The 461373-nt window shown below is 50.7% G+C and carries 385 protein-coding genes, 2 tRNA genes, 2 pseudogenes and 1 riboswitch (2 of these 390 only partly in view); of the genes and pseudogenes, 213 read left to right on the top strand and 176 right to left on the bottom strand.

Translation table 11 applies throughout. The annotated features are described in order from the left end of the window. Both ACJJIP_RS21130 and ACJJIP_RS21125 read left to right on the top strand, forming a co-directional pair. Positions 1-92, top strand: partial view of a rhomboid family intramembrane serine protease gene (locus ACJJIP_RS21130; RefSeq protein ID WP_026305159.1) — the 3' portion only. Its footprint begins 463 nt before the window's first position; the window shows 92 of its 555 coding nt (coding positions 464-555); its start codon lies off the left edge, out of view; it ends in the stop codon at positions 90-92. Between the two features lie 711 nt (positions 93-803). Further along, positions 804-2528, top strand: a complete 1725-nt coding sequence (locus tag ACJJIP_RS21125; RefSeq protein WP_020413970.1) for a S8 family peptidase — start codon at positions 804-806, stop codon at positions 2526-2528. A gap of 83 nt (positions 2529-2611) precedes the next feature. On the opposite strand, the gene ACJJIP_RS21120 is transcribed toward ACJJIP_RS21125, so the two are convergent. Beyond that, entirely contained in the window at positions 2612-3154 is a 543-nt protein-coding gene (locus ACJJIP_RS21120) for a carboxymuconolactone decarboxylase family protein (protein ID WP_020413969.1), read from the bottom strand. Between the two features lie 157 nt (positions 3155-3311). Between ACJJIP_RS21120 and ACJJIP_RS21115 the strand changes: the two genes are divergently transcribed. From ACJJIP_RS21115 to ACJJIP_RS21090, 6 genes are all read left to right on the top strand, one after another. Next, entirely contained in the window at positions 3312-3908 is a 597-nt protein-coding gene (locus ACJJIP_RS21115; RefSeq protein WP_020413968.1) for a TetR/AcrR family transcriptional regulator, read from the top strand. Between the two features lie 142 nt (positions 3909-4050). After that, positions 4051-5295: a sterol desaturase family protein gene (locus ACJJIP_RS21110; protein WP_020413967.1), complete on the top strand. Its 1245-nt coding sequence runs from the start codon at positions 4051-4053 to the stop codon at positions 5293-5295. A gap of 230 nt (positions 5296-5525) precedes the next feature. Continuing rightward, complete coding sequence (gmk, locus tag ACJJIP_RS21105) at positions 5526-6146, top strand: guanylate kinase (RefSeq protein WP_020413966.1); 621 nt, start codon at positions 5526-5528, stop codon at positions 6144-6146. A 101-nt stretch (positions 6147-6247) separates the two neighbouring features. Continuing rightward, complete coding sequence (gene rpoZ, locus ACJJIP_RS21100) at positions 6248-6511, top strand: DNA-directed RNA polymerase subunit omega (protein WP_020413965.1); 264 nt, start codon at positions 6248-6250, stop codon at positions 6509-6511. A gap of 54 nt (positions 6512-6565) precedes the next feature. Beyond that, positions 6566-8683, top strand: a complete 2118-nt coding sequence (gene spoT, locus ACJJIP_RS21095; protein WP_020413964.1) for a bifunctional GTP diphosphokinase/guanosine-3',5'-bis pyrophosphate 3'-pyrophosphohydrolase — start codon at positions 6566-6568, stop codon at positions 8681-8683. Between the two features lie 132 nt (positions 8684-8815). Further along, a complete protein-coding gene (locus ACJJIP_RS21090; protein ID WP_020413963.1) occupies positions 8816-9199 on the top strand; it encodes a RidA family protein in 384 nt (127 codons plus the stop codon). Positions 9200-9245: 46 nt separating this feature from the next. Here the strand turns inward: ACJJIP_RS21090 and ACJJIP_RS21085 are convergent, their stop codons facing one another. Continuing rightward, complete coding sequence (locus ACJJIP_RS21085; RefSeq protein WP_444902443.1) at positions 9246-10130, bottom strand: NAD-dependent epimerase/dehydratase family protein; 885 nt, start codon at positions 10128-10130, stop codon at positions 9246-9248. 232 nt (positions 10131-10362) lie between these two features. Then, the gene (locus ACJJIP_RS21080; RefSeq protein ID WP_020413961.1) at positions 10363-10623 is read right to left on the bottom strand and encodes a GlsB/YeaQ/YmgE family stress response membrane protein; all 261 of its coding nucleotides are present in this window, start codon (positions 10621-10623) and stop codon (positions 10363-10365) included. A gap of 201 nt (positions 10624-10824) precedes the next feature. On the opposite strand from ACJJIP_RS21080, the gene ACJJIP_RS21075 reads away from it, so the two are divergent. Together ACJJIP_RS21075 and recG are read left to right on the top strand one after the other, a co-directional pair. Further along, complete coding sequence (locus ACJJIP_RS21075) at positions 10825-11745, top strand: hydrogen peroxide-inducible genes activator (protein ID WP_020413960.1); 921 nt, start codon at positions 10825-10827, stop codon at positions 11743-11745. Continuing rightward, positions 11724-13826: an ATP-dependent DNA helicase RecG gene (gene recG, locus ACJJIP_RS21070; protein ID WP_020413959.1), complete on the top strand. Its 2103-nt coding sequence runs from the start codon at positions 11724-11726 to the stop codon at positions 13824-13826. The genes ACJJIP_RS21075 and recG overlap by 22 nt, the downstream gene beginning before the upstream one ends. Before the next feature lie 11 nt (positions 13827-13837). Here the strand turns inward: recG and ACJJIP_RS21065 are convergent, their stop codons facing one another. After that, entirely contained in the window at positions 13838-15157 is a 1320-nt protein-coding gene (locus ACJJIP_RS21065; protein WP_020413958.1) for a dicarboxylate/amino acid:cation symporter, read from the bottom strand. A gap of 156 nt (positions 15158-15313) precedes the next feature. On the opposite strand from ACJJIP_RS21065, the gene ACJJIP_RS21060 reads away from it, so the two are divergent. From ACJJIP_RS21060 to phoR, 4 genes are all read left to right on the top strand, one after another. Next, positions 15314-15898, top strand: coding sequence for a chorismate--pyruvate lyase family protein (locus tag ACJJIP_RS21060; RefSeq protein ID WP_157533534.1), 585 nt, complete (start codon positions 15314-15316; stop codon positions 15896-15898). A 57-nt stretch (positions 15899-15955) separates the two neighbouring features. After that, positions 15956-16798: a 4-hydroxybenzoate octaprenyltransferase gene (ubiA, locus tag ACJJIP_RS21055; protein WP_444946943.1), complete on the top strand. Its 843-nt coding sequence runs from the start codon at positions 15956-15958 to the stop codon at positions 16796-16798. Positions 16799-16907: 109 nt separating this feature from the next. Beyond that, entirely contained in the window at positions 16908-17612 is a 705-nt protein-coding gene (gene phoB, locus ACJJIP_RS21050) for a phosphate regulon transcriptional regulator PhoB (RefSeq protein ID WP_020413955.1), read from the top strand. Positions 17613-17748: 136 nt separating this feature from the next. Then, positions 17749-19074 carry a phosphate regulon sensor histidine kinase PhoR gene (gene phoR / locus ACJJIP_RS21045; RefSeq protein ID WP_020413954.1) on the top strand — a complete coding sequence of 442 codons (1326 nt, stop codon included), beginning with the start codon at positions 17749-17751 and terminating at the stop codon, positions 19072-19074. A 35-nt stretch (positions 19075-19109) separates the two neighbouring features. On the opposite strand, the gene ACJJIP_RS21040 is transcribed toward phoR, so the two are convergent. From ACJJIP_RS21040 to ACJJIP_RS21025, 4 genes are all read right to left on the bottom strand, one after another. Next, on the bottom strand, positions 19110-19469 hold the full coding sequence (locus tag ACJJIP_RS21040) for a hypothetical protein (RefSeq protein WP_020413953.1): 360 nt from the start codon (positions 19467-19469) through the stop codon (positions 19110-19112). 2 nt (positions 19470-19471) lie between these two features. Then, positions 19472-20083 (bottom strand): DUF938 domain-containing protein, encoded by a 612-nt coding sequence (locus tag ACJJIP_RS21035; protein ID WP_020413952.1) that lies wholly within the window; start codon positions 20081-20083, stop codon positions 19472-19474. Continuing rightward, positions 20080-20856, bottom strand: a complete 777-nt coding sequence (yaaA, locus tag ACJJIP_RS21030; protein WP_282952076.1) for a peroxide stress protein YaaA — start codon at positions 20854-20856, stop codon at positions 20080-20082. Before yaaA ends, ACJJIP_RS21035 begins: the two co-directional genes overlap by 4 nt. A gap of 150 nt (positions 20857-21006) precedes the next feature. Beyond that, a complete protein-coding gene (locus ACJJIP_RS21025) occupies positions 21007-21486 on the bottom strand; it encodes a DUF4265 domain-containing protein (protein WP_020413950.1) in 480 nt (159 codons plus the stop codon). A 69-nt stretch (positions 21487-21555) separates the two neighbouring features. On the opposite strand from ACJJIP_RS21025, the gene ACJJIP_RS21020 reads away from it, so the two are divergent. Further along, positions 21556-22842 carry a M48 family metalloprotease gene (locus ACJJIP_RS21020; protein ID WP_444945927.1) on the top strand — a complete coding sequence of 429 codons (1287 nt, stop codon included), beginning with the start codon at positions 21556-21558 and terminating at the stop codon, positions 22840-22842. Positions 22843-22923: 81 nt separating this feature from the next. Here ACJJIP_RS21020 and ACJJIP_RS21015 read toward each other — a convergent pair whose 3' ends face one another. The 8 genes from ACJJIP_RS21015 to ACJJIP_RS20980 form a co-directional block, all read right to left on the bottom strand. Then, the gene (locus ACJJIP_RS21015) at positions 22924-23769 is read right to left on the bottom strand and encodes a putative porin (RefSeq protein WP_444945926.1); all 846 of its coding nucleotides are present in this window, start codon (positions 23767-23769) and stop codon (positions 22924-22926) included. Positions 23770-24351: 582 nt separating this feature from the next. Further along, positions 24352-25155, bottom strand: a complete 804-nt coding sequence (locus ACJJIP_RS21010) for a putative porin (protein WP_444945925.1) — start codon at positions 25153-25155, stop codon at positions 24352-24354. Positions 25156-25446: 291 nt separating this feature from the next. Beyond that, positions 25447-25761 (bottom strand): antibiotic biosynthesis monooxygenase family protein, encoded by a 315-nt coding sequence (locus ACJJIP_RS21005; protein ID WP_020413946.1) that lies wholly within the window; start codon positions 25759-25761, stop codon positions 25447-25449. 83 nt (positions 25762-25844) lie between these two features. Further along, complete coding sequence (gene phoU, locus ACJJIP_RS21000; protein WP_020413945.1) at positions 25845-26546, bottom strand: phosphate signaling complex protein PhoU; 702 nt, start codon at positions 26544-26546, stop codon at positions 25845-25847. Between the two features lie 25 nt (positions 26547-26571). Continuing rightward, a complete protein-coding gene (gene pstB, locus ACJJIP_RS20995) occupies positions 26572-27447 on the bottom strand; it encodes a phosphate ABC transporter ATP-binding protein PstB (RefSeq protein ID WP_020413944.1) in 876 nt (291 codons plus the stop codon). Positions 27448-27480: 33 nt separating this feature from the next. Continuing rightward, positions 27481-28767, bottom strand: coding sequence for a phosphate ABC transporter permease PstA (gene pstA, locus ACJJIP_RS20990; protein ID WP_020413943.1), 1287 nt, complete (start codon positions 28765-28767; stop codon positions 27481-27483). Then, positions 28760-30139, bottom strand: coding sequence for a phosphate ABC transporter permease subunit PstC (gene pstC / locus ACJJIP_RS20985; protein WP_020413942.1), 1380 nt, complete (start codon positions 30137-30139; stop codon positions 28760-28762). Before pstC ends, pstA begins: the two co-directional genes overlap by 8 nt. Positions 30140-30278: 139 nt before the next feature. Beyond that, positions 30279-31331 (bottom strand): PstS family phosphate ABC transporter substrate-binding protein, encoded by a 1053-nt coding sequence (locus ACJJIP_RS20980; protein WP_444945924.1) that lies wholly within the window; start codon positions 31329-31331, stop codon positions 30279-30281. Positions 31332-31514: 183 nt separating this feature from the next. Here ACJJIP_RS20980 and ACJJIP_RS20975 point away from each other — a divergent pair, with 183 nt between their 5' ends. The 5 genes from ACJJIP_RS20975 (at position 31515) to ACJJIP_RS20955 (ending at position 38936) form a co-directional block, all read left to right on the top strand. Continuing rightward, complete coding sequence (locus tag ACJJIP_RS20975; protein WP_444945923.1) at positions 31515-32087, top strand: TRAP transporter small permease subunit; 573 nt, start codon at positions 31515-31517, stop codon at positions 32085-32087. Beyond that, a complete protein-coding gene (locus ACJJIP_RS20970; RefSeq protein WP_020413939.1) occupies positions 32084-33448 on the top strand; it encodes a TRAP transporter large permease in 1365 nt (454 codons plus the stop codon). The genes ACJJIP_RS20975 and ACJJIP_RS20970 overlap by 4 nt, the downstream gene beginning before the upstream one ends. Before the next feature lie 423 nt (positions 33449-33871). Then, positions 33872-34765 (top strand): ABC transporter ATP-binding protein, encoded by an 894-nt coding sequence (locus ACJJIP_RS20965; RefSeq protein ID WP_020413938.1) that lies wholly within the window; start codon positions 33872-33874, stop codon positions 34763-34765. Between the two features lie 19 nt (positions 34766-34784). Further along, entirely contained in the window at positions 34785-38366 is a 3582-nt protein-coding gene (locus tag ACJJIP_RS20960) for an ABC transporter permease/M1 family aminopeptidase (RefSeq protein ID WP_026305155.1), read from the top strand. Positions 38367-38537: 171 nt separating this feature from the next. Next, positions 38538-38936 carry an acyl-CoA thioesterase gene (locus tag ACJJIP_RS20955; RefSeq protein ID WP_020413936.1) on the top strand — a complete coding sequence of 133 codons (399 nt, stop codon included), beginning with the start codon at positions 38538-38540 and terminating at the stop codon, positions 38934-38936. Between the two features lie 76 nt (positions 38937-39012). Here ACJJIP_RS20955 and ACJJIP_RS20950 read toward each other — a convergent pair whose 3' ends face one another. Together ACJJIP_RS20950 and uvrD are read right to left on the bottom strand one after the other, a co-directional pair. After that, positions 39013-40158 (bottom strand): TRAP transporter substrate-binding protein, encoded by a 1146-nt coding sequence (locus ACJJIP_RS20950; RefSeq protein WP_444945922.1) that lies wholly within the window; start codon positions 40156-40158, stop codon positions 39013-39015. Positions 40159-40291: 133 nt separating this feature from the next. Further along, a complete protein-coding gene (uvrD, locus tag ACJJIP_RS20945; protein ID WP_444902437.1) occupies positions 40292-42496 on the bottom strand; it encodes a DNA helicase II in 2205 nt (734 codons plus the stop codon). A 139-nt stretch (positions 42497-42635) separates the two neighbouring features. Between uvrD and hexR the strand changes: the two genes are divergently transcribed. The 3 genes from hexR (at position 42636) to ACJJIP_RS20930 (ending at position 45914) form a co-directional block, all read left to right on the top strand. Then, positions 42636-43490 (top strand): transcriptional regulator HexR, encoded by an 855-nt coding sequence (hexR, locus tag ACJJIP_RS20940; RefSeq protein ID WP_020413930.1) that lies wholly within the window; start codon positions 42636-42638, stop codon positions 43488-43490. Positions 43491-43679: 189 nt separating this feature from the next. Next, positions 43680-44318: an NAD(P)-dependent oxidoreductase gene (locus ACJJIP_RS20935; protein WP_282952071.1), complete on the top strand. Its 639-nt coding sequence runs from the start codon at positions 43680-43682 to the stop codon at positions 44316-44318. Positions 44319-44654: 336 nt separating this feature from the next. After that, complete coding sequence (locus ACJJIP_RS20930) at positions 44655-45914, top strand: multidrug effflux MFS transporter (RefSeq protein WP_020413928.1); 1260 nt, start codon at positions 44655-44657, stop codon at positions 45912-45914. A 27-nt stretch (positions 45915-45941) separates the two neighbouring features. On the opposite strand, the gene gstA is transcribed toward ACJJIP_RS20930, so the two are convergent. The 3 genes from gstA to ACJJIP_RS20915 form a co-directional block, all read right to left on the bottom strand. Next, positions 45942-46538, bottom strand: a complete 597-nt coding sequence (gene gstA / locus ACJJIP_RS20925; protein ID WP_020413927.1) for a glutathione transferase GstA — start codon at positions 46536-46538, stop codon at positions 45942-45944. Positions 46539-46602: 64 nt separating this feature from the next. Next, a complete protein-coding gene (locus tag ACJJIP_RS20920) occupies positions 46603-47574 on the bottom strand; it encodes a glutathione S-transferase family protein (protein ID WP_353375861.1) in 972 nt (323 codons plus the stop codon). 60 nt (positions 47575-47634) lie between these two features. After that, a complete protein-coding gene (locus ACJJIP_RS20915) occupies positions 47635-48033 on the bottom strand; it encodes a DoxX family protein (RefSeq protein ID WP_040628926.1) in 399 nt (132 codons plus the stop codon). Positions 48034-48496: 463 nt separating this feature from the next. Between ACJJIP_RS20915 and ACJJIP_RS20910 the strand changes: the two genes are divergently transcribed. Together ACJJIP_RS20910 and ACJJIP_RS20905 are read left to right on the top strand one after the other, a co-directional pair. After that, positions 48497-49804, top strand: a complete 1308-nt coding sequence (locus ACJJIP_RS20910) for a cation:proton antiporter (RefSeq protein ID WP_020413923.1) — start codon at positions 48497-48499, stop codon at positions 49802-49804. A gap of 13 nt (positions 49805-49817) precedes the next feature. Beyond that, positions 49818-51674, top strand: coding sequence for a monovalent cation:proton antiporter-2 (CPA2) family protein (locus ACJJIP_RS20905; protein ID WP_020413922.1), 1857 nt, complete (start codon positions 49818-49820; stop codon positions 51672-51674). A 45-nt stretch (positions 51675-51719) separates the two neighbouring features. Here the strand turns inward: ACJJIP_RS20905 and ACJJIP_RS20900 are convergent, their stop codons facing one another. From ACJJIP_RS20900 to glmU, 10 genes are all read right to left on the bottom strand, one after another. Beyond that, on the bottom strand, positions 51720-53339 hold the full coding sequence (locus ACJJIP_RS20900; protein WP_026305151.1) for a Na+/H+ antiporter: 1620 nt from the start codon (positions 53337-53339) through the stop codon (positions 51720-51722). Positions 53340-53452: 113 nt separating this feature from the next. Continuing rightward, entirely contained in the window at positions 53453-54268 is an 816-nt protein-coding gene (locus ACJJIP_RS20895; protein ID WP_020413920.1) for a class II aldolase/adducin family protein, read from the bottom strand. A gap of 275 nt (positions 54269-54543) precedes the next feature. Further along, a complete protein-coding gene (locus ACJJIP_RS20890; RefSeq protein WP_444945921.1) occupies positions 54544-55563 on the bottom strand; it encodes a zinc-binding alcohol dehydrogenase family protein in 1020 nt (339 codons plus the stop codon). Between the two features lie 193 nt (positions 55564-55756). Then, positions 55757-56602 (bottom strand): alpha/beta fold hydrolase, encoded by an 846-nt coding sequence (locus ACJJIP_RS20885; RefSeq protein WP_353375860.1) that lies wholly within the window; start codon positions 56600-56602, stop codon positions 55757-55759. A 24-nt stretch (positions 56603-56626) separates the two neighbouring features. Beyond that, a complete protein-coding gene (gene glmS / locus ACJJIP_RS20880) occupies positions 56627-58456 on the bottom strand; it encodes a glutamine--fructose-6-phosphate transaminase (isomerizing) (protein WP_444945920.1) in 1830 nt (609 codons plus the stop codon). A gap of 44 nt (positions 58457-58500) precedes the next feature. Next, positions 58501-59274, bottom strand: coding sequence for a DeoR/GlpR family DNA-binding transcription regulator (locus ACJJIP_RS20875; protein WP_026305148.1), 774 nt, complete (start codon positions 59272-59274; stop codon positions 58501-58503). Positions 59275-59395: 121 nt separating this feature from the next. After that, positions 59396-60631 carry a dihydrolipoamide acetyltransferase family protein gene (locus ACJJIP_RS20870; protein ID WP_444945919.1) on the bottom strand — a complete coding sequence of 412 codons (1236 nt, stop codon included), beginning with the start codon at positions 60629-60631 and terminating at the stop codon, positions 59396-59398. Further along, positions 60628-61623: an alpha-ketoacid dehydrogenase subunit beta gene (locus ACJJIP_RS20865; RefSeq protein ID WP_020413914.1), complete on the bottom strand. Its 996-nt coding sequence runs from the start codon at positions 61621-61623 to the stop codon at positions 60628-60630. The genes ACJJIP_RS20870 and ACJJIP_RS20865 overlap by 4 nt, the downstream gene beginning before the upstream one ends. Then, positions 61623-62714 carry a pyruvate dehydrogenase (acetyl-transferring) E1 component subunit alpha gene (gene pdhA, locus ACJJIP_RS20860; protein WP_020413913.1) on the bottom strand — a complete coding sequence of 364 codons (1092 nt, stop codon included), beginning with the start codon at positions 62712-62714 and terminating at the stop codon, positions 61623-61625. Before pdhA ends, ACJJIP_RS20865 begins: the two co-directional genes overlap by 1 nt. A gap of 125 nt (positions 62715-62839) precedes the next feature. Further along, entirely contained in the window at positions 62840-64201 is a 1362-nt protein-coding gene (gene glmU, locus ACJJIP_RS20855; RefSeq protein ID WP_444945918.1) for a bifunctional UDP-N-acetylglucosamine diphosphorylase/glucosamine-1-phosphate N-acetyltransferase GlmU, read from the bottom strand. A gap of 215 nt (positions 64202-64416) precedes the next feature. Here glmU and ACJJIP_RS20850 point away from each other — a divergent pair, with 215 nt between their 5' ends. After that, positions 64417-67731: an amidohydrolase family protein gene (locus ACJJIP_RS20850; RefSeq protein ID WP_444945917.1), complete on the top strand. Its 3315-nt coding sequence runs from the start codon at positions 64417-64419 to the stop codon at positions 67729-67731. A 74-nt stretch (positions 67732-67805) separates the two neighbouring features. Here ACJJIP_RS20850 and ACJJIP_RS20845 read toward each other — a convergent pair whose 3' ends face one another. Genes ACJJIP_RS20845 through ACJJIP_RS20825 form a run of 5 tightly spaced genes read right to left on the bottom strand, consistent with a single transcriptional unit; the run spans position 67806 to position 76529 of the window. Beyond that, entirely contained in the window at positions 67806-69044 is a 1239-nt protein-coding gene (locus ACJJIP_RS20845; protein ID WP_211214935.1) for a glycosyltransferase family 2 protein, read from the bottom strand. Beyond that, positions 69041-71149 carry a glycosyltransferase gene (locus ACJJIP_RS20840; RefSeq protein ID WP_020413909.1) on the bottom strand — a complete coding sequence of 703 codons (2109 nt, stop codon included), beginning with the start codon at positions 71147-71149 and terminating at the stop codon, positions 69041-69043. The genes ACJJIP_RS20845 and ACJJIP_RS20840 overlap by 4 nt, the downstream gene beginning before the upstream one ends. A 12-nt stretch (positions 71150-71161) precedes the next feature. After that, the gene (locus ACJJIP_RS20835) at positions 71162-74311 is read right to left on the bottom strand and encodes a glycosyltransferase family 4 protein (protein WP_444945916.1); all 3150 of its coding nucleotides are present in this window, start codon (positions 74309-74311) and stop codon (positions 71162-71164) included. Continuing rightward, a complete protein-coding gene (locus ACJJIP_RS20830) occupies positions 74301-75278 on the bottom strand; it encodes an SDR family NAD(P)-dependent oxidoreductase (protein ID WP_020413907.1) in 978 nt (325 codons plus the stop codon). The genes ACJJIP_RS20835 and ACJJIP_RS20830 overlap by 11 nt, the downstream gene beginning before the upstream one ends. Positions 75279-75299: 21 nt before the next feature. Then, on the bottom strand, positions 75300-76529 hold the full coding sequence (locus tag ACJJIP_RS20825; RefSeq protein WP_444945915.1) for an NAD-dependent epimerase/dehydratase family protein: 1230 nt from the start codon (positions 76527-76529) through the stop codon (positions 75300-75302). A 406-nt stretch (positions 76530-76935) separates the two neighbouring features. Here ACJJIP_RS20825 and ACJJIP_RS20820 point away from each other — a divergent pair, with 406 nt between their 5' ends. Both ACJJIP_RS20820 and ACJJIP_RS20815 read left to right on the top strand, forming a co-directional pair. Continuing rightward, positions 76936-78282 carry a methyltransferase domain-containing protein gene (locus tag ACJJIP_RS20820; RefSeq protein ID WP_282952050.1) on the top strand — a complete coding sequence of 449 codons (1347 nt, stop codon included), beginning with the start codon at positions 76936-76938 and terminating at the stop codon, positions 78280-78282. 31 nt (positions 78283-78313) lie between these two features. Further along, complete coding sequence (locus ACJJIP_RS20815) at positions 78314-79309, top strand: hypothetical protein (protein ID WP_353375851.1); 996 nt, start codon at positions 78314-78316, stop codon at positions 79307-79309. Between the two features lie 262 nt (positions 79310-79571). On the opposite strand, the gene ACJJIP_RS20810 is transcribed toward ACJJIP_RS20815, so the two are convergent. The 20 genes from ACJJIP_RS20810 to rpmH form a co-directional block, all read right to left on the bottom strand. Continuing rightward, a complete protein-coding gene (locus tag ACJJIP_RS20810) occupies positions 79572-80204 on the bottom strand; it encodes a glutathione S-transferase family protein (protein WP_444945914.1) in 633 nt (210 codons plus the stop codon). Between the two features lie 135 nt (positions 80205-80339). Continuing rightward, entirely contained in the window at positions 80340-80774 is a 435-nt protein-coding gene (locus tag ACJJIP_RS20805; protein ID WP_051089517.1) for a VOC family protein, read from the bottom strand. A gap of 1028 nt (positions 80775-81802) precedes the next feature. Next, positions 81803-82222 carry a F0F1 ATP synthase subunit epsilon gene (locus ACJJIP_RS20800; RefSeq protein ID WP_020413901.1) on the bottom strand — a complete coding sequence of 140 codons (420 nt, stop codon included), beginning with the start codon at positions 82220-82222 and terminating at the stop codon, positions 81803-81805. Positions 82223-82240: 18 nt separating this feature from the next. Then, a complete protein-coding gene (gene atpD / locus ACJJIP_RS20795; protein ID WP_020413900.1) occupies positions 82241-83644 on the bottom strand; it encodes a F0F1 ATP synthase subunit beta in 1404 nt (467 codons plus the stop codon). Between the two features lie 59 nt (positions 83645-83703). After that, positions 83704-84564: a F0F1 ATP synthase subunit gamma gene (gene atpG / locus ACJJIP_RS20790; protein WP_020413899.1), complete on the bottom strand. Its 861-nt coding sequence runs from the start codon at positions 84562-84564 to the stop codon at positions 83704-83706. 77 nt (positions 84565-84641) lie between these two features. After that, positions 84642-86186, bottom strand: a complete 1545-nt coding sequence (gene atpA, locus ACJJIP_RS20785) for a F0F1 ATP synthase subunit alpha (RefSeq protein ID WP_020413898.1) — start codon at positions 86184-86186, stop codon at positions 84642-84644. Positions 86187-86235: 49 nt separating this feature from the next. Then, complete coding sequence (locus tag ACJJIP_RS20780) at positions 86236-86772, bottom strand: F0F1 ATP synthase subunit delta (protein ID WP_282952047.1); 537 nt, start codon at positions 86770-86772, stop codon at positions 86236-86238. A 12-nt stretch (positions 86773-86784) separates the two neighbouring features. Beyond that, positions 86785-87255 (bottom strand): F0F1 ATP synthase subunit B, encoded by a 471-nt coding sequence (locus ACJJIP_RS20775; RefSeq protein ID WP_020413896.1) that lies wholly within the window; start codon positions 87253-87255, stop codon positions 86785-86787. Between the two features lie 52 nt (positions 87256-87307). Then, positions 87308-87553, bottom strand: a complete 246-nt coding sequence (gene atpE / locus ACJJIP_RS20770) for a F0F1 ATP synthase subunit C (RefSeq protein ID WP_020413895.1) — start codon at positions 87551-87553, stop codon at positions 87308-87310. Between the two features lie 59 nt (positions 87554-87612). Then, positions 87613-88539, bottom strand: a complete 927-nt coding sequence (gene atpB / locus ACJJIP_RS20765) for a F0F1 ATP synthase subunit A (protein ID WP_020413894.1) — start codon at positions 88537-88539, stop codon at positions 87613-87615. A gap of 49 nt (positions 88540-88588) precedes the next feature. Further along, on the bottom strand, positions 88589-88951 hold the full coding sequence (locus ACJJIP_RS20760; RefSeq protein WP_282952046.1) for an ATP synthase subunit I: 363 nt from the start codon (positions 88949-88951) through the stop codon (positions 88589-88591). Positions 88952-89152: 201 nt separating this feature from the next. Continuing rightward, positions 89153-90055 (bottom strand): ParB/RepB/Spo0J family partition protein, encoded by a 903-nt coding sequence (locus ACJJIP_RS20755; RefSeq protein WP_020413892.1) that lies wholly within the window; start codon positions 90053-90055, stop codon positions 89153-89155. A 12-nt stretch (positions 90056-90067) separates the two neighbouring features. Then, positions 90068-90877, bottom strand: a complete 810-nt coding sequence (locus tag ACJJIP_RS20750) for a ParA family protein (protein WP_282930567.1) — start codon at positions 90875-90877, stop codon at positions 90068-90070. 126 nt (positions 90878-91003) lie between these two features. Further along, on the bottom strand, positions 91004-91633 hold the full coding sequence (rsmG, locus tag ACJJIP_RS20745; RefSeq protein WP_020413890.1) for a 16S rRNA (guanine(527)-N(7))-methyltransferase RsmG: 630 nt from the start codon (positions 91631-91633) through the stop codon (positions 91004-91006). Between the two features lie 85 nt (positions 91634-91718). Further along, positions 91719-93608 carry a tRNA uridine-5-carboxymethylaminomethyl(34) synthesis enzyme MnmG gene (mnmG, locus tag ACJJIP_RS20740; protein ID WP_444945913.1) on the bottom strand — a complete coding sequence of 630 codons (1890 nt, stop codon included), beginning with the start codon at positions 93606-93608 and terminating at the stop codon, positions 91719-91721. A 905-nt stretch (positions 93609-94513) separates the two neighbouring features. Next, the gene (gene mnmE / locus ACJJIP_RS20735) at positions 94514-95890 is read right to left on the bottom strand and encodes a tRNA uridine-5-carboxymethylaminomethyl(34) synthesis GTPase MnmE (protein WP_444945912.1); all 1377 of its coding nucleotides are present in this window, start codon (positions 95888-95890) and stop codon (positions 94514-94516) included. Positions 95891-95964: 74 nt separating this feature from the next. Then, positions 95965-97632, bottom strand: a complete 1668-nt coding sequence (yidC, locus tag ACJJIP_RS20730; RefSeq protein ID WP_353375848.1) for a membrane protein insertase YidC — start codon at positions 97630-97632, stop codon at positions 95965-95967. An 8-nt stretch (positions 97633-97640) separates the two neighbouring features. Beyond that, positions 97641-97874, bottom strand: coding sequence for a membrane protein insertion efficiency factor YidD (gene yidD / locus ACJJIP_RS20725; protein ID WP_083922742.1), 234 nt, complete (start codon positions 97872-97874; stop codon positions 97641-97643). After that, entirely contained in the window at positions 97871-98257 is a 387-nt protein-coding gene (gene rnpA, locus ACJJIP_RS20720) for a ribonuclease P protein component (RefSeq protein WP_020413886.1), read from the bottom strand. Before rnpA ends, yidD begins: the two co-directional genes overlap by 4 nt. 27 nt (positions 98258-98284) lie before the next feature. Then, positions 98285-98419 carry a 50S ribosomal protein L34 gene (rpmH, locus tag ACJJIP_RS20715; protein WP_020413885.1) on the bottom strand — a complete coding sequence of 45 codons (135 nt, stop codon included), beginning with the start codon at positions 98417-98419 and terminating at the stop codon, positions 98285-98287. Between the two features lie 511 nt (positions 98420-98930). Between rpmH and dnaA the strand changes: the two genes are divergently transcribed. The 5 genes from dnaA to ACJJIP_RS20690 all read left to right on the top strand — a co-directional run bounded on the left by dnaA (position 98931) and on the right by ACJJIP_RS20690 (position 107575). Beyond that, positions 98931-100622 (top strand): chromosomal replication initiator protein DnaA, encoded by a 1692-nt coding sequence (dnaA, locus tag ACJJIP_RS20710; RefSeq protein WP_040628923.1) that lies wholly within the window; start codon positions 98931-98933, stop codon positions 100620-100622. 32 nt (positions 100623-100654) lie between these two features. Further along, positions 100655-101761, top strand: coding sequence for a DNA polymerase III subunit beta (gene dnaN / locus ACJJIP_RS20705; protein ID WP_444945911.1), 1107 nt, complete (start codon positions 100655-100657; stop codon positions 101759-101761). Between the two features lie 124 nt (positions 101762-101885). Further along, positions 101886-102992: a DNA replication/repair protein RecF gene (gene recF, locus ACJJIP_RS20700; protein WP_444945910.1), complete on the top strand. Its 1107-nt coding sequence runs from the start codon at positions 101886-101888 to the stop codon at positions 102990-102992. 18 nt (positions 102993-103010) lie between these two features. Then, on the top strand, positions 103011-105431 hold the full coding sequence (gene gyrB, locus ACJJIP_RS20695; protein ID WP_444945909.1) for a DNA topoisomerase (ATP-hydrolyzing) subunit B: 2421 nt from the start codon (positions 103011-103013) through the stop codon (positions 105429-105431). A gap of 347 nt (positions 105432-105778) precedes the next feature. Next, positions 105779-107575 (top strand): hypothetical protein, encoded by a 1797-nt coding sequence (locus ACJJIP_RS20690; RefSeq protein WP_444945908.1) that lies wholly within the window; start codon positions 105779-105781, stop codon positions 107573-107575. Between the two features lie 69 nt (positions 107576-107644). Here the strand turns inward: ACJJIP_RS20690 and ACJJIP_RS20685 are convergent, their stop codons facing one another. Then, a complete protein-coding gene (locus ACJJIP_RS20685; protein ID WP_020413874.1) occupies positions 107645-108325 on the bottom strand; it encodes a phosphoadenosine phosphosulfate reductase domain-containing protein in 681 nt (226 codons plus the stop codon). 140 nt (positions 108326-108465) lie between these two features. Further along, complete coding sequence (locus ACJJIP_RS20680) at positions 108466-108909, bottom strand: GNAT family N-acetyltransferase (protein ID WP_353375844.1); 444 nt, start codon at positions 108907-108909, stop codon at positions 108466-108468. Positions 108910-109139: 230 nt separating this feature from the next. Between ACJJIP_RS20680 and ACJJIP_RS20675 the strand changes: the two genes are divergently transcribed. Then, a complete protein-coding gene (locus tag ACJJIP_RS20675) occupies positions 109140-111308 on the top strand; it encodes a TonB-dependent receptor family protein (protein ID WP_444945907.1) in 2169 nt (722 codons plus the stop codon). A gap of 83 nt (positions 111309-111391) precedes the next feature. Here the strand turns inward: ACJJIP_RS20675 and ACJJIP_RS20670 are convergent, their stop codons facing one another. Next, entirely contained in the window at positions 111392-112576 is a 1185-nt protein-coding gene (locus tag ACJJIP_RS20670; protein WP_020413871.1) for a class I SAM-dependent rRNA methyltransferase, read from the bottom strand. A 396-nt stretch (positions 112577-112972) separates the two neighbouring features. Between ACJJIP_RS20670 and ACJJIP_RS20665 the strand changes: the two genes are divergently transcribed. Further along, positions 112973-113959 (top strand): GlxA family transcriptional regulator, encoded by a 987-nt coding sequence (locus ACJJIP_RS20665; RefSeq protein ID WP_020413870.1) that lies wholly within the window; start codon positions 112973-112975, stop codon positions 113957-113959. Between the two features lie 529 nt (positions 113960-114488). After that, positions 114489-115763, top strand: a pseudogene (locus tag ACJJIP_RS20660) (serine hydrolase domain-containing protein). Between the two features lie 73 nt (positions 115764-115836). Here ACJJIP_RS20660 and ACJJIP_RS20655 read toward each other — a convergent pair. From ACJJIP_RS20655 to glyQ, 5 genes are all read right to left on the bottom strand, one after another. Next, complete coding sequence (locus tag ACJJIP_RS20655) at positions 115837-118818, bottom strand: S8 family serine peptidase (protein WP_444945906.1); 2982 nt, start codon at positions 118816-118818, stop codon at positions 115837-115839. 578 nt (positions 118819-119396) lie between these two features. Beyond that, complete coding sequence (locus ACJJIP_RS20650) at positions 119397-122378, bottom strand: S8 family serine peptidase (RefSeq protein WP_444945905.1); 2982 nt, start codon at positions 122376-122378, stop codon at positions 119397-119399. Positions 122379-123224: 846 nt separating this feature from the next. Next, positions 123225-123773 (bottom strand): D-glycero-beta-D-manno-heptose 1,7-bisphosphate 7-phosphatase, encoded by a 549-nt coding sequence (gmhB, locus tag ACJJIP_RS20645; protein WP_020413866.1) that lies wholly within the window; start codon positions 123771-123773, stop codon positions 123225-123227. A 55-nt stretch (positions 123774-123828) separates the two neighbouring features. Continuing rightward, the gene (glyS, locus tag ACJJIP_RS20640; RefSeq protein WP_444945904.1) at positions 123829-125910 is read right to left on the bottom strand and encodes a glycine--tRNA ligase subunit beta; all 2082 of its coding nucleotides are present in this window, start codon (positions 125908-125910) and stop codon (positions 123829-123831) included. After that, the gene (gene glyQ / locus ACJJIP_RS20635; RefSeq protein ID WP_020413864.1) at positions 125910-126866 is read right to left on the bottom strand and encodes a glycine--tRNA ligase subunit alpha; all 957 of its coding nucleotides are present in this window, start codon (positions 126864-126866) and stop codon (positions 125910-125912) included. Before glyQ ends, glyS begins: the two co-directional genes overlap by 1 nt. A gap of 159 nt (positions 126867-127025) precedes the next feature. Here glyQ and ACJJIP_RS20630 point away from each other — a divergent pair, with 159 nt between their 5' ends. Continuing rightward, positions 127026-127913, top strand: a complete 888-nt coding sequence (locus ACJJIP_RS20630) for a lysophospholipid acyltransferase family protein (RefSeq protein WP_020413863.1) — start codon at positions 127026-127028, stop codon at positions 127911-127913. Positions 127914-127957: 44 nt separating this feature from the next. Here ACJJIP_RS20630 and ACJJIP_RS20625 read toward each other — a convergent pair whose 3' ends face one another. The 9 genes from ACJJIP_RS20625 to def form a co-directional block, all read right to left on the bottom strand. Then, a complete protein-coding gene (locus ACJJIP_RS20625; RefSeq protein WP_020413862.1) occupies positions 127958-129145 on the bottom strand; it encodes an ABC transporter permease in 1188 nt (395 codons plus the stop codon). 74 nt (positions 129146-129219) lie between these two features. Continuing rightward, positions 129220-130380, bottom strand: coding sequence for an ABC transporter permease (locus ACJJIP_RS20620; RefSeq protein WP_444945903.1), 1161 nt, complete (start codon positions 130378-130380; stop codon positions 129220-129222). Next, positions 130377-131072: an ABC transporter ATP-binding protein gene (locus ACJJIP_RS20615; RefSeq protein WP_020413860.1), complete on the bottom strand. Its 696-nt coding sequence runs from the start codon at positions 131070-131072 to the stop codon at positions 130377-130379. Before ACJJIP_RS20615 ends, ACJJIP_RS20620 begins: the two co-directional genes overlap by 4 nt. 48 nt (positions 131073-131120) lie before the next feature. After that, entirely contained in the window at positions 131121-132155 is a 1035-nt protein-coding gene (locus ACJJIP_RS20610) for an efflux RND transporter periplasmic adaptor subunit (RefSeq protein WP_444945902.1), read from the bottom strand. Between the two features lie 98 nt (positions 132156-132253). Further along, positions 132254-133705 carry a TrkH family potassium uptake protein gene (locus ACJJIP_RS20605; protein ID WP_020413858.1) on the bottom strand — a complete coding sequence of 484 codons (1452 nt, stop codon included), beginning with the start codon at positions 133703-133705 and terminating at the stop codon, positions 132254-132256. Between the two features lie 85 nt (positions 133706-133790). After that, positions 133791-135176, bottom strand: a complete 1386-nt coding sequence (trkA, locus tag ACJJIP_RS20600; protein ID WP_020413857.1) for a Trk system potassium transporter TrkA — start codon at positions 135174-135176, stop codon at positions 133791-133793. A 30-nt stretch (positions 135177-135206) separates the two neighbouring features. Then, on the bottom strand, positions 135207-136514 hold the full coding sequence (gene rsmB / locus ACJJIP_RS20595; protein WP_020413856.1) for a 16S rRNA (cytosine(967)-C(5))-methyltransferase RsmB: 1308 nt from the start codon (positions 136512-136514) through the stop codon (positions 135207-135209). After that, on the bottom strand, positions 136511-137470 hold the full coding sequence (gene fmt / locus ACJJIP_RS20590; RefSeq protein ID WP_444945901.1) for a methionyl-tRNA formyltransferase: 960 nt from the start codon (positions 137468-137470) through the stop codon (positions 136511-136513). Before fmt ends, rsmB begins: the two co-directional genes overlap by 4 nt. 63 nt (positions 137471-137533) lie before the next feature. After that, entirely contained in the window at positions 137534-138040 is a 507-nt protein-coding gene (gene def, locus ACJJIP_RS20585) for a peptide deformylase (RefSeq protein ID WP_444945900.1), read from the bottom strand. A gap of 182 nt (positions 138041-138222) precedes the next feature. Here def and ACJJIP_RS20580 point away from each other — a divergent pair, with 182 nt between their 5' ends. From ACJJIP_RS20580 to ACJJIP_RS20540, 9 genes are all read left to right on the top strand, one after another. Further along, on the top strand, positions 138223-139293 hold the full coding sequence (locus tag ACJJIP_RS20580; protein ID WP_020413853.1) for a LysM peptidoglycan-binding domain-containing protein: 1071 nt from the start codon (positions 138223-138225) through the stop codon (positions 139291-139293). Between the two features lie 70 nt (positions 139294-139363). Next, entirely contained in the window at positions 139364-140506 is a 1143-nt protein-coding gene (gene dprA / locus ACJJIP_RS20575; protein WP_444945899.1) for a DNA-processing protein DprA, read from the top strand. 251 nt (positions 140507-140757) lie between these two features. Continuing rightward, on the top strand, positions 140758-141978 hold the full coding sequence (locus ACJJIP_RS20570; RefSeq protein WP_444945898.1) for a tetratricopeptide repeat protein: 1221 nt from the start codon (positions 140758-140760) through the stop codon (positions 141976-141978). Positions 141979-142147: 169 nt separating this feature from the next. Then, positions 142148-142663, top strand: a complete 516-nt coding sequence (gene purE, locus ACJJIP_RS20565; RefSeq protein WP_020413850.1) for a 5-(carboxyamino)imidazole ribonucleotide mutase — start codon at positions 142148-142150, stop codon at positions 142661-142663. A 9-nt stretch (positions 142664-142672) separates the two neighbouring features. After that, entirely contained in the window at positions 142673-143239 is a 567-nt protein-coding gene (locus ACJJIP_RS20560) for an L-threonylcarbamoyladenylate synthase (protein WP_020413849.1), read from the top strand. Between the two features lie 28 nt (positions 143240-143267). Further along, positions 143268-144173, top strand: coding sequence for an oxygen-dependent coproporphyrinogen oxidase (gene hemF / locus ACJJIP_RS20555; protein WP_020413848.1), 906 nt, complete (start codon positions 143268-143270; stop codon positions 144171-144173). A 30-nt stretch (positions 144174-144203) separates the two neighbouring features. Continuing rightward, the gene (locus ACJJIP_RS20550; protein WP_020413847.1) at positions 144204-144653 is read left to right on the top strand and encodes a DUF6841 family protein; all 450 of its coding nucleotides are present in this window, start codon (positions 144204-144206) and stop codon (positions 144651-144653) included. Beyond that, the gene (aroE, locus tag ACJJIP_RS20545; protein ID WP_020413846.1) at positions 144650-145480 is read left to right on the top strand and encodes a shikimate dehydrogenase; all 831 of its coding nucleotides are present in this window, start codon (positions 144650-144652) and stop codon (positions 145478-145480) included. Before ACJJIP_RS20550 ends, aroE begins: the two co-directional genes overlap by 4 nt. Positions 145481-145491: 11 nt before the next feature. Further along, positions 145492-145893, top strand: coding sequence for a hypothetical protein (locus ACJJIP_RS20540; protein WP_020413845.1), 402 nt, complete (start codon positions 145492-145494; stop codon positions 145891-145893). A gap of 33 nt (positions 145894-145926) precedes the next feature. On the opposite strand, the gene ACJJIP_RS20535 is transcribed toward ACJJIP_RS20540, so the two are convergent. The 3 genes from ACJJIP_RS20535 to ACJJIP_RS20525 form a co-directional block, all read right to left on the bottom strand. Beyond that, positions 145927-146445, bottom strand: a complete 519-nt coding sequence (locus ACJJIP_RS20535) for a hypothetical protein (protein ID WP_020413844.1) — start codon at positions 146443-146445, stop codon at positions 145927-145929. An 87-nt stretch (positions 146446-146532) separates the two neighbouring features. Further along, on the bottom strand, positions 146533-147447 hold the full coding sequence (locus tag ACJJIP_RS20530; RefSeq protein ID WP_020413843.1) for a LysR family transcriptional regulator: 915 nt from the start codon (positions 147445-147447) through the stop codon (positions 146533-146535). Between the two features lie 25 nt (positions 147448-147472). Next, positions 147473-148027, bottom strand: a complete 555-nt coding sequence (locus ACJJIP_RS20525; protein ID WP_020413842.1) for a gamma carbonic anhydrase family protein — start codon at positions 148025-148027, stop codon at positions 147473-147475. A 65-nt stretch (positions 148028-148092) separates the two neighbouring features. Between ACJJIP_RS20525 and ACJJIP_RS20520 the strand changes: the two genes are divergently transcribed. From ACJJIP_RS20520 to ACJJIP_RS20510, 3 genes are read left to right on the top strand one after another with little or no spacing between them, the layout of a single operon-like run. Then, positions 148093-150141 (top strand): M3 family metallopeptidase, encoded by a 2049-nt coding sequence (locus ACJJIP_RS20520; protein WP_020413841.1) that lies wholly within the window; start codon positions 148093-148095, stop codon positions 150139-150141. A gap of 35 nt (positions 150142-150176) precedes the next feature. Continuing rightward, a complete protein-coding gene (locus tag ACJJIP_RS20515) occupies positions 150177-150455 on the top strand; it encodes a YheV family putative zinc ribbon protein (RefSeq protein WP_020413840.1) in 279 nt (92 codons plus the stop codon). Beyond that, positions 150452-151282, top strand: coding sequence for a hypothetical protein (locus ACJJIP_RS20510; RefSeq protein ID WP_444945897.1), 831 nt, complete (start codon positions 150452-150454; stop codon positions 151280-151282). Before ACJJIP_RS20515 ends, ACJJIP_RS20510 begins: the two co-directional genes overlap by 4 nt. Before the next feature lie 153 nt (positions 151283-151435). Here the strand turns inward: ACJJIP_RS20510 and ACJJIP_RS20505 are convergent, their stop codons facing one another. Then, positions 151436-152824 (bottom strand): MATE family efflux transporter, encoded by a 1389-nt coding sequence (locus tag ACJJIP_RS20505; protein ID WP_444945896.1) that lies wholly within the window; start codon positions 152822-152824, stop codon positions 151436-151438. Between the two features lie 875 nt (positions 152825-153699). Between ACJJIP_RS20505 and coxB the strand changes: the two genes are divergently transcribed. From coxB to ACJJIP_RS20485, 4 genes are read left to right on the top strand one after another with little or no spacing between them, the layout of a single operon-like run. Continuing rightward, positions 153700-154845, top strand: a complete 1146-nt coding sequence (gene coxB / locus ACJJIP_RS20500) for a cytochrome c oxidase subunit II (RefSeq protein ID WP_020413837.1) — start codon at positions 153700-153702, stop codon at positions 154843-154845. A gap of 20 nt (positions 154846-154865) precedes the next feature. Continuing rightward, on the top strand, positions 154866-156416 hold the full coding sequence (gene ctaD, locus ACJJIP_RS20495; RefSeq protein WP_020413836.1) for a cytochrome c oxidase subunit I: 1551 nt from the start codon (positions 154866-154868) through the stop codon (positions 156414-156416). Between the two features lie 14 nt (positions 156417-156430). Continuing rightward, entirely contained in the window at positions 156431-157003 is a 573-nt protein-coding gene (locus ACJJIP_RS20490; protein ID WP_020413835.1) for a cytochrome c oxidase assembly protein, read from the top strand. Between the two features lie 4 nt (positions 157004-157007). After that, on the top strand, positions 157008-157898 hold the full coding sequence (locus ACJJIP_RS20485; RefSeq protein ID WP_444945895.1) for a cytochrome c oxidase subunit 3: 891 nt from the start codon (positions 157008-157010) through the stop codon (positions 157896-157898). A gap of 53 nt (positions 157899-157951) precedes the next feature. Here ACJJIP_RS20485 and ACJJIP_RS20480 read toward each other — a convergent pair whose 3' ends face one another. After that, positions 157952-158176, bottom strand: coding sequence for a DUF2909 domain-containing protein (locus tag ACJJIP_RS20480; RefSeq protein WP_444945894.1), 225 nt, complete (start codon positions 158174-158176; stop codon positions 157952-157954). Between the two features lie 32 nt (positions 158177-158208). Between ACJJIP_RS20480 and ACJJIP_RS20475 the strand changes: the two genes are divergently transcribed. The 8 genes from ACJJIP_RS20475 (at position 158209) to ACJJIP_RS20440 (ending at position 164782) form a co-directional block, all read left to right on the top strand. Further along, complete coding sequence (locus tag ACJJIP_RS20475) at positions 158209-158940, top strand: SURF1 family protein (RefSeq protein ID WP_282952009.1); 732 nt, start codon at positions 158209-158211, stop codon at positions 158938-158940. Between the two features lie 22 nt (positions 158941-158962). After that, a complete protein-coding gene (locus tag ACJJIP_RS20470) occupies positions 158963-159604 on the top strand; it encodes a redox-active disulfide-containing membrane protein (protein ID WP_444945893.1) in 642 nt (213 codons plus the stop codon). Further along, positions 159594-160718, top strand: a complete 1125-nt coding sequence (locus ACJJIP_RS20465; RefSeq protein ID WP_020413830.1) for a COX15/CtaA family protein — start codon at positions 159594-159596, stop codon at positions 160716-160718. The genes ACJJIP_RS20470 and ACJJIP_RS20465 overlap by 11 nt, the downstream gene beginning before the upstream one ends. A 44-nt stretch (positions 160719-160762) precedes the next feature. After that, a complete protein-coding gene (cyoE, locus tag ACJJIP_RS20460) occupies positions 160763-161656 on the top strand; it encodes a heme o synthase (protein WP_444902415.1) in 894 nt (297 codons plus the stop codon). A 4-nt stretch (positions 161657-161660) separates the two neighbouring features. After that, positions 161661-162347 carry an SCO family protein gene (locus tag ACJJIP_RS20455; RefSeq protein ID WP_444902414.1) on the top strand — a complete coding sequence of 229 codons (687 nt, stop codon included), beginning with the start codon at positions 161661-161663 and terminating at the stop codon, positions 162345-162347. A 63-nt stretch (positions 162348-162410) separates the two neighbouring features. Next, positions 162411-163190, top strand: coding sequence for a CPBP family intramembrane glutamic endopeptidase (locus ACJJIP_RS20450; RefSeq protein ID WP_444945892.1), 780 nt, complete (start codon positions 162411-162413; stop codon positions 163188-163190). Between the two features lie 89 nt (positions 163191-163279). Further along, positions 163280-164476 (top strand): dipeptidase, encoded by a 1197-nt coding sequence (locus ACJJIP_RS20445; protein WP_444945891.1) that lies wholly within the window; start codon positions 163280-163282, stop codon positions 164474-164476. 78 nt (positions 164477-164554) lie between these two features. Next, positions 164555-164782 (top strand): hypothetical protein, encoded by a 228-nt coding sequence (locus tag ACJJIP_RS20440; RefSeq protein WP_282952004.1) that lies wholly within the window; start codon positions 164555-164557, stop codon positions 164780-164782. A 440-nt stretch (positions 164783-165222) separates the two neighbouring features. Here ACJJIP_RS20440 and ACJJIP_RS20435 read toward each other — a convergent pair whose 3' ends face one another. From ACJJIP_RS20435 to znuC, 3 genes are all read right to left on the bottom strand, one after another. Further along, positions 165223-167838 (bottom strand): TonB-dependent receptor, encoded by a 2616-nt coding sequence (locus ACJJIP_RS20435; protein WP_444945890.1) that lies wholly within the window; start codon positions 167836-167838, stop codon positions 165223-165225. 224 nt (positions 167839-168062) lie between these two features. Next, positions 168063-168872 carry an iron chelate uptake ABC transporter family permease subunit gene (locus ACJJIP_RS20430; protein ID WP_282952003.1) on the bottom strand — a complete coding sequence of 270 codons (810 nt, stop codon included), beginning with the start codon at positions 168870-168872 and terminating at the stop codon, positions 168063-168065. Next, positions 168873-169703 carry a zinc ABC transporter ATP-binding protein ZnuC gene (znuC, locus tag ACJJIP_RS20425; protein WP_444945889.1) on the bottom strand — a complete coding sequence of 277 codons (831 nt, stop codon included), beginning with the start codon at positions 169701-169703 and terminating at the stop codon, positions 168873-168875. A gap of 106 nt (positions 169704-169809) precedes the next feature. Here znuC and ACJJIP_RS20420 point away from each other — a divergent pair, with 106 nt between their 5' ends. After that, on the top strand, positions 169810-170715 hold the full coding sequence (locus ACJJIP_RS20420) for a metal ABC transporter substrate-binding protein (RefSeq protein WP_282952001.1): 906 nt from the start codon (positions 169810-169812) through the stop codon (positions 170713-170715). Between the two features lie 75 nt (positions 170716-170790). On the opposite strand, the gene ACJJIP_RS20415 is transcribed toward ACJJIP_RS20420, so the two are convergent. Then, positions 170791-171087: a hypothetical protein gene (locus ACJJIP_RS20415; RefSeq protein ID WP_157533526.1), complete on the bottom strand. Its 297-nt coding sequence runs from the start codon at positions 171085-171087 to the stop codon at positions 170791-170793. Positions 171088-171431: 344 nt separating this feature from the next. On the opposite strand from ACJJIP_RS20415, the gene polA reads away from it, so the two are divergent. From polA to ACJJIP_RS20390, 5 genes are all read left to right on the top strand, one after another. Further along, positions 171432-174170, top strand: coding sequence for a DNA polymerase I (polA, locus tag ACJJIP_RS20410; RefSeq protein WP_444945888.1), 2739 nt, complete (start codon positions 171432-171434; stop codon positions 174168-174170). A 457-nt stretch (positions 174171-174627) separates the two neighbouring features. Next, positions 174628-175272, top strand: coding sequence for a dienelactone hydrolase family protein (locus tag ACJJIP_RS20405; protein ID WP_020413817.1), 645 nt, complete (start codon positions 174628-174630; stop codon positions 175270-175272). Next, positions 175269-176237: a ribose-phosphate diphosphokinase gene (locus ACJJIP_RS20400; RefSeq protein ID WP_020413816.1), complete on the top strand. Its 969-nt coding sequence runs from the start codon at positions 175269-175271 to the stop codon at positions 176235-176237. The genes ACJJIP_RS20405 and ACJJIP_RS20400 overlap by 4 nt, the downstream gene beginning before the upstream one ends. 621 nt (positions 176238-176858) lie before the next feature. Further along, positions 176859-177317 (top strand): hypothetical protein, encoded by a 459-nt coding sequence (locus tag ACJJIP_RS20395; protein WP_020413815.1) that lies wholly within the window; start codon positions 176859-176861, stop codon positions 177315-177317. Positions 177318-177348: 31 nt separating this feature from the next. After that, positions 177349-177504, top strand: coding sequence for a hypothetical protein (locus ACJJIP_RS20390; protein ID WP_157533525.1), 156 nt, complete (start codon positions 177349-177351; stop codon positions 177502-177504). A 171-nt stretch (positions 177505-177675) separates the two neighbouring features. On the opposite strand, the gene yihA is transcribed toward ACJJIP_RS20390, so the two are convergent. Continuing rightward, positions 177676-178335 (bottom strand): ribosome biogenesis GTP-binding protein YihA/YsxC, encoded by a 660-nt coding sequence (yihA, locus tag ACJJIP_RS20385; protein WP_020413814.1) that lies wholly within the window; start codon positions 178333-178335, stop codon positions 177676-177678. A gap of 124 nt (positions 178336-178459) precedes the next feature. Between yihA and ACJJIP_RS20380 the strand changes: the two genes are divergently transcribed. The 9 genes from ACJJIP_RS20380 (at position 178460) to ACJJIP_RS20340 (ending at position 186509) form a co-directional block, all read left to right on the top strand. Then, positions 178460-179119, top strand: a complete 660-nt coding sequence (locus tag ACJJIP_RS20380) for a c-type cytochrome (RefSeq protein ID WP_020413813.1) — start codon at positions 178460-178462, stop codon at positions 179117-179119. Positions 179120-179349: 230 nt separating this feature from the next. Then, on the top strand, positions 179350-180036 hold the full coding sequence (locus ACJJIP_RS20375) for a thiol:disulfide interchange protein DsbA/DsbL (protein ID WP_020413812.1): 687 nt from the start codon (positions 179350-179352) through the stop codon (positions 180034-180036). A 129-nt stretch (positions 180037-180165) separates the two neighbouring features. Then, complete coding sequence (locus ACJJIP_RS20370; protein WP_282951996.1) at positions 180166-181365, top strand: hypothetical protein; 1200 nt, start codon at positions 180166-180168, stop codon at positions 181363-181365. Positions 181366-181411: 46 nt separating this feature from the next. Then, positions 181412-181876, top strand: coding sequence for an ecotin family protein (locus ACJJIP_RS20365; RefSeq protein WP_020413810.1), 465 nt, complete (start codon positions 181412-181414; stop codon positions 181874-181876). A 265-nt stretch (positions 181877-182141) separates the two neighbouring features. Then, positions 182142-182627: a hypothetical protein gene (locus ACJJIP_RS20360; protein ID WP_020413808.1), complete on the top strand. Its 486-nt coding sequence runs from the start codon at positions 182142-182144 to the stop codon at positions 182625-182627. An 88-nt stretch (positions 182628-182715) separates the two neighbouring features. Continuing rightward, a complete protein-coding gene (locus tag ACJJIP_RS20355) occupies positions 182716-183375 on the top strand; it encodes a hypothetical protein (protein WP_444945887.1) in 660 nt (219 codons plus the stop codon). Between the two features lie 210 nt (positions 183376-183585). Then, on the top strand, positions 183586-183996 hold the full coding sequence (locus ACJJIP_RS20350; RefSeq protein WP_020413806.1) for an ACT domain-containing protein: 411 nt from the start codon (positions 183586-183588) through the stop codon (positions 183994-183996). A gap of 10 nt (positions 183997-184006) precedes the next feature. Next, positions 184007-184750, top strand: a complete 744-nt coding sequence (locus ACJJIP_RS20345; RefSeq protein WP_020413805.1) for a hypothetical protein — start codon at positions 184007-184009, stop codon at positions 184748-184750. A 139-nt stretch (positions 184751-184889) separates the two neighbouring features. Next, positions 184890-186509 carry a M28 family metallopeptidase gene (locus ACJJIP_RS20340; protein WP_444945886.1) on the top strand — a complete coding sequence of 540 codons (1620 nt, stop codon included), beginning with the start codon at positions 184890-184892 and terminating at the stop codon, positions 186507-186509. A gap of 378 nt (positions 186510-186887) precedes the next feature. On the opposite strand, the gene ACJJIP_RS20335 is transcribed toward ACJJIP_RS20340, so the two are convergent. Beyond that, a complete protein-coding gene (locus ACJJIP_RS20335) occupies positions 186888-187775 on the bottom strand; it encodes a LysR family transcriptional regulator (protein WP_020413802.1) in 888 nt (295 codons plus the stop codon). A 124-nt stretch (positions 187776-187899) separates the two neighbouring features. Here ACJJIP_RS20335 and ACJJIP_RS20330 point away from each other — a divergent pair, with 124 nt between their 5' ends. Together ACJJIP_RS20330 and ACJJIP_RS20325 are read left to right on the top strand one after the other, a co-directional pair. Then, positions 187900-188676: a ferredoxin--NADP reductase gene (locus tag ACJJIP_RS20330; protein WP_020413801.1), complete on the top strand. Its 777-nt coding sequence runs from the start codon at positions 187900-187902 to the stop codon at positions 188674-188676. Between the two features lie 139 nt (positions 188677-188815). Continuing rightward, positions 188816-189376, top strand: coding sequence for a lipocalin family protein (locus tag ACJJIP_RS20325; RefSeq protein ID WP_020413800.1), 561 nt, complete (start codon positions 188816-188818; stop codon positions 189374-189376). Here the strand turns inward: ACJJIP_RS20325 and ACJJIP_RS20320 are convergent. The 10 genes from ACJJIP_RS20320 to ACJJIP_RS20275 form a co-directional block, all read right to left on the bottom strand. Beyond that, on the bottom strand, positions 189368-191056 hold the full coding sequence (locus ACJJIP_RS20320) for a hypothetical protein (RefSeq protein WP_444902407.1): 1689 nt from the start codon (positions 191054-191056) through the stop codon (positions 189368-189370). The genes ACJJIP_RS20325 and ACJJIP_RS20320 overlap by 9 nt on opposite strands. Further along, a complete protein-coding gene (locus ACJJIP_RS20315; protein WP_444945885.1) occupies positions 191053-193281 on the bottom strand; it encodes a hypothetical protein in 2229 nt (742 codons plus the stop codon). Before ACJJIP_RS20315 ends, ACJJIP_RS20320 begins: the two co-directional genes overlap by 4 nt. Beyond that, positions 193274-194479: an N-terminal double-transmembrane domain-containing protein gene (locus tag ACJJIP_RS20310; RefSeq protein ID WP_444945884.1), complete on the bottom strand. Its 1206-nt coding sequence runs from the start codon at positions 194477-194479 to the stop codon at positions 193274-193276. Before ACJJIP_RS20310 ends, ACJJIP_RS20315 begins: the two co-directional genes overlap by 8 nt. A 1-nt stretch (position 194480) precedes the next feature. After that, positions 194481-195383, bottom strand: coding sequence for a DUF58 domain-containing protein (locus ACJJIP_RS20305; protein WP_444945883.1), 903 nt, complete (start codon positions 195381-195383; stop codon positions 194481-194483). A 5-nt stretch (positions 195384-195388) separates the two neighbouring features. Then, complete coding sequence (locus ACJJIP_RS20300; protein WP_444945882.1) at positions 195389-196387, bottom strand: AAA family ATPase; 999 nt, start codon at positions 196385-196387, stop codon at positions 195389-195391. A 2-nt stretch (positions 196388-196389) separates the two neighbouring features. Beyond that, a complete protein-coding gene (locus ACJJIP_RS20295; protein ID WP_444945881.1) occupies positions 196390-197115 on the bottom strand; it encodes a DUF4159 domain-containing protein in 726 nt (241 codons plus the stop codon). A 214-nt stretch (positions 197116-197329) separates the two neighbouring features. Further along, positions 197330-198961 (bottom strand): TldD/PmbA family protein, encoded by a 1632-nt coding sequence (locus tag ACJJIP_RS20290; RefSeq protein ID WP_020413793.1) that lies wholly within the window; start codon positions 198959-198961, stop codon positions 197330-197332. 27 nt (positions 198962-198988) lie between these two features. Continuing rightward, a complete protein-coding gene (locus ACJJIP_RS20285) occupies positions 198989-200320 on the bottom strand; it encodes a TldD/PmbA family protein (protein ID WP_282951987.1) in 1332 nt (443 codons plus the stop codon). Positions 200321-200355: 35 nt separating this feature from the next. Beyond that, positions 200356-201987 carry a TldD/PmbA family protein gene (locus ACJJIP_RS20280; protein ID WP_020413791.1) on the bottom strand — a complete coding sequence of 544 codons (1632 nt, stop codon included), beginning with the start codon at positions 201985-201987 and terminating at the stop codon, positions 200356-200358. Positions 201988-202196: 209 nt separating this feature from the next. Continuing rightward, positions 202197-203579, bottom strand: coding sequence for a nicotinate phosphoribosyltransferase (locus tag ACJJIP_RS20275; RefSeq protein WP_020413790.1), 1383 nt, complete (start codon positions 203577-203579; stop codon positions 202197-202199). 297 nt (positions 203580-203876) lie between these two features. Here ACJJIP_RS20275 and ACJJIP_RS20270 point away from each other — a divergent pair, with 297 nt between their 5' ends. The 8 genes from ACJJIP_RS20270 (at position 203877) to ACJJIP_RS20235 (ending at position 210503) form a co-directional block, all read left to right on the top strand. Beyond that, entirely contained in the window at positions 203877-204332 is a 456-nt protein-coding gene (locus ACJJIP_RS20270) for a hypothetical protein (RefSeq protein ID WP_444945880.1), read from the top strand. Between the two features lie 101 nt (positions 204333-204433). Next, a complete protein-coding gene (locus ACJJIP_RS20265) occupies positions 204434-205162 on the top strand; it encodes a PspA/IM30 family protein (RefSeq protein WP_282951985.1) in 729 nt (242 codons plus the stop codon). Continuing rightward, positions 205162-205815 (top strand): YqiJ family protein, encoded by a 654-nt coding sequence (locus ACJJIP_RS20260; protein ID WP_020413787.1) that lies wholly within the window; start codon positions 205162-205164, stop codon positions 205813-205815. Before ACJJIP_RS20265 ends, ACJJIP_RS20260 begins: the two co-directional genes overlap by 1 nt. A 15-nt stretch (positions 205816-205830) precedes the next feature. Beyond that, positions 205831-207525, top strand: coding sequence for a flotillin family protein (locus tag ACJJIP_RS20255; protein ID WP_020413786.1), 1695 nt, complete (start codon positions 205831-205833; stop codon positions 207523-207525). 130 nt (positions 207526-207655) lie between these two features. Then, the gene (locus tag ACJJIP_RS20250) at positions 207656-208219 is read left to right on the top strand and encodes a TFIIB-type zinc ribbon-containing protein (RefSeq protein WP_282951983.1); all 564 of its coding nucleotides are present in this window, start codon (positions 207656-207658) and stop codon (positions 208217-208219) included. A 482-nt stretch (positions 208220-208701) separates the two neighbouring features. Continuing rightward, on the top strand, positions 208702-209070 hold the full coding sequence (locus tag ACJJIP_RS20245; RefSeq protein WP_020413784.1) for a hypothetical protein: 369 nt from the start codon (positions 208702-208704) through the stop codon (positions 209068-209070). 150 nt (positions 209071-209220) lie between these two features. Continuing rightward, positions 209221-210180 carry a DnaJ C-terminal domain-containing protein gene (locus ACJJIP_RS20240; RefSeq protein WP_020413783.1) on the top strand — a complete coding sequence of 320 codons (960 nt, stop codon included), beginning with the start codon at positions 209221-209223 and terminating at the stop codon, positions 210178-210180. Then, positions 210177-210503, top strand: coding sequence for a chaperone modulator CbpM (locus ACJJIP_RS20235; RefSeq protein WP_020413782.1), 327 nt, complete (start codon positions 210177-210179; stop codon positions 210501-210503). The genes ACJJIP_RS20240 and ACJJIP_RS20235 overlap by 4 nt, the downstream gene beginning before the upstream one ends. Positions 210504-210506: 3 nt before the next feature. On the opposite strand, the gene ACJJIP_RS20230 is transcribed toward ACJJIP_RS20235, so the two are convergent. Together ACJJIP_RS20230 and ACJJIP_RS20225 are read right to left on the bottom strand one after the other, a co-directional pair. After that, complete coding sequence (locus ACJJIP_RS20230) at positions 210507-211493, bottom strand: glycerophosphodiester phosphodiesterase family protein (protein ID WP_020413781.1); 987 nt, start codon at positions 211491-211493, stop codon at positions 210507-210509. 134 nt (positions 211494-211627) lie between these two features. Next, complete coding sequence (locus tag ACJJIP_RS20225) at positions 211628-212608, bottom strand: calcium/sodium antiporter (protein WP_020413780.1); 981 nt, start codon at positions 212606-212608, stop codon at positions 211628-211630. Between the two features lie 350 nt (positions 212609-212958). Here ACJJIP_RS20225 and ACJJIP_RS20220 point away from each other — a divergent pair, with 350 nt between their 5' ends. The 4 genes from ACJJIP_RS20220 (at position 212959) to ACJJIP_RS20205 (ending at position 216161) form a co-directional block, all read left to right on the top strand. Next, positions 212959-213213, top strand: a complete 255-nt coding sequence (locus ACJJIP_RS20220; protein WP_282951980.1) for a hypothetical protein — start codon at positions 212959-212961, stop codon at positions 213211-213213. Positions 213214-213501: 288 nt separating this feature from the next. Next, positions 213502-214581, top strand: a complete 1080-nt coding sequence (hppD, locus tag ACJJIP_RS20215; RefSeq protein ID WP_020413778.1) for a 4-hydroxyphenylpyruvate dioxygenase — start codon at positions 213502-213504, stop codon at positions 214579-214581. Between the two features lie 15 nt (positions 214582-214596). Continuing rightward, entirely contained in the window at positions 214597-215157 is a 561-nt protein-coding gene (locus ACJJIP_RS20210) for a VOC family protein (RefSeq protein ID WP_020413777.1), read from the top strand. Beyond that, entirely contained in the window at positions 215154-216161 is a 1008-nt protein-coding gene (locus ACJJIP_RS20205) for a fumarylacetoacetate hydrolase family protein (RefSeq protein WP_020413776.1), read from the top strand. Before ACJJIP_RS20210 ends, ACJJIP_RS20205 begins: the two co-directional genes overlap by 4 nt. A 65-nt stretch (positions 216162-216226) precedes the next feature. Here ACJJIP_RS20205 and ACJJIP_RS20200 read toward each other — a convergent pair whose 3' ends face one another. Further along, positions 216227-217084 carry a carbon-nitrogen hydrolase family protein gene (locus ACJJIP_RS20200; protein ID WP_444945879.1) on the bottom strand — a complete coding sequence of 286 codons (858 nt, stop codon included), beginning with the start codon at positions 217082-217084 and terminating at the stop codon, positions 216227-216229. 624 nt (positions 217085-217708) lie between these two features. Here ACJJIP_RS20200 and ACJJIP_RS20195 point away from each other — a divergent pair. Further along, on the top strand, positions 217709-218617 hold the full coding sequence (locus ACJJIP_RS20195) for a hypothetical protein (protein ID WP_020413774.1): 909 nt from the start codon (positions 217709-217711) through the stop codon (positions 218615-218617). Positions 218618-219009: 392 nt separating this feature from the next. Next, positions 219010-220794 (top strand): DUF885 domain-containing protein, encoded by a 1785-nt coding sequence (locus ACJJIP_RS20190; protein WP_444945878.1) that lies wholly within the window; start codon positions 219010-219012, stop codon positions 220792-220794. A gap of 96 nt (positions 220795-220890) precedes the next feature. Here ACJJIP_RS20190 and ACJJIP_RS20185 read toward each other — a convergent pair whose 3' ends face one another. Genes ACJJIP_RS20185 through rtcR form a run of 3 tightly spaced genes read right to left on the bottom strand, consistent with a single transcriptional unit; the run spans position 220891 to position 224856 of the window. Beyond that, positions 220891-221670, bottom strand: coding sequence for a TSUP family transporter (locus ACJJIP_RS20185; protein ID WP_282951974.1), 780 nt, complete (start codon positions 221668-221670; stop codon positions 220891-220893). A 38-nt stretch (positions 221671-221708) separates the two neighbouring features. Beyond that, positions 221709-223199 carry a C13 family peptidase gene (locus ACJJIP_RS20180; protein ID WP_444945877.1) on the bottom strand — a complete coding sequence of 497 codons (1491 nt, stop codon included), beginning with the start codon at positions 223197-223199 and terminating at the stop codon, positions 221709-221711. A gap of 58 nt (positions 223200-223257) precedes the next feature. Next, complete coding sequence (rtcR, locus tag ACJJIP_RS20175) at positions 223258-224856, bottom strand: RNA repair transcriptional activator RtcR (protein ID WP_020413770.1); 1599 nt, start codon at positions 224854-224856, stop codon at positions 223258-223260. 219 nt (positions 224857-225075) lie between these two features. Between rtcR and ACJJIP_RS20170 the strand changes: the two genes are divergently transcribed. The 4 genes from ACJJIP_RS20170 (at position 225076) to ACJJIP_RS20155 (ending at position 232539) form a co-directional block, all read left to right on the top strand. Continuing rightward, positions 225076-226305 (top strand): RtcB family protein, encoded by a 1230-nt coding sequence (locus ACJJIP_RS20170; RefSeq protein WP_020413769.1) that lies wholly within the window; start codon positions 225076-225078, stop codon positions 226303-226305. Positions 226306-226932: 627 nt separating this feature from the next. Further along, positions 226933-228093 (top strand): slipin family protein, encoded by a 1161-nt coding sequence (locus ACJJIP_RS20165; RefSeq protein WP_282951971.1) that lies wholly within the window; start codon positions 226933-226935, stop codon positions 228091-228093. 49 nt (positions 228094-228142) lie between these two features. Beyond that, positions 228143-229156, top strand: coding sequence for an RNA 3'-terminal phosphate cyclase (gene rtcA, locus ACJJIP_RS20160; protein ID WP_444945876.1), 1014 nt, complete (start codon positions 228143-228145; stop codon positions 229154-229156). A gap of 248 nt (positions 229157-229404) precedes the next feature. Continuing rightward, positions 229405-232539 carry a S8 family serine peptidase gene (locus ACJJIP_RS20155; protein WP_444945875.1) on the top strand — a complete coding sequence of 1045 codons (3135 nt, stop codon included), beginning with the start codon at positions 229405-229407 and terminating at the stop codon, positions 232537-232539. An 83-nt stretch (positions 232540-232622) separates the two neighbouring features. Here ACJJIP_RS20155 and ACJJIP_RS20150 read toward each other — a convergent pair whose 3' ends face one another. Then, a complete protein-coding gene (locus tag ACJJIP_RS20150; protein WP_020413766.1) occupies positions 232623-232928 on the bottom strand; it encodes an ArsR/SmtB family transcription factor in 306 nt (101 codons plus the stop codon). 109 nt (positions 232929-233037) lie between these two features. On the opposite strand from ACJJIP_RS20150, the gene ACJJIP_RS20145 reads away from it, so the two are divergent. Together ACJJIP_RS20145 and ACJJIP_RS20140 are read left to right on the top strand one after the other, a co-directional pair. After that, on the top strand, positions 233038-234075 hold the full coding sequence (locus tag ACJJIP_RS20145; protein ID WP_444945874.1) for a permease: 1038 nt from the start codon (positions 233038-233040) through the stop codon (positions 234073-234075). Between the two features lie 24 nt (positions 234076-234099). After that, the gene (locus tag ACJJIP_RS20140) at positions 234100-235323 is read left to right on the top strand and encodes a MalY/PatB family protein (RefSeq protein ID WP_444945873.1); all 1224 of its coding nucleotides are present in this window, start codon (positions 234100-234102) and stop codon (positions 235321-235323) included. A gap of 33 nt (positions 235324-235356) precedes the next feature. Here the strand turns inward: ACJJIP_RS20140 and ACJJIP_RS20135 are convergent, their stop codons facing one another. The 3 genes from ACJJIP_RS20135 to ACJJIP_RS20125 form a co-directional block, all read right to left on the bottom strand. Continuing rightward, positions 235357-235800, bottom strand: coding sequence for an SRPBCC family protein (locus ACJJIP_RS20135; RefSeq protein WP_444945872.1), 444 nt, complete (start codon positions 235798-235800; stop codon positions 235357-235359). A gap of 53 nt (positions 235801-235853) precedes the next feature. Next, positions 235854-236528 carry a CHRD domain-containing protein gene (locus ACJJIP_RS20130; RefSeq protein ID WP_444945871.1) on the bottom strand — a complete coding sequence of 225 codons (675 nt, stop codon included), beginning with the start codon at positions 236526-236528 and terminating at the stop codon, positions 235854-235856. A 404-nt stretch (positions 236529-236932) separates the two neighbouring features. Continuing rightward, positions 236933-238783, bottom strand: coding sequence for a histidine kinase (locus ACJJIP_RS20125; protein ID WP_020413761.1), 1851 nt, complete (start codon positions 238781-238783; stop codon positions 236933-236935). 320 nt (positions 238784-239103) lie between these two features. On the opposite strand from ACJJIP_RS20125, the gene ACJJIP_RS20120 reads away from it, so the two are divergent. The 6 genes from ACJJIP_RS20120 to can are packed head-to-tail and all read left to right on the top strand — an operon-like array spanning position 239104 to position 247383. Then, positions 239104-242856 (top strand): nitrate reductase subunit alpha, encoded by a 3753-nt coding sequence (locus ACJJIP_RS20120; protein WP_444945870.1) that lies wholly within the window; start codon positions 239104-239106, stop codon positions 242854-242856. 2 nt (positions 242857-242858) lie between these two features. Beyond that, positions 242859-244406: a nitrate reductase subunit beta gene (gene narH, locus ACJJIP_RS20115; RefSeq protein WP_444945869.1), complete on the top strand. Its 1548-nt coding sequence runs from the start codon at positions 242859-242861 to the stop codon at positions 244404-244406. 19 nt (positions 244407-244425) lie between these two features. Further along, on the top strand, positions 244426-245160 hold the full coding sequence (narJ, locus tag ACJJIP_RS20110) for a nitrate reductase molybdenum cofactor assembly chaperone (RefSeq protein ID WP_444945868.1): 735 nt from the start codon (positions 244426-244428) through the stop codon (positions 245158-245160). A 4-nt stretch (positions 245161-245164) separates the two neighbouring features. Next, on the top strand, positions 245165-245854 hold the full coding sequence (gene narI, locus ACJJIP_RS20105; protein WP_020413756.1) for a respiratory nitrate reductase subunit gamma: 690 nt from the start codon (positions 245165-245167) through the stop codon (positions 245852-245854). Between the two features lie 55 nt (positions 245855-245909). Then, positions 245910-246734, top strand: a complete 825-nt coding sequence (locus ACJJIP_RS20100; RefSeq protein WP_444945867.1) for a peptidylprolyl isomerase — start codon at positions 245910-245912, stop codon at positions 246732-246734. Position 246735: 1 nt separating this feature from the next. Further along, positions 246736-247383, top strand: coding sequence for a carbonate dehydratase (gene can / locus ACJJIP_RS20095; RefSeq protein WP_353375799.1), 648 nt, complete (start codon positions 246736-246738; stop codon positions 247381-247383). A gap of 266 nt (positions 247384-247649) precedes the next feature. Here the strand turns inward: can and ACJJIP_RS20090 are convergent, their stop codons facing one another. From ACJJIP_RS20090 to ACJJIP_RS19980, 23 genes and pseudogenes are all read right to left on the bottom strand, one after another. Further along, positions 247650-248126 carry a hypothetical protein gene (locus ACJJIP_RS20090; protein WP_444945866.1) on the bottom strand — a complete coding sequence of 159 codons (477 nt, stop codon included), beginning with the start codon at positions 248124-248126 and terminating at the stop codon, positions 247650-247652. Between the two features lie 54 nt (positions 248127-248180). Beyond that, the gene (locus ACJJIP_RS20085) at positions 248181-248633 is read right to left on the bottom strand and encodes a GNAT family N-acetyltransferase (RefSeq protein WP_444945865.1); all 453 of its coding nucleotides are present in this window, start codon (positions 248631-248633) and stop codon (positions 248181-248183) included. Between the two features lie 115 nt (positions 248634-248748). Beyond that, positions 248749-249324 (bottom strand): ClbS/DfsB family four-helix bundle protein, encoded by a 576-nt coding sequence (locus ACJJIP_RS20080; RefSeq protein WP_444945864.1) that lies wholly within the window; start codon positions 249322-249324, stop codon positions 248749-248751. A 38-nt stretch (positions 249325-249362) separates the two neighbouring features. Beyond that, on the bottom strand, positions 249363-249764 hold the full coding sequence (locus tag ACJJIP_RS20075) for a hypothetical protein (RefSeq protein ID WP_444945863.1): 402 nt from the start codon (positions 249762-249764) through the stop codon (positions 249363-249365). Between the two features lie 108 nt (positions 249765-249872). Further along, the gene (locus ACJJIP_RS20070; protein WP_444945862.1) at positions 249873-250664 is read right to left on the bottom strand and encodes a hypothetical protein; all 792 of its coding nucleotides are present in this window, start codon (positions 250662-250664) and stop codon (positions 249873-249875) included. A gap of 408 nt (positions 250665-251072) precedes the next feature. After that, positions 251073-252251, bottom strand: a complete 1179-nt coding sequence (locus ACJJIP_RS20065) for an alpha/beta hydrolase (protein WP_444945861.1) — start codon at positions 252249-252251, stop codon at positions 251073-251075. 217 nt (positions 252252-252468) lie between these two features. Further along, complete coding sequence (locus ACJJIP_RS20060; protein ID WP_444945860.1) at positions 252469-252735, bottom strand: MBL fold metallo-hydrolase; 267 nt, start codon at positions 252733-252735, stop codon at positions 252469-252471. Between the two features lie 36 nt (positions 252736-252771). Beyond that, positions 252772-252849: pseudogene (locus ACJJIP_RS20055) on the bottom strand (MBL fold metallo-hydrolase); the annotation flags it as partial. Positions 252850-252872: 23 nt separating this feature from the next. After that, positions 252873-253262 (bottom strand): VOC family protein, encoded by a 390-nt coding sequence (locus ACJJIP_RS20050; protein WP_282951951.1) that lies wholly within the window; start codon positions 253260-253262, stop codon positions 252873-252875. 153 nt (positions 253263-253415) lie between these two features. After that, complete coding sequence (locus ACJJIP_RS20045; protein ID WP_020413744.1) at positions 253416-254048, bottom strand: class I SAM-dependent methyltransferase; 633 nt, start codon at positions 254046-254048, stop codon at positions 253416-253418. Between the two features lie 112 nt (positions 254049-254160). Continuing rightward, positions 254161-254424 carry a hypothetical protein gene (locus tag ACJJIP_RS20040; protein ID WP_444945859.1) on the bottom strand — a complete coding sequence of 88 codons (264 nt, stop codon included), beginning with the start codon at positions 254422-254424 and terminating at the stop codon, positions 254161-254163. A 435-nt stretch (positions 254425-254859) separates the two neighbouring features. Then, entirely contained in the window at positions 254860-255153 is a 294-nt protein-coding gene (locus ACJJIP_RS20035) for a GFA family protein (protein ID WP_444946942.1), read from the bottom strand. Positions 255154-255256: 103 nt separating this feature from the next. Continuing rightward, on the bottom strand, positions 255257-255547 hold the full coding sequence (locus ACJJIP_RS20030) for a DUF1330 domain-containing protein (protein ID WP_444945858.1): 291 nt from the start codon (positions 255545-255547) through the stop codon (positions 255257-255259). Between the two features lie 299 nt (positions 255548-255846). Then, the gene (locus ACJJIP_RS20025; RefSeq protein ID WP_020413740.1) at positions 255847-256245 is read right to left on the bottom strand and encodes a nuclear transport factor 2 family protein; all 399 of its coding nucleotides are present in this window, start codon (positions 256243-256245) and stop codon (positions 255847-255849) included. An 857-nt stretch (positions 256246-257102) separates the two neighbouring features. Then, a complete protein-coding gene (locus ACJJIP_RS20020; protein WP_020413739.1) occupies positions 257103-257666 on the bottom strand; it encodes a hypothetical protein in 564 nt (187 codons plus the stop codon). A gap of 250 nt (positions 257667-257916) precedes the next feature. Next, positions 257917-258291, bottom strand: coding sequence for a hypothetical protein (locus ACJJIP_RS20015; RefSeq protein ID WP_444945857.1), 375 nt, complete (start codon positions 258289-258291; stop codon positions 257917-257919). A 59-nt stretch (positions 258292-258350) separates the two neighbouring features. After that, complete coding sequence (locus tag ACJJIP_RS20010; protein WP_444945856.1) at positions 258351-258701, bottom strand: hypothetical protein; 351 nt, start codon at positions 258699-258701, stop codon at positions 258351-258353. A 78-nt stretch (positions 258702-258779) separates the two neighbouring features. After that, the gene (locus ACJJIP_RS20005) at positions 258780-259292 is read right to left on the bottom strand and encodes an SF0329 family protein (RefSeq protein ID WP_444945855.1); all 513 of its coding nucleotides are present in this window, start codon (positions 259290-259292) and stop codon (positions 258780-258782) included. Positions 259293-259718: 426 nt separating this feature from the next. Then, entirely contained in the window at positions 259719-260024 is a 306-nt protein-coding gene (locus tag ACJJIP_RS20000) for a hypothetical protein (RefSeq protein WP_444945854.1), read from the bottom strand. Positions 260025-260067: 43 nt separating this feature from the next. Continuing rightward, a complete protein-coding gene (locus ACJJIP_RS19995) occupies positions 260068-260289 on the bottom strand; it encodes a hypothetical protein (protein ID WP_444945853.1) in 222 nt (73 codons plus the stop codon). A gap of 101 nt (positions 260290-260390) precedes the next feature. Next, on the bottom strand, positions 260391-260531 hold the full coding sequence (locus ACJJIP_RS19990) for a hypothetical protein (RefSeq protein ID WP_444887732.1): 141 nt from the start codon (positions 260529-260531) through the stop codon (positions 260391-260393). After that, positions 260521-260703, bottom strand: coding sequence for a hypothetical protein (locus tag ACJJIP_RS19985; RefSeq protein WP_444945852.1), 183 nt, complete (start codon positions 260701-260703; stop codon positions 260521-260523). Before ACJJIP_RS19985 ends, ACJJIP_RS19990 begins: the two co-directional genes overlap by 11 nt. Next, the gene (locus tag ACJJIP_RS19980) at positions 260700-261239 is read right to left on the bottom strand and encodes a hypothetical protein (protein ID WP_152450519.1); all 540 of its coding nucleotides are present in this window, start codon (positions 261237-261239) and stop codon (positions 260700-260702) included. The genes ACJJIP_RS19985 and ACJJIP_RS19980 overlap by 4 nt, the downstream gene beginning before the upstream one ends. Positions 261240-262689: 1450 nt before the next feature. Between ACJJIP_RS19980 and csrA the strand changes: the two genes are divergently transcribed. Then, positions 262690-262875 (top strand): carbon storage regulator CsrA, encoded by a 186-nt coding sequence (gene csrA / locus ACJJIP_RS19975; RefSeq protein WP_444945851.1) that lies wholly within the window; start codon positions 262690-262692, stop codon positions 262873-262875. Positions 262876-263333: 458 nt separating this feature from the next. Here csrA and ACJJIP_RS19970 read toward each other — a convergent pair whose 3' ends face one another. The 5 genes from ACJJIP_RS19970 to ACJJIP_RS19950 all read right to left on the bottom strand — a co-directional run bounded on the left by ACJJIP_RS19970 (position 263334) and on the right by ACJJIP_RS19950 (position 270061). Then, positions 263334-263996 (bottom strand): HNH endonuclease, encoded by a 663-nt coding sequence (locus ACJJIP_RS19970; RefSeq protein WP_020413732.1) that lies wholly within the window; start codon positions 263994-263996, stop codon positions 263334-263336. 109 nt (positions 263997-264105) lie between these two features. Then, entirely contained in the window at positions 264106-264588 is a 483-nt protein-coding gene (locus ACJJIP_RS19965) for a GNAT family N-acetyltransferase (RefSeq protein WP_444945850.1), read from the bottom strand. A 50-nt stretch (positions 264589-264638) separates the two neighbouring features. Next, positions 264639-266285, bottom strand: a complete 1647-nt coding sequence (locus tag ACJJIP_RS19960) for an ATP-dependent nuclease (RefSeq protein ID WP_444945849.1) — start codon at positions 266283-266285, stop codon at positions 264639-264641. 426 nt (positions 266286-266711) lie between these two features. Next, the gene (locus tag ACJJIP_RS19955; RefSeq protein ID WP_444945848.1) at positions 266712-268484 is read right to left on the bottom strand and encodes a bifunctional protein-serine/threonine kinase/phosphatase; all 1773 of its coding nucleotides are present in this window, start codon (positions 268482-268484) and stop codon (positions 266712-266714) included. Between the two features lie 101 nt (positions 268485-268585). Next, positions 268586-270061 (bottom strand): NarK family nitrate/nitrite MFS transporter, encoded by a 1476-nt coding sequence (locus ACJJIP_RS19950; RefSeq protein WP_444945847.1) that lies wholly within the window; start codon positions 270059-270061, stop codon positions 268586-268588. 419 nt (positions 270062-270480) lie between these two features. Here ACJJIP_RS19950 and ACJJIP_RS19945 point away from each other — a divergent pair, with 419 nt between their 5' ends. The 12 genes from ACJJIP_RS19945 (at position 270481) to ACJJIP_RS19890 (ending at position 280789) form a co-directional block, all read left to right on the top strand. Further along, positions 270481-271782 carry an MFS transporter gene (locus tag ACJJIP_RS19945; RefSeq protein ID WP_444945846.1) on the top strand — a complete coding sequence of 434 codons (1302 nt, stop codon included), beginning with the start codon at positions 270481-270483 and terminating at the stop codon, positions 271780-271782. Between the two features lie 141 nt (positions 271783-271923). Beyond that, complete coding sequence (locus tag ACJJIP_RS19940; protein ID WP_020413726.1) at positions 271924-273147, top strand: alginate export family protein; 1224 nt, start codon at positions 271924-271926, stop codon at positions 273145-273147. Positions 273148-273365: 218 nt separating this feature from the next. Then, a riboswitch (molybdenum cofactor riboswitch) is annotated at positions 273366-273516 on the top strand. Then, on the top strand, positions 273505-274482 hold the full coding sequence (gene moaA / locus ACJJIP_RS19935; RefSeq protein WP_413664021.1) for a GTP 3',8-cyclase MoaA: 978 nt from the start codon (positions 273505-273507) through the stop codon (positions 274480-274482). (Overlaps the previous riboswitch by 12 nt.) A 4-nt stretch (positions 274483-274486) precedes the next feature. Beyond that, the gene (gene mobA, locus ACJJIP_RS19930; RefSeq protein WP_444945845.1) at positions 274487-275086 is read left to right on the top strand and encodes a molybdenum cofactor guanylyltransferase; all 600 of its coding nucleotides are present in this window, start codon (positions 274487-274489) and stop codon (positions 275084-275086) included. 2 nt (positions 275087-275088) lie between these two features. Then, positions 275089-275631, top strand: a complete 543-nt coding sequence (gene moaB / locus ACJJIP_RS19925; protein WP_020413723.1) for a molybdenum cofactor biosynthesis protein B — start codon at positions 275089-275091, stop codon at positions 275629-275631. A 3-nt stretch (positions 275632-275634) separates the two neighbouring features. Continuing rightward, positions 275635-276126 (top strand): cyclic pyranopterin monophosphate synthase MoaC, encoded by a 492-nt coding sequence (gene moaC, locus ACJJIP_RS19920; protein WP_282930383.1) that lies wholly within the window; start codon positions 275635-275637, stop codon positions 276124-276126. A gap of 21 nt (positions 276127-276147) precedes the next feature. Then, positions 276148-276393 (top strand): molybdopterin converting factor subunit 1, encoded by a 246-nt coding sequence (moaD, locus tag ACJJIP_RS19915; RefSeq protein WP_282951930.1) that lies wholly within the window; start codon positions 276148-276150, stop codon positions 276391-276393. 10 nt (positions 276394-276403) lie between these two features. Then, positions 276404-276883, top strand: coding sequence for a molybdopterin synthase catalytic subunit MoaE (gene moaE / locus ACJJIP_RS19910; protein WP_444946941.1), 480 nt, complete (start codon positions 276404-276406; stop codon positions 276881-276883). Continuing rightward, entirely contained in the window at positions 276868-277650 is a 783-nt protein-coding gene (gene modA / locus ACJJIP_RS19905) for a molybdate ABC transporter substrate-binding protein (RefSeq protein WP_444945844.1), read from the top strand. The genes moaE and modA overlap by 16 nt, the downstream gene beginning before the upstream one ends. Next, positions 277647-278369, top strand: a complete 723-nt coding sequence (gene modB, locus ACJJIP_RS19900; protein ID WP_444945843.1) for a molybdate ABC transporter permease subunit — start codon at positions 277647-277649, stop codon at positions 278367-278369. Before modA ends, modB begins: the two co-directional genes overlap by 4 nt. Next, entirely contained in the window at positions 278369-279487 is a 1119-nt protein-coding gene (locus ACJJIP_RS19895; protein WP_444945842.1) for an ATP-binding cassette domain-containing protein, read from the top strand. The genes modB and ACJJIP_RS19895 overlap by 1 nt, the downstream gene beginning before the upstream one ends. A 99-nt stretch (positions 279488-279586) precedes the next feature. Then, entirely contained in the window at positions 279587-280789 is a 1203-nt protein-coding gene (locus ACJJIP_RS19890) for an Ig-like domain-containing protein (protein ID WP_444945841.1), read from the top strand. 54 nt (positions 280790-280843) lie between these two features. Here the strand turns inward: ACJJIP_RS19890 and ACJJIP_RS19885 are convergent, their stop codons facing one another. After that, positions 280844-282457 (bottom strand): MFS transporter, encoded by a 1614-nt coding sequence (locus tag ACJJIP_RS19885; RefSeq protein WP_020413715.1) that lies wholly within the window; start codon positions 282455-282457, stop codon positions 280844-280846. A gap of 132 nt (positions 282458-282589) precedes the next feature. Here ACJJIP_RS19885 and narL point away from each other — a divergent pair, with 132 nt between their 5' ends. Next, positions 282590-283321 (top strand): two-component system response regulator NarL, encoded by a 732-nt coding sequence (gene narL, locus ACJJIP_RS19880; protein WP_020413714.1) that lies wholly within the window; start codon positions 282590-282592, stop codon positions 283319-283321. Between the two features lie 47 nt (positions 283322-283368). Continuing rightward, the gene (moeA, locus tag ACJJIP_RS19875) at positions 283369-284610 is read left to right on the top strand and encodes a molybdopterin molybdotransferase MoeA (RefSeq protein WP_444945840.1); all 1242 of its coding nucleotides are present in this window, start codon (positions 283369-283371) and stop codon (positions 284608-284610) included. Between the two features lie 681 nt (positions 284611-285291). Here moeA and ACJJIP_RS19870 read toward each other — a convergent pair. Then, positions 285292-285368: transfer RNA gene (locus ACJJIP_RS19870), tRNA-Arg, on the bottom strand. 189 nt (positions 285369-285557) lie between these two features. On the opposite strand from ACJJIP_RS19870, the gene ACJJIP_RS19865 reads away from it, so the two are divergent. Then, the gene (locus tag ACJJIP_RS19865) at positions 285558-285977 is read left to right on the top strand and encodes a c-type cytochrome (RefSeq protein ID WP_020413711.1); all 420 of its coding nucleotides are present in this window, start codon (positions 285558-285560) and stop codon (positions 285975-285977) included. Between the two features lie 323 nt (positions 285978-286300). Further along, a complete protein-coding gene (locus tag ACJJIP_RS19860; protein WP_444945839.1) occupies positions 286301-288451 on the top strand; it encodes a hypothetical protein in 2151 nt (716 codons plus the stop codon). A 37-nt stretch (positions 288452-288488) separates the two neighbouring features. Here ACJJIP_RS19860 and rep read toward each other — a convergent pair whose 3' ends face one another. Further along, complete coding sequence (gene rep / locus ACJJIP_RS19855) at positions 288489-290522, bottom strand: DNA helicase Rep (protein WP_353375769.1); 2034 nt, start codon at positions 290520-290522, stop codon at positions 288489-288491. A gap of 153 nt (positions 290523-290675) precedes the next feature. Between rep and ACJJIP_RS19850 the strand changes: the two genes are divergently transcribed. The 7 genes from ACJJIP_RS19850 (at position 290676) to ACJJIP_RS19820 (ending at position 295808) form a co-directional block, all read left to right on the top strand. Then, positions 290676-290900, top strand: coding sequence for a DUF3565 domain-containing protein (locus ACJJIP_RS19850; protein ID WP_282951923.1), 225 nt, complete (start codon positions 290676-290678; stop codon positions 290898-290900). Further along, complete coding sequence (locus tag ACJJIP_RS19845) at positions 290897-291349, top strand: YaiI/YqxD family protein (protein ID WP_282951922.1); 453 nt, start codon at positions 290897-290899, stop codon at positions 291347-291349. Before ACJJIP_RS19850 ends, ACJJIP_RS19845 begins: the two co-directional genes overlap by 4 nt. A gap of 15 nt (positions 291350-291364) precedes the next feature. Next, complete coding sequence (locus tag ACJJIP_RS19840) at positions 291365-291850, top strand: GNAT family N-acetyltransferase (protein ID WP_353375767.1); 486 nt, start codon at positions 291365-291367, stop codon at positions 291848-291850. 28 nt (positions 291851-291878) lie between these two features. Beyond that, positions 291879-292454, top strand: coding sequence for a GNAT family N-acetyltransferase (locus ACJJIP_RS19835; protein WP_353375766.1), 576 nt, complete (start codon positions 291879-291881; stop codon positions 292452-292454). Between the two features lie 125 nt (positions 292455-292579). Then, positions 292580-293542 carry an alpha/beta hydrolase family protein gene (locus ACJJIP_RS19830; RefSeq protein ID WP_444945838.1) on the top strand — a complete coding sequence of 321 codons (963 nt, stop codon included), beginning with the start codon at positions 292580-292582 and terminating at the stop codon, positions 293540-293542. Positions 293543-293552: 10 nt separating this feature from the next. Beyond that, a complete protein-coding gene (bla, locus tag ACJJIP_RS19825; RefSeq protein WP_444945837.1) occupies positions 293553-294416 on the top strand; it encodes a subclass B3 metallo-beta-lactamase in 864 nt (287 codons plus the stop codon). A gap of 90 nt (positions 294417-294506) precedes the next feature. Then, positions 294507-295808 carry an amidohydrolase family protein gene (locus ACJJIP_RS19820; RefSeq protein WP_444945836.1) on the top strand — a complete coding sequence of 434 codons (1302 nt, stop codon included), beginning with the start codon at positions 294507-294509 and terminating at the stop codon, positions 295806-295808. Positions 295809-295926: 118 nt separating this feature from the next. On the opposite strand, the gene ACJJIP_RS21830 is transcribed toward ACJJIP_RS19820, so the two are convergent. From ACJJIP_RS21830 to ACJJIP_RS19800, 5 genes are all read right to left on the bottom strand, one after another. Then, a complete protein-coding gene (locus tag ACJJIP_RS21830; RefSeq protein ID WP_502867311.1) occupies positions 295927-296121 on the bottom strand; it encodes a putative antibiotic biosynthesis monooxygenase in 195 nt (64 codons plus the stop codon). Then, positions 296121-296561: a MarR family winged helix-turn-helix transcriptional regulator gene (locus tag ACJJIP_RS19815; protein ID WP_282951915.1), complete on the bottom strand. Its 441-nt coding sequence runs from the start codon at positions 296559-296561 to the stop codon at positions 296121-296123. Before ACJJIP_RS19815 ends, ACJJIP_RS21830 begins: the two co-directional genes overlap by 1 nt. Positions 296562-296567: 6 nt before the next feature. Then, positions 296568-296855 carry a putative quinol monooxygenase gene (locus ACJJIP_RS19810; RefSeq protein WP_282951914.1) on the bottom strand — a complete coding sequence of 96 codons (288 nt, stop codon included), beginning with the start codon at positions 296853-296855 and terminating at the stop codon, positions 296568-296570. 140 nt (positions 296856-296995) lie between these two features. Continuing rightward, entirely contained in the window at positions 296996-298492 is a 1497-nt protein-coding gene (locus ACJJIP_RS19805; protein ID WP_282951913.1) for a YifB family Mg chelatase-like AAA ATPase, read from the bottom strand. Positions 298493-298523: 31 nt separating this feature from the next. After that, positions 298524-298766, bottom strand: a complete 243-nt coding sequence (locus ACJJIP_RS19800) for an accessory factor UbiK family protein (protein WP_020413697.1) — start codon at positions 298764-298766, stop codon at positions 298524-298526. Positions 298767-299208: 442 nt separating this feature from the next. Between ACJJIP_RS19800 and ACJJIP_RS19795 the strand changes: the two genes are divergently transcribed. The 5 genes from ACJJIP_RS19795 to ACJJIP_RS19775 all read left to right on the top strand — a co-directional run bounded on the left by ACJJIP_RS19795 (position 299209) and on the right by ACJJIP_RS19775 (position 302656). Next, positions 299209-299922, top strand: a complete 714-nt coding sequence (locus tag ACJJIP_RS19795) for a TorF family putative porin (RefSeq protein ID WP_282951912.1) — start codon at positions 299209-299211, stop codon at positions 299920-299922. 51 nt (positions 299923-299973) lie between these two features. Next, positions 299974-300312: a P-II family nitrogen regulator gene (locus ACJJIP_RS19790; protein ID WP_020413694.1), complete on the top strand. Its 339-nt coding sequence runs from the start codon at positions 299974-299976 to the stop codon at positions 300310-300312. A 55-nt stretch (positions 300313-300367) separates the two neighbouring features. Next, the gene (gene amtB / locus ACJJIP_RS19785) at positions 300368-301627 is read left to right on the top strand and encodes an ammonium transporter AmtB (protein WP_282951911.1); all 1260 of its coding nucleotides are present in this window, start codon (positions 300368-300370) and stop codon (positions 301625-301627) included. 85 nt (positions 301628-301712) lie between these two features. Then, positions 301713-302051, top strand: coding sequence for a P-II family nitrogen regulator (gene glnK, locus ACJJIP_RS19780; RefSeq protein WP_020413692.1), 339 nt, complete (start codon positions 301713-301715; stop codon positions 302049-302051). 380 nt (positions 302052-302431) lie between these two features. Further along, positions 302432-302656: a hypothetical protein gene (locus ACJJIP_RS19775; RefSeq protein WP_282951910.1), complete on the top strand. Its 225-nt coding sequence runs from the start codon at positions 302432-302434 to the stop codon at positions 302654-302656. Between the two features lie 82 nt (positions 302657-302738). Here the strand turns inward: ACJJIP_RS19775 and ACJJIP_RS19770 are convergent, their stop codons facing one another. From ACJJIP_RS19770 to lptM, 4 genes are all read right to left on the bottom strand, one after another. Further along, complete coding sequence (locus ACJJIP_RS19770) at positions 302739-303476, bottom strand: DUF484 family protein (RefSeq protein WP_444945835.1); 738 nt, start codon at positions 303474-303476, stop codon at positions 302739-302741. Between the two features lie 128 nt (positions 303477-303604). Then, entirely contained in the window at positions 303605-304435 is an 831-nt protein-coding gene (gene dapF / locus ACJJIP_RS19765) for a diaminopimelate epimerase (RefSeq protein ID WP_020413689.1), read from the bottom strand. A gap of 228 nt (positions 304436-304663) precedes the next feature. Then, on the bottom strand, positions 304664-305917 hold the full coding sequence (gene lysA, locus ACJJIP_RS19760; RefSeq protein ID WP_020413688.1) for a diaminopimelate decarboxylase: 1254 nt from the start codon (positions 305915-305917) through the stop codon (positions 304664-304666). After that, entirely contained in the window at positions 305914-306189 is a 276-nt protein-coding gene (lptM, locus tag ACJJIP_RS19755; protein ID WP_353375760.1) for an LPS translocon maturation chaperone LptM, read from the bottom strand. The genes lysA and lptM overlap by 4 nt, the downstream gene beginning before the upstream one ends. A gap of 106 nt (positions 306190-306295) precedes the next feature. Here lptM and cyaY point away from each other — a divergent pair, with 106 nt between their 5' ends. Further along, a complete protein-coding gene (gene cyaY / locus ACJJIP_RS19750; RefSeq protein ID WP_282951907.1) occupies positions 306296-306622 on the top strand; it encodes an iron donor protein CyaY in 327 nt (108 codons plus the stop codon). Positions 306623-306679: 57 nt separating this feature from the next. Here the strand turns inward: cyaY and argH are convergent, their stop codons facing one another. Then, complete coding sequence (gene argH, locus ACJJIP_RS19745; RefSeq protein WP_353375759.1) at positions 306680-308104, bottom strand: argininosuccinate lyase; 1425 nt, start codon at positions 308102-308104, stop codon at positions 306680-306682. Between the two features lie 90 nt (positions 308105-308194). Between argH and ACJJIP_RS19740 the strand changes: the two genes are divergently transcribed. Both ACJJIP_RS19740 and ACJJIP_RS19735 read left to right on the top strand, forming a co-directional pair. Beyond that, complete coding sequence (locus ACJJIP_RS19740) at positions 308195-309352, top strand: sensor histidine kinase (RefSeq protein ID WP_444945834.1); 1158 nt, start codon at positions 308195-308197, stop codon at positions 309350-309352. Further along, a complete protein-coding gene (locus tag ACJJIP_RS19735; RefSeq protein ID WP_353375757.1) occupies positions 309349-310095 on the top strand; it encodes a LytR/AlgR family response regulator transcription factor in 747 nt (248 codons plus the stop codon). The genes ACJJIP_RS19740 and ACJJIP_RS19735 overlap by 4 nt, the downstream gene beginning before the upstream one ends. Before the next feature lie 11 nt (positions 310096-310106). Here ACJJIP_RS19735 and ACJJIP_RS19730 read toward each other — a convergent pair whose 3' ends face one another. From ACJJIP_RS19730 to ACJJIP_RS19715, 4 genes are all read right to left on the bottom strand, one after another. Further along, a complete protein-coding gene (locus ACJJIP_RS19730) occupies positions 310107-310706 on the bottom strand; it encodes a LysE family translocator (protein ID WP_353375755.1) in 600 nt (199 codons plus the stop codon). Between the two features lie 11 nt (positions 310707-310717). Further along, on the bottom strand, positions 310718-311473 hold the full coding sequence (locus tag ACJJIP_RS19725; protein ID WP_353375754.1) for an SDR family oxidoreductase: 756 nt from the start codon (positions 311471-311473) through the stop codon (positions 310718-310720). A 163-nt stretch (positions 311474-311636) separates the two neighbouring features. Then, positions 311637-312788 (bottom strand): PilT/PilU family type 4a pilus ATPase, encoded by a 1152-nt coding sequence (locus tag ACJJIP_RS19720; RefSeq protein ID WP_020413680.1) that lies wholly within the window; start codon positions 312786-312788, stop codon positions 311637-311639. Between the two features lie 67 nt (positions 312789-312855). Beyond that, positions 312856-313890 (bottom strand): type IV pilus twitching motility protein PilT, encoded by a 1035-nt coding sequence (locus ACJJIP_RS19715; protein ID WP_020413679.1) that lies wholly within the window; start codon positions 313888-313890, stop codon positions 312856-312858. A gap of 69 nt (positions 313891-313959) precedes the next feature. Between ACJJIP_RS19715 and ACJJIP_RS19710 the strand changes: the two genes are divergently transcribed. Then, positions 313960-314664 (top strand): YggS family pyridoxal phosphate-dependent enzyme, encoded by a 705-nt coding sequence (locus ACJJIP_RS19710; RefSeq protein WP_282951902.1) that lies wholly within the window; start codon positions 313960-313962, stop codon positions 314662-314664. 39 nt (positions 314665-314703) lie between these two features. Beyond that, positions 314704-314928, top strand: a complete 225-nt coding sequence (locus tag ACJJIP_RS19705) for a hypothetical protein (protein ID WP_020413677.1) — start codon at positions 314704-314706, stop codon at positions 314926-314928. A gap of 126 nt (positions 314929-315054) precedes the next feature. Here the strand turns inward: ACJJIP_RS19705 and ACJJIP_RS19700 are convergent, their stop codons facing one another. Beyond that, positions 315055-317058, bottom strand: coding sequence for a S9 family peptidase (locus ACJJIP_RS19700; RefSeq protein ID WP_444945833.1), 2004 nt, complete (start codon positions 317056-317058; stop codon positions 315055-315057). Between the two features lie 140 nt (positions 317059-317198). On the opposite strand from ACJJIP_RS19700, the gene proC reads away from it, so the two are divergent. The 13 genes from proC to ACJJIP_RS19635 all read left to right on the top strand — a co-directional run bounded on the left by proC (position 317199) and on the right by ACJJIP_RS19635 (position 331441). Next, positions 317199-318032, top strand: a complete 834-nt coding sequence (gene proC / locus ACJJIP_RS19695; RefSeq protein WP_040628952.1) for a pyrroline-5-carboxylate reductase — start codon at positions 317199-317201, stop codon at positions 318030-318032. A 64-nt stretch (positions 318033-318096) separates the two neighbouring features. After that, positions 318097-318705 (top strand): YggT family protein, encoded by a 609-nt coding sequence (locus ACJJIP_RS19690; RefSeq protein WP_020413674.1) that lies wholly within the window; start codon positions 318097-318099, stop codon positions 318703-318705. A 151-nt stretch (positions 318706-318856) separates the two neighbouring features. Beyond that, on the top strand, positions 318857-320824 hold the full coding sequence (locus ACJJIP_RS19685) for a dynamin family protein (RefSeq protein WP_020413673.1): 1968 nt from the start codon (positions 318857-318859) through the stop codon (positions 320822-320824). A gap of 115 nt (positions 320825-320939) precedes the next feature. After that, a complete protein-coding gene (metX, locus tag ACJJIP_RS19680; protein WP_444945832.1) occupies positions 320940-322145 on the top strand; it encodes a homoserine O-succinyltransferase MetX in 1206 nt (401 codons plus the stop codon). Beyond that, positions 322135-322725, top strand: coding sequence for a methionine biosynthesis protein MetW (gene metW / locus ACJJIP_RS19675; RefSeq protein ID WP_020413671.1), 591 nt, complete (start codon positions 322135-322137; stop codon positions 322723-322725). Before metX ends, metW begins: the two co-directional genes overlap by 11 nt. Positions 322726-322866: 141 nt before the next feature. Next, positions 322867-323319 (top strand): DUF4426 domain-containing protein, encoded by a 453-nt coding sequence (locus tag ACJJIP_RS19670; RefSeq protein WP_020413670.1) that lies wholly within the window; start codon positions 322867-322869, stop codon positions 323317-323319. Positions 323320-323416: 97 nt separating this feature from the next. Continuing rightward, positions 323417-324034, top strand: coding sequence for an RdgB/HAM1 family non-canonical purine NTP pyrophosphatase (rdgB, locus tag ACJJIP_RS19665; RefSeq protein ID WP_444945831.1), 618 nt, complete (start codon positions 323417-323419; stop codon positions 324032-324034). After that, the gene (gene hemW, locus ACJJIP_RS19660) at positions 324018-325241 is read left to right on the top strand and encodes a radical SAM family heme chaperone HemW (protein ID WP_020413668.1); all 1224 of its coding nucleotides are present in this window, start codon (positions 324018-324020) and stop codon (positions 325239-325241) included. Before rdgB ends, hemW begins: the two co-directional genes overlap by 17 nt. Positions 325242-325382: 141 nt before the next feature. After that, positions 325383-325712 (top strand): thioredoxin TrxA, encoded by a 330-nt coding sequence (gene trxA / locus ACJJIP_RS19655; RefSeq protein WP_020413667.1) that lies wholly within the window; start codon positions 325383-325385, stop codon positions 325710-325712. Positions 325713-326082: 370 nt separating this feature from the next. Next, positions 326083-327342 (top strand): transcription termination factor Rho, encoded by a 1260-nt coding sequence (gene rho, locus ACJJIP_RS19650; protein ID WP_020413666.1) that lies wholly within the window; start codon positions 326083-326085, stop codon positions 327340-327342. Positions 327343-327612: 270 nt separating this feature from the next. Beyond that, positions 327613-327882, top strand: a complete 270-nt coding sequence (gene rbp, locus ACJJIP_RS19645) for an RNA-binding regulator (protein WP_020413665.1) — start codon at positions 327613-327615, stop codon at positions 327880-327882. Between the two features lie 156 nt (positions 327883-328038). Beyond that, positions 328039-329505 carry a 4-hydroxy-3-polyprenylbenzoate decarboxylase gene (gene ubiD, locus ACJJIP_RS19640; protein WP_444902355.1) on the top strand — a complete coding sequence of 489 codons (1467 nt, stop codon included), beginning with the start codon at positions 328039-328041 and terminating at the stop codon, positions 329503-329505. Between the two features lie 1606 nt (positions 329506-331111). Then, positions 331112-331441, top strand: coding sequence for a hypothetical protein (locus ACJJIP_RS19635; RefSeq protein ID WP_020413661.1), 330 nt, complete (start codon positions 331112-331114; stop codon positions 331439-331441). A gap of 211 nt (positions 331442-331652) precedes the next feature. Here the strand turns inward: ACJJIP_RS19635 and ACJJIP_RS19630 are convergent, their stop codons facing one another. The 9 genes from ACJJIP_RS19630 to gshB all read right to left on the bottom strand — a co-directional run bounded on the left by ACJJIP_RS19630 (position 331653) and on the right by gshB (position 340406). Beyond that, on the bottom strand, positions 331653-332723 hold the full coding sequence (locus tag ACJJIP_RS19630) for an alpha/beta fold hydrolase (protein ID WP_444945830.1): 1071 nt from the start codon (positions 332721-332723) through the stop codon (positions 331653-331655). Between the two features lie 110 nt (positions 332724-332833). Further along, entirely contained in the window at positions 332834-334084 is a 1251-nt protein-coding gene (locus tag ACJJIP_RS19625; protein ID WP_020413659.1) for a heme biosynthesis HemY N-terminal domain-containing protein, read from the bottom strand. Further along, positions 334081-335430: a uroporphyrinogen-III C-methyltransferase gene (locus ACJJIP_RS19620; protein ID WP_444945829.1), complete on the bottom strand. Its 1350-nt coding sequence runs from the start codon at positions 335428-335430 to the stop codon at positions 334081-334083. Before ACJJIP_RS19620 ends, ACJJIP_RS19625 begins: the two co-directional genes overlap by 4 nt. A 113-nt stretch (positions 335431-335543) precedes the next feature. Further along, positions 335544-336314 (bottom strand): uroporphyrinogen-III synthase, encoded by a 771-nt coding sequence (locus tag ACJJIP_RS19615; RefSeq protein WP_444945828.1) that lies wholly within the window; start codon positions 336312-336314, stop codon positions 335544-335546. 11 nt (positions 336315-336325) lie between these two features. Then, complete coding sequence (gene hemC / locus ACJJIP_RS19610; RefSeq protein WP_020413656.1) at positions 336326-337243, bottom strand: hydroxymethylbilane synthase; 918 nt, start codon at positions 337241-337243, stop codon at positions 336326-336328. An 87-nt stretch (positions 337244-337330) separates the two neighbouring features. After that, positions 337331-337756 carry a Holliday junction resolvase RuvX gene (ruvX, locus tag ACJJIP_RS19605; RefSeq protein ID WP_026305114.1) on the bottom strand — a complete coding sequence of 142 codons (426 nt, stop codon included), beginning with the start codon at positions 337754-337756 and terminating at the stop codon, positions 337331-337333. A gap of 59 nt (positions 337757-337815) precedes the next feature. Beyond that, a complete protein-coding gene (locus tag ACJJIP_RS19600; RefSeq protein ID WP_020413654.1) occupies positions 337816-338400 on the bottom strand; it encodes a YqgE/AlgH family protein in 585 nt (194 codons plus the stop codon). A gap of 35 nt (positions 338401-338435) precedes the next feature. Further along, complete coding sequence (locus tag ACJJIP_RS19595; RefSeq protein WP_020413653.1) at positions 338436-339344, bottom strand: energy transducer TonB; 909 nt, start codon at positions 339342-339344, stop codon at positions 338436-338438. A gap of 105 nt (positions 339345-339449) precedes the next feature. Beyond that, positions 339450-340406 carry a glutathione synthase gene (gene gshB, locus ACJJIP_RS19590; protein ID WP_444945827.1) on the bottom strand — a complete coding sequence of 319 codons (957 nt, stop codon included), beginning with the start codon at positions 340404-340406 and terminating at the stop codon, positions 339450-339452. Between the two features lie 351 nt (positions 340407-340757). Between gshB and pilG the strand changes: the two genes are divergently transcribed. The 6 genes from pilG (at position 340758) to ACJJIP_RS19560 (ending at position 351665) form a co-directional block, all read left to right on the top strand. Beyond that, positions 340758-341153, top strand: a complete 396-nt coding sequence (gene pilG, locus ACJJIP_RS19585; RefSeq protein WP_020413651.1) for a twitching motility response regulator PilG — start codon at positions 340758-340760, stop codon at positions 341151-341153. 234 nt (positions 341154-341387) lie between these two features. Then, the gene (gene pilH / locus ACJJIP_RS19580; protein ID WP_026305112.1) at positions 341388-341750 is read left to right on the top strand and encodes a twitching motility response regulator PilH; all 363 of its coding nucleotides are present in this window, start codon (positions 341388-341390) and stop codon (positions 341748-341750) included. A 16-nt stretch (positions 341751-341766) separates the two neighbouring features. Next, positions 341767-342306, top strand: coding sequence for a chemotaxis protein CheW (locus ACJJIP_RS19575; protein WP_020413649.1), 540 nt, complete (start codon positions 341767-341769; stop codon positions 342304-342306). Positions 342307-342469: 163 nt separating this feature from the next. Further along, the gene (locus ACJJIP_RS19570; RefSeq protein WP_020413648.1) at positions 342470-344608 is read left to right on the top strand and encodes a methyl-accepting chemotaxis protein; all 2139 of its coding nucleotides are present in this window, start codon (positions 342470-342472) and stop codon (positions 344606-344608) included. Between the two features lie 159 nt (positions 344609-344767). Continuing rightward, positions 344768-351148, top strand: a complete 6381-nt coding sequence (locus ACJJIP_RS19565; RefSeq protein WP_444946940.1) for a hybrid sensor histidine kinase/response regulator — start codon at positions 344768-344770, stop codon at positions 351146-351148. Between the two features lie 34 nt (positions 351149-351182). Beyond that, positions 351183-351665, top strand: a complete 483-nt coding sequence (locus ACJJIP_RS19560; RefSeq protein ID WP_353375740.1) for a chemotaxis protein CheW — start codon at positions 351183-351185, stop codon at positions 351663-351665. Between the two features lie 117 nt (positions 351666-351782). Here ACJJIP_RS19560 and ACJJIP_RS19555 read toward each other — a convergent pair whose 3' ends face one another. After that, positions 351783-354443 (bottom strand): penicillin-binding protein 1A, encoded by a 2661-nt coding sequence (locus tag ACJJIP_RS19555; protein ID WP_282951892.1) that lies wholly within the window; start codon positions 354441-354443, stop codon positions 351783-351785. 147 nt (positions 354444-354590) lie between these two features. Between ACJJIP_RS19555 and ACJJIP_RS19550 the strand changes: the two genes are divergently transcribed. From ACJJIP_RS19550 to ACJJIP_RS19500, 11 genes are all read left to right on the top strand, one after another. Then, entirely contained in the window at positions 354591-355667 is a 1077-nt protein-coding gene (locus ACJJIP_RS19550; protein ID WP_282951891.1) for a pilus assembly protein PilM, read from the top strand. 1 nt (position 355668) lies between these two features. Further along, positions 355669-356244: a PilN domain-containing protein gene (locus ACJJIP_RS19545; protein ID WP_020413643.1), complete on the top strand. Its 576-nt coding sequence runs from the start codon at positions 355669-355671 to the stop codon at positions 356242-356244. Between the two features lie 12 nt (positions 356245-356256). Next, positions 356257-356877, top strand: coding sequence for a type IV pilus inner membrane component PilO (locus tag ACJJIP_RS19540; protein ID WP_020413642.1), 621 nt, complete (start codon positions 356257-356259; stop codon positions 356875-356877). Then, entirely contained in the window at positions 356874-357404 is a 531-nt protein-coding gene (locus tag ACJJIP_RS19535; RefSeq protein ID WP_282951889.1) for a pilus assembly protein PilP, read from the top strand. Before ACJJIP_RS19540 ends, ACJJIP_RS19535 begins: the two co-directional genes overlap by 4 nt. Continuing rightward, entirely contained in the window at positions 357404-359611 is a 2208-nt protein-coding gene (locus tag ACJJIP_RS19530; protein ID WP_444945826.1) for a type IV pilus secretin PilQ, read from the top strand. The genes ACJJIP_RS19535 and ACJJIP_RS19530 overlap by 1 nt, the downstream gene beginning before the upstream one ends. Further along, on the top strand, positions 359608-360132 hold the full coding sequence (gene aroK, locus ACJJIP_RS19525; protein WP_020413639.1) for a shikimate kinase AroK: 525 nt from the start codon (positions 359608-359610) through the stop codon (positions 360130-360132). Before ACJJIP_RS19530 ends, aroK begins: the two co-directional genes overlap by 4 nt. Positions 360133-360210: 78 nt before the next feature. Next, positions 360211-361296, top strand: a complete 1086-nt coding sequence (aroB, locus tag ACJJIP_RS19520; RefSeq protein ID WP_020413638.1) for a 3-dehydroquinate synthase — start codon at positions 360211-360213, stop codon at positions 361294-361296. 345 nt (positions 361297-361641) lie between these two features. Then, on the top strand, positions 361642-366090 hold the full coding sequence (gltB, locus tag ACJJIP_RS19515; protein ID WP_444945825.1) for a glutamate synthase large subunit: 4449 nt from the start codon (positions 361642-361644) through the stop codon (positions 366088-366090). Between the two features lie 20 nt (positions 366091-366110). Beyond that, entirely contained in the window at positions 366111-367529 is a 1419-nt protein-coding gene (locus ACJJIP_RS19510; protein ID WP_020413636.1) for a glutamate synthase small subunit GltD family protein, read from the top strand. A gap of 162 nt (positions 367530-367691) precedes the next feature. Continuing rightward, the gene (gene hemE / locus ACJJIP_RS19505; RefSeq protein WP_020413635.1) at positions 367692-368771 is read left to right on the top strand and encodes a uroporphyrinogen decarboxylase; all 1080 of its coding nucleotides are present in this window, start codon (positions 367692-367694) and stop codon (positions 368769-368771) included. Between the two features lie 173 nt (positions 368772-368944). Beyond that, positions 368945-370297 carry a cyclic di-GMP phosphodiesterase gene (locus tag ACJJIP_RS19500; protein WP_353375738.1) on the top strand — a complete coding sequence of 451 codons (1353 nt, stop codon included), beginning with the start codon at positions 368945-368947 and terminating at the stop codon, positions 370295-370297. 60 nt (positions 370298-370357) lie between these two features. Here the strand turns inward: ACJJIP_RS19500 and asd are convergent, their stop codons facing one another. Genes asd through rsgA form a run of 3 tightly spaced genes read right to left on the bottom strand, consistent with a single transcriptional unit; the run spans position 370358 to position 373079 of the window. After that, entirely contained in the window at positions 370358-371221 is an 864-nt protein-coding gene (gene asd / locus ACJJIP_RS19495) for an archaetidylserine decarboxylase (protein ID WP_020413633.1), read from the bottom strand. Between the two features lie 26 nt (positions 371222-371247). Next, positions 371248-372042 (bottom strand): sulfurtransferase, encoded by a 795-nt coding sequence (locus ACJJIP_RS19490; RefSeq protein ID WP_020413632.1) that lies wholly within the window; start codon positions 372040-372042, stop codon positions 371248-371250. Then, the gene (gene rsgA, locus ACJJIP_RS19485) at positions 372039-373079 is read right to left on the bottom strand and encodes a small ribosomal subunit biogenesis GTPase RsgA (RefSeq protein WP_282951882.1); all 1041 of its coding nucleotides are present in this window, start codon (positions 373077-373079) and stop codon (positions 372039-372041) included. Before rsgA ends, ACJJIP_RS19490 begins: the two co-directional genes overlap by 4 nt. 86 nt (positions 373080-373165) lie before the next feature. Here rsgA and orn point away from each other — a divergent pair, with 86 nt between their 5' ends. After that, positions 373166-373705, top strand: coding sequence for an oligoribonuclease (gene orn, locus ACJJIP_RS19480; RefSeq protein ID WP_020413630.1), 540 nt, complete (start codon positions 373166-373168; stop codon positions 373703-373705). Between the two features lie 35 nt (positions 373706-373740). Here the strand turns inward: orn and queG are convergent, their stop codons facing one another. After that, a complete protein-coding gene (queG, locus tag ACJJIP_RS19475) occupies positions 373741-374847 on the bottom strand; it encodes a tRNA epoxyqueuosine(34) reductase QueG (protein ID WP_444945824.1) in 1107 nt (368 codons plus the stop codon). A 135-nt stretch (positions 374848-374982) separates the two neighbouring features. On the opposite strand from queG, the gene ACJJIP_RS19470 reads away from it, so the two are divergent. The 13 genes from ACJJIP_RS19470 (at position 374983) to ACJJIP_RS19410 (ending at position 390407) form a co-directional block, all read left to right on the top strand. Then, positions 374983-376464: an NAD(P)H-hydrate dehydratase gene (locus ACJJIP_RS19470; protein ID WP_282951880.1), complete on the top strand. Its 1482-nt coding sequence runs from the start codon at positions 374983-374985 to the stop codon at positions 376462-376464. Between the two features lie 2 nt (positions 376465-376466). After that, positions 376467-376952, top strand: coding sequence for a tRNA (adenosine(37)-N6)-threonylcarbamoyltransferase complex ATPase subunit type 1 TsaE (gene tsaE / locus ACJJIP_RS19465; protein ID WP_020413627.1), 486 nt, complete (start codon positions 376467-376469; stop codon positions 376950-376952). Positions 376953-377012: 60 nt separating this feature from the next. After that, positions 377013-378323 (top strand): N-acetylmuramoyl-L-alanine amidase, encoded by a 1311-nt coding sequence (locus ACJJIP_RS19460; RefSeq protein WP_020413626.1) that lies wholly within the window; start codon positions 377013-377015, stop codon positions 378321-378323. A 55-nt stretch (positions 378324-378378) separates the two neighbouring features. After that, complete coding sequence (gene mutL, locus ACJJIP_RS19455; RefSeq protein WP_020413625.1) at positions 378379-380262, top strand: DNA mismatch repair endonuclease MutL; 1884 nt, start codon at positions 378379-378381, stop codon at positions 380260-380262. Positions 380263-380332: 70 nt separating this feature from the next. Further along, positions 380333-381256, top strand: coding sequence for a tRNA (adenosine(37)-N6)-dimethylallyltransferase MiaA (miaA, locus tag ACJJIP_RS19450; protein ID WP_040628948.1), 924 nt, complete (start codon positions 380333-380335; stop codon positions 381254-381256). Between the two features lie 190 nt (positions 381257-381446). Beyond that, a complete protein-coding gene (gene hfq, locus ACJJIP_RS19445) occupies positions 381447-381731 on the top strand; it encodes an RNA chaperone Hfq (protein ID WP_020413623.1) in 285 nt (94 codons plus the stop codon). Between the two features lie 131 nt (positions 381732-381862). Further along, positions 381863-383194, top strand: coding sequence for a ribosome rescue GTPase HflX (gene hflX, locus ACJJIP_RS19440; protein ID WP_020413622.1), 1332 nt, complete (start codon positions 381863-381865; stop codon positions 383192-383194). 164 nt (positions 383195-383358) lie between these two features. Next, positions 383359-384501: an FtsH protease activity modulator HflK gene (hflK, locus tag ACJJIP_RS19435; protein WP_020413621.1), complete on the top strand. Its 1143-nt coding sequence runs from the start codon at positions 383359-383361 to the stop codon at positions 384499-384501. A gap of 11 nt (positions 384502-384512) precedes the next feature. After that, positions 384513-385385, top strand: a complete 873-nt coding sequence (hflC, locus tag ACJJIP_RS19430; RefSeq protein ID WP_020413620.1) for a protease modulator HflC — start codon at positions 384513-384515, stop codon at positions 385383-385385. Positions 385386-385586: 201 nt separating this feature from the next. Next, complete coding sequence (locus tag ACJJIP_RS19425; protein ID WP_026305107.1) at positions 385587-386786, top strand: ATP phosphoribosyltransferase regulatory subunit; 1200 nt, start codon at positions 385587-385589, stop codon at positions 386784-386786. A 111-nt stretch (positions 386787-386897) separates the two neighbouring features. Then, positions 386898-388220: an adenylosuccinate synthase gene (locus tag ACJJIP_RS19420; protein ID WP_282951876.1), complete on the top strand. Its 1323-nt coding sequence runs from the start codon at positions 386898-386900 to the stop codon at positions 388218-388220. A gap of 114 nt (positions 388221-388334) precedes the next feature. Continuing rightward, on the top strand, positions 388335-389015 hold the full coding sequence (gene trhA, locus ACJJIP_RS19415) for a PAQR family membrane homeostasis protein TrhA (protein WP_020413617.1): 681 nt from the start codon (positions 388335-388337) through the stop codon (positions 389013-389015). Positions 389016-389186: 171 nt separating this feature from the next. Further along, a complete protein-coding gene (locus ACJJIP_RS19410; RefSeq protein WP_444945823.1) occupies positions 389187-390407 on the top strand; it encodes a lytic murein transglycosylase in 1221 nt (406 codons plus the stop codon). Between the two features lie 4 nt (positions 390408-390411). Here ACJJIP_RS19410 and ACJJIP_RS19405 read toward each other — a convergent pair whose 3' ends face one another. The 3 genes from ACJJIP_RS19405 to ACJJIP_RS19395 form a co-directional block, all read right to left on the bottom strand. Further along, positions 390412-391434, bottom strand: a complete 1023-nt coding sequence (locus tag ACJJIP_RS19405) for a succinylglutamate desuccinylase/aspartoacylase family protein (RefSeq protein WP_444945822.1) — start codon at positions 391432-391434, stop codon at positions 390412-390414. A 93-nt stretch (positions 391435-391527) separates the two neighbouring features. Continuing rightward, positions 391528-394608, bottom strand: a complete 3081-nt coding sequence (locus ACJJIP_RS19400; RefSeq protein ID WP_444945821.1) for a DUF6531 domain-containing protein — start codon at positions 394606-394608, stop codon at positions 391528-391530. Between the two features lie 23 nt (positions 394609-394631). Then, positions 394632-395495, bottom strand: coding sequence for a Stp1/IreP family PP2C-type Ser/Thr phosphatase (locus tag ACJJIP_RS19395; RefSeq protein ID WP_444945820.1), 864 nt, complete (start codon positions 395493-395495; stop codon positions 394632-394634). A gap of 191 nt (positions 395496-395686) precedes the next feature. On the opposite strand from ACJJIP_RS19395, the gene ACJJIP_RS19390 reads away from it, so the two are divergent. The 18 genes from ACJJIP_RS19390 to tssH all read left to right on the top strand — a co-directional run bounded on the left by ACJJIP_RS19390 (position 395687) and on the right by tssH (position 420065). Continuing rightward, entirely contained in the window at positions 395687-396406 is a 720-nt protein-coding gene (locus tag ACJJIP_RS19390; RefSeq protein ID WP_020413612.1) for a transposase, read from the top strand. A 75-nt stretch (positions 396407-396481) separates the two neighbouring features. Continuing rightward, a complete protein-coding gene (locus ACJJIP_RS19385) occupies positions 396482-397978 on the top strand; it encodes a type VI secretion system contractile sheath domain-containing protein (RefSeq protein ID WP_444902341.1) in 1497 nt (498 codons plus the stop codon). Between the two features lie 143 nt (positions 397979-398121). After that, positions 398122-399882: a type VI secretion system-associated FHA domain protein TagH gene (tagH, locus tag ACJJIP_RS19380; protein WP_444945819.1), complete on the top strand. Its 1761-nt coding sequence runs from the start codon at positions 398122-398124 to the stop codon at positions 399880-399882. 28 nt (positions 399883-399910) lie between these two features. Then, entirely contained in the window at positions 399911-400528 is a 618-nt protein-coding gene (gene tssJ, locus ACJJIP_RS19375; RefSeq protein ID WP_245556697.1) for a type VI secretion system lipoprotein TssJ, read from the top strand. 74 nt (positions 400529-400602) lie between these two features. Continuing rightward, positions 400603-401940, top strand: coding sequence for a type VI secretion system baseplate subunit TssK (tssK, locus tag ACJJIP_RS19370; protein ID WP_282951870.1), 1338 nt, complete (start codon positions 400603-400605; stop codon positions 401938-401940). Between the two features lies 1 nt (position 401941). After that, positions 401942-402811 carry a type IVB secretion system protein IcmH/DotU gene (gene icmH / locus ACJJIP_RS19365; protein ID WP_282951869.1) on the top strand — a complete coding sequence of 290 codons (870 nt, stop codon included), beginning with the start codon at positions 401942-401944 and terminating at the stop codon, positions 402809-402811. Between the two features lie 54 nt (positions 402812-402865). Beyond that, positions 402866-406405, top strand: a complete 3540-nt coding sequence (gene tssM / locus ACJJIP_RS19360) for a type VI secretion system membrane subunit TssM (protein ID WP_444945818.1) — start codon at positions 402866-402868, stop codon at positions 406403-406405. A 16-nt stretch (positions 406406-406421) separates the two neighbouring features. Then, the gene (gene tagF / locus ACJJIP_RS19355; RefSeq protein ID WP_282951867.1) at positions 406422-407099 is read left to right on the top strand and encodes a type VI secretion system-associated protein TagF; all 678 of its coding nucleotides are present in this window, start codon (positions 406422-406424) and stop codon (positions 407097-407099) included. Positions 407100-407128: 29 nt separating this feature from the next. Beyond that, positions 407129-407842: a SapC family protein gene (locus ACJJIP_RS19350; protein WP_026305104.1), complete on the top strand. Its 714-nt coding sequence runs from the start codon at positions 407129-407131 to the stop codon at positions 407840-407842. 167 nt (positions 407843-408009) lie between these two features. Next, entirely contained in the window at positions 408010-408792 is a 783-nt protein-coding gene (locus ACJJIP_RS19345; protein ID WP_444945817.1) for a hypothetical protein, read from the top strand. Positions 408793-408979: 187 nt separating this feature from the next. After that, complete coding sequence (tssA, locus tag ACJJIP_RS19340; protein WP_353375729.1) at positions 408980-410284, top strand: type VI secretion system protein TssA; 1305 nt, start codon at positions 408980-408982, stop codon at positions 410282-410284. A 45-nt stretch (positions 410285-410329) separates the two neighbouring features. Next, complete coding sequence (gene tssB, locus ACJJIP_RS19335; RefSeq protein WP_020413601.1) at positions 410330-410851, top strand: type VI secretion system contractile sheath small subunit; 522 nt, start codon at positions 410330-410332, stop codon at positions 410849-410851. Further along, positions 410848-412335: a type VI secretion system contractile sheath large subunit gene (gene tssC, locus ACJJIP_RS19330; protein WP_020413600.1), complete on the top strand. Its 1488-nt coding sequence runs from the start codon at positions 410848-410850 to the stop codon at positions 412333-412335. The genes tssB and tssC (ACJJIP_RS19330) overlap by 4 nt, the downstream gene beginning before the upstream one ends. 132 nt (positions 412336-412467) lie before the next feature. Beyond that, positions 412468-413955, top strand: a complete 1488-nt coding sequence (gene tssC, locus ACJJIP_RS19325) for a type VI secretion system contractile sheath large subunit (protein WP_282951864.1) — start codon at positions 412468-412470, stop codon at positions 413953-413955. A 4-nt stretch (positions 413956-413959) separates the two neighbouring features. Beyond that, positions 413960-414433 carry a type VI secretion system baseplate subunit TssE gene (gene tssE / locus ACJJIP_RS19320; protein WP_020413598.1) on the top strand — a complete coding sequence of 158 codons (474 nt, stop codon included), beginning with the start codon at positions 413960-413962 and terminating at the stop codon, positions 414431-414433. After that, the gene (tssF, locus tag ACJJIP_RS19315; RefSeq protein ID WP_020413597.1) at positions 414433-416262 is read left to right on the top strand and encodes a type VI secretion system baseplate subunit TssF; all 1830 of its coding nucleotides are present in this window, start codon (positions 414433-414435) and stop codon (positions 416260-416262) included. The genes tssE and tssF overlap by 1 nt, the downstream gene beginning before the upstream one ends. After that, complete coding sequence (gene tssG, locus ACJJIP_RS19310) at positions 416226-417356, top strand: type VI secretion system baseplate subunit TssG (RefSeq protein WP_020413596.1); 1131 nt, start codon at positions 416226-416228, stop codon at positions 417354-417356. The genes tssF and tssG overlap by 37 nt, the downstream gene beginning before the upstream one ends. Before the next feature lie 39 nt (positions 417357-417395). Continuing rightward, positions 417396-420065, top strand: coding sequence for a type VI secretion system ATPase TssH (gene tssH, locus ACJJIP_RS19305; protein WP_444945816.1), 2670 nt, complete (start codon positions 417396-417398; stop codon positions 420063-420065). Positions 420066-420162: 97 nt separating this feature from the next. On the opposite strand, the gene ACJJIP_RS19300 is transcribed toward tssH, so the two are convergent. The 6 genes from ACJJIP_RS19300 to ACJJIP_RS19275 form a co-directional block, all read right to left on the bottom strand. Then, on the bottom strand, positions 420163-421317 hold the full coding sequence (locus tag ACJJIP_RS19300; protein ID WP_282951859.1) for a lipase family protein: 1155 nt from the start codon (positions 421315-421317) through the stop codon (positions 420163-420165). A gap of 21 nt (positions 421318-421338) precedes the next feature. Then, entirely contained in the window at positions 421339-421743 is a 405-nt protein-coding gene (locus tag ACJJIP_RS19295) for a DUF6795 domain-containing protein (protein ID WP_020413593.1), read from the bottom strand. 583 nt (positions 421744-422326) lie between these two features. Further along, positions 422327-422620, bottom strand: a complete 294-nt coding sequence (locus ACJJIP_RS19290) for a PAAR domain-containing contractile injection system baseplate protein (RefSeq protein WP_020413592.1) — start codon at positions 422618-422620, stop codon at positions 422327-422329. 2 nt (positions 422621-422622) lie between these two features. Beyond that, positions 422623-423201, bottom strand: a complete 579-nt coding sequence (locus tag ACJJIP_RS19285) for a DUF6931 family protein (protein WP_020413591.1) — start codon at positions 423199-423201, stop codon at positions 422623-422625. Between the two features lie 16 nt (positions 423202-423217). Continuing rightward, positions 423218-425125: a type VI secretion system Vgr family protein gene (locus ACJJIP_RS19280; protein WP_282953526.1), complete on the bottom strand. Its 1908-nt coding sequence runs from the start codon at positions 425123-425125 to the stop codon at positions 423218-423220. A 163-nt stretch (positions 425126-425288) separates the two neighbouring features. Then, on the bottom strand, positions 425289-425777 hold the full coding sequence (locus ACJJIP_RS19275; RefSeq protein WP_020413589.1) for an Hcp family type VI secretion system effector: 489 nt from the start codon (positions 425775-425777) through the stop codon (positions 425289-425291). Positions 425778-426373: 596 nt separating this feature from the next. On the opposite strand from ACJJIP_RS19275, the gene ACJJIP_RS19270 reads away from it, so the two are divergent. From ACJJIP_RS19270 to ACJJIP_RS19260, 3 genes are all read left to right on the top strand, one after another. Beyond that, entirely contained in the window at positions 426374-428992 is a 2619-nt protein-coding gene (locus ACJJIP_RS19270) for a bifunctional serine/threonine-protein kinase/formylglycine-generating enzyme family protein (protein ID WP_444945815.1), read from the top strand. A gap of 73 nt (positions 428993-429065) precedes the next feature. Then, positions 429066-431027 (top strand): ShlB/FhaC/HecB family hemolysin secretion/activation protein, encoded by a 1962-nt coding sequence (locus tag ACJJIP_RS19265; RefSeq protein WP_444945814.1) that lies wholly within the window; start codon positions 429066-429068, stop codon positions 431025-431027. 56 nt (positions 431028-431083) lie between these two features. Beyond that, positions 431084-449812: a filamentous hemagglutinin N-terminal domain-containing protein gene (locus ACJJIP_RS19260; RefSeq protein ID WP_444945813.1), complete on the top strand. Its 18729-nt coding sequence runs from the start codon at positions 431084-431086 to the stop codon at positions 449810-449812. 197 nt (positions 449813-450009) lie between these two features. Here ACJJIP_RS19260 and ACJJIP_RS19255 read toward each other — a convergent pair. Further along, positions 450010-450096 (bottom strand) — tRNA-Leu (locus ACJJIP_RS19255). Between the two features lie 245 nt (positions 450097-450341). On the opposite strand from ACJJIP_RS19255, the gene rnr reads away from it, so the two are divergent. From rnr to ACJJIP_RS19225, 6 genes are all read left to right on the top strand, one after another. Further along, on the top strand, positions 450342-453080 hold the full coding sequence (rnr, locus tag ACJJIP_RS19250; protein WP_444945812.1) for a ribonuclease R: 2739 nt from the start codon (positions 450342-450344) through the stop codon (positions 453078-453080). A gap of 15 nt (positions 453081-453095) precedes the next feature. Further along, positions 453096-453851, top strand: coding sequence for a 23S rRNA (guanosine(2251)-2'-O)-methyltransferase RlmB (rlmB, locus tag ACJJIP_RS19245; protein ID WP_444945811.1), 756 nt, complete (start codon positions 453096-453098; stop codon positions 453849-453851). Between the two features lie 243 nt (positions 453852-454094). Beyond that, on the top strand, positions 454095-454652 hold the full coding sequence (locus ACJJIP_RS19240; RefSeq protein WP_444945810.1) for an RNA polymerase sigma factor: 558 nt from the start codon (positions 454095-454097) through the stop codon (positions 454650-454652). Between the two features lie 18 nt (positions 454653-454670). Next, on the top strand, positions 454671-455240 hold the full coding sequence (locus tag ACJJIP_RS19235; protein WP_444945809.1) for a hypothetical protein: 570 nt from the start codon (positions 454671-454673) through the stop codon (positions 455238-455240). A gap of 60 nt (positions 455241-455300) precedes the next feature. Then, positions 455301-455849, top strand: a complete 549-nt coding sequence (locus ACJJIP_RS19230; RefSeq protein WP_020411632.1) for a hypothetical protein — start codon at positions 455301-455303, stop codon at positions 455847-455849. Between the two features lie 81 nt (positions 455850-455930). Then, positions 455931-457211 carry a hypothetical protein gene (locus tag ACJJIP_RS19225; protein WP_444945808.1) on the top strand — a complete coding sequence of 427 codons (1281 nt, stop codon included), beginning with the start codon at positions 455931-455933 and terminating at the stop codon, positions 457209-457211. Positions 457212-457339: 128 nt separating this feature from the next. On the opposite strand, the gene ACJJIP_RS19220 is transcribed toward ACJJIP_RS19225, so the two are convergent. Together ACJJIP_RS19220 and ACJJIP_RS19215 are read right to left on the bottom strand one after the other, a co-directional pair. Continuing rightward, complete coding sequence (locus ACJJIP_RS19220; RefSeq protein WP_020411630.1) at positions 457340-458143, bottom strand: isocitrate lyase/PEP mutase family protein; 804 nt, start codon at positions 458141-458143, stop codon at positions 457340-457342. A gap of 213 nt (positions 458144-458356) precedes the next feature. Next, positions 458357-459187 carry an alpha/beta fold hydrolase gene (locus ACJJIP_RS19215; RefSeq protein WP_020411629.1) on the bottom strand — a complete coding sequence of 277 codons (831 nt, stop codon included), beginning with the start codon at positions 459185-459187 and terminating at the stop codon, positions 458357-458359. A 410-nt stretch (positions 459188-459597) separates the two neighbouring features. Between ACJJIP_RS19215 and rpsF the strand changes: the two genes are divergently transcribed. The 4 genes in view from rpsF to rplI are tightly spaced (at most 43 nt apart) and all read left to right on the top strand, a layout consistent with a single transcriptional unit that may run on beyond the window. After that, the gene (gene rpsF / locus ACJJIP_RS19210; RefSeq protein ID WP_020411627.1) at positions 459598-460041 is read left to right on the top strand and encodes a 30S ribosomal protein S6; all 444 of its coding nucleotides are present in this window, start codon (positions 459598-459600) and stop codon (positions 460039-460041) included. A 12-nt stretch (positions 460042-460053) separates the two neighbouring features. Then, on the top strand, positions 460054-460284 hold the full coding sequence (rpsR, locus tag ACJJIP_RS19205; protein ID WP_020411626.1) for a 30S ribosomal protein S18: 231 nt from the start codon (positions 460054-460056) through the stop codon (positions 460282-460284). Between the two features lie 43 nt (positions 460285-460327). Next, on the top strand, positions 460328-461170 hold the full coding sequence (locus ACJJIP_RS19200) for a hypothetical protein (protein ID WP_353377111.1): 843 nt from the start codon (positions 460328-460330) through the stop codon (positions 461168-461170). Positions 461171-461207: 37 nt separating this feature from the next. Continuing rightward, positions 461208-461373, top strand: the beginning of a protein-coding gene (gene rplI / locus ACJJIP_RS19195; RefSeq protein ID WP_020411624.1) for a 50S ribosomal protein L9. It continues 281 nt past the right edge of the window; only the first 166 of its 447 coding nucleotides appear in the window; its start codon is at positions 461208-461210; the stop codon falls past the right edge of the window.

The following is a 461373-nucleotide window of genomic DNA, read 5'->3' as shown; positions in this document are numbered from 1 at the left end:
TTTCCTGGGAGTCACACCTATTTGGCTTCATCTTTGGCATATTGGCGGCGAGGCTTTGGGCGCACACTCCCAGCTATAATATAGCCCGGTAAGCGACATCAACTACGTGAGACTGTTAGTCTTCAGAGTGGTTATACACATCAAACCCGAGATAGAAATAAAAGCCTTTCAAAATAAAATATAAATAATTAAAGCGCACCTTTCACAAACATTCAAAGCATCCTTCTGAGCCCAAACAGACTTAACCTTCCCTGAATTAATAAAATCTGAGAGCAATGTCTCATTCTTAAAGATATCAAATAGGGCCACCATCTTAGTGGAATCCCAGGGCTAATTAGCCTCTGATGAAAGGTCTAGGAATTCAAACTAACTAAAGAAAAAAACCACTTCGGAAAACATGACGATACTTCCTGTCTAGCAGAAAATTGTATTAATTTTTTTCATAACAATTCTTATATTCTCTTCGCTCTCATTTTCAATGAGAACTGCAGCACACCTCCTCAATGGACAAATTCTCAATACCTGACTTTTTTTTCAAAACTTATAAATTTGTCGCCAAAAGCCACAAGTTTTGTTGGGTTTTCACTGAGGATAATGATTTCGATATCGTTATATATCTGTGCCCGATTGAAACTCTGGTACCAATTTTAGTGAAACTGACTAATTGATCACGTGATTGGCAGTTTTTTGGCTAACCCGTTTGGCAAATTTATTTTTGCCAATACGAGGTGACACAGGAGTGGCCGGCCTGCCAGAACACTGACTGGCATCCGGACAAATAGAATCTCGGAGAAATAACAATAATGAAATCATCATTGAAAACTCTTTTTCAAAAGACAGCTTTAGCGAGCTCACTTTCAATACTGTGCGCGGCACCCTTCGCTGCCCATGCAGAAGAGGCGGACAACACTCTGCTGACAGATCGCATCATCGTAAAATATAAAAATAACGCCAAGGTCGGTCGGGCTGCCACTATGGCCCAAGAGACTGTGGAAAAGGCTTCTCGTCGCGCCGGCCACAAGATGCGTCACCTACGCCGTATGGCTACCGGTGCACAAGTAATGCGCCTGGAGGGGCGGAAAAATAAAGCTGAGCTGGAAGCCATTATCAGCCGCCTGAAGCAGGATCCGGATGTGGAGTATGCCGAGCCTGACCGTATTATGCGCGCTATGGCCACACCTAATGACCCGAGCTATCTCAATCAATGGCACTATTTTGAGACCACCGGCGGCCTGAACCTGCCTTCAGCTTGGGATGTAACCCAGGGTGAAGGAGCTGTTGTCGCCGTACTTGATACCGGTTATCGCCCACACCCCGATCTGGTCGGCAACATTCTGCCGGGCTATGACATGATTTCTGATACCTTTGTCTCTGTGGATGGAGACGGCCGCGATAGCGATGCCACTGATCCAGGTGACTGGTACACCAATAAGGCCTGTGGCGATGATCCACGTATCCCCTCAGAAAGTGACAGCAGCTGGCACGGCACTCACGTAGCCGGCACTATTGCCGGGGTCACCAATAACAATATGGGCATCGCCGGGGTCGCCTATAAGGCCAAGGTCGTTCCGATTCGTGTACTCGGTCGCTGTGGTGGTTATACCTCTGATATTGCCGACGGCATTATTTGGGGAGCAGGCGGTTCCGTCAGTGGCCTGCCGACTAATGCTAATCCAGCCCAAGTACTCAACCTGAGTCTTGGTGGCGGCGGTAGTTGTGATACTACAACCCAAAATGCTATCAATACCGCCCGCAGCCTGGGCGCCACCGTTGTAGTTGCCGCTGGTAATGACAATACCAATGCCAGCCAGTTCAGCCCGGCAAGCTGTAATGGAGTTATTACGGTTGCAGCAACTAACCGTAACGGCGGGCGCTCTTACTACTCCAACTACGGCAATGTAGTGGATGTTGCCGCACCGGGTGGAGCACAGAGCTTCCTCAACGACCCGAATGGTATTCTGTCCACACACAACAGCGGTGCAACAAACCCAAGCAGTGATAGCTATTTCTACAGCCAAGGCACCAGCATGGCCGCGCCTCACGTTGCCGGTGCTGCCGCGCTGCTCTACTCAGTCAACCCGAACCTGAGCCCGGACGAGGTGGAATCAATCCTAACCAGCACTGCCCGTAGCTTCCCGTCCTCATGCAGCAGCTGTGGTACCGGTATTGTCGATGCGGCGGCAGCTGTAGCCATGGCCAGCGGCGATGATGGCGGTGGCAACGGAAATGGCGATGGGGTGAGCTGGACAGAGACCAACCTCTCCGGCGGCTGGCGCAGTCGGCAGGACTTCACTATCGAAGTGGCGGCTGGTACCTCTTCCCTGAACGTACAAATGTACGGTGGCGAGGGTGATGCAGACCTGTACGTGGGACACAGCAATGCCTCACAATGGGCATGCACCTCTAGAGAGTCGAGCAATAACGAAAGCTGCACCATCAATAACCCGCAGTCTGGTACCTGGGATATCACCGTATACGGCTACAGGTCCTATACTGGTGCAACCCTGGAGGCGGAAGCCGTGCCCTAAGCGGCAAGTTAAATTTACCATTATTGGAAAAGGCCGGCATTTACCGGCCTTTTCTTTTCTGCTCTCAAACTATTCAGTTTTAGCTAGCGAGCAAATGCAGCAAATTGAGTATCCACCGGTGTATCAGCAAAATGATTGATGTAATTGCTCATCACTTTCTGCGCAACTCCGGCAATTATCTCGAGCAGGCTCTGTCGATTGTAACCAGCCGCATAAAAGCGCTCCAATACCTCATCTGAAATCACACCGCGCTCACGGACAATCGCCAGGGTGGTATCCCTGAGTACTTCTAGCTTTTCAGTTGGCAGGGATGTCTTATTTCTAAGAGCCTCATTTACTTCGTCTGCCACCTTCATCGCCTTGGCAATGGCACTGTGTGCCGGCACACAGTAGTGGCAGTTGTGCTCCACATTGATGGTTTGCCACACCACTGTCATTTCCTCAGCTGTAAATGAAGTATTCAGAAAATACTGGTGTAAATCCTGGTAAGCAGCAAGGGCCTGGGGAGACTCCGCCATAACCCCATGCAAGTTAGGAATATACCCAAATGCCTTGAGAGATTTCTGTAGGAGGGGTTTGCTGTCTTCTGGTGCGCTTTCAAGGTCGTAAATTTGAAACTCTTTCATCGCTGAACCTACCTTCATTGTTTGGGTTAAATACTTGAGCGATCGATCAAGTGAGGCTCAGACTACCCAATATTGAGCGACTGTTCAATATTAAATGGTAATTGGCGTACACCCCTTGAAAGGGTAAAATTTGAGCAATTGCTCAATTGGAGGCTGCATGGCGAACACCGCGAAATTCAATCGTCGGGAAGTACTACAGAAGGCGACTAGGCTTTTCTGGCAAAATGGATTTCACGCCACATCGACCCGTGACCTGCAGCAGGCCACCAATCTTCGACCTGGCAGTATTTATGCAGCTTTTGGCAGTAAATCTGGTCTTTTCAAAGAAGTTCTCGCCTATTACGCGCAAAACCGCGATGAATTACTCCATCGCTGTATGACAGAAGAGACAAGCACTCTGGGCGGCTTGCGCGCCTATTTCCGCTACATACTGCTTGGTGATGACGTTGATGCCCCAAACGAGCTCTGCTTATTGGCCAAAGCCATCTCTGAGCTGGATGAAGGGGAGGAGACGCTATTGGACGAGGCCCGCTCCTTGCTGGCTGCACATGGTGAAAAGTTTCGCCTCTATGTGGAGGAGGCGGTAAGCGCTGGAGAGCTGCCCCAGGATACAAATTCAGAGCTACTCGCCCGCCAGCTACAGGTTCAAATGATCGGGCTGCGCACTTTCCTCCGTGCCACCTCGGACCGCGCGGCAGTAGAGCAGATGATAGGGAAGCTATTTGACCCAGCCCCGGCGCAGACGTCCAACTAGGGAGATTCTGTGCTTAGAAGCTAACCTTCTCAAACTAACGCTGACGGATTTCGGAATCCAGCTCCTGCGGACATTTGCCCTGCACAGCCCCTATGGCAAAGTCAGGTAAGACGGTATCGAGCAATAACTATAAGAGGTCGCCGTGAGTCTGATTACCTACGCTATCCCCTTTTTCCTGTTCGCCATTCTGGCAGAGCTTGCCCTGGACCGCTGGAGAGGTTGGGGGGTCTACCGCCTTAACGACACCCTGGGCAATCTCAGCACCGGCATCCTTAGCAGAATCCTGGGACTGACTTATAAAAGCCTTTTCCTGATTATCTATATCCCTCTGTTCCAACTACTACAACCTTACTACCAAGCAATGGGTTTCGACTGGTCCATCAGTAACGGCTGGCACCTGCTGATCGCCGTAATCGCCTACGATTTCTGTTATTACTGGAAGCATCGCATCTGCCATGAAATCAATGTGTTTTGGGCCGAACATCTGGTGCATCATCAAAGTGAGGACTACAACCTGAGTACCGCCCTACGCCAGTCCAGTGGCGGGCTGCAATTGGATTGGGTTTTCTATCTACCACTATTGCTTATCGGCTTGCCGGCGGAAATGGTGATCGTTGCCGGTGCACTGGATCTGATTTATCAGTTCTGGGTACACACGCAAAAGATTCCCAAAGTCCGCTGGATGGAATGGCTGTTTATAACCCCCTCCAATCATCGTGTGCACCATGCGCAAAACAAGGTCTATGTGGATAAAAACTACGGCGGCATCCTGATTCTGTGGGACCGGCTGTTTGGCACTTATCAAGAGGAGCTTGAGCATGAGCCCTGTATTTACGGTGTGCGCAAAGCGCTTAACACCTTCGACCCTCTTGCAGCCAACCTTCAGCACCTGAAACGCATGGCTAAGGACGCCTGGTATACAAAGAGCTGGTGGGACAAGCTCACCCTCTGGTTCCGCCGCACCGGTTACAGGCCCGCCGACGCCGAGGCGGCTATGCCTGTACCCTCTACCAACCTGGCACATTTTCAGCGCTACGACCCACCTATTCGCCATGCCCGCCGTGTGTATGCACTGGCCCAGCACCTATGTTACTCCGCCGCAACCCTGGCCTTACTCTGGTATTACGAATCGCTGAACTTTGCCTATCTAATCTCGGTAGTTGCCCTGCTGGTTTTCAGCCTGGTTATCAACGGCCGCATTCTCGATGGCCACCACTGGGTGAAATATCTGGAACCCCTGCGCTTGGCGCTCCTGGTTGCACTATTACCGTTGCTAAATACCCAATTTGTCCCACTTTTTATGGCCTATATTTCTGTCAGCGCGCTGATGTGGTGGTGGTTGGCAATCACTGACAAAGAGGATAAAGTCGCTGTCGTTAGCGATTAGCAACAAGGGGCAACCTCAGTCGCATGATGTTGGTGGTGATTGAGCAAACTCCTGCTGGGCGATCCCGGCCGGTCTCAGGGGTGCAGTCTGTAGCGCACTTCTGGAACTCCCAACACATACCCCCAACTCCGGCCGGGGTTTAGCCTCCCATGCATACCCCGCCGTTTGAGACAGCGCGAATCTAACCGCTTCGGTTATAATGCACGCTTTGCCTTCGAATAGGATCAGTTGTGCCTACAGGAACTCTCTATACCGTATCTGCACCCTCGGGTGCGGGGAAGACCAGTCTGGTAAAGGCGCTGGTGGACAACGACACCCAAGTCACCGTCTCCATTTCCCATACCACCCGTGCCATGCGCCCCGGTGAGGTCAACGGTGTCGACTACCACTTTATCGAGCGCAAAGAGTTTCTGGCAATGCTCGAAGAAAATGCCTTCCTCGAGCACGCCCAGGTATATGGAGACAACTACTACGGCACAGCCAAAGGCAGTATTGAAGAAGTTCTCAACAGTGGCCGCGATGTGATCCTGGAGATCGACTGGCAGGGGGCCGCCCAGGTACGGCGTCTGCTTCCAGATACGGTGGGCATATTTATTCTGCCTCCCTCTCAGGAGGCATTGCGCCAGCGCCTCACCGGGCGCGGCCAGGATGACCAGGCTGTTATAGAACGGCGCATGGACCAGGCCATCGATGAGATGACACATTATGTCGAAGCAGATTACCTGGTGATTAACGATAATTTCGACCAGGCCCTGATGGAGCTAAGTTGCATTATCACAGCCCAGCGCCAGCGCCTCGGGCAACAACAGCTGCGCCATGGCGAGCTATTAAAGGCATTGCTGCGCCATTGAGCCGATTGATCGAATTGCGTACACTCCGCGGTCCGGTAAAATAACCGGTCCTCCCGAACAGAATTTGCCCTTATGGGCACAGTGAATGGAACCGAAAGTTTATGGCACGTATCACAGTTGAAGATTGCCTCGAGCACGTCGACAACCGCTTCGAACTCGTTATCGTGGGCAGCAAGCGCGCCCGCCAGATTGCTACTGGCGGCCAGGATCCCATGGTTCCAGAAGAGAATGATAAACCCACAGTAATCGCCCTGCGGGAGATCGAGGAAGGCCTGGTAGATGCCAGCATCCTCGACCAGCCGGATCGCGAAGAAGCCCCGGCCCCCATGGTGGCCCCGGCCTACCTATCAGACCAGGAAATCTGATCCTGGCCTGTTCGAACTGGAAGTCTATGAGTTATACGAGAGGCGCGCGCGGCATTGCACACCATCGATAGTCTGGCCCACCGCCTCTCTTCATACCTGCCCCCCGATCAGATCCAGATAGTCCGTCGCGCCTACTTCTATGCGGAGCAGGCCCACGACGGCCAGCAGCGTCGCTCCGGCGAGCCCTATGTAACTCACCCACTGGCGGTGGCTACCATCCTTGCGGGCATGCATATGGATCACGAGAGCCTGGCCGCGGCCATGCTGCACGACGTGATTGAGGATACCGGGATTCCAAAGGCAGCTCTGGCTGAGCAGTTTGGCAGCGAGGTGGCCGATATTGTCGACGGCGTCTCCAAACTGACCCAGTTTGAAACTGACAGTGCGGCAGAAAAGCAGGCAGAGAACTTCCAGAAGATGGCCCTGGCCATGGCGCGTGATATCCGCGTAATCCTGGTCAAACTCGCTGACCGACTGCATAACATGCGTACGCTGGGCGCGCTAAAACCGCAAAAACGCGCACGCATCGCCCGGGAGACCCTCGAAATCTACGCCCCTATCGCCCATCGCCTGGGCATGAATGATGTGCGTATCGAGTTTGAGGACCGCGCCTTCTTCGCAATCTATCCACTGCGCGCCAGCCGGTTACGCGCCGCCCTTGTAGCCGCGCGCGGCAATCGCAAGGAGCTGTTAGAACAAATCCAGAATGCTATCGAGTTGCGCCTGCAGCGAGAGGGGATCAGCTCTCTGGTCATTGGCCGCGAGAAACATCTATACAGCATCTATCAGAAGATGCGCGCCAAGAAGAAGTCATTTAAGGAAATCATGGATGTCTACGCCTTCCGCATTATCGTGGACAGCGTGGATACCTGTTACCGGGTTTTAGGTGTGATGCACAGCCTGTATAAGCCGGTCATTTCCGAATTTAAAGACTACGTCGCCATCCCCAAATCCAATGGCTACCAATCACTGCACACCGTTTTGCTCGGCATGCATGGGGTACCAATCGAGGTACAGGTTCGTACCAAGGAAATGGATGAGATGGCCAATAGTGGCATTGCTGCCCACTGGTTGTACAAAGCTTCCGGCGATGAAGTGATTAATACCGGCGGCACCAGCCAAGTGCGCGCGCGCCGCTGGGTGCAGGGCTTGCTGGAAATGCAGCAACGCGCTGGTGACTCGTTGGAGTTTATTGAAAACGTTAAAATCGATCTGTTCCCCGATGAGGTGTACGTATTCACCCCCAAAGGTCAGATTGTCGACCTGCCAGCCGGTGCCACTGCCGTGGATTTCGCCTACTCGGTGCATACGGATATCGGCAACTCCTGTGTAGCGGTGCGTATTAATCAGCGCCTGGCGCCGCTATCGCAACCCCTCGAAAGCGGTCAGAGAGTGGAAATCCTCACCCGTAAAAGTGCCCAGCCGAATCCCAACTGGCTCAATTTTGTCGTCACTGCCAAGGCGCGCAGTGCAATTCGGCACTTCCTAAAGCACCAGCGTCACCACGACTCTATTGCCCTGGGACGACGCCTGCTGGAAAAGGCTCTGGGAAAATTCGACACGCGCCTGGAGGAGCTCACTCCGGAACAATTGGAACGTGGCCTACAGGAAGCCAAGTGCGCGACACTGGACAAGTTGCTCGAAGAGATAGGCCTGGGCAATAAGGTCGCCTTCTCCGCCGCAAAGCTACTGGCACCAGCCCACAGTGAAGAGGCGGAAACCGGCAATATTTCTTCACCACTGACGATCGATGCCCAGGAGGGCATGATGATCAGTTTTGCACGCTGCTGTCGCCCGATTCCCGGGGATACCATCCTGGGTCATATCAGCTCCGGAAAAGGCGTTGTGGTACACCGCGATACCTGCCGCAACACCAGTGAGTTCCGTGAACACCCAGAAAACCTGATGCTGGTGAACTGGTCTCCCGACGTAACTGGAGAATTCCTCGGTGATGTTCGCGTGGAGGTTGAATCGGAGCGAGGCATTATTGCGCGTCTAGCCACCCGCATTACCGAGGAGGGGGCCAGCATTGAACAAATCAATGTGGATGAAAAAGATGCGCACAATAGCGTGATCTCCCTGACGCTGGAAGTGAGTGGGCGGGTGCATCTGGCAAGGGTGATGAAACGACTGCGCAACCTGCCATCAGTAATCCGTATCTCCCGCCCCTAAGGCGCTTATCAGCTCATTATTTATGCCTCTTAGCAATGCAATTATGGCTGTCAGTAACGCTGACATTTGCCATCAAAGCACGTTATATTTAGCCGCTTTCCGTAAATACCAATAAGTAATGGAGTGCCCCGCATGCCCAACCGCGCAATTATCAAAACTGACAAGGCTCCGGCTGCAGCTGGTACCTATTCACAAGCGGTGAAGGTTAACAACACGGTTTACCTATCCGGGCAGATAGGGCTGGACCCAAAAAATCAGCAGATGGTTTCAGGCAGCTTCGCCGATGAAGCACGCCAGGTATTTCGCAACCTGAGTGCCGTGTGTGAAGCGGCAGATGGCTCACTCAATCATATTGTGAAGCTGAACTTGTTCATCACCGACAGCGGTAATTTTGCTGCGGTCAATGAAATCATGGCTGAATTTTTCCAGGAGCCTTATCCAGCACGGGCCACTGTAGTCGTCAAAGAGCTCCCACTGGGGGCCCAGTTTGAAGCCGAAGGCGTAATGGTGCCCTGATTTTCTACAATGCAAAATAAAGCCGGGCCAATCGCCCGGCTCATCTCTACCCTTCCGCTTCAAGAAGGGCGCTATAGCCCACTTTATAATCCGGATACTTCAGCTCGTAGCCGCTGGCCAGCATTCGCTGATTACTGAGCTTCTTAGATCGACGCTCACTGGTTTGCACTATCTCGCGCAAATGGGCACTGGTATAGCCCATCGCCTTCACCAGCCACTGCTGCAACTCATACATGGGCACCGGCTTGCTATCGGCACCAATATATAAGTTTTCTGGGGACCAGCCCTGTTTATGTCTCTCAATTAGATGCAATAAAAAGCCAATGCAGTCATCCACATGAATGCGATTGCTGTACTGTGGAGGTTGCGGAGGGGCACAGCGTCCGGCACGTACCTGGGAAAGCAGGCGGTCACGGCCCGGCCCATAAATACCGGCAAAACGCACTATGCAAGTGCCGGGCATCGCCGAGCGGATGATATCCTCCGCAGCCAGCAGAGCCTCTCCCTGAAAACCACTGGGGACAGGGGGAGTCTGTTCATCGATAAAATCATCGCCGCTCTGACCGTAAACCCGGGTGGAAGATACCCAAAGCACCAGGCGCGGAGGTTTAGGCAGGTGCGGGATCGCCTCGGCGAGAGCCCGAGCAGTCTCTACATAAGCACGCTGGTATCCATTAGGTGTGTGTTCGTCGGGGGTAAATGTGGCGAGTATGATATCGGCACCATCTGCCAGCAGGCGCTCAATGTCACCGGCCTTTGTGGCATCTCCCCTGCGCCAGTTAACAACATCGGCGCGGCGCTTACTCGCCAAAGCCACCAGTGGGTTACGACGCATTCCGAAAACGCTGTATTTCTTCCGGTCGATATTCAGCGCGAGGCGCGCCCCAAGGTCACCACACCCAAGGATCCAAAGCTTTTCTTGTTGTGTCATATAGTTCTCGGCGGAGGGTGCCAAGTGCCGCACCAACCGTCATATTCCCTTAATTTTTATGCTGTTGAGTCCTGTTGGAGAAACATAAGATCCTCTGCAACACAGATCCTTCTCACCCGATCACTCCGGGCCCTCCAAAATTAACCCGCAAACGATTGCGATACCACCATCCATGGATACCGAAGCGGGGCAGCTTATGCCCCACAAATCAAACTGCCGCTCTGGTTTTGAACTAGTTACCGCGCCGCTTGAGTAAACGGTATACAGCGAGAAAGATTATCGCACCAATGGTCGCTGTTATTATGTCGCCAAATCCGAAACCGGTCACGGGTCCGCCGAAACCAATTAAGGCACCGAGCCAGCCTCCGATAAACGCACCGATAATGCCGATGACCATAGTCACTATCCAGCCACCAGGGTCTTTGCCTGGCATGATCCACTTGGCCAATGCGCCGGCAATAAGTCCGAGAATGATCCAGGATAGAACTCCCATGACGTTTCTCCGTTCGGTATGCCCCCATAAGATATAGCAAAATTTTGCGCCTCAATCCCCTATCGACGTCCACAATTGGTAAATTTTTCCAACTTTCAGTCTCCAGGCAGAAGGCTAGGGGCAGGGTGAGACACAGTATTGGCGAGCAGCTATTATTTATGAATAATAGCTATCACCTGAGACCATTTAATTGTCTTTACCATGACCCTCAATGAATTGCGTTATATAGTCACCCTCGCCCAGGAACAGCATTTCGGCCGTGCCGCCGAGCGCTGTTTCGTGAGCCAGCCGACCCTGTCCATTGCAGTGAAAAAACTGGAAAAGGAATTGGGTGTTGCGCTGTTTGAGCGCTCCAAGACCCGGGTACAGGCGACACCACTAGGAGAGCGAATTGTCGCCCAGGCCCAACTTGTGCTCGAACAGTCTGCGGCAATCAAAGATATCGCCAGCGCCGGTAAGGACCAGCTTTCCAGCCCTCTCTCTGTCGGAGCAATCTTTACCATTGGCCCCTACTTGTTCCCACACTTCATTCCCCAGTTGCAACACCTGGCCCCAGATATGCCTCTGTATGTGGAGGAGGGGTATACTGCCACTCTGCGCCAGCGTTTACGCAAAGGCGAACTCGACGCAATTATTATCGCGCTGCCGTTTACCGAGCCTGATGTCGTGACACAGCCCCTCTACGATGAACCTTTTGTGGTGCTGATGCCATCCGGTCACCCTCTCACCCAGTTTGAGACTATCGACCCGGAACAATTGACTGGTGACAATGTACTTTTACTAGGTGAGGGACACTGTTTCCGCGATCAGGTACTAGAGGCCTGCCCACACCTCCAGTTGACCATGGAAAAAGATAACGGTGGCGGCATCCGCACCGCCGCCGATGGAAGCTCATTGGAAACCTTGCGCCATATGGTGGCTTCGGGGCTGGGCATCACGGTACTGCCCCTGTCTGCAGCTACAGCTTCACAATATGCGAGCGGCCTGCTGGAGACCCGCCCATTTGTTGCACCGGGGCCTCGTCGCACCGTCGCCCTGGCCTGGCGCGCCAGCTTCCCACGCCACCGCGCCATTGATATCCTGCGAGAGGCTATCAGCCAGTGTCACCTGATCGAGCCCTAACCAGCCTCTCAGAACAACCTATTACCGCTCTCAAGGGGGTAGGGGATAAGTTTGCCCAGGTGCTGGCCAAACTGCATATTTACTCCTTGCAGGACCTACTGTTCCACCTGCCACTGCGCTATCAGGACCGCACCCGCATAGTGCCGGTTGCGGGGCTCACCGCTGGTATGGATGCAGTCATCGAAGGTGAGGTAACAGCAGCTGATATCGTCTTCGGCCGGCGGCGCAGCCTGGTTGTGAAATTGCAGGATATGAGTGGCAGTATCACACTGCGCTTTTTCCATTTTTCTGCAGCACAGAAAAACCGCTTTGCCCGCGGCGTACGCCTGCGCTGCTTCGGCGAGGCCCGTCGCGGCGCTGCTGGGCTAGAACTCTACCACCCGGAAACCGAGGTTGTTGGCAGCGAGAATTCTGCCACAGAAGAAACCCTCACCCCGGTTTATCCATTGACCGAGGGTGTTAGCCAGGGACGCATGCGCGGGCTGATGCAGCAAGCCGTGATGCTCTTGAGAAGTGGGGCCGTCACCGAGTTACTCCCCACAGAGTTATTACCCAAGGCACTGCGTTACCCTTTGAGGGATGCCCTGATTTACCTGCATTCACCTCCTGCTGGTACCCAGCTGGAGCAGCTCGGCGCTGGTATACACCCTGCACAGCAACGCTTGGCGTTGGAGGAATTACTCGCTCATCACTTAAGCCTGTTGGAGCTGCGGCGTAATAGCACCAGAGTTGCAGCTCCGCCGCTATCTGTAAATGAGTCCCTGGAGAGGGATTTTCTCTCGCGTTTACCATTTTCACTCACCGGCGCACAGCAGCGGGTATGCGGGGAAATCGCCGAGGATCTCGCCCGGGACGCCCCTATGATGCGCCTGCTGCAGGGGGATGTCGGTGCAGGCAAGACTCTGGTGGCGGCCATGGCAGCACTAAAGGGCATAGGCGTCGGCGCCCAGGTGGCCGTAATGGCACCCACTGAAATCCTCGCGGAACAGCACAGGATTAACTTCTGCAACTGGCTCGACCCTCTCGGCGTACAAGTTGCCCAGCTCACCGGCAGCCTGAAAGCCGCTGAGCGACGCGAGCAGCTGGCTAAAGTAGCCAGTGGTGATGCCCAACTGGTGGTGGGAACTCATGCACTTTTCCAAGCGGAAGTGGTTTTCCACAACCTGGTTCTGGTTATTATCGATGAGCAGCACCGCTTCGGCGTACGCCAGCGCTTGGAGCTTCGTGAAAAGGGCGCAGCCAGCGGTGCCACTGGCCGGCTGCAACCGCACCAATTGATCATGACTGCGACTCCAATTCCTCGCACCTTGGCTATGTCGGCCTTTGCCGACTTGGATTGTTCCGTCATTGATGAATTGCCGCCGGGGCGGCAACCCATAAACACGGTAGCTATTTCCAATGATCGCCGAGACCAGGTAATGGAGCGCGTGCACAGCGCCATTGCCGAAGGCCGTCAGGCCTACTGGGTCTGCACCCTGATTGAAGAGTCCGAGAGCCTGCAAGCTCAGGCAGCAGAGTCCACTGCACAGGAGCTGGCGGAAACGCTGGATGGAGTACGCGTGGCCCTGGTGCACGGTCGTCTCAAGCCAGAGCAAAAAGAGCAGGTGATGAGCGCTTTTAAGGCGGGTGAAGTGGACCTGCTGGTAGCGACCACTGTGATTGAGGTGGGGGTGGATGTGCCCAATGCCAGCCTTATGATTATCGAAAACCCTGAGCGGCTCGGTCTGGCCCAGCTGCACCAGCTGCGCGGTCGCGTGGGACGCGGCTCCATCGCCAGTCATTGTGTGCTGCTCTACGGTACTCCTTTATCGCAAAATGGGCGTGCACGCCTACAGGCACTGCGTCAACATAGCGATGGCTTTGCTATTGCGGAGGAAGACCTGCGACTGCGTGGCCCCGGGGAGATTCTCGGCACACGCCAGACCGGTGAAATCCAGCACCGCATCGCCGATTTGCAGAGAGATGCCGAACTGTTACCCCAGGTGCAGAGGATCGCTGCATCCCCAACGCTAAATCAGGAAATGCGATGCCAGCTGATAAAACGCTGGCTGCAAAACAAGCCCCGTTTTGCCGAGGCTTGATGAAAGGCGCCTCAGTGGGCGCCAACAGTATTTTGATTATCGTTGATGCTTACACTCTTGTAGTTGGCATCGTAGTAAGTCTCTTCATCGAGAGCCCCTTCGCTCTTCGCCACCACACTACTTACCACCGCATCACCGGTAATATTCACCGCAGTACGCACCATATCCAGCAGACGATCGACACCGATCACAATAGCAATGCCTTCTAGCGGCAGACCCACCTGCTGCAGCACCATACCGAGCATAATCAGACCCACACCGGGTACACCGGCAGTGCCAATAGAGGCCAGGGTGGCAGTAAGAATCACTGTAAGATAACCGGTCAGGCCAATCTCCACACCGAAGAACTGGGCAATAAAGACCGTAGCCACCCCCTGCATAATCGCAGTGCCGTCCATATTGATAGTGGCACCCAAGGGAATAGTGAAAGCGGCAACCTTGTTATCTACGCCCAGGCGTTTCTCCACTGTAGATAGGGTCACAGGAATAGTGGCTGCGGAGGAGGCAGTACTGAAAGCGAAGACCATGGTGGACCACATTTTCTTGAGTAACTCCAACGGATTGAGGCCACTCAACATCTTCAAAAGCAGCGAGTAAGTCCCCAAGGCATGTAGCAGCAGGGCACCTAGTACAACCAGGAAGTACTTGCCTAACTGCAAGAGCCCTCCAAACCCCAAGTCAGCAAAAGTTTTTGCCAAAAGGGCAAAAACTCCATAGGGGGCAAACACCATCAGCACACCCACCATGCGCAATACGACAGCATTCATATCATTAAAGAAAGCAGCGATGCGCTGGCCCGGCTCGCCACAGCGGGAAATCGCATAGCCCATCAGCAGGGCGAACACGATAATCTGCAGCATATTACCTTCAGCCATTGCGGCTACTGGGTTAGTGGGGAAAATATTTACCAGCACTTCGGAAAGGGGTGGGGATTCCTTTGGCTGATAAGCCGCGGTGGCCTCTGCCGCGGTTTCACTCACACCGACCCCAGGCTGGAATATCAGTGCCAAACAAAGGGCCAGAGTAATAGCGATGGCTGTGGTCAGCATATAGAGCAGAACAGTTTTACCCGCCAATGGGCCAATACGGCTGCCTTCCGATAAAGCACAGGCACCACTAATCAGGGAAACCAGCACCAGCGGCACCACCATCAGCTTCAGTGAGGCAATAAATATACGGCCGATGATGTCAAAAAGACCCTCGGTCAGGTAAAGGTTAATGGCGCTGGTAACACCCTCGCCGAGCAGCTGGCTCATATTCAGGAAATTGAACAGGCACCCCAAAAGAATGCCCGCAATCATCCCCACAAGAATTTTGGTCGTAAGCCCCATAACAAGCTTCTCTTTATGGATTCGTTATAGATTCGTTGTTTTCGTCAAAGAGGGCACTATATCCACTGGCGACTCAGGGAGCAAAAATGCAACAGGGTGAGGCCAGCCGCCAACAGCCGAGGTACAATGCCATTTTTCCAGACTGCGGAGTTATCGTTGCACCAATCCCCATTTGTACCCACCGGCGATTGGCGTGGGCAGCCCCTAGAGCCAACACTCCCAGAGCCTCCCGAGTCACTGTTGCCCTGGCTGGAATATTCGGGCTCGCTGACGGCGGCTTTGAAGCAGCAGAGCGGCGAGGATTTTCGTGTACAGGTCCTCTTCCAGGGCTGGCAAACACCCCTTGCTGAGGAGTGTCGCGCACTAAAACTGCGTGCGCACAGTCGCGCCCTGGTGCGGGAGGTTTTACTGTATGGCTGCGGCCAGCCCTGGGTATACGCCCGCAGCGTATTGCCGATGCGCAGCCTACAAGGCAAGTCCCGCAATTTGCGCAGCCTGGACGACCGCCCATTAGGGGAGTTACTTTTCAGCGAGCCAGGTATTCGCCGTGGTGATATTCAATTTAATCGCCTGCAGCGAAATCCGAATTTCCAGCTGGAGACCCTGTGCAATGAGAATAAGAACGCCTGGGGTCGCCGCTCTACTTTCTGGCTTCGGGACAAGCCCCTGCTGGTAGCAGAGACATTTCTCTCAAGTTTCCAGCCAGAGACCTCACCTTTAGCCGCCGCAGTCACTAACTAGATACTGGGAGAGTCCACCGTGATCAGCCAACAGATTGCCACCCGCTGGCCCGCAATCATGCCCTACTGGCAGCTGGCTCGCATGGATAAACCCATCGGCTCTCTGTTGCTGTTATGGCCCACTTGGGCAGCACTATGGCTGGCTGCGGATGGCTGGCCGGGACTGCACCTGTTCTCCGTATTCACACTTGGAGTGATCCTGATGCGTGCAGCCGGTTGTGCAGTAAACGATTTTGCTGATCGTGAGATCGACGGCAAAGTAAAACGCACTGCTGAACGCCCCCTGGCTACTGGCAGTATCACTCCAAAAGAAGCACTTGGACTTTTTGCCGGACTCAGCCTGTTGGCCTTCGCGCTGGTACTGACAACCAACCAACTGACTATTCTTCTTTCCTTACCCGCTCTGGCACTAGCTTTCTGCTATCCCTTTGCCAAGCGTCACACCCATCTGCCCCAAGTGGTACTGGGTGCTGCCTTCAGCATGGGCATTCCCATGGCCTTCGCCGCAGTAACTGGCAAAGTCCCACCACAAGTCTGGCTCCTCTATGTTGCCAACTTGCTGTGGACCCTGTGTTACGACACTTTCTACGCCATGGTGGACCGGGATGACGATCTGAAGATTGGGGTTAAATCCACAGCAATCCTTTTTGGAGAGATGGACAAAGTCATGACTGCCGCCCTGCAGCTACTGGTATTGATGGCACTGCTGCTCATCGGCCAACGCTTTAGCCTCGGGGGCATTTACTACGTTTCCCTTATCGTTGTGGCCTCATTGTTTGCCTACCAGCAATGGCTGGTTCGCGAACGGGGGAGAGAAGCCTGTTTTCGTGCGTTTCTCAACAACAATTGGGTAGGGTTGGCGTTATTTACCGGAATTTTTCTGCATTATCTGTTTAATTAACTGCTGACTGGGAACCGGACAGCAGCCGTCATATATTTGTCATATTAATCTCGTTTAATCCCCAGCCATAACCGGGAAAACCTGGAAGCTGAGCGGGAATGGCAGGCAAATGCACAGTAAAACGATTCTGATTGTCGATGACGAGGCCGCAGTACGCGACATGCTGCGGATAGCGCTGGAGATGGCAGATTACCGCTGCCTCGAAGCCGAGAACGCCCAGGAGGCCCACGCCCTGATTATCGATGAAAAGCCGGACCTGATCCTGCTCGACTGGATGCTGCCGGATGTCTCCGGTGTCGAGCTGGCCAGGCGCCTCAAGCGCGATGAACTGACCGCTTCAGTGCCCATCATCATGCTCACGGCAAAAGGCGAAGAAGATAATAAAATCAAGGGGTTAGAGACAGGCGCCGACGACTATATCACTAAGCCCTTCTCCCCCCGCGAACTGGTTGCACGCCTCAAGGCTGTGTTGCGGCGCGCAGGGCCGGCCACACCGGAAGACCCATTGAGTGCCGGCAACCTGGTGCTGGACCCTCTCAGTCACAGGGTGACTATCAAGGGACAACCTGTAGATATGGGCCCCACCGAATTTCGCCTGCTGACCTTTTTCCTATCGCACCAAGAGCGAGCCTACACACGTACCCAATTGCTGGACCATGTCTGGGGCGGCAACGTATATGTGGAAGAGCGCACTGTGGACGTGCATATCCGTCGCCTGCGCAAAGCCCTGACAGTGGATGGTCATGACCGATATATCCAGACAGTACGCGGAACAGGCTATCGATTTTCTGTGCAAACTGTCGAAAAAGTGTGACAATCCCCACAGATCGGCACTGACTTCCACGGGAACCAATGGTCACACTTCAGAACTATGGGTTTCCAAGATGTATTGACCGTGAAGGGCTTCCAGGCAGAGCCCTTTCGCGTCCGTCAGGTAACACGGCAACGCTATGTTGGATCGCAGTATTGGCGAGTTTTCGCGTTTTGTAATTATCGCTCTGGGCTGCACCATTCTCGGTTTCACCTCAGGCAACTGGTCGCTCGCCCTAATTGCGGGCCTGGCCGCCTACCTTCTATCTGTATTGTGGCAACAACAGCGCTTCAACCGCTGGCTGGCCAATGGCCGGCGCGGACCCGCTCCCACCTCTTTCGGTATCTGGGGCGAAATCTACGATGACTTCTATCGTATGCAACGCCGTCATCGCCGTGAGAAACAAAAGCTGCACGCTATGTTGCGGCGGGTACAGGACAGTACCAGCGCTCTGCGTGAGGGCATAGTTGCTCTCGAGAATGGCGACCATTTGGCTTGGTGGAACCCCGCTGCCGGTGAGCTACTCGGCCTGCAGGCCAGTGACAGCGGACAATCCCTGGTCAATTTTGTCCGTGACCCCAACTTTGTCAGCTACATGCACAGCGAGGATACCGACTCGCGCGAGCCTCTGACCCTTCCCGCCCCAGGCAATGAAGCACTGCACCTGCAGCTGGAGGTTACCCGCTATGGAAAAGATGAGGCACTGGTTATCGTTCGCGATATCACCCGCTTGCACAACCTGGAGCAGATGCGCCGCGATTTTGTTGCCAATGTCTCCCACGAACTACGCACCCCACTGACAGTCATTGCCGGCTACCTGGAAACCCTGCAAGGCAGTGATATGGCACCACCCGCATGGCAGCGTCCACTGGCACAGATGGAGGAGCAGGCCGCACGCATGACCACACTGGTCAACGACCTGTTGCTTCTGGCACGCCTGGAGACCTCTGAGCGCACTGGCGGCGACATGCTGATAGATGTGCAGGAACTGATGGAGCGAGTAGCGCGGGAAGCACGCAGCTTTAGTGGTGGTCGCCACCAGATAGAGGTGGAAAACGAAATCCCCAGCTGCATTCGCGGTGATGCTAGCGAGCTACACAGCGCCTTTGCCAACTTGGTGCTGAATGCGGTGAAGTACAGCCCTGATGAAGGGGCCATCAAGCTTCGCTGGTGGCAGGACAACCGGGGCGGTCACTTCAGTGTGGAGGACCGAGGCATAGGTATTGACCCTTTACATATCCCGCGCCTTACTGAACGCTTTTATCGGGTCGACCCCGGTCGCTCGCGAGACAGCGGCGGCACAGGCCTGGGACTGGCTATCGTGAAGCACGTTCTGATACGCCACGGCGGTGAAATGAGTGTTGAAAGTACTCCCACACAAGGCAGCACTTTCACTTTGCACTTCCCTGTCAAAAAAGTGGTTAGCAAAGTAGAGCAAGGTCCTGAGGTGACAGTGGGCGCTTAAACACCGCCCCACTCCTTACCCAGATAAAGCCGGGGTTAATCAAACTCCTCCAGCCTTACCTTTTCACCATTTTTTGTATAGGTGCTCTCGTCCTCATCATTAACCGGTGTACTCTCCCTGCTCAGGATCAGGTGGTGCAATTGCAAATCCCCATCACGCAGCAACAGGTGCTCATTGCCCTCATCGTCCGTAGGCAGGGGCCGGGAACCCAGTAAAGCATCGCGCAAGGCGCGCAGGCGAGGCACATCCTTATAGCGGTTCAGGTCATTAGAAAGGCGCGTCTTCATACGCTCACTTTCGTGCAGGGCAGCAGCAGTCTCACGATACTTGGCAAAAAAATACACAGCGCCAATTGCAAAGGCCACAATTACCGTTACTTCAAACCACGCAGGCATACTTACTCCTTATTATCGTTTTTACGCCAGACAACCAGTTGATTATTGGCTGGCAGGAAACTTAGCTCTTCGCGCCGCATATCCGCATCTGCAGCGAGCTGATCCAACCATTCCAGGTCACGGATACCACTGGCTGGGTTGCGCTCCTTGAGCCAGAGATCAAAATCGGCATTGCTTGGCCCGATAAAAGCCCCATCAATTTTCACAGGACCGTAGACAACCAGCTGACCACCGGACTCCAAGACCGAGGGGAGCTTGTGGAAAAAGCGCTCTACCGATTCTCTCGACATGATATGCAGGGTATTGGCGGTAAAGACCACGTCTGCACTGAGCTCTGGCCAGTCGCTATCGACATCCAAGGCAAGAGGCTTTAGCAGGTTTTGCGCGGGCTGCTTCTCCAACCAGGCGCAAACTCCCGGTAACATCTCCGCACGTTCAGAAGTCTGCCAGGTTAATTGGGGCAACTGAGGAGCAAAGTAGACCGCATGCTGCCCGGTACCACTTCCAACTTCCAGCACTTGCCGGCTATCAGCCAGCAGGCGTCGTAATTGTTCAAGGATGGGATCACGGTTACGCGCGCAGGAGGGAGCATCCGGTAGGGCCTGCTCGCTCATTGCGCTTCGTCCCGGGTAAATACCCAATCGTGTTCACTGGACATTTCAGGGCTGTATTCATACCCCCCGACATCAAAGCCCTTCAGCTCTTCTGCCTTTTTTACCCGCTGGTCGATAGCCCAACGACTCATCATGCCCCGCGCCTTCTTAGCGAAGAAACTGATCATTTTGTACTGGCCATTTTTCAGGTCCTTGAAGTGTGGGGTAATCACTTCGGCATCGAGCGCCCTGGGTCTGATCGACTTGAAGTACTCGTTTGAGGCCAAGTTAACTAACTCACGGCTCTTGAGGCTATGCAACTGCTCATTGAGAGCCCCGGTGGTTTTCTCTCCCCAAAATTCATACAGGTTCTTACCACGGGAATTCTCAAACTTGGTGCCCATCTCCAAACGGTAAGGCTGCATCAAGTCCAGTGGGCGCAGGATACCGTAGAGCCCCGACAACATACGCAGATGTTTTTGCGCATAGCTGAAATCGCGCTTGCCCATAGACTCTGCATCAAGACCGGTATAAACATCGCCTTTAAAAGCGAGCAGCGCCGCTCGTGCATTCGTAGCAGTAAAAGGCCGCTTCCAGGATTGGAACCGATCGTAATTCAGGATGCCCAGCTTATCGGAAATTTTCATCAGGCTGGAAATCTGCTGCGGGCTGAGTTTACGCAGCTCTTTGATCAATGCTGCAGACTCCTTGAGAAACTCCGGCTGGGTGGTTTCCAATTCGGGAATTTCACTCTCATAATCCAGCGTTTTCGCGGGAGAAATCACTATTAACATCGGATACCTTACTTTCCTCTGCCTAACCATCGCTGTTAGCGACGTTCCAAACCAATTGCGAATCTAGGGCATACCTGAAATTTTGCCCGGCTCTCTTAGCATAATGCGGCAGTAAATATTGCTACTACCCTTGATTTACCCCGGCCGTGACTATTCTGGCTTTAGAATATCCTGCCACCAATTCAAGGGGGTCTGGCCATCCTTGGGATCATACACGTTGCCGTAATACCAGACACTGTTGGCCCCATCGCAGACACTATTCAGGATCTTTTCAATTTTTTCGAACCCGCAGCTGACATGAATGCTGTATACCAGCATACGCGGAACTTCCAGATCCAATTCGCCTCCAAGTTTTTCCAATTGGGGGGTTAATTTATCCGAAAGCTCTGCGCTATCACCGCGACAAAATACTCGGATTGACAAATTACCAGAGCGTTTTACCAGCTCAAACTGCTGGGTATCTTTATCTACCTTGATACTATCGCCGCTGGCGATGCCCTTTATAAAAGCGGGGGAACGTACCAGCTGACAGCTACTGTCTTCATTAATACGCACCTGCAGGCGTTCTACCACCGGCTCGCCATCAGGGTTCGTGCCCGCAAACAACTCGATTACCTGTAGTGCTGTCATAACCTCTATTCCCGGACTGTGTACAATGGGTGATCGCTAAATACTCAGCATTATACAGGGAGGCAGGCAATGATCTCGCGCAACCAGACTTTCTTCGCGACTGCGGCATTTGTAACAACCTCAATTCTCAGTGGTTGCGTTGTCAACCCCGTAACCGGAGAACAACAATTCTCCCTGATCTCAACCCAGCAGGAACTGAGCCTGGGGCAGCAACAGTACCCTAAAAACCAGCAGCAACAAGGTGGGCAATACACCATAGACCCCAGCTTGCAGGATTATGTGAACAGGGTGGGACAAAAACTGGCTAGAGTTTCGGACCAGCCCCAACTGCCCTATGAGTTCGTCGTGCTCAACAATTCCGTGCCCAATGCCTGGGCCCTACCCGGCGGTAAAATCGCCGTTAACCGTGGCTTGCTGGTGCTGCTGGACGATGAAGCTGAGTTGGCCGCTGTGTTAGGGCACGAAATTGTTCACGCCGCTGCGCGGCATTCAGCTACAGCCATGTCCCAGCAACAGGTGCTGGGCGCAGGGCTTGCTGTCCTGGGCGCAGCGGCAAAAGACACCGCCTATGCAGACCTCATCTCTACCGGCAGCCAGCTTGGTGGCTCAGCCTATATCGCACGCTATGGTCGCGGCAATGAGCTGGAGTCTGATGAATACGGCATGAAATATATGGCTGCTGCCGGCTATGACCCCCAAGGAGCAGTTCGCCTGCAGCGTAAATTTGTTGAGCTCTCCAAGGGGCGCCAGACCAACGGACTGGAAGCACTATTTGCCAGCCATCCCCCATCACAATCCCGTGTTAACGCAAATATTGAGCACAGTAAATCACTGGCAAAAGGGGGCATTAGCAACCGTGGTGCCTACCAAAAAGCGATTAGCCAGCTTAAACGCGATGCCGATGCCTACAAAAATTATGATGAGGCATTGAAGGCAGCAGGTAACAAGCAATATGACAATGCCCTAAACCTCGTGCGTAAAGCGCAAAAACAACAGCCCAAGGAAGCAGCTTTCTTCGCACTGGAAGGTGACCTGCTTGCGCAAAAAAAACAGTACGCCAGCGCCCACAAAGCTTATGATCGTGCTGTACAAAAAAACCCAGCCCTATTTTCCCATTGGCTGAAACGTGGAATGGTCAGTGCACAACTTAAGGACTATACATCGGCTGAAAGAGACCTAAACCGCTCTCTTCGCTACCTGGATACGGCTTACGCACATTACTATCTGGGTGAAGTCTATGAGAAGCAAGGCAATGTACAAACTGCTTTTCAGCATTACCAGACTGCGTCTCAAGCAGGAGGAGAAATTGCATCGAAAGCTCAGGCAAGAATGCAGGGGCTGACAAATAGAGGATAGTTTAATTGTAATTTAAAATATCCGGCACTATAAAATCTATAAAAAGGGCTATCTCATATAGCCCTTTTTACTTTCTTTCACTCAGAATTGTACAGTCACACCTAGTTCAAATTTCTTTACATCCACATCTGGATTCAAGGCCTTTGCATAGATATCATTTCCAAAACTGGAATGCTTGAAAACATTCTCTAAAATAGTGCTATAAGAAGCGTCCACAGCTATATTACGATTAAAAAAGTGAGAAAACCCTAACTTGTAATCATTATTTCTATCGTAATCAATTCCAAATGAAGTATTCTGTGTAAAGTAGTAATCTGTGCCCACTTTCCAATAATTATCTCCACCATCTATATTGAGGTAGCTAAAATCTGCAGCTAAATATTTATTATCACCTAAACCTGCAAAATATTTAGAAGAAAACAGCTGCCAATCAAAAAGTTCATCAGCAACGAACCCAAACCCAATATAATCAGTACTATTTAGCTGATAATTGTAGCGCGCCTCAACATAAGTGTCGCCTTCAGTATTATATAACTTCATCAGAAAATTTGGAGTAAACAAGTATCCCAAAGCTATAGTATTGAAACTATTTTCTGTAAAATCTGTTAAGTTAGCGCTAACTAAAAAACCATTTTCAGCAAAATACTCACCAGCGAAAGCAAAGTTATCATTGTTCCAATCTCCAATATTTCGATGGTAATATGCCGCTGATATATTGCTAGATTTATTGATAAATTCAAATTCTTTTAGCGGGCCAAGAGTATCCTTCCCAGAAAAATAATAGGTTGTTTCCACAGAAAAATCATCGCCACTTCCACTGTCAAAATCTAGATTAGAATAGCCTGCAGTAGTAATTGATTTGTACTCTTCAGCTGAAGCAACAGCCGAGAAAAATACCAGTAAAAAAGCCGAAACCCTAAGTTTCATTTAAATCTCCTTCTTATTAGCTATTTTCAAATATATGGCGCCAAATAGGACTCCTCCTCCAGGAAAAAATTCAAATTAAAGTAAAAAATCCAATAATCAAATAAAATCAATTTTCTTGAGTGCCAAAAAGAGCTGAATTACACTTAGAATTCAAATAAGTTCCCATCGATAGCAAATAAATATTATGCAGCAACCCTAGCTGGGAAAATATTCAATTACCTTTTCAAGGTATAGATAAATACTGCAAACCAATAAGATTACTGAGCAAGTATAACGAAATATTCAAGCTTCATTTTAATAGCTTAAAACTTAAGACTGTTATCAACAAATTAATATCGAATACAAAAAATCTATGGATTTGGAGTCTTAATACAACTAATAAATTACTCGAAACTCTTATTGCAATTTGTAGCAGACTTTCATATTAACCTGGATAATGCATGTTGATAGTAAGGTAGCATTTAGAGGGATTTTAAATATTATCAGTTGATCGAAAATCTAGAAGGGTTAGTGCGGATAGATAGAATAATATAAATCCAGAAATAAAAGGGCTATCTTAGATAGCCCTTTTATGAGTCCAAATTATAGCTGCACAGTCAGCCCTAATTGGTATACATCGTAGTCAAAATCACTATCAGTATTGGAAACATAAGCCGCTTCAACAGCAAAATTCTGGTTGAAGAAATGGTTCACGCCCAGCTTATACTCATCGTTTTCATCGAATGAGAAACCGATGGAGGTACGCTGAGTAAAGAAGTACTCTGTACCTAAAGACCAATAATCGTCACCTTCATCATAGTTCGTATAAGTCAACTCTGCGGTTAGGTATTGCTCACCACCCAAGTGAGTGAAGTACTTGGAAGACAGTGAGCGAGTATCAAACTCTTCATCAACGAATAAATTAAAACCGATATAATCGGTAGAGTTTAATTGATGATTGTAACGAGCATTTAATGAAAATTCATTGTCGCTATCATCATCAACATGATTCAGGGTTACCAAAAAATCGGGAGAAAACAGATATCCAATTGACTGATAATCTACATTACTTTCCCAAAGGTCAATAATTCCTGCACCAATAACAAAGCCACTGGATGTAAAGTACTCACCACCTGCAGAGAAAGTATCGGAGTCAAAGCTTCCGATATTGTAATGAGAAAATCCTGCAGAAACGTTACTAACCTTATTGATGTATTCAAATTCTTTCAGTGGGCCGAGAGTTTCTTTACCACTAAAATAATAAGTTGTTCCAAAATCAAAACGGTCTGCATCAACGGAGCCGGACTCTATATCAGAGTAACTAGCTTTGGTAAATGAATTGTACTCCTCGGCAGTTGTAGTAGCCGCGAGAAGCATCAGGGGAAGAGCAGCGAGCTTGAATCTCATATCAAAATCCTTCGTTAACGTTGGGATCCAAATTGGGCAGCGGATTGTAACAAAAGTTTTTTAGTTCGCAACAACAGTAAATTACAAAAAGTCAGTTAACTATTTTTTTGCGGCAAGTTGAACAAAACAGATGGTTGAATTGACTGGAACAAAAAGATAAAAATGCTTGTAATACAGCGTAATAATTAACTAGAAAAACAAATCACAAAAAATAATATAATTTTATATTTTTTAATTTTCATCTTATCCACTGGCTTTATTCAGCTTGCATTCAGTTTGGAGTCACTAATATTAATCCAAGCTAAAATTAACAACCCATTGAGGGTCTTCAAATTCACCCAGTGAACGAATTTCGACGAAGGGAGCAACACTGCGAATGATTTTATCGATCTCCACAGAATGCTGCGTCTGCATTGCATCCCTATCTTCCTTACAATGCCAAGTGGCAACAGCAAGCAATTTTCTTGGATCATCAATTTTCCGGTGAAGTTCCGTCCCCATCGCGCCGGGATATTGCTGAATTAACCTGGACGCTCGTACCCAGGCTTCAGCATATTCCTCAGCACTGAATCCCTCTTTGATATGAACTTCGAAAATATATTTCATCGCTTCCTCTCAGGACGCCCAGGCTGGAAAAACCTGCAATAAAAAAAGGCCGCTTAATGCGACCTTTATAGCGGACTGGAAGTTCAAGACTTCCGCAAATTTTTTTCATGGCCGTGGCGAATATCCGCACCTTCCACCAAATAAACTACCTGCTCACAAATATTCTTCGCATGGTCGCCAATACGCTCCAGTGAACGCAGCGCCCAAAGCACGTTGATCACTCGCGAAATACTACGCGGGTCTTCCATCATATAAGTGACTAACTCGCGAACCGCGGTGCGGTAATCCATATCCACCTGCTCATCTTCCGCCAGCGTGCGCAGGGCTGACTCAACATCAAAACGGGTGTAGGCATCCAGGGCATCGTTGAGCATCTTGCGCACGGCATTGGCGATATGGCGTATTTCAGTATAACCGCGCGGCGAGGTGCCTTCATCGGTGAGGGCAATGGCCATTTTTGCAACCTTGCAGGCCTCATCGCCGATGCGCTCCAGATCACGAGCTATGCGAGTTACCGACATCACCATCCGTAAATCCGAGGCGGCGGGCTGGCGTTTAGCAATAATTAAAGTCGCGTGCTCGTCGAGTGCCATCTCGCTCTTGTCGATCTCCTCTTCGACACGCAAAACCTCCTCAGCCAGCTGACTATCAGCATTGGACAAGGCATCTACAGCATCGGCGACCTGACGGGCAACCATGCCGCCCATCTCCAACATCTCGGTCTTAATACCTTCCAGGTCCTCGTTGAACTGACGGGAGATATGCTGATCGAAGTGCATTTCCATAGTGTTCCCTCGGGGCGTGGCCAACTCAGCCGAAGCGGCCGGTGATATAGGCTTCGGTTAATTCGTGCTCAGGGTTGGTGAACACGGTTTCGGTATCGTTAACTTCGACAAGTCGACCCAGATGGAAGTAGGCCGTACGCTGACTGACGCGAGCGGCCTGCTGCATTGAGTGTGTAACGATGGCGATAGTGTAGTTCTCGCGCAGCTCATCAATCAGCTCTTCGATACGTGCGGTGGCGATGGGGTCCAGGGCCGAACAGGGCTCATCCATCAGAATAACTTCGGGGCTAACCGCAATAGCCCGGGCAATACACAAGCGCTGCTGCTGGCCACCGGAGAGTCCGGTACCCGGCTTATCCAGGCGATCCTTTACCTCATTCCATAGCCCGGCGCGGCGCAAGCTGCTCTCAACAATTTCATCCAGATCGGCGCGGCGGCTGGCGATCCCATGGATCTTGGGACCATAGGCCACGTTCTCATAGATGGACTTTGGAAAAGGGTTTGGTTTCTGGAATACCATGCCCACCCGAGCACGCAAGGGCACAACATCCACCTTGGGACCGTAAATAGGATCGCCATCCAGACTCAACTCTCCCTCAACACGACAACCTTCAATAGTGTCGTTCATACGGTTGAGGCAGCGCAGGAAAGTGGACTTACCACAACCGGAGGGGCCGATCATGGCCACCACTTGATTGCGGCCTATATCCAGGCTGACGGAGTGGATAGCCTGGGCCTCGCCGTAAAATACATTCACATTGCGCATGCGCAACTTGGCGGTATCACAGAACGGCTTGCCCACGGTTTTCCGGACTTCGGCGCTCGCTGCAATTTGCCCGCCAGTCAGTTCGGATTGCGCCGCCTCTGTGCGCCCCGCGGCATCCAGGGTCATGGTACTCATAAATAATCCCGCTTTCTGTTAATCCGCGCTGTGTTACCAGCGGCGCTCAAGTTTCTTGCGCAGTAATACCGCGCTGGCATTCATTACAATCAATACGCTCAGCAGCACCATAATTGCTGCCGAAGTGCGCTCGACAAAAGCGCGCTCAGGGCTGTCGGCCCACAGGAAGATCTGTACCGGTAGCACAGTGGCTGGATCCGTCACCCCGGCGGGCACATCGACAATAAAGGCGACCATACCAATCATCAACAGAGGTGCTGTTTCACCCAGAGCCTGGGCCATGCCGATAATCGCACCGGTAAGCATACCCGGCATTGCCAGTGGCAACACATGGTGGAAAACCACCTGCATACGCGAGGCACCCATCCCCATAGCCGCTTCACGAATAGAAGGCGGTACCGCTTTTAATGCCGCACGGCTGGAAATAATAATCGTCGGCAGTGTCATCAGGGTCAGCACCAAACCGCCGACTAACGGCGCCGAGCGAGGCAGCTCGAAGAAATTGATAAAAATCGCCAGCCCCAACAAACCAAATACGATAGAAGGTACCGCAGCAAGGTTATTAATATTCACTTCAATTAGGTCGGTCCAGCGGTTCTTCGGTGCATATTCTTCCAGGTAAATGGCGGCGGCTACGCCGATAGGGAAGGACAACGCCAGTGTCACCAGCAGAGTAAATAGCGACCCCATCAGCGCTGCCCGAATACCAGCCTGCTCTGGCTCACGGGAATCCCCATTGGTAAAGAAGGTGGTATTGAAACGTTTTTTCAGCTCACCACTATCCAACAGTTGCTCAATCCAGCCGGCTTTCTGCTCAGAGGTGCGACCACGAAAACCCTCCTTGGAATCCTTGAGGCTCTTAACAAAGGTGTCCACATCGTCATCAGCGGCGAACCAAACCTTCTCGCTCTTGCCAAGCAGCTCAGGGTCATCAGCCAGGCGGTCACGCAGAGTGAAAGGCGCGCCAGAAGAAACCAGGGTATATAGCTCGCGCTTTTCGCCACGGCTGGTCACCGAGGGAAAGCGCTCGCGCAATGCTTGGCGAATCACACCGGAGAAGTTGGCCCAGGCCAGGCTCTCATCATCGACTTTGTCGATGTCAAGTACCTGTGCGTCGTAGTGTATTTCCAGCTGGATAGCGGTCTGCATAAAAGCACCGCTACCCTTGCTGATAATATCGCTGAACAGAATTACAACTGCGAGTACCCCGAAGGCGATACTGGCAATGCCCAATCCGCGAAAGAGCTTTTCCTTGCGATGGCGGCTGGCGAGGCGCTTCTCAATACGCTCGCGAACCTGCGCCTGAGTCAGATTAGTCATACTGCTCCCGATATTTTTTCACTACGTGCAGGGCGATAAAGTTCAGCACCAATGTGGTAACAAACAGCATTAAGCCCAGGGCAAAGGCCGCCAGGGTTTTGGGGCTGTCAAACTCCTGGTCACCAACCAGCAGGGTCACAATCTGAACGGTAACAGTGGTCACAGACTCCAGCGGGTTGGCGGTTAAGTTAGCTGCGAGTCCCGCCGCCATCACCACGATCATGGTCTCACCAATTGCCCGTGACACCGCCAGCAGAACACCGCCGACAATTCCCGGCAAAGCCGCCGGGATGACCACTTTGCGCACGGTTTCAGAGTGGGTGGAGCCCAAGCCCAGGGCACCATCGCGCAATGATTGCGGCACCGCATTGATCACGTCGTCCGACAGTGAGGAGACAAACGGGATAATCATAATGCCCATCACCAGACCAGCAGCCAAGGCACTTTCACTGGAGGCCTCCAGGCCGACCGAGGTAGCCAGGTCACGAATAAAGGGCGCAACAGTCAGGGCGGCAAAGAAGCCGTATACCACTGTAGGTACACCGGCGAGAATCTCCAAAATAGGTTTGGCCACTGCACGGACACGTTTACTGGCATATTCCGCCAGGTAAATTGCCGCCATCAAACCAATCGGTACAGCGACAAACATGGCGATGGCAGAAACCATTAAGGTGCCGGTAAACAGGGGCACAGCACCGAAGGCACCACTGGAACCAACCTGGTCGGCACGCAGGGCCATCTGCGGGCTCCAGTGCAAACCGAACAGAAACTCGGTGACCGGAACCGACTGGAAGAAGCGCAGGGATTCAAATAGCACCGAGAATAGAATACCCACGGTGGTAAAAATGGCCGCGCAGGCACAGGCAATCAATATAGCCCGCAAGACCTTCTCAACTTTTTCTCTGGCGCGTAATTGTGGAGAGAAACGTAAAAGAGCAAAGGCCCCAAGACCCACGGCCAATATCAAGCTCATAAAGGCTTGCATATTATTGGAGCTGCTACGCAATTGGCTGAGGTGATCCGCCGCTTCTTGCAAACGTGGAGTGGCTTCCCCCAACATATGACCCGCAGCCAGATTTTGAATTTGGGCGTAGAGCAGATTCTGTCCTGAAATTGTCTCGGGTTTGTCGGCGACACTGTTCAGCACCATAGCCCGAATAATGGCATCGTCAAAAATCAGCCAGGCTCCTAGTAATATCAAAGCCGGCAAGCCACACCAAAGCGCGGCAAATATTCCGTAATAACTAGGCAGGGAAGCCAGATTTCGTAAGCCACCTAAGCTGCGTGCAGCGCTCAGTGCACGGCTAAAGCCGGTACCGTAGGCCACCAGTATCAACAGCAGCAGAAGGGCGAACAGTGTGGGGGTTTGCATTGATTTACCGTGCTAAAAAATGGTGGTCGGCATTATCCCGACATTTCCTTCAGATTCCACAGTGCTGTGGACAAAGAAAAGCCAAGCCCTCTCGGGCTTGGCCGTCAATTCCCTTTGACTGTACTACTCCAGGATATAGTTATTTTGCAGCGAGATTGCTCAGTGCATTCAGCTTGCGAACGTCAGTAGCAATTTGCTGACGCTTCTCTTGAGGCAACGGGATCATGCCTTTGTCTGTCAGGTAACCTTCATCACCCCAGGTGCGCTCATTGGTGAACTCGGCCAGGAATTGCTTGATGCCCGGTACTACGTCAGCATGCGCTTTCTTCACGTAGATAAACAGCGGGCGGGATACCGGGTAGCTCTGATCAGCAATAGAATCGAAAGTCGGGGCCTGACCTTCAATCAGTGAGCCCTGTACTTTGTCGGCATTCTGATCGAGGAAGCTGAAGCCGAAAATGCCCAGGGCATTCGGGTTGGCAACCAGCTTGTTCACGATCAGATTGTCGTTCTCACCAGCTTCTACATAAGCGCCATCTTCGCGCACGTTGTGACAAATCGCCTTGTAAGCGCTCTTGTCTTTTTTCTTCATGGCCTTGATCCAGCCAAACTTCTTACAGCCACCTTCCATCGCCAGCTCGGCAAAGGCATCGCGGGTACCGGAAGTGGGGGGCGGGCCCAGAACTTCAATTTTGGTATTGGGCAAAGCCGGGTTTACGTCTTTCCAGGTCTTGTAAGGGTTGGCCACCAGGGTCTCGGAACCGTTAGGGTTTGGTACTTCTTTAGCCAAAGCCAGGAAAATATCCTTGCGGGATAGCTCAAACGGAGCTGCTTTCTTTGCGTTGGCGAGTACGATGCCGTCGTAGCCGATCTGGACTTCCACAACATCAACGCCGTTGCCGCTACACATTTCCAGCTCGGACTGCTTGATACGACGGGATGCACCGGTGATATCTGCAGTGCTCTCGCCAACGCCCTGGCAGAATAACTTCATACCGCCGCCAGTTCCCGTGGATTCAACTACCGGGGTTTTGAACTGTGTAGCGCGGCTGAAGCGCTCTGCCACAGTAGTAGTAAAAGGATAAACGGTAGAGGAACCGACAACACTGATGTAGTCGCGAGCCGCCATAGCCACCTGAGAGGTGGCGAGGGTCAATGCCGCCAGGGAAGTGGCCAGAATTTGCTTGTTCATGTGGAACTCCGATGAGTGTTTTTTATTTCACGCGGCGATGCTAGGAACAACGGGTGACGATTCTATGAACAAAAGATGACAAAAAGATGACAGCTTGAAATATGGCTCGCTGGTGCATGGACTGCCAAAACGGTAACCTTCGTGCAACCAAGATAACAATAAGATGTAAAGAGAGAAGCCCCCATGCCTTTTCTGTTGCGTGGAGCCCGTGCATTGGAGAGTCTGTCCAGTCGCACCGGTCACCTGCTGGCCTGGTTTACCTGGGCCATGGTTTTACTGCAAAGCTGTGTCGTGGCACTACGCCATCTTTTCGATAGCGGCTCTATCACCCTACAGGAATCCGTAGTCTATCTGCACGGTGCTACCTTTATGCTCGGCCTGGCCTACGCCCTGCAAACTGATGCCCATGTGCGGGTAGACATCCTCTATAGGCGCATGGGGACCAGGGGCAAGGCCTGGGTTAACGCCGTAGGTTATCTCATCTTTTTATTACCAATTTGTACTTTTATGCTGATTAGCAGTTGGCAGTTTGTACTGAACAGCTGGTCAGTGCTTGAAGACAGCGCCAATGCCGGCGGCCTGCCAGGGGTATTCCTATTGAAGAGCCTGATCCCTCTTGCGGCAATTACCCTAGCCCTGGCCGGCGCAGCCCAGTTTATGCGCGCCCTCCTGCAACTGATGGAAACGCCAGCCCCGACAACCAAGGCCTCGGCCAAGCCCCGGTTACTAAGGCAAGCAGAGGAGGCTGAGGCATGATGGAGTTAATCCCCCTGCTGATGTTCGCCGCTGTCTGTGCAATGTTGATGTTCGGCTATCCGGTAGCCTTCACTCTTGGTGGAACAGCGCTAATCACCGCTGGCCTGGGTATTGTGTACGGCGTCTTTGATGCAGAATTGCTGCGCGCCTTTCCCGATCGCCTCTACGGCATTATGCAAAATGGCACCCTGGTGGCCGTGCCATTATTTGTGCTGATGGGTGTGATACTGGAGCGCGCCCGAATCGCCGAGGATTTACTGGTCAACCTAACCAAGGTATTTATGGGGGCGCGGGCAGGAATGGCCATTTCTGTAGTAGTGGTTGGTGCACTGCTCGCCGCCAGCACCGGAATAGTGGGTGCCACGGTAGTAACTATGGGTCTGATGTCCCTGCCCACCATGCTGAAACAGGGCTACTCTCCCAAGCTCGCCACCGGTACCATCTGTGCCACCGGTACCCTCGGGCAAATTATCCCTCCATCTATTGCGCTGGTATTACTGGGAGATACTCTCTCCAATGCCTACCAACAGGCACAGCTGTCTGCCGGAATCTTTAACCCCAAGCCCGTCAGCGTCGGTGACCTGTTTATCGGGGCAATTATCCCGGGCTTACTGCTGGTAGCCGCCTACATTATTTACCTGTTATTCATGGCCCGCCGCGAACCGGCGAAAGCTCCCTCCACCGAACAGGAGGCACTGGAAGTCTGGCCGTTGATTAGCAGCCTTTTTCCTCCTATTGCCCTGATGTTGGTGGTTTTGGGCTCCATTATTACCGGTGCAGCAACTCCCACAGAGGCCGCTGCAGTAGGTGCACTGGGCGCAGGTTTGTTGGCTTATAGCCGTGGTGCCCTGAATTGGGCACGAGCGGGGGAGGTTGGGCGAAGCACCCTACAAGTAACAGCGATGGTCTTCGCAATCCTAATCGGAGCCTCGCTGTTTTCTCTGGTCTTCCGCGGTTATGGCGGCGAAGAATTGGTAACCAGTATTTTTCACAGCCTGCCCGGTGGCGTAGTAGGGGCGACACTATTGGTAATGCTGGTGATTTTCTTACTTGGGTTTATTCTCGACTTTATCGAGATCACCTTTGTAGTGGTACCTATTGTAGGGCCAGTTTTATTAGCAATGGGAGTCGACCCGATTTGGCTCGGCATTATGATCGCCATTAACCTGCAAACTTCATTCCTGACACCACCGTTTGGTTTTGCCCTCTTTTATCTACGCGGTGTCGCACCCAGCTCAATAGCTACTTCCGCTATATACCGTGGTGTTGCGCCCTTTATTGGCATCCAGATTTTTTTACTTTGTCTATTGGCGCTCTGGCCAGCTCTGGCAACCTGGCTGCCAGGGATTATTCAAAAATAACAGGTACATACCCTATTTTTACACCTGTTAAAAATAAAAGGGGCCGGCTCAATTGCGCCGCCCCTTCTCAGTCTCTATCGTCAATTCCACACTCCGCACTTAACTACAGAAACATCAAACTATTTGTCTTTTAAAACTTTCACTACACCTTGTCATCCCTCTTTTCAGAAAATACTCCTGTTACATTAACGATTTAAAACCTGGTGTAACTGTCTATATATTGACGGTGAAACGCACCTATCGACACTCGAAACAAATAAAGATAACAAATAGGGAATCAAGAACTCTGAAATCAGTCTATCGATTCTTAAAAAGAATTAAGAACATGAATAAATATTAAAAGGGAATCAAGAACTCTGAAATCAGTCTATCGATTCTTAAAAAGAATTAAGAACATGAATAAATATTAAAAGGGAATTAAAAATGCTGAAGATCTCTAGTCTTTCCAAGACTTATGACAATGGCGTACACGCGCTTAAAAACGTCAATCTGGATATTCCAAAGGGAATGTTCGGGTTGCTCGGACCCAATGGGGCCGGCAAGTCCTCATTGATGCGTACCATCGCCACTCTGCAATTCGCCGATAGTGGATTCATCACTTTTGATGGAATCAATGTGGCCACCAATCCGCAGAAAATCCGTAGTACTTTAGGTTATCTGCCACAGGATTTTGGTGTTTATCCGAGAATCAGTGCCGAAGATATGCTTGATCATATGGCGGTACTTAAGGGTATCAGCAATCGAAAGGAACGCCGCGAGCTGGTGGCTGACTTATTGCACCAAACCAATTTATTTCGTGATCGCAAGAAAAATCTGAGCGGTTACTCCGGCGGTATGCGCCAGCGCTTTGGCATTGCCCAAGCCCTTATCGGCGACCCGCGCCTGATTATTGTCGACGAACCCACAGCTGGACTCGACCCACAGGAGCGCAATCGCTTTCATAATCTGCTCAGCGAAATTGGCGAGAATGTAGTAGTGATACTCTCCACCCACATTGTGGAAGATGTTGCCGATCTGTGCCCCAATATGGCCATTCTCGCAGCTGGAAAAATTGTTGCACAAGGTAAACCTGAAGAGCTGACTTCCAAGCTGCAAGGTCGCGTATGGCGGCGTATCGTCAATAAATCAGAGTTGGAAGAGTGCCGTAATAAATTCGATGTGATTTCCACTCGCCTATTAGCCGGCCGTCATGTTGTACATATACTGGCGGAATCTCAACCGGGTGAAGGGTTTGAACAACTGCAACCCGACCTGGAGGATGTCTACTTCTCCACCCTCTTCAGTGATGAAGAATCTCGAGTGGCTAGCGCCGCCTGAGGCGGGGGAGGGTATCGACATGTTTTTATCTATTGCTAAGTTTGAATTTCACTATCAACTGCGCCAGCCGGTGTTTTATGTCACCAGCCTGGTTTTTTTCCTTCTGACATTTGGCGCCACTGCCTCCAACAGTATACAAATCGGCGGTGCCGGCGGCAGCACCCTAATCAACTCCCCTTTTGCGATCATGCAAACCCTACTGATCATGAGCTTGTTCAGTATTTTTATTACCGCCGCATTCGCAGCCAACCCGGTACTGCGTGATCGTGATATGAAAATGGATGGTATCGTCTTCAGTACCCCTATCAGCAAGCGCGATTATTTACTAGGGCGCTTCACAGGGTCATTTACTGTTTCTTTCCTGGCATTTTCAGCCTCTGCCCTAGGTATGCTGTTCGGTTCCTGGATGCCCTGGCTGGACCCGGAACGGTTAGGTCCAACACAAATATCTCATTACTTACAAACACTATTCGCACTCATTCTTCCCACCATGCTGTTTTGCAGCGCACTGTTTTTTAGCCTGGCAGCTGTAACTCGCAGCATGATGGCCACTTACTTGGGGTTGATTGCTTTTCTGGTTCTCTATTTTACCAGTCAGGGGATGATGGACGAGCCCGCTTATCGCAGTGTCGCCGCACTGGCCGACCCCTTCGGTCTCGGCGCCTTCGATAATGCCACTCGTTATTGGACCGCCTTCGACCGCAATACTTCCATGATTGCCCTGGAAGGAGAGTATCTAACCAATCGCATAATATGGCTCATCGCCAGTTTGCTTATTATTGGGTTGGGCTATAGACGCTTTTCTTTTGCCGAGCGCAAACCACTCTGGTCACGTCGTCACAGAATAGAGAATCAAACTGAGGAACAGCTTCGTTACAATAAGCCAATACCGCGAATCACTCCTACTTTTGGCGCAACCGCTGTTTGGCAACAATTCCGGGTACGCAGCGGTTTTGAAGTCAAAGCCGTGGTAAAAAGCCTGGCTTTTTGGGTAATTCTCGCAATTGGTGTTCTCAACGTACTGGGTGCTTCCCTTAACCTGGAAGCAATTTTCGGTACCTCGGTTTACCCTGTTACCCGCTCAATGATAAGCCTGATACAGGGCGCCTTCAGCCTGATCATGATGATTATTCTGATCTACTATGGGGCTGAATTAGTATGGCGCGAACGCCAGACCGGCTGCCATGAAATTATGGATGCAGTGCCCACACCGAACTGGGTTTTTGTGGCAAGCAAGTTTATCGCAATGCTGGTGGTTCTAGCCGGTATATTGATTGCCAGTATGCTGACCACTGTCGCTGTACAGCTGGGCAAGGGGTACGCTACCCTCGAGCCAGGGCTTTATTTTTATGGTCTCTGGTACCAATTCGCAATGCCCTTCTACCTGATGGCTGTTCTTTCTATCTTTGTCCAGGTAATTACCCGTAATAAATTCCTCGGCATGTTGCTGATGGTGGGCTACCTGATCAGCTCTATAGTGCTCGACATCTTAGGTTTTGAGCACAACCTCTATCAGTTCGCCGGTTGGAATGCTGCTCCCTACTCGGATATGAATGGCTATGGTCACTTTGAACAGGGTCGCGCCTGGTTTGCATTTTACTGGACAAGCTTCAGCCTGATATTAGCAATGTTGAGTTATGGGCTCTGGCAGCGGGGCACCCTGGCCTCACTAACGAGCAGGCTCAAAGCCCTACGCTTCCAGCTGGGATTGCCCAGCCGTTTAGCTGGTATTACAGCCTTCCTGCTGTTTGTTGCCAGTGGAACCTTTATTTTCTACAACACTAATATTCTCAACGACTATGAAACCAGCAAGGATCGCGAGCAGCTAGCCGCAGACTACGAGAAAAAGTACAAATCCCTGGAAGACAAGCCAGCGCCACATATCATCGATGTCAATGTAGATGTGGATATCTTCCCCGATGAACGCCGCTATGAAGTGCGTGGGCGTTACTTCCTGATGAATAAGCGCGATAAATCTATCAATGAAGTAGCCATCGGACTGGAGCGCGGTCTCACGGTCAACCAACTATCCCTGAGTCAGGCCAAACTGCGCGAAAAGGATGAGCAATTCGGCCATTATTTCTTCGAACTGGAGCAACCCCTGGAACCCGGAGAGTCACTTACACTGGAGTTTGATCTTAGCAGGATCAGCCGTGGCTTTATGAACTCCGGCTCCTCCACCACTATTGTGCAAAACGGTACTTTCTTTAATAACTTTGAGGCGATGCCCTTTATCGGTTACAACAGCAATATTGAATTAACTGACCGTCACCTGCGCAAGAAGTACGATCTACCCCCGCCTCAGCGAATGCCCAAACTGGAGGATACAGATCACTACCGGGAGTCCTACCTGCGCAGCGACTCCGACTGGATTAACTTTGAAACCACGGTCAGTACCTCAGTGGGACAAGTAGCACTGGCTCCCGGCTATCTGCAAAAAGACTGGCAGGAGGGAAAGCGCCACTATTTCCACTACAAGATGGATGCCCCGATTCACAATTTTTTCTCCTACCTTTCTGCGGACTACACCATAGTTAAAGACCAGTGGAAGGATGTAGCCATTGAGGTCTACCATCACAAGCCTCACGACTACAACGTGGACCGTATGATTGAAAGTGTGAAGAAATCCCTGGAGTATTTCAGTGAGGCTTTCAGTCCCTATCAATATCGCCAGTTGCGTATCGTTGAGTTCCCGGGTTATGAAAGTTTTGCCCAGGCATTTCCCAACACCGTGCCCTTTTCAGAATCCATCGGCTTTGTCGCCGATCTCCGCGACCCGAATGAAATTGATTACGTCTTCTATGTAACTGCCCATGAGGTTGCACACCAGTGGTGGGCACATCAGTTGGTCGGAGCCAACGTGCAAGGCGCCACTTTGCTCTCCGAAACCCTGGCCCAGTATTCCGCACTGATGGTTATGGAGCAGGAATACGGTCCGGAAAAAATACGTCGCTTCCTCAAATATGAGCTTGACCGTTACCTGAGCGCGCGGGGTAGCGAACTCCTTGAGGAACTTCCCCTGACTCACAATGAAAACCAACCCTATATCCACTACCGAAAGGGCTCTGTAGCCATGTACGCCCTCAAAGATGCCATGGGTGAAGATGCCATAAATGCGGCCTTGGCATCGTTGCTGAAAGATAAAGGGTTCTCCAGTGACCCCTATCCCACCAGTATGGATTTGGTGGCAAGGCTCAGAGCGCACGCCGAATCATCTCACCAGGAACTGATCACCGATATGCTGGAGAGGGTAGTTCTTTTTGACCTGAAGATCGCAAAGGCCACCTCTGAGCTATTGGATAATGGTAACTATCGCGTTCTGTTGGAGTTGGAAGCTCACAAGTTCGAGGCCGATGGGGAGGGCCAGGAGCAAGAAATCCCAATGAATAATCGGATAGATATCGCCATTTTCAAGGAAGATCCCGACAAGAACTTTAATTCAGAAAACGTGCTCTACTTCGCCAAACAGGAGATCAGCGAGCAAACCACCGTGCTGGAGTTTGAAGTGGAGGGCAAACCGAGCATCGCTGGAATTGACCCCTACATCAAGATGATTGATAAAAACCCAGACGACAACCTGCTGGAAATAGAGGCTTTGTAAGGCCCAGATCACTAGTCTCCCGGCCATCTGGGGTGGTGGCTGGGAAGCAGGATGGCCAGTTTTCTCCAGCAAATTAGGGATAACACTGGTCAATTACTGCGCAATTTGTGCTAGAATGCGCCACCTTCCCAGAAGTAGTACCCAATAACTCTAACAATCTGTGAGCAGTCGATGTCCGCACTTTCAGCCCTAGATGAAAACCCGCAACCCACAGGTACGCTAACCCTGCAAACCCTGGCCATGCCCCGTGATACCAATCCCCAAGGGGACGTATTTGCTGGCTGGCTGATGTCGCAAATGGACCTGGCGGGCGCAATCCTCGCCCAAAGTATCGCACGGGGCAGGGTAACCACCGTTGCGGTAGGCAGTATGGTGTTTTTACGCCCGGTACCTGTTGGCTCCACAGTCAGCTGCTATGCAGAGGCTATCGAAGTGGGTCGTTCTTCGATCAGGACTATGGTTGAGGTGTGGCTGACACGGGTTGATTCCGGTGAGCAGGTGAAGGTCACTGAAGGTGAGTTTGTTTTTGTCGCTATTGACGATAGTGGGCATACCAGGCCACTGCCTTAAGTTATTCACAAGAAGTCGCTCACTGAATCGCTGCGGGGAACAGTCTGGTACACAGCTTCCCCCTCATTATCCCCATTTAATCATTCCTGTTCTCATTATCCAGCTCTCGCGCCTGGTAATAGGCCTCTTCACTAATCTGGTGGTAGGGCCGTACATCCCGCTCAAAATCCTTAAAGGCTTTATAGATACGGGCAAACTCAGGGTCCTTGTCTGCAGTCTCCTGCATAATTTGCGTGTTGATTTGCTTTAAATGAGAAAGTACTTCATCCGGTAGACGCCTGAGCTTTACACCGTGCTCTTCCACTAATTCACGCAGGGCTCGGTTATTGCGCGCAGTGTACTCATCCAGCATGTCCTGGTTTGCTTCCCGGGCTGCCACGCGCACAATTGCCTGCAGGTCTTTAGGCAATTTATCGAAGGCTTTTTTATTGACAATAAATTCCATCATCGAGCCAGGCTCATGCCAACCAGGATAGTAATAATACTCGGCAACCTGGTGAAAGCCGAAGGCTAGATCATTGTATGGGCCAACCCATTCGGTCGCATCAATGACGCCAGTCTGCAACGCTGTATAAAGCTCACCACCAGGAATCGTGACGGCCGTGCCGCCGGCCCGGTTTAATACTTCTCCTCCCAGTCCAGGAATTCGCATTTTTAAACCCTGCAAATCCTCGACAGAGTTAATCGGCTTATTAAACCAACCCGCCATTTGCACCCCTGTGGAACCACCGGCCAGGGGTATCAAATTAAAAGGCTCGTAAATCTCCTCCCAGAGTTCCAAACCACCGCCGTGGTGGAGCCAGCCATTCATTTCCTGGGCATTCAAACCAAAAGGTACCGCAGTGAAAAACTGAGCCGCCGGAATCTTGCCTTTCCAGTAATAGGCTGCACCGTGCCCCATCTGCGCCGCACCCTCGGAAACAGCACCGAAAACCCCCAATGCAGGCACCAGTTCACCCGCACCGTAGACCTTAATTTTGAGACGGCCAGCAGACATCTGCTCTACCTCTTTGGCGAAGCGCTCCGGTGCCTGGCCCAGGCCGGGGAAGTTTTTTGGCCAGGTAGTAACCAGCTTCCACTCAAACAATTCTTTATCACCAGTATCAGAAAAGTGTTGTTGAGGCCCTTGAGCCGCACGGGAAGTTACCAGCGCGGCAAAGGTAATTACCAGCAGGGCGAGAAGGCCCAAAATAACGGCGGGGTACCAATTAATTTTTTTCATCGCTTCTAATTATCGTTTTTCTTGTAAGGCGCTGACTGTCAGCTAGCTAACTTTAATTATCGTGGCTCCAGTGATACTGGAGCCACGTGAGATTTGCTTCTTCAAAATAGATTCAGTTTTCCAGACCCTTGGTCTACAGCGGCTGCAATTTAGCCATAGCCACCACCAGCCATTTACTGCCGGCATCATCGAAGTTCACCTGTACCCGTGCGCGCGGGCCATTACCCTCAAACTGCACTACGGTGCCCTCACCAAATCTGGCATGCTCCACTCGCCCTCCCAGGGCGAGCGGTGGCAAATCATCAAAGTCTGGGGCCGGGTCGGAAAACTGACCCACTTTGCCATAATCCGCCTGGTATAGTGGCCGGGAAATCTCAGTCTTGAGGCGCACCTCGTGCACCAAATTAGCTGGAATTTCACCAATAAACCGTGAGGGGCTGTTATAGGTCTCACTGCCAAACAGGCGGCGGTTTTCTGCGTAGGTGATATACAGTTTGCGCATAGCGCGGGTAATTCCCACGTAGCAGAGTCGGCGCTCCTCCTCCATACGACCCGGCTCCTGCGCGGACATCTTGTGGGGAAACAGGTTTTCCTCCACACCCGCCATAAATACCAGGGGAAACTCCAGGCCTTTGGCGGAGTGCAGGGTCATTAACTGAACCGCCTCCTCAAACTCATCTGCCTGGCCCTCACCGGCATCGAGGGCAGCGCTGTCGAGGAACTGGTTGAGCAGAGGAATTTCCTCCTCATCTTCCTCCCCTTCGGGCAGGTCCACACCAGAGAAAGCGCGACAGGCAGTCACCAGTTCCTGCAAGTTCTCCACCCGCGTCTGGCCCTTCTCACCTTTTTCCTTGCCGTGGAATTCCAACAAGCCGCTAGTCTCGATCACACCCTCAGCAATAGCATCCAACTCTTTATCTTCTGCATTCGCTGCCAGCTGGTTAATCAGGTCCAGAAAGCTCTGCAGGGCATTGCCGGCGCGAGCGGCCAATACCCGCTGCTGCAACATCAGCTTGGCCGCCTGCCACAGGGAACAGCCCTGTTCGCGGGCATAGGAGCGCACCATTTCCACCGTGCGCGCACCGATGCCACGGGTCGGCGTATTCACCACCCGCTCAAACGCAGTGTCATCATCGCGGTTGGTAATCAGGCGCAGATAAGACAGGGCATTCTTGATCTCCAGGCGCTCGTAGAAGCGCTGGCCGCCATAGATGCGGTAGGGTACCTGCTCGCGCAGAAGCCCTTCTTCAAGTACCCGGGATTGGGCATTGGAGCGGTAGAGGATGGCAATGCTGTCGCGGCGGTTGCCATCGCGCACCCAGTCATTGATGCGTTCGACAATAAAGCGCGACTCATCCTGTTCGTTGTAGGCCGCGTAGACGGCGATGGGCTCACCCTCTTCACCCCTGGTCCACAACTCCTTACCCAGACGGCCACTGTTATTGGCGATCACCGCGTTGGCCGCATTCAAAATGGTGGAGGTGGAGCGGTAGTTTTGCTCCAGGCGCACCGTCTGGACTTCTTTCAGGTCTGTGGAAAAGTGCTGAATATTCTCGATCTTGGCACCGCGCCAGCCGTAAATGGACTGGTCATCGTCACCCACAGCTGTGATATGGCACTGCTCACCAGCAAGCAGACGCAACCAGGCGTATTGAATCGTGTTGGTATCCTGGAACTCATCCACCAGGATAAAGGGAAAGCGCTGGCGGTAATGGGCGAGAATAGCGTCGTTATTCAACCAGAGTTCATGGGCGCGAAGTAACAGCTCACCGAAATCCACCAGCCCACCACGCTGGCAGGCCTCTTCATAGGCAAAGTAGATCCGCACCATGGTCTGCAACCATGGGTCGGCGCCAGCATTGATATATTGCGGGCGCAGGCCTTCATCTTTCTGCGCACCGATCCACCACTGGGTTTCCCGCGGCGGCCACTTTTTATCGTCCAGCCCCAGATCCGCCTGTACCCGCTTGATCAGGCGCAGCTGGTCGTCGGAATCCAGGATCTGGAAGTTCTGCGGCAACCTGGCCTCTTGCCAGTGGGCTTTGAGCAGGCGATGGGCCAGGCCGTGGAAGGTGCCCACCCACATGCCGAAGGTATTCACCCCCAGCAGCTCTTCGATACGAGCGCGCATCTCGCGGGCCGCCTTGTTGGTAAAGGTCACCGCCATAATGGAATAGGGCGAGGCACCTTCCACCTGCATCAGCCAGGCGATGCGGTGCACCAGCACCCGGGTCTTACCCGAACCGGCACCGGCCAGAACCAATTGATTGCCGGGCGCGGCTGCTACTGCTTCGCGCTGGGCGTCGTTGAGGGGGTCTAAAATCTGAGATACGTCCATGGGCGATGATTGTACCAGAGCTGCTGTGCGAGACCTGTGTAAATAAACAGCATTTTACCCATCCTGACAACGCAAAGCCGCTCGCCAGCGGGGGGCACAGCCGCTACACTGCGCCATCTGGCATAGCGAAGGTAGTCTTGTGAAACCAGCGGAAGTCACGCAAAAAATCAGCGAACAACTGTCATCCATGCGCAAATCTGAGCGCAAGGTGGCGGAGTATATCCTCGCCAACCCGGATGAAATTATTCATATGCGTATTGTTGACCTGGCCACCGAGGCCCAGGTAAGTGAGCCCACGGTAGTGCGTTTCTGTCGCGCAGTAGGCTGCTCGGGGTTCCAGGAGTTCAAGCTGAACCTGGCCCAGCAGCTGGCCTCCAGCCCCAGTTTTGGCCAGATTGCAGTAACCGAGACCGACACCATTGCTGAATACAAGCGCAAAGTATTCGATTCCACTGTGGATACATTGTTGAAGGTACGCGACAGGATTGACGACCGCGCACTGGAAGCCGCTGTGACCGCCATGGCCGCCTCCAAGCGGGTAGAATTCTTCGGCTTTGGTGCCTCCGGTGCTGTCGCTGCCGATGCTCAGCACAAATTCTTTCGCCTGCAACTGGCTACTGCCGCACACTCCGACCATCACATCCAAAATATGTCGGCTATGTCGATGCAACCAGGGGATGTTGTGGTGGCTATTTCCCAGAGTGGGCGGACCAAAGCACTGTTACGCTCCATGAGCATGGCAAAAGAGCAGGGCGCTCTGGTCGTGGGCCTGGCCCCAAGTGGCTCCCCGGTAGCCCAGCAGGCGAGTATTCCACTGGAGGTGGATGTAGAAGAGGATATCGAGATCTACACGCCACTGTCTTCTCGAATCGCCCACCTGGTGGTAATTGATGTGCTAGCAATTGGCGTAGCCCAGCGTAAAGGACCACAGTTGCAAGAGCACCTGTTAAAGCTCAAACAGGGCCTTTACACCCTTCGTGAAGACAAGCACTGAGAGCATGAGCGTCCGCATAACGAAAAGATTAACCGCAGGCACCGCATTGACGGCTTCCCATAGCAGCCAATGCACTGCCATCGGCCAACAGAAATTTATTGCTCCAGCACTATTAACTATCCCATAAATACTGCAATACAAAACTAAACTGCTTGGCATCCCCAACAAAGACACCCCGAGATTGAACGCATGAATATTGCATTGATCGGTGCCAGTGGTTTTATCGGTTCTGCACTGTTGGTCGAGGCCTTGGCAAGAGGGCACCGGGTCACAGCTCTGGTTACCCACCCCGAGAAGCTACAAACCCAGGAGAGGTTAACCGCAACCCAGACCGACGTATTAAACACTACGCAGCTTGCCGACTTATTGAGAGGCCACGATGCGGTGATCAGTGCTTTTAGCGGCCACGCCCAACAGGATATTCACGGCTATTACCTGCGAGGCTTCGAATCAATTCTCAACGCCTGCAAAGAGGCGGGGATAGATCGCCTTCTAGTTGTTGGTGGCGCCGGCAGTCTTGAAGTTGCTCCAGGAGTGCACTTATTGGAAACTCCCCAATTTCCACCGGAATGGAAAGCCTCAGCTCTCGGTGCCCTTGATGCCCTCAAGCGACTAAAGCAGGAAAATACGCTACAGTGGACTTTCCTGAGCCCCGCCGCCTTGATCGAGCCCGGCGAGCGCACTGGTCATTTTCGTCTCGGAGGCGACCAGCTGATGGTGGATAGGGATGGCCGTAGCCGCATCTCCCTAGAGGATTACGCCATAGCAATGATCAATGAGCTGGAGCAGCCTCAACATATCCAGCAGCGTTTTTCAGTTGCCTACTAATGAAAACTGTTAAGTTAAAAGATACTGAGTTATTGATAAGCTGGTGAAAAGGTCACTGTCCCGTTACCATTGGGTCACATTGGAGCCTTGGCCAAAGGCCACCAAATACGTACCCTCGGCTGGATAAACACCAATTTTATGTTTGAAATCCAGCCGACATACCCGAATAGACCGCCTTCTCAGCGCCTTTCGCGATACGAAAAAGCTCTCTACCGAAAGAACCGTCTTAAACTCACAGGTTTGATATTGAGCTTGCTGTAGTCTCGACTGTGGTCTGCCATAACAGATCGAGCAATGCGTTTTACGGTTTTCCACTGAGCTGTATCAGAGTCAACTATGAGTTCGAAGCCAAAACCTGATGAAAAAACCACACCGCGTTGGCTGGTGGTATGGCTGGCGGCTCTCGTATCCTTGACGCCCTTTTCGATTGACAGCTACCTGCCAGCTATTCCCGCCATGGCTGCAGCGCTGGATACTGAGGTGGAGCGAGTACAGTATTCAGTTTCCAGCTTTTTGTTGGGTTTCGCCCTGGGGCAATTGTTCGGTGGCCCACTATCAGATCGCTGGGGACGCCGCTTAGTGGGGACTATTGGTCTAAGCATTTATATTGTCAGTTCTCTGTTAGTGCTGCTCACAGACCATGTCGACCAGTTGATTATCCTGCGCTTCCTTCAGGCCATCGGTGGCGGTTTTGCTACTGTGATCTGCGCAGCAATTGTGCGCGACCTGCACAGTGGGCGCGAAGCAGCCAAGATTATCTCTATGATCAGTACCATAATGTTGATCGCTCCACTGATCGCACCAGTCATTGGGGCACTCCTTCTGGCCATTGGTGGCTGGCAAAGCATTTTTGTTTTTTTACTCTTGTACGCATTGGCAATGCTGGTTCTGGTGCGCCTGTTATTGCCGGAGACCGTGCCGCGCTTTACCCGCGCGCGTCGCCAGCTAATGCCTCTGGGGTCCTTGATCTCAAGTTATGGGCAGGTATTGCGCAATCGCCGGGCCCTCGGTTTCCTGGGCGCCCAGGCCTGTGTGAGCGGCTCGATGTTTATCTATATCACCACAGCGCCCTTCGTATTTATGGATTATTTTGAGGTCAGTGCCAGCCAGTTTCCCCTGTTTTTTGGCAGCTGCATTCTGGGCCTGATCTGCATGGTGCAGGTCAATATACGGCTGTTAAATCTGTTTCAGCCGCGCAATATATTGCTGGCAGGCATCTCTCTACAGATACTGGGTTGTGGTCTGCTGTTGCTGGGCACTATGACTGGAATTCGGGAAATTACCTTGTGGATGGTGCCACTGGTACTGGTGATGAGCTGTATCGGCATGACAGGCCCCAACGCTGCAGCCTGCTATCTAGAGTTCTTCCCCAAAATCAGTGGCAGTGCCAATGCCCTCTATGGGGCCACCATATTTATTACCGGGGGGGTCCTGGGCGGATTAGTCAGCAGCATACACACCGGCACCCTGGTGCCTATCGCCGCATCTATGTTTGGCTGTGCGGTGGCAGCATTTTTTTCCGCCATGGTAATCGCTCAGGCGCGCAAGCCCATCGAATCAGATATACCGGCTACCAAACGATTCACCCCACGCTAATCCATGAGGATACCCTGGCAACTGGTCCTACAATTCTTCCTCTTGTAGGGCCTGCTGTACCGATGGCCGTTCCGACATTCGCTTCTGGAACGCCTGCAGCTTGGGCCAGCGCGCCATATCAAACTGCTGGGCTTCCATCCAGCGGGACAGCACATATAAGTAGGCATCCGCCACAGAAAATTCATCGCCCATCAGGAAGTCTTTGTCCAGGCGCTTTTCTATATAGTCGAAGCGTCGTAACAAGCTTTCGCGCGCTTGCTCCTGCTCATCCTTGGCGCCATCCCAGAACAGCGGTTTAAATAATTTATGTACCTCTGCACTGAGGAAATTAAGCCACTCCAACAAGCGGTAATGGGCGAGGCTACCAACTGGCGGAGCCAGGTGCGCATCTGGCTTTTGTTCCGCGAGAAACTGTACTATCGTCGACCCCTCTGTCAGTATTTCCCCACCTTCCAACTGCAGGGCAGGGATGTAACCCTTCGGATTTATCTTCCTGAAGTCATCGCCGTTTTCCATGGTATGTGTCTTCAGATCAACCTTGCACAAGTCCAGATCAATACCCGCTTCAAGCGCGACAATATGTGGGGATAGCGAGCAGGCGCCGGGAGTGTAAAAGAGTTTCATTGCGGTCCTCAGGTAACAGTTGCGCAGCAACCAGCAGTATAGGCGTGCATTTTTAAAACGTTACCTAGCCGCGCCTATGCGGTGCAGCGTAATCCAGCTGTGGTCCCTTTGGCACAATTCCAGTGGGGTTGATATGCAGGTGGCTACCGTAGTAATGATGCTTGATATGGAAGAAATCCACGGTTTCCGCTACTCCCGGCCATTGAAACAGCTCCCGGGTAAATCCCCACAGATTCTTAAAGTCAGCCAGGCGCTGCTTGTTACATTTAAAATGGCCATGATAAACAGCATCAAATCTGATTAATGTTGTAAACAGTCGCCAGTCGGCCTCTGTTACCTGATCTCCAGTCAGATAGCGGTTATTCTGCAGGCGCTGCTCCAGCTGTTCGAGAGTACTGAAAAGCGACTCATAAGCTCGCTCATAGGCCTCTTGGGTAGTGGCAAAGCCGGCACGATAAACCCCGTTATTTACGGTTTCATAAACCACATCATTTGTCGCATCTATATCGCCCTGCAGGTCATCGGGGTAAAAGTCATCCTCGCTACCGGTGAGACGATCAAAGGCACTGTTGAGCATTCGGATGATTTCAGATGATTCATTGCTAACAATACACTGGCGCTGTCTGTCCCACAGCACTGGTACAGTGACACGTCCACTGTAATCACTGCGATTGCGCTGATATAGCTGGTAAAGGTAATCATATTGAAAGAGGTGATCACCACTGCTGCCTTCCTCGGTGTTGAAGGACCAACCATGCTCACGCATAAAGGGGCTGACAATAGAAATATCTATGTAGTCGCGCAGATTTTTTAATGTGCGGAAAATGAGCGTACGGTGGGCCCAGGGGCAGGCGAGTGAAACATACAAGTGATAGCGACCCGCCTCAGCGATAAAGCCTCCCTCTCCACTCGGCCCCGGGGCTCCATCACTGGTCACCCAATTGCGGAGCTGTGCTGCCTCACGCACAAACTCACCCTGGCTTTTACCAGTGTCATACCAGTGGTTGCGCCACTGTCCATCGACCAAAAGGCCCATCACTACCTCCCGGCGCTCTCGTGAGTTACCTCCTAGTCCCTGTTGAAATCAGCGCAGTAACTATTTTTTACGGAACCAGTGGTCCAGACTGAAGCGCCCTGCACCAGCGCAGGCAAGAATCAAAAAGCCGCCGGCAATGGTGATGTTTTTCATAAAGCTGGTCATCTCACCTGAATCTCCGGGAGAGAAGTGCACCATCCAGGCGCTGGCAAGGCAGAAAAGAAACAGAATTATCGCCGCAAAGCGGGTAAAGAGGCCAAAAAATACTGCCAGCCCCCCGAGCAACTCAACCACAATCACCAGAGGCAGTAAAAAGGCCGGGAGTCCCATGGATACCATAAATGCCTCTGTCATTTTATAGCCGCCGATTTTGTTCCAGCCGGCAAAAATGAATATCAGAGACATCAATATTCGTCCTACCAATTTGGAGGTGTCGCACAACGCAGGATGGTTCGCCATAACTTCCTCTCTCGTTACAGGGGAATTACAGACAATGGAATGCCTCCAGTGTAGTTGGGAACTGTTATGGGAGACGGATGCCGCGCATCGAATATTAGTAATAATCAGACTTAACAAGGAAATAGACGCCAAAATATCGACGAAAATCCATAAGTGGCAGCCTGGACAGCTTCTACTCCTCACCTGGGCGCAAAATTGAAAAATGCAGTTGTGCCTCACTGGGGAGCCGTTACAATTGCGCGCCCCTAATGAAGGCGCTGGCCGGCAGTATCCACATGGCGCGCCCCTGCGTAACCCCGGAACCGGAGCCCTCCTCACGGGAAAATCGAGCGGCGCTCGCACGGCTACAATAACGGCACGCTCACAATTGATAAATTTGCCCGCTGAGAGAGCAGGTACCACTGCTCCTTTTTGAGGGTTGGGAGTAATCCCGGAAATTTCACCCCTGGAGTCCACGCACGGCATGGAAGTCTATTACACCTTTTGTTTTCTTGCCGCTGTGTCGGTTTTTCTCGGCTTCCTCAACCAGTACGTTTTGCGCGCGCAAACCACTATCGCAATCACCGCGGGTGCGCTGGCACTGTCTCTTATAGTGACTGGTCTGGGCAAATTGGGTGTGGTCGAACTGCGCACCTGGGCAGATCAACTACTGCCGTTGCTCAACCTGGAAGATATTCTGCTGAAGGGCATGCTGGGATTCCTGCTTTTCGCCGGCAGTTTACATATCGACCTGCTGGCACTGCGTAACCAGAAAATCGAAATTGGCCTGCTGGCGATCGTCGGCACCCTGATTTCTACATTTGTGGTAGGGGCACTGCTGTACTGGTTTCTTATGTTGATTAATATGCCAGTCGCCTTTGTTTACTGCCTGCTATTTGGCGCACTAATATCTCCTACAGACCCCATCGCGGTGCTGGCAATAATGAAAAACCTGAAAGCACCCGAGCAGGTATCTATCCAGGTAGAGGGGGAGTCCCTGTTTAATGATGGCTTTGGCATAGTGATTTTCGCTGTGATCTATGCCCTGGCCTTTGAGGGCGGCCAACCGACTGTTCCCGCAGTCGCCGAGCTATTCATCGTGGAGGCGATCGGCGGTATTTTGCTTGGCCTGATTATCGGCGGGCTTTTTCACTGGTTGATCTGCTGCACCGACGACCACAGTCTGGAATTATTGCTAACCCTGGTGATCCCGACTGCAGGCTTCTCGCTGGCGAATATCCTCGGTGTTTCCGGAGCCCTGGCGATGGTAGTAAGCGGCATTATTATCGGTAACTTCACCCGTGAACGGGGCTTTTCCCGTGTGAGCCAGCATGAGCTGGATAATTTTTGGAATATTACAGAAGATTTTCTCAACGGCTTGCTCTTCCTGCTGGTGGGCCTGTTCCTGATCACCATCGACCTACGACCCGCAGACTACCTGCTAATGGTAATGGCAATTGTGATAGTGCTGCTGGCCCGGGTCATGGCGGTGGGAGTGCCCTTCCTGTACCTGAAGAGGCGCCGTCGCTATCACCCCTATACCAACCGGATACTGATTTGGGGTGGCCTCAAAGGGGGATTGGCTCTAGCGTTGGCTATGTCCATCCCAGCTGGCAGCGCTTTTGTACAAGGGCAGGACCTGCGTTACCTTTGGGTGGTAATGACCTACGGCGTGGTGCTCTTTTCTATCGTGGTGCAGGGCTCTACCATAGCCCCGTTAATTCGCCGCAGCCGAGAGTTTGCCGAGCCCGAAAGTACAGTGGGCTCCAACCAGCAACACACCGCCAAATAGCGATAATTCATCAATGGAACACTCTAACTTCCTCGTAGAAGCCGTCATTTTTATGGCTGCGGCGGTGATCGCCGTACCCATCGCAACCCGTCTCGGCCTCGGCTCAGTACTCGGTTATCTGCTCGCTGGAGTCGCGATAGGGCCCAGTGCCCTGGGCCTGGTGGGCGATGCCAGCGACGAGATGCACGTGGCCGAGTTTGGGGTGGCCCTGATGCTGTTCCTGATCGGTTTAGAGTTACAGCCAAAAAAGCTGTGGCAAATGCGGGGAGCCATTCTCGGTACAGGCAGCGCCCAGCTCCTATTGACCGCTGCCGCTGTTGCCGGGGTAGCCCTGCTTTTATTTGGCTTAGATTGGCGCTCAGCGGTTGCTATCGGACTGATATTGGCACTTTCTTCAACTGCTATTGTTTTGCAATCCCTCAGCGAAAAAGGGCTGCTGAAAACCCAGGGGGGGCGCAGTGCCTTCGCAGTATTGCTGTTCCAGGATATTGCCGTTATTCCCATCCTTGCACTTTTACCACTACTTGCCGGCACTCCCGCCGAAGCCCACGCCAGTGGCCTGAGTGGCTGGCAATATGCTGCTGCGGTGATCGGCACCATTGCCGCTTTTGCGATTAGCGGCCGCTACCTACTCGGCCCATTGCTGCGCCTGGTCGCGGGCAGCCAGGTGCGCGAGATGTTTACCGTTACCGCCCTGTTAATAGTCTTCGCCGCCGCAGCGGTAATGACCTGGCTGGATCTATCACCGGCACTGGGTACCTTCCTGGCCGGAGTGCTGCTGGCGGAAAGTGAATTCCGCCATGAACTGGAAGCGGATATTCAGCCGTTCAAAGGGCTACTTCTAGGACTGTTCTTTATTGCCGTTGGCGCGAGTCTGAACTTCGCCCAGATTGCCGAGAACCCATTGCTGTTGTTCGGCCTTGTCATCACTCTGGTCCTGGTTAAGTTTGCCGTTCTTTTTGGCCTTGCACGCATGATGCGCCTTTCGAAAGGGGAGGACTGGTTATTCGCCCTATCCCTCGCCCAGGCGGGGGAATTCGGCTTTGTGCTCGTCTCCTTCTCCACCCAGATCCAGGTCCTGGATGCCGGTGCCAGCAGCCTGCTGGTTGCTTTGATTGCCTTGACTATGGCACTCACCCCGGTATTGCTATTGATATTCGAACAATTTATCCAGCCACGCTTTCTGGTTGGGCCTGAAAGCCCTGTGGAGGTAGATACCCCCCCACCAGTAGACCATGGCTCGCCGGTAATTATTATCGGCTATGGTCGCTTTGGGCAGATCACTGGGCGCCTGCTCAACGCCTGCGGCTTCGGCACTACTCTGTTAGAGCGCAATGCAGAACAATTGGATCTCGTGCGTCGCTATGGCATAGAAGCCTACTACGGGGACGCTTCGCGAGAGGACTTGCTACGTGCTGCCGGTGCCAAAAATGCACGTCTTGTTATCCTGACACTGAGCGACCAGGCCGCATCTCTCGAAATTATCGCCCAGCTGCAAAAGCATTTCCCGCATTTGATTATTCTCGCAAGGGCGCGCAACCGCATGCACCAATATGCACTGATGGAGGCCGGAGTAAAATATATCTTTCGTGAGACCGTGGATTCGGCACTGGCAATTGGTGAGAAGGCCTTAATATTACTCGGCCTTAGTCCGATGCAGGCGCGTAGAGCAGCACGTAAGTTCAAACAACACGACGAGCGTATGCTGGAGGCTCTATTTCCCTACTGGCGCGATGAAACCCAGCACATAGCCCAAGCCCGAATCTATCGAGAACAGCTGTTACAGGCACTACAGCAGGACAGACGCGACAAAGACCTCCACTTGGATCACTACTGGGAAGAAGCGCAACCAGAGACAGAGAAGCCTTAGGGTTGCCGAGGAGTTGAACGGGTATGGCACGGACCTGGAGACTTTCTAGCCTTTTGACATCAGGCTCGCCTCTACCAAGTCTACTTCCATTACCAACTTGCGATGGAGTTCATCATCGATTTCCCTGCGCACTCTCAGGGTAAAAAGTTGCTTGCGCTCAGCGGCAAGAGCCGCCAGGCGGAAATTACGCTCGACTCGCGCGCGCACCCATACCTGTTCCTCATTTTCATCCTCGCCAGTACTGATACGGCGACGATAGACTTCCAACAGGTGATCAATCGCCTCATAGGCAACATCTTTGTGCTCCCAATGCGCATTGATAGTACTGCGTAGTATTATCAAGCGTTCCTCTGCCGCCTTAGCCGCTGACATCCTTGCACCTCGCTCATCGCCAATCGCTGCCAGTTGCGGTGTATCCGGCAAATGCTTCAGCAACAAGGGAAGTGCAAAACTGGCCAACAACAGTGAAAAAAGGATTACCCCCATGGCAATAGCCAGCGCCAGTTCCCGCCCCGGCAAGGGTGAGCCGTCAGGTAACAGAAGAGGAAGGGAAAAAGCTCCTGCAAGGGTTATCGCTCCCCGTACCCCTGACACAGTCAATACACTGACCAATATCAAGTGTGCTGAAAGTGAGCGTATGCTCCGACGAAAACGGGAAAAATAGAGAGATACCCACACCCAGATAAAACGCAGTAAAAGCAGTACCAAAGATATTGCCAGGATATATAGAGCCACCATGCCGAGGCTGGTATGCCTTGCACCGGCGAGATCAGCCTCTGCCAGTCGAACCAATTGCTCACCGAGTAAAACGAAAATAATCCCATCCAATACCGTTTGCACAGTCTTCCACACAGCGCGGCGATCCATACGTGTCGTGGACATTTCCGAGCCGTGTAGATTAGTGTAATGAGTAGCAATACCTGCCGTTGCCGCTGCCAGAATCCCGGATACCTGTAGGCTTTGACCTGCCATATAAGCGGCAAATGGCACTAATAAGCTCACCAGTATCTGTATTGCAGAGTCCTCACCACCTATTCGCACCAGCCAGCGCAACAAATATCCGCAAATAAAAGCAACTCCGGCTCCAATTGCTATGCCGCCCACTGCAACCCAGACAAAACCACCCACCGCTTGCGAAAAGGAAAAGCTGCCGGTCATCGCGGCTGCCACTGCGAACCGGAAAATATCCAGTCCCGACGCATCGTTGAACAAGGACTCCCCAGCAAGAATATGTTCCAGCCGCGCTGGCATGGCATTACCACCATGCACAACTGAAACTGCAACCGGGTCTGTGGGCGCGAGTATCGCCGCTACAGCAAAAGCTACGGCAACAGGGATGACCGGCACCAGCCAATAGATAAAAAAGCCCATGCCCACTACGGTAAAAACCACCAGACCAACAGCCAGGGTTACAATCAACCCCAAATCCCGGAAAAAAGCACCCTTGGGAATACGCCAACCGGCAAGAAATAGCAGGGGAGGAATAAAAAGAAGAAAGAAAATTTCCGGGTCGAGCGGTATCTCGATACCGAAAACCCCACCTAGGATAACGCCGCCAACAATTTGTATTAATGGGAGGGGGATGGGTAGCGGAAGGATACGAGCGACAATAAGGCTAAGTGCCACCACCAATAGTAAAAGCAGCGCAAGAACGAGATAGTGCATCGCCCACTCAGGATCCTTGAAAGGCTCACCGCATAGCGGCATTTAACCCGACATCCAACGGGCTAATCATTTCAGCCAGTATAGGAAACTGTGAATACCCAATACATGCCTACTTAATCAAACATATCCGGCTGCTCTTCACAGATCACACTATACAAAGGCTGGAAGCTGAATAGTCCAGCCAGTTCTGTACCCACCACTGCACGAGTCCGGATAGCCACTTCCGGGTCAATTAATACTGGTTTTCCAGCCGCTTCGGCCATTAATTGCGCCTGGCAACTACGCTCCATAGTAATATACCACCAGGCCGCCTCATCCACAGTTTTCCCCACAGTAAGCAAGCCATGGTTCTGCAATATCAGTGCTTTGTAATGGCTTAGCGCTTTTGCCAGGGCTACTCCCTCTCCCATCTCCAGCACAACACCGGAGAAAGTATCCAAAAGCCCGTGGTCAGCAAAAAAAGCACAGGCATCCTGTGTAATAGGGTCCAACAAACGTCCGAGGGTAGACCAGCTTTTACCGTATAGGGAGTGTGCGTGTGCCGCTGCGACAATGTCCGGACGGGTTCGGTGAATATGAGAGTGAATAGTAAAAGCTGCCCCATTTAAATAACCATTGCCTTCAACCACCTCACCTTTGTGATTGACCAGCAATAATTGCGACATACGTATTTTCTGGAAAGCCACCCCCATGGGATTTACCCAAAAATGATCCTCAAATTCTGGATCCCGTACGGTAATGTGGCCGGCTATTCCCTCATCGTAGCCAAACTTTCCAAATAATCGAAAAGCAGCTGTCAGTTTTCTTTTCCTCTCTTCGCGTATCTGCGCCGGTGGTAATAATGGATCTCCCAGCAACATACTGATGTCGCCATTCATAACCGCAGCATCAATGCCTGTTTTTTTTCTTATTTTTTCTACAGTACTCATCTGCTGGATCTCTCTAATAGAAAAATTCCGAAAGCCGGTTATAGCACGTAATATCTATTTTAAGCGAGAGGAAGTGTTATAACTTTTTTAAAATAAAGCCAATTAAGCAAATGACTTTTATGCCTTTAATTAAGATTTATCTGTCGTGTATTTTTTTGCATAACAACCAAGCTTTTTTGCTGATTAAAAAGTATGGGACATATCACTATGCCCCATATTTTTTAAGAAAAATTTTATCTGAAAAACGCTTTAACGAAAATTATTGTTCCGATGATTCAATCGAATTCCTCCAGGACAACTTTTCCCTTGGCTGCCTGGGATTCGATAAAAGCATGAGCCTTGCGCAGGTTTTCTGCGTTTATTTTCCCAAAATGCTGGCCAAGAGTAGTTTTAATTAACCGGCCATCAATCAATTCAGACAGTTCGCTGAGTAACTGGTGTTGCGCGCCCATATCTTCAGTTTCAAATAGTGAGCGGGTAAACATAAATTCCCAGTGTAACGAGATGCTCTTTTGCTTGAACGCTATCACATCGAGCGAATTGGGGTCATCAATTAAGGCAAACTTACCCTGGGGCTTTATGCACTTTACAATCTCAGCTTGGTGATCTTCCGTATTGTTAAGACTAACGACATAATCGACCTCATCAAGCCCGGCACCTGCCAACTCTTCACTCAAAGGATTATTGTGATTAATAACCTGATGCGCCCCCAGGCTTTCCAGCCAGGCTTTCGTCTCCGGCCGTGAAGCTGTGCCAATTACCGTAAGGTTGGTCAGGCATCGCGCCAGCTGAACCAAAATAGAGCCCACGCCCCCAGCGGCACCTATTACCAGGATGGACTTGCTATTGGCCCCTTTACCCGTCTCTACCTGTAAACGATCAAAGAGCATTTCCCAGGCGGTAATAGCAGTCAGGGGCAGGGCAGCGGCTTCCGCATCAGCCAGGCTATACGGCGCACGGCCAGCGATACGCTCATCTACCAACTGATACTGGGCATTGCTACCTGGGCGGGAAATATCACCCGCATACCAAACACGGTCACCAACGGTAAACTCAGAAACCTCATGGCCAATCTCTTTAACAATTCCTACCGCATCCCACCCCAGAACTTTCCAATGCCCCTCAGCTGGCGTCGCCCTGGAGCGCACCTTGGTATCCACAGGGTTTACCGATATCGCACTAACTTCAACCAGTAAATCTCTCCCAGACACTTTGGGAACCGGCAGAGAAATATCCTGCAGTGATTGAACATCGGAAATGGGCAGGGAATGTTGATAACCTACGGCCTTCATCATGGTGCAAATTCCTACTTATATAGCTTCGTTGAGATGGCTCCATCTTAAGCACCGTTACCCAATAGAAAAACCGCCCAAAAGTGTAAGGAGTTTCAAAAAATATTATAAAGTTCAAGCGGCTAACAAAGCGTTATGCCTTCCCACGAAAGCACAGCGCGACATACCGAGAACGGCCCGGGAAAATTTTTTGGAACTAGCTCAGAAAATCGCGCAACAGACTATTAAATCTGTCCGGCGCTTCCAGAAACACAAAGTGACTTCCCCCCTCGGAAGCTTCGATAATCTCCAGTCGCGAGCCTCTTATCTGCTTATGAATCCACTGTTGACACTCCACGGGATGGGGACTTGCCCTCCCAAAAATAATCAAAGTGGGTTTTTCAATACGGGGGATAAAATCCCGCCAATCGCGGGTAACATTGTCAACAAATAGGCGTGCCGCCAGTGCGCGGGGGAATTGTAAATTGACCGCAACCAACTCTTCCCTCTGTTGTGAAGTCATTGCAGGGGTCACCATGGACATCAAAATATCCCGGGTGGCCAGCTCTCCACCGGGTCCAATCAAACGGTTGGTAAACTGGTAGAGCCCGTTGGGTGTGATAATTGCCCCGGCATCCAAACACTGCTTTTCCGACCAGCCGGGATCGGCGAGAAGGGCAGCGGGTTCGTCGATAAAGATGAATTTTGAAACCAAGGAATCACCAAACATCTCCAGGTAATTCCAGATAACTGAGGCCCCGGCCGAATGACCGAGCAGGTAGAGTGGGTTTGGCCTTAGAGCCTCAATCAGCTCCTGCAGATCCTTGGCCAAACGCGCAACTCGATAACCATATGAGGGTTTATCAGAGAGGCCATGGCCGCGCATATCCAGTGCGATCACCCTCAGACGATCGCTCAATCCGGCGAGCTGATACTTGAACAGGGCAGCCCCTTGGGACCAGCCATGCAGAATTAATAGAGTGGGACCGGAACCTGCCTGCAGATAACGGAGAGTCACACCATCCGAAGTAGTAAATGCAAACTGCTCAGCAGGTTCATTCATAAGCCATCCGTGGCCATGTGGGATTTACTCTACGGTAACTGACTTAGCCAAGTTCCTCGGCTGATCTACATCGGTGCCCTTCAGTACCGCCACATGATAGCTAAGCAACTGCAAGGGTACTGTGTAGAGAATTGGCGCCAAGCTCTCTGGGGAATCCGGTACTTCAATCACGGTAACCCCCTCCTCACTAGCAAAGCCTGCTTTGGGGCTGGCAAAAACAAATAACTGGCCGCCACGTGCACGCACTTCCTGCAGATTAGATTTGAGCTTTTCCAGTAATTCATTATTTGGTGCCACAACAATTACTGGCATATCCGCATCTACCAGTGCTAGGGGGCCGTGCTTGAGTTCCCCAGCCGGATAAGCTTCGGCGTGAATATAGGAGATTTCCTTAAGCTTCAATGCCCCTTCCAGGGCAATTGGGAACTCGACACCACGTCCAAGGAACAGTGCGTGGTTTTTCTCTGCAAAAGCCTCGCTGCTGTGCTTAACCACCTTATCCAGATCGGTAAAGTCTTCCATCAGCTGCGGCAATTTATGCAGAGCTCCCACTAACTCCGCCTCTCGCTCAGATGAGAGGCCATTGGCCTTGGCCAAGGCAATACAGAATAATTGCAGGGCTACCAGCTGAGTGGTGAAGGCTTTTGTAGAGGCTACACCAATTTCCGGGCCTGCTTCAGTCATCAGGGACAATTCAGATTCACGCACCAGGGAACTGTTGGGTACGTTACAAATGGTCATGGAGGCCAGATAGCCGAGTTCCCGAGCCTGACGCAAAGCCGCCAGAGTATCGGCAGTTTCTCCAGACTGTGAAATGGTTACAAACAGGGTACCTGGACGTACTACCGTTTTACGGTAGCGCAACTCACTGGCCACCTCTACGGAACAGGGCACCCCGGCCCAATCCTCCAACCAATAGCGCGCAACCATACCCGCATGGTAGCTGGTACCACAGGCGACAATCTGCACCTGCTGCACCTGTGGCAAGATCTCTTGAGCGCGAGTACCCAGCGCCTGGGATAACACCGAGTGGTCACCAATACGTCCCGCCAGAGTTGCCGCCACAACTTCCGGCTGCTCAAAAATCTCTTTCTGCATATAGTGGCGATAGCGACCCTTGTCAGTTACGTCATGACCGCCATCGAGCTTGTGCACTGGACGACTAACTTCTTCCCCCTGCCTGTCCCGCACAGAAATACCGCTGCGACGCACCTCAGCAACATCGCCCTCTTCAAGGAAGATAAAGCGATCGGTAACTTGGCGTAAAGCCATAGGATCAGAGGCAATAAAATTTTCCTCAATACCAACACCTAAAACCAAAGGGCTGCCATAGCGCGCACAAGCCATAACTTCCGGCTCTTCACTGCTGATAACAGCGAGGGCGTAGGCCCCCTCAAGCATCTGTGTTGCTTTAGCTACGGCGTCCACCAGACTATGACCATCTTTACTCAGAGAGTGAATTAGATGTACGACCACCTCTGTATCAGTATCTGAGGCAAATTTATAACCTTTATCCTGCAAGTCTGAACGCAATGCTTGGTGATTTTCAATAATACCGTTATGTACCAGAGCAATATGTCCAGACATATGTGGATGAGCGTTTTCATTGGATGGAACCCCGTGGGTGGCCCAGCGGGTGTGAGCAATCCCCTGATGGCCCTCAGCGGGCTCAGCTTGAAGCTTGGCTTCTAAGTCAGCAACCTTACCCAGACTCTTGCGCAACTGTAGTTCGCCATCATCACTGCGCAGGCAAACTCCCGCAGAGTCATAGCCGCGATATTCCAGGCGGCGCAATCCTTCTAGTAGAATTTCAGTTACATTGCGCTGCGCGAGGGCGCCAACAATTCCACACATGTTTATCTCCTAATAAATCAATTTCTTTTATTTAATTCTGCTGCTCATTTAGCTCTACTGGAGGCTGCAGCACGGATTACCTGCACTCCCAGACCCTCAAGCTGTTGCTGTGCATCGTCACTCAGGCCTGTATCAGTAACCAGGGTATCTACTTGCTCCCATGGCAGTTCCAGGTTTGGAATACGCCTGCCCACTTTGCTGGATTCAGCCAAGACCACGACTTCGCGAGCAACTTCTGCCATCACACGCGATAAACCAATCTGCTCGTTAAATGTGCAAGTACCGCGCTTCAGGTCTATTCCATCGGCTCCAATAAAGGCGCGGTCGAAGTCGTAATCTCGCAACACCTGCTCTGCCACCTTGCCCTGAAACGCCTCAAAATGGGGGTCCCAGGTGCCTCCAGTCATAAGCAGCGTCGGTTCGTTTTCCAGTTCACGCAAAGCATTAGCTACATGCAGGGAGTTGGTCATCACCACCAGGCCGCGCTTACGCTCCAGTTCAGGAATCATTGCCGCGGTGGTGCGGCCATAATCGATCACGATACGGTGGTGATCGGGAATAAGTGCCGCCGCTGCACGGCCGATCACACGCTTAACCTCTGAGGGCCCTTCCTCTACTACCAGTTCCCGTGGCACCGGGATGGCGCCTCCGCGGCGACGCAGTAGCAGCCCATGATTTTCCATAGCGGTAAGATCCTTTCGGATCGTAACCTCTGAAGTTTCGAAGCGTCGTGCTAACAGCTCGACACTAGCCTCTCCCGCCTCATTGAGAAGGCTCATGATGCCGTGTCGACGTTGCTGTGTATTGCGTTTAGACATAAATGGCTATCTTTCATTTCGAAACTTAAAGATAGCAAAACGAAAGATAAGTTCCCACATTATTTTCCTCTCTGGCGATATTTACCGGAGAGTTATTGGGGGATGATTGCGTGATCAATATTTAGCGGGAAAGAGCCTGTAACATAGCCTGAAGAAAACGCGCTAATTCTCCACCTGTTACAGCTCTGTGATCAGCGCTGATTGAGAGAGGCAGCAGAGGGCGCATAGCTGGCCAGCGATCAATAATGACGACTCCCTGGCAAACCCGCCCAGCACCGACAATCGCTACCGTTGGGGGCAATACAACCGGAGTGGCGTAGCGGCCAGCAATAGTGCCGAAATTGGATAAAAGTATCGTCGCTCCCTGTAGATCGCTTTGTGCAATACCGGTTTCCCTGGCTTGGTGCTTAAAATCTGCAACCTGCTGCAATAGCTCTTCATCCGAGCGCCCCCCCACATCCCTAAGTACTGGAACAAATAGGCCCCTCGGGGAATCCACTGCCAATCCGATATTCACACCCTTCTGGAGAGCCAGCTGACCTTCCTGGTAGAGAGCATTGAGGGTCGGTTCAACTGTACAAGCAGCTTGCACAGCACGTACCAATCGCAACAGGGCCGGCGCGCTGCCCCACCAGCTGGAGATATCTGCATCATCACACAGGGTAATTTGCATTACCTGGTCTCGCGCCCGGCTCATGGAAAGCCCCATAGCCCGCCGTGCCGGCGACATAATCGTCTCGGGCTGGCTCCCGGTTGCAGTACTTTTGCTGGGAGAGGAAGGCGGCGAGGATGGGCTAACTTTTCTGGCAATCTTCTCCCTGGAGCCTACCGATGCAAGCACCTGGGATTCAGTCACCAGGGCACCGTTTTCTGAGAGTCGCTGCAAGTCCACCCCCAAACGCCGAGCCAAGGCACGCACTGAGGGTGTAGCCAGCCGCCTGGGGCCCTCTGAAAACCACTGTTCCGCGCTCAGGACATCTCGCCCCTGCTCCAACTTGCCGACAACTGTGCCGCCATCAAGGTGGGAGCTAGGTTCTTCTGCAGCTTGAGCAGGCTCTTTAATCACACCAGGGGCTTCTTCGGAGCTCCCGGGCGATATCTCCTCACCCCCGATATCCTCACCAGCGGTGACAAACCCAACCAGGGGTTCGCCTACATTGACGGTTTCATCCTCAGCTGCAAACAGCTTCTCAATTTTGCCGCCCCAGGGAGCTGGCACCTCCACGAGTGCCTTGGCAGTCTCAACCGTCACCAGGCTTTCATGGGCGGCAATCGTATCTCCTTCACTAACATGCCACTCTCGCACAACCGCATCGGGCAACCCTTCACCAAGATCCGGCAGGGTGAAAACTTTCATACTGCACCTCCATTGGCATAATCGAGTGCTTTGCGCACCGCAGCCAAAATTCTCGGGGCTCCCGGCAGATATTCATCCTCCAGTTGGAAGTACGGCATTACGGTATCGTAACCAGTGACACGCTGAACTGGAGCATGTAGCAGGTCGAAGGCATATTCGTTAATCTGCGCCACCACTTCAGCCCCCAGGCCACAAAATCTTGCAGCTTCATGTATAACCACACATCGGTGTGTTTTCTCCAGGGAGTCAATTACGGTGTGGATATCCAGTGGCTTTAAGGTGGCGGGATCAATCACCTCAGCTTCAATACCTTCTTCAGCGAGTTGCTCAGCAGCCTGTAAAGTTTCCTTGAGGGAGGCCCCCCATGAGATCAGAGTGACATCAGTACCCTCCCGTAAAACAAATGCTCGATCCAGTGGCAGAGCATCACCGCTATCCGGTACTTCCTGGCGCGCCGCACGGTAAATGCGCTTCGGTTCAAGGAATACAACCGGGTCTGGATTGCGAATGGCCGCCAGTAACAACCCATAAGCCCGCGCCGGAGAGGAGGGCACGACTAAGCGCAATCCGGGAATATGGGCAAAAAGGGCCTCGGTGCTTTCCGAGTGATGTTCTGGAGCATGGATACCGCCACCGTAAGGCGCCCTATATACAATGGGGCAAGACAAGCGTCCGCGAGTGCGGTTTCGGTAGCGGCCAGCGTGGCTGAGGATATGGTCCAGTGCGGGATAGATAAATCCCATGAATTGGAACTCCGCCACGGGGCGCAATCCTTGGGCAGCCATACCAATGGCAATCCCTGCAATCATGGTTTCAGCCAAAGGCGTATCCAAAACCCTGGCACTTCCAAACCTATCCTGCAGCCCTTCAGTAGCTCGAAACACGCCTCCGTTTACCCCCACATCCTCGCCGAACACCACCACCCTCTGATCCGCCTGCAATTCAAAGGCCAGAGCCTGTGTGATGGCTTCTACAAGCGTGATCTCGCCCATCAGTTTTCTCCCCGCAGTTGTTGATACTGCTCCAGAAAGGCCTCGGGCAGAGTTTCATAGAGGTGATCAAAGATCGCGGTAGCTGCATCCCTGGGAGTGTCCCGGTATTCCTGCACCGCCTTTTCCAACGCCTGGTTCAGCTCCCTTTGCATTTCTTCTTCCTGGGAATCCCCCCAGAACCCATGAGCCTGCATATAGCTGCGTAAACGACGCAATGGCTCCCGCGACCAGGCTTCCTTCAGAGCCTGTTCTGGCTGGTAACGACTGGCATCATCAGCGGTGGTGTGATCGCATAAACGATAGCTGACCGCCTCAACCATAGACGGACCCGCCCCCCTGCGTGCTCGTTCCACGGCATCCCCGACAGCCTCTCGCACCGCAATCACATCATTTCCATCGACCTGTAAACTGGGTATGCCTGCAGCGATCGCTTTTTGCGCAAGGGTTTTACAAGCAGTCTGCTCGGAGCGGGGTAGGGAGATAGCCCACTGGTTATTATTGATCACCACCACCAGAGGCAGCTGCCAGTCTCCCGCAAGATTGATAGCCTCGTAGAAATCCCCACGCGATGTTGATCCGTCCCCACCAGTAGTAACAGCAACCCGCATAGGCTCACCAAGCTGTTCATGTTTGTATTTGAGGGCGAAAGCGACCCCAGCCCCATGCAGCATTTGTGTGGCGATGGGAACGCTTAGAGGCAGATCCTCGCGGGCGTGGCGGAAGTTTTGACCGCGCTCATCCCCACCCCAAATAGCGTAGATTTCCTGAATAGTGACACCCCGCTCCAGCAGGGCGCCGGTTTCGCGGTAATTTGGGCAGTAGACATCCTCTTTTGCCATGGCTGCACCGACACCTACGCCAATAGCTTCCTGCCCAAGACTGGACGGGTAGGTACCGAGCTGGCCTGTGCGCTGCATTTTTACCGCGCGATCGTCCACTAATCGGGCAAGGGCCATCTGGCGATAAAAAGCTACCAGGGTATCGGGGGTAGCAAAATCTGGTAGCGCCTGGGTCGTATGTCCACGTTCATCCAAATACTCTAACGAGGCAATATCAAAGCTGGCGAGCAGTTGCATTCTTGGCTTGTGCATCGGGCCATTCCTTGTGTTCCCGATGCGCAAGTTTAATGGATGGGTATCAGCACAGAGTGCGCGAGAAGGGATCCTCCGCCGGAATTCAATATCCCACCGGAGAATTCCTGAAAGATGGGGGTTGGCTAGCTCTTTTTGGTCGGACGCTGCCAACCATTGATATTACGCTGCTTGCCCCGAGCCACCGCCAGTTCTTCGCTGCCCACCTCACGGGTAATCGTTGAACCGGCACCCACAGTTGCGCCGCTGCCTACTTTTACTGGGGCTACCAGTGCAGTATTGGAGCCAATAAATGCCCCATCACCAATTTCTGTCAGCGATTTGTTCACACCATCGTAATTACATGTGATGGTGCCAGCACCGATATTCACAGCCTCACCTATAACTGCATCCCCGACATAGGAAAGGTGATTTATCTTACTGCCAACACCAACTTTCGCCTTTTTGGTTTCAACAAAGTTGCCCACTTTGGCACCGGCTGCCAGTTCTGTGCCTGGACGCAAACGAGCAAAGGGGCCTACGGTACAGGCTTCCCCCACTTCGGCATCCTCAATAATGGAGTTGGCCTCTACCCGGGTACCATCTGCAAGATGACAATTCTTCAGCAAGCAGTTGGGACCAATTTGTACGCCTTTCCCCAGAGTGACTCGCCCCTCAAAGATACAGTTAATATCGATAGAAACATCGGTATCGCACTCGAGACTACCGCGGATATCAATACGCGCTGGATCGAACAGGGTAGTGCCAGCATTCATGAGGGCCAAAGCTCGACTGTGCTGTAAAGCCCGCTCCATTTGTGCCTGTTGCGAGCGACTGTTCACTCCGGAAACTTCCAGGACATCGCTGGCGCGCACGCCGGTTACTGCCATCTCCTCACTTACTGAACGAGCAATCACATCAGTCAGGTAATACTCACCCTGCGCATTGTCACAGGAAAGCTCCGGAAGCCAACGGGATAACAACTCTGCCGGTGCAGCAAGAATACCGGTATTTACCTCGCGGATAGCGAGTGTATCCGCATCGGCATCCTTCTCCTCCACGATGGCGAGTACCCTGCCAGCCTCATCACGCACAATACGCCCATAACCGGCGGGATTGGCCATCTCCACAGAAAGTAATGCCGGGCCCTTGTCCGCCGCCGATAACAGCGACTGCAGAGTCCCTGATTTTACCAGCGGTACATCGCCGTATAGCACTAACACTGTGGCGCCCTCACGAAAATTTGGGATTGCCTGGGCAACGGCGTGGCCAGTACCCAATTGCTCTGCCTGCTCCACGAAATGAACGCCACTATCGGCGAAATGCTCCCGCACCATCTCAGCACCATGTCCGATCACCACTGTGATTTCCACTTCTCCCAACTGCCTGGCAGCCTCGATCACACGTCCCAACATGGGGATTCCGCCAATCGGATGTAGCACTTTGGGCAAATCTGAATGCATACGGGAGCCTTTACCCGCAGCCAAAATCACAACGTCGATAGTCATTTTGATTTGAAATCTCACTAATTTCGCTAAATTGAGGCTATTGTCTCCAGTCCTCCAGGCTAACTCAACCCAACCCGGCAGCCTGGCGCTCGGCGCATTGCGTTTGCCGCCGGACAGTGATCCCGGTAATTTACCAACCGCAAAATCAATAACTTGCCCACTACAACAGAACAGTTAAAGCCATCGCCTTGCAAAGCGGTGGGGGGAAATTGTCCATGAATACAATCAAGCAGATAAAACCGAAGCGCCATCTATTGGCACTGACGACCTTGGCACTGGCTTTGCCACTAGCGGCGACAGCAGAAAGCCCAAAGGAAGAGCAATCCTGGGATATCAACAAGCCGGCTTATGAATTTAAGCCAATCCAGCTGGATACCCGCGAGACTACCTGGAGCAACCTGGATATCAGCCCGGATGGCAAAACCATCCTCTTCGATATGCTCGGCGATATCTACACTGTGCCCGTCGCCGGTGGTGAAGCTGTAGCCTTGACCAATGAAATCGCCTGGAATATGCAGCCTCGCTTCAGCCCAGATGGCAAGACTATTGTGTTTATCAGCGACCGAGACGGCGCCGACAATATCTGGCTCATGGATCGCAATGGAGAAAACCTACGTCAGCTCACAACTGAAAAGGAAAACCTGCTGCACTCGCCGAATTGGAGTCCAGATGGCCAGTACCTGGTGGCACGCAAAGGATTTATGTCCGGGCGCAGTATCCCCGCCGGTGAGATCTGGATGTACCACTATGGTGGAGGTGAAGGCCGCCAACTGAAAGAGCGCATTGGTGGCGATATCGCCCAGAAAAACATTGCCGACCCGGCTTTCTCCCCAGATGGACGCTACGTCTATTACTCCATCGACACCACACCGGGTACCGTATGGGAATACAATAAGAACTCCACCAAGGAAATTTTTGCGATCAAGCGCTACGACCTGCAGGACGGTGAAGAGGAAACCTTTATCTCCGGCCCCGGCGGTGCAGTAGCTCCTGTACCCTCTCCAGACGGCAGCAAGCTGGCCTTTATCCGACGCCAGGACAACCAGACTTCCCTATTTCTGAAAGACCTTAACACCGGCCTCGAAACCCCGGTTTATTCCGGTCTTGAGCGCGACCTGCAGGAAATCTTCGGCCCGCACGGCAACTATGTGCAGTACGATTGGATGCCCGATGGCGAATCGCTGATCGTATGGACCGGCGGTAAATTCCTGCGCATTTCAATAAACGGTGACAGCGTCGCGCCAATTGAAGCCCATGTGAAGGTAGAGAAGCAGGTCGCCGACGCGGTACGCTTCCCTGTCGAAGTGGCCCCTGAAACCTTCGATGTGAAGATGATTCGCTGGGCGCAAAAGTCTCCCAACGGCAAGCAGGTCGCTTTCCAGGCCTTGGGCAAGATTTATATCCAGGATATCGACAGCGGTGAGCACCGCCGCCTGACTCGCCAAAATGACCACTTTGAGTTCTACCCCAGCTGGTCCCGCAACGGCCGCGAGATTACCTATGTCACCTGGGATGACCAAAAACTTGGCCATGTACGCGTGGTTTCCGCTCGTAACGGTCGCGGCAAAAACATCACCGAACAACGCGGTCTATACGTAGAGCCAACTTTCTCCCCCAGCGGTGATACGGTGGCTTACCGTCGCTTTACCGGCGGCTACCTGCTGAGCCCCGAATACTCATTAGAGCCGGGTATCTATCTTGCAGACGCCGATGGTGACTGGCAGCGACGGGTCGTGAAGTCTGGCTATGAGCCGCATTTCGGCGCCACCGATGACCGTATTTACTTCTCTGAATACGTTGGCGCCAACGGTGGTAAGCGTGTGTTGAAGAGCACCAACTTGGAAGGCAAAGATGAGCGCGAGCACCTCCACGGGGCGGAGATCACCTCCTTCCGACTGTCCCCGGACGGCAAGTGGGTCGCCTTCACCCAGGACTTCAGAGCCTTCGTTGCTCCCTTTATGCACACCGGCAAGTCCGAGGTGATCGGCCCCGACAGCAAAGCGGTTAAAGTCACCCAGGTATCCAAGCGCGCCGGTGAAAACCTGCACTGGTCCGCCGATAGCGAAACCTTGGGCTGGGCTCACGGACCTAAGTTGTTCGAACGCGAACTTAAGGATGCCTTCGAGTTTGTCGCCGGTGCCCCTGAGGCGCTGCCAGAACCGGTCTCCGAAGGTATTGACCTGAGCTTTGAGCAACCCTTCGACAATCGCGCAGGTCTCGTTGCCCTGACCGGCGGCAAAGTCGTCACTATGCGCGATGCGGAGAACACCCGTGAAATTATCGAGGATGGCGTGGTTCTGTTCCGGGGCAACCGCATTGTCGCGGTGGGTCCGGCAGCAGAAGTGGAAATCCCCGCTGAAGCGAAGCGCATTGATATTACCGGCAAAACCGTATTGCCTGGACTGATTGACGCCCATGCCCACGGTGCCCAAGGGCGCGAAGAAATTATCCCGCAGCAGAACTGGAATCTGTTCTCCAGCCTGGCATTTGGCGTGACCACCATTCACGACCCCTCCAATGACAGCAGCGAGATCTTCTCCGCCGCAGAAATGCAAAAGGCCGGCCTGATTACCGGGCCGCGTATTTTCTCTACCGGCACCATCCTCTACGGCGCCAAAGGCCCGGGCTACAAAGCCAAAATCAACTCTCTGGAAGATGCCCAGTTCCATGTGAACCGCCTAAAAGAAATGGGCGCCATCTCGGTGAAGAGCTACAATCAGCCCCGCCGCGACCAGCGCCAGCAGGTGCTGCAGGCAGCTCGCGAAGCCGGCATTATGGTGGTGCCCGAGGGCGGCGGTAAGTACCAACACAATATGAATATGATTGTGGATGGGCATACCGGTATCGAGCACTCACTGCCAATCGCCAATGTTTACGGCGATGTGGAACAACTGTGGAGCCAAACCCAGGTGGGTTATACGCCGACTTTCGTCGTGGCCTACGGCGGTCTCTGGGGTGAGGAGTATTGGTATGACCGTACCGAAGTATGGAAAAACGAGCGCCTGACCCGCTTTACCCCCGACTTTATCGTTAACCCTCGTTCTATCCGTCGCCCCACTGCGCCAGATGCCCACTACAACCACTTTAATGTGGCCCGCCAGGCCAAGCAGCTGCGCGATGAAGGTGTCACCGTACATATCGGCGCCCACGGCCAGCGCGAAGGACTGGGGGCGCACTGGGAGATGTGGATGATGGAGCAGGGCGGTTTTACCCCCTGGGAAGCCTTCCGCGCCGGTACCATCGACGGCGCTCGCTACCTGGGTATGGATAGCGATATCGGTAGTATCGAAGCAGGAAAGCTAGCTGACCTGATCGTGATTGATGGCAATCCATTGGACAATCTACGCCTGTCCGAAAACATTACCTATACGGTAATTAATGGCCGTGTGTTCGAAGCGGAAACCATGAACGAAGTCGGTGCTGGCGAACGCTTGGCATTCTTCCACGAACGCCTGCCTATCAGTGCGATGCCTGCTCCTACTGCGAAAGCGGTAGAAGAAAAAATGGAGCGCCACCACTGGGTGCACTGATCTCAACCATATACTGAGGTGTTAACAAAAGGCCGGGAAACATCCCCGGCCTTTTTATTTGGCTTGAAATTATATTATTTAGATCGCCTGCGCCCTCCCAACTTGTGCCAGAGAATGGCACGGTACATTGCTACAGGAAGCCGAAAGATTCCCGTGACTAACCACCAGAATGACTCGTAGATGGCAATGGTCTGATCTGCCAAAGGGTGATCCCGCTCAAGCCGTTCGGGATAGTGGTCATGTCGTAACACCCCACGATTAAACAAAAACCCTCTTACAGGTTTACTAATTCGCCAACTAAATGATTTTGTCAAGCGGGTCAGGTTATCAGCGAGATAGCTTTCAGATGGAATCTTTTGGTTTGTCATTAATTCGAAGTAATGAGCTTTGGACTGATTCTCAATCTGCCAATCATTATTAAAATCCGGCGGTGACAGCCAGTCACTTCCCTGGAACCCGTTCATCGTACGTAAATCCAATGTGTACTTAGGAATAGATTCCTGATTTTTTATTATAGATTTTGAAATATAATACACATCTGCATTCATCCGATCCGGATTTTTCAACTCTCTTTCCAGCCTTTTCTTGAAGCCAGCTCGAAACTTAAAATGGAAAAGATATGCACAGTTATCACTTAAGGGTATCGGAGTACACGCATGTGTTGAACGTATATATTGAAAATCTGGTCGCCAATACACAAGGGGTATTTTATAGGATTTTACAAAATAGTTGGAAATGCCTGATATCTGTGCTCTGGCTCTAGAGCGAATCTCAAAGAAAGGGAAAGCCTGTATACGCTTCTTTATATAACTTTTATATGGAACACAATTAGGAGCTATAGCCATCAACTCAGCAAGAGTTTCTGCATTAGTAGGATCTCCCTGTAAATTATCACTAAAAAAATCGATCAGTGGTGTATATAGGGCAAAAGCCAACTCCTTTTGCATACAGCGGGTGGTCTGATCCAATGAAACTTGATTGCTTTTTGCAGGTAACTGAAGAAACTCATCGGCATCAACTACAAGGGTCCACTTTCCCAAACAATATTCCTTGGCGATTTTATTAACCCAATCAACCCCTGCATTAGCCTGAGGGTAACCTCCATCAACCGTATAAAGTTGAACATCTTTCTGTTTCAATAAATAATCAATGGAATTATCAGTGCTACCAGTATCTACCAAGTGAAAACATGTAACGCCTAAAGAACGATAATGATGAAGAAATACAGGTAAGATATCTAGCTCGTCTCGGAAAACACAAATGAGTGGGAAAGTAGTGTCTTTTGCTGCTTCGATAAGCTTAATGGACTTCAAACTTTCACCCTGACGAATTTACGCAATCTTCGCATCGTTTTCTGTATAATACCCGGCTTATACTTCGCAGCTTTAGCTTTATTGTTTTCTTTCTGCTGTTTTCTAAACAATAGAAGACTTTTGTCCTCAGAATCCAATCCTTTTAAATAAGGGCTAATTTGACGGAATTCCCCTTCCTCTTGGAAATGGTTCCTCTCTTTCATAGAATTTTTACTGGTTCGATAGTAATATAATGGGTCTGGGTAGTAAGATATCTTTACTTTTTCAAAAATTAGCTTGCTATAAAACTCAATATCATCTTTCCCGGTTCTATATCTCTCTGTATAACCTCCATATTTTTTGAAAAGGGAAGTTTTTATTAAGCAAGTTGCATCCCCAACAATATTCACCTTAGTCGCCCAAGCTTTAGCTGGCCCCATAAAACGAATCTGGGTTCCGAGTTTACTCTCAGCTGTATTTGGCTCTCCTGCACCACTAAATCTAATAGAACTACAAGTTAAGCAATCAATACCTGAAAAGATTGCCGCACGGACTAACTTGTCTACCATATCTTGCATCATGACATTATCATCATCAAAAAACAGAAGATAGTCACCATTGGCATTCCTTGCTGCAGTATTCCGCGCAGCACCTACATATCTGTTTTCCTGATAAATAAATTGCCAACCCCTATCTTTATAGCGGTCTTCAAAAATCTTGAGAGCTTTCAATGTATTATCAGAAACACTACCGTCATCGACAATAATTACTTCAACATTTTTATAACTTTGTCTATCTATACTATTTAAGGCCTGATCAAGAAGATCTGGTCTCTCGTAGTGAGTTACGCATATTGAAATAAGAGGTAAAACAGCGGTAGATTTAGTCTTTTTAATTGAAACTAGGTGCTCTTGGCCATGCCACTGTTCCCAGACTTTAATAGATTTACTCAACCGTTCATGCTTTATACCTGGACAAGGAAGCTCCTTTATATGAACTGCCAGTTTATTTGCAAGGGAAATATGGTTAGGTTTAAAAAGTATTTTTTCAACACTCTTTTTATCTAGTAACTCGGATGTGCCACCGGTGTCCGCCGCAATAAATGGTATACGAGCAGCAAGACATTCGTATACTGCAATGGGCGAGTTCTCCAACAAAGCAGGGATAATAGCTAGGCGTCCATCTCCACTCAGGTATTCTACAGCTTCCAGCGAGTTAAAATTACTTTTATATTCAATTTTAGTTTTCCAGTTACCTTGATTTTCCTCAATAAATTTACGAGCATCAAAACGATGAGAAAGTCCACCTAAAAAAGTTATTTTTGGCAGCTTTATTCCCTTTACAGAAAGAGTATTAAGGGCATTTACAAATAATATAATTCCCTTCCGAGGCTCTAAACGCCCAAAGAACACCCACTCTCGAGTAACCGATATAATTTTACTGTTATTTTTTTTTCTATCTGGCATCAGGTCATCGATAAAGACATTCGGCCAATAAAAGCTCCGCTCAGGAAGATTATATTTATTTCTTACCATCCATTGAAAAAGGTGGTTGCTGCCACAAATAAGCGTATCCGCCATTTCAGCACTTTTACGCTCCATAAAAACCCAACCGAGCTGCCGTTCCTCCTTAAGGAACTGTTGATTTCCCTCAGCAGACCATAGCGTGGGAGAGGATCCCTTTACAGCAAAATGCATATTCTGAAATGCAATACCAAGTTTCTTAGCCAGTAGAGCAATATATGCCATGCCTCGCCACTCTGAAACATGGACAACATCAAAACAATTTTCGTGTTGCTTAAGCCATTCATAAGCTGCATATGGCATTGCCATAGTTCGAGCCATTGCAGTTTTTGCAAGAATTTGCGGGGCGATACTAAAAAAATCAATATTATATTTTTCAAAAAAACTCTTGGTTCTTTGCATCTTTATAGGGTTTTTTGCTAAGCCATTTACAAAGCAAATAGTAACTTTATGCCCAGAACGCTGTAAAAAAACGGCCAGATGATAATAAGCGGTTCCTATGCCTCCATTTTTTATTGGGCCAAAAATATCTTCTGTTATTATGCAGATACGCCTTAACCTCAGGGTATCTTCAAATTTGATATCCTGATGAAGTTCTTTCATTATATGGCGGCCTTACATCGCTACTAACATTTGCTTGAGGTAACGTAGACGCCCATTTCTTAAAATTAACCCATTTTCCTTTACACGTATCGTAATTTCAGAGTTTTCTTGCTTAATATCAGGGGTTAATGCAAACCTAAAACCATACCAAGCCAGCTTTGGATTCCTCGTACCAAATCGCTCAATATAACGGTTAGCAGTAGCCTCTGCGATCACAGTTCCATTAAGTTCCAAAACAACAACTAGATTACGTGTTATGTTGCTTCTGTCCCAAGCCCAACCCTCTATAGAACGAGGATCAATTGCAAAAAGTTCACGGGGTGGGATTGATCCCTTGATTGGAGAGCCTGTATACCCCTTCATTAAACGTTGTAGAGTTGTACCAGACTTTTGCATTAACATCTGGAAGCTGAACCTTGATTTAACCCCATGCTCTTCCGCTTTATTTTGATCATAAATAATTTTGGCAAAATCATGTTCAGAATCAGATACTTCTATAGAGTGCTTATCACTATTCACTTCACTGACTTCAGTTCCTTCCAAGTGATTAAATTCACCATTTTCTGAACTATATTGGTGCATTTCACCAGAATTTAACTCATCAAAATTAGATTGTTCATTTTTAGAGAAAAGGCTCCAGCTTAACTTTTGATTAAATAGTTCTTCAACGGCCAGTTCATTTAAAATAGGGCTCCCAGAAATTGCTGCAAAAACATTTTTTGATAACTTAATAACCCGAATAAATCGGGTATAACTCATTTCATTTTCTTCTAAAATGAATTTAATATTAAAACGTTCCCCTTCCTCCCAGCTATCAGGTATAGGAAATCTATGTAAAGTCAGATCATCTTCTTTTTTTTCAAAAGAAATCGACTGGCTCTCTCCATTTACTATAAGCTGTCTTTTTCCTATACCATTTGCAACACAAAGCAGATGAGAATTTCTTTCATCTAAGCCAACGACAACTCTTGGATTCCGATTTTTCATCTTTCTAGGTCTATCGGCGTGCACAAGCCATACAGCTTCTTCCTCATGTCGTTGTTTATCTCGATAAAGTGCTGGTTTCAGTCTCGATCCAACTACTTGTGATCCAGGAAGAAGAGCAAGCTTCCGGTAAGCTATGTTTTCGTTTTCTATCAAAGGCATTGAGCGAAGATATATTGAATTGGCATTATGCTGAGAATCTTCAAGCTCCTCTAAGTAACATTCACTCTCTAAATAGCATTCAGGAATTACCATTAACTCCAGTCCGTAATCCTTACTTGCCCTTAAAATATACTCTTGCAACAAACCATAACGAATATCATATGGTAGTAAATCTCCGACCTTGACAGATACAGCTTTAGGAATGCAGACAACATTCGTTCCGATAGAGTTTCCAAATGATATTTCTGAAACAATATCACTTCCAATTGGCATTACAATTTTGTTGTCAGGGAGAGAAAGGAAACTTGTAATAAGATAATTCTGTCCTAGCAAGAGAGTCTTGCGTAATGCTGTACAAAATCCTAAAACAAATCTTGACGCTGTACCATCACATAATATACAAGCATCGGAGTTGCTCTCCTTTAAGCTGCAATCAAACGCAATGCCCGCAGGAAAGCCGATAAAATCAATAACTTTTGAGTCTATGCCCGATTCTTGGAGTAAATCACAGGCCTGTATTGCAATTTCCTCCAAGGCCGGGTCAATTATTATAAATTTGACAGAGTCAGGTTTATCACTTATCAAGGATTCCGCAAATTCTATCGTATTACTCGCTTCACGCAACAAGACCAATACTTCTAAACGTGGTGTTACGGCCTCATTAATGATCTCTGGTTCCTCGGCTTTAATATTTATAGCTTTGTAAATGGCATCACTACCTTGATACTCAGCAAACAAATCAGCAAGATAAGCATGAAATCCATACCACACATCTAGATTTTTTTTATTGTCAAAGCTGCTATGAGCCACTCTATGTCCATTTTCAAGAACTTTACTTAATCTCTCAGCGAGCTCATGGGCGTATGGAGCGATAAGACAAGTATCATGGTCTTCTACATTTATAAGTTCAGGTGTGCCACCAACACGAGTGGCTATAAAGGGAATATTATTTTCTAAAGCCTCATATACAGCCATGGTGGAATTTTCAATTAGCGAAGGCATAATAGCTATCATATCTCTAGAACATAAAAAAGACAGAGCCTCCGGTTGATTACAATCCGTTATGCAATTAACTTCAAAGCTCCATGACAAAGCTTTTCGTTCGATATAATCTGAAACCTTCTCATTTTTCTGATTGGGGAGTGCCTCACCATACTTACCAAGAAAATTCACCTTGGCTGGTGGATTCCCAGCACGTTCCAGAAGGTCAAGTGCATTGCAGAAAAGTTCAATACCTTTTCGCATCTCTAGCCGACCAAAGAAAGTTAGTTCCTGGGTTTTAACAAGGTCACCAGGCTTTCTATCAGGGCGTAGATCATCTACATGTACTTCGGAAAAATCTAAGATATTTGGTTGTACATAGGAAGCATATGGAAGTTTATAACCAACATAACGCATAAAACAAAGTAAGTGAGCACTACCGCCAATGACCATATCAGCGAACTCAACACATTTCTGTTCGGCAAAACTTGCCGGTAGAAGCTCCCTCTTTGAGATAGGCTGCATCTGATAGTGGCGATTCCAAAGATGCGGGGAAGAGGTTTTAACAATAAATAAAGTTTCCTGAAACGCCAGCCTCAATTTCTTCGCCATAAGTGCATAGATCAATCCTCCACGCCACTCTGAGGTATGAACAACATGAAACCGATCTTGTTCTGCCAACCACCGGTAAGCCGCACTATATCGTCTCTGCCAATTTTGTGAGGGACCTATGATCGTCTCTTCTGCGTGAGCCAAGTAGTGAAGGGATACCCCAAAGCTGGAAAAATGCTCTATCCAATGTTCAGGCGTTTCGTTTTCAACTTTTTCCCCTTTTAAATAGAGCACATGTACTTCATGGCCATGAGCGGCCAAGCCCTTTGCTAAATGGTAATAAGTTGAAGCGATACCCCCATTCCTTACTGGCCCTAAAATTTCTTCTGTTGCAATACAGACACGAAGTTTATTATCCGATTCAATGCCGGCATAGGCGTTGAGATCAGGAAATTCTTCGACTGCAAATTTATCAATCTGCATTCTCTAGAACCCTCTGATTAAGTCTACCTACTACCGTATTTTCATTATCGATAAAATAGTTCCAGGTTTCTTTGATACCACTTACAAGTTCTGTGCCTGGTAAAAATCCTAGATGCTGCTTTGCTTTGGAAATATCAGTAAAATTGTGACGAACTTCTCCAACTCTGAATCCATGGTAAACTAATTTTAAATTATCATTTTCACCAGTAATCTGTTTTAGCAAAGAGATAATTTCGTTCACAGAAGTTGGCCTTCCACTACCGAGCTGAAAAACTCCACTTTGCCTTGCTTCTAATGCCTTTATAATGCCCTGACATAAATCACCGACAAAGATAAAATCTCGTGTTTGACTACCATCACCATAAATTTCGCAAGGCTCTCTTTTTAAAATTCTTTTCATAAAAGCCGCTATAACGCTACCTTTATGTAAAGAAAGTGGGCCATAGACATTCGAAAATCTTAGAGACGTAATAGTAAGCCCATAACTTTGAGTATATGCGGAGCAGTAGGCCTCCGCCGCGGCCTTAGATGCACCATATGCTGACGACGGGTTTATGGGCATTAACTCATGTACTGGTGGTACAACGTCTCCGATAATAGCACCGCCGGTTGAGGCATTAACAAGACACTTAACACCCTTTCTGCGCATAGCTTCCAGAATATTTACGGTTCCTTGAACATTTACCTCAAAATTATGGGCAGGATTTTTTATTGAATCGATAACTCCCGTGTCAGCTGCTAAATGGACGATGGCATCAACACCTGCTACTGCTTCGTCTACGGTTTTTTGGTCTCTTATATCTCCCCTAATAAAATGATGGGGATACCGGGATAATGAAGTAATACTCCCGGTAGCCTCATTATCCAAGACCAGAATTTCATCATATAAACCCATCTCACTCAGGATTTTGATCAAATTCGAGCCAATGAAACCGCAACCACCAGTAATAAGGATGCGCTTAGGCATAACTTTAGCCACCTGGAAAGACTAAGAAATGGGTTCAGCTACTTCACCAATTTTTTCTTGATAGGAAACATCTGCAAGCTCATTACTTCGCGTCCAATAGGATATACAGGGAATTTTGGAGTAGTCTGCTCGATTTCGATAACGCTCTGTTATCTCTGTAATTTCATTCAGAAGACTATCCTTTATAAGCGCAGGCCTCCATCCGAAAGAACGTAAAAGGTCATTGCGTACATTTAAATCATTTCTTTCCGCTTCTCGTCTTGGATTTGGAAGATAACTAATTTCACAGTTAGTAAGTGATTGAACCAATTTTGCCAAATCAGAAAGCGTCTGAGTCTCTGCCATTTGATTCAATATCATTGGCCGATCCCCCTCGGAAGGTGGGTGTAGTAGCGCTTGTTCCACGCACTTACAGGTATCAGAAATATGAATAAATGCCCGTGTCTGGCCTCCAGTTCCATGTACAGTGAGAGGAAAGCCTACTGTGGCTTGCATTAAGAATCTGTTTAATACAGTGCCATAATCACCATCGTAATCGAAACGATTTATAAGTCTCTCATCCAGGCTCGATAGCTCGGTTTGGGTACCCCATACAATCCCCTGATGCAAGTCAGTAATTCGAAGCTTATCGTTCTTCGCATAGTACTGGAACATTTGGGCATCCATGGTTTTGGTCATATGATAGATGGAGCCCGGGTTTGGCGGATATACGATAGAATCAGAAATTTCTCTTCCATCCATCGTATCAATTTTTACTTCTAGATAGCCCTCAGGTATAGGAATAGGCTCCTCATGACCATAGCCATAAACGCCCATTGTACCTAAATGTATAAGGTGAATATCAAGTTGCGATTCTACGATTGCATTTAGAATATTATGCGTTCCACAAATGTTGTTCGATACCGTATAGTTCTTGGTTTCACTACTTTTCATTGAATAGGGTGCGGCACGCTGCTCACCAAAGTGAATAATACTGTCCGGTTTTTCCTCTTTTATGAAATTTAGAAGCTCTGGATATTCCTTCGAGACATCCATTTCAACAAAACGAATATTTTTCCTGGTCAAATCAAACCAAGCAGCCGTCCGCTCTTCCAGCTCACATATAGGGGTCAAAGACTGAACATTAAGCTCTTTATCAATTCTTCTTCTAGAAAAGTTATCAAGAATAATAACATCATGACCAAGATTGCTAAGGTGTAAAGAGGTTGGCCACCCACAAAAGCCATCGCCTCCAACTATTATTAGTTTCAAAGACCCACCTCCATGATATTGTAACTAGCTATATTTACTAGTCGATCCATTTATTGCGAAAAAATAATTATTTTCTGATGCACACTTGAAACATGCCATCTTACGAAATCCAATTTATAACACACGCTACTATGGATTACCGGTTATACGAGTTAGCATCCGCGCCAACTTTTTTGGGTCAAGGCTTGATTACTTTTTCCAGAAAAAATAAATTTATTCTTTGACACATGAATATTTCATGTTTATTAGTATAAGTATATTCAGTGCATTATTTTGGTATAGCTCTCTATTAATAAAATATAATTGCACCATATTTGATTTAAACCATGCGCAACTGCACCCAATTGCAGCATGCAAGTTAATATCCACGCCAAAACTACTTGGTTACTATTACTTGGAAAATTAAATGTCTACTTTAGAAATCAATCAGTTAGATAATTTCGAACAAGGCAAGCAAGCAGCTTTGTCTGGTGAGATAGATTTGGCAAGAGAGCTTTTACGACCAATTGCCGACCTGAATCCATTCCATCCGGCAACCTATTTCTTATGCTATGCAGAATCGAAAAAAGGATCGATTTTAAATTGTGATAAGTATGTTTTGACATTTATTTCCAGACATCCGCACCATGTCGGTATGCGAACAATATCCGCTATGCTAAATATTGCCAAGGGTGACATTGATCAGGCAGAAAAAGATATAAAGATTGCACTAAAATGCAATCCCGAGCATAAGCGAGCCCTTAAGGTACTCGAACAAACAAAGCTTATTCGTATTGAAAACAGCGCTAGGGAAGCAATTGAAACTCTTGATACATCTAAATCTCACCCTGCTTTCTCCAAACTTTCCAGATCAAAAGCTGCAAAACAGCTTAAAAAAATTGAACCGCTGGAAGATTGGGACAATCACGAGTTGCAAGCAAAGATTGCTTTTTTCCATAACTGTACAAATGTGCGCCACGCCCTCAAAAATTTTGATTCAGATCTTATCAGTAGTGCCGTTGAACTTGGGTACTGCACCTGGCCAAGGAAATTGCACAAATATGTACGAGGGTGCAATGTACTAGATGTTGGTTGTGGTTTTGGTGGTTATGCAATGGGGTACCTTTGTGCCGGTGCCAATAGTTACACCGGTGTAGACCCAGCTATGTCTCTTGACTCCAGGAGAGTAAGAAATAAACGCATTAGGAAGTGGGTAAATGCACCAATGTCTGGGCAGGACATTATTGATTTAATTCCTGACATCGACTTACGTCAATGCTCTACTCGCGATCTGGTGGGTTCCAAAACTTTCGATACGATATGCCTTCACAATGTAACAGAGCACCTTCTTGAAATTGAAGGTGTGTTTGAGGATATTGCTAGTTTACTAGCCAAAGGCGGTAAGGTGGTTTTTCTCCACCATAACTTTTATGGCTGGAGTGGACATCATATGCCACCTCACAACCCATCACTCCTTGATGAGAGCAATCCGGATCATCTCAAGTTTTGCGATTGGAATCATATTAATATCGTTCGGGAGCTGCCTCACGATCACTACTTATATACACACTTAAATCGAATTCGGATCGATGAAATACGAGCTTTAACACGTAAATATTTCAATATCGAAACCTGGGAACTACAGCCCTCACCAGAATCAGTCCTAAAACGGTTAACTCCACAGATTGAAACTAAGGTTAGAGAAACAATACCTGACATTACACTTGATGAGCTAAAAACAAATGTTGTTTTCTGTGTAGCTTACGCAAAATAGACAACTACTACTTATCTGTTGGAGTAACACAATGTACACCATTGAAAATGCTGAAGTTTCAAGAGGGTGCTATGTACATCCTGAGATATCATTTTCCGAAGCACAAGTTCCGCAGTCAGTATTCGACATACCAGGTATGGTTTCTGTAGCAGAAAGAAAACTACTCTATTCTTTAGCATCAAAAAATTATAAAAAAAATGGATTCATTATTGATGCTGGCAGCTTTATGGGAGCGTCTGTTGTTTCATTAGCACAAGGGTTTCTCAATAATCCCGAGATTGACTCTAAGAAGCATACAAATATCTTAAATAGGAAGCCCATTAGCAGTTATGAGCTTGGCTTTTTACCTAAACCTGCAAATGGTACAGACCGGGTGTGGGAATGTGGTTCCCTTACCTATCAGTTTGGTGATTCATTCGTTCCCATATTGGAGGAAAGCGTCTCCCCATATAGCTCCTTAGTTGATCTTAATATAGGTGATTTCAATGAGTTTAGTTGGTCAGAAGATCCTATTGAGATTTGTTTTATTGATGTATGTAAAACAAAGGAGCTTAACAAACATGTGTCAAAGCAGTTCATGCCAAAGCTAATTGAAAATAAATCTTTCTTTATTAATCAAGATTTTTTCTTTGATCGACTTCCCTGGATTAAAGTTACCATGGGATATCTTGATAAATATTTCGAATGGTATGGACAAGTATTTTCTAGTTCTATATACAAATGTAAGAAGTCTATTCCGAAGGAAGTCGCGGAATATGATCCATTTATAGAGGCAACACTAGATGAGTGTCTGAAATTACACGATATGCACCCCAATGAACATCTATCTGACTCATATAAACTACGCATGAGTTTATCTCGTTCTTATTTGATAGCAATGAAAGGACGGAAGGACGATGCTCTTGATTATTTGAAAGATGTTGAGAAAGAGTACGAACACATAATGGATGAAAATACTTCTGTAGATAGGAATGATCGTTTTCGCTTCAACAGAACAGCACGGCAAATAAAGGCAGGAATTTTATAAAAACAGTTAATTTATCTAGAATAATACTTATACAGTTTTTTTCGTATTTAGGTTGTTCTAAACACAGAGCAGCCTGGGATTACCTATTAACTTATATTTCGGTAGAAAACCTTTCATTTTCACTTGAAAAATATGAACATATCATGAATGCAAAAAACTAACATTTAAATTTCACTTAGATTTATTCAATTCTATAAAGATATCATAGCCAGCAGGTACCACATGCTGGCTACTCTTAATAACTAATATTAAGATGAAAATTTTAGGTTTCACTCATTTCTATATTTAATGCATCATCCAGCAATTGAGCCTTTTTGAATGCCTTTCGTTCCGACAGGCGTTCAACATATTTCTGATACTCTTCACGCTTCTCTATGGTACCAAATTTTAACCCCCACCAAAGCTGCGAGCCTATATATAAATCTGCAGCAGTAAAACGTTCCCCTGTAATATAGGGACTGGAAGTAACCGCCCCCGATAAAGTATCTAATGCCAATTGATAATTACCATAACCTAACATTTGCTGCTTATCAATTCCGGCCTGCTCCCCGAAGATATACTTATTTACAACCGCAGACTCTACAGGCCCAGCAGAGAAGAACATCCAACGGTAATACTTTGCTCGTTCAATATCATTTTGAGGGGCTAGACCAGCGTCAGAAAATACTTCAGCAAGATAAATACAGATTGCGGCTGCTTCGGTTATTACTCGCTTGTTATGAACTAGTGTAGGTACCTTACCCATTGGATTTAACGATAAGTACTCTGGGGTTTTCATTGCTTCCCCATATTGAAGTACTATTACCTGGTAGGGTACCTCAAGTTCTTCCAACATCCAGCGTATAATGCCACCGCGAGACTGTGGGTGTGTGTACAGTGTTATATCATTAGTCATAGTTCTCTCCTTGATTATGAATTCCATTCACAGTTTATCAGTTGAAGAATAATTAAGTATTCGAGGAATAAAGATACCACGATAAAAAAATATATACTTCTGGCTTTTAGCCATTCAATTAATAATGAAACTCCCCTACAACCACTCAGCCAACTCAATAGTAATAAATTCCGGACCCTCAATATATACAAGCTTGCGTTTTTGGTACTCGAGTATTTCACTTCGAGTACGGATACCATTCTCATTCAAGAATTTAAGGGTTTTCTCAATGTCATCTACTGCAAAGCATAAATGATTGTAGCCGGGGCGTGCCAGACTAAAAATAGACGGATCTGACTTAACCTTTGGATTTCTATAGTGCAAAAGTTGTATTTCAAATCTAGGGGAAGAATTTTTCAGAACCATGGTTAAATGATCAGCTTCTACATTCTCTACCTGTAAATACTTGGATACTTTTTCCCCTGAAATTAGATCTGTAACTTCTAGTTCAAAGTTCAGCAGCTGGAAGAACTTCACACTCGATTGAAGTTCATTCACCACAATTGTGACATGATCAGGATGCTTCAACATTACAAACTGGACTCCAATAATACCATTTAGAAATTTTAGCACTACGAATTATTAATTTATTCTGGATAGAGAGGTCAGTAATCTTTCAGTACCAATTTGATATAAATGCCACTAAAATTCGTCTATAAAAATAGAATTTCATATTCCTAAATTGATGCTACATTTAACCTAATAAATTTCATCCTCTATAAATATTTGTTTATAAAAAATTATAAATATTTCCTTTAAATATATAAATTAATAGGCAAATCTAATTATCTGGTAATTAAGAGTTCAAAACTCCTAAAATGTCTAGTCTTTACATTAATCACATTTATTACAAGATCATGCAATGAAGCTCAGGCAAATAAAAAGGATATTTCACAATTTATAGCGCACTCTAGACGACGATTTAACGCCCACCAACACCTTCCAGACGGCGGTCCGGCAATTTAAGAAGGGAAAATATTCGGTTTTTTCAAGAGAGTGAGATCGATCAGTATCCATCAAGGGCTAGGTCATTAGACCACCAGAGCAAACTTATCATACCGGAATTTATCATTTCTCATACTGACTATCATAAATCTAAATGGTTGGTGGCCATGTTTAGCAACTTTTGGAATCGTTGAAGGAATTGACTTTTTCTACAAAGAGGTAGCTATCAATTGACGGTCATAGCAAGAAATTTAAATTTTTATAGGCCATTGAATCCATGTCTTAAAATAACAGAGTAATTTCACAAGTGTTTCACATGGACATAGTATAGGAATAAAAAATCGCACTTATGTATAGATATACTCTTATACCTTTTTCTACGCAAATTTATACTTTAGGTAGTATTCAGTAATTAACAATGAGTTGAATAGGGAGGGGGACGAGTTCACCAAAGCCAACTTTACCCAATCCCATATAATGAATTAAGTGTAAAGATTGTAGGTGAAAAGTGTAGGAAGGTAGATTTCCAGAAAAAGAAGCCAACAAGAATAGAAAAAGCAGCCGAAGCTGCTTTTTTTGCCTTGAAGTCGGCCCTACACAAATATAAGAGCTACTTACTTACCGGCCGCCTTGCGGATTGCCTGCAGAGTACGCAGACGCGCCTCGGCTTCAGCCAGCTGGGCTGAGATACGCGCATAATCGACTTCAGATGGTGCCTTGTGCAGGGCGTGTTCCGCTTCTTCGCGGGCCTTCTGCGCGGCTTCCTCATCAATTTCACGCTCGGCTACATCCGCGAGGATGGTAACCATATTCGGCTGCACTTCGGCGTAGCCACCGCTGACGAACAGTACTTCCTCTTCACCACCGGGCTTGATGATGCGTACCGGACCGGGCTTCAGGGCGGTAAGCAGCTGCGCGTGGCCGTAGGAGAGACCCAGCTCACCTTCAATACCACTCACAATCACCATCTGCACCAGTCCGGAGAAGAGAGACTGCTCGGCGCTGACAATGTCACAATGTACTGTCATGGCCATAGTATATGCCTCTCTGGCTTAGCCTTTGGTCTTGTTGGCTTTTTCCACAGCTTCGTCGATGGTTCCCACCATGTAGAAGGCCTGTTCAGGCATGTGGTCATATTCACCGTTCAGGATGCCCTGGAAGCCACGGATGGTTTCTTTCAGGGAAACATATTTACCTGGTGCACCGGTGAAAATTTCCGCAACGTGGAACGGCTGGGACAGGAAACGCTCGATCTTACGGGCGCGGGCTACGGTCTGCTTGTCCTCTTCAGACAGTTCGTCCATACCCAGGATCGCGATAATGTCCTTCAGCTCTTTGTAGCGCTGCAGTACGGACTGTACGCCACGGGCCACTTCGTAGTGTTCCTGACCGATTACCTGCGGGTCCAGCTGACGAGAAGTGGAATCCAATGGGTCAACAGCCGGGTAGATGCCTTTAGCGGCGATGTCGCGGCTCAGTACTACAGTGGAGTCCAAGTGCGCGAAGGTGGTCGCCGGAGACGGATCGGTCAAGTCATCCGCCGGTACGTATACCGCCTGGATAGAGGTGATAGAGCCGGTCTTAGTGGAGGTAATACGCTCCTGTAGAACACCCATCTCTTCGGCCAGGGTCGGCTGGTAACCTACCGCAGAAGGCATACGGCCCAGCAGTGCGGATACTTCGGTACCGGCCAGGGTGTAACGGTAGATGTTGTCGACGAACAACAGTACGTCTTTGCCTTCATCACGGAATTTTTCCGCCATGGTCAGGCCGGTCAGGGCTACACGCAGACGGTTGCCGGGCGGCTCATTCATTTGCCCGTAAACCATCGCCACTTTGGAGTTCGCTTTGTTTTCCAGGTCAACAACGCCGGATTCAGCCATCTCGTAGTAGAAGTCGTTACCTTCACGGGTACGCTCACCAACACCGGCGAACACGGACAGGCCGGAGTGCTCGGTAGCGATGTTGTTGATCAGTTCCATCATGTTTACGGTTTTACCGACACCGGCACCACCAAACAGACCAACCTTACCACCCTTGGCGAACGGGCAAACCAGATCGATTACCTTAATGCCGGTCTCCAGCAGTTCGGTGGAGCTGGACTGCTCTTCGTAGGTCGGCGCAGCGCGGTGGATAGAGGAGCGCTCTTTCTCACCGATAGGGCCACACTCGTCAATTGGGTTGCCGAGCACGTCCATGATGCGACCGAGGGTTTCCAGGCCAACCGGTACAGAAACCGGAGCGCCGGTATTGCGCACGGGCAGACCGCGGCTGATACCTTCGGATGAACCCATGGCAATAGCGCGTACCACGCCGTCACCCAACTGCTGCTGCACTTCCATGGTGAGGTTCTTGTCCTCAACCACCAGTGCGTCGTATACATTCGGAACAGAATCGCGTGGGAATTCCACGTCGATGACCGCTCCGATCACTTGCACAATTTGCCCGTTACTCATTTCCGGATCCTCAGCTTTAAATTCTTTCTAGGCTGGCCATTTCAGGTGAGGGCAGCGGTTTAAACCGCCGCCGCGCCGCCGACAATTTCGGACAGTTCCTGGGTAATGGCCGCCTGGCGCGCCTTGTTGTAGACAAGCTGCAACTGATCGATCAGCTCACCGGCGTTATCGGTGGCGCTTTTCATCGCGATCATACGCGCTGCCTGTTCACAGGCTTTGTTTTCAACTACTGCCTGGTATACCTGGGACTCGATATAGCGAGCCAGCAATCCATCCAGCAATTCAACCGGATCCGGCTCGTAGAGGTAGTCCCACTCGTGCATGAGCTTTTCATCTTCGTCCTTCGGCAGCGGCAGCAATTGCTCAACCTGCGGCTTCTGGGACATAGTGTTGATAAACTCATTGGATACCAGGAACAGACGATCGATATCGCCTTCTGCGTAACGGTCCAGCATTACCTTTACTGAGCCAATCAGCTGGTTAGCCTGGGGCGCATCGCCCAGATCGCGTACCGCTGCGACAACCTTGCTGCCGATGGCATTAAAGAAACTGGCCGCCTTGTTACCTACCGCGCAGACTTCGACGTCGACACCTTTTTCGGACCACGCCTGCATCTCGCGAATAGCGGCTTTGAACATATTGATGTTCAGGCCACCACAGAGTCCGCGGTCAGTGGATACCAGGATAAAACCGACCCGCTTGGCCTCGCGCTCCCGCAGGTAAATATGCTGGTACTCGGCCGAAGCGTTGGCGACGTGGCCGATCACTGCGCGTATGCGCTGGGCGTAGGGACGCCCCAGTGCCATGCGATCCTGAGCCCTGCGCATTTTACTGGCCGCAACCATTTCCATTGCGGCAGTAATTTTCTGCGTGCTCTTGATGCTGGCAATTTTTGTGCGTACTTCTTTTCCGCCTGCCATAGTGATTTACCTTGTTCGCTGGAAGTTAGATTCCGAAAGAGCGGACACGCCGCTCTTTCGCGCTCTCCAGGGAGTTCTTACCAGCTGCTAGTAGCGACGAATTTCTCGATAGCGGCTTTGAATGCTGCGTCGATTTCGTCGTTGTAGTTACCAGTCGCGTTCACTTTCTCCATCAGCTCTGCGTGTTCGCTGTTCATGTAAGCGAGCAGGGCGGCTTCGAAATCGAGAACCTTGGCAACTTCTACTTCTTTCAGGTAACCCTTGTCGGCAGCGTAAACGGAAACTGCCATGTCCGCGATAGACAGCGGAGAGTACTGCTTCTGCTTCATCAGCTCGGTTACACGCTCACCGTGATCCAGCTGAGCCTTAGTGGCTTCGTCCAGGTCAGAGGCAAACTGAGAGAATGCAGCCAGTTCGCGATACTGGGCCAGAGCGGTACGGATACCACCGGACAGCTTCTTGATTACCTTGGTCTGCGCTGCACCACCTACACGGGATACGGAAATACCCGGGTTGATCGCAGGGCGGATACCGGAGTTGAACAGATCGGTCTCGAGGAAGATCTGACCGTCGGTAATGGAAATCACGTTGGTCGGTACGAACGCGGATACGTCACCAGCCTGGGTTTCGATGATCGGCAGGGCGGTTAGGGAACCGGTTTTGCCTTTCACTTCACCGTTGGTGAACTTCTCTACATACTCAGCGTTTACACGCGCAGCGCGCTCCAACAGACGGGAGTGCAAGTAGAAAACATCACCGGGGTAGGCTTCACGTCCGGGTGGACGCTTCAGCAACAGGGAGATCTGACGGTAGGCCCAAGCCTGCTTGGTCAGGTCATCGTATACAATCAGGGCGTCTTCACCGCGATCGCGGAAGTACTCACCCATGGTACAGCCGACGTAGGGAGCCAGGAACTGCATCGCAGCCGGATCGGCGGCGCCAGCGGCGACTACGATGGTGTGGTCCATAGCGCCGTGCTCTTCGAGCTTGCGCACTACGTTGGCAATAGAGGACTGCTTCTGGCCCACGGCAACGTAGATACACTTAACGCCAGTGCCTTTCTGGTTGATGATGGCGTCGATCGCCACAGCAGTCTTACCGATCTGACGGTCACCGATGATCAGCTCACGCTGACCACGGCCAATCGGGATCATCGTATCAACCGCTTTCAAACCGGTTTGTACAGGCTGGTCAACGGATTGACGGGCGATAACGCCAGGCGCTACTTTTTCCACCGCATCGGTCAGCTTGTTATTCAGCGGGCCCTTACCGTCGATCGGGTTACCCAGCGCGTCTACAACGCGGCCGAGCAGTTCCGGACCAACCGGGGTTTCCAGGATACGGCCGGTACAACGACATTTCTGGCCCTCAGCCAGCGCCTTGTAGTCGCCCAGGATTACAGCACCAACGGAGTCGCGCTCCAGGTTCAGCGCCATACCGTAAACGCCGCCTTCGAACTCGATCATCTCACCGTACATCACATCGGCCAGGCCGTGGATGCGGATGATGCCGTCGGATACGGAAACAATAGTGCCCTCATTTTGGGCTTCAGTGCTCACATCGAGATTTTCGATGCGGCTCTTGATGATTTCACTGATCTCAGAGGGATTCAGTTGCTGCATGCTCTGTTCCTCAAGTCCCCCGCCGGCTAGTGCCGGTGGGGAGAGTAATTTAGGAGTTCATCGCCTCGGCGAGCTTGGCCAGACGGCCGCGTACGGTACCGTCGATGACTGTATCACCGGCGCGGATGATCGCGCCGCCCAGCAGGCTCTCGTCCACCGAGCTGTGCAGATGTATTTCGCGTTCAAACTTCTTGCTGAGTTTCTGGCCCAGCTCTTGCGCCTGCGCGTCGCTCAAGGCGTGTGCGGAAACAACTTCCACCTCGAGGGTGGCTTCTGCCCGCGCTTTCAGCTCTTCGAACAACTCGGAAATTTCCGGCAGCAGCTGCAGACGGTGGTTTTCCGCCAGCAACCGGATGAAGTTCTTTCCGTGCTCGCCGAGCTCGTCTGAACAGATCGACAGGAATTTATCTGCGCGCTCTTCACTGGTGAGCTGTGGGTTATCCAGCAGCTCACGCACTTTTTTGTTCTGGCTGACCGCCGCCGCGGTTTCCAGCGCAGTGCTCCAACCGCTGAGGTCGGAGGCTTGCTGCGCATAGGTAAATGCGGCTTTAGCGTAGGGCCGGGCCAGTGTGCTGAGTTCCGCCATGGGGTTCCTCGCTTACAGCTCGGCTGCCAGTTTATCGATCAGGTCGTTGTGCGCTTTAGCGTCGATATTGACCGCAAGAATCTTCTCCGCACCAAGGACAGACAGATCTGCCACACGGCTGCGCAGTTGCTCTTTCGCGCGATTCACTTCCTGGTCGATCTCAGCTTTAGCGGCAATCTTGAGGCGATCGCCTTCAGACTGCGCCGCTTGCTTGGCTTCATCGAGAATCTGATTGGCGCGCTTGTTGGCACCATCGATAATCTCGTTAGCCTGATCTTTGGCTTCCTTCAACTGCTCGGCAGCTTTGCGCTTGGCCAGTTCCAGATCCTTCTGCGCGTGTTCGGCGTCAGCGAGACCATCTGCGATCTTCTGCTCACGCTCTTTCATCACGCCCAAAAGTGGCGGCCAAACAAACTTCCAGCAAAACCAGACGAAAAACAGGAAAGTAATCGACTGGCCGATTAGAGTCAGGTTGATATTCACACCGACACCTCTTGCTCTTTAAATAGGGTTAAGGGCAATTGGAACGGCGTAATTAAACCAGACCAGGAGCTACGGCGAAGATCAGGTACATAGCGATACCAACACCGATCATCGGAACCGCGTCAAGCAGACCTGCCATCAGGAACATTTTGCCCTGCAGAGCCGGGGCCTGTTCAGGCTGACGGGCGGAACCTTCCAGCAGTTTGCCACCCAGAGTACCGAAACCGATAGCGGTGCCCAGGGCGCCCAGACCGATCAGCAGTGCACTTGCGATGTAAACCAGACCTAATGCTTCCATTGTGTTCTCCAAATCAAAGTTAAAGAGTTGTTGTAGAGGTCGAAAAAAGGGTTAAAAACTTATTGATCGTGCTCGTGTTCATCGTCGCGATGGTGCGCCATCGCCATGTACACGGTGCTCAATACCATAAATACGAACGCCTGAAGGATGATCACCAGCACATGGAAGATCGCCCAGCCCATATGCAGGAGACCCGCACCGATAAAGCCGAGGACACCCACACCGAAGACAATCGCGATCAGGATAAAGATCATCTCACCGGCATAGAGGTTTCCGAACAGTCGCAGGCCCAGGGAGATCGGCTTGGCAATGAGAGAAACAGCTTCCAACAGGAAGTTCACCGGGATCAGCAGAATGTCAAAGAACAACTTGCCGGTATGGAAAGGGTGCAGAGTCAGCTCTTTTAGGAAGCCGAGTGCACCTTTTTCGCGAATACTGAAGAAAATCATCAGGGCAAATACCGCCAGAGCCATACCCAAGGTGGCGTTGGGGTCAGTGGTTGGAACCACTTTAAAGAAAAGGTGATCATTTCCGGAGATCTTGGCGGCAGCCATCGGCAGCCAGTCAACCGGTACCAGGTCCATCAGGTTCATCAGGAACACCCACACAAAGATGGTCAGCGCCATAGGGGCTACCATTGTGTTGCGGTGGGGGAAGGTTTCCCTAACCAGCTTGTCAATAAACTCGGTTACCAGCTCCACAAAGCTCTGGAACCCGGTGGGTCTGTCCACACTGGCCTTCCTAGCCGCGCGGGCAAACAGGAAGCAGAAAATCAGACCGAGGCCGATAGACCAACCCAAGGTATCTACGTGCAGGGCCCAAAAGCCCATATCCGCAGCTTCCTGGGAGGAATGCGCCATAGTCCATGTAGACTCATTGAGCACAGTGCCATCGGCACGGGTATACCCGGCCGGCAGCTTGCCATAAGTCATATTTTGCAGGTGGTGTTGGATATACGCCGTCGCGGTTTGAGCTTCGCCTGCCATAGTTCCTCAACAATCGTAAAAGTAAGAATTCTTTTTTCTTATCCACCGGCTAGCGGACCATGCGCGCTACCAAAATCCACTGCACGATTACACAGAGGGCGTAGCTAATAAAAAGCGCCGCAGCATTTATTGGCTTGACGGTGGCAAACACCGCTGCAAAACCTGCCATGGTCAATATAAATTTGCCGGTTTCCGCGCGGTAGAAATTACCTACCACACGAGGGGCCGCGCGCGCACCGCTGTCGCGAAAGGCGCGCCTGCCAAAATATGCGCCAGGCAGTGCACACAATGCACCACCAATAAATACGGAGAGCGCCGTCACCGGTTTGCCACTCAAGTGCAGTACCGCACTGGCCACCGATACCAGCAAAAGCTGTACCGCGGCTATTCGTAATACCGGGGGTTTTGTCATAGACGGGATAAGCCGACTTTTTTGCGCTGTCCGCCCAAAATTTGGGCGTGCGAATTATGCTGCAACAGCATCGCCGATTCAACCGGCAAATGTCGCCAACTTATTTGATTTTCGGGAGGTTTTGGGCGGAATTGCCCAGCGCAGTGAGTATTTGCCAACAGTTATTGCGCGCGCCACTAGGGCGCGCATTTCTTTGTTGGCTCAATCTTCGGCGTAACCCAGATGGGCTAGGATTCCGTCCAGCTCTTCCAAGGTCGTGTATTTGAGCACCAGGCGACCATTGCCCTTATCGTTATGATCGATAGACACGGGCACACCGACTTTTTCTGCCAGGCGCTCGGTAAGGCGGCGGATATTGGGATCGGGCTTAGCTTTTTCCGGCGCAGGGGCAGCTGGCTGCTGCAAGCGGCGCACCAGCGCCTCTGTCTGGCGCACGGTGAGGCTGCGCTCGACTACCTGGCGCGCGGCAGAACGCTGGGTGGCACCGGAGAGACCGAGCAATGCTTTGGCGTGGCCTAACTCCAAATCGCCACGCTCCAGGAAAGTGCGCACCTCTTCGCTGAGGCTCAATAAGCGCAGTAAGTTGGTCACGGCAGTTCGGGATTTGCCCACCGCATCGGCCACTTCCTGCTGGGTCAGCTTGAACTCATCCTGTAAACGCTTGAGGGCTACAGCTTCCTCTACCGGATTCAGGTCTTCGCGCTGGATATTTTCAATCAGCGCCATAGCGATGGCAGCTTCATCGGAAACGCTGCGTACCAGTGCCGGCACTTTCTCCAGTCCCGCCAATTGGGCCGCGCGCCAGCGCCGTTCACCGGCGATGATTTCATAGCTCTGCTCACCGATACCGCGCACGACGATCGGCTGCATAATGCCCTGGGCGCGTATCGAGTCCGCCAGCTCTTGCAGGGATTCCTGTGGAAAATCCCGGCGTGGCTGGTAGCGGCCGCGCTGCAAAAACTCTATCGGCAACTCCTTCAACTCACCGTCGACCACGGCGGTTTCGGTTTCAGCTTCACCGGTAGCCTCGGCGATCGCGGTGCTGTTTTTATTGCTGATCAGGTGGGATAAACCCCGGCCCAGTCCTTTGCGTTTGGCGGCCATAGTAATTACCCCTTATACGGCTTCCGCCACAGGGCGGCTTTTCTTATTGGAAGATGGATTGGCGGGATGGCGGCGATTGATTTCGCAAGCCAGTGCCAGGTAGGCAATAGCCCCTTTCGAATGGCGGTCGTAATCCAGCGCCGGCTTGCCGAAGCTGGGAGCCTCTGCCAAACGGACATTGCGCGGGATACAGGTTCGATACAGGCGATCGCCGAAAAACTCCTGCAACTGCGCCGACACTTCGCTGGTGAGACTGTTGCGCGGATCGTACATGGTGCGCAAGATGCCCTCGATTTTCAGGTCCGGATTGGCGGCCTGCTGGATCTGGGTGATGGTATCCACCAGTGCTGATAACCCCTCCAGGGCATAGTATTCACACTGCATGGGAATCAATACGCCGTGAGCTGCACAGAGGGCGTTTACCGTCAGCATATTCAACGATGGCGGACAGTCGATAATCACGTAGTCATAACGATTACTCACCGCAGCCAGGGCGCGGCGCAGGCGGGATTCGCGCCCCTCCAGATTCAGCAACTCCACCTCTGCCGCAGACAGGTCACCGTTGCCCGGGATCAAATCAAAACCGCTCTCTGTGGATACAATGGCCTGCTCAACGGGTAATTCAGCGGCCAGCACATCGTAACCGGACACCTCCAGGTCACTTTTATCCACACCACTGCCCATGGTGGCATTGCCCTGGGGGTCCAGATCGATCAGCAATACGCGCCGCTTGTTGGCAACCAAAGATGCGGCCAGGTTGACGCAGGTAGTGGTCTTGCCAACCCCGCCTTTCTGGTTGGCCACAGCAAATATCTTGCTCAAGATTCTTGTCCTTTGTTGTTTCCGGGTGCGTTTGCCCCGACGCCGGCTCGGCTTCGGGCGGCGGCTGTTGTGCCCCACGATAGGGGAGCAGGATTGGGCGGGCGATAAACCCGCCAAACTATCATCTTATTCTGTGCGACAGAGCTGAATCATATGTCGCTCACCGTCGCAGCCGGGCACCGACAACCGGTGCACCTGCTCGACCTTAATGCCTTTTGGCAGAGCGCTCAACTCATCCTCAGGTAGCTTGCCCTTCATGGCATAAAAACGACCCTTGGGTGCCAACATGTGCTCACTGCCATTGACCATATCCTCGATGGAGGCAAAGGCGCGGGAAACCACACCGGCAAAAGGCTGATCTGGTACAAAGGCTTCTACCCGCTCATTGACTACCGTGATATTGGGCAGGGGCAGGGTGCTGGCCACTTGGAACAGGAAGCGGGTCTTCTTGCCATTGCTGTCGAGCAGGGTGATGGCGCGCTCCGGATGCACAATTGCCAGGGGAATTCCCGGCAGGCCGCCTCCGCTACCCACATCGATTAAAGAGCCTTCGCCACAGAGATTTACCACACTGAGGCTGTCGATAATATGGCGCTCCAGCATCTGCTCCGGGTCGCGTATGGCGGACAGGTTGTAGGCACTGTTCCAGCGGGCAAAAAGCGCCAGGTATTCCAGTAGCTGATCCTGCTGCCGGTCACTGAGTGTCACCGACATCTGTGCCGCCGCCTCTAACAGGCGCGGACGAAACTGTTCCATTGAGTGAGAAATGGGTCTATCCCCCAGTAGTCCCGCGAAATTCAAACCCCGCAGGGCCTCGCGGGATACCCTGTGGACAACCGATTTACACCGCTTTTTTGCGCTTGAGCAGCCCGCGCTTTTTCAACTGGATCAGCAGCAGGGATATGGATGCGGGCGTCACGCCCGGTATCCGCGAGGCCCGCGCCAGAGTATCCGGGCGGGTCTCTCCCAGCTTTTGCTTAACCTCATTGGACAGACCGGAAATATCGCTGTAGTCGAAGTCCGCCGGGATCGGGGTATCTTCGTAGGCCTGCAAGCGCTCAATTTCCTCGCGCTGGCGATCGATATAGCCGGCGTACTTGGCCGAAATTTCCACCTGTTCGGCAACCTGCTCGTCGGTTACCGCTTCCCCTTTGAGGCCCGCCACATCCTGATAGCCCAGTTCCGGACGGCGCAGCAGGTCCATCAGGCTGTACTCCCGCGCCAATGGCTGTGGCAGTTTGGTTTCTACGGAGGCGGCCTGGGGCGTCTTTGGGTGCACCCAGGTATCTTGCAGTCGCTGGGTTTCCCGGGCGATCGCCTCGCGCTTTTCACTGAACGCGGCCCAACGGGTATCGTTGACCAGGCCCAATTCGCGGCCTTTTTCAGTCAGACGCAGGTCAGCATTGTCCTCACGGAGCAGCAAGCGATATTCCGCGCGGCTGGTAAACATGCGGTAGGGCTCTTTGGTACCACTGGTGATCAAATCATCCACAAGCACGCCCAGGTAGGCTTCATCCCGACGCGGGGACCAGGCTTCGCGCTCCTGGGCCTGTAGGGCGGCGTTGGCGCCAGCCAGAAGTCCTTGGGCAGCCGCTTCCTCGTAGCCGGTGGTGCCATTGATCTGTCCGGCAAAGTAGAGCCCCTGGATAAATTTGGTTTGCAGGGACGGCAAAAGGTCGCGCGGGTCGAAGAAATCGTACTCAATTGCATAGCCAGGGCGAGTGATATGCGCCTTTTCAAAGCCTTTGATGGAGTGCACCAGCTCAATCTGTACGTCGAAGGGCAGGCTGGTGGAAATACCATTGGGGTACAGCTCGTTGGTGGTCAACCCTTCCGGCTCGATAAACACCTGGTGGCTATCTTTGTCCGCAAAGCGGTGCACCTTGTCTTCGATGGAGGGACAGTAGCGCGGGCCAATCCCTTCAATCACGCCGGAATACATGGGCGAGCGATCGAGCCCACCCTGGATAATTTCATGGGTGCGGGCATTGGTGTGGGTAATCCAGCAGCAGACCTGGCGCGGGTGCTGATCGCGGCTGCCCAAATAAGACATCACCGGTGTGGGGCTATCTCCCCACTGTTCCTCCAGCTCGCTGAAATCTACCGAGCGGGCATCAATACGGGGAGGGGTGCCGGTTTTGAGGCGGTCGACGCGGAAAGGCAGTTCCCGCAGACGATCTGCAAGGGCAATCGAGGGCGGGTCTCCAGCGCGGCCGCCGGCGTGGTTATCCAAGCCGATATGTATACGCCCACCGAGGAAAGTCCCGGCGGTCAGTACCACTGTCTTGGCGCGAAAGCGCACACCTGCATTGGTGACAACGCCCACAACGCGTTCACCTTCGACAATCAGGTCATCCGCCGCTTGCTGGAAGATCTCCAGGTTTTCCTGTGCCTCCAGGATCGAACGGATAGCAGCGCGATACAGGGCTCTATCGGCCTGGGCCCGAGTTGCCCTTACCGCAGGACCTTTGCGGGCATTGAGGACCCGGAACTGGATTCCGCCCAGGTCTGTTGCCGCTGCCATAGCACCACCGAGGGCATCGACTTCCTTCACCAGATGACTCTTACCGATACCGCCGATCGCCGGGTTGCAGGACATTTGTCCAAGGGTCTCGATATTGTGGGTCAGCAGCAGAGTGGAAGCTCCCATACGTGCCGCTGCCAGGGAGGCTTCGGTACCTGCGTGGCCTCCGCCGATCACGATCACATCATAGGTCTTAGGGAAATCCATAGTGGCTGCTACTGGTTACAACTGGGGGCGCACATTTTATAGTCAGTGTACGCCCCTCAGCAATTAGCTGTTTGTCATAGCTGGTCTTTTATCTTTCTCACTCTCAGATACTTTGTATGAGCTCCCTATCCAGCAAGGCGGAAATTGAGTCTTGCTTAGGCCCTTTTGAATGAAAGATTATTTATCTCTTGATGCTCTTATTAAAGAATGAATATATCTCTTATATGAAGTGTTTTGATTTTATTGTTTTTATTAGCGCGTTTGGAATGCGGTATAAAACAAAAAAAACCATTAAAATCAATAGGTTAAATCAAGTAAAACTACAGTTTAAACCCCTTGGTAGTAGGGGGGGCAAGTAGGGTATGGCGTTGTGGAAACTTGGGATAACTTTGCGTATCGAGTCTTAGGCTCAAAGTTATCATCATATGATTAGCCATCTTTACGGGTATTTATCCCCTTTTTTGCTCACACTAGTATTTTTTCGACTAGGGTCAGTGGGATTTTGCCAAGGTTCTACGAGGGATACCTGTGTGTAATCTTGAATAATGTATAAACCTGTGAATATAAGGACTCAAGGATGTGAGTTAACCGTGAGATGCGGATTAATAGTTTTATCCACGGGAAATCCCCGTGGACATGTATAACTTACCGAGAGAGGAAGCTGATGGAATACTCAAAGGTTGCTTTCCTCGCGGCATTGCATAGCAGATTGTGTAATGAGTTCAGGGGAAAAGTCCGGGAAAAGTGGGGATAGAATTAATTCACCTCAATAATTCTGAGGTTTTCCTGTGTACAGGGGGTGTGGATGTTGTGCCAGGGAAGATAAGCTGGGGAAATACGGGGGATAAAGGGGAGTTCTTGGTCACTCCCCGTGTAGAGAAAACCGGCGAGAAGCAGGCAGCTTACTATTTGCCGATACAGAAGCTGCCAAATATCTTGCCCAGAAGTTCGTCAGCGCTGACTGTCCCTGTGATTTCACCCAATGCCTGTTGGGCTTGGCGTAGGTCCTCTGCTAGCAGTTCTCCAGCCCCACTAGAGTGCAATTGTTGCTGTCCCTGCTCAATAAAGGCCTTAGCGCGATCCAGGGCGTCCAGGTGCCGGCGCCTGGCACTGAAATTACCTTCTGCTGCACCGCTAAATCCGATGCTCTGCTTTAGGTGCTCCCTTAGGCTATCGAGGCCCGCGCCTGTCTTAGCGCTGATAGCGATGACAGGTACGCCTTCGGTATGTGCTTGCAGGCCAGCACTGTATTCGGTGAGGTCAATCTTATTTAAAATCAATGTCAGCTTGCTAAGGTCGTTTAGCTGATTGGTGAATTCGGGCCAGGCCTCAGTAGGATTCAGGGAGTGCAGCTGTTCTGCATCCATTACCAATAGGACTCGGTCGGCCTGGTGTATTTCCACCCAGGCACGCTCAATTCCGATCTGTTCGACTTTATCTGGTGCATCGCGCAGGCCAGCGGTATCGGCAAATTGCAGGGGCATTCCATCAATGTGGATATGTTCGCGCAAGATATCCCTGGTGGTACCGGCAATATCCGTAACGATAGCTGCATCGTGCCCTGCGAGGATGTTTAACAGGCTGGATTTTCCCGCATTTGGGCGACCAGCGATGGCCACCCGCATACCCTCTCGCATGATTGCGCCCTGACGGGCCTGAACTTCTACCGATGTGACCTGGGCTAGTAGAGCTTCAATATCTGCGGCGACCTTGCCATCGGCGAGGAAGTCGATTTCCTCTTCCGGAAAGTCGATGGCCGCTTCAACATAGATACGAAGGTGGGTGAGGCTCTCTACCAGGTCCTCAATCTTCTCGGAAAAAGCCCCCTGTAGTGAGCGCATGGCGTTGCGCGCTGCCTGGGAGCTGCCTGCATCGATTAGATCGGCGATGGCCTCGGCTTGGGTAAGGTCTATTTTGTCGTTGAGAAAAGCCCGTTCAGAGAATTCGCCAGGGCGTGCCTGGCGTGCCCCCTGTTCAATGGCTGCCTGTAGCAATTGGTCGAGAATAACCGGGCCTCCATGCCCCTGGAGTTCGACCACATCTTCTCCAGTGAAAGAGTTGGGGCCGGGAAAGAACAGAGCCAGGCCCTGATCAATCAGTTGTTCGCCATGATAAAAATTCCGGTAGTGGACATAGCGGGGCTCCAGGGGCTTTGCGCCGCAGATTTTTTGGGCAACTTGCAGGGCATTGGCGCCGGAGAGACGGATAATACCAATGCCACCGCGCCCAGGGGCGGTGGCGACGGCGGCGATAGTTTCGCGATTGAGGCTTTGTTGTGTCATCGGCAGAGTTTACTCGACAGAACGGAAAAGGGCCGCTTTTGCGGCCCTTGTTAATAGTGCTTGCTGTGGGTAGATCAGTACTTTCCGGCATCTACCTGCTTGTTGATATACCAGGTCTGGCCGATAGTGATCAGGTTGTTGGCAATCCAGTAGAGTACCAGGCCGGCCGGGAACCACAGGAAAAACACGGTCATCATTACTGGCATCAGCTGCATGATACGTGCCTGGGTGGGGTCAGTAGGGGCTGGGTTTAGCTTCTGCATAAACCACATGGAGGCACCCATCAGAACCGGCAGAATAAAGTAAGGATCCTTTGCCGATAGATCGTGAATCCAGAAAATCCAGGGTGCATGGCGCAGCTCCACAGTTTCAGTGAGCATCCAGTAGAGCGCGATAAATACCGGCATCTGTAACAGGATTGGCAAACAGCCGCCCATTGGATTGATCTTCTCCCGGCGGTAGAGCTTCATGGTCTCTTCCGCGAGTTTCTGCCGGTTGTCCTTGTATTGCTCCTGCAGTTTTTTCATCTGCGGCGCAAACTTGCGCATACGAGCCATGGACTTGGTGCCTGCGGCGGATAAAGGCAGCAGCAGAGTCTTGATAAATACGGTGAGCAGGATAATCGCCCAGCCCCAGTTGCTGACAATATGCTCCTGGATAAAGTGCAGTACGCGGAACAGCGGTTTGGCAATCCACCACAGCCAGCCGTAATCCACGGTCAGGTCCAGATAGGGTGAGATCTCCTCCAGGCGGTAGACATCCTTGGGGCCGGCATAGAAGGAAGCGCTCAGCTCGCCCTGAGTCGCGGCGGGGATTTGTACCGGCTGGGCGGTGAAGCCCATACGGAAGAGTCCGTTGGACAATTCGCGCAGCTCAAAAGTGTTGCGTTCATCCTGTGGGGGAATCCAGGCGCTAAGGAAATAGTGCTGCACCATGGCTACCCAACCGCCTTCCACTGTGGTGCGGGTGGGTTTCTCGGCGATTTCTTCAAAATCCTGCTTGAAGTAATTTTCTTCGTTGGTGTGAAGAGCGGCACCGAGGAAGGGTGACATACCAAAACCGGTATCGGTCACCGGCTCACTGGCATCGCGCTTGATCTGGCCAAACATGGCGGCAGACCAAGGTTTGGCGCTGGTGTTATCTACCAGGTAGGCCACCTGAACGAGGTAGTCACCACGTTTGAAGGTGTAGCGTTTGGTGATATTTGCACCTTCTTGCTGCAGGGTCAGGTCCACAATCAGCTGATCCTGCCCTTCGACCATGGCGTAGTTGGTCTTTTCAACCTTAAATAGGGGGCGGCCAGCGGCGCTATCGGTGCCGTTGTTACCGATCAGACCACTCTGGGCGATATAGGTGTGATAGCGGGTCTGGTTTAACAGGATTAAGGGCTGGTCAGGCGTATCCAGTTTTTCCTGGAACTGTCGCAGGGCCACTTTTACGATATCACCGCCACGAGGATCAATGAGCAGATCAAAGACGTCGGTGGTGACATTGATGAGCGTGCGTTGGCCGCCCTCGGTGCCTGTCTCTGCTGGCGCTTGAGACTCCAGTTGGGGTACATCGCCATTGCCGTTTTCGCTGGTCTGCGCCGGGATTTGGTTGCCGCTCTGTATATCGTTGTGAACTATGGTTTCGCGGTCGAGTTCAGGAGTGTGCTGCTCTTGAAATGCATTCCACTGGAAGATAAGTGCGAGGAGAACCGCGAGAATTCCACCGAGCAGCGTATAGCGTTGCCAATCCATCTTAATACCTAGAGCGTGTTCTTGTGTTTGGTGGGGGGAACCGGGTCCAGTCCACCAGGGTGCCAGGGGTGGCATTTTATAAGGCGGCGCGCAGTTAAATAACCCCCCTTTAAGGCTCCGTGAGTTTCAATCGCCTCTTCGGAGTATCGCGAGCAGGTTGGGTAAAAGCGGCACTGGTTACCTACCCATGGGCTGGCCAGATAGCGGTAGACGTGTATCAGCTTGATCAGTAGCCACTTCATGACTTCGATTGTGGCTGTTGCGCGCGCTTGGCCAGCTTGCGCCAGAGCTTGTTTAGTGTCTTCGCCAGTGCGGCCTTATCCAGATCTGCAACCCCCGGGCGAGCCAATACTACAGCATCCAGCGGCGGCAACTGGTGTTGCTGCAAGCGGAAGGTTTCTCGGGTAATTCGCTTGATTCGATTGCGGTCGGAGGCGTTGCGCACATGCTTCTTGGCAATTACCAAGCCGAGGCGCGGATGCTCAGAATCACTGGGGCATGCGAGGATCAGGAGGTGGGGATGCGCGGCGCGCACAACGTTTTCATTGAAAACCTTGCGATACTGCGCCGCATTAAGCAGGCGCAGAGTCTTGGCAAATCCAAAGCTGCTGCGCACCTGCTGCATAGGGAGAATCTCTAAAAAGAAGAGATATTATGCAGACAGTACTTTGCGGCCTTTAGCGCGACGGCGGGCCAGGATTTTACGGCCGTTTTTGGTTGCCATACGAGCGCGGAAACCGTGAGTGCGTTTGCGCTTCAAGTTGCTGGGTTGAAATGTGCGTTTCATAGTCTTGCTACCTGAGACTTTGTGTTCGAAGTTTCTCGGGACCATCCCCGGCCGCGGCCTGGACTCCGGTCCGGCACAAAGCCGGGGCAGACGGAGCTACGCGCTGCGAAGGCCGCGGATTGTATAGAAAGGCAGCAGTGAAAGCAACGCACTGGCAGGGGAAATTCGATTCCTTCGCTGACAAATTTTGCGTTCTATTTCCCGTCAATTTATCAAGCCCTTGAGGCGCTTGAAGTATCTCGCGATGCCCACTGATTGATCCCAAGATATGCACAGGTATCTGTGGATAATTTTTTATGTCTTAGCCAAACAGCTGATTAATTGTTGTTCAATTACTTGATTGTGTGGACTTTTTTACGCTTATTTTTCAACAGAGGTATCCTTTCTTGTGGATAACCTACTGCTAGAAAGGTATACTGCGCCGATCTTATTTTGACGGCCTCGGACGTTTCTTTGTCCGGTCTTGCCGTTTTCTCAGTGGTCTTACCATATTGGGGTTTTGGGGGGTTTCTTGACTGAATCCGTTTGGAAGCAGTGCGCTGGTTGTTTGCAGGACGAGCTACCGTCGCAGCAGTTCAATACCTGGATCAGACCGTTACGCGTCAATCCCGCATGTGCGGAGGGCGAGTTGCGCCTGATCGCGCCGAACCGCTTCGTGTTGGACTGGGTTGGCGGAAAATTCCTGAATCGTATCCGTGAACTCGTGCATCAGTTTTCTCCCGGTCAGCCACTGCAGGTGGCCCTGGAAATTACTGCGCGCCGCCCTGCGCGTTTTCAGCGTAATCGAACTATGGCCGAGCCCGCACCGTCACCAGTACCGACGTCTACACCTATACCTCCTAAGGTACCGTCGGCTATACCAGCATCACCAGATACTTCAGCGGCTCGCGGCGGTTTGGCATCTAATGGCAATTGGCATAGTCCACCACCGTCTTCAACAGCATCTTCCCCACTATCTGCAGCGACCTCTTCATTACCCGTGCAACCCATGCCGGTTGGAGCCTTTGGAAGTGGTTTGCGAGGTACCCCTCATCCGGCCGTGGCAGAGGAGGCTACTGCGGAGCAGATGACGACAGGGGAACTGGCACTCACTGATCTGCGCCCTCCGGCTATGGGTGAGATGGCACGCTCAATTCCAGAACCGCCGGCGCGCCAGGTGGAGGTAGAGGGGGCTATCAAACATGGCAGTTCGCTCAACCGTAACTTCACCTTTAAATCTTTTGTTGAGGGTAAATCTAATCAACTTGGCCTTGCGGCTGCGCAGCAGATTTCCGATAACCCCGGTGGAGCTTATAACCCACTCTTTATATATGGTGGCGTCGGCCTTGGTAAAACACACTTGATGCATGCGGTCGGTAATGCCCTGTTAGAGCGTAATCCCAATGCCAAAGTGGTTTACCTGCATTCCGAGCGTTTTGTAGCGGATATGGTAAAGGCGCTGCAGCTTAATGCGATTAGTGATTTCAAACGCTATTACCGTTCTGTTGATGCCCTGCTGATTGACGATATTCAGTTTTTTGCGGGTAAGGAGCGCTCCCAGGAGGAGTTTTTCCACACTTTCAATGCACTTCTTGAGGGCGGGCAGCAAATTATTCTGACTTGCGACCGCTACCCCAAAGAGATCGATGGCCTCGAAGAACGTCTTAAGTCACGTTTTGGCTGGGGATTGACTGTAGCCGTGGAGCCTCCGGAACTGGAGACTCGCGTGGCAATATTAATGAAGAAAGCCGAGCAATTTGGTGTGGAATTGCCGCACGATTCTGCTTTCTTTATTGCTCAGCGTATCCGGTCCAACGTCCGGGAACTGGAAGGCGCTCTGCGCAGGGTGATTGCAAATGCCCAGTTTACCGGTCGCGCAATTGATGATGTTCTGGTGCGTGAGGCTTTAAAGGACTTATTGGCCCTGCAAGACCGATTAGTAAGCGTGGACAATATTCAGCGAGTGGTTGCCGAATACTACAAGATTAAGGTAGCGGACCTGCTCTCTAAAAGACGCAGTCGTTCCGTCGCGCGGCCGCGCCAGGTTGCCATGTCATTGGCCAAGGAGCTCACCAATCATAGTTTGCCGGAGATCGGCGATGCCTTCGGCGGGCGGGATCATACAACTGTCCTGCACGCTTGCCGTAAAATCCGCGAACTGCAGGAGTCCGACGCGGATATCCGTGAGGACGTAAAGTTACTGACACGGTCGTTGACCACTTAATCGAATAACTGACAAACAAGGCGAAACTACCGATGAAATTCAATGTAAGCCGGGACGCCCTGCTGAAACCGCTACAACTGGTAGCCGGCGTTGTCGAGAAGCGCCAGACTTTGCCGGTCCTGGCCAATGTATTGATGCAATTACAGGGGCAAGAGCTGTCCCTGACTGGGACTGATCTCGAGGTTGAGATTGTTGGCCGCCTGCCGGTGGACGGTGTGGAGATGGAAGGTGAGGTGACAGTCCCAGCACGTAAATTGTTGGATATCTGCCGATCTTTGCCCGATGGTGCTGAATTAAAATTTGAGCGCGATGGTGAGCGCCTGGTGCTGCGCAGTGGGCGCAGCCGTTTCCAGTTATCAACCCTGCCTGCTGCCGACTTCCCCAATCAGGAGGAAGCAAGCGCCCAAACACGTTTCGACATCTCCCAGCGTGAGATCCGCCGCCTTATTGAAGCGACTAGCTTTGCCATGGCTCAGCAAGATGTCCGCTATTACCTGAATGGCTTATTGCTCGAGTGCCGCCCACAGCAACTTCGTGCCGTCGCCACTGACGGTCACCGGCTGGCCCTCTGTGATCGGGATGCGCCGGGATTAAATGTTTCAACTCCGATACAAGCTATTGTTCCCCGTAAGGGTGTACTGGAACTTGGTCGTCTGCTAGAGGACACTGATAACCAGGCGCAGGTGGTACTGGGTAATAACCATATCCGTGTTGTTAGTGGCCAGTTTACGTTTACCTCCAAATTGGTGGATGGCAAGTTTCCGGATTACGAGCGCGTTCTGCCACGAGGTGCAGGCAATGTTGTTTATGCCGATCGCCAGGGGCTGCGCCAGGCATTCTCCCGTGCGGCCATTCTCTCTAACGAGAAATATCGCGGTGTACGCTTACAGGTTTCCGAGGGGTTACTGCAAATTATTGCCAACAACCCTGAACAGGAGGAGGCTGAGGAGCAGATGTTGGTGGATTATGTGGGAGAGCCTATGGAGATTGGCTTTAATGTTTCTTATCTCCTGGATGTTACCGGTGCAATCCACAGTGACCAAATCCGCATCAGTCTGGCGGATGCCAACAGCAGTGCGCTGTTGCAGCAGCCTGAGGAGGGCGATGCCCTCTATGTGATTATGCCGATGCGCCTATAAGACTCAGGCTGAGAAGCTTGGCTCACTTTCGAGAGGGGACCGCTTTGTATCATGGACAGGTGGTCCCTTTGTTTTTTCAGTATCTTGCGGACGGCATTCCCCCGGCTAGCGAGGAGAAGGGTCTATGGCACTGACCCGTCTTCTGATCTCCAATTTTCGTAATATCTCTCAAGCTGACCTGTTTTTGGACGCAGGAGTAAACCTGTTCTGTGGTGTAAATGGGAGTGGCAAAACTTCAGTCCTTGAAGCTGTACATATGTTGGCTACAGGTCGCTCCTTTAGATCTCGTCAGCATAAATCTGTTATTCAACATGATCAGCCCGGACTTACGGTTTTTACCCAGCTGGATACGGGGCTCAACCTCGGTGTTGAACGTCTGGCCAACGGTAGTGGTCGTGTGCGTATCAACCAGACGGCAGCTGAGTCCAGTTCACAGCTCGCCAGTTGTCTGCCCTTGCAGTTGATCAATAGTGATAGCTTCTCCGCCCTGGATGGCGGGCCCGGTGTACGTAGGCGACTTCTGGATTGGACAGTGTTCCACGTGGAACATCTTTTCGCGCAGGAATGGAAAAACTACCAAATCGCATTGAAGCAGCGAAATGCCTTGTTGCGACGTGGTAAAATCGACGCTGACGCGATTGGGATTTGGGAGCATCAGTTGGCTCAGAGTGGCGAGAGGGTAGACAGCCTACGTCAGGGCCAATTCCATGAGCTGCGAGTGGCTGTGGCCGCTCTTCTGGTGGGGTTGCCTCTTAGCCTGTTACACAAAGTGGATATAAGCTATCGGCGTGGTTGGCGAAAGGAGGTCGAGCTGGCTGAGGCGCTTAGGGAGTCTCGGGAGGGTGATCTCAGTCAAGGGCATACCCGCACTGGGCCTCACAGGGCAGATCTCCGTTTTACCGTTGCGGGAGAGCCAGCGCACAATGTTTTATCCCGTGGCCAGCAGAAGATGCTGGTATGTGCTGTCCGAACGGCTATGGCGCAATTGGTGTGTCGTCACCGGGAGAAACCGGTATTCCTGGTTGACGATCTGCCAGCGGAGCTGGATGAATACAATCAACAGATTTTTGCGCACTGGGTAGGGCGTTGTGCCAGCCAGGTGCTTGTAACCGGAATTGAGGAGGGCACTACAAGCCGCCCCTGGCGGCAGCTAGATGCCCCTTGGAATTGCCCAAAAGTGTTCCACGTGGAACATGGGAAGATCAGTGCCGAAGCTTCGGCCGCACAATAAGTTGAATGGAGCGAATAAATGTCAGAGCAGCAAAGCTATGACTCAAGCAGTATCAAGGTATTAAAAGGCCTGGATGCGGTGCGCAAGCGCCCCGGAATGTATATTGGTGATACCGACGATGGCACCGGTCTGCACCACATGGTATTCGAGGTGGTTGACAACTCCATCGATGAAGCGCTGGCCGGCCACTGTGATGAGATCCGTGTAACCATCCACCCGGATGAGTCCATTTCTGTATCGGACAATGGCCGTGGTATCCCAACAGAGATTCACCCGGAAGAGGGGGTCTCTGCAGCAGAAGTGATTATGACCGTCCTTCATGCGGGTGGTAAATTTGATGACAACACCTACAAGGTCTCCGGCGGTCTGCACGGGGTAGGGGTATCGGTAGTAAACGCTCTGTCCAAGGAGCTGAAGCTGATTATCCGTCGCGGTGGCAAGATCCACGAGCAGACCTACCACCACGGTGTGCCCCAGGCACCTCTGGAAGTTGTGGGTGACAGCGATACCACCGGCACCACAGTGCATTTCAAACCCTCAGAGGATACCTTCAGCAATATCGAATTCCATTTCGACGTGCTGGCCAAGCGCTTGCGCGAGCTGTCCTTCCTGAACTCCGGTGTGCGTATTGTCCTGAAGGACGAGCGCAGTGGTAAGGAAGAGGTCTATGAATACGAAGGGGGTTTGAGTGCCTTTGTGGAGTTCCTCAATCAGAACAAAACCCCGATTAACAAGGTTCTGCACTTCCAGAGCCAGCGTGAAGACGGCATTGCAGTAGAGGTGGCATTACAGTGGAACGATAGCTTCCAGGAAAGCATCTTCTGCTACACCAACAATATTCCCCAGCGCGACGGCGGTACCCACCTGGCGGGCTTCCGTGCAGCCCTGACCCGTGGCCTGAACAGCTATATCGAGCGGGAAGGCCTGGGCAAGAAAGACAAAGTGAACACCACTGGCGATGACGCCAGGGAAGGTCTCACCGCGATTATCTCTGTGAAGGTTCCGGACCCGAAATTCTCCTCCCAGACCAAGGACAAGCTGGTTTCATCCGAAGTGAAACCCGCTGTAGAGCAGGAGATGGGCCACCACTTTACAGATTACCTGATGGAGAACCCACAGGAAGCCAAATCTGTCGTCACCAAGATGATCGACGCGGCCAAAGCCCGTGAGGCGGCCCGCAAGGCCCGCGAAATGACTCGCCGCAAGGGCGCGTTGGATATTGCCGGCCTGCCCGGGAAACTGGCGGACTGCCAGCAAAAAGACCCGGCACTATCTGAAATTTACCTGGTGGAGGGTGACTCCGCTGGTGGTTCTGCCAAGCAGGGCCGCGATCGCCGTACCCAGGCGATCCTGCCGCTGAAGGGTAAGATCCTCAATGTGGAAAAAGCGCGCTTCGACAAGATGCTTTCCAGCGCCGAAGTGGGTACCCTGATTACCGCACTGGGCTGTGGCATCGGCAAGAGCGAATTCAACCCGGACAAGCTGCGTTACCACAGCATCATCATCATGACCGATGCTGACGTGGATGGAGCCCATATCCGCACCCTGCTGCTCACCTTTTTCTTCCGTCAGATGCCGGAGTTGATCGAGCGGGGCCACATCTACATCGCCCAGCCGCCGCTGTATAAGATCTCCAAGGGCAAACAGGAACAGTACCTGAAGGATGAGGGCGCTCTAACCCAGTTCCTCACCAACGCCGCCCTGGAAGGCGCCACGCTGTTTGTGAACCCGGACGCCCCTGGGCTTTCTGGCGCCTCCCTGGAGAGCCTGGTAGGCGAGTACCGCAGTGTACTGGCGACAATCGACCGTCTGTCGCGTCTGTACCCTGAGGAAGTGCTGCGCAGCATGATCTACCTGCCTTGCCTCACCCAGGAAGACCTGCAGTCCCAGGAAAAAGTTACGGCTTGGAGTGAGAAACTACAAGAGAAGCTGGGTGAAGAGGAGAGTGGCGGAACCCGTCGCCATGAAGTGACGGTTCAGGAGAACACCGAGCGCGGCCTGTTCCTGCCCCATATCCATATCGTGGCCCACGGTGTTGGCAGTGACTACCTGATTAACCACGAGTTCTTCGATTCCGCTGAGTACGCGTCTATTTGCGCTCTGGGTGAGAAGATGGTGGGCCTGCTGGAAGAGGGGGCTTTTATTCAGCGCGGTGAGAAGCAGCACCCTGTCAGTAGCTTCCCTGAAGTGATGGACTGGCTGATGGGCGAAAGCCGCAGAGGCTACGGTATCCAGCGCTATAAAGGACTGGGAGAAATGAACCCTGAGCAGCTTTGGGAAACCACCATGGACCCAGAGAGCCGCCGTATGCTGCAGGTAACCGTTGAAGATGCTATCGCAGCAGACCAGATCTTTACCACCCTGATGGGCGATCAGGTAGAGCCACGCCGTGACTTTATCGAGACCAACGCCTTGGCGGTAGAAAATTTAGATATTTAACTGAATTAAGATAAATGCCCATTTAATGTACAGGTTTTTCGCATAAAAGTAGCCCTACAGAAAAACCTGTGCTGTATTTTAGCATTCAGTCAAAATGGGTAAGTGGATTTTGTTACGGTAGTTCTAAAGGGATTCTCTCACTCTTAGATCTCTACTGTACAAAATCCAAATTTTTTATTAATTAAAAACTGAGTGCAAAACTATACTAAGTGGAATTGCCTCACTTCATAACGCAGTATTTAGAATTAACCCCTAAAGAAAAATACAATAAAAAATAGATAGTAGCTGTATCTCCTTCATTAATTTATTCCCCAATTAAAGCAAAAAAATACTTGGCAAAAAGATCTATGGGACGCGTCAAAAAACACTATTTTGGGAATTTTCACCTCTCTGTTTTAACCCTTATTTTTTTAGTCCTTACAGTTAGCTGCACCAGTAGCAAAAAATTAATTAATTCTAATTGGCATGAAATTGAAACAGAGCACTTCCGAATCGTTACTAATGGAAGCCCCAGACGAGTCACCAAACTGGCTGTAGATTTGGAGCGATTTCGAATTCTTACACAAAAATATTTTTATCAGACCTCGGACCAGCAAAAATTAACGATTTATGCATTAGCTGATGAGCTCAGTTTTTCAGGAATGAGTAGTGTCAACTCTAGCCAAAGATCGATAGGGCAATTTCAAAATACTCCTTATGGCAGTTTTGCGTTGTTAAATCTCAAGGGAAATCAGTACCTTCCTGGTAATCCAGCACGCCAAACCCTATTTCATGAATATACCCATTTTCTAACATACAGTGGCAGTCGTCGTAACTATCCTTATTGGTTCAGCGAAGGTATTGCGGAAGTATTTTCCACAGCAGAATTTGGAAAAAATAATGAGTTTAGTATTGGACATATACCGGTAAGCCGAGCAATTAGCCTTTCCAGATCGTCAGAGTTGCCATTGGAGAAACTGCTTACAGCCACTCCTGGCTCACTTAATGATAGAGAGACTAGTGCCCTTTATGCCAGTGGTTGGATGTTAGCTCACTGGCTGTATTTTGATCCTGAACGTATTAGAGCTAAAGGACTAGAGTTATATTTGGATGCATATCATTCTGGTGCAGACTCTGCTTCAGCACTTCCTAAAGCTCTGGGTATGACATTTGAGCAACTTAATAATTACTATAAAAAACTTCCTAAAAGCGACTTCGGCGGAGTTAAAGGAAGCTTAGATAATGACAGTATAAATATTTTACCGTCAACGAAGCTGATGAATAATAATGATGCGGTTGTTGAAATTGCCAATTTTATGGCAGTTACAGGTCGTAGCTTGAGTGAGCTTAGGGAGTTCGTGGCTTATGCTGAGAAAAAACAGATTACCAGTCCGGCGCTCAATTCCGCTTTAGCAATTGCCGCTGCCAACGAAAAAAACTTCATCCTTGCCCGGGAAATATTAGAGGCGACGCCAGATGTCTATCAGCGTGAAACCTGGTACTTGGAAGCTTCTGCAAAAACTGCACTCACAGAGATGCTTGATCAATCAGCAGAGATCAATGTTAAAGAACTTAAATATATTCGTGACCAATATATTGAGCTAGTCAATGCGAATGGGAATGTGCCCGCCTATTGGCATGGCTTGGCCATAACGATGCAAGTTTTAGGATACTCACGATCAGAATATGTGAAGATACTTCAGCAGGCATATTTGCGAGCTCCAAGGAATCCACAAATTTCGTGGTGGTATGCTAATGAACTCTATCTAAATCGCAATCGGGAGGAATTTCCTCTCGTTGTTCAACCCCTGTTAATGCAGACCGCTGATCAACAACTGCGGGCCAATCTGAAAATGATGGTTATAGAAATTGGGCAAGAGAAAGAATTGCCTGCAGAGCTGGCATCAACTTCTAATGGCTTAGGAAGATTATTGAACGGTTATCGTAAACTTTCAGGAAATAAAGCTTTAGCTATGGCAATGGACTACCGGGGGACTTTTGTAGCTGGCTATATGGAAGAGAGCGCTAATCAATTCGAAGCAAACCAACTTGCCCTACAAGCATGTGAGAAACAGAAAGAGCGTTATCAGGTAAGAGATAGATGTGCGATTTATGCCGAGGGAGAGCAGCTTGTAGACTCCACTGATAAGGTAAGTCTTTTTTAGCAGTAAATAATCATTTATTGATGCTTTTCAACTCAACCACCATTGATAGTTACTGGAAAAGTAGTAGAACTACTTTTCCAGTAACAACCCGCACTCCCGGTGCTCCTCACCTTTAGTTGGATCAAAGTAAATATCGTTATCGGGAAGGTCATTCTCGTAAACGTACTCTTCAACATCAATTTCTTTTAGGTGGAACATCGGCGCTACACGAATGGTGCCGTGATTGCCTTGAGTAAACACATCCAGATTTTTGCGATGGGCATTTTGATCGTGGCGGATACCATTCAACCAGACATCGGGTTGTAACTCCTGCATTGCGCGGTTAAAGGGTTCAAGCTTTACCGTGCGTGAGAAGAAGTCATGCTCGGGGGTATCCAACTGCGGGATACCACCATAGACCGCATTGTAGTGAGCTGCCGATATCTTGGGTGAATAGGTACGCAGATTCAGGTTCAGCGTCCTCACGACATTTTCGATATGCCGGTAGGTTTCTGGTGTGTTGTATCCGTGATCCACCCAAATAACTGGGATATCTGGCTTGGCTTTGGTGACCAGGTGCAGAAAAGCGACCGCAAGTGGGCGGAAGTTTGTAAAAACTACCGGGTTTTGTGCCTTTTCCATGGTGAACCGCATGATCTCGCTGGGCTTGGCCCCAACAAAAGACTTGTTCAGCGATGCCAAATCGGCACCGTGGTGAAAGAAGCGGTCGGAAAAAGACTGCACGGTGTTGGTGGAAGCGTGGTGTCCCATAAGAAATCAGCGCATAGGATAGTTAGGGTAGAACGCATGCTACCCGCTTAATTTGTCGCGTAGAAACAATAAAAAGAAGTGAATCAATAAGCTTCAGTTATAAGTAAAAGCTTTTGACTTGGGCTCATGGCTATAAAGAGCTAATCCAGGGGGCGATCGAAGCGCATCTGGATCAGGTGCTGGCCGTATTCAGCAATATAACGCCGCTCGGTTTCCACAAACCCTTGTTTTTGTAGGAAATAACGTGTGCGGAGGTTTTCCCTCAATACCCCAGTTTGCAGTTGGAGCCTACCTTTACCCGCTGCGGAGAGCAGGCTGGCGCCAATGCCGCAGCCCGAAAATATTGGACTGACACAGAGATAGGCTATGCGGTCCCGGTCAAGAAGAGTAATGAATGCTTCGGCTACGGCATTGTGGCGTCCTGTAAATACGAGGCAGAGACTGGCCTGGCGGCAGTCACGACGAAACTGCGCGACGTGATCGAGCCAGAATTGGCGGGACAAAGAGGGGTGAGAGTTGGCTGTCGCATGGAGCCAGAGTTGCTCCAGCCTGTCCAGTTCTTTGAGTTCTGCCTTTCGAATCATGGGCACCCCCGAGGCGGATACATGGGCCCAATGCTAGTCGGGTCAAAGGTTAGATCCTAGAAAACATCCCCTTATTAGGATAGAAACTATAAAGACAGCCATTTTTTCCTCATGAAGGCATCAAAAGGCAAGAAATAGTTCTGTTATGCCATTGGGTTTATAATGGTAAAATACAATCATTCTTATTAATAACAATAATTACAAAGCTATAACGACTCAATGGAGGGTTCATGAAGAAATTTTTCCTGTCGCCATTGGCTATCGCCCTGGCGGCTGTTACAGCTGCACCAACCTTGGCTGAACAGCGCCTGGAGACGGTTACCGTTATTGGCGATTCCGAGTCCATTTCGACGCTAGCGGGTTCCGCGCACCTGGTTGATGCTGATGAGCTGGCCGAATTCGAGTATGTAGATATCAACCGCATGATGCGCTCTGTACCGGGTGTCTACATCCTCGAAGAGGATGGCTATGGTCTGCGTCCTAATATTGGTATTCGTGGCGCACAGGGTGGCCGCTCTGCCAAGATCTCACTGATGGAAGATGGCGTATTGGTAGCTCCGGCACCTTACTCGGCACCGGAGGCTTACTATTTCCCGAGTGCAGGCCGTATGGATGCCATTGAAGTGCTCAAAGGCCCCGCCGCATTGCAATACGGTCCATTTACTGTTGGTGGTGCGGTAAATATGTTGAGCACACCAATCCCAACTTCCAGCCAGGGCATGGTGCAGCTAGAAGCCGGTGAATACGGTGAGACCCGTCTGCACGCACACTATGGTACCAGCACTGAAAATACTGGCTGGCTGCTGGAGACCCAGCAACAGTATGCGGACGGCTTCCGCGAAATCGATCACGCGGACAGCGCGGATATTGCTAAAGAAGATTACCTGCTGAAAGGCCGCCTGCAGTCCGATGCGGATGCGACCTTTCGCCAGCAGTTGGATATCAAGCTGCAGTACTCCGAAGAGGAGTCAGGCATGAGTTATCTAGGACTGACGGATGCCGACTTTAACGATGATCCTAATCGTCGCTATGGTATCAGTGCCCTGGATGAAATGCAGAATCGCCACAGCACCGTTCAGCTGAACCACAGCATCGAGTTGAGTGACAGCTTTACCCTGCATACCCAGGCTTATTACAACAAGTTTAAGCGCGACTGGTTTAAGGTCAGCGAGGGTGAATTGATAGATGCTGTTAATACCGGCGGCGCTGTTGACGGAGTTATAGATCCCCAAGCGGTGTTGGATGGCACTGAGGATTACACCTTTGGTATCAAGCATAACAACCGCGAGTACGAGGCCAAGGGTCTGCAAATCAGTGCCGATTGGCGCTTTAACACTGGTGCTATTGCCCATGAGCTGACATTCGGCCTGCGTCAACATCAGGATGAAGTCGACAGATATCAACCTGTAGAAATTTACAACCAAATTGATGGCCAACTGGTATTTGATAGTGTTGAGCTGCCTAGCGCCAGCAATAACCGTGTCGAAGAAGCTGAGGCTACCTCGTTCTTTATCTACGACGATATCAAGCTGAACGAAAAGCTGACTCTCACTGCTGTTCTTCGCTACGAGGATATAGAGACCGAGCAGCAGCGTTATAACGACGCCGATCGTACTGAGAAGGGCAGCTACCGTTCCAATCAGGTGGATGAGTGGCTGCCCGGTCTGGGGGTTGTTTACCAGGCCAATGAGCAGTGGAGCCTGCTGGCAGGAGTGCACCGTGGCTTTGCTCCTCCCGGTGCAGGCGCAGCCGATGGCCAGGGCCCGGAGTTATCCACAAACTATGAATGGGGTGCGCGCTTTGATAACGGTAGCGTAAGTGCCGAGTTAATTGCCTTCTACAGCGATTATGAAAATGCTGTGCAGAACTGTTCGGTAGCTGTGGAATGCCCCAATGGTGCCGACAGTGGTACCTACCAGCTGGGTGAGGCAGAGATCAAAGGGTTGGAAGCTACCTTCGGCAGTGAGTGGGTACTTGCAAACGGTTGGACGCTGCCAGTAAGAGCTACCTATACCTTCACCGATGCTGAAATTACTGAAGACAGTGACGATGGAGGTCTAGTTGCCGGGGATAATCTTGAATACCTGCCGGAAAATGTATTTGCTGTATCTGCTGGCCTGGATAGTGGCGCTGCCTGGCGTCTAAACCTAACCGCAGCCTATCAGGACGAGATGTGTGTTAATACTAGCTGTAATCAGGGGAATACTGACCGCTTCGATTACACAGAGTCTCTGTGGGTTGTGGATGCGGCTGCGCACTACGACTTTAGCGCCGACCTGACCGGTTACCTGAAAGTGGATAACCTGTTTGATGAGCAGGTGATTATCAGTCGCAGCCCCGATGGTGCTCGTGCTAACCGGCCGCGTACTGCCGCTTTGGGTATGAAGTACACCTTCTGATCCGAGCTTCGGCAAAATCACTGGATAAGGGAAACCCCGGCTAGAACCGGGGTTTTTTATTGGGAGGTGTGAGTAATAGCCTACTAGCGGTCCCCACCCAAGTGCGCAAAATGGGCTTTGAGATAGCTCGTTTCGGGGATTGCCGGGTGTACCGGATGGTCTGCGCCTTGGCCACCACTGGCGAGGATGCGTGCACGTCTCCCCAGCCGATGTGCGGCGCCACGGACACAGTCCAGTAACTCGTCTGATTGCAGGTGCATGGAACAGGAAGCACTTACTAACAGTCCATCTTCGCCAAGTAGCCGCATGGCCAACTCGTTGATATGGCGATAGGCTGACAGCCCGGCCTTGTGATCCTTGCGTCTCTTTATGAAGGCTGGAGGGTCCAGCACGATGACATCGAATTTTTCCCCAGCAGCAACCATAGCTTTGAGCACGTCCAAGGCTTTGCCATGGACAGTGTTGAGCTTATCCACAAGTCCATTGTGATCTGCGTTGACCTGACACCAGTCCAGGGCCTGTTGTGAGGCATCCACACAAGTTGTGCTGGCAGCACCGCTGGCCAGGGCCTGAATTCCCCAACCGCCGGCGTAGGAAAAGAGATCCAATACCCGCTTTCCCTTAACCCAGCGGTTGAGCAACCTGCGATTCTCGCGGTGATCGTAGAACCAACCCGTTTTCTGTCCCGCATGTATCGGTGCAAGTAAGGGGACGCCATTCTCCTCAAAAGGAACCATCTCGGGAACCTCTCCGAAAACAACTTCTTTGACCGGTGGCATTCCTTCTACGGCGCGCCCCTGGTGATCGTTGCGTAGCAATATGCCTCTTGGTTGGACTAACTCAATTAACTTATCCACAATCTGCTGCTGGAAGTGTTCCATTCCCCAGTTGCTCACCTGAACAGCCAAGTAATCACCAAACCTATCCACAACCAGACCTGGCAGACCATCTGAATCCCCATACACCAACCGGTAACTCGGATGCTCAAAGTAGCGTTGGCGTAGGCTCAAAGAAGATAGTAGGCGCTCACTAATATCGGAATCATCGAAACTGGATTTTTTAGTAACGAGACGTCCACAAATGAGCTGACTTGGGTTTATAAAAGCCGTGCCGAGAAGCTTCCCTTGACTGTCGAGAACCTGGCACAGACTGCCGGGTTCGATTCCCTTAAGTGGAGATCGCTTGGTGTCCACTTCATTGCTGTAGATCCACAGGTGGCCACGTTTCAAGCGGCGCTCAGCACCGCGATTCAATATTAATTCCAGCAAAGAGAATCTCCCTGGGGTTGAACAAAATTGGTGGCAATTTTGCTTGGCTAGCCCTTTAGGTCAAGTGATAGTCCGTATGGAGAAGTACCCTGCTAATTGTTAGTAAGGAAAAATTATCCACAAACGCTACGCGAGGACTCAAGAAATCATGGTGATGTGGATAATTTTCGGGAACATGGCAAGAAGAAACAGGGGGAGCTAAAAGAGCTTAAAAAATGAGTCTGTGACCACTTACATTGGACGCTCCCCTGGCGTATGGTAATACGGGCGCCAGGCAGGCTAAGAGCCGTTTGGATATCTAATGCAGATAAATGATTGGTAAATTATCAATTAGACGGCAGAATTCCCCACCAATATGTCATTTTTGCCTAATTGGTATTGTGGAACACTCCTGCAATGAAATTCCCAAAGGACCATTCTCTAAAAGTCTCCATGGTTATCTATCCCGGAGCTTCGAGTCTCGATGTTACCGGCCCCCTGGAAGTCTTCTCTCTGGCCAATCATCAACTCCGTGCAGAGGGGCGCTATACCTCTGACTTCTACGATACCCAAATTTTGGCTGACAGTGCTGGGCCTATAGTCACGGCTTCTGGAGTAAAGCTCTATGCAGATTATGGCTTCAGGGAAGTCGAGGATATCCACACCCTGTTGCTCAGCGGTGGGCCACCGAAAAGTTATGATATTTTGGGCAGCAATGTCGAGTTTATTCAGTGGCTGATCGATCAGGAGACACAGGTGGAACGACTCGGCTCCATTTGTACCGGAGCCTTGATACTGGCCAAAGCAGGCTTGTTGAATGGTCATCGAGCTACTACCCACTGGGCAAATGTGGCAGCACTACAAGAGTATGCCGACATAGAAGTGGACCCCGATGCCATTTATATACGAGATGGTAATCTCTACACCTCTGCGGGGGTTACAGCAGGTATCGATCTTGCGTTGGCACTGGTCGAGGAGGACCACGGCCGTAGCCTGGCATTGTCGATTGCGAGAATGATGGTGCTCTACTTGAAACGCGATGGCGGGCAACAGCAGTACAGCACCCACCTGATGAATCAGCTGCAAAGTGATCGATTTGCCGGGTTGGTGGAATGGATTTACCAGAATTTAAAGGAGCCACTTACCGTAGAGAGGCTTGCACAGGAGTCCGCCATGAGTCCACGTAATTTTGCTCGATGTTTTTCTCGAGAATTGGGCGTAACTCCGGCACGCTTTATTGAGAGTATCCGGGTGGAGAAGGCCTGTCAGTTGCTCTCAGAGCAAAACTTGTCTCAGGAAAGGGTGGCTTGTCTGTGTGGCTTCCAATCCCAAGAGCAGTTGAGACGAACATTCCGCAGGCACAAGGGAATTCTTCCAAGTGAATTCCGCCGCCGCTTTCATTAAGAGCCAAATTTTACGGATTAAATATTTTAGCGGTTGTGACAAAGTAAATTTTTATTATGAACCATATAATTTTTTTATAATAATTAAAAATACCTGTACTTTAATGCGCAATGATTAACTTATCCTGGATAAACATAAAAAATTTAAAAAATATAGAAAGTAAAAATAGATATATCCTAACCTAATAAAAAAGATATTTTTGTAAATCATACTGTTTTTACTTTATCAAGATGCTACTTAATCTACTCATTTTGGAACTATTGATGAATAGTACTTAGGATAGAGTATGTATGTGATTTTCAGATAAAAGATAGCAAAGGTAAAAAGCGGCTAGTGTCAGTTAAAAAGAGTGAAAGTTTACTAAATAGTACCAGCCCCCTGTCCCAAGGTATGTGGTCTTTGCAATGTCAGAATTGGTCGTAACTGAGTCTCTTGATATACGGGTGGCAATATAACATTGAGAGAACCGGGCTTGGAGAGTTTTACTACAACTGTTACAGCCCATCCTTGTGAATTTTGGAATAAGCTGATGAGTCATAAAAAATTCCTGCTGGGCAGTCTCGCTATTCTGTTATGCGTTGGTTACCTACTATGGCCTGTTTATCAATTTTATGCATGGTCACTTGACTCCCTGCCACTAAGCCCTTTTGGCTGGCGAGCCTTACCTGATAAGGCACCGTCGACACAGGTACTTTATAACGATGAATATAAATCCGCCGCAGAATATTCCCTAACCGTAATCGAAAAACACCGCGAGAAAATTGGTGCTCCGGCTATTTCTGCGGCAGTTTCAGCCTGCGGCGAGGTGGTCTGGGCTGGTGCATCCGGATGGGTGGATTTAGCAAGGCAAATACCAGTCTCCACTGAGACTCGTTTTCGTATCGGCAGCACCTCCAAGGCTTTGACTGGAACGGCTCTCGCAAGGTTGGTACAGAATGGGAGAGTTGATCTTGATAAATCAATCGCAAATTATTTTGAAGTGATGCCGAACTCGGGATGGGCGGATATAACGCCGCGTCAGTTGGCCGCACATATGTCAGGTTTGCCACAATATAAGAATAATTCTGACTGGCTCGGTTTATATAAAACTCTAGCACTGCGTAGTCATTACGAAAGTATGTACCAAGCCTTGGGGGTTTTTGATGATAGTGAATTGCTTTACAAGCCAGGGACAGAGTTCTACTACAGTAGTTTCGGTACCGTTCTTTTGGGTGCAGTCTTGGCTGAAGCCGAGGGGCAAAATTATCTGGAAGTGATGAGTAGGGAGGTTTTTAGACCCGCCTCAATGAAAAATACAGAGGCATCACCGGTAAATGGAGATCCGACTCGTAATATTGCTCGCTTTTATAAAAGTAATGGTTTAAGTGGAGAGGAGCTTCGTCTACGCGAGTAGCGTCCGGTGGATTTAAGCCATCGATTGCCAGGAGGTGGTTTTATTTCTACGCCAAGTGATTTGGTTAAACTCGGCGCCCTCTATCTCGACGATCGCTACTTAAGCCCTGAAACCAGGGAAATATTTTGGACGCCACAAAAGCTTGCGAATGGAGATGTGAATGAGCAAAACTACGCTTTGGGTTGGCGTGTTCGAGAAATGGAAATTTCTGAGGTGGGTTTTTTGCGTGTTGTCAATCATGGCGGCGTCAGTCGAGGCAGCCAGAGTTGGTTAATGATAATACCGGAATACAAACTATCGATCGCGGTGAATATTAATCGCAAAACAAAAGTTTTCTGGGATTTCGGTAATGTTTCTATGGATATCGCTGCGGCATTTATTCGACAACAAGAAAAACTGGTTTGTAAATAAAAAAACTGGCCGAGGTTTTATGCTTCGGCCAGTTTCTAAAAAATGAATGCCCATTATTAATGAGAATTCATTTTTACTGGGTGTTCACCATGATCTCGGTTTCGGCAAATACCTGTTCACCGTTACCGTGGCTGAGGATACCCAGGGCTCGGGTACCGGGGGCGAGACCTATCCACTCTAGCTTGATATCGCCATTGCTGTTCATTTGTGCCTGAGACGGAGCTGTGAGCTGGGTGTTGCCACTGTCACCACTCAGGTTGAAGTTAAACAGGGTAAATGGCGTGGGGCCCTCTGCAGAGGCGTAGTCCACTACGAATACCGCATACTGACCTGCGGCGGGATTGACCAAATCGACAGATTCAGCGGAAGTCGGTGAGCCGCTGGTGCCCACTTCTGGGAAGTCGGGGCCGGGGCCATAGACTTGCAGGTCCAGATCATCGCTGCCACTCCCATCACCTACGTCAGCATCAAACAGAGCTACGCGGGCAAGCTCGGTGCCTTCAGGAATATCGAAGAAAATCAGCTGGTTATCTCCATCTTCAACGCTGCCGGGGAAAGCTACACCTTCAGCCAGGCCTTGAATACCGACTTGATAGTCACCGCTGTAACCGAATGCCACGCCCAGGTCTAAGGCACCATCAGTACCTTCAGCTGTGACCAGCTGGGATGTGGATAACGGCACCGGGCGTACGGCAATGGGGCTGCGTACGTCCTGGCGTATACCAACAGATTTCCAGGTAAGATCACCAAACGCCCACTCGTTCATAGCCGCTTCTTCGGTAACCGTGAAAGTAACCTGGAATTCGGCACTTTCTCCTTCGCCCAGGCGCAGGACTTTTGGATTAACGCTAACCTCTACACCCTCAGGAGTGTTTACTGAGGCCCAATACCACTTCTGGCCGCGACCAACACTGGTAACACGTCGCTTGATGGTCTGGGTACCGACCAGATCACCGATGCCGATAGATGGCAGGTTCAGGTCACTGGAATCCAGTGAGTAGCCCTGAGAGACAAGCTCAGTACAGGTAGTTTCTTCGATAACCTCCGGTTGGTTTTCCGCACCACATAGAAATGCCAGGTAGTCGTTGAAACCGGCATCGTAGACTAACCCAGGGCGGAAGGCGGCGGCAGGTACAATTGCACCGGCCCCAATATCAAATGGATCTGCAGCTTCGGGTCCGAAGGACTTCAGCAGGTCAGTTCGCGCTGTGCTCATCAGGGCAGACTTGGCCATTGCCGGGCTCCAGTCAGGGTGAGCCTGCTTCAGTAGAGCCATAATACCGGCAACATGGGGGCTGGCCATGGAGGTGCCACTCTTGGTACCAAACAGGCTGCCACCGCTCAATACTGGAGAGGTACCTGCGAGGATGCCAACGCCCGGCGCGGCCACATCCGGCTTGATAATATCCGGCGCGCCGACGTTGTGGCCCCGAGAGGAGAAACTGGCGATGCGGTCTTCGCGAGATATTTTCAACTCTGGATCCAGAATGCCAGCGGCCCCGGTATTTTCGACCAGCATGGCGCCGTCGGCATAGCGAATCATCACTCCGGGAATTGTGGTATCGGGGGCTGACATTACGATTGGATCCATACGATCCACGGCGGTGCCGTCGTTGTATACGACAATTGCTACAGCGCCGGCATCGGCCGCATTATTGTACTTCTCTGTGAAGGAGCAGCCGCCACGTTTTACCAGGGCAATTTTCCCTGCCATCTCCTCGGGGTTAGTGAGTTGGGAACACGCTTCCAGTGGAGCACCGGCAACCAGGGCAGCAGACAGCAGACCGGTGTCCTCCATAGTTACCGGGCCACCCCCTTCACGGGCATCGTAAGTGCCGGAGACAGCTTCTGGTGCGTTTACTTGCAGGGCTGTGCCAAAACTCTGGTCATCTTCTGCGGCTGCTACCGCGGTGATCCAGGGTACGCCGGAGGGAGTTCCCATGGTCTCCGGAGCAGGTCCGCTGTTGCCAGCAGAAGTGGCGACAAATACGCCGGCGTCAGCAGCGAACAGGAAAGCGATATCGTCCGCGCCAGTGAAAACGGTACTGGAGCCGCCCACCGAGTAATTGATCACGTCGACGCCATCGGCTACGGCCTCGTCAATGGCCGCCATGGAGTCTGCTGATGAGCAGCCACTGTCATCGGGGTCTGGCGCATCCCAGCAGACTTTGTACGCCGCAACCCGGGCACGCGGTGCCATGCCGGTAAGGGTCTCACCTTCCGGTGTCACTACGCCGTAGTTACCGGCGGCAGTGGTAGCAGTGTGAGTACCGTGTCCGTCTGCATCGCGCGCAGACAGGAACTCATAATCGGCTAGGGTATTATTTGTGAGGAAGGCATCGGAGAACGATTTGGCCTTAATCAGCTTGTTGTTACAGGTAAAGGCGACGTCTTCCGGATTGAATTCGGTATTGCCAAATTCACAACCCTCGCCGATAAAGGATGCAGGTACGGGTCCATAGGCAATATTTCTGCCACGATTCCCCTGACGCGGGGTCGGGATATCGGCGAGACTTGGGTGCTCAGGGTGGATACCAGAATCAATGACACCTACTATCACATCCTCACCAGTGATACCCCACAGCCAGGGGCTGGGGAAACGGGTCAGGCCGAGAAAGTCCGCGGTGGAATCCGTGTGCATCTTAAGCAGGCGGTCCTCCCAAACACCCTTCACATCTTTGTGGCTACGAAGCGCTTCAGCTTCCTTCTCGCTCATCACTGCTGCGAAGCCGTTAAAGGCGGCTTCGTACTCATGCACCCTACGCGCGTCTGGAATAGATGAGAGCACTCGCTCGCGGCGGTTTTTAAGGAAGTTGGCGTAATGACGATAACTGCTGCTGCGAGGGTCCAGCTTGTGACGCACCTCCGATTTGGTGGCAGATAGTCCTGGAATGGTTCCGCTATAGGAAGAAAGTGGCTCGCCGTCCAACTGGACGATAAACACTTTCCTTTGTTTTTCCAGGCTGGGTACGAGTGTGTGTTTGGGTGTTTCTGCAAAGCTACTGGCCGAGGCCAGTATCCCTGCCAGAAGCGTGAAAATTATTTTTCTTTTCATCGATGTGTCCCGTTTTTATTTTTAGTGGCAGGCGGGATTTAGCATGAAGTAGGGACTATCCGCAGGTATAAACAAAATATATTTTGTTATATGCGGTACTGCAAAGTATTGCCTCCAAGCAGTGTGCACTTTTGGTTTGATGGTATTCCCCCAAGCCAAGATGGACAGAACCGCCCAGCTATATGCTTTTAAAGGAATATGTCGCGTAACTCAATGAGTGAACACTGAATTTAATACTTCACTCAAATTTGAACACAAAAGGATGAGAAATAAATACAGTTAAGTCATTTATGCCTGTTGGACTCTTTAATATTTGAGCGAGCTAAACCTGTCTATGGTACCGGTTCTTTTTAAATTCAGTTTTTAAAAGAAGTTTAGAGAACTCAGATAAATTATAGAATGCTGCTGTATTCATCTGGCACGGGGGAATGGTTGATCTCTTTGTATTATGAATATCACCGGTGTTTTTATTGACCAGGTGGGGTGGATAGCTTTCGTGTCAATAAAAAACCGACCAAAGCACAAGGCTTTGACCGGCTCCTAAAAGCATAATTCTTACCGCTTCTCAGCGAAGAGAATTATTGAGTGTTAACCATAACCTCGGTCTCAGCAAAAACCTGTTCTCCGTTGCCGTAGCTAAGGATTCCCAGAGCGCGGGTACCAGATGCAAGACCCATCCACTCTAGTTTGACGTTATCATTGCTGCCCACTTGTGCCTGGGAGGGAGCTGTCAACTGAGTATTGCCGTTGTCGCCGCTTAGATTGAAGTTGAACAGGGTAAATGGCGTGGGGCCCGCGGCGGAGGAATAGTCCACCACATGCACTTCATATTGACCTGGGGTAGGATTCAGCATATTGACAGACTCGTTAGAAGTCGAAGATGTGCTGTCGCCTACTTCTGGACCATTAGGGCCGGGACCGTAAACTGTTATATCAAGATCGTCGCTGCCGCTACCGTCACCAACATCCGTATCAAAGAGGGCTATACGTGCCATCTTGGTACCCTCTGGGATATCGAAATAAATCACTTGACTAGCTTGGTCTTCAATACTGCTGGCTACTGTCTCAGCCTCAGCCAAGCCGCTTATGCTGACTTGGAAGTTGCCGCTATAGCCAAACACCATTCCCAAGTCATGGGCACCATCAGTACCCTGTACATTCACTAGTTCGGAAGTAGATAGGGGGACAGGTCGCACAGCGATTGGGCTGCGTACTTCCTGGCGGGCACCTACGGATTTCCAAGTTAAATCGCCGAAGACCCACTTGTTTATAGAGGCAGTGTCAGTGGCACTAAAAGTAACCTTGAATTCTGCGCTCTCTCCTTCCCTGAGGCGTAGGATTTTTGGGTGGACATCCACTTCAATACCTTCTGGTGCATTTACCGATGCCCAGTACCATCTCTTTCCTGGGGCCACGCTGGTCACTCGGCGTTTCACTGTCTGGGTCCCGACTAATTCACCTATGCCGATTGACGGCAGATTGAGGTCGCTGGAGTCCAGGGAGTAGTCCATGGATACCAATTCCTCACAGGTTGCAGGCTCGAGAATCTGCTCCTGGAACTCGGCACCACATAGAAATGCCAAATAATCATTAAGCCCTGCATCGTAGACTAGACCGGGGCGGAAAGCTGCGGAAGGTACGATTGCGCCAGCACCAAAATCAAACGGGTCTGCGGCTTCAGGACCGAAGGACTTCAGCAGATCGGTGCGTGCAGTGGTCATCAGTGCGGACTTGGCCATTGCTGGGGACCATTCAGGCCGGGCTTGCTTAAGGAGAGCCATAATACCGGCTACATGAGGGCTGGCCATGGAGGTACCGTTTAATGATTCAAATAGGCTACCACCGCTCAATACTGGTGAGGTACCTGCGAGGATACCGACCCCCGGTGCTGCGATATCCGGTTTAATAATATCCGGTGCACCAACGTTATGGCCGCGGGAGGAGAATTCAGCAATTCGATCCTCACGGGATACCTGTTGTTCTGGATCAAGAATTCCGCTAACGCCAGAGGTAGCGGCAATAAGCTCGCCGTCTTTGTAGCGGATCATGACACCTGGAATAGTGGTATCCGGAGCAGACATCGAGAGTGGATCCATACGGCCATCGTCAGCCCCATCGTTGTACACTACGATAGCCACGGCACCCGCATCAGCGACATTGTTGTATTTACTTGTGAAGGAGCAGCTGCCGCGTTTTACCAGAGCAATTTTGCCTTCCATTGCTTCGGGGTTGTCCAGCGCGGAACAGGCTTCCAGGGGCTCGCTTACAACGATAGGTCCTGACAAAAGGCCGCTATCCTCGAGGGAGACAGGTCCTCCACCTTCCATCAGTTCATAGGTACCAGCAATAGCCTTGGGTGCATCGACTTGGAGTACAGTTGCGAAGCTTTGGTCGTCCTCAGATGCTGCTACTGCAGTGATCCAGGGAACGCCGGAGGGCGTACCCATGGTACGCGGGCCGGGGCCGTCATTGCCTGCGGAGGTTGCAACAAAGACGCCTGCATCGGCGGCAAACAGGAAGGACATATCACGACCACGAGTAAATACCGTGCTTTCTCCACCCACAGAGAAATTGATTACGTCGACTCCATCAGCGACAGCCTCGTCAATGGCCGCCATAGAATCAGATGAGTAACAGCCGCTTCTGTCTGGATCTGATGCGTCCCAGCAAACTTTATATGCAGCAATTCGTGCTCTGGGAGCCATACCGGTGAGGGTTTGGCCATCTGGAGTTGCTACCCCATAGTTACCGCCGGCGGTGGTGGCAGTATGAGTGCCGTGCCCATCAGCATCTCGGGCGGACATAAACTCATAGTCTGCCAGAGTGTTGTTGGTAAGGAAGGAGGTGTTGAAGGCTTTGGCCTTGATCAATTTATTATTACAGGTAAAGGCAGCATCGCCCGGGTTGAATTCGGTATTACCAAAGTCACAGCCTTCGCCGGTGAAGGATTCTGGAATTGGCCCGTAGGGAATATCAACTCCTCGATTGCCCCGACGTGGCGTTGGTGTATCGGCAAGACTTGGATGCTCGGGGTGAATCCCTGAGTCAATTACACCAATAACAATATCTTCACCGGTGATGCCCCAGAGCCAGGGACTGGGTATTTGGGTCAATCCGAGAAAGTCCGCAGTGGAATCTGTGTGCATCTTGAGCAACTCATCTTCCCAAACACCCTTTACATCTTTATGAGCGCGCAGAGCCTCAGCTTCTCTCTCACTCATTACTGCGGCAAATCCATTAAAGGCTGCTTCATACTCATGTACTTTGCGGGCCCTGGGAACTGCGGAGAGTACCCGTTGGCGACGTGTTTTCAAGAAATTGGCGTAGTGGCGGTAACTGCTACTACGCGGATCCAGTTTGCGCTTTAGGGCCGGCTTAGTAGCAGAGAGGCCTGGAATAGTGCCACGGTATGCAGATAGAGGCTCTCCATCCAGCTGAACAATAAAAACTTTTTTTCGTTTTTCCAGATTGGGAGAGGGTGTATCGCTAGGGGCATCAGCGAAGCTGCCAGCTGAGGCCAACATTCCCGCAAGAAGCGAAGAAATAATTTTTCTTTTCATTGTAATTACCGTTTTATTTTTCTATCAGGAAGGATCTTTTTTTGAATAAAAAATTTTCTTCAGCTGCTTAATTTAAAAAATATTTTTTTAAATTGAGGTGGTGGAAGTTGCTCTTTCAAACTACGTCCATTTCTGATCTGCTGAATATTTAAAAAACCAGAAGAGAAATACCCGTCCTGCTATCAGCTTTTAAAGGAAAATGGCGTGTAATTCAATGCGGAGGTTCTGAATTTAGTACTCCAACTATATTTAAATGCGAAGTGGTGTGATAGAAAGACAGTAAAGGTATTAAGGTCCAGTAAATAACTCTAATTTTTATAATAAATAATTAGCAACAATGTTGTATTTAAAATTCACTCCTAAAAATAGGAAGCAACATTAAATTTACTAACACGGCAGCTGTTATCTCACAGGAAATTGCTACACGCTTTGCATGCCATGTGAACTGGTTGCTAAAAGTATAATTCTGATCCCTTCTCAGCGAAGAGAATTATTTTCTTTTGTGTATCTGCCATAACCTCGGCCTAAAAAAACCTGTTCGCTGTCGCCAAGATGCTCAGAGTACGGGTGTAGGGGGCGGGGTCCTTGCAGTCAAGGTTACTGTGCCCAGATTGTTAATTTGAGCCCGAGATAGAGGGGCGGTAGGTTGGGTATTACCCTCTTTACCGGTGAGGTCCAAAGTAAATAGTTTGGAGCCTTATACTAAGCGAAATCTTCGACAAATACGGTATATTGGCTCGTTGTAGGACTGTGATGTGGTTAGCACCCAGCTTACGAAAAACTAGTGTTTACAAAAGCGGCTGGGGAAAGCTTATAGTTAGGCAAAGCTCATAGATAGCGACACATTTAAACCAGCACAAATTGACTGAACTGTTTTAGGTCCCTGAAAACTTTAGTATCAGCCAGTCTAGGGTCCGGCTTTTCCACCAACTGTTGAAGAGTGAGTATACCTTCGCCGGATTGTACCAGTACTGGTTGGCAGCCTTTTTCCAGCGCCAACTGTAAATCCGCCAGCTTGTCGCCAATCAGATAGCAACCGTGCAGGCTGGTATCGAATTCCGCTTCGATTGCATCAAGCAGGCCCGTCAGGGGTTTGCGGCAACGACAGTTATCTTCAGGGCTGTGGGGACAGTAGAAAATCGCGGCGATCTCACCGCTGGCATCCTCTACCAGAGTACGCATTTTGGAATGCATCGCCTCTAGATCATCCAGATCAAATTGGCCCAGTGCCAAGCCGCTTTGATTAGTGGCAACTACCAGTTGATGGCCGGCCTGACTGAGCGCTGCCAGCGCCTCAATACTGCCGGGCAAGGGTTGCCATTCGTCGGCGGATTTGACGAATTTATCTGGATTTTCGTTGATCACCCCGTCGCGGCCGAGAATGATAATTGCCATATTCGTATCTCCCTAATCTGCGAGGCGGGGCTTAATGCCCCGCCTCAGCAAGTCATTACTTGGCAGGAACCAGCAGGGAAATATCGGCAACTTCGAGGAACAGTGCACGCAGCTGGGCCAGCAGCGCCAAGCGGTTGTTGCGCAGTTGCTCGTCGTCGCTCATCACCATCACATGGTCGAAGAAGTTGTCCACGGTTTCACGCAGCCCGGCCAGACCGGCGAGGCCTTCGGCGAAGAGTGCATCGCTATACAGCGGTTCAACTTCTGTGCGGGCAACCTGTACGGCGGCGAATAGGGCCCTCTCCGCTTCCTCCTGCAGTAGGGCTTCATCGACATTGCTGGGCACGGCGCCATCCAGTTTTGCGAGAATATTGGAGACGCGCTTGTTCGCTGCTGCGAGGGCACCGGACTCCGGCAGCTGGCTGAAGGCGTTGACCGCATGCACACGATTGTCGATATCCAGCGGTCGTGACAATTTTCGCGCGGCAACCGACATAAAGACCTCGGCGGCAATGCCCTGATCCTCGTAGCGGGCGCGGAAGCGCTCAAGTACATATTGCAGAGTCTGCTCTACCACCTTGTCGTATTCACCCAGGGCGGTGCGCGGATAGTTGTCACGGGCTAGTTCCAGTAACTCGCGCAGGTCCAGATCGAGGCGCTTCTCTACGAGAATGCGGATAATGCCCAGGCTGGCGCGGCGCAGGGCGAAGGGGTCGCGGGAGCCGCTGGGAGGCTGGCCAATGCCAAAGATACCCACCAAGGTATCGAGTCGGTCTGCCAGGGCGATTACAGTACCGGTGTCGCTGACGGGCAGCTCGTCACCGGCAAACTTGGGCATGTACTGCTCGTACATGGCCTTGGCTACATCCAACGGCTCGCCATCATTTTCGGCGTAGTAGTAACCGGCGATGCCCTGCATATCGGCAAACTCGAACACCATCTCGGTAACCAGGTCTGACTTACACAGGCGGCCGGCGCGCTCGGCCCAGTCGCCGTTACTACCGGTTTTCTCGGCGATAGTGCGGGCCAAAGCGGAGACCCGCTCGGTTTTGTCGTAGACGCTACCCAAATGCTGCTGGAAAACGATCTGGCGCAGTTTTTCGCGGCGTGATTCCAGGCTGGTTTTCTTGTCAGTTTCGAAGAAGAAGGCGGCATCTGCCAGGCGTGGGCGGATTACCCGCTCGTTGCCGTGGATAACCTGGGCGGCATCCTGACTCTCGATATTGGACACGGTGATAAAGAAAGGCAGCAATTGGCCGTCTTCATCCACCACGTGGAAATACTTCTGGTGCTCCTTCATGGAGGAGATCAGGGCCTCGGCGGGCACTTCCAGGAAGCGCTCTTCGAAGCGGCCAGTAAGGGCGACAGGCCATTCCACCAGTGCAGTCACTTCGTCGAGCAGATCGTCGTCGATGACCGCTTCACCATTGACGTTGTTGGCTTCGGCAATCACCTGGGCACGAATGGCTTCGCGGCGTTCGGCGAAGTCCGCCATGACGTAGCCGGGTTCGCGCAGAACCTGTCCATAGTCGTGGGCGGAGTGGATCTCCAGCTCCCGATTGCAGTGGAAGCGATGACCACGGCTGATGTTACCGGCTTTTAAGCCGAGTACTTCACCGTTTACTACCTTGTTGCCAAACAGCATAACGAGCCAGTGTACCGGGCGCACGAACTCCTCGCGGCGCGCACCCCAGCGCATACGCTTGGGAATTGGCAGTTGAGCCAATGCCTTCTCGACAATGCCCGCTAACAGGGATTCGGTTTCAGCGCCTTTTTGCTCGCTGATAAAGGCCAGGCGCTCGCCTTTGTCGGTCTCTTTGCGCCCGAGTTCTTCAATGGTTACGCCATTGCTGCGGGCGAAACCCTCAGCGGCTTTACTGGGCTTACCCTCTTTATCGAAGGCGGCTTTGACGGCCGGGCCCAGCTTTTCAATTTGCTTGTCCTGCTGTTTGTCTGCCAAGCCAAACACCGCTACTGCCAGGCGGCGGGGGGCTGCGTAGGCTTTAACTTCACCAAAAGACAACTCGGCGCCTTTGAGGCCCTGGGTAATACCATCGGCGAAAGCGCTCATTAATTTGTGTAACGCTTTTGGTGGCAGCTCTTCAGTGCCCAGCTCTACCAGAAAATCCTGAGCCATTACTGCTTCTCCTCTTGCTCGATGTCTTCCACCAAAATATCTGCCCGCAGTGCTTCATCTGCCAGGGGGAAGCCTAAGGCGCGGCGCGCATCGTAGTAAGCCTGTGCCACGGCGCGGGCCAGGGTGCGTACACGCAGGATATAGCGCTGGCGCTCGGTCACTGAGATGGCGTGGCGCGCATCCAGCAGGTTGAAGGCGTGGGAGGCCTTCATGACTTGCTCGTAAGCGGGTAGTGGCAGGCCCAGCTCGATCAGGCGCGTGCTCTCGCGTTCGCAATGATCGAAGGTAGCGAACAGGAATTCCACATCGGCGTGTTCAAAGTTGTAGTGGGACATCTCCACTTCATTCTGGTGGAAAACGTCGCCATAGGTGACGGGGCTGCCATCCGGGTTGCGGGTCCAGACCAGATCGTAGATGGACTCGACACCCTGCAGGTACATGGCGATACGCTCCAGACCATAGGTGATCTCGCCGGTAACCGGGTAGCACTCGAGGCCACCGACCTGCTGAAAGTAGGTAAACTGGGTGACTTCCATACCGTTCAGCCAGACTTCCCAGCCGAGGCCCCAGGCACCCAGGGTTGGGGATTCCCAGTTGTCTTCTACGAAGCGAATATCGTGAATAGCCGGGTCCACGCCCATGGCGCGCAGGCTGTCGAGGTACAATTCCTGAATATTGTCCGGGGACGGCTTCATTACTACCTGGTATTGGTAATAGTGCTGAAGGCGGTTGGGGTTCTCTCCATAGCGGCCATCGGTGGGGCGGCGGCAGGGCTGTACATAAGCCGCATTCCAGTTTTCCGGACCTATGGCGCGCAGGAAGGTCGCCGGATGAAAGGTGCCGGCGCCCACTTCCATATCCAGAGGCTGTAGAATGACGCACCCTTGGCGCGCCCAATAATCCTGCAGGGCAAAAATGAGTCCCTGAAAGGTACTGAGATCGTATTGCTTGGACACCGCTATCTCCGGATCAGTATCTGCTGTGGGCAAAGGGACGCAATTATAGCGGTAGCGGCTGCTGCGCTTAAAGCGTTGTGACCACGCTGATGGTTTGAACCGCCATACTTGGCTTTAGGGCCGCCAAACGGCGGTATTTTTGTATAGGAAGTTGTTGCATTGGATATTAAGGGGCACCTGGCTGCAGGTGCACTGAAACTGATTGGCAGATTACCGCTGTCCTGGTCGAGGTGCCTAGGGCGCTTGGCTGGTAAGACGGCGGTGTTGTTGCGTACCGAAGGTCTGCGCCTGAGTAGAATTAATCTGGCGCAGTGTTACCCGGCGATGAACCCTAAGCAGCGGGAGAAGCTGGCCCGGGAAAGTGTGGTTAATACCGCTGTCACTGGATTCGAGATGGCGAGTATTTGGCACCATCCCTGGGCGGTCAATGAAAAGACCATAGTGTCGGTACGCAATCAACACTTGTTGTCTTTAGGAGAAGAGGGTGGTCGCGGCACCCTGGTATTAATGCCGCACACAGGCAACTGGGAAATTTTTGGTATGTACCTGGCGGCTATGGGGCCGTCTATGGCATTGTACCAACCGCCCAAAATTGCTGAATTGGACCCGGTGATTCGCGGTGGCCGCGAGAAGACCGGCGCACAAATGGTACCCACCAATATCCATGGTGTGCGCTCCCTGCTCAAATGCTTGAAAGCCGGTCATGTCGCGATGGTATTGCCGGACCAGGAGCCCGATATGGGTGGGGATTTTGCCCCTTTCTTTGGGCGGCCGGCATTGACCATGACACTGGCTCACAATCTACTGCAACGCACTAAATGCCACGTGGTATTCGGTTTTGGCAAGCGTGTGGAAGGGGGTTTTGAATTGGTGTTTTTGCCCGCCGAGAACGCAATTTACAGTGAAGAGCAGAAGGTCTCCCTGGCGGCGATGAACCGTGGTGTTGAGGCTTGTATCGCCCAGGCACCGGAACAGTACCAGTGGGAGTACAAGCGCTTCCGCAAGCAACCGGAAGGCAAAAGCAAAATTTATCGCAAGAATAGATAGCGCTGCCGTGTGGCAGCCCTATCTAAGTGATTGTCGGACTGGTTTCAGGCAGCGTGACGAAATGCCACTATCACTGGCATACGCGCTGCGCGCCAAGCAGGGAAAAAGCCGCTGACAAAGCCGATCGCCAGAGCCAGTATAGCGCCCTGCAGGAACAGGTCCGGCGACATCTCAAAGCTGAATACCACTTGAGTGAAGCTACCACCCAAGGTTGAGGTATTCAGCCCATCGAAGAAGACAAATGCAGCTAGTGAGCCCAGAAGTCCACCCGTTACTGCCAGTACCATGGCCTCGGCGATGGTGCCGCAAAAAGCTGAAAAGTTGCTAAAACCCAAAGCGCGTAGTGTGGCAATTTCCTTTGCGCGATCTGCAACAGATGTATACATGGTATTAAGGGCCCCGGCGAGGGCACCGAGAGCCATTACCGCGCTGATAATCCAACCGAAAGTGGCTATGTACTGCAGTTGTTTGCCCTGGCTGGCAAAGTACTCCTGCTCTGTCTGCACTTCCAGATTTAAGCGAGGCTCTCGCTCAATACTATCCTGCAATGGCTTTATGTCGCTGTCATTTTGCAGCTTTGTTCGGATTGACTGGTAGCTATTTCCGCGATTGTAGTGGCTCTGAATAGTTTTTATGTCCGCCCAGAGTTCGCTCTCAAAAATATTACCTCCTGTGGAAAAAACACCAACGACTTTCCACAGGTTCTTGCCAAAACGTACTTCCTTTCCTATTTCGAAGCCATTGAACTCCCGCAGCACGCCTGCTCCCACAACCATCTCGTTGGTTCCAGGAGTAAACATGCGTCCCTCTACCAATTGCATATTCGTGCGCATATCCATGCCGGTCTTGTTGAGTCCGCGCAAAGGAATATTCGCCTCGGTACCACTGGATTTCTTAATACCATCGACAATCACATAGAGCTCTGGTGAAACCAGTGGACCATTGGCATCGCGGGCTACTCCAGCTGATTCCCCGATAAGATTGACCTGATCCTGCAAGATTACTGAATTGAGCTCGGTTGATGAGCCCTCCCGCATAAGGATAGCGATCTGGCTTGAGCCAGCTCCGCGCATGGTCTCCTCAAAGCCTTTGGCCATGGCGAGAAATGCCAGCAATATGGCTACTACAACTGCCGAGGCCAGTACCATGGCTAAAGACATCCACAGGCGCCGGCGCAGGCTGCCAAGATTCATGAGGGTCACTGAGACTATTTGTGCAATAAGAGAACCCATTATTTTCCCTCCATATAGGAGTTTTGCTGCGATTCGTAAAAAAGAAAAGACAGCGAAGCCGAGTATCAGCTGATTTATTGTTGACGGTTAAATGCCGTGACGATGTTTAGGCGCAGAGCATTAAATGCTGGCAGTAACCCGGTAATTAACCCTAGTAAAAGCATAAATACCAGCGCTTGCAGGGCGATATTTCCGTCCAGAATCAGGTTGGGTAGAAACCTGGCAAGGAAAGTTTTAACACCCTCGACCAGCAACCAGGCTGCGGCAAGACCCGAGAGTCCACCGACCAGCGCGACCAGCATGGATTCCGAAAGCACCATACGGAAAATTCTGCTACTGGAAAAACCTAAAGTTTTCAACACAGCAATCTCCCCGGTGCGTTCGCGAATAGCCAGTGCCATGGTGTTGCCGACCACAACCAGAATGGTGAAGAAAGCGGTAAATACAACTGAGAAAATGATCAGTCCAATATTTCCGATTTGTTCAATAAAAGCCTTATTAAAGGCCTTTTCAGTGCTGGTATCCGTTTCATTTTGAGAGTTGGCAAAAGTATCATCAATAGTTTTCGCCACTTTTTCATTGAGGGAAGAATCTTCAGTGGTAAGGGCCATCCAGCCGATCCAGTCACCACCAAATGTTTGGGTTTCCATAAAATACTTATAGTGGAAAAGCATCTGACGTGTATCGTATTGTTCAGTATCCCCTTTAAAAATTCCGGATACTACAAACTCCCAGGTGTAGCCACCGTCTTTATGGGTGAAAATATTGGAGGAAATTGGAATCTGATCACCAATTTTCCAACCATAAATTTGCGCGAGTTTTTCACCGACTAAAACGCCCTGACGATTGTTGAACCAGGCCCTCTTTTGGTCTTCGGGAACAACAACTTCCTTGTAAACCCTTAGGTAAGATTCTGGTTCCACTGCCATAGAGACTACTTGTCTTGCCGGTTCCTGGTAATAGCCGCCAAACCAATTAAGATGGGTAACGTCCTTTACCCCCTCTACTGCGGCAACTTTTTGGTAGTACGCAATGGGTAGTGACTTGGTAAAATTTATACGATTAAAAACCACTAAACGATTGTCTGCAGAAAGTTCCACACTGGAATTTAGTGCGGTTTTTAAACTGGTAACCGCGCCAAAAATCAGAAAGGCAATAAATATGGCAAAACATGTGAGGAAAAGCCGTAGAGGCTTTCTCGTCATGTTTTTATAAATTAAATAAAATTCGTTCATGCCACTATTTCCCTCTGCACAAATTGCCCTTTATCGAGATGCAGGGTGCGTTTGGCGTATTTGGCTGCAGCGGGGTCGTGGGTGACCATGACGATAGTTTTTCCATGGTCGCGATTTAGCAACTGCAACATTTCCAGGATTTCATCGGCAGTAGCACGGTCCAGATCTCCTGTGGGTTCGTCACACAATATCAGTTTGGGATCGGAGACAATTGCGCGGGCGATGGCCACTCGTTGCTGTTGACCACCGGACATCTCGCTAGACATGTGTTTGGCGCGATCGCTCAACCCCACAAGAGCGAGTGCTGTTTCCACATTTTTACGTCGTTGCGCTTTAGATAGCTTGGTCAGCATTAGTGGCAGCTCCACATTGCGCTGCGCATTCAGCATTGGCATTAAATTGTAGAACTGGAAAATAAAACCAATATTTTCCGCTCTCCAGCGAGTCAGGGCACCTTCGCTAAGAGAATCAATACGTGTACCGTCAAACCAGACCTCGCCACCACTGGGTTGATCAACACCGCCTAACATGTTTAGCAGAGTGGTTTTACCTGAGCCGGATGGCCCCATGATAGCGACAAAATCCCCCCGATCTATGGTCATGTTGAGGTCGTCAAAGATAGAAATTTTCTCTTTGCCTTTGACAAAATTTTTACTGACGTTCTTTAATTGAAACAACACATCTTCTGACATCTAAAAATCCCTCTTAATATAAAATGAATGGTGATGTCGCCTGTGCCGCTAGATAGCCAATTCCTCCCCGGCCAGGAACCCAACTTTGACACCCATATCCGGCAGGATACGAGGGTCTTTGTCATCAATACCAATACGTACCCGCACAGTGGCCTTGGCGCGATCGGCGGTTGGAATAATGGCAATTACTGTTGCTGGAATATTCCATTCCGGGTAGGCGTCCAGATTGGCATTTACCCGCTGTCCAGTAGATACGCGGCCGATAAATGCTTCATTAACGTCTACTTCGATCTCCAGTGAGTTCATGTCCACGATGGTACAGATGCCTGTGCGGGTGAAGCCACCGCCAGCAGAGCTGGGGGCGACAATTTCACCAGGCTGCGCATTTTTTTGTGTGACGATCCCGGTGAAGGGGGCGCGAATAGTGTGATCTTCCAGCCGTTCGCGCTGACGTTCGGCTTCGAGTTTAGCGACCTCAATGTTGGCTCGGGCACTTCTTAAGTCGGCCCTGAGGCCCTCCGCACTTGCCTGGCTCTGGGTAAGCTGCGCTTTGCTCGAATAGTTCTTATCGCGCAGTCCCGCAAAGCGCTGATACTGTCGTTCGGCTTCTTTTAGTTTGGCGCTGATACTGGCTTCCTGGGCTTGCAGCACCTCTATCTGGGCTAAGGCAAAATCCAAGCTGACCCGTGCTTTTACATCATCGAGACGTGCCAGCACCTGGCCCTCACTGACTTGCATTCCCTCCTCGACATCCACACTGCTGATCAGGCCCATCACTTCTGCAGATACTGTGGCCATGCGCCGTGCTGTAATGTAGCCGGACGCATTGAGGACGGTTTCCATCCTTGCGGAGGAATTGTGTGTAGGTGCTGATGCAGTGGAGTTTTCTGGTCGAGCTTGCACTGGTGACTCAGGGGGCTGCTCTTCCGTCAGTAAGTTACCAGCGGCAAATCCTATTACCAGGCCGGCAATGGTGCCAATAGAGGCCGCCAAAAGGGTTTTCCGCGGTGATGAAGGTATTTCTTGAGCCGCATCCCGGTCAATTTTTAACTGACCGAGCAACTCACTGGTGTTTCTGCTCATACAGCCATGTTCTTATTCGTTACTTCCTGTAGAAGATAACTTTGGCAGAAACTAAAAAATATTGCTATGCGTCAAGCGTCCAAGGAGACGGGGCAGTTTTAATGGCGCCAGAAAGCCGGAGTCAGTAGTACCAGCAAGGTGAAAATTTCCAGGCGGCCCATCAACATGGCGAGGATCAGGAACCACTTCGCCACCTCATTGACGGAGCCATAATGGGAGGCCGCATCCCCGAGCGCGGGTCCGATATTACTGAGGCAGGAGGCTACGGTGGTCACTGAGGTAACAAAATCCTCGCCGGTGGCGATCACAATAATTGAGAGAATAAAAAACGACAGCACATAGACGGCAAAGAAACCCCACACGGCATCGGTTACGCGGTCGGGTACGATTTTGCGGTTGATCTTAATGGGGATCACCGCATTGGCATGTACCAGGCGGTTTAGCTCGCGCATGCCGGATTTCATGATCAACATGCCGCGCACGGCCTTGATACCACCAGAGGTGGAGCCGGCACAGGCGCCGAGAATCCCTAGGAGTAGCAACGCATAGGGAAGAAATACCGGCCAGGCTGAGAAGTTTTCAGAGGCAAAACCCGCAGTAGTACTGATTGAGACCACCTGGAAAAAGCCGTGTAGCAGGCTGTTTCCGGGCGAGAAAATATTCAATATCCACAGGTAGCAACTGATCAGCAAGCCGGCGCCCAAAATAAGCATCACGTAAAAGCGAAATTCGGAGTCGCGCCAGTAGTGCTTAATGGTTTTGTTACGAAAGGCGTAAAAGTGCAAGCCGAAGTTGATCGCTGCGGTAAACATGAAAATGATACAGATCACCATGATCGCGCGGTTGTGGGCGTAAAAGCCCATACTGGCATCATGGGTGGAAAAGCCGCCGTTGGCTACGGTTGAAAAGGCATGGCCAACGGCGTCGAAAACGGTCATGCCGGCCCACCAGTAACCGATACCACACAGGATAGTGAGGATTACATAAATCACGATCAACGCTCGCGCCGTTTCGGCGATACGCGGTGTTAATTTGGTGTCTTTCACCGGTCCGGGAATTTCCGCTTTGTATAACTGCATGCCACCAATACCGAGCATGGGCAGGATAGCCAGCGCAATAACAATTACGCCGATGCCACCAAACCACTGCAATTGCTGGCGGTAGTAAAGGATTGCTGGAGGCAGAGTGTCCAGGCCGGTAATTACCGTGGCACCAGTGGTTGTCAGTCCGGAAATCGATTCGAAAATCGAATCGGTAATACTCAGGTCTGGCTGTGGGCTGATAATGAAGGGCAGGGAACCAAAACTACCAAGGATCAGCCAAAATAGCGAAGTCACCACAAAGCCATCCCGTGTACGTAGATCCTGGCGCAGGTCATGCACAGGTAGCCACATAAACAGACCGGTAATCAGGGTAATAGCAAAAGCGGCAATAAAGGCACTGTGGGTGTCGTCGCTATACCATAGGGACACCACGATAGGCGGCAGCAGTGTCAGGCTGAACACCGTCAGTAGAATTCCAAAAACTCGCGCAATTACCGCTATTCGCATTGGCGCCTATTAGCCTGTTATCTGTAGTTTCTTTATGTGGACGAAAGGAGTAGTGATCGCCGGAGTTATAAATCGAATTCTGGCTTTAGAAAAAGCCGAAACCCACCTGGAACAGTTGTTCCACATGGCGTGTCTGGCGGCGATCTACCAGAAACACAATTACATGATCGTCACTTTGCACAATCACATCATCATGGGCCATCAAAACTTCACTGCCATTTTCTGTCTCACGCACAATGGCTCCGATAGAAGCGCCATCGGGAAGGTCGATGTCCTCGATTTTTTTACCAACCACCTTAGAGGTGCGTTCATCACCATGGGCGACAACCTCAATGGCTTCAGCTGCACCGCGGCGCAGGGAGTGGACATTAACCATGTCACCACGACGCACATGGGTAAGCAGGCTACCGATCGTATTTTGCTGTGGTGAAATAGCAATATCGATCTCACCACCTTGTACCAGGTCAACATAAGCACGGTTATTGATGAGGGTCATTACCTTGCGCGCGCCGAGCCGTTTAGCCAGTAGTGATGACATGATGTTAGCTTCGTCATCATTGGTGAGGGCGAGGAACACATCCGTATCCTCGATATTTTCCTCCAGCAACAGTTCCTGGTCAGAGGCACTACCGTGCAAAATAATGGTGTGGGAAAGCTCTTCGGACAGAAAGATACAGCGCTCGTGGCTCTGCTCAATAATCTTGACTGAATAGCGGTTTTCCAGCTTGGTGGCGAGACGCAGGCCGATATTGCCGCCACCGGCAATGACTACGCGTTTGTAGCCGTGCTCCAGACGGCGCAATTCGCTCATTACTGCACGAATATCAGCGCGCGCAGCGATAAAGAATACTTCGTCACCGGCTTCGATAACTGTGTCACCCTGAGGAATTATGGGACGGTTGCGGCGGTAGATGGCCGCCACCCGGGTATCCACCTTCGGCATATGTTCGCGCAGGTAGCGCAATTGGTGCCCCACCAGAGGGCCGCCCTGTACCGCTAATACCGTAACAAGCTGTACTCGGCCATCGGCGAAGTCCAGTACCTGCAGTGCGCCGGGGTGTTCCATCAAGCGTGCAATATATTCTGATACCAGTTGCTCCGGACTAATCAGGACATCAATAGGAATGGCCTGGTTATCGAACAGCTCTGGGTGACGCAGGTAGGAAGAGGCGCGAACCCGTGCAATTTTAGTGGGTACGCGAAACAGTGAGTGTGCAATCTGGCAGGCCGCCATATTGGTTTCATCGTTGTTGGTCACTGCCACCAGGATATCGGCATCTTCAATACCTGCATCCATCAGTACGTCAGGATGAGAGGCGTGGCCGATAACCACGCCGATATCGATACGATCACGAAGCTCGCGCAAGGTTTTCTCGTCGCTGTCCACCAGGACAATATCGTTGCGTTCTGAGGCCAGGGCCTCCGCCAGTGAGCCGCCCACCTGGCCGGCGCCGAGAATGACAATTTTCATATCGGATGAGACTCGCGGCCCGCGCCGCTGTTATTCGGCTTTGCTCAGCAGAGCGTAGTAGAAACCGTCGCCGCCACTGTTCTGGGGCAGAAGCTGTATCCCCACAGGCTGCTTTTCTCCCCAGGACTTGCCGTTTAGCAGTTCAGGAGTATTGTCGCTCGCATCTACAGTCTCCGCAATGAAAGCCGCGACAACTTCACTATTTTCCGTTGGTAGTACTGAGCAGGTAGCATAAACCAGGCTGCCACCGGGTTTCAGCAGACCCCAGCTGGAGCGTAATATCTCACCCTGCAGCCGAGCCAGTTCGGCAATATCCTCATCGCGTCGTAATAATTTGATATCTGGGTTGCGGCGGATCACACCAGTGGCGGAGCAGGGGGCGTCGAGCAGGATACGATCAAATTGCTGCCCATCCCACCAGGCCTCTGGTGCGCTCGCATCAGCACAGATTAACTGCGCACTCAGTCCACAGCGGTCGAGGTTCTCCCGCACACGATCAAGGCGATTTTCCTCGATATCCAGTGCGCTTAGCTCAATAGTGGGCTGTTGTTCCAGCAGGTGGCAACTTTTGCCGCCCGGTGCCGCACAGGCGTCAAGCACCTTCTCGCCAGGTAGAGGATTGAGCAGTAGCGCCGCCAATTGAGCAGATTCATCCTGCACGCTAACCAGCCCTTCTGTGAAGCCCGGCAAAGCGCCCACCGATACCGGCTCAACCAGGGTGATACCAACTGGTGATACCGGGCAGGGTTCTGCGGATAGGCCGGTTTCAGCAAGCTGCTGCAAATAATCCGCACGGGAAATTTTGCACGTATTTACCCTCAGGGTCATAGGAGGGTTGGCGTTGTTGGCACGGAAAATTCCTGATGCCCGATCTGGCCAAGCGGCTTTGATACGTTGTTGTAGCCATGCAGGGTGTATGGAGCTGAATTGGGGGTTGCCGGATAGTTTGCGCTGTAGTTGTTCGCTGTTGCGTAGTGCATTGCGCAATACGCCGTTAATCACCCCGGTAGCTCGATCCAAGCCCAGACTGCGCGCGGCGTTTACCGTAGCTGAAATAGCCGCATGATCGGGAATACGAGTGTATTCGAGTTGATATAGGCCCAACAGAATCAAAGCGCTGACCAGGGTGTCTCCGGGCTTCCTGCGCAGCAGCTTGGCCGCGATTAATTGCAGTCGCGGTGCGTAGCGGGCGCTGCCGTAACAGAGTTCGCGTAGGAGTGCGCGGTCGCGCTCCTCTACCTTGTCTTCGGCCTTTGGTAACAGGCGTGCCAGCGAACCCTGCTCTTCCAGTAGGGCGGCGATAATTCGAGCGGCTTCGGCGCGTACATCTCTACTCATCGTATTGTTTCACCCAGCAGCGTGCCTGGGGCGAACTGCTCTCGATAGCCTTTCAGGATTTCTGCTGCCGGTAGGGCCTTTTTGCCAGGCAGTTGCAGGAGTTGTAGGCGCAGGGCCTCGCGGCCACAGGCAACCAGGATACCTTCATCATCGCTGGCGAGGACAGTGCCGGGTACCTGATCGTGACAGCCGCGCTCTAGTGCGGCACTGTAAATACGTAACCGCTGCTCGCCTTTTTTATCGAGGTAGGTAGTCCAGGAAACCGGGAAGGGGTTAAAGGCGCGGATCTGTCGTTGCAGCTCCTCTGCGGATCGCCGCCAATCTAGACGTGCCTCTTCCTTGGAAATTTTATTAGCGTAGTTGGCCTGGTTTTCATCCTGGATTTCTGGCTTGGCTGTGCCGGAAGCCATTTTTGTCAGGGCTTCAATCAGGGCAGGACCGCCGAGCTCTGCCAACTTGTCGTGCAGACTTCCGCCAGTCTCATCCTGTTCAATGGCACAACGGCGTTCCACTATAACCGGCCCTGTATCAAGGCCAGCCTCCATTTGCATAATGGCCACGCCACTCTTGAGGTCCCCAGCTTCTACCGCGCGCTGTATGGGCGCGGCACCGCGCCAACGTGGCAATAAAGAAGCGTGTACATTGACACAGCCCAAACGGGGGGTATCCAGAACCGCCTGGGGAAGAATCAGGCCATAGGCCACCACCACCATTATATCTGCGCGTAAAGATGCAAGTTCGGCCTGGGCATCTTTGTCGCGCAGGTTCGGTGGTTGGTACACCGGAATATCGTAGGAAAGGGCTAATTGCTTGACCGGGCTGGACAGCAGCTTCTTGCCCCGACCCGCCGGCCTGTCCGGTTGGGTGTATACGGCAATGACATTGTGCTCACTATCTAGTAGCGCTTGCAGATGCACGGCGGCAAAGTCCGGCGTGCCGGCAAAAATGATATTCACTGGCTGATTCTCAAATCGGAGGAAATAGCTGGCGCCGGATATGCCGGCGGCCAGCCTTCTTTATCAGGCGCGTCGGCGCTGGGATTTTTCCAGCTTGGAGCGAATGCGGTTGCGCTTGAGTGGGGAGATGTAATCCACGAACAGTTTGCCATCCAGATGGTCGACTTCATGCTGGATACATACTGCCAATAGTCCCTCTGCTTCAATGGCAAAGGGCTCACCATTGCGATCCAGGGCCTTGATCCGCACTTTACGCGGGCGCTCCACGGTCTCGTAGAAGCCTGGCACGGATAGACAACCCTCATCGTACTGGTGGATTTCCTCTTCCAGTACTTCGATTTCCGGGTTGATAAAGCCGAGTGGCTCGCTTCCATCCTCGGATATATCCACCACCACAATGCGCTCCTGCACATTGACCTGGATAGCGGCGAGGCCGATGCCGGGTGCGGCATACATGGTTTCAAACATGTCGTCCAGCAACTGGCGATGTGCATCGGTCACTTCAGCGATCGGTTTTGCGACCTCGCGTAGACGAGGATCGGGAAATTCCAGTATCTCGAGTTTAGCCATAACACCTGTGACAAACTTCTAGTATTCGTTGAACGTGCGCTGATAACATTATGATCGCGCTCAATATTTACCGAGTGGACCCCTGATTTCCGCTGGCGCTTTGCGCCCGGGTCCGGCTACTTTCCACCAGAGAGTAGCCCGGCGCTGAGAATTATAGCGATAAAGAGCATAGGAATGCTTCCATGAAAAAAATAATCCTGGCCGCTGTTTCGATGCTGGCGGTTGCCCTGGGCACTGAAGCCCAGGATCAGGTACGCCTGAACCCCAGTCATCCCGATGCTTATGTAGTGCAGAAGGGCGATACCCTGTGGGATATCTCCAGTGAGTTTCTGGTACAGCCATGGTATTGGCCCGAGATCTGGCAGGTGAATCCTCAAGTGGAAAACCCGCACTTAATCTACCCCGGCGACAGCTTGCGCCTGGTCTATGTGGATGGACAGCCTCAGTTACAGCTCCAGCGCGGTCCACGGGCTTACCAGCTGTCACCAGGAGTGGATGGCAGTCGCCTGACGCCCCAGATCCGCCGTGAAGCGGTAGAAAATGCTATCCCTGCGATTCCTCTTGATGCAATAAATGCTTTTCTCTCGCGTACCCGTATCGTTGAGCCCAACGCTTTTGAAGGTACGCCCTATGTGGTGTCCGGTTCCGATAACCATATCCTGATGGGCGCTGGAGATACCATTTATGCACGCGGTGACTTCGAGGCCCCCTTGGCCTCTTATGGTCTATACCGTCCCGGACCGGTTTATGCCGATCCTGTCAGTAATGAAACCCTTGGTCGCCAAGCGTTGGGTATCGGGGAAGTTGACCTGCTGCAGTTGGACCCGGATAGCCTGCCTGGATTCTCAGTAGCCACTTTGGGAGTGGCCAATACGGCTCGCGAGATTCGCCTGGAAGATCGCTTGATGCCGGTAGAGGAACGCTCAATCGAAGCATTATTTCATCCCAGTGCTCCAGCTCTTCCCATAGATGGATTGATTGTCGGAGTGGATGAAGGAGTTACCCAGATCGGTAAGTTCGATGTGGTTATCCTCAATCTGGGAGACCGCGATGGCATAGAGCCGGGTAATGTTATGGCTGTTTACAAGCGCGGCTCCGTTGTTCGCGATCGTATTGTCGGTGACAGTGTGAAATTGCCTGATGAACGCGCTGGTGAGATGATGGTATTTCGCACCTTTGAAAAGATGAGTCTCGCCCTGGTGCTTGAGGCAGAGCGCCCCCTGGCTGTGATGGATCTGGTGCGCAACCCTTAACGTAGCCCTATTCTCTGCGGCGGATCTTGCTGTTTGGACCGCCGCTCAACCAAAAAACAGAGTAAACGGCATGGATGCGTTAACCGCAAGCATGGCCCTACTACGCCTAGAGGGCATAGGCCCCGCCCGATATTGGCAATTGCTCGAGCACTTCGGTTGCCCGCTTCAAGCCTTGCAGCAACTCCCCAATACCCTGTTATCTAAACTCCCAGCACGAGCCCGATCCCAGTGGTATGAGTTCACCCGATTGCAGGCCCAGAGTGCCCTAATCAGTTGGGTTGAAGAAGAGCGTGCTCGCTGCGTAGAGAATGGGATTCATTTAATGTGTTATGGGGATACTGATTATCCAGTTCTATTAAGTGAAACTTCCCGACCACCTCCGGTACTTTATCTTCGCGGCAGGACAGAAAACCTTTGCTTGCCACAGATTGCTATTGTGGGTGCCCGCCGCGCTACCAGCGCCGGCTTGGATAATGCTCGCGCGTTTGCCGCAGAGCTCGCCACTGCCGGTTTCGCAATCACCTCTGGACTTGCCCTGGGGGTAGATGCGGCGGCGCATCTCGGAGCCCTGTATGGAGGGGGGGCAACTATTGCAGTGTTGGGAAGCGGTGTGGACCGAATCTACCCTCGTCATAACCAGAGGCTGGCAGGGGATATTCTCGAAAGGGGCGGAACGATTCTCAGTGAGCTGCCTTTGGGTAGTAGTGCCGAGGCCAAAAACTTCCCTCGCCGCAACCGTATTATTAGTGGGCTTTCTATGGGGGTGTTATTAGTTGAAGCTGCGTTGCGTTCCGGCTCCCTAATTACGGCGCGCTTGGCACTGGAGCAAAACCGAGAAGTGTTTGCCATTCCTGGCTCGATTCACAATCCGATGGCTCAAGGCTGCCACCACCTGATCAGGCAGGGCGCGACTTTGGTTGAGACCAGTGGCGACATCGCCTCCCAGTTGGGGGGGCTACTGTCAGAGCCTGTTTCAGCGGAAAAAAACCGTGAAGTATTAGAGGGGCGCCAACAGGTTATTGTGGATGCCCTCGCTGGCGGCCCCCGCAGTATTGAGCAACTGGCTATGGATAGTGGGGAAGGTTCGGGGGAGTTGATGGGGTTGTTGTTACAGTTGGAACTGGAGGGGCTTTTAGAAGAATTACCCAGTGGTTATCAGCTAACTGCCCGCGGTTCTGCTTGCTGTAGGTTGGCTGAGAAAGATCTAACTTAAAATGAAGTTGCTTGCCGATGCAGTGTAGCCATTTATTCAACAGGTAAAGTGCGAAATTGAACACTTGCAATGAATACGTTGGGTGGGTGCTGGACTGTACAAATAGTCATGGTTTTTTTCTGCCGCAGGTTGGTCCAGCCGTGGTGAGTAAATGTAATTAATCTGATATTAACAATAAATTATCCTGACTTTTATGATAAAAATGTATTTCATGTTTTATGTATTTTGAAAATACGTAGAAGGACAAAACTATGAAAATACAATTTATAAGAATAATTATCCTTCTAATAATGATGCTGGGCTTGGCTGCATGTGCAGTGCAGCCCTTGATCACCGATTCTTTGCCACCACAAAACTTCACAAAAGAAAATTTACTCTCAGGTGCTGTTCTTTTGGGGCACCCGGTATCAGATACCGATCTTCCCGATATAGATATTTTGGCAGTGAATGATGAGATGCGGTTGCTTTTGGGGTCGGTCGATGGTGTAACCGATAGTGATCGCCTTAATACCCTGGTTGGAAGTTTACAAGGTAACAATTTCTCAATTTATTATGATGCTGATGCCACCCTAGAAGCTTCTAAAGTATTTGAAGAGCAGCGGGGTAACTGTATGGCGTTTAGTGCCTTTATGGTTGCTATGGCTCGAGAACTGGATATAGACATAAAATTTAATGAGGTGTTTATACCAGAAACTCGGTATTTTGAAGGTCAGCATACTTTTGTTTACCAACACATCAATGTCATTGCCGATGTTGGAAATGAGCACCGTGTCTTGGATTTCAACTTTGTTGATTACACTCCAGCCTATCGCCAAAAAACACTTGGAGATGATGAAGCATTTGCCAGATTTTATAGTAATCTGGCGATGGACTTTCTTTCTAAGCGAGATATAAATCGGGCATTTCTTTACTTACGGAAAGCCTTATCCTTGTCTCCCGATGCGTCAGACCTTTGGAATAATTTGGGTGCAATCTATCGCTCTGCGGGGTATTCAGACCAAGCTGTCGATGCCTACGGGGTATCTCTTGGACTGGATAATACTAATTTGATTGCCCTGAGTAATTTGGAGAGAGCACTCAGAAACCGCAGTGATTTTGATTTGGCGAATATTCTCTCTGAGCGGCTACAGGGGTATCGAGAACAAAATCCCTACTACTGGTATGGCATGGCCTTGGCTGCCTATAAACAAGAGCACTTTGAATTGGCACTCAAGCGGGCCAAGGACGCGATCTCTCTGGAAAGAGCTGACCACCGTTTTCATTTTCTCCTGGGGATGGCCCGCTTCAAGGTTGGTGATGGTGGCTACCGGAAGAGTTTCAGGCAAGCGTTGACCCTTTCGGTAACTGATGGGGATCAAGCACGTTACAGGAAAAAACTGGATACTCTCGGAATAAGAGATATAAAGCCAGTATCTTCGATTGGAAGAGTCAGACATCCAGAAACCACACGCCCATGGTGGTGGAACCCGTAAGTCAGGCGTGGCTCTAACCAGGTAAAACTGGAAGAGGCTCATCTCGGCAAAACAAGGATGTTCAAATATTAACCAGAAGGAGTTGTTGGTAGCGGCAACACCTTGTGCCCAACTGCACAATCGGCTAGATTGCCGCGCTTCCCCCGCTTCGACAGTAAAGAGAGTTGAAATGAGCAAGCCTTTTGTAGCAATCCTGATGGGTTCCGACTCCGATCTGCCAGTCATGGAAGCCGCCTTTGGTGTGTTGGAAAAGTTCGATATTCCTTTTGAGGTAAAAGTCACTTCCGCCCACCGCACCCCGGAAGCCACACATAATTACGTTACCGATGCCGACAAGCGCGGCTGTGCAGCCTTTATCTGTGCCGCGGGTATGGCTGCGCACTTGGCTGGTGCAGTGTCTGCCACCACCCTGAAGCCGGTGATAGGTGTGCCGATTAACGCTTCCCTGGATGGCCTGGATGCCCTGTTATCCACCGTACAGATGCCTGGTGGCATCCCGGTGGCAACGGTGGCGATTGGCAAGGCTGGTGCCAAGAACGCAGCCTATCTGGCTGCACAGATTATCGGTTCTTCTGATGCTGAAATGCACCAGAAGCTGGTAGATGAACGTCGTGCCAATGCCGAAGCGATTATTGCCAAGGATGAGCAGCTGCAAAAAGACCTGCAGCAGCGCAAAACCAAGTAATTCGTCGCTATGTTGTATTCACCGCTCGCTGTAAAGCAGGCCGCCCGAGCCCTGGCGGCGGGCGGTGTTATTGCCCACCCTACCGAATCTGTGTGGGGGCTCGCCTGTGACCCAAATAATTTACAGGCGGTTCGGCGTTTGTTGCAATTGAAGAACCGTCCACTGGAGAAGGGCCTGATCCTGGTTTCCGGAGAGGAGGCGAGTTTTAGCGAATTACTCGACCCCCTCAGTGATGAGCAGCGCCAGCAATTGCATGCAACCTGGCCTGGTCCGGTTACCTGGTTGGTTCCCCATTTGGGCCGCATCCCCTACTGGGTCTGTGGCGCCCATCCGTCAGTGGCCTTGCGTTGCACTGACCACTCATTCACCGCAGCGTTAACACGCGCTTTTGGCGGTGCTATTGTATCCACTTCTGCCAACCCGGCGGGATGTCAGCCCGCTCGCTATAAGTACCAGGTGTTGCGATATTTCGGCGATGCGCTCGACTTTGTCGGTGGAGGCTCCACCGGCGGCCGCAATTCACCAAGTGAAATCCGCGATCTGCTCAGCGGAAAATTGATGCGCGCGGGTGGTTGATTTCTGATAAGCAAAAGCAGTGTTCCCCATGAATGATATAGATACCAAGGAAGTAAAAGCCTACCTGCTGAATCTGCAGGATCGCATCTGCGATGCCCTGGGCGCCGAGGATGGGCGGAAATTTCATGAGGATGCCTGGGAGAGACCTGGCGGTGGCGGCGGGAGAACCCGAGTGCTGGAAGAGGGCAACCTGATAGAGAAGGGCGGTGTGAATTTTTCCCACGTCTACGGCGATGGCCTGCCGCCCTCTGCTACAGCGAGCCGTCCTGAACTGGCCGGTTGTTCATTTGAGGCCATGGGTGTCTCCCTAGTAATTCACCCTCGTAACCCGTATGTGCCCACCAGCCATGCCAATGTACGTCTATTTGTCGCTAAAAAGCCCGGTGCCGAACCAATATGGTGGTTCGGAGGGGGATATGACCTTACCCCTTACTACGGTTTTGAAGAGGATGTTGTGCACTGGCACAGCACAGCCAAGCAGGCATGTGCCCCGTTTGGCGAGGATACCTACCCACGCTTCAAGCAATGGTGTGACAAGTATTTTTACCTGAAGCATCGCGATGAGGCTCGCGGAGTGGGTGGCCTGTTTTTTGACGATTTTAACGAGGGGGGATTCGACAATGCTTTTGCCTTTACCCGTGCCGTGGGCGACAGCTACTTGGATGCTTATCTGCCCATAGTACAAAAGCGAAAAGACACTGATTTTGGCGAGCGCGAACGTGAATTTCAACTGTACCGTCGTGGCCGTTATGTGGAGTTCAATCTGGTGTTCGATCGCGGCACTTTGTTTGGTTTACAAAGCGGTGGGCGTACCGAGTCGATCCTGATGTCCCTGCCATCATTGGTCAGTTGGAAGTACGACTGGCACCCCGAGCCGGGCTCAGCAGAGGAAAAACTCTATACAGATTTTCTGCCACATCGGGACTGGCTATAGCCAGGGAATTTGTCACAACGGAGGTATGCCGTGCATCAATCGCGACTGGAAGGCATCAATTCACTGTTTCTTGACTACCGACGCCACTTTGAAACAGGGGATGCTGAGCAGATTGCCGACTTTTACCGTTTTCCCCTACATTACTACCATGAGGACGGCAGTAAATCGGCAATTGATCGCGAGGCTTTTGTAAAGCAAGTAAGCAAGCTACTAAACGCCTATCGTCGTTTAGAGGTTTGTCAGATCCTTGGCACAGTAACAGAGGTTATCGAGTTGAATGAATTCAGTAGCCTGGCCAGTGTGCGCTGGACATTGCTACACCCCAAGGGAGAAGAAAAAGCAGTTGAGCTTTACAGCTCCCAAACCCGCTATTTGCTCACCGAGACAGAATCGGGGCTTAAGATAGACGGTCTGATTATTGTCGATGAAAGCGCCAAAATTCGGGAAGCGGCAAGGGCGCGCAAGAGGTCACTTTCATGAGTGATCGCTATGGAGTTGTGGGCAATCCTATTGCCCATTCCCTCTCCCCAGAAATTCACATCGCTTTTGCCGAGCAAACCGGCCAGGATCTTACCTATAGCAAATTGCTTGCACCTCTGGATGGATTCGCCCATAGCGTGCGTACTTTCTTTGCGGAGGGTGGCCGTGGTTTGAATGTTACGGTGCCATTTAAACTGAAGGCATGCGAGTTAGCGGATGAACTCACCGAGCGCGCTGCCGCTGCCGGAGCAGTGAATACTCTGATACTTCGACGAGATGGGCGGCTACTGGGTGACAATACCGACGGTGCCGGCTTGGTGGCCGATATCCGTGACAACCTGGGATGGCCAATTCGTGACAAGCGAGTTCTGCTGCTGGGCGCTGGCGGTGCTGCGCGCGGAGCCCTTTTACCACTTCTGGCAGAGCAGCCGGCTCATTTGCATGTGGCTAATCGCACCGCAGACCGGGCTGAACAATTGGCAGATGAATTCTCCCATTATGGCGCCCTCAGCGGAGGTGGTTTGCAGGGGTTGTGTGGTAGTTTTGACCTGGTGATCAATGCCAGCTCCGCCAGCCTGGACAATGAGCTGCCGCCATTGCCGGATCACCTGTTCGCTCAGGGGGGCAAAGCCTACGACATGGTGTATGCCACCGGAGCCACTCCTTTTGTGCATTGGGCTCATGGTTTGGGTATCGAGGCTGCAGATGGGTTAGGTATGTTGGTGGGGCAGGCAGCGGAATCATTTTTCTTATGGCGTGGTGTACGCCCACTGGTGACCCCCGTGATGGCCAGGCTGCGCCGGGAATTGAATAACAACAATAATTAGAGGAACTGGCTGTGCGTGAGTTGGTACGCAAATTATCCGTGTGTTTTGCTGTTGGTTGTTTTGGCGGGCTTTGTTATGCGCTTGGCCTTTGGGCTATGGGGCAATACGGTTTTACTCAGTGGCTGGGAGTGGATCTGGCTCCTCGGCTAAGCAACGCCTATTTATACCAGCGTATTGTTTGGGGTGGCCTTTGTGGGCTGTTGTTCCTGTTACCCTGGCGAAATACCTGGCTTTTGCGTGGCGCACTGCTCTCATTGGTGCCAGCTGGCTTAATGTTGCTCTACCTGCTGCCCCAGCGCGGTTACGACTACGGCGCCTTTATGCTGGGGCAACTGACTCCGTTAGTTATAATCCTGGCTTGTGCCATAGGCGGTATAGCTGCTTCCGGCTTACTGCGACTCCAGGGCAAGTAAAAAAATTGCCGGCAGACATGGCCGGCAATGTATTCAGGCTTCGAATTCGATCTCGATAAGACTGCAACTTTGGGTGTGGCCCATGGCGCGTTTGATGGTTGGATAGACTGAAGCAGTTGCCACGCTCACGCCCAGCTCAATCCGCTGTTTCTTATCGAGCTGGACACCGATGCGCTCATCCAGCACCGGATCGATATTCTTGTAACTCGCCAGTGCGGTGGAGAAGTCATAAATATCTTTTAGCGCTTCAGGCAGGTTGCTGCCGCCCTGGATACAGGCTTTGACCACTGCCGGATCTATTTCCGCTTCCAGCGCCATACGCACATTGAGCTGCAGGCAGGCACCGCAGTCGGCCACCTGCATGGCTGCCAGCTTACTGACCCAGAATATATCCAGTGGCAGGAATTCCCTATGCATGGATAGCGGTTGGAAATTGGCGAACTTTTCATAACCCTGCGGAGAGCTTCGCAAAAACTCCCTGAGGTAGTCCATGTCGTAGCGGTATCTACGGGAGAAAGTGTCCATTTCCTCTAGACGCTGCTGTTCATTCATATCGTAGGCTCCTGGTTGCCGATACTAGAAAGTTGGGCTCAATAGGCCCTGCAGCTAAGTTTTATTGTTATTTCCGTTAGGAAGAAATTAGCTTCTATCGGTAATTTCGATAGGTGGGCTGTAGTAGTTGCCGTATAGGCGCCTAGCCTCGCGTGCGAACCAAAGTCCAGCCTGGCCCTGGGCTGTTCTGGCCGACCAGAGCAGGTCGACATCCAGGCTCCAGGCACTGAGCGCGCTGGTTAAGTTTAGCTCTACTAATTTTCCGCTCTTTAGGAAGGGGCGTGCCAGCTCATATGGAGCGTTTACCCAGCCGACGCCTTTACAAGCTAGATCCAGAGCTTGCAGTAGGGAGTCACAGATCCAGATTTGAGCTGAGAGTTGCCAGCGGTGCTGGCTGGTCACTGATGCGGTGATAATCTGCCGGTACTGGGCAGCCTCACTGAGGCTGGCACTACTCTCTTGCGCCAGGGCGTGATCAGGGCTGGCGAGACAGAGCACAGGCTGTCGACCGAGGGTACTGAAATCCAATGCATCAGGGTAATTTTCCCGAGCATTTACAAAGGCGAAGTCTACGGTACCTTGGGCCACACTGCCTACAGCATGCTCGCCGTCGGCGCTGCTCAACTGCAATGTAGTGTGGGGAAAATGCTTACTGAATGTCGCCAGCATGTCGTTGAGGCGGTCAGGCATAACCAGCTCTTCAAACTGGACTCGCAACAGTGGCTCCTCTCCGCATTGGTAGGAGTCCGCAGCCTGCTGGAAACGATGCAGCTGTCCCAGGGCCTGACGGGCCAGAGGCAGCAGGGCCTGGGCTGCTGCAGTGGGCTGGGGATACTTTCCACTGCGATCGAACAGAACTAGCCCCAGGTCGAGTTCCAGGTTTTGAATGGAGCTACTCACTGAAGACTGTGCGCGGCCCATTCCCCTGGCGACAGCAGAAAAGGATTTCTCTTCGCACGCGCGCACGAAAGTGTGCAGTTGATCGGTATTGAGGTTGAGCATGGGCACTCTTTAAATCAGTGAGTGTTTAGTACTGTTCCTGCAACAGGTACTGTTCTTTGAGCTTCACATAGTTCTCAGCAGAATAACGGAAGAAAGCCCTTTCTTTTTCGGATAGAGGGCGAGCTTTCTTGCAAGGGGCACCTACATAGAGGTAGCCACTTTCCAGGGTTTTGCCCGGTGGCACCAAGGCTCCTGCAGCTAGCACCACTTCATCCTCAATCGTTGCACCATCCAACACAATGGCACCGATACCGATGAGCACTCGATTGCCAATGGTGCAGCCGTGCAGGCAGGCCTTATGTCCGATAGTGACATCTTCGCCAATCGTCAGGGGCCAGCCGTCAGTATTGAAAGGGCCGGCATGAGTGATATGTAATACAGCCCCATCCTGTACACTGGTCCGCGCACCTATTTGAATACGGTGCATATCGCCGCGTACCACGGCCATTGGCCATACGGAGCAATCATCCCCGAGAGTGACATCGCCGATCACAGCCGACTGTGGATCGATATAAACACCATTACCGATTTGCGGGACTTTCTCGCCGGCAGAGTCGTTGTGGCTGCGCAGTGGGGACATAAAGAAGCTCCTGTACAATGAATCCTCTATCATAGCTGTATCCTATTTCGAGCACAGGGTCCTATATGTCCAATCCATTACTGAATATCCCGCTACTTCCGGCATTTGACCAATTGCAGCCGACACAGGTCGAGCCGGCAATCTCCGAGCTGATCGCCCATTGTCAGCAACAGTTACAGCAGGGCTTGGATAATCCGGGCTGGGAAAATACGCTGGTACCCCTAGAGCAGGCCCAGGACGAACTGAACCGCGCCTTCTCTCCGGTGAGCCACCTAAACAGTGTATTGAGTGGTGAGTGGCGCTCGCCCTATGAAGCTGCACTAGCGCAAGTGACTGCTTATTGGACCGAACTGGGTCAAAATCGTGAGCTGTATGAGGTTTACCAAGAGCTGGCTGCCGCTCAGGGATTCGATAGTTGGCAACAAGCTCGTAAAAAGTCGGTGGAATTGGGCCTGCGGGATTTCGAGCTCAGTGGTGTTGGGTTACAGGGGGGTGCCCGTGAACAATTCGCAGCCAACAGTCGCCGTTTGGCAGAGCTTTCCAGCCAGTTTGCCAATAACGTGCTGGATGCCACAAATGCCTGGACCTGGCACACTGAAGATGAAGCAGAGTTAGCGGGCTTGCCGCAGACTGCGTTAGCGGCTGCAAGCAGCGCCGCGCAGGGCAAAGGTAAAAACGGTTGGTTGGTCACACTGGAGGGCCCCTGCTATCTGGCAGTAATGACCCATGCGGATAATCGCGAATTACGTCGTCAGGTGCACTTGGCTTTTGTCAGTAGGGCTTCTGAAGTTGGTCCGAATGCTGGTGAATTTGATAATTCCGAGGTGATGGAATCCATTTTGGCTCTGCGTGCGGACCAGGCTCGACTATTGGGTTTGGACAATTATTCCCAGCTATCCCTGGCCAGCAAAATGGCGCCAAATACTGAGCGTGTACTGGAATTTCTTAACGACTTGGCAAAGCGGGCAAGGCCGGCTGCTGAGCAGGAGATGAAGGAACTCAGTGAATTCGCCAAAATAGAATTCGAATTGGATGAATTACAACCCTGGGATATTGCCTGGGTAGCGGAGAAGCTTAAGCAAAAACGCTATGCCATCAGCCAGGAAGAACTACGCCCCTATTTCCCCTACGCAAAAGTCGTCGATGGATTGTTTGCGGTCGTTGAGAAGCTTTTTGGAATTACTGTCGAGGAGGATACCTCAGTTGCTACCTGGCATGACGATGTGCAATTTTTCTGGCTACTGAGGGGCGGTGAACGTATTGCCGGCTTCTACCTGGACGCGTTCGCCAGGGAGAAAAAGCGTGGCGGCGCCTGGATGGATACCGTGGCAACCCGTCGCCAGACTGAGCAAGGAATACAGTTGCCCATTGCATATCTCGTTTGTAATTTCAGTCCAGCTGCTGGTGATATGCCTTCTCTATTAACACATTACGAGGTGACCACGCTGTTCCATGAGTTTGGTCATGGTTTGCACCACATGCTCACGAAAATTGATGTGGCAGCTGTTTCCGGGATTAATGGTGTTGCCTGGGATGCTGTTGAGATGCCCAGCCAATTCCTGGAGAACTGGTGTTGGCAACCACAGGCGATAACCATGCTCTCTGCACATTTTGAAACCAGTGATCCTCTGCCGAAGGAACTGCTGGATAAGATGCTTGCGGCAAAGAACTTCCAGTCCGCCATGTTTACTGTGCGTCAGCTGGAATTTGCATTATTTGACTTCCGCTTGCATTGCTGTGAAGAGGAATTGTCCGCCGAGAAGATCCAGCATCTGCTTACTGAGGTACGCTCTGAAGTTGCCGTGGTGCCTGTATCGGCACAAAATCGTTTCCAGCATGCATTTAGCCATATTTTTGCCGGCGGCTATGCGGCAGGGTATTACAGTTATAAGTGGGCGGAGGTGCTGTCTGCTGATGCTTTTTCCCTGTTTGAGGAGAAAGGCATTTTTGATGAAACCACTGGCAAGCGATTCTTGCATAGCATTCTAGAGCAGGGAGGTAGTCGTGATGCACTTGAACTGTTTACTGAGTTCCGTGGTCGAGAACCCCAGATTGATGCACTGTTGCGCCACTCTGGTATCGAGCAGCAAGAACTGAACATCAGCCCGGCTTGAGAAGCCTCCATATCATGAAAGATTGAGCAGTAGTCATGATCAGTACAGAAAAGCCTGATGGGAAAAAGAAATCGCAGAAAAAACGTTTCATTGCAGGTGCAGTCTGTCCGCGCTGCAGTGAAATGGATCGGATTGTAAATTACCAGGAGGAGGGTAAAAATTATCGGGAATGTGTTTCCTGTGGGTTTAAGGATGAAATCCGCTTGCAATCTGCGCCAACGGAATTGCTAACAAGAGTCAGTTCCACACAAAGGAAAGAAGTACGTGAGGAACCTGTCAAACTTATTCAGCCGCCCCAAAAAAATAAAAAGTGAAAAAGATATATTTGTTATTGACCCTGTTGGTAGTCGTTTTTGTAGTAGGTTTGTACGGCCTTGATCGTTACCGTGAGATCAAGAGGCATCAGCAAGAGCAGACAGCTCACTTGCTGGCCAGCTGTGTTAACCAGGGAATTCTGAGCTTATTTCGCTTGCAGGCAAATGACTGGAAAAAACACCCGAATTTCTATCGTGAGCAGCAGCAAGTACTGAATGCAGATATTGAAGCATTGCCAAAAAAAATTTTGGACGGAAAACCGTTTGAATCCTGGCGGTATGCTGTGGAGATCTGTGAGAAATTGACCAGGAATACCAATCTGCAACATATCACTATTTTTCGGCCTCTCGGCGAACTGGCTTCCGCAGAAATGTCAGATGCCAGAACTTTCAAGAGAAAGGAATCGCTGCGTAAGCGTAAAAAAATCATCGGAGGGCTTAAGGAATCCGCCCGTGCTGCAGACAGATATCTGAGAGATCTGCAGAGTGATATTAATATTAAGCTGCAGGCCTACCGGTTCTCAGATCAAGAGAAGGAGAACATCTGGAACCGAATTAATTCTGAAGTGCTCGATTATTATCAGAAGGGTAGTTTCTCCCTTAAAAGAGCAGAGATCTATCTTGAGCGGGTTTCTAGTTTCTATCGGCTGATGGCTGAAAATACCAGAGGGTATACTGTGCGAAATGGTAGCCTGTATTTTTACAACTCCAAACTCCGGTCAGAGGTAGAAGGACTGAATCGTGCGATGCTACAGGGGGAGGGTGAGTTTTTTGCCAACTATACCCAGATAGTTGCCCGGAAGCAGATACCGGTATCTGTCCACTAAAAAAATGGTGAGCGGGTTTTAATGCATTATTATGCCCGCTCAGTATTTACCATCCTGAAATTATAGTTTTTATAGTTTTCATTTCTCTGCATTGATTCGTTCACTCTGTCTGTACTAATTTCTTTTTGAGAATAACCGGAATGAATATTCCGCTTATTCTGAATAGTTTGTTGTATCGGTGTATTTATTTTGTTGGCATGCTCCTTTTTGTATCCAGGAGTCGGTTACAGTGTAGTATCGATAATAAACTATGAGCCCCACAGAACGTGCACTAATCCACAAAAATAAGCTGAACCATATGCCATGGTTGCCCCAACTCTGGGTTAACCACCAACTAGGGAAGAAAACTACAATAGTGGCAATAAACATTGTATCGCGCATTTTTCGACTTCTACCGGCACCAATAAAAACTCCATCGAGTTGATAGCTCCATACCGCTATTAGCGGTAAGGCACAAAGCCACCAGTACACGTGATTGGCCTGTTCTATAACAGTACCGATATCAGTAAACAGAGAGAGAATAACTGGCTGTGCCACAACCAGAAGTATGGTAAGGCCTATAGCGCTGCCGAGAGCCCAGATTCCAGCACTGTGAACGGTTGCCTGGAAGAGCTTGCTTGATTTTTTAGCAATGGACTCTCCTACCAGCGCCTCAGTGGCATGTGCAAAGCCATCAAGGGCATAAGAAGTAATCATCAAAAGCTGGAGCAGAATTGCGTTGGCAGCCAAAACAGAGTCGCCTTGAGACGCCCCCTGGGCCGTGAAAAAAGTCAGTGTCAAAAGCAAAAGACATGTTCTAATAAATAGGTCTGTATTAATGTGGAGTAATTCGATCCAGGGCTTTGGATCAGCCCAGGGAAGAAGCTGACGCTTACATAACTGGTTAACGATGTCAGACCAGATATCGCCATCTATCCGGCGAAGTAAATAAAAACCGAGTACAAAGGCAAATAGATCAGCGCTTACGGTAGCAGCTGCGGCACCCTTTGCGCCAAGGCCAAGGCCGAGTATCAGCAGAAAATCCAGGCCAATATTAAGAATATTGGCGGCGAGTAATATATATAAAGGAGCGCGGCTATCCTGCCTGCCAATAAAAAATCCGAGTATGGCAAAGTTGGCTAGCGCGATAGGGGCGCTTATCAGGCGTATTTGTAAGTAAGATAATGCATGAGGGCCAGCTTCAACACTGGCATTCATCCAACCGACTATGTGGCTTAGTAAGGGAAAGGCAATTATTTGGAGTAAAACCCCGAGGCTGAGAGCCAGTAGCAGTGCGCGTAATAGCCAATCAACTCCTCCCTTATCACTTCGGGCTACTAGGCCGGTAGTGCCCATGCGAAGAAAACCGAAGGCCCAAAGTAGCATGGACATGACGCTCGCACCTACAGCCACTCCAGATAGATACTCTGGCGAGGGTAGGTGTCCCAGAATTGCGGTATCCACAGCCCCCAATAAAGGGACAGAGATATTGCTCAGAATCATGGGCCAAGCAAGGTTCCATACCCTTCGCAGTGGCTGTTTGTCGAGTTGTGAATGCTGCATAGGAAAAGCCACGGAAAATATATTTTTGCCGGCTAGGCATAAGTATCGGACTGAGGTGTACTAACTCAGTTGAAGTAAGTCGATTGCATAGTGCAGTTAACGGGCTTTCGGCATGATCTGTTAGAGCTTGAAATAATCACACGGCATAAATGAAGAGATTGGTACCAGTTTTACCTGTGGTGCCAATGCCAACCCGTCGGCTAGATGGCGGATTGATGATATCGCAGATTATCCTGGCGTAAAAATCTTTTGTTGCTAAGCTGTCGATTATGCCATATCTGCATGGTAAATCTTGGCCGAAAAAATATTGAAATATTTATCTTTGATTTAAACAGAGGTTGATTGGATTTTGCTTAATGAACCTCGGTTTATGGGACTTTAAAATAGTAGTCATATTTATCCAAAAAAATCGTCTTGTTACAAAGTATCTGTAAATAAGCTCATACTTAGTAAGAGCATCTCAAAATAGTGATGAAATTTATTTGTAATTCCCTAACAAGTTGGAGCACACGAGCATAATTTTTCGCTATAAGCGTCGATTGACTTTTCGGTAGCAATATGTTCCCGTTGTACCTGCAGTAGTTGCGACAAATAAGAAACACAGGTTGTTGGTTGTACCTTCCGGACGACGACATCTGAAGTAAAAAAATCTTTTACTAAGAATAACAAGTTGCACTGACGGCAGTAATGCGGAGTTATCTCTCCGCCCAGTGTATGTAGTCTTGTGTTACTACAGTATGTCCACAATTTTTGTGTGGAATTAACCCTGTATCGCCATATGGTACTGGGTGATTTCAGTTATCCGTGAAGGCCAGCGGCCAAAATAAAATTTCGGGTTTCCCTGTGAAGCCCGCAACCACGGAGATCTGTAGGCGATGTTGAGAGGCTTCGATCGGCTGTTCGCCTTGCTGGCTGCTTCGCTGACCGCCCACTCTACAGTGGCGGAAGAGCAAGCTGTTGAGCGCTGGGGGGTCAATATGCCCAAAGGGGTAACGGAAGTTGCCCAAACCACCTATGAACTGCACATGCTCATTTTTTGGATTTGTGTGGCCATAGGTGTCCTGGTTTTTGGCGTCATGTTCTATAGCATGTGGCGGCATAGAAAGAGTAAAGGGCACCAGGCTGCACAATTCCATGAGAGCACCGCAGTCGAGTTGGTGTGGACAATTATTCCCACCGTTATCCTGATCCTGATGGCAATCCCTGCCACAAAAACGCTGTACGATATCTACGACACAGATAAGGCTGATCTGGATATCATGATTACCGGGTATCAGTGGAAGTGGAAGTACGAATACCTGGGCTCTGATGTTTCCTTCTTCTCTAACCTCTCCACGCCCCGGGCACAGATTAATAATCAACAGCCCAAAGGGCCCAACTACTTGCTGGAAGTGGATGAACCCTTAGTTGTTCCTATTAAGAAAAAAATTCGCTTCCTGATTACAGCCAATGATGTAATCCATGCCTGGTGGGTACCGGATCTCGCTGTTAAAAAAGATGCAATACCGGGTTTTATAAACGAATCCTGGACACGCATTGAGGAGCCTGGAATTTACCGCGGTCAGTGCGCAGAACTTTGTGGCAAAGACCACGGATTCATGCCAATTGTTATCAAGGCGGTCCCAGAAGAAGAATATACTGCCTGGTTGGGTGGCCGGGCTGAATCCGCTGCGAAGATACGCAAATTGACTGAGAAAAATTTTACCTTTGATGAGCTTTTCGCCCAGGGGGAAAAAGTTTACAACCGTGCTTGTGCTGCCTGCCATCAAGCAAATGGCAAAGGTGTACCCGGGGTTTTCCCGGCTATAGCTGGATCGAAAATAGCCACCGGGCCACTGGATACTCACCTGGATATCGTCATTGATGGCTCCCAGGTAAATCCTGCCATGCAGGCATTTGGAGAGCAATTGTCTGAAGTAGATCTCGCTGCGGTAATTACCTACCAACGCAATGCCTTCGGCAACGAAATGGGCGACACAGTTCAGCCTATTGATATCCTCAATTTCAAGAATAAGCAGTAAATGCCCGGAGGAAATTTAGCATGGCACATGGTCCTCAAGCTGGATTAAAGCGGTGGCTTTACACCACAAATCATAAAGACATAGGTACCCTTTACCTATGGTTTAGTTTTGCAATGTTTTTCTTGGGCGGGTGTATGGCGCTGGTGATTCGCGCCGAGCTGTTTGAACCGGGCCTGCAGATTGTGCAACCCGAGTTTTTTAACCAAATGACCACGATGCATGGGCTTATCATGGTATTCGGTGCAGTTATGCCGGCTTTTGTAGGCCTTGCCAACTGGATGATCCCGATGATGATCGGCGCTCCGGATATGGCTTTGCCACGTATGAATAACTGGAGCTTCTGGATATTACCTTTTGGGTTCGCGATGCTCGCATCCACACTCTTTATGGAGGGCGGTGCCCCTAATTTTGGCTGGACTTTTTATGCGCCTCTCTCCACTGAGTACGCACCACCCAGCGTAACCTTCTTTATTTTTTCTGTGCATATCCTTGGTGCCTCCTCGATCATGGGAGCTATTAATATTATTGCCACCATCTTGAATATGCGCGCACCTGGCATGACATTGATGAAAATGCCGCTATTTGTTTGGACTTGGCTGATCACTGCATACCTTTTAATTGCCGTGATGCCTGTTCTCGCAGGTGTGGTAACTATGATGTTGATGGATATTCACTTTGGAACCAGCTTTTTTAGTGCTGCTGGCGGTGGAGATCCTGTGTTATTCCAGCATGTATTCTGGTTCTTTGGGCATCCTGAGGTTTACATTATGATTTTGCCGGCATTCGGCATTATCTCGGCAATTATCCCTACTTTTGCCCGCAAGCCGCTATTTGGCTATAGCTCCATGGTATACGCCACTGCGGCGATCGCTTTTTTGAGCCTGATTGTATGGGCGCATCATATGTTCACTGTGGGTATGCCAATCGCCGGTGAACTTTTCTTTATGTACGCAACGATGCTGATCTCAGTACCTACTGGTGTAAAGATATTTAACTGGGTATCCACTATGTTCCGTGGATCAATGACTTTTGAGACCCCGATGCTGTTTGCAATCGCATTTATTATCCTGTTTGCGATTGGTGGATTTTCAGGATTGATGTTGGCGATCGCTCCAGCAGATTTTCAGTATCACGACACCTACTTTGTAGTAGCTCACTTCCACTATGTTCTTGTCCCAGGAGCTATATTCTCCATTACCGCGGCTGTTTATTATTGGCTGCCTAAGTGGACGGGCAATATGTACAACGAGACCATGGGTAAAGTGCACTTCTGGCTGGCTTTTATCGGTTTGAATCTCACGTTTTTCCCTATGCACTTTGTTGGTCTCGCCGGTATGCCAAGACGAATCCCGGATTACGCATTGCAATTTGCCGACTTTAACCAGATGGCCAGTATAGGAGCCTTCCTCTTTGGTGCGGCACAGGTGGTATTTCTGTTTAATGTGGTACGCACTGTAATGGGGGGTAAAAAGGCTACCGAGCAGGTTTGGGATAACCCACAGGGGTTGGAGTGGACTGTACCTTCACCGGCTCCATACCATACTTTCAGTACGCCGCCGGTTGTTCGTTAATCTTTGGATAGCTAATGAGAATCAGCAAAAATAGCAAAGTTACTGCGAAATTGCTGGCGCTAGCCGCCAGCATGCTGGTATTCGCTATATTTGTTATGCCGCCTCTCTACGACGCTTTTTGTGAAATTACTGGTTTAAACGGTAAAACAGGAGGGCGTTACGAGGCCGTGCCTGCAGCCATAGATACCAGCAGGTCAATCACAGTCCAGTTTGTAGCGAGTAATAATGACAATATGCCATGGAAATTCTCTCCCAGTGTTATGTCGATAGAAGTACACCCGGGTGAGATCATGGATACTGTGTTTCTCGCATTTAACCCTACCAAAGTGGATATGATCGGCCAGGCTATTCCAAGCTTGGTACCGTTTAAGGCAGCGCAATATTTCCATAAAACCGAGTGCTTCTGTTTTAATCAGCAAAAGCTAAAAGCAGGGGAGAAAGCGGAGCTACCTCTTAGATTTATTGTCGATCCAGATATACCTAAAAATGTGAAAACCATAACCCTTTCCTACACGCTGTTCGATGTTACGGAAAGAATTTCTAAAAATGTCGATAAAAATAATACCAAGTCCGCGCGAGAGGGATAAAAATATGGCTACTGAAAGCAGTTACTATGTACCCGAACAGTCTAGGCTGCCAATATTTGCCACCATTGGTTTGTTTTTGATTGCTTTTGGTGCTGCAAATTGGATCAATGGTGGCAGTTCTTATGTTTTCTTTACTGGTGCGCTAACCCTGGCGACTGTGCTGTGGTTCTGGTTTGCTGCTGTCATTAAGGAAAATATGGCAGGTTTGAATAGTGAACAATTGAAGCGATCTTATGTATGGGGGATGGGTTGGTTTATTTTCTCTGAAGTTATGTTCTTTGCGGCATTTTTTGGAGCATTGTATTACATAAGAAATTTTTCTGTCCCCTGGCTCGCAGGAGAGGGAGAAAATGGTATTTCCAATATGTTGTGGGAAGGTTTTGAAAATGCCTGGCCACTCTATGTGACTCCAGATGCAGCAGCCCATGGTGATACTGCAAAATTTATAGGGCCAAAAGATGTTATTGATCCTTGGCACCTTCCATTGTGGAATACACTCATTTTGCTGACTTCCAGTGTCACAGTTCACTTCGCTCATGTTTTTCTTAAAAAAGGTGAGCGTGGAAAGTTCAATGCATGGTTGGGAATTACAGTAATTCTTGGAGCCGTATTTTTGTACCTACAGGCGAAAGAATACTATGAAGCATATCAGCACTTAGGGCTTACGTTAGAATCCGGAATTTATGGCACTACATTTTTTATGTTGACCGGATTTCATGGTGCCCATGTGACCCTGGGGACCATCATGTTATTAATTATGTTGTTGCGATCTGTAATTGCTCAGCACTTTAAACCTAATGATCACTTTGGTTTTGAAGCTGCGAGCTGGTACTGGCATTTTGTAGATGTTGTTTGGGTTGGCCTCTTTATCTTTGTCTATGTTCTTGGAGCTTAGAATCGTTGTATCTTTGATTCCCCCTTTACAGAAGTAGAAGGGGAATCAAAGAATTAATATTTGTCTGCCCAAGGTGCGCTCTTAGCGAGAATTCCACTCTCGAAACCGTACCAAATAGCTAATAAGAGTAAAGCGGCAAGGGAAATTCTGATTCCCAATGCATACAGCGTACGCTTTGATTGGGGGGCTCCCATATCCCGTAGTAGAAAAAACAAAGCACTGGAAAGGCTGACCAGTATCGCAAGAAATAGAACCACAATAACTATCTTCAGCCACATATTATTATTTTCCATCAGTGATGTAGTAACGTATGAGAGTAGAGATACCATCAGTTCCTACGAAAAATACCAGTGTAACACTGATTCGTAACTGGCCTATAACCCTCTTCTCAATAGGCTTGTTTCCAATTTTAGTCTCATTGGGATTTTGGCAATTGGAGCGAGCAGAATATAAAGAAACCATTCGCGAAGAGATTGATGCGAGGTTGTCCTTACAACCGGCAAGACCTGATGCAAATTTAGATTTAAGAAGATTTACTCCAGTAAGTTTGTCGGGGCAGTACACCGGAGAATACTTCTTATTGGATAACCGGACTCGAAGTGGACGGGCAGGTTATGAAGTCTTACAGGTTTTTATATCCGCCGACCAAAGGTGGTTGATAAACCGTGGATGGATACCCTTATCAATGAACCGAGATGTACTTCCAAAAGTTTTTTATCCAAAGAACCCTATAAAAATTATAGGTTTTCTCTATCCTGTTGCAAAAAAAACTTTAAATAATCTGTCTGCTCAAGAAAAAAATCGGCGAATACAGTTACTCGATAAAAATCTGATGAAAAAACTAGATCTATATGATGCATCTTGGGTGATCAGACTTAGTGCCGATTCAAATTCTGCATTAGTAACTGACTGGAATTTCATTAAAAATAGTGCAGAGCGTCATAGAGCATACTCCGTACAATGGTTCTGTATGGCAATAGCTTTGGTAATTTTATGGGTGTTCGCGGCTACCAATTTTGGTAGGCTCTTTGGATATAAATAGAAATAAATGAAGGGTTGCTGGAGTGGAAAATAAAGAACAAGTCTCTACCTCTGAATATGCTAGTAAAACTACCAGCTATTTTTCTTCCAGAAAGTTGCAAGGGATATCAATTGTTGCATCTGTCCTGTTGCCCATGATTGCAGCATATATTGTTTTCTATACCGGACTTGGTATACCCAACAAAACTACTAATCAGGGAGAATTAATTCAACCTCCAATAAAAATTAATAATCTCAAAGTGTCTTATCAAGGTGAAGAAGAGATATTTCCATTAGATGCGTCTCCAAAATGGCGGTACCTGATTATTGGAGGCTCAAAGTGTAGCAATGAGTGTGAACAACTTCTGTATACCAGTCGTCAGGTGCATATACGCCTTGGTGAAAAAGCACACCGAGTGGAGCGGCTTCTAGTAACTGGTGCACCAATGTCTCTTGAAAAACAAGAATATTTTAGGGTTGAACATCCACGTCTGAAAATTCTGCAATTGAACGAGAATAGTATCCGAACATTACAGGAATTGGCAGCCCTTCAGAATGTAGATGAAGTCAAAGCGCTTCTCATTGACCAGGAAGGCTTCGCTATGATGGCTTATGACAACCATCATAACGGCAATCAGTTGTTGAAAGATATTAAACGATTATTGAAGTACTCCTATGAGAAATAAAAAGGATCAGGGGATGGAGTCGACAACTAATAGGAATAGTAATGCACGTCCGAATTTTGGGTTACGTTCAAAAGTGGCGTTAGCGGGCTGTATTTTGGCAGTAGTAGTGGTCGTTTTAGGTGCATTTACTAGATTGGTTGATGCTGGCTTAGGTTGCCCCGATTGGCCTGGTTGTTATGGACACCTCACTTGGCCAGATGAGGCTCATGAAATTCAGTCTGCCAATAAAGCCTTTCCAGATGCTCCTGTGGATGGCAGCAAAACCTGGCCAGAGATGGTTCACCGCTACTTTGCAGGCATACTTTTATTGGTGGTTGCTACTTTGACTTACTTGAGTTGGCGTAGCCCAAATAAACGCACGCTTAAGCAAACTAATTTGTTGATGGCTCTTATTGTTTTGCAAGCAATATTTGGGATGTGGACTGTAACGTTAAAACTCTGGCCGCAAGTGGTTACCGCTCACCTACTGGGAGGCATGGCCACATTGTCTATGTTATGGCTTTTGATAGAACGTATGAGAAAAACCCCCATTTATATTCCGGTGGATAAATACCGTGCTCTACAGAGGTTACGTCCGCTAGCGTTTTTGGCCGTTTTAGTTATCGTATTGCAGATCGCTTTGGGTGGATGGACAAGCTCCAATTACGCAGCACTCGCATGTCCGGACTTTCCTACCTGCCATGGAGAGTGGTGGCCACAGGCTGACTTCCAAGAGGGATTTAATATTACTCAACAAATAGGGCCGAACTATTTGGGGGGGGCTTTGGAGAGTGATGCACGTACGGCTATCCATCTTAGTCATCGGATCGGCGCTCTACTGGTGACCTTGGTAGTGTTCACGTTGGCGATACTGAATTGGAGAGTAGGTCTACATCGTTGGGCACTGATTCTAAGTGGACTTCTTTTATTTCAGTTAGGTCTGGGTATAGCAAATGTCATTATGTTTTTACCTTTACCTATTGCAGTTGCACATAACGCGGGTGCGGCCTTACTACTGTTAGTCACTTTGACTTTTTATTATCGTATTCAGATTGTTCAACCATCGGGTATAGAAGATAGTGAAGCTCAAACTAATTTAGTATTACCAAGGTCTGCTCTGACTGGCGAACTTTAACAAGAATAGGTTCATATCAGGGAAGTTAGGAGATCAATAATATTATGACCATACAAACTGCTAAATTAAATTCAACAAACTGGCGTGACTACTACGAGCTGACTAAACCTCGAGTAGTTATGCTGATGATACTAACTTCAGTAATTGGTATGTTACTTGCGGTGCCGGGTATGGTGCCATTGCATACTTTGATATTGGGGAATATTGGGATTGCACTATGTGCTGGGAGTGCTGCAACAATTAATCATTTAGTTGATCGGTATATCGATACTAAAATGGCGCGCACCAGTAACAGACCAGTAGCGAAGGGGAGGGTTGAGCCACGTAAGGCACTGGTTTTCTCCCTGGCACTTGGACTGCTTGGTATGGTTGTGCTTTTGGTTTTTATAAACGCTTTAACTGCCTGGCTCACACTCATATCGCTATTGGGTTATGCAGTTATTTATACTATGTTCCTTAAGCATGCCACTCCACAAAATATTGTAATTGGCGGCCTTGCCGGGGCTGCGCCGCCTTTACTTGGTTGGACGGCGGTTACTGGTGAAATCCATGGCCATGCCTTGTTGCTTGTGCTGATAATTTTTGCCTGGACCCCACCACATTTCTGGGCGTTGGCAGTACATAGGAAGGATGATTATGCCAGAGCTAATGTTCCTATGCTTCCTGTTACCCATGGCGTGCCATATACCAATTTGCATATTTTGCTGTATACATTCATCTTATTCGCAGTAAGTCTTTTACCCTTTGCCACTGCTATGCTGGGTTGGCTTTATCTCTTGGGTGCGATTGTACTTGGCTTGGGATTTATTTATTGGAGCCTGGTAATGTTGCGTGGCAGAGATCCCAATGCAGGCATAGAGACATTTAGGTATTCCATTATTTATTTGATGGCACTTTTTGGCATTATGTTGCTAGATCACTACTTAATAGCGGTGTAAGAATATGAATCATAGTGGATTAAATAATAATGATATGCTAACTGAGCAACGTCAGAAACGTGGTATTCGTGTTACAATTGCTATTTTACTGTTATTCATAGTAGCAGTATTAGTCGGCTTTGTTCATAAGTTGAGCCAGCCACGAGTAATAACAGATTCCGAATTGCGATTAAATGGTGCGGTAAAACTTCAGAAGGCAAGGATATTAGATAATTTTCAGTTGGTTTCAGATACTGGAGAAGTATTTCATACCGATAGCCTAAAAGGCCAATGGACTTTAGTTTTTTTTGGTTTCACACACTGCCCAGATATTTGTCCTACCACATTATCCACTTTAAATAGTTTTTATCAGCTCCTTGACGGTAATACCCGGAGTAATACCGAAATAATTCTGGTCACTGTTGATCCGGCCAGGGATAATCCAAAAATTTTACATGATTATGTACGTTACTTTAACAAAGAGTTCCATGGAATTACTGGGGATTTTTTTGAAATAAAGCGTTTTGCTAGCCAACTCAATGTTCCTTTCAACAAAGTAATGCTGGATGAGGGCGGTTATACGGTTGATCATGGTTCTCAGGTGGTGTTAATAAACCCCTTTGGCCATTATCATGCTTTTTTTAAGGCACCTTTGGATCCTGCTAAGTTAAAATTAACTTATCGCTCAATTCGGGCGACATTTAATGGTTGATTTTCAGTTATATTCATTATATTTAAAGAGGGGGAGGATCGCTTTCCAAACGGTGATCTGAAGATGCGAAATAGTATTTCTGAGACTAGAAATTTATTAGATAGAGAAGGTATTCCCTGGGGAGCACCAGCTCTTTTATCTCTGTGTGTAATTCCTTTTGGTTGGGCGGGTCTGCTAGCACCAGTTATCTGGTTTGTATTGGTAGGGTTGGAAGTAAGTAAAGGTTGGCGGCGCTTTACCCTATATTTTATTGCGGTTATTTCTATGCTAGTGGCTGCTTCTAATATCATCCCTGGCAGTAATCGCTTACACGTCTTGCCACCTTATTCAGATAGTAGTGGAAATCTCATATATGCTGGTTTTAATGTCGGTAAAGCAATTGTTTCAATTGCAATACTCGCTTTTATGTTACGATTACGTCAGACGATAAGAATTTCTGATCTCCGCTATCTACTCTTGGCTATTATTATTCCTGTAATTACAGGTATGTTCCTTTATGGTCCATCGATAAAATTATCTTGGGTGATTTTTTTTGCCGCGCTTATTAACTTAATTATTATTTGTGTTAGTGAGGAAGGTTTTTTCCGTTGGATATTACAGAGAGGTCTGGAGGAGGGGCTGGGCCGCTTACGATGGATTTCCGTTCCTATTATTGCAACTCTGTTTGTTCTACTACACACTGGCTGGTCGGCCAATTCTGCTGCTGTTTTGTTATTGGGGATCGCCTCATTATGCTATGCCATACTGTGGTATATGTTTAGAAACTTTTGGATCTGTGTGTTGGCACATTGGGGGGTTAATTTCCTCCATATGCTAACTCTTCCTTATCCGTTGCCTGGCTAATTGATGAATAACAAGCCTTTTAAAACTGATAAATTATCCTGTAAAAAATTGATTAGTCTGGGTGATAATTGAATTCTGGAATTTATTTTATGAAAAAGTGTTCTCTTCTTCTGATAATACTGTTGACTGCTTGTAGTAACGAAACAAATGTTGACTTGCAGACTCGGGCACGAAAACTGGTTCAAGAAAATATTTTGATTGATGGTCACATTGATGTTCCTTATCGTTTATCTAAGGAAAATGTGGATGTTGGGTTATCGACTACAGGAGGCGATTTTGACTTTCCAAGAGCGAAAAGTGGAGGTTTAAATGCGCCCTTTATGTCGATTTATATCCCGGCAGAAAAAGAGAAAGATGGTAGCGCTAGAGCGTATGCGGATCAGTTAATAGATAATGTTGAAGAACTGGTGGGCAAACACTCTGATAAATTTGCTATTCCTATGTCCTTGAATCAATTGAATAGACAGGTAGCACAGGGCAAGCTCTCCTTCCCTCTAGGAATGGAAAATGGTGCTGCTATTGATGGTAGTATCGAAAACCTCCGGCATTTCTATAATCGAGGGGTGAGATATATCACTCTGACTCACTCAAAGAGTAATCATATCTCTGATTCTTCCTACGATAAAGAGCGCCCTTGGCAGGGGCTAAGTGATTTTGGTAAGCAATTAGTTCAGGAAATGAATGTACTGGGTGTCATGGTTGATGTATCTCATATTTCTGATCAAGCTTTCTGGCAGGTACTGGAGATTTCCCAAGTTCCTGTAATAGCTTCTCATTCATCAGCGAGGCACTTTACGCCTGATTTTGAGCGCAATATGAGTGATGAAATGATCAAGGCCCTCGCCAAAAAGGATGGCGTAATAATGATTAATTTTGGTTCAACGTTTATCAGCGCCAAGTCCAGAACATCTTATGCTGAAATTAATTCGGCGGTCGATAATTTTATAAAGGAGAGAAACTTAGTAAAAGAAAATACTGAGGTGAAAAAATATACAGAAAAATTACAAAAAGATAAATTCATTTACGCAGATCTAAATGATGTCCTTGATCACTTTGATCATATTCGAGATTTAGTAGGTGTTGATCACATAGGAATCGGTTCTGATTTTGACGGCGTTGGTGATAGTTTACCCGTCGGCTTGAAAGACGTATCTGAATATCCTAATTTGGTTCTTGGTCTGTTGAAACGTGGTTATAGCAATGACGATATTAGAAAGATTCTTGGGGGTAATTTATTACGTGTTTGGCAGAGGAATGAAGATTTTTCTGCCATGCAGAAGATTTGAGTGCCTGTTGAAGCCTCATTATTAAACTATGCTGTCACTAGTTTATTCTCTCAGATGTCATAGCGGATAGTAAATCTGTTGAAGAAAAAGGCCGACACCGTTAGTCGTTCTAAGAAATTCCGATTGGTAATTGGTTGGATCGGATTGTTGGTAGCTATGCCATTTTTCTTCTGGGCTTTGTTTGGCCTTTTGGGAATGGTTCCTTCAATACTTCAAGTTTTTGGAATAACAGGGATGCGAATACCTGCAAGCATTACAATAATCGGTTTGTTAATGGCGGCTGTTGGATTTTGGGATTATGACTAGCGTAAAGGGGAAATAAAGTGCTAAAAATGTCTGATCTTTTTATCATGTTGGCAGTTTTCATATCTTTTTTCCTGTCGGGGTTCTTATGGTTCAATGGATATAAAGAACAAGGAATTTTTACTGCCTTGTGGGTGCCGAGTATTTTAGGGTTTGGTATCTACTTTAAAGTGTCTGCACTACTAGCGCGCCGAGGCTAAATGTGTCTGATTCATTTATTTTAATAATTGGAATTGGCGTTTTTATTTGCCTGTTGATTGGTGTTACTTTAACTGTATATGAGTTTCATAAAGCGGGCTCAGAGTTGGTGAAAAAAAAGTCTAACGAGAATTAAGCTATAGAATTGTAAGAACTGAGTATTGTTGCGCTAGTTGATTGTTGAAAATAAAAAAGGGAAAGCTTCAAGCTTCCCCTTTTTTATTGGATCAGTGGTTACTTTTTATTTAAAAGGTGTAAGTCATCTTGCCGTAGATAAAGCGACCACGAGGATCGTGTTGAGATTCAACATAACCATACAGGTCAGTGTTTCCGTCGCCAATCGCAAATGGTGGTTCTTCATCGAATACATTGTCGGCACCCAAGCTCAGAATCATATTTTCAAAACCGGTAAAGCGTGCCTGTAGATTCATGGTCATAAATGAATCTACGGTGCGTGAGCTGTTGGTGTCATAGTCAAGGGTGCCATCGAAATCAATATCTGGCGTATCCTCAAACTCACCAATGTAACTCAGACCAGCACTGAGGCCGAAAGTATCAAAGGTCCAGTCAGCAGTAGCATTCCATCGATGCTGTGGATACTCGTATTCTCCAGCTAAATCCCTGGTGAGGAAGGCGCTGCCCTCAGAGTTCAGTTCTACTCTTTCAAACTCTGCCAAGTAGGAATAGTCCAGGCGAAGTCCTAAATCACCGCCTGCCAATTCGAGCCCACTATAAACTACGCTTAGATCTACGCCCGATACCTCTTGTTCGCCGATATTAGTGAAGCCGCTGCGAATAGATTGTAGAGCTCCCAAAGACTGACCGGCTACCGGTGTATCCCGACGGCAGATAGTGCTGCTTTGGTCATTACAGTACTTGTTGTAAAGGTAGCCAAAAGGTACTTCATCAATCTTTCCTTCTTGGGTGATATTCCAGTAATCCAGCGATAGCTGTAGGCCTTCGAGGGGCTGGAAAACACCACCGATATTGAAGGATTCTGATTCCTCAGCATCCAAGTCAGGATTTCCGGAGTAAATAATGGTGTAGTCGGTCTGATTGCAATATGTATCGTTAACCTCACATCCATAAGTGTCGATGAAGAATAGAGACTCTTGTGAATCTCCAAGACCAACCTGTGCCAGTGATGGAGCACGGAACCCGGTACCCCAGGACGCGCGAAGGGATAGCATATCGTTGGCTGTCCACAGGAGGTTGGCCATGGGATTGGTGGTGCTGCCGAAATCGCTATAGTCGTCGTAGCGGCCAGCCAGGCTCAACTCAAAATTGGCTGGCAGTGGAATGGCAAACTCAACATAGGCCGAGGTGATATCCCGGCTGGCTTTGGCGGAAACTGATTCTGTACCAAAGATCAGGCCACGCTGGAACTGGTCGTCGGGGATATCTGAGGCTTTTTCCTCACGGTACTCAAGGCCTGCTGCCATGGCGATAGTCCCGTTACTGGTATCAAACAAGTCGCCATTAATGGAGAGGTCGTAAGCGGTAAGATCAGACTTGCCCTGGCGAACCAAACTGGTGGTAATCGCATCAATCACTGAATCGGGGTTTTGGACCCCACCAAAGGGGTTGTAACGCCCGGCATTGATTTCCTGCTGGAGCAGGTCGGTGCGCACCCAGCCCTGGGAACGGTCCCCGGTTTGGGTCGATTCGCTGCGTGAACGCTGTACAGAGGCTTCCCAGTCCCATTCAGCAATACTACCGCGCAGGCCGAAAACACCGCGCAAGTTGTCTGTCTCGATATCCCATTGGCGCGCACCGGCATCCACGGTGCGATAGCGGAAGATGTCCACATCCTCACCGAAAGGATTGTTGGGGTGATCGGCAGGTACATAGAGGCCTGCATCACCATCCAAGGGCGTTGGGGCTCCTTGGGCTACAGAAGTATTGTGCTGAACAGCGATTTCGCTGAAGAATTCGATATTCTCATTGAGGTCTGTATGGCCCAGCATTAACAGGCCTGTTCGCTCGGCCTCCGGGGTAATTAAGGTCCAGGGGCCGTAGTCATATACACAAACCTCGCCGGTATCACGATCCTCCGGGCAATTGGGATCAGGCAGAATGGTCCCATTGCCCAGGGTAAAGCTGCCTGGGTAACCGCGGGAAGAGCGAAAATCCATACCGCCACGTCCAGACTGATTCGCTGTATCCAGGCCGCTGCGCTCTGTACTCGCCAGGCGGCTGTTTTTGTGGTGATCCAATATAACGGTGAAATTGGAGTTTTCCCCATTGATGCCCCAAACCGCGGAGAAAGACTGCTCGTCATATCCATCTGCACTGCCATAATCCATGGATACTTCAGTGCCTTCAAAGTCCTTGCGCAGTACCAGGTTGACCACACCGGCTACCGCATCAGAGCCGTAAATAGCCGAGGCGCCATCCTTCAAGACTTCCACACGCTCAACCGCAGCCAGGGGAATACTGTTGATATCCACGAAGTTAGTGGTAATGCTTTCGGCGAAAGCGCTGATAGCGACTCGCCTGCCGTTGACCAGTACCAGGGTGGCGTCGGCGCCCATACCGCGCAAACTAACTGCCGCTGCGCCATTGGCGGTAGAGTCCTGGTTGTTGCCGCGGGTGGAAAAGGTGCCGTTACCAGCTGCGGGGTTTTTCTCAAACAGCTGCTGCAGGTTGGTGTAACCAGACCTCTCGATGCTTTCGCGATCCATTACCTGGACCGGAGTGGCATTTTCAAATTCTGAATTGCGACTGATACGGGAGCCAACAACAGTGACTTCCTCTATAGCACCTTCCTCTGCAGCAAGGAGGGTTTGCGGGGTTGTTGTTGCGGCCGCAGCCAAGATGGCGCTGGCCAATACGTTGCGACGGAGAGTGAATTTTTCCATGTTTTTGCTCAACCTTTTTATTGTCATAGTCCGTGACTGGCCCAAAGTGGCTGGTCGTCGGGCAACACTAGCAATGGCGATAAATTGAAACAATTGGCTGGAGGCGGGGCTCAGGCTTATTGGGGAAATAGGTGATATGAGTCACCTTAAATAGATCATATGTGCGCCAAAATACGACAAGTGGCACTTATCGATTGATTTATACAGTGAATATTATTTTGGCGTTACTTGCTTCTGGATAGGCGTATCTGGCAGACGAGAAAAAATATTGCAGCAGCCAGGACGATAGAGGGGCCGGCGGGCGTATTCCACAAAATTGAAGCCATCAGGCCAAGTATGACGGCAAGGCAGCCGATCAGAGAGGCTAGCAGTGCCATCTGTTCCGGTGTATGGGAAAGTTTTCTGGCGGCTGCTGCGGGAATAATCAGTAATGCAGTGATTAGCAAAACACCGACTACTTTCATGGCAATAGCGATCAGTAGTGCCAGCATCAGCATCAGAGTCATGCGTACCCTTTCCACCGGTACGCCTTCGACGGAAGCCAGCTCTTCGTGCAGGGTAAAAGCCAGAAGTTTTTCCCACAGGAAGTAGAGCAGAGTCAGAATTCCCACCACCGTGATGCACATAAGTAGCAGGTCCTGACCGCCGACAGCGAGAAGGTCGCCAAGTAAAAGGGAGAGTAAGTCCACTTTTATTTTGAACAGGCTTACTGTCACTATGCCAAGGGCCAGCATCGAATGGGATAGAATGCCGAGCAGGGTATCCACTGCCAATTTCTGTCTGCGCTGTAGATACATCAACAATATTGCCAATAGACAGCAAGTGGCGCCTACAGCCAGCGTCGGCATGATATGCAGGATAAAGCCTAGAGTGACGCCGAGTAGAGCGGAGTGAGCCAGAGTGTCACCAAAGTAGGCCATGCGTCGCCATACGGCGAAGCACCCCAGGGGGCCACTTACTACAGCGACTAGCAGGCCGGCACCGAGGGCGAACCAAAGAAATTGACTGTGCAGTAATTCGCCGAATTCCACCACTTATTTTTGCTCTCTTTTTTTGCCGCTGGAGGCTGTATCGGAGTGGTCGTGGGTGCAGTCCCCTACAATCGCTATATCACCGCCTAATTTGTGCTGGTGGTTATGTTGATGGGTGTAGGGAGCCACCTTGTCACCAAAGAGTTCCAGGTATGCGGGATCCCGGCTCACCTGCTCCGGATGACCATGGCAGCAGATATGCTGGTTTAGGCAGAGCACTCTGTCTGTAGCGGCCATTACCAGATGCAGGTCATGTGAAACCAGTAGTACCCCGCAACCGAGCTCGTCGCGGAGAGTGGCGATCAGCTGATACAGCTCGCTCTGTCCACTCACGTCTACTCCCTGAGTGGGCTCATCCAACACCAGTAATTGCGGTTTGCGGGATGCGGCGCGGGCGAGGAGGACTCTCTGCATCTCGCCGCCGGAAAGGTTGGCCAGGTTGGCTTTGAGTAATAGCCCCGCTCCCACTCTATCCAGTGCCTCTTGCGCCTGAAGAGGGGTCATACTGGCTTGGCCCAGCAGCAAAAAGCGCTCGACGGACATTGGCATGGAGCTGTCGATATGCAACCGCTGGGGCATATAGCCAATGCGCAGCCCCTTTTTGCGCCAGATGTTGCCACTGGTTGGCTTAGTAAGGCCAAGTAGTAACCGCAATAATGTGGTCTTGCCGGCACCGTTCGGGCCGATCAGGGTGACAATTTCCCCCTGATCTAGCTCCAGGGAAACGCCCCTAAGCAACTGCCGGCCGGCAAGTTGTAAAGCTATGCTGTCGGCGGTAATTAGTGGCGCTGAAGAGCTCAGGTTGTTATCTCCGGAGTTGGCGGGGAAAACCATATTATGTTTGTAGGCCCTTGGATGCTTGGTTGCCAGATGCACCGAAGGGTAATCGGGCTGGCGGCTTAAGGCCGCTTGTGATTATATCGCAGTTTTGTGTCGTTAAATGTCTCCCATGTCTCTCTCTGTACGTACTTTGTTTTCTTCTGCGCTGATTGTGCTGATTTTATGCCTATTCGCTTGTGGTAAACCTCAACCTGTCGATAGGACGGAGCTGGTTGTGAGTGTGCGTCCTTTGGCATTGATTGCTCGCGAAATCGCTGGTGAGGAGACACCGGTGCGGATACTGATTCAGGGGAGTGATCCACATCATTACGCCCCTAGTGTGTCTGAGCGCGCCCTTCTGGAGCGCTCGCTACTCCTGGTATGGTTGGGGCCGCAGATGGAAGCTGTTCTCGCGAAGCAGGCGACCTTCTTGCCTGAACAAAGGCAGTTGCAACTGCTTGGCGCGGCCGACTATGAGTTCCAGGGTGCGAGTGCCACTGACCCACATGTCTGGCTGCGCCCACGTAATGCGGCGATTGCTGCGGCCCAGATAGCAGAGCGCCTGGCCGAGCTGCAGCCTCAGCGGGCCGAGATCTACCGGGCGCGGGCGCGGGATTTTTCCAAGTCTATGGCCAGCCTGCAAAAGGTGTTAGATCGGGCACTGTGGGGTTACCGCGATGTGCCGGTAGTGGTGACCCACGATGCCTATGGGCATTTCTTCGGCTCTGCCGGGGTACAAACCCATGCCCTCAGTGATAGCAGTGGCGTCAGTCACGGTGTTCGGGCAATGCTTGATCTATCCGCGGTAGAGAAGGGCTGCCTATTTGGCGGGATACCGGAGAATGATCGCGACAGACAGTTGGCCCTGCATTTGGGGCTGGAGTATGCGGCTCTGGATCCTCTAGGGGAGAAATTAGCCGCCGGCGCCAGCTATCAAGACCTGATCGAGTCCCTGTTAATTCAGGCTCGTGCTTGTCTAAGCCAGATTCCTGATAATACAACCAAGCTGGGCGAAGTACCGGGTTGATGTTCAGGAGGCTTGTGGAGTTTGGAGAAGGTGCCCGGCAATAATCTTGCCGGGCATGAAAGAGGTCGGTGGTGGTTAACCAGCATTGGTGGTATCACTTTTCAATTGCTGTAATTTCTCGGCGCGCACCGCTTCGCGTTCAGCTTGCTCGCGCAGTTTTTCCAGTTGGCGCATCTGGCGTTTTAGTAAGGCTTTTTCTTGTTCCCTTGTAGCCTGCTCCAGCATCAACTCGTGCCCCTGCGTGTGTGGAAATGCCGCTGTGGCAGAATTTGCCTTTTGGGTCTTCTCCGTTTCACAGGCTGAAACCGCACCAGCCGGTGTGGCCAGAGAGTGGGCGGCAAGTATAAGAGCGGCGTACATCACTCCTCTCATAGTTAGAATCCTTCCTTTAAACATCTGATGGGTATCGTTTTCCGGAAAACAAAAGGTCCCGCGCCGCCTGCAGGCAGCCAGTTGCCAGAAGTTCCCGGGGAGATAGCGAATGGTTAAGTCGCTACCCGCAAGACTAGTAGAGACTGGAAATATGGTGAGGTTGCTGCGCCGATAGTTATCGACCTTACGTCGAGGCGAGTTGGCTTTGATGCAATGTGGGGTACAGAGGCGGCAATTGCCTGTGAAGGATCTCGATAGGCGGAAAAACTATGTGAAGGGCGTTATCCTATCAGCCTGCCATTCGCGCCAAGCGCCCTAATAAGCAAGCAAGATTCCCATAATTTATGAGTAAACAAGATACCCACGCCGCCCCTCTGATCCTGGTGGATGGCTCGTCCTACCTTTACCGCGCTTTTCATGCCCTGCCGCCACTGGCTACCACCCAGGGTAAACCCACCGGGGCAGTGCGTGGTGTGATCAGCATGCTGCGCCGCCATTTGAAGGAGCATCCGGATAGCCCTGTAGTGGTGGTATTTGATGCCAAGGGCAAGACTTTTCGCGATGAGATGTTTGCTGAGTACAAGTCCCATCGCCCGCCTATGCCCGACGATCTGCGTGAGCAGATTCAGCCGATCCACGACATCATCGACGCCATGGGACTGCCGCGCCTGGTAGTTGATGGTGTTGAGGCGGATGACGTAATCGGTACCCTGGCTTTGGAAGCCCAGCGCAAAGGTCAGGAAGTCATTATCTCCACCGGTGATAAAGATATGGCGCAACTCGTGCGCCCCGGCGTCACCCTGGTCAATACCATGTCCAACACTGAAATGGATAGTGATGGTGTTGTAAAAAAATTTGGGGTTGGGCCTGAGCTGATTATCGACTTCCTCGCCCTGATGGGAGATAAGTCCGACAACATACCCGGTGTTCCCGGAGTAGGTGAGAAAACTGCACTGGCATTGTTACAGAATCTAGGCGGAATCAAGGATATTTACGCCAATCTGGATGCTATTGCGCCTCTAGGTTTTCGCGGTGCCAAGACCCTCGGCAGGAAAATGGCCGAGCATCGCGAGGCGGCAGAGCTTTCCTACAAGCTTGCGACCATCAAAACCGATGTAGAAATGCCTTACCATCCACAGGACCTGCACAATGCTGAGCCTAATACAGAGGCATTGATAGAACTGTTTACACAAAATGAATTTCGCGGCTGGTTGGAGGAGCTGACCAGTGAGGAAGCCGATGAAGCTATGGCTGAGGCTGTTGAGCGGGATTACGTTACAGTGACGGATATGGCGGAATTTGATGCTTGGCTGCAGCAGCTAAAAGACTCAGATATGTTCGCCTTTGATACCGAAACCACGAGCCTTAACTATATGCAGGCAAAATTGGTGGGGGTGTCTTTTGCCGTTCAACCACACCGCGCCGCGTACGTTCCCCTGGCCCATGACTATATGGGGGCACCTGAGCAGTTACCCTTTGAAGAGGTTTTGCAAAAACTAAAGCCCCTGCTGGAGGATGCCAGGCAGAAAAAAGTGGGTCAGAATCTCAAGTACGATAGTCATATTCTGGCCAATTACGGCATAGAGCTCAGCGGCATCACACGGGATACCATGTTGGAATCCTATGTGCTTGATAGTACCGGCAGTCGCCATGATATGGACAGCTTGGCGCTCAAGTACCTTGGTGAGCATACGGTGCACTTTGAGGATATTGCAGGAAAAGGTGTAAAGCAGCTCACTTTCAACCAGATTGAGCTGGATAAGGCTGGCCCCTATGCGGCTGAAGACGCGGATATCACCCTACGGTTACACAATGAGTTGGATTCACGGTTGAGGCGGGAGCCAACTCTAATAAAGGTGCTCGATGAGATCGAGATGCCACTGTTGCCGGTACTCGCGCGTATGGAACGTAGTGGTGCCTATATTGATGCGAAGATGCTCGCGGAGCAGAGCGCGGAGCTTGAGCAGAAAATGCGAGAGCTGGAGCAACAGGCCTACGATGTAGCAGGTGAGGAATTTAACCTGGGCTCCACCAAGCAGCTTGGCGCCATCTTATTTGAGAAACTTCAGATTCCGGTAATTAAAAAGACCCCTAAAGGAGCACCTTCCACGGCAGAGGCGGTGCTGCAGGAGCTGGCTCATAACCATGAGCTGCCGGCCCTGATCATGCAGTACCGAGGTTTGGCAAAGTTGAAAAATACCTATACCGATAAACTGCCAAAAATGATCGACCCCAGCAGCGGGCGCGTGCATACCTCTTATCACCAGGCGGTGGCGGCCACAGGTCGCCTGTCTTCCAGTGATCCCAATTTGCAGAATATTCCTATTCGCACTGAGGAAGGACGTCGAATTCGTCGAGCTTTTACTGCCGACCCCCGAATTAATGGTGGCAGCGAAATTATCGCGGCGGATTATTCACAGATTGAGCTTCGTATCATGGCGCATTTGTCTGGCGACAGGGGGCTTCTGGATGCCTTTGCCCAGGGAGCGGATATCCACCGCGCCACCGCAGCCGAGGTCTTTGAAGTGGCTTTGGGCGAGGTGAGCGACGAACAGCGCCGCCGCGCCAAAGCGATCAACTTTGGTTTGATCTATGGCATGTCCGCTTTTGGCCTGGCAAAGCAATTGGATATTCCGCGCGGCGATGCACAGACTTATATCGATCGTTATTTCGAACGCTACCCGGGTGTGTTGCGCTATATGGAGGAAACACGTGCCCAGGCTGCAGAAAAAGGCTATGTCGAGACGCTGTTTGGTCGCCGGCTGTATCTTCCGGAAATTAATTCGCGCAATGGTATGCAGCGCCAAGCCGCTGAGCGTACAGCGATCAATGCGCCCATGCAGGGCACCGCCGCTGACATTATCAAGCGCGCTATGATCGCCGTTGATGCCTGGCTCACTGAAGAAAAGCTGTCTAGTAAGCTGATTATGCAGGTGCACGATGAACTAGTGCTTGAGGTACCCAAAGGGGAGATAGAGACAGTGGCCAATGGTTTAGTGGAACTGATGCAGGGTGCCGCCCAATTGCATGTGCCGTTAATTGTCGATGTCGGCCGTGGCAAAAGCTGGGATGAGGCCCACTGATTTTGCCTTAAAAGCACTTTGGCGCCACAAGATGGATATACCATCGTGACTTTTGTCACCTTGGCGGTTACACAGGTGCTTGTTTGAAGAAAATAGCGCCAATCTTCGTGTTTTGATCGGCGTTTTTACTTTCTTTGCATAAATTCGTGGAACTGTTCCGGCGACAGACTTTCTAAAAAGGCAAGATTGTTGGAATGCGTCATCATCCCCCAAGGAAGTCAGATGTTTGCCCCGGAACTCCCCCAAGTCCGGGGCATTTTTTTTGCCCTAAGACTTCTAACTCCCACAACCTAAACTGTTAATGGTTTAAGCCATTTGGCTCCAATTGGCAGAGCTTCTGGCGTTCTGCTGGTCTAGTCTGAGCACAACAGAGAATTTATTCATTCTGGTTTTTCTTCAGGCTTCTTTATCCCAGGGACACTATCGTGCCTGGCCAATTGTCTGTTGGAGGCAGTGGATGCAGAGCCAAGCCATAGCGCTGGCGACAGAAGACATAACTTTGAACGCCTCGCTCACGCTGCCACAGGGGGCGCGGGCACTGATAGTGTTTGCTCACGGCAGCGGCAGCAACAGGGCCAGTCCGCGCAATCTGACTGTTGCCAGTAGACTGAATGATGCTGGTTTTGCCACATTGTTGTTTGACTTATTGAGTGTCGAAGAGAGTCGCGCCGATGCTTCTACTTGCGAGTACCGCTTTGATATCGACCTGAGCGCAAGGCGCCTTGTGGAAGTTCTGGACTGGTCGGCCCATGAGGAGAGCACTGAGCACCTGAGAGTTGGTTTGTTCGGTGCCAGTACAGGTGCCGCCGTAGCCCTGGTGGCTGCCGCTGAGCGGCCGTCCCTGGTAGGCGCAGTGGTCTCGCGCGGTGGTCGGCCGGATCTTGCTGGCTCTGATCTGCCGCTGGTGAAAGCGCCGACGCTGTTGCTGGTCGGAGGGGATGACAAGCAGGTATTGGAGGTGAACAAAGAGGCCCTGACGCATATGGTAAATGGTCCTCGGTTACAGATTATTCCCCATGCGGGTCACCTGTTTGAGGAGCCCGGCGCCATGGATGAGGTAGTGCATCTTACTAGCCGCTGGTTTCGCACGAACCTGTTATGAGCCGTTTGAAACTTTTCAGTCTGGATGCCGGTGCCGATTTTGGCGGGCGAGTGGCGGCAGCCCTTGGAGAGCCACTGGCTCGACATGAAGAGCGCTATTTTGCTGATGGAGAGCACAAAGTGCGCCCCCTTGATGATGTGGAGGGGGCAGACGTATTCCTGGTGCAATCCTTATATGTCGACCCTCATAGCAGTGTGGATGAAAAATTGTTGCGCAGCTTGTTTTTCATTGGAGCTTTGCGGGATGCCGGTGCAATGCGGATAACCGCGGTGATGCCTTACCTGTGTTATGGACGCAAAGATCGGCGCACCAACCTGCGCGACCCACTGCCTACCCGCTATCTCGCCAGCTTATTGGAGGCGGTGGGTGCGCACACAGTAGTGACATTGGATGCCCATAATCTTTCCTCCTTTGAAAATGCTTTCCGCTGTCGCACAGTACATTTATTGGCCGAATCTCCACTGTTGGATTTCGTCGTACCGCGCCTGGCGAATGAAACGCGGCCATTGGTTGTGCTGTCTCCGGATGAGGGTGGCATAAAGCGGGCGGAAAAATTGCGCAAGGCACTGGGTGAGCGATTACAGCGTCCGATTGGTAGGGTGTTTGTCGAGAAGTACCGGCGTGGAGAGCAGCTGACTGGTGGCACATTGGTCGGTAAAGTTGCCGGGGCTGCGGTCGTTATCGTAGATGACTTGATTGCCAGTGGCGCTACGCTCTGCTGTGCCGCAGGTGCTGCGCAGAGAGCAGGAGCGGAACGGTTATTGGCGCTGGCCAGTCACGGCCAATTTAGTGGTGATGCTCGAAATGAATTGGCGCGCCTCCCCTTGGAGTGTCTGGCTGTCACTAATTCTTTGCCTCAGGTGAACTTGCCCAAGAATTGTGAATTGGTGGATTGTGCCCCCCTGGTGGCCGAAGCAATCCGCCGCCTGCATACCGCCGGCCCGGTGAGTGAGCTAACTATTTGAGGGCGCGTGGGAGTTGAGAATAACGCCACAATTGTTACTGGCGCCTGCTTCGTTGATCTGGTTGCGTTGGTTTCAACGGATAGCTGGCAGTTTACATTTATTTACGCAAGCCCTGGGAACAAATGGGGGTGGTGATGTATCAGAAAGTACAGATCATTGTTGCTCCCTAACCCCAAAGCGTTCAGCTTTTTAACCCCGGACTTCCCCAACTCCGGGGTTTTTTTTTGTCCCAGAAGATTTTTTCTTACGAGAGTTACCCTCCGTAAGTCTCCTTTTCATTGCGTGAATGGAATCTATTTCCTGAATTTATTTCTCTGTGAGCATAGTATTTACAGTTCTTCGATGATACCGGTTGGTGGCTGGGAATGTTTCTGGCACCAGCCTAGCCTTCAAGTAGGTTAAGGATGTGTTATCAAGGAACCCTCAGGCGTATCCGTCCCCCTGGATACGTCTGGAAGTGCCCCACCCCAAGGGCACTGACCCCTAGCCGGCAGCCCCCATCTGCCGGCTTTTTTTATTCGGTGTAGCCCCCTCGCAGATTTGCAGAAAAACCTTCCTGACTTACTTGCAAATGATAATGGTTCGCATTAATGTTAATTGAGTTCTAACAGGGGGGTTACCGTGAATTTACGTTACCTATGTGCAAATCACCGTCAATGGTTGTTCGATAACAGGGATCGTGCAGAAAAGGCGTGGTTAGACTGGATGGAGCGCGGCAGGCTCCTTATAGAAGATGGACATCACTCGGAGGCTATTCCTTATCTGGGGTGTGCTTTTGATGTTGCCGGTATGTTGCTGGCACGCCAGTGGCCCAGCTATGCCGTTTCTGCGCAGCGCTTTAGCGAGAGCGCGGCCAGCCTGATGGAAGCTTACCGGGAGCAGGGCGATGAAAAATTACACCACTACATCCTCGCGGGAGCCAGTTCAGTACTCGCCCGCCAGCTGGGAGAGCGCGATAAAAATAAGGTTGCCGCTGAATGCATTAGTGCCCTCTACCCAGATGGCTCAGGAGAATTCATGTCAGCAGTCCCCAGAGGCAAAGCCGCAACTGGAGCCGAAACGAGTTGGCGCCTGCACTGAGGAACAGTCTCCCGCTGGGGAGCCTTCGGATTTGCTCACAGTTGCTATTCGCGAGGAGACTCTTGTTGAGTTATTGGCACAGCGATACCTCTCTGCTGAAGAGCTATTCTGTCCAACGCCCAGGGCGCATCAACGGTTGCGCAAGGTCTTATTACGTGCCCTGATGCCAGTTGCGAAGCGCGGTTAGGCCCAGTGGGGTTAAATAGATCTGGCGGCCTTTGAGTCCCCGACCTCTCTGGTCGCCACCTTATTGATATCTACTGTACAGGTCTTGAGCGGTGGGAAAGGTATTGGTGGCAGTTTGGAGCCTGATCTGGGATTCGTCCCCCCGGTTGAGGCTCCTTCGGCAAGTGATACATTAGCCCCCTGCTGTATTTCCCTCTACTGGTGGGGCAAGCCATGCGTTTAATTTACGCTCCAGTTTGTCCAATCCAGCTTTCTTGGTGGAGGAAAAAGTCTGCACCGTTACACCACGGTCGAGGCCCTGCTGTTTGATGGCCTTTTCTACAGCAAAGCGGGCATTGTTAGCGGGGCCATTTTTTAGTTTGTCTGCCTTGGTGAGTAGGATATGCACAGGCAGACCGGCTTCAACGGCCCATGTGAGCATATGTATATCGAACTCTTTGAGAGGTTGGCGAATATCCATCAATAGCACCAGGCCTTTCAGGCAGGTGCGCTGCTCCAGGTATTCGGCCAGATGGCGTTGCCATTCGTCCTTCATGGCGCGGGCTACTTTGGCGTAGCCGTATCCCGGCAGGTCCACCAGGCGCTGTTGCTCAGAAAGGCTGAAGAAGTTGATCAGCTGGGTGCGACCAGGGGTTTTAGAGGTGCGTGCTAATTTGTTATTGCCGGTAAGGGCGTTTATGGCGCTGGATTTGCCCGCATTGGAGCGGCCGGCGAACGCTACCTCCGCACCTGAGTCCTCTGGACACTCAGTCAGGGTGGGGGCACTGGTAAGAAATCGTATAGTACGATAGTTCAGTTTTTGCGGTTGGGCTTCAAATTCGGTAATTGACATCGTTTAAGTCTGCTGATTCGGTACACTCGCTTGGCGCGCAAGTATATAATGCCGCGGTTTTCGCGTCGCAGGACTATTGGGGGCGACACGAAACGCCATATCTCAGCGCGCAACGGGACGACGTATGAACAGCATTATCAAGAACACTGCTCTGGCACTCGGTTTGGTTATCGGCCTGGGGGCCGTACCCTTTGCAATGGCCTCGGGCGATGCTGCTGCGGGCAAGGCGAAAGCCGCCCAGTGCGCCGCTTGTCACGGTACTGATGGCAACAGCCTGGCCCCGGCCTTCCCAAAAATTGCCGGCCTCGGCGAAAAATATCTCTATAAGCAGCTCAAGGACATCCAGGACAAAACCCGCGATGTGCCGCAGATGATTGGCCAGCTGGATAACTTCAATGACCAGGATCTGCAGGATATTGCCGCTTACTTCGCTTCCCAGCCCATGCAACTCTCCGGTTCCGAGGCGATCGCCATTAAATTAAACAGTGGAGACAGTGTTGACGGCCTGGCGTTCGGGCGCAAGCTGTACCGAGCCGGCAATATGGAGACCGGGGTGCCCGCATGTATGGGGTGTCACTCTCCCACTGGATTGGGCAATGCGCCCGCTGGTTATCCGCGTCTGTCCGGTCAGTATCCCGAGTACATTGAGGCTCAACTTAAAGCTTTCCGCGCTGGTACCCGCGATAATGATGGCGATACCCGCACCATGCGTACCGTAGCCAAGCAGCTCTCTGATGCAGAGATTAAGGCTGTGGCCAACTACATTGCTGGTCTGACAGAGTAAATCACCCAGTCACAGTAACGAGAGGCCGGTCACACACCGGCCTTTTTTGTACCCGAAGCTCGCTTAAAGGCCGGGGAATTGGGTAAAGTATTGCAGCTTTTACGGCGTTTCCTTGCGAGTGGCAACGGGAACTTAAATAATCTGCGTTGTCTATTGTGTCCTCAGTGGTCCGCCAGCCAGTCGCAAGCCGGTATTCGAATCACGAATGTACAAGTTGGAGAAGACTTATTATGAGAGCAGTTCTCGCCCCAATAACGATGGTAGTGGCTGTATTGTTCAGTCTGGTGGCCTGCGCCCAGGAAAGCGGCGAGTTTAAGGCTGGCCAGCACTATCAGGTACTACCACAGGCGGTTGCGCAAAAGAGCAATAACAAAATCGAAGTTACTGAAATGTTCTGGTACGGCTGTGCTCACTGCTACCATTTCGAACCTACTCTGGATCGCTGGAAAAAGAATATGCCCAGTGATGTTGCTCTGCTTAAGTTGCCCGCCATTTGGCAGCCTGTGATGGATGTGCACGCGCGCCTGTTCTACGTGGCTGATGCTATGGGTGTTCTGGAGAAAATGCATACTCCGCTGTTCAATACTATCTACAACCAGCGCCAGATGCTGGCTACCCGCGAGGGACGTAATTGGAAGCCGGACCTGCAGGCAATTGAAGCCTTGTTTAACAAGCACGGTGCTGACGGTGCCAAGGCTGCCAAGCTGATGAACTCCTTCGCCATCAACAGCAAGGTTAAGCAAGGTATGGCCAATCAGCGTGCCTACAAAATGACAGGTACTCCAGAAGTGGTTGTAGCCGGAAAGTATCGTATCAGTTCCTCATTGCCAGGCTATAAGGGCAAGAGCAACTCCCAGGAAGTGATGCTGCAGGTGGCGGATTACCTAATCGCTAAGGAACGCGCAGATCGCGGTTGACATTCCTGTTGAGACAAACCCCGCCTTGAGCGGGGTTTTTTATATCCGGCGTTCCTGTAGGACCAATCTTTAGACCAAACTTGTGCCTATGCGGCGCCCTTTGGCTGCAATGCCCACCGGGAAGTACCCATGAGATACAAATGGATCTGGCTCTGCCTTTGCTTCCTGGCCCTGTCCCCTGAAATTCTGTTGGCACAGCTTGCCCCAGAGAACGACAGGCTGGCTGCGCGAGCCAGCAACCTCCTCTCCTATATCGCAGTGGACTACGGCGACGCTGTGGATGGTGGCAAGTTGCTCGACTCCGGGCTCTACCAATTGCAGCAACAACATGCCATTCAGGCTCTGCAGTTGGTGCTGCAGCTACCAGATCGGCCTGGCCGTAACTCTCTAGAAAAGGGAATCACCGAATTAGGTAAGGCTATAGAGCGCAGGGAGAGTGGGAAAACGGTGAGGCGGCGCGCCAATGAACTGGCCGACCGATTGGCGGCTCTTTACCAAATGCAAAGGTCACCGGCCCACACACTGCCGGCAGCGAGCCTTGCTATGCCTCTCTATCAAGAGCGTTGTGCCAGCTGTCACGGTGGCCAGGGTGAGGGTGGAGTGAGCGGGCCGGGTTTTCTCGAAGCATCCCGAATAGGCAATTTCAGTCTCTATGACCTCTATAACACTTTGGACCCCACGGTTGATGAGATTCATGGACTTGATATTGATGGCAGTCTGACTGTCTGGCAGCGTTGGGCACTGGCAGTGACCGTGGCTGCTTTTTCAGTTCAAGGTCAGTTGCCTCCGGCTGCAGATATCGCTGAGCGTTACCCAGCCCTGGTGGGCTTGCCCGGTCTGGCGGTCACACGTCCGGTAGAATTGCCAGCTGATGCACAGAAGGCTTTGATGTGGTGGCGTGCCCACCCTCACTTAGTGCGCGCGCTGGAGCCCCCATTGGCCAGGGCTGATGGCCTGCTGCAACTGGCGCTCACGGATTATCGCAGTGGAGATAAAGCCGGTGCCTACCACAAGCTGATGCTCGCCTATCGCGAAGGTTATCTCCCATTGCGGTCACAAATTGAAGTTCGGGACCAAGTACTAATGAGCCAACTACAGTCGCGATGGCAGCTGCTTCGCAGTCAAGTATTAACAGGTGCGCCGAATACTAAGGTAATTGCCTCCTTCCAAGACCTGCGAGCCATGCTGGCTTCGGCACAGACCCGAATCGAACCAGCAGTGGACAGAGGCTATAAATTCTTTGGAGCTTTGCTGCTCTTTATCGTGGCCCTGGTGTTGGGATTAACTCTGTGGTGGGGGCTGCGGCGGAAAAAGCTGTCTAAACTTTAAGGAGGTTTGTGCGCCAGAACAGAGGTCGTTAGCTGAGGAAGTCCCAATGGCAAGATCCTTCGTTGCATCACTGGTTCTTTTTAGTAGTCTAACGGCCCAGGCCGCGGAGCCACTGGACGCCTTCCCGGTGGAAGTGGAGGGAAAGCAGCGCCATGTTATTCAGCTGCCAAAAGTAGTGGATGAAAGCCGTTTTATGGTGGAACTGGTGCCAGGAAAGAGTGAAGTCGCAGATTGTAACCTGCAAAGCTTCTCGGCACCGCTGGAGCGCCAGTTATTACCGGGCTGGGGCTATCCCTACTATGTTTTGTCTGAACTGAAGGCAACACCTGATACACAAAAGGTATGTGCGCCGGGGTCTGAGTCGAGGCGCTTTATTCGCGTGCGGGCTGAAGGCCTTATACTGCCTTACAGAAGTAACCTGCCGCTGGTGGTGTACATGCCACAAGGTGTACAGCTCAAGTATCGCGTGTGGCGGGCGGATAAAAATATGTCTGATGCGCGCACCCGGTAAAGACCGCTCTCCTTCTCTTGATCAAACCTATTTATTCCATACGCCTTTCTGGCGTCTCATTTAATATTTTTAATGCTTCTAATGCCACTGTGGGATTTTGCGTCTAGCCTTACTAAGCAAAGGATGTGAAAAGGAGCGCCTAAGCAACTTTTCACGCCGGTCGCCAAGGCTGTAACCGGACAGGAAAATTGGTGGCAACCTGGCCGCCGTTCGCAGAAACTCCACCTCGCGGTAGCTTCCGCGGGCTGACACAGTAGAGTAGCGCATGAAGTATTTGCGTCTTTCCCTATCGAATCGTGTCCTAGTTTCCCTCTTTCAGACTTATGCCGTCGTCTTGGTGCTTTTTCTGCTGTTGCCACTAGCAGCTGCAGCGGAGTCAGCGCAACAGAAATGGGCTGGCAACTGGCTGGTGGTTAGCGAGGGTGATGACCAATTGGTTTGGCAGCTGAACGCCGATGGTTCTGGCTATGCCTATGGCTTTAACTCTGGCGGACGCCTGACCCATGGATTCGCAATCAACTGGCAGCTCGATGGTGATCGAGTGCGGGTTCGCACCGGCGCTTCGGTTCACTGTAAGGGCGGTGTGGTGTCAGTGGCATTTCGGGGTTGGAGTAAATCCACGCTGCTATTCGCAGTGATTGATGGTCGACACTGGCTGCAGGCGGGAGGTGGCTTACTGAGCTTCCAGCGTCGACTCAGCAGCTGGCGTACACCGAAAGCGGGTAGCAATTGTCCGGATATTGCCAGCTGAGCGCTTTTCAATGTCATTTCAGGCTCGAAATGTCAAAGCCAGGAGTAATCCACTCAGGGAAGAATTTGCCAACCTCCGGAGAAGCTTCGTGATTCAGAGGTGCCTGACTGTCGCTCTGATATTTATGCTCACCTGTACCTCGGTATTTGCGAAAGAGGAAATTAATAAGAAAGAAAAAGAGAAAACGCGAGTCGATGGTTGGCATGCACAGTCTCGCCTTAATGCCAGTCAGTGGGTTGGCGCCTGGTTAATCTCCAGAGATGGTGAAGCCCGCCATGTCTGGAGTTTAAAACCAGATGGTACTGGTCGCTCTTACGCATTTCTACCGAATAAGAAAGGGAAAATGAAGTTTGCTTTTGGGTACGATATACATTGGTACTTTGACCCATTCACACAGATGGCAAATATCAAAACCGGCCGCAGGATTATTTGTCGTCGTGGAAAAATATATCCGTATTTCCTGACACTGAAATCTTATGAAAGTGACTATGCAGTGCGGGGAAAGTTTGCTTGGCAGACTACCTGGACGGAAGTGAGTATCGGCCGCAATAGGCTGCATAAATCTCTGGTGGTTTTTGTTGCCCCCCTCTCTGCTTGGCACGACCCGGAACGGGATGCGCCTTGCCCGGAATTTCCTAGCCTGGATCTTGAGAAAGATATCGATTCAGCCTTGAAAAGCTGGGAGAGAGAGGAGTCCCCGGATTTAGAAGTGGATACTACTCCGGCTCAAGGTGAACCGGAATTTTAGGGGGAGGAATTAAAAGAAACTGCAAAAAAAGGCGTGAAGAAGCGCAAGCGAAATTAGAATAAAAATCTCCAAGCCTAAGGGGTGCTCCTAAACAGAACATGTTCAGAGCATCTGGTCATTTTTCCAAGAATTCATAGCTGGTGGCTTGTGGATACAAGGTAGCTATTGGTTATCAATCGCTGAAGGTCTTCAAAAAAATGGCATTAGGATATGAGTGCTGAAGTCTCCCTCGCCAAGATCTTGCGAAATATGTATCCAAAACTGCAGGAAGAAACTTTCGTTTTTTGTCAGGTGTCTGATACTCGTCTCGAGGAAATACTGGCGGAAAGCCTGTGTATCTTCCGCGAAGGGGAGGGCATGAGTGCAATAATGCCGTTACACCTGGCCCAACAATATGGCATCGCCTCTAGCGCACCATTTCGACAGATTACTTTACAGGTATTTTCTGGACTCAGTGCGGTGGGGTTGACTGCAACTATCGCTGGGGAGTTGGCAGAAGCCGGTATCGTTGCCAATGTGGTGACTGCTTTGCGTCACGACCATATCTTTGTTCCGGAAGACAGCGCCGAACGCGCCCTGCAGCTATTGCGGGGTATAAGCAATCGGGTGCAGTACACCTGAGCGAAAGCCAGTGCGAATCAACTATCCACAGGCCCAACCCCACGGAGAGATTCGCCAGCTCTTGCCAGATCTGTTCTGCGTTCCGGGCACCGTAAAACTGGCTCCCGGTGTGACTATTAATCGTAATATGGCCATAGTGCGTTGGAGAGAAGATCTAACTTTGATAAACCCCGTACGTCTGCGTCCTCAACAGGAGGAAAAGTTGCGCGATCTCGGTAGCGTCCGCCATGCAGTCCGTCTCGGTTACCATCATGGCCAAGATGACCTCTATTACCGAGATCATTTCGACCTTACCTTTTGGCGGCAGGTTGGCTCTGATTTTTATCCCCCTGGTGCTGACCGGGTGATCAGGGAGAATGGAGAGTGCCCTATACCTGATGGACGTTTCCTGGAATTTTGCCACAGCCGTTTTCCAGAGGCAGTGCTTTGGTTGCCGTTTAATGGTGGTTTGCTGCTGAGCTGTGATGCCTTGCAGTATTGGGGTAGTTGGGGTGGTTGTAACTGGTTTGGCCGCAATCTCTTGCGCTTGTCCGGTTTGCGTTGTGGAATGCAGATTCCACCTGCATGGCGCACGCGTATGACCCCGGATGGAGGTGACCCCAGTTATCATTTACAGGTCGACTTTCGGCGTTTGCTAGGCCTAAGTTTCCTACATCTATTGGCTGCCCACGGTGAATTTTGTCCTGATTGCGCCTATGAAAAGGTAGTTACCGCCGTGGAGCGGGCTTTCCCGGGGATTGATAAGGCAGCCTGAAAGTTATTCCGATACCAATTTTGGGTAAATAATCGCTAACGGTATTCTGCACGCAGTTACTGTCTATCGTGATAAGCTTGCGCCCCTTTTACTGGCGGCATCAACCCGTCGCGATGGCTTATTGAGAAGTAGAGCTCCCATGAGAAGCAAGATCCTGTTCAGTGCCCTTTTGGTGGCCCTGTTGGTGGCCTGCACCACTGTCCCCACGACTTCCGCTCCCAGTGCCAATACCGACCATATCCGCCGGGATGTGGATTACTTGGCATCGGCTGAACTGGAAGGTCGCGATACCGGCAGTGAGGGTTATCGCAAGGCTGCACAGTATGTTGCGGAACAGTTCGAACGTATGGGGCTGGTCCCCGCCGGTGATGAGGGTTACTTCCAGGACGTGCCTTTCCGCAGTGCAAGCTGGAATGGTGCAGAGCCTAGCTTTGTCCTGAAAGGGAAGAGTGGGCATGTTACTTTCTGTTTTGGCGAGGACTTTATCGCAGGTCCATCGGCGGTCAGTGAGCGCAGTAGCCTGGAAGCAGATTTGGTGTTTGTTGGTTACGGAATCGAGGCCCCTGAGTACAACCTGAATGATTATGCTGGCTTAAATGTTCAGGGCAAGGTGGCGGTGATCCTGAGTGGACGTCCCGAGAGCCTACCCAGTGAAGTTGGAGCCCACTACGCTTCAAGCCGTAATAAGCGTGAAACTGCCGCCCGCCACGGGGCCGTCGGCTACATCACCGTATATACCCCGGAAAGGGAAAAGCGTCGCCCCTTTGCCCGCTATGCCGAGCATCGTCACGATGACACCTTTGATTGGGTTAATAGGGAAGGCAACCCGGGCAGTGCAACTCCCGGGTTGCACCCAGGCGTTATGCTCAGCAGCGAAGCAGCGGCCAAGCTATTTGTCGGTGCGCAAAGCAGCCTGGAAAGCATCTTCAGCGATATTGAAAAAGGTCAGAATCCGAAGGGATTTCCACTGCCTTACAGTGCAGCACTAGGTACTAGTTCCAAACATAAGGAAATTACCAGTCCCAATGTGGTGGCAGTATTACCTGGCAGTGATCCCCTTTTAAAAAATGAATATGTAGTCTTCTCGGCCCACCTTGATCATATTGGTAAAAAAGAGGATGGCCAAATTTACTATGGTGCCCAGGACAATGCAGCAGGCATAGCAGTAATGCTGGAAACTGCGCGTCTGTTCGTGGAATCCGGTCATGCACCACGGCGCTCACTATTATTTGTGGCTGTGACCGGAGAAGAGAAAGGGCTGTTAGGATCAGATTACTTTGCTGAATATCCTACCGTTCCTTTGCAGTCTATAGTAGCCAATATCAATCTTGATATGCCTATGCTGCTGTACCCGTTTCGCGACATTATCGCCTTCGGTGCCGAGCACTCGTCCTTGGGGCAGATTGCCGAGCGTGCCGCAGTGCGCAGTGGCTTAAAACTGAGCCCAGATCCCATGCCGGAAGAAGTGATCTTTGTTCGCAGTGATCACTACAATTTTGTGCGCCGAGGTATTCCCTCAATTTACCTGATTACTGGACGAGAGGCTCAGGATCCAAATATTGATGGTACCGCTATGCAAGTGGCCTTCCTGAAAGAGAGCTATCACAAGCCCGGGGATGCTCCCGATGCAGGGGTGAATTATATAGCTGCCAAGCAGTTTACCGAGGTAAATTACCTAATTGCCAGGGAAGTGGCAGATGCTGAGGGCAAGCCATTCTGGTATGAGGGGGATTTCTTTGGGGAGTTGTTTGGAAGGTAGCCCGTAAAAACTTCTTATTAAATCTATAAAAAATTTGTGAATGGATTCTTTTCTTCTGCAAGCTATACGATTGAATGCCATATGGCTGGTTACAAAGAGCAGAGCTTTCAAATTCAACCTGGTCTGAATGGTTGGAACATAGGTAATATTCTAATTGGCGGCCTTATTGGTATGCTGATAGTGGATCCTGCTACTGGTGCAATGTGAAAATTACCTGAATCGGCAAATATAACTTTACAGTCAAATACTGCATCTATTCCTAAGGGCGGACTGACAATAGCTTCTATTGATGAAGTTCCAGATGAAGCAAAATCACAGTTGGTACAAGTGAAGTAACTTAGGTAGTTTTGCTGGAAAAACCACCCAAAGGGTGGTTTTTTATTCTGATGATTCCTGTTTACATAACTCCAGCCATCGTTCAATTCCCGCACTTCTATATTTTTGTGTGTGCAAAGCGAAATAAAACTCTCTGTGAAAATCCCGTTGTGGTACAGGCAGCGCAATTAAAGAGCCTCGTTTTAATGCGTCAGCCAGTGAAACTTTAGATAGACAGCTAATTCCAAGACCGGCTTCCACGGCCCGTTTGATAGCCTCTGTGTGCTGTAGCTCTAAAAGAATGTGCAGACTGGGAAGTAAGCCAGCCATAGCCCGGTCAAAAGTCTGGCGTGTACCGGAACCGGGTTCCCGGGTAATCCAGATGGCTTTGAGCAGATCTCTGTCTGTTAGGCGCTTGCGTTTGGCCAGGGGATGAGAGGGGGCGCAAAAGACGACCAATTCATCACTGCGCCAGGGAATCATTTCCAGATCCGGGTGATTAAATTCACCCTCGATAAGCCCAAGGTCCAGCTCAAAGTTAAGCACCCGCTCTGTGATTACTGATGTATTAGCGACCTCCAGCTCCACTCGTGTGCCGGGCTGCTCTTCCATGTATCGCGCCATTACGTTTGCTGCCAGGTAATTGCCGATGGTTAGTGTTGCTCCTATTTTTAGGCGCCCGAGATCACGATGACTGGCCAGGCTCTGTTCCAGTTCCTGTGCCCTTTCCAGCAGCTCCTCCGCCTTGGGCCATAGTTGCCTGCCCAGCTCATTCAAGCGCAGGCGCTTGCCGGTGCGCTCAAACAGGCGCAGCTCAAACTGCTGTTCGAACTCCTTAAGGGCGGTGGAGGCGGCGGACTGGGACATGCTCAGGCTCTCTGCTGCGCGGCTCACATTCTCGTGATGAGCACAGGCAAGGAACACCTCCAGTTGGCGCAAGGTATAGCGCAAAGGGAAATCTCCACTTGATCGTTAAAATAGATAAGGAATATCGAAATATCCCACTTTGCCAATAGATCTTCCAGGGCTAAAATTCAACTATCAAGAGACTCGTGGAATAACCGGTTTTAAGTTTATGTCCAAATTGAATATAGAGAAGGTGTTGGAAGTCCGTCATTGGAACGACACGCTGTTTAGCTTCAAGACCACCCGGGATTCGGGTTTTCGCTTTGAGAACGGACATTTCACGATGATCGGCTTACAGCAGGACAATGGTCGTCCACTACTGCGCGCCTATTCCATTGCCAGTGCCAACTACGAAGATGAGTTGGAATTCTTCAGTATCAAGGTTCCCGATGGCCCCCTGACTTCCCGCTTGCAGAAGATTGTGCCGGGCGACGAGATCTACGTGAGCCAAAAACCCACCGGTACCCTGGTGGCCGATCACCTGCTGCCGGGCAAGCGCCTGTGGTTGCTGTCTACGGGCACCGGCTTGGCACCTTTCATGAGCATTATCAAAGACCCCACTGTCTATGAGCGTTTTGACCAGGTAATCCTTACCCACGGGGTGCGCTATGTCTCTGAGCTGGCCTATCAGGAGCAGATCGAGAATGAGCTACCTGAGCATGAGTATTTTGGTGAGATGGTACGCGAGCAACTGCTCTACTACCCGACTGTGACCCGTGAGCCCTACCGCAATACCGGTCGCCTGACCGACTTAATGTTGTCCGGAAAACTTTTTACAGATCTGGATGTGCCCAAGCCGAATGTTGAAGAGGATCGCTTTATGCTGTGCGGTAGCCCGGCAATGCTGAAGGATCTCACCAATATCCTAGATGACTGGGGATTCAAGGAGACACGCGCAGGGGTACCGCACGAGTATGTGATTGAGCGCGCTTTCGTCGAAAAATAAGTTGGCCAGTCCAGCGATAAAAAACCACCCTTGCGGTGGTTTTTTTATGGGTGAAATACAAACTCTCGAAACTATCCTGACCTTGTGAAACCCTTGTCTTCTATTTTGATTTGAGGGTGAATTTGCTGGGAGTGGCTAGATGAAGCAGTTTTCCCTGGGAGTACTACTGTTTTCCTTCCTGTGGTTAGGTGCCTGCACGCGGGTACCGGAGGGGGTTGAGCCAGTACAGAATTTCCAGCTGCAGCGCTATTTAGGCCACTGGTATGAAATAGCCCGTTTGGATCACTCTTTCGAGCGCGGGTTGACCCTGGTAACTGCGGACTACAGCCTCAATCCTGATGGTTCCGTCGCGGTCATCAATACGGGTTACTCAAAAGCACGTGATGCCTGGCAATTAGCGGAGGGGCGGGCTGAGTTTGTCGGTTCCAAGGATGTAGGCCACTTGAAAGTATCTTTCCTTGGTCCCTTTTACTCTTCCTATATCGTAATTGCCCTGGCAGATGATTATAAATATGCGATGGTGTCCGGATATGACAAATCCTATTTGTGGATATTGTCCCGCACCCCAACTATGCCAAAGGATGTACTGGAGCAATTTATACAGAAAGCCAAGGCGATGGGTTATCCCGTCGATCAGCTGATATTCCCCAAGCAGGAGGCGCAGCCGGGTAATAAACCCTCCGCGCAGTCTTCAAGATAAGGGCCTGTTTAAGATTCTGCGCTCCCTCCACCAGCTTGTGCAGACCAATAACAGCAAAATCAAAGCCGGCCATTGGCGCTCAATAGGCATTTTGCCTGAGTGACGATTATCAACTGGCCCCAAGCGTGCGGCGGCCATTTGTCGGGCCTCCCTGGCATTTAGGGACCGTTGCCACTTGGGCCAGTCCTGTTTGGCAAAGATATAGAAGTTTAATACCGGCTCCCCATCCATATCAGTCTTAAGCTGATGCCAGCCAGAACCCTGTGGCCAGAAGCTGTAGCACTGGCCCTGGGAATTACTACTTACGGCGACACCACTGATGGGTAGGGAGTTTTCTTGGGAGCTTAATAATATTGGTCTCTGATTAGAAAAAAGTGGGCTGCATAGGGTGGTGCGTTCCTGAGTCCGCGGTAACTTATTGGAGAGGGTTACTGGCGGCTGACTACCCAAATGCTTGAGTTGGTAATCAATAATGGACTTCCACAGGCTGGCGAATTCAGTAGCAAACCCACTGGTTAGCCAGCGGTGGCTGTCGCTAAATAGAATAAAACCCAAGTGCTGCGTCTGGGTTGAACGTCCCCAGAAAAGGGGAGTTTCTTCATTATCCAGTAAGAAGTCACTGGAGCTGGGCTGCACGGCTATAAAGCCAGAATTGCGCAGTGGGGGAATCTCCGCATTGGCCGCTTTTTGGTAGCCAAAGCCGGAGTGTAAACGGGTATCTTCTCCCTTTTGCAGAGGCATGGATTGGGCTGCAGCGTATTGGAGAAACTCTTCAGAGCTATCGCCACTGACTAACCATAACAGTGACTTTGTGGTGGCCAGCTCGCTGAGCTGATGTTTTTGTTGAGAGGAGAGTTGCGGCCACAAACTGCTATCGAGAATGACTAAATCGAAGGGACTTTCCTTTGTGAGTAGATCCGCAGACTCGGTAAGTGGAAGCCCATTGAGAGTCTCTTTTCTACTAATTTCAGGTGCCAACTGGGTCATCACTTGTGCTGCTACACCGGATTGACGCAGCCAGCGGGAGAGGGCGGCTGTCTCAAAAGAGGGGCGTGCCAGCCACAGTAACAATTTGGGCTGGAGCGGTTCTCGCACCAGGATGGGTAAAGGATCTGTATGGATTTCGCCGGTTTCGCTTTCCGTCCGTACTCGGTATAGCTGGGGGCCCGCGAGTTTTGGAGTGGCAGTGAGTTGTGCCTGAATTGCTTCTCCCACTTTCAGCTCAAGACTGTCTTCAATATGGCCGTAGGGATTGAGCAGACTAATTTGTCGGTTTTCAGTCAGTGGCTGGTTGTTGTGAACCTTTAACTTTAAAGAATCACCCAGGGTAATTCGCCGCTGCCAGTCGAATTCCCAGCTGCTATCAGATTCCTGGATATTCGATAGCTCCAGGCGCACTGGTGCCAGGTCCCGCAGTTTGTCGCGGCCGAGTGGCTCCCCATTGAGGGAGATATTTTCCACACCATTGAGATTTATTGGATGTGAACTCGCCAGCGCTTTGCTGTCGATAGAGATATTGCGCTCGGCGGGAATGATTGCCGGTGGCTGCCAGAGCATCCAGGCACTTAACCAAATCGCCAGTTGCAGGCCATAGTCGAACGGTTTGGCGCCTCGGCGCAACAGTACGAGTGATGCTAAACAGGCCAACAGGCACAGGCCGGGTATCAAGAAATCAATCACAATGATTTCCCCCCTTGCTGGTGTAGCCAACGGCTGAAATGGCCGTCGGCCTCTGTTTGCAAAGGCAGTGAAGGCGCAGATTCCGGTGCTGGCAGTAGCTGATAGAGCAGCTGATTCAGGGAGTTTGTGCAATCAATGCAATTCGGTTGCTGGTGGCGCTGCTGGTATAAACGCAGCTGTTTGGATAGCTCCAGGCCGAGATCCAGTGATTGCTCTGTGGCTAGCTCATTTATCTGCACCAGCAGATCGGTATCGAGTTCGGCGCCAGCATCTACCTGGGCCATTAGGGCGAGCACCTGTGCTCTTTGTTTTTGTTCAAATGCACTGTCGACAGTTTCTGGCGCTACGTCTTCCCGTTCACCGCTAAGCCGGCGGCTTTCGTCTATGGGGGGCGCCTCGAACCCGACTCTCTGTAAGTAAATACGCGAAGCCTGCTGTACTTCCTTGATAAAGCGCAGAGCTCGGTGCTGATGGGGCAGGGAGGCCTGGGGCTCTATAACCGACAGGTCGCGCCAGGAACTCCACATGGCATTTAGCGCGTTGCGCAGTAGCTCCTTGGTCTGGGGGTCGAACAGGGTGGCATGTTCAGAGCTGTCATGCTGATGCCCGGCGGAAGCGACTATGCGTGCTGCCTGTTGGAAGTGGGAATCCCGCTGTACGAAGGGAGTCGCATTTTCTTCGCCATGTGCCTGGTGCTCACCTTGTTCTGTATGATCGTGGCTATGGCCGTGTTCGGACTCCTCTTCATCATCGTGCTCCTCGGTCTCTGCGCCAGAATGCTCCGCTTCCGAATCCTCTTCGCCGAGAAAGCGGCCGTAGCGCATGCGCAGCAAATTCTGTTCATAGGCTAAACCCTCGGAGCGTTTGCGAAATGCCTCCGGATGCAGCTGTTCTCGCTCGGATAGCAGGGCCTCGGTATCAATAATCAGCTGGCGTTGGCTGCGGAAGTACTCCGGCAATATTTTAATCGCCATACCCTCGCTGTCGCTCAGCCCGAAAATCTCTTCTTGCGGCCAACGCAAGATAAAGTGTTGGCTCTTGGCAACGTTGGCGCTGGGCTCGCGGTTATCCCTGGCTTCCAGATACCAGTAGAGTTCATCTCCCGCTTCCATGGAAAACTGGTGGATGGGCAGGGTGAAATCGTAGCGAGCTGCTTTCTTATCTTCCGAGGGGCTTGTTGATAAAGCAGTGGATTGCAAACTGGTGAGTGGAATACGCTCTTCGCGAAAGCGTAAATTTTCCCCGGTGCCGCTGGCGAGGGTGACCAATAAATCTGCAGAACTCACCTGGTAATCATCACTAATTATTACTTTCACGGGAATACCTTGGGTGCTCCCTTGAATGGTATCGACGCGCAGGCTGGGTGCCTCAAAGGTAAACTCCGGGGCACTGTCTTTATGCACCCGAATATTATGGATTTCCGGCAAAAGTATTTGGCTCTCCGCGAATTGCACTGAAAGCTGGTAAAAGTCTGCCTTAGCGATAGTGCGTTGTAATTGCCATTTTTTACTGGGTAGATTACCTAGCGGAGAAAAGGCGAAGCGCTCAGTTTCGGCCAACATTTCCAGCCCTTGCACCGGCTGATTCAATTCGAGTTGCCACTCGACCTTGGACTGCTCCGGCACATCGATTTGTAGGGATTGGCTTTCGGCTGTGAGCCCAGTGTAGGCGGGCGGCTGGATATGGGTTGCCGCGCGCATTATGGCAAGCTTTTCGGCAACGGGAATAACTGTATTTTGTTGCGTGGTCTCAGTTTTATCCCCGGTGAAGTGAGAATCGCTCAGTACAAATAACAATAGTCCCAGGCAGGCACCAAAAGCATTTGTCAGGGCACTGCGGAGTTTTTTTGGACCGAAAGGCGACCGGTCGCCACTTTCCAGCAGTTGTTGCAGCGCTGTTTCGATACGCGCGCGCTGTAATTGCTGCAATGGACTTAGGTTGGTTTTCTGTTGGCTAAGCAACTGGCTGCTGTCTTGCAGCTGTGGATATTGTCCATCCAACTGTCGACATAGGTTTTCAGGGCTTGGGCGCCAGCTGCGATCCAATAGAATGGCTACAACAATAATTCCGAGCCAGGCGAGCAATAGCCACTGTGGCCAGCCGAATACAAAAATGCCCAAGCTAGCCAGAAGGCTGAGGCCAGTGGCAAGCCAGAGATAGGGCCGCAGGGCTGTCAGTTGCCAGCGCCTGCGCACAGCGTTAAGGGTTAACTGACGCTTATCCATGGTCAGCCTCCCCATTACTAACAGTTGCCATAATGGCTGCAGGTCGCGATAGGGCAATTAGGCGTTCAAAGGCCAGAAGTAACAGTAGGGCGATAATTAACCAGGGTTGCAGTTGTTCAATACGACGGTTTTCCACCTCGCTGTCTTCTACAGGAAGGCCTGCCACTACTTTATTGGCAGACCAGTGGCCACGATTTTGGTGTTGCAGAGCCCAGTCTTGCCCAGACCACTGCTGCCATAAGCGTTCAGGTAAATCCGCGCGGCGATAAAAGGCCTCGCTATACCAGTCACTTTCGTAGCGCAGCCAACTTCCCCGTCCCACTGAGGCCGCCTGAGCTGACTGGCTGTTATCCACAGCAACGAAGTTGAGATTATCGGCAGGGGGGATACTGTTGTCGGTGATTAACAGGCCCCCATCTGTAACAAATTCCAGCACGGCTTGTGGCAGGGGAGCGAGGCCTGTGTAGATCAGCCAATCTGTCTGCTCCACGCTGGGCGTATCTTCTCGTTCCAGAGTTTGCACCGATAGTCCTGGCATATTGTTGTGCCAGTCTTCCAGCACTGGCGCCCACCAGCTGAGCGCATTGCCCATTAAAGCGATACTCGGTAATGCCTGGCTCGGAGCTGTGGATGCTTTGTAGAGGCCGTGCCACTGCCAATGGGGACTGACTCTTAGTGCCTGGTGGGATGCTGGAACCCCATTGTTTATCAACAGGATATGAGCCCTGCGCAAATCAGCCCGGCGTGATAGTGCTGATAGAGTTTTCCACAGGTCCACATTTTGTGGTGGGGGTGAGGTTACGGAAGGCGTTTCTGGGGATAACCACAGTACTTTATTACCTTCCCCCATAAGCTGCGGCAGTGAATTGTGGATAAATGTATTCGCTTCGCCCGCCCCAATTCTGGGGTCTACCAGTATCACGCCCTCTTGGGGATAAATTTCCCGTTTAATCAGCGGCTGTGCCAATAAACTTGCCAGCAGGGCGACGATTAGCAGGCGCAATAGCAGCAACCACTTGTTATCCACAATAGGGCGGCGCGCGCGACTCTGTGAATATCTTTGTACCCATTGCAGCGCAGCAAAGGAGACCTGTTGTGGATTACTTCGGCGCAGCAAATGAATGGCGATAGGGATAATTAGGGCTGTGAATAGCCATAGCCACTGTGGGGATTGAAATAAGTGATTTATCCACAACATCTCAGCACAACCTGCCGTGCAGCTGAATAAATTGCCGCAGTGACTTTTCCACAGGCTGCTCGATAAGGTCGGTCTGTAGTGAACACTCCTGTGCGGCAAAGCGTGCTTTTAACTCGCGCTGTGCATGAGCAAAAGCATCCAGGTAAGACTGGCGTTGCCGCTCGGCATCCACTTCTAAAGTTGCGGGAGTGCTGGCGCTTACTTCTGGATTGAGCAGCTTTAGCTCTCCGAAAAAAGGAAAAGTCTGCTCGGCTTCAACTAACAACTGCAGTGGCAGGCAGGGGCGGCCGGCGGCATGCAGGCGTGCGGCAAAATCGCCGATCTCATTACCCTGTTCAAAAAAATCACTCAGCAACACCACCTGACAAGGGCGTTCAAAGTATTGCCAAAGCGGCGCCAATTGAGCGTGATTTGGCCAGTGGTCGCTGGCGTCGAGTTGTTGCAGCTGAAGAGCGATTTGGCGCTGGTGGCTTTCGCCCTGACCTTCGGGCACATAAACGGTCTGTCGGTTGTTAAACGCCAGTAGGGAAAAGCTGTCTCCTTGGGCGTTGAGCAGCCAGCACAGGCTGGCAATCCAGTACTTGGCGTAATGCAGTTTATTCAGGCTGGGCTCGACAAAGCTTGCCTGGCCCAGGGAGGCGCTGGTATCGAGCACAAAGCACACGTGCATGCGGCTCTCCTGCTCGGTCTCGCGCACATAGTAGCGATCGCTGCGGGCGAACAGTTTCCAGTCGATATGGCGGATGGAATCGCCCGCTTGATAGCCTCGATATTGGTGAAATTCCAGGCCGGTGCCACGGCGCTGGCTGTGTTGCACACCGAGCATCACGCCCTCGGCAATATGTCGCGACAGCCACACCAGGTCGCGACAACTGGCCAGGGTTTTGGGGGACAGGTATTCCACGCTGATCAGTCCCGGCCCGGTTCCGGCACCGCTGCCAGTAGTTCTTCAATCAGCTGTGGCATCTGCACGCCATCGGCCTGGGCCTGGAAGCTGAGCAGCACCCGGTGGCGCAGTACCGGCAGTAACAGGCTGCGGATATCCTCGCGGGTGACGGCGAGCCGTCGTTGCAAAAGGGCCCGCGCCTTGGCGGCGAGAATCAGAGCCTGCCCCGCGCGGGGGCCGGCGCCCCACTTGATCCACTGTTGCAGGGTATCGCTGCCGCTGGTTTCCATACGGGTAGCGCGCACTAGTGCCGCCACGTAGCGGTACAGGTCGTCGCTTACATGAATTTCCCGCACCAGTTTCTGCATTTCCCTCAGTTGCTCCGCATCCAGGCTGGGGCTGGGTTTGACCCTGCTGGCACCAGTGGTGGAGCGCAGGATTTCAACTTCATCCCGCTCATCGGGATAGTCGATATGAATATTTAACAGAAAGCGGTCCAGCTGAGCTTCCGGCAGTGGATAGGTACCAGCCTGCTCGATGGGATTTTGTGTGGCCAGTACGAAATAGGGATCGGGCAATTTGAGTGTTTTACCGCCCACCGTTACCGAGCCTTCCTGCATGGACTCCAATAGGGCTGCCTGGGTTTTCGGCGGCGTGCGGTTAATTTCATCGGCGAGCAGGATATTGGTGAAAACCGGGCCCTGCTGGAATTTAAAAAAGCGCTTGCCGGTGCTGTGATCCTCTTCGAGGATCTCACTGCCGAGAATATCTCCGGGCATTAAATCCGGGGTGAACTGTACCCGCTTAAAATCCAGCGCACTGGCATCGGCGAGGGTTTTTACCAGCAGGGTCTTACCCAGCCCCGGCACCCCTTCGAGTAGGGCGTGGCCCCCGGCCAATAGGCAGATCAACATCTGCTCCACTACGGGTTTCTGGCCGACAATCACCCGCGCAATCTCCTGTTGCAGATTGTCGAGGCTGTGCAGTTGTTGTTCGATACTATTTTCCAGGGTGGTTAGCATAATCAGCTCGTCAGTGCGTAAATAACAATGTTCACCGCAAATTTTGTGTTATCGATGGCGAGCCAGCGTTTGTTGCGGTAGTCGTAGTCCCATTCGCAGCCGAAATCTTTGTTGCTGTAGAGCACGGCGATACGGCCGTTTACAACAATGGCTTTCAGGTAGTCGTGTACCAGATCATCACCCCAGCCATTTAATTCAAAGCTGGTTACCGGCAATTCATCGAATTGAAAGAAACAGCGGTAGAGGTCGTGATCGTCCGGGAGCTTTTGCAGGCAGTCTTCGCCAAACAGCTCGGCCATTTGCGCTTCGAAAGATTTGGCAAAGAGACCGTCGATATCGTGGTTGCAGTCGTCGACAAATACAAAGCCACCGCGATTGACGTAATCGCGAAAATTCTTTGCCTCTTCCGTGGTGAACTGCACCAGCTTGTGTCCGGCCAGGTAGCAGAAAGGCGCCAGCAGCATTTTCTTATCGGCCAGCGGCACTATGTGCTCTTTGGGATCAACCCTGAGATTGGTGTATTCCATCAGTGAATTGAGCAGGTTGGAAGGCATGCGCTGGTCCACATCCCAGTCACCGGACTCGTACATCAAGCGGGTGAAATAGAAATCGTAGTGCTCCTGCGCACTACCCGGTGCTGTATTTTGTGCGCGTGTGCCCAGCGGCAGCGCTGCGGCGCAGCTACCCAGGATCAGGCGCTGGAGAAAAGCCTTGCGGGTGAGGGACACGGGATAACTCTGTTACTGCGTTGGTTTTTATTGTTGAGAGCAAAGGAAAAAAGGTGCTCCATTCGAGACACGCTGTAAATACATCCCTGTACGCTCGTAATCGGCATCCATGCCTCATACGGCCTCAAACGGAGCACTTTCTTTCCTTCTACCCATTTATTTTCAATGCTGGGAGCTGACTGGTTTGCTGGCCAGCTCCCGCCTGGCTCAATGGCTAGCCCAGCTTGCGCTTGGTGTTAATCACATTGATACCGTCGAAGCGTGCAGTGGAACTACCGTGGGATACCGCACTGGTTTGCATCGGCTGTCCCTTACCGTCAAAGAAGGAACCACCCAGGCGGTAATCATCTTTGTCGCAGACCTGCGAACAGGCATTCCAGAATTCCTGGGTGTTGGACTGGTAAGCGACGTCCTCCACCATGCCGGTAATCTTGCCGTCTTCAATCTCGTAGAACAGCTGTCCACCAAACTGGAAGTTGTAGCGCTGCTGATCGATGGAGAAGGAACCGGCACCCACAATATAAATGCCTTTCTCCACATCCTTGATCATATCGTCGACGCTCAGCTCCTCCTTGCCAGGCAACAGCGAAACATTGGACATGCGCTGGAATTGCACGCTGGACCAACTATCTGCGTAGCAGCAGCCGTGGGATTTCTTTTGCCCCAGCATATGTACCTGATCGCGGGTGGCCTGGTAGTTCACCAGCACACCGTCTTTTACCAGATCCCAGTTGCGGGTCTTCACGCCTTCATCATCGTAGCCGACGGCACCGAGAGAGCCGGGCTGTACCTTATCGGCAAACAGATTGACCTTGTCACTGCCGTATTGGAATTTGCCGCTGCGCCATTTATCGATAGTGGCGAAAGAGGTACCGGCAAAATTGGCCTCGTAGCCGAGTACGCGGTCCAGCTCCAATGGATGGCCGACAGATTCATGGATGGTGAGCCACAGGTGGCTTGGGTCCAACACCAGGTCGTACTTGCCCGGTTTGACCGATTTAGCCGTGAGCTTTTCCTTGGCTTGTTGCGCCGCCAGGCGTGCGTCTTCGGCCATATCGTAGGAATCGCGGTAGAGCACTGTCTGCGCTTGGATCTTGTCTTCGGCGCGGCCATCCAGATATTCAAAACCGCGTCCTACCGGCTGGCTAAGGCCCTGGCGGGTACGGAAGCCGCCGGTTTTCTTATCCACTGCGGTGACCGAGAAGGGTGCCCACAAACGGTGAACATCCTGGTCGATATAGGAGCCGTCGGTAGAGGCAAAATACTTTTGCTCGTTTACCAGGTACAGCATGGAGTTGATATAGCTGGCGCCGGCATCCATAGCGGACTTGTTCACGTCCATCAACAGATCCACCTTGTCGGCCAGGGGGATCTGCATAGCGTTTTTCTGGATGGGTGTCTGCCAGCTCACCTCGCCGTGGCCTTTTACCGGAGCCAGCTGTACTGGCTCCTGCTGGTATTTGGAGTTGGCCTTGGCCGTGGCTACTGCCTGGCGGGTGGCGCGAGCGACGCCATCGGCTGTCAGGTCATTGGTGGCAGCAAAGCCCCAGGTGCCGTTGGCAATAACCCGAATCCCCATGCCGATAGATTCGGTGTTCACCACGTCCTGCACTTTCATCTCGCGGGTGATCACGTATTGATTCAGGTAGCGACCAATACGCACATCGGCATAAGTGGCGCCGAGTTTAGTGGCGGTATTCAGAGCTACATCGGCAAATTCTTTTTTTACCGAGAGATCAATACCGCTTTGGGTCAGTTTGCTCTCGGCCACCAGATTGCCGGACAGCGGCAACATGGAAACACCCAGGCCGGCACCGCTGAGCTGGAGAAATTTTCTTCTATCCATTTCGTTATCCTCGATGGGTGCTGGCGGTTAAACGGCGTCGGAAAGGCTGCTGAAAGTAAAATCGCGTACTTTCAGTGCGGGAATCATGGCTGATATGCCCCACATCCCCACTCGCTGGGGTACGCCCATATCCTCGATATTGTTGAGCATGATTACCGGGCTCTCGTTGAAGCGGAAGTTCTTCACCGGGTATTTGATCTTGCCGTTTTCGATATAGAAGGTGCCGTCACGAGTGAGGCCGGTGAGCAACATGGACTGCGGATCGACCATACGGATATACCAGGTGCGGGATACCAAAATGCCGCGGCGGGTATTTTTGATCAGTTCTTCGGTGGATTTATCGCCGCCCACCATAATCAGGTTGTTGGGCTCGGGGACCACTTCGCCTTTGCTTTGCTCGGCCCAGTAGCGACTGCGCGCCAGGTTTTTTACCACGCCATTTTTCACCCACTCGATGCGTCCAAGCTGCATAAAGTCATCGTCGGTCCAGGGTTGAGCTGGCACATCGAGACTGGTGGGGTCGGAGTAGAAATTTACGCGCTTGTCGAACATCTTCTCGCCGGTACGGTTGCCGCCGCCCTTCTTGCTCATAAAGCTGCGGCCTTCGTCGGCACTGCGCGCATCGAAGCCGCTCATCATGTAACCCACCAGGCCGGACACCGCATTGGGCTCCAGGATCACGGTGTACTTGCCCGGTTCCAGGGCGCGGGCTTCCTGGGACAGGACCGCCTTGTCGATGGCCACAGAGGAAGTGCTGCCAGTATTCATCGCGCCGAAATCGGTAACGTCACTTTCAGCCCAACCGGAACCCAGGCCATTCTCGGTGCGCATGGTTACGGTGAAGTTGGCAGAGGTAGAAGCGTGGTAACCGAACAGGCCTTTGCTGGTGGCGACTGCCGCAAAAGAGCGCTGGTCTTCCAGGTAACCTGCGGCAACCACTTTCTTTTCCTTGGCTGCAATAATGGAATCTGCCGCAGCCTTGGCGCGCTGGTCTGGAGTGATATCTGCGGTGGACTTGGCGAAGCCGTCTACGCTGACATATTTCTGCGGTCCCAGCATCGGCATGGCTTCCGGGTTTTCCGGAGACAGCTTGGCCAGCTCTTCGGCGCGACGCATCACTTTTTCCAGGGAGGCATCGCTGAATTCATTGATGGTGGCCACACCGGATTTCTTGCCGAAACGGGCCTCTACAGCCAGCTCGATATCGTTGACGATGCCACTGGTGGAAACACTGTTGCGCGCGTAGCGAATATTGCCGGTCTCGCTGCCGGCCAGTTGCGCGCTGGCTTCATCGGCGCGGCTGTATTTTAAAACCTTGTCGAGAATACGCTTCGCTTCACTTCTACTCAGAATTGCCATTGCCTTTTCTCCAATTACTTATTCTTGTGCGCCCTTCAGGAAATCTTGCGCTTGGTATTGATTACATTAATTTTGTCAAAACGGGTGGTGGAGCAGCCGTGGGATACGGCGCTCACCTGGCTGGGCTGGCCTTTGCCATCGAAGAAGGTTCCGCCCAGGCGGTAATCACTGCTGTCGCATATCGCCGAGCAGGAATTCCAAAATTCCTGGGTGTTGGACTGGTAGGCGACGTCCTCAACCTGGCCGACGATCTCCCCGTTTTTGATCTCGTAGAACAGCTGTCCGCCGAACTGGAAGTTGTAGCGCTGCTGATCAATGGAGTAGGAGCCGCGCCCGACGATGTAAATGCCTTTTTCCACATCGCGGATCATGTCTTTGGCTGAGTACTTCTTCTCGCTCGGAGCCAGAGAGACATTGGGCATGCGCTGGAATTGCACGCTGGACCAGCTATCGCCATAGCTGCAGCCGTGGGATTCCTTTTGGTCGATCATATGTACCTGATCGCGGGTAGCCTGGTAGTTCACCAGGATGCCGTCTTTTACCAGGTCCCAACGCTTGGTTTTAACCCCTTCGTCGTCATAAGCGACGGCACCGAGGGAGCCCGGTTGTACCTTGTCGGCAAACAGGGTGACTTTGTCGCTGCCGTACTGGAACTTGCCGCTGCGCCACTTATCCAGGGTGGCGAAGGAGGTTCCCGCATAGTTGGCCTCGTAACCCAGCACGCGGTCCAGCTCTAATGGGTGGCCTACAGATTCGTGGATGGTCAGGCATAGGTGCGAGGGTTCCAGTACCAAGTCGTACTTGCCCGGATCGATGGATTTAGCCGAAAGCTTGGCCTTGGCCTGCTCTGCCGCGAGCACCGCATCCTCGGCCATATCGTAGGAGGCTTTGTAGAGCGTGGTCTGTCCGCGAATCTTGTCTTTATCGTGGCCAGCCAGGTATTCATAACCTCTTCCCACTGGATCGCTGAGGCCATTGCGCGTTTTGAAAGCACCACTCTTTTTATCTACAGCGGTCACCTGCATGGGCGCCCACAGGCGGTGGATATCCTGGTCGATGTAGGAGCCGTCGCTGGAAGCAAAGTATTTCTGCTCATTGACTAAATACAAGGAAGAGCGGATATAGCTGGCTCCGGCTTTGAGTGCACCGTTATTAACATCCATCAGGAAATCGACTTTCTCACTGATGGGCACCTGCAGGGCATTCTGTTTGATCGGTGTCTGCCAGGAAACCGCGCCTGCGCCTTTAACCGGTGCCAAGCGCACTGGCTCGGTCTGGTATTTCGCGTTGGCCTTGGCAACCGCAACCGCCTGGCGTGCGGCGCGGGCAACGCCATCGGCAGTCAGATCGTTGGTGGCGGCGAAACCCCAGGTGCCATTGGCGATTACGCGGATACCGGCGCCGAGGGATTCCGTATTGACGATATTCTCCACGTTGGTTTCGCGGGTCATAACGTACTGATTGAGATAGCGACCGATGCGCACATCGGTATAACTGGCTCCGGCTTTGCGCGCCGTATTCAGCGCGACATCTGCCAAGTGTCGTTTGTGCGAGCTGTGCATGCCCTCATTGAGCAGTTGCTCGGCGCTGACCTGAATGCCCTGTAGTGGTAATAAAATACCACTGGAGCCGACGCCGGCGATCTTGAGGAATTTTCTTCTTTCCATTGGCTACCTTTATCCCCCCAATAGGGTTTGGGGGTGTGCTTATTGTTATTGTGCCCGATACATACAAGAGGCCCGGCCGGGCGCCTTGTCCAGACAACAAACCTATACAGGTAACAGGCCATGATTGCTTTTGTAAAGTGTTGGTTCGGTGAAATGAGGTTTGCTAGGGGCAAATGGTTACGGAAAGAGGAGGCGGATGAATCAAGTTGCTAGATGGCTGCGCGTTGGCGTACCTCAGAAAAAGTCGTTTCTGTAAGCAGTTTACCATTACGAAACACTGGTCTCAGTAAATTCTTGTAATGATTTACATCCTCCAGACGAATGGTTCTGAAGTCGCCATTTTCGCATTGAATCAGGGCCAGGCGTCCGCGCTTGGATTTTTTCTCTGGCCCTGTGCGCGGGTCCTTGTAGATGTCCCGCCAGATACCATTGATGCGAATAGCACTGGCTTTCATGGCAAAGCTCATTAAATCCCTATCGACTTTTTGCAGCAGCCCGCCTCCCATACCGAAAGCTACATTCTCAGCACTTTGCTTATGCTTCTGCATTGCCTGCAGTATTTTGGGAATAGTGAAGCGAGAGATGCTATCTCCCTGGATAACACGAATATACTCAGGCAAAACACGGTAACCTTTGCTGTTGATGTGAGCTCCAAATATATGCATCAATCGCTCTATACAATCGACAACGATCTGCACAGGGTTGCCGGAGTCTGGGCGGATAACCAAGGTCCCACCACTGTTTTGAATCGTGTTTTTTAATTGGCCACCCCAGATATTTTCCACTGCGTGCCATAAATCATAGCTATCACTGACCACAGCAACGGTTTTATTTTTACCGGAAAAATGCTGCAGAATGTTTTGATAGGCCAATGCTTCCCCATCTCGGCCCCACGCGGTGATGGTGCTATGCTCTGCCGCCGGAATAGAAAATCCGGGCATATCGGCATGGTAAAAATTTCTCGCACCTATTATTCCCGAGAGAGTATCTGTTCCGTGAAAATTCACCAGATGAGCCATACCGCCCAACATGGCACTTTCCAAGCTACTGGCCCCACGCGCACCGAAATCGTGTAATTGGAAGGGGAGGCTCTTTTGGCTGTCGGCCGTTTGCTGTAAATAATGCGCAATGAGTTTTTTAATTTCCCGGCTCTGTGTGGCGACAGTACAGGGATACCAGAGAGCACGCACTAGTGCGGTCTCAAGATAACTGGTCAACCAGAAACAGGATGGGCAGGTATTAACAATTTGTGCCATGACATTGTGTAAAGGAATGATGCCTCCCTCCTCTACAGCACAAATCTCTAAAGGCAGCAGTCCTCGATGTTTACTGACGATATGTTCCCAGCCTGCGCGATTAAAGGGCAAACCGTGGGTTTCTAGTAGCTTTTTTGCCTCTTCGATATTGGCAATTGTGATAGGTCTTTGTAGGTACTGCTTGATAAAAGCTTGTAAACCAAAAAATACCGTTTCAGAAAATTCCCCGCCGCGGCACTCGATATAGCTGCTAATAAATTCCGTACCTGGTGGATATTGCAGGTAGTGGCTGGCTTTATAGCTATCGACATTGAGAATCAGGTTTTCTATCGACATTACATCCGTCAGTTGGCGATGGAACTACTGGGTGTGTCGCCAAAAGCCCGTTTCTGGGTGTGGGAAACAAAAATATTTTTGCGGAAATTCATCTCTGTTAGGATGTGTAAATTAAAACAACTGGCGGTAATAAGAACAATTCCTTACAAAAGTCTCCTGAATTATAGATAGCACAGTTACTAGCATAATATTTTCCTGCGTCGGTTGGTTCTGCCGTACTAATAAGCCATATGAGTTTTAATTGACCCTGTGCATAGTGGTGTGTACTTTTGTATACATGGCAGGTAAGGGATCATTATGCTCAATAAAACACAATCTATATCGGCACGCCTATCGGCGGAAGATTATGCATATTTGATGTCGATTGATCGCAATGGGGCGGTCACCCAAAGTGAAAAAGTACGCGAAATTATTGCAATGGCGAGGGAGTCTATTGGCGGGGATTGTCTTTCCCGCAGCTATCTCTCCTCTGCAGAGGCCATGCTGCCATTAAAGGCTCGTTATCTGGAGGAAAACCAGCGGAGTCTGTTGATTGAGGCGGTAATGGAGTTGCTCACAGAAGGTGCCGCCATTATCAAAGTTTGTGCGGGTATAGAGCCAATGGCACCGGAATTGGAGAAAGACTTGTTGCCGAGTGTCGAGGCTTTCCTGGAAAAAATGTTGCTGATGTCACAACAGAGTAATCCACGGAGCATTCACCGTGATTCCGCCGTGAGAATTCGTGAATGCCTAGAAGGTGAAACTGCGGAATAAGTATCCGCACAAATGAGTTTTATGCTTAAACAAGCAGCAGTATTCATCTTGAAATAAAAGCGGTAATTCAGCAGCCCGTTTTGGGAAGTAATTAATAAAGTTTGTCAGAATTTGAGGGACTTGGTCTGGCTTTATTGGAAATTGAAATAGTAAAAGGAAAGATGATCTTGAGAGAAGGATTAATTAAGCGCATTTCACGCTTAATCTCTGTGTCTGCGAATTCAGTCGTGGGCTCAGTTGAAGCCGCTGCGCCAGAGTCAGTAATGGAACAGGCAATTCGGGAAGTGGATGATGCGATTAAGGATGTGCGAGGCCAGCTAGGGAAAGCAGAGGCATCTAAGTATCTAAATAGTAGAACGTTAAACGACGAAAATACACGTCATAAAAATTTAGCTGAACAAATTACCATCGCTATAAATGAAGGTCGTGATGATTTGGCTGAAGCCGCCATTGCCAAGCAAATGGATATTGAGGTGCAGCTTCCAATTTTAGAGAAAGCGATCAGTGAAAATGAGATAGAAATAAAGGAGCTAGGCTCCTATATTCTTGCTCTGCAAGGTAAGAAGCGGGAAATGCGTGAGAAATTGCAAGAATTTATCGCGGTCAATAAAAATGTAAGAGGTAGCGTTGTTGCTGATGAATATGGTAGGGATAGAAATTCGAAAGCCCAGGTAGAACAAGCTACAGATGCATTTAATCGAGCAATAGATAGTACAGCTATATCGACATTTGATTCCGAAATAGATGCCAGCAAGTTAGCAGAGCTTGAGGAGTTTGCACGAAAGAATCGTGTGAAAGAACGTTTAGCCAAAATTAAGTCGGGGGGCTGATGATATTCTTGTTGCAAGATCAAAACCTGATCTTCACTGGTGCGCTAATTTTAATGTTTATGATAGCGCTTCTTGAAGGTGTGATGACATTGATTGGTGTTGGTATTTCAGATCTACTCGATAACATGCTGCCGGATATTGATATCGATGGGCCGGATGGTGGTGCAACAGGTGGATTGACTAAAGTTTTGGGCTGGTTGCGCTTTGGCGAAGTACCAGCACTGATTCTTTTAGTGGCATTCTTGGTTGGCTTTGGTGTTACCGGTTTACTGATCCAGGTGTTTGTTGAGTCTACTTTGGGTCTGTTATTACCGGGCGGCCTGTTGGCCCTGGTAGTTTTTTTCCTGGCGCTGCCACAGGTGCGCTTTGTTGGTAATTTACTGCGGCGTTTCGCTGTCGGTGATGAGTCTGAAGCGGTGAGAAGAAACTCCTTTATTGGCAGAGTCGCGGTAATTACTGTCGGTAAAGCCGAGGCAGGATCACCCGCAGAAGCACGCTTTAACGATGAATATGGCACCACGCACTATGTGATGGTGGAGCCTGATGAGAGTGAAACTTTTAACCAGGGGGAAAAGGTGTTACTGGTAGAGGAGTTAGGTGTGCATTTCCGTGTGACTCGTCCAACCAGCGAGCACCTGATGGAAAGTAATTAACTGGAGAATCTAGAAGTGATAGGAAACCTACCCATTGTAGTATTTATTGCCGGTGCAATACTGGTTGGCCTGATTGTAATCGGTACCATTTTCGCGCGGCTTTATACCCGTGCCTCTAAAGAACGTTCGTTTGTACGTACCGGCATGGGCGGGCAAAAAGTCATCATGAATGGCGGTGCATTGGTATTACCGGTTTTACATGAAATTATTCCGGTAAATATGAATACCTTACGTCTTGCGGTATCCCGCAAAGAGCATCAGGCGCTAATTACCAAGGACCGTATGCGCGTCGATGTGCTCGCTGAGTTCTATTTGCGTGTAAAGCCCGATGTCGAGGCGATAGCCAACGCGGCACAAACTTTAGGCCTGCGTACTTTGGACCCCGAAGCCTTGAAGGAAATGATTGAGGGCAAGTTTGTCGATGCGTTGCGCTCTGTGGCCGCTGAAATGGAAATGGCGGAGTTGCATGAACAACGCAGCCAGTTTGTACAAAAAGTACAACAGGTGGTTTCTGAGGATCTGTTGAAAAACGGACTGGAACTGGAGTCTGTTTCTTTGACCGGCCTGGACCAGACTCACAAAGAGTTTTTTAACCAGGATAATGTCTTCGATGCTGAAGGCCTTGCCAGCATGACCCGTTCTATTGAAGCGCGTCGTAAAGAAGTTAACGACGTTGAGCAAGAGACTATGGTACAGATCGAGAAGAAAAATCTCGAGGCAGAGCGTCAGAAACTGGAGATCGATAAAGAAAAACGCTACGCACACTTGGAGCAGCAGCGCGAGTTGGAAAATCGTGAAGCAGCACAAAAAGCAGATATCGCCCGTGAATTGGCTGCACAAGAGAGAGGCGCACGTCAGGCGGAGATCGAAGCTCAGCGTGAGGTTAGCCAGTCCCAGATTGCTGCAGAGCAGGCTACAAAATTGTTGGAGATTGAAAAGGAACGTCGCCTAAAGGAACAGGAAATTGAACGTGAACGTATCCTTGATGAGCAGCGTATCTCCAAAGAGAAATCTGTAGAAATTGCGGAGCAAGAGCGGGCAATTGCTGTTGCGGAAAAATCCAAAGAGCAGTCCCAGGCAGACCAGCAGGCCAACGTTGCACTGGCTGAAGCGGTAAAAGCAGAAGAGCAGGTGCGCACCGCCAAGGACGTGGAAGTGGCAGAGCGTGATAAACGTATCGAGATTATCGAAGCCCAGAAAGTGGCTGAGCGTCAGGCTACCGGTATTAAAGTAATGGCCGAAGCGGAGAAGTCAGCTGCAGAAGATAAAGCCGAAGCACTTCGCCTGCAGGCTTCTGCAGAGGCAGAGGCAATTCGTATTAAGGTTGAAGCAGATCGTGAGAAATATGCGGTGGATGCTGAAGGTCAGCGTCTGATGAACGAGGCATACAACAGTCTCAATGAAGCTCAGATTGCACTCAAGAAGGTGCTGAGCCTGCATGAGAATCTGCCCAATATTATCCGTGAGAGTGTTAAACCGATGGAAAGTATTGAGGGAATGAAAATTATTTCTGTTGAAGGTTTAAATGGTGTGGAAGGTCGTGCGTCCAGTGGAATTCTGGATGGAGAATCGGAAGCTAAAGGCCAAAGCCTGCCGGAAGCTTTAGTCGGTAGCGCTCTGAAGCACCGAGCGATGGCCCCTTTAGTGGATTCTCTCTTGAAAGAAGCGGGTGTAGGTAACTTAAGCAACCCCGTTGAGACTGAGGTTTAATATTTTTCAGATTTTGTAGATAAATGTTATTCAGGCTTTATTTACAAGTTATTCAACTGATAAAAACTCTAATTTATCAACCCAGGTCTTTAAAAAAAAACCTGGGTTATTTTCTTAGGGAAAGGAAATTATGAAACGCTGTACCAGTTGTAAAAAAGGTGTGCTCAAACCAGTTGTTATTGAGGAGTTGTTTCGTGCACATACCTGCTCTAGCTGCGGGGGAAACTGGATTCTGGTTGAAGACTATCTGACTTGGAAAAGAAAAACCCCCGAAAATCATTTTTCAGATAACTTAGATGTGCTGAATGAAGTGGTGGCAGAAGATACCAAGAAAGCTATTTTATGTCCGGTAACAGGCATGATCATGCAGAAGTTAAAAATTACTGCAGGCAGTGAACACCGTTTAGATTATAGCCCGGCAATTGGTGGTATTTGGCTGGATAAGGGAGAGTGGGAGCTTCTGAAGGCTGAGGGGCTTGCTGCTTCTCTGAACTCTCTAGTCACTCATGAGTGGCAGAAAAAGGTTAGGGATACTAAAGCACAAGAGACTTTTTCTGAAGTTTATCGGAGCAGATTTGGCGAAGAGCTATATGAGAAAGTAAAAGAGGTCCGTGAGTGGTTGCACTCCCAAGAACAGAAAGCGGATATGCTTGCCTATTTGATAGCGGAAGACCCTTATTCTGCCGAGCGCTAGTTGCTAGTTTTTATAGTGTTATTGATCTGGGGGCAAGATTCACTCCTGTCCCCTTTAGCTAAATAATTGCTACCCAATTGTTATTCAAGTTGACTGTTGTTGGCTCGCTTCTTGATGGCATTAAGAATCACTAAAATCGATTATAAGATCGCTTTAATTATGATATAGAAGCTGCCTACATTTTTGTGATTGAATTTCTTCGTTTCTAAACGAGACGATAGGCTATCTAAGAATGGGAATTGTTTTCCTTATTTAATCGAGGAAAACATCATTGTCACCTAAATCATCCGTCTCTGGATTTTCTAAATCAATGTTTTAATAGTAAAAAATATTTGTATGAAATTGATAATTTGTTCTCATTTTTTTTCGAGAGGATTTTGTAGGCGTCTTTGAAAATTAAAATCTTGATGTTAATCTAATTTAGGTCGCTAATTTGTTTAACTGTGACAATTAACATATAAAAAAATAATTGAGTTAGGAAGATGACTATTAAAAAATTATTCTTAGCGGTTTCTTTAATTGTTTGTTCTTTTACTGCATTCCCTGCATTTTCTGCAGATCTGGTGTGCAACCTTAATGTGAAAGCTGGAGGAAGTGTATTTGGTAATGGCACGAACCGCTGTGGTGGTCTCGATTTCAGTTTTGGGAATTCAACTTCGGGAAGCTGGGAAATTACTAATATCACCAAGTCTATCGATCGTATTAATTGGGTGAAAGGTTGCAGCTCGGGCTTATACTGTTCCGTGACAGTAAGGGCTTATTCGCCTAACCAAGCTGAAGTCTATATACATTATGTTGATGGAAGTATTGAATACTTGGAAGGCTCAATGTTTTACGAAACTGGACATTAAGTTAGTAATTTAAGTTAGTAATTTGGCGCCGATTGTTCTATCGGCGCTTCTATCTATCAGTGGACATCTGCTTAATCAGATAATACTCACGCCAATTTTCTCGCTTCAATTACATGGCGAACCCTCTCATCATCGGCTTTTATTAAAGCCATGGAATACAAGGACTATTACAAGATTCTCGGTCTGGAGCGAAACGCTGATCAGGCGGAGATTAAACGTGCCTATCGAAAGCTGGCACGTAAATATCACCCGGATGTCAGTAACGAGGAGGGTGCAGAAGAGCATTTCAAGGAGGTAAATGAGGCCTATGAGGTGCTTAAAGACCCCGAAAAGCGTGCAGCCTATGATCAGCTAGGCGCCGGTTATCAGTCTGGACAGGACTTTCGGCCGCCTCCAAATTGGGATCAGGGATTTGAGTTTCATGGTGGTGGTTATACCAATGCTGACCCAGAGGCTTTTAGTGACTTCTTCGAAAGTCTTTTTGGCCGGGGTGGATTCAGCCAGGGTTACGGTGGCAGGCAGAGGCGCCAATTTAGTGCCCAGGGAGAAAATACCTATGCGCGAATTGCCATAGACCTGGAGGATAGCTACCGCGGTGCCACCCGCCAGATCACTCTGAAGCACTCGGTATTGGGTGCGGATGGGCGCCCGCATATGCAGGAGCGTACCCTCAACGTAAAAATTCCTAAGGGTATTACTGAGGGGCAGCAAATAAGACTGGCAGGACAAGGTGAACCGGGTATTGGTGAGGGGAAGCCGGGCGATCTGTATCTGGAGATCAACTTTAATCCCCACCCTCTTTATCGTATTGAGGCTAAGACCGTCTACTTGGAACTGCCTCTTGCACCTTGGGAAATCGCATTGGGCGCTAAGGTACAGGTGCCAACACCAGAGGGGGCGATCAAGCTGACAATTCCAGCTAACAGTGAAAATGGCAAAAAGCTTCGCCTTAAAGGCCGCGGCATTCCCGCCAAACAGCCGGGGGACATGTATGTTGTGTTGCAGACGGTAACACCGTCGGCGTCTACAGATGCACAGCGCGATGCTTACCATAAATTCAGCGAAGCGTTTGAATATAACCCGCGTAAGTCTATGGGGGGTTGGGAGTGAGGATCAAAAAACTTGAGCGGGTGACCGGCATCCTCTTGGATGAAGATAGTGAGCTAAGCCTGAGCGAATTGTGCCGGGCTTGTGGAGTTCCTGCAGAGCGAATAATTGCCCTGGTGGAGGAGGGTGTAATCGAACCCCGCCACCGGGAACCACAGTGGCGCTTCAGTGGTATCTGCGTGCGCCGAGTTCGGCGGGCATATACCCTGGAGCGTGATTTAGGTGTCAATTTGGCCGGTGCGGCTCTGGCTATCGAATTACTAGAGGAAATTGAGAGGTTACAGGCACACTTGGCGCGGCTAGAGGCGCGCCACAGGCGTAAATAATATCTAGCGCACTGATCGCATGTGTGGACCTATAACCTCAATTTTTTCAATCCAAATGGCCCCACTGTAATCTTGTGGCAAGTAGTCTAACTCCTCCGGTTCATAGATACCGGCAAGGCCCCGCTTGCCACCTTGGTGATTTACCGCCATAACCAAGCTTCCCACCTGAGCTACCCGCGCAGAATAGCGATTGGGCCAGCCCCAAAGGGCCCATTTCCAAGTGTTGGGGGCAACCACTATGCTGTTGCGGCAGGCATCAGGCATGTAGCCACTCCAACCAATAAGCACATATTGCAGTGCACATTTCTTTGCACTGGTCTTGCTGAAGGCTAGTGCGTTTGGTCGTAATTCCCGGATCCTTTCTATTGGGCGGGTACCCCCATAAACCATCAGGCGGGAGTCAGTGAGTAATTGGTGCTGGCGTAGATAGGCATCCAGTCGGTCTGCTTCCGTTGGGTCATTGCTTTTTATATTGATAAGAAATTGTCGATTCGGGAAGTGTTGCAGAACCTCCTTTAAAGTAGGTAGCTGTCCAATACCTTGGCCGCGAAAGGGAAAAGTTTCACCACCATCGAAGGTATAGCCGTAGCCAATATCGAGCTTCTTTAAGTCTGCGAGGGAATGTTCCCGAGTAACGCCTTTTCCATCTGTACGGCAATCCAGGGTCCAGTCATGAAAAACGGCAAACTCACCATCAGTGGTGGGGTGAATGTCTAGTTCAACAATATTTGCACCGTGAGCAAAGGCAGCCTCCATGGAGGGTATAGTGTTTTCCAGGTAGCTGTGTTCAGGTCGGAATATACGAATAGCTGTGCAATCGTCACGTCCCAGGTTATCGCGATTGTAGGTTTGGTAGACTCCACGATGGGAAATCAGGATGGGGTCCCCCTGGGGAGCCGGTGCCAGCCAGGAAGCATTGAGTAGATAAATCACCCCAAATCCGAGAAGAGAAGTCAGTACTCCAATTTTGATGATAGGACCCCGCCCCATAAAATTGTCTCCGTATTTCCTGTTGAAGGTGCGCCAATACTAGCTGGCTTTGGCTCAAAAAAATGGGCGCTGGGAGGGCAAATTATGGCGAATTGAGGCGGGGAACAGGGCGGCTGGAACCGCCCCGGATCTGACTAGAGTGCGGCCTTCGTGATAGTAACAGTCAGGTAACCAGTGTAGACAAGGTAGGCCGTCAATAGTGCGGCGCCTTCCCACCGATTGATACGTCCCTGGCCGCGGAAGCCGTAGGCGAATATAAATAAAGCAATGGTGAGGCCAATCACCATGGGCCAGTCCCTGGACAAGACTTCAGGGGGTACGCTCGACATAGGTGCAATGGTTCCGGCGATACCCACGACTGCGAGCAGGTTAAACATATTGGAGCCGACCACATTGCCGATAGCGATATCGTGCTCGCCTTTGCGTGCCGCAACTATAGTAGCGGCCAGCTCTGGCAGGGAAGTGCCGAGAGCAACGATAGTAAGACCGATAACCAGGTCGCTGACTCCGAGGGATTCAGCAATCGTAACCGCGCCCCATACCAGCATGCGGGAACTGATAATCAATAAGGCTAGGCCGGCCACCACCCAGAAAATAGCCCGGCCGAGGGGCATGGAGTGCTCCTCCAGTTCGCCAGCTACTTCGCCTTCTAATTGATCGCCCTTGTTACGCAAGGCCGAGAAAACACTCCAGCCGATGAGTGCGAAGAAGCCCATAAGCAGAATAACGGCTTCCCAGCGCTCCAGTTTGCCATTCCACAGGAATGCGCCACCTAATAAGGTAATTGCCAGCAATAGCGGCAGTTCCTTGCGTACGATTTTTGAGTGCACCGTAAGGGGAATAATGAGTGCACTCAGGCCGAGGATCAGGCCGGTATTGGCAATATTGGAACCGTAGGCATTACCCAAGGCGAGACCGGGGCTGCCGTCCAAGGCGGCAATAGCGGAAACCACCATCTCTGGTGCGGAGGTACCGAAGCCAACGATCACCATGCCGATCAATAGTGTGGGCATTCCGGCATGTTTGGCAGTGGCTGCAGCGCCTTCTACAAAGCGGTCAGCACTCCAAACCAGCACAACAAAACCGGCGATAATGGCGAGAGCGGCAAGAAGCATAGGCGATCCTCAATAGTGGGCATTCAGATTGGGGCATTGCCCGACAAACGGGTGGCGATTGTACCGGCTCTCTGCGCTACAAACAGGGTGTTACCCCGATCAACGGCGCGATAAGTGAAAATAAACGTAAATGTCCCGCCAGTCAGACGGTTCTGCTGCCAGTGTGAACTACAGTCAATGCATGGCCCGGTAAATCTGCGGGGTGACCTATGGGCAGCGCACTTTGGCGCGGCGCCTCGTTCAGCTGGTGGAGATGTCGGGTAAATCTACGCGGGTCGCACAAAGCAATGCGCGGCAGATTCCGCGATATCCATGTCACCGGCCACTCGCCGGGTATCTAGGAGGCCTATATGCAACTCAAAGCTTCAATTGGAATACTGGCCGCGGCGCTGGTGCTGACCCTGTCCGCTTGCGAACATCGCAAAAAGGAAGAGGAGATGGACAAGAAAGGGATGGCGACCATGGAGACTGGATGTTGCCAGCACGCAGAGAGCGCCTGCGCGGGTGATGTCACCAAGTCTCAATGTGACCAGATGAGCGGCAAGTTTCACAAAGACCATATGTGCCGCACTGATAATGGTAAGTGTGCCCGTAAGGAGCGCTAGTGATATCGGGTGTGGTTAGAGGCTCATAGGCTAAGGCCACACCCGAATTCCATCCGCTCAATACATTTCCCCATTATCTTTCCCTGATGGGTCATTTCCTGTCTTTTATTTAACTCTCCATCTGAACAAATCTCTGTGACTGAAATTAACCTCTTGGTAACCGCTGTAGGGTCCAATAACAGGGGCCCTTGACATTAGTTACATCTGCAACTAACTTCGTTTGCGCTTTAAATCCACAATCCGCAGCCCCCATCAAAGGCGCTGCGATGATAAGAAATGGAGGACCGCATGGCGGACTTATTTGAAAACCCGATGGGTCTTAACGGCTTCGAATTCGTAGAGTTTACTGCGCCAGAAAAAGGTATCCTTGAAACCGTATTTACTGCCATGGGCTTTGAGAAAGTCGCCCGCCACCGCTCCAAGGATGTTGAGCTATGGCGCCAGGGTGATATTAACTTTATCACTAACTACGAGCCCAACAGCCACGCCTATTACTATGCCCAGGAGCACGGCCCCTCCGCTTGTGGCCTGGCTTTCCGTGTGAAAGACGCAAAGTTCGCCTATGAAGAGGCCCTGCGTAAAGGCGCACAACCTGTACAGGTGAATACCGGCCCGATGGAGTTGCACTTACCCGCGATTAAGGGAATTGGCGGCGCTACCCTGTATTTGATCGACCGCTACGAAGATGGCGAATCCATTTACGATATCGACTTTAATTGGGAAGAGGGCGTCGATCGCCGCCCTGAAGGCTGTGGTTTCCATACCCTGGACCACCTGACCCACAACGTATATCGCGGTCGTATGGACTATTGGGCCAAGTACTACGAAGACCTGTTTAATTTCCGCGAGATCCGCTACTTCGATATCAAAGGCGAGTACACCGGCCTGCTGTCCAAGGCTATGACCGCGCCCGATGGCAAGATCCGTATCCCGCTGAACGAAGAAGCGGCCGGTGGCGGTGGCCAGATCGAAGAATTCCTGATGAAGTACAACGGTGAGGGTATCCAGCATATCGCCTTCGCCTGTGACGACTTGATTGCCTGTTGGGATCGCCTGAAAGAGCGCGGTATGGAGTTTATGACTCCGCCGCCGGACACTTACTATGAAATGCTGGAAGAGCGCCTGCCCGGCCACGGTGAGCCCACCGAAGAATTCCAAAGCCGCGGCATCCTGCTCGATGGCACTACCGAAGGCGGACAGCCGCGCCTGCTGCTGCAGATCTTCTCCGCCAATATGCTAGGCCCGGTATTTTTCGAGTTTATCCAGCGCAAGGAAGACGAAGGATTTGGAGAGGGTAACTTTAAGGCCCTGTTCGAATCTATTGAGCGCGACCAGCTCAAGCGCGGCGTCATTAAAGAAAAGGAATAAAAAACGGAGGCTTCAATGGGTATTAAGCGCATTCACCACGTGGCGTATCGCTGCAGGGACGCCAAGGAGACCGTGGAATTCTACCGCGACCTTCTCGGTATGGACTTCCAGCTGGCCATTGCCGAAAACGAGGTACCCTCAACCGGTGAGCCGGACCCTTACATGCATGTCTTTATGGATGCGGGTATGGGGAATGTGCTTGCCTTCTTCGAAATCCCCAACTCTCCAGAGATGGGGCGCGATGAAAATACCCCCAAGTGGGTGCAGCATATCGCTTTCGAAGTGGAATCCATGGAAGAGATGCTAGCGACCAAAGAAAAGCTGGAAGCGGCCGGGGTCGACGTGCTCGGCCCTACCGATCACACTATTTTCCAGTCGATCTATTTCTTTGATCCCAACGGCCACCGTATCGAGCTGGCCGCCAATACCGCCAAGCCTGGTATGCACAAGGAACTGAAGCGGGTTGCTGAGGATATGTTGGAAGAGTGGTCTCGTACGAAAAAAGCCCCAAGGCATGCCGCCTGGATGCATGGGGAAGAAGAATTTGTGGAAAAAACTGAAGGGGAGGCACAGTGAAGTTAGCCAGCCTTAAATCCGGCCGCGATGGTCAACTGGTTGTTGTCAGCGACGATCTTACCCGCATGGTGCCGGCCGGCGATATTGCCCCAACCATGCAGAGTGCGTTGGACAACTGGGCATCAGTCAGTGGTGAGCTGGAGAAACTGCACGAGCGCCTGCAAAACGGTGAGATCCAGGGGGAGACTTTTGATCAAGCCCTGTGCGCTTCACCTCTACCACGCGCTTATCATTGGGCCGATGGCAGCGCTTACGTGAATCATGTTGAGCTGGTGCGTAAAGCCCGCGGTGCAGAGGTACCGGAGAGCTTTTACAGTGATCCGCTCATGTATCAGGGCGGTTCCGATACCTTCCTGGCTCCGCGCGAGCCGGTGAAGATGCCGCAAAGCAATGGCTTTGGCATCGACTTCGAAGCAGAAATAGCCGTGATTACCGACGATGTGCCTATGGGGGTGTCCGCCGAGGATGCGCTGTCCCACATCAAACTGATAATGCTAGTGAACGATGTTTCCCTGCGTGGTTTGATTCCTGCGGAATTGGCTAAGGGGTTTGGCTTCTACCAATCCAAACCCTCCAGTGCTTTCTCACCGGTATGCGTGACTCCAGAGCAGCTGGGTGAAAACTGGCGTGAAGGCAAACTGCACTTGCCACTGGTTTCCCACCTGAATGGCGAGAAGTTTGGTGAGCCCAATGCCGGAGTGGATATGACGTTCCACTTTGGCCAGCTGGTTGCCCATGCAGCCAGAACCCGCCCACTTTGTGCGGGCACCATTATTGGTTCCGGTACTGTATCCAATAAGTTGGATGGTGGCCCTGGTAAGCCTGTCGCAGAGGGTGGAGTCGGCTACAGCTGCATTGCAGAGATCCGTATGATTGAGACCATCCAGAATGGCTCAGCGAGCACGCCGTTTATGGACTTTGGCAATAGCATTGCTATCGAAATGCTCGATGATAAAGGCCAGTCAATTTTTGGTCGTATTGAGCAGACAGTGGAGAAGGTTTAATACCATTTTTTTGCGACGGCTTATACCATAGAAAGGGGTACCCGATGGGGCCCCTTTTTTATTATTTATATTCCAAGTTGGCGCATGGAAAGTAATGGCATTTGCCGCCGTATATTGGTCAGCTTTTCAGCTTCCAACGTGGCAGTGATGACTGCTTCACCCTCGCCGGCTCCGGCCAGGATTTCACCCCAGGGATCGATAATCGCTGAATGTCCCCAGGTACGTCTTTTCTCCGAGTGGATCCCCCCCTGATTGGCTGCAATTACAAAGCAGCCGTTCTCAATCGCACGGGCTTGCAGCAGGGTCATCCAGTGTGCCCGCCCTGTGGTGTGGGTAAATGCTGCTGGCACCAAAAAAATCTCAGCACCGGCTATGGCCAGCTGGCGGTAGAGTTCGGGAAAGCGCAAATCAAAACAGATACTGAGCCCCAGGGCACCCCAGGGCGATGTCGTCACACAGGGCTCGTTGCCGGGTTCAATACTGGCGGATTCACGATAGCTGCCGGTAGCGTCCTCAACTTCCACATCAAATAAATGTATTTTGTCATAGCGAGCCATTAAAGTGCCTTGATCGCCGAATAGCAGGCACGCTGAGCGGCTGCGCTTTCCCTCGGTAGGGCTACCGTCGGCTCGCTCCAGTAAGGGTATCGAGCCTGCGACCAGCCAGATACCCAGCTCCTCTGCCCAACTCGCAAGCGCGTGTTGAATGGGTTGTCTATCTGTATTGGTTTTACCAGAAATGCAAAATGGTTCGGCCACGGAAAAACTACCTTTATCCGAAAAATGTGCAAAGTTTTCCGGTAGCAGTATTAGTTTCGCGCCTCGTTCGGCGGCTTCCTTAAGCAGCTTGTAGGCCTGTGAAAGATTCTCTGTAACGCTTTCGCCGCTTACCATTTGCACCGCTGCGACACAAAGATTTTTCACTGGGGATCTCCTTTTTCTCCAATAGTTTTACGGAGTATGATAAAGCTGGAACCTTACGGGATAAATCTCAAGTACGCTTAAGTGTGCCAACTGTGGGCAGGTTGAGTATTCAATACTTGATAGTGATATTTTTCTCATTGTTAGCCCCGCTTGTCTAAATGTGTTTGTTGATGATTCCTTATTGGTTTAGCAATCTCTTATTAGCGTAGACCCAAATTTTCATAAAAATAATTTTCTGTAGATTTACAAAAAAAATTCTATAGAGATTTGTGTTACATGTTATTCATAGTTTTATATCAAATAAAAGAACTATAGATTCTTAGAGGGCATGGTAATTCCGAAGGAATATCTGATCAGTTAAATTTCTTTATTGAGTGGCTTTAGAGGTTAGCTACCTTTTTATATTGGGTAATAGAAAAACTCATCTTTAATCAACGAAATTTGGTCAGTGTCTCTCAATAATCCCCTTCAAATAACTGTTTATGCGGCGTGAAAAAATAGTGCCAGAGTCGATTTAAAAAGCTTTTTTATTCCCTGTTGAAGTTGAAAAATTTCTGCTTCAATATGATTTAACTTGTTGAATTGGTTGATTTTTTGTGGAGTTGTCAAAGCGGATGGCTCTGAATGCCCAATAGATTAGTCGAATTTAATCAGCTAAATATTGATAATTTTCACTATAAAATTGACCATAAGTTATGGAGAGAAAACATGCCAATGTTAACAGGTAGACGAGGCGAGCTGACTCGTTCAAAACAAGATGTTATTAATGCTGGAGGGTTGGTTCCTAAATTAGGTTTAAATGCCCATAAGGGCGGCTTCAAAGGATTTCTCGATTGTAAAAAAAAGGTCAATGGCGTAATGGGCTGCCAATGTCCAAATATGGATGAAAAATGGCTTTATTACAGGGGCGTGGCTATGATGCGTGGCTTTGCCTTAGATCCGGGGTTACTTACCGTTCATGTAAAAGCTAATACTGCTGGTCTTCTTTCGTGGGCTGGACCTGGTAATGAGTGCTATGCCGGTCAGCAAACTCGATATACCTCACCTGACATGGCTGTATTTGGCTGGGAAGATGGCAAAGAAGCGTTGAAAGAGGTTTATAGAAGGCTCGAGATACCCAGTGCACCAACTAAGACTGCTTTCGATCTTTTTAGGCAACATCAAGTAAAGTTTGCCATGAGCCCTGACATGAAAGTTTTAGCAATGATCGTGAAGAATGGAGTCGAATATAGCTATTTTACACCAATCAAAACAAAAGACATTGAATTTGGTGGCATATATGATGGTGGCCTTCAGCCAAAAGAAGATCCGATACTTAAAATACTGAGAATTAGAAGAATACCGAAAGATTCGTCTCAATATCAAGAAGCTCTTAGGAAAATTGAGCGGGACAAAGCGATTGAATCTAAGCCATTTTTAGACATTGTGACAAAAGCACAACCAGTCAATTTAAAATGGTACCCAGTTAATTTTAGGCTTCCTCAGCCATATAGTGGCCTTGGTGTGGGGAGAAAGGAAAAAATAGGATTGTAATAATTCAAATATGCAACTAAGCCCATGTCAATTTGAATGTTGTGTTCAGGTAGGAGACTTCCGCAACTATCACTAAGTGCGTTGGTTATTGTGGAAATGCAGGGTTTACTCAGTCTTCTGGTATCAGCTCATGTACTTCATGTTCCTGAAGGGTAGCTCTGCTATTAGATCTTACAAGAGCGAGGGACTAGCTGCGTATATTGTGGGGCCGTAGGCATAACGGTTCCCACAATGATTTCACTTTGCACCTTTTCATGTAATCAACTTTCCATAAATCACAACCTTTCTTGGTTCATGGGGCATAGAAAGCAATCTCGCAGAGGGCAACCCATGTTAAGGTTGGTCGATCTAATTCTGATAACTAAAAACCGAGCGATTTAATGGAGAGCAGCGTGAAATCCGGCAAGGCCCTGGCAAAACACATTAAGCGGGTATCTGGTGTTATCTTGGCTACTTGTGTACTAACCCCCGTATCTTGGTCCCTAACAGCAACAGAACAGCTCCAGGGTGTGATTGAAGACCACTGGCAATACAGTCTGCGTGAGGACCCGATTACTGCGGGTCGTATGGGTGTGTCGGACTATAATCGCCAATTGCCGGGGGTGGCTGCCGAGGACAGGGCGCGTCGACTCAAAGCCGAAGAGGAATTGCTCCGGCGTCTGCAAGCGGTGGACACCAATGAATTGAACGATTCGGATAGGGTTAATCGCGAGTTACTCGCCTGGGTTTTGGAAAACTCTATTGAAGCCAATGAATTGTTCCTGGAGCGGGTGCCCCTCAATACTTTTTACAGTTTTTATAGCGCTGCCCTGGATGCCAATAGTGGTTTGGCGATGACCCGTGTTGGCGATTATGAGGACTATATCGCCCGCATCCGGGACTTTGGCCGGTATTTCGATGAGAATATTGCCAATATGCGTGAAGGAGTTCGCACAGGTTTTGTCTTGCCCAAAATAGTGGTGCAGGGCATAGCCCCCACCGTGCGAGCTCAAGTTTATAAGGATCCCACTAAGAGCAGCTTGTACAAACCTTTTGTTGAGATGCCTATATCAATTCCCCCTGCAGAGCAGCAACGTCTGCGTGAAACTGGAAAAGCGGCAATTGAACAGGTAGCTATTCCAGCCTTTGCTCGGGTGGCAAACTTCCTTGAGGGAGATTATCTCAAAGCTGCCAGCGAAACTATCGGTGCCGAGAAAATGCGCGGAGGTAGTGACTATTATCGCCACAATATCCGTAACTATGTGACTCTGGATATGGACCCGTCAGAGATCCATCGAACCGGCCTTGCTGAAGTCAAGCGTATCCGTGCAGAGATGGAGGAGCTGATTAAGGAGTCCGGCTTTAAAGGGACTTTTGAAGAGTTTACCCATTTCCTGCGCACCGATCCGCAATTCTATGCTCAGACTCCGGAAGAGTTACTTAAAGAGACTGCCTATATCTCCAAGCGCATCGATTACCTGCTGCCAGAGTTCTTTAACCTGCTGCCACGCACTCCTTACGGAGTGGTTCCGGTACCTAGCGAGATCGCGCCCAACTACACCACGGCTTCCTATAATCCTGCCGCTATTGGTGGTACCCGCGGTGGAGCTTACTGGTTGAATACTTACGGCTTGGATCAGCGCCCTCTGTACGAGTTACCCGCTTTGACCCTGCATGAGGCGGTGCCTGGCCACCATCTGCAGAATGCCCTGTCCCAGGAGCTTGAAAATGTGCCGGACTTTCGACGGAATCTTTATTTGAGTGCTTTTGGGGAGGGTTGGGCACTTTACTCCGAGCGTCTCGGCAAAGAAATGGGCCTGTACACTACGCCTTATGAGCATTTTGGGCGTCTCAGCTATGAAATGTGGCGTGCGGCACGCCTGGTAATTGATACCGGCATCCACTCCCAGGGCTGGACCCGTCAGCAAGCGCTCGATTTTCTATCCAGCAATACTTCACTTTCTCCCGCGAATGTGCGTGCAGAAGTGGATCGTTATATTTCCTGGCCGGGCCAAGCCCTCTCTTACAAAATGGGAGAAATTAAGATCCGCCAGCTGCGTGCGCAGGCGGAAAAAGAGCTTGGTGATCGGTTTGACTTACGTGTCTTCCACGATGCGCTGTTAAAAAATGGAGCCTTACCTCTCTCCATGTTGGAAGAGCAGATGCAAGGTTTTATAGAGGAGCAGAAATCTTCTTAAAATATCGTTTTGCAATCCCGCTCTCAATTGCTAAAGCGGGATTGCAAATGAGAAAACAGATGCGCTTCTGGCTAATTTCCTATTCACGCTAATAGTTCACATAAAGTCTATCCACCCCATGGAGTGGGCGTACTTTATTAGCATCCCGCTACACATAAGAACGACTACTCCTCTCAGGTAGGTAGGATTAATTTTAAATAGGCAGTGTGACCCTATCCACGCACCTATGATTTGTCCAATCATCATTAGGATGCCTACTATCCACGCAATATGTCCGGCAAGTAAAAATATAATTAAAGAGGCTAAATTGGTGGAGAAGTTTAGAGGTTTTGCCATCGCAGTAGATGTCAATATATCTTGTCCCCGGCAAGCTATACCTGACAGGGTGAAAAATGACCCTGTTCCAGGTCCGAACATGCCATCGTAGTACCCAATCAATGGAATTACCCCATATTTATATTTTCTGCTGGATAATTTTGGCTCCTCATTATTCTGAGTCAATGACGGGGAAATTAGGAAATAAACGGCAATAAATAAAAGCACTACAGGAATTATATATGACAAGATGTCAGTGTTAATAAATTGTACTGCTATTGTTCCAATAGCCGCACCAATAAAAGCCGGTAGCATTAAGCTCTTAATCCCACTCCAGCTTATTTTACTGCTCTTAATCATCATATAAGTTGCAGTTGCTGTACCGATACTGCCTTGCAATTTATTGGTGCCTAGGGCGGTTAAGGGCGGTACACCACTCAGAATTAAGGCCGGTACTGTTATCAGGCCGCCACCACCTGCCAATGTATCGAGTAGGCCGGCTATTACGGCAATAAAAAACAAAATAGACAATAATTCAATAGAGAAGCTTGCGAACTCCAAGAGAATACCTCCTATCGCATGTTGCTAAGGCTTAACTTTCAATAACCTTCTTTATTTTTCTTCCACCATGTTAGGAAATTTTCCCCAATGGAATGCTGTGGTAGGGAATGGGAATCTTTTTCTATCCCCTGTTCCTTTTCCATTTCAGTGACCTTTTTATTCGCCGTGCTAAACCAAACCTTGGGGTCTTTTATTCCCTGCTGTAGAGCATCGCCATAGAGTGCAGAACTGAACCAGGTGCGCTGGGAGTCGTCGCTGCAACCAAAAGAGGTTCTGTTATCGGCAGCGGAGGTAAATACGATACGATTTGGGGTGCTCAAAGGCTCAATCCACTGGCCGGAATAGCAGGCTGAAATTACTATCCACTGGTATCTTGCATTAAGGTTATCCAGCCATTTTTTTCCGTCTGCCACAGAGAGATCCTTTAGTGGCATTTTACCCTCAGCAATTGTTAAGTCGCCATTGCGTGCACCGTGGCTGACAAGGTGCACTAGCAGTAGGTCTTCCTGTGGGTCCAGTAACTGATCCAGGGCATTGAGACTTTCTTGGATACTGGTGCGGGTGGCGAGAGGAAAACTGTAGCCGCCACCGTTACTGAGGCGTAGTACACGCTCATCAATACCAAAGGCCTTATCAAGGCGTTCTGACACCCAATCCAATTCTCTGGCAAATACCGGAGAGGTGCCATCTCCGCCTACTAACAGCGTGTACACATCGCGTACACCAGGCCTCTGCGGTGCCAGTGCATCAATAGCGCTTTGTAAGCGATCACTCTCGCTGTAAAGGCGTGTTTCCGCCTCGGCTGCAGGAATTTCTTGTTGTGTACGCCAGGCCGCCTCACTGGGAAAATAGGTGCCCTTAGCAAAATAGCCGGACTCTTCAATAATATTTCCCTCGCCATCAATGCTCACACGCAGGCCTTCTCCATCCGCCTCTCCGTAGCGAAAGTTGGCGCGAATAGTGGTCCCATCAGGTTGGGTCAATTCACCAGCGCCAGAGTAAAAGCCGTATTCGAAGTCGCCTTTGTATCTGTAGCCTTCGTTATCTGAGTAATCTCCGCGTAGAAACATTCCCTGCTCGAAAGTGCCTTTATATTGACTGCCATCTTCAGTGGTCAGCTCACCTTCACCGTGTGGACCGTAATCCAGAAACTCACCACTATAAGTTTCTCTGCCATCCCATTTTGCTGTGCCTCTTTGCAACTCCCCATCATTGAAATGACCCGACCATTCATTTTCACCACAGGTATAGCGGCCTTTGCCATGTGGTTCTCCATTGAGGAATTCACCCTCATAAGTACAGCCATCTGTTTTGGTAAGTAATCCCTGGCCGCTAATGCGACCATTGTGAAATTCCCCGCGATAGTGATTACCATCGGGCCATTGCAACTGGCCCTGACCATGGAAAAGGCCATCTTGTAAGTCACCTTTGTATACAGAACCATCTGGCAGCGCGGTGCCGCCTGCAAACTGTGTTGGCTCGCAGGCACTGAGAAGAAGAAAAAGAGGGGTTAAGTAGGCGTATCTCATTCCATGGTCCATCATTGATGCTCTGGAGTGAGATTAACAAAATGGTGCCAACAGGGCTCTAGGCTTTATTCAGCTGCTCGAACTTAAGCCCGTATTTTTCCAGCAGCTGGCGTACCCGGTGGGAATCGTTGTTGGATTTTTTAGCTGTGCGGCTTATCTGAAAAAGCCGGCGCCCGGCTTCCGCCATGGAGCTGGATTCCTCACAGACTTGGATCAGTCCTGCCAGTTTGATCTGCTCGTAGTAATCCATCTGTTCAATATTGCCGGGGCCCAGTAGCGCTTCAATACGTGCAATGGGTAGCGATGACTCATTGGTAGAGGCTTGCCACTTTAAGCACAGTCGCTGGATTTCCTCTTCCACCACTTCAGTGGTAATACGCCCACCATCGGCGAGAGTGCCCATGCGCAGGATACTGGCGTTAAGGTCGCGAAAGTTAGCGGACCAGCTGGCCTCTCCTGAATGGCCAAAGTTGAGATACCTCTCCCGTGCCGCTTTATTGAAGCTCACCAAATGGCCAGACTTTCTGGAAAAAGCCTCCAGCTCAAAGTCGATATTGGGTTCCAGGTCTTCAATACGTTCACGCAGGGAGGGCAGGCGGTAAGTCCACAGGTCAATTCGGGCAAGCAGGTCCGCACGAAACTTACCTTCGCGGCTGTGCTGGACAAGATCCCGGTTAGTACCGGCGATCAGCTGGAAGTGACTGCTCACCTCTTTGTCTGAGCCAAAGGGCATAAAACGTTTGTGTTCTATAGCGCGTAACAGCATGGCTTGCTCGTCCAGTCCCAGCTCGCCGATCTCGTCCAGAAAAAGTAGGCCCTTATCAGCTTCCATCAACAGCCCGGGACGATGTGCGGTGGCACCGGTAAAGGCGCCTTTGCGGTGGCCGAACAGAGCGGACATGGCATTTTCGCCGCGCAGAGTGGCGCAGTTTACTGCTACCAACCCGCCTTCCAGCTTACCGCGCTGTTTGCGCAGCTCATAAACACGCTGGGCCAGTTGTGATTTACCCGCCCCCGTAGGGCCGGTTATTAATATTGGGGCGTCAGAGCGGATAGAGACCTGCTCCAGCTGCTCGATCATCTGGTTAAAAGCGAGATTATTAGTTTCAATGCCACCTTTCAGGTAGGTGGTGCCCTCTTGGTGTTCCCTCTGGAATCGCGAGGCAATCTGATCGTATTTGGAAAGATCCAAATCGATAATTTGGTACTCGCCCGGCAAACCACTGTGCTTGCGTGCCGGGGATGTTTGTAGCAGGCGCCCGGGGAAATACCCCGCTTCTGTTAATAGATATAGGCAGATCTGGGCCACATGGGTGCCCGTGGTGATATGTACCAGGTACTGCTCATCATCCGGCTTGAAGCTATAGGCGCGGGCGAAATCCAGCAGGTTGCTGTATACGCTCTCGAAATCCCAAGGGTCGTTAAAGTTCACCCGGTGGTGGACCACTTCAGTCTCTGGAGAGACCCGTGCAATATCTTCGGTTACCTGGTCTGCCAGGTTCTTTGAGTGATTGTCGAACAGAAGTTCCAGACGGTCGATAAGCAGGTCTTCGTGCTGGCACATGGATATGTTTGGGCGCCATTTGTCCCAGCGCTTGTCACCTTTGCCGCGCCGATCTTTGCTGGTACCGAGAATACTGATAGCAATTGTCTTCATGCTATCTAAAATATTATTTTAATATCAAAAAAGATAGAAATTTATGGCTTTCTTATTTCAAAAAAACTCTCAAGAGTTTTGGTATTAAAAATAAATTCCATAAAAAACAACAAGTTATAAAAAATTTCCAACTTTGATAAAAAGTTGGCACTCAATTCGCTATATCAATAGAAAAATGAAGCGTAAGAACATCGAGCGCGGTTTCAAAAGGAGTTAAAGATGAAACCAATGCCATATGAAGTGATGCAGGCAGGTGGGGTGCCGATTAAGTCTTGGACCCTGGGAGTGCCCTTTGAGGATGAAGCCAAGGCGCAGCTCAAAAATATTTCTCAGATGCCCTTTATCCACAAATGGGTGGCAGCGATGCCCGATGTACACCTGGGCAAAGGCGCCACGATTGGCAGTGTGGTACCTACCCTGGGGGCGGTAATTCCCGCAGCTGTGGGTGTGGATATCGGCTGCGGCATGATGGCGGTGCGAACCAGCCTTACAGCGGCGCAACTTCCGGATAACCTGGCAGGGGTGCGCAGCGCTATTGAACGCGCAGTGCCCCATGGCCGTACGGGCCGGCACCGGGGCAGGGGGAGGGATAAAGGTGCCTGGGAGAATCCGCCGGATGATGCACTTGCCGGTTGGGCGCCATTGGCAGCGCAGTTTGAGTTGCTTAAAGAAAAGCACCCTGTATTAAAAAATACTAATAACATCAACCACTTGGGAACATTGGGCACCGGCAACCACTTTATTGAGATGTGCCTGGATGAGCACGGTAGCGTATGGCTGATGCTGCATAGCGGTTCCCGTGGTGTGGGTAACCGTATTGGTACCTACTTTATCGAGAAAGCCAAGCGGGACATGGAGCGTTGGCATATCCATCTGCCGGATAGTGACTTAGCATATTTCCCAGAAGGCACAGAGCATTTCGATGACTATGTACTAGCGGTGGAATGGGCACAGGAGTTTGCTCGTATCAATCGTGAAGTAATGATGACGCGTACTATCGGTGCGGTGAAGCAGGCTCTGGGCATGGATTTCGAAGCGCGCATGGAGGCAGTGAATTGCCATCACAATTATGTTTCCCGAGAGCACCACTACGGCAAGGATGTGCTGGTGACGCGCAAGGGGGCTGTAAGAGCTCGTGTTGATGAAATGGGCATTATTCCCGGGAGTATGGGGGCCAAATCTTTTATTGTGCGGGGGCTGGGTAATGAGGAAAGCTTCTGCAGTTGTAGCCATGGTGCTGGGCGAGTGATGTCGCGTACCAAGGCAAAAAAACTGGTGTCCCTGGAGGAGCACCGCGCGGCTACCATCGACGTAGAGTGCCGTAAAGACGAAGGTGTGATCGACGAAACCCCATCGGCCTACAAACCTATTGAGAAGGTTATGGCAGCACAAAAAGACCTGGTGGAAATCGTTTACACCCTCAAGCAGGTAGTCTGCGTCAAAGGATAATCGGTGTCGGTCAGGGATAAGGCCTTCAGTATGTAAAGAATGCCGGAGATAGTGCCCAACGGGCCGGTTCTCCGCAAACAAGTTTGAGTGTTTTTGTTCCAGTCAGCGGAGCCGGTTCTGTATGCCGGCCTGGCACCACCGCCGCTGGCGGCAGGTGTACCCTCTGGGCCAATCCTCAAACGCTAACTTTGTAGCTCAATTGGTAGAGCAACCGTTTTGTCGGTTGGTTACGGGTTCAATTCCCGTCAAAGTCACGTCGCCTGGAAAGCGATCTTAAGGGAAGGCGAGAGCCTGGGGTTCGAATCCCCGCAAAGAAGCCCTCTTTGTTGAAATCTATCCGGGGCCCATTGTGCCTTATGGTTTCGGCAATTCGGTATTATACCAATTGCCAAACAAAAAGGTACTTCGGTGACAGTGTCGCCTTTCGTGGGTTTGCACTGTGCGAGCGGATTACAGGTTATGCATTGACTCTATTTTGACCAGGGATGTTGGCTGTATTTCCCAGGAGAGGAGAAAGAAAAAGTCTGCAAAACCGCTGTATTTTGCTCCTACTTTGTACAAGCGCTGGGCCACCCTGGGATCGGGTGGGCCCCACCCAAAAGGAATAAAAGATAAGAGATCGGAGAAATGAAGTCTCTCTTTAAAATATGGAAGATTGTGGATGTGGCTGATAACGAGCGTGCATTGCTGTTTCGCCGCAGTCGATTTGAAAGGGTATTGCCTCCTGGACGTCACCGTATCTGGCTGCTTTCCGGTGATGTGCGGGTGGAGACCTATGATATTACCGAAGTGGTTTTTGATGCGATTAAAGCAAAATTCCTTCTGAATACTTATGGACAAATATTGGGTGAATATTTGCAGTCCTATGAGTTATCTGATCATCAGGTAGGCCTTTTTTACCAGGATGGTCACCTGGTGGATATCCTTCCTCCTGGTACTTATCGCGCTGTGTGGAAGGGTAGTGAAACCGTGCGTGTAGGTATTGTAGATATTTCAAAGGAGTATTCCATTGATGACAATATATTGGGATTGCTTGGTCGTGGGGTGAAGGTCGGACAAATGCGTATTGCCGCTCAGGCGGTTAGCTACAACGAAATTCCCGATGAGCACGTAGGCCTTCTGGTTGTTAATGGCAAACTGGAAAAAACCCTGCAGCCCGGTCGTTATGGATTCTGGAAGTACAATCGCTCCATCGTGGTGAAATTGATGGACATGCGCTTGCAAACTATTGAAGTGAGTGGCCAGGAAATTCTTACCAAGGACCGGGTAAGTTTGCGTATAAACCTGAGCGGTAGTTTCAAGATTACTGATCCAAAGCGGGTAGCATTAAAACTCAGTGACTACAAAAGCTATATTTATCGTGAATTGCAACTATATCTGCGTGAAGCAGTGGGTACCCAGACTCTGGATAGCTTGTTGGCGGATAAGGATCGGCTGAATATTGTTATTGCTACGGGCATTCGTAAAAAAATAGCGGAGTACGGTATCGAGATCGTCAGTGTCGGTGTGAAAGACATTATTTTACCAGGCGATATGAAAATGATTCTAAATCAGGTAGTGGAAGCACAAAAAGAATCTGAAGCGAATTTAATAAAACGCCGGGAAGAGACCCAGGCCATGCGTTCCATGCATAACACCGCCAAGATGATGGATAACAATCCTGTGTTACTGCGGTTAAAAGAATTAGAGTCGCTGGAAAAGGTCAGTAATCGTATCGATAAAATTTCAGTATACGGCGGTCTTGAGGGTGTGCTTAATGATTTAGTGAAGCTGCGCCCAACTGCTTGAATAAAATAAAGACATCGAAACCGTTTAGTTGTATTTAAGGGAATTATTAGTGATTGAGATTGATGGCGCCCAGGGGGAGGGTGGCGGCCAGATTTTACGGACTTCCCTCACTTTGTCCATGTGCCAGGGAATACCGATTCGTATTAAAAATATTCGAGCAGGCCGCAATAAGCCTGGACTATTACGCCAACATCTCACTTGCTTACGCGCTGCCAAAGCTATTAGTGATGCTGATGTTAGCGGTGAGCAGCTGGGGGCTACGGAAGTTACTTTTATTCCGGGAAAAGTACGATCTGGCGAGTATCATTTTTCCATCGGCTCGGCCGGTAGTACCAGCTTGGTATTGCAAACGGTGTTGCTGCCTCTTTTATTTGCTGATGGTATTAGTGAGCTGCACTTGGAAGGGGGTACCCACAATAAAAAGGCCCCAAGCTTTGATTTTATAGCTCAGGTTTATTTGCCTCTATTAGCGCGTATGGGCGCGGGAGTGGAGGTGGAGCTAACGGATTATGGTTTTTATCCAGCTGGTGGCGGTGCCTGGCGTGCGCGTATCCACCCCCTCTCCAATTTATCAAAACTGGAACTGACTGAAAGAGGAGAGCTGCTGGAGCGCAAAGCTGTAGCCATATCCGCGAATATACCGGCTCATATTGGCTTGCGTGAACTGGCGCAGGTGAGTAAGCAATGTGAGTGGCCGGCTGAGTATTTGCAGCGAAAACAGGTGCGTTCCCAAGGGCCCGGTAATTTGCTGTCGCTGCGGTTGCAATCTGAACAGGTAACTGAAATCTTCGATTCCATGGGCGAGCAGGGCGTAAGTTCAGAGCGGGTTGCCCAGCGTGCGATTCGGCAGATGCAGCGTTATCTGAATTCTGGTGCGCCGGTAGGTGAATATCTGGCCGATCAACTGTTATTGCCTATGGCTTTGGGCAATGGTGGTCGCTTTTGTACATTGAAGCCCAGCCAGCATTTATTGACCAATATTCAGGTGATCCGAGAAATTATAGGTACGGACGTTCGGCTGGAAAAATTTGGTGCAGATAAATGGGAAGTACTTGTTGTTTAGAAGTAAAGAAGCTTGATACTTAGAAATTACAAAAGTGTACCTTTAAAAAGTATTCAGGCCATTGATATTCTGCTCGTTTAGAATCGTCTATTTGTATATTATCTAGAAACAAGATATCACATTTATAATGTGGCACACCTCATGGAGTCCCTTGTAATCACTCGTCTTAGCTCTTGAGTGTATTCAAGCATGAGAGCTTATTTTATTTCGAATGTAAAATGTCAATATAAAAGGAATTTATTAGGAATATGTCTAAGTTGTTAAGATTAGCCGTACCCTTAATTGCCCTTGTAACAGCCGCATGTGGCGGTGGTGGCAGTGGCGGCAGTGATGGAAATGCTGAAAATGGAAATGGTGGGACGACTGTTCCTGTCGCCAACCAAGCCCCGGTAGCAAGCTTTACTTTGTCTTCGCAGTCTGGGCTTTCACCTGCGCTGGTTAAGTTTGATGCATCTGCTTCAAGCGATACGGACGGCAGTATCACTAGTTACGAATGGAATTTTGGTGATGGCAGTGATGCTACTGGGAAGGAAGTTGAGTATACCTTTTATGCATACGACGGGGTTGACAAGGAGTATACGATTCAGCTGACGGTTACGGATAATGACGGTGCGACTGCCACTTCCGAATTGACGTTTACAGCCCTTAAAAATTCACCGCCCGTTGCAAAATTTTCATATAACCAGCCAAATCTTGAATCACGATTGGTTTTATTCGATGCATCGGAAAGTAATGATGCAGAAAGTACTGACTTATTGTACAAGTGGGATTTTGGTGATGGTACGACAGGTGAGGGTATTCAACCGGAGCATGAATACCAGGAGTATGGAGCTTATACCGTCACCCTAATTGTGGATGATCAGACGGGTAACACCAATAATTATGTGACTAACTTGTTAGTCAGTGATGGTCAGTTCGTTGCGTTTGGAAAGATATCTCTCGCAAAAGGAGAATATGCTGATAGCGATACCAATGATCCCAACAGCGAGCTTGTACCCAATAATTCAATGAAAGAAGCACAGACAATTTCCGGGGTTAGTGAAGTTGTTGGTTTTGTTGTTGCTCAATTTGCTTCTCAAGATAAGAGTTCAAGTGCCTACCGGGATGAGTTTGATTTCTATGTTGCCTCGTTAAAAAAGGATCAGAATGTTTCTCTACATATTCAGGACTGGCAAAATGGTGATGCAGATATCGATCTTTGGTTGATAGATGAGTCTGGTAATTTACTCATAGGTTCAAATGGTGTTGAAGAAACGGAATCCCTAAAAATCCCAGAAGATGGAAGTTATTATTTGGCAGCATTGGCATTTGGTGGGGCTTCTGCTTACCGTATGCAAATATCCTCTGCTCCGACAGTTGATAGCGTTGGTAATTCAATCCGTACCAATGAAAATTTTGTCGCTGGTGAACTTATAGCTCGTCTAAAGCCCAGGGCTAAATTAGCAGGTATTGGGAAGCTTACTGCGGCAGGCGCGGTCAAGCACACTACCAGGGATAATGGCCCAATGCTACTGGATTCAAATCAGGCGGCGAAGGGGTTTGGCTTATTTAAGTCAGCGGGAGTATCCTCGCTATCGAATACTGCTGGCGTAAAGGTTTCAGCTGAAATACAGCGTAAATTGGAGACCATTTATAATCTCAAGCGTCTTAATGCTAGTGGCCAATTTGAATATGTTGAACTGAACCGGATTCGTCAGCGTCAATCAGTCAGCGATCCCTTGTATCCAAAGATGTGGCATTACTCACAAATTGCTGTACAGGACGCGTGGAGTACGTCAACCGGAAGAGGTGCAATCGTTGCGGTATTAGACACGGGTATCTTATCAGGTCATCCAGACCTCCAGGGTCAGTTGGTAGCTGGCTTCGATATGATCAGTGATATTGATAATTCCGTGGATGGAGATGGTATTGATCCAAACCCTGAAGACCCAGGTGATGCTCCAGACAGTGATAATGATTCCTGGCACGGTACTCATGTGGCGGGCACAATCGCTGCAGCTACTAACAACGGTATTGGTATTGCAGGCGTTGCCCATGAAGCCAAAATAATGCCTGTACGGGTGCTGGGCGCTGAAGGAGCTAGCGATTATGACATTGCTCAAGGGATTTATTTTGCTGCAGGTCTTACAAATGACTCTGGTAAAGTTCCAGATCAAAAAGCTGATGTAATCAATATGAGCCTCGGGGGGGCGGGTTACTCTCAAACGATGCAGGATGCCATAAGCGCAGCCCGTGAAGCGGGCGTGATAATTGTCGCTGCAGCAGGTAATAATAGTGATGATGTTAGTAACTATTCGCCAGCTAACCTCGACGGTGTTGTTACCGTGGCTGCCACCCAACAAGGTGGTGAGCCTGTTTGGTACTCCAATTTTGGGGGGAATGTTGATTTAACAGCTCCTGGCGGTTTAATGCCAATTGATCGGCGTGACCCTTTTGATCCCTTTGACCCTAAGGTAATAGCGAAATCTGATGGCGGTGTGATAAGTACTCTCGGGAAAGAGACTGAGAGCGGTGAAATCGAGTTTATCTATGGGGGTATGCAAGGTACTTCTATGGCTGCACCTCATGTGTCCGGTGTTATTGCCTTGATGAAGGAGGAGTGGGAGTCGATGACTCCCGACGATTTTGACAGCTTGATAACAGACTTTAAGGTCTCCTACGGTAATACGCCAAGTCCTCGGTTTGGTTATGGTGAAATTAATGCTGAGCTTGCAGTTGCTTCTGCAAAATCTCGTGCGTTCGTCACGCCGCAGCTTGGGCGTCTGTATATTAAAAGTGGCCATCAGCATGAACTGTGGGCCCAAAAAGAAACGAAGGTAGAACTGTTGGCAAATATGCCTGGAGTTTCGGTTGCTGAGATTAATGCATCTGAGTCTTGGTTGAACGCCAGCTATCTAGATGAGGATTCAAGTGGTCTTGGTAATTATCAAATTACTGTAGATACCTCCAACCTGGAGGCAGGTCGTTATTCTGGTATTTTGAGCTTTGTTGCTTCTACCGAAACCCGTTTTGATTTATGGGTATCAGTCCAGGTTATCGGTGAAGATGTGGAATCTGGTGGTGATGCCGGTGCCGTTTATGTCGATTTTGTTGATATCAAAACTGGTGAGGCTGCAGGCCGGGTAATGGCAACTTTCGATCCAGAGCAGGGCGTCTACCATTATAAGTCCCCAGAATTAGATGCCACTTCTGAGTTAGGGTATGGTGTGATGGCAGGAACCGATATCGATAATGATGGGGTTATCTGTGAAGTGGATGAACTGTGCCACCGCTTGGTGACTAATGATGATTGGTTACCAATAGTTAGTGGGTATTTTCACGAAGATGTAGAAGTTACGGATTTAGAGTTAAGGGCGTTATGGTTCCCCTTGAAAGATCTATAACCTAAGGCGCTGTGCTAGCCGATAGCCATCCCCATCCTTTTGGGTGGGGATAATCATTCAATCTTATTTAGATCATCTAGTGATTAATCGTCGCAGTGAGGATTACCGTCAATACAGCACTCCTCCTGCAGGAATTCCACCAGCCTGAATAGTTCTTCATACTGAGGCACACAATAGAGGGTGCGGCCCTCTCGTCGTTGAATGACCAACCCCACAGATACCAAACGGTTAATGTGGTGGGAGAGAGTGGAGCCAGGAACATCCAGCGCTTCCTGTATTTCTCCAACAGGCATGCCCTCTGGGCCACCTCTGACCAATAGGCGGAATATTTCCAGGCGGGTTAAATGGCCTAATTCAGCGAAGCACTTGGCGGCTATGTCTGTCTGCATTGTTGTGTTCCTGGGGCTCCAATATTTCTATATTACTAGAAATAACTTGTAGTCACAAAAAAGCTGCACTAATATATTTCCATGAATCTAGAAATACGGAATGAATGCAATGTCTCCAGAAGTTCTTGTAATGCTTGAAGAGGCGCTGGGCATGTTTGTATGGCTCGGTATCGAGCTGACAGCGTTATTTTTGGTAATCAGTTTTATTATTGGCGTAATTCAGGAATACCTGCCGTCAGGAAAAATCCAGGTTATTCTCAGCTCAAAGAATGGCCGTGGCTACTTTTCTGCAGCGATACTCGGTGGTCTGACACCATTCTGTAGTTGCTCAACCATCCCTATGCTGAGCGGCCTGTTGAAAGCCCGAGCCGGTTTTGGACCAACAGTCACCTTCTTATTCACTTCGCCACTTTTGAATCCCATCATTATTGGTCTATTCCTTGTGACCTTCGGCCTTAATATCACTTTGGTTTATGCCGCAACGGCACTGGCAGTTTCAGTGACTGCTGGGTATGTATTGGAGCGGCTCAACTTTGCTCGCTTCATTCGCCCGGAAGTATTGAAGGGGAATACTGGAAGCGGCTGCTCTGGTGCGAGTAAACCCAGGAAACCAGAGGCTGGCGGCTGTGGTGCCAGTGCATCTGCAACTACTTGTACAGAAGAGAAAGCTTGCAATGGACCGCTTCCCCAAGTCGCCGCTTGCGATGGTACCGTTGCATTGAGTGCCGTGCAGGACAATCGCTGGGTGCGGATCTGGCGGGAAACCTGGAGCCAGTTTAAGAAAGTACTGCCCTACCTGTTGATTGGGATCGCAATCGGTGCTTTCACCTACGGCTTTATACCTGCAGATTTCATTGCAAAGTATGCTGGAGCCGGTAACCCTCTCGCCATCCCTTTCGCGGCAGTAATTGGGGTCCCGCTATATATCCGTGCTGAGGCCGTAATCCCCTTATCTGCGGCGCTGCTCGCAAAAGGCATGAGTATGGGGGCAGTAATGGCATTGATTATTGGCAGTGCCGGTGCCAGCCTAACTGAGGTGATCCTACTGAAGTCGATGTTCCGCAAACCAATGGTAGCGGCTTTCCTGCTAGTGATCTTCGGTATGGCAATTTTTGCAGGTCTGCTGTTCCACCTGTTTTTCTCATAAACCCCTGAACCATATGTAGGAGCAATGATGGACTTTGATAAAAATAATTCCGGTGCTGAAAATCACTTTGTGCGTAACAGCCCATCGGCACTTAAAAATATTTTTGGCACAGAGAAAGTAATTCCCTTTTGGGTAGCGGATATGGATTTCAATGTAGCCGACCCTATTAGAGCAGAATTGCAAAGGTTGGTGGATAGAGGGCAGTTCGCCTACGAGTTCTACCCCGAGGGGATCTTTAGTGCAATTAGTAGTTGGTATCAGCGGCGTCACAATTTGCGGTTAGAAACGGATAAATTTGTTCAGGTTACAGGCGTTTTGACTGGTATTGCGCTATTGATCCGTGAGCTTACTGAAAAGGGTAATTCCGTTCTGGTTCAGCCCCCGGTCTATCACCAATTTAGTAAAGTGATCCAAAGTGCAGGCCGTAAAATTGTTAAAAGTCCGTTGCGAGTGAGTGATGGAAGGTACCGGATGAACTTTACGGGACTGGATAAGCAGTTCGCAGATCCGGAAGTAAAAGCAATGATCCTTTGCAATCCGCACAACCCGGTTGGGAGGGTCTGGCAAAAGGAAGAGCTGGAAAAGCTCCTGCAATTAGCCAATAAATATAATGTGACCATTATCAGCGATGAAATCCATGGTGATATTATTTATTCGGGTCATCAATTTACCAGCTTGATGGCTCTGGATTCAGAGAAACATGTAGCCTTGATTGGCTCGCCAGCCAAGACTTTTGGTATGCAGAGTATTTCCAATGGATACATCTATACCCAAAACAGCAGGTTGCTAAAGGCAGTTGGTGATGTAAGTGAATCCATGTATCTGAATCATGGCAATGCCTTCACCACTTTTGCAACTATTGCTGCTTTTGAAAAGGGGGATGCCTGGCTGGATCAGTTATTGGCTTATCTTCAGGATAACTTGGGTTGGATAAAGGAGTTTTTGCTGGAGGAATTATCGGTTGTAAAAATGACGTCCGTAGAAGGTACCTATCAGGTCTGGCTGGACTTTTCAGAAACTGGCTTTGCGGGTAGCGAGCTTACTACAAAATTGGCTGAAGCCGGCTTTGGCGCATCGCCAGGAACCTGGTTCCACGACAAAGCAACACAGTTTGCACGGATGAACTTTGCTGTACCCAGGGCCGATATAAAAAAGGCCTTCCTGCGTTTAAAAGAGGTTTTTGCAAAGCCCAATACAAGTTCTGGGAGCAGTGCCAGTGATAGAAAGTGTTGTGGCTGCTGCGATTAGCTCAAAGTATCATCGTTTGCTAGTTGTCTATTGTTAGTAAGTATTTGGGCGGCCTCCAGTGCCGCTCAAGAAATCCTTGAGGCTACCAGGTAGATAATGGTCCCAGCCACTTTTGCACATATCCCAACATTTCATCTCAGGGGAAAGGCCAATGTGGGTAAAAGTAACCAGAGTTCCCTTATTCTCCTCAGAAAACTCGAAGCGCAGGGTACTGCCCTTCCACTCCTCGGGGTCATCCACGTTATCGGACACCATATTCGACTCGATGCATTCGAGCTCAATCAGTTTTTCTGGCTTCAATGTTTTGGCGCGGAAAACCCAGTAAGACTCTCCCTTAAACCCGGTTTTGGCAGTGTCGCCCACCTGTAGAAAGGGTGCGCTTACCGGTGTCCACCACTGGGACATTTTTTCGGCTACCGCTTTATAAGCATCTCCCTGGGAGCTTGGGCTAAAAAATGAGGTGGTGTAGTTGGACATTACCGCTCTCCATAAGGTTGTTATAATTGGCCCAGCAGGGCATTCATTAAATACTATTTATCTTTTACCAATAATCCAGAGACTTCGCCTTTGGGGTCCAGTTTTGTATGCAAGTTAATGAACACTTTATTATCCATTAATCCTTTCCGATAAGGTTCCTCGACAAGCCATTTCCCCATAATAAAACCGCTGTTGCCCTCAGAGCATTTCTTTTTAAGTCCGTGTTTATCCTTGTCTGTTTTGGTAGCGGGCCAGTCTGGGACCATCCCCGGTTGGGTTGGCATACCACAGATAGTTTGAATAATCGGGCCGCTCGCCTTGCCAGGCTTGCAAATAGGTGGTTCCTTGCCGTCGCCCGAACACTGGAGGTGGAAATGCGACATGGCGACCCCACCCTGTGATAGACCACTGTACCCAACCATAAAGCTCAGCATATGCGTCTGGTTGTTATAGGCGCCGATTAAGAAACCATTAGCATCTTTGGGGGTTTGCGGATTGACTTTTTTACCGAGCATATTTTCATTAGCAGTGGTTAGGTCAGCTTTAAAGATGGTAAACCGCTTGTCATCTCCCGCATCAGACCAGGCTTTCTCGCCAGCACCATGTTTAGCGGTTGGTGTATCTTTTTCTTTTTTATTGTGGCTATCGGCAGTTGTGAAAGTGGAATAGGCCAGTACAAGCATCGCCATTATTGAAAAAACGGCGATGGGCAATGAATTCAGTTTCATTAACCTCTCCTCTTTATTAAATCAATATTGTCATTGCACGGTGGAAAATGGGATGCCAGCCCCTAAACAAGACTTATTCACCATGATGAATGGGGACAAATCATGGGGTGTATTGGCGATAAGTACTTGTAGCATATGTGGTAGGTATTGGCCTTACGGGGCCAATTTAAAAGACAGTATTTTTTACCCTATTTTTTATCCTGGACATGTTTAGGGTTGGGCGAACCCCGCGGTGAGAGCCTGGCTCACAGCGACTTACTGGCTCACGGAGTGGGGAATCAATCGGAAAATATTGGGATATTTCGCTGAATTTTATTAACAGAAGTATTTGCCGAATTTAAAAAACTGGTTACGGAGCTTATTTATCCGTGCCCAATGATTCTTCTATCTAGAGTGGGGTGCTATCACCCCACATCCTTCCAAACTAATTCCCGCTCCCGGGCATACAGGGGAATAAAGTTAAACCGCACTTCTGTGCCCCCCTCATCGCGCCGGCGAATATTTAATTTGCCGTTCAGGTTGCTGGCGCGCTCTTGCATAATCGACATGCCAAAGTGATTGCGCTTTTCCGGAGAATTGCTGATACCGACGCCATTGTCACGGATACGCACGTTGAGAGAGTGATTCTCGGCCTGGGTAAGGCTGATCTGTACCATATCCCCTTGGGAGTGGTAGACGGCATTTTGCGAGGCCTCGCGCACCAACTGCAAAAGGTGAATTTCCTCATGGGGAGTGAGAGGCACCTCGTTGAGGTGATAGTCGAGCAGGATGGTGATTTGCGGGTGTTGCTCACGGTAAGCGAGGATGGATTGCTCGAGGATATTACGCAGGCCACCGGGGCCTATTTGCAGGCGGAAGGTGGTGAGCAGTTCGCGCAACTGGCGATAGGAGGAGTCCAGCCCCTCCTTCAATTCGGTAATAATTTCCTCCACCTTGGCTTTGTCCATCTGCTCATTGCGGTTGGCGCGATTGAGCCGGGTAACCTGGATTTTCAGGTAGGAGAGGGATTGTGCCAATGAGTCGTGCAGTTCCCGCGCGATTATTGCGCGTTCATCCAGCAGGGCGACGCGGCGTTCCTGGGCTTCACGCTCGTTGATGGCGATGGCAGCGGTAACGCTGTCGGCAAAGGTAGCCAAGCGTTGTTGCTGCTCCTCATCGAGGCTTTCACCGCGGGGTAGGGTGCACATCAGTACGCCGTAATTGCGCTTGTCCACTTCCAGCGGGAAGCGGTACACGCGGTAGTCGCCCTCGTCGGAGGGACCACAGGTGCTTACGCACATGCGGCACTCATTACCGTCACACTGGCTGTTGCCGAGGCCCTGCACCAGGTGCTCGTAAGGAGCTTCGCCCTCGGGAGTCATCAGGCAAAGGTCCAGGTTGCTCAGATCGGCCACATTAGCGAACTCTCCCAGCCATTGTCCCAGCTCAGCACTTGCCAGGGGGCCCTCGCTGATACGTCGCGCCAGGCGGTATTGGAAGTCCAGTGCCTCGTGACTCTTTTGTAATTGTGCTGTTTTGAGTTCTACACGATGGGCAAGGTCACGGTGGGTTGCGTGGATCTCATCGCTCATGTAATTGATGGTGCGCGCCAACACCCCCAGCTCATCCTCACTGTCGATTTCCAGGCGGTGCCCGTTGAAGTCTCCCTGTGCAATGCTCAGGGAGCGGTTGGTGAGTTGCTTGAGTGGTTGTTCCACGGAGCGGTGGAGTATGTAAAGAGACAGGTACACTAGCGCCACTATGGCGAACAGGGAGCCCACCTGTACTAAGCGCAGCAAGCTGATCTTCTCTTCAGCGATAGTTTGGTAGTCGGATACCAGGGTATCTACATCGCCAATAAACGGTTCCAGGCGGTTAGCCAGCTGCAGAGAGTCCATGGGCAAGCGGCCGGCGGCAATGGATTCCAACAGGGGGCGTATCTCCCCTTCCCAACTATCGATCACCTTGCGGTAGTTGTGTGCTGCGCGCAGGTTGTCGCTGGCGTTGAAGTCGGAGATGCTCAGTACCCGAGCCAGGCGCGATGCAACCTCATCGGCGAGTTCGGTAGTGGCATCAATATCGCCGGAGGGGGCGGTAGCGGCCAGCCGGTAGCTCATGGCGCGCAGGGAGCCAGCCAGGTTTACCGCGGCGGCATCGTTTTCGGCGGCATCGGAGATGATATAGGACGCCACCATGGAGCTCAGGGCCACCAGCACGGTGAGCAGCATCAGGGTACCGATGCGGTAGACGATGGATTGTCGGATTCGGTTCAGCATATCTGATTCACTTCGCCCCTGGGCGGTTGTGGGAACTCCTCCCTATTGTGCCGCCCACGGGTGCTCAAATTTGTGAGTACCACCAAAGAACGCCAGTTTTGCACAAAATTTAACCTGATGCCTGCTTTTTAAGCGGAGGCCCAGCCACTCTGCGGTTCGCGCAATACCTTAGCCATGAGTTGGCGCCATTTCCCTACCCACTCTGGGGTAGTTCGTCGCTTTTCTACCCCTTTTTGGTCAGGTGATCCTTCCGCACAGCGCTTTTATATTCCCCGCTAAACCGATGCTTTAACCGCATTTCGATGCCCTGGGAGTACCGCATGAGCCATTTCCTGGACCGACTGAAATACCTGAAGAAACAAAAAGAGCCTTTTTCCGGAGGACACGGGGAAAAGACCGATGACGACCGCAGCTGGGAAGATGGCTATCGTCGTCGCTGGCAGTTCGACAAGATTGTGCGCTCCACCCACGGGGTGAACTGCACCGGCTCCTGCAGCTGGAAGATCTACGTCAAAGACGGCCTGGTCACCTGGGAGACCCAGCAGACCGACTACCCGCGCACCCGCCCGGACCTGCCCAACCACGAGCCCCGAGGCTGCCCCCGTGGTGCCAGCTACTCCTGGTATATGTACTCGGCCAACCGCCTCAAGTACCCGAAGATCCGCAAGCGCCTGGTAAAACTCTGGCGCGAAGCCAAGTTGAGACACAGCGATCCGGTAGAGGCCTGGGCCAGCATTGTTGAGGACCCGGCCAAGGCCAGGTCCTACAAAGAGCGCCGCGGTATGGGCGGATTTGTGCGGATCAAATGGGATGAAGCCAATGAGCTGATCGCCGCTGCCAATGTATACACCACCAAGAAATACGGACCCGACCGGGTAACCGGCTTCTCGCCGATTCCCGCCATGTCCATGGTCTCCTACGCTGCCGGTGCCCGCTATTTGTCATTGATCGGCGGCAACTGCCTGAGTTTCTACGACTGGTACTGCGACCTGCCGCCCGCCTCTCCGCAGATTTGGGGTGAGCAGACCGACGTGCCCGAGTCCGCCGACTGGTACAACTCCAACTACCTAATCGTATGGGGTTCCAATGTGCCGCAGACCCGTACCCCGGATGCGCACTTCCTCAGCGAGGTGCGTTACAAGGGTGCCAAGACCTGCGTAATCACTTCCGACTACTCCGAGTGCTCCAAGTTTGGCGATACCTGGCTGGCACCGCGCCAGGGTACCGATGCGGCCCTGGCGATGGCCTTCGGCCACGTGATTTTGAAAGAATTCCACGTCGACAAGCCCAGCGCCTACTTCACCGAATATGTGCGCACCACCACCGATATGCCGATGCTGGTGACCCTGGAAGAGCGCGACGGCAAGCTGGTACAGGGCCGCTTCCTGCGCGCCTCCGACCTGGCGGATGACCTCGGCCAGGACAACAACCCCGAGTGGAAGACCATCGCCGTCAACCATGATGGCCAGCTGGTGTCCCCCCAGGGTTCTGTAGGTTACCGCTGGGGCGAGCAGGGAAAATGGAATATCGAACAGCGCGACGGCCTTAGTGGCGAAGAGGTAGAGTTGAAACTCAGCCTGAAAGACTGCGCCGATGAAATTGCCCAGGTGGCCTTCCCTTACTTCGGTGGCCAGACCCACGAGCACGACTACTTCCAGCACACCGACCACAGCGATGTGATCGATTACAAGGTGCCGGTGAAGTACGTGCGGAACAAAGACGGCGAGGTGCTCAAAGTTGCCAGCGTTTACGACCTGACCCTGGCCAACTACGGCGTGGAGCACGGCCTCGATGACCCCAACTGTGCCCACAGTTACGACGAAGACAAGCCCTACACTCCCGCCTGGCAGGAGAAGATCACTGGCTGTCGCCGTGAGAACGTTATCCAGGTAGCGCGCGAATTCGCCAATACCGCCGACAAGACCCGTGGACGCTCCATGGTGATTGTGGGTGCCGCCCTCAACCACTGGTACCACATGGATATGAACTACCGTGGCCTCATCAATATGTTGATGATGTGCGGTTGTATCGGCCAGAGCGGCGGTGGCTGGGCCCACTATGTGGGGCAGGAAAAACTGCGCCCGCAAACCGGCTGGACCCCCCTCGCTTTCGGCCTCGACTGGCAGCGTCCGCCGCGCCATATGAACGGCACCTCCTTCTTCTACAACCACGCCAGCCAATGGCGCTACGAGAAGTTGGAGATGGACGAAGTGGTTTCGCCGTTGGCCGACAAGAGCAAGTGGCAGGCTTCCATTATCGATTACAACAGCCGCGCCGAGCGTATGGGCTGGCTGCCCTCCGCACCGCAGCTGGGTATGAACCCGCTGCAACTGACCAAAGACGCCGCCGCTGCGGGTATGTCCGCCAAGGATTACACCGTGCAGCAGCTCAAGCGTGGCGCGCTCAAGTTCGCCAACCAGGACCCGGATAATCCGCAGAACCACCCGCGCAATCTATTTATCTGGCGCTCCAACCTGCTGGGTTCCTCCGGTAAAGGCCACGAGTACATGCTGCGCCACTTGCTCGGCACCAAGCACGGTCTGATGGGTAAGGACCTGGGCGAAGCCGGCGGCAAGAAGCCGGAAGATGTGGCCTGGCACGATACCCCCAGTGAGGGCAAGGTCGATCTGCTGGTGACACTGGACTTCCGTATGTCCACCACCTGTCTCTACTCAGACATCGTGCTGCCGACGGCCACCTGGTATGAGAAGGACGATCTCAATACCTCCGACATGCACCCCTTTATCCACCCGCTCACCAAAGCGGTGGACCCGGCCTGGGAAGCGCGCAGCGACTGGGACATCTTCAAAGGTGTGGCGAAGAAATTCTCCGAACTCACCGACGGCCACCTGGGGGTGGAGAAGGATCTGGTAACCCTGCCAATCCACCACGATACCCCCACCGAAATCGCCCAGCCCTTTGGGGTGAAGGCCTGGTGGAAAGGCGAGTGTGACCTGATCCCCGGTGTTACCGCGCCGAGCATGATCGAGGTAGAGCGCGACTACCCCAATACCTACAACCGCTTTACCTCTATCGGCCCATTGCTGGAAAAACTTGGCAACGGCGGTAAGGGCATCAGCTGGAATACCGATGATGAGGTGGACTTCCTCAAGAAGCTCAACCGCACCTGGAAGGATGAGACTGCCCGCGATGGCCGCGCGCGTATCGACAGCGCCGTGGATGCCGCCGAGATGATCCTGTCTCTGGCTCCTGAAACCAATGGACAGGTAGCGGTGAAGGCCTGGGAAGCCCTGGGCAAGATTACCGGTCGCGATCACACCCATCTGGCCAAACCCAAGGAAGACGAGAAGATCCGCTTCTCCGATATCGTGGCGCAGCCCCGCAAGATCATCTCCTCGCCCACCTGGTCCGGCCTGGAAGATGAGCATGTGAGCTACAACGCCGGCTACACCAACGTGCACGAGCTGATTCCCTGGCGCACCATCACCGGCCGCCAGCAGTTCTACCAGGATCACGAGTGGATGCGCGACTTCGGTGAGACCATGTGTGTGTACAAGCCGCCCATCAACCTGAAAACCGTACAGCCGGTGCTGAACCAGAAGCCCAACGGCAACAAGGAGATTCTGCTGAACTGGATCACCCCGCACCAGAAGTGGGGCATCCACAGTACCTACTCCGACAACCTGCTGATGCTCACCCTGTCTCGCGGTGGACCCATCGTGTGGATGAGTGAGAACGATGCCAAGCTGGCGGGTATTGAAGACAACGACTGGATCGAAATCTTCAACGTCAACGGCGCCATTGCCGCCCGCGCGGTGGTGTCCCAGCGGGTGCCCGACGGCATGGCCATGATGTACCACGCCCAGGAGCGCATCGTGAATACACCGGGAGCGGAAACCACCGGCACCCGGGGCGGTATCCACAACTCCGTAACCCGCGCGGTAATGAAACCCACCCATATGATCGGTGGCTACGCCCAGCAGTCCTACGGCTTCAACTACTACGGCACTGTGGGCTGTAACCGGGATGAGTTTGTGGTGGTGAGAAAAATGAACAAGGTCGACTGGCTGGATGGCGAAGACGTCAAAGAGCCGGCGCGAGAGGAGGTGTAGCAATGAAAGTTAGAGCCCAGATCGGCATGGTGCTGAACCTCGATAAGTGTATCGGCTGCCACACCTGCTCGGTGACCTGTAAAAATGTCTGGACCTCCCGCGAGGGGGTCGAGTACGCCTGGTTCAACAACGTCGAGACCAAACCCGGCGTCGGCTACCCCAAAGAGTGGGAGAACCAGGACAAGTGGAATGGCGGCTGGACCCGCAAGAAAAACGGCAAGTTGCAGCCGAAGATCGGCAGCAAGCACCGGGTGCTGGCGAATATTTTCGGCAACCCGGATATGCCGGAAATCGACGACTACTACGAGCCGTTCGACTTCGACTACCAGACCCTGCACAAGGCGCCGGAGCAGAAGCACCAGCCGGTGGCCCGCCCGCGCTCGCTGATCAGTGGCGAGCGTATGGAGAAGATCGAGTGGGGTCCCAACTGGGAAGAAATTCTCGGTACCGAATTCGACAAGCGCAAGAAGGACAAGAACTTCGAGCAGGTCCAGGCAGATATCTACGGTGAGTTCGAAAACACCTTTATGATGTACCTGCCGCGCCTGTGTGAGCACTGCCTCAATCCCGCCTGTGTGGCCTCCTGCCCAAGTGGTGCCATCTACAAGCGCGAAGAGGACGGCATCGTCCTGATCGATCAGGACAAATGTCGCGGCTGGCGCATGTGCGTATCCGCCTGCCCCTACAAGAAGATCTATTACAACTGGAAAACCGGTAAATCCGAGAAGTGTATCTTCTGCTACCCGCGTATTGAGGCGGGCCAGCCAACTATCTGTTCCGAGACCTGCGTGGGCCGTATCCGTTACCTGGGGGTGCTGCTCTATGACGCCGACCGCATCGAGGAAGCTGCTGCGGTAGAAGACGAAAAAGCCCTCTACCAGGCCCAGTGCGATATCTTCCTCGACCCCAGCGATCCCAAGGTCCAGGAAGCTGCCCGCGCCGAGGGTATCCCCGAAGCCTGGCTCGAAGCTGCGCAACAATCCCCGGTGTACAAGATGGCCATCGACTGGCAGATCGCCCTGCCGCTGCACCCGGAGTACCGCACCCTGCCCATGGTTTGGTACGTGCCGCCGCTGTCTCCGATCCAGAACGCAGTGCAGACCGGCCAAGTGGAAACCGTCACCGTGGGCCGCAGCGCCGAGATCCCGGATCTCTCCACCCTGCGCATCCCGCTGCAATACCTCGCCAACCTGCTCACCGCCGGCGACGAGAAGCCAGTGGCCCGCGCCCTGGAGCGCATGATTGTGATGCGCGCCTATATGCGCGGCATCCATGTGGACGGCGTGCAGGAACGCGAACTACTGGAAGAGGCGGGCTTGACCGTACAGCAGGTAGAAGAAATGTATCGCTATATGGCCCTGGCCAACTACGAAGACCGCTTCGTAGTGCCCTCAAGCCATAAGGCCTACGCGGAAAACGCCTACGACATGAAGTCCTCCTGTGGTTTCAGCTTCGGCAACGGCTGTAGCACCGGCAACGACAGCACCAATATCTTCGGCGGCAAGCAGCACGCAGTGCGCGAAGTAATACCAGCCAAAGTGGTCGACTGAGGCCGAGGGGAGAATACCGATGAAAGTGTTAAACCTGATTGCCCGCCTACTGGATTATCCATCCGAAGAGCTGGTGGCACACCTGGATGAGCTGACCAACTGGGTGGCGGAGTCCGATGAGCTGGATGCACCCCTGAGGGATATGTTGCTGGCATTTATTTCCCACTACGAGTGTATGGATGCGCTCGACTGGCAGAGTGAATACGACGGCCTGTTTGAGCGCGGCCGCGCCGTGTCCCTGCACCTGTTCGAGCATATTCACGGCGAATCCCGCGATCGCGGCCAGGCCATGGTGGACCTGACCGCGCGCTATCGCAGTGCCGGTCTTGAACTGAATGAACGCGAGTTACCGGACTATCTGCCCACCTATCTGGAGTTCTGCGCAACCCAGGGTGAAGAGGCCTACGGCTGGGTGTATGACATCACTCATGTCATCGCCTTGTTGAGCGCGCGCCTGTCCAAGCGCGAAAGCCCCTATCACTTGTTGATGGACTCACTGCTGCTGATGGCAGGCGTTTTTGTCGATCTGACTGCACTTAAGGAAGAGGTGGCCAACGAGGAACGCGACGACACCCCGGAAGCCCTGGACAAAATCTGGGAGGAAGAGGTGGTCAGTTTTACCGGTGCCAACAATTGCGACCAGTCCATAACGCGGCCCAGCGCAGCGCAGCTGCGCGACGGCCAGCCCCTAACCTGGGCCCCCAGTGCCAAAGATGCAGCGCAGAATTCTGCCCAGCCCGCACCACAGGAGTAACAAGATGAACTATCTGAATACGCTGCTCTTCGCCATTTACCCTTTCGTCGCCCTCACGGTCTTCCTGGTGGGGAGCCTGATCCGCTACGACCGCGACCAATACACCTGGCGCACCGGCTCCAGTCAGTTATTGGAGCGCAAACAATTGCGCATCGGCAGTTACCTGTTCCATATCGGGGTGATCGCCATTCTCGCGGGCCATTTTGTCGGCCTGCTCACGCCCAAAGCGGTGTGGCACTTCCTCGGCATTGAAGCCTCCACCAAGCAGATGATGGCAATGGGGATCGGTGGTTTCTTCGGGGTGATCTGCTTTATTGGCCTTACCATTTTGATCAAGCGCCGCCTCACCAATCCGCGTGTGCGCGCCACCACTTCCAAAATGGACCTGACCATACTGTTGATGCTCTACGCCCAGTTAATCCTCGGCCTGATCAGCATCCTGGTTTCCGCCGGCCATATGGACGGTGCCGAGATGCTCAAACTGATGGCCTGGGCCCAGTCCATTGTCACCCTCGATGGCTCCGCAGCCGCAGCGGCTATCGCCGACGTGAATATCATCTACAAGCTGCATATTTTCCTCGGCATGACCCTGTTCCTGCTGTTCCCCTTCAGCCGCCTGGTACACGTATGGAGTGTTCCGGTGCAGTACTTCCGCCGCAATTACCAAATAGTCCGCGCCAAAGCCGCGCGCTAATCCCAGCAATTGTTAACCCGGCCCGCTATGAGCGGGCCTTGTGTGGAGTAGAGTCATGAGTGCATTACTGGCCTCCGACGCCGCCGGGCGCGAATTCGAACTGGCTGAAGCCGTGGCCGTTAACGGCAATGAAATCCCCGCAGACCTGATTTACCAGGAGATGCAATACCAGACCGCCAACTCCCCGCGCCAAGCGATTTACCGCGCAGCGCGGGCCCTGGTTATCGGTTGGCTTTTACGGGAAAAGGCTGCGGGGCAGGGGCTTTGCGCCGCCGATGAAGACCTGCATAGCGAAGCTTTCGATCACGCAGTTTCAGACCTTTTAAAAGGCGAGCTACAAGTGAGCCCGGCCAGTGAAGCCGAGTGCCGCGCCTATTTCGCAGCCCATCCACATAAATTCCGCTCCGATCCCCTCGCCGAAGTGCGCCATATCCTGATTCCGGCTGCACCGGATGACTCCGAAGCTTGCGCCAAAGCGCGCGCCGCCGCCGAGGATATGCTCAAGCAGATCCGTGCCGATGCCAATCCGCTACAGGCCTTCGCCCAGTTGGCCCAATCCCACTCCGCCTGTTCCTCTTCGGAAGCCGGCGGCAGCCTCGGCCAAGTGGGGCGCGGTGATACCGTCGCCTCCTTCGAGCGCGCAGTGTTCGAGCAGGGCACCGGTTTGGTAGCGGAACCCGTGGAAACACCTTACGGTGTACACCTGATTTATGTAGAGCAATGTGAGCCGGGCCGCCCGCTGGAATATGAATATGTTGCGGAGCGAATCGAGGAATACCTGACCGAAAAACGCCGCCGCCAAATGACCAGCGACTACCTGCAAAAAATGGTGCAGGCCGCGCAAATATCCGGCCTGGACTTATCGGGGGAGGCCCACTGAGGTGGCAGAGATTCGCCAACTGTTCGCGCGCAATCGCGCCTGGGCAGAGGAGAGGACGGCAAAGGACCCGGAATTTTTCCAACGTCTGAGCCGTCTGCAGGTTCCCAAGTATTTATGGATCGGCTGCTCCGACTCCCGTGTGCCCGCCAACGAGATTGTGGGCATGGCACCGGGAGAGCTGTTCGTACACCGCAATATCGCCAACGTGGTGGTACACACAGACTTTAATTGCCTCTCGGTGCTGCAATACGCCGTGGAAGTACTCAAGGTGGAACACGTGGTGGTGTGTGGCCATTACGGTTGTGGCGGCGTACAGGCCGCCATGGGCCACAGCGAATGTGGCCTGGTGGATAACTGGCTGCGCCATATCAAAGATGTCTACGCCCGCCACCAGCAGGAACTGGAATCCCTCGATAAAGAATCGCGTTCGGCACGATTGTGCGAATTAAATGTGATGGCACAGGTACAAAACCTGGCCATGACCAAGATAGTGCAGCACGCCTGGGACCGAGGCCAACGCCTCAGCCTGCACGGCTGGATCTACGATATTCGCGATGGCCTGATTCGAGACCTGGGTATGCGGATGGACGATCGCGGCCAGGTGCCGGAGATTTATCATGTTTATGGTGGGGTGTCGGAGGAGGGGTGAGGCTTTACTGCGTATCTTAATCAGAAAGTCCCTAAGTTATTTTCTGCTCAAGCTTCTAATAATTGGGCGCAGTATAACACCCGTTGTATACACGGCTTTGAAATGAAGGTAAAGTCGAAATGGAAAAGCCGATACCGAGCCTGTGAGTGTTATGTGGCTAGCTCGCTTCTGATCTGCACCTCAGGTGCAATATGATGCAAATCAATATAAAGCTCAAGCATTGGTCTTCAGCCATAATCATCTCAGTTACAATTTACAGAAATTAACTACTGCTCATCAGCTTGTATTTGTTTCTCGGCCAGAATTTCTTGCTGCTTCTGTTTGGCATGCTCTTCGCGCAGCCTGTTAGACTTTACAATGAACTTACCATCAATAAAGTCAAAGTTTTTTGTAGAAATAAGCGTATATAAATCGTCTTTTTCACCAGAACCCTCTGTAACAAAGACAAAATAATTTTTCCCAACTTGGTCATCCGGTATTCTTAAGGTACAACTGGTATTATAATCATGTACTGCTGAAATAAAATTCTTCTTTTCCCCTTTATATATTTTTATCACTTCAAACTTAGCGACCTGCAGATATGCTGGGACATACATTAAAGATAAAAGTTTGCCTTTAAATACAGATTTTGAACGTTTAATAACTTTCTGAGGGTTTTGAAGAGCAATCGTTCCAGGGGTAATTATACAGGCTGATGTATTCAGGCTAATCAGTATAAAAAAAAGAGCTATAAGAAATTTCATAAAACAAAACATCATTAGCAATTGTGAATTAAGGGGCCGAAGTGATTTTTCCGCTCACCTAAGTTTATTAATTTTGTCCAGCTCCATATGTAGCAGAGGATACGGTTTTCCTTGACCATCTAGCGGAGATCTACCTACTACAGCAAAACCTAAATGCTTATAGAACCCTAGGGCTTGAAGATTCTGTTCGTTGACGTCAACTTTTGTCACACCTAGATTTTCAATGGCATACTTAGTTAAAAAAGTTCCAACGCCTGAGCCTCTTGATTCAGGCGCAATGAACAGCATTTCAATATTCCCGTTAAGAACTCCACAGAATCCAAGAATCTTTCCATCCTCATTTTTTGCACACATCAGGTCTACTGAGTCGAAGTATTGTTCTAATATGAGCGGTTTAAGAATGACAATATCCTCTTCTTGCAAAAAATCGTGAGTAGCTCGAACAGAATCCTCCCATATTTCGATCAGCGTTGAATAATCGCTTTTACCTGTTGTCTCTACTTTCATATATTATTCTGATAGATATGTAATACCGTGAGAATCGGCATGCCGTGTGAAGCGTAGCATTTCCAGTAGGGCCTGTAAGGCCGAAATAAAAAGCATATACCTTAGTATATGAGCTTCACTCCTTACATTTTAATTTCTTGAACTTTCGCACTTTTGTACGAATATTTTTCATTGGGGATGAAGTGTTAAATTGAATCATTCGTCCCAGTGTGTAATTTTTATACCAACTTCTAGCATAGAGTTCATCGTTGCTCAGTGACTCGATTAGCTGCAATATTTGCTCGGTAGTTAATTGAAACTCTGATAGCAGATTTTTATAAGACCAATCTCGATATTGCCTGTGAAAATGATGAGCTAACCGACCAAGTTCATTCCATTGATAACCTGTTTCAGGAAAGTCTACCTTAAGTCCTCTTGATGTGAGGTCATACCATTTCAGGACCAGTTTTCCCCATCCAATCAAATATGACAGTGTATCGCAAACACTTATCTCAGTATTCTTTATATTACCTTCAACACCAATTTGTCGTGAGTATTCTTCCGGGATTTCTGAATAATCCGCAAGAAGTTTATCAAAAGTGGTTCGAATGGCTTGATGCAACTCTTCTTTATTATTGGGTATTGATGACATAGTTGATTGATTTGCATAATGCCCGGCATAGCGGAAGTTTTGTAGCAAAATGGTTTGCATGCTAATGTCATAGCAAACATAAATGAGCTGAAGGAAAACTATTCAGCTGATGCTAATTGTTTATCTTCAAGAGTACCCTTGGAAATTTTAAAAATCCAATGAGCACCAACTAAAATTGGTAAAATCCATGGCGTGGTTACCGGCTTAAACAATTGACTGACACTAACTTCACCAACTAAAAATAAGCAAGCGATACTTAGTACTCCAGACAAATAATAATAAGTACATTTTGTTAATATTAAGCTCACCCTAAACTCAAGAAACAGAAACATTCTCCATAATGAATATACTCCAAGAATACCACCAATGTAAGCTGGAATAATGAATTCAGGACGGAGTAATATTCCAAATGGAAAAAGTAAAGTGGCAAACAAAATAATGGCTGTAGATGGTAGTACCACCACAGTGAACTCAGTCCAATGTATGAAACGCTCAATCATAAAAAGCTAATGCTCTAAAAGCGGGTAGCCGTAGAAGCTAGGGTTGCCGGATGCACGTTTTCCGTGCATGAAATTGGTTGGCTTGTATGATAAATATTATCCAATTCCTTAGCACGGAACTAGACTCCCCGCCTGGCCAATAGCTTTAAGGCAGGCATTGAGTGCTTCTGTTGTTATCCTGGCTCCATTAAAAACGATGTCACATAAGATAGCAAAGACAAAGCTCAAGTAACTAACATATGCGAAACCGGTATAGTCATTGTAAATTATGGTGTAGAACCAATTCTGCTCAAAGAGATAAAAATATGAGCATATACCTGTTGATGCCAGCATTAACCCAGCAGGCAAGAATAATTGTTTGATAGCCCTAGGCTGCATAAATGAAGCAATTAATAAGAGGATAAAAACAATTGAATTAGTGGCCAAAAAAATACGTACGTCCAAAGTTAATTTATGGACAATTTCCATGTACTTGATATGGCTGAGATCAATTAGTTTGGTCTTGGCAGTCTCAAGCGAGGCAAGCTTTGACTGCATAGATACCCTGATTGATCGTTCCCATTTTCTTCGACATTCGCAATCCAGATTTCGAAGTTTTGCAATTTGATTTGCAAGAATGGCTGGTGCATCTTCTTTGAGCTGTTGCTTTACCTTTTCAAGATCCCGCTCAGTTTTAGCTCGAAACTCTCGCGCTTTGGCACCTAGCAGACCTTCTAGCTTCGTTGGCGCAGGAAGTCGTAAGGCATCAATCCTTTTATCGGCTTCAGATTTAAGCTTCCATTCGATAAAGGAACTGCCTGATTTTTCTATGATATGAGGAGCGGCGAATGTAAATAGAAATAGAGGAACAAATAAAAGCACCCCTAGAAGCCCCCAAATTCTTAGTGACACTTTTTCCATGTATTACTCTGGTACCATTTAATAGCGTATTAAAAATAAATTATATTATATCTTGTTATTCTATTCCTTTAGATCACAGGGTCAAATCGTTAAAACTCAATAAGTTTGAATTACCATGGCACTAGCACCGACAAAAGTTGCAAGAAAGCTTCAACCAGGCTCTATTTATTTCCTGCACAACTTATATCTTGCAGCTCGACTAAAAAAGTGACTGTCAACTTCTCAGCTTTTGTTACAGCAATACCCTTGTAGCTTGGGCGGGTCCTATTTTCATAGGCTTTTAATGCCGAATTTTTGGGGCCGGAGTCTAGAAGCGGAGTGATGGAACGGAGGTCTCAGTCGCAATACGGCGACAATAACAGCGAGCAATCTATGGGTGGGCAAGATCGCCAGGTAGAACAAGCAATACTACGGTGCATTGAGTTTAGCCACAGACGCCTCAATAGAAGAGAGGACATTTCTCACACGTAAGCGCAACATCTCGACCTGTGTAACTGTTTCACGTGCTCCGACTTCACCGTACCAAAAAAAGTGATTGCCAGGGACACGGGCGTTTAGTGCACCAGAGGTTGCATAACTAAACTGATCCATTAAATTCTGCCAATTCTCCGGGTCAATCTCTTCAGATTTTGACAAAGCAGGAAGCGCGATATTTCGATATAAATGCTGAACCTGATAAAGCCCCCAATTGCCTCGATCAGTTAGCGCGTGGTCATTGTCTAGCACTTTATTACCAGAGATTGTGACGACCATGGGAAAGTCGGTAAATTTAAGGGCTCCTGTATCGGCAATTGCCCAATCCAGATCCTGTACAAAGTTGCCGTTATCATAGCGAGATGCAATCATAATCGCATTTAGGGCTACCGGAATTTCTCCGAGTACATCACTTTCGAACGTCTCCCAAGGAATAATAACGTGCCCGTTCATCTTGTTCTGAGCAGTCACGTACCTCTTAAACAACTCGTAGAATTGCGGCGCTTTCGAAAGCCCATTCTTTGACTTTGAGATTGCACCTGGTGCAGCCAGTAGCAACGGGATAGGTGGGGTTGATGCAATTGAAACGTAAAGGCTCATATCCAGCCCGGCCGCCTGTGAAGCCTCGTAAACTGATTGAGTAATCTGCCCGCCTGCGCTCCAACCAAGAACAATGATCTCACCCGAAAGCCCATGCTTGTCCACGTAGTGTTTGGCGACCGCAGCTACTTGGTTGCCCCAATCACGGATCGAGAATGCAGGGTAGACCTTGGAATAGACCTTGTTTCCAGTCGGATAAGATGCGCCAAGAAAAGAAAACCCTTTCTGCCCAAACCAATAGGCGAGAAAATCCTTCTCGTCGCCACCAGGGTAGCCATAGGCGACACGAGCTAGATGAAACCCACCCGGAACGAAGATCACCAGAGGTTTTTGAGTATCGCCGGCTTTGAAATAATTCAGTGTTTCTATGCCGTTGGTTAGTAGCATCTCCTCACCTGGATAAAGGTGAGCATTTACCCTGGTTTTTTCGACCGTCCAACTCTGCACAGCCTGGGCTCCCAAAGAGACTAAAGAAAAGAATAACGCATGAAATACATTAATATATAGCCTCATTTTTAGGCTCCTATATGGGCTTAATACCTATTTATAGGCTTTTCTCATCATTAATCACTGAAATATTTCTTTCTATAAGGCTTCTATAAGCTTTTTGGGGGAGGAATGGGGATTTGTTCTTTACATTGAATTTTTCCAAAATATCCTTAACTTGTGTATCTATCATTATTCCTCCCACACTCCCCCCTTTTTGATGAAGCTCTCGAATTTTGTTTACTCATTCGAAAGTATTTTTCCTAAATTCAAATAATGAGAGTTTACTTGATGGAACACCATGCCCCGGTATTATCAAGCTTTGTTCATCACCTAGATTTAAAATAGCATCAATCGCTTCATTAAAGCCTTTAATTCCGCCAGAATAAAATACTGGGTGCCAGCTGGTATCGAATACATCACCGACAAATATTGAATTACTTTCCTTAAGGTAATAGATATTGTCGATTGCTGAATGAGACTTGACTTTAATGTGGGTAAAGCTATCCAAGTTAAAGGTATTCTCTTTAAGTTTTCCTCCTCGCTTTTCAAAGTACTCGTTTCCACCGGTGTGGTCAGAATGTGCATGTGTGTTTAAAATGAAAGAGATTGGCTTGTTGTGAATTAATGTTTGCTGGTGAGAACTAGCTATTTCATTGAATGAAAACCGATATTATTTCCTTCGGTATCTTGCGCTATTGCGATAAAACCATGCTCCCCAATAGACATTTTAGGCACTACTAGCTTCCCACCTGCTGGCTCGACTCTGGCCAGTTCAACAGAACAATCTTCGCAATCAAAATACACTAGGGTGCTATTACCTCCAGCTTCAACACCATCCATTTTACAAATTGCCCCGCTTGCACCCGGTTCTTGTTTCATTGGAAATGCCCACATCTCGGGCTGAGGAAAATCTTTTACTTCGTCGGGATTGTCTAGTCGAGTTAACTCCTGCTTGAGCACAGCTTCATAAAAGGACTTTGCGCGTACCATATCATTTACATAAATTTCAAACCAACAAACTGCATTTGTATTCATTTGAGTATCCTCACTGTTAAGTATCTAAGTATGGTTTGTATTTCTGGAGACATAACGAAGTTTTAGAAAAATCATCCATATTTTACGTTGGCGCGGAGCTAGTCTCTATTTGGCTAGTAAGGCCAATATACCCGCCGCCTTCAGCTCACCCTATTATGAGTCAATTTTACGCGCAATAATGAAAACTACCATATTATGCATTCCATGTTGCCATTGAACTTCAATGGTAAAACCAGCGTCTTGAATTTCTTTCGCTAATTTTACTTTTGTTAGGATGAAGACATCGGGCATTATGCCCATGAATTTTCCCAGAGGTGCTAAGAGCTTAATAAACCGTATATAGGAATTGCCCATACAAACGGTACTACTCACGAAAACACCACCAGGCTTGAGGATTCTAGCAGCTTCTGCCAAAACATCTTTTCTATCTGGTAGTAAGTGAATAACATTTAAACCCAATACTGCATCAAAACTCTCAGACTCAGCATTGAATTCGGTTAACGTACCTCTGGTAAATCTAATATTATCGATGCAGGCTTCCCTGGCCTTAGTTCGACCAATCTCAAGCATGTTTTCAGATATATCTACCGCTTCAATATGTTGCACATACGGAGCGTGGTAAATCGCCGTAGTCCCTGTTCCGCAGCCAAACTCCAAAATATTCATATCGGGCGTAAAGAATTTTTGGGTATCTGAGAGCTTCTTCTGATAACTTGCCTCGTCAGAAATAGGGCTCCTAGCATACTCCTCTGCTTTTCTATCCCAGAACTTATCAGACCTAGTCATATCAGTTCCTATATAAACGCCAAGGCGTTATCGACGCTGTTTATTTACTCCCTGATTCATAAAGCCTCAAGCTGCGGACCGAAGCGTCCGAAAGCCTTAATATTTTATATTTCTAAAACCCATTAAGGACACCCCACAACTTATCCCAGCGTTCAAGCTTTTCATCGGCACTCAAGAGTCTTGGCTGAATTTGAATAGGATTGCCAAGTTGATTCACGCCTTCCAATAAATTGGAATTTACTGCCCCGCGAAGCTGACCATGTATATTGCAGCCTACGGCTAGTAGTTCATTACAAGCTTTGCAATGGTAGAAATTAGCAAGCTGATCACCATTTTGTTTGGTTGAAATCCCATCACCAATGAAAGCCACTGACATATTCGGATCACTTATAATAAGTGACGGGTTGGCTTGGCAATAATTACAATCGCAAACGCGCGGATTCAAACCTTCGAGCGGTCCAGCTAACTGAACTTCAACCCGCCAACGGTTACATTTACACGATCCCTTAAAGAGCATAATAATTAGTGCCAATTACGATGAAAGATACGCTTGCCTCAATTGCCGGAGGCTACTGGCGCATTTCTTGCCGGTATTGTGGCAAAAAAACGTGACAGCAACCGGGGATCAGATTGCAGGTATTTGGTACGCCCAGCATAGGCGTGAACTAATAGGGTGAAACTTCCCTGTAGGAAGATCACCATTTAATGGCATTCCATTAAATGCTAACTACCAGCGAATGGCAACTGCAACACGGTGAGATCTTAGGGGGAGGGGGCCGCTGGCAAAACTACGAATTGACAAACAGCAATATCATTTAATGCTTGGCCCACAGGGGAGGTGGCCAAGGACGCCGAAACCGTGCGATTTAATGGGTAGAGTAAATGATGCAGTTCTGTAGTGAAAGCCATATCCATGTTTGCCGACAAACGAGGTTAAGAGAGACTCGCCAGAAAGCCACTCAAATTCATCTGGATCTACAAGGGCTGATGCAGATGAACTAAATGCCTTGCGACATCGAGAGCAATGGCAAGATTTTGAATCTCGAAGTTTTCCATTTACTCTATATTGAATGTCTCCGCAGAAATATTCTCCCGTTATAGGCATAAATTCTTCCATGATTCTTAACGCCGCCAGCACAGGCCGGAGCGCGTAGTGCGGAGGTTCACCCCAAAAAGTGAGCGATTATGCCTAGCTTTGTTATGATTGATTAAACACAACCTTCCGCCAATATTAATTGACTATTTGTTGTGTTGTGGCGTATCTCAAATAGATCCTGTGCTTCTGGATCAGCTAAAAACTCTTTTGCTTTTTCAGTTGATGGAAACTCCAATATCACCAACCTCTCCGGAATCCAATTACCTTCCATTTTTTCTGGAACTACTCCTTTTACAATGTATCTGCCGCCATGCTTTTCAATAAATACCGGTATTTTTTCAGCGTATTCTAAGAAGCTCTCTAATACTTTAATTGAGAAATCTAAAACCAAATACCCTTTCATTTGCATTTACTCCATAATCTCTTTTGATGCATAACGCCTCAACCAGCCGGTCGCGAAGCGTTCGGCTGGATTAACTTATTGTGTGATATGTTCTCGTACCAGTCGGCACGCGAGTACCGGGCTAGGATTTGTTTCGGTCTGCACTTGGGTGTTGCCTTAGATGATCATAAAGCTCTGGGCGACTCGTAAGCTGATTAAGCAATTCGAAAGGAAGTTGGAGGACTTCGCGAAAACCGATGCCTGGAGGCAGTTCGCGTTATCATCTCCAGTGAAACCGAGGTCCACGCCGGCCTATCGCCTCATTCACCACGCACGAGTAATTGCAGGTCCTCCGGATTCCCTTCGATAAGGCGGCTAAGGGATTCGGCGCGCGAGATCCGACCGTCTCTTAGCGTGTACAGGCTGATTACCTTGATTGTGAGCTGTTGGCCATCTTTCGCCTTCGCGCGCACCAGATGCACATCAGCTATCCGATCGCCCTCGCCAATTACGGAAAGGTAGTCGAACCTGACGGCCGAGTACTCCATACGGAACAAATTGATACGCGAATCGAGTTGCGATCGCCCAATCGTCGTGTCATCGATCTCCTGCACGAAGTCTTCGGTAAAGTAGCGGTCGGTGACCTTAGAATCAGCGTTCGGATCACATACCGCTTTGGCCATCTCATCCAGGAACGCTTCGGCCTGTTCACTATTCATTTTTCGATTCTTCTCCGTTCGCGTCCGATTGTGGTCGAACGCATGGACAGACATCTACCACTGTCTAACGTTAAGGTTGACCGAGCCGTCATGCAGCTCGCAAGAATTTAACAAACTAGGCGAAGCCTATCCCGCGAATTTGATTATAGCGGCTTCGGGCCAGTGCTCAGTTATGCGCAAGTTGGTCCGCCCAAACCTTCGGTAGCCGGTTGGCAGTAAAGACAACCGCTGCCCTGAAAGTCGAAAGTGAGTAATGCACGAGTATTGCACCGGTTCATGATACTCGGGTCAGAATTTCCATGGAATGCGTGTACAACTCTGTTTCTATCAATTCAGAAAGCTCCCCATGCGTCACATGTCTCAAGGTGGAGCGTAGGCTGTACAGCCCAGCCACCGGCTGGGCGATCTTACCTGGCCTGGTTATAGCTGTCGCACATTGAACGACCTGCTTAGAGCGATTTCATTTATGTGACGTTTTGTCTTCGCGCCGGCGCATGCTAAGTATTGATGTATGAACTTAATCCCCTCCTATACCTCCATTGGAGGTAGGGTAGGCATCTTGGCTTGGCGCCACGTCAGGCGATTTATAATTTGGACTTGTATCCATTGGTTCCGAAAAATGAATAATCACCAAACCGCCAACCAATGGAAATAGCCAAACCAGGATGCATTGGATGATCTTTTGAGCCCTATGGGAGTAATCAGAACGTATACATCTGTATGAAGCGTAAAGATTAAAAGCTGCTAGCAAAAATAAAGAAAATATCAAACCATATTCTTGGTTCATAGACTATTAACCTTCGTACTTTTAGCAGATTTGGAGCAAAGCGGAAAATTAGATCGACATCAAGTGCATGTTAGCTTTGTTTGCACTTAACTGTTTTATCAATAGCTTCAGACCAGGCTGATTGACTATCAAAGTTCTCAACTAGACCATTGTTAGCTTGGTTGTCGGTGAAAGCACCTATACCATGCTGAATCATGTATTTTGGATGATAGGTCGGTAGCCCTCGTTCACTTAAAGCCTTGCATACCTGCTCATTACTTTCCAAGATCGCATTGATCTCTGATTGTAGAAGAGAAAACTGTTGCTCTGAAAGGCCGCTTAATGTATTCATGCGAAGAACTATGACGCCTTGATGTGATGTTTTATCGCTAACCCTTTTGGTGTCATAAATTCCATAAGTCATAGCAGCGTAATACATTTTTGCTGCATCTGAATAATTTTCAGAGTTTAGGCATGTCTTCATGCCTGCAAATATATCAGCAGGATTTTGATTGGCCTGGAGCTCATTAATATCCACACACGATGCTGGCTTGGATGCTTCTAGGTTTCCATTACTTTGAAAGTTTGTAACATTAGTGTTGTTTGCGCATGACGTAATAGCTATGGATGCCAGTATTGTAAATATTTTATTCATATATTTGATACCTCTTGTGAAGCCACCAGTATTTTAAAAATAATACTGTATTATATCACCTTTAAATATATCCCAAAAATAAAGGATCACTCTAACTAAAAAACATACCAATCAGTGTGTTGGCTAATGGTGACAAAGCTATTTTAGTGGCTATATTAGTTTTCCCCGATCCTTACTGCGATGAAATCGTCTTGTGCTAGCGTGGCGTAAGCACGGAATGTAGGTTATCGAATATGGATCTAATATCATGTTACTCCGCGATCCACTGTTCCAAGTCCTCTACGGGCCTTGGTAAGCGCCCCAAAAGCCACTCCGCGCAAGTTCCGGGTCTGAATTCAGAATCATGGCACTCAATGACCCATGATAATAACTCTTCCGGTCCGCCATTTATGTAAGGAGGTGGAGATACTGGATGAAACGAAGTCGGCAACCTTTCATCCACAGAAAGGTAATTTAGAACATAGCCAAATTCTTGAACAGTATGCCATGCGAACTGGTGAGTTATATCGATCTCAAACTTTACCCACCAGCGACCTATTTCATCTGATCCTTTTACAACAGTACCATGAATCGCAGGAACTTTTTCCAGGAAATCGATCAGCTTTGTAAATGCGCGGTCATCCATAGTGTCCCTTGACAAGGAATTTTAAATAAGCTGAATCATATCACTTGTCATACTTAGGATTACAACCAAATCGTATAAACGACATACTTACCTGATTCGCAGTATAATGTTATGAAAGTGCTTTCTTTAGTTTCTGGTTCAATAGAAAATGAAAGCCAGCCTTCAACTGGCACCAGTATCTTATCCGGAAATTTATCACTTTTTGTTTCCAGGATAGCCTTTTCGAATATGCAATCCCTAAATTCAGACAGATTAATATTATACGTTAATTGCTTTTCTGACTTTATTTTTACTTTTGCCCCACCTTCGATTATATGTTCAATAGATACTCCAATAGAATAATTTATTGAAGATTCTGTATGGGCATCATAGCTGCAAAATAGAACTGTAAGTATTAATAGATTTCTCATAATAGATATAAAATACTAAAATCTGTCTGGCAAAACATAAGACAATGGGATTGCTGGGCGTTGCATTGAGGATGTTTGTTATGTGTTGGTGGGGGCTCTAATACCTTCAGATTCTAATCTAACGCTTAACAATTTCTTTGCTAGTGGGTGTAAATTCGAAGTATTAATTTCTTTAAGTCTACGTCTGCCTAAACGCTTATCCAGTGTTGCTAGGGATTGAATCAATGGATCTTTAGAATCTAGAGCTTCGTCCACTTTAAGATCATGAACGAATTCCCAGCAGGCTTCATAGGCATCTTGTCGAGATAACTCTCCATACTCCACCTCACCATAGGATAGTTTCTGCTTTTCACTTACATGCTCAGGCACATCGGAATCAGTAACCCAGCGATTATCTTTTCTATAGAAATTACCACTCGCTCTATTCCAAAAGGCCCTTGTACAGAAGTTTGCTATGACCTCTTTATCAAGAGTCAACCAGGCATGTCCACATGAACAGTTTCCATAACTGGTACTGTTGATAGAGATACGGCTATCCAGGGATGGAGAAAATTTTTCTTCAACTAGAGATTTGAGCTTGCTCCATTTCATTGGATGATACTCCTAATTGCCAATAACATCTCACGGACAAATGGATTCGAATGCTGTGGCCAATCAAAAATTAGGGTCCGGATAACTACATCCTTCTAAACGAGAACACCAGAACTCTACGCTTTTGTTATAAATTACTTTTATAGGGTTGTCCATTTCTAAATGTTTGATCCATGGAGCATATAGATACTTATTAAGATTAATACCCAGTTGAGAATAAGCTAAGGCTTGAGTAAAGAAGCCTAACGTATACAAACTTAAAATCATTAAAAATAAGATCATAATCTTCTTCATTTGGTTATGATATATATCAGCAGGATTGAAAATCATTAACACTCATAGATGCTATCTACTCGGGGAGCTAAGGACGTCAACATCTGGATAGATCGCGGCTATGCGCGCTCTATCCTTCCTTCCTAGCTATGTCTATTGCTTATCGACTTCGTTTTCCCACTCTTCTTCATAGCCTAAGGCTTCAAGGTGTGCCGAAATGGAGTTCATTAATTTTTCGTTCCAAAATTCAGCTCCTTCATTCCATTGAAGCTTTACTCCGTTATTTTCGTCCTCAATTGATGCATCTACCATAGCCCAAAAGAAACGACAGATATGCTCGGCTTGAGATTTATCTAAAATAATGCCATTTTGAAGGAATTGTAGGCTAAGTTCGTCATCTAACTTCTTTGCGTAGAACTCCGCGTATTCTTTTTCTTCAGGAAACTTATAAGTAATCATGGGAAAGAAACAGATTCTAACCTTTGCGATAGATAGCTATAAATCAATCATTAGACCTTACCGGATTTAAAGATGGTCCCGAAGATTCAGCCTCTTCTATTTCTCGATTAACTAGAGCTAACAAGCGTCCTAAATACATAATATCATCTTGAATTTCTGAGAATTCTTCTTCTTCACATTCTTCTTCAGTTGTTTGGTTTAGAATGCCTTCATATGCCTGAATGGAAGCTCTAATATAGGTAAGACCTTTATAATTAAATGGCATTTTACACCTTTTGTTTCATGTACTTACAAGGTGTTGATGTACAAATCTATGCATGTCCAAGCTTATTACCTTGTGTCATACATAGCTACTATATATAAGATTCATAGTTTCTGCTGGTTCTTTAATCTATTTGACTTTATGGCCGTTTCAACCTCTTTAGCTTCTTTCAATATTTTAGATTTGTTTTTCTCAACAAACTTTCTAATATCTTCCTTACTAATCTGTTTGTCTTTAATCGTCATTTTTTCGATCTCTCATACGGTCAACTTCTGTTGGATTCGTTTGTTTTCCCGATGGTTCTTCTATTGTTGTATCTTTTGATTTCTTTTTCATTTCTTCAGCATGTTTCTTCATCTTTGAGCGGATTTTATTAATTCGATCCTTCTCTTCTTGTGAGAATTTATAGTCACTCATAATTTTTTCATTCCGACTCTTTTTCCGTGATAGATTTCAGGCGCTGAGAATCCTTGGCTTTCGTAATAATCTATTGCACCTTTTACAGGGTCTAAAACCCAAACCTCATCAGCACTAATCAAGTTGGCATAAACAGTAGCTCCAAAAGATAATATTGGAAAGACACCTTCGCCCAAAGGATTTGGTCTTACCGGTGTGGATTCTATAAGATTCATTCTTACCTTTGTGCCATGCTTGGATGCAAAGCCATAACAAAGCCCACAAAGTTGATTCTCATACCAAACTGACATTTCATATCTTTTTGGCTTCTTTTGATATGCATTAAATTCTGGCTCCCAGTCCCAACTGGCTCTCGAAGATCTTAGATTTGCTCCTCTCATCTCTTTCCAAGAGTCAGCCAGTCTTGCTGTCTTCAAACTAATGCCCTTTATTGATGACTGAGGCCATGATTCCTGTGTAATAGACCAAACCTCTTCTCTGAGCGCTTGGTAGTATCCAATAACAGAAGGGTAATTGTGAAAAGTTAAATCTTCCATAGTATTTCCTATACTTAAATCAAAATATTTCCACTATATTCGAAGAGCTATTTTCTCTTAGTTGGTAAGATGCCGCAAAGTTTGATCCAGTTTCTAGATTTACTCGGACAGTTCATGGTGCCCAAGGTGGCTGTCGTCGTAATTTGAACCATGGTTGTATACAACACCAAGCTCTGCTGAAAACATAAGTAGAGTCAAAGCTGGAGCTTATGATTTTCAGCAGGAGCGTCCTGTTAAAGTGGATAACTACCCTTTCCACTGGTCCCTTCGAAACAGCTTCCAATTACGATTAGAGATATTACTTGGAAAATAGTCGTCCCAAGCGGTTGGTAAACATTTTGGTTGACGACGGTTTCTAATCTTTATCGGAATCTCTAGTTAATTTTCCAACGAAGCATAGTATTGCTTCATCTCGTTCTTGGTTTTAGGGTGTCGAAAATACCCCATATGGATCTCCATTAGCTATGAATTGCTAATGGAAACCAAACCCTCTTTTTAATAATAGATTTCTATAGTTCATGCTTTCCTGCCAAAGAGCTTAAATAGTGTGCTCAACTGAAGCTGCATCATATCACTTGTCGATCAATGCCAAAATGGCAAACAACTATACTCAGAGCGGATATATCAATCGGTAAGTTAGCCAGTACAGGTGAAAAATCACCAATGCATAGATAGGAACATGCGTACCGATTAACCAGGATTTTAAGTACTTTATAAAAATGGCATGGCGACTAAAAGTGAACAACTCTCCATGTCTCACTGCAATACTTTCAAGCCTTAGGCTATTTGGATCTTTTCTATCGACACAAGAATGACACACGGAGTGGTGGTTTTATGATTAATTGCTTTTATTTCTCATGTGAAAGCGAGTAAAGAGTAACCACCTAAACCATCACTCTTATGGATAACGCAAATTATATAAGCTGAGGAGCATAAAAATATAGGCACAAAAATGATCTTATTGGATTTTATTCAGTTTGTTTTAGTGTCAAAGCTGCGTAAAATCGATTGATATTTGTTGATATTGGCCGGAATTGGGTGGCCTTTTGAAGGCCGATGACCAAAGACCAAAGGGATTCGAGAGAATCAAGACATCTAAGATTTTTCTAAAGAACCATCTTCTCACAGGAGAACGGTAGCGTGACGTAAGAGACAGTAAAAGGCGCTGACCCAAGGTGCAGCAACACCAGGGGCCAGCTGACCAAATTGATAAACCACCTATCAAAATGGCTATATGGATCATACGCTAGAAACCCGCTCGTCTTCAATAAAGTGGAGAACATTCAGCGGCTTGGTGCGATTCCCCAAGCTCTGGGAGCGTATTGCCTGCCTTTTCTTCTTCTATGCCTACCGTTCTCGCGCACCACCCCGTATTTCCTCACAACGTTACTTTCTCAGCCTTCCATCAGAGAAGGTCTATCCATGGTTTGAGTATCAGTAGGAACTAACTATGTTGATCTTAAAGCGCCGGACTGGTGAAAACTTAAGGATTGGAGCCAATGTCTCCATCACGGTATTGGAAGTTAAGGGTAATCAGGTGAAGATAGGAATACGTGCTCCTAAATCTTTACCCGTTCACCGTGAAGAAATATTTATACGTCTACAAAAGGAATATGCTCTAAGGAATGGAAATTGATGAAAACCTAGTTATAAACATGGAAGGCATGTTTTAGGGGTGGCTATACCATAGCTTAAGCCCCCCTAGTCGTATATTTGACAGCGGGTACAATACTCATGTGTAGATTCATTGGTTTTTTTGGGGGGGTAAGAAATTGTGTGGAACAGCTCGTCTAGTAATGCAATAGAATCTAAAGTATCGGTATGTATCCTTTTTTTATGAGTGAATCCCCATAAGCTCTTACAATTTTTTTTGTATTTCTAATAAATTTTGATAAGTATAATAAACCAAGATGCTCATATATTCATTTACTTCTAAGCAGAGGCTAGCACTTTAAAGAATTTAAATCACCTTATATATAGGTAAATAATAGATTACTTCGAAATATAGTTTCAGTTTATGTAAATAATTTAAAAATAGATTTTCTGCATGTATCATGTTCCTTGCCAATTCCTAAGGTAAATATTTTAAGAGTGTCATCTATATCTACTTGATCTTGCGCTTTCTATTAGTTCAACGAGTTTCTCTATTGATAGACATCTTCCCCTCAAATGTATCACTGCATGGCAGTTTGGACATATTGGAATCAAGTCAGTTTTAGGGTTAATAATTTTTCTTTTTTTTACTTCTGACAAAGGTTTAATGTGATGAACATGAATAAACCCTTCAGCATAATTTCCATATATTTCTTTAAAACTAACTTTACAAGCAAAGCATCTCGATCCATGGTGGTTTATACACTCTTTTCGTGCTTTTGAATTTCTTTCATGGGAGTTTACGTATATTTTCTTAGTTTCTCCTTCTTCAAAACTCTGAGGGTGTAGTATTTCTTCAGGAAGCTTAAAACTATCGTTGTTTTTGTTATATGCTTTTGTTATTGCGAGCAAATATGATTTGTTGAATGATTTGGTATAATCACTTGTTTTGAAAGACTGCTTAATATTGAAGTCTCTTATAAATTTGTTGATTTCTTGATGTGATATATTACGTACTTCACCTGTAGATGGTGTTAGCTTTATTCCTTCTTGGGTTACCTTGTAAGAAAATTTTTTCTTTTGAGTCATTGTAACCCAGCCTTCTTCTTGCATTGAGGTTGCAAAAGATAGGAAATCATCTACTGAGAAATTTATTTTTTTCATTCTGATCTCCTAGCTTATGAAAGTCCTAACGTTAACATAATCGATCAACGAAACAGTACGATGCCTACCCGTCGGATATCCGTAGAAGAGGAAAACTCCGCTATGTTTATTATGACTTGCCATATAGGATAAGAGAGTAATCACCATTTGTGCTTTTATATGCTTTTCCCAGCCTGGAAAAGCCAAATTTTCTAAACAGGTGATGCATAGGAGTATTATTTTCACGAGTAGTAGCGAAACAGGTGCTTTCAGAGAGGCTCTCTAGAATAGCTTTCATTAATAAGTTACTGTAGCCTTTACCTCGGGCAGATTCCGTCACATATAACCAACTAAGCTCATATTTGTAAAGACTCTGCCCCAGAGCATTTGATTTTCCAAAAACACTAGCTTTATAGCTGCTATTTGGATTTTTAAGAGCTCCAACAGCGACACAGTTATTATCTTTGATAAAGATAAGCTTCTCAGCTTTATAAATTCGCTGTTTTAGTCCTTCAGTCGAAACTTCACCACCTTCGAAAATTAATTTTTCAAATATCTCTAGCTCAGATTCACTGCAATCTTCGGGCGTTTTAATAATCTGTTGTATACTCATGTCTCATCTAGCCTAGATCAGAAGTGCCGTAGGCGCACCTGGTTTATTTGTTAAGCCTGTTCTTCAATATCATCTGTTGTTTCATACAAGCCAGGGTGAGTTCCATCAATAATTGAACTTAATGAGCTGCGTAGTGAGTCATATTTTGGATTTGTGTGGAAATCATCACTTCTTAGATGGCTAAATAAATTGTAAGGCTTATCTTTTGATGGGTTCTCATCTAGGTAAAACCCTTCAAAATCTGGTTTGTGCATGACCGTCTTTACTCTGCCAGAAGCCAAATTGGCTGCTTTTCTTATATTGTGATTAATTGTCCACATTCCATTATTTGAACCATCAGCTTTATACTTGGCATCTAAGTCATGAATGGCGATTGCAGAAGCGGCAAACTGGTCAAATATTTTTATGAATGTAGGTATATTTGCTTTTCCTCTGCAATTTATTACGCAATAAGAATTCTCCAGTGATTCACTTTCTATGAGATATTGATATGCTAAGTATTCGGTATCTCCCTCAACCAATATTGAATTTTCATAAAAGAAAAACTCATTTACAGTTGGGCAGCACTTATTAAGCATTTTTAGATTGTCTTTTTCCTCATCGGTGAAGTTTGCTTTGTCAGTTTGAAAATAATAAATTCCAGTGGCGGTGTCTGATACTCTTATGAGAGTGGTATGATCTTGAGTCAAGTCAATAAATATAGGTGAGTGTGTAGTACATATTATTTGCCATCCATCAACCTCAGCAAGTGCACAAATTGCTTTTCTAGCAGCTCGGATAATTGATGGGTGCATATTGATTTCAGGTTCATCAAGAAGCAACACTTTTGGAGCTTGATCATCTACAACTTTGCTTCCTTTTTTAAACTTACCTTCGCTACATAGTGCACTTATCGCAGACCATAAAAATGCTCTTTGGATACCTGTTCCCTGGTGTTCCAGAGAAGAAGATCTTCCATTTGCTTTTATGTAGAATTTACTTCCATCTTTTATTGCATCTTCGGCTTTAAATTTTCCGACGCCGGTCTCAAAGTCAACATTTACATCTGCAAATAGCTTTCTCAGTTCCTCTTCGATTTTGCTGTTGATCGGGTTGATTTCAGAAGAAATCTCAGCCTCTACTTCTTTTGCCAGTTTATTAATTTCCGTGATAATTCCAGTAAGCTTACTTTTATCGTCTTTCAACTTCCTTGCAGCATTTTTGGAAGCTAGGTCTTTCACGACTTTCTCTAAAGCCTCATATCCATCATTTGGATTGACTCTTATTGGCGTTGGCAATCTACTTTGGAGAATAGTATTCCATCCCCCTGCACCGCCTTCTTTCCAGTCGTTAGTTTGATTACTAAAGCTATGCTTAACTCCTTTTTCATCAGGAGTTGACCACCTAATCTGGAATTTTGCACAACGACCAAAACCAGGATCGTTTTCTAAAATCCACTCTTGACCAATTGAATCAATGTCAGCATCGGTTATATCTGTAAAAATACCTGTGATCTTAATAATATTGTTTGGATTTCTATTATGAAAATAATCAAGTGTTAAAGAAGATCCCATAGATACATAGGCTTCATAGGCATCTAGGATTGTTGACTTGCAGCTATTATTAGGTCCAATCAAAACAACTATGTTATCAATTAGTATTTTGATTTCTTCATTTATTCCTTTGAAATTTGAAACAAGTAACGCAGCTAATTTCATTGAACTTTCCCTGTTTTATGAGGTGCTTGATCGCATATGTAGAAATATGCTTGTATCATATCATTAAGAGTAAGAAATCACCGCAGCGAAAGTAAATTATTAAATCGAGTCATAAACATTGTCGTAGCAAATTTTCAGATGATATAAGTATCTACTTTAAATGTAGCTAACTTATTTATTTTGATTAAGGTTATTGGCCAATAAAATTTAGTAACTTATCGTATGTACTGCCGTAAGTGTATAAAGCTATTCTTGATATTTGGATTTAGAAATACAGGAAAATCAAGTTTTGCTCTAAATCTCTAAGCTATAAAGGAAAAACATGTAGTGGGTGTTTACTAAAATAATTTGTTCGGTTGGAGAGCTTTATATATTTTGGGCTAGCAAGTTTCCAAATGGACATTATTGTATTGGCCGTGCCTAGCCTCAAGCACTAGACGAAAACAACGCCGCCACCGCCAACAAAGTAGCCACCCAAATCCCACAAAGAATTTTCCAGAAAAGGGAAGCATCTCCCTTCTCAGTAGGATCTTCCCTTAGGTAATCCGGGTTGGGATTAGCGAGGTCGCGCATAAATTCCGTTAGGGTGGAGTAGCGCTGTTCCAGGTCGATACTGCATCCGCGCTCCAGGGCGCGGTCGAACCAGATGGGGACTACCGGATTAAACTGACTGGCGGTGCGGTAGCGCAGGCGTTCGAAGTCGGCGTGGGAGCGGCAGTTTTCTATTTCCTCGCCGTAGGGCAGTTCTCCGGTAAACATTTCGTAGGCAATGGTGGCGAGGGCGTAGATATCGCCGCGAATACCGCTGTTATGCCCGAGGATATAGTGGGGGTCGGAGTAGCTGGCGGTGCCCAGCGCTTCCGGGTGCTCCAGGGGGCGGAAAATCTCGGCACTGCCGGCTACATAGACTGAGCCGAAGTCGATAATTTTTACCTGCCCGTCGCCGTCGATCATGATATTGGCCGGGCGCAAATCCTGGTGAATGGTTTCCTGATCGTGGAAGGCCTGTAGTCCGGTGGCAATTTCCTTAAGAATACGAAACGCTTCCGCCGGTTTGGGAAAGCGGTTATTGGTGATCCACTGCTCCAGGGTGCTGCCCTGCACATACTCCATCAGGTAATAGAGCGCGGTGCGTGGGCGGGTCTGCCGGTGCAGGCGCACTACTTGGGGGCTGCGAATACGTAGGCCTATCCACTCCTCCTGAATAAAGCGGTCGATATAGTGGATATCGTCCTCGTAATTTACCGAGGGGGTTTTCATTACCAGGATTTCCCCGGTGGCACTGTCGCGCACCAGGTACAGCTGGCTGCGCTGGGAGGAGAATAGCTCCCGTTCTACCTGGTAACCGTCTAGTACCATGCCCGGTTCCAATTCCGGCGGGAAGGGTAGACGAGTAAGCTGGCGGCTGTAATCGTCCAGGGTGGTTTGTGGCAATGCTTTTACCTTCACCACTAATGCGGAGAGGTTATCGTCACTGCCGTTTTCCTCGGCGAGACGCACCAGGGTTTCTGCTGTTTCCTGTTCGCTTAACTGGGTATCTGCCAACAGCTCCCGCAGCAAATCCTGTTTGATAAAGTCGTGCACGCCGTCACTGGTAATCAGCAGCACATCGTCTTTAGCCAGGCTGAGCTGGCCGTAATCCACTTGCAGGCCGGTATCCATTCCCAGCGCGCGGGATAGCATCTGCTGGCGGTGGGCCAGGGTGATGTTGTGGTCTCGGGTGAGGCATTTAAGGTTGTCGCCTCGCAGGTGATAGATGCGGCTGTCACCGATATGAAAGTAGTGGGCGGTGCGGGATTTAAAAACCAGGGCAGAGAAGGTGCAGAGGAAGCCCTTTTCCTGTTGGGGAAAGTCGTGGCTCTTGCGGTATAACTTGCTGTTAATGGAGGCGAGAATTTTCTGTCCGGCGTGGGCGACAGACCAGGTATCCGGCACCTTGTAATAGTCCCGCACAAACTGCTCGGTGGCGGTGTGGCTGGCGAGTGCGCCGGCTTCGGCGGAGCTGACTCCGTCCGCCAGTGCGGCTACCGCGCCCAGGTATTCCTGCAAGTGCGGGTTGTCTGGCCAGTGGTAGATTGCGGCATCTTCGTTCTGCGGTTTGATGCCGGCACTGGTGCAGAGGCCGTGGCTCAATCGCGGTGTCTGGGCTTCGGGGTTTGCCTCGGTTTCTGTTTGCACCCCGGAATTGGTTTCGCTCACAGCTTTCTCCACTCTCTTTTCGTCCCCTCAGACCAACGGCGAAAAACAAAGAAGGGCCATTGGCCCTCCTTTGCGTTTGTTGCTTGATAACAGCTTTCCGATCACTCCACGCTGATCAGCTGTACTGTGCCATCCGGTAGCACTTCGGCGATATTGCCTTTGGGCTCTTCCAGGAACAGGCAGGCGAAGAAGATCACCGCTGCTGCGCCGCAGATAATCAGGAAGAACTGGCTGTAGCTGACATAAGACAGGGCGGTAAGGAAAGTAACCGCACCCACGTTGCCGTAGGCTCCGGCCATACCGGCGATCTGCCCGGTCATGCGACGCTTCACCAGGGGTACGACGGCGAATACGGCACCCTCACCGGCCTGCACGAAGAAAGAACAGCACATGGTGGCCACTACCGCAGCGGGAATCCACCAGCCGCCGTTGATCTGGCTCAGTACAAAGTAACCCACTGCCAGGCCGCCGATCAGGAACATCAGGCTGCGGCGGCGTCCCAGTTTGTCAGAGAAGTATCCACCGGTTGGGCGAGCCACCAGGTTCATAAAGGCGAAGCCAGAGGCGAGCAGGCCGGCCTTCACCGGGCTCAATCCTTCAAAGGTTTCCAGGAAGAACAGGGGCAGCATAGAAACCACGGCCAGCTCTGAGCCGAAGGTGACGAAGTAGGCCAGGTCGAGGATGGCTACCTGCTTGAAGTTGTATTTCTCCAGCTCGGGCACGCCTTCGCGCAGGTGGTCTTTGTTTACATTCCAGATCATACGGGTCTGGAAGGCGAACAGTACTACCAGCAGTCCCCACATCACGTAGGTGGCATTCTGGCTCAGCAGGGCTACGCCGTTGGGAGACAGTTTGTAAGCCAGCGCTGCCAGTGCCAGGTACATGGGCACATTCATCAGCAGGTAGAAGTAGAAATCCCGCTTGCTGGTCACTTCCAAGCCGCCGCTCTTTTTCGGTTTGAAGTAAGTGGAACCTTTAGGAGTGTTACGGGCAACGCGGTAGTAGATGATGCCGTACAGGCCGGCGATGATGCCGGTGAGGCCCAGGGCATAGCGCCAGCCGTCTTCACCGCCGAACAGCAGGGCGATGGTGGGCAGGGTCATGGCACCGGCAGCAGAACCGAAATTCCCCCAGCCGCCGTAAACACCTTCTGCCAGTCCCACTTGTTTGGCTGGGAACCATTCACCCACCATGCGGATACCAATTACAAAGCCGGCACCCACAAATCCCAGCAGGAAGCGGAACAGGGCTAGGGATTCATAACTGTCTGCGGTGGCGAAGCCCAAACAGATTAAAGATGAGGTCATCAGCAGCCCGCTGTACACCAGGCGCGGCCCCAATTTATCCACCAGCATACCGATAATGATACGGGCGGGGATGGTGAGTGCCACGTTGAGGATTAACAGGGCTTTTACTTGCTGGCTGGTGAGGTCGAACGCTTCCTTGATAAAGACCATCAGCGGAGCGTGGGAGAACCACACCACGAAAGTCAGGAAAAACGCAAACCAGGTAACGTGCAGCGTCTTTATTTTGGGATCGCCCCAATTAAATAAATTGAGGCCGCTGGATTGACTCATGACTATTTTCTCCGGCTTCTCAGAAATTTAGAGGTGGATAGGGTCATGGCCGATAGTATTTGAGCAGCGCTATAGGAAAAGCGCGCAAAAGGGGTAGTCGGGATAGGGGCTGATATCCGAATAGTATGGAGTAACCCCTTTGGATTAGTCCTGTGGAGTGGCGAGCATCGTGAATATCTTGCTAACTACCCCATGGTGAGTAGTAGCGAAAAATTGTCTTATCACCGAAAGGTTTTTGGGAGTAATTGTCGGCCTTAGGGTTTTTGTGCATCTTGCAAGCAGGTGTCTTCGAACAATCATGCAAACGTTACTGTATTTTTACTGCTTCTGTCTGTGAAGGGAGTAACTACCGTTCGGGGTATCGGCGTGATGGCCAAATATATTTTCCGAAAAATTGAAAAAATTGGGAGAAAACTGCCGTGCAATATACACAGCAACTCGCCGGACGTGCGCTGATATTTGCCTCGGCCATGTTTGCCGCAAACTTTTCTGTTTGGACACTCTATGCAGTGCTCGGAGTGGAAATCGGCGAGCAGCTGGATCTCTCAGCTACAGAATACGGCATCTTGCTGGCCGCGCCGATCTTAAGCGGTGCGCTACTGCGTTTTCCCGCCGGGTTGTTGGTGGAATATTTCTCTGCAAAAAAACTCATCCTCTTGCAAATGCTATTACTGCTGCCGGTACTTTTACTCTTGCCCTATATCGAGAGTTACGGTGCGCATCTCCTGGCCGGCTTGTGGTTGGGGATTTCGGGAGTCTCCTTCGTGTTGGGTATTCGCTATATCAACCCGTGGTTCGAAAGGAGGCAGCAGGGCACGGCAATGGGCATTTTTGGTGCAGGCAACGCCGGGGCAGCGATTACCCTGGCCCTGGCGCCAGCGATCCAAAATTGGATGGGGCGCGAATGGATCGGGCCGATTTACGGTATTGGTATAGTGATCATGATGGTGCTATTCGAATTTTGTGCACCTGAAGAAACCCGTTATATGCGCAGCCGCAGCAAGGTGGATATTCACAATCACCTAAGACCACTGATGCAGATCAAGGTGTGGCGCTATGGGCTCTATTACTATTTTGTCTTCGGCAGCTTTCTCGCACTTTTACTGTGGCTGCCGAATTACTACTTGGCGGTGTACGAAGTGAGTACACAGGTGGCGATGGCTCTGACACTGCTGTTTGTGGCCCTGTCCAGTTCACTGCGTGCCCTGGGTGGCTGGTTTGCAGATCGCTATGGTGCGCGCACGGTGAATTGGAGTGTTTTCTGGACTTGTCTGGTATGCCTTTTTTTCCTCAGTTACCCCCCAACCAGTATGACGATTCATGGGGTGGAACGGGATGTGCATCTAAATATCGAGGTGGGCATTGAGTTGTTTACCTTGTTGTTACTGGTGATTGGCATTGCCCAGGGGTTTGGTCGCGCCTCGGTATACAAGGCGCTACACGATAATTTTCCGGCACATATGGGCAGTGTCGGTGGCACTGTAGCCACAATCGGTGCGCTGGGTGGTTTTACCCTGCCAGTGCTGTTTGGTATCGCACAGGATTTAGTGGGTATTCACAGTGCTGCGTTTATGTTGCTCTATGGTGTGCTGGCAGTTTGTATGTTGGTAATGTACCTGGCAATTCAGAGAGAGCATCATCAACAGCGTTTGGCTTTCGCTCAGCAAAATAATTTTTTGCATGAGGATGCGAGTAACTCTGCGGCTTTGCCAGATAGGTAGTACCCACTACCAAAATGGAATTATGTGTGCGTAGAAGGTAGGGGGTAATGATTTTTTCTGTTGAAAAAACTGTGGTTTCAACCACGTCTGAAAAATTGTAATTTGTCACTGTTCACTCCGTTGTTGCAAAGGAAAAGCGTAATGACCATTTCCAGATTCCCCAAAATATTCGGTGCTTTACTGTTGGGTGCCTGCAGCACTGTCGCATTGCAGGCCGCTGCGCAGGATGGTGAAAATGCCACTCTTGTCGACGCGCTAAAATCCGGTGAGGTCGGGTTGAATCTGCGCTATCGCGTGGAGATCGTCGACCAGGAAGATTATGACCAGGATGGTATTAATGGAGACGCAACCGCGTCCACTCTGAGAACCCGCCTCAACTGGCGCAGCGGCAGCTACCGCGGCTTCAGCGGTTTCCTAGAGATGGACGATGTTACTTCAGTCGGCAACGATAATTACAACTCTACCGTCAATGGTAAAACCAATTACCCGGTTGTGGCTGATCCAGATGGTACCGAGGTTAACCAGGCCTATATCCGCTATAACGGTGAAAATTCCGTAGTCACTGCCGGTCGTCAGCGTATTAACCTGGATGGCCAGCGCTTTGTCGGTGGTGTTGGCTGGAGGCAGAACGAGCAGACTTACGACGGCGTACGTTATCAGTATGGTAGCGCTGACAGTCTGCAGTTGGACTACAGCTATGTGTACAACGTAAACCGGATTTTTGGTGAAGATAGCGCCGGTGCTGAATTTGAAGGCAATATCCAGCTATTCCATGCCAGCTACCCGGTGGCTGAAAACCACAAAGTCAGCGGTTTCGTTTACAACCTGGATTTAGAGAATTTCGTTGAAAATGCCAGCCGCACTTATGGGGTGGACTACAAAGGGAATTTCGGCCCTGTAAAAGCCAATCTGAGTTACGCACGCCAGAACGATATTGGAGATAACACCTTCGATTACAGTGCGGACTACTACCTGGCAGAAGTGGGTACCGACCTGGGCCCGGTCACTGCGAAACTCGGTTATGAAGTATTGGGTTCCGATAATGGTGTCGGTTTCAGAACGCCTCTGGCTACCCTGCATAAATTCCAGGGCTACACCGACCAGTTCCTGACAACCCCCGGTGATGGCATAGAGGATATGTACATCAGCGGCGCTATGAAAATAGCCGGCGGTAACTTGAATATGGCCTATCACAATTTTGATGCGAATGAAGGTTCCGCAAATTATGGCCATGAGTGGAATATCAGCTACGGGCGCAAGCTGACAGAGGAAATTTCTGCACTGGTGAAATACGCCTCTTATCAGGCTGACGACCACAAGGTGGATACCGACAAGTTCTGGTTAATGGTGACCGCCAATTTCTAATTAAATAAAGCAGCTCCATAGCGAGGCCCCCGGCTCCGGCCGGGGTTTTCCCTGTAAAAACCGATCAATTTCTGTAGAGGAATTTTTCGGTTTTTAGTAATTCTGCCCACTGAATTTCCATTTTGTGATGTTATTTCCCTTAACGGTTGGCATCACTATGAGTACCTAAGGAGTACCACCTTTGCCCCAAGCATAAATTAACCAGCTTGATACACTGACATCAGTTTAAACACCGAGTCCCGCTACCTAAACAGCGCTGATTTTTATTGTCGCTGCAAGGTGCCGGGACCGTGGCCGTACCGGCCACCAGGGTCTAGCGGGAAACTGCGCGGCCTCCCGACATTGGAAAGGCGTTTAATGTTACAAGACAATTTTGGCCGTAGGTTTTATTACCTGCGCCTGTCCGTGACGGACATCTGCAACTACCGCTGCAACTATTGCCTGCCCGAGGGCATCGGTTGCGGACGTTCCCTGGAAGGGGAAAATCCTCTCTCAGTGGCTGAGGTGGGCACATTGGTGCGCGCTTTCGCTTCCCTGGGTACGGAAAAGGTACGCCTTACCGGCGGGGAGCCCTCCCTGCGCAAAGACCTGGTGCCACTACTCGAAGCCGTGCGCGCTAGCGATAAGATTCGCCGCTTGGCCATCACCACCAACGGTTACCGCCTGCCCAGTCAGATTGACGACTGGCACCGCGCCGGCCTGGATCAGGTGAATGTCAGTATCGACAGCCTCGACCCGGCTCAATTCCACCATATCACCGGGCACAATCGCCTGGATAAAGCCTTAGCCGGCCTGGATCGCGCCCTGGCCCTGGGTATCGATACCAAGGTCAACGCAGTACTGATGCGCCAGTACAACCTGGCTGAGCTGGATAATTTCCTCGCCTGGGTTCGCGAGACTCCGGTGACCCTGCGCTTTATTGAATTGATGCGCACCGGCGATAACCGCGAGTTCTTCGCCAGCAACCATGTCTCCGGTGGCGATATAGAAACCCTGCTGCTGCGGGAAGGCTGGGAGCAGGTGATCCGCACCCGCGATGCCGGCCCGGCGCGGGAGTATTTCCACCCGGATTACGCCGGCCGTATCGGCCTGATTACCCCTTACGGCAAAGACTTCTGTGCAAGCTGCAACCGCCTGCGGGTATCGGCCCAGGGCAAGCTGCACTTGTGCCTGTTCGCCGACCAGGGCTTTGATATGCGCGAAATCATAGCCGATGGCGATAGCGAGGCGCTGGCAGCTCATATCCGTGAGTTGATTGTGGATAAGACCGCAGGCCACCAGCTGCACGAAGGTTTTACCGGCGCTACCCGAAACCTGGCGATGCTGGGGGGCTAGGGTTATGGCCATAGCTCTTGTTAGTAAATCAACAATCGGTGTGGTGCTGGCCGGCGGCCGCTCCAGCCGGATGGGCCGTGATAAGGCATTGCTGGCCCACCCCCAACGGGGCAATTTCTTGCAGCATGCTGAGGCATTGCTGAGTGAGCTTCCGCTGGCAAAAGTCGTCACCAGCGGCGCCCGCCCCGGAGCGATTGAAGACCTGGTGCCAGAGCGGGGTCCACTGGGCGGCCTTTATTCGGTGGCCCTGACAACCGGTGCCGATGCGGCCCTGGTGATTCCGGTAGATATGCCCCTGCTCGGGCGGGAGCACCTCGCAGAGTTATTGGCTGAAGGGCAGACAAGTGGCCGGCCCTGTTATTTTGAAAAATTCTTTTTCCCCCTGTGGCTGCCTTTAAATGGCGATTGCCTGGATTATTTGCGCCGCGCCGGTGAGGGCAGTGCGCGCAATTCTGTCGGCGCACTGTTGCGTCACCTGGGGGCCAAATCCATACCCATAAAAAGTGCCGGCGATTGGCATCGCAATATCAATACGCCGGCAGATTATCTCGGCTTGAGTACGCCGGATAAAACTCCAGAAAACGGTTTTTTGAGAGACCACTGATTATGTCCGCACACGCTAGCAAAGAATTTGTACCGCTCAATATCGCGGTACTTACCGTATCCGATACCCGCAACGAGCAGACTGATACCTCTGGCCAGTACCTGGTGGAAGCCCTTAAAACTGCCGGCCATCAGCTCGCGGATAAGCGCATTACCCCGGACGATGTTTATCAGATGCGCGCGCTGGTCTCCGCCTGGATTGCCGATCCCAAAGTGCAGGTGGTATTGGTGACCGGCGGTACCGGTTTTACCGATCGCGACTCCACGCCGGAGGCCCTGAGCCCGCTGTTCGACAAAACCGTCGACGGCTTTGGCGAGCTGTTCCGCCATATTTCCCTGGGGGATATCGGCAGCTCTACCGTGCAATCCCGCGCGCTTGCCGGCCTCGCGAATCGCACGCTGATATGTTGTATGCCCGGTTCCACCGGAGCCTGCCGAACGGCTTGGGAAGGCATATTGCTGGAGCAGCTGGATGCCCGCCACAAGCCCTGTAACTTTATCCCCCATGTGCGCTTTGCCAGCGCGCCCTGCGAGAGCCGGGGGTAATTCATGAGCCAGTTAACCCACTTAAACCAGCGCGGCGAAGCCAGCATGGTGGATGTTACCGAGAAGGACATCACTGACCGCAGCGCCCTGGCCGAGAGCAGTATCAGTATGAGTGCAGAGGCTTTTGCACTGCTGAGCCAAGGGGCGCACAAGAAAGGCGACGTGCTTTCTGTAGCTCGCATCGCCGGCATCCAGGCTGCAAAGAAAACCTCGGATTTAATTCCCCTGTGCCATCCACTGGCGCTGACCAAGGTAGCGGTGGATTTCGAATTACAGCCGGAAAAACACAGTGTGCATATCACTGCTTTCTGCCGCCTGGCCGGGCGCACCGGGGTGGAAATGGAAGCGTTAACGGCGGCTTCGGTAGCGGCGCTGACCATTTACGATATGTGCAAAGCCGTGGACCCGGCGATGGAAATCGGCCCGACCCGCCTGCTACAAAAAACCGGCGGTAAGCGCGGCCACTGGCGCGGCGATGCTGCGGACAAGGCGTAACAATTTCAGAGGTGTAAAGCGATGGTAAAGGTTCTGTTTTTCGCGCGTTTGCGCCAGCAATTGGGCATGGGCGAGACTACCCTGGAGGACTTTTCCGGCAGTCTCAGCGAGTTGCGCAAAACCCTATGTGAACAGCACCCGGATTGGAGCCCGCACCTGCAAAGAGACGATATCCGTATGGCCTTGAACCAGGAGCTGGCAGAAACTGGAGCCCAGGTGAAGGCTGGGGATGAAGTTGCATTTTTCCCGCCGGTTACCGGCGGCTAGTGGTGCCAATATGAAAGCCGTTGATCGTATTGAAGTCTGTGAAACGCCCCTCGACGTAGCGGCTGAATATACCGCGCTGCAAGGGAACAGTGGTGATGGTGCCTGCGCCCTGTTTGTGGGTTCGGTGCGGGACTTCAATGCGGGCAGTGATGTCTGCGGCCTGGCCCTGGAACACTATCCGGGCATGACTGAAAAATGCCTGCAACAGATTATCAATGATGCCCGCGATCGCTGGTCTTTGGGTCGTGTGACTATCGTCCACCGGGTTGGCCCCATGCAGATCAACGACGAGATTGTTTTTGTCGGCGTTACCAGCCCCCACCGCCAGGCTGCCTTTGCCGCCTGCCAATACATCATGGATCGCCTCAAAACGGAGGCGCCTTTCTGGAAGCGCGAAGCGGTTGCGGATGAGTCCGGTAAGCCTTCAGAGCGCTGGGTTGAAGCCCGGGCCAGCGATGCTGCGGAGATGGAAAAGTGGTCCGTCGGCTGAGCCCGCTGCTATCCGCTTTACTGGTGGCCATCGCGCTACCGGTTAATGCGGATAACTGCACCTTGCGGGTGGCGGTAGCGGCCAGCTTTCGCCCGGCACTGGAAGAGGTACTGCCGGAATTTGAGCGTCGCCATGCCTGTGTGGTGCAAATCAGCAGTGGCAGCTCCGGGGTGCTCTACCAACAAATAGCGCACCGCGCGCCCTTCGATTTATTCCTGTCCGCCGATCGCGAGCGCCCCGAACTGTTGGAAAAGCAGGGTGGGGCACTGGGTAGCAGTCGCCAGACTTACGCCCTGGGTTTACTGGCTCTCTGGCACCCAAAATCGGAATCCAATATCAAGCAGCTACTGCAAACTTGGCCCGATAAAATTGTATTAGCCGATCCGAAAGTAGCGCCCTTCGGCAGTGCCGCACGGCAAGCGCTGCAAAGCCTGAATTTGTGGAAGAAAAAACAAACTCAATTAGCCCGGGCCCACAATGCAGGCCAAGCCTATTTAATGCTGGATTCTGGCAATGCGCAGCTGGGCTTTGTCGCCGCTAGCCAGATGCAAGCGGCCGGCCGCAATAATTACTGGTTGCTGCCGCAGCATTTGTACAAACCCATTGAACAGCAGCTGCTGATTCCCACCCAGAGTCGCCGACCTAAAGAGGCACAATCCCTCGCTAACTATTTGCGTTCAGGGGAAGTGCAGGCGCAGTTATACCACTTGGGTTACGGTGTTTTGCCAACTCAAGATCGAAGTAGAGATGGAGGGAGTGGCTTATGAATATCGCCGCTGCCGACTGGCAGGCACTGTGGCTAACTTTAAAATTGGCCGGCTTAACCACCTTACTCCTGTTTATTATCGGCGTGCCCTTGGCCTGGAAATTGAGCCAATGGCAGAGCCGCTGGCGCCACGGTATCGAGGTATTAATTACCCTGCCGCTGGTACTGCCACCCACGGTTTTGGGCTTTTATTTACTGCTTTTATTTTCCCCCAACTATGCCCCCGGGCAGTGGCTGTCACAACTTTTTGATGGCCCGCTGGTGTTTTCCTTCACTGGCCTGGTGTTTGCGTCAGTGATTTATTCCCTGCCGTTTATGGTGCAGCCGTTGCTAGCCGCGTTTAATGCCAATGGCCAGCGATTGACCCAGGCTGCCGCAGCACTGGGTATTCCGCCCTGGGCGGCATTATTAAAAGTTCTTTTACCGGCGAGTCGTGCCGCTATTGTGAGTGCCTGTGCTTTAACGTTTGCCCATACCCTGGGTGAGTTCGGGGTAGTGCTGATGATTGGTGGCGCTATTCCCGGTGAGACCCAGGTGGTTTCTATCGCTCTTTATCAACATGTGGAGGCGATGGAATACGGTGCGGCGCATCGTCTGGCTTTGATGTTGATGGGGATTACTACCGTACTGCTACTCGCTGCCCGTTGGCTGGGACATAGTCTGGCCCCGCGCGGATCAAGTAGCGAGCGCGCTAAACCGGTAATGGGGGTGCTGGGTTAATGGAAATTACCTTACCCCTATTCGGTACTGCGTCTACCATTTCTGATTCCACCGGATTGAGTGTTACAGGGCTGATGACTCCGCTTAATGCTGCGGCTCCCTGGCAATTAGAGCTGCCTGCCTCTGGGATTTTTGGTCTTACCGGCCCCTCCGGCAGCGGCAAGAGTACATTGTTGGCTGCCCTGGCTGGCCAGCGCCATTGCCGTGGCAATATCACTTTTGCCAATACAGTCTGGCAGCGCGGACGCCGCGCCCTGGCTACCCACAAAAGAACGCTTTCTTTGGGCTTTCAGGATAGCCGCTTGTTTGCCGGCCAGTCAGTGGCAGATAACCTGGCACTGGCCCGCCGTTACAGCCGCAGGCCACTGCCTATGGAGGAGTGTGATCGGCTGTTAAAGGCTTTTGGTATTGAACCGCTACTCCATCAGCCGGTGGAGCTATTGTCTGGTGGAGAAGCCCAGCGAGTGGCTGTATTACGCCAGCTTTTTAACAACGCGCTGCTGCAATTATTTGATGAGCCGCTTTCAGCGGTTGACCGCGCCCGGGTACTGCGGCGCCTATTGCCGACCCTGCGGGATTTCTGGGCCCGATATCCGGCGCTGGTGATCTGGACCAGTCACGACTTTGATGAAATCCAGCTGCTGGCCCAGCGCTGTTTGTGGATGGATTCTGCCAATTTGTCCGCACCACTTTCTTTACCTGAAGTTGCCCAGCGCCTGGATAGCCACGGCGTAGGGGATAGTTGTCGGAGCCGGATTGAAGCGCGAGTGGAATCCCTAAGCGATGGTCTGCTGACTTTGGATTTAGGGGGGATTTCTATCTTTGCAGATAGGGTGGCGGGCCATTATCGAAAAGGCGACACTGCAGCTTTTCTGTTGGAAGCTGGAGATATCAGCCTCAGTGTAGAGAAGCCGGGCCTGTCCAGTATCCTCAATTGCCTGCCGGTAACTTTAGTTGCCAAGCAGAACCTTACCGATGGCCGCATACGCTTACAGTTAGCCGCTGCTGATCAGGTTTTCTACGCAGATATTTCCCGCCTCTCCTGCGAGCGCCTAGAACTGCGTGAAGGTACTACCTACTTTGCCCAGTTTAAGGCCGGTAGTCTTGCCGGTTTGTAAGTAGTTCCAGCGCAATTTCTGAAAGCGCATCTCTTCGATCCCTAAAACCCCAGCAATTTGTTTGCTAAGTTTGAACGCTAGCTAATAATTGGTGCTCCTATGGGCGTTGTGTTGGGAATTTCCCTCTTTAACGAGGGCGATAAATTTTACCGGGAACAAGCACAGGTCGAGGGCTTACCTGTAGCGAAAGCTGTGACCATTGAGGATCTACACCTGGTACTTATTCGCTGCATAGAAGAAGGTGGGCACAACTATCGAGTAAGACGCCTGGAATCGGGTGAGCTGGAAATTGCCGAGCTACTTGAGGATTGTGAGCCCTACCGGGTCGATGCTTTCCGCTACGAGCTTCGCCGAAAGGGCGACGCTATCGTTATCCACTCTACTTACAAAGATGATGCCCTGTACTTTCATCTGGCTTGCCGCGCAGCTAGTGGGCAGAGAGTTAAGATAGATTTCCACGGCGAGCACCCGTTTTATAACTATGACTCCATAGCGGAATACCAGGGTGGTGGTAACTATCATCTGGCCAATTTCTTTGACCTTCAATATTTGCCCGGTTATATCGAAGAGCACTGCCGGCGATTTATTCGCTGCCTGGAGTACTGGTCCTTTACCTTCTTTATCCCGTATTTGGGCAAGGTAGAGCTGAATAACCACACTTCCGATCCAGAACAGCCTCTCTACCACCTCGATTTCCATTGCCCGGAGCGCAAGCTAAAAATCTTCCAGTCGGCAACGGAGAGAGAGGGTTCTTACTATTTTCGCGACGCCATCTCGGCAGAAAAGCTGGTGCAATTGCTTGAAGCCATGGCGACTGAACTGCTGCCAGAGCTGCAAAAAGCCGATGTTACGTCTTGCTTGAGCTGCTTTGAGGCTATCCACCAGGCTTACAGTGAAATAGAGAGCACCATTGAGACGGATGAAAGTCTTGCCTCAGTTGCGGAGGATCTTATTGGGTACCAGCAGAATATCCGTGGCAGACCTGTCCAATACGAAGTCACTGAAAATGCAGATGGATCTATTACTGTGCAGGCCTACTATTTTCAGCCGCCCGTAGGTTACAACTATACGGTCAGTGCTGAGGATATCGCCGGGGGCCATATTTATCTGGATAAGCTGCACGATTTAGATTTTTATGAGCAGATGTGCAGAGCTATTGCCAGGCATCTATGCCCGACGATGCCGACCGTTGAAGATTTGGATGAAGTGACAATTTATTATCATCGGGATTCAGATAAAAAGCTGATTGCCAGCTTACTTGAAGGCTCGGATATAACGCCGATATTGATTCAGGTGAAATAAAAAAGGGGAGGTAAAACCTCCCCGAATCAACGGTATCCCGTGAGTGAAACCGAATTAAGGATTGTAGAATTCGCCGTTCTTGCGCAGGTAGAACCAGTAGTTAATCACCAGGCATACCGCGTAGAAGATGGCGAAACCTGCCAGTGCATATTCCGGGGTAGTGGCTTTGATTTGCTCGCCGAAAACCTTGGGAATGTAGAAGGCACCGTAGGCGGCAACGGCTGAGGTCCATCCCAATACCGGACCTGCCTGCTCTTTCGGGAACACCATGGCGATGGTGCGGAAGGTAGAACCATTGCCGATACCGGTAGCGGCGAACAACAGCAGGAACAGCAGGAAGAAGGGCAGGAAGAACTCTTCCGGAGTGGCTGAGCCGTAGGCAGCCTTCATGTAGTAGGCCACCCCCAGGGCGCTACCCACCATTACCGCTGCACAGATCTGGGTGACCAGGGCACCGCCGATGCGATCGGAGATCCAACCACCTACTGGGCGAATCAGGGCGCCGATAAAGGGGCCCATCCAGGCGTACATCAGGGCGCTGGGGCCATTGTTGTTGATGGTATCGTGGGTCATAACCCCGTCCACCATTACATGGCTGTAACCAAAGATCACCTTGATAGCCAGCGGGAAAGCCGCAGCGAAGCCGATAAAGCTGCCGAAGGTCATGGTGTAAATCACACTCATCACCCAGGTGTGCTTGTTGTTGAAGATACGGTACTGACGCTGCAGGCTGGTTTTGATCTCACCGGGCAACAGTTTCAAGCCGAATACTGTGGCAGTGATTACCAGCACCAGCACGATTTCCTTGGGCACGCCCCAACCAGAACCGTTTGCCGCTTCAGGTAAGAGCAACCATAGCCCCACGATGGCGGTGAACAGGCCGATTCCCAGCATCATGGTCATCTTCACCATGGCGCCGAGAGAACTGCCTACATCCGGGGTAACTTCCTCGGTGCGCAGGTTGTTCATACCGAACCAGCCAATAAAGGCTAGCGGTACCAGGAACAGCAGCCATACAAAACCGGCATTTTGAATCCACGCTTCAGAACCGGCGGGTACCTTGCCAATCAGGGAGCCAGAGCTGCTCACCAGGGTCATGGGGTCGCCGCCGGCCGCGCCAAAGGCACCGAAGGTCATAAATAGCGGTACCAGGATCTGCATGGTGGTAACACCGAAGTTACCCAGTCCTGCATTCAAGCCAAGCGCCAGCCCCTGCTTTTCCTTGGGGAAAAAGAAGCTGATGTTGGACATGGAAGAGGCGAAGTTACCACCACCGATACCAGACAGCAGCGCCAGCAATTGGAATACCCACAGTGGGGTCTCCTTGCTCTGCAGCGCGATACCGGTGCCGAGGGCGGGGATCATCAACAGGGCGGTGGTGAATACGATGGTGTTGCGTCCACCGAACAGTCGAATAAAGAAACTACTGGGTATTCGCAGGGTGGCACCGGTAAGACCGGCGATAGCCATCAGGGTGAACAGATCGGCTTTGGCGAAGGGAAAGCCGAGGTTGAGCATTTGAACGGTAATAATGCCCCAGTAGAGCCACACGGCGAAGCCGCACAGCAAACTGGGAATGGATATCCACAAATTCCGGTTTGCGATTTTCTTGCCCTTGGACTGCCAGAATTTGCTGTCCTCCGGGGCCCACTCGTAGATGTCAGACACGGCGGCCACTCCTCCTCGAAATGATTCGTGCTGCCACTATGGGCCGGGGATTTAGCCCGCTCAATTACCAACAGTAAGTAACCCTTTTGCTCCCGCGCGTAACAGCTACCTCTTTAGGGGTAAGCGCAGCCAATGGACGCTATGGTAAAGTCACTGTTCAGATTTAAACCAATTCTCACCAATGAAGTAGGATCTCCCATGACTTCTTCTGCCACGGTAATGATGGTCGATGACCACCCCCTGTTCCGCAAAGGTCTCAAGCAGCTGTTTGCCATGGAGCCCAGTTTGGAGTTGGTGGCTGAAGCCAGTAGCGGAGAGGAAGCGCTGGAGTTGGCCAAGCAGTATGAGCCGGACCTTATTTTGCTGGACCTGAATATGCGCGGTATGGATGGGCTGGATACCTTGCGGGCGATGCGGGCTGCCGATGTCTCCTCGCGTATCGTGATACTGACGGTTTCCGATAACAATGCCGACGTGGTGTCCTGTATCCGCGCTGGTGCCGATGGTTATCTTCTCAAGGATATGGAACCGGAAGATATTCTCGACCAGGTGATCCAGGCCACCCACGGCAAGCTCGCTATCAGCCAGCGCCTTACGGAGATCCTTGCTTCGGCCCTACGCAAGCCAGATAACTCCGGTGCAGATACTCTCTCTACCCTTACCAGCCGCGAATACCAGATATTGCAGTTGATCGCTGATGGCCTCAGCAACAAATTGATTGCCCGCGAGTTAGATATTAGTGATGCAACCGTGAAGGTACACGTCAAACATCTGTTGAAGAAACTGGGGATGCGCTCCCGCGTGGAAGCTGCCGTGTGGATGGTCAATCAAAAGCGTTCAGAGTCCCAGGACCGGGCGCACTGACCGGCACTGCCCCAACTGCAAAGGATTGAAGTAAGAGAAATTTTTCCATGCCCACCATTGATTGTTGTAGCCAGCCGGGCCTGATGCCCATAGAGAGTGCTCGCGAGAAACTCCTACAGGCACTGAACCCTATTGAGGGTACTGAGATATTACCGCTGGCCCAAGCGAATGGTCGGGTATTGGCTGAAGATGTTATCTCCACAGTAAACCTACCGCCCTGCGATAATTCCGCGATGGATGGTTACGCCCTGCGATATGAAGACCTTGCCAGTGGTTTACCGCTGGAGCTGATCGGTAAATCCTTTGCCGGTGCGCCCTTCGATGGTGTGGTGAACCCGGGTACCTGTGTGCGCATTATGACAGGAGCGGCAGTACCTGCCGGTGCGGATACGGTGGTGATGCAGGAAAATGTTGATGCCCAGGGTGAATCGATACGTATAAATTGCGAGGTTCGCTCCGGCGATCATATCCGTCGCTGCGGTGAGGATGTAGCTGAAGGCTCCATTTTGCTTAAAGCTGGAGAGCGTATCAGCGTTCCCCATATCGCCCTGCTTGCCGCTGCCGGTGTTGGCACAGTGACAGTAGTGCGCAAACCGGTAATCGCTCTTTTTTCAACTGGTGATGAACTGCGTCAGCCCGGTGAAGCCCTGGGCAAGGGCGATATCTACGATAGTAACCGTATTGCTCTATTGGCAGCCTTGGCCCAGATGGATCTGGAGGTTTTGGATTTGGGCATATTGCCCGATAACAAACAGGCTATTACCGATGCGTTGCAGCGTGCAGCCCAAGAGGCCGATGCCATTATCACCTCCGGCGGTGTCTCTGTCGGTGAGGCAGATTACACCCGCGAAGTGTTGGAAGAACTGGGAGAGATCGGTTTCTGGAAAGTGGCGATGAAACCCGGCAAACCTTTTGCCTTTGGTTTCCTACAGGGAACGCCCTTCTTCGGCCTACCCGGCAACCCGGTTTCCGCTCTGGTTACTTTCTACCAGCTGGCCGTGCCCGCCCTGAGTGTAATGAAAGGCGATCACTGGACTGGCCCGCAGACCTTGCAGGCCAAGCTTCTAAAACCCCTAAAGAAAAAGCCCGGCCGCACCGATTTCCAGCGGGGAGTCTATTGCACCGATGATAGTGGAGCTTTGGTGGTGGAACCGGTTGGCACCCAGGGAAGCCATATTCTCACAGGGCTAGCTGCTGCAAACTGCTTTATTGTTTTGGCGCGAGAGAGTGGCAGCGTGGAAGCGGGGGAGCAGGTGGTGATTGAGCCTTTGGGGGTGCCGTTGGGGTAAGGCTGCTTAAGCGGGTAGCCTGTGAGAGAGAGGATGAGCTTCGCCCTTTGGGCTCGCTGCTCTCCGGCAGCTTTGCTGCCTCCGAGTCGAACCTGAGTTCGAACAAAACCTGGGAGTTAGCCATATATAAAGAAGCTCGCATAAGAGGGTGGTGCGCGTGAGGATGAGCTTCGCCCTTTGGGCTCGCTGCTCTCCGGCAGCTTTGCTGCCTCCGAGTCGAACCTGAGTTTGAACAAAACCTGGGAGTTAGCCATATACAAAGAAGCCCGCATAAGCGGGGAGTGTGCGAGAGGATTAGCTTCGCCCTTTGGGCTCGCTGCTCTCCGGCAGCTTTGCTGCCTCCGAGTCGAACCTGAGTTCGAACAAAACCTGGGAGTTAGCCATATACAAAGAAGCCCGCATAAGCGGGGAGTGTGCGAGAGGATTAGCTTCGCCCTTTGGGCTCGCTGCTCTCCGGCAGCTTTGCTGCCTCCGAGTCGAACCTGAGTTTGAACAAAACCTGGGAGTTAGCCATATACAAAGAAGCCCGCATAAGCGGGGAGTGTGCGAGAGGATTAGCTTCGCCCTTTGGGCTCGCTGCTCTCCGGCAGCTTTGCTGCCTCCGAGTCGAACCTGAGTTTGAACAAAACCTGGGAGTTAGCCATATACAAAGAAGCCCGCATAAGCGGGCTTCTTTGTATATGGCCCGCCCGAGAGGATTCGAACCTCTGACCTTCGCCTCCGGAGGGCGACGCTCTATCCAGCTGAGCTACGGGCGGTTAATTGGCTATCTGTGCCAGTGGGAGGCGGATTATACAGAAGGGTAGGGGTGTGCGAAAGGACTTGCGGCAAGGTTACGTAAGCTTTGGCAGGTGGCGGTGCAGTGCTTATAATGCGCGGCGTAGAAGTTTGCGGCAGTAATTCGATAGTCTACGGGCCATCTCACTTCGGTCCTTTGGGGGAATAGTATGAAGAGTATTTTGGGTATTGTGGCGGTACTGGCCGTCAGTGCAGCTGCGGCAGTGGCCCAGCAGTCTGTTAACGAAGAAATTGCAGAGCGCATTGCTCCGGCAGGTGAGACCTGTATGAAAGGCGAGGAGTGCGCGGCAGCAGTAGCGGCAGCTCCTGAGGGCGCAAGTGGTGGCGAACGTAGCGGCGAGGCTGTTTACAATGCCAGCTGTACAACTTGTCATGCCATGGGTATTGCAGGTGCACCAAAGTTTGGTGATGCTGCAGCCTGGGCACCGCGTATTGCCAAGGGAATGGACACTCTTTATACCAATGCTATTAAGGGTATCAATGCCATGCCGCCTAAGGGCTTGTGTATGGATTGTAGCGATGGTGAGATTAAAGCCGCTGTGGACTACATGGTGGATAACAGTAAGTAAGCTTCTACTTACTATCGAAAAGGCCGCTTATTTAGCGGCCTTTTTTATTTCTAAATTTAAATCAAAATATTCAACTTATTGGCTTTTCTTAAACAGCGATTTTAAGTTAGATCTTTGACTTTCTAATCTCCTTATTAGATGTCGTATAAAGAGAAGTACTTTTAGTTGTTCTTAATAACTATATGAGTATTTGTTATTAAATATCTCGAAGCGATAAATGTAATAAACCGTAATTAGGCGTTGTTTCCCTCCAGCCCTATAGAATCTGTATTATCCGCGCCTGCTTGTAAAAATATGTATATAAAAACACAAGGATTTTACGTATGAAGCTGGGGACACTCTTCTATTTCGCTGCTCTATCGTTTGTATTGGCTGCCTGTGGTGGTGGAGGTAGTGGTGGAGGTAGAAATTTGGAAGCCCCTGATGATTCTCCTGCTGCAGGATCAGGTGGTGTAGTTGATTCAGCAAACACAGATGAGGTACCTCCTGAAGTATCAATTACATTCCCATCTCTTCAGGATACCTGGACTTATCAGCGTGAAGTTATTCTTCGTGGTACTGCTAGCGATGATATGCAAATTAAAGGCGTGTATGTCAATGACGTATTAACTGAAACCACAGATAATTTTTCTAACTGGAAGTTGGAAGTAAATGTGGATAAACCTACTATGGAGTTTGTGATTAAAGTAGTTGATACTGGAGGGAATGAGACGATTTTACAGCCATTGAGAATAAATGCTCATGATGGCTTCGCACGTAGGGCTTATGGAGCTCTGGCAATAGATTCAAAAAATAGTCAGTTATATGCAGGGCCACATCCAACAAGGATACAACTATCTAAATTTGCTTTTAATCGCTTTGAAGGTGATTTGCCATCAGTAACTGCAATGGCAATAGATGAAATTCGCAATAAATGGTATGTGACGACTTTGGAGTATCTTGCAGAATTGTCTTTGGATACAGGAGAGGTTCTAGAAAAATATGAAGTTGAAACGGAATATGCCAGTATTGATGTTGATGAAGTTTCAGGAAAAGTTTATTGGAATAATTCGGGAAAAATAGACGTACTTGATCCTACAACAGGTATTTTTAGTTCAGTTTCTGGGGTGAATAAAGGGAAAGGCCCAGAATTGGAGTCTGACACTAAAGTAGCGATCAATAGTCAGATTGTTTATGCATTTTCCGATACTGCTGTTTGGGGGCAGATCCAATCTTTTTTGTATATGATCGACCTGGAGACAGGAGATAGAAATCTATATAAGAATCTATACGACACTCCTGAAAAGATTACTCGAGTAACAGCTGCGGCATCACATCCAGATAAACCTATTTTATACTTTTTGGCTAGCTCAGAACTTTCTGGAGATGGAGTTGAAAATTTATATGGTTTTAATTTAAATAATAATAATATATTCAAAATCATTGATATGGAGAGTGTGGACTTTATTTCCGCCGATTTTGAATTGGCCTCTTTGCAAATTGATCGCGTAAATGATGCTGCTTATATACTATCACAGTCTTCTGGACAGCTTTATAAAGTGATATTGGGCAATGGAAGTATCACTCAGGTTTCAAGAAATTTTCGCGGCAAAGGTCCATCAATAGCAGGGATTTCTATTCCTGGCTTTGAGTACGATGTTATTAATAATTACTTAGTTACATTAACTTCCTCGGTGTGGTCAGATGCAGGAGGGAAAATAATGTCAATTGATGTCGATAGCGGAGATCGTAAGGTGATTTCTGGCCCAGATCATGGTCTTGGTGTTAAATTTTCTCATGCGAATGATTTGTCTATTTCCCAACAGGGAAACATTTTTGTTGCAGACTCTGGTAGTAATGATATCAAGATTGTAAACACTCAAACGGGAGATAGGGCAATATCAGCGGGAAATGATATTGGATGCTGTACTTCACTTGAATATCCTTCGGACGTGGAAGTTGATGCTCAAGGAACAACAGCCGTAATCATTAACCCTTGGAAGCAACTATTGAAAGTTGACCTATCTACAGGAAATAGAACCATTTTGACCGATGGAACTGAACAGCATGGTACCGGCCCGACATGGGATGGCTTATCAGGTATAGAAGTAGATTTTGATAAGGCTATTGTATATGCCCTTGGCTTTCCACGTAGTGGCGTTAGAGCTATATATGAAGTTAGCTTAGAAACAGGGGATAGAGAGCTATTACTTAGCAGTGAGTCCTCTCTGAATTTCCCCAACTCAACTAGCATGTTTTTTGATTCTCAACAGGGCAGCCTACTGTTTCCAACATGGGATGAGTCTGCAAGCTATTTCGAATTTGATCTAGAGGAAAAGCAAATGAAGGAAAAGCAGTATTTTGGGAATGATACTAAGTATAGAATTACAGCTTTCACAAAAGCAGGTAATCGCCTTTTTGCTAAATTAAGCAATCCTAACAGTGTGGCTGAGATTGATCCACAAACCAGATCAGTAGTTATCATCTCAGAATAGAGATTCCTTGCTGCTAAGTGAGGCCGCATTTGCGGCCTCAATCAAACATACTCAACAAAGACCCCAGAGTTTCCTCCCCCTTTGCCTGATTCTGCTCCGGCGTCGCCTTACCAAACCCTTCAAGCAGCACATCTTCTTCCGGCAATTCGTCGATAAAGCGGCTGGGTGTGGTGTCCTGGGTTTCGCCAAACTGTTTGCGCTTGCCCGCCAGGGTCATGGTGAGGGTACGTTGGGCGCGAGTGATACCCACGTAGGTGAGGCGGCGCTCTTCTTCGATATTGTCATCCTCAATACTGTTGCGGTGGGGAAGTAAGTTCTCTTCCATACCGATCATAAACACGTGGGGGAATTCCAGGCCCTTGGCGGCATGCAGGGTCATCAGGCTGACCTTATCGGTGGCTTCCTCTTCTTCCTGGCGTTCCAGCATATCCCGCAAGATCAGTTTGGAGATAGCCTGTTCCAAGCGGATATCCTGCTCCAGCTCATCGTCGGTGCCCTCCATAATCTTGTTAAGGCTTTCCAGCAGCCAGTACACATTCTCCATGCGCTTCTCGGCCACCTTCTCGCTGCTGGCGTTTTGCGAGAGCCAGCCGGCGTAGTCAATATCCTCTAACATTTCACGCAGGGCGCCATTGGCAGAGGTATCGCGACAGTTGCGTTGCACCCCTTCGAGCCAAAGGGCGAAGCGGTTCAGGCGCTCGTAGCCCTGTTCGTTGATATGCTCCTTAAAGCCCAGTTCCGAGCAGGCCTTAAACATGGAGATTTCGCGACCCTTGGCATAGTTGCCCAGGGCTTCCAGGCTGCTGGTGCCTATCTGGCGGCGTGGGGTGTTGATAATGCGCAGGAACGCATTGTCATCGTCCGGATTTACCAACAGGCGCAGGTAGGCCATCACATCCTTGATTTCAGCGCGGGCGAAGAAGGAAGTACCGCCGGACATCTGGTAGGGGACCTGGTGTTCCTGCAATTTCATTTCGATCAGGCGCGCCTGGTGGTTGCCGCGATAGAGCACGGCGAAATCCATAAACTTGCAGCCGCGGCGGCTCTTTTGCAGGAAGATCTCGTTGGCAACCCGCTCGGCCTCCTCATTTTCATTGGCCACCTTGAGTATGCGGATCTCTTCACCCAGGCCGCGATCGGACCACAGTGCTTTATCGAACTCGTGGGGGTTGTGGGCGATCAGATGGTTGGCCACTTTAAGGATGCGGCTGGTGGAGCGGTAGTTCTGCTCCAGTTTGATCAGGCGCAGGTTGGGAAAGTCGGTCTTGAGCGCGCTCATATTTTCCGGGCGTGCGCCGCGCCATGCGTAGATAGACTGGTCATCATCCCCCACTACAGTGAGGCCGCCACGTCCGCCGACTAGCAGTTTTACCAGCAGATACTGGGAGTTGTTGGTGTCCTGGTATTCGTCCACCAGCAGATAGCGAATTTTCTTGCGCCAGCGTTGCAGCAGCTCCGGGTCTTTGTCGAATAGCTGCACCGGCAGCAGGATCAGGTCGTCGAAGTCTACTGCGTTGTAGGCCTTCAGGGCTTCGCAGTATCGGTCATAGGCAATAGCGATAGCCTGCTCACCAGGACTCTGTGCCTGCTCCAGGGCGCGGCGCGGGGTGAGCATATCGTTCTTCCAGTTCGAGATCTGGTTTTGTACCCGATCCAGCAGATCCGTATCCAGGTCGCCATCTCTCAGCATCAGCTCCTTGATGAGGGCGCGGGCATCCTCGGCATCAAAGATGGAGAAGCCGGGCTTAAAGCCGGCGGCGCGGTACTCTTTGCGCAGGATATTCAGCCCCAGGTTGTGGAAGGTGGACACGGTGAGGCCGTGACTCGCCTTGGAGCGCTTGCCATCCGGGCCCGCCAGTAGCTTGCTCACCCGCTCTTTCATCTCCCGCGCCGCCTTATTGGTAAAGGTGAGGGCGGCGATATTGCGCGCGGCATAGCCACACTGCTCGATCAGGTAGGCGATCTTGCGAGTGATTACGCTGGTCTTGCCAGAGCCGGCGCCGGCCAGAACCAGGCAGGGGCCATCGACATACTTCACGGCTTCAGATTGGCGGGGATTGAGCTGAGTCATAGATGGGGTTGCATCTTCGCGTGGCGAGAAAGCGGGGGATTCTAGCAGCCTTGGTTCGAATCCTCCCAGCACCATTGAGAACGATCGACCGTATGTGTACTTTGCACTTGGGATTGGCTATAACTGCGCCTTATTCCCTGCTTGTGTAACCCCATGCAACAACCCATCGCCGGCTACCACCTGGATGAAGAGGATCACTGGGTGGCGGAGCTCGCCTGTGGCCATTTTCAACATGTACGCCACAATCCCCCCTGGACCAATCGGCCCTGGGTGATCACTGAAGAGGGGCGCGAGTCCATGCTGGGTTTCCAGCTCAATTGCAAGAAATGCGATGAGGGCGCACCGCCCGATACGCTCGAAAAGGTTGTACAACCATGACAAAACTCTGGGTTGATGCCGACGCCTGCCCGGTAGCTATTAAGGAAATTCTGTTTCGCGCCGCCGAGCGCACTGCCACTGAATTGACACTGGTAGCTAACCAGGCGGTGCGGGTACCGCCGTCGCGCTATATCCGCTCTGTGCAGGTAACTGCCGGCTTTGATGTGGCGGATAACGAGATAGTACAGCGCTGCGAGGCTGGGGATCTGGTCATTACCAGCGATATCCCCTTGGCGGCAGAAGTGATCGATAAGGGTGCTGAAGCCCTAAATCCCCGTGGAGAGCGTTACACCAAAGCCAATATCCGCGCGCGACTCAATATGCGGGACTTTATGGATACCCTGCGCTCCAGCGGCGTTCATACTGGCGGACCGCCAGCGCTTAGCCAGGCGGACCGCAAAGCCTTTGCCGATCAGTTAGATCGGTGGTTGGCAAAAAGTCGCAAATAGGCTGGAGGGATGGCCATGGAAGGTTTAAGGCTGGAGCCATTACAGGAATGGCAACTGCCAACGTTGATGTCCTGGTTGCCGGATAAACAGCAGTGCCAACAGTGGGGTGGCCCCAATTTCCGATTTCCGTTCGATCAAGGATCTTTTCTAGAGGACTGCCGGTGGCCGGAGTTGCCAAGCTATGTTCTTCTGGATCGAGAAGGAGAAATGCTCGCCTTCGGTCAATATTACCAACACCTGGACCGGTGCCATTTGGGCCGTCTGATTGTCTCCCCAAATCACCGTGGGGCCGGCCTTGGGGAAGAACTGGTAACACTTATTGCACAAACCGGTATCAAAGCCCTGGGTGTAGCAGAGTGCTCTTTGTTTGTATTGCGTACTAATTTGGCGGCGCGCAGACTCTACGATAAGTTGGGTTTTATACAAGTTGCCTACCCTGAACAACGCGAATGGCTTGATCTGTGTGATTTTATGGTCGCACCGGCTGAAGGCTTTCAGTAAGAACAGATAATAGAATAGTGATTATCCGATGTCTGAATTAATACAACCAGCTACCGAGCGTCTGCAGCTACGTCAATGGCGGGAAGAAGATAAGCCCGTGTTTGCCGAAATGAACGCTGATCCCAGTGTGATGGAGTTTTTCCCTTCGCTACTGACACGGGAAGAAAGTGATGCGGGTGTCGATCGTAGTAGCGCACATATAGAAAAGTATGGATGGGGCTTCTGGGCTCTGGAGCTCAGGGAGAGCGGAGAGTTTCTTGGCTTTGTCGGTATAAAAAATGTGACCGACAACCTGCCCTTTGCCCCGGCGGTAGAGATTGGCTGGCGACTGGCTCGCCCCTTTTGGGGTAAGGGTTATGCCAGTGAAGCGGCACGGGCATCTCTTCATGTAGCCTTTAACTCTCTGTGTCTTAATGAGGTGGTATCTTTTACGCCGTTACAAAATATTCGTTCTCAAAAAGTAATGGAACGCTTGGGTATGCAGAGGGATTTTCTCGTTTTTGAGCACCCGCAGGTTCCCCGCGAAAGTCCTTTACTGCGTCACTGCCTATATCGTCTAAGCGCCAGTGACTGGAAAAAATTTAATGTAATTGGCTTCGACTAACCCGGGAACAAATGCTCTTGGCTGGGTTCGGATAGGAAGGCGAAAAAGGTTCGCTCTCTTTTTAATAATAACCAGTCAGATATTTCCTCACTTCCGATGTCAGGTGAGGATAGGGAGTTCTCGCTATGGGATGGTGGTTTTCTTTTAAGTCGATCTTTATAACGGCTATTGGCCTTTTGCTAATGGTTGTTCATCTCAGTGCATCTGCTGAACCTTTTCTCAAAATCAGTCAGCGCCCGGATGGTTCATTACTTTATTGGTCTCTGGAAAAACCAGCGAATAAAGGAAAAATTGGTTTGTTCCTGATGGCCCAGGGCTCTGGCTGTTTACCGGCAATTAAAAACACCACTCTTCAGCAGGCCAAAGAGATGGCTGTGGATTATGCCGTGTTAATGGTAGAGAAATATGGAGTAACCCATACCGACAGCCCCGAAGAACAATTTAAAGATTGTTCTCAGGAATACATAGCCAATCATACTGTTGAGCAGCGTACGCTAGATGTTGAGCAAATTGTTGACGAACTACGCGGGGCCGATTGGTGGAATGGCAAGCTGGTCCTGTTTGGTGGTTCCGAGGGCGGTGACCTTGTTGCCCGATTGGCCCCCAGGTTGAATCCAGATGCTGCAGTGGTCTTTTCAAGTGGGTTGGGGGAGTCGTTTGCCCAGGCGTTAAAGGGTTTGGTTCCACCCCATGTCGCTAGAGAGGTGGATGTCAAACTTGCCTATGCCCGAGCCAACCCCAAAAGCGCGGAAATCTGGGGTGGAAACTCTATGCGTTGGTGGGCCGATGTCGCTGATCGGGTACCGGTCAATGACTTACTGGATAGTCGTGCCCCTGTCTTGTTGATTCAGGGCGCAGAGGATAAATCTGCTCCGGTCAGTTCCGGCCGTGCAGCGAGAGATGCTTATGTTTCCGCCGGGCGCTGTGAGCTGACTTATTGGGAGTATTCTGGTTACGATCACTTTATGACAGATACTGATGGGATCAATCACCGAGGTGAGGTATTTGAGCGGATTACTGGCTGGATTGAAGACGCTGTACTGAATGGAGCTCCTGGATGTATCTCCGATACAAGAAAAAAGAAATAGAGACCTATAGATGAATATAAGAATCAAATTAGCCGTAATAGTAATGGCAACTTATTCCAGTATTGCGATGGCAGAAAATTTCCCTGTATTGCCGCAACTGGATACCTATAAAGTGCCGGAATCCTGGCGTCAGCCGGTAGCGCCGCTAAAGATAGCGGATAATACATGGCAGATAGGTACCCAGGGAATTACTTCTTTACTGCTAAAGGGTAAAGAAGGTGCGATTCTAATTGATGGAGGAATGGAGCAGACGGCCGAGCACTTATTGGGAAATATGCGCAGATTGGGAATTGCACCCACCGACCTGAAATTAATTTTGCACAGTCATGCTCATGCAGATCATATCGGTCCCCTGGCCGAGCTAAAACGTATTACCGGCGCCCAGGTAGTGACAAATGCTGAGTCGGCAGTATTGATGGCTCGTGGTGGCGCTAATGATATTCATTTTGCAGATAAAATTTTATACCCATCAGTAAACGCGGACCGTATCCTGCATCATGGAGAGCAAGTTGTCCTTGGGGACTTACGACTTCGTGTACATTTTATTCCGGGGCACACTCCTGGCAGTATGGCTTGGACTTGGCAGGATACTGTTGATAGTAAGGTTATCGATATCGCTTATGTAGATAGCCTTACGGCTCCGGGTTATCAGTTGGTCAATAATCTCCGTTATCCCGATATTGTTCAAGATTACCGAATGAGCTTTGAACGGGTGCGTAAATTACCCTGTGACCTACTTATCACACCTCATGCGGGCGCAAGTGGATGGGTGTTTCGTGATACAGCTAAGCAGAAGAAAGCGGTTAGCTGCGAGAAATATGCAGCTAAAGCTGGCAAAAATCTGGAGAAAAAACTTGCAAGTAATTCACAATAAAATCTCTCTGGGCATATGAAATTACATGGTTAAATTTTTAACGTCCCTTACTGGATTTAGATTGTAATAGTTATTGCAGGGTAATATGTGATGTTTACAAAATTATTCAAAAAGTATCCCAAGCAGAATGCTGGATCTCAATTTTATTTTTTGAAATTGGCTTATATTTTTTCTTTGCTTCTATATCAGCAGGTTGCCAACGCTGATACCTTTGCCATTGAAGGGGGGAAGTGGTTTGATGGAATGGGTTTTAAGCCAGCGATCTGGTTTGTTGATGAGAATGGCCTCTTGACCAAGACTCGGCCACAAGAAGTTGATTACATCATTGATGCCAGAGGAAAATTTGTAGTACCACCGTATGCCGAGGGGCATAATCACAATCTGCAAAACCCTTGGGGTATTAAGAATTTTGGGGCCTTGCAAGTGAAGTCCGGAGTTTTTTACAGTGCGCAGATGTGCAGCTTTGGTAAGGGGTTGGAAACGCAGTTTAGCGGTGAAGATACCATGGATGTTTTATTTGCCTCAGACTGCATAACGGCTTCTGATGGCCATCCCCTAAGGATGATTTTAAATGGTAAAAAAAATGTCACCAATGATGAATTAAAAAGCGCCCAGGAAATGGTCATGGTGGCAGAGGATAAAGGGGATCTAGATCAAATATGGGAGAAAGTTAAAGCTAACCATCCCTCTTTTATTAAAATTATACTTGTTGGCAGTGAAAAATTTGAGGAGCGCCATGGTGATAAGAAATACCTTGGAGTTAATGGCCTCAATCCTAAGCTGGTGCCGGTTATTGTCGAGCGTGCGCATAAATTGGGGATTCCGGTGGTGGCTCATGTGGATACCGCTCATGATGCTATGGTAGCTATAAAAGCGGGTGTAGATATCTTGGGTCATTTGCCCGGGTATCGAATCGCAAGAAATGAAGGGTTTGATAGACAGGATTATGTGTTAAGCGATGCTGTTATTGCTGCGGCTGCTAAGCAAGGTACCAAGCTGATTGCTACTGCCAGTGTGCCTTCTGAGCATAGCTATCCTGAAGATGAATTGAAGGAAATCCAGACGGTTCAAAAAGATAATCTTTCTCGTTTACGCAATGCGGGCGTACCCTTATTAATGGGGAGTGACAACTTCTCCGGTACGGTGCTTCGTGAAATTCGTTACCTGGATACTCTGGATATTGCACCGAGAGAAGTATTGCTGAAGTCCCTAACTATGGATACTCCAAAGTGGATGTTCCCAGAGCGCCACTTGGGCTCGTTTTCTGAAGGTGCGGAGGGCAGCTTCTTAATATTAGAGGGTAACCCTCTGGAGGATCTTGGGTTTCTCGATAAGATTTATATTGGTGTTAAGCAGGGGCATATATTAGTCAGTTCCCCCAGTAGTAATTAGCGATAAATATACTCAGAATTTTTTCTTTGGCCAATGTAAGCTTGGTTGAATATCCCCAGCTTGATGACCAAGCTGGGATTTAGCCCTTATATTTGCCATCCGTCTTCTACTTTTATATTTACTTTTCCAACAAGCGATGTACTTTTGGCACAAGATAGAAATACATTAGGGGGACGAGAATTCCTGTCATGATCAAAGATTTCAGTCCTATCGCAATTTGTAGATCCAGTGCTTTTATTGCCAATAGTAAAAGAGTGACAATCGGATAAACCAATGCCCATATACACAGGGCATGTAGTATAGATTTATTCATTATTTTAAGCCTTCCATAAAATTGGATATCATCCGGAAGTATCCGGGCAATATTTTTTGTAAAAAGTACTTTCCGTCTGTAGTGAGTGCTACACATTTAGCCCGGCCGTCACTGGAATCTGCTTTTATGGCGATGAGTCTATCCTCCACCATACTTTTAAGTGTGCGCGTCATTACTGGCCGGGAAATATCGATACGCTCTGCAATCTCCGAAACCAGTAAGCTATTTCTTTCCGGTTCCCGGTCGATAACGATCATTATCAAAAACCGTAGTTGGGATGTCCCATGGTCGGAAAAATAACTTTCCAGCTCCCGCAAAAGCAGGCTCGCATCCCGCATTATGGTGAGAGCATCCTGAATCGCTTTGGGGTTATTTACAGAAAACTGCTTTGCATAGCCTTCCACCATTTGTTGTGAAGGTAGTTCTTTAAGAAAAAACATAGGGAGCTACACCAATCTTTCCAGCTTATTGATTTCTACAGGTTCTTTTAGCCAGTCTTTATAAGCTTCAAAAATCGGTACGATGTAGGGCATGGCGTAATGCCTATCGAGGTCTTCCTGGCTGCACCACTCTTCGTATAAAAACAAGCTTTTCTTATCCTGGTGTACAGCAAACTGCAGGCAGCCCTCCTCTTCCAAGGTATTTGGAACTATGGATAGGATTGCCCGTCTGGCTTGTTCGAAGAACTCCGCCTTTGGTGAGATTTTGGCAATGATAAATAGATGGCTTTTCACAGTCGCTTTTCCAAAGTATCAATATAGTTATCATGATAACTATATCCCAAAAGACGTCAACCGTTAGTGGCTGATGTAGCAATCTAGGGAAATGCCACCTATCAGCATTAAATGACAGGATTCTGGTCTATAGGAATTAACTAATTGAAAGAGCTGGCCACCTGGCGTCTATCAAGGTTTCGGTAAGCCAGAGCCTCGGCAATCTGCGTGGAGCTTATCGTTTCTTGCTTGGCGAGATCCGCCAGGGTGCGAGCCACTTTGAGCACTCGGTGGTAACTGCGTGCGGAAAGGCCCAGTTTTTCCACTGATTGGCGCAGAAGATGTTTCTCTTTATCCCCCAGGGTACAGTGTTTTTCCAGCTCTGCCCCTTTTAAAAGGTTGTTGGTACTTCCTTGCCTTTGAACCTGTAGTTGCCGTGCAGCGCAAACCCTTACCCGCACACTTTCGGATGCTTCCCCCGGAGCTGCATCCTGCAGTTGCACAGCATTCATAGCACCAACCTCTATCTGCATATCGATACGATCCAGCAAGGGGCCTGACAGTTTATTGCGATATCGGTCTATCTGGTCCGGAGTACAGCGACAGCGGGGCTCACCCAAGTAGCCGCATGGGCAGGGATTCATTGCGCCTACCAGTTGAAAATTCGCGGGATAAGTAACCTGGGCGCGTGCCCGGGAGATGCGCACTTCACCGTTCTCCAGGGGTTCCCGCAGGATTTCCAGGGCATGGCGGGGAAACTCTGGCATCTCGTCGAGAAACAATACTCCGCAATGGGCGAGTGAGATTTCACCTGGCTTTGGAGTACTGCCGCCACCGACCAAAGCGGTTGGTGAAGCGCTGTGATGTGGAGCCCGAAAAGGTCTCTGGCTTTGGTGAGGCATACCGGCACTGGAGTAGACAGCGGCGACCTCAATCGACTCGGCAGTTGTGAGTGGTGGCAATATACCGGGCAGACGACTGGCTAACATGGTTTTGCCTGTTCCCGGAGGGCCATAGAACAACAGGTTGTGCCCCCCGGCTGCGGCTACTTCCAGGGCGCGTCTGGCTTTAAGCTGACCGCGAATATCTGCGAGGTCTGCGCACTGGATGGTGGGCTCCTCCTGAGATTTTACGGCTTGGGACAGGCTTTCACGTCCATGCAACTCCGCGCAGATCTGCAGCAGGGAGCTGGCGATTAGAGTTTCACCCTCAGCCAGTGCTGCTTCAGCTCCGCACTCCCGGGGAGCTACCAGTTTGCGTCCGGCGGCCGAGCAGGCAATGGCAGCGGGTAAGCTACCGCTCACTTCACGTAGAGCGCCGGTAAGGGCTAATTCCCCGATAAACTCGTAGTTTTCCAAGGCTTCAGCGGGAACCTGCCCCGAAGCAGCGAGTATGCCTATGGCAATGGCGAGATCGTAGCGACCACCTTCCTTGGGAAGGTCGGCGGGGGCGAGATTGACTGTGATACGACGCTGGGGGAACTCAAAATGGCTGTTGATCAGGGCGCTGCGCACCCGATCGCGACTCTCTCGCACTGCCGCTTCAGGAAGGCCCACTATATGAAATGCGGGGAGGCCATTGGCCAAGTGAGTCTCTACGGTAACTAGTGGGGCAGATACCCCTAACTGGGCTCGGGCATGGGTTACTGAGAGGCTCACAATTTCATTCCTGAAATGGTTGCCGGAGAGTTCAGTCTTCGGCTTGGTTATCCCTTTGTGCCAGAGCTTGCTCCAGCATTTCCACTTTATCTTCCAGGCGCGCCAGTTTTTCACGGGTGCGCCTCAATATTTCCACCTGGGTATCGAATTCGCGCTGGGATACCAGCGGTAGCTTATCCAGAGACACTTCCAAAGCGTTGCGTAGGTCATTGCTGACCACTGCGCCCTGTTGTTGCAGTTCTTTCAGTAGCTGTTGCAGTTTATCCGCAGCCACAGGCAACTCCTTACTGAGTAATTCATATCTTTTGGCACTGGATTGTAACCCACAGAGTTTTGCCGCAACAGTTGCCTAAAGGTGCACTATTCTGAACTTTGCTCCTGCAGGAACTCCCCACTTCTGTGCATATACCGACAATTGGAGCCATCTTGGTGCGCACTGGTTTGCGGGCGCTCTGTTCGTATTTATTTCAATTTCTCATTTTCTTATCTAACTCATTGATTTTATTGAGTGCTGCGGCTTTGGCATCAACTCTGCAAACAGTCAGGGCAGGTGTGCCATTTACGATCACTGGGAGTCCGGGAAAGTAGCGGTTCACAAGACGCAAGAGACCCTCTGTCATACCCGACAGTAAAGGACCGGTTGCAGGCGGCGCCATTTCAAGAATCAAAAAATTTCAGACTTAATAAATCTTGGAGGATTAAAGGTGAAAACTAAAATGAACAAAATCGCCACTGTCTTCTCTGGCGCTGCCCTAGCACTAGCTATTAGCAATATATCTTTTGCCGAGCAAAGTGATCCAAGTTTCAGTGTTAATGCTGGATTGGTTTCAGATTACAAGTTTCGAGGTATTAGTCAAAGTGATGGAAGGCCAGTAATTCAGGCTGGAATGGATCTGGATGTTGGCAATGGCTTTTATTTGGGTACCTGGGCTTCCCAAGTGGATTTTGATTATGGCAGTGATGAAACTGATTATGAGCAAGATTTCTACGGTGGTTACTCCACAGAAATTAATGAATCTATAAGCTATGATATTGGATATATTTATTACGCCTATCATGGAAGTGGTCGCGATGAAGATTATCAAGAGATCTATGGAAGCCTAACCTTCTCCGATCTAACATTAGGTTTTGCATATTCAGATGATTATTGGGCCGATTCAGGCAATTTTTATTATCCATATGCAGGTTACAGCTTTTCTTTGCCTTCTGATTTTAGTTTAGACCTTCATGTTGGTTTAAACCTATTTGATGAAGAAATATTTCTGTACGAATCCGACTCTTATATCGATTACTCCGCAACTCTCAGTAAAAATTTTGGCGGCCTTACTCTGAGCGCTGCTTTTGTTGGCACTGATGTGAGCGACAGAGAGTGTTTCGATACCGACTGGTGTGAACCCACCTTGCTCGCTGGAGCAACCTACGCCTGGTAATAAAAACGCCCGCAATTGTTAGTGGGCATTATTTTTTTGTGGGGGAGATCCATGAAACTGATTACTGCAATTATCAAGCCCTTCAAATTGGATTCAGTGCGGGATGCTCTGCGAGAGGCCGGTGTTAAAGGCGTTACAGTCAGTGAAGTGAAAGGATTTGGCCGGCAAAAAGGCCATACAGAATTATATCGGGGCGCAGAGTATGTAGTGGATTTTTTGCCTAAAACCATGTTGCAAATTGCTGTAACTGAGGAGCAACTGGATGAAGCATTGGAAGTAATTGGCTCCAGTGCACAAAGCGGAAAAATCGGCGACGGCAAAATTTTTGTGGCTAATCTTGAACAGGTGGTTCGCATACGTACTGGAGAGACCGGTAGTGAAGCTATTTGAGTCAGTAATAATCAATAAATAATTTTAAAATTCTAAGAATTAAACGGAGAGAGAAATGGAGAATCAAGTATTTCAATTGCAATATGCAATTGATACGTTTTATTTTCTAATGTGTGGTGCACTAGTGATGTGGATGGCTGCAGGCTTCGCCATGTTAGAAGCAGGCCTGGTGCGCTCAAAAAACACCACTGAAATTCTGACTAAAAATGTCGCGCTATTTGCAATTGCATGCATTATGTATCTGATGACCGGTTACGCCATTATGTATGATGGCAGCTGGATGCTTGCAGGCATAGAGGCCTTTAGTCTTGAAGGTGTATTGGCCGACTCTGCCAAGAATGGCTTTGAAGGGGACTCGGTATATTCCGGTGCTTCCGACTTTTTCTTCCAGGTAGTATTTGTTGCTACCGCAATGTCCATTGTATCTGGTGCCGTTGCAGAGCGCATGAAGCTGTGGAGCTTCCTCGCATTTGCTGTAGTGCTCACAGGGTTTATTTACCCGCTTGAGGGTTCCTGGACCTGGGGCGGCAAAGATGTATTTGGACTGTACAGTTTGAGTGATCTTGGCTTCTCTGACTTTGCCGGTTCCGGCATTGTTCATATGGCTGGTGCTGCTGCCGCGCTGGCAGGTGTTCTACTGTTGGGTGCCCGAAAAGGTAAGTACGGTCCCAATGGGCAGGTCTATGCCATTCCCGGTGCAAACTTGCCGCTGGCAACCCTTGGTACATTTATTTTGTGGATGGGCTGGTTTGGTTTTAATGGCGGTTCCGTGTTGAAGCTGGGAGATGCAGCCAGCGCGCATTCTGTGGCTATGGTATTTCTCAACACCAATGCCGCTGCAGCAGGTGGGGCTATAGCCGCACTAATTACTGCCCGCCTGCTATTTGGGAAGGCTGATCTCACTATGTTGTTGAATGGAGCCTTGGCCGGCTTGGTGGCTATTACTGCAGAACCATCTACGCCGACTGCGTTACAGGCGACCCTGTTCGGTATGGTTGCTGGAGTCCTGGTAGTTTTCTCTATTATCACTTTGGACAAGTTGAAAATTGATGATCCGGTTGGTGCTATTTCTGTGCACGGTGTTGTCGGCTTGCTTGGTCTGTTATTGGTTCCAGTGACTAATGAAGGTGCCTCTTTTATTGGCCAGTTCGTTGGTGCATTGACTATTTTCTTCTGGGTTTTTGTCACTTCCTTTGCCGTGTGGTATCTGCTTAAGTTGGTGACCGGTATTCGTGTCAGCGAAGATGAAGAACAAGAGGGTGTTGACTTGGCTGAATGTGGTATGGAAGCTTACCCGGAATTTATGAGCAAATAGTTGTCCTGCGACGATACTGCCCCATGTAGGGGCGCTATCTGACTGAGGTTCCCGCAAAGAAGACAAATCAGGGGAAATACAAGAAATGAAATTGATTACGGCCGTTGTAAAGCCCTTCAAATTGGATGACGTGCGTACCGCATTGTCTGAGGTTGGGGTTCAGGGGATGACAGTAACTGAAGTAAAGGGCTTTGGTCGCCAGAAAGGGCATACGGAGCTCTACCGTGGCGCTGAGTATGTGGTGGATTTTCTACCCAAGGTTAAGCTGGAGTTAGCGGTCGACGACGATATGGTGGACTCTGCTGTTGAAGCGATTACCAAAGCTGCACAGACCGGGAAGATTGGTGATGGAAAAATCTTTATTACAGCACTGGAAGAAGTGATCCGTATTCGGACCGGCGAAACCGGATCTGAGGCTGTTTAATCGGCAGCAAACTTAGTTATTCTCTTCTCTCAGGCCATCTGTGTCTGGTGCCTATACAAGCCCCTTCCGGGGCTTTGTTGTTTCAAAACCTTAGTCCTCCTAGATGCCTTTAGGTTATTTGCAATGGTGGGCTGCCGTATTGTCGCTAAATTCCCCATAGCAAACCGTAATATTCCCCGGTTTTTGTCCCAACAAAAAACTCTACTGTACCGGCTGCTTGTGGCTGGCGGCTCAGATCGAGAGTGCCTATATATTAATCGCCGCTTTGATGCGGTAGGGGATCGCCACAGATTGTGGCTTTCGGTTTCATTCTCGCCGCGGGAAGGGGCGGCACAGAGGTACTCCCTCTGTAACAGGAGTAAGGGTTACAGGGTTTTGCTATGAAAGATGGTTATGAAGATCAAGGCAAGAGCTCCCGCAGCAAAGAGTCTGAGGAATTTGCCGAAGAACGCTCTATTACCTCCCGTGAACGTGCCAGAAGCCAGTTGAGCACGGATGTGGAGGAATTTCTCGCCAGCGGCGGGGCAATTAGTGAAATTGACCCGGAAGTTACTGCCGATCCCCCGCGTAAACCGCAGCCTAAATACGGCAGTCGCCCTATTTAGCGCCTGAGGGATTGCCGCCCCTGCAGTGAGGATGGCGGCAATTCCTTTTTAAAGATCCTCCCGGGCTTTGGAAGGTGCCGTTTCAGCGCCCCATCAGACTGGGCAGCAGGCGCTCTAATACTTCGCCAATGTAGGAAAGAAACAGGGTGCCGAGGCTTGATCGATAGTACTGAGGGTCAGAAGAGCCAACGGCGAGCACGCCCAACTGGTTACCTAAGGGAACCACCGCCGCGGAAGCGACATCCTGCCAGCTTTCACCAAAAAGGAATTCTTTCTCGCCGGGGCGTAAGGCACCACATACTGGGCGACCATTACGCAAAATTCCTCCAATTGCCGTTTCTGCACCTGCGTGTGAGCTGGTTTGTACCTGTCCCAGGCTGCGGGCACTGGGTAGTGGCCCAAATAGGTTCAGGTTGGTGAATTCCACATTGAAATCATTAGCAAAGCTGGAATAGAGAGCGTCTGTTGCTTCGCCGATGTCCTGAGCTTCAAGAAGGGCTAGGATCAGGCGGCGGCTGTTAAAGAAGAGTTGGTCGTTGTCACGGGCATTGTGCAGTAGTTGGTCCAAGCGCTGGCGCATTTCAATATTGCGCTCTCGCAAGAGGTTGGTTTGATGTGTCATCAGAGACACGGTCTTCCCATTTTCCCGCGGTAGCTTGATGGTTTCGAGTAGGTCCATCCGGTCGACAAAGAATTCGGGGTTTTGCATCAGGTAGCGAGCCACCTGCCGAGCTAGAAGCTTGTCATCCCGCTGTGTTTCCTTGTGACTGCCGGCGACAATCTCTTCAGAGCTCTGATTGGCGTCTGTCTGTTCCATCATGGTCCATTTACATTATTGGCGCGGGTTTTGGGTGAAATGACAGTCCCAGTGGGTAAGGACCCACTATCGAAAGGTACTACAGAGTTCCCCGGGAGGTCGGATAGCCGCCATCTTGCCCGCAAAATTATTCAAATAATGATTTGCCCGTGGAAAACTGTTGTTGCGGGCCCGGTCATAGTAACCGGCTGGCCTGGCCCACTCCAGTGAATTGTCAGCTTGCCACCGGGAAGGTGAATTTCAACCTTTTCATCCACAAGCCCGCGCTGGTGGGCATAAACCATTGCCGCGCAAGCACCGGTGCCGCAGGCACGAGTTTCTCCCACCCCTCGTTCAAACACACGCAGTTGCGCTTCGTCACGGGAGTCGATTTGTAGAAAGCCCACGTTGACCTTTTGTGGGAAGCGCGGGTGAGCTTCAATTAGCGGTCCCAACTGGTCAACTGGGGCTTGCTGTACATCCTCAACCAGCAGTACCGCGTGGGGATTGCCCATAGATACGGCACCGATGGTATATGTCTCGTCAAGGACATCAATGGGGTAACTGTCAGCGTAGCGATCGGCACTGAAGGGGATTTGTTCCGGCTCCAGCACTGGTGCGCCCATATTGACGCTTACTTGGTCGCCATCCATGACTTTAAGTTGCAGGATGCCACCGGCCGTTTCGACTTTTAAACGCTTCTTGCCGGTGAGGCGGCGGTCGCGCACAAATCGGGCGAAGCAACGCGCGCCATTTCCGCAATTTTCCACTTCACTGCCATCGGCGTTGAATATTCGGTAGCGGAAGTCTGCATCGGGGTCGCGGGGAGATTCCACCAGTAAAACCTGATCGCAACCAATGCCCAGGCAGCGGTCGGCAATTCGGCGAATTTTGTCGGGGGATAGTTTGATTCTTTGACTGATGCCGTCGAGCATCACAAAATCGTTGCCAAGCCCATGCATCTTGCTGAATTTAACGCGCATTCCATTTCTCTAATGATTTTGTCTACCTGACGGATATGGATGCCTCTCAGGCTCGAATATGCCGTGGCGACACAGGTGTTTCCTGGTCCACCTGGTCACCATCGATTGGCATTACCAATATGTCGAGATTTTATAAGTATCGAACAGCCTGTCTGTGGGGTGTTCGCGTAGCCCCCAGAGATGGTGGCACTAAAATCTTTATTTTGACATCTATTTCGCCACAAAGAATCAGGCTTTCTCCGGTACCGGGGTTTCTCCCCGCACCAGGTCGCTAAAGCTTTCCCGCGCCCTTACCTGGTAGGTGTTGCTACCGTCGACCAGCACTTCCGCTGCCCGTGGCCGGCTATTGTAGTTGGAACTCATGGTAAATCCGTAGGCACCGGTAGAGAGCATGGCTAGCAGCTGACCCTGTCGTAGAGTCAGGGCCCGGTTTTTGCCGAGGAAATCACCGGTTTCGCATACTGGCCCGACGATATCCCACATGGCGTTTTCCCCGTGATCGGGGGTCACCGGCACTATATCCTGCCAGGCCTGGTACAGGGCCGGACGCAGATTATCGTTCATTGCCGCGTCAACGATGGCGAAATTGTGCTCCTGCGTGCGCTTTAGATAGTCAATGCGGGTCAGAAGCACACCGCCATTGGCGGCGATTGAACGCCCTGGTTCAAGGACCAAGCCGAGATTGCGATCGCCAATGCGCTTAAGTACTGCCTCGAGGTAATCCGCCACCGGTGGGGGCTCTTCACCTCGATAGCGCACGCCCAGGCCGCCGCCCAGGTCCAAATGCTCTAATTGGATGCCTTTATCGGCGAGGTCATCTACCAAAACCAGGAGTCGATCCAGGGCATCGAGGAAAGGTGCGACTTCAGTGAGCTGAGAGCCGATATGGCAGTCCACACCAATTATTTTCAAGTGGGGGGACTTGGCTGCACCTAGATAGACTTTCAGGGCACAATCAATAGCGATGCCGAATTTGTTTTCCTTGAGACCGGTGGAGATATAGGGGTGAGTTTGCGCGTCGACATCCGGATTTACGCGCAGGGAAATTGGGGCGACGGTTTCGCATTCGGCAGCTACCTGCTCCAGGCGCAGCAATTCAGCTTCAGATTCGATATTGAAGCAGTGCACACCCACTTCCAGCGCGCGGCGCATCTCATTGGCAGTTTTGCCCACACCGGAAAAGACTATCTGTGAGGGATCTCCGCCTGCCAGTAATACACGCTCCAGCTCACCGCCAGAGACGATATCGAAGCCTGACCCCAGCTGAGCCAGTAATGAGAGTATGCCAAGATTGCTGTTAGCCTTGACCGCGTAGCAGATCAGGCCGGGATGGTTGCCCAGGGCATCGGCATAGGCCCGGTATTGCCGCTCAAAATGAGCGCGGCTGTATACATAGGTGGGAGTGCCGAATTGCTCGGCAACCTGCTCGAGGGAGACGTCTTCAGCCCAAAGGCTGCCGTTGCGATAACTGAATTCACTCATTTCTCAGTTTCTTGCTCCTCTGGGTATTCTTCATACAGCGGCTCTTCTCCTAATGGTTCAGGCACAGCCTCACCGGCCGGTTCAATGGCTGGTCCACTGGGCTCCACTGCAGTGCTGCTGGTAGGCGCCGTATTGGGCGGACCAGTAGTAATACTCGGCGCGGGCTGTGCCGGTGCCTGAGGTAAGTACAGCGGGCCCTTCTGGCCACAGCCTGCTATCAGTGCGGCGGCACCTAGCAGCGTGAGGAGTGGGAGAAGTATTTTTTTCGGCATGGGTGACATCCTGCGCTCGGGCTTTCGAAGCGGTGTTCGGCAAAAGCCTGATAGTATAGCGGCCGAATAAATTCATCACAGTAGACGGTAACAGAAGTAACAAAAGATGAGCCAAGCGGAATACGAAGCGGCCATTGAGCGAAGCCTGATGGCGATAGAGGATGCCCTGGATGAGTGTGATTGGGACATCGATTACGAGCGTAGTGGGTCGGTTTTAACTCTTACGCTGGAGGATAATGGAAGCCAGGTGATTCTCTCTCGCCAGTCGGCCAGTCGCGAATTGTGGGTGGCAGCTAAATCCGGCGGTTATCACCTGGCCTTTGAAAACCCCGGCTGGAAATGCGGCACTACCGGGGAGGATCTGACCACTCTGCTTGATCGTGTGCTGAGTGAGCAGCAGGGCGAAGAGGTCAGCTTGGGGCTGGGGCCCTAACCGCAGTAATTTGGCTTTTTAGAAAGCCCGGAAAGCCGGGCTTTAACTTCAAATCCACTAACAGCGCTGTTTGATTGCTTCACGTGCGCGCACACAGGCCGCACGTACCTGATTGGGTGCGGTACCACCGATATGGTCACGGGCGGCCACCGAGCCCTCAAGGGTGAGCACTTCAAATACATCCTCGCTGATTTCAGCAGAAAATTGTTGTAGTTGCTCCAGGCTTAGTTCAGCCAGGTCCTTGTTCTGTTCAATGGCAAAGGATACTGATTGACCGACGATCTCATGGGCATCACGGAAGGCAACACCTTTGCGTACAAGGTAATCCGCCAAGTCCGTCGCGGTGGAAAAGCCCTTGGCGGCCGCCTCCAGCATATTGTCTTTTTTCGCCTTGAGAGCCGGTACCATATCTGCAAACGCGCGCAGGCAATCCAGAGCGGTGTCGGCGGCGTCAAACAGCGGTTCTTTATCCTCCTGGTTGTCCTTGTTATATGCCAGCGGTTGACTTTTCATCAGAGTCAGTAAGGCGATTAGGTGCCCGTTTACACGGCCGGTTTTACCGCGTACCAGCTCAGGCACATCCGGATTTTTCTTCTGTGGCATGATGGAGGAGCCGGTGCAAAAGCGATCCGGTAGATCAATAAAATCGAACTGGCTCGAAGTCCAAATGACCAGCTCCTCGCTCGCTCGGGAAAGGTGAGTGAGCAGCAGCGCGGCGAAAGCGCAGAATTCAATGGCGAAATCCCGGTCGCTGACGGAATCCAGAGAGTTTTCGGTCGGGGCATCAAAACCGAGTAATTCAGCAGTGCGTGCGCGATCAATAGGGTAACTGGTGCCGGCCAGTGCGGCTGCGCCCAGGGGAGAGCGGTTGACTCGCTTGCGGCAGTCCATCAAGCGCTCATAGTCCCGGGTAAGCATGGCGTTCCAGGCCAGTAGGTGGTGGCCAAAAGTCACCGGTTGAGCGCTCTGCAGGTGAGTAAAGCCCGGCATAATAGTGCCCGCTTCGCGTTCCGCCAGCGCTACAAGGCCGGTTTGCAAGCGGGTTAGCTCGCCTGCAATCCTATCGATGCGCCCCCGCAGCCATAGGCGAATATCCGTTGCTACCTGATCGTTGCGGGAGCGGCCAGTGTGCAGTTTTTTACCGGTGGCACCGATGCGCTCAGTCAGGCGCGCCTCGATATTCATGTGCACATCTTCCAGCTGCACTGACCACGGGAACTCCCCTGCCTTAATTTCCTCTGCTATTTCCTTCAGGCCATGGGCGATCTTTTGATATTCATCTGCACTCAATACCCCTACCTCAGAGAGCATCTGGGCATGGGCGAGAGAGCCTTGGATATCCTCCAATGCCATGCGTTGGTCAAAGGTGACTGAGGCGGTGAACCTCTCTACGAAGGCATCAGTGGCTTCACTGAAGCGGCCTCCCCAGAGTTTGGCGGCCGGGTTATTGGCGGAATCGGTGGGGGCTTTTTCGTTGCTCATGGTTTTCCTGGCTACAGTGAGGTGAAAGGCCGGGGAGCTTGGTGGTATCTTGCGCTTTAAACGTTAGGGACAGTCAAGAATAACAATTGCATGTCAAACTCCAGGCCGGCAGGCATTATATCGCAGAAAATTCGAAAAACTGATACTGATAACAAGGATTCTGCGCTTCCTGGTATTTTGCCTTTCCTGCCGGATTTGTGCAGCGTCACTTCCCTGGCAGCACTGGTGCTGATGGGAGAACTGTTGGCCCTGGTGCTGGTATTGGCGCTGGATGGGTTGCGAGAATTCAGCTGGCAGCGCCTGGGGTTGATCTCCCTGGTTATCCAGTGGGTGATATTGCCCTCTGCAGCTGTACTCTGCCGCCTGCGCCCCCTTTTGGCCAAGCTCTCGCACAAGCGCGCCGGTGCTATCAGCTTTATAGCGGTGCTGGCGGTATTGATAAGCGTGATGGGAATACAGCGCTATCTGCGCGTACTGCTGTTACAGGCTGATTTCGATTGGTGGGGCCTGGCCAGTGATTGCTTGCTGGGGGCCATTTGCTCTGGGGTGGTTTTGCGCTACGCCTATTTGCAGCAGCAGTTATATAACCAGCAACAAGCGGAGCTCGGCGCACGTATTGAGGCGTTGCAATCCCGTATCCGTCCCCACTTTCTGTTTAATAGTATGAATAGCTTGGCCAGCCTGATCGCTGTGGACCCAGATCGTGCCGAACGACTGGTAGAGGATTTGTGTGCTCTGTTCAGGGCCAGCCTAGCCGATCCAAAACTGGTGTCTTTACGGCAGGAGATTTTGCTGGCGCAGCGCTACCTGGAGATCGAGGCATTGCGTCTGGGGGATCGCCTGAGACAAGAATGGCAATTGGGTGAAGGACTGAATGACATCCAGTTACCCAGTATGTTGCTACAGCCCCTGCTTGAAAATGCGGTGTTACACGGCGTGGCTAAATTGCGTGAAGGTGGGGAAATCAACGTACGAGTTGAAGTTGAAAGTGGTGTTCTCAGGATTGCTATCGAAAACCCCTTGCCCCAGGAAACTGTGCACACCTCCCGGGAAAATAATGGCATGGCGATGGAAAATATCCGCCAACGCCTGTCCGCTTATTACGGCAATCGCTTTATGTTTACCGCCTGTCGGGAGGATGGACACTACAGAGTGGCCCTGCAGCTACCCTTGTTTCCCCGGGAGGCGGCTCTGCGGGAGACAAAGGCCGCTGTATCTACCACTAGAAAAGCCGAGGTGATGGAGTGACCCAGCTGCGAGTCCTGATTGTCGACGATGAACCCCTGGCCCGTGTGCGCCTACAGCGGCAATTGGCCGCGATCGATAACTGCACAGTGATCGGTGAGGCAGCCGATATTGAAACCGCACTAGTGCAGGTGCAGATACTTGATCCGGACCTTGTATTGCTAGATATCGAAATGCCCGGTGGCAGTGGTTTGGAATTGGCACAACAGTTATCTGTTCGCGAATGCCCACCGGCAGTTATTTTTTGCACTGCCCACGATGAATTTGCCTTGCCGGCATTCGCAACTTCAGCAGTGGGCTACTTGTTAAAACCGGTCAGTTTAGAGCAGTTGCGCCAGGCTATTACAAAGGTACAGCGCCTCAGTAAACCGCAACAAAAATTGCTGGAAGAGCAGGAATCAGAAGCACCCGATCATCGAAGCCGCATCAAAGCTGTCAGCCGCCGGGGAGTGGAATTACTGGAAGTGGATACGATCCGTTGCCTGGTTGCCGATAGTAAATATGTGGTAGCTCACCATCTTGCCGGCGAAACAATTTTGGATGAGTCCCTTAAGGAGTTGGAGAGTGAGTTCGGCGATCGCTTTGTGCGCGTACACCGCAGCGCCCTGGTCGCTGTGGAATATATCGCCGGTTTGCGCAGGGAGGGTGGAAATTATCGGGTGGAGTTGGATGGTGTAGCAGAGGCGCCGCTGGTAAGCCGACGCATGCTGCCTTCTGTAAAAGCACTAATTACGGAGATATGCTGAGTATTCAGTTTTTAACGCAGAAAAACAAACAATACTGCAGCTACCATCAATAGAGCAAAGCTCACTCTGATTACTCTCGCTTGTTTTGGTTTGTGGAAAACTGGCCGCAGGCTGCCCCCAAGGTATAGCCAGATAAAATCCACTACAGCAGCGACAATCAAGCAGACCAATCCTGTGGCAAGATAGCTGAAACCGCTCTCTTCGATAGGCAGTAGAAACTGGGAAAAGATCGCAAAAAAAGCGGCGTAGGCTTTTGGATTGAGCAGATTAAAAATAAACCCATCCAAAAGGGATGGCGGTTGGGCTGCTGCCGACTGTTCCTGAACCAGTACCGGTGCCGTGGCAATTTTGAATGCGATGTAGCCAATGTAAAGTGCCCCACATATCTGCATTGTCAAACGAGCCTCGGGCCAGGCAGAAAGCAGGGCGGCTACACCGGCAGTGGCACCGACAATGGCTACGCATAACCCAAGCAGGATACCGATAAGGAAACCGGTACTTTGCCTCACTCCAAAGGTTGCTCCTGAAGCTGCCAGAGCGAGTGGTGCGGGGCCGGGAGAGCCGAGTAACAGGCCTGTGGCTGCAATCAGTGAAGATAATGCTTCTAACATAAACTCTTGCCCTATTTCCCACCTGCGACATCAATAAATGAGCCAGTGGTAAACGACGATTCATTGCTTAAAAGCCAAGCTATCGCAGAGGCCACTTCCTCTGGCAGTCCCCCTCGTTTTAGAGGGGTCGTAGATTTTAGCCGCTCCACCCGATCTGGTTCTCCGCCAGCAGCATGCATCTCTGTATAGATCAAACCTGGCCGTACTCCATTTACCCTGATTCCCTCGCTGGCAAGTTCCTGGCTTAGCCCGATGGTCAAGGTGTCTACTGCCCCTTTACTCGCTGCATAGTCAATATATTCGTTGGGTGAGCCCCAGCGGCTGGCAGCAGAAGAAACATTGACGATGGCACCACCGCTGCCCCCCTGTTTGGTCGACATTCTTCTTATGGCTTCGCGGCAGCAAAGTAGGGTGCCAGTAACATTCGTTCGAAATACCTGGTTAATTCGCTCCGCTTCCATTTTTTCAACGCGCATTTGGGGTTTGAGTGTCGCGGCATTGTTCACCAGGTATTGAAGGGGGCCGAGTTGCCGGTCTACTTCATTAAATAAGTGGGTGATATCGGCTTCTGATGAAATATCAGCGCGTACGGCGATTGCTTTAGTACCTAAGGCCTTGAGTTCATTCAGCAGGCTTTCGGCCGAGTCTTTTCTCTCCCGATAACTGATGGCGATATGGTATCCATGCTGGGCAAGTAATCGTGCCGTTGCGGCACCGATCCCTCGGCTTCCGCCGGTGACTAAGGCAATATTATTTTTAAGGGGCACTTTGCAACTCCTGAAAAGGGGGAACTATTGGGAATAAATAGGGGTACCTTTGATTTTTTTTGTTGTTAAAGAATGAGGGAGGGTATCTGAAAAATACGGAGGAGGCACTGACGGCAGCGCTGTCAGTGCCCCTGGATGAGATCGGTCTTAATGGGCTTTAATTTTAATACAGTTGCGGGCCACCATCGCCGTATTCCGAATCATTTTGCAGGCTTAATTCGCCAGCGGCACTATTCAAATATTCCGCATCGGACTCGGACTTGAGTTTGATCATCAAGCGCAAGTCGTTGGAGGAGTCAGCGTGGGCGAGGGCATCCTCGTAGGTAATCTCGCCGCGGTCGTAGAGTTCATACAGGGCCTGGTCGAAGGTCTGCATACCCTGTTCGCCGGAACGCTTCATCAACTCTTTCATTTTGTGTACCTCGCCCTTGCGGATCAGGTCCGACATCAGCGGGGTATTGATCATAACCTCCAGGCAGGCCCGGCGGCCATCGCCGTCAGGTGTTGGCACCAGTTGCTGTGCCACCATCGCTTTCAGGTTCAGCGACAGGTCCATAAACAACTGTTGGTGGCGGTCTGCCGGGAAGAAGTGAATGATACGGTCCAGGGCTTGGTTGGCGTTGTTGGCATGCAGGGTACAGAGACACAGATGGCCGGTTTCGGCAAAGGCAATGGCGTGGTCCATTGTCTCGCGGGAGCGTACCTCACCAATCAGAATGACGTCTGGTGCCTGACGCAGGGTATTTTTCAGGGCCACTTCGAAGGACTCTGTATCCAGGCCAACTTCACGCTGGGTTACGATACAGCCGCGATGCTGGTGAATAAATTCAATCGGGTCCTCAATAGTGATGATATGGCCTTTGGAGTTCTCATTGCGGTGGCCAATCATCGAGGCAAGGGAGGTAGACTTACCAGTGCCGGTTGCACCTACAAAAATAATCAGGCCACGCTTGGTCATCGCCAGCTCTTTGAGTACATCCGGCAGGCCAAGCCCGTCAATCGTGGGAATCTTCGTTTCGATACGACGCAGCACCATGCCCACCAGGTTGCGCTGGAAAAATGCCGAGACCCGGAAGCGACCTACGTTGCGTACGGCAATGGCGTAGTTCAGTTCCTTTTGTTCAGCGAATTCGCGTCGCTGCTTCTCATTCATGGTGCCCACCACCAGTTCGCGTGCTTTCTCTGGTGTGAGCGAGGTACTGCTGCAGGGTACAACACGTCCGTGCAGTTTGATCGAGGGTGGTATGCCTGCGGTGATAAACAGGTCCGATGCACCTTTCTCTACAACCAGTTGTAGGAGTCTTTCAATTTCCATGGGTGTTTACCGCGTTTATTTTTGACTTTGAGGGGCCCTGCAGCGAGCCCCCGGTGCGCTGTAACGCTTAGAAGTTTTCCGGCATTTTGGCTTTTTCTCGCGCGACTTCGCGGCTGACGATACGGCGTGCCACCAGATCCTCAAGGCACTGGTCCATGGTCTGCATACCGACACTGGCGCCAGTCTGGATAGCCGAGTACATCTGCGCGATTTTGTCCTCGCGGATCAAATTACGGATTGCCGGGGTGCCGCGCATAATCTCGTGAGCGGCGACACGGCCTCCGCCATTTTTCTTCAGGAGGGTTTGAGAGATTACCGCCTGTAGTGACTCCGACAGCATTGAGCGAACCATCGCTTTCTCCTGCGCAGGAAAGACGTCTACAACCCGGTCAATGGTTTTTGCTGCAGAGGTGGTGTGCAGGGTACCGAACACCAGGTGACCGGTTTCTGCGGCGGTTAGTGCCAGTCGGATGGTTTCCAGGTCCCGCATCTCACCCACGAGAATAATGTCCGGGTCTTCACGTAATGCAGAGCGCAGAGCTTCGGCGAAGCCGTGTGTATCCCTATGTACCTCGCGCTGGTTTACCAGACACTTTTTTGACTCGTGTACGAATTCAATTGGGTCTTCGATGGTGAGGATATGTTCGTACTTGTTGTCGTTGATGTAATCCATCATCGCGGCCAGCGTGGTGGACTTACCGGAACCGGTAGGCCCAGTCACCAACACCAGGCCACGCGGGGTATCGGAGATCTGTTTAAAGACCTGGCCCATCCCCAGGTCCTCCATGGTCAGTACCTTGGAGGGAATAGTCCGGAATACAGCGCCGGCCCCACGGTTGTGATTAAAGGCATTCACACGGAAACGGGCCACGCCAGGTACTTCAAAGGAGAAGTCGGTTTCCAGCAGCTCTTCATAATCCTTGCGCTGCTTATCATTCATGATCTCGTAGATCAGGCCGTGCACCTGCTTGTGCTCCATGGCTGGCAGGTTGATGCGGCGCACGTCGCCGTCCACACGAATCATCGGTGGCAGACCGGCGGAGAGGTGCAAATCCGAGGCGTTTTGCTTGGCGCTGAAGGCGAGGAGTTCAGTGATATCCATACTGCTACCTTATGGTTCTTGTTTGGGCTCAGGTAAAATCGCCACTTATTTCGGTAAGGGCCCCAGTATATGCGCAAAGAGACAATCGTCGAAAACCTGAATGCAGTAGGTGAGCGGATTGTGACATGCTGCAACAACTGCGATCGCAACCCGGCAGAAATCACTCTGCTGGCGGTTTCCAAAACGCGACCCCCACAAGATTTGCGAGTCGCCTACGCGGCTGGCCAGCGCCACTTTGGCGAAAACTATTTGCAGGAAGCCCTGGAAAAACAGGATGCCCTTTCTGATCTCGATATTCACTGGCATTTCATTGGGCCGTTGCAGTCGAACAAAAGCCGTGCGGTTGCCGAGAGGTTCCAATGGATGCATACAGTCGACCGGCTGAAAATTGCCCAGCGTCTTTCATCGCAGCGCCCCAAAAACATGGGCCCTCTCAATATCTGCCTGCAAGTGAATATCGATGGCGAGCAGAGCAAGTCTGGCATAGCTCCACAGGATTTGGTGGCTCTGGCGCGTGAAGTGGTGAAACTACCTGGGCTTCGTTTACGCGGGTTGATGACGATTCCCGCTGAGCGACAGGGTATTACCGCTCAACAAGAGCCCTTTGCCAGGCTAGCCAGCTTGTTGCAGCACTTACGTGAAGAATTTCCTAACGAAACCATGGATACCCTGTCGATGGGAATGTCCGGGGATATGGAGGCAGCGATTTCCTGTGGCGCCACCATTGTGCGCATCGGCACAGATATTTTTGGCGCTCGTAATTATTCTGCGTAAATGGGGCTGTGTTTTACCCAAAACTGTTAGGGAAATGGAATGACGAAATCAGGGAATCTCGAGGTGGTATTACTGGGATTAACCCTGTGTGCTGTAATGGCTTTATCAATGGCGCAGAACTTGTGGACCACTTGGTTGGCACTTGAGTGGCTAGCATTTATTTGCCTTCTCTCATTTTACTTCCCGAAGATGTCAATGATTACCGACTTCCTTAGTAATACGGTAACCCGATCGCTGTGGCCGGAGAGCCGACAATGGTTGTAGCTGGTGACAATTGCCTTAAATCTCCTTGCGATAATAGAGGCGTCCCTATTTGGCAGTGATTAAAAAGGTGCTAGTAGAATTGATATGAAAACGGCCCAAAGGGCCGTTTTCATTAGAGGGTTCGTATTAATTTTTCAGCGCCAGTTTCTTTTTCCGCTCTTCGCCGAGCAAATGTTCTGCAAAGAACAATGCCGTAGCTTGAGTAAAGGCATCGCTATTCTCCTTTTTGCGATAACCGTGTCCTTCGTTTAATGCGTTCATATACCAAACCCGGTTGCCGTTTTCACGCAGGGCGTCCACGATCTGCTCGGCTTCTGTAACAGGTACTCGAGGATCATTTTGTCCCTGTACCACAAACATCGGCACCTGGATTTTCTCCACATTATTGTTGGGGCTGATTTTTTCCAGGAAGGCCCGCATCTTCGGATCGCGTTCGTCACCATACTCTACCCGGCGCAAGTCTCGACGGTAGCTCTTGGTGTTGGTGAGGAAAGTGACAAAATTAGAGATGCCGACAATATCTACAGCAGCTTTCAGGCGGTTTGAGTAGTAGACACTACTGGCCAGCACCATATAGCCGCCATAGCTACCGCCGAAGACAGCAACCCGCTCGGCATCCAAGTCTGGTTGGGTGGCGATCCAGTCCAGTAGGGCACCGATGTCTTTCACCGAATCCTCGCGCTTATACCCGTTGTCCATGGCCAGGTAGCTTTTACCGTAGCCGGCAGAACCGCGTACGTTGGGAGCAATTACTGCGGCCCCAAGCTCCTCCAACCACATTTGATAGGTGCTGGAGAACAGCGGGCGATACTGTCCCTCGGGTCCGCCATGAATGGAAATAATGACTGGCACCGGGCCTTTAGTGTTGCGTGGTTTGTACATGAAAGCTGGAATTTCCCGATGCTTGCCATCTACCTTGTCGAAAGTTGGATAGTGCACCAGCTGGGGTTCGACAAATTGCTCGGTGTCGAGGCCGCCGACTTCGCTGAATGTCCAGCGGTTGAGGTCACCACTGGAGAGTGGACGACGGCCCAGCTCTAAAACGAAAGTATCTGTAGGGGTTTTTGGGGTATTCAGGGACATCGCCAGTCTATCGCCTCGAGGATTGAACTCGATGCCGCCGATAACGCCAATGGGGAGGGAATTGATCTTGCGATAGCGGTCATTGCGCGGGTTATAGAGATAGAGTGAGGACATACCCCCCTCGTTAGCCACGAAGGCACCGCGACGACCGTCTTCACTGAGAACAAAATCGTTGATGTCCCAGGGGATATCAGCGGTAATGACTTTTTCATCACCACTGGCTAAGTCTTTGCGAATCAGCTGGGTGAATTCTCCCCCTTTATCACTCATCAGGAATGCAGAGCGGTCGTCGTGGCTAAAGCCAACGGGAAAATTGCGGGAGTCTACATCGTCATCCCCGGCGAGCAGTTTCAGTTCCCCGCTATCTAGGTCCAGCAGGTGGACTTTGGATCGAGTGGAGGAAACATACTGCAACACGAGCAGTTGGCTACCGGATTGTGAGAAGCCGCCAGGCCCCCACCAACTGCCATCTGTCGATTTCAGAATCAGGCGGTCTTCTTTCTTAGCTCCGTCAAAAGTGGTGAGCCAGATATCATTGGCTTTACCGTCGCGGCGAGTACTCTGATAGGCCATGGCGGAGCCTTGCTTATTCCAGAGGATAGCGCCGTTTCGGGATTCGCCATCAGTGATCATCTCACTCTGGCCATTGTGCGTATCAAATAGAAATATTTGTGTATATTCATTCCCGCCAGCATCCATAGTGAATGCCAGTTGCTCGTGATCCGGACGTGTGGCGACACTGCCGATAGGCTCTTCGAAGAAGGTCAACTGGCGGCGGGCGCCACCGGCGCGATCTACTTTGTGTAATTGATTCACCTCGCCAAAGCGGGTGCTGACATACATTCCGTTGCCATCTATATCCCAGCCGCGGAAGCTGGCTGATCGTACATTTTGATAGCGGTTCAGTTCATCAATGATGCTCTGGGGTATCTGTGGAATGTCCTGCAATATCAGTTGGCCGTTGTTTTCGGTACGAGTTTCTACCGCACCGGCAGCGCCCGTCGCGCAAAGCAGTGCGGCGATCACTAAAGAGCGCCATTTATGCATATCATTCTCCTTGGCAACGCGTGAGGCGCGTTTCTCTTGTTATTGGAATTGAGTGACCACATATTAACGAAATCCCCGCTGGGGAGAATAGCGACTGAAATTCACAGCAGCTGAGCCGAGTGCTCGCCGAGGTAATCCGAGTGACTGTAAAAAATCCCAAAATCGTTTTTATCGGCGGCGCCGGCAATATGGCTGGAGCGGTGATCGGCGGCCTGCTCGCGGCTGGCTATCCAACGGAAAAGGTTGTTGCTACTGGGCGCGATCCTCTCAAATTGGAGTCGTTTGCCAAGCGCCATGGCGTTGTCGCGCACGATGATAACATCGCTGCAATTGATGAAGCCGATGTTATCGTGCTGTCAGTTAAACCCCAGGTCATGCGCGATTTGTGCATGGATCTGCGTCCGCATCTGACTAGACGCAACCCCCTGGTGATTACTCTGGCTGCCGGTATACCCCTGGCTGCCTATCAACGCTGGCTAGGTGAGCACCTGCCAATTGTGCGTGCTATGCCAAATACTCCAGCGTTGGTTCAGGCAGGGGTCACTGGTCTTTACGCCGATGCGGCGGTGACCGCAGAACACCGCGCTATTACCGAGCGTATCGTCAATGCAGTGGGTATTTCCCTGTGGGTGGAGCAAGAGGAGGGAATTGATCAGATTATCGCCGTTGCAGGATCTGCCCCAGCATACTTTTTTCAATTTATGGAAGCCATGATTGATGCATCATCTGCCAGTGGCTTTGCCCGTGCTGATGCGGAGCGCCTCGTGTTGCAAACTGCCCTGGGCGCCGCCAAACTGGCCATGGTCAGCGATGTGGATGTAGCCCAATTGAAGCGTAACGTAATGTCGCCGGGCGGTACCACAGAGCGTGCGGTACAGCGCTTTGAGCAGGGCGGCCTTCCCCAGCTGGTAGCGGATGCAATGCGTGATTGTGCCGAGCGCGCTGCAGAAATGGCCAGGGAGCTGGACCGCTAGGTAAAAACAAATTAAAAGCGGCGTATTGAGCGCTGTAATTCACTCAAATTTTTGGAACTTTTCGATGGCAAATACCTTCAGCAATATCGGGGTCTTCCTGGTGGCAACCCTCGGTATCCTGTTCCTGTTTGTGGTTTTGATGCGCTTTTTGCTTCAGTTGGCCCGCGCAGATTTTTACAATCCAATTTCCCAGGGCATCGTGAAAATTACCAATCCGCTGTTATTACCACTGCGCAAAGTGGTGCCGGGGTTTCTCGGTGTGGACATGGCCTCGCTGGTTTTGGCACTTCTGGTGGGGTTGGTGATGATTTTGGTTTGTGGCCTGTTCGCCGGCTATGGCCTATTTAATCCTTTGAGTGCACTGCTTTGGTCTCTGATCGGCTGTGTAGCGACGGTGATTGCGGTTGTTTTTGTAGGAATGTTGATTTCGATCGTGTTCAGTTGGATCGCGCCCCATAGTGGCCACCCTGCTTTGATGTTGTTACGTCAGTTGCTCGAACCATTTTGTGCGCCGATACGCCGCCTGATACCGCCTTTGGGGGTGATTGATATCAGCCCGATCTTCGTGTTTATCCTGCTGACAGTGGCAGATAAATTGCTGTTTGGTTTTGCACAAATGGCAAATATGCCAGCTTTCGTCTACAGCCTTTTCTGGCATATCCCCGGATTTTAAGTGGTGATGTCGCAAGTTTTCTTGCGGCGCGCGCACTGGATCGCATTTGGCGCGGTGTTAGACTCTTATACTTAAGGTTGACCATCCCAATACTCGCATTCGGAGTGTTGGGGTCTTGTCTGCAGGGTATAGATAACAAGAACACCGTGAAATGGAAGACGCACTCCTTCGCCAGCACATCTCCGATTACGACCGTTGGAAGAAAAACCTGGACCGCCAGTTTGCCCAGTTCAACCAGTGGTTACAGCAACATTTCCCAAACTCAGCCGGTGCTTGCCAGGTTGTCCAGCAGGCACGTGCTTTACTCACCGATGATCAATTTACCCTTGTATTGGTCGGTGAGTTTTCCCGTGGCAAGACCGAGCTGATTAATGCTCTGCTATCACAGACCTACAGCCAGAGGCTGCTGCCATCTAAACCTGGCCGCACCACAATGTGCCCTACGGAAATTTTCAGTGATGGCAGCGAGCGTGCCAGTCTGCGACTGTTGCCTATAGAGACCCTCGCTACCAATACCAGCCTGGAGAGTTTTCGCCGGATTCCGCAGAAGTGGATTACCCACGAGTTCGATGCCAATGATCCCGAGGCTACTCGCACGGCGTTATTGAAGGTGGCTGCGACCAAATCAGTGTTGCCTGAAGAAGCTGCGCGTTACGGCTTTGATCGTCGCCACTTGGATGATAAGGGCAACTTGGTAGAGATCCCCGCCTGGCGTTATGCATTGATCTGTCTGCCACATCCTCTGCTTGACCAGGGGTTGCGTATTATCGATACGCCGGGGCTCAACGCTCTCGGCAACGAGCCGGAACTGACATTGAGTACACTGCCCAGCGCCCAGGCTGTGGCCTTTCTATTGGCCGCGGATGCCGGCGTCAGTGGCACCGATATGAATATGTGGGAGACCCACCTGGCTCCGCTGCGCGATCACCGCGGCACTGCAGTGATGGCGCTGTTGAATAAGGTCGATGTACTTTGGGATGATCCCGATGAGGACGCGGAATTGCTACTTCGGCGTATGAGTGCCCAGGTGGCAAAACTGTTGTCTGTACCACAGGAAAGCGTTGCTGGTGTCTCGGCGAAAATGGCATTACTTGCGCGCCAGCAGCAGGATCTGAACTTATTGCGTAACAGCCGGTTTGGCGATTTCGAAAAGCTGCTGGTGCAGCGCCTGTTGGAGCACCGCCAAAAAGTGGCAGAGCATCGCTCATTGCACCAGGCCCTTACGCTGATGGCGGACACCCGCGATCTCCTCAAGCGCCGCCTTAATAGCGGCCGTGCCGCATTGGTACACTTACAGCGCAATAGTGCCAGCACCGAGGAGCAGTTGGCAGAACTGGGCCAGCTGCAGCAGACCGTGAAGGAGCAGCACAAGCTCTGCCACCACGAACTGCTTACTCTAAAGTCCAGCCAGCGCATGTTGATGCGGCAGAGTACGTCCCTTTTGGCGCCAATTTCCACTCAGCAGCTGCAGCAACTGATTGATGACACCAGCAAAGCGCTGCACAAAAGTTGGACACCCATGGGGCTGGCCAAGGCTATCGACACTTTCATGGAAGGTGTCGATCACCAACTCGCCAACCTGGAGCGGGAGGTAGACCAGGCAAATCGGTTACTCGATGCGGTTTTTGAGCGTTCCAGCCTGAAGAAGGTCGACAGCGTCGAGCAGTATTTCACCGTCCGGAAATTCCGTGCCACCCTGCGTGGTTTACATCGTCAGGCGGCCCAGCTGCGCCGCTCTCCACAGTTATTGCTTGCTCGACGCAATCGCCTTAGTGAGCGATTTATAACCACCCTTGCCAGTGAGGTGGGGCGCCTCTACAACCAAATGGGAGTTGCTGCGGAAAGCTGGCTGGAGCAGGCCCTTGAGCCGTTGAAACAACATGTTCAGTACCAGAAACACCTGCTCAATCGCCACCTGATTAAGCTTACCGAGTTGAAGCAGAAGACCCGCAGTAGGCGCACCGATCTGCGCACGCTTGAAGATGAAGTACTGCGCAACGATCGTGCGTTGACGGCACTTGAAGAATTGCTGCGCCATAGCAGCTCTGCACCGCAGCCGTTGGCTCCTGCACCTCGGGCTCATAATGTCACACCACTGAAGGCCTCCCTCTCGAGTTGAGTTGGAGTGGAGGCTTAATTGGCGGTTACAGTGATTGTCATAAGTCGCGGCGCTCCCGTACACTTGAGGCATCAGCATTTGCCAACCGCCAAATAACCCGACAGATATAAACACTTTGTCTACGGAAAACCCCACCGCTTCCAGAGAGTGCCAGAATACCGCTGATGCGGACTCAGTAGGCCTTGTTACGCCCAAGAAACAAGAATTTACTGAGCCATTACAGCTTGCCTGTGGGCGTGTATTACAAGGCTACACCCTGGTCTACGAGACTTACGGAACACTAAACACTGATAGAAGCAATGCGATTTTGATTTGCCATGCCCTATCAGGCCATCACCACGCTGCTGGTAGGCACAGCCCTGATGACAAGCGGGCGGGCTGGTGGGACCACTACATTGGCCCTGGTAAGCCTATTGATACCAGCAAATTCTTTGTGGTCTCCCTGAATAACCTGGGTGGTTGCCACGGCTCTACCGGCCCGGTTTCTATCAACCCGACCACAGGCAAGCCCTGGGGACCGGATTTTCCCCCAATGAGAGTACGTGATTGGGTTCACAGCCAAGCGCGTTTGGCGGATCTATTGGGTATTGAGCAGTGGGCAGCGGTCATCGGTGGCAGCCTGGGTGGAATGCAGGCTATGCGCTGGGCATTGGAGTACCCAGAGCGACTGCGCCATTGTGTGGTGATTGCTTCAGCTATGAAACTCTCAGCCCAGAACATCGCTTTTAATGAAACTGCACGTCAGGCTATTACCTCTGACCCGGACTTCTGTGGTGGGCGTTACCTTGAGAGGGAGAAATTACCGCGGCGTGGTCTGGCTGTGGCGCGTATGATCGGTCACATTACTTATCTTTCCGATGATGGATTGGCCAATAAATTTGGGCGCGAATTGCGCACTGGCAGTTTTCAGCCGGGTTCTGATGAGGAGGTGGAATTCCAAATCCAGAGTTACCTGCGCTATCAGGGCGATAGCTTCTCCAGCAGCTTTGACCCCAATACCTACATCCTGATGACCCGTGCGCTGGATTATTTTGATCTTGCGCGGGAGTACAAAGATGATCCGGTGGCGGCATTTGCCAATGCCAGTTGTCGCTTCCTGTTGGTTGCCTTCACCTCCGATTGGCGTTTTGCCCCCGATCGCTCTCGGGAGATCGTCAATGCTCTGATGCACGCTAACGTTTCGGTAAGCTATGCCGAAATTGAGTCCGCTATGGGGCATGATGCATTCCTGCTGCCAAACGAACGCTATGAGGGGATCTTCCGCGCATATATGCAACGAGTGGCCGCTGAGATAATAGAGGAGGGGCGCTATGCGCATTGATCTCGATGTTATCCAGGACTGGATAGCGCCCAATAGTCGTGTTCTGGACCTGGGCTGCGGTGACGGTGCACTGCTGGAGCAGCTGGGAAAAAATAAGAATGTTATTGGCTATGGCTTGGAGATTGACCCGGAACAAATAGAATTGTGTGTGGAGCGTGGCGTTAATGTAGTTGAGCAGAACCTGGATACGGGGCTCGGTAACTTTGCTGACGGTAGTTTCGACGCAGTGGTCATGACACAGGCTCTGCAGACCCTGAGGCATCCGCACGAGGTTGTACGGGAGATGTTACGGGTGGGGCGCGACTGTATTATCACTTTCCCCAATTTCGGGCAGTGGAGGGCACGCTGGCACCTGGCGTTTTCCGGACGAATGCCAGTTTCGGATCTATTACCTTTTGAGTGGTACGACACGCCCAATATTCACTTTTGTACTTTCCGTGACTTTGAAGTGCTGTGCAAACAGAACGACTGGACTATTTTACACCGCCAGGTAGTATCCGAGTCGAAAATTGGTGTGACTTTCAAAGACTTTTTACCAAATTTATTTGGTGAGACAGCGATATATCACCTAACTCGCTAAACTAATATTTGCGCCAAGTTTTTGTCCTTGGTTCGGGGCAGATCGCAGCTTTTGGTGGGTGGCGCACAGATAGTGGCCCGCCGTCGCAGTCCAGCGCCCGCCAACTCAATAGGTGGTGCTCATAACAATTGGAGGTGAAGCGTGAAACGCATCCTTGCCGCAGCCGCCACTCTGGCCCTGCTTTTTATGACCGCCGGTGCCGTTGCGCAAGAGGCCCGTATCATAAAGAACTATGAGGATTTTGGTGACTACCGGGTAGTTTATTCTGTGTTCAACAGCGACTTTATCCAGCCTGATATCGCCCAGAAGTATCAGCTGGCGCGAGCCAGGGACCGCGCTTATGTCAATGTCTCGGTGGTAAAGAAAGATGGTGGTACCCGGGGCCTTGGTGCAGAGCTGACCGGCAATGCAACCAATCTGATCCAGCAATCGCGCCCATTGAAGTTTAAAGAGATCCGCGACGGCAATGCGGTTTACTACTTGGCGCCGTTGCGCTTTGAGAATGAAGAGACCCTTACCTTCAATGTGGATGTCACCTTACCCAATGGTAAAAAGGAGAGGATTACTTTCCGCCGCAAACTGGAAAGGCCTTAACCGCTTCAGCGTTTTGTTTGTATCTAGACGCGGTGGCGCACCTTTCATTTGATTGAGAATCGATGCGGGCCTCGGCCCGCTTTTTAGTTGATGCAACATGCTAAAAAAAATTGTCTTAGCCAGCGGCAACGCCGGCAAACTACGAGAGTTCTCGCAGCTTTTCAGTACTTGGGATATTCAGGTTCTGCCCCAATCGGAGTTTGGTGTGGAAGACGCCGAGGAGACTGGGCTGAGCTTTATCGAAAATGCTTTGATCAAGGCCCGTCATGCTAGCCGCATCAGCGGTTTGCCCGCGCTGGCTGACGATTCCGGCTTAGCGGTAGATGCCTTGGGCGGCGCTCCTGGGATTTACTCTGCGCGCTATTCCGGTGAAGGGGCGAATGATGAGCGCAATAACGGTAAGTTGCTTGATGCTTTGCGGGGGATTGAAGCATCGGCTCGCAGTGCGAGTTTTCATTGTGCCCTGGCTTTCGTACGTAGCTATGACGATCCGGTGCCACTAGTGTGTAGCGCCCAGTGGCGTGGGCGCATACTGGAGACGCCCATGGGAGATCAGGGCTTTGGTTACGATCCGCTTTTCTATGTAGCTTCAGAGGGCATGACTTCCGCTCAGTTACCGCGAGAGGTAAAAAACCGATTGAGCCATCGCGCTCGGGCTGTAGGGCTGTTTGAGGCTATGTGGCGCGAGCAGATGACGGGTGCCGATCTTGAATGATAACAGTGGGTTATTGCAGCTGCCGCCTCTCAGCCTGTATGTGCATATTCCCTGGTGTATACGCAAATGCCCCTATTGTGACTTCAATTCCCACCAGGCTGCGAGGGATCACACAGATACTGCCTATGCCCTTCCGCAAGAGGAGTATGTGGCTCAGCTGCGGCGAGATTTGTTAAGTCAACTGCCTTGGGTTCAGGGGCGTAAGCTGCAATCGATTTTTTTTGGCGGCGGCACGCCAAGCTTATTTTCCGCAAATGCTATCGGGGAAATTGTGGCTATGGCTGCAGAGCTGGTGGGCTTTGCCGAAGGCATAGAGATTACCCTGGAAGCCAATCCCGGTACTTTTGAGCAGGCAAAATTCAACGGCTACCGTAGGGCAGGTATCAATCGCTTGTCGATCGGGGTGCAGAGCTTCAATAGCACACAGTTGCATAACCTGGGCCGCATCCACAGTGGTGATGAGGCTGCCGGCGCCCTGTCTATGGCGCGCAGGGCCGGTTTTGACAATATCAACCTGGACCTGATGCACGGCCTGCCAGGGCAGACGGAAGATGAGGCACTGGAGGATCTGCGCCGTGCTGTGTCCCTGGGACCGGAACATATTTCCTGGTACCAGCTTACGATTGAGCCGAACACCGCCTTCTACAGTGCTCCACCGTCCACACCTGGTTCACAGCTGATTGCCAGCATACAGAGTAGCGGGCGCGAGTTTCTCGCTGCAGAAGGTTACCTTCGCTATGAGATATCTGCTTATAGTGGGCGCGGTTTGGAATCTCGCCACAACATCAATTACTGGTCGTTTGGGGATTATCTAGGTATAGGTGCAGGTGCTCACGGCAAGGTCACCCTGCCTCATGAAGGTCGAATCCTGCGCAGTCGGCGCACACGTACGCCGCGGGATTACATGAATTTTGCAGCTTCGGGGAGCGAGTTGTTGCACAGGGAGCTGGCAGCGCCCCATGCCGATGCAATAGAAAAGGCCGATTTGCCTCTGGAGTTCCTGATGAACACCCTGCGCCTAGCCGGCGGGGTGCCGAAAGGCACTTTTGCGTACTATACCGGCCTGGCCCTGGAGACTTTACAGCGACAATGGCCGACCTTGCTGGCGATGGATCTGGTTCAGCCGCTGGAGCAACGTATTGCTGCCAGTGCTTTTGGCTTCGACTATCTTGATGAGATTCTGCAGCGCTTTCTGGAACAGCCGTGAGCCCAGGGGACTTGAAAAGTGCAACTGCGCCCCAATCTACGCGTTCAATGGCGCATTTTGGCTGTACTCTCATAGCCCCCATCGTGAGATGATGCGTCCGCGGTGGCACCGCATTGTGTAACTAAAGAACAGGAAAGCAATATGAGCGAGCACGCAATCATCAATGTAACTGACGCCGAGTTCGAAGCTGAGGTTCTCAAAGCCGAAGGTCCGGTGCTGGTGGACTTTTGGGCTCAATGGTGCGGTCCGTGCAAAATGATCGCTCCGGTTCTGGATGATCTGGCGGGTCACTACGGCGAAAAGCTGAAGATTGTCAAAGTCGATGTGGATGCAAACAAAGAAACCCCGGCTAAATACAATGTGCGCGGTATTCCTACCCTGCTGTTGTTCAAAGGTGGTAACGTGGAAGGTACCAAGGTTGGTGCTCTGTCTCGCGCCCAGCTGACTGAGTTTATCGATAGCCAGCTGTAATCCTGCCGCTCCATCCTGTGAAGAGGGTAAATTTCTTTGCAGGATGGGAAACACCCGTTATACTGGCTGTAATTCTGTAATAGTTCAGTCAGCTGTGAATCCAGTGACGACCAGCTGAAGATAACGCCCCTCCACAGGGTCCCTGACCATTCCCGGCGTGTATATTCCTCGAATTGAGCTTAATTGGTAGTGCTCTGCCTTTTGATTATGTAGAGCCAAAGCTTGATAGGTATTACGCTTTTGATAGGTACGGGTGCCTAAGTGTACTGGGCAAATAAACGAGCAAATCTCTGATTTTCAAACCCCTCCCCAAAATAATTTCCGGCGTGTCCGCGCCAAATGACAACAGAAACCTTAATAAGCAATTGGTATGAATCTCTCCGAATTAAAAACCAAACCCATTGAAGAGTTGATTGAAATAGCCAAAGGTATGGGCCTGGAAAACCTGGCTCGGTCGCGCAAACAAGATATTATTTTCAATATTCTTAAGCGCCACGCCAAAAGCGGTGAAGATATTTACGGCGATGGCGTATTGGAAATCCTTCAGGACGGTTTTGGATTTTTGCGTTCTGCTGATTCCTCTTATCTTGCGGGACCGGATGATATATACGTTTCCCCTAGCCAGATTCGCCGTTTTAATTTGCGTACGGGTGACTCAATTTCCGGAAAGATTCGCCCACCAAAAGAGGGTGAGAGATATTTCGCTCTTTTAAAGGTTAACGAAATTAATTTCGACAAACCCGAAAACGCCCGTAATAAAATTCTTTTCGAAAACCTTACTCCCCTTTTCCCTAACGAACGTCTCGGTCTGGAATGCGGTAATGGCTCTTCCGAAGACCTTATTGGCCGAATTATTGATTTAGTGGCCCCAATTGGTAAAGGGCAGCGTGGGTTGATCGTGGCTCCCCCAAAAGCCGGTAAAACCATCATGCTGCAAAATATGGCGCAAGCCATAACTCGCAATAACCCCGAATGTCACCTGATCGTGCTGTTGATTGATGAGCGCCCGGAAGAGGTGACTGAGATGCAGCGTTCTGTTCGCGGCGAAGTGGTTGCATCTACTTTTGATGAGCCGCCTGCTCGTCACGTCCAGGTTGCTGAAATGGTGATTGAAAAAGCCAAGCGCCTGGTGGAGCACAAGAAAGATGTGGTTATTTTGCTGGATTCTATTACTCGTCTGGCACGTGCGTATAACACCACCGTACCCAGTTCTGGCAAGGTACTGACCGGTGGTGTGGATGCCCATGCCCTGGAGAGGCCCAAGCGTTTCTTTGGTGCTGCACGGAATATTGAAGAAGGCGGAAGTCTGTCTATTATTGCTACTGCACTAATTGATACTGGCTCGAAGATGGACGAAGTGATTTTCGAGGAGTTTAAAGGTACTGGTAACATGGAATTGCAGCTTGATCGTAAGATCGCTGAAAAGCGTGTATACCCGGCCATTAATGTACGGCGTTCCGGTACCCGCCGCGAAGAGTTGCTAATGCCAGAGGGCGAATTACAGCGGGTATGGATTTTGCGTAAACTGTTACACGATATGGAAGATGTAGCAGCAACGGAATTCCTAGTGGATAAGTTGAAAGATTTCAAGACAAATGACGAATTCTTCCTGTCCATGAAACGGAAATAATTTTTGTATATAAAAGGCGCCGATTCAGGCGCCTTTTATATTCTGGATTGAATAAGGCGATTATTTGCGCTGATTAATGTTGAAAAGGCGAGCTATTAGGCATATAAAGTTCCACATCGTGGCGCTGGGTATGAATTTTATTAAGCGGCGCCCGACCGAATTGGCTCAGGAGATACTCCGTCAAAGGGCCAATCTCAAATGAATAATCTGGTGGAGCTGGTTATTCATTTGTGACTGCACGACAGCCCACACATCTAGTGAGAACCTTTTGTGAATATCTATATTGGAAATCTGGCCTACGCGGTAACCTCTGACGACCTGCACGAAGCTTTCGGCGCATTCGGAGAGATCTCTCGGGCTACTGTAATCACCGACCGTGAGACTGGCCGCTCTAAAGGCTTCGGTTTCGTAGAAATGCCTAACGACGATGAAGCGCGTAAAGCAATCGAAGAGATGAACGACCAGCCACTGTCCGGCCGTAACATCCGTGTTAACGAAGCTAAGCCCCGCGAAGATCGTCCGCGCCGCCCCCGCTTCTAAGCTTGCGACAAGCTTAAGATTTTTTCGGCCCGCAGCTTAGCGCTTGCGGGTCGACTCTCCCCCCTTATTTTAAGCACCCTGACCAGGGCGCCATTCCCCATTTTGTCTTTTCTGTTTTACACTGCGCGTTAGTTTATTTTCATCGTCCGGTAATCCATGAAATACAAAGACCTGCGCGACTTTATCAAGCTGTTGGAAAAGCGGGGCCTATTGAGGCGGATTCAGCACCCTGTAGATCCGATTCTCGAGATGACGGAAATTGCAGACCGCGTGTTGCGCAGTGGCGGTCCGGCCCTACTTTTTGAAAATCCAGTAGGCTTTGAAACCCCTGTACTTGCAAACTTGTTTGGTACTACCGAGCGGGTAGCTCTGGGAATGGGGCGTGAGAATATCGGTGAATTGCGTGAGGTCGGTGAACTGCTGGCCTTTCTTAAAGAGCCACAGCCTCCGGAAAATTTGCGGGATGCCTGGGAAAAACTGCCAGTTTTCAAGCAGGTTCTGAATATGGGGCCAAAAGTGGTCAAGGGAGCAGTCTGCCAGCAGGTTGTGCTGGATAAAGAGCAGGTGGACCTCAACAAGCTGCCTGTTCAAACTTGCTGGCCAGGAGATGCAGCGCCCCTGGTGACCTGGCCCTTGGTGATAACTCGTGGACCAGAGAAGAAGCGCCAAAATTTAGGTATTTACCGAATGCAGCTGATTGGTAAAAACCGCTTGATTATGCGCTGGCTCAGTCATCGTGGCGGTGCACTTGATTTTCGCGACTGGTGTAAAAAACATCCCGGCCAACCGTATCCCGTTGCTGTAGCACTGGGCGCAGATCCCGCCACCATTCTGGGGGCTGTTACTCCAGTACCGGATACACTGTCTGAATATGCATTTGCCGGCCTGTTGCGTGGTGATAAAACTGAAGTAACCAATGCACTGCTCAGTGATTTACAAGTTCCTGCCAGTGCAGAGTATGTGTTGGAGGGATTCATTTATCCCGATGATATGGCCGATGAAGGGCCATATGGAGACCATACCGGCTATTACAATGAGATAGATAGCTTTCCTGTCTTCACTGTTGAGAAAATTACTCATCGCAAGGACCCAATCTATCACAGCACTTATACCGGACGGCCACCGGATGAGCCCGCGATCTTGGGTGAGGCTCTCAATGAAGTGTTCGTGCCGATTTTACAGAAGCAGTTCCCGGAAATTGTCGATTTCTATCTACCTCCTGAAGGTTGTTCTTATCGGCTCGCCGTGGTGACCATGAAGAAACAGTACCCCGGCCATGCAAAAAGGGTGATGATGGGGGTCTGGTCTTTCCTGCGCCAATTTATGTACACCAAGTTTGTTATCGTCACAGATGATGATGTAAATGCGCGAGATTGGAATGATGTTATTTGGGCTATGACAACCCGCATGGATCCAGCTCGGGATACCGTAATGGTAGAAAATACTCCGATTGATTATCTGGATTTTGCTTCTCCAGTATCGGGTTTGGGCTCCAAAGTTGGTTTTGATGCCACTAATAAGTGGCAGGGTGAAACTGATAGAGAATGGGGTAATCCTATTGAAAGAGACCCGATGGTAGTTAAAAAAGTCGACGAGATTTGGTCCAAGTTGGGTCTTGGATAATTTCGTTAGCGATAATTTTAATTTTCTATCCCCTTCGTGCTGGAGCAACACTGGGGTGTTCTGCCTACGGCTGCTTACTGGTTCGCTTGCCTAGCAGCTGTAGTTTGTTGTATCTCTGATTTATTTATATCAATTTGTTTACATCTATAAGTAGTGCGTGTGACCTCTTATGGTGGAGTCTTTGCAAATTCTTAAAAGTGTGGATGAGAAATTTTTAAGAAAATAATTTACTCAATTAGTACTGTCATTTTTTTATTTTAATATTTGTGATGGCATTACCAGGTGAATAAGAAAAAGGCATAGGTGTTAATAATATTAGGAAATTTATACCCGAGATAAGACAGAAAAGTTTTTTCTGAATCCATGTGTAACGGAATGTTTCGCTTCCGATTGTCAGAAGTTATTTCTGACTCAGAGCGTTTCTTTTGGCAGGATCGCAATGGTTTCACAGGATAAATGAGGCCAGCCCTGAACTTGTTTGCGTCAATGTATTTTGATATTGAACGTAAAGATGGATTTATCTTGGTTGTGAATCGGGGCGTTGATACTAAATCAGCTTATGCGATGAAAAAGACTACTGGCCGGTTAAGAAGCTTAGTAATATATTTGTCGTTTGAATATTTTGAGGCGGGACTATGATTGATAGGTCAAATAATTTACTAAAATAGAGCGGATTTAAACTGTAAGCTGGCAGAGGTGATTAGTAAAGTGCAAATAAATATAAAGATCATATTTTAAAAGCAAGTGGTGGAAATTTATTTTCTGGTTTTTAGATCAATGATTAGGTATATCGAATATGTTGAGAAAAAAATTACGTTTTTTTAAAAGCATGCTTATTAGCCTTGTCTTTAACAGTTGTAGCTGTAAATGCAGCCGAATCTGATTCTAACGTAAAATGGGCATTTTGTCGTATAAAATCTCTTGAGGGGGATTGGAAAAAAGAAGGGTCTGATCGGGAGAAGTTCTATATTAATTTTTCTCAAATGGCTGGTGGTGCTGTACTAATTGAGAATTGGATCTATGATGGACAATCCCGCTCACTTACCATATGAATAATGGAACTCTTCTTGCTGCATATTACTGTCCCCAGGGGAATCAACCACATTTACGGCTAGAAGGCCATGTAAGTGATGAGCAGTTAGCTTTCACATTTATGGATGTTACAAGCTTAAAAAATTCTTTAGTAAATCATCAGCACGATTTGGCTTTTAAATGACTGGAAAACGACAAACTGCTACGCAGAGAAAGCTATATTGAGGCAGGCAGTCTTGTTCCGCCTGAGATGATGTTAGTTCGTAGATAAGCTGTCATTGCTCCCTAAGCAAAATTACTGACACTTATTTCATTGAATAAAGAGGGGCTGTGATTTTTACTGCCATCTTTTTTTATGCGTTTGCTTAAACGAAATTCCAATAAAGTAGTATGATACTCGAGATATAGAACTTTAGTGCCATAAGTTCAAAAAAGTGCCGTCGATGTAGCCTGCCTTGGTTGCAAGGCTATATTTTATCCATTGGCGACGGCCTGATAAGTTAAGCATCACTTGGTGAGAAATATCGATTGTGGGGATTTTTTAAATAAATACAAAATGAAGGAGTGGTAAAAAATGGAATTGATTATTTTTGTAATCATAATGGTGGCAGTTCTTGTTTTGCCATTAAAGTTGGCCGCTGCTATGTTAGGTGCAAGAAATACAGGGGTTTTTTATTGTCTTTTTGCTCTGTTATTAGCATTAATTATTCAGAGGATTGTTGGTGGGATGTTGCCTGGAGTTAGTGACAGTGCAGGTGTCCTACTAACGATTCCATTAGCGGCAATTGCCTATATGCTGGTTTTAGGCACTGGTTTCTTAAAAGCAATTCTTATTGCTTTACTGCAGGGGGTAATCACTTTCTTTGCCATGTTGCTATTTGCGGGAATGTTTGCAAATATCTAGTTACTTTATTTGGATTTCAGTTGTACTTTAACAAGTCTGTTTTCTGCAAGCAGGGAGCCTACCCTAAGGACCCTGCTTAAGTTATTATCCAGTCAAAATTCAATACAAACAAATCTCATCCCAAGGTTTATTTTCTTCTTCTCCGAGCCTGAGGGGAGATAACAATTCTTCTTACCCTTAATCTGCAATTTTATATATAGAGAATCACTGTTTATTTTCCAGTGTGCTTATTTGGTTTCCCTCTTGCTGAGTGAAGGTTTTCTTTTTGTAAAAAGTGGCTCAGTGCATCGAAGTATGCGGGAAAAGCTTCATATTGGGGGATATGTCCGACGTTGGTAAGTTCCACTAGTTTCGCATTAGGGATTGCTTCGGCGGCTTGCCGGCCCAGCTGATCATAACGTCCAAGGGAACTCTGAAGTGCCGCAGGTGCGCGATTGCGGCCGATGGCAGTGCGATCTCGGGTACCGATAATGAGTAAGGTTGGCACTTTCAGATCGGAAAATTCATAAAGTACAGGCTGGGTAAAAACCATTTCGGAAGTAAGTGCGTCTATCATGCCCATATGTGCGGCATCGGGTCCTAGGGTCCAACCGGCCTGGATACCGAGAAGGGGTGTATACCGGGCTTGCCACTCCCCTGCAAAGTAGGCGTTGGACATATAGCGTTGGATACTTTCCGGTGTTTGTGCTTGTTCCCTGGCGATAGCTTTTTGCAATGGTTCATAGGGTACAACGCGCTTCCAGTCCTCAAGGCCGATAGGGTTTATCAGAGCGAGCTTCTGGGCTACCTGTGGATACATCAGTGCAAAGCGCACTGCTAACATGCCCCCCATAGAGTGGCCAACCAGCGCAACCTCGGTTATCCGGAGGTGATCCAGCAGTGCTTTGGTATCAGCGGACATACTGTGCAAGGTGTACTGGCGTAGGGGTTTACTGGATTTCCCAAAGCCAATCTGGTCTGGTGCAACTACTCGGTAACCCAGCTGGCTAAGCGCATCAATGGTGTCTTCCCAGTAAGCACCAGAAAAATTTTTGCCATGTAAAAGTAGGACAGTACCTCGCTGGGCTCTTTTTCCGAAGGCTGGTACATCCATGTAGGCGAGGGATACAGGCTGATTTTGCCACGTTTGCTGGAATACCTTTACCGGATAGGGGTATTTGTAATCGCTCAGGAGTGCATCCTGTGGTTTGATCTGATTATTTACCGGTGCCTGAGCATAGGCATGCACTAGAGTGTTAAATATCAAAATGCTGATAAAAATGTAAAAACTGGGGGGTTTCATTGGCCTTCCTATCCTATTTGCCTGAATAGTGACAGAGAATGCACACTATAGAGAGATTCGGCTGCGCTAGAAAAAGGGCCCGAGGAATTGTGGGCCCGCGGGGAAAAGCGTCAGGCATGCACGCCGAGTAGGGGTTTGTCCTGGCTGGGCATAGGCAGTTGTGGTAAGTCTTTAACCGCTTGCATTAGCCCTTCCTGGAAAAGCCGTGCGGCTTTGTCTTTTTCTCCCAGCGCTTCGAACAGGCGGGCAAGTTCAGCGGAAGTTACTGGGTCTTGACGTAACAACAGGCTCTTTTCTAAATACTGTTGGGCTTTCCCCCACAACTCATTACGCATACACAGGCGGCCGAGGCAAGTGAGGAGGTCGGCACTTTCTCCGTATTCCTTAAGCCAGCCCTCGGCGGCAGAAAGCTGTGCAGAAGAATCAGCTCCAGTAAGGCAGCCATATAAATCAGCCAGTTTGGGGTTCCACTCTCTGTTTAGTAGCCAGCGCAGATGTTTCTCTGCTTCGATATCGTCACCGATCTGGTGCAGTAGCCGTGTATATAGATTGCGCAACTCCATATTACGCTGCCAGCGCCCGTTCAGACTGTGCCAGACACCCTGCAATGTTTCACTGTCATTGCGGTTTGCAGCCTCATTCAACTGGTGCTGGTAAACTTCCAATTCTAGCTTCTGCAATTCTTCATCATGCATGTTGGCGTGTTTTTCCAACTCTGGCAGAAGCTCACGCAGGCTGCTCCAGTCGCCCAGAGAGTAATAAGCCTGTTTTAGCAGTTGCAGTAAGGCGGGATGTTTGGGCTCTAGTTGTTTGGCCCTTTTCAGGCTGGCGATACACTGCTCATAATGTTTGTCCTGGAGCTGCATACGTGCCTGACTGAGAGCCACGGCAAGGCGGGTATCCTCTCCGCAAGCTTCTGCTTTTGCCAGAAGCTCATTGGCCTCCTCGCGAAAGCCCAGTTCAAAGGCGCTACGCGCCGCTGCCAGATAATTGATCAATGGTGCTTCAGAGCGTGGCGCACTTTTCAAAAGCTGCCGCCGTGCGCGGGACCAGTTGCCCTCCATAAATTCCACCAAACCGCTGGTGAGCCTCCGACGGGCGATACGTTGGCGGCCAAAACGAAGACGGTCGACACTTCCTCTAATCGCCCGAAACAGACTACGCGCGAGCCAGACCAGTATAAAGAAAGCGAATAACAGGGACACCAATGCGACTATGGCGAACCAGAGATTCATCTCATAACCTTTGTTCAATGCGCCACCAAAACCGATGATCAGATATCCCGGATAGTTTTGATTGATTTGTGGCAGCAGGGCGCCGAGTAGTAGCAGCGCTATAGCGATAAAAAGGACCTTTCTCACTGAGCTGTCTCCTCCAGTGCGGGACCACCTTGGCCGGAGGTTTTATGCAGGCGCTCGATATAGTTGTACAGGGCTAACTGTGAGGCGTTTAGATCAGGCATTTGCGCCAGGATGGGTTGTCTGCTTAGCTCAGCCAGCTGTTCGGCCAGCGCATTGCGCTGAGCGTTGGCAGTGCCATAAGTCAATAGCAGCTCGCGGGCACTGTCCAGGGCATCCTTGTATACCCTAGAGTCGCCGCGCAGCAGAGCGAGCTGCGCCTGCTCCATATTTAAACGCAGGGTCTGGCGAAAGCGTGTTTCACTCTGCGGAGAGAGCATGACAGGGTTGATATCACCATCAATGGGGCGAACTGAATCACGGAGGAAGGAGGTAAATCGCTGCCAACTGCGCTCCCAGGGAGCCTGATCGACTTGTGCAGGCTCCGCCTTAGGCTCTTCTTCCTGGGTCTGGGTCATGGTGAATTCCGGTTGAATATTGGCGCGGATCAACTGCTCCTCCAGGGCACGTAGGCGCACGTAAATCCCCTCCCGGTCTACATTCTCGACCAGTCTCAGTGCGGTGATATCTTTCGCCAATTGTTGGCGTACGCCATATAAATCAGGCAGGTTAACTTGGCGGAGTATTTTGTCGACTTTCTCCACCAGGCCCAGGGCAGCGCGGCTGTTATCTTCCAGCATAAGGCGCTGATTGGCCATGCGCAGTAAGTAATCGGCCTCAGCAAGCTGCCAGTCCTGGCGGCTCACATTACCCAGCTCACTCAAGCGATTGCCCTGCGCAGTGATACTGCGCTGCATGCTGGCCAGTTGCTGTTTCAGTTCCGAGATAGTATTTGCTTGTGCTTGAATCTGATTGCGTAGGCTGGCATCGGTCTGCTGCAGCTGGATGAGCTGCTGATTAGGATATGGAGTGGTCGGTTGGCCGGGTGTTTGAGCGGGCTGTGAAAAGCCTGATTCAGAATTTGCCTGGTTCGACAGCCCATCAGTGGTTGGTGCTTTCTCAGTAGGCTCTTCTGCCCGTTGTTCTGTATTAGCCTGCCGCGTTTGGGATGTATCTGTAACCTGGCGTGACTCATTACCAGTTGATGGTGAGAAACCCAGGTAAGCACTAATACGACTGCCTAGTTGAGGCCAGCTGAACCAGACGAAAGCGATGAGAGCTACTACCAGCAGGAAAAATACTAACCACCACCAGTTACCACCACTGTCTTTGGCAGTACTTCCAGCGGGCCTCCCTTGTGTCGCTTTGGCGAAGTTACTTGTGCTTTCCGCCTTGCCCTTATCCGCGGAAGTGGGCGCTACTTTTTTTGCGGAGTTGTTGTCCTGGGGTTTTTCGTTGGTCATGGGCATGGAGCGAAGCTGAAAATTGTCGTCGAATTATAGCGAGTGGCACCGGCCTTTATAGTCGGGGTGGCGCTGTTTTGGGAACTTTTACCAAATAGGGCGGAGAATCCGATGGAAACTCAGTTCAGTGCACGGTGCAGAGCTTCCAGCATAGCTTTGTCGCTGGCATTGATAGCAGTGTGGACCACGGAAAAGCCGATCCCCTTTGCCTGCCCGGCAACCCGGGCGCTTGGGCAGATAAGCGCTACTTGGCGCAATTGCTCCATTGAAGTTTGTTCGATGCAAAAGGATAGATTTGTGAGTGTTTCACCACTATGCACAGTAATGGCGTCTGCATCAACGCCATACTTTCTCAGTTGCTCCTGAGAGTTACTGGGTAGGGTGCGATTGTATAGCTCGCAATAATCCACCCGAGCACCACGAGCGCCCAAGGTGTCACCAATCAAAGTGCGCCCGCCACTGCCACGGAAAATAAGAATACGCTGCCCACTAATCTCCTGCAGCGATGGCAGGCCAAGCAAATCCTCAGAATTCATATGAGCGCCGCTTTGCTCACAGGGAATGCCCCGAGCATCCAAGGCTTTTGCTGTGGCGGCGCCGATTGCATAGTAGCGCGGTCCCTGTGGTAATTGTGGCCAGTAGTCTTCCAGCCAATTCACTCCATAGTGCACGGCGTTCTGTGAGACAAAAATTGCCACTTCCACTTGATCAAAATCGAGGATAGGTTTTTTGATTGCCTGTCGGGCATCGTCGCTCTCGAGGGGCTCAATACCCAGCATGGGAATGTTTTCCACCTGAGCGCCCTCTGCCTGTAGCAGAGCGCACCAGCTCCCCGACTGGTGAGCTGGTCGGGTGGTTAATATACGCTTGCCACGCAGGTGATTGGGCATTTTAAGAGTGCTCAGAGAGCGTCGAGAATTTTGTCGGCGCCACCGGCCAGTAGTTGCTCCGCCAGCTGAGTGCCAAGGGTCTCTCCGTCGGAGGCAGCACCGCGGCACTCGGCGCGAATCATGGTTGTACCGTCGGGGCTCCCTACCAAGCCTCGCAGCCACAGGCTGTCTTCATTCAATTCGGCGTAGCAGCCAATAGGTACCTGGCAGCCGCCGTTCAAACGCTTGACCAGGGCGCGTTCGGCGCGGAGGCGAGAGGCAGTTTCTACACAATGCAGGGGTTGTAGAAGTGCTTCCAGCTCAGCATCGCAGCGGGCTTCGATGCCTACGGCGCCCTGGCCACCGGCGGGCAGCAGTAGATCCGTTGGGAGGAAGCTGCGGATGCGCTCTGGCATTTCCAGGCGTAGCAGGCCGGCAGCAGCCAGGATAATCGCGTCGTATTCCCCGGCATCGAGCTTGGCTAAACGAGTATTTACGTTGCCGCGCAGAAACTTGACCTGTAAATCAGGGCGTTGTGCTAGAAGTTGGCACTGGCGACGCAAGCTTGAAGTGCCGACCACTGCGCCCTGGGGCAACTCTTCAAAACTGCCGTAGAGATTGCTGACAAATGCATCGCGGGGATCTTCGCGTTCACAAATGATAGGCAGGTGTAAGCCTTGTGGAAACTCCATAGGTACATCTTTCATGGAGTGTACGGCGATATCTGCGCGCCCCTCCAGCATTGCCACCTCCAGCTCTTTCACGAAGAGCCCCTTACCACCAACTTTGGTGAGGGGGATATCCAAAACCTGGTCGCCACGACTGGTCATAGGCAATAATTCAATCAGAAGCTCGGGATATGCCTGCTGCAGACGGCCCTTCACGTAATTGGCTTGCCAAAGGGCCAGGGCGCTCTCGCGAGTGGCGATACGGATGCGGGAAATGGACATACTGCTCGATCAATTGGTTGAGTGGGAGGGCAATTCTATCAGACAGGTGCCTACCATGTTTCCAATGGCGGGATTCGGAGCGGGTAATTATCGGTCACGGGCTCGTAGCCAATCTTCAAGAATAATGCGTGCGGCAATGGAGTCCACCGGGTTGTCGGCGTAACTGCCGCGGTGACCTCGCTCAGCGGCCTCTTCCTTGGCGGCACGGGTACTGAGACGTTCGTCAATCATTTCCACTGGTAACCCGGTGCGCCCGTGCAGGCGCTGGCCAAACTTGCGCGCGCGCGCGCCGAATTCACTCTCAGTGCCGTCCATATTCAGAGGAAGGCCGACCAATAGGTAGTGCGGTTGCCACTCGTCAATTAAACGCTGAACTTTTTCCCAGTCCGGCTTGCCGTCCTTCGCTGGCAGTGGGGGCAGCTCCTTGGCGCTGGCAGTCAGACTCTGGCCAAAAGCGAGGCCAATAGAGCGGGTGCCAAAATCGAAGGCGAGGGCGGTAACTGGTTTATTCATATGCCGGGCAGTTTTCATTGTAAAACATGTGGGCGGGCAGTTTACTGCAAGAGGAGTGATCAGGCGTGTCCAGCCTGTGATCCGAGGCCGGAGAGGTCAATACCGTGACGCGCCGCAGCGCTCTGCCAGCGTTTTTCCACGGGGGTGGCAAATAGGATTTCGGGTTCCGCTGGCAGGGTCAGCCAAGCGTTCTCTACCAACTCCTGTTCCAACTGTCCCGGGCCCCAGCCGGCGTAGCCGAGGGCCAGTAGCACATCGTCCGGGCCGCGTCCGGCAGCGAGAGATTCAAGAATGTCCTTGGAGGCGGTGAGACTGATATCCATATTGATTTCGGTGGTCGAGTCAAATTTGATCCCGGCGCCGTGCAGTACAAAGCCCTGCTCCGGTGACATTGGCCCCCCCAGGAGTACGGCTTCTTCGCCCCGCAGGCTGGTGTCGTCTAGGGACAACTGTTCAAACACCTCTCTCCAGTGAACCTTGCTGGGGGCATTGATCACTATACCCATGGCGCCCTCTTCATTGTGCTCGACAATAAGCGCCACAGTTTGCTTGAAGCGCGGATCCTCCATGCCGGGCATGGCCAGCAGGAACTGGCCGCGCAAGCTGCCGTGGGTTAGGTCACTGTCGATATTGGAGTTGGGCATAGCTTGATTCTAGGTTGCCTGAGTGAAACGCAAGTTTAGCCGCGCTCGGGCAGCTCACCTGCACTGGTGGAGAAGCCGGTCATCTCAAAGCGCCAAGTGCGGATGATTTCCAGGCGATCGGCGTCCTTGCGAATTTCAGCAGGAAAAGGTGCAAAGGGCGCCGCCAGGCGAACAATTTGCTGGGCGGCATCATCGAGAATTCGCTCCCCGGAGGATTCAAGGATGACTACCTCCTCTACCGCGCCCGTGGGCAGTAGGCGTACCATCATACGCAGGCTGCCAGTAATTTGTTGCTGCAGGGCCTCTTCGGGGAAGTTGTCACTGCCGATGGCCTCTACTTTCTGGCGCCAGTCGTGTAGATATGTGGCGTCTGCAGATGCTTTGGTTGCGACTGAAGTTAGGCGGCGCACCCGTGGGCGCTGGGCGATTGTCTGGCGGATTTTATCCAGGCGGGCTTGCAGGCTGGCGATCTCGGGATTGGTGCGGGTCAAATCACTAGGAGCATCGCCACGCTTTTCTTCAGAAAATTTGTCTTCGGCAGGGAGTTCCGGAGCCTGCTGCGGGCTATTGCCAATAGTGGTGATCAGTTGTCGGCGCTGATCAGCTGGGCGAGCGGCCTGTTGCTGCGGCAAAGGGTTTACATCGTGAATTTGTGTGTCGTCAAACTCCGCGCGGCGATTGCTCGATAACTCCTTGGGGGTGTCAGCAGTGCCACTGGCTAGTTGGTTATATTGTGCCAGATAGTCAGCGTCTTCTGGTGCTTGTGCAGAATTATGTTGGGCCAGTGTGACTTCCAGAGTAGGCGCCGCTCGGCGCCCTTCAGGATCGGTAAAGGCCACGCCAAAAATCAAAAGCGCATGAATGGCGCCGGCGAGAAATAGCGAGAACACAAAACGCTCGCGTTGGGCTGCGTTAAGTGGCGTCGTGTTGGCGGTGGAATTCATTGTTTGTTATCGATTACTGCTTTTGTTGCCGAGCTTTTGCTCGGCTTTCCGCCCGGTCCGTTCACTGGCAAACAGCCTGGGTTAATTTAAAATTAAGTGCCCAGTTTACCCTTTTTGTGCCAATCGGTGTGTGATGGCGCTCATTAGTCGTGCACCGATATCGGTATTGTAAGCCGCATCAATCTCACGCACGCATGTTGGACTGGTGACATTGATCTCGGTGAGGTAATTGCCGATCACATCCAGGCCGACAAAAAGCAGCCCTTTCTTTTTCAGAGTGGGGGCAACCTGCTCCACAATCCAATGGTCACGATCAGTAAGTGGGCGCGCTTCACCACGCCCACCAGCGGCCAGATTGCCGCGTGTTTCACCCGCCTCGGGAATTCGCGCAAGGCAGAAGGGAATCGCTTCACCATCGACAACAAGAATCCGTTTATCACCATCCTTGATTTCGGGAATATAGCGTTGCGCCATGATCTGCTGGCGCCCATGTTTGGTGAGCATTTCCAATATTGCACCAAGGTTGGCACCGTCAGGCTTACAGTGAAAAATACCGGCGCCACCCATGCCATCCAGTGGTTTGAAGATTACATCTTGGTGGGCCTTGTGGAATTCACGCAGCCTACGCATATCCCTACTTACCAGAACAGGTGGGCAGCACTGCGGGAAAGTGGTAGCGAAAATTTTCTCGTTACAGTCGCGCAAGGACTGGGGGTTGTTTACTACCAGCGCACCTTCGCGTTGTGCGGCCTCGAGAATATAAGTGGAATAAATGTACTCATTGTCAAAAGGGGGATCGACACGCATCAAAATAGTATCTAGTTCGCCCAGCGGCATTTCCTGGGGCTCCTGCAGGGAAAACCAGCACTTGGAATCGTCAAATACTTTGAGGGCCCGTGCCCTGCCAATTGCCCGGCCGTTGTCCAGATACAAGTCTGTTTGCTCGAAATAAAATAACTGAAAACCGCTGTCTTGTGCGGCCTGTAACAGTGCGAGTGTCGTATCTTTTTTAAAATTGATTTGGGCGATGGGGTCCATCACCACACCGAGGGAGTAATTCATATGGGCTTCCATATTTGATGGGATATTTCATCCCGCGCCGCGGTGGTTGTGGCTTTAGTAGTATGGCCACTCCCGATTTTTAAGATGGATAAGGTAAGAGCAGCTTCGTCAAGGTGCAACTTTTTAACACCTCCGACCGGGAGGGCGTGCAAAGTGGTGATAATTTGAGCTGCATCGCTAGGGGTATGTCGACTCTGCTAGATTCACCTGGGGTTCTGTGATAAAAGTTCCATCCAGTGTGCGATCTTGGCTAAGCGAGACACCCAGGCCCCATAGGCGGTCCAAATAAGGGTGCAGGTAAAAAATTTTCGCGTGCCCGAAAATAAGTAAACAGGGGATTCAAAAAAGACTATGGAGCTTAACTGGGAAAGTCTGACTGTAATGGTGATTGACGACAGTAAGACAATTCGCCGCACTGCTGAGACGTTGTTGCAAAAGGCGGGTTGTACTGTAGTCACAGCAACCGACGGTTTTGATGCGCTGGCAAAAATCGCGGACTCCCGTCCGGATGTTATTTTTGTCGATATTATGATGCCGCGCCTTGATGGCTATCAAACCTGCGCACTGATCAAAAATAACAGTGAGTTCCGCTCTACCCCTGTTGTAATGCTGTCGAGTAAGGATGGTTTGTTCGATAAGGCAAAAGGGCGCGTAGTTGGTTGCGATCAATATCTAACCAAGCCGTTTAGCAAGAGTGAACTTTTGGGCGCTATTTCCGCCCATGCTAAGCCGCACCACGCGGCTTGACAGCGCACATAAAAAAATAAGGCCCTGTGGAGGCCACAAGCCTGCCGCAGGGCAGGATTTATATTGAGGGAAGCGCGATTTTTTCATCTATCAGGATGAAAAAATCCTGTAGTCAGGCAGTAAATTGGTAGTAAGTGCAGACTTGGCACACGCTAACAAAGATAATGACAATAATACCGCCAAGCGCTGTCGTTGTTGCACAGTTGCCGATTAGAAGATGTCATGGGGGAAATGATGGCAAGAGTATTAATAGTTGATGACTCTCCTACCGAAACACACAAACTCACCACGATTCTGGAAAAGAACGGCCACGCAGTAATTACTGCACCTAATGGTGAAAATGGTGTGGATGTGGCGCGTACGCAGCGCCCGGATTTAATTCTGATGGATATTGTGATGCCGGGTCTAAACGGCTTCCAAGCCACTCGCCAGTTGAGCAAGGACGGTAGCACAGCTGGAATTCCAATCATTATCGTTACCACCAAGGATCAGGACACGGATCGTGTCTGGGGGATGCGTCAGGGTGCGAAGGCCTACCTGACCAAGCCTGTGGATGAAGGCAAATTGTTGAGTGCCATTGAGGAGGTGTTGGCCTGACGGTCAGCTGCTCAAAGTGCAGTCACAAACACCTTATTTAGCTCTTGTTGATATCGCACGGCGCGCAAAGGCGCAGGCCACAGGCCTGCCTGGGCGCCGGGAAATCAAACCCTATTGGACCGGAATCGGTTTTTCTCTTCTAGACCATAACTTTGTCGCCTCTATGGATGACGTTGTGGAATTGCTCGAAGTGCCACCGTATACCTTTATTCCTGGAGTGGAACCCTGGGTAAAAGGTGTTTCCAATGTACGTGGCCGCCTGTTACCCCTGATTGATCTCGCTGCCTTTTATGGTGGCAACCTCACCGGGCCACGTCAGCAGCGTCGTGTTTTGGTGTTGGAGCGAGATAAAACCTATGTGGGACTGATTGTCGACAGGTTGCACGGAATGCAGCACCTGGCATTTGAATATGCCCGGGAAGCTCCAACAGATTTGATTGAGCCATTTGCGCCGATGGTGCATGGCCAGTTTATTTTGCAGAAGGACCGATGGCTGGTGTTCGACATGCGGGCTTTGATTAGTGATTCCCGCTTTATGGATGCCGCTGTCCATTAAAAATCCAATCTGATTATTTCCAGCATTTCGTATCGAGATGCTGGGGATGACCCGCAAGCGGTGCAGGGATGTCCGCACTGGCTGAGGGCCATTGTCGTTAAAGCGTTAAAAGTAAAAAGTGGTATTTAACCGGCCTCATGCTAGGGCCCGCTAGGAGTAAACTATGAAAACAGGCTCCCAGAGTTCCTTTTCCGCGTTGCGCAGTAACCCTGCCGCGCTGGGTTTGGGTCTGCTGGTACTCGCCGTACTGGCGGGACTGATTGTCAGTATCTATTTGGTGCAGACCCGCAGTGATCGCGATAAAGAATACCTGCAACAAGTCGCGGAACTGCGTGCACTTTCCTATCAGGTAGTTTCCTACGCACCTGCGGCTACTTCCGGTGATGATGCTGCATTTGCGGAACTGGAAAAGGTCTCTGGACAGATGGCCAGTGCCTGGAACCAGTTACAGGGTATGGATAAAGGGAGCCGAAAAGCTCTCGATGCTGAACTGGCTACCTATGGTACCGTTTGGCGCAAACTGCGCGAGCAGGTAGATACCATTATCGGTAACAAGGAAACCATTATCTTCCTAAACGATGTGGCTACCACGCTTAGTGCCTCGCTGCCTGAACTGCAGGCAGAGCACAACAATATTGTGGAGATACTGCTCGCCAACAATGCCCCGGCGAATCAGGTGGAACAGGCACAGTTGCAGGTATGGCGTGCGGAGCGTATCGGTCGGAATATCGACAAAATGCTGCAGGGCGGTGACGATGCGGAGTCGGCCGCTGATCAGTTCAATACTGATGCCAGCCTGTTCGGTAAAGTGGTGGATGGCATGAAGAGCGGTGATGTGGTGATGGGCATCTCCCGCGTTACCGATGAAGAAGCGCGCCGCTCTCTGGATGAAATTACTGAGCTGTTTGAATTCGTAAGTTCCTCTGTACGCGAGATATTTGAGGCGACTCCAGCCCTGTTTGCAACACGCCAGGCCTCTGACGGCATTATCGCTTCTTCGCCGCAGCTGCTCGAAGCCCTGAGTACCCTGAATGACCGCATCGTAAACCTGGCGGACGAACGCCAGCCAAACAATATGACCATCACCATTCTGGCAGCGGCATTCGTGCTTCTGATCTTTGCGATGATGGGAATGGCGTTCTCCGGTACCCGCCGCAGCCTGATACAGGAATCCGATACCAACGAACGTAACCAGCAGGCCATTATGCAGCTGCTGGATGAGCTGGCAGACCTCGCCGATGGTGACCTGACTACCTCCGCGACAGTAACAGAAGCTTTCACCGGTGCGATTGCCGACTCCATCAACTTTACAATCGACCAGCTGCGCGTTCTGGTATCCCGAATCAACGGAGCTGCACAGGAAGTATCCGGTCTGTCCCAGGAAACCCAGCAGACCGCGCTGCATCTAGCCGAAGCCTCTGAACACCAGGCACAGGAAATTGCCGGAGCCTCTGCGGCGGTGAATGAAATGGCGGTGACCATTGACCAGGTATCTGCAAACGCCTCTGAATCTGCCCAGGTAGCCGAGCGCTCGGTACATATCGCGAGTAACGGTGCCAAGGTGGTACAGAACACCATTAAAGGCATGGATAACATCCGCGAGCAGATTCAGGACACCTCCAAGCGAATCAAGCGTCTGGGTGAATCATCCCAGGAGATTGGCGATATCGTAAGCCTGATTAACGACATTGCTGACCAGACTAACATCCTGGCCTTGAATGCAGCCATCCAGGCGAGTATGGCTGGTGATGCTGGTCGGGGCTTCGCGGTGGTTGCGGACGAGGTTCAGCGACTCGCGGAACGTTCCGCCGCCGCTACCAAGCAGATTGAAGGCCTGGTTAAAGCCATTCAGTCTGATACCAACGAAGCGGTAATTTCCATGGAACAGACCACCACTGAGGTGGTACGTGGAGCCCGCTTGGCTCAGGATGCCGGTGTTGCCCTGGAAGAGATCGAAAGCGTATCCAGTAACTTGGCATCCTTGATCCAGAACATCTCCAACGCTGCCCGCCAGCAGGCCTCTTCTGCAGGTCATATTTCCAACACGATGAACGTGATTCAGGAAATTACTTCGCAGACTTCTGCTGGTACCCAGGCTACTGCCCAGTCCATTGGTAACCTGGCACAAACCGCCAGTGCCTTGCGTGAATCTGTTGCCGGCTTCAAGCTGCCACAAGACGAGAGCATTGAGACGAACAGTGAACTGTACGATGTGGAACTGCCGGAGATGGACGCGGAGACTTTCACTATCGATAGCGAGGAATCCGATTCCTTGTCCCGTGAAGATCGGGCTCTGGCCTAACCCACTTATAAAACCCGGTAACCAATTGGTGACCGGGCACATAGGGGCGCACGGAGTACCCTCCAGATAATCGCGGATTCAGGTTCGCATCGGGGTATAGCGCCTGTGTAGAGAATGAATTATTGGGGGCTCGGCGTGAGTCACGACAATCCGAACTTCATGGCCCTGGATTGGCTGATTGGTGAAATCAACGAGACCCTGGCGCAGGCGCGCCAGTTCCTCGAGACATTTGCCTCGGATCCAGAAGCGGGTGCAACACTGCTGCAGAATAGTTTGTCCCTGGTTCACCAGGTACACGGCAGCCTGCATATGGCTCAACTCAGTGGCGCAGCGATGCTCGCCGAAGAGATGGAACAACTGGTACAGGCCCTTGCCAGTGGCAGTGTTGAAAACACCGACGAAACGCGTGAATTCCTTATGCGCGCTTTGTTGGAGCTGCCGCTCTACCTTGAGAAGGTCTCTTTTCAGCGTCGTGATAACGCAGTCCTGCTGTTACCCTTACTCAATGACCTGCGTGCGGTCCGCCGTGAGCGCCTGATCACCGAGGGTGCGCTCTTCTCTCCAGACCTATCCTCCCTGGATCGTATAAGTGGCAAGCGCCAACCACTGACTGCTGATAGTGCACGTTTGCAGGAGCTTGTAACAAAGCTGCGCAAAATGTATCACGTAGCAGCTGCCGGCCTGATTCGGGATGTGAACAGTGGTGAGAGTCTGGCGTACCTGAATAAAATCATTGAGAAAATGCAGCTGCTTTATAGCGGCAGTCGGCGCCAAACTCAGTGGGAGATTTTACTGGGGCTCCTGGAGGCGCTCGGCGAGCACCGCATCAATGTCCAGCCGGCCCTTCGTCATCTGTTGCGTCGTGTAGATGTGGAATTCCGTTTATTGCAGGGGCGCGGTGCCAAGGTGTTGGATGCCCGCCTTGATGCGGATTTCCTGCGAAACCTTCTTTTTTATGTATACCTGGCGGGCCCAAATGGCCCGCGCTGTCAGGATTTATACCAGCGTTTTGCCTTGGATAAAGCGGTTCCGGGGACACCACGACCGGATACAGAGGACGTGCTGGCCATGGGCCCTGAGGCTCTGGGTACTGCGATCGCCGCACTGCGGGAAGAGTTGCAATTGGTTCGCGAGGCGCTGGAACCGAGTGGCGCCAGTGAGCAACCACCGTTAAGTGATACCGCTGCAGTTGCCAAGCGGATCGCAGATACCCTTGGCGTACTTGGCTTGGAGGCGCAGCGCGGCCGCGCCCGCGGCATCTATGAATATCTGCGTGATGCCTCCCGCGGCACCGATGTCGAGGAATACCTACTGCGTGCTGCCGGTGAGCTGGTACAGCTTGATTCGGCCCTTGCTGCCACTGTTGACCGCAATAAGCAGGTCGATGATGAACAGCCGATAATGGGAGATGCCACCGACTCAGTTTTGCGCGAGGCGCGCCTGGGCCTTGAGGCCGTGAAAGAGGCGGTAATGGAGTATGTCGCCAGCCATTGGGATATCAGCTATTTAAGCCGGGTACCGCAACGTCTGCAGGAAGTTTGTGGTGGTCTGGAAATGGTAGGCTACCAGCGTGCTGGTGAAATTATTGCCTGTTGTAACCATTACATTAATAAATCCCTAATCGAGCAAGCTGAACAGCCTGAATGGCGCATGCTCGATACCCTGGCTGATGCGATAACCAGTGTCGAGTACTATCTGGAGCGCCGCTCAGAGGGGCTGGAAGATACTGAAATGCTGTTGGCGCTGGCTGAGGATAGCGTGGCCAACTTGGGCTTTGCCCTCGAAAGTCCTCAGATTGAGGCTTCGGAAGTAATTGCTCCCCAGGACGAAGCACCGCAGGCCACTGTGGAGAGTCAGGAGGGGGATGATGGCTTTAATCTGCTTGACCCCGAATTTGCCATATCCGGGGAAACTGGAAGTGAGTTAACCGATCACCATACCTTTGTACCTGAATCGGTAGAATCGGAAGCAGTTAATGAGTTGCCGGGTGGCAGCGACACTGATGAAGAAGCAACATTACCATTTGAGAGTGTTGCCGGTGGAGACGATGTTACCAAAGCGGAATCCATTTCCGTTTCTGCTCCACGCGTTGCCAAAGAAGAGCTTTCCACTACGGCTGATCAGGACGATGACAGGCTCTCAAATAATGGGGTAAATGCACAGGCTGAAGTAGCTACACAAGCGGTAGAGAATTCCGCTGTTGAGACTTCGGAAGTTGAGGTGCCCGTACCGGCAGGGGAGCAATCTAATGTTCAACCCGTTGAGGGGCCGGCCCAAGAGTCTGCAGAACCCCAGGTATTTGTGGACGACAGCGAAAGCTTGATCGACGATGAGATCATTGAAATCTTCCTCGAAGAGGCCAGTGAAGTCCTTACCCATATAGGCAACTACTTCCCTGAGTGGGCGGCAAATTTTGCCAATACTGATGCTCTGGTGGAATTCCGACGTGGTTTCCACACCCTCAAAGGGTCCGGCCGTATGGTTGAGGCGCTGGACATCGGTGAGCTCGCCTGGTCAGTGGAGAATATGCTGAATCGGGTGATTGATGACAGCGTCACGCCTCAGCGGGCCCATGTACTCCTGATTGAGCAGGTCTTCCAAAAACTGCCCTCAATGGTTGAGGCTTTCCGCCTTGGCAAAGGGGACCCAGATCAGCCTCTTACCCTGCAATTGCAGGCTTGGGCTGAGCAGCTTAGTCAGGGGCAGATCCCTGAGGAGCTGTTGGCGTTGGATGTTGGTGAAGCCTCAACGAGCGATACTGTTGAAGATGACAACAGCGACGATCGCGCGCAGCTTTGGGAGATTTTCGCCCAGGAAGCTGAGACACACCTCGCTGTTGTTGATGATTTCCTCATGGAAATGCGCGCAGTTGCCCCGGTATATGGAGTACCAAGCGATCCGCTCCATCGCGCGTTGCACACCCTCAAAGGCTCTGCCCACATGGCGGAAGTTAAGGTGGTTGCCGAGATGATGGCGCCGCTGGAGCGCTTTGCGAAAGAACTGCGCATTTATCAGGTGCCCATTGATGCGGATATCTTCGAGCTGATCGGTGATGGTGCCAGCTATGTTCGTCAGGTATTGGGGCAGATTCGCGCGGCCGAGCTCCTTCAGGTAGAAAAGTCTGAGCAGTTTGTTGCTCGCGTAGCGGAATTGCAGGAGCGCTCTGTAGGCCATCTGATACGTGAGCGCGAGGCCAACGAACCGAAAGCGGTAGACCCACAGTTGCTTGCGGTGCTGATGGCCGATGGCATGCGGGTCCTGTTGGATGCCGACCAGATGCTCAACCAATGGCGAGCGAATCCCACGGATAAAACTCAAGTCAACGAAGTTGCTGAAGAGCTGGACGTCCTGCAAGAGGCTGCCAGTCGTGCGCAGTTGCCCATTCTGGCCGAACTAGCACAATTGCTATTAGCTGTTTATCGCAAGGTGCTGGCCGGCAAGCTTGAGGAGGAGCCTGCACTTTGGGCTTCTCTGGAACAAGGACACAATGAGCTGCTCGACCTTGTTGATGCCGTGGCTGCAGCCCAGGATCTGCCAGAAGTGAGTGAAGCCGTTGAAGAGGCGCTGCGCTATCTGGCGGAGGACGAGGCAACTGTCGAGGCTGCGGAGGAAGACTACGATCTGAGTGAATTGGGGATAGAGCCCCAAGAGCTGGACTCTGTCGCATCCGCAGAAGAGGAGTCAGAGCAGGTAGCTATCGCTGTAGAGATTGAAGCGGAGCAACCAGTACTCGAGCCGGATGATTATGTGTCGCGGCCAAGAGCTGAAGTCATTGAGCCGGACAGTAATATTGAAGTGGCTGAGCCCCAAGCAGAAGAGGCCCAGGAACCCACACTGGATGACCTGTATCAGGCACTCTCCGAGACTCCAGCTGATAGTCGTGCCGATAGAGCTATCACTGAGCACCCTGATCCGGAGCTTATCGATATCCCTCTGGAACTTACAATCGCGGAGGAACCTGTAACGGCGACCTCTTTGGTTGCTGAGCCAGCTGCTATCCACAGCGAAGACCGGGTTGCGGAACAACAGCGTCTGCTGGCTGACATTGATCCCGATGTGGTTGATGTCTTTATGGAGGAGGCCGGTGATCTTACCGACGAGCTGGAAGAGTTGATCCAGAGCTGGGAGGACATGCCAGAAAGTCACGAACAAGCGGAAGCCTTGAAGCGGGTGTTGCATACCTTTAAAGGTGGTGCGCGTATGGCTGGCTTGATGGGGCTTGGTGAAGTTGCCCACCGTTTTGAAACTGTCATTGAGGGTATGCGTGATAATACGCGCCCCACGCCAGAATTTTTTGCCGATGCTCACCGTATCCACGATCGAATAGCTGACGGGGTTGAAACCATACGCGCCTGGATGGCGGGTGAGCAGCTGGAAGCTTTCGTTCAATTGCTCAGTACCGATTGGGCAGATCGACATGTTGCGTCAGCAGCTGCAGTGCAGGTTTCTGGCAGCGAAGCGCCTCTGCAGGAAATGCCCGTTGAAGCACCTCCAATCGAGGGAGAGGTAAACAACGCTGCCGAAGAGCCTATGCCGACAGTAGAGTTGCCGGGTCAGACCCCGGTCGACTCATCTGACATACCTTCCCTGCTGCCGGAGCCAGTGGAAAACCCGGAAGGCGGGAACGTATTGCCGTTTATTCGCAAGTCCAGCACTACCAATACAGAGGTTGCGACTCCTACTCGTAACCAACCCCAGGAAATGGTACGTGTTGCCGCTGAGCTTCTGGAAGAGCTGGTTAACCTTGCCGGTGAGACTGCTATTTCACGTGGTCGCCTCGAAGAGCAGATGAGTGAGTTCGGCCTGGCCCTGGACGAGATGGATGCAACTCTGTTGCGCCTCAATGAACAGCTGCGCCGTCTGGACCGGGAAACCGAAGCACAAATTCTCTTCCGCCAGGAGCAGTTGGCGGAACAAGATGGTGACTTTGACCCACTGGAAATGGACCGCTACTCATCTATTCAACAGCTGTCCCGCTCTCTATTGGAGTCTACCTCTGACTTGATGGAACTGCGCTCAACGCTTGATAACAAAGCGCGTGATACAGAGACTTTGTTGTTGCAACAGTCACGGGTGAATACCGAGCTGCAGGAAGGCCTGATGCGCAGCCGCATGGTGCCTTTCTCCCGTCTGGTACCGCGTTTGCGTCGTATTGTGCGTCAGGTGAGTGCCGAGCTTGGCAAGCAGGTTGAGCTCGTTTTCTCCAACGTGGAGGGTGAGCTGGATAGATCCATGCTCGAGCGTATGGTTGCGCCACTTGAACATATGTTACGCAACGCCGTGGACCACGGTATCGAGATGCCGGGAGAACGTCTTGCAGCTGGTAAAGCAGAGCGCGGTCGTATCGATGTAGCCCTGGCGCGAGAAGGTAGCGAAGTGGTTTTGACCATTCGCGATGATGGCGCCGGAGTTAACTTAATCAGGGTGCGGGAGAAGGCCGTCGAGAATGGCTTGATGCGCCCGGATGCTGAGCTGTCCAATAACGAGATACTGCAGTTTATCTTGCAGGCGGGGTTTACTACTGCAGAAAAGGTAACCCAGATTTCCGGTCGAGGTGTGGGGATGGACGTAGTTTCCGCTGAACTCAAGCAGATCGGTGGCAGTGTACATATCAACTCCGAAGCAGGTGCCGGAACTGAGTTTGTCGTGCGGTTGCCGTTTACGGTATCTGTTAACCGCGCCTTGATGGTAAAAATCGGTGAGGACTTATTCGCTCTACCGCTGAATACTATCGAGGGTATTGTGCGTCTCAGTCCTTTTGAGCTGGAGCATTACTACCGTTCCGAGGATGCGCGCTTTGAGTACGCCGGTGAACTTTATGAAGTGAACTACTTCGGTACCCTACTGAAGTCCGGTGCCCAGCCCAAACTCAGTGTTGACGATATGCAGCTGCCAGTTTTGCTGGTGCGTTCAGAAGGGCACGCCATGGCTTTGCAGGTTGACGCTATCCGCGGCAGCCGGGAGATTGTGGTGAAGAGCCTGGGGCCACAATTTGCGGGGGTTCAGGGAGTTTCTGGAGCTACAGTAACCGGTGATGGCACCGTGGTTGTGATTCTCGATGCACATGCCCTGCTGCGCCGCCAGGCAACTCAGCTCGCTCGCCCGGAAATGCCACAGTTGCAGCTGCAGGCTGAGCCTAAGCCCGAACCGGAAGATCGCCAGCAAACAGTGATGGTGGTGGACGACTCCGTGACGGTACGTAAGGTAACCTCGCGTTTCCTTGAGCGCGAGGGTTATTTGGTAAGTACCGCCAAAGATGGCCAGGATGCGGTGATCCAGCTTCAAGACAAGATTCCCGATTTGATTCTGCTGGATATAGAAATGCCACGTATGGATGGTTTTGAGGTTGCGCGCCATATCCGCTCCAGCAGTCGCTTAAGGGATATCCCTATCGTGATGATTACCTCGCGTACCGGTAGCAAGCACCGGGATCATGCCATGTCGCTAGGGGTAAACCATTACCTGGGCAAACCATACCAGGAAGATGTTTTACTTGAGGCAATCCGTGAATACGCAGGTGCTTCAGCTGTTGGCAGCTGAAGCGGCCTCGAAGACTATAGATAAGAGATAGGCAATGAGTGAAGTTGAAGCACTGTCAGTAGATGTTCCGCAGGAAGTGAGCAGTTTGTTGTTGCCCCTGCAACAGGGACAGATGCTGGTGCCCGTAGAAAGCCTCTCTGAGGTCATTGCGATACAGACCCCTGTGGCTGTGTACGACGCCCCCGAGTGGTATCTCGGAGACTTAATCTGGCGTGAGCAGAGGTTGCCACTGCTGTCTTTTGATGTGATGCGCGGTGAATCTCTCAGTAGCACTTCTGAAAATGGACGTATTGCGGTGCTAAGCAGTGGTAACCCTGATGGTGACCTGCCGTATTTTGCGCTCATTCTGCAGGGGACTCCTCGACTGGTACGGGTGACTCCAGAAGAGCTGGCTCTGCGTGAGCATACATTGAATCCTGGTGAGTTGATGCACGTGGCACTTTCCGGTGAAGAAGCTGTGATCCCCGATCTACAGGGACTGGAGCGGGCCTGTCTTAAGTACCGTGAGATGGACTGAGGCTACTCCCAAATAGTGCGATATCTTTTTGGATAGAGTGTTAAAAAAGGGGCCATTAGGCCCCTTTTTATTTTTGTAATTGGCAAATGCCCCTTCATATTTGCCGAAGCAAATCTACTAGAATAGTTCCTCCGGCAGGGATTCTCTCGGTTGTTCCCGTCCGGGCATATCCCGATCTTCATCCGTATAGCGGTTGCGATAGGGGTTGTAGACCTCGCGGCTGGGCACCCGATTGGTGCGGAAAATTTCGAACATGCCGCCATAGGAAGTACGCAGGCCGTTCTCCGGGTTGATGCGTACGGTCTCAATGTCGTCGGGCTGGGCCAAATGACGTTCCGGCAATCCCTCCAGCGCGGCCGTCATAAAGTCTATCCAGATAGGTAGGGCTGCAGAGCCACCGTATTCATTTTTGCCCAGTTCGCCATAGGAGTCGAAGCCGACCCAAGCGCTGGTGGCCAGGTAGGGGCTGTAGCCCGAGAACCAGGCATCGCGGGGTCCGTTGGTAGTTCCGGTTTTACCAGCGATATCCCCGCGTTTCATGGCGAGTGCACGGCGGCCGGTGCCTTTCTTGATCACATCCTTGAGGATGGAATCCATGATGTACGCTGTCTCTGGTGACATGGCACGCGGCGCCAGTGGCCTTGCCTGGGATTTTGTCGGGTCCATAGGGCCGACAGGTAGAACCTCTAGTTCTGGGGGCGTCTCGCCTTGATCTGGCCCTTCCCCTTCCTGTTGCAACACTGCCAGATCCACGGGTTCCCGATTAAAACCCTGGGGTTCGTTGCCGGGCTCTGGACAGTCGTTACAAACGGTGAGCGGTAAAGCTTGGTAGAGCATTTTGCCATTAACATCCAGCACTCGGTCCACCAGGTAGGGTTCCACCCGATAACCGCCGTTGGCGAAGGCGGCATAGCCACGAACCATTTCTAATGGAGTCAGAGCCGAGCTGCCGAGCGCGATAGTCAGGTTGCGTGCCAGCTTGCTGCGCTCAAAGCCGAAGCCCTCCACAAAGCCCAAGGCATAGTCCAGTCCCAGAGCCTGCAGCAGGCGAATGGAGACCATATTGCGTGACTTGTAGAGTGCCATACGCAATCTGGTTGGGCCTAAGAATGTGCCGCCATCATTTTCGGGGCGCCATACATCTTGAAGGTTGGTTTCCTCAAAAATAATTGGGGCATCATTGATCATGCTGGCGGCAGTGTAGCCCCGCTCGATAGCCGATGCGTAGATAAAGGGTTTAAAGCTCGAACCCGGCTGACGTGCCGCCTGGGTTACCCGGTTGAAGTGACTTTGGCGGAAGTCATAACCGCCCACCAATGCGCGTATTGCGCCATCCTCAGGGGCGATGGAAACCAAGGCTCCCTGGGCGGCGGGTACCTGGGTCAGCTCCCACTCTTCGGTGACCTGGGGCTCCTGGGGATCGGGACCCTCTTCTTCAGGACTGGCGAAAGGATCGGGTTGAGGCACTTCTTCCGCCACGCTCACAGTTTGAACTGCAGCTTGGTCCTCATCAGTTTTATCAATTTCAATGCGGCGTAACCGAACGACGTCACCGGGGGCAAACATTTTGTCTGCGGACTGCAAAAGTGGTCCGCGAGCACTTTCGGAGATATAGGGGCGAATGGATTTAAGTCCATTCTCCCAGGGAACCTCTACAACCCGGCGATCCCGTAACTGAACCTGTAGGAGCTTGGGCTTTACTGCCGTTACTACCCCTGGCTCAAGCCCTCCCAGGACTGGTATTTCATTGAGAAGATCGATCAACTGGTCGCTATCGTGCAACAGCTCAGGTGGTAGGCGTTGCTCGGGACCACGATAGCCATGGCGTGAATCATAGGTTTCCAGGCCATGCTGAAGGGCTTTGCGCGCTTCGTCCTGAAGGCGGCTATCGACAGTAGTGATGACTTGGTAGCCATCTGTATATGCGCTGTCACCAAATAGCTCCACCGCTTCCTTGCGTGCCATCTCGGCAATATAGGGGGCATCCAGGTCCAGGTCGCGGCTATGGTAGCTGGCGGTCACAGGAGCGGTAATGGAGTGTTTGTATTCATCCTGGTCGATATAGTCGAGATCGAGCATGCGTTTCAAAATCCAATTACGCCGCACCAGGGCACGGGTCGGATTGGCAATTGGATTGAATGTGGAGGGCGCCTTGGGAAGGCCCGCCATCATGGCCCACTGGGCCAGGTTCAGGTCTTTGATATCGCGGCCGTAGTACACATGAGCGGCGGCCTGGAAGCCGTAGGCGCGGTTACCCAGGAAAATTTTGTTGATATATAAGGCGAGAATTTCATCTTTGCTGAGTTCGCGCTCAATCTGTAAAGATAGCAGAATCTCATTAAACTTACGTACGAAGCGCTGTTCCCGGCTCAGGAAGAAGTTGCGCGCCACCTGCATGGTCAGGGTACTACCGCCCGATTGAATTGAACCGGTTCGAATTAGTTGTGAAGCCGCGCGGATCAAGCCTTTGATTGAAACACCATTGTGAGAGTAAAAACTCGCATCCTCGGCAGCTAAAACCGCTTTGATAAAAGGCTCTGGCGTCTGCTCAATGGTAATCGGGTTACGTCGTTTCTCCCCGAACTCCCCAATAAGCTTCATATCCTGTGAATAGACTCGCAGGGGAGTCTGCAGGCGAATGTCGCGCAGACTCTCAACGGAGGGCAGCCCGGGCTTTAAGTAAAGATAAATGCTGGCGAGAGTCATGGCTGCGCCGGCCGTCCCGGCGAGACAGAGCCAGAGCAGTGCTAGTAGACGATTTCGGGCTTTTACGGTCATGAAACTGCTTCTGTGTACTTCATTTGTAAGATTCGGTGAATAATTATACGAATATTGTGCGCTATTACCTATGCAAATGCTGGTTGAAGCGGTAATTTAAAGTGCTATAACATCAAACTTTCATAACCCACGGAAAAGATAAGAAAAATGGGGATTTTCCCTTTTCTGGATAAAGGCCCGAAGGCCATGCTGGGACTCGATATTAGCTCGACTGCAGTGAAGTTGCTGGAGCTAAGTCGCAATGGTGATAAATATCGTGTCGAAAGTTACGCCGTGGAACCTCTTCCACCCAATGCGGTGGTAGATAAGAACATCAATGATGTTGGAGCCACAGCCGAAGCTATTCGCAAGGTGGTGCGCCGGTCCAAGACTCGTCTGCGTCGTGCCGCAGTAGCCGTTTCCGGCTCGGCAGTAATCACAAAGACTCTCGAAATGCCCGCAGATCTCTCCGATGAAGATCTGGAGGCGCGTATAGCTCTCGAAGCTGATCAGTACATCCCCTACCCACTTGAAGAGGTGAGTTTGGATTTTGAGGTGCAGGGGCCATCTGAAAAGGGTGAGGATCAGGTGGAAGTTCTGCTCGCGGCTTGTCGCAGTGAAAATATTGAGCAGCGAATTTCTGCTCTCAGCGAAGCGGAGTTGGAAGCGGGTGTTGTCGATGTGGAGGCTTATGCCATCGAGCGAACTTATACCCTGTTGGAAGATCAATTTCCGCCTCAGGAGCAAATGGTTGTCGCTGTAGTGGATATTGGTGCCACCATGAGTGCTTTGTCAGTTCTTGTTGACGGCAAGACTGTTTACACACGTGAACAGCTTTTCGGTGGCCGCCAGCTTACTGATGAAATCCAGCGCCGTTATGGTCTGTCTGCCGAGGAAGCCTCATTGGCCAAGCACCAGGGAGGCAGCGGATTGCCGGATGATTATTACGCTGAGGTACTGGAACCTTTCCGCGATGCTGTCATTCAGCAGGTTACTCGCTCACTGCAATTCTTTTACTCCTCCACCTCATATAGTGATGTGGATTACATTCTGCTCAGCGGTGGCGTCGCAGCAATGGAGGGGTTATCCGAGTTAGTTGGTGAGAAATTGGGTAAACCCACACTAGTCGCTGATCCTTTCCATGGGATGAGCCTCTCCTCGCGAATAAATCGCCAGTCTCTGGCCAATGAGGCACCTGCGTTGATGATTGCCGCAGGGTTAGCGATGCGGGAGAAGGAGTACTGATATGGCCAAAATAAACCTGCTACCCTGGCGCCAGGAGTATCGAGCTAAGAAGCAAAAGGACTTTCAACAAGTAGCTTTGCTAGTGGTAATTGCTGCAGCGCTATTAGTGTTTGCATGGATAGAGACTGTGGACGAGCAAGTTTCAAACCAAAACGCGCGTAACCAGCTTCTTCAGGAGAAAATCAGTGCGCTAAATAAACAGGTGCGTGAAATTAAAGATTTGAAGAAACGGCGCCAGGAGCTCATTGACCGCATGCGGGTGATCCAGGAGCTGCAGGGGAATAGACCTCTAGCTGTGCGCTATTTTGATGAATTGGTCCAAGCGACCCCAGAGGGGCTCTGGTTAAATTCTCTCCAGCGGAAGGGAAATAGCCTGGAAATATCTGGAATCGCTGAATCCAATAACCGGGTTTCTTCTTTTATGCGAAACCTGGATCAGTCTGATTGGTATGACTCCCCAAATCTTACTGGCGTCACTGCGAGCCCAGCTTTTGGCGAGCAAGCCAGCGCTTTTCAATTGGCGGTAAATCTCAGTGGACGAAAAAAAGAGAATGAACACGTCGATGAAGCAAATTAAAGGATCCTGATCATGGCATTGGGGGATACGTTAAAACAGCTTGAAAATCTGGATATCAATGATATCGATTTTAGCCGTGTTGGAGTTTGGCCCTTACCTGGGCGTGTTGCTCTACTAGTGATCATTACGGCAATTATAATTGGTCTCGGTTATTATTTTTGGGTTGGTGATTTATATAGCAGGCTGGATATTGCCGCTAAAAAAGAGCAGGACCTTTTTACTCAGTTTGAAAAGAAACAATTTGAAGCTGCGAACTTGGATGCTTATAGGGAACAGCTGGTAGAAATGGAGGAGACTTTCGGTGCTCTTCTTAAGCAGCTACCGAAAGATACTGAGGTCCCAGGTCTGTTAGAGGATATAGATGAGTATGGTCGTGGCAGTGGTTTAACTATTGAAAAAGTTGCTCTGCAAGACGAATTGGTAGGCGAATTTTATGTGGAGCTGCCAATTAGAATCCAGGTTCATGGTGGCTATCATGAATTTGGCTCTTTTATTAGTGGTATTGCGGGCATGCCGCGAATCGTGACTCTACATGACTTTAATATTTCAGCGAGCCGTGACAGTGGTGGTTTGCTCAATATGGTGATTAATGCCAAAACATATCGTTATAAAGATCAAGGGGATGAGGAATGATAAGACTTTCCATCCTTGTTATCGCGTTCTTTACAGTGTCAGGCTGTAGTTTGAATGCAGACCATTCAGATTTAACAGAAAGAATGGCTGAGGTTGAAAGAAGACCCCAGGGGCAGATAGAGCCAATTCCGACGTTTACTCCTTACAGCCCATATGTATACAGCGCTGCGGCACTGAGAAGCCCGTTTACAAGACCCATATTGGAGTCAGAGCAACGCTTAGTGGGACGAAAACTGGATATTGCCCCCGATATGAGCCGTCGTCGCGAGTTGCTTGAAGGTTTCAACTTTGACGCTCTTTCTATGGTGGGTACTTTGTCACGGGATGGCCAACTATGGGGGCTGATAGATGATGGTGCCGGAGGTATTCATCGAGTGACGATAGGAAACTATCTTGGGAAAAATCACGGCCGAGTGGTCAATGCTAATGCCGATCAGCTCGATGTATTGGAAATTGTACCTGATGGCACTGGTGGCTGGATTGAGAGGCCGCGGGCACTGACGTTGGAAGAAAAGGACAACGGATAATGATTAAAAAGCAACTTGCCAAGTTTTTAGCTCCGTTTCAACTATTATTGCTCGCTTTATCGGTACTTCCAGCTGCCTTACAGGCTCAAATAAATCAGCTTAGTGATATCCAGTTTTCTGAGCTGCCTGGTAGCAGGGTGCAATTACGTTTAACGTTTACCGATGTACCCCCTGAGCCAACTGGATATACGATTGAGCAGCCAGCACGAATTGTGATGGATCTTGCTGGTGTAGAGAGTTCTCTGCCACAAAAGAAGTATTCTCTCGGAATAGGCGGGGCTCGAAGCGCAGTAATTGTCTCGAGTGAAGATCGAACCCGCTTGATAGTTAACCTGGACCAGCTTCCGGCTTATACCAGTGAGGTTAAAGGTAATCAGCTAGTCTTGGAGATTGGTGCCGGTTCGGTTGAGCAGGCAACGGTAGTCGCTCCCTCTGACACAATGACTCATGATAGTGGCCTTAGTATTGGAGGTGAAAAGCAGTTTCGCACTTCAGGCTCTATAGCGATTAACAATGTTGATTTTCGCCGCGGAGAAGAAGGGGAGGGCAAAGTAATAGTCAGCCTTTCTGACCCAGCAGTAAATATTGATGTAGAGCGTACCAAAGGAAAGATTTATCTAACTTTTCTGGGGGCGAAATTACCTGAGTCATTGCGTCAACGCCTTGACGTCACTGATTTTGCTACAGTGGTAAATTCAATCGTTGTTGACTACGATGGACAAAATACAGTTATAGCTGTTGACCCTACCGACGTTGATTATGATTATCTCGCCTACCAGGCAGATACGGAATATGTGCTCAGTGTTAAGCCTCTCACTGCTGAGGAGATAAAGGAGAAGGAAAAAGAGTTTCAGTTTAGTGGTAAAAAGTTATCGCTGAACTTCCAGGATATTGAAGTGCGATCTGTCCTTCAGATAATTGCCGATTTCACGGGACTGAATCTTGTAGCAAGCGATACAGTTGAGGGAAGAATTACCCTGCGACTTGATGGAGTACCTTGGGACCAAGCATTGGCTTTGATTTTGAAAGCAAAAGGTCTGGATAAGCGTCAGGAGGGCAGCGTGATCATGGTTGCGCCTGCCGCTGAGATTGCTGAGCGGGAGCGCCAAGAGCTTGAAACCCGCAAACAGCTTCAAGAACTGGCTCCATTATTAACTGAATATATCCGTGTCCGCTATGCTGATGCTGGAGAAATATTCACTTTATTTTCAGGGAAAGATAGCGATAGCTCCGGGCAAGGTGGATTTGCTGGTGGAAATAGCCGGGATGTCAATAAAGCGAGTATTTTGTCACCTCGCGGTAGCGCAATTGTAGACGAGAGAACAAACACAATTATTCTGACGGATACGGAAGATAAAATTGCTCAGTTTCGGGAGTTGATAGAGGTTATTGATATCCCAATCCGCCAGGTGATGATTGAAGCGCGCCTTGTTACAGCTAATAGTGACTTTGCCAGTGAATTGGGCGTTCAATGGAATTATGTTGGCGCTGATGAAATTAATGATAGTACTTCGGGAGTTGGCGCTGGGGGGCATTTGCCTCTTGATGAGGATGATGACGTAGGAATTGTCAATGGAGTTTTGACTGGCTCACCAAATGTATTGGACCCCTTAATGGTGGACCTTGGTGCGCCAAATGCGGTGGGAAGTTTGGCCTATGCTATCTTGAAGGACAATTTTTACCTGGGGCTCGAGCTGTCAGCTATGGAAGATGTGGGTAAGGCTGAAATAGTTTCCCAGCCTAAAGTTGTTACAGGGGATAAGCAGGAAGCAACGATTCAATCTGGTGTGGAAATCCCTTACCAGGAAAGAACCTCTTCAGGTGCCGCATCTATAACTTTTAGAGAAGCCGTATTGGAGCTTACGGTACTTCCGCAAATTACCCCAGATAACAACATTATTATGGCACTAAATATCAAACAGAATAGTGTTGGTGAATTGATTGAAGTAACTGATTTTGCATCAATACCCTCAATTAATGTTAATAACCTGTCAACTAAAGTATTAGTGCGAAATGGTGAGACTATTGTCTTAGGTGGGATATTCGAAAGTAATATCCTTGAAAGTGAAACTAAAGTGCCTTTATTGGGGGATATTCCTTATTTAGGTAACCTATTCAAGAGAAGCGTTCGAACTGATGATAAGAGAGAGCTTCTCATGTTTATCACTCCTCGAATTATGGAAGATGAGAATTTTTACTCTAAGTGATTAACCGTTCCATATTTTTGGTCGGCCCCATGGGGGCCGGCAAATCTACCATCGGCAAATTGCTTGCTGCACAATTACAGCTGCCGTTTGCCGATACCGATAAGGTGCTGGAAGAGCGTACCGGTGCCGACATTCCCTGGATTTTTGATGTAGAAGGGGAGGCGGGTTTTCGACGCCGTGAAAGTGAAGTACTCGAAGAACTATGCCATGGAGAGTGTCAGATTATCGGTACTGGTGGCGGAATAGTGCTGTTGGAAGAGAACCGCCGGCAGTTGCAAAAGTACGGCCTTGTTGTCTATCTGCAGGCCAGTGTGGATCAGTTATTCGAACGTACCTCAAAAAACAGCAACCGACCGCTTCTACGGGTTCCGGACCCACGTGCGCGTATTGAGGAAATATTGCACGAGCGCGAACCTCTCTATCGTGAAGTGGCAGATGTTATTTGCGATACTGATAACCTGACACCCAAGCAGGCTGTAGCGCTGGTGGTTGAACGATTGCAGAACACCCTCTCCCAATAACCTCCCTGGACTCTGTGCTAAAGTGCCTCTCATTTACTCAGTTCGCTGAATCTCAGCGGTGGCGGGAAGGAGAGCACAATGCATTGCCTGAATGTAGAGTTGGGGGAGCGTAGCTACCCAATTATTATTGGTTCACAACTCCTGGGTGATTCACAGTATCTGCTGCCCTATATACGTGGACAGCAGATTTGTATTGTTACCAATGAAACTGTTGCCCCCTTATATCTAGAGCAATTACTCAAGGGCTTGTCCAGCTTCGACAAGGTCGATGTTGTCGAGTTACCTGATGGCGAGTCCTTTAAGACCCTCGATACACTAAATCGCATTTTCGATACTTTACTGGAGCAGCGTCATAACCGCACAACAACCCTGATTGCATTGGGTGGTGGTGTTGTTGGAGATATGTGTGGTTTTGCTGCAGCTTGCTACCAGCGCGGCGTTGATTTCATTCAAGTACCTACGACACTCCTCGCTCAGGTCGACTCTTCTGTCGGCGGTAAAACAGGTGTAAATCACCCACTTGGTAAAAATATGATCGGGGCTTTTTACCAGCCGCGCCTGGTCTTGGCGGATATGGATACTTTAGTGACCTTACCTGATCGGGAGTTCTCTGCTGGCATAGCCGAGGTCATTAAGTATGGCCTGATTTGTGATGAACCATTTTTCTCTTGGATCGAGCAAAATATTGACGCCCTGTTGAGCCGTGATCCGCAGGCGCTGGCTTACGCCGTTGACCGCTGTTGCCGGGATAAGGCTGAAGTTGTGGCCAGTGACGAGCGTGAGGCTGGACGTCGTGCCATATTGAATTTTGGCCACACATTTGGTCATGCCATTGAAGCCGTCCAAGGCTATGGACGTTGGTTACACGGAGAGGCGGTTGCCGCAGGGATGGTGATGGCACTGGAGTTATCACGATTGCAAGGCGATGTAGATGATGATTTATTAAAGCGGGTTCGAAGCCTACTAGCTAAAGCCCAACTACCGCAGCAATCCCCTGCGGATATGACCGTTGATCATTTCCTGCAAGCTATGCAGGTGGACAAAAAGGTGGTGGATGGAAAACTGCGATTGGTGCTCTTAAGGGCGTTGGGCAATGCAAAAGTCGTCGATGACACACCGAGGGAAAAGGTTATAGAAGCGCTAAAGAACTGTGGTGCTAAGTGATGACCGCCTCGAAAGACCTAAAATCGGAGTACTGGATAACTAGAATTCGCCAATACAGGAAATATATCTGCTTAATTGATGTTTGGCAGATAAAAAAACTACAAAATATTGAAAAGCTAGTGTTAGGCAAGTAATATTGCGCGCCCCCCGAAAATAATGGCGGGGCGTGACGACCGCCAACAAGAACAATAAAGAAAGCCCCACCAGAGGGCTTTTTTTATCTCGGGATCTTTTAGCCAGGGACCGCAGGAGAGCGTAGCGCAAAGCTTTGAGCATTTTTTGCCCATAACAGGTAGAGCTTTGGAACTACCTGTGGTCCCCCAATCGATAGTGACGAGGAATTCTATGGGTAGCAGTCTGTATCAGTTGGATGAGTTCAAAGACAACTGTGGTTTTGGTCTGATCGCTCATTTGCATGGTGTGGCGAGCCACAAATTAGTGCAGACAGCCATAGAGTCCCTTACCTGCATGACCCACCGCGGTGGTATCGCTGCCGATGGAAAAACCGGCGATGGCTGTGGCCTCCTGTTACAGAAGCCTGATGCATTTCTGCGCGGCGAAGCCCGCGACCTACTTAATGCTGAACTGACGGACGTCTATGCGGTAGGTTCGGTAATGTTGCCCCTCGATGAAGGCGAAGCCCAAAACGCCCGCCGAACAATAGAGAAAGAGCTGGAAGCCCAGACCTTGCAAGTCGTCGGCTGGCGCACCGTGCCAACCAACCCAGAGTGTCTAGGGCCTATTGCCCATGACTGCCAGCCTCGCTTCGAGCAACTGCTGATCAATGATGCCGAGGCGCCTCTGGGAGAGGCCCGTTTCAATGCGCGTTTATATGTTGCACGGCGCAAGGCCGAGCAGCAGCTGAGTAGTGATGTATATATTGCCAGCCTCTCAACCAGTGTCCTCTCCTACAAGGGCTTGATGATCCCGGCAGACCTGCCAAAGTTTTTTCCAGAGTTAGCCGATCCGCGCCTGGAAACTGCAATTTGTGTGTTTCACCAGCGCTTTTCTACTAATACCATGCCGCGCTGGCCATTGGCGCAGCCTTTTAGGATGTTGGCGCACAATGGCGAGATCAATACCATTACCGGCAACCGCAACTGGTCGGTAGCGCGTACCAACAAGTTTGTTACTGAGTTGATCCCGGAGCTGAATGAGCTGACCCCTCTGGTAAACCGTGAGGGCTCCGACTCTTCCAGTCTGGATAACATGCTGGAAATGCTGCTTGCTGGCGGGATGGAGTTACACCGTGCACTGCGCATGCTGGTACCCCCTGCGTGGCAAAATGTTGAGGGCATGGACGCAGATCTGCGCGCCTTCTACGAATATATTTCCATGCATATGGAGCCCTGGGATGGACCTGCCGGCCTGGTAATGACGGATGGCCGCTATGCCGTATGTACACTCGACCGCAATGGTCTGCGCCCATCCAGGTGGGTGATTACCAAAGACGATATTATTACCGTGGCCTCAGAGATTGGGGTTTACGATTACGCGCCTGAAGATGTGGTGGCCAAGGGGCGCCTGGGGCCAGGTCAGATGCTTTCTGTGGATACTCTGGAGGGCAAGCTGCTCCACACTGCTGATATCGACAATATGCTCAAGCGCGCCCAGCCCTATAAGCGCTGGTTGAAAGAGAAGGCGCGACGCATTCGCTCAAAACTGGTTACCGCCCCTGTAGACAACAATTTCTCCCATCAGCAGTTCAAGGTTTACCAAAAACTGTTCAGCTCTTCTCTGGAGGAGCGCGATAAGGTAGTGCGCCCGATGGCGGAAGCCGGCCAGGAAGCGGTTGGTTCCATGGGGGACGATACGCCGATGGCGGTTTTATCCCGCTACAACCGCTCCCTTTACGATTACTTTCGCCAGCAGTTTGCCCAGGTTACAAATCCGCCGATAGATCCGTTGCGCGAAACTGTGGTGATGTCCCTGGAGACCTGCCTGGGGCGTGAGAAATCTGTATTTGAAGAGACACCAGCACATGCAGACCGGGTGATACTGTCTTCCCCGGTTCTGTCCCACATGAAATACACCGCATTGCTATCCCTGGATCGCCCTGGCTTTGATGCGGAAATATTCGACCTGAATTACGACCCGGCGGAGCTGGGCCTGAAGGTTGCAATTGAGAGACTGTGCGCACGGGTTGAGGCCTCTGTCCGAGCCGGTACAGTTATTGTTGTGCTCTCTGACCGCGATATTCGCGAAGGTCAGCTGCCTATTGATGCGTTGCTCGCCACCGGTGCAGTACACCACCACTTGGTGCATGCGGGCCTACGTTGTGATTCCAATGTGGTGGTGGACACTGCCAGTGCTAGAGATCCACACCAGCTGGCTTGTCTGGTAGGTGTTGGCGCCACAGCTGTGCACCCCTATTTCTCTTACAGCATTATCAATCATCTGATCGATACCGGTGAATTGCTGCTGGATGCCGCAGAAGCGCAGAAGAATTATCGCAATGGCATTATCAAGGGTTTGCTGAAAATCCTATCGAAAATGGGAATTTCCACGGTGGCCTCGTATCGCGGCGCCCTTCTGTTCGAACTGGTGGGGCTCTCCAGAGAAGTCGTGGATCTGTGTTTCCCCGGTGCGCCAACCCGTATCGAAGGTGCCGGTTTTGCTGAACTGGAGTCGGATATGGCATCGCGTGCCAGTATTGCCTGGAAGGCGCGCAAGCCGGTCTCTCCCGGAGGGCTGCACAAATACGTGCACGGTCAGGAGTACCACACTTTTAATCCGGATGTTGTGACCGCGCTGCGCCGCGCTGCCAGTACTGGGGACTATTCCGCTTGGCGTGATTATGCGGAATTGGTAAATCAGCGTCCGGTAGCAACCCTGCGGGATATGCTCGGATTCAAAGAAAATATTGAGTCAGTACCTCTGGAAGAGGTGGAGCCAGTTGCGGCAATTGTGCGCCGCTTTGATTCTGCCGCTATGTCTCTGGGGGCCCTGTCGCCCGAGGCTCATGAATCACTGGCCCAGGCAATGAACCGGCTGGGCGGGCGTTCCAATAGTGGTGAGGGTGGTGAAGACCCGGCACGCTTTGGCACTGATAAAGTCTCCAAGATCAAACAGATCGCCTCCGGTCGCTTCGGGGTGACACCGCACTATCTGGTGAATGCCGAAGTATTGCAGATCAAGGTGGCCCAGGGTGCCAAGCCCGGTGAAGGAGGTCAGTTGCCCGGCGGTAAGGTGAATGGCCTGATCGCACGCCTGCGTTATTCTGTGCCCGGTGTGACGCTAATTTCTCCGCCACCTCACCACGATATCTATTCCATCGAGGATCTTGCCCAGCTGATTTTCGATCTAAAGCAGGTCAATCCGGACGCGTTAGTGTCGGTGAAACTGGTTTCGCGCCCGGGCGTTGGCACCATCGCTGCAGGTGTGGCCAAGGCTTATGCGGATCTGATTACCATCTCTGGCTACGACGGCGGCACTGCGGCTAGCCCTATAACTTCTATCCGTTACGCGGGATCTCCATGGGAGCTGGGCTTAGCTGAAACCCATCAGACCCTTCGCGCGAATGATTTGCGCGACAAAGTGCGGGTGCAAACTGACGGTGGTTTAAAGAGCGGTCTCGATGTGATCAAAGCAGCCATCCTGGGAGCCGAGAGCTTTGGCTTTGGTACCGCACCTATGGTGGCCATTGGCTGTAAGTACCTGCGTATTTGTCACCTGAATAACTGTGCTACCGGCATTGCTACCCAGCGTAAGAATCTGCGTGATGAGCACTATATCGGCACTGCTGAGATGGCGATGAACTTCTTCCGCTTCGTTGCCGAAGAGACCCGGGAATGGATGGCGCGGTTGGGAGTGCGCAGCCTGGAAGAACTGGTTGGCCGCGTGGATCTGTTGCGTGTGTTGGAAGGAGAGACCGACAAACAGAAGAAGCTCGATCTTTCTCCACTGTTACATACCGATGAACTGCTCGATAGCAAACCGCAAACCTGCCAGTCTGCCAGGAATGAGCCCTGGGACAAGGGCGAACTGGCCGAGCGAATGGTGGAAGAGATTTTGCCTTCCATTGAGAAACTTGCTGGTGGCGAGTTCAGCTATGACATAACCAACTGCGACCGCTCCCTGGGGGCAAGGCTGTCCGGTGAGATCGCCAAGCGTCATGGTAATCAGGGCATGGTAGAAGCACCGATCAAGCTACAGCTTAACGGGGTGGCAGGGCAGTCGTTCGGTGTTTGGAATGCAGGTGGCTTGGAGATGTATCTGGAAGGGGATGCTAATGATTACGTCGGCAAAGGTATGGCCGGTGGCAAGCTGGTGATACGACCACCTGAAAACAGTACCTTCGCCTCCGAGGAGACCAGTATCGTCGGCAATACCTGTCTGTATGGCGCTACCGGGGGCAAGCTATTTGCTGCAGGCCGCGCTGGGGAGCGTTTTGCCGTGCGTAACTCTGGTGCTTTTGCCGTGGTAGAGGGAGCTGGCGATCATTGCTGTGAATATATGACCGGTGGCATGGTTGCCGTACTGGGTCGCACCGGCTTTAACTTTGGTGCCGGTATGACCGGTGGCTTTGCCTATGTGCTCGACCTGGAACGGGATTTCTTCGACCGTTGCAACCATGAGTTGATTGAGTTACGTCGTATTAGCAGTGAAATTCTTGAGCCGCATCAGAGCCACCTGCGCGAGGTGATAGAAGAATATGCCGCCGAAACCGGTAGTGCCTGGGGCGCGGAGCTACTGGATAACTTTGATGACTACCTGAGTCGTTTCTGGCTGGTAAAACCCAAGGCGGCGAGCCTTGCGGATCTTCTTTCTGACGTGCGCAAGCGCGGCGAATAAGGCTGGGGTGGAGAAACAATATGAAAGACAGACTGAATAACGATTTCCAGTTTATCGACGTATCCCGCATCGATCCGCCAAAGAAGGACGTCATTACTCGCACTAATGAGTTTGTAGAAATCTACCAGCCCTTCAGTGAGAATCAGGTAGCTAGCCAAGCGCACCGTTGCCTGGACTGTGGCAATCCCTACTGTGAATGGAAGTGTCCGGTGCACAACTATATTCCCAACTGGCTGAAGCTAATCAGCGAGGGGAATGTGATTGAGGCGGCAGAGCTTTGCCATGAAACTAATACGTTGCCAGAAGTCTGTGGCCGCGTTTGCCCACAAGATCGCCTGTGTGAAGGTGCCTGCACCCTTAATGATGGTTTTGGTGCCGTAACTATCGGGAATGCGGAAAAGTATATTACCGATACAGCTTTTGCGCTGGGCTGGCGGCCGGATCTGAGTCATGTGGAAAAAACGGGCAAGAAGGTTGCGATTGTTGGTGCCGGCCCCGCGGGCCTGGGCTGCGCCGATATTCTCGTGCGCAATGGTGTGCAGCCGGTAGTATTCGACAAGCACCCGGAGATCGGCGGCTTAATTACTTTCGGTATCCCAGAGTTCAAGCTGGAAAAGTCAGTGATGCAGAAGCGTCGCGAGGTTTTTGTGGAGATGGGGGTGGAGTTTTGCCTCAATACCGAAGTGGGCAAGGACATCACCTTCGAGCAACTGCTCAGCGATTACGATGCGGTATTCCTTGGAATGGGTACCTACAACTATATGAAGGGCGGCTTCCCTGGTGAAGACCTCCCTGGGGTTCACGATGCCCTGCCATTTCTGGTGGCCAATGTGAACCGCAATATGGGGTGGGAGAAAGACCCCTCGGAATTTGTTCCTGTGGAGGGTAAGCGTGTGGTGGTACTCGGTGGTGGTGATACCGCTATGGACTGTAATCGCAGCTCCATTCGCCTAGGTGCCAAGAGCGTCACCTGCGCCTACCGCCGCGACGAACAAAATATGCCCGGCTCCCGCAGAGAAGTGGCCAATGCCAAAGAGGAGGGGGTGCAATTCCTATTTAACCGCCAGCCGGTGGAAATTGTCGGTGACGGCAAGGTCTCTGGAGTTAAGGTGGTGACAACGAAATTGGGTGAGCCAGATGAGAATGGCCGCCGTCGCCCACAAGTTGTGCCTGAATCGGAGGAAGTGATCCCCGCCGATATTGTATTGGTTGCCTTCGGCTTCCGCCCGAGCCCCGCGGAGTGGTTTACTGAACACAATATTGCAGTCGCCGATTGGGGTGGCGTTGTCGCTCCGGAAAAGCAGAAGTACAAGTTTCAGACTTCAAATGAGAAGGTCTTCGCCGGCGGTGATATGGTGCGCGGCTCCGATTTGGTGGTTACCGCTATTTGGGAGGGGCGTCAGGCCGGTGAGGGTATCCTCGACTACCTGGATATCTGATGGACCTCGCAGGATAGGAGAGGGTGACACCTCTCTCCATACTTTTCTTTGTTGATCTTCCCTATCAGCTCAAGGCTGCGCACCGCTATATTTTTGCCACTCTATTTATAGTGGCCCCGCCCCCTGTACAATGGCCGCTTTTTTAGCCCGCTCGGTGTGCTTATGTCTGATATTAAATCGCCCGAATTGAAAAACGATCGTTTCCTTCGCGCCCTGCTACGCCAGCCTGTGGATCGAACACCAGTGTGGATGATGCGCCAGGCGGGTCGCTATCTGCCAGAGTATCGTGCCAGCCGTGCCGAAGCTGGTAGTTTTATGGACCTGTGCCGCAACACCGAGCTGGCTTGCGAGGTGACACTGCAACCTTTGGAGCGCTACCCTCTGGATGCGGCAATCCTATTTTCCGATATCCTTACTATCCCCGATGCCATGGGGCTAGGCCTCTATTTTTCTGAGGGCGAAGGCCCGAAATTCCACAAGCCTCTGCGCACTGCGGCAGATATTGAGTCACTGGAAGTGGTTAACAGCGAGCGGGACCTGGATTATGTGATGAATGCCGTGTCCACCATTCGCCGAGAGCTGAATGGGCGTGTACCACTGATCGGTTTTTCCGGTAGTCCTTGGACTCTGGCCACCTATATGATTGAGGGTGGCTCCAGCAAAGATTTCGCTCGCTGCAAAGAAATGCTCTATAACCGTCCTGAGTTGATGCACCAGCTGCTATCAGTATTGGCCGATTCCGTAACCGACTACCTGAATGCGCAGATACGTGCCGGTGCCCAAGCTGTGCAGATCTTTGATACCTGGGGTGGAGCGCTGAGCCACAGTGCCTACCGCGAGTTCTCCCTGCAGTATATGGCGCGTATCCTGGGCGGCTTGATTAAGGAGGTCGATGGCCGTCGTGTGCCCGCCATCCTGTTCACCAAAGGCGGTGGGCAGTGGTTGGAGGCGATGGCGGAAACTGGTGCCGATGCATTGGGCCTGGATTGGACTACAGATATTGGCAGTGCCCGTGCCCGTGTCGGTGAACGAGTTGCCCTACAGGGTAACCTTGATCCCTCAGTCCTCTATGCCAGCCCCGAGCGTATCCGCCAGGAAGTGGAAACTATCCTGCAGGCATTCGGTCATGGTAGTGGCCATGTATTTAACCTCGGTCACGGAATTACTCCAAAGGTCGATCCCGCCCATGCCGGTGCCATGATTGAGGCGGTAGTAGAGCTTTCTGCGAAGTATCACGCTTAATGGTGGTAACTAGTGTCTGAGTCTGTGAATGCAGTCTCACTTTGGGCGGGTGCTCGCCAATATCTCTCCGTGATATAAATGTGCGCCTGCCCAGAGGGTTCCGAGTTAGGCACCCTGCTCCTTGGCATTGGGCGGCTTTCAGAAAATTATCTCAGTGGTCGGCACCTCTCCAAGTGGCAATCGAACAGGCAAAAATCTCCGTCGGTGACCTACAGCGCGGCATGTTTGTTTCCAGGCTGGACAGGCCCTGGACACGAACACCTTTTGCGCTGCAGGGCTTTTATATCCGCGACCTGGAGGAAATACGGCAGCTGCAAAAATGCTGCCGCTTTGTCTATGTAGATGTTCACAAGACCGTTGGTAGTGCTGGTGCGACCCTACGCCGCCTGGTCGGTGGCAGCGGTGCTGGTATAGTTGGTGAAGGTCGCACCCCCCGCGTTACTATCCCCTGTCGTCCAGTGGCAATTTCTCACAGAGCATACCCTCCGCCACAGCCTGCCCGGCGCGAAGCCAGTAATGCACGCAAACTGCATGGGCAGATATTGCAGGGCATGGGGCAGGTGATGGGGTTAGTGGCGAGCAACCGGCCGCTACCAGTACAACAGGTCAACCGGGTGGTGGAAGACCTTGTGGATAGTGTGTTGCGCAGCCCCGATGCTTTCGCCTGGCTGGCTCGGGTGCGGGATAAAGATGAGCATACCTATAGCCACTCGGTGAGGGCGAGTATCTGGGCAGTACTGTTTGGCCGCCATATCGGTTTAGGGCGACGTGAACTATTACAGCTGGGGGTGGCGACTCTTCTAAAGGATGTCGGTAAATTGGCTATCCCTGCGGAAGTGTTGCAGATGAAGCAACGAGATCCGCGCAGTGAGCTGGAGTATCGAAAGTTTGTACTGCACAGTGCGAATATGCTTGCTGCCGATGTACAGATGGATCCACAAGTAATTAATATTGTCCGCTGCCACCGCGAACGTCACGATGGAAGTGGTTATCCGGAAGGCCTGCGGGGTGACAAGATTCCCGTGTTAGCGCGTATGTGCGGGATTGTGACCTTTTACGATGAAGCAACTAACCCCCGTGGTGTTAGCGAACCTATAGCTCCATCTCGTGCCGTGGCGGGCCTGTATGACTTGCGAGGTATCGCCTACCAGGAGCAGCTGGTAGTGGAGTTTATTCAGGCGATAGGCCTTTACCCAACGGGTACCCAGGTGGAGCTTTCCAATGGTGAAGTGGGCGTGGTAGTGGAGCAAACTTACGATCGTCGCCTTAGGCCGAAGGTGATGATTGTACTGGATGAGAACAAGCGCCAATTGAATAAACCTCGCCTTCTCGACCTGGCTGAGACTGAGGATCGTGCGAAGAAGCTGATTGAGCGAGGAAAGATGAGTGCTCAGGTGCAAGTGAGTATTTTGCGTGATATCGAGCCCGGCGCTTACCCCCAGGTGGATACTGCTGCGGTGCGGGATACTTATTTATTTAAAGGTAATGGGCAGCTATCCCGTTTGATTTCCCGCCTGGCGAAATAACTGCTGCTACTCACTACCCAGACTATCCACGATGGGCGGTTTATGCCGCCCCTCTCAAGTTCAGTCATTCTCAGCGATAAGGTTTCCGAAGTGCTCACCCATTCGTACGGTGGTTTCCGCATCCAATGAGTCCAGCCAGCGCACTTGCTCCTTGCCGAACAACATAATAACGGTGGATCCCAGTTTAAAGCGGCCCATCTCCTCGCCCTTTTTCAGGTGGATTGGTGCGGTGTCTAGATAATTGGTGCTACGCACATCGCGCTTGTGTGGGGTTACCTGGCCTGCCCATACGGTTTCGATACCGGCAACGATCATAGCGCCGACAAGAATCATAGCCATGGGGCCTGCCGCAGTATCGAATACACACACCAGCCGCTCATTGCGGGCGAACAGGCGAGGAACATTTTCCGCTGTGACTGTGTTGACTGAAAAGAGTTGGCCCGGCACATAGATCATGCTGCGCAAGGTGCCGGCCATAGGCATATGCACACGGTGGTAATCCTTGGGCGACAGATAAACTGTGGCGAAATGGCCGTCGTTAAACTGTGCTGCCAGCTCCGGATCACCGCCCACAAGTTCGAGCAGGCTGTAATCGTGTCCCTTGGCCTGGAATATGCGGCCGTTGTGAATGCCTCCCAGCTGACTGATGGCACCATCCGCCGGGCAAGCAAGGCTGTGCTCACCGCTGACGATTGGGCGTACGCCTTCTTTTAGTTCGCGGGTGAAAAAATCGTTAAAGGTGCGATAGGCGGTACAGTCGGTCTCCTTTGCCTCCTGCATATTGACACCGTACTTATCCACAAACCAGCGGGTGAAGGGATCTTTGATCGATTTGATTTGTGTGTTCGCCAGCCAGCCGGCAGCGCGTGAAAAGGCATGCTGTGGGGTCAGGTACTGCAGTGTGGCAAAGAGTTTTGGATTCATAGAATTACAACGTTTCTTGATGATTCTTACTGTTCTACCGGTGTATCGGGCAGGTTACCCCACTCGCTCCAGGAACCGGGATAGGCGTGTATATCAAAGCCCAGGGATTTACCCACCAGCCAGGTGAAGCCAGAGCGGTGATGGCTTTGGCAATGGGTAACGATTTTGTGCTTGTCGTCAATTCCCAGCTTGGCAAGAAATTCCCGTGCATCGGTGCGGATACGCAAGTCGCGCTGAGGATCCATTAGCTGGGTCCACTCGCAGTTGATAGCTCCGGGAATATGGCCACCTTTCATGGCTAATACCCGTTCACCAGAATATTCCTGCGGTGAGCGCGCATCCCAAATAATGAAATCCGGGTTGCCTAGTTGTGCCTGGATTTGTTCGGCGTCAATGGACGGGGTTGAATCGATGGATATTTCGATATCGCTGGGGTTGGCTTGTGATTCGTCAGTGGAGAGAGGCAGGCCAGCACTGCGCCAGGCGTGCATACCACCATTCAGATAGCTGTAGTTATGGTGGCCTATCATCTCCAAGGTCCACAGAAAGCGTCCAGCCCAGCCGCCTCCTTCATCGTCGCAGGCGACGACATGGGTTTCTGGGCGCAAGCCAATTGCGCGGAATATTCGGGTCAATTGTTCCAGGTCTGGCAATTTACCGGGCGCTGGAGGGGTACCGGCCATCAAAGCCTGGAAAGGCAGGTGCAAGGCGCCGGGAATATGGCCGCTCAAATAGTTTTGGTTGGAGCTGAGATCGACAATTAGCAGCTCCTCACGCTCTAGTTCGGCAGCGAGATCTTCCGCTTCGATAATCAGGTTCAAAATTTATTCTCCGATTCCAGGCTGTTGCGCAGGTGTAAGAAACTGTTCATGCGGCGTTCGGTGATGTCGCCACTGGACAGTGCTTTGTGGATGGCGCAACCGGGTTCACCCTGGTGACGGCAGTCCCTAAAGCGACAGTGGCCGATAAAGGGGCGGAACTCTACAAAACCTTCCAGCAGCGCAGTTTCCTCCATATGCCAGAGGCCAAATTCACGGATGCCAGGGGAGTCTATCAAATCGCCGCCACTTGGCAGGTGAAACAGTTCCGCCGCAGTAGTGGTGTGGGTGCCTTTCAAGGTGGCTTGTGAAAGCGCACCAGTACGTGCGCCGGCACTTGGGAGCAGTGCGTTCACCAATGATGATTTTCCCACGCCGGATTGTCCTACAAAAACACTGCTGCCCAGGGCCAGGGTTTCCAGTAATTGGGGTAAGCCCTCACCGGTTTTCGTGGAGAGTTTTAGTACCGGATAACCCAGGTCTGGGTAAGGGGCCAGCAACTCATCCAGTGCTTCGCGGTTACTGTCGTTGATCAGGTCGATTTTGTTGAGCAATAAAATAGGTGGAATGCCGGTGGTTTCTGCCGCTACCAGGTAGCGATCGATAGCATTGGCGAAGGGCTCGGGATAGGGTGCTATAACGATGACAATACGATCGATATTGGCGGCGACGGTTTTTAAATCGCCGTAGCGATCTGGTCGCTGTAATTCCGATGTACGGGGTAGGCGTGCACCGACCACACCATACCCACCATCGCTGTCACTCGTGGCCGGGCGCCAGGCAACATGATCGCCGGTAACCAATGTCTCAATATTGGCGCGCAGGTGGCAGCGCTGGCGCAGGGAGGAATCACTTTCACTCTCTACCAATATCTGGGTGCCATAATTGGCGATCACCAGGCCGGTCTGTTCCTGGGCCAGCTGACCTTCATCCATCGCTTGTTCCGCCGACTGCTCGCGCTTGCGCGCGCGGGCCTCGCGTTCCTGCTGGATTTTGGCGATACGCCATTGCTGGCGCCGGTTCAATTTGCGTTTACTCATGCATTGGTACCTGGGGATCAGCGGCGGATTATAGCTATTGCCGGGTAGTTACGGTAACTTGCGCGGAAAGTTTGAGGAGACCCCCTGTGGATCAGAACAACCTGATCTGGATCGATCTGGAGATGACCGGCCTCGATCCAGAGAAAGAGCGCATTATCGAGATTGCTACCATTGTGACCGATTCGCGCCTAAATGTTCTCGCTGAAGGCCCTGCAATGGTAATTCATCAGAGTGATGCTCTGTTGAATGCAATGGATGATTGGAACACTGAACAACACGGTGGTTCTGGTCTGGTAGCACGGGTGAAGGAGTCGACCATATCCGAGCGAGAAGCGGAGCGTGAAACTATTGAATTCTTGCGCCACTGGGTACCGGAGGGTGCGTCCCCTATGTGTGGTAACTCTATTGGCCAAGACCGCCGCTTTTTAGTCAAATATATGCCGCAGTTGGAATCCTACTTCCACTATCGCAACCTGGATGTGAGTTCGGTGAAGGAGCTGGCCAGGCGCTGGCGCCCGGAAGTGCTGGAAGGGGTAAAGAAGCACAGTAACCACCTGGCTCTTGATGATATCCGCGATTCGATCGGAGAGCTGCGCCATTACCGCGAGACTTTTTTTCGTCTCTAACTCTTGCCCCTTAGCTTTGCGTGTCGCTGCGCGGTCTAGGTGGGAGCGCGCTTGATCTTGCGCTTGCGCTTTCGGCCACCACGCAGGCGTGCCAGGGCCCAGTCAATATGTTCAAGCACTAATGGCGTGGCGGTTTGCCGCGCTTGTTCCAGGGTGTCCAGGACTCTATCGACGGGTTCGCCATTGCCGAGGGCAACCGCCAGATTGCGTTGCCAGCGTTCGTAACCAATACGGCGAATGGGGGAGCCTTCAGTTTTGCGCAGAAACTCCTCTTCGCTCCAGTTGAATAGTGCCAACAGCTCGCCGTTATCCAGTCCGTGGCGTGGGTGGAAATCCTGTTCGGCGGTGGGTTTGGCGAATTTGTTCCAGGGGCAGATCGTCTGGCAGTCATCGCAGCCAAATACACGGTTTCCGATGGGCTCGCGAAATTCTTCGGGTATCGGCCCTTTATTTTCGATGGTCAGGTAGGAGATACAGCGGCCCGCATCCAGGGTTCGAGGACCGATAAAGGCATCGGTTGGGCATACCCGGAGACAGGCCACGCAGTCGCCGCACTCATCGACGAAGTCACCTTCGTCGATAGGTAGCGGTAGGTTGGTATAGATTTCTCCGAGGAAAAAGAACGAGCCGGCTTTAGAGTTAATCAGTAGGCAGTTCTTGCCCACCCAGCCGAGTCCGGCTTTGCGAGCTAATGCCCTTTCCAATACCGGGGCGCTATCGGTAAATGCACGCCCTTTGGATTCGATCCCGTGCTCGGCACAAAAAGCATCAATTTTCTTGGCCAGGTTAGCCAGGCGTTTGCGAATCAGCTTGTGGTAATCGCGCCCATTGGCATAACGTGAGACATAGGCTTTACTGGAGTCTTTCAGTATTTTGATGGGTTGGGTATCCGGTGGAAGGTAGTCGAGACGCACACTGATGGCGCGGATAGTACCTTCCTCCAGGAGTGCTGGGCGCCAGCGCTTTTCCCCATGAGCACCCATCCATTCCATATCTGCGCTGTAACCGGCATCAATCCATGCGCGTAGGCGCTCGCCATCCTCCTCCAGCTGGCAATCAGTAATGCCAACTTGCTGGAAGCCCAGCTTCCGCCCCCAGGTTTTAATCAGGTTGGCTAATTCTGCGAGCAGTGAATCGGTCATAGGTAAAAGCGGCTCGATATCCCAGGCAAGCACATTGACTGGCCGGGGCGGTATACTCTGCTGACAGAGCAACTGACAGCGATGCAATCGCCTATTTTGCCACAGATGAATTCTTGACCACATTGCGGGAGCCGCATGGATACGCCTCAATCTCTGTACAGTGCCGAATCGGTACGGGAACTCGACCGACAAACCATAGCTGCGCTGGAAATTCCCTCTATTCAATTAATGAAACGCGCCGGCCGCGCGGCCTTCAAGCATTTGCAGGCACAGTGGCCCGATATTGGCCGAATACAGGTCTTTTGTGGCGGTGGTAATAACGGTGGGGATGGCTATGTGATTGCGGCCCTGGCTGCGCAGAAAAAGATCCCGGTTACGGTTTATGCCTGTACTGAGCCGGGCAAGCTGAAAGGTGATGCGCGAGAAGCCTGTGAATATGCCCTTCGAGAAGGCGTACAGGTGTTGACTTCCTTAGCAGAGTTGGACAATGCCGATGGCAATACCCTGATCGTGGATGCCCTGCTTGGTACTGGGTTTAGTGGGGCTTTGCGCGAGGATGTCGCCCATGCGGTGGAGAGAATTAAGAAGAGTCCTGGGCCGATATTGGCTGTGGATATCCCGTCCGGTCTAAGCGCCGATACGGGAACCGCTGACCTCGCTGTACATGCGGATATGACGGTGACTTTTATCGGGCGCAAACTCGGCCTCTATTGTGGTCGAGGCCCGGCGCTATGCGGTGAGGTCCAGTTCGAGGATCTGGGCGCGCCAGCGCAGGCCTACTGTGATGTTGATGTCTCAGTGCACCGCTACACGGCGGAGGGTATTAAACGCTTGCCAGTGCGTGCTGCGGACAGCTTTAAAAACCAGTTTGGCCATATTCTGATCGTTGGAGGCGATAGCGGCTTTGGCGGTGCTGCACTTATGGCTGCTCAGTCCAGCGCGCGGGCTGGAGCCGGTCTGATTTCTCTGGCGACTCGCCCTGAGCACCTCTCTGCAGCTTTGACTCGTTGCCCTGAAGTTATGGCTTATCCGGTAATTTCCGGCCAGGAGCTGGAGCCACTGCTGGACGGCCCCAGTGTTATAGCTGTTGGTCCCGGCCTCGGGCGCTCGCCCTGGAGCGAACAGCTGTTAGCCCGCGCGGGGCGAGCAGAGGTGCCATTAGTGGTGGATGCGGATGGGTTAAATATCCTGTCCGAAGGGCGGGTATTGGCCGGCGTGAAACGGAATGATTGGGTACTGACGCCCCATGTGGGAGAGGCGGCACGCCTGCTCGGTTGTGACACTGCCGATGTACTGGTCGATCCCCGTGAAGCAGCTGCCGCAGTTCAGGAGAAGTTCAGTGGTGTGGTGATACTTAAGGGCGCAGGTACCCTGATTGCCCACGATGGTGGTGTAGATCTGATAAATAGCGGTAATCCGGGTATGGCCTCTGGTGGTATGGGCGATCTGCTTACCGGTATCGTCGCTGCACTGATCGGGCAGCACCTGCCCCTGGTTGAAGCGGCCCGTCTGGCAGTTTGGCTGCATGGAGAAGCCGGTAATCGCGCTGCTGAGGATGGCCAGCGAGGTTTGTTGGCCACCGATTTATTGCCTTGGATTCGACGGTTGGTAGATTGATAGTGAGTGAACTCAAAATACATTTGGCGGACGAAGAAGCAACAGTCGCCAGTGGAGAGGCGCTGGGGCGCGCATGCCTGGCCAGTGGCCTGCAGCATGGACTGACCTTGTATCTGAATGGCCAGTTGGGTGCTGGGAAAACCACTTTTTGCCGTGGCGTGTTAAGGGCTTTTGGTCATGACGGCGCAGTAAAGAGTCCCACCTATACGTTGGTGGAGCCCTATGAGCTGGGTACGCAACGGGTTTATCACTTTGATCTATACCGGCTGGGTGACGCCGAGGAGCTGGAGTTTATGGGGGTGCGGGATTATTTCGCTGCCCACAGTCTGAGTCTGGTGGAGTGGCCGGAGCGCGGTGCTGGTGTTTTACCGGAGCCGGATTTGCAATTGGACCTGGAGGTGCCAGATAGCGGAAGACAGTTATTGCTGATTGCTCACTCCAAACAGGGCACAGCAGTGCTCGATACGCTGGAAAAATTGCTGCAATAGTATCGGCAGACCTTAATTCGAGGGTGTGTGAATAACAATAAGCGAAAGGACTGAGATGTAATGAGTTTGATGTGGCGGTCACTTTTGGCCCTGATTTTTGGGCTGGTGATAGTAGTGCCGTTAAAGGCGGCAGAAGTGGAAGGTGTACGCCTGTGGCGTGCGCCGGATCACACACGCCTGGTTTTTGATTTGAGTGGGCCGGCGGAGCACAAGCTCTTTACCCTGAGTGGACCACACCGGGTAGTGGTGGATATTACTGATACCAAATTGAAAGCTCAGTTGGATGCACTGGATTTAAAAGACACCCCTATTGCTCAGGTACGTCACGCGCGCCACAACAAGAAAGATCTGCGTGTGGTGCTCGATCTCAAACAGCAGATCAATCCACGTAGTTTTGCCCTGCGTCGCCACGAGAAATTACCAGATCGACTGGTAATCGATCTTTACGACAAAGTTGAAAACCAAGAAAAAACTCTACTACAAGTAAGTAGTGAACGAGATATCGTTATTGCTGTAAATGCTGGTCACGGGGGCGAGGATCCGGGGGCTCTAGGTCCTGGAGGTCTGCGGGAGAAGGATGTAGTGCTGGCGATCGCGCGCAAACTTCAGCGGGAACTCGATCGAGAGCGGGGGTTTAGCGCGAAATTGGTAAGAACAGGTGATTATTTTATCCCCCTGAGACAGCGAGTGAAAAAAGGGCGCAAAATGCGCGCTGATTTATATGTCTCGATTCACGCCGATGCCTTTACCCGTAAAGAGGCTCGTGGTGCTGGTGTCTACGCAGTTTCCTCTCGAGGAGCGACCAGTGAGACGGCTCGCTTCTTGGCCCAGCGAGAAAATGAGTCTGATTTAATTGGGGGAGCGGGAGACCTGAGTCTGGATGACAAGGATGATACTCTTGCCGGGGTGTTATTGGACCTGTCGATGACTGCGACTATGAATGCGAGTCTTGACGTTGGTGCCAGCGTACTGAGCTCCCTCGGGAGTTTTACCCATTTGCACAAAAAGAAAGTGGAGCAGGCAAATTTCTCAGAGCTACGTAATCCCGATGTACCTTCAATCCTCGTAGAAACAGGTTTTATCACTAATCCCTATGAGTCTCGACGCTTGAGTGACCCTAAATTCCAGCAGCGCATGGCAGAAAAACTCAGCGAAGGTATAGTGGGCTACTTCAGCCGTCGTCCACCGGCAGGCACTTGGCTAGCAGCTAACCAGGGCACCAAGTCGCGGCGTCATATAATTGCCCGAGGTGAGACACTATCCGGGATAGCTGCGCGGTATAATGTCTCTGTTACAGCCCTAATGAGGGCTAACGGCATTAAAAACTCAGTGATTCGCGTGGGTCAAACCCTGAGTATTCCCTCGGGGTAAGATCGAATTCCATAGCCTTTCAGGCCGGTCAAATAAGCGTTAACAGGCCAGTGTCATGCACGAACGTATCCAGCAATTATCGCCCCGCCTTGCCAACCAAATCGCCGCTGGCGAGGTGGTAGAGCGCCCGGCTTCAGTTATCAAGGAGCTGCTGGAAAACAGTCTCGATGCAGGTGCCACGCGTTTGGAGGTGGATGTCGATAGCGGCGGTATCAAACGTATGAAAGTGCGCGATAACGGTAAAGGTATCGAACGCGAAGACCTGCCTATGGCTCTGGCCCGCCACGCTACTTCAAAGATTCATGTGTTGGAAGACCTCGAGGCTGTAGCGACCCTTGGTTTTCGCGGTGAGGCTCTCGCCAGTATTTCCTCAGTAGCGCGCTTGGCGCTGACCAGCAGCCGTGATGAGAGTGGCAAGGGTTGGCAGGTGAGTGCAGAAGGGCGTGATATGCAGGCGCAGCTATCCCCGGCTGCCCACCCTCGCGGTACCACCGTGGATGTGCGTGATCTATTTTTTAATACCCCTGCGAGACGCAAATTCCTGCGTACCGAGAAGACTGAATTTAACCGCATTGATGACACCATTAAGCGCTTGGCCCTGTCCCGTTTTGATGTCTCCATCAGTTTGCGCCATAACGGCAAAGGAGTGCATAACCTGCGAGCAGGCAGTGGCCGTGTTGAAATGGAACGCCGTGTTGCCCAGGTTTGCGGCCCGGCTTTTATGCAAAATGCCCTGCATATTGATGTGGAACGAAATGGTCTGCGTCTCTGGGGTTGGGTGGCTGAGCCTGCATTCTCACGCTCCCAGGCCGACTTGCAGTTTTTCTATGTCAATGGCCGTGCAATTCGCGACAAGGTAGTGAGCCATGCGGTGCGCCGTGCTTTTGCCGATGTGCTCTATCACGGTCGCCATCCTGCATTTGTACTCTACTTGGAACTGGACCCCGCATCAGTGGATGTTAACGTGCACCCAACCAAGCACGAGGTGCGCTTTCGCGATGGCCGTTTGGTGCATGATTTCCTGTTTGGCAGTTTGCACCGGGCCCTGGCTGATGTGCGACCAGGACAGCGTGAAGAGGCCGTAGAGGAGGCGGCTGAGGATACAGAAGTTGCGAGTGCAGACAGAGTTACTGGTATCCAGGCCGGGGAGTTTGCCGGACAGCAGAAGATGCCGCTGAGCAATAAACCTTCTCCTGGAAACCTGCAGCAGCAGATGAAGGCCTACGGTACTTTGCACCAACCCTATCAAGGGAGTGGAGCGGTGGCTGAGCTTGTAACTAGGGGGGCTGAATCTGGCAGTATGGCAGCGGTGGCACCGGCACCTCTGGGGGGGGAAGTAAGTTCTGGAGAAGAGGCGCCACCTCTGGGTTTTGCTATTGCCCAGTTGCACGGGATTTACATTCTCGCGCAGAACGAGCAGGGCATGGTTGTGGTGGATATGCATGCCGCCCATGAGCGTATTGTTTACGAGCAGATGAAGGTCGCTCACGCTGCCGGGGGTATCCAGGCCCAGCCGTTACTGGTGCCGGTGAGTCTTGCAGTAAGCCAGCGCGAAGCGGATTGCTTCGAGGAGCGCAGTGAAGTCTTTACGTCTCTTGGCTTTGTATTGCAGCGCGCCGGTCCTGAGACCCTGCTGGTGCGCCAAGTGCCTACCATGTTGCATGGCGCGGAGGTGGAGCAGTTGGTGCGTGATGTCCTTTCCGATTTATTGGGGCAGGGTGATAGTGAACGTATCGGTGAGCGCATTAACGAAGTGCTTGGCACCATGGCCTGCCACGGTTCAGTGCGTGCCAATCGCCGTCTGACGGTGCCTGAAATGAATGCCCTGTTACGGGATATGGAGCGCACCGAGCGTAGCGGCCAGTGCAATCACGGCCGCCCCACTTGGACCCAGGTTAAACTGGCAGATATGGATAAGTGGTTTATGCGCGGTCAGTAGCCGTGAACTGGAAGTAGGTGGTGATTTGAACAAGCGCATTTGGGGTGACAAACCCCGCGCAATTTTCCTGATGGGCCCCACGGCATCGGGCAAGACGGATCTGGCAATGGCGCTGGCGGACAATCTGCCGGTGGAGTTGATCAGTGTGGATTCTGCTTTGGTGTATCGAGGTCTGGATCTGGGTTCCGCAAAACCATCCCAGGAAGAGTTAGTGCGCTATCCTCATCGCCTAATCGATATTTGTGATACCAGTGAATCCTATTCCGCAGGTCGATTTCGAAAAGATGCCCTGGAAGCTATGGACGAAATCAGTGCAGCAGGTAAGATCCCTCTTCTGGTAGGCGGAACTATGTTGTATTTCCGTGCTCTCCTGGAAGGTATGGCAAAACTACCTGAAGCCGATGCACAATTGCGTGCAGAAATTGAGGCTCGTGCTGAACAAGAAGGTTGGCCAGCCCTGCACGCAGAGTTGGCTGAAGTGGATCCGGATTTGGCGGCGGAGTTACATCCGAATCACTCGGTACGAATCGAGAGAGGGCTGGAGGTTTACCGTCTCACCGGAGTGCCCATGTCCCAGTTGCGTCGCGAGCAGGCCGGTAGTGGGGTACAGAAACGCTACCAGCTGAGCCAGTTGGCGATTATGCCGAGGGATAGGTTGCTGCTGCACCAGCGTATTGAATTGCGCTTTAAGAGGATGCTTGAAGCCGGGTTTGTCGATGAGGTGCGTGGGCTACGTGCTCGGGATGATTTGCACGAGGACCTCCCGGCGATTCGCGCTGTGGGTTATCGTCAAGTTTGGCATTACCTGGATGGCCGCTGTGATTATGATGAAATGGTTGCGGCGGGTGTTGCGGCTACACGTCAGCTGGCCAAGCGACAGCTGACTTGGTTGCGACGCTGGCCAGACCTGCAAACTTTGTATACTCAGGATGCCGATGGCAGGGTGCGTGAGAATGACGAAATATTGGCGGAAGCCTTGAAATTTCTCGCCTGAGCATCCATAACGTGGTTGGGCTAATAAACGACAAGCTCATTCAGTCAGTTTTCAAAGGGCCGGCCTTTTCCGGCTTACTACTACACTACTTACACGCGTATTCAACCTCAGTCGTTCTTTGATCCGCGCTCTTCGCGGATGCGATTGCGGCCTGCATACCGCATTCAGCTTTTTGACAAGGAGAAAAAAGATGTCAAAAGGGCATAGCTTACAAGACCCTTACCTCAACGTACTGCGCAAAGAGCGTATCCCGGTTTCTATCTATCTGGTAAACGGCATCAAGCTCCAAGGGCAAATTGAATCTTTCGACCAGTTTGTGGTGTTACTAAAAAACACCGTTAGCCAAATGGTCTATAAGCACGCTATTTCCACTGTTGTTCCGTCCCGAGCTGTGCGTGTGCCCTTGCTGAATCCGGCGGCACAACACGGTGGTGAAGGTAACGGTGAGGGCGGAGAGCGCGAATCCTTTAGCTGATAAGCCACCTATTTTGACCAGCGCCTCTTTACGAGGGGTGCCTGCAGCGGGTGAGCCCTGAATGACTTGCCCACTGCCACTTCAGTCTGGAAGGTGGGTTGCTGTCCACTTCCGCATATAGAGATTTCCCATTGTTTTTCGATCGACCGGAATCCGGTGAGCTGGCGGTGCTGGTTCACCTAGAACTCTCCGCAATCGACAGTCCCGAAGACCCTCGTGAATTTGAGGAGTTGGCCCTCTCTGCCGGAGCAGATCCGGTCAGTTTTATTTTTGGCCAGCGCGCAACGCCGGACCCGAAAACTTTTGTCGGGCGCGGTAAGCTGGAAGAAATTCGCCAGGTGGTAAAAGAGCAGGGCGCGGAGCTTGTGATCTTTGATCACATTCTTTCTCCTAGTCAGGAGCGCAATATTGAGCGTGAGTTGAAATGTCGGGTGCTAGACCGTACAGGACTGATCCTGGACATTTTTGCCCAGCGCGCACGTACTCATGAGGGTAAGTTACAGGTAGAGTTGGCACAGCTACGCCATATGGCTACCCGGCTTGTGCGCGGTTGGACTCACTTGGAGCGCCAGAAGGGTGGTATTGGCCTGCGTGGACCAGGTGAAACGCAGCTGGAAACTGACCGCCGCTTGTTGCGTGCGAGGATTGATTCTATCGAAAAGCGCCTGGAGAAAGTCAGGCGACAGCGGGAGCAGGGCCGGCGCGCGCGCTCCCGTGCGGATGTGGCCACGGTATCCTTGGTGGGTTATACCAATGCCGGCAAGTCCACTCTGTTTAATCGCCTCACCGATGCAGAAGTTTATGTGCGTGACCAGCTGTTCGCTACGCTGGACCCGACCATGCGCCGGGTTGAATTACCCAATGTTGGCGCCATGGTATTGGCTGACACGGTTGGTTTTGTCTCCCATTTGCCTCATAAACTGGTCGAGGCATTTCGTGCCACGCTAGAGGAGGCTGCTCAGGCAACCCTGTTACTGCATGTGGTAGATGCCTCGGCAGAAGACCGTCTGCATCTGATAGAGGAGGTGCAGAATGTTCTCGAAGAAATTGGCGCAGCGGACCTGCCACAGCTGTTGGTGTATAACAAAATTGACCTCCTGGCCGATTGTGAGCCCCGTATCGATCGTGATGAGGATGGTATACCGCGCGCGGTATGGCTATCCGCAGCTACTGGAGCAGGATGTGAGCTTCTGATAGAGGCTATTGCTGAACGCTTGGGAGAACAGATGGTGCGTGGTCTGTTGGTGGTAAAACCTCAACAGTCCCGACTGCGAGCGCAGCTTTACCAGGTTAACGCAATCCAAAGTGAGGTGTATCGCGATAATGGCGACTGTGAATTAGAGCTGCTGTTGCCGCGTAGCGACTTCCAGCGCCTGCTGGCCCAGTTTACCGTCGATGGTGAGGGCCCCGAGTGGTTACCACAAGAATGTGAGGGGGAGGACAATGGAGAGGCAGAATATTAGCGCTCCTGGTGTCATAGTGTTGGTGCTATAGAGAAAGGTTTCTGCGCAACTACGGTTGCGACAAACTTGCCACCAGTTGAGTCCTGGCGGCAATATTTTGCCGGCGGGGGATGCTAGAATCCGCCGGAGACAAAGCTTAAATGATCAGAGTTGGAGTAAGTTAGATGGCCTGGAATGAGCCGGGTGGTAAAGATAAAGACCCGTGGGGTGGTGGCGGTGGCAATCGCAATAATGATGGACCGCCGGACCTTGATGAACTATTTCGTAAAGTCCAGCAAAAGTTAGGTGGTCTGTTTGGAGGCGGTAGCCCCAGTACTGGTACAGGCAACTTTCCTTGGATGCTGGTGATTGGTGTCGCCGTATTAATCTATGCGGGCCTGGGAATCTATCAGGTGAACGCCAATGAACAGGCAGTAGTACTACGCCTGGGTAAGTACCACTCTACAGAATCTGCGGGATTGCACTGGAATCCGCCCCTGATTGATAGTGTCACTAAGGTCAATATGACCGAGGTGCGTACTGAGCGTACGACAGGGCAGATGCTGACGGAAGACGCCAATATCGTTGAAGTCGTATTGACCGTGCAATGGCAGGTTGGTGATGCGGAATCCTTTGTTCTGCGTGTGCGCGATCCTGTGAAGAGCCTGCAAGAGGCCACGGACAGTGCCCTGCGCCATGTGGTCGGCTCCTTGACCTTAAACGGCGTTATCTCTCAAAACCGTACCCAGGTATCCACAGATACCCAACAGCGTCTTCAGGAGTACCTCGATCTTTACCAGACGGGGATTCGTGTCGATGTGGTTAACCTGACTGATGCCAAGGCGCCGCGCGAAGTTCAGGATGCGTTTGACGATGTTACCAAGGCTCGTGAAGACGAGGTACGTTTGCAGAATGAAGCCCAGGCCTATGCAAACCAGGTGATTCCGGTGGCCCGTGGTCAGGCCCAGCGGATTATTGAAGAGGCAGAAGGCTATAAGGCCCGCGTAGTGGAGAGTGCCCGCGGTGAGGCGGTTCGCTTCGAGAAATTGCTGGCTGAATATGAGCGTGCCCCGGAAGTGACCCGCGAGCGTCTCTACCTGGATGCGGTCCAGGAGGTGATGTCCAGCACCTCGAAAGTGATGGTGGATGTCGAAGGTGGCAATAACATGATGTATTTGCCATTGGACAAGTTGGCCCAGGAAAGCACCAGCAAGGCGGTACAGCGCAAAGACACTTCACCGATCGTGATTGAGGAAGTCTACCAGCGCATTGTCGAGCGTTTGCGCCAGGATGCTGCCAATGGCCGTCGCAGCCAGTCTGTCCGCTAGGAGGTGATGGAATGAACAACAAGACTTTGGGAATCATTGCCATACTGCTGGTTGGCATACTGGTGGTATCTTCCAGCGCTTTTGTGGTGAAGGAAACTGAAAAGGGCGTACTGCTGCGATTTGGTGAACTGATACGCACCTATAACGAACCGGGACTTTATTTCAAAATCCCGTTTGCAGAGAAACTGCGCAAATTTGATGCGCGTATCCAGACTGTGGACTCCAGCCCGGTGCGTATGCTTAATAGCGAAAACAAGTTCATGATGGTGGACTCGTATGCTAAGTACCGTATCTCCGATGTGAGCAAGTTTTACATCGCAACCCGTGGTGATGAGCGCAACGCTGTTCGCCTGCTGTCCGAGCAGATCAATGACCGATTACGTAACCAGTTTGGTGTGCGAGACCTGCACGAAGTGGTCAGTGGTGAGCGCGATGAGCTGATGGCAGAGATCACAAAAAACCTGAATCAGGTAGCGCAGAAAAACCTCGGTGTGGAAGTGATTGATGTGCGTGTTAAGCGTATTGACCTGCCACCGGAAGTGTCCGAATCAGTGTTCCAGCGTATGCGCGCCGGACGTGAGCTGGAAGCACGGGATCACCGCGCTAAAGGTCAGGAAGCCAGTGAGCGCATCCGCGCTAATGCCGACCGCCAAAAAGTGGTTATTGAGTCTGAGGCCTATCGCCAGTCTGAGGAGTTGCGTGGTGCCGGCGATGCAGAAGCTGCGGCTATTTATGCCTCGGCTTACAACAAGAACCCCGAGTTCTATCGCTTTACCCGCAGCTTGCAGGCGTACAAAGAGTCTTTCCAGAGTAAATCGGACATGCTATTGGTGGACCCGGACAGTGAATTTTTCCGCTATCTGAAGGACCCTAAAGGGCAATAAACCTTATTAGGGGTTAAACGGCAGCTGATTACTCATTTCAGCTCGCCGTTTTCGGCGAATCCAATCTGTCGTCATCAATACCCCCAATAGCCCTACCTTCCCAGCAGCACTTGATGCTAAAATCACGCAAACCGGGCCTAGCCCGGTTTTTTTGTGGAAGCTGCTGGCTCGCCTTATTAACCCTGATAAACCCGTTTCACCATGACTCAAGCTGATCGCTGGATGTTGCCGGATGGCATCGCGGAAATTTTGCCTGCGGATGCCATTCAGGTTGAGACCCTGCGCCGCCAACTGCTGGACCTCTACTCCTGCTGGGGGTACGAGTTGGTAATACCGCCAATGCTGGAATTCACCGAATCCCTGTTGATCGGGATGGGACGTGATGTGGATCTGAGTACCTTCAAGGTTACTGATCAGATCTCCGGCCGCACTCTCGGTATTCGCGCTGATATCACTCCGCAAACCGCGCGTATTGATGCGCACAGTTTTCCCCGCGTAGGCGCTAACCGCCTGTGCTATGCGGGTCATGTTCTCTATACCCGACCGCGTACTGCTATGGGCTCGAGGGCTCCAATTCAGGTTGGTGCGGAGCTGTTTGGTGTGGATAGCCTCAGTGGTGATATAGAGGTGATCTCCCTGATGCTGGAGAGCCTGCAGGTCGCTGGGATTGAACAGATTTACCTGGACCTGGGCCATGTTGCCATTTACCGCAGTCTTGCCGAGGCGGCAGGATTGGGTGAGGTTCAGCAGGATGAGTTGTCGGCGCTGCTACAGAACAAGGCGAGTGCCGATGTGCATAGTTGGGTCGCTGCAAACGTTGCAGATGCGCAGGTAGCGAACTGGTTGCAAGCGCTACCTGGCCTTGCCGGGGGTTCGGACTGCTTGGAGAGAGCCCGCGAGTTGCTTAGCGGCGCTCCAGAGCCGCTCCTGGCAGCGCTATCCGACTTGTACCAAGTCGCCGAGGCGCTGGGAGAGCGCTACCCGATGGTAGAGCTGTTTTTTGATTTGAGCGAAGTGCGTGGTTACGACTATGAAACCGGATTGGTTTTTGCTGCCTATAGTCCGGGCCATGGCCAAGCCCTTGCTAATGGTGGGCGTTACAACGGTATAGGTGCTGTGTTCGGACGGGATCGTCCGGCTACTGGCTTTAGTAGTGATCTAGTGGCCCTGAATACCTTGGGTAATAGAGCTGAGCCCAAGGGTGGCGCCATTCTCGCGCCGGAAGTCAGTGGCCCGGACGGTGTTGGACTTTGGCATGCAGTTGATGAGTTGCGCAGGCAGGGAGAGGTAGTAATCGCTACCTTGTCCGACGGCGCGGACAGTGATCTCCACTCGCGTTGCGACCGCGAGCTGGTGCTCGAAAGTGGTTCCTGGATAGTAAAAAGCCGCGGGACTGATTGAGGGCGGGCGCAGTGGAAGTGCCAGTATAGGTGCGGTGTTCACCGCAAGATCCATTGATGTCGGGGGCTCCAAGCACCCGCCGAGAGAAACCTGAGTTAGAGATTTATACAGATGGGCAAGAACGTAGTAGTGCTGGGAACCCAGTGGGGTGATGAAGGCAAGGGCAAAATTGTCGATTTGCTGACAGAGCAGGTCTCCCTGGTAGTGCGCTTTCAGGGCGGACACAACGCCGGCCACACGCTAGTGATCGATGGTGAAAAAACCGTACTGCACCTGATTCCCTCCGGTATCCTGCGCCCCAGCGTAACCTGCCTCATTGGCAACGGCGTGGTACTTTCCCCTGAAGCGTTGCTCAAGGAAATGAAGGCGCTGGAAGAGCGCGGTGTACCTGTGCGTGAACGCCTGCGTCTGTCGCCGGCTTGTCCACTGATCCTCCCAGTGCATGTGGCACTGGACCAGGCTCGTGAAAAAGCCCGCGGTGACAAGGCGATTGGCACCACCGGCCGGGGTATTGGTCCTGCCTATGAGGACAAGGTGGCTCGCCGTGGCTTGCGACTCGGCGACCTGTGTAACTGGGAAAGTTTCTGCAGCCAGCTCAAAGAGCTGATCGATTACCACAACTTTGCTTTGACCCAGTATTACCAAGTGGCGCCGGTGAGTTACGAAGAGACTTTGGAGGAGGCGAAGATCTGGCGTGAACAGCTGATGCCGATGATTACCGACGTTGCGGATCACCTGCATAAGACCCGTGAACAAGGTGAACATATTCTGTTTGAAGGCGCTCAGGGTTCGCTGTTGGATATCGATCACGGCACTTACCCCTATGTAACCTCCTCCAATACCACTGCAGGTGGAACCGCTACAGGTTCTGGCTTTGGTCCACTTTATCTCGATTACGTTCTGGGTATTACCAAGGCTTACACCACCCGTGTTGGTAGCGGCCCGTTCCCAACTGAACTGGCCTGCGAAGTGGGCCGTCATCTGGGCGAGAAAGGCCACGAGTTTGGTGCCACTACCGGCCGCCAGCGCCGCACAGGTTGGTTTGATGCGGTGGCGGTACGCCATGCAATTCGTATCAACAGTATCTCGGGCCTGTGTTTGACCAAGTTGGATGTGCTCGATGGTCTTGAGGAAGTGAAAATCTGCATTGGTTACCGCAATAGTGCCGGTGAAGAAGTTCCGGTGCCCTTCGATGCCGCCGGCTGGGAGGGAGTTGAGCCAGTTTATGAAAGCATGCCCGGCTGGGAAGAGACCACAGAAGGTGCACGCCGTGAGTCAGATCTGCCGGCCAATGCCAAGGCCTATATAGCCCGCATTGAAGAGCTGGTTGGTGCGCCTGTAGATATTGTTTCTACCGGACCTGACAGAAATGAGACCATTGTTCGCGCTTCTTCCGCTCTGTGTGAAATGGGAATCCATAACGCCAGCGAATAAGTGGTTATGGTCCGGTTGTGAACCCCTGGTCTGATCCTGGCCTTGCTATTTTAGGTGAGGCCTCTGATCATTAGACCTGATTCAAGTTATTGGTCGAGTGCCGTTGATGTGCTTATGACCAGAATTCAGCCGGGCCAATTTATGACTTCGACCGTTTCCGTTGCCAGCCGCTATAGCTTCGCAGAAGAGATTGCCAATAGCGTTACTCACGGTGTCGGGGCCCTACTGGCTATCGCCGGCCTGGGTGTTCTCACAGGTTTCGCCGCATTGCGCGGTGATGCTTGGCATATCGTCAGCTCCAGCGTTTACGCCTCTACACTGATTCTCTGCTTCCTTGCCTCGACTCTGTACCATGCTGTCAGTCATATCGGTGCCAAGGCGATCTTGCGTACCCTGGATCACTCCTCAATTTTCCTTTTAATAGCGGGGACTTATACGCCGTTCACCCTGGTGACTCTCCGCGGTCCATGGGGTTGGTGGTTATTTGGGATTATCTGGGGACTGGCACTGCTCGGGTTGATAATTCAGTTCACCCCGCTGAAAAAAATTCGCGCCCTGTCTATCACTTTAAGCGCCTTAATGGGCTGGGTAGTTATCGCTGCAATCAAGCCACTGGCGAATAGTCTTGAGACTGGTGGTTTGTGGCTGCTGGTTTTGGGCGGGCTCTGTTATACAGGTGGTATCGCTTTCTACCTGTGGCGCAGTCTGCGTTTCCATCATGCGATCTGGCACTTGTTTGTACTGGCAGGAGGGATCTTGCACTTCTTTGCTGTTCTTTTCTATGTAATCCCATAGTTTTGTGGCCCTGACAACAGGGCTGTGACACAAGCAGAACTTTCCCGCAGGTTTATCTGTCAACATTGATGACTGGTCGGGCGGATGACACCATTTGATAAATCCGCCTTTCGGAAAAGAGAGGCTCGTCCTAACCTTGAGCGAGCAAAAAGTTGTGTCAAAGGTACTCTCATGCCCAGATTGTCCAGGTTCCCCACGCTTTCCTATTTTCTCGCCCTATACCTGGCGCTGATATCGCTAGGTGTTCAGTCAGCAGATAAGCCGGACCCGGCCTTTGAGAAATGGGTTCGGGACTTTCGCCAGACGGCGATAAAGAATGGTATTTCCCCCCAGGTTTATGATCAGGCATTTAAGGGCATAACCTCTCCTGACCAGTGGGTATTGGATCGTGCCAGCTACCAGCCCGAATTCAAGGCACCGGTATGGCAGTATTTCGACAACAGGGTACAGAAACGAGCTATAGAGCGGGGTAAGCAGGAAAAAGAGAAGATGAAGCCCTGGCTCGACAAGATCCAAAAGCGCTTTGGAGTTGACCCAGATATCCTTTTGGCGATCTGGTCGGTGGAGTCGAGTTTTGGTGGCATCCTCGGTAATGACAAAGTCATGCGTAGTGTGGTCCGGTCCCTGGCTACCCTTGCCTACGCAGACCCTCAGCGCAAGAAGTTTGGTCGCCAGCAGTTACTCGCGGCTTTGAAGATATTACAGGCCGGGGATGTCGAGGGGCAGCACCTGTTGGGGTCCTGGGCCGGGGCCATGGGGCACACCCAGTTTATCCCCACCAGTTATCAAGCCTATGCGGTAGATATCGATGGCGATGGCAAACGTGATATCTGGAATTCGGTGCCAGATGCACTGGCTACAGCGGCCAACCTGCTGTCGAGCAATGGGTGGCAAAAGGACAAGCCCTGGGGCTATGAGGTCACTATACCTTCGCGCAAGATGCCGGGAGGTAAGTTGACTGTAGCAGAGTGGGAAAAGCTCGGGGTCAAACGCGCCAATGGTGAATCATTCCCAAATAAGAAAGCTGTGGCAGAGCTGAAGCTGCCGGATGGACGTAACGGTCCCGCCTTTCTGGTTTTCAAAAACTTCTTTGTACTGAAGCGCTACAACAACTCCGATCGTTATGCGACCGCTATTGGCCTTTTGGCGGATCGCATCGGTGGCGCACCACCTCTGGTAAAGGACTGGAATCGACCCTTTACCCCACTCGATGGCAGCCAGGTGGAAGAGTTACAGAAGTTGCTGAAACAGAAGGGGTTTTATACAGGTGAAGTCGATGGTAAGGCCGGCCCTGGCACGCGCAAGGCTATTCGGGAGTTTGAAAAACGTGCTGGTGTCGAAGTGAAAGGGTTTCCCAGTAAGGAAGTACTGGAGTTATTACAGCAGCAATAGCGCCCTAGAAATTTTCGTCTGGCAGCAGGCTGTCCTGAAGCAATTCGAGGTTTTCAACTACTTCCTGTGGCTTGCGGAAATAGGCGATGTGATACATCGCCTCGCCCTCGAGCACCAGGGGAATGTTCTGCTTGCCAATAATGATCCCCTCCCCGTTAGATCGCACCTGGTCGAGTTCCTTGCCGTAAGGGTCGGTAATAGTGGCTAGTAATTCGCCCTCGTATATGTGATCCCCCAGAGCCTTGATATGTTTTGCGATACCACTATCTCCAGCACGCAGCCAACCGCTGCTACGGGCAATAAACGGCTCTATCGAATTGCCACTGCGGCCTTTTGGCAGCATTTCCAGGTGCCGCATTACGTTGATTACGCCCTTGACCCCTGCGCGAATACACAATTCATCAAAACGCAGCGCTTCGCCCGCTTCATAAAGCAGGATTCTTACTCCAAGATCGGCGGCGGCCTGGCGCAGGGAACCATCGCGGATGGAGGCGTTGAGCAGTACCGGTACACCAAAAGCTCTGGCCATGGCACGAGTGTCGGTATCGTCCAGGTTGGCGCGGACCTGAGGTAAGTTGCTGCGGTGCGCAGCGCCGGTGTGAAGGTCGATGCCGTAATCACATTTGGCCACTATCTCCCGCAGGAATACATAGGCCATACGAGCGGCCAGGGAGCCCTTGGCTGAGCCGGGGAAAGATCGATTCAGGTCGCGCCGATCGGGTAAGTAGCGAGTGTGTTGAAGCACGCCGTAGACATTGACCATGGGAACAGCAATCAGAGTGCCACGGAGGGACTTGAGGCCGCGGCTCTGAATCAGGCGGCTGATTATCTCGATGCCATTAAGTTCATCTCCGTGTACCGCCGCACAGACAAAAATTGTAGGGCCGGTCCGCTTGCCGCGCCGTACATAGACAGGGATTGCCATATCCGTATTGGTATACAGGCTAACCACTGGCAGGTTAATACGACGGGACTCCCCCCTGGCCACTTCAATACCGCCGATTTCAAAGTCCGGGGAATCTCGCATATCTCAGCCACTCTATTGGACTTAATTGATTGTAGAGGGCAGAAGGGGAAGCCCTGTGGAGTCTTCCCGATAGGTTGTATCAGGCCACTGACCTTAAAGTTTGGCCAGAGAAGAGTCGGGTGTCGAGCGGGCAAAAACCTGGGTGCCATTCAACCAAATATTCAGCGCCGGGTTCCAATATCCTGAGGTATGGTACCAGAGGCCGGTTTCGATATCGGCAATGAGGTTGGCACCACGCCAGGGGCTGGGTTCCTGGCCAAAGCCGCGGTTGGCAGTAACTCCGGCCTCGCTGCCGCGGGACCATTGTATCGAGCCCTGCGACTCAAAGATGGCCAGGGGCTTGCCCTCCGGATCGGTCAAATAGTGCTCGCTGGCACCTGAACTCCAGTGGCAGAGAAGTGAGCCGCTCAAGGGGTGTTGTATCCAGTGTCCGATACCGCGTGATTTTCCATCAATCTGGTGTGCTTCCGCCCAGATGCCAAGACCGCTCCAGCTGGTAGTCACACGGCGTTGGCGTGTCGACTTGCGATGGGTACAGGTTTTACTCAGACGGCGCCCAAACGGGTCGTAGCGGAAATAGGTTTTGAACTCACCACACTCTGCGGTACTCATCAGCCCCCAGCCATCGTACTGGTATTGGTAGTCCTTGCGCCCGGGAATCTCCCGCTCAATGGTGATATTGCCGCGTTTATCTCGCTCGATATGTGCCTGGGCGAATCCAGCCTGGCGAATAGGCGTCGTGAGTTGCAGCGGCGCTTGTCGATCAAATTGCCAGGTTAAGGCGAGGCCACTGTCCAGGGCTGCTAGCCGGCCTGCGTCAAATTTATAGGTGCTGCGAATATCCCCCTGGACATGTATATGGTTTTGTCCGTCTATTTCAGTGCGGAGGATTGGCTCACCATTGGCGTCAATACCGTACAGGGAACCGCAAGGTGTCAGGGTATAGGCTAGATCGAGATTATCGGAGCTGGCACTTTTCAGCCATCCGCGTGAGTCGTACTGATATCTCAGGCTGAAATCGCGAACGTCGCTGCTGTCGTGGTTCTCGGCGATCACCCGGTTGCGCTGGTCGTATTTAAAACGCACGGAAGAGTGTAAATTGTTGGCCTGGATCAGGCGCTGGTACGCATCGTAATGAAATTCACTGCTCTGGCCGTTGTTGTTTCGGATTCCGGCAATGGAGCCATTTTCATTGTAATTAAAATACCAGCGGCAGTCGTTGTCGCAGTATTCGCTGATGCTGCCATCAGTATTGTAGTGCCAGCGCAATTGGCGTTTATCCGGTGTGTGAAATGAGACTAACTGGCCGACGGGGTCGTAGTGCCAGCGGTAGCTCCCTTTAGCAGTATCCAACTGGGTTAACTGGCCGTGGGCATTGCAGTGCAGTTCCCAGCTGTTGCCATCGGCAAATTGGATCTGGCATATATTGCCGGCACTATCGTATTCGCAGTGCAGGCTCTGGCTGTTGCCGGCGTGAATTGCGTAGGGTAGTCCCCGCTCTGAGTAATCCAGGCCATATTGGTGCATGCCAATTCGGGACTCACGCAATTCACCTTCCGGACCATAGCGCCATTCGCACCAAGTGTCCTCATTGACAACCAGTGCACTCATTCGCTGCCAGTGATCGTACTCAAACCCCCAAACTTTATCCCCGTAGCGTACGGTTTGCAGCTGACCCTGCCCATCCCAGGTGAAGTCCACCCGGCCGCCCTCAGGGTCGACGATCTGCGTCAACTGCCCTCGATCGCTGTAGAGGAATTTCCACTCCTGTTTTCCTGGGTCGACGATTGTCAGCGGCCGGCCTTTATCACTAAAGCGATACAGCCATGGCTGGTCCCCATTGAGTAGTATGCCTTCGGGGAAGCCGTTCTCATCGTATTGATAACGATTGCTGGTGCCTGCGCAAGTGCTGCGTCGGATTCGTCCCAATTCATCGTAGCGGAGGAAGGTGTTCAGCCCATCTGCTCCGATATGTTGGCAGAGATTGCCGTAGGTGTCATAGAGCCAACTGCACTGGCGCTGGCCCTGGACTTCATGAATCAGTTGGCCGAAGCGATCAAAGCGAAGCTGCTGTGATTCCCTGTCGATGGTTTCTACAAGGCAGGTATTGTGCGTGTGCTGCCAGCTGAGGAGGGTCTCTGTCTCCTCTCTTCTCAACTTATGGCAGCGGCCCTGGTGGTCGTACTCAAACTGGGTACTGCCATTTCGGCTGCTGTGCGCCTCAACCAGAGAGAGATCATGGTAACTGTAGTGTTCCCTCTCGCGACCTCGGGAAACACCAGTGAGCAGCCCACCGTGAAAATCGTAAGCACACAAAGTTTGTTGCTCTTCAGGGGCGTGGCTGTTGAGCAGCCTGCTAATGCGACCACCGTGGCTGTGGAATTCCAGTACCCGCCCCCAGGAGCTTACAATTTTCCTGGGCAGTCCCTCGCTGTAGTCGATGGTCAGGGCATTGCCAAACTGATCCCGGATTTCGGTAAGAGGCAGGGCGCTGTTGACCCCGTCGGCTCGAAAAATTTTGTGAGGCTCGCTAAATGCCGTGAGGCGATAGCTATGCAGGCTCTGGCGAAACAGCAGCAGGCGCTCAAAACGGTTGTAACAACCGTGGCCAATCGCGGGCAGTTGAAAGTGGACCCTACGCCCCTCCGCAGTGTGTAATTCGACGGTATTGCCCTGTACTGACAGTTTTTCGCTAAGGGAGTGGCGCCAGCCGGCGCCGATGCCACAGTCGTCGCTAATTGAGGAGCGATAGTAGCGTTTCCATTGGAAGGGCAGTGGGCCCGGTAGTGCTAAGTCAATGCTTTCGAAAGCCAGCTCGCCACTTGCCCCGTTAACCCAGCCCTCAATGCGCAGGCTGCGCTGCATTGGCGGGACACAGGTGTCGAGGGGATTGACTCCGGGAATATTGATCAGGCTTGTCGGGCCATCGCCGATACCGGGAAGTAATTGCCCCGCAGGTGCTGAGGCGAGGGTGTAGGTATTAACTGATACGTCAGGAACCTGTGGCCACAACGGGTGGATATGATCGGTAGTATCGGTTGGTGAAAGTAAGTTCTGAATTTCAGCCAGCCAAAGGCAAGCCGCGGCCGGGTCCCCCTGTGAGAAAGTAACAGGGGGAGGGCTAAGGGTTTTGAACAGGTTGGGTACTAGCTGGGTGAGACGTTCCGGTGTCATGCTTCAGCTTCCGGCAAACAGGTTTAGCGTTGTGATTTACGGATAGTCACATCAGGTGACTGCGGTCTTTGAGTCACACTCTGCTCTTGTGCGAGCATCTGTGGCATAGATTGGGAGGAGTATTCGAGGATGCCTGCACTGATATTGTCTCGTCCCCCCAGTCTGTTGGCATCGTCGATAAAGCGGTATACGCATTCCAGTGCGGGGCGATGAGTGGCAAGGACCCGCTCGATTGCATAGTCGTCCAGATATTCAGTTAGGCCATCACTACATACAAGCAGCAGCGCGTTTTCAGTCAGTTTCCAACTGTTAATTTCTGCTTCCACACTGCTGGAGATACCCAGGGCGCGGGTAATATGATTGCGCACATTGGACTGCTTGGCCTGTTCCGGGGTCATTTGACCACTATCGATCATTTCCTGTACCACGCTGTGATCTCGTGTAAGGCGCTGTAACCCGTAGTTGTTCCATAAATACGCCCTTGAATCCCCTATATGGGCAACGATCAGGAAGTCGCGCCACATAACTGCAACAACAATAGTTGTTCCCATTTTGGAAAATTGGGGGTTCATATTTTTGGTATTCAGAAGCGCACTATTGGCATTGTTGATGGCATCAATCAGGGTCGCGCGTAAAATCAGTTGTTGCTGTTCAGGTGTGCAGGAAATAAAGGTGTGTTCAAGCAGATTGTCCAGGTGGGATTGAATGGTCTCAGCCGCGATTTTGCTTGCTGTGGCACCGCCCGTATAGCCTCCCATACCGTCGGCTACGACCATGTAGGCGAAGGGTTTATCCGCGCTAGCATGCCAGCGGATGCTATCTTCATTTTCCTCGCGAACTTGACCGATGTCAGTGCGCCCGTTGACCGCCAGACTTATCTGATCCATGTCTGGTGCAACTCCCCTTTATTAAATAGCAATAAAATGCGGCGTAACATTATTACAACCGAATAACCAGTTCTTATGTTAACTTGGCCGCAGACTAAGTTTGAAATTTTTTTCCTTGGTTTGCGATAATAAAACCTTTAATCATCACTAGAAAAGGCACTGCGCCTGTTTAATAAGGATTCGCTGGCAAAATGCCCCGTTTGCCTAGGCTCAATCTGATAAATATTCCCCAGCACATAGTGCAGGTTGGTCACAATAACCTGCCTTGTTTCTTTGATGAGGAAGATTATCAATATTATTTGATTAGTTTGCGTAATGCCGCTGACCAGTACAGCGTAGATGTTCACGCATACGTTTTGTTACCCAATATGATCCAGATTATTGCGTCGCCACGGATTCCCGATGGAATATCCTCAATGATGCAGTCCCTGGGGCGTCGCTATGTCCAGTTTGTAAATCACCGTTACAAGCGCTCCGGTACCCTCTGGAGAGGGCGCTATAAATCAAGCCTGATTGACTCCGATGCCTACCTGCTGACCTGTTACAGGTATGTCGAGTTGCGCCCTCTCTATCTGGGATTGGCGGACTCCCTTGGGAACTACCAATGGTCGAGTTTTAATCATCATGTGAACGATAAACATGACCATTTGATTAAGGATCACCATTTATACACCGCCCTGGGAGAAAGTGCTCAGGAGCGTGCTCAGGCATACAGAAAACTTTTCCGTTACAGCTTTGATAGACGTCTGCTCGATTACATTGCAGAAACCATTAAATTAGGGCATGTATTGGGTGGCGATGCGTTTAAAGAGAAAATTGAACAAATTGCGAATCAGCGAGTACGGCCATTAAAGCGAGGCCGTCCCAGAAAGACAAAAAAAATCGAAAAAGAAGCTATAGAAACCGAATAAATAAAAACGCATGATGGGTACAGGGAAGTAGCGCTAATCGCTGCGTAGTTTTTGCCGCCATTGGAATCTTAAAAAGTGAGTAGAGCCACCATAGCGACGGGATTTGAAATTCCCGGCGACAATAAAAAAGGAAGAAATATGGATTTGGGCACTGATAATCTGAAGGTCGCAATTATCGGCGATTTTAGTGGGCGAGCCAGCCGTCGCCAGTGTGAGCCGGATACTATTGCCGAGCGCCGTGTTTACTTGTTAAACCGTGACACTTTTGAAGGCGTATTCGCCGACCTGGGGGTGAGCCTACAGCTGCCGGTTATGGAGAAACCACTGTTTCTTCCCTGTTTTGATGACTTGCACCCGGACTACCTGTACAGCCGCCTGCCGCTATTCAAAAAATTTATTGAGCTGGAGCAGCGCCTGCGCGACCCAGTGCAATTCCAGCAGGCCGCAGAGGAAATTCAGCAGTGGAAGCCCGAATTACGTGAGCCTTCTACTGAGGCTACCTCCTATTCTGCTGATCAATCCTTTCTTGATGAAATTCTTGCAGCGGGTCGCGAGCGCCATGCCAGAGAGAATGGCAATAGCCTCGAAGTGGACCAGTTGATTAAGGATATCGTTGCGCCCTATGTGCAGAAGAGTGCCGACCCTCGCCAGGGTGAATACCTTGATGCACTTACTGAAGCTACTTCGGATGTGATGCGCAAGTTGATGCATCACAGTGATTTTCGCCAGCTGGAGGCAAGCTGGCTCAGCCTGCAGTTTTTACTCAGGCGTTTAGAAGAACATCCCAATTTACAGCTGTACCTTATCGACATTAGTAAAGAGGAGTTGCTTGCCGACTTTGCCAGTGCGGAGAGTGACCTGGAAAATTCACAGGTCTTCAAATTGCTGGTCGAAAGGGAGACCGTATCAGGTAGTCGCCCATACAATTTGGTTCTAGGTGATTTTTATATCACTGATGAGGAGCGGGACCTGCATCTGCTGATCGACCTTTCAACGATCGCTGAAGCGGCTGGCAGTGCTTTGTTGTTAGGTGGTGATACCAAATTGGCGGGCTGTCCCAATCTGGCAGGGTCCGTTGACCCCGATGATTGGTATTACCCCTTGAGTGAACGTTTTGCAGAGAGCTGGCAAGCCGTGCGGGAGTACTCCGGGAGTGAGTATGTGGCGTTGGCGGCCCCCCGGTTTATGTTGCGTCTGCCTTTTGGCAGCGAAACATCTACTACTGAGCACTTTGATTTCGAGGAGTTGACTCCCGAGCAAGGGCACCAGTATTACCTGTGGGGTAACAGCGTTTATCTGCTGGCTTTGGCTATATGCCAAGGGTTCTCCGCAAGTGGCAGACTTCGTGCGCCGTCATCGGCCACTTATGAAAGCCTGCCGTTGCATTTGCGCAAACTACCCCAGGGACAGTGGATTACGCCCTGTGCCGAGGCTTTGCTTACCGATCGCGGAGCGACAAGATTTATGCAAGCGGGGCTCAGTACCATGCGCTCTGTACAGGGACGGGACCAGATTATTCTGCCCCGATTAAGTTCCCTTGCCGGTGGGGCCCTGAAAGGCCCCTGGGACTAAAAGAAATGAACTGGATTGTCTTTGGCAGCCCGGATTAATTGACATGACTGGCAGATTTTTCCCGATCATTTTGCGTGACTTGGCGGCTTCCGGAAGCCGCTTGTGTTATTGCAAAGTCTATTAACAGCGTGAGTCAGGAAGACATGGATCTAATTCTCTCGGTATTGGCGGATCCCGCAGGGGCCAATATGCTCAAGCATACAAAACTGTTCACGAAAGAGGGGGGCAGTTTAGGTCGCTCTGCAGATAACTACTGGGTGTTACCTGATCCCGATCGCGTCGTCTCTTCCAAGCACGCACAGATCTCTTTCAGTGAGAATCAGTTTTTCCTGATAGATACCAGTACTAATGGCACCTATCACAATGATGGTGACAGCCCCTTAGGCAAGGGCAATAAAATAGCGCTTAAAGAGGGGGATATTGTTAATGTGGGAGAGTATCGACTCAAAGTGACGCTGCGAAAACCGCAGGCGCAAAGTGACTTGCCCAAGGGGCTGGACAGCGCAGATTTTCTCGATACTTCGGATCGCACAACTTTTAATGCCAGTGCCATGGCAAAGATGCAGAGCCAGGCAGAGGCTAAGCAGTTAGATAACTGGCTGGAACCTGGCGCTGGCAGCAATAGTGATATCTCTCAGACCGGTGAGTGGGGTTATGTTACTTCAGGCAGCCAGAGTGCGCCTTCAGGAGATAGCCTTCTCGGTGCGGATTCTGGGCCCCTGGATCCACTTTCTGCTTTTGACAAGCCACAGGCTTTTGCTGGCACAGAGGCTCCCGGCCTGGGATCACTGCCCGGATCCACCGGCCAGAATGATTCGAGCCAGTGGTCGGACGATGAATGGTGGAAAGATGGTAGTGATCAGGACCATGTACCAGCGGATCGTCATGCAGTACATATCGCTCCAGAGCCACAGCCTGTGGAGCCAATGCCTCCCGTACAGCCGCAGGTAACACCACCACAACAGTTCCAGGCTCCCCCTGTGCAGCCTCAGTTGGCGCAACCGCAAGCGCCAATGGCTCAACCGCAGACACCTGTCACGCCTCCTCAACCCCAGGTGCCTCCGGCCCAGGTCCAACCGCAGGTAGCTCCGCAAACTCCACAAGATAACCCGTTCGCCGATTCCTTTGCGGCGATACAGGGGCAGCAGGTTGAAGGTGCTCCAGGTTTTGATACGTCTCAGGGGCTGGCGAGCGGCCCGGCCAATTTTGCCGCGCAGGGGCAGAGTTTTTCCCAGCTACAGCAGCCGCAAGCTCAACCACAGGTGCCCGAACCGCAGCCCGAACCGCAGCCCGAACCACAACCACAAGCGGTGGCACCACCATCCGTCCCTAGTGCTGGTGTGTTGGCCTCGACCCTGGGCCTGAATATAAACCCAGCCCAACATCAGTTGGCTGATCAGCAGGCGGCGGAGATTGTACGCGAGACCGTTGCGCGCCTGATTGACCTGCTGCGTGCGCGTACCAGCATTAAAAATGAGTTGCGTGTACAGCGCACCATGATACAGACCGAGGCCAATAACCCGCTTAAATTCAGTGCTACAGAGCGCGATGCCCTCGAAGCGATGTTTGCCGGCAATGGGGCCTTTATGCAACCTAAAGAGGCTGTGCGCGATAGCTTCGATGATTTGTCGGATCATCAGGTGGCAGTGCTCGCCGGAATGCGTGCAGGTTACAGTGCGATGCTGAAATATTTCAGCCCTGACAATATCGAGCGTCGCCTGGGAAACACCTCGGGGATGTTTGGCAATAAAAATGCAAAAAAGTGGGAAGGTTTCAGTGCGATGTATCGCGACCTGGTTGGCGATCCCGATGCCTGTTATCGCAAGTTATTTGGCGATGAATTTGCAGTGACTTATGAAAATCAACTGTCTGAGCTGAAAAATGCCAGACAATTGAAAAATTAATTAATTGATCGAAAAGAGGGAGTTGGTCGTGTCGATAAGAAAATTATTGCATTTTACTTTGCTGGGAATATTAGTGATTACCCTGACGGCTTGCCAGACCACCAGGCGTACCCTGAATCTGGAGACCAGTGTGGAGTTGTCGGTAAATATCCGCGAGGACGTCAATCCCGATGATGATGGGCGGGCTTCGCCAGTTGTGGTGCGGGTATTTATGCTGGCGGATGACCGTCAGTTTGCCCGCGAGGATTTTCTGAACCTATATGAAAATGCACAGTCGCGGCTGGGCAAGGATTTGTTGGATACCGTAATCCTGAAAGAGTTTGCACCCGGAGAGCAGCGTATAGAAGAATTGCAGCTGACTCCAGATGTAAAATATATCGGCCTTCTGGCTGAATTTGTGCAGTATCAAAAGGCCGACGCTCTGCTGGTCTTGCCTATTACGGATCACAAGAAAAATGAGTACCGCGTAGCCCTGGCCGATACCCGTATCGGTACGCCAGATGATATTAATAAGCGCCGTCGCGGAATTGTTTCTCCTTTGTCTCGTCAGGATTCCGGAAAGCGCCAGAGCGATACTGTGACTATTTCCAGCGAAGATTATGAGGCGATGCAAAAACGCCTGCAGGAAATGGAAAAATCTAAATAGATCGGTAAACCTTTCTGATCAGCCCCTTTTATTGAGCCCCTCCTGAAGCGAGATGGGCCCTGCAAGGAAGACTTATGTCGGCAAACAACAAGGTGATCTGGAGCGAGGGTATGTTTTTACGCCCTCAGCATTTTCAACAGCAGGATCGCTATCTTGAACAGTTGGTTGAGGCGCGCACGGCCTCGCTGGGGCCCTATACCTGGGGTGTGATTGAGCTGGGCATCGACAGTGAGCCGCTGTCTATGGGTAAAATTTCCGTGTCCCGCGTACGCGCTATCTTTCCTGATGGTACCCCGATATTGGCACCGGAAAACGAGCACCTGCCTGACGTTTTGGATGTACCGATCAATACGCGCGATGAAGTGGTTTACCTCTGTGTGCCGATGAAACGGCCGGGTAGCCAGGAATCCATACGGGATCAGGAAGATTTTCCCCAGGCGCGCTATCAAACGGCCAATTTCGACGCGCGTAACAGCGCCGCTGCTTCTGGTGAGTCTGCCCGCATCCAGGTGGGTAAGTTGCGTGTGTGTCTCAAGCTGGAAAGTGATGACCTGAGCGGCTATGCCGCGATCGGTATTGCGCGTATACGTGAGCGCCAGCCAGAGAAGCCGGTGGAATTGGATGCGGACTATATTCCACCGCTTTTAAATACAGAAACCTCGGCGGTAATTAAAGCCTATATCGAGGAGGTTAAGGGGCTACTCGATCATCGTGGTTCGGCTCTCGGGCACCGCCTCAGTGATAGTGGCAGAAGCGGCTCTGCGGAGATCGCCGATTACCTTTTACTGCAAGTGATTAACCGTTTCGAGCCACTACTGAAACAGATTACTGCCCAGCCGCGCTTGCATCCGCACTGTCTGTTTGTGGAACTTCTCCAGCTGGCTGGTGAGCTATCGACTTTCACTTCATCGACCAAACGCCCGCCGGATATTCCCAGTTATGCGCATGAAAACCTGCAACTTAGCTTTGCCGGGCTGTTTTCGGCTCTTCGCCAGTCGCTCTCTACCGTGCTGGAGCAGACAGCCATTCCCATGGAGCTGGTGCAGAGAAAATTTGGTATTTATGTCGCGCCAGTTACCGATCCCTCACTACTAAAGGGCGCCAGCTTTGTGATGGCCGCGAAAGCGGATATGCCTGGTGACCTGCTGCGCAGCCGTTTCCCCACCCAGTCCAAAGTGGCACCGGTAGAAGCTATTCGCGAATTGATTTCTGCGCAGTTACCCGGCTTGAAATTGCGCCCACTGCCTGTGGCGCCACGGCAAATTCCCTATCATGCCGGGTTTACTTATTTTGAGTTGGAGCGCAGCGGTGAGCTGTGGCAGGCGATGTTACGGTCTGGCGGTTTTGCCGTGCATCTCGGAGCGGAGTTCCCCGGGCTGACCATGGAGCTCTGGGCGATAAGGAATAACTGATATGAGCAATGAAAGCTTTACTCCACCGCCGACACCCAATGCGGGTGACAGAACCGTAATGATTCCAACTCCGGGTGCGGCAGCCCCGGCGCAGCCGGCAGCGCCGTCCCAGCAGCCATTTTTTGCCAGCCCTGGTGGCAGTGTGGATATGCAGATCCGCAACAGCTTAAACCCGCTGGTTTCTGCCGCCTCCAAATTGCTCGGTGTGATCATCAAGCTGCGCACAACCATGAATCATTCCAATGTGCCGGATTTACACAAGCGCTTGACCAAGGAAATCCAGGCGTTTGAACGAGAGGCCAAACAGTTGGCTCTGGCTCCGGAGTCGGTTCTCACTGCGCGCTACCTGCTGTGTACTGTAGTAGATGAAGTGGTGCTTACTACTCCCTGGGGAACCGCCAGTGGCTGGAGCCAGCACTCGTTATTAAGTCTGTTCCATAAAGAGACTTTTGGTGGAGAAAAATGCTTTGCTATTTTGCAGCGCATGCTCGAAACGCCGGCCTCCCATCTGGAACTGCTGGAGCTTTTCTACTTGTGCCTAAGCCTCGGCTTCCAGGGCAAGTACCGATTGGTGCAGCGCGGCCACGAACAGATCGAACAGATACGCGATGAACTGTACCGAACGATTGAGCAACACAAGCCGGCTATGGACCGGGACCTGTCCCCCCGCTGGCAGGGCTGTGTCGAGCGCAAATCAGGCCTGATTCACTACGTGCCCTTATGGGTCGTTATGAGTGTTGCCTTGGGCCTGTTGGTCGCCACTTATAGCGGCTATCGCTGGTGGCTATACGAAACGACGACGCCAGTGGCTGATCGCGTTGTAGATCTCACAGGCAGTGACAGCGAAGCCCCGCAAGGGGAAGAAGGGTAACACTCGGACTGAACCGATCCGGCGCGGCAAAGCCCCGGGGAGATGGAGCTATTCATGAAACGCTTGCGCGACTTTTTTACCAATAAATGGGTGCTAGGACTGATCGGACTGTCAGCACTCTCTGTGCTCATTTGGTTTGGGGCGGATTACATCAAATTTGGCAGTGAAAACGCCACTCTTTCGCCAACTATTCGTATCACAATAATCGTATTTATTTTCGCCCTCTGGCTGGTGTGGAACTTGAGCCAGTGGTTGGTGGAGCGCCGCCAGAATCAGGCATTAATTAAGGGCATTGAAGAGTCTCAGGAGGCAGCACAGGATCCGGATGAGGAGCACTCCCGCGAGGAACTGGATGCACTGTCGGGGCGTTTCCGTGAAGCTATGGAAGTGTTGCGCAACGCCCGCTTCAAGTCAGACAAAGGTAAGATATCTCTATATCAGTTGCCCTGGTACATCATTATTGGTCCGCCTGGATGTGGTAAAACCACGGCTCTGGTGAATTCCGGCTTGGAGTTCCCCCTTGCGCAAAGTCACGGGAAAGAGGCTTTGGGTGGGGTTGGCGGTACGCGCAACTGCGATTGGTGGTTTACCAATGATGCGGTGCTGATAGATACCGCAGGCCGCTATACCACTCAAGATAGTCATAGGGTATATGACAACAGTGCTTGGAAGGCTTTCCTGGGGTTATTGAAGCGCTATCGTCGCCGCCGCCCGATCAACGGCGCCATGGTTGCTATCAGTTTGCAGGATTTGATGGTGCAAACTGAGGAGCAGCGCCAGCATCAGGCAAAAACAATTCGCCAACGCGTAAATGAACTGCAGCAGGAATTGGGCATTCGCTTTCCTATCTATCTCACCTTCACCAAGTGTGACCTGGTGGCGGGCTTTAGTGAGTTCTTTGATAACCTGTCCCAAGCTGAGCGTGAGCAGGTTTGGGGCGTGAGTTTCCCACGCGAAACCAATGCTACGATCGGTGCGCCTTTGGATAACTTCAAGGCGGAATTCAACCAATTGATAGAGCGCCTGAATCAGCGCGTTTTGTGGCGAGTGCACCAGGAGCGCAATGTAGAGAAGCGCGCTTTATTGCAGGGTTTCCCTGCTCGAATGGAAAATCTCGCAGATATTCTGGCCGACTTTATCAAGCAATCCTTCGAGCCAAACCGCTACGAAACTGTGCCAATGGTAAGGGGCATTTACTTTACCAGTGGTACCCAAGAGGGTAGCCCGGTAGACAGAATGATGGCTTCGGTCACCGCAGACTTTGGTCTTGAGCGCAGTGTTGCGCACAAATTCCAAGGGGCGGGGAAGAGCTTTTTCCTACACCGCTTACTCAAGGATGTTATTTTTCCAGAGGCGGAGCTGGTTGGCGTTAACCGCAGGGTAGAAACAGCCAATCAGTGGCTGCGCAGAGGGGTGTATGCCACGCTGGCGGCGGTATTCGTGGGCTCGATTTTCCTTTGGAGTGGCAGTCTTGCGTCAAATAAGCTGTCTATGGGGGAGGTTAATGACAGCCTGGCTGCCTATCAACAGGCTGAGGATGAGCTCAAGGGTAAACGGCCCACGCCAGCAAATACCTTGAAAATGCTTGAACCCCTGCGCCGGGCAACCTCAGTGTACGATCGCGAGGAGCACCCCTGGATATCTAACCTGGGTTTGTATGACAAACGCATCGACCAGGCGGTAGACCAGCTCTACCGTCATAAATTGGAAACTGTTTTCCTGCCGGCATTGTTGCGCGATATTGAGAGTAACCTCAGCCGCTTGGGCAGTGATGACCCGGCTCTGGTCAGTACGCTGAAAACTTACTTGATGTTCTTTAACCCGGACAAGCTCGATATTGCCAGTGTTGAGGGTTACTACAATTCACGCTGGGAGCGACAGTTGCCGGGGGAGGCCGGTGAGCAGGAGAATTTGCGCTATCACCTCGACCAGTTGTTAGCCCAAGCGATCCCCGCAAGTGTCCAGCAGAATGATCGCGTAGTGGCGCGTGCGCGCCAGCAGCTGCGACGTATCCCGGTACCGCAGCGTCTTTTCGCCCAGCTACAAAATAGCGATCTGGGTCAGACCTCGGTAGATCTTTATCAGGAGATTGGAGGTGATACCCAGCAGGTTTTTGGTGTAGCAGCTAATGATCCACGATTCAGTATCCCCTTCTTGTATACCAAAGCCGGATACAAGGAAATGGACTTCGGGGCCGATTCCCAGCTGATGACAAACATGGCCGAGGAGCGCTGGATTTATGGTGGCGATCTCACTGGTGAGGACTTTACCGAGGCAGATCGCGCGAAACTTGGCGAGGATGTGAAGCGTATTTATTTGAGTGAATATCTGCAACAGTGGCAGTCTTTCCTCGGCGGTTTCAGTATCCGGAGATTTAACAGTACCTCCCAGGCTCTGGAGGTTCTCTCGACATTATCTGATCCCATCTATTCACCACTACTGGCCGTGACAGAAATCACCGCGGATAACACTCGTCTGACCCCTCGCCCTGAACTGCCCGTAGATGCTAAAGGCGTGCCGCTGCCGGTATCCAGCACTACTCGCAGGCTCGGGGGCGCTGCGCTGGATAGTGCTGCAGGTGCCCTTAAGGATCACTACAAGCCCAATATTGTCGATGTGCGTTTTGAAGAGGTGCAGCGCATTACCCAAAGTGAAAAGGGCAGGCCGGCGAGGATTCAGGAGTACCTTGTCACCATCAACAAGATTCAGGAGTACCTGACTGAGATTGATAGTGCACCCGATTCCAATGAGGCCGCTTTTGCTAGCGCCAAGAGTCGTTTTGCAGGGGGCGGTGACGCTATCAAGCAGCTGAGGGTTAAAGCGGCCAATGCGCCAGCTCCCTTTGATAGGTGGCTAACAGATATTGCTGACGGCACCTGGGCACTGGTGATGAGCAAGGCAAAAGGCCATCTCAACCGGGTGTGGCGGGAGCAGGTCTATTTCAGTTATGCCAATACCCTGGCCAACCGCTACCCACTGCGCAGTGACCGCGACCAGGAAGTACCGGTGATGGAATTTAATCAATACTTCAAACCGGGTGGCATTCAGCAGAAGTTTGTCGACGAATACCTGAAGCCATTTGTCGATACTAGAAACTGGAAAGTGAAATATGTGGAGGGACAAGGCATGAGTCTTTCCCAGGAGACTCTGTCACAGTTGCGACGTGCGGAAAAAATCCGCAAGACCTTCTTCGCTGCAGGAGCAAACGCATCCTATTCGTTTCGCATTGAGCCGACCAAGTTGGATTCCAGTGTGAGACTGTTTGAGCTGGAGCTGGGAGACCAACGGGTTCCTTATTCCCATGGGCCCAAGACCAGTAAGAAACTCACTTGGCGCGGTGGTGAGAGCAACAGGGCGCGGATTATTTTTGAAGACCTGAATGAAACTGTGCACCGCAAACATTTTGAAGGGGACTGGGCATGGTACCGTCTTCTCGCCAGTTCTGATGTGGAATCTGGCCGCAGTAATGCTGAGCGATTAGTGACCTTCTCAGAAGAAGGGCGTAAGGCACAGTTCAGGCTGATCGCCTCCAATGTAAACAATCCGTTTGATCGCAGCCTGCTGCGTGGGTACAGGTGTCCAGAGACCCTGTGAGCAGAGAGAGAGTAATTTGCAAAACTCTATAGGTATTTTTGGCAAGCTGCCGGGACATGGGGATTTTATCCAACGCCAGTTACCCGCCAGCTTTGTCAGTGTGTGGGATGAATGGCTACAGCGCGTTGTACATGGCTCCCGAGAGATTATGGGCAATGAGTGGCTGGATTATTATTTAACCAGCCCGGTCTGGCGCTTTGTGCATGCTAAGGGAGTGATTGATGAAAGCGCCTGGGCGGGGATCCTGGTTCCCAGTGTGGATAGCGTTGGCCGTTATTTTCCGCTAACGATCACGGCACCGTTGCCCGCAGCTACCGATGCATTTACCTTCATGGCGCATGAAAAAGACTGGTTTCAGGGACTCTCTGAACTGGCGATCGGCGCTCTGCAAAATATGCTGCATGTCGATCAGCTATCTGTGGCTTTTGCACCAGTTCCTACGGGGTTATATACGACGATTTTGCCCGGACCTCAATCAGACTTTTATGTATCCAGTGGTGATGCATCGGGTATTGAGAGCAGTTATGCGGGGCTGCTAGGACAGTTGTGTAAAAAGAGCTTTGCCAGCTACAGCTTGTGGTGGTGTGAAGGGTCACAACATCTGGCTCCGACCAGTCTGTTATGTCCGTCACTGCCGAGTCCTGAGTTCTACTGTTCCATGCTGGGTGCAAGGCAGCCGCAAGTGGCGATGTAAGAAGTGGAGGGAAATATCGCGTGGCACAAATGATTATATTGGACAAGAACAAACACCACAGGCACAGCGTTCTGGTGGGGGATATTTCTCATAGTGATAAGCGACATGTCTGTCCGGTTTACCCTGGTGAATTCCATACGGTAGCGCAGGACTGTCCAGTTGTGTTTGCCAAGTCCGATGACGGCCAGGCGCTGGAAAGCTGTGCCATGTTGGGAATCAAGCCTGGCAAGAATCTGTTTTGGCAGGAGGGGAAGTGGCAGGGCACTTATATACCGGCAGTATTGAGAGCCCATCCCTTCTACTTACATTATCAGGATGTGGACTCCAAAAGTGCGGTGATTTGTATTGATTCATCGGCATTGTCGGCGGAAGCTGGTGAGACAGCCCACAAACTTTTTGAGGAAAACGGCGAGCCAACTCAGCATTTAGCTGGGGCCAGGAATCTGTTGTACAAAATTCATCAGCAGAAGTTGCAGGGTAAAGAGTTTATCCGCTGTCTCACTGAGTTGGATCTGTTGCAGGAGCAGGTTGTATTAGTCGACCTGCCGGGTAATACAAAACACCACCTCACCGGGGTGTTTTGTGTATCAGAGAAGCGCCTGAATGAGCTGGATGAGCGGGATTTTTTAACTTTGCGAAAGCGTGGTTATTTAGCATATATCTATGCTCATATTTTCAGTTTGAAGCAATCAGTGAATTTGAGTGGCTTGTTTAAAAAATATCACGCTCGTTCACTACATTGATTTATCGGGTCATAAGTATGGAACTCAATTAATAATAGAGTGATTGAGTTGAGAAAATAATTGATCGATGGTCTCCCCTATGGGGGGTATCGCTTGTTGGCAGGACATGCGGAGTGTGTCCAGAGGTTGCCTACCTATCAATCGCTGCAGGAAGCTAGGGTTAGGGTATGTCTTACGTGGTGGTATTTACAGGGGAAATAAGGAAGCTTTATGAAAGGCGCCGGGCAATTGCGGCACTGGATAGTGATTTTGGATTTAGTTTCAGTCAAATAAAAGCCCTGATGGCCAGCTCCAGGTCACGATTAAAGAAAACTGATGATAGGGCGGAAGCCTGTCGATTTATGCACAAATTGTGGAACTCCGGTTGGCACTCTCAATTGTACTTGGACGTTGAGCTTTTGCACTGCACTAAAGCATCCAGTGAAAGTGGTGGATCGGAGTTGCCAGTAGTACTGGGTAAACTGCACAGTACAGATCCCGGAATTTCTGTGAGTGCGCCGCGCAGCTGGAGTTCATGCGATAACCTGAATCCTGGTGCGGTGATTCAGGCTGGAAATGTAGAGGCCAATCGCTATCTGATTGTTTTGGCGCAGAACCGTTCAGAGCTTCCTACTGAACTCACGCTTGCCGATTACGGTGAAGCGCAGATGAAGCAGTGCCTGGAGAAGGTTGCTGGCGGAGAGCGGTTGAGTGGCCCCGATCCGGTGGAACACTCATGGCAAACAGGACTTTTGTACGAGATGAGTGCGAATATTGGCCAGGATTCCGTGCAGTATCTGGTCGCTTTTTTTCAGAATTCGCAGAGTTTTTATACCTTGTTTTTGTGGACCGATTTGCAGAGCTTTACACAGAGCAAAGTAGAATTTATTCAGGTAGTGGCTACTTTCCAGTCATTACATCCTGATTCAGGTACCGCAGAAAATAAGGGCTCAGCTGTAATCACCGTGTAATGACCCCTGAAAAAATCCTAAATACTAAAAATTTAACAAAAATAATTTGCACAGCTTTGTGCTTCATGCACTTTTTTTAGGGTAATGTTGGCTCATCGTGTCATTTGCCTTGATTAGATCTTTACAACGTGTACTCTTCTCGAGATTCTTATTGAAGGAATTGTTTCGGTAGAAGGGACTTATTTTCATGGCATTCCCAAATACAATAAATATCGAAGAACTCATTGCTCCAATCACCTCGGACAGCCCCGTCGGAGAGGATATCCGAGAGGATCGCTCTCCAACCTCGGATTACTACTCCATCAAGGATGCGCGCAATAGCGCCCGGGCTGCTGAGCGCTCGGCTATGTTCGATGAAACAGATGCTGATCTTCTGGCGCCCTGGCGTGATGTAGCTAAATCTGCCGAAAAGATTCTTACCAAGAAAGGTAAGGATCTGGAGGTGGCCAGTTGGTATACCGAGGCACTTATCCGGCTGCATGGCTTTACTGGGCTGCGCGACGGTTTCCAATTGATAGACCAGCTTATAGAAGAATTTTGGGATGGCTTATTCCCGTTGCCGGATGAGGATGGCATTGAGACAAAAGTTGCCCCCCTGACAGGCCTCAACGGTGATGGTGGCGATGGTACTCTAATGATGCCGATCCGCAGTGCGCCGGTCACTCCCGAAGGAGACTACGGAGATTTCTCCTTCTTCCAGCACCAGCAGGCGCGAGATGCTGATCGCATTGCTGATGACGATGCTAAAGCCGCACGAATTGAAACTTTGGGTTATAGTTTTGAGGACGTCAATCAGTGTGTGAACAGTGCGAGTAATGAGTGGGCTCAGAACCTGATTGAGACAATAGAGTCCAGCATTGCTCACTACAAAAATATTAATGATGTGCTGCGTAAGAGTTGCGGCCATGATGCCCCTCCCTCGACCAATATTTCCTCTCTTTTGGATGAAGTGCTGCGCACAGCCAGATTTATTTATAAAACCCAGTTGGAATCGATAGCGGCTCAGGCTGAAGCAACAACGACCCAAGGTGATGAGTCAGCATCAGCTGAGGCTGTCTCAGATGATGCTGTCCCAAATGTTGCGGCCACATTGGTGGCCAATGCTATCGCGGTACCTACAGGGCCTGTGTCCTCGCGTGAGGATGCACTTCGCCTGTTAGAGCAGGCCGCCAAGTATTTCAGGACTTACGAGCCCCATACTCCGCTGGCACCAGGTCTGGAACGACTGATTGGCTGGGGGCGTATGACGGTTTCAGAATTGATGACAGAGTTGCTGCCGGATGAGCAGTCCCGAGCACTCTATTCCCAGCTCACAGGAGTGCGCCTGGATGGCACCGATACTCAGCGCTACGTCGCGCCACCAGTATCGAGCAGCACCCCTTCGTCTGCACCGGCTGCATCTGAGCCTGCGCCTGCCACTTCTGAGCCAGCGCCTGCTTCCGATGATGCTTGGGGCAGTCAACCACAAGAAGAAGCCAGCACAGGTTGGTAGTTAATTGAGAACAGCAGTCCCTAAATCTAGGAAAGGAGACCTGAGATGTCTGAAAGCATCCACAATAAACTAAAGCGTGTGCGCAAGCCGCGTGTACATATTACTTATGATGTTGAAACTAATGGCGCAGAAGTCAAAAAGGAGCTTCCTTTCGTGGCGGGCGTTATGGGCGATTATTCAGGTGATAACACTGAAAATCGCAAGGCGTTGAAAGATCGTAAATTCGTTCAAATCGATCGTGACAATTTCAACGATGTAATGACCAAGGTAAACCCGAAGTTGAACCTACAGGTGGAGAACACCCTGTCAGGTGACGGCAGTAAAATGGCCGTGGATCTCGATTTCAGACAAATGGACGACTTCTCCCCAGAGCAGATTGTGGATCAGGTTGAGCCGCTCAAGCAGCTTTTGGAGGCGCGCAGTAAATTGCGTGACCTTTTGAGCAAGGCTGACCGTTCAGAAGAGCTGGAGAAAGTTCTGGAAGATATTCTGAAGAGCACGGAAAACGTAGGCGCTATTTCCGAGCAGCTGGGCCTGAACAAGGATAAAGGAGAGGACTCAGAATGAGCACAGAAGTAGAAAATGTAGCGGAAAGCGAAGCTGAGGAACAATCTTCCAGCCTGTTGGACCAGGCGATTGCCGCAACTAAGCAAACTGAGCCTCAAGAAGCGCAAGACCTGATTGCAAACCTCACTGAACAGGTCCTAAAAGGTACCGTTACCTGGGATCGCAACCTGACTCAGACCATTAAAACTGCGGTTAGCGCGATTGACCAGGCTATGTCCAAGCAGCTGTCCGCAATCCTGCACGATGAAAAATTCCAAAAGCTGGAAGGCTCCTGGCGTGGGCTCAACCACTTGGTGATGAACTCTGAAACCGGGGCGACAATGAAGATCCGCATGCTCAATCTGAGCAAGCGTGAACTGTTCCGTGACCTGGACAAAGCTGTTGAGTTTGACCAGAGCCAGACCTTTAAGAAAATCTATGAAGAAGAGTTTGGCACCGCTGGTGGTGAGCCTTATGGCTGCATGATTGGTGATTTCGAATTTACCAGCCACCCAGAAGATATCGAGCTGCTGAGCAAGATGTCGAATGTTGCTGCAGCGGGCTTCTGTCCGTTTATTTCCGCTGCCGGCGCCGGTATGTTTGGTTTTGATGATTACACTGAGCTGTCCAAGCCCCGCGATCTCGGCGGTATTTTTGAGTCAGCTGAATACATTAAGTGGCGTAGCTTCCGCGACAGTGATGATTCCCGTTTCGTGACTTTGGTGATGCCGCGCACCCTGGCTCGTACCCCTTATGGCGCCAATACCAAGCCCATCGAAGCTTTTGATTTTGAGGAGTTTGAAGTTGATGAGTCCGGTGTTTCCCGTCCGGCTGAGCACGACCAGTACTGCTGGATGAATGCTTCTTATGTTATGGGTACCACCATGACCAAAGCTTTCGCTGAAAACTCCTGGTGTACTGCAATTCGCGGTGCAGAGGGTGGTGGTAAGGTGGAAGGTCTGCCCTCACACGTGTTTAAAAGTGATGACGGCGATCTTGACCAGAAATGCCCTACTGAAATCGGTATTACCGACCGCCGTGAAGCGGAACTCAGTGCTCAGGGCTTCCTGCCGCTGTGCCATTATAAAAATACTGACTATTCCGTATTTTTCGGTTCCCAGAGCGCACAGAAAGCCAAGACTTATGATGACCCGGATGCAACTGCAAACGCAGCTATTTCCGCGCGTTTACCTTATCTGATGGCCACTTCTCGTATCGCCCATTACCTGAAAGTAATGGCTCGGGACAAGGTGGGTTCTTTCATGGAAGCCAGTGACTGTGAGCGCTGGTTGAACAAGTGGATTTCCCAATACACCAACTCAAATCCGGATGCGAGCCCGGAAATGAAAGCGAAGTACCCGCTCTCTGAGGCCCGTGTGGAAGTGAAGGAAATTCCAGGACAGCCTGGCTGTTACAGTGCGGTTGCTTATTTGAAGCCTTGGCTGCAGATGGAAGAGCTGACTACATCCATGCGTATGGTGGCGAATATCCCGTCCGCTGGATAATGCCACAGGCCCGCCTGTTTGAGGCGGGCCACCTCTTCAAAGGGCCTTGCTCAAGGCCAGGATTCTGTCGAGTCTCTCAGGAACAATGCTTGTGGGAGTTTTCCGGTGCCTTGCGCAACACATGACCAGATAATGGAAGATCACGTAGACGTACTACCGGAAAAGTTGGCCAAGGGAGAGCAGAGCGAACTTCGGCGCTTTTTAAGTGAGCCGGATGATCTGTTTGCCTTTGAATATTGGCTAACTGAAATTTGTCCCTGCTCAAAGAAGGATAATTTTTCTGTTCGCCAGTATCTCAGCCGCGTGATTATGGAGCTGGATGAGCTTATTTGTGATCAGGTAAATCGGATCATTCATCACCCTCGCTTCCAACAACTCGAAGCAAGTTGGCGTGGTTTGTCCATGCTGGTTTTTAATACGCCGCACTCGGACAATATTAAGATCAAATTACTGGATGCCAACTGGCGGGATTTGAGCAAAGATATGGAAAGAGCTCCGGATTTTGATCAGTCCGGTCTTTTCCACCTAATCTATAACGAGGAGTTCGGCACTCCGGGTGGTGAGCCATTTGGCCTACTACTGGGCGATTACTATATCTGCCATCGACCAATGCCGGATCACCCCTACGATGACGTATTTACACTGCAGGGGATAGCGCATACGGCAGCAGCTGCTTTTGCTCCTTTCATTTGTGCCGCCACTCCGTATCTCTTTGGTATTGATCATTTCGATGACCTTGCAAAACCAATCCAGTTTTCCGAAGTTTTTCGCCAGAAAGAGTATATTCGCTGGAATAGTTTGCGCGACCTGGAAGATAGCCGCTTTGTTGCGGTTACCCTGCCGCATGTACTAATGCGCGAGCCTTACAGTGTTGAATTTTCCCGCTATCGTGGATTGCGATTTCAGGAGCAGGTTAATGCCTCTCACAACCGACACTATTTATGGGGTAATGCCTGTTTTGCCTTAGGCGCCGTGCTGCTGCGTGAATTTAGTGAGGTGGGATGGTTTTCCCATATTCGTGGCGTAGCCCGCGATCACCTGGGTGGCGGTCTGGTAACCCAGTTGCCGAAAATACCCTATAGACCGGATAGCAATCCTTCGATGGTGCGTATGTCCACCTCGATTCTGGTTACAGATTTTGCGGAAAGGGATTTGTCTGAGCTGGGATTTGCCTGCTTGAGCCACTGTTATGATACCCCTTACAGCGCATTTAATAGTGTGCCGTCTCTACAAAAGGCTAAGCAATACACCTCGAAAGCCGCCACAGCGAATGCGCGTATCAGTTCCATGTTACAGCAGATTCTTTGTGCGTCCCGCTTTGCACATTATATCAAGGTAATGATCAGGGATAAGGTTGGTGCCTATATGAATGCCGCTGACTGTGAACGCCAGTTACAACAGTGGCTCGATCGTTATACCACTGGCCGTGACGATCTTTCGTGGGAGATGCTTGCGCGCTATCCATTGCGCGAGGCACGAGTCAGGGTGGTTGATGAGCCTGGCAAGGCAGGTAGCTATCAAAGTGTTATCCACTTGAAAAGTCATTATACCGTTGATCATTTGGTTTCTGAACTGAAGCTGACTACGGCCTTGGCGACCATAGGTGTAGGAGGCACTTAGGTTTATGGCAAAGGAAAAGCGCCTGCTGGCACCGGTTCTGGACAGACTGCTGGATTCTTCTAGCAGAATGGATATACATCAATCCCATCAGGTTCTGAGGCAATTACGTGAGGGAGTGCGACGCGATCTCGAGTACCTATTTAATACGCGCTATCGCTGTATTTCTGCTCCTGATGGACTGGATAATCTTGAGCACTCTAATATTAATTATGGTCTCCCGGATTTATCCACAGTAAATTTATCTTCATTGGGCAGCAGGAAACAGTTTTGCCGGGATATAGAAAAAACAATCCTAAATTTTGAGCCAAGAATTCGCTCGGTAAAAGTCACAACCCAGGAAAAGGTTGATGTAGAGGATCCGAGTATTCGTTTTCGAGTCGAAGCTGTATTGCATGTGAACCCGGCGGCAGAAGTGATTGTGTTTGATTCGGCCCTGAACCCTGTGACCCAACTGGTAGACGTGTCTGAGATTATGTAATGAGTGAAAAATTAATCGATCTCTATGAGCGCGAATTAGCCTTTATTCAGCAAACTTCTGCTGAATTTGCTCGGATGCATCCCGCAGCGGCCTCGCGATTACAATTGGATGCGGAAACAGTTGACGATCCTCTCGTGGGACGCTTGTTATCGGGTTTCGCTTATATGAATGCGAGGGTACAGCAGAAACTCAGCGATGATTTTCCCGAGCTGACAGATGCTATGCTGGAAACCCTTTATCCGCATTATCTAAGGCCAATTCCCTCCTGCGCTATTGTACAGTTTGAGCCGGATGCAGATCTCGATGCTATCACTCCGGTGGCAGCTGGTACTTTATTGGAAAGTGAAAGCTTTCAAGGACAGACCTGCCGCTTTACTACTAATTATCCGGTAGATATCAGTCCATTTCAGCCCGTGAGCGCTAGTCTGATGCCCAGGCCCTTTATTGCACCTGGTTGTAATGATATCCAGGGGGCAAATGCGGTTCTTAAATTGTCCTTAAAAGCTTTGAGCCCGGATTTAAGTTTTGCGGAAATGACACCGGAAAATTTGCGTTTTTTCCTGCGCGGTCAAGCTACGCACGTATATGCTCTTTACGATTTGTTGCTGACAAAGTGTGTAAAGTTGGTAGTAGCCAATGGTGAGAGTGACCCTAAACCAACATTTCTATCTCCTGATGATATCAAACAGGTAGGGCTGGACGAAGATCAGGGATTGTTGCCTTACCCCGATACAGCATTTATTGGCTATCGGCTACTGACAGAATATTTTGCTTTTCCAGAAAAATTCCTATTTCTGGATATTGCCAATTTGCAGAATGCTCTGAATGAGAGCTATGGTGATACACTAAATCTCTATTTCTATCTTTCTGAAACCCATGAAGAATTGGAAAAACAACTGGTTCCCAGTATGTTTGCCCTTGGCTGCACTCCGGTAATCAACTTATTTAGTCAGAGTGCTGATCCAATCCCCTTGAGTCACACTCAATATAATTATCATATTGTGCCCGATGCTCGCCGCAGTGATGGCTTGGAGATTTATTCCATTGACGAGGTCGCTGCGACAGATGGTGATGGAGAAACGACCAATTACCGACCATTTTATGGCATTAAGCATAGTCAGCATCATGCGGAGCAATCGGCATTCTGGTACAGCCAGCGCAGAGATGTTATTGAAGGTGAGCATCGCAATGAACAGGCTTCAGAGGTTGATATCAGCCTGGTAGATCTCGATTTTAATCCACACAGAATCAGTGACCAGACGCTGGATATCAAGCTAACTTGCTGTAATCGCAATTTGCCAAAAAAACTACCCAGTGGAAATTCGCAACCTTATCTAGAGGTGGTGGATGGAGATGTTCCAGCCAGTCGTATTTCCAGTGTGGTTGCGCCAACAGCGACATTGAGACCTCCGAGAAGAGAGCGTGGTTTCTGGCGATTAATTTCACACCTGAATTTGAATCATCTTTCACTATCAGGTGATCAGGGTTGTGACGCGCTCAAGGAGATATTCAGGCTATATGATTTTCGCGATTCTGCCAGCACGCGCAACTTAATTGAGTCGTTGCTTAAGTTGCAAACCAAGCCTGTTACCGCACCGATACAGATCGATCAGAGTGTAGTTTTGTGCCGGGGTACTGAAGTGGAAATAGAACTCGATTCTATGATGCTTACTGGTACTAGCCCACTCTTATTTGCCAGTATTATTGAGCGCTTTTTAGGACTCTATTGCTCTATTAATTCATTTACCAAATTGATTGCCACTATGAGTGGCAGAGATGGAGACTTGAAGAGATGGCCACCTCGCGCCGGCGAAAAAGCTTTACTGTAATAGAGCGGCTGCGCCGAGAACCCTACAATTTCGACTTTTTTCAGGCTGTACGTCTGGTAGAGCGGGCAGTGTCAATGTCGGATGGCGGGTTCTGTAAAGAGCCTATTGCCGGAGCCGCACCACCATCCAAAGAATTGGTTCGTTTTAGCGCTCAATCGGGGCTTTCATTTGTTGGGTCAGACGTTCTACGCCTTGAGAAAAAACAATCCGTTGGGGCACAAGGGCAGGACGCCGATGTCAGCCAATGGCATATGGAGGTTGGGTTTACCGGTTTGATCGGTAGTCAGGGGGTTATGCCTTACTACCTGACTGAGCTTGTGCAAAAAGAGCTGAGGGAAAATAACACGGCTCTGCGTGATTTTCTCGATATGTTCAATCATCGTCATGTGTCACTGCTCTACCAAGCTTGGTACAAATATCAACTTCCAGTGAATTATGAACGGCAGCGCCTGCGCACTGAGCGTGAACCTGATCTTTTCACCCAAGCTATTGCTTCCCTGGCTGGACTCGGCACGAGTGAAATGCGTTACCGGATGCCTATACCTGATGAGGCAATGTTGGGAATGGCCGGCCACCTTGGTCAGGAGCGATGCTCTGCGGCAGCTCTGACCAGTATGATCAAGCACTACTTTAATCTTATCGTGAGTATTGAGCAGTTCCAGGGGCAATGGGATGCGCTACCCAAAGATATTCTCTGTAGACTCCCGTGTGATGAGGCTCCTGATGGGGTGAATAATTGCCTTGGTACCAACACGATCCTGGGGACTCATTGCTTCCAGGCACAGAATAAATTCCGGGTGATTATAGAACCAATGGCCTATGAGCAATTTATGACAATTGCTCCTGGAACCCAGAAATTGGAAGCATTAAAAGCGTTTATTAAGTTTAGCGCAGGTATTGAAATGGATTTTGAACTTTCCGTATCACTGCCTTCCAAGCAAGTGTCACCGGTACAGTTAAATCGGAAATCTGAACATGAGCCCCTGCTGGGATGGAATACTCATATGGCCAGTGAGCAGGAAGCTGTAGATCCAGTGCAGATTACGCTAAGTGCTGAAAATTTATCACCCGATGAAGCTTTACCAGCAGCATAAGTAATATTTAACAATAATTTTTAAAAGGACCTTTACGCCGTGATTAATATTGATCTGAAGCGGTTAGTGGATACCATGACACCGCACATGCGTGACTCTCTTGAGGGGGCTGCCGGCTTGTGTTTGGCACAGAACCAGTACAATGTAGAGTTAGAGCACTGGCTACTCAAATTGTTGGACCAGTCTGATACAGACCTGTATCACCTGCTGGAAAAACATGATTGTAACCCAGCCAATTTCGCCAAACAGTTGGCAACGGCAATTGCTGGGTTCCGTTCCGGAAGCAGCCGCCCACCGGCGCTGTCTCCGACTATTGTAGAGGCAGGTAAAAATGCCTGGATGCTTGCTTCAATTGACTATGGCCATCGTGCTATCAGTTCCGGGCATTTCCTGGCGGCGCTATTATTGGAAGAAACTTCCCGCCGACAAATCCTAGAGTCTTGTCCCGAACTCAAGAATATAGCCCCGGAATCTGTCCGTGAAACAGCTAGAGCGATGTTTGGTCAGAGCGGAGAATCCAGCCATGTAGGAGCTGCGGCAGCCAGTAGTGATGGAGCTGCTGCGGTGGCCGCAGCGGCCAGCAAGGCGCCGGCGTTGGACAAGTACACTATTAACCTCACCGAAAGAGCCAAAAAGGGTGAGATCGATCCTGTACTCGGCCGAGATGAAGAAATTCGCCAGTGTATCGATATCCTAACCCGTCGCCGACAAAATAACCCAATTCTTACCGGCGAAGCCGGTGTTGGCAAAACCGCCGTCGTGGAAGGGTTTGCATTGCGCATTGCCAGTGGTGATGTACCAGAGCCATTGCGTGGTGTCGCTGTACGTACACTCGACCTCGGCCTGTTACAGGCGGGCGCCAGCGTAAAGGGCGAGTTCGAGAATCGCTTGAAATCGGTTATCGAAGAAGTACGCGCTTCAGCTACGCCAATAATTTTATTTATTGATGAAGCCCACACCATGATTGGTGCTGGTGGTAAGGAAGGACAGGGTGATGCGGCTAACTTGCTGAAGCCCGCGTTGGCCAGGGGGGAATTGCGTACTCTCGCCGCAACGACATGGGCGGAATACAAAAAATACTTCGAGCGCGACCCAGCCCTCACCAGACGCTTCCAAGTGGTAAAAGTGGAAGAGCCAGATGAAAACAATGCTATTGATATGATGCGTGGTATTGCTACTTCCCTGGAACAGCATCACAAGGTGCGTATTCTGGATGAAGCAGTTATCGCATCAGTGAAATTGTCCCATCGCTACATTCCCGGCCGCCAGCTTCCCGACAAGTCGGTAAGTCTATTAGACACCGCCTGTGCTCGGGTGGCTTTGAGTCAGTCGGCTACGCCGGGGGCAATTGAAGATGCTCGGATTAATATTAATCGCACTACTACCACTCTGGCCAAGTTGGAACGTGAAAATGCGGCAATGGGTGAGCACGAAGAGCAATTGGCTGAATTGAGAGAGTTTAAGCAAGCTGAAGAGCAGCGCCAGGCCTCTCTGGAGCAGCAACTTACTCAGGAAAATGAGCTGATTGAGCAGATTCAGAAACTGCGTGATCTGATTGACGCTGAGTTTGTAAAAACTCAGGGTGGTAATATTGAAGAGACTCCCGATGCTGCCTTGTTGGCAGACTACCAAGAACAACTTAAAGTTCTTATCTCTGATCTGGAGGCGATCCAGGGAGATACACCACTCATGCAGCCTGCGGTGGACGAGCAGGCAATAGCTGCGGTAGTTGCCAACTGGACTGGAATCCCGGTAGGCAAAATGGTGAGCGATGAAATTGTTGCAGTGAAGACACTGGCCGACCGGCTGAATAAGCGTGTCATAGGACAGCCACACGCAATTGAAGCCGTTGCCCAGGCAATCCGTACCTCCCGTGCTGGGTTGACTGATCCCCGTAAGCCTGTCGGGGTATTTATGTTCTGCGGTACCAGTGGTGTGGGTAAAACCGAAACTGCGTTGGCTTTAGCGGATGAGCTATTTGGCGGTGAGCAAAGTATTACCACAATTAATATGGCTGAGTTCAAGGAAGAGCATAAAGTTTCCATGCTTCTGGGCTCTCCACCAGGGTATGTTGGTTACGGAGAAGGTGGTGTGCTCACTGAAGCTGCACGACGTAAGCCTTATTCAGTAATCCTGCTAGATGAAATGGAAAAAGCCCATCCGGGTGTGCAGGATATTTTCTACAATTTGTTTGATAAAGGCACAATTAAGGATGGTGAAGGTCGTGATATCGACTTTAAGAACACAGTTATTATCATGACTTCAAACGCTGGTGAAGACGCTATCAGAGCTATCTTTAACCAAGTTGAGGAAAAGCCTGAACCGGATGTATTGTTGGATAATATCCGTCCTCATCTGTTACAGAAATTCAAGCCGGCTTTCCTCGGCCGGGCTAATGTAGTTGCCTACTACCCGCTGGATGACGAGGATCTGGTTGAGATTTGTAAAATCAATATGCGCAAGATTGAGAAACGAGTGCGTGAGCACTACGGAGCATCTTTCTCATATGATGAGGATGTACTTATCAATATCGTAGCGCGATGTCATGAAGCTGATACTGGCGCCCGTAATATTGAGGTGATCTTAAATAAAACTCTGTTACCTGAATTGGCTAGTGAGTGCCTGGATAAGATGGCGAAAGGTGAAGAAGTTAAGGTAATTAAAGTTTCCGCGACTGAAGAAGGTGACTTTGCCTATAACGTAGAATAATCAGAAAACTAGCCCAGTAGTGGAGTCAACTGGATTGCACTACTGGGCTGGGTACCACTTAATGCCATATTACTATAGTTACTTCTGCTAAGTCAGATTAATGAATCATTCTTCCTGCTCTCATTACTAAGTCAGAGATAGCCCGATGCATACGTAAGAACACCATGCGCATAAATGAGACCGTGATGTCAACTCCTTCCACAATAGTCATACCTATTAACTGAGCAAATCTACGTATTAGCCGCATTACCCAGAAGGAAATATCTTTACTTACTTGGTAGGCGTTATGTAGGAATATTGCCAACCTGTCTAAGATGGTAAATGTTGTACTTCCTGCGACAACCAAAGAGATTCCAGCCAAATGACCGATCTTCTTTAAGACCCAGAGTAACGCCTCTCCTGCAATCCAAGCGGTATTCATGGATAATGAGAGAATACCATCTGATTTAAGCCAGGCTTCGATACTTTTATCCAAATTACCTTTAGGCTTTCTTTGTCTAACAGTATCCCAATCTAGACTTGTTTCATTCGGTGCGACAGAGTCAATATAGGTTTCGCTGCTATGATTAGTAAGAGGACTATAGCTTGGGCTTGGTAGTTCAAAATCTCCTATTCCACCGCTCGGTACATGAACAAATGGCCAAGTAGGCACCATAGGAACAGCATCGGCTCGATGATAAACTCGGTAGATATTGTGAGGAGTTAATCGGCGTTTACAATTATTGGAGAATTGATCAAGTCCAACCCTGGGGCTCCCATAGGTGTAGAGTTTTACAGTTTTTCCTGTGTTAGAGGAGAGCCAATCTGCAGCTAGAGTCGCTAGAGCCCCACCCAGGCTATGTCCAACGCAGTGTATTGTATGTATGTTAGATGGAAGATTTTGAGAAAAATTTTCTAGCTGAGGAAAGAAACTTTCAAAAGTATAGTAGAAGCCCTGATGTACTGACCCGCCAGTATGGAATCGTTTAATACCTGCATTTAGATCTGTTAATAGGTCGTAACCGCTGGCAGTTCCTTTCAGAGCTACAAAAGCCTGCCCTTTAAAGTTATCTTTACCACATGTCGCGATGCCCATTGCGTGAGTACTTTTTATTAGAGTAAAAGCACCTGTTTTCCCTTGTATTTTATTGGGGAGGTTTTCTTTTATGTCAAAGTCATCCTTGTATAGATCAAAGAAAATCTCTTGGTCATTAGGTTTCTTGATTAAGTAAATATCTGCAGCAAGCTGAGCACTATATTGTGGTGTGAGCATTATTTTGAATCCTTTTTATGGTTAAATAAATTTGCAAGAAGTCTTTACCGCTGACTTGAACTTTCTTTCTGTTTTTGGCTCGTCAGAGAGTTCACACGATAGATTAATTGGGTCACCGTTCATTTCTGAGTTTTCACCAGGATTTCTTTTTGCATAAATCCAAATTAAATAGTTATTATTTTCATATTCTACGTTTATGCTTTGTGAGGAAATAAACTCTACAGGCAGCACCTGAGTAAATGAATTTTCAAATTTTGCAGGAAGATCAACATTTCCGTCTTCATCTGAAGTAAAGAAGTCAATTTGCTCATCTTTCCAGTCAATCGTGCGAATAATTTTTGCGCCTACGGCAGGTTCACCATTTAAGGTGAGTCGGATTTTCATTTCTGAAAATGTGCATGCTTTTAGCGGGTTTAAAAATGCCATTCCGTAAGTTCCTCCTGAAATAGATAGAAGAAGTAAAATTATTAATGTGATTTTGAGGGGCAATATTTTATTGTGCATAAGAGTAAGTTTTTCATGTTAAGATTTATGGGCTGAATTTTTAGATTTATAATTTTAAAGCTGACAAGGTTTTTTCATCTTGCCTGATTCTATTTGACGCTACCTTTGGATGAATGCCATGGGTGTATGCGCTAACTAAAGAGTAATTTTTAATATTATCTATGACAAGTTAGCCTTTGTTTCCTAAGAACTATTTATCCAGTTGTAGCTGCAGGGCTGTATTCTATGAAGTGCAAGAAAAGACCTGAAGTTAATATTTGCACTTCATCCTGAGTGGATAAGAATATATAAATTTATGTGCAGCTAATTAGCTTTGAAGCTAATGGATATCAGGCTAAAAAAATAAAGAGGCTACTTGTTTTTGTACGTAGCCCAATTTTTCGTTACTGTCACCAGATTATTTTAAGATAAATAATCGCTTGTTTGTCTAAACAACGGTAGGTTCTTTATTATTTGCTCAGACAATCTATTGTTTATATACAAGGCGCCATAGGTGGAATATTATTTAGCCACCGATCAGTACTGTGGGGCATCCGATTACAATCTTGCCGCCATGGCCAGTTGTATCTCCCATGCGGGCAGCAGGCTTCTTTTGCAGCAGTACGGTAGTGCTGCCCATAGCCACAGTATCTGGTGGTCCTACACAGGTACAGGCACTGCCAACCGTAGCTGAGGGCATTCCGCCGATAATGACCGTTGGAGCACCTGGGCTGAGGATCGGCCCGCCGACGTGAGGTACAGTACCTGTCACCATCGGACAGACATGCATATCCGTAATCCGTGAAGCAGGCTTGCCCATATTTAGTCCTCTATCCTGCCATTACCGCCACGTGCCAGATCCAACCCTTGATTCATGTATCTTGCGAATCTTTTGCCGGGATCCACTGGATCAGATAAAACTGCAGCGAGAGTGACACTACCAGCGACGGCGTGTGCATAAAGATGTTCTGGCGGCTCAACCACAGGCTCACCTTCCGCCGCCAGACTTCCATGGCACCAACTCGCTGCTGTAGCAGCCCAGCTCGCTGGGGTTTTGTGCTTGGTTTTATCGCCCAGGGTTTTGCACTTTAACCGAGTCTCTTCGCTGGGTTTTTTGGCCCAGCTTTCCGCAGCAACTAATGCATTTACATTGTCTTCATCAGTTTCTGGGCTTTGAATATCCCGAGCTGCGAGACAGGCCCACCAAACAGCTTCCCGTTTGGGGAGCCCATGTGCCAATAGTTTGATCGCATCGGGATAAAGACCCGCGTCAACCAGTTGGTTAATGCTGACCTCGGGTGCAGTATCGGGCACCAGGTGCTCTTCCGCTTCTTCACTCACCTCAAAATTTTTTAGCAGCTCCGCCGCGGTAAGTGCTTGTACTTTGATCAGGTCAGTCATTCTTAGTTAATCCCCATCAGTTGATCATAGTCACGCCGCCTTTCAGGGTAAGCATGCCGCCGCCTTTAACTTCAGCTGTAGCATCTCCCTTGCAGGAAAGCATTGTACCTTTGATGGTGATTCCCGCTGGGGTTAGCTTAATACTACTGCCCCCAACCTTTAATTCAATTGAAGCTTTTGAGGATATTTTGATAGCCCCCATAGCATCTGTGGTTTGCGAGCCTTTGCTAATCTTGAGTGTGTGATTGCCTGAACCAATCGTGACAGTCTGGTTTCCTTTATCCACATTCAATTTTTGGTCACCTTTGGCAATGGTGACTACTTCGCTACCATCAGTTACGGTGATGCTACGATCCTGTTTAACTTCCAGAGTTTGCTTGTTTTCTATTTTGCCAGTTTGGTCATTATGGATAACAAAGTTGTGATCCTTACCGGCTTCCATATAGATTTCTTCGTTGCCACCTTTGTCATCAAAGCGCAACTCGTTAAAGGTGCTGCCCTCATACTCGGTTTTCCAGCCACTTTGGGTGGCGGTATAATTGGGGCCTGGATTATCGCCGTTATATACTGCACCGGTAATCAATGGTCTATCCGGGTCGCCATTAATGTAGGTAACAACCACTTCCTGGTTTACCCTGGGTACAAAGTTTGCCCCCCAGTTTTTTCCGGCAAAAGACTGCATCACTCTGACCCAGCAACTATTTTGTTGTGAGTTCCAGGGGAACTTCACTTTCAGTTGGGTGTAGGGGTCCTGAGAGCTGTCGGATGCGGTTGCTTTTACTTCCAATACACGTGCCACTTGTGGTGAGTGTATTTTCTTTGCAGAAACATTCGGCTGTGGGCGTGGCATTACCGCAGATGGAATACAGCTGAAGGTATTGTGGAAGTGGGTTTCGTTACTGTTACCGTCTGCAGCTGAAACATGCACAGACGTAATAAGATACTTCCCCTTTTCTGACGACAGGCTGTGGTCAAAATTAAAACGTCCGCCGGCAGTAAAGGAGGGGCAGTCACTACGTCCATGGCTGACATCAAATAGCGCTTCCTGTGCTTCCATAGCACGTTCTGCCAGTGCTTTATGGTAGCTATCAGTAAATTTGTGTTTGTGTTCACCATCAGCCTGGAAGTGGTTCAGGCCATATAAGCCGCGCATGTAGTTAGAAACATCATTCAGCTTACTGGTGGTTTTAACTTGCTGCTTATTGTCTTTGGTAGCAGTAAATTCACTGTAATCTTTGAGCTCAAAACCGCCGCCATGGTAGTTGAAGTTTCTTCTCCAGCTACTCACTGTGTTTTTTGTGGGATGGCTACCGCCTCCGTCATACTCAATTTTTTCACTTTCACAGTCGTAAAAATCTTGAGGATCATCGCAGAGTACAAGCTCATGCTGCCCTTCAGAGTGCTTGAAGTAGTAGGAAATCCCCTCTTCAGCCATTAAGCGATTGATAAATTCAAAGTCGCTTTCATCAAACTGTACACAGTATTCACGGGTGATGTATTCGGCATTTAGCTTTAAGGTCAGTTTGATAACCTTGCTGTATTCACCGAGCACTTCTTCAAGAATTTGCTTGGCGGACTTCTTTTCGAAAACTCTGTTGGAGCCTCCTAGGCTCGTGAACCACAGGCCAGGTTGAAGAATTGCGCTATAACTACGCACGCCTTCGGCGTTTACATCGTGAAGGGAGAACTGGGTAACATAGCCGTTAATATGGCGTGGTGTCTCAGAGTGGTGAATCGAAACAGTTACTGGTTTGCCGACAAGATCTTTTTGCTCAATAGCGTGATCATCAGAAAGAAGTTGTACTTCATAGCGGAATAGCTTGGAGACATGCTCCTCGCCTTGTAAGGTCGTTGCGATCAAAGCATCCGAGCCGACTGGGCTGTCGACCGTAATCATTCTTTTATCTTGATTGAGTGTAGCCATGGGCAGCCCCAACTATCCCTACGGTGCCAAATAAGAAATGAGACTTTAGAAATCTGCAGTTCTTTAGGTCAGTGCTCGTATAAGCACTCAGCTAAAGAACTGGAGGGCGGTAGCCCGCAGGTACTCTGCAGGCCACCGTTCAACCCGAAAAGAGTCGAACCAATTACAGCGGAGTCGCTGTGGTGAGGTCGTATCCAACCTTCATGTTCTTCGGGTTCTTGTTAGTCTTATCAGCGTGGTCGAGTTCGGCTTCGATTTTGGCAAAGCTCAGAGATACGGACTCCTGAGGAGCACCGCCGGCAGAAGCACCAATGCTGTAAGAGGAGATGATTACGTCAGTCAGCTTGTAAACCGCGTACTTTTCTACAGAGTTGGCGCCGGTCTGTACAACATGAATCTCTACGGGCACACCTTCGTCGCCAGTGACAGAAGACTTGAACAAACCACCGGAAGAAGCGTCAATACGCTTGGTGAAAGTGACTTCGCTCAGGCTGGGGCGAGAGGCTTCACGGTTGGAGGTAGCACCGGCTTCCATGGTGATACCGCGGCCAACACCAAAGTTGAAGCTGTCAACTTCGATCCAGTCTTCGTAACCTTTGGCGGTGACGTTGCCTTTGGTGGCTTTGTTATTGAAGTTCATGTAGATAGCCATGGGGATTCCCTCTTGGTTGGCTTTTGATGTTGGTGGTTAATCCTTTACCACGGCGATGAGTCAGTAGCTCAGGTAACGTCGCAGTGGCAACTGGGGTGATTTAAACAGAGAGAAAAGCAAAAAAAAACCATAATTTTTCGTTATTTAATCGACTCTGGCACCAATTATCCGAAGCCCTTTTACTGTTGTTGGGTATATGCCCGCTGAGCGTATTCGACTCTGACACCAATTAAATATACAGAGAATTACGGTTTAATTTTCCGTCCCGCCAAAATTTGGAAGAAATATGAAAATATTAAGAATTGTTAGCTTCCTTGCACCAATTAAAATTATTTCAATTATCGGGGTTGTTTAAAAAACATGCATGTAAGCCTATGTAATTGGTTGTATTCATTGGCAAGCATTCCGGTTAGCTGCACCACTACTGGGATAGTGTACTTATGACGCCTGTAGGCAAATTATTTTGAATATACCTTGATTGTTGCTCCTTAACCTGTTCGATATACTTTGCCACTTTAAATTACCTTAATTGATAAGCCCGTAACATTTTTGTTATGCATTTGGATATTTGGTAATACTTTCCCAAGGAGGCGGAATTGAACGATAAGACACGTATTGTTCGGCCGAGTGGCTCTCCGCCCGGCCCGGAGCAAGCTGCAGGTGGGTTAACGGAAGATGGTGATGTCACTGTCGTTGTGCGCCAGGATGCTACCGGTTCAAATGACCATCCGCCAGTTCGTGGAGCCCAAGCGATAATTCCCAATGCTGCTGCAGATTTTGGGACTGATGCTACCGTCTTCAGTCCGGCCCCGCACAAAGCTTCTGTTCAGCAAGAAGTCGGCACTAAGTTAGAAGGTGGAATACCGGCTAATCCCATCGATACTCCTGACTCTTTCGAACCCTTACCCTCAGGTGCTGTTACAAAGACCGTGATTAAAGGGCGTTTTGAGCTTGACAAACTCTTGGGTGTTGGCGGTATGGGGGCAGTTTATAAAGCTCTCGACCGCCGAAAATTAGAAGCTAACGACAGCGAACCCTATGTCGCTATTAAGCTGTTAAACGATGATTTTCAGAAGCACCCTGATGCCTTTATTTCCCTGCAACGTGAGGCGCGTAAGTCTCAAACTCTAGCCCATCCTAACATCGTAACGGTTTATGATTTTGACCGTGATGGTGACCGCGTCTTTATGACGATGGAATTCCTGGAAGGGGCACCCTTAGATAAGCTTCTGCGAGATCATGCAGATGTGGGGCTTGAACCAGAAAAAGCGCGATCCGTATTTACGGATATTTGTCAGGCACTGATCTATGCGCATTCACATAAAATCGTCCACTCCGACTTTAAACCGGGCAATATTTTCGTCACCAGTAAGAAAGGCGCAAAGGTTTTTGACTTTGGTATTGCGCGAGCAGTATCGGAAGGAGGAATTGCGAATAAAACTGGTGAGACCACTGTATTTGATGCTGGCAGTCTTGGGGCACTGACGCCCGCTTATGCGAGCTATGAGATGTTGAAAGGGGGAGAGCCAGCCCCCTCTGATGATGTTTATGCACTGGGCTGTGTGGCCTATGAATTGTTTTGTGGTCGCCATCCCTATGACAAAACTCCTGCGGATAAGGCTTTTGAGCAGAAGTTACGTCCAAAGCGCATCAAGGGGCTGAACCGCAGAGAATGGCGTGCCCTTGAGTCTGCCTTGGAGCTGAAGCGGGAAAATCGTACCGATACCGTCGAAAAGTTTGTGCAGGCATTCTTTATTAGTAATACCTGGAAATGGGTTCTGGGTAGTGCCTTTGCCATGATGCTTATTGGCGCTGGATTTGGTTATAACCACTTGGAGCAGCAGAATACCGCCGAACAAGAGAGGGTAAAAATAGAGCTTGAACGAAAATTGCAGCAGGAGCTGTTAGAGCGCCGAATCAGTGATAAGAAAGAAGCGATTAGCCGGCTGATTAACTTGAGTATCTTAACTCCCGCCTGGGAGAACGACCTCCGTCTGGAGCTGAAGGAATACTCAGAGCTGAACCCTGGTGATGATGACTTTCTGGATGCCTCACGGCGTGAGATATCTGAGCTGTTCTTAGCTGCCGCAACTGGTCAGCTTAACTTGGGTAACCTGGACCAAGCCGACCTAATGCTTCGAAGTGCTGCTAACTGGTATGGGGTATCCAGCCGGGCAGTGGCGATTAAATCCCAGTTGGCGACTGATAGGGAGAATTTACAGGCACGTCTTGAAGCTGAGCGTTTGGAGGCTGAGCGAGAAGCGGAGCGCCTGCGCTTACAAGAAGAGCGGGCCGAGCGTCGTCGTCTGGCTACAATCAAGCAGAAACAGGTAGATGCGATTCTCAATGAGATGGAAGCGGTTCTGACTTGCAGCTTTGATATGAATGTGGGGGCTATTGGGGCGCAACTTTCCCAGCTCGCGAAAGTGGACAATATCAAGGCCCAGCAGATTCGTCCGGTTATCGGTGAAGAACTCAGTACCTGTGCTTCCAATCTGGGTGCAAAAGACCCGACCCAAACAGAGGCTCTGGTGGATGAGTTTAGGGCGCTTCTCCCCAGCTATCAGCCTCTGAAAGAGCTCAAGCTGGACTTCTGTGGGCACCTGGTACCAGGAAGTGGCGGTAGAGGAGATCGCTACAGTTGTCGTGATCGTCTTGCAGATGGTAGCAAAGGCCCGGCGATGGTCGTTATCAAAGGTGTAAGTGGCAGGCCTCTTGCTGTTGGTAAATATGAAATAAGTAATCTTGATTTGAAGCAATTCTGCAGTATCACTAAGCAGTGTAATTCGCTGGAATTCGGTGCCGACAATATGCCAGCTAATAACGTGTTATTAACTGGTGCAGAGGCATACCTAAGTTGGTTAAGCGACGAAACTGGTTATAGTTACCGTCTACCCACCGAGCAGGAATGGTTTGCCGCAGCCAGTGCGAATGGTCAGGAAGAGCTGGCTGATCGAAATTGCCACCTTAAATATGGTGGTATCGAGAAGGGAGCTGAATTTGTCCCAGCGCAATCCGGCTCTTCTAATAGGTTTGGCTTGGTGAATTCAGTCGGCAATGTGCAGGAGTGGGCACGTGGCACCGATGGTGAGTTGCTGGCCTTAGGGGGTAATCGCTTGGACCCCATGAGTCGCTGCCTGGCTACAACAAAGCGGCTCCATAATGGTCAGGCAGATGAATTTACAGGGTTTCGCATCGTTAGGGATGTTAACTAAATAATTGTAATTCGGCCTTTCCCAATTAGAAGTTCAGGGGGGCAAATAAATAAGAATTTTATTTGGGGGAGTTATGTTCTGGCTCAAACAAAGCAAACTGGCACTCTTTATTAGTGCCAGTTTTATGCTACTGCAAATGCCTGCTAAAGCTCAGGAGGAGGACTCCAGCTTTCGAAGTCGTGTAAGGCAGGCATTCGATCAAAATACACCAACTGTTAGCGAAGTAGATGTAACAAAAGACTATCTCCAGCGGACTTTTGAGGCGGAGGACCCAAACCTTAATACTGAAATCCCCGAAATTTCCCAGCGTAATCAAGGGCCACGTATTACTGTCAAAGAGTTTCGGTTTCACAGGTTAGAAGAGTATCCAGAATTTGGTATTGAGCGCACCACCATCGAGAAGATGGCTGAGGATTTGCGCATTAAATATATGAAGGAAGATAAGATTCTTGCCAGTGGATATACCGTAGAAAATTTGGAAGAGCTGGCTATCTTACTGGGAAACATGAATGCCCAATTTAATCCGGGAGGCCTTGGCCCTGCAGAATTAAAAAAGCTGGTCAGTGTTATAGAGAAGCAAAATAAGGAACGTGGACTAAGTTATGGGGACCTGGAAGATATAGCTGCAGAACTTACTAACTTTTATCGCCGTCAAGGCTTGTTCCTTGCTCAAGTACAAATACCTGCGCAAGACGTTGAAAATGGTGTAGTTACTCTCACTGTTCAGGAGGGGCTGCTGGGACAGGTTGTTGCTGAAGATAATGAGCGTTACGCCCTGGATCAACTTGCAGAGCCTTTCGAAGGCCAAAGAGGGGAATTGGTGAACCATGAAAGTATTGAGGAGGGGTTATACCTTCTCAATGATCTACCGGGCCTAAATGTTACTGGGTATTTTAGCGCTGGTGATAATCCTGGAGAAACCAAACTTAATTTGAAAGCGCGTGAAACAAGCTCTTATAAGGCTTCTTTAAGGTTGGATAATCATGGTTCTCTTTATACAGGTAATGAAAGAGCCTATGCCACGGTTGATTGGCTGAATCCACTGGGTATAGGAGATGCGTTAACGGTAAGCTATTTAAAATCTGCTCTTGAAACGGATGAAAAGCTTGGTTCTGATTTGGGTCAAATTAGATATAGTTTCCCTGTATTTTCTCCTCGTACCAGACTAGAGATTTCGGCAGATCATAATGAGTTTAATCTCTACGATGAAGAAAATAAGGAAAATGTTATCAATGCACTCAATATATCCGGTGTCAATAAAAGTTATGCCGTTTCTCTAGATCATAAATTCCGTCGCTCTCGGGATTTCAATTTGACAGGCTCTTTCGGAATAACAGAGAAGGAATCTGAGCTTGAGGGGGCGATTGCTTTTACAAACGATCATGTTTATGGCGGTGAGGTTGGTGTTTATTTGGATAGTCTCTCTAATGGCCTTTTTTCCATGTTGAATATAATGAATGTGAATCTTCAATATGGTGAGCATCAGAATGATGTTGAAGCTGGCAGAGGGGATGATTTTAATAAAGTGGCGATCAATACCAGCTCTTTGCTTTTTCTTCCTATGCCTTTTATAGATGAGCAATCAAGACTTATCCTGAAAGGACGAGCACAATATAGCGAAAGCAACTTACCCGGGTTTGAACAGATGTCATTGGGTGGGGCTAATGGTGTACGAGCATTTGCAGTGAGGGATTTTTCCGCTGATAAAGGAGCGGTCTTATCTGCAGAGTGGTACGTGAATTTTCCTGAAGCGATCAATCCGGTTCTTTTCGGACAGCGCTTAAACGACATTGTACAGGTTGCCCTTATAGCAGATGTTGGTTATGGCTTTGTTAATAACTACGAAGAAACACTTGATGATGATTGGGCCAGGTTCTCTGGGGCGGGTGTACTCTTCAAGTTCAGTTGGGATGATCGGTTCTCAAGCAAAGTTTCTATGGCTTGGCCAATTATGTCGAGTACCTCGATAACAAATATTGCTGTTGGTGAAGATGAGCCAACGGTTTATGCTGATTTTTCAATTTTTTATAACTAATTATTAAATTTCTGAATTACTAACGAAAACAAAGTTCCTCTTCGCAGGGTTCTGGTATGAAAGCTAAAAAGAAAACGCTTGAAGTAAGAAGATTAGTAACTGCAATAAAATTATCAAGCCTTGCTTATGCTGGTGTGCTTGCGGGGATTTTGAGCCCCATGGCTTATGCGGGTCCTGAGGGCGGTGTAGTGACCGGAGGTGAAGGTACGATTGATGTGGATGGTTCAACCACAACAATCGATCAGGTCACTGATTTGCTATCGATAGATTGGGAATCATTTAACCTAAGCCCGGAAGAACTGGTCAAGTTTTTACAACCTGATTCCTCATCCATCGTACTTAACCGTATTTTAGGGCAGGATCCAACTACGATTCACGGATCAATTGAGGCGAATGGACATGTAATTCTTGTTAATCCGCGAGGAGTGCTTTTTACTGAAACTGCAACAGTGAATGTAGGTGCCATCACCGCTTCTGGGCTTGATATGAATCCAGAAGACTTCATGAATGGGGATTTTATTTTCCAGGGTGAAGATGGTTCATCGGGCATTGTCGTAAACCGTGGGGTAATTAATGCATCCAGTGCGCTATTGGTAGGAAAACAGGTTACCAATGCATCTTCAGGGTTGATTAGTGCAGAGCTGGTTAGTTTGGCTGCGGCTGATGAAGCATTACTCACATTCGATGCGGATGGGCTTATTGGTCTCAAAATTACTAAAGAGGTCATGGAGAATGATCTGGGTGTAGATAGTGCCGTACTAAATGAAGGAGCTATTGAGGGCGCGCAAGTATTAATGGAGGCTAGCGTCTCTGGTGATCTATTTACAGCTGCAGTAAATAATGAAGGTACGATAAAGGCAAAAGGCATTGATACCAGCGGGGGAAAAATTCGCTTATTTGGTTCTGGTAGTGGTGTTGCCAACAGTGGAACTTTAGATGCCTCAGGCATAGCTGGTGGTGAAATTGTATTAGAGGGTGATACTGCTGAGCACACCGGACAAATAAGTGTTACGGGTAATTCCGGAAATGGTGGTTATGTTGCGGTGTTAGGTGACGAGGTTTTCCTTGCAGGCGATATTGATGCTCGTGGTACAGATTCCGGCGGTGAGGTACTTATAGGGGGAGATTATCAAGGAGTAAATCCCGAAATTCGCAATGCCGAATTTACGACGGTCACAAGTGAGGCAAATATTAATGCGAGTGGTATTGGAAATGCTAAGGGTGGCAAGGTCATCGTATGGTCCGATATTACTACGGAGTTTGGCGGGACTATCCTGGCGGAGTCAGGGGCTGCTGGCGGTGATGGTGGTTTAGTAGAAACTTCTGGTAAGCAATACCTTCATCTTGATGAAGAGGATATGTTTGTATCCACATTGAGCCATGGTGATGGAGAAACGGGTAACTGGCTACTGGATCCAGGCTGGATGGAAATTGCTGACGATCCTTGTGTCACAAACAATTGTGTTTCGGTTTCAGCTGTAGTAAGTGCACTGGCGAATAATAATATAGAGATCAGTGTTACTGATGCTAATAATGGTTCAGGTCCCGGTGGACCTGTAACCCCATCTGGCGGTGATTTTTCAGATGGAATTCTTGTTGCTGACTCCATTGCATGGACTACGGCTCATACTTTGACGCTGACCTCGTATAGCGGTGTAAAAATTGATAATGGAGTTACAGTTTCAGCAGTAAATGGTGGCTTGACAGTTAATGCTGGAGGGTCGTTTACCAATGAAGGTTCAATTATTGTTTCCGACTTCTCTCTCTCGGTTGGTGGTACAGATGACAATACGATTAATGAACTTGGTGATATCACAGTCACAAACTCCGGGACCGTTGTAGCTAACAGTGGTGACGACTTGTTTACGCTATCAGATAGCGCCGATTCCTTAATAGTCAATGGGACTAAATCTTTTTCTATCGATGCTATCTCTTTTTCTGGGGTGGAGAAGGTTGATTTGGGGGATGGCACCGACAGCGTAACTGGCGCAGACGGTGTTAACTGGGAACTCACTGGTACCAACTATCAAGCAAAAAATAGCGGGATCACCTTTAGTAATGTCGAGAATCTCACAGCGACGAATGCAGCTCTTGTGGGTACAACGAATGCAGATGCATTTATTTTACAGGCCGATGGGAATGTAAAAGCTTATGAGCTGACGGTTTCCGGCATGTCCTCCGTGAACGGCAATGGCGATAGCGATAGCCTGGATGCCAGTGCTTACAGCGATGGCCTGGCGTTGACAGGCGCTGTGAGCCAAGTCACTGCTGAATCAGGCACCCTGACTTTTGATGGTATCGCCAGCGCGGTGACCGCGACGTTGACCGGCAGCAGTGGTGTCGATGCCTTTGAGATTACCGGCAACAATGCCCTGGATGTTGCGGACATCAGCTTTAGTGGGCTGAGCACTGTCAATGCAGGTTCAGGTACCGATAGTGTTGTGGTATTGGGAGTTGTGACTCTGACCGGAGTCGATAACGAAGCCTCCACAAGTTTGATCGATTTTAGCGGTATCGACAGTGTTACTGGCGGTAGCCTGGAGGGTTCTGCGAATACAGATACCTTCGTCGTGGTTAGCAATACCAATGTCACCGCGAACAGCATCAGCTTCACTGGTTTTAGTGGTGATATTGATGCGAAGGATGGCACCGACAGCGTAACTGGCGCAGACGGTGTTAACTGGGAACTCACTGGTACCAACTATCAAGCAAAAAATAGCGGGATCACCTTTAGTAATGTCGAGAATCTCACAGCGACGAATGCAGCTCTTGTGGGTACAACGAATGCAGATGCATTTATTTTACAGGCCGATGGGAATGTAAAAGCTTATGAGCTGACGGTTTCCGGCATGTCCTCCGTGAACGGCAATGGCGATAGCGATAGCCTGGATGCCAGTGCTTACAGCGATGGCCTGGCGTTGACAGGCGCTGTGAACCAAGTCACTGCTGAATCAGGCACCCTGACTTTTGATGGTATCGCCAGCGCGGTGACCGCGACGTTGACCGGCAGCAGTGGTGTCGATGCCTTTGAGATTACCGGCAACAATGCCCTGGATGTTGCGGACATCAGCTTTAGTGGGCTGAGCACTGTCAATGCAGGTTCAGGTACCGATAGTGTTGCGGCATTGGGAGTTGTGACTCTGACCGGAGTCGATAACGAAGCCTCCACAAGTTTGATCGATTTTAGCGGTATCGACAGTGTTACTGGCGGTAGCCTGGAGGGTTCTGCGAATACAGATACCTTCGTCGTGGTTAGCAATACCAATGTCACCGCGAACAGCATCAGCTTCACTGGTTTTAGTGGTGATATTGATGCGAAGGATGGCACCGACAGCGTAACTGGCGCAGACGGTGTTAACTGGGAACTCACTGGTACCGACTATCAAGCAAAAAATAGCGGGATCACCTTTAGCAATGTCGAGAATCTCACAGCGACGAATGCAGGTCTTGTGGGTACAACGAATGCAGATGCATTTATTTTACAGGCCGATGGGAATGTAAAAGCTTATGAGCTGACGGTTTCCGGCATGTCCTCCGTGAACGGCAATGGCGATAGCGATAGCCTGGATGCCAGTGCTTACAGCGATGGCCTGGCGTTGACAGGCGCTGTGAACCAAGTCACTGCTGAATCAGGCACCCTGACTTTTGATGGTATCGCCAGCGCGGTGACCGCGACGTTGACCGGCAGCAGTGGTGTCGATGCCTTTGAGATTACCGGCAACAATGCCCTGGATGTTGCGGACATCAGCTTTAGTGGGCTGAGCACTGTCAATGCAGGTTCAGGTACCGATAGTGTTGCGGCATTGGGAGTTGTGACTCTGACCGGAGTCGATAGCGAAGCCTCCACAAGTTTGATCGATTTTAGCGGTATCGACAGTGTTAGTGGCGGTAGCCTGGAGGGTTCTGCGAATACAGATACCTTCGTCGTGGTTAGCAATACCAATGTCACCGCGAACAGCATCAGCTTCACTGGTTTTAGTGGTGATATTGATGCGAAGGATGGTGCCGACAGTGTAACTGGCGCAGACGGTGTTAACTGGGAACTCACTGGTACCGACTATCAAGCAAAAAATAGCGGGATCACCTTTAGCAATGTCGAGAATCTCACAGCGACGAATGCAGGTCTTGTGGGTACAACGAATGCAGATGCATTTATTTTACAGGCCGATGGGAATGTAAAAGCTTATGAGCTGACGGTTTCCGGCATGTCCTCCGTGAACGGCAATGGCGATAGCGATAGCCTGGATGCCAGTGCTTACAGCGATGGCCTGGCGTTGACAGGCGCAGTGAATCAAGTCACTGCTGAATCAGGCACCCTGACTTTTGACGGTATCGCCAGTGCGGTGACCGCGACGTTGACCGGCAGCAATGGTGTCGATGCCTTTGAGATTACCGGCAACAATGCCCTGGATGTTGCGGACATCAGCTTTAGTGGGCTGAGCACTGTCAATGCAGGTTCAGGTACCGATAGTGTTGCGGCATTGGGAGTTGTGACTCTGACCGGAGTCGATAACGAAGCCTCCACAAGTTTGATCGATTTTAGCGGTATCGACAGTGTTACTGGCGGTAGCCTGGAGGGTTCTGCGAATACAGATACCTTCGTCGTGGTTAGCAATACCAATGTCACCGCGAACAGCATCAGCTTCACTGGTTTTAGTGGGGATATTGATGCGAAGGATGGTGCCGACAGCGTAACTGGCGCCGATGGTGCCAACTGGATCTTAACCGGCAGTAGCAAACAAGCCAGCAACAGCAGTATTACCTTCTCCAATGTAGAGTCCCTCACCGCGGTCAATGCCAACCTGCTGGGCACAGCGAGTGTAGATGCCTTCACCCTGCAATCGAATGGGGATGTTGCGGTTTACGACCTGACCGTGAGTGGTATGTCTGCAGTGGACGGCAATGGCGGCGATGACAGCCTGAATGCCAGCGCCTATAGCGATGGCCTGACCCTGACCGGCACCAACAATCAGGTGGCCGCGGGCTCCCTGACCTTCGACGGCATTGTCAGTGCGGTGACTGCAGCACTGACCGGTACCGATAATGCCGATAGCTTTGTGGTTGATGGCAGCAATGCCGCCAGCAGCTACGGTATCGCCTTCAGCGGCTTGAGCACGATCAATGCCCTGGATGGCAGTGACAGTGTGATCGGTGCCGATGGTGCCAACTGGATCTTAACCGGCACCAGCAAACAAGCCAGCAACAGCAGTATTACCTTCTCCAATGTAGAGTCCCTCACCGCGGTCAATGCCAACCTGCTGGGCACAGCGAGTGTAGATGCCTTCACCCTGCAATCGAATGGGGATGTTGCGGTTTACGACCTGACCGTGAGTGGTATGTCTGCAGTGGACGGCAATGGCGGCGATGACAGCCTGAATGCCAGCGCCTATAGCGATGGCCTGACCCTGACCGGCACCAACAATCAGGTGGCCGCGGGCTCCCTGACCTTCGACGGCATTGTCAGTGCGGTGACTGCAGCACTGACCGGTACCGACAATGCCGATAGCTTTGTGGTTGATGGCAGCAATGCCGCCAGCAGCTACGGTATTGCCTTCAGCGGCTTGAGCACGATCAATGCCCTGGATGGCAGTGACAGTGTGATCGGTGCCGATGGTGCCAACTGGATCTTAACCGGCACCAGCAAACAAGCCAGTAACAGCAGTATTACCTTCTCCAATGTAGAGTCCCTCACTGCAGTCAATGCCAATCTGCTGGGCACCAGTGGCACAGATGCATTTGTGCTGCAATCCGGTGGGGATGTTGCGGTTTACGACCTGACCGTGAGTGGTATGTCCGTTGTTGGTGGCCAGGGTGGCGATGATAGCCTGAATGCCAGCGCCTATAGCGATGGCCTGGCGTTGACAGGCGCAGTGAACCAAGTCACTGCTGAATCAGGCACTCTGACCTTTGACGGTATCGTCAGTGCGGTGACCGCGACGTTGACCGGCAGCAGTGGTGTCGATGCCTTTGAGATTACCGGCAACAATGCCCTGGATGTTGCGGACATCAGCTTTAGTGGGCTGAGCACTGTCAATGCAGGTTCAGGTACCGATAGTGTTGTGGCATTGGGAGTTGTGACTCTGACCGGAGTCGATAACGAAGCCTCCACAAGTTTGATCGACTTTAGCGGTATCGACAGTATCAGCGGGGGTAGCCTGGAAGGCTCAGGTAATAGTGACACTTTTGTAGTCACAGGCCTGAATGCGCTGACGGCTAATAAAATTGCTTTCAGCAGTATCAGTAGTGTGGATGCAAAGGGTGGTAGTGACAGCGTAACCGGCGCCGATGGTGCCAACTGGATCTTAACCGGCACCAGTAAACAAGCCAGCAACAGCAGTATTACCTTCTCCAATGTAGAGTCCCTCACTGCAGTCAATGCCAATCTGCTGGGCACAGCGAGTGTAGATGCCTTCACCCTGCAATCGAATGGGGATGTTGCGGTTTACGACCTGACCGTGAGTGGTATGTCCGCTGTTGATGGCCAGGGTGGCGATGACAGCCTGAATGCCAGTGCTTACAGCGATGGCCTGGCGTTGACAGGCGCAGTGAATCAAGTCACTGCTGAATCAGGCACCCTGACTTTTGACGGTATCGCCAGTGCGGTGACCGCGACGTTGACCGGCAGCAATGGTGTCGATGCCTTTGAGATTACCGGCAACAATGCCCTGGATGTTGCGGACATCAGCTTTAGTGGGCTGAGCACTGTCAATGCAGGTTCAGGTACCGATAGTGTTGCGGCATTGGGAGTTGTGACTCTGACCGGAGTCGATAACGAAGCCTCCACAAGTTTGATCGATTTTAGCGGTATCGACAGTGTTACTGGCGGTAGCCTGGAGGGTTCTGCGAATACAGATACCTTCGTCGTGGTTAGCAATACCAATGTCACCGCGAACAGCATCAGCTTCACTGGTTTTAGTGGGGATATTGATGCGAAGGATGGTGCCGACAGCGTAACTGGCGCCGATGGTGCCAACTGGATCTTAACCGGCAGTAGCAAACAAGCCAGCAACAGCAGTATTACCTTCTCCAATGTAGAGTCCCTCACCGCGGTCAATGCCAACCTGCTGGGCACAGCGAGTGTAGATGCCTTCACCCTGCAATCGAATGGGGATGTTGCGGTTTACGACCTGACCGTGAGTGGTATGTCTGCAGTGGACGGCAATGGCGGCGATGACAGCCTGAATGCCAGCGCCTATAGCGATGGCCTGACCCTGACCGGCACCAACAATCAGGTGGCCGCGGGCTCCCTGACCTTCGACGGCATTGTCAGTGCGGTGACTGCAGCACTGACCGGTACCGATAATGCCGATAGCTTTGTGGTTGATGGCAGCAATGCCGCCAGCAGCTACGGTATCGCCTTCAGCGGCTTGAGCACGATCAATGCCCTGGATGGCAGTGACAGTGTGATCGGTGCCGATGGTGCCAACTGGATCTTAACCGGCACCAGCAAACAAGCCAGCAACAGCAGTATTACCTTCTCCAATGTAGAGTCCCTCACCGCGGTCAATGCCAACCTGCTGGGCACAGCGAGTGTAGATGCCTTCACCCTGCAATCGAATGGGGATGTTGCGGTTTACGACCTGACCGTGAGTGGTATGTCTGCAGTGGACGGCAATGGCGGCGATGACAGCCTGAATGCCAGCGCCTATAGCGATGGCCTGACCCTGACCGGCACCAACAATCAGGTGGCCGCGGGCTCCCTGACCTTCGACGGCATTGTCAGTGCGGTGACTGCAGCACTGACCGGTACCGACAATGCCGATAGCTTTGTGGTTGATGGCAGCAATGCCGCCAGCAGCTACGGTATTGCCTTCAGCGGCTTGAGCACGATCAATGCCCTGGATGGCAGTGACAGTGTGATCGGTGCCGATGGTGCCAACTGGATCTTAACCGGCACCAGCAAACAAGCCAGTAACAGCAGTATTACCTTCTCCAATGTAGAGTCCCTCACTGCAGTCAATGCCAATCTGCTGGGCACCAGTGGCACAGATGCATTTGTGCTGCAATCCGGTGGGGATGTTGCGGTTTACGACCTGACCGTGAGTGGTATGTCCGTTGTTGATGGCCAGGGTGGCGATGACAGCCTGAATGCCAGCGCCTATAGCGATGGCCTGGCGTTGACAGGCGCAGTGAACCAAGTCACTGCTGAATCAGGCACTCTGACCTTTGACGGTATCGTCAGTGCGGTGACCGCGACGTTGACCGGCAGCAGTGGTGTCGATGCCTTTGAGATTACCGGCAACAATGCCCTGGATGTTGCGGACATCAGCTTTAGTGGGCTGAGCACTGTCAATGCAGGTTCAGGTACCGATAGTGTTGTGGCATTGGGAGTTGTGACTCTGACCGGAGTCGATAACGAAGCCTCCACAAGTTTGATCGACTTTAGCGGTATCGACAGTATCAGCGGGGGTAGCCTGGAAGGCTCAGGTAATAGTGACACTTTTGTAGTCACAGGCCTGAATGCGCTGACGGCTAATAAAATTGCTTTCAGCAGTATCAGTAGTGTGGATGCAAAGGGTGGTAGTGACAGCGTAACCGGCGCCGATGGTGCCAACTGGATCTTAACCGGCACCAGTAAACAAGCCAGCAACAGCAGTATTACCTTCTCCAATGTAGAGTCCCTCACTGCAGTCAATGCCAATCTGCTGGGCACAGCGAGTGTAGATGCCTTCACCCTGCAATCGAATGGGGATGTTGCGGTTTACGACCTGACCGTGAGTGGTATGTCTGCTGTGGACGGCAATGGCGGCGATGACAGCCTGAATGCCAGTGCTTACAGCGATGGCCTGGCGTTGACAGGCGCAGTGAATCAAGTCACTGCTGAATCAGGCACCCTGACTTTTGACGGTATCGCCAGCGCGGTGACCGCGACGTTGACCGGCAGCAGTGGTGTCGATGCCTTTGAGATTACCGGCAACAATGCCCTGGATGTTGCGGACATCAGCTTTAGTGGGCTGAGCACTGTCAATGCAGGTTCAGGTACCGATAGTGTTGCGGCATTGGGAGTTGTGACTCTGACCGGAGTCGATAACGAAGCCTCCACAAGTTTGATTGATTTTAGCGGTATCGACAGTGTTACTGGCGGTAGCCTGGAGGGTTCTGCGAATGCAGATACCTTCGTCGTGGTTAGCAATACCAATGTCACCGCGAACAGCATCAGCTTCACTGGCTTTAGTGGGGATATTGATGCGAAGGATGGTGCCGACAGCGTAACTGGCGCCGATGGTGCCAACTGGATCTTAACCGGCACCAGCAAACAAGCCAGCAACAGCAGTATTACCTTCTCCAATGTAGAGTCCCTCACCGCGGTCAATGCCAACCTGCTGGGCACAGCGAGTGTAGATGCCTTCACCCTGCAATCGAATGGGGATGTTGCGGTTTACGACCTGACCGTGAGTGGTATGTCCGTTGTTGATGGCCAGGGTGGCGATGACAGCCTGAATGCCAGCGCCTATAGCGATGGCCTGACCCTGACCGGCACCAACAATCAGGTGGCCGCGGGCTCCCTGACCTTCGACGGCATTGTCAGTGCGGTGACTGCAGCACTGACCGGTACCGACAATGCCGATAGCTTTGTGGTTGATGGCAGCAATGCCGCCAGCAGCTACGGTATCGCCTTCAGCGGCTTGAGCACGATCAATGCCCTGGATGGCAGTGACAGTGTGATCGGTGCTGATGGTGCCAACTGGACCTTAACCGGCACCAGCAAACAAGCCAGCAACAGCAGTATTACCTTCTCCAATGTAGAGTCCCTCACTGCAGTCAATGCCAATCTGCTGGGCACCAATGGCACAGATGCATTTGTGCTGCAATCCGGTGGGGATGTTGCGGTTTACGACCTGACCGTGAGTGGTATGTCCGCTGTTGATGGCCAGGGTGGCGATGACAGCCTGAATGCCAGCGCCTATAGCGATGGCCTGACCCTGACCGGCACCAACAATCAGGTGGCCGCGGGCTCCCTGACCTTCGACGGCATTGTCAGTGCGGTGACTGCAGCACTGACCGGTACCGATAATGCCGATAGCTTTGTGGTTGATGGCAGCAATGCCGCCAGCAGCTACGGTATCGCCTTCAGCGGCTTGAGCACGATCAATGCCCTGGATGGCAGTGACAGTGTGATCGGTGCCGATGGTGCCAACTGGACCTTAACCGGCACCAGCAAACAAGCCAGCAACAGCAGTATTACCTTCTCCAATGTAGAGTCCCTCACTGCAGTCAATGCCAATCTGCTGGGCACCAATGGCACAGATGCATTTGTGCTGCAATCCGGTGGGGATGTTGCGGTTTACGACCTGACCGTGAGTGGTATGTCCGTTGTTGATGGCCAGGGTGGCGATGACAGCCTGAATGCCAGCGCCTATAGCGATGGCCTGACCCTGACCGGCACCAACAATCAGGTGGCCGCGGGCTCCCTGACCTTCGACGGCATTGTCAGTGCGGTGACTGCAGCACTGACCGGTACCGACAATGCCGATAGCTTTGTGGTTGATGGCAGCAATGCCGCCAGCAGCTACGGTATCGCCTTCAGCGGCTTGAGCACGATCAATGCCCTGGATGGCAGTGACAGTGTGATCGGTGCCGATGGTGCCAACTGGATCTTAACCGGCACCAGCAAACAAGCCAGCAACAGCAGTATTACCTTCTCCAATGTAGAGTCCCTCACCGCGGTCAATGCCAACCTGCTGGGCACAGCGAGTGTAGATGCCTTCACCCTGCAATCGAATGGGGATGTTGCGGTTTACGACCTGACCGTGAGTGGTATGTCCGCTGTTGATGGCCAGGGTGGCGATGACAGCCTGAATGCCAGTGCCTATAGCGATGGCCTGACCCTGACCGGCACCAACAATCAGGTGGCCGCGGGCTCCCTGACCTTCGACGGCATTGTCAGTGCGGTGACTGCAGCACTGACCGGTACCGACAATGCCGATAGCTTTGTGGTGGATGGCAGCAATGCCGCCAGCAGCTACGGTATTGCCTTCAGCGGCTTGAGCACGATCAATGCCCTGGATGGCAGTGACAGTGTGATCGGTGCCGATGGTGCCAACTGGACCTTAACCGGCACCAGCAAACAAGCCAGCAACAGCAGTATTACCTTCTCCAATGTAGAGTCCCTCACCGCGGTCAATGCCAACCTGCTGGGCACAGCGAGTGTAGATGCCTTCACCCTGCAATCGAATGGGGATGTTGCGGTTTACGACCTGATCGTGAGTGGTATGTCCGCTGTTGATGGCCAGGGTGGCGATGACAGCCTGAATGCCAGCGCCTATAGCGATGGCCTGACCCTGACCGGCACCAACAATCAGGTGGCCGCGGGCTCCCTGACCTTCGACGGCATTGTCAGTGCGGTGACTGCAGCGCTGACCGGTACCGACAATGCCGATAGCTTTGTGGTTGATGGCAGCAATGCCGCCAGCAGCTACGGTATCGCCTTCAGCGGCTTGAGTACGATCAATGCCCTGGATGGCAGTGACAGTGTGATCGGTGCCGATGGTGCCAACTGGATCTTAACCGGCACCAGCAAACAAGCCAGCAACAGCAGTATTACCTTCTCCAATGTAGAGTCCCTCACTGCAGTCAATGCCAATCTGCTGGGCACCAATGGCACAGATGCATTTGTGCTGCAATCCGGTGGGGATGTTGCGGTTTACGACCTGACCGTGAGTGGTATGTCCGTTGTTGATGGCCAGGGTGGCGATGACAGCCTGAATGCCAGCGCCTATAGCGATGGCCTGGCGTTGACAGGCGCAGTGAATCAAGTCACTGCTGAATCAGGCACCCTGACCTTTGACGGTATCGTCAGTGCGGTGACCGCGACGTTGACCGGCAGCAGTGGTGTCGATGCCTTTGAGATTACCGGCAACAATGCCCTGGATGTTGCGGACATCAGCTTTAGTGGGCTGAGCACTGTCAATGCAGGTTCAGGTACCGATAGTGTTGTGGTATTGGGAGTTGTGACTCTGACCGGAGTCGATAATGAAGCCCTCACAAGTTTGATCGACTTTAGCGGTATCGACAGTATCAGCGGGGGTAGCCTGGAAGGCTCAGGTAATAGTGACACTTTTGTAGTCACAGGCCTGAATGCGCTGACGGCTAATAAAATTGCTTTCAGCAGTATCAGTAGTGTGGATGCAAAGGGTGGTAGTGACAGCGTAACCGGCGCCGATGGTGCCAACTGGATCTTAACCGGCACCAGTAAACAAGCCAGCAACAGCAGTATTACCTTCTCCAATGTAGAGTCCCTCACTGCAGTCAATGCCAACCTGCTGGGCACCAGTGGCACAGATGCATTTGTGCTGCAATCCGGTGGGGATGTTGCGGTTTACGACCTGACCGTGAGTGGTATGTCCGTTGTTGATGGCCAGGGTGGCGATGACAGCCTGAATGCCAGCGCCTATAGCGATGGCCTGACCCTGACCGGCACCAACAATCAGGTGGCCGCGGGCTCCCTGACCTTCGACGGCATTGTCAGTGCGGTGACTGCAGCACTGACCGGTACCGACAATGCCGATAGCTTTGTGGTTGATGGCAGCAATGCCGCCAGCAGCTACGGTATCGCCTTCAGCGGCTTGAGCACGATCAATGCCCTGGATGGCAGTGACAGTGTGATCGGCGCCGATGGTGCCAACTGGACCTTAACCGGCACCAGCAAACAAGCCAGCAACAGCAGTATTATCTTCTCCAATGTAGAGTCCCTCACCGCGGTCAATGCCAACCTGCTGGGCACAACGAGTGTAGATGCCTTCACCCTGCAATCGAATGGGGATGTTGCGGTTTACGACCTGACCGTGAGTGGTATGTCCGCTGTTGATGGCCAGGGTGGCGATGACAGCCTGAATGCCAGCGCCTATAGCGATGGCCTGACCCTGACCGGCACCAACAATCAGGTGGCCGCGGGCTCCCTGACCTTCGACGGCATTGTCAGTGCGGTGACTGCAGCACTGACCGGTACCGACAATGCCGATAGCTTTGTGGTTGATGGCAGCAATGCCGCCAGCAGCTACGGTATTGCCTTCAGCGGCTTGAGCACGATCAATGCCCTGGATGGCAGTGACAGTGTGATCGGTGCCGATGGTGCCAACTGGACCTTAACCGGCACCAGCAAACAAGCCAGCAACAGCAGTATTACCTTCTCCAATGTAGAGTCCCTCATCGCGGTCAATGCCAACCTGCTGGGCACAGCGAGTGTAGATGCCTTCACCCTGCAATCGAATGGGGATGTTGCGGTTTACGACCTGACCGTGAGTGGTATGTCTGCAGTGGACGGCAATGGCGGCGATGACAGCCTGAATGCCAGCGCCTATAGCGATGGCCTGACCCTGACCGGCACCAACAATCAGGTGGCCGCGGGCTCCCTGACCTTCGACGGCATTGTCAGTGCGGTGACTGCAGCACTGACCGGTACCGACAATGCCGATAGCTTTGTGGTTGATGGCAGCAATGCCGCCAGCAGCTACGGTATTGCCTTCAGCGGCTTGAGCACGATCAATGCCCTGGATGGCAGTGACAGTGTGATCGGTGCCGATGGTGCCAACTGGATCTTAACCGGCACCAGCAAACAAGCCAGTAACAGCAGTATTACCTTCTCCAATGTAGAGTCCCTCACTGCAGTCAATGCCAATCTGCTGGGTACCAGTGGCACAGATGCATTTGTGCTGCAATCCGGTGGGGATGTTGCGGTTTACGACCTGACCGTGAGTGGTATGTCTGCAGTGGACGGCAATGGCGGCGATGACAGCCTGAATGCCAGCGCCTATAGCGATGGCCTGACCCTGACCGGCACCAACAATCAGGTGGCCGCGGGCTCCCTGACCTTCGACGGCATTGTCAGTGCGGTGACTGCAGCACTGACCGGTACCGACAATGCCGATAGCTTTGTGGTTGATGGCAGCAATGCCGCCAGCAGCTACGGTATCGCCTTCAGCGGCTTGAGCACGATCAATGCCCTGGATGGCAGTGACAGTGTGATCGGTGCCGATGGTGCCAACTGGATCTTAACCGGCACCAGCAAACAAGCCAGCAACAGCAGTATTACCTTCTCCAATGTAGAGTCCCTCACCGCGGTCAATGCCAATCTGCTGGGTACCAGTGGCACAGATGCATTTGTGCTGCAATCCGGTGGGGATGTTGCGGTTTACGACCTGACCGTGAGTGGTATGTCTGCAGTGGACGGCAATGGCGGCGATGACAGCCTGAATGCCAGCGCCTATAGCGATGGCCTGACCCTGACCGGCACCAACAATCAGGTGGCCGCGGGCTCCTTGACCTTCGACGGCATTGTCAGTGCGGTGACTGCAGCACTGACCGGTACCGATAATGCCGATAGCTTTGTGGTGGATGGCAGCAATGCCGCCAGCAGCTACGGTATCGCCTTCAGCGGCTTGAGCACGATCAATGCCCTGGATGGCAGTGACAGTGTGATCGGTGCCGATGGTGCCAACTGGATCTTAACCGGCACCAGCAAACAAGCCAGCAACAGCAGTATTACCTTCTCCAATGTAGAGTCCCTCACCGCGGTCAATGCCAACCTGCTGGGCACAGCGAGTGTAGATGCCTTCACCCTGCAATCGAATGGGGATGTTGCGGTTTACGACCTGACCGTGAGTGGTATGTCTGCAGTGGACGGCAATGGCGGCGATGACAGCCTGAATGCCAGCGCCTATAGCGATGGCCTGACCCTGACCGGCACCAACAATCAGGTGGCCGCGGGCTCCCTGACCTTCGACGGCATTGTCAGTGCGGTGACTGCAGCACTGACCGGTACCGATAATGCCGATAGCTTTGTGGTTGATGGCAGCAATGCCGCCAGCAGCTACGGTATCGCCTTCAGCGGCTTGAGCACGATCAATGCCCTGGATGGCAGTGACAGTGTGATCGGTGCCGATGGTGCCAACTGGACCTTAACTGGCACCAGCAAACAAGCCAGCAACAGCAGTATTACCTTCTCCAATGTAGAGTCCCTCACCGCGGTCAATGCCAACCTGCTGGGCACAGCGAGTGTAGATGCCTTCACCCTGCAATCGAATGGGGATGTTGCGGTTTACGACCTGACCGTGAGTGGTATGTCTGCAGTGGACGGCAATGGCGGCGATGACAGCCTGAATGCCAGCGCCTATAGCGATGGCCTGACCCTGACCGGCACCAACAATCAGGTGGCCGCGGGCTCCTTGACCTTCGACGGCATTGTCAGTGCGGTGACTGCAGCACTGACCGGTACCGATAATGCCGATAGCTTTGTGGTGGATGGCAGCAATGCCGCCAGCAGCTACGGTATCGCCTTCAGCGGCTTGAGCACGATCAATGCCCTGGATGGCAGTGACAGTGTGATCGGTGCCGATGGTGCCAACTGGATCTTAACCGGCACCAGCAAACAAGCCAGCAACAGCAGTATTACCTTCTCCAATGTAGAGTCCCTCACTGCAGTCAATGCCAATCTGCTGGGTACCAGTGGCACAGATGCATTTGTGCTGCAATCCGGTGGGGATGTTGCGGTTTACGACCTGACCGTGAGTGGTATGTCCGCTGTTGATGGCCAGGGTGGCGATGACAGCCTGAATGCCAGCGCCTATAGCGATGGCCTGACCCTGACCGGCACCAACAATCAGGTGGCCGCGGGCTCCCTGACCTTCGACGGCATTGTCAGTGCGGTGACTGCAGCACTGACCGGTACCGATAATGCCGATAGCTTTGTGGTGGATGGCAGCAATGCCGCCAGCAGCTACGGTATCGCCTTCAGCGGCTTGAGCACGATCAATGCCCTGGATGGCAGTGACAGTGTGACCGGTGCCGATGGTGCCAACTGGATCTTAACCGGCACCAGCAAACAAGCCAGCAACAGCAGTATTACCTTCTCCAATGTAGAGTCCCTCACCGCGGTCAATGCCAATCTGCTGGGCACCAGTGGCACAGATGCATTTGTGCTGCAATCCGGTGGGGATGTTGCGGTTTACGACCTGACCGTGAGTGGTATGTCTGCAGTGGACGGCAATGGCGGCGATGACAGCCTGAATGCCAGCGCCTATAGCGATGGCCTGACCCTGACCGGCACCAACAATCAGGTGGCCGCGGGCTCCCTGACCTTCGACGGCATTGTCAGTGCGGTGACTGCAGCACTGACCGGTACCGATAATGCCGATAGCTTTGTGGTTGATGGCAGCAATGCCGCCAGCAGCTACGGTATTGCCTTCAGCGGCTTGAGCACGATCAATGCCCTGGATGGCAGTGACAGTGTGATCGGTGCCGATGGTGCCAACTGGATCTTAACCGGCACCAGCAAACAAGCCAGCAACAGCAGTATTACCTTCTCCAATGTAGAGTCCCTCACCGCGGTCAATGCCAGCTTGTTGGGTAGTAGCGGTGCAGATGCATTTATTCTTCAGTCTGATGGCGATGTTGAAGCCTATTCAATGGTTGTCTCTGGAATGTCTGCAGTGGATGGCCAGGGAGGAAATAACAGCCTGGATGCAGTTTCTTTTGCTGATGGTCTTGCTCTTACTGGAGCTGATAACCAAGTATCGGCCGGGAGTTTGATTTTTGATGGCATTTTTACCGCTCTCACAGGAACATTGTTCGGCACCAGTAATGCTGACAATTTTGTGGTTGATGGTAGCAATGCAGTTACAAGTTACGGTATTGCCTTTAGCGGCGTTGGTAGTGTAGATGCGCAGGGAGGCAGTGATAATGTTGTTGGGGCTAGTGGTGCAGACTGGGTTCTTGCGGGGAGTAATTTCGAGGCCACTAATAGCAGCATAAGTTTTTCTGGTGTAGAAACCCTTACTGTAAATAATGCAGATTTGTTGGGCACAGGTAATGCAGATGCATTTACTTTAGTGTCTGATGGAGATGTTGAAGTGTATGGTATGACCATCACTGGTATGTCAGCGGTGGATGGCAATGGCGGTGAGGACAGCTTGGATGCCAGTACCTATAGTGATGGATTAGCACTAACCGAGACTGAAAATCAGCTTGTTGCAGGCTCGCTTATATTTAGCGGCATCTTCAGCGCTAATACTCCTGTCCTGACAAATACTAACGACTCAGCGCTTTTTGAATTGCAAGGAGCCCAGGCTCTTAAAACTGCGGGGATTAACTTCAGTGGCTTGGAGACGGTAAACACCACCGGTGCGGGTAGTTTATTGCTAGGTACCGAGGATAATGATGATTTCGTGTTGGGCTCTACTGGCGATATCAGTGTGGCCGGAATTGATTTTACCGGGCTCGAAACAATAGATGGTGCTGGCGGGAACGATTCCGTTAGCTCAGATGGGGCAGTTTGGACATCAACAAGTTCAAATAACTCACTGGTAAATGGTGGGGCTGAAGCTCTGGTAAATAGTTTAACTGTAGTTTTTGAGAATCTCGAACTAGTTCAAGATGCGGGAACATATGTAGGACAAGATGTAAGCGGTGAATACCTGTTCAGTGCTCTGGATACGATGACCATTGGAGGAGTGACTTTTGAGGGCTTGGAAAGTCTAACTGCCGGTAGCGGAAGTGATGTCATCTATGGTGCAGATATAGATGCTGAATGGAATATTAGCGACTCTCAACAGAGTGTCAGTAGCGCGGGCGAAACCCTGATCTTCAGCGGTGTAGAATCTATTTTTGCTGGTGGAGGGGGTGACCAGTTCAAACTGTCAGGCGGAACGCTCACCGAAATTGATACAGGGGCAGGCAATGATTCAGTGCTATTGGCTGGAACCACTATCAGTACTGTGTCGTTGGGTGCTGGTGATGACTATGTGCAAGTAGATGCGGACAGTGCTCAAAATACACAGTTATCCGGTGGAAGTGGGAATGACTCCTTCCAATACAATCTCTCTGGGGCCACTTGGCAGATAAATTCAAACGGTAACCTTGTTGGTAATTTTATATTTGACGGTTTTGAATATCTGGATAATACCGATGGTTCGCTCACACTGGAGACAGATTTAGGTTTTGATTTCGTAAATGGAGGAGATAATTCCAGTAACTTTAATTTGGATGGGGCTGGACTCATATTCGCTGCCAGTGGTATGCGCCTTGGATATGATGGTGAAGGCGATATTAATATTACTAGCAGCTCATCGGATACTATTGGTGGCAGCCTTAAGGCTAGCAGAGCTGAGTTGACTGTTGCTGGTGATGTAAATATTGAAGTTGAAGTGAATACCCTTGCTATAGCGACATCTGGTGCAGATATTAATATCAGTGTTTTATCCCAGGGAGACCTGGTTATTGATGAGATAAATGCAGGCCGGGGTAATGTGGAATTGGCCAGCTCAAACTTTGGAGCACTAACCGCCGAGACATATGGTGATACCCATATTACGGCCTCTACTGTGAAGTTAGGCACAGATACGAAGCTGTGGACGATTATCGGTGAGTCAGTTAATCCTTTACGATTGGATGTATCTGACACTCTGGATATTTATTCAGTAAGTTACTATGAGCCGGACTTTATTGGCCAAGTCCCTACCGTTACCAGTACTGGTGATGAGCTTCAATCGATAGCAGGGTCTCAGGCCTCTCAAGGGCTGAAATCTGCGGTACAAAATGCGGTAGAGGATTTTACCCAAGTTGACCCGGCAATTTTCAGCGCTGTTAAACCGTATAGTAGCGGTGTGGATGCAGTGAACTCTCCTGAGATGCGACTTAAGTCTGGGGAGCTATTGCCCTCTACAGTTTCTGCTGGTGGTGAACCTGTTCCAGGCTCGGAATTTGATGCAGTGCTGGATGAGGGGGTCAGCGAGGCACCTGCTGACGTTGTCGGTGAGATAGTACCTTTGGCTGGCAGTGCAGGGGGCTGATTTATCTCGGTAATTAAAGTTATTCTCTGAGTGAAAAGCCGGCCCTTGAGGACCGGCTTTTTTATTTCTCTTAACTACAGCAATTTGGGGAAGATGTTTAACAGAAGAAGGTAGGGATCAAGGAGGAAGACTTGCTAAGAGTTTAAGTATTTCACAACAAAAAAAGGCCGACTCTTTCGAGTCAGCCTTTTAGGAATTGGTGCCCAGGAGAGGACTTGAACCTCCACGACCGTAAGGTCACTAGCACCTGAAGCTAGCGCGTCTACCAATTCCGCCACCTGGGCAAATCAACGTGTGTTTCGTTGAGGACGCGAACTATAAGGATCCGGAAGGGGGGTGTCAACGGTTTTGTTGCGCCTATTTCAACATATCATCTGATGCTAGGGGAAATTTGGCGAAATCGCTTATAATGCGTGCAATAGCGGCGAAATCTTGATCAATTACTCTCTATCTCTGCCGCCTGCCTTTAACCGGATAACCTCCGGATGTCACCATATAGTTGGTGGCTACCTCAACAACGGATGCTGTTTTGACACAAAAGAATACCTCAGAGCCCCTTGCTTCTGATCCGCATGCTCAGCGCGAGGCGGAGAAATATGAAAAACCTGTTCCTAGTCGTGAATTTCTACTGCAGCTTTTAGAGCAACAGGCTGGACCTGTGCCTTGGGAGACAGTAGCGGAGCTTTTGGAGCTTCAGGACGAAGATCGTCGGGAAGGGGTACGCCGTCGCCTGATTGCTATGTCTCGTGATGGACAGATTGCCAGTAATCGCGCTGGCGATTTTGGTGTGCTGGATAAAATGAGCTTGGTTCGCGGTCGTGTTATTGGCCACCGCGATGGTTTCGGGTTCGTTATCCCCGGTGATGGCGGTACAGACTTGTTTCTATCTCACCGGCAGATGCGAAAAGTATTTGATGGCGATGAAGTCCTGGTACGAGAAACCCCGGGCGGTTTTCGTGGTAAGCGAGAAGGTGCGGTGGTTCGGGTTATTAAACATAACACCGAGCAATTGGCTGGACGCTTTTATCGGGAAAATGGCATCTGCTTTGTGCGGCCTGACAATCCCCGTATTAATCTCGATATTATGGTGGCGGCGGAGGATGCCGAGGGGACGGAACACGGCCAGTATGTGGTAGTGAAAATCGTGACTCAACCGGGGCGTGACCGTGTGCCCCAGGGAGAAGTCATTGAGGTGCTCGGTGATCACTTGGCGCCGGGTATGGAGATTGATGTCGCAATTCGCAACTACGGAATTCCGCATACGTGGCCCGGCGCTCTTCAGGCAGAGGTGGATGCAATTGCTGATGAGGTGCTGGAGGAGGACAAGAGGGCGCGAGTAGATCTGCGCCAGTTGCCTCTGGTAACTATTGATGGTGAAGACGCACGAGATTTTGACGATGCCGTCTTCTGCGAGTTGCAAGCAGATGACAGCTGGAAGCTCCTGGTGGCAATTGCCGACGTGTCTCATTATGTGCGCCCTGGTTCCGCCTTGGATGAGGAGGCGCACAGTCGTGGAAATTCAGTGTATTTCCCCGATTTTGTGGTGCCCATGTTGCCGGAAAAATTATCCAATGGACTCTGCTCTCTCAATCCAATGGTAGATCGGTTGTGCATGGTGTGTGAGATGCATATTGATCGAACCGGTGAAATTCTTAATTACCGTTTCTTTGAGGGTGTGATGCGCAGTCATGCCCGCCTTACCTATACCCAGGTTGGCCAAATACTCGCAGAACGCAATAACCGGGCTAGCGGTACGCGGAAGCAGTTTGCGACTCTTACTCCGCATCTAGATAACCTGCATGACTTGTATCTGGCATTACGTGGAGCTCGTGACCGTCGTGGGGCTATCGATTTTGAGACAACCGAAACCCGTATTCTCTTCGACAGTAATCGCAAAATTGAGCGCATTATTCCTGTTGAGCGAAATGATGCCCACAAGCTAATTGAAGAGTGCATGTTGGCGGCTAATGTCTGTGCGGCGAACCTGATGGAACTATCAGGGCTGCCTTCACTTTACCGTGTGCACGATGCTCCCAAGGAAGAAAAACTCAGTAACCTGCGCGAATACTTGGGGGAGCTGGGGCTGCGTCTGCCAGGTGGAGCCGAACCTCAGCCCAGAGATTTCCAGGAGTTGCTAGAGCAGATTGAGGGCCGTGCAGATGCTCATATTATCCAAGTGATGCTGCTGCGCTCCATGAACCAGGCGGTATACCAGCCGGAAAATCGCGGCCACTTTGGTTTGGATTATCGAGCTTACGCTCACTTTACATCACCTATCCGTCGTTATCCCGACCTCTTGTTGCATAGAGCCCTGCGCTGGTTGGTTCGTAATGGAAGCGCCAATGAGCAAGCTGTAGCCAAAAAGGTTCATGCAGTGCCGGGTGCCAAGCCTATCGGCCGGGAGCAGATACTGCCTTACGATATGCCAGCGATGTTACAGCTTGGTGAGCAATGCTCCATGACTGAGCGACGCGCTGATGACGCCACACGGGATGTGGTTAGTTGGCTTAAGTGTGAATATTTGCAGGATCATGTAGGCGAAGTCTACCCGGGGGTGATCAGTGCAGTGACCGGTTTCGGTTTGTTTGTTGAATTGGATAACCTCTATGTGGAGGGGTTGATTCATGTGACTGCGTTACCGAAGGATTATTATCGCTTTGAGCAGGCTCATCAGCGGCTGATTGGTGAGCGCAGTGGCAAGCGATATCACCTTGGCGATTCGGTTACTGTACAGGTAGCAAGAGTCGACCTGGAGGAACGTAAGGTCGATTTTATCCTTGAGGGGTTGATACCGCGCAGTAAACAAAATAGAGCGGCGAGTAAAAAGGAAGAGGCTACCAGGGTTAGTGCTCGAGCGATGGAAATGGCGGTAGAGCACCAGCAGGAGCGAGAACGTCGGAGCAAACAGAAGAAGAAAATGGGAAGTAAAGCAGTATCTAACCCCTGGGCTAAGCATGCGGAAACCTCTACGGAGGTAGCCCCTTTCCGCAAACGTAAAGTTGGCTCTAAAGAAACCGTTTTGGTTGAGGAGTCTGCGCAGTGCAAATCTTCTTCTGCGAGGAAAAAGACAGATGATGAGGCTGGGGATCAACAAAAAACAGATATTCCAGTCAAGCGTCGCGGCAGCAAGCGTACACCTACGCGTAAAGGTGGGAAGCGCCCTGCGGTAGCTGCGCGCAAAGCGGCGCAGAAAGCAGAAAAGGCCAAGACCCGCGCAGGCAAAGTAAAAAAGAAGAAGAGAACTTCTTCTAAAAGCAAAAAGAAATAGTGATCGAGGATTAAATTGAGCCAAGAACTGGTGTATGGCCTGCACGCGGTGCAGGCGTTGTTAAAAGGGTCCCCACAGCATGTGCGGGAGCTGATGTTATTGCGTGGCCGTAAAGACCAACGCTTACAAAAAATTATTCAACAGGCGGATAAAAATGACATTGCCATGCGCTTTGTTGACCGCCGTGCCCTGGATGAAAAAGTTGATGAGAGTGCGAATCATCAGGGCGTTATTGCCATTTGTGCTGGTAAAACAAAAGTCCACGATGAAAAATTCCTGATGGGGATGTTGGAACAGCTTGAAAAGGAAAGTGAGGCACCTTTCCTGCTGGTCCTGGATGGCGTAACAGATCCCCATAACTTGGGAGCTTGTCTGCGCTCCGCTGAGGCAGCTGGTGTTCATGCGGTAATTGCTCCTAAGGATAAGTCCGCCGGGCTAACGCCAACTGCCCGAAAAGTTGCTTGTGGAGCTGCTGAAGTGCTGCCCTTTGTCACAGTGACTAATCTCGCACGCACTTTGCAGCAATTGCAACAGGCAGGCGTGTGGATTTTTGGTGCGGCGGGGGAGGCTACGCAGGATGTTTACCAGAGCCAACTGACAGGCCCGCTGGCATTGGTGATGGGGGCTGAAGGTAGCGGCTTACGCAGATTGACACGTGAACACTGTGATCACCTGATTAAAATTCCTATGGCAGGTGAGGTTAGCAGTTTAAATGTTTCAGTTGCCACGGGTGTCTGCCTGTTTGAAGCGGTGCGTCAACGCAGTAGCTAGGCACTGCTCTTTGCCCCTTTATCACACTTACCCCCGGCGGCTAAGGCTACCGGGGCCCTCCTTCGTCACCCAAGTTCACGCGTAAATATACCTTTTCCCTACTTCTTATTTCTACGCTGCTAGATTTCTTGCACAGCTCGCACAACGAACGCTTTTCGATTTTTTCGTCTACTTGCGCAGTGTCACTCTTTTTGTAGGCACTTGGGTGCGATTTTATTATCCAAGAAATCCGGGGGTAGTGGTTTGTACACCTGGCCAAAAGCATTGTTTCACAAACGTTCCAGCCAGGAGCATTTCTCTGGCCTGGTTTACCCATATATTCGCACCATGTATCGCATGGCTTATCGCTGGACGGGGAGTCGTGTAGACGCGGAAGACTTGGTACAGGATGTATTGTCTGGCTTGTTAAATAAAGTTTCGATCCTAGAGAAAACCGAACGCCTGGGGCCTTGGTTAGTCAAGGTGCTTTATCACCGCTATGTGGATCTTTATCGCAGACAGTGCGCATCGCCAATTGATGAAAGTTTCGACTTGCAGGATGTAGAAAGCTGCAGCGATGGAAGATCTGAGCATTGTAGCAACCTGGATCTTGAGCGCCTTTTGAATCGAGCATTGCTAATGTTGGAGCCGGGTTGGCGTGATGTTGTGCTTTTACACGATGTGGAAGGGTACACCGCCAGTGAGGTGGCAGAAATCCTCGAAATAAATGTTGGTACCGTAAAATCGCGTTTGCATCGCGCCCATAAAAAATTAAAAAAAATTATTACTGAGGGAACCATTGGTGAGGTTCATCCGTGTTAACAGGTAGAGGACAAGCCAATGCCGGAAAGAGAATTTGTAAATCTGTTAAGTGATGATGAATTGCGGCGACAGTTACGTGCATTGCCACTTGATGAGCCAGATAATGGCTTTGAAATGCGGTTATTGCGCAGAGCGTTACAGCAACGAAGTCCTGAATTTCGCGCGGAGATATCTGGGCTGAAAATTGTTGGTGATTCTCTGGTGCGCCTTGGATTAGTGGCACTGATTTTTCTCACCATGAGTACAGTGTTTGTACTTCTGCCAGGCATCAAGTCTCCTGTCGCCAATTACACAGCCCAGGAGCCAGTGCCAAGCAGGTTGTCGGAAGTTCGTTCCGTGCATTTTGTTCTGCACAGTAAACAGCAAATGCTTGGAGCAATAATCCGTATCGTGCTACCAGATAATGTTTCATTCGATGGCTATGAGCACAGAAGAGTCTTGCAGTGGGAAACCGATATTTTTGCCGGCAGGAATCGTCTTTCACTACCAGTGAAAATATCGAATGAAAAAGCGGCGGGAGAAATTTTGGTTGAGGTTAAATATCGCGGGTCCAGCAAATTGCTGCGTCAAAACCTAACCAAGCTTTAAGTTTCGAAAGTGTGATGACTAATTTATTGGATCTGATCTGAAAGCCGGAGGTAACGGGCAATGTGGAAAAAGGGATTATTAGCGGTAGGTATCACAGCAGCAGTGCTACATGCGGGGTCGGTAATGGGGCAGGACATGCCATCAGATCTGGATCTCACGTTGACAGTAGTCGAGGAAACTGAGGATGCTCTCGATGTGATGAACAATATCGAATTGCCTCCAAATCTGCAGGAAATTGCCGAGGAAACCATGGCTGCTGTAATGGCCGCTGTTGCAGCAGCGCGGGAAGAGGGCGGCCGGGAAAGTGAAGAACTTGAGGAAATAGTTAATGAAGCTATGGCTCGTCATCAGGAATTAATTGCCAATGCACGCCTCTCGGCAGAGGCTGCAAGAGAGGAGGCCCTACGCGCAGCTGAAACAGCCCGTGAGGGTATTGAGGAGGCGGTAAAAAGCGCACTCTCTGGTGCGGAGATACAGGGAGTCATTGAACAAATGATGCAGGACATTCTCGATAGCCTGCCTGCGGATATACGTGAGCAAATTACAGTGGATCTCAATGCTCTTTTTGAGCAGGCTCGAGAGAACTTGCCAGAGGATTCCGATACATAGTTGATTGAATGCATGGATGGCCAATAAAAGGACTTATAGAGGTAAATGGTGGTGCGGAATACTTTGGGTGGAATTGTGCTTTTGGCACAGCTGATACTTTCTCCATTGGCGGTAACGGCTGGAGAATCTTTCAATACAGGTACTGAAGCATTCAAACAGGGGAAATATAAAAAAGCACTGAAATACTTTGAAGTTGAGGTGGAGTCTGGTAACAATTCCGCAAAGCTCAGGTATAACATCGGTGTTACCCTGATGAAGCTCAAACGCTATTCCGCGGCCACAATTTATTTTCATGGTTTGTTGAATGATGCCAAGTGGCGAGATTTGGCACGTTACAATTTGGCGCTTGCTGCAGAGCGTGATAAACGTAACTTGATAGCGGCGAAGCACTATCGCATTGTACGAGAGGGCGCTGCTACGGAAAAATTACGAAATATGGCTGCTCATCGCTTGAATTATTTAGCTGGAGATAATCGTGGCGAAAAGGAGTTGCCCTGGCTGGCAACGATGAGTCTAAGCGCTGGCCGCGATGACAATGCCTTTGCGCTGCACAATGAAATCTTGTCGGATTCAACGATAGGCGCAGACAATTTTGCGGAGCTTTTTGCCTGGGGCCAATATCGACTGAACGGCACTAAAAATAATGGCTGGCGGGTGCACGGATACGGATTTGGACGAAAATATGAGGAGTATGAGAACTTGGACCTTGCCAGCGTTCGTACGACTCTTTCCCGTGATCGTCAATGGTTGGGTTGGAATACTGAGCTGGGACTGGCTGCTGAGATGGTTACCTTAGGTGGAGAGCCAGTCAGCCGGCAGGCATTACTGCTGGCAAAGATGGCAAAAGCCTGGGGGCGCTCGCTTGTAAGTTTCACATTTAGTCCGGGCTATTACTCAGGGGGTGAGGAGTATGCTTATCTGGATGGGTGGCGCCAGCGCGCTGAACTTAGTTGGCAGCGGCCTGTATTTTTTACTGAGACAAGATTGTTCTACCGTTACGATGATAATGACCGTGAAGGGCAGGAAAAAATCGGGGGCGATTATTATAGTTACTCCCCTGCACGTCATGCGCTGGGGGGAAGCCTAGACTGGAAAATTTCTCCAAAATGGCATTTATCCACCGGAATCGAATATCGTCGCAGCCTCTACGGTGAGAAAAACCGCATTACGGATAGTCAAGGTAATGTTGACTCCTACCAGCGCGAGTCAGACCGGGTCCGCTCCTGGATGGGAGCAAAGTACAGGATTACTCCCAATTTCAGTGTAAGTGGGAAATACCAACATATCGATAATGAAGAAAATCGAGACGTATATACCTATGATAAGAGTGAATTCAGTCTCGGGATTGGTTATACCTTCTGAGTAAAAGTAATAATGCCTAATTCTTTAATATTTTAATTGGATACGCCAGCTACCGACTCTTGTTGATTAAATGGTCGGCAGCTGGTTTTCTCAAGAGCTATCCGTACTCAGAACGAATTTGATAGCCTTTATAATTTCATCGCCTCATCATTTAAATGGTTATAGTCCAGATGATGATCAAACATTCCTATTGGTGAGTAACTCTTTACTAGATTGCCTGAGAGCTGATAAAAAAGGTTATAAATAGACAGGAATAGTTCTGGTCCACTACTGAGTCTGTGAATACCAGCCTTCCAATATTGCAGGGGTGTTTCCATTCCCGGCAACAACATTAAATTAAGGGGCATAGAGATATTTTTTGTGAGGTAATGGGCATCCTCCAAAGAGGTTAGGCCCGGAATAAATCCGCCGTTGGCTCCTGCAGTTTGATATCGTGTAAGTCTTTGAGTTACTTCTACGAGTGAATCTTCGTTGTTATCTTCCTCATTCAGATAAATATCGGTGCGCGCATTAATAAAAAATGGTCGTTTCTGCAGGACAGATCTAATGGCTGTAATTTTTTCACACAGTAGTTGCGGATTTTTGTTGCCATCCTCAATATTGATTCCAGCTACACCGAGTTTGCTTAAGGTCCTGACTAGCTCGGCAACTTGTGTGGGGTTGTCGCTATAGCCGTCCTCAAGATCTATGGATACTGGTACACGGGAAACACGCAGAATACGTTTGATGGCTCCCAGATGCTCCGCTAGTGGCAGTTTGCCGCCATCGGCGTACCCCAGTGACCAGGCGAGGGCGGCACTGCTGGTGGCAATTGCGCGGGCGCCTGCTGCCTGGCAAAGCTGTGCACTGGCAGCATCCCAAATATTGGGCAAAATGAGAGGCTTGCAGCTTTGGTGCAAAGCATTGAACTGTTCTGAGTCGGTAGTTTCCATTGTTTATCCTCTGGTAATCATTTTTTGCCTGTTTGGCGGTAGAGGGGAAAATACCTTGGCAGCTTGAGGGGTGCTGGCCAGAAACGGACATGGACAGGAGAAACTGGCAGGGAAGGGAGTCGCTTAGGATTCAAGGCAGGTAATTAGAAAAGTGTCTGAACAGTTCCTGCCTGGAATCAGTATCGAATGGCTCCAGGCAGGGTTGCCTTTTAATTAGGGGGAAGTCGCGGGTTGCCGAGCCAGCCAGCTATCCACTACTGCAATTATTGGGCGTGGATTTTTGATCCAGGAGAGGTGTGGGTTTCCCTTAGGGTAGGTTGCGGACATTTCCTGGGTTTCGCCACCGACAATCGCAGCTAGCTTGCGTGCAGCCGGCATGGGGGCAAAGGGGTCCCCAGCCAATGCGATATGCAAGGTAGGATGTTTGGCTTGTTGGCGATCACCAAACGACTTTTCTGGAGCGAAGCGGCCGCTGAATATGGAGCTTGCCCAGTCTTTCATCAACCTCCTGGCCTCGCGCCAGCCAAACCCCATTCGTGCGCCAGGGAAGTAGCCAAGCAAACTGGAGGTGATGCTGGCAATCGCCGCAAAGGCTAATAAAGCGTAGCGTCTTAGCCCGTGCCAACTACGATGGTCGACATGACCTGAGGCGATGGTTACCACCCTGGCATTACCTGTGAGGCCGGCTCGTGCAGCTAAGGTGCTGGTCTGGCCGCCGATGCTGTGGCCCAGGATCAGGGCGGGACCACCGGGGAATGACTTCTCCAGCAATGCCAACAACTGTGGGATAAAGGAAAACACCAGATCGTTGTAGCCATAGTCTGCATGTCGGTTAGGACGTGGCAAGCTTTCACCGGTACCCGGCAACTCAGTGATTGCGGTGCTATAACCGAGCCGTTGTAATTCCTCCAGCAATAGCCGGTAGCGGTCAGCCGGGACGCCCATGGCGGGAATTACTAGGGCGAGGGGGCCTTCGCCATTGTGGGCAGTGGTGATTGGAACCTGGAAGGCGCCAAAAGTGAGGTTATGGGTTTCTTGGGGCATGGTACTTCTCCCTTCAATGGGAGGCACTATATGCCAGTTCATCAGTGCAAACCCATGACCAGACCGCGCACTTCAGTAGCTTAATCGATGCAAATGGTGCTTCAGTTGCAAGTTCCACAAAAGGCTGTGGGCTCAGGGAGTTGATCAACCGCTTATCGGACTGGCCAAAGTACCACTCTAAAGTAATTGATCAACTTGCAACCGGGTTGGCGAAGGCACTGCCCTAAAGTAATTGATCAACTTGCAACCGGGTTGGCGAAGGCACTGCCCTAAAGTAATTGATCAACTTGCAACCAAATCCGCAACTGCCTAGAATACGCCGCCCGCAATGGGCTCGGTATTCCCGTGCTTGTTGTACTCCTTGCCTTACCGGACTGTCCGGAAGGCTGATTAACCCGTAAGGAGCTAAAATGCGTCATTACGAAATTGTATTCCTGGTTCACCCGGACCAGAGCGAACAGGTACCTGGCATGGTGGAGCGCTATACCGCTGCCATCAAGGACACTGGTGGTGAAGTTCACCGCATGGAAGACTGGGGCCGTCGCCGTCTGGCTTACCCGATCAACAAGATCCACAAAGCCCACTACATTCTGATGAATGTTGAGTGCACCGAAGAGGCTCTGGAGGAACTGACCACCAACTTCCGTTACAACGATGCGGTTATCCGTAATCTGGTAATTCGTGAAGACGAGGCTATCACTGAAGAGAGCCCGATCATGAAAGCGGAAAAAGAGAGCCGTGAGCGCAAGGCTGCACGTGCAGAGCGCACCGAGCGTCGCGAGCGCGCTGAAGAAGAAAAGCCTTCTTCTGACGCTGCAGAAGCTTCTTCCGATAACGCTGAAAGCGAAGAGTAAGGGGATTATCAGATGGCACGTTTTTTCCGTCGTCGCAAGTTCTGCCGTTTCACTGCTGAAGGTGTTAAGCGTATCGACTACAAAGATCTCGATACCCTGAAAGCCTACATCTCTGAGACTGGCAAGATTGTTCCTAGCCGTATTACCGGTACCAAAGCCAAGTATCAGCGCCAGCTGGCCACTGCGGTCAAGCGCGCTCGCTACCTGGCCCTGCTGCCGTACACGGACAGCCACGAAGCCTAAGCCGCAGTTTGCTTAGACTCATTAATAGAGAAGCTATCTAACTATGCGCGCCGTAGCTGAATTTATTATGCGCGGACGCGTCAGGGCGGTAATCCTCACTATGGTGGGGATTCCCGTGATAAGCCCGGCGATCCTCGCTCTGGTGAGTTTACGTCGAGGTGGCAGTGACGGCCTGATGGTTTTGGCCTGGGCGCTGTTACCGGTTGTCGTTGCAGGTATGAGTGGCCATGTGCCTCCCCTGGTGACTGGTGTTTCCGCCAGCTCTTTTGCAGCAGTATTTTGCGGTGCTACGGTGCTGCGCAGCAGCCGCTCTTGGGTTGCCGCACTGCTCGCATTAACGGCAATCTCGGCTGTGGGCATATTGCTCACCTCCTACTTCAGCGGTGGTCTCCTGCAGGGATTCCTTCAGGTACTGGAGACAGCTGCGGAACAACCAAACACTGTTCCGCTCGATGAGCTGAAGAAGGTATTTCCAGGCGATTTACAATTCGCCGGTTACTGGAGCTGGGTGCTGGTAATTAGTGCCACGCTGGCCCTGGTACTGGGGCGCTACTGGCAGGCGCTGTTGTACAACCCCGGTGGTTTCCGCCAGGAGTTTCACCAGCTGCGCTTGCCGCTATGGTTGGCGGCAGTAAGTATGCTGTTGTGGGTGCTCTGCCTGGTAACACCGGGCTATGCCTTCTGGGGAGCAGTTATTGCCTTCCCGTTAGAGGTGGCGGGCATCGCGCTGATTCACTGGCTGGTCGCTAGCCGCAATTGGGGGATAGCTCCCCTGGTAGCGATGTATGTGATGCTGGTGATTGGTGGGCTGCCCCTGGCTGGATTCCTGTGTGGATTGGCCCTGGTAGATAGCTGGATAGATATTCGCGGACGCTCCTCAAAGTAGGCGCGCACCGCACAATACAGAAATTGAGGAAACCGAGATGGAAGTTATTCTGCTCGATAAAGTAGGCAAACTGGGCAACGTGGGTGACCGCGTTGATGTTAAAGCCGGTTTTGGCCGCAATTTCCTGCTGCCGACTGGTAAAGCAATTCCGGCTACTGCAGCTAACGTTGCTGAGTTCGAAGCTAAGCGCGCTGAACTGGAAG

The organism is Microbulbifer variabilis (assembly GCF_052467165.1).
The sequence above is the reverse complement of the archived record's forward strand: the minus strand, read 5'-3'. Positions and strand labels throughout refer to the sequence as shown.

Excerpts from the sequence above, each read along its gene's own strand:
- ACJJIP_RS19410 (WP_444945823.1), top strand. The coding sequence starts at position 389,187 with ATGCCCAGATTGTCCAGGTTCCCCACGCTTTCCTATTTTCTCGCCCTA.
- ACJJIP_RS21090 (WP_020413963.1), top strand. The coding sequence starts at position 8,816 with ATGCCCAACCGCGCAATTATCAAAACTGACAAGGCTCCGGCTGCAGCT.
- narJ (WP_444945868.1), top strand. The coding sequence starts at position 244,426 with ATGAAAGTGTTAAACCTGATTGCCCGCCTACTGGATTATCCATCCGAA.
- pilH (WP_026305112.1), top strand. The coding sequence starts at position 341,388 with ATGGCAAGAGTATTAATAGTTGATGACTCTCCTACCGAAACACACAAA.
- ACJJIP_RS19400 (WP_444945821.1), bottom strand. The coding sequence starts at position 394,608 with ATGACACCGGAACGTCTCACCCAGCTAGTACCCAACCTGTTCAAAACC.
- ACJJIP_RS20570 (WP_444945898.1), top strand. The coding sequence starts at position 140,758 with ATGAAAATACAATTTATAAGAATAATTATCCTTCTAATAATGATGCTG.
- ACJJIP_RS19555 (WP_282951892.1), bottom strand. The coding sequence starts at position 354,443 with ATGACCGTAAAAGCCCGAAATCGTCTACTAGCACTGCTCTGGCTCTGT.
- ACJJIP_RS20920 (WP_353375861.1), bottom strand. The coding sequence starts at position 47,574 with ATGGGCCTTTTGGTCGATGGACAGTGGCGCAACCACTGGTATGACACT.
- moaE (WP_444946941.1), top strand. The coding sequence starts at position 276,404 with ATGAAAGCCGTTGATCGTATTGAAGTCTGTGAAACGCCCCTCGACGTA.
- glyS (WP_444945904.1), bottom strand. The coding sequence starts at position 125,910 with ATGGCTCAGGATTTTCTGGTAGAGCTGGGCACTGAAGAGCTGCCACCA.
- ACJJIP_RS21075 (WP_020413960.1), top strand. The coding sequence starts at position 10,825 with ATGACCCTCAATGAATTGCGTTATATAGTCACCCTCGCCCAGGAACAG.
- rpsF (WP_020411627.1), top strand. The coding sequence starts at position 459,598 with ATGCGTCATTACGAAATTGTATTCCTGGTTCACCCGGACCAGAGCGAA.
- ACJJIP_RS20890 (WP_444945921.1), bottom strand. The coding sequence starts at position 55,563 with ATGATGAAGGCCGTAGGTTATCAACATTCCCTGCCCATTTCCGATGTT.
- ACJJIP_RS19425 (WP_026305107.1), top strand. The coding sequence starts at position 385,587 with ATGACTCAAGCTGATCGCTGGATGTTGCCGGATGGCATCGCGGAAATT.
- ACJJIP_RS19865 (WP_020413711.1), top strand. The coding sequence starts at position 285,558 with ATGAAGAGTATTTTGGGTATTGTGGCGGTACTGGCCGTCAGTGCAGCT.
- rho (WP_020413666.1), top strand. The coding sequence starts at position 326,083 with ATGAATCTCTCCGAATTAAAAACCAAACCCATTGAAGAGTTGATTGAA.
- tssK (WP_282951870.1), top strand. The coding sequence starts at position 400,603 with ATGTCGGCAAACAACAAGGTGATCTGGAGCGAGGGTATGTTTTTACGC.
- ACJJIP_RS19635 (WP_020413661.1), top strand. The coding sequence starts at position 331,112 with ATGGAATTGATTATTTTTGTAATCATAATGGTGGCAGTTCTTGTTTTG.
- uvrD (WP_444902437.1), bottom strand. The coding sequence starts at position 42,496 with ATGGACGTATCTCAGATTTTAGACCCCCTCAACGACGCCCAGCGCGAA.
- ACJJIP_RS20090 (WP_444945866.1), bottom strand. The coding sequence starts at position 248,126 with ATGAAATTTCTTATAGCTCTTTTTTTTATACTGATTAGCCTGAATACA.
- mnmE (WP_444945912.1), bottom strand. The coding sequence starts at position 95,890 with ATGACACAACAAAGCCTCAATCGCGAAACTATCGCCGCCGTCGCCACC.
- ACJJIP_RS20130 (WP_444945871.1), bottom strand. The coding sequence starts at position 236,528 with ATGAAACTGAATTCATTGCCCATCGCCGTTTTTTCAATAATGGCGATG.
- ACJJIP_RS21065 (WP_020413958.1), bottom strand. The coding sequence starts at position 15,157 with ATGGGGCTTACGACCAAAATTCTTGTGGGGATGATTGCGGGCATTCTT.
- atpB (WP_020413894.1), bottom strand. The coding sequence starts at position 88,539 with ATGGCAGGCGAAGCTCAAACCGCGACGGCGTATATCCAACACCACCTG.
- atpG (WP_020413899.1), bottom strand. The coding sequence starts at position 84,564 with ATGGCAGGCGGAAAAGAAGTACGCACAAAAATTGCCAGCATCAAGAGC.
- ACJJIP_RS21040 (WP_020413953.1), bottom strand. The coding sequence starts at position 19,469 with ATGCCTGCGTGGTTTGAAGTAACGGTAATTGTGGCCTTTGCAATTGGC.
- ACJJIP_RS20065 (WP_444945861.1), bottom strand. The coding sequence starts at position 252,251 with ATGAGGCTATATATTAATGTATTTCATGCGTTATTCTTTTCTTTAGTC.
- ACJJIP_RS20755 (WP_020413892.1), bottom strand. The coding sequence starts at position 90,055 with ATGGCCGCCAAACGCAAAGGACTGGGCCGGGGTTTATCCCACCTGATC.
- ACJJIP_RS20400 (WP_020413816.1), top strand. The coding sequence starts at position 175,269 with ATGAGCCGTTTGAAACTTTTCAGTCTGGATGCCGGTGCCGATTTTGGC.
- ACJJIP_RS19535 (WP_282951889.1), top strand. The coding sequence starts at position 356,874 with ATGATAAGACTTTCCATCCTTGTTATCGCGTTCTTTACAGTGTCAGGC.
- ACJJIP_RS20020 (WP_020413739.1), bottom strand. The coding sequence starts at position 257,666 with ATGAATAAAATATTTACAATACTGGCATCCATAGCTATTACGTCATGC.
- ACJJIP_RS21015 (WP_444945926.1), bottom strand. The coding sequence starts at position 23,769 with ATGAAACTTAGGGTTTCGGCTTTTTTACTGGTATTTTTCTCGGCTGTT.
- glmS (WP_444945920.1), bottom strand. The coding sequence starts at position 58,456 with ATGTGTGGAATTGTTGGCGCCCTCGCGCAGCGCAATGTAACTGAAATT.
- ACJJIP_RS19980 (WP_152450519.1), bottom strand. The coding sequence starts at position 261,239 with ATGGAAGATTTAACTTTTCACAATTACCCTTCTGTTATTGGATACTAC.
- ACJJIP_RS21120 (WP_020413969.1), bottom strand. The coding sequence starts at position 3,154 with ATGAAAGAGTTTCAAATTTACGACCTTGAAAGCGCACCAGAAGACAGC.
- rpoZ (WP_020413965.1), top strand. The coding sequence starts at position 6,248 with ATGGCACGTATCACAGTTGAAGATTGCCTCGAGCACGTCGACAACCGC.
- phoR (WP_020413954.1), top strand. The coding sequence starts at position 17,749 with ATGTTGGATCGCAGTATTGGCGAGTTTTCGCGTTTTGTAATTATCGCT.
- ACJJIP_RS19995 (WP_444945853.1), bottom strand. The coding sequence starts at position 260,289 with ATGCCATTTAATTATAAAGGTCTTACCTATATTAGAGCTTCCATTCAG.
- ACJJIP_RS20955 (WP_020413936.1), top strand. The coding sequence starts at position 38,538 with ATGTCCGCACTTTCAGCCCTAGATGAAAACCCGCAACCCACAGGTACG.
- phoB (WP_020413955.1), top strand. The coding sequence starts at position 16,908 with ATGCACAGTAAAACGATTCTGATTGTCGATGACGAGGCCGCAGTACGC.
- ACJJIP_RS19840 (WP_353375767.1), top strand. The coding sequence starts at position 291,365 with ATGGAAGGTTTAAGGCTGGAGCCATTACAGGAATGGCAACTGCCAACG.
- ACJJIP_RS20350 (WP_020413806.1), top strand. The coding sequence starts at position 183,586 with ATGAGTGCTGAAGTCTCCCTCGCCAAGATCTTGCGAAATATGTATCCA.
- glnK (WP_020413692.1), top strand. The coding sequence starts at position 301,713 with ATGAAATTGATTACGGCCGTTGTAAAGCCCTTCAAATTGGATGACGTG.
- ACJJIP_RS20365 (WP_020413810.1), top strand. The coding sequence starts at position 181,412 with ATGGCAAGATCCTTCGTTGCATCACTGGTTCTTTTTAGTAGTCTAACG.
- tssA (WP_353375729.1), top strand. The coding sequence starts at position 408,980 with ATGGCATTCCCAAATACAATAAATATCGAAGAACTCATTGCTCCAATC.
- moaC (WP_282930383.1), top strand. The coding sequence starts at position 275,635 with ATGAGCCAGTTAACCCACTTAAACCAGCGCGGCGAAGCCAGCATGGTG.
- rdgB (WP_444945831.1), top strand. The coding sequence starts at position 323,417 with ATGCTAAAAAAAATTGTCTTAGCCAGCGGCAACGCCGGCAAACTACGA.
- gyrB (WP_444945909.1), top strand. The coding sequence starts at position 103,011 with ATGTCAGAGCAGCAAAGCTATGACTCAAGCAGTATCAAGGTATTAAAA.
- ACJJIP_RS20070 (WP_444945862.1), bottom strand. The coding sequence starts at position 250,664 with ATGGAAAAAGTGTCACTAAGAATTTGGGGGCTTCTAGGGGTGCTTTTA.
- ACJJIP_RS19615 (WP_444945828.1), bottom strand. The coding sequence starts at position 336,314 with ATGCCCAATCACCTGCGTGGCAAGCGTATATTAACCACCCGACCAGCT.
- ACJJIP_RS20310 (WP_444945884.1), bottom strand. The coding sequence starts at position 194,479 with ATGTTGTGGATAAATCACTTATTTCAATCCCCACAGTGGCTATGGCTA.
- ACJJIP_RS19895 (WP_444945842.1), top strand. The coding sequence starts at position 278,369 with ATGGAAATTACCTTACCCCTATTCGGTACTGCGTCTACCATTTCTGAT.
- aroB (WP_020413638.1), top strand. The coding sequence starts at position 360,211 with ATGCATTGCCTGAATGTAGAGTTGGGGGAGCGTAGCTACCCAATTATT.
- csrA (WP_444945851.1), top strand. The coding sequence starts at position 262,690 with ATGTTGATCTTAAAGCGCCGGACTGGTGAAAACTTAAGGATTGGAGCC.
- ACJJIP_RS19280 (WP_282953526.1), bottom strand. The coding sequence starts at position 425,125 with ATGGCTACACTCAATCAAGATAAAAGAATGATTACGGTCGACAGCCCA.
- ACJJIP_RS20380 (WP_020413813.1), top strand. The coding sequence starts at position 178,460 with ATGAACAGCATTATCAAGAACACTGCTCTGGCACTCGGTTTGGTTATC.
- ctaD (WP_020413836.1), top strand. The coding sequence starts at position 154,866 with ATGGCACATGGTCCTCAAGCTGGATTAAAGCGGTGGCTTTACACCACA.
- ACJJIP_RS20520 (WP_020413841.1), top strand. The coding sequence starts at position 148,093 with ATGTCCAATCCATTACTGAATATCCCGCTACTTCCGGCATTTGACCAA.
- coxB (WP_020413837.1), top strand. The coding sequence starts at position 153,700 with ATGTTGAGAGGCTTCGATCGGCTGTTCGCCTTGCTGGCTGCTTCGCTG.
- asd (WP_020413633.1), bottom strand. The coding sequence starts at position 371,221 with ATGAATCCAAAACTCTTTGCCACACTGCAGTACCTGACCCCACAGCAT.
- ACJJIP_RS19720 (WP_020413680.1), bottom strand. The coding sequence starts at position 312,788 with ATGGAAATTGAAAGACTCCTACAACTGGTTGTAGAGAAAGGTGCATCG.
- ACJJIP_RS20515 (WP_020413840.1), top strand. The coding sequence starts at position 150,177 with ATGATCAGTACAGAAAAGCCTGATGGGAAAAAGAAATCGCAGAAAAAA.
- atpA (WP_020413898.1), bottom strand. The coding sequence starts at position 86,186 with ATGCAGCAACTGAATCCCTCTGAGATCAGTGAAATCATCAAGAGCCGC.
- polA (WP_444945888.1), top strand. The coding sequence starts at position 171,432 with ATGAGTAAACAAGATACCCACGCCGCCCCTCTGATCCTGGTGGATGGC.
- ACJJIP_RS19620 (WP_444945829.1), bottom strand. The coding sequence starts at position 335,430 with ATGCCCATGACCAACGAAAAACCCCAGGACAACAACTCCGCAAAAAAA.
- ACJJIP_RS20875 (WP_026305148.1), bottom strand. The coding sequence starts at position 59,274 with ATGTCTAAACGCAATACACAGCAACGTCGACACGGCATCATGAGCCTT.
- rpsR (WP_020411626.1), top strand. The coding sequence starts at position 460,054 with ATGGCACGTTTTTTCCGTCGTCGCAAGTTCTGCCGTTTCACTGCTGAA.
- cyoE (WP_444902415.1), top strand. The coding sequence starts at position 160,763 with ATGACCATACAAACTGCTAAATTAAATTCAACAAACTGGCGTGACTAC.
- ACJJIP_RS19770 (WP_444945835.1), bottom strand. The coding sequence starts at position 303,476 with ATGATGGAACAGACAGACGCCAATCAGAGCTCTGAAGAGATTGTCGCC.
- ACJJIP_RS20480 (WP_444945894.1), bottom strand. The coding sequence starts at position 158,176 with ATGTGGCTGAAGATAGTTATTGTGGTTCTATTTCTTGCGATACTGGTC.
- ACJJIP_RS19300 (WP_282951859.1), bottom strand. The coding sequence starts at position 421,317 with ATGCTCACACCACAATATAGTGCTCAGCTTGCTGCAGATATTTACTTA.
- ACJJIP_RS20260 (WP_020413787.1), top strand. The coding sequence starts at position 205,162 with ATGATATTCTTGTTGCAAGATCAAAACCTGATCTTCACTGGTGCGCTA.
- mobA (WP_444945845.1), top strand. The coding sequence starts at position 274,487 with ATGGCCATAGCTCTTGTTAGTAAATCAACAATCGGTGTGGTGCTGGCC.
- ACJJIP_RS19265 (WP_444945814.1), top strand. The coding sequence starts at position 429,066 with ATGTTCTGGCTCAAACAAAGCAAACTGGCACTCTTTATTAGTGCCAGT.
- ACJJIP_RS20210 (WP_020413777.1), top strand. The coding sequence starts at position 214,597 with ATGGGTATTAAGCGCATTCACCACGTGGCGTATCGCTGCAGGGACGCC.
- ACJJIP_RS19530 (WP_444945826.1), top strand. The coding sequence starts at position 357,404 with ATGATTAAAAAGCAACTTGCCAAGTTTTTAGCTCCGTTTCAACTATTA.
- ACJJIP_RS19390 (WP_020413612.1), top strand. The coding sequence starts at position 395,687 with ATGCCCCGTTTGCCTAGGCTCAATCTGATAAATATTCCCCAGCACATA.
- hflK (WP_020413621.1), top strand. The coding sequence starts at position 383,359 with ATGGCCTGGAATGAGCCGGGTGGTAAAGATAAAGACCCGTGGGGTGGT.
- trhA (WP_020413617.1), top strand. The coding sequence starts at position 388,335 with ATGACCAGAATTCAGCCGGGCCAATTTATGACTTCGACCGTTTCCGTT.
- glmU (WP_444945918.1), bottom strand. The coding sequence starts at position 64,201 with ATGACTATCGACGTTGTGATTTTGGCTGCGGGTAAAGGCTCCCGTATG.
- ACJJIP_RS20525 (WP_020413842.1), bottom strand. The coding sequence starts at position 148,027 with ATGTCCCCACTGCGCAGCCACAACGACTCTGCCGGCGAGAAAGTCCCG.
- hfq (WP_020413623.1), top strand. The coding sequence starts at position 381,447 with ATGTCAAAAGGGCATAGCTTACAAGACCCTTACCTCAACGTACTGCGC.
- ACJJIP_RS20290 (WP_020413793.1), bottom strand. The coding sequence starts at position 198,961 with ATGGATAGAAGAAAATTTCTCCAGCTCAGCGGTGCCGGCCTGGGTGTT.
- ACJJIP_RS20000 (WP_444945854.1), bottom strand. The coding sequence starts at position 260,024 with ATGATTACTTATAAGTTTCCTGAAGAAAAAGAATACGCGGAGTTCTAC.
- ACJJIP_RS20040 (WP_444945859.1), bottom strand. The coding sequence starts at position 254,424 with ATGTCAGTGGCTTTCATTGGTGATGGGATTTCAACCAAACAAAATGGT.
- ACJJIP_RS20015 (WP_444945857.1), bottom strand. The coding sequence starts at position 258,291 with ATGGATGACCGCGCATTTACAAAGCTGATCGATTTCCTGGAAAAAGTT.
- ACJJIP_RS20780 (WP_282952047.1), bottom strand. The coding sequence starts at position 86,772 with ATGGCGGAACTCAGCACACTGGCCCGGCCCTACGCTAAAGCCGCATTT.
- ACJJIP_RS20865 (WP_020413914.1), bottom strand. The coding sequence starts at position 61,623 with ATGGGCGAGATCACGCTTGTAGAAGCCATCACACAGGCTCTGGCCTTT.
- ACJJIP_RS20560 (WP_020413849.1), top strand. The coding sequence starts at position 142,673 with ATGTTGTATTCACCGCTCGCTGTAAAGCAGGCCGCCCGAGCCCTGGCG.
- ACJJIP_RS20220 (WP_282951980.1), top strand. The coding sequence starts at position 212,959 with ATGCAACTCAAAGCTTCAATTGGAATACTGGCCGCGGCGCTGGTGCTG.
- moeA (WP_444945840.1), top strand. The coding sequence starts at position 283,369 with ATGCCCACCATTGATTGTTGTAGCCAGCCGGGCCTGATGCCCATAGAG.
- ACJJIP_RS20420 (WP_282952001.1), top strand. The coding sequence starts at position 169,810 with ATGTCTCCCATGTCTCTCTCTGTACGTACTTTGTTTTCTTCTGCGCTG.
- yihA (WP_020413814.1), bottom strand. The coding sequence starts at position 178,335 with ATGTCAATTACCGAATTTGAAGCCCAACCGCAAAAACTGAACTATCGT.
- tssE (WP_020413598.1), top strand. The coding sequence starts at position 413,960 with ATGGCAAAGGAAAAGCGCCTGCTGGCACCGGTTCTGGACAGACTGCTG.
- ACJJIP_RS20245 (WP_020413784.1), top strand. The coding sequence starts at position 208,702 with ATGACTATTAAAAAATTATTCTTAGCGGTTTCTTTAATTGTTTGTTCT.
- ACJJIP_RS19345 (WP_444945817.1), top strand. The coding sequence starts at position 408,010 with ATGTCTTACGTGGTGGTATTTACAGGGGAAATAAGGAAGCTTTATGAA.
- ACJJIP_RS20075 (WP_444945863.1), bottom strand. The coding sequence starts at position 249,764 with ATGATTGAGCGTTTCATACATTGGACTGAGTTCACTGTGGTGGTACTA.
- ACJJIP_RS21085 (WP_444902443.1), bottom strand. The coding sequence starts at position 10,130 with ATGACACAACAAGAAAAGCTTTGGATCCTTGGGTGTGGTGACCTTGGG.
- ACJJIP_RS20375 (WP_020413812.1), top strand. The coding sequence starts at position 179,350 with ATGAGAGCAGTTCTCGCCCCAATAACGATGGTAGTGGCTGTATTGTTC.
- ACJJIP_RS20625 (WP_020413862.1), bottom strand. The coding sequence starts at position 129,145 with ATGGGTTCTCTTATTGCACAAATAGTCTCAGTGACCCTCATGAATCTT.
- atpE (WP_020413895.1), bottom strand. The coding sequence starts at position 87,553 with ATGGAAGCATTAGGTCTGGTTTACATCGCAAGTGCACTGCTGATCGGT.
- ACJJIP_RS20030 (WP_444945858.1), bottom strand. The coding sequence starts at position 255,547 with ATGAAAGGGTATTTGGTTTTAGATTTCTCAATTAAAGTATTAGAGAGC.
- ACJJIP_RS20895 (WP_020413920.1), bottom strand. The coding sequence starts at position 54,268 with ATGAGTACTGTAGAAAAAATAAGAAAAAAAACAGGCATTGATGCTGCG.
- ACJJIP_RS19700 (WP_444945833.1), bottom strand. The coding sequence starts at position 317,058 with ATGCATAAATGGCGCTCTTTAGTGATCGCCGCACTGCTTTGCGCGACG.
- ACJJIP_RS19850 (WP_282951923.1), top strand. The coding sequence starts at position 290,676 with ATGCAACAACCCATCGCCGGCTACCACCTGGATGAAGAGGATCACTGG.
- ACJJIP_RS19595 (WP_020413653.1), bottom strand. The coding sequence starts at position 339,344 with ATGAATTCCACCGCCAACACGACGCCACTTAACGCAGCCCAACGCGAG.
- lptM (WP_353375760.1), bottom strand. The coding sequence starts at position 306,189 with ATGCCGAAAAAAATACTTCTCCCACTCCTCACGCTGCTAGGTGCCGCC.
- ACJJIP_RS20415 (WP_157533526.1), bottom strand. The coding sequence starts at position 171,087 with ATGAGAGGAGTGATGTACGCCGCTCTTATACTTGCCGCCCACTCTCTG.
- ACJJIP_RS20050 (WP_282951951.1), bottom strand. The coding sequence starts at position 253,262 with ATGAATACAAATGCAGTTTGTTGGTTTGAAATTTATGTAAATGATATG.
- ACJJIP_RS20685 (WP_020413874.1), bottom strand. The coding sequence starts at position 108,325 with ATGGGACACCACGCTTCCACCAACACCGTGCAGTCTTTTTCCGACCGC.
- trkA (WP_020413857.1), bottom strand. The coding sequence starts at position 135,176 with ATGAAAATTGTCATTCTCGGCGCCGGCCAGGTGGGCGGCTCACTGGCG.
- hemF (WP_020413848.1), top strand. The coding sequence starts at position 143,268 with ATGAATGATATAGATACCAAGGAAGTAAAAGCCTACCTGCTGAATCTG.
- znuC (WP_444945889.1), bottom strand. The coding sequence starts at position 169,703 with ATGGTTTTCCCCGCCAACTCCGGAGATAACAACCTGAGCTCTTCAGCG.
- ACJJIP_RS21125 (WP_020413970.1), top strand. The coding sequence starts at position 804 with ATGAAATCATCATTGAAAACTCTTTTTCAAAAGACAGCTTTAGCGAGC.
- ACJJIP_RS20370 (WP_282951996.1), top strand. The coding sequence starts at position 180,166 with ATGAGATACAAATGGATCTGGCTCTGCCTTTGCTTCCTGGCCCTGTCC.
- ACJJIP_RS20135 (WP_444945872.1), bottom strand. The coding sequence starts at position 235,800 with ATGTCCAACTACACCACCTCATTTTTTAGCCCAAGCTCCCAGGGAGAT.
- ACJJIP_RS20085 (WP_444945865.1), bottom strand. The coding sequence starts at position 248,633 with ATGAAAGTAGAGACAACAGGTAAAAGCGATTATTCAACGCTGATCGAA.
- ACJJIP_RS19965 (WP_444945850.1), bottom strand. The coding sequence starts at position 264,588 with ATGAGTATACAACAGATTATTAAAACGCCCGAAGATTGCAGTGAATCT.
- trxA (WP_020413667.1), top strand. The coding sequence starts at position 325,383 with ATGAGCGAGCACGCAATCATCAATGTAACTGACGCCGAGTTCGAAGCT.
- atpD (WP_020413900.1), bottom strand. The coding sequence starts at position 83,644 with ATGAGTAACGGGCAAATTGTGCAAGTGATCGGAGCGGTCATCGACGTG.
- rep (WP_353375769.1), bottom strand. The coding sequence starts at position 290,522 with ATGACTCAGCTCAATCCCCGCCAATCTGAAGCCGTGAAGTATGTCGAT.
- ACJJIP_RS20125 (WP_020413761.1), bottom strand. The coding sequence starts at position 238,783 with ATGCTGAACCGAATCCGACAATCCATCGTCTACCGCATCGGTACCCTG.
- hppD (WP_020413778.1), top strand. The coding sequence starts at position 213,502 with ATGGCGGACTTATTTGAAAACCCGATGGGTCTTAACGGCTTCGAATTC.
- ACJJIP_RS20840 (WP_020413909.1), bottom strand. The coding sequence starts at position 71,149 with ATGAAAGAACTTCATCAGGATATCAAATTTGAAGATACCCTGAGGTTA.
- ACJJIP_RS20615 (WP_020413860.1), bottom strand. The coding sequence starts at position 131,072 with ATGTCAGAAGATGTGTTGTTTCAATTAAAGAACGTCAGTAAAAATTTT.
- ACJJIP_RS20150 (WP_020413766.1), bottom strand. The coding sequence starts at position 232,928 with ATGCAGACAGACATAGCCGCCAAGTGCTTCGCTGAATTAGGCCATTTA.
- ACJJIP_RS19890 (WP_444945841.1), top strand. The coding sequence starts at position 279,587 with ATGGGCGTTGTGTTGGGAATTTCCCTCTTTAACGAGGGCGATAAATTT.
- rnpA (WP_020413886.1), bottom strand. The coding sequence starts at position 98,257 with ATGCAGCAGGTGCGCAGCAGCTTTGGATTTGCCAAGACTCTGCGCCTG.
- def (WP_444945900.1), bottom strand. The coding sequence starts at position 138,040 with ATGGCTAAACTCGAGATACTGGAATTTCCCGATCCTCGTCTACGCGAG.
- ACJJIP_RS20145 (WP_444945874.1), top strand. The coding sequence starts at position 233,038 with ATGTCTCCAGAAGTTCTTGTAATGCTTGAAGAGGCGCTGGGCATGTTT.
- ACJJIP_RS21010 (WP_444945925.1), bottom strand. The coding sequence starts at position 25,155 with ATGAGATTCAAGCTCGCTGCTCTTCCCCTGATGCTTCTCGCGGCTACT.
- gshB (WP_444945827.1), bottom strand. The coding sequence starts at position 340,406 with ATGAATTACTCCCTCGGTGTGGTGATGGACCCCATCGCCCAAATCAAT.
- ACJJIP_RS19985 (WP_444945852.1), bottom strand. The coding sequence starts at position 260,703 with ATGAGTGACTATAAATTCTCACAAGAAGAGAAGGATCGAATTAATAAA.
- yaaA (WP_282952076.1), bottom strand. The coding sequence starts at position 20,856 with ATGTTAATAGTGATTTCTCCCGCGAAAACGCTGGATTATGAGAGTGAA.
- ACJJIP_RS20080 (WP_444945864.1), bottom strand. The coding sequence starts at position 249,324 with ATGCAAACCATTTTGCTACAAAACTTCCGCTATGCCGGGCATTATGCA.
- ACJJIP_RS19545 (WP_020413643.1), top strand. The coding sequence starts at position 355,669 with ATGGCCAAAATAAACCTGCTACCCTGGCGCCAGGAGTATCGAGCTAAG.
- mnmG (WP_444945913.1), bottom strand. The coding sequence starts at position 93,608 with ATGGATTTCCCTAAGACCTATGATGTGATCGTGATCGGCGGAGGCCAC.
- ACJJIP_RS20980 (WP_444945924.1), bottom strand. The coding sequence starts at position 31,331 with ATGAACAAGCAAATTCTGGCCACTTCCCTGGCGGCATTGACCCTCGCC.
- ACJJIP_RS19950 (WP_444945847.1), bottom strand. The coding sequence starts at position 270,061 with ATGAGTCAATCCAGCGGCCTCAATTTATTTAATTGGGGCGATCCCAAA.
- pstB (WP_020413944.1), bottom strand. The coding sequence starts at position 27,447 with ATGAGTACCATGACCCTGGATGCCGCGGGGCGCACAGAGGCGGCGCAA.
- argH (WP_353375759.1), bottom strand. The coding sequence starts at position 308,104 with ATGAGCAACGAAAAAGCCCCCACCGATTCCGCCAATAACCCGGCCGCC.
- ACJJIP_RS19960 (WP_444945849.1), bottom strand. The coding sequence starts at position 266,285 with ATGAAATTAGCTGCGTTACTTGTTTCAAATTTCAAAGGAATAAATGAA.
- ruvX (WP_026305114.1), bottom strand. The coding sequence starts at position 337,756 with ATGAATAAACCAGTTACCGCCCTCGCCTTCGATTTTGGCACCCGCTCT.
- ACJJIP_RS20240 (WP_020413783.1), top strand. The coding sequence starts at position 209,221 with ATGGAATACAAGGACTATTACAAGATTCTCGGTCTGGAGCGAAACGCT.
- ACJJIP_RS20315 (WP_444945885.1), bottom strand. The coding sequence starts at position 193,281 with ATGGATAAGCGTCAGTTAACCCTTAACGCTGTGCGCAGGCGCTGGCAA.
- ACJJIP_RS19510 (WP_020413636.1), top strand. The coding sequence starts at position 366,111 with ATGAAAGACAGACTGAATAACGATTTCCAGTTTATCGACGTATCCCGC.
- tssM (WP_444945818.1), top strand. The coding sequence starts at position 402,866 with ATGAAACGCTTGCGCGACTTTTTTACCAATAAATGGGTGCTAGGACTG.
- ACJJIP_RS20475 (WP_282952009.1), top strand. The coding sequence starts at position 158,209 with ATGAGAGTAGAGATACCATCAGTTCCTACGAAAAATACCAGTGTAACA.
- ACJJIP_RS19560 (WP_353375740.1), top strand. The coding sequence starts at position 351,183 with ATGAGTGAAGTTGAAGCACTGTCAGTAGATGTTCCGCAGGAAGTGAGC.
- ACJJIP_RS20830 (WP_020413907.1), bottom strand. The coding sequence starts at position 75,278 with ATGCCTAAGCGCATCCTTATTACTGGTGGTTGCGGTTTCATTGGCTCG.
- ACJJIP_RS20620 (WP_444945903.1), bottom strand. The coding sequence starts at position 130,380 with ATGAACGAATTTTATTTAATTTATAAAAACATGACGAGAAAGCCTCTA.
- cyaY (WP_282951907.1), top strand. The coding sequence starts at position 306,296 with ATGAGCCAAGCGGAATACGAAGCGGCCATTGAGCGAAGCCTGATGGCG.
- amtB (WP_282951911.1), top strand. The coding sequence starts at position 300,368 with ATGGAGAATCAAGTATTTCAATTGCAATATGCAATTGATACGTTTTAT.
- ACJJIP_RS19295 (WP_020413593.1), bottom strand. The coding sequence starts at position 421,743 with ATGGCATTTTTAAACCCGCTAAAAGCATGCACATTTTCAGAAATGAAA.
- pstC (WP_020413942.1), bottom strand. The coding sequence starts at position 30,139 with ATGCAAACCCCCACACTGTTCGCCCTTCTGCTGCTGTTGATACTGGTG.
- tssF (WP_020413597.1), top strand. The coding sequence starts at position 414,433 with ATGAGTGAAAAATTAATCGATCTCTATGAGCGCGAATTAGCCTTTATT.
- bla (WP_444945837.1), top strand. The coding sequence starts at position 293,553 with ATGAATATAAGAATCAAATTAGCCGTAATAGTAATGGCAACTTATTCC.
- ACJJIP_RS21115 (WP_020413968.1), top strand. The coding sequence starts at position 3,312 with ATGGCGAACACCGCGAAATTCAATCGTCGGGAAGTACTACAGAAGGCG.
- ACJJIP_RS21020 (WP_444945927.1), top strand. The coding sequence starts at position 21,556 with ATGATCTCGCGCAACCAGACTTTCTTCGCGACTGCGGCATTTGTAACA.
- ACJJIP_RS20225 (WP_020413780.1), bottom strand. The coding sequence starts at position 212,608 with ATGCTTCTTGCCGCTCTCGCCATTATCGCCGGTTTTGTTGTGCTGGTT.
- ACJJIP_RS19740 (WP_444945834.1), top strand. The coding sequence starts at position 308,195 with ATGTCAAACTCCAGGCCGGCAGGCATTATATCGCAGAAAATTCGAAAA.
- ACJJIP_RS21005 (WP_020413946.1), bottom strand. The coding sequence starts at position 25,761 with ATGAAATATATTTTCGAAGTTCATATCAAAGAGGGATTCAGTGCTGAG.
- ACJJIP_RS20270 (WP_444945880.1), top strand. The coding sequence starts at position 203,877 with ATGCTCAATAAAACACAATCTATATCGGCACGCCTATCGGCGGAAGAT.
- tssB (WP_020413601.1), top strand. The coding sequence starts at position 410,330 with ATGTCTGAAAGCATCCACAATAAACTAAAGCGTGTGCGCAAGCCGCGT.
- dapF (WP_020413689.1), bottom strand. The coding sequence starts at position 304,435 with ATGCGCGTTAAATTCAGCAAGATGCATGGGCTTGGCAACGATTTTGTG.
- hflC (WP_020413620.1), top strand. The coding sequence starts at position 384,513 with ATGAACAACAAGACTTTGGGAATCATTGCCATACTGCTGGTTGGCATA.
- recF (WP_444945910.1), top strand. The coding sequence starts at position 101,886 with ATGGCACTGACCCGTCTTCTGATCTCCAATTTTCGTAATATCTCTCAA.
- dnaN (WP_444945911.1), top strand. The coding sequence starts at position 100,655 with ATGAAATTCAATGTAAGCCGGGACGCCCTGCTGAAACCGCTACAACTG.
- ACJJIP_RS20300 (WP_444945882.1), bottom strand. The coding sequence starts at position 196,387 with ATGCTAACCACCCTGGAAAATAGTATCGAACAACAACTGCACAGCCTC.
- ACJJIP_RS19710 (WP_282951902.1), top strand. The coding sequence starts at position 313,960 with ATGCGCAAAGAGACAATCGTCGAAAACCTGAATGCAGTAGGTGAGCGG.
- ACJJIP_RS20035 (WP_444946942.1), bottom strand. The coding sequence starts at position 255,153 with ATGCCTATAACGGGAGAATATTTCTGCGGAGACATTCAATATAGAGTA.
- ACJJIP_RS20325 (WP_020413800.1), top strand. The coding sequence starts at position 188,816 with ATGAAGCAGTTTTCCCTGGGAGTACTACTGTTTTCCTTCCTGTGGTTA.
- ACJJIP_RS19235 (WP_444945809.1), top strand. The coding sequence starts at position 454,671 with ATGCCGGAAAGAGAATTTGTAAATCTGTTAAGTGATGATGAATTGCGG.
- moaB (WP_020413723.1), top strand. The coding sequence starts at position 275,089 with ATGTCCGCACACGCTAGCAAAGAATTTGTACCGCTCAATATCGCGGTA.
- miaA (WP_040628948.1), top strand. The coding sequence starts at position 380,333 with ATGGGCCCCACGGCATCGGGCAAGACGGATCTGGCAATGGCGCTGGCG.
- pstA (WP_020413943.1), bottom strand. The coding sequence starts at position 28,767 with ATGACTAATCTGACTCAGGCGCAGGTTCGCGAGCGTATTGAGAAGCGC.
- ACJJIP_RS20950 (WP_444945922.1), bottom strand. The coding sequence starts at position 40,158 with ATGAAAAAAATTAATTGGTACCCCGCCGTTATTTTGGGCCTTCTCGCC.
- ACJJIP_RS19285 (WP_020413591.1), bottom strand. The coding sequence starts at position 423,201 with ATGACTGACCTGATCAAAGTACAAGCACTTACCGCGGCGGAGCTGCTA.
- ACJJIP_RS20435 (WP_444945890.1), bottom strand. The coding sequence starts at position 167,838 with ATGGAAAAATTCACTCTCCGTCGCAACGTATTGGCCAGCGCCATCTTG.
- ACJJIP_RS20885 (WP_353375860.1), bottom strand. The coding sequence starts at position 56,602 with ATGAATGAACCTGCTGAGCAGTTTGCATTTACTACTTCGGATGGTGTG.
- ACJJIP_RS20165 (WP_282951971.1), top strand. The coding sequence starts at position 226,933 with ATGAAGTCTCTCTTTAAAATATGGAAGATTGTGGATGTGGCTGATAAC.
- ACJJIP_RS20835 (WP_444945916.1), bottom strand. The coding sequence starts at position 74,311 with ATGCAGATTGATAAATTTGCAGTCGAAGAATTTCCTGATCTCAACGCC.
- ACJJIP_RS20450 (WP_444945892.1), top strand. The coding sequence starts at position 162,411 with ATGCGAAATAGTATTTCTGAGACTAGAAATTTATTAGATAGAGAAGGT.
- ACJJIP_RS20960 (WP_026305155.1), top strand. The coding sequence starts at position 34,785 with ATGTTTTTATCTATTGCTAAGTTTGAATTTCACTATCAACTGCGCCAG.
- ACJJIP_RS19860 (WP_444945839.1), top strand. The coding sequence starts at position 286,301 with ATGAAGCTGGGGACACTCTTCTATTTCGCTGCTCTATCGTTTGTATTG.
- pilG (WP_020413651.1), top strand. The coding sequence starts at position 340,758 with ATGGAGCTTAACTGGGAAAGTCTGACTGTAATGGTGATTGACGACAGT.
- ACJJIP_RS19460 (WP_020413626.1), top strand. The coding sequence starts at position 377,013 with ATGAGTTTGATGTGGCGGTCACTTTTGGCCCTGATTTTTGGGCTGGTG.
- ACJJIP_RS20155 (WP_444945875.1), top strand. The coding sequence starts at position 229,405 with ATGTCTAAGTTGTTAAGATTAGCCGTACCCTTAATTGCCCTTGTAACA.
- ACJJIP_RS19790 (WP_020413694.1), top strand. The coding sequence starts at position 299,974 with ATGAAACTGATTACTGCAATTATCAAGCCCTTCAAATTGGATTCAGTG.
- ACJJIP_RS19260 (WP_444945813.1), top strand. The coding sequence starts at position 431,084 with ATGAAAGCTAAAAAGAAAACGCTTGAAGTAAGAAGATTAGTAACTGCA.
- ACJJIP_RS20650 (WP_444945905.1), bottom strand. The coding sequence starts at position 122,378 with ATGAAAAGAAAAATTATTTCTTCGCTTCTTGCGGGAATGTTGGCCTCA.
- ACJJIP_RS19730 (WP_353375755.1), bottom strand. The coding sequence starts at position 310,706 with ATGTTAGAAGCATTATCTTCACTGATTGCAGCCACAGGCCTGTTACTC.
- dprA (WP_444945899.1), top strand. The coding sequence starts at position 139,364 with ATGGATGCGTTAACCGCAAGCATGGCCCTACTACGCCTAGAGGGCATA.
- ACJJIP_RS21830 (WP_502867311.1), bottom strand. The coding sequence starts at position 296,121 with ATGAATAAATCTATACTACATGCCCTGTGTATATGGGCATTGGTTTAT.
- ACJJIP_RS20810 (WP_444945914.1), bottom strand. The coding sequence starts at position 80,204 with ATGACTAATGATATAACACTGTACACACACCCACAGTCTCGCGGTGGC.
- ACJJIP_RS19970 (WP_020413732.1), bottom strand. The coding sequence starts at position 263,996 with ATGAAAAAAATAAATTTCTCAGTAGATGATTTCCTATCTTTTGCAACC.
- tagH (WP_444945819.1), top strand. The coding sequence starts at position 398,122 with ATGGATCTAATTCTCTCGGTATTGGCGGATCCCGCAGGGGCCAATATG.
- ACJJIP_RS20490 (WP_020413835.1), top strand. The coding sequence starts at position 156,431 with ATGAGAATCAGCAAAAATAGCAAAGTTACTGCGAAATTGCTGGCGCTA.
- pdhA (WP_020413913.1), bottom strand. The coding sequence starts at position 62,714 with ATGCACAAGCCAAGAATGCAACTGCTCGCCAGCTTTGATATTGCCTCG.
- ACJJIP_RS19550 (WP_282951891.1), top strand. The coding sequence starts at position 354,591 with ATGGGGATTTTCCCTTTTCTGGATAAAGGCCCGAAGGCCATGCTGGGA.
- ACJJIP_RS20905 (WP_020413922.1), top strand. The coding sequence starts at position 49,818 with ATGGAACACTCTAACTTCCTCGTAGAAGCCGTCATTTTTATGGCTGCG.
- ACJJIP_RS19940 (WP_020413726.1), top strand. The coding sequence starts at position 271,924 with ATGACCATTTCCAGATTCCCCAAAATATTCGGTGCTTTACTGTTGGGT.
- lysA (WP_020413688.1), bottom strand. The coding sequence starts at position 305,917 with ATGAGTGAATTCAGTTATCGCAACGGCAGCCTTTGGGCTGAAGACGTC.
- ACJJIP_RS20025 (WP_020413740.1), bottom strand. The coding sequence starts at position 256,245 with ATGAATAGTGAACAGGCCGAAGCGTTCCTGGATGAGATGGCCAAAGCG.
- ACJJIP_RS20975 (WP_444945923.1), top strand. The coding sequence starts at position 31,515 with ATGCCTTTTCTGTTGCGTGGAGCCCGTGCATTGGAGAGTCTGTCCAGT.
- moaD (WP_282951930.1), top strand. The coding sequence starts at position 276,148 with ATGGTAAAGGTTCTGTTTTTCGCGCGTTTGCGCCAGCAATTGGGCATG.
- ACJJIP_RS20170 (WP_020413769.1), top strand. The coding sequence starts at position 225,076 with ATGAAACCAATGCCATATGAAGTGATGCAGGCAGGTGGGGTGCCGATT.
- ACJJIP_RS21080 (WP_020413961.1), bottom strand. The coding sequence starts at position 10,623 with ATGGGAGTTCTATCCTGGATCATTCTCGGACTTATTGCCGGCGCATTG.
- moaA (WP_413664021.1), top strand. The coding sequence starts at position 273,505 with ATGTTACAAGACAATTTTGGCCGTAGGTTTTATTACCTGCGCCTGTCC.
- ACJJIP_RS19715 (WP_020413679.1), bottom strand. The coding sequence starts at position 313,890 with ATGGATATCACTGAACTCCTCGCCTTCAGCGCCAAGCAAAACGCCTCG.
- ACJJIP_RS20285 (WP_282951987.1), bottom strand. The coding sequence starts at position 200,320 with ATGGCAATTCTGAGTAGAAGTGAAGCGAAGCGTATTCTCGACAAGGTT.
- narI (WP_020413756.1), top strand. The coding sequence starts at position 245,165 with ATGAACTATCTGAATACGCTGCTCTTCGCCATTTACCCTTTCGTCGCC.
- narL (WP_020413714.1), top strand. The coding sequence starts at position 282,590 with ATGGACGCTATGGTAAAGTCACTGTTCAGATTTAAACCAATTCTCACC.
- ACJJIP_RS20280 (WP_020413791.1), bottom strand. The coding sequence starts at position 201,987 with ATGGAAAGAAGAAAATTCCTCAAGATCGCCGGCGTCGGCTCCAGTGGT.
- ACJJIP_RS19835 (WP_353375766.1), top strand. The coding sequence starts at position 291,879 with ATGTCTGAATTAATACAACCAGCTACCGAGCGTCTGCAGCTACGTCAA.
- ACJJIP_RS20100 (WP_444945867.1), top strand. The coding sequence starts at position 245,910 with ATGAGTGCATTACTGGCCTCCGACGCCGCCGGGCGCGAATTCGAACTG.
- gmhB (WP_020413866.1), bottom strand. The coding sequence starts at position 123,773 with ATGGCAATTATCATTCTCGGCCGCGACGGGGTGATCAACGAAAATCCA.
- ACJJIP_RS20360 (WP_020413808.1), top strand. The coding sequence starts at position 182,142 with ATGAAGTATTTGCGTCTTTCCCTATCGAATCGTGTCCTAGTTTCCCTC.
- rpmH (WP_020413885.1), bottom strand. The coding sequence starts at position 98,419 with ATGAAACGCACATTTCAACCCAGCAACTTGAAGCGCAAACGCACTCAC.
- icmH (WP_282951869.1), top strand. The coding sequence starts at position 401,942 with ATGAGCAATGAAAGCTTTACTCCACCGCCGACACCCAATGCGGGTGAC.
- ACJJIP_RS20930 (WP_020413928.1), top strand. The coding sequence starts at position 44,655 with ATGAGTTCGAAGCCAAAACCTGATGAAAAAACCACACCGCGTTGGCTG.
- ACJJIP_RS20195 (WP_020413774.1), top strand. The coding sequence starts at position 217,709 with ATGCCCAATAGATTAGTCGAATTTAATCAGCTAAATATTGATAATTTT.
- ACJJIP_RS19775 (WP_282951910.1), top strand. The coding sequence starts at position 302,432 with ATGAAAGATGGTTATGAAGATCAAGGCAAGAGCTCCCGCAGCAAAGAG.
- hemC (WP_020413656.1), bottom strand. The coding sequence starts at position 337,243 with ATGTCCATTTCCCGCATCCGTATCGCCACTCGCGAGAGCGCCCTGGCC.
- tssC (WP_282951864.1), top strand. The coding sequence starts at position 412,468 with ATGGAAGATCACGTAGACGTACTACCGGAAAAGTTGGCCAAGGGAGAG.
- mutL (WP_020413625.1), top strand. The coding sequence starts at position 378,379 with ATGCACGAACGTATCCAGCAATTATCGCCCCGCCTTGCCAACCAAATC.
- ACJJIP_RS19350 (WP_026305104.1), top strand. The coding sequence starts at position 407,129 with ATGATTATATTGGACAAGAACAAACACCACAGGCACAGCGTTCTGGTG.
- aroE (WP_020413846.1), top strand. The coding sequence starts at position 144,650 with ATGAGTGATCGCTATGGAGTTGTGGGCAATCCTATTGCCCATTCCCTC.
- ACJJIP_RS19845 (WP_282951922.1), top strand. The coding sequence starts at position 290,897 with ATGACAAAACTCTGGGTTGATGCCGACGCCTGCCCGGTAGCTATTAAG.
- purE (WP_020413850.1), top strand. The coding sequence starts at position 142,148 with ATGAGCAAGCCTTTTGTAGCAATCCTGATGGGTTCCGACTCCGATCTG.
- ACJJIP_RS20935 (WP_282952071.1), top strand. The coding sequence starts at position 43,680 with ATGAATATTGCATTGATCGGTGCCAGTGGTTTTATCGGTTCTGCACTG.
- ACJJIP_RS20045 (WP_020413744.1), bottom strand. The coding sequence starts at position 254,048 with ATGACTAGGTCTGATAAGTTCTGGGATAGAAAAGCAGAGGAGTATGCT.
- ACJJIP_RS20680 (WP_353375844.1), bottom strand. The coding sequence starts at position 108,909 with ATGATTCGAAAGGCAGAACTCAAAGAACTGGACAGGCTGGAGCAACTC.
- ACJJIP_RS20655 (WP_444945906.1), bottom strand. The coding sequence starts at position 118,818 with ATGAAAAGAAAAATAATTTTCACGCTTCTGGCAGGGATACTGGCCTCG.
- phoU (WP_020413945.1), bottom strand. The coding sequence starts at position 26,546 with ATGGAAATGCACTTCGATCAGCATATCTCCCGTCAGTTCAACGAGGAC.
- ACJJIP_RS20610 (WP_444945902.1), bottom strand. The coding sequence starts at position 132,155 with ATGAGCAGAAACACCAGTGAGTTGCTCGGTCAGTTAAAAATTGACCGG.
- ACJJIP_RS19220 (WP_020411630.1), bottom strand. The coding sequence starts at position 458,143 with ATGGAAACTACCGACTCAGAACAGTTCAATGCTTTGCACCAAAGCTGC.
- ACJJIP_RS19820 (WP_444945836.1), top strand. The coding sequence starts at position 294,507 with ATGTTTACAAAATTATTCAAAAAGTATCCCAAGCAGAATGCTGGATCT.
- rtcR (WP_020413770.1), bottom strand. The coding sequence starts at position 224,856 with ATGAAGACAATTGCTATCAGTATTCTCGGTACCAGCAAAGATCGGCGC.
- ACJJIP_RS20815 (WP_353375851.1), top strand. The coding sequence starts at position 78,314 with ATGTACACCATTGAAAATGCTGAAGTTTCAAGAGGGTGCTATGTACAT.
- ACJJIP_RS20465 (WP_020413830.1), top strand. The coding sequence starts at position 159,594 with ATGAGAAATAAAAAGGATCAGGGGATGGAGTCGACAACTAATAGGAAT.
- ubiA (WP_444946943.1), top strand. The coding sequence starts at position 15,956 with ATGCCCTACTGGCAGCTGGCTCGCATGGATAAACCCATCGGCTCTCTG.
- ACJJIP_RS19830 (WP_444945838.1), top strand. The coding sequence starts at position 292,580 with ATGGGATGGTGGTTTTCTTTTAAGTCGATCTTTATAACGGCTATTGGC.
- ACJJIP_RS20760 (WP_282952046.1), bottom strand. The coding sequence starts at position 88,951 with ATGACAAAACCCCCGGTATTACGAATAGCCGCGGTACAGCTTTTGCTG.
- ACJJIP_RS20605 (WP_020413858.1), bottom strand. The coding sequence starts at position 133,705 with ATGCGAATAGCGGTAATTGCGCGAGTTTTTGGAATTCTACTGACGGTG.
- rsmG (WP_020413890.1), bottom strand. The coding sequence starts at position 91,633 with ATGGAACAGTTTCGTCCGCGCCTGTTAGAGGCGGCGGCACAGATGTCG.
- ACJJIP_RS20455 (WP_444902414.1), top strand. The coding sequence starts at position 161,661 with ATGAATCATAGTGGATTAAATAATAATGATATGCTAACTGAGCAACGT.
- ACJJIP_RS19470 (WP_282951880.1), top strand. The coding sequence starts at position 374,983 with ATGGATACGCCTCAATCTCTGTACAGTGCCGAATCGGTACGGGAACTC.
- ACJJIP_RS20965 (WP_020413938.1), top strand. The coding sequence starts at position 33,872 with ATGCTGAAGATCTCTAGTCTTTCCAAGACTTATGACAATGGCGTACAC.
- modB (WP_444945843.1), top strand. The coding sequence starts at position 277,647 with ATGAATATCGCCGCTGCCGACTGGCAGGCACTGTGGCTAACTTTAAAA.
- ACJJIP_RS19705 (WP_020413677.1), top strand. The coding sequence starts at position 314,704 with ATGACGAAATCAGGGAATCTCGAGGTGGTATTACTGGGATTAACCCTG.
- ACJJIP_RS20675 (WP_444945907.1), top strand. The coding sequence starts at position 109,140 with ATGAAGAAATTTTTCCTGTCGCCATTGGCTATCGCCCTGGCGGCTGTT.
- ACJJIP_RS20275 (WP_020413790.1), bottom strand. The coding sequence starts at position 203,579 with ATGTCGATAGAAAACCTGATTCTCAATGTCGATAGCTATAAAGCCAGC.
- ACJJIP_RS19570 (WP_020413648.1), top strand. The coding sequence starts at position 342,470 with ATGAAAACAGGCTCCCAGAGTTCCTTTTCCGCGTTGCGCAGTAACCCT.
- ACJJIP_RS20180 (WP_444945877.1), bottom strand. The coding sequence starts at position 223,199 with ATGAGATACGCCTACTTAACCCCTCTTTTTCTTCTTCTCAGTGCCTGC.
- ACJJIP_RS19990 (WP_444887732.1), bottom strand. The coding sequence starts at position 260,531 with ATGACGATTAAAGACAAACAGATTAGTAAGGAAGATATTAGAAAGTTT.
- ACJJIP_RS20485 (WP_444945895.1), top strand. The coding sequence starts at position 157,008 with ATGGCTACTGAAAGCAGTTACTATGTACCCGAACAGTCTAGGCTGCCA.
- ACJJIP_RS19685 (WP_020413673.1), top strand. The coding sequence starts at position 318,857 with ATGGAAGACGCACTCCTTCGCCAGCACATCTCCGATTACGACCGTTGG.
- rsgA (WP_282951882.1), bottom strand. The coding sequence starts at position 373,079 with ATGAGTAAACGCAAATTGAACCGGCGCCAGCAATGGCGTATCGCCAAA.
- queG (WP_444945824.1), bottom strand. The coding sequence starts at position 374,847 with ATGACCGATTCACTGCTCGCAGAATTAGCCAACCTGATTAAAACCTGG.
- ACJJIP_RS20405 (WP_020413817.1), top strand. The coding sequence starts at position 174,628 with ATGCAGAGCCAAGCCATAGCGCTGGCGACAGAAGACATAACTTTGAAC.
- ACJJIP_RS20250 (WP_282951983.1), top strand. The coding sequence starts at position 207,656 with ATGAAACGCTGTACCAGTTGTAAAAAAGGTGTGCTCAAACCAGTTGTT.
- ACJJIP_RS19540 (WP_020413642.1), top strand. The coding sequence starts at position 356,257 with ATGGCATTGGGGGATACGTTAAAACAGCTTGAAAATCTGGATATCAAT.
- ACJJIP_RS20330 (WP_020413801.1), top strand. The coding sequence starts at position 187,900 with ATGTCCAAATTGAATATAGAGAAGGTGTTGGAAGTCCGTCATTGGAAC.
- ACJJIP_RS20010 (WP_444945856.1), bottom strand. The coding sequence starts at position 258,701 with ATGAGAAATCTATTAATACTTACAGTTCTATTTTGCAGCTATGATGCC.
- ACJJIP_RS19215 (WP_020411629.1), bottom strand. The coding sequence starts at position 459,187 with ATGCCCCAAGAAACCCATAACCTCACTTTTGGCGCCTTCCAGGTTCCA.
- ACJJIP_RS19815 (WP_282951915.1), bottom strand. The coding sequence starts at position 296,561 with ATGTTTTTTCTTAAAGAACTACCTTCACAACAAATGGTGGAAGGCTAT.
- hemE (WP_020413635.1), top strand. The coding sequence starts at position 367,692 with ATGTCTGATATTAAATCGCCCGAATTGAAAAACGATCGTTTCCTTCGC.
- metW (WP_020413671.1), top strand. The coding sequence starts at position 322,135 with ATGCGCATTGATCTCGATGTTATCCAGGACTGGATAGCGCCCAATAGT.
- tssG (WP_020413596.1), top strand. The coding sequence starts at position 416,226 with ATGGCCACCTCGCGCCGGCGAAAAAGCTTTACTGTAATAGAGCGGCTG.
- ACJJIP_RS20505 (WP_444945896.1), bottom strand. The coding sequence starts at position 152,824 with ATGCAGCATTCACAACTCGACAAACAGCCACTGCGAAGGGTATGGAAC.
- ACJJIP_RS20820 (WP_282952050.1), top strand. The coding sequence starts at position 76,936 with ATGTCTACTTTAGAAATCAATCAGTTAGATAATTTCGAACAAGGCAAG.
- ACJJIP_RS19405 (WP_444945822.1), bottom strand. The coding sequence starts at position 391,434 with ATGCGAGATTCCCCGGACTTTGAAATCGGCGGTATTGAAGTGGCCAGG.
- ACJJIP_RS20690 (WP_444945908.1), top strand. The coding sequence starts at position 105,779 with ATGGGACGCGTCAAAAAACACTATTTTGGGAATTTTCACCTCTCTGTT.
- ACJJIP_RS20140 (WP_444945873.1), top strand. The coding sequence starts at position 234,100 with ATGATGGACTTTGATAAAAATAATTCCGGTGCTGAAAATCACTTTGTG.
- ACJJIP_RS19290 (WP_020413592.1), bottom strand. The coding sequence starts at position 422,620 with ATGGGCAAGCCTGCTTCACGGATTACGGATATGCATGTCTGTCCGATG.
- ubiD (WP_444902355.1), top strand. The coding sequence starts at position 328,039 with ATGAAATACAAAGACCTGCGCGACTTTATCAAGCTGTTGGAAAAGCGG.
- ACJJIP_RS20910 (WP_020413923.1), top strand. The coding sequence starts at position 48,497 with ATGGAAGTCTATTACACCTTTTGTTTTCTTGCCGCTGTGTCGGTTTTT.
- tssC (WP_020413600.1), top strand. The coding sequence starts at position 410,848 with ATGAGCACAGAAGTAGAAAATGTAGCGGAAAGCGAAGCTGAGGAACAA.
- ACJJIP_RS20805 (WP_051089517.1), bottom strand. The coding sequence starts at position 80,774 with ATGTTGAAGCATCCTGATCATGTCACAATTGTGGTGAATGAACTTCAA.
- ACJJIP_RS20340 (WP_444945886.1), top strand. The coding sequence starts at position 184,890 with ATGAGAAGCAAGATCCTGTTCAGTGCCCTTTTGGTGGCCCTGTTGGTG.
- ACJJIP_RS19795 (WP_282951912.1), top strand. The coding sequence starts at position 299,209 with ATGAACAAAATCGCCACTGTCTTCTCTGGCGCTGCCCTAGCACTAGCT.
- ACJJIP_RS20915 (WP_040628926.1), bottom strand. The coding sequence starts at position 48,033 with ATGGCGAACCATCCTGCGTTGTGCGACACCTCCAAATTGGTAGGACGA.
- ACJJIP_RS20580 (WP_020413853.1), top strand. The coding sequence starts at position 138,223 with ATGAAAAAAATAATCCTGGCCGCTGTTTCGATGCTGGCGGTTGCCCTG.
- ACJJIP_RS20665 (WP_020413870.1), top strand. The coding sequence starts at position 112,973 with ATGAAATTCCCAAAGGACCATTCTCTAAAAGTCTCCATGGTTATCTAT.
- ACJJIP_RS19630 (WP_444945830.1), bottom strand. The coding sequence starts at position 332,723 with ATGAAACCCCCCAGTTTTTACATTTTTATCAGCATTTTGATATTTAAC.
- gltB (WP_444945825.1), top strand. The coding sequence starts at position 361,642 with ATGGGTAGCAGTCTGTATCAGTTGGATGAGTTCAAAGACAACTGTGGT.
- gstA (WP_020413927.1), bottom strand. The coding sequence starts at position 46,538 with ATGAAACTCTTTTACACTCCCGGCGCCTGCTCGCTATCCCCACATATT.
- ACJJIP_RS20230 (WP_020413781.1), bottom strand. The coding sequence starts at position 211,493 with ATGGGGCGGGGTCCTATCATCAAAATTGGAGTACTGACTTCTCTTCTC.
- ACJJIP_RS19420 (WP_282951876.1), top strand. The coding sequence starts at position 386,898 with ATGGGCAAGAACGTAGTAGTGCTGGGAACCCAGTGGGGTGATGAAGGC.
- ACJJIP_RS19230 (WP_020411632.1), top strand. The coding sequence starts at position 455,301 with ATGTGGAAAAAGGGATTATTAGCGGTAGGTATCACAGCAGCAGTGCTA.
- ACJJIP_RS21035 (WP_020413952.1), bottom strand. The coding sequence starts at position 20,083 with ATGAGCGAGCAGGCCCTACCGGATGCTCCCTCCTGCGCGCGTAACCGT.
- narH (WP_444945869.1), top strand. The coding sequence starts at position 242,859 with ATGAAAGTTAGAGCCCAGATCGGCATGGTGCTGAACCTCGATAAGTGT.
- ACJJIP_RS20850 (WP_444945917.1), top strand. The coding sequence starts at position 64,417 with ATGAATACAATCAAGCAGATAAAACCGAAGCGCCATCTATTGGCACTG.
- ACJJIP_RS19565 (WP_444946940.1), top strand. The coding sequence starts at position 344,768 with ATGGCCCTGGATTGGCTGATTGGTGAAATCAACGAGACCCTGGCGCAG.
- ACJJIP_RS21025 (WP_020413950.1), bottom strand. The coding sequence starts at position 21,486 with ATGACAGCACTACAGGTAATCGAGTTGTTTGCGGGCACGAACCCTGAT.
- ACJJIP_RS20445 (WP_444945891.1), top strand. The coding sequence starts at position 163,280 with ATGAAAAAGTGTTCTCTTCTTCTGATAATACTGTTGACTGCTTGTAGT.
- ACJJIP_RS19200 (WP_353377111.1), top strand. The coding sequence starts at position 460,328 with ATGCGCGCCGTAGCTGAATTTATTATGCGCGGACGCGTCAGGGCGGTA.
- ACJJIP_RS20535 (WP_020413844.1), bottom strand. The coding sequence starts at position 146,445 with ATGAATGAACAGCAGCGTCTAGAGGAAATGGACACTTTCTCCCGTAGA.
- ACJJIP_RS19600 (WP_020413654.1), bottom strand. The coding sequence starts at position 338,400 with ATGCCCAACTCCAATATCGACAGTGACCTAACCCACGGCAGCTTGCGC.
- ACJJIP_RS20870 (WP_444945919.1), bottom strand. The coding sequence starts at position 60,631 with ATGAAAGTTTTCACCCTGCCGGATCTTGGTGAAGGGTTGCCCGATGCG.
- ACJJIP_RS19275 (WP_020413589.1), bottom strand. The coding sequence starts at position 425,777 with ATGGCTATCTACATGAACTTCAATAACAAAGCCACCAAAGGCAACGTC.
- yidC (WP_353375848.1), bottom strand. The coding sequence starts at position 97,632 with ATGGATTGGCAACGCTATACGCTGCTCGGTGGAATTCTCGCGGTTCTC.
- ACJJIP_RS20530 (WP_020413843.1), bottom strand. The coding sequence starts at position 147,447 with ATGCTCAACCTCAATACCGATCAACTGCACACTTTCGTGCGCGCGTGC.
- ACJJIP_RS20900 (WP_026305151.1), bottom strand. The coding sequence starts at position 53,339 with ATGCACTATCTCGTTCTTGCGCTGCTTTTACTATTGGTGGTGGCACTT.
- rsmB (WP_020413856.1), bottom strand. The coding sequence starts at position 136,514 with ATGAGTAGAGATGTACGCGCCGAAGCCGCTCGAATTATCGCCGCCCTA.
- yidD (WP_083922742.1), bottom strand. The coding sequence starts at position 97,874 with ATGAAGTGGCTACTGATCAAGCTGATACACGTCTACCGCTATCTGGCC.
- ACJJIP_RS20005 (WP_444945855.1), bottom strand. The coding sequence starts at position 259,292 with ATGAAATGGAGCAAGCTCAAATCTCTAGTTGAAGAAAAATTTTCTCCA.
- ACJJIP_RS19690 (WP_020413674.1), top strand. The coding sequence starts at position 318,097 with ATGGCAAATACCTTCAGCAATATCGGGGTCTTCCTGGTGGCAACCCTC.
- ACJJIP_RS20120 (WP_444945870.1), top strand. The coding sequence starts at position 239,104 with ATGAGCCATTTCCTGGACCGACTGAAATACCTGAAGAAACAAAAAGAG.
- ACJJIP_RS20970 (WP_020413939.1), top strand. The coding sequence starts at position 32,084 with ATGATGGAGTTAATCCCCCTGCTGATGTTCGCCGCTGTCTGTGCAATG.
- ACJJIP_RS20800 (WP_020413901.1), bottom strand. The coding sequence starts at position 82,222 with ATGGCCATGACAGTACATTGTGACATTGTCAGCGCCGAGCAGTCTCTC.
- ACJJIP_RS19395 (WP_444945820.1), bottom strand. The coding sequence starts at position 395,495 with ATGGATCAGATAAGTCTGGCGGTCAACGGGCGCACTGACATCGGTCAA.